This window comes from Parashewanella sp. 2304DJ23-3, assembly GCF_056591695.1.
Window position 1 is genome coordinate 57,672 of record NZ_JBWQOH010000001.1, and the last position, 461,373, is coordinate 519,044.

Here is a 461,373-nt window from a genome sequence, read left to right on the forward strand (position 1 = left end):
GGCATTTCATTCTGATGTTCAAAGCCATCTTCTAACCCCTGAAATGAGCACGTCATATAGAAAATCGGCTTACCATTTTGGATTGCTTTTACCCTGCGAGCACTAAAGCTACCACCATCTCGCATGTTTTCGACATCATAAATGATAGGAAGTTTCTGATCCCCAGCTCTTAAAAAATAACTATGAAAAGAATGAACTGTTCTCCCTTCGGGAACCGTCTGCTTGGCAGAATTCAACGCTTGTCCTAAAACTTGGCCACCAAATAAATGCCCAAAACCTAGATCCTGACTTTGTGCTCTAAAAAAACCTTCTTCCAGTTTTTCTAAAGATAAGATTGATAATAAATTTGTTAATGCTTTTGACATAAACCAATAAAGTTAAAGGTAAGTGCTAATATCTTGAACCAAATAACCATTAATCGCAATGATCATTAACGTTACAATCTTAAAGGGAAACAGTACAATAACGCACATTTTAAATTAACCAGTTGTTTCAATGAATCCTTGGATCATCGCCATTCGCCCTAAAACCCTTGCCGCTTCATTCAGTCCCGTTTTAGTTGGAAATGCTTTAGCTTTCCATTCAAGTGAATATAGCTGGCTCATCGCCATCAGTAGTTTGATTTGTGCACTTTGTTTACAAATTACAGTAAATTTTGCGAATGATTACTTCGACCATAAACATCAAATTGATACTAACGAACGTTTGGGTCCAATACGAGCATGCCAGTCAGGGCTTATCTCACCCACAAAAATGAAATTCGGCATTGTAGCCTCAATATCACTAGCAATTATTTCGGGCTTAATATTAGTCGCACATAGTGATATGTGGATTTTGATTTTAGGGCTAATATCGATAATTTGTGCGCTGCTCTACAGTGGAGGAAAATACCCTCTGGCTAACTTTGCTTTAGGGGAAGTAACTGTTTTCGTGTTTTTTGGGCCTATAGCTGTAGTGGGGAGTTACTATTTACACACTCAAGACACGTCATTGCAATCTTGGGTCATGGGGGTAATCTTTGGATTGTTAAATGCTGCCATTATGTTCACCAATAATACTCGAGATATTAAAACTGACATTAAAGCAGGAAAACATACTCTCGCCGTTAAACTGACCAAAGAAATGTGTTCTCCAATGTTCCGAGCAATGACACTTGGTGCTTTTGCATTACTCTTTTTTAGCTATTTCTTAGGGTTATGGGAAGGATTACCCGTTCTCTTTACAGGCATTTGGGTCTTTTATGCCCAAATCATCAGCAAGCGTTTCGAAAATGCATCTGGTAAAGAATTTAACAATATTCTAGAATCCACCAGCAAGCTCACTCTGCTTACAAGCTTATGTTTTAGTTTAAGTTATTTATATCAACATTTGAGCTAACTCTCTCGATTAAATTAGTTAAGCCTTCTTCAAATAAAATGCCTGCTCTAAAAGGAATAAAAATATGGATATTGAAATTAAACACGAGGAAGATGAAACTCTTTTTTCGAATCTTGTCGAAGGTGTACGCGCATACAACTTTCAAAAGCTCGGCACAGAGAAATCGAGTCCTCTTTCCGTCACCTTAAAGAATAACGAAGGCAAAATCGTTGCAGGAGTTTCAGGAAGAACGATTTATAAACAGTTTCTTGTTGAAGTACTTTGGGCTGATGAATCTCATCGTGGCAAAGGGTTTGGTCGTAAAGTAATGGAACAAGCAGAAGTTGAGGCAATAAAAAGAGGCTGCATTACAGCTCAGGTCGATACGTTATCAATTCAAGCACCTGCGTTTTACCAAAAGTTAGGTTTTGAAGTTATCGGTAAAGTCCCTGGTGTAACAGAAGATCATGACCGATATTTTCTAATGAAAACTTATGTCTAATAAACTCTTATAGTTAACAGAAGCTTCTTGATGAATATCAATAAGCTTCATTCTTTGTTTTATCCTCAAGTTTTGCTTCTTTAGCCTGTGCTATTTTTTTACTTAAGGAAAACTTACTTAAGATTGCTAGAATACTTACCAAGATATTTCTCGCCAAAGAAGGAGCAACCGGTTGTTCAAGAATTGTTCTTTTCGAGATATAAGGTTTAGCTCCAACCCCATTAAGACGATAAAAATTACTTAAGTGGCTACCAAACCACAATTTATACGCCAATCGCAGGTTTAAATACCACTTTATATGTGGCTGGCATCCTATACATTGAGCCAAAGAGCGCATAAATTGATGGTAATTAACTAACCCAGAGAGCCTTATATTCCTATAAAACAACCGCTCTTCATACTCTTTATCGAGTGATATTAATTTTCGTAGTTGCTTAACCTTTGGCAGTTCCAAGTTGCCAACTAATAATTGAGCTAAGTACCTAGCTTGCATCTCAGAACACGCTGGAACACCTCCTTGAGAAGGCCTTACCCACCCGATGAAGGCTAAAGAAGAGCCCACATCAGGGCAAATCATATGCTTATATAAATCTCTTACATTTTTCACATCTAATATTGAATTTAGAAAAGAGAAGTCTTCACTGTATCCAGTATTAAGCACAATAACATCTGCCTGAAAGTAATCACCATTTTCTAGGAGGATCCCCTCTTCATCCAATTGCTTAATAGGAGAAATAATATGCCTTAATTTCCCCTCTACAATGCTATCGATAAAATTATCATTTTTCGTCAAAAACCGATTAAACATTGAGGCGCAACTCAGTGTATATTGGTGAAGGTAACGTTCTTTCTCGGCAATATTCTTATTAAACCTCAAATTCCACATTGCTTTGAGCTTCATAAATAAACTTGAAAAATCTGCACCTAGTTGGTCGAAAGATTGTGAAGCATATGCATCATTTGTTTGTTGACGAATCCAACGTGGAATAACTGATGGAGTATCACGAGTAAGCAGCACTGTATCCTTAGCAAACTGAGAAATTTCATGAGCAATATCAACGCCTGACTCACCGCCACCAATACAGACTACTGAAGCACCTTTGTAATCTTCTGCGGTATTATATTCGCTGGTATGTATAATTTTACCTTTAAATTTGGCTTCATTTGGTAACTTAACTTTATTTGGAACCCTGTTGGTACCAGTGCATACCACCACATAGTCAAAAAAGCGTTCCAATATTCGCCCTTTTTCATCCTCGAACATAACCCTATAGCCCAACTCCAACTTATCAACACTGTTCACTGTGATACCAAATTGAATATGGTCATATAACGAAAACTCTCGTATATAGCTCTCTAAATATCTTTCGTATTCGTAAGATGTCCAATATCGCCGCCCCTCAGAGAGAGCAATAGGATGTGCAGAAAAAGCAATGAAGTAATTAGAAACCGTTAACATTAACGATTCGTAAGTGGTGCCCGAATCATTCCGTTTCGATAAGCCACCTCCGAAATAGTGACTTTTTTCAAAACAAGTCACATCAATGCCAACTTCTTTTAACTCTTTAATCGAACATAATCCGGAGAGACCAGCCCCAATAACACACGCCTTTTTCATTATGAAATCCTTCGAAAATACAACCTTGCGTAAAGAGAAGTATATGAAAGAATTTTCTGAGCTGCTTTTTACACCGTTAACAGTAATGAGGAAGATGTGGAGTTCAAGTCTTCAACAAACATTGAAGACTTGATTAATGGAAGGTAATTATAGCTTTATTTCGTTTCGAGTTGTTGAGCTCCACTCGGTGTGAAATCTATCACCTTTTTCGGCGTCAACTCGCTCGTAGGTGTGAGCCCCGAAGTAATCTCTTTGCGCTTGAAGCAAATTTGCCGGTAATGTTTCAGTGGTAAATGCGTCGAAATAATTTAATGCTGAGCTGATACAAGGAGTAGGAATCGCATTTAACACCGCAAAGCTCACTGTTTTACGCCATGAATGTTGAGCATTAGATAACTCATCTAAAAACGTTTTAGACAATAATAAATGCTCAATATCAGATTGTTTTTCAAACGTTTGAGTAATTTGCTGCAAGAAAGATGCACGAATAATACAGCCTGCACGCCAAATTTTAGCAATGTTAGCAAAATCAAGATGCCAGTTTTGCTCTTTCCCCATAGTAGCCATCAATTGAAAGCCTTGGGCGTAGCTACATACTTTTGCGCAATACAGTGCATTTTGAATGTCTGAGATGATTTGTAATTTTTCATTTTTAGACAATTCAGACTGTGCCACTCGATCTGTAGATCGGTTTAATCTAATTCGTATGCCTTTCTGGTTACTGATTGCACGAGCGAACACAGCTTCAGCGATCGTTGGGGCTGGTGCACCTATTTGCAAACTGCTTACTGCGGTCCATAACCCAGTGCCTTTCTGGCCTGCTTTATCTAAAATCATTTCAACTAATGGCTTTTCAGTCTTCAAGTCTGTTTGTTTTAGAATATCAGCAGTAATTTCCATCAAGTAACTGTTCAGTTTACCTTGATTCCATTCACTGAATATCTCACCAATTTCTGGTGCTGAGAAACCAACGCCAGTAGATAAGATATGGTAAGCCTCGCAAATCAGTTGCATGTCAGCATATTCAATACCGTTATGCACCATTTTGACATAATGGCCAGCACCAGCTTCACCAATATAAGCTGCACATGACTCACCTTCTTTTATGGTCTGGCCTGGTTGAACTCTTTCTATTGGTAAACCTGTCTTTGCATCAACTTTGGCCGCTATCGCCTGCCAAATCGGTGCGATGTGCTTCCACGCTTCTTCTGAGCCACTTGGCATTAAACATGGGCCAAATCGAGCTCCAATTTCACCACCTGAAACCGCAGAGCTGAAAAACATAAAGTTATCTTTATACTGTTTTTCCCTTTCTACAGTGTCAGTCCACAAGCTATTGCCAGTATCAACAACGATATCTGTAACTTCTAAACCCGCTTTAATTAATGCCTGACAAACCATTTCTACGGGTTTGCCAGCAGGAATTGAAAGCAACACTTTTCGTGGCAGCGTTAATGACTCAACTAAAGATTTAATATTCGAATAACCACTGACTCGGTTTGTTGATTCAATATTATATGCTTCTTCTTCTACCCGAGCTTGATTGATAAGTTGTTCTATTTTTTGTCCATCAAGATCAAAAGCAGCAACAGTAAAGCCATTATCTGCAATATTTAAGGCAAGATTTTTTCCCATAACACCAAGGCCAATAACCCCGATATCATGTTTAGGAGAGTGGTTGTTCATTCGTAGTGACCCGCATGAGCATTTAGAGCTCAAGATGTAATTTTTCAACAAAAAATCAACATTAATTTTATAATATTACAAAAATTAGTGCGATTAAAATCAAATTTGCCGGATTATACTCAGTAATACCCCTCATGACTATTGCATACGAATGGAAACAAATTTCATAATTGTAAATAAAGCTAACTATTTAAGACCTTGTTAAAAACTTTTTGTGATTCAAATAAGGGGTCAATGGATCACTTTCTAAAGGCCTTTTTTGGGGTAAAATGGATGCTTGAACCGGCCTGAGCCTTGACTCAAACTGCTCTGGATCAAAGCTATTTGGTTGTGAGCTCAGATCAACATCATGTTTTAACTTACTGGCTCGAACTCGGCTTCTATCTTTCGTAATATCAATGACTTTCCCATCAATTTCATCACCCTCTTCACCTTTGTCTTTTTGACGCTTTGCCAGAAACTCTTGATGCTTAAGCTTCTTTTCGGCGATCATTTTTAACCGCTTTTCTCTAAATTCTTTTGCTGCAATCCATTTATATTGATATGGTTTTGCCGCAGCTTTCTCAAAATCAAATGTGTCAACCCGCCCGCGATTTTCTATGAAATGAACCTCTCTATTGGGGTTATGCATTGCTGTGATTACGTCATACTTTTCATTTTCTGAATTTTTACAACCTAAAACGACTTGCAGACCCTTTTCGTATAGCGTGCAGCTTTTATCCTTAGTTTCCTCAAGTTCAGCAAAAGCAAGAGTTAACACTTTTTCGCCTTTAACGTAAGCATGAGGTAAATTATTTGTAAGCCCACCATCTGTAAATTTTAAAGTAGCCCCTGCAACCCCTCTGACTTTCTTAAACATTGAACTTGGAATTTCAACCGCAGGCATTACAAAATTAAAAGGGAATGTACAACTCGCTAAAATGGCTTGATAAATAGGAACGTCACCACTATTAGTTGCGGAAAATTCGATCTCATACTTTTCATTAGCGGTGCCGATAATGGTTAATTCCTTTAAACCTAATGCGTTTAAAGGGCAATGAACATCATCTTTACAGCGTTCAACTAGAATCCTCAGTTGTTTAAACGTTAAATGCTCAAGTTGATGCACATCGACATTATCGTCATAGCAATTAAAAATCTTTCCAGTTTCAGTATGATATAAAGGGCAGCCACTGTAGAATAATATTTCTTTGACGACTTTTATCTGCTCTGCTAACCCTATCGATACTAGTTCTCTCGCAAGACCTTCTATTGTTTCAGCTCTCAGTTTAATTTCTGAATGGACGGACCAATCTGTAAGCTGCTTAGCCGAAGCACCTGTAGCGACTGCCGCAGCAAACATAGAGCCGACGGATGAACCTGCGACAGCTTTAACGTCCTTAAGTTCTTGTTCACCAATCGCTTCTAAAGCTCCTATATAAAAAACGCCTTTTGCACCACCACCTGCGAAACAAATACCATCGAAAGATTCTATTCCATCCTTGTATTTTGTACTTGTAAGTTTGACATCATATTCTCTCAAAACGTTTTCGCTGTTAATATCATCTAAAAACGTAGCTTCATTCAAAAAGAAATTTTCATCACAAATATAGTATTGTCCAGATGTTACGACACTTTGAGTATGTATATCATCTGAAGTATTTAAGCCATTCAAGTATTCAATTGAAATAGCTGTACTCAGTTCGTCAAATTGCACTTTATACATTCTATTTTTAACTTGAACAAATTGGATAGCATCCCTTTTGATTTGTGCATACGAGTTTATTCTCACACTTTTTATGTCTTGATTTTTTTGAGGGGGTTCACTAACTAAGGAAGTCTCAGTAAGCGACATCAATTCATTATAATCAGCTGCAATTGAAGAATTAGTTATTGGATTGGCCATACCATTTAAAACCAAGAAAACACAGACTACATATTAACCACTTTTAACTAGAGCATTTAACACATTAACTGAATTTAATTTTATGTTTAATAAACGATAAGAGCATTTAATCATTTATAAACTCGAACTAATGATTTTGATTAATCAACTGATGTATCAATATAAGAACAAACTTTTAGAGCATAGCTATTACTGACAAGCGTAACTTTCGTTACTGTTGGGTATTCCCTGCACTATATTGTGATCACATACACGCTCAAATAGCACAAAATTCGATCCTAAAATATCAACAAAGATAGACAACCCCTAATACTCTAAAATCAAATTATCTCTATCAAATTGGCTTGATTTAGGTAACTCTCCTCTCACACCAGCTGATGCTGGTCTACGTTTTTTGCTAGTCGATTGTTCTCCTACACGTTTTAATGTTGCTCTACTTTCGTAGTATTTCTTACTTTTACTGTCTTCAATTTGTTTGACATGGTCAATTGTTAATCCATTCGGAGCAGTACTACTTTTCACCATTTGAGTTCCTGATAGTCTTGGATTGAGTAAAAGCCAATTGTCTTGATCTAGACTGTTACATGGAAAAGACGAAGAGGTCGATCCGTATAAAGATGTACTCTTGGATGATTTATTAACGTCATAAGATCCCGAAGTACTACTAACATATGAATCTTGCGACAAGGCGTCACTATCATTTTGGTAACTTAAATCTATAAATGCTTTACTGGCAGCCAACTCATCATCTATTATTTGCTCGGTACTCAAAGAGTCAAAAAAATCATCACCAAAATCAGCACTCAGTGTGTAACCGAAATCTTCATCTATGGCAGTATTTGATTGATAAGTTCCAAAATAAGTAAACTGCGGTGTTTGGTCTAACTCCGGCGGAAGTTTCACTGACGAGAATGGAACAAAACACTCGGTTGAAACCGTTAAATTAACTTCTGAGCTAGGTAAGTTATGTATCCTTTTTAAAATAACTTTTCGTCCGTTCTCAAATTCAGCGAACTGCTTCATTATATCTAATTCAATTAGAAAGAAGTCTTTTGTGGCTTTTTTAACATCAGTAGAACCGATTGAACTGTCAAGAAAGAACAATGATACAGAGGAGTCGTTACTAGCACCTTTAAGGTCGTACCTCTCATGTTCAAAAAGAGGCACACCAATGACGCCTTGAATTAGTCGTTCTGAAACAGTGAGATTGTTTCTTTTCATTCTCTGCTCTGCTGTATGAAATGCAACGACAAGCTTTTTTCTTCCACTGATATATAAATGAGGAGTATTATTTGTGCTCCCACCATCGCTGAGCGATATGTATTTCTTTGCAGCCTCTTTATCAGAAAAATTAGGATTACAGCTTTTGATTAAAGATGCAGGAACTTTTTTTGATCCGATTTTTATTGGGTAACCACAACTCGCTCTAACAGCATCGGCTAATGCCAAGTGAGGAGAGTTGCTAGCAGATAATTCAACTTCTTCTTTGGTCACATTATCGGTAGCAATAATGATTAGTTTTTTTAATTTTAATGCATGAATTGCTGGCAATACACTTTCAGATGATGACGAGCGTAGCAAATCAAGTTGCTTAAAGGTCAAACAATCAAGTGCATTCGGACAATCATGTTTTTTTATGTTTAGGCCTGAGGAATCGACAAGCGGCAATTCGTTTTGCTGAAGGAAGTCAAAAATATCAGCCTGGTGAGGCTTTAGTTTAAGTTTAATTGCATTGTGGGCATTCTTGTATATTGATGCTTCTGTAAAATGAGGTTCAGAATTCGCAACAAAATCTGATATTTCATCTGCATTTAAGCCGCAAGCAATAGGTAGTCCAGCTAACGCTCCAATAGAGCTACCTGAAACTTCCTTGATATCATTAACAAGACGCTGATTGCCTAATTGTTTAAAAACACCAGTATAGCCAAATCCTCTTGCTCCCCCTCCAGATAGACATAATGAATCATACCGGTCTTGCTCAGTAATTTCAGGTCGCAACCTAGCTTCTTGTTGACGGGCATAAATCTTTGTAACGTCTCGTGAATTGAAATACTTAAGCACATCATGTTTAGATTTTTCTTTAAGTAGACCAAGGTGAAAATGCAAACCTGAATCATGAATCCTTTGGGTGTTTGGTCGTGTTGAATTTATCCCGACAGCTCGACCTATATGATCAAAAGTAACGTAATAATCTTTATTGCCAAGTTTTATTTGACATGCTTCATCCCGAGTATAATTACACTCGCATGATTTAGGAACAAAAGAAGTACTACTGACTGAAGCAGGTATGCTCGCCATACATAAGCCATAATTAAGCCGTAATCTACTGTTAACATAAATATTATAAATCAGCTATTTAAATGAATTAACTTTAATTTACGTTGAAGTTATATAGGTCAAACCAACACAGCAAACTTTACCTTTACGTAAACTTCCTGTACCTTTCTACTAAATGATTTTTTGAAATGGCAGTTCGATGAGCGTAATCAGTAATTCTCCTAGTAGCTACTCAATCAGTGACTTATCAAAAGAGTTTGATATCACTACCAGAAGCATTCGCTTTTATGAAGACCAAGGCTTATTGAAGCCACAAAGAAGAGGTCAAACTCGAGTTTACAACTTAAAAGACAAAGTACGTCTAAAGTTAATCCTTAGAGGCAAGCGTTTAGGTTTTTCTTTGGCTGAGACTCGCAGATTATTTGAGATGTATGATGCTGATAAATCAAGTACCAGTCAACTGGATACCATGATTGAACTTATTGAGGAAAAGAAAGCTGCACTGCAGCAGCAAATGGACGACATTAAAGTTGTATTAATGGAACTCAATTCAGCTGAACAACAGTGCAGAGCATCATTGTCAAATTCAAAAAATAATAACATTTAAAAATTGAAACAAATCACAAAATTGAAATAACAGGACCCTACAAATGAGCGCATTATACTCAAGCCTAAATTTCGGACTTGGCGAAGACGTCGATATGCTGCGTGATGCAGTACAACAGTTTGCCACCAATGAAATTGCGCCTTTAGCAGAAAAAGTTGACCAAGAAAATGAATTTCCTAATGAGCTATGGCCTGTATTTGGCGATATGGGATTACTTGGTGTAACGGTAGATGAAGAACTTGGCGGTGCCAACATGGGCTACCTCGCTCACGTTGTTGCAATGGAAGAGATTTCACGTGCCTCTGCTTCTATTGGCTTGAGTTACGGCGCTCATTCAAACCTTTGTGTTAACCAAATAAACCGCAATGGTAATGCAGATCAAAAAGCGAAATATCTGCCAAAATTAATTTCAGGTGAACATATCGGTGCTTTGGCTATGAGTGAGCCTAATGCAGGTTCTGATGTGGTTTCAATGAAGCTTAATGCTCGCAAGGATGGTAATAAGTACATTCTGAACGGTAATAAGATGTGGATCACTAACGGTCCTGATGCTGATACGTTTGTTATCTATGCAAAAACAGATATCGAAAAAGGTCCACACGGCATCACTGCGTTCATTGTTGAAAAGACCTTCAAAGGTTTTTCAACAGCGCAAAAACTCGACAAGCTCGGTATGCGTGGTTCGAACACCTGTGAGCTCGTTTTCGAAGACTGTGAAGTACCAGAAGAAAACATTCTGGGTAAGTTAAATGAAGGCGTAAAAGTCTTAATGAGTGGTCTAGACTACGAGCGAGTCGTACTCGCTGGCGGTCCATTAGGTATTATGCAAGCGTGTATGGACATTGTTGTCCCTTATGTTCATGACCGAGTGCAATTTGGTAAATCCATAGGTGAATTCCAATTGATTCAAGGCAAGCTGGCTGACATGTATACCCAAATGAATGCAGCTCGCTCATACGTTTATGCCGTTGCAAAATCTTGTGACCGTGGTGAAACCACACGTAAAGATGCTGCTGGTGCAATTCTTTACAGTGCTGAACTGGCAACGAAAATGGCATTAGATGCAATTCAGCTATTAGGTGGTAACGGCTACATCAACGAGTACGCAACAGGTCGTCTACTTCGTGATGCGAAACTCTACGAAATCGGCGCTGGCACTTCAGAAATTCGCCGTATGCTCATTGGTCGTGAGCTATTTAACGAAACGAAATAATCTCACCTTTATATCAGGAGCTCATCAGCTCCTGATTCTGTTTTGAAGGATTAAGCCAGTGACACACATTAATAGTCGTATCAATACTCGTACCGAAGAGTTTAAAAAGAAACACAATGATATGGCGGACTTGGTTGCTGATCTGCAACAAGAGCTCGCTAAAATTCAACAAGGCGGTGGCGAAGTCGCCATGCAACGTCATCTTTCCCGTGGCAAACTTGCTCCCCGTGAACGCATCGAGAAGCTGATTGATCCAGGCTCTCCATTTATCGAGCTTTCACAGTTTGCCGCTTATGACGTTTACGATGCCAACATTCCTGCTGCTGGTATTATTACGGGCATCGGTCGAGTGAGCGGTGTTGAATGTATGATCATCGCCAACGATGCAACAGTAAAAGGTGGCACTTATTATCCACTTACGGTGAAAAAACACATTCGAGCTCAAGAAATTGCTGAACGTTGTCACCTTCCATGCATCTCTTTAGTTGATTCAGGTGGCGCATTCTTACCACTGCAAGACGAAGTATTTCCAGATCGTGATCATTTTGGTCGCATCTTTTACAACCAAGCAAAAATGTCAGCAAAAGGCATCCCACAAATTGCTGTGGTCATGGGCTTATGTACTGCCGGCGGTGCTTATGTACCAGCCATGGCAGATGAGTCAATCATCGTTAAAGAGCAAGGCACCATTTTCTTGGCTGGCCCACCGTTAGTTAAAGCCGCTACGGGTGAAGAAGTTACTGCAGAAGAACTCGGTGGTGCCGAGGTTCACACTAAGATCTCTGGTGTAGCAGATCACATGGCACAAAATGATGAACATGCGCTTGAGTTAGCTCGAAAGTCAGTATCTCGCTTAAACCATAAAAAAGAAATAGAAAGCACGCTTGCTGATGTTAAGCCGCCTAAATATAGCATTGAAGAGTTGTACGGCATTGTCGGTACTGATCTTAAAAAACCATTCGATGTAAAGGAAGTGATCGCTCGTATTGTAGATGACTCTGACTTTGATGAATTCAAAGCAAACTACGGCCCTACTCTCGTTTGTGGCTTTGCCCGAATTCACGGTTATCCTGTCGGTATCATCGCCAACAACGGCATTCTATTCTCAGAATCTGCGCAAAAAGGCGCTCACTTTATTGAAATTTGCTGCCAACGTAAAATCCCACTCTTGTTCTTACAAAATATTACCGGCTTTATGGTGGGTAAAAAGTACGAACACGAAGGCATTGCTAAGCATGGCGCTAAAATGGTCACCGCTGTTTCTTGTGCCACTGTGCCTAAATTTACCGTATTAATTGGCGGCAGTTACGGCGCAGGTAACTACGGCATGTGTGGCCGAGCATTCGACCCAACTATGATGTGGATGTGGCCAAACGCTCGAATCTCGGTAATGGGTGGTGAACAAGCCGCAGGTGTATTAGCCACCGTGAAAAAAGACGGTATGGCTCGCAAAGGCCAAACGTGGACAGAGCAAGAAGAGGCCGATTTTAAAGCGCCAATCGTCGAACAATACGACAAAGCAGGTCACCCTTATCATGCCAGCGCTCGACTATGGGATGACGGCATTATCGACCCTGCACAAACTCGTGATGTGGTTGGTCTTGCACTTTCATCCGCTTTCAACGCACCAATAGAAGATACCAAGTTTGGTGTGTTCCGCATGTAAGGGAGTGTTGAGATGACAAACGTTTATTCTGAAAAAAACTTCCAGCACATTCAATGTGAATTGGAACATGGTGTTGGCAAACTGATTTTAGATCGAGCTGAAAAGCACAACGCCTTTGATGAAGTCATGATTGCTGAACTGATTTCAGCACTCGACTTATTTGCTCAAAATAAAAACTGCCAAGTACTGCTACTAAAAGCAAATGGCAAAAACTTCAGCGCCGGTGCCGACTTAAATTGGATGCGTAAGCAAGCTAAGATGGACTTTGAGCAAAACCTCACTGACGCCAATGAGCTTGCCCGTTTAATGCATGATTTAGATAAGTTCCCTAAACCAACGTTGGTTCAAGTGAATGGCGCTGCCTTTGGTGGCGCTTTAGGTTTGATTTGCTGTTGCGATATCGCCATTGCTAACACGCGTGCCAGCTTTTGTTTGAGCGAAGTTAAGTTAGGTTTAATTCCAGCGGTTATTAGTCCTTATGTTGTTCGTGCTATGGGTAACCGAGCATCACGCCGCTACATGCTAACGGCTGAACGCTTTACTGCTGAAACCGCACAACAGCTACAAGTTATTCATGAAATTGATGATGATTTAGATGCTGCTTCGCAACCTTTGATTGATGCTTTGCTTGCCAACAGTCCTCAGGGAATGGATTGGTGTAAAAAGCTGATTTCACATCTTGAAAGTGGTGAAATCAATTCTGATACCCTAGCGCATACCAGCGACTTGATTTCACGCATTCGTGTATCCGAAGAAGGCCAAGAAGGTCTAAATGCCTTTTTTGAAAAACGTAAGCCAAATTGGGCACAAGAAAACACCACTGAGCTAGGAGCGAAATAATAATGTTCAATAAGCTATTAATTGCAAACCGTGGTGAAATCGCTTGCCGAATTATTGCCACAGCAAAAAAAATGGGCGTAAAAACAGTTGCGGTATATTCAGATGCGGATGCTAACGCCCGCCATGTTGCCGCAGCAGATGAAGCTTTTTATTTAGGCGGCAGTGCCCCTGCTGAATCGTATTTACGTGGTGACGCTATTATTAACGTTGCTAAGCGCAGCGGTGCTCAAGCGATTCATCCGGGTTATGGTTTCTTATCTGAAAATGCAGACTTTGCGCGTAAGTGCGAGCAAGCAGGTATTGAATTCGTAGGCCCGAGCTCTGATGCGATTGATTCAATGGGCAGTAAAAGTGCTGCAAAAGTGATCATGACCGCTGCAAAAGTGCCATTAGTTCCGGGTTATCATGGCGACGACCAGTCTAATGACGTACTGCTAACAGAAGCACACAAAGTCGGTTACCCGCAACTGATTAAAGCGGCTTACGGCGGTGGTGGTAAAGGCATGCGCATCGTTGAAAGCCAAGACGAGCTTCAAGGTGCCATTGATTCTGCACGCCGTGAAGCGGCATCGTCGTTCGGTAATGATAAGTTATTGATGGAGCGTTACCTACGCCAACCTCGCCATGTTGAAGTGCAAGTGTTTGCGGATAAACATGGAAACTGTGTTTATCTCTCTGATCGTGATTGTTCAGTGCAGCGTCGTCATCAAAAAGTGGTTGAAGAAGCACCTGCACCGGGCTTGTCTGACGACCTCAGAAAGCAAATGGGTGAAGCGGCAGTTGCGGCTGCAAAAGCCATTGATTATGTTGGTGCAGGTACGGTTGAATTTCTGCTCGACACCGATAAAAGCTTTTACTTCATGGAGATGAATACACGTCTTCAAGTTGAACATCCAGTGACTGAACTTGTTACCGGCCAAGACTTGGTTGAATGGCAATTGAAAGTGGCTGAAGGTCAAACTCTGCCATTACAACAAGATGAAATTCGCATTCAAGGTCATTCATTTGAAGTTCGAGTTTACGCTGAAGACCCACAAAACGAGTTCTTACCTGCCAGCGGTAAATTAGATTACTTACGTGAGCCAGCTGAAAATCATTTTGTGCGTATCGATTCAGGTATTCGTGAAGCTGACGTCATTTCGAACTTCTACGACCCAATGATTTCTAAGTTAATTGTATGGGATGAAGATAGAGACTTAGCATTACAACGCATGGTCAATGCCTTAGACGATTACAAAATTGCTGGCCTTAAACATAACATTGCGTTCCTACGTTCCATTATTTTGCACCCAGCTTTTGCTGGCGAGAATTTCAGTACAGATTTCATTGAGCGATACGGAGATGAACTGTTAGCCGTTGCAGCAACAGAAAACCATAAAACTCTGGCAATTGCTGGCTTATATCAAGTGCTTTATCGTCAACAACTTGCTAATGCTGCATTAGCCACTCAAAACGATAGTGTGTCACCTTGGAATACCCTAGCAGGCTTTAGAATCAATCAAACCAACCAGCACCAAGTTCGTTTGCTTGATGATGAGCAGCAACTGGTTGAGCTCAATATCAGCGAAACAGCTACTGGCTTTGATGTGAAGTTTGATGATGAGCAAATTCATGTTTCAGGCGAGCTTCAGGGCGACATTCTCAAAGTGCAACTTGGGGATCACCAATTCAACTTACAAGTTGCTCAAGCTGAAGATAACTTCACCCTCTTCTTAAATACACAGCAATTCCACTTTAAAGCGGTTCAGGCGCAAGAGCTTGAACAAGAAGATTCTGGAACGGATCAGCTCAAGGCACCGATGAACGGCACGATTGTGACTCACCTTGTCGAAGTGGGCAGCGAAGTTGAAGCAGGACAAGGCTTATTGGTCATGGAAGCTATGAAGATGGAATACACCATTGAAGCACCATTTTCTGGAACTGTATCTGAATTTTTCTTCCACCCAGGCGATTTGGTTAGCGATGGTTCATTGCTGTTAGATATGAAAGAGGCTGAATAATATGCCAGTAAGCATTTTTGAGGTTGGTGCACGTGACGGCTTGCAAAATGAAGCCGCCGTTAGTACTCAAGATAAAGTAACATTGATTAACGGTCTTGCTGATGCAGGTATAAGACGTATCGAAGCGGCTAGCTTTGTGTCCCCTAAATGGGTGCCACAAATGGCCGATTCCGCTACGGTAATGGATCAAATTGCCCGTAAACCAGACGTGCAATACAGTGCATTAACGCCAAACTTAAAAGGTCTTGAAGCAGCGCTTGCTGCGGATGCCGATGAAGTTGCCATTTTTGGGTCAGCATCAGAAGCGTTTAGCCAGAAAAACATTAATTGTTCAATCGAAGAGTCCATTGCTCGCTTTAAACCTGTCATGGAATTAGCCAAAGAACACAACTTACCCGTTCGCGGTTATGTTTCTTGTGTACTTGGCTGCCCTTACGAAGGCGAGATTGCTGTATCAGAAGTCGTTCGAGTTACTGAATTACTGCACAACATGGGCTGCTATGAAGTGTCGTTAGGTGACACTATCGGCGTAGGCACACCTAAAAAAGCAAAAGCGATGCTTGAAGCGGTTGCGCAAAGTGTGCCCGTTGAAAAGCTTGCTCTGCACTTCCATGACACTTACGGTCAAGCACTTGCTAACATTCAAGCGTGTTTAGAAACTGGAATTAACACCTTTGATTCATCCGTAGCAGGCCTAGGTGGTTGCCCTTATGCTAAAGGCGCCTCAGGTAATTTAGCTACCGAAGACTTAATTTACATGCTTCATGGTATTGGCTTACATACGGACATTGATTTAGAGCAACTGGCTCATGTTGGGCAAAAGATTTGTAAAGCTTTAGGACGAACAAACGGTTCAAAAGTCGCTAAAGCATTGCTGGGATAACCTCCCCCTATATAAGTAGCTGACAATGAGTTTCTTCAGAAATTTGGTGTTCAGATATAATGCAGGACAAGGCGCAACAGAGGACGCATAGCCGTAGCTATGTAACCAGAGTTGCAACGCCGTAATGCGCTGAAGCTGAGCATCAAAAAATGTTAGAAAACTTATAGTCAGCTACTTACAAATTAAAGAATAAAAGGAAAACCCTATGGCAGGACTTAACAAAGTAGTCAGCAGCTACGAAGAAGCGCTAGATGGTCTGAAAAGTGACATGACGATTATGGTCGGTGGTTTTGGTTTGTGCGGCATTCCTGAAGGTTTAATCGCTCAAATGACCAAAATGGACATCAATGGTTTAACGGCAATTTCGAATAACGCAGGCGTTGATGATTTTGGCTTAGGTCTTTTACTTCAAAAACGTCAGATCTCCACCATGATGGCCTCATACGTAGGTGAAAATGCCACATTTGAAAAACAAATGTTATCTGGCGAACTTAACGTAATTCTAACGCCTCAAGGTACTTTGGCTGAGAAAATCCGTGCTGGCGGCGCTGGTATTCCGGCTTTCTTTACAGCAACAGGTTACGGAACACCTATCGCCGAAGGTAAAGAAACTCGTGAAATTGATGGGCGTCATTACGTACTAGAACCTTCGCTAACCTCTGATTTTGCATTAGTTCGTGCTTGGAAGGCTGACACTATGGGTAACCTCGTATTCCGTAAAACGGCAGCTAACTTCAACCCGATGATGGCAACTGCAGGTAAAATTACCGTTGTTGAAGCTGAGCACATTGTAGAGCCAGGTGAACTGGATCCTGATCATATCCACACTCCTGGAATTTACGTTAACCGTGTTATCCAAGGCACGTTCGAAAAACGTATTGAGCAACGTACCGTCAAAGCATCAGAGCAAGCATAAGGAGGCAACACCATGGCATTATCAAGAGAACAAATGGCACAACGTGTTGCTAAAGAACTTAAAGACGGATATTACGTAAATCTAGGCATAGGCATTCCAACCCTCGTTGCGAACTATGTGCCTGATGGCATGCAGTTGATGCTGCAATCTGAGAACGGTTTGTTAGGTATGGGCGAGTTTCCAACCGAAGAATCAATCGATGCGGATCTTATCAACGCAGGTAAGCAAACCGTTACGGCTGTAAAAGGTGCTTCGTTTTTCTCATCAGCTGAGAGCTTCGCTATGATCCGTGGCGGTCATGTTGACCTAACGGTATTAGGTGCATTTGAAGTTGATGTAAATGGTTCAATTGCGTCTTGGATGATCCCAGGAAAGCTCATTAAAGGTATGGGTGGCGCAATGGATTTAGTTGCAGGTGCTGACAACATCATCGTAATGATGACCCATGCCGATAAGCGTGGTAACTCTAAACTATTACCTTTATGTGAGTTGCCTTTAACAGGCTATGGTTGCATCAAACGTGTTATTACAGACTTAGCTTTACTCGAAATAAAAGACGGTGCATTCCACTTAATTGAGCGTGCTCCAGGTGTTTCGGTTGAAGAAATTCAATCAAAGACTGCGGGTAAGTTAGTGGTTGATGGTGATATACCAGAGATGGTGATTTAATTCACCGTCATGCCCGAATGTTGTTATCGGGCATCCAGTGACTTTTCTATTTGAATTTCTTCGAAGTTTATTAAAGTCGTGGAGTTGCACTCCACACCGCCAAAAGGGGAAACCTCCAGCTGTTTCCCCTTTTAAATCCCCTGAGCCGCCCCAACGAAGCTGAACGTTTCAGATATTATTGAATAAATGACTAACAGCTTCGACGGGAATTGTTATAGTCTGCAAGCAAATTTGGAATAGCTTTTAGATTAATTACCACACAAAATTGGTTACTATATTTATTGTATCCTGCACACCATTGAGCCATAAGTACTGAGTTCTAGATAGTAAAAGTGCCAAACTTTATTACTCACAAAAAAACAATATTAAAAATATTCACACCTCAAAATTTAATCGTTTAATTTTTAACAGTTTTCCTGTTATGTTATTTGAACATTCAACATGGAGAGTGTGATGAAAAGGATATTATTAATCTGTTTGCTCGCCTTACAAGCTTTCATTGTTAATGCGGCTGACTTAGTGATTGCAAAAGAAGTGAAACTAGACTCCAAAGTCCTCAATCAAAACCGACAATTATATGTAAGCCTTCCCGATAGCTACGAAACTAGCAACCAAGAGTATCCTGTGATTTATTTACTCCATGGACAATGGGATATGCTTCCAACTCTGGCCACTATTGATTTAATCTCTAATCAATTACCAGAATTTATCGTTATTGGAGTTCAGAGCCGAGGGAAAGAGTTAAAGCCTATTGATGGTAAAACATCTCCTTTTGAAAAGTATCTTACTGAAGAAGTTGTACCTTTTGTAAATTCAAAATATCGATCTGCTCCTTTTAGTATTTTATCTGGTCACTCAAATTCTGGGCGCTTTGTTTTAGATTACTGGCTTAAGAATAAAAATGTATTTTCTCAATACTACTCCTTTAGTGCTTCACTAGATGATGACTATATTGCAAAGAAAGTAGAACAACTTAAAAATTCAGAACTCCAAAAATTAGCTCCTGTTGTTATAACAATCGCAGACGAAGGTGAGCATATGCAAACTCCTTTCGATGAAATAAAAAAACGACTTGAGTATTTACCAAGATTATCAATAGGCATAAAAAAGTTTCCTGAAGAATCGCACCAATCAACTAAGCACCCTTCACTAAAATTTGCTCTAGATACAACATTCAAAAGTTGGGAGCCTAGTTATGAAACTAAAATAAGTGGTGTAGAAACGTTAAAGAAACATTATAAAAAGCTATCCTCACGTTTTGGATTTACTGTTACTCCACCAGAGAATCTAATTCCCAGAATCATTGCCTATCATGCAATGTCTGATGATACAAATTCATCAGATAAAGTGCGAGAACATATACAATATGCTATGGAGCTTCCCAATGAGGATATATCCGATTTAATTGAAATCGCAGATTACTTTAACAACAATGAAAACCAAACAGCAGGGAAAATTATTTTAGATGAAATTTGCAAGATAGACGGGAACCTTAAACTCTGTCAGCCTAAAAAGCAGATAAAATAACTATGAAACACATTGGCTCCTGCCACAGCGACGCTATCAAATTCTAAATTGAAAGCCCTGATGAAGCTGAGTTAGAAGACTACAACTTTTTATTTCCAGCCTTTTTAATAAGAGAGGAGGTTGCATTTTACCCTCCCCTTAAGCAAATTCGAACTGCTTAAGGAAGCTGAGTAAAGTCAAATAGTGAAATTCGATGACCAAGATTGGGAAAAGTATGCTCATACCTTGGCGCATAAGCTCTCTTTAGCCACAAAACTATAATGAAGATAGAAAATTATCTAAGTTAATGCTTCTAATAATCTCCAAATTAGTCTGACTAGTTCTTTCCACTTCAGACATAAAGCTTTTAAATTCACTTTTGGCTAGATCTTTAGCAAAACCTTTACAATTTGCTCTACAATGTTTAAAAGTAAATTGAGTCATAAGCTGATGACGGTATTTTTGTAAGTCTTGTTTTTCATCTACTACATCATCTTCTGTCAACTTGTGTATTCTACTTATAACTTCTAAATGTTTTTCTACAGTCTTCAAGTCGTCATCTTTATTCACAAAATAACACCTTTTTTTTAGGCCACTTCCTACATCGTATTTATGATTTGAAATAGAAAGTTTAACTTCTTTTCCATCCCCTTTCATAGCCTTAATTTCAGCTTGAAGGTGTGTCCATTGAGTTAAATAACAATCCTTGTGGTGGCTGCTAGTCAAAGTCATTTGTTGCGACATAGTAAACCTCAAAGAAAAATATGAATGATTCAAACATCACTTCAATATTATTGTAAAAGAAGTTTGTTGAATTAATAAGTTAGACCTTTTTATATTATTAACCGCATAGCCTCCAGTTAAACTTTGTTAATGTTGTTCAATAATTTATTAAAAAAGGCGCTGAAATAGCGCCTTTCTGAAAGAAAAATTTAAGACTACTTCAAGGTATCCCACTTTTCCCATTTGGTTTTGTGCATCTTCATTGGCGGAGTTTTTGTATGGTGATGCTCACTATCTGAATGATTACACCAACCTTCACCGTGTACATGAACCATCTTTTTGTCCATCGAGACTTTGCGTTCACCGCCCCAATGAGAGCATGTTGCACAAACGTGCTTCATATCTGTTTCAATGCCCTCATGATGTTCACTATGAACAGGGCCTGCCATAGCTAAACTTGTAGTACTAGCAATTGCTCCAGTTGCGATGATGACACCACCTTTAAGCAAAAAATTCCGTCTATTATATTCTTGCATAAGTCACACTCCTTATGTCATTACACTCAAAAATTTAAACTATTAATGTCCATTAATGGATCTAATTGTGTCTGCAAACACATAATTAAGGTTAGAATATAATTGAAATTTTTGAACTATTTCCGTAACTTGGCCTTTATTAACTCTAATGAAAACACTTCATAATATGACTAAAACAATCGAGATAAGCTGTTTAATTTGCGCTTTAACTGTTTCCACTTTGACTCACGCTGAAAGCGACACTTGGAAAAAACTCAACACTTTCGCTGATGTAACTGACGTTCGTGGTGCAACTTCCGATGAAGAATTAAAAGCAATGAAATGGCTTAGCAACGAATATCAAACATTAGGCTATCAGGCTAAGACCCTACCTTTTCATTTTAAAGCCAAAGGTAATACTTACAAATCAAACAACTTAGAGGTCGTTATTAAAGGTCAGTCGCCAAAGACTATCATTGTCGGTGCTCATTATGATGGAGTAACAGGAACAGGATCTAAAGGTTTTATTGACAATGCTTCTGGTGCAATAGCTTTATTAGGCATCGCCGAACAACTTAAGTCTAAGTCTCTACCTTATACTGTTCGACTTGTACATTTTGGTGCAGAAGAAATTGGAATTTATGGTTCCGAAGCTTATGTTAATGATAAAAAGAACAATCTGAGTAAAGTTATCGGGATGATTAATCTCGACACCATTATTGGTGGCGATAAGTTATATATCCATAGTGCTCAAACTAAACCTTATTCGTGTAAAAATATAAATAACCCAAATTATGGCTCAAACTCTCAGTTGAGAGACAAACTTATTTATCTTTCAAATAAGTTAAATCTAAAAAATGGCTATCTCATTCACCCTCGAAATGAAACATTTAAAGCTGGAGAAACAGGAAGTTGGTCCGATCATTATCCATTCTCTTGCAAAGGTATTCCTGTGGCATATATAGAATCAACCAACTTTTCTATCAATGGTAAAGACGGTTACGATGGATACTCTCAGACTACTGACCAGCAATTCTGGGATTGTTTTGATGAAAAGAAAATGACGGCATGTAATCGCAAAACTGAATCTAAATGGGGAAATATCTGGCATACGAAGTTTGATAGTGCCTCTTTTTTACTCCCTGAAAAATCAACACAGTTAAAGTTACAACTGAATAATGCCGTAACTTTAATTGTTCAATATCTAAAATCAAATTAATCATTTGGGTGTTTTTTAACACCCTTATTCCATTTTGCGCAGCCATCAGTTGAACAAGTTAGGCCTACATTATTTTTTATTACTCCTTCATAAACTTTGGCTGAGGTCTTCTTTATTGTAATTAAAATTTCTGAAGACTTTGTCGCATAATTTGTATCATAAGCCATTGTGATATTCTTATCGCCAAAATCAATATCTCCTTCATTCATATCAGGGTTAAATTTAGAATCTAAGATTTGGAAATGAAGTACAGTATTTGATGTATTTTGGAATGGAAAACACGTTTTCATATCCAGTCCACCTTGACGCGTATATTGGCAAAAAGTTACTCCATTCCACATTGCCTTTGATACACCATCAAAGTTATTTACTTGATAAAAACTTTTAGAAAGATTCGCTTGAGCAAAAGAATTACTACACAACATAAATGCTAGCAACATTGCTCCACTGATACTTATTGATAAACGCTTCATTTTGAAGTTACCCCGGATAATTCATACACATCAAAAACTAGCATTTAGCATAAGGAATAACATGAAGCGATAAGTAAGATTTAATGAAATCTAGTTAACAAACTAACCCTTGATTAAATCTGGAAATGGCTGATTTTCTGATACGTGATAGAAGTGAGTTTTGCCTGATTTGTTTTTCATCATGTCATCAACAAGTAAGCAGCTTTTATCAAAAGAGTATCTATCTAAAAAATCAGATTTTCGCAGACCATCTCTAGCTTTGCTTGTTACGTTAAAATAATCTTTACTCTCCAAAGTAACATTATACCTCGAGAAGGCAGCTTCTATTTTTCTAAACGAGTATTCTGAATTGGTCAAAACTTTAATTCTATGTCCTCTTTTTTGAAATTCTGATATTTGTTTCATTGCAATGGAATTGAAATAAGTTCCTCCATGAAGCGAATCTAGGTCATCAAAATTAGCACTTTGATTTTTAGAAAAAATAGTGTCATCTAAATCTAAAATTAATGTTAAAGGAGGGTTTTCAGGAGTAACATCATTATTTGCACGATCTATCCATTCAGATATTGTTTCTGGCTCATTCCTTTTATAATCTATTGAGGTATCTACAACACAAGTAGTATGTAGGTTTTGTTGCCATGCCGGGTGATTAATATGCTCAACTATCCTAGCCGCTCTTTCTCTTTCAGTATCTCCTTTCCAAAAACGTTTATGGGATTTCACTATTTGGGCTTTTGTCGCTTCTTTTAATTGTTCAGTAGCAAATGAAACCTCGAAATCATAGACTTTCCCACTCCGTTTATGCAGTCGATAAACAGCTATCTTTTGTTTTGGATTAGAAGAGATTATCTCTAAACCAGAAAATTCTCTTCTATTTAATGCTTGAGCAGGAAACACGAATTATCTAATACTTAAACCAATCATTAGATTAAGTATTACATATTCCTAGAAAAATAAGTCATTGATAAAGTATGATTAATTTTAGCTTTAATATAATAAGGCACCATTGAAAGATGCCTAAAAACTACAGATTTTTAAGAGTTTAATCGACCATATAGTATGTCTTTTAACTCTGAACGCTTATGTTTGAGTTCATTAAAGTACTCGTCTGCAACAGGCACTTTGTCTAACTCTAGTTCTCTAATTTCAATATCGAGCTTATGGTAATCATCTGCCATTTTTTTAAAGTCATTATCATTTTTTGTGAGCGAAATGATTTTATCTTTATGCTCAGAAAAATCGTGGAGTAATGAGTGATCTTCTCCTAACATTGACTTACCTCTCTAATTCATCAATTGACGACGGACCATTACTCACAATAGTTCGTCATTTGTTTGGGCAAAACTTATCCAATATTTGCCGTTTTAATCACAAATCAGAAAGAGCAATTATTCATAAACTATGACTTGAAAATATATTGCCTAAAAAACATCCCATGTGGGCTCAATGAGAATGGTAAAGCCATCAACAGACCCCATATAACGATCAAAGTTAGCCTTTTGTTTTAACAGCGGAAACTCATTGTTGAGATAGCGACGGTGAGCCAGCTCTGATTCCCAATATGTAGTCACCAAAAACTGAGTTGCCACTTTACTAGATTGCCAAACATATCCGCCCAACATACCTGAAACAGAAGACATTCCAGGATTCCAAATATCTTGTTGGACTTCTAAAAATACACCTATTTTGTCTTCTAAAACATGGCAGTCAGCCACCCTAATGAGTTTCGCATGGTTTTGCGACGAATTGAGGTATGAAGGAATATCCATTACATGTTCTAAATAATTAACCGATATCGAAGAGTAACAGTTAGCTTGCTGAGCTTTATCCGCAATGGGATCGTGAAGTGTCTTCATAAAACTTTCTATTGAAGCTTTGTCTTTCCATAGCGCAAAAATCACCGCAGTTTCATTAACCCAACCGCCTGATTGCTTAAAAAACCCTTCAGCTTGCTTTGTTTGTTGCCAGTATTGTTGTCCTTCTGAAAATCGATTTTTATGCTGTAGTGGTACTTTACACTTTATCAATTTAGCTAACATCACTGTCCTTATGAAATTATGTGTAGCTGGTAATTTGAAGCTTTTTGCCATCAAATTGATCGTAAATAGTTTGGTGTGCATTCTTTGAAAAAGTATCTAAACGCTTGTCATAATCTTGTATCCAACTAATCAGCATATCTAAGTTAGCATCTTGAGCTTTTTTGCTTTCGTATTTATGCGGTTCCCATGGGCGGTTACGTGCATTTTCGATACACTCTTTTATCGGTAAATTAAGGTAAATGACTTCCGTCGCATGATCAGTAGCAAGTTCAATTAAATCAGAGTAGCAACCTTCTATGACCCAATATTCGTTAGCTTTTATGAAAGCACTTATTTCTGTCTGGGATTCGTTGATAGGTTTCCTGATTGGAGGCATTTCATGTTGCCAAGCTATCGTATCTAGATCTAAGTGTGCAAGTTGCTCTTCAACGACTAGCTTCTTTGCAAGTGTTGATTTACCTGAACTAGAATTCCCAAAAATCAGAGTTCTTTTCATACCTAACCTCCTGAGGAAATAAACATACTGAGCTTAATGACCATCGCCCACAAAAATAAACTAAAAACAAAATACACAATAAAGCGATGTACCACTTTGCTATAGGTACATTGGATTAAGCTGTGTAAAACCTGAGTACAACAAAAGCCCAAGAAAATAATAACAACGTATTATCGACAATATCTAAAAGATTCTGTCACAAATAGAAATTTTGTCGATCTAATTTAAAAGGACATCTCCCTTCAGACGCAACCTATTTCCTGAACGTAATATTCATTTTGACCACTCAACGTTGAATCACTGGGATATCAAATAGATTGTTTAATATTCTCAATCTTTCTTTTTTAGATATCTATTTAATTAATAACTGATTTTATTATTATCAATTTCAATAATAAAACATGTTTATTTATACTAAGCAAATTAGGTTAAAAGCAAGGTTCAATATTCGCTATAAAGTTGATTGCAGTTATTACCCTAGCTCAAAAAGGGAATTTGGAAGAGCAACTCTATGGGTATGAAGATTGTTATTGAATTCATTATTTTTTTGTAAAATACATTAGCAATGCGCTCTAAAGCTTTTTGTAAATTGAGGAGAATAAAATGTCTAAACTAGTATCTACCCCACCCCCTCCGTACTACACTGTTATCTTTACTTCTACCAGAACAGATGGAGATAATGGCTATGATGAAACGAGTAAACGTATGGTTGAATTAGCAAAGCAGCAACCTGGATTTTTAGGTATGGAGGCTGTTCGAGAAGATATTGGGATCACAGTTTCTTATTGGTCTGACCTAGAAGATATTAAAAACTGGAAAGCAAATGCTGAACATGTTGAAGTTCAAAAAAATGGCCGTAAGCTATGGTATGGAAATTATAAAGTTCGTATTGCAAAAGTAGAGCGTGAATACGGGAATTAATTGGAATAATTACTCACCAGCAGTGTCTGATTCTATTAATAAATTTCGGGAAATTTTGTTTTAACTTTCAAGAGATTACAGTATCTAAGCTACAGGCATGACGAAAGGATGACCTAAAGGAATGAATTAAGTTTCCGGGATCATTGGTTCAGCAGCAAGCTAGATTATAAAGTTTAGTTAATTAGAAAGTAGGTAAATTATGATTGCAGTAGTTTTTGAAGTTCATTTGGCTGAAGGGAAAACTCCTGAGTATTTAGAAATAGCAAATGGCCTAATGCCGTCACTAATAAAGATTGAAGGTTTCATTTCAATTGAGCGCTTTCAGAGTTTCACAAACGATAATAAAGTTCTTTCTTTGTCTTTTTGGCAAGATGAGAATGCTATTCAAAAATGGCGTACACTAGAGTCACATCGATTTGCACAATCTAAAGGTCGTGGTGGAGTATTCGAGGACTATAGATTAAGAGTTGCTGGAGTTATCAGAGATTATGGCATGAATAACCGTACTGAAGCGCCTACTGATAGTAAAGAATTACACGGCTAACATTCATTTTATACAGTACTATGCAACTCTAGAGTAAGTAGAACTATAGCTAAATTGAACTAATGCTCTCAGTAAATACTGAAAATAAATCAAAAATACTCATAGGTGCATCATGAAAGATGCACCGCTATTATGCTACTTAATACTTGCCTGACTTCCATCAATGCATCATCAGTTGAAGATTCGAGTCTCCACCCAACTTCCACAGAGTAACGTGGCATAGAAATCGGACACAATGAGATTCCTAATTTTTTATTCCTTACTAGTGTAGCGGCAGCAAAATCTGGAATTGTTGCAATCATATCAGAGCCTTCAAGTAGAAATGATAAGGCCGAAAAATGTGATGTCGATGCCTTTAACTTCCTTTTTAACCCAAGCTCTCTGAGACCATCATCGACCGCCCCTGAAATACCAGAGTAAGAAACTAATATATGCTCCAACGAAATAAACTCTCCAAGAGTTAATGATGTATTCTTGGAGCATACATTTTTATCAAAAACGCACTTATATCCCGCACTTCCAACTGAATAGCTGTTCAATCGAGAGTCTTTTATTCCGCCACCACTAATACTTACATCAATTTTTCTACTTAATAACGCTTCTTCCACGAGAGCACTATTTGTTTGCCGAAATATTACTGTAAAGTTAGGTGCTATATCATTTATTCCATCTATAATTTTTTTGCCAAAAGTTAGTTCGAAATCATCTGATAAACCGATAGTTATATTTCTTTCTATAGATAAATAATCTACTTCTTCGCTTGGAGAAAGTGTTGCCTTAATTTGATTGATGGCTTCTTCAATTGCAGGCTTCATTTGCAAGGCTTTTGTAGTTGGAACAATACCAACTTGAGCACGAGTAAATAAAGGGTCTTGATATAATGTTCTTAATCGTCCCAATGAGGCACTAACAGCCGACTGGCTCAAATGGAGCCTATTCGCTGCTCTTGTAACATTAAGCTCTTCACTTAGAACCAAAAAAACTTTCAGTAAATTTAGATCTGCTTTCGAGATATCCACAATATTAATAACTGATTCAATAATTATCAATTTCAATAATATCTTAACTTTCTTTATATTGAAACAAAATGAATCAACACAAGTTAATTTTTTAAGTGAAAGTTATGAATATATCTCCTAAAACAGTTGCAATTATGGGTCTTTGGTCGTTGGCGTTGATCTGGGGAAGCAACTTCCTATTCATGAAGATGGCTGTTGAGCATATTAGTCCTACGCAGGTAGTATTAATACGAGTTGCCTTTGGCTTTATCCCTGTCTTTGCTTATGCTTTATTCAAAAAGGAGGTTAAATTTACACATATTAAACACCTACATCATTTTGTCGTAATGTCATTGTTTGCTACAGTTCTTAATCTTTACGGATTTGTTAAAGGCACAGAGCTTCTTCAATCAGGTATCGCTGGCGTAATGAGTGGGGCAGCACCGATATTTGCTTATATAGTCGCTGTACTTTTCTTACCGCATGAAACATTTTCAATCAAAAAAGTGTTGGGAATTGCTGTTGGATTCTTTGGTGTTACTTTAATTGCCGATCCATTTTCAAATGAACTTACGTCATTTGCATTTGAAGGTGTTCTTTTTATGGTAATGGCGTCTGTCTGTTTAGGTGCTTCATTTGTTTACTCAAATCGTTTTATATCTCCCTTAAGACTTTCTGCTTCTGCCCTGACTACTTATCAACTGGGTATCGCTCTTATAATCTTGCTAGGAATAACAGACTTTGAAGGCTTGAGTAATATCAAGAAAAACACACTAGTATTTTCATCTGTAACATTTGGTCTAGGTTTTTTAGGAACAGGAATAGCTTGTATCATTTACTATTTTATTATCGACCAATTAGGTGCTGTTAAAGCCTCTTCAGTAAGTTACATTACACCTGTAGTAGCGCTATTGATAGGTTCATTTATTGCTATGGAACCTATCGGTATGAAGGATTATTTTGCCGCTTCATTGATAGTGTTAGGTGTTTTTCTTTTAAATAGCCGAATGAAAAATAAAGCGACCAAAGTGGAAGAGATGACATCAACTTAAAAAACTGATTTAGCTAGCCTAATATGTATCCATAGTTATATTTAGGGGGAGAATACAAAACTAATTTCATTACTGACTGTATTGTACTCAAAGCTGCCTTTTGGGTATTGATGTTGACTGAGTAAATGAAATGGTACGTCCCCCCCAGAGCTGAAAAAACATAAGCCTCCAAAGTTTTTTTAGAAGCCTTTGCTGAGGGTATCACCGTGCACACGAACTTGCACACGTGTACACAAACGGGTAACTTAAGGCTTCATATAAACCAGTGTAACTGTTTATAAAACTGTAGAAAATTGGTCGGTATGAGAGGATTCGAACCTCCGACCCCTGACACCCCATGACAGTGCGCTACCGGACTGCGCTACATACCGAAAATAAGATTCAATCACTTCCAATAAAGAGGAGAACTTGAACTGGATCACAGCTAACTCTAACAACTGAATTTTATTTCATCAAGTCGTTTAAATTAACAGCTTAAAGTGGCGTTCAAAAAACAAGCAAACAAACTGCGAACAAAACAATATTTAAATTACAATTTATGCTTCATATTTAACCATTTTGTCATCTTAAATTAATTTTAGAGTAATCATTCTGATCTAAAGTTTTCAAACTTCACTTTCAATCAAAATTAATCAAACTTTAAAGACCATATTTGTAAACATAAAAGTAACTAATTTGAATTTTTAGTCACTTTTTTAGCTTATTTTTGTGTGATGAAGTTCACATACACCTACTTTAATTTACTTGATAATCGCTGCAGTTATTACATATAACGAATAATAATTTATAGGGGCTATAATGATTTTTGGTAACAAGTCACAATTAAAAACTAAAACTGCAATTGCATTAGCAGTGGCTGCATCACTTGGTTTAACAGCATGTAACAGTGATGATAATGACAAGAAAGATCACAAGGACCAGATCAAGCTACGTGTGATGGAAACATCCGATCTTCACACCAACATAATGGATTATAACTACTACAAAGATGCTGAAGATCAGACTATTGGCCTTGCTCGTGTTGCGAGTATCGTTAAAAGTGCCCGTGCTGAAGCGAAAAACTCTGTTCTCGTAGATAATGGTGATTTACTTCAAGGCAGTCCAATGGGCGACTACATGGCTGATGAGTTCAAAAAGAACAACAACGCGCTCACTGATACTCACCCAGCATATAAAGCGATGAACCTACTCGATTATGACGTAGGTAACATTGGTAACCACGAGTTTAACTTTGGTCTAGAATTTTTGGATCAATCTATCGCTGGCGCAAATTTCCCTTACATTAACTCGAATGTTATTTGCGATACGAACTGTGGCAACGATGAATTAGACAAATACGATAACCGTTTTACGCCATACATTATTAAAGAAAAAGTGGTTGTAGATACCGACGGTGACGAGCATAAAATCAAAGTTGGTTACATCGGCTTTGTTCCACCTCAAATTATGCTTTGGGATGCAAAAAATCTTGCTGGTCGTGTTGAAGCTAACAGCATTATTGAGTCAGCAAAAATTTATGTTCCACAAATGAAAGCTGAAGGTGCAGATATTATCGTTGCAATTCCTCACTCAGGTATTGGTAACCCTGATGACAAAAATCCTGATATGGAAAATGCTGTATACAAACTGACTCAAGTTGACGGAATCGATGCGGTAATGTTCGGTCACAGTCACCAAGTATTTCCAAGTGACACATATTCAGACTTAGAAAATGCGGACATTGAAAAAGGCACAATTAACGGTACCGCATCAGTAATGCCTGGTCGTTGGGGTGATAATTTAGGCATTATCGACTTAGTGATTGAGAAAGATGGTGAGTTTTGGAAGGTTGTAGACTCTCAGAGCAGTACACGTGCTATTTTCGATGCAAATGAAAAGTCGCCTCTTGTTGAAGCCGACAAAGACATCCATGATGCTGTTGAGTTAGAGCACAAAGGTACTCGTGCATATGTTAATGCTCCAATAGGTAAGGCTTCTGCAAATATGTATAGTTTCTTATCTATGGCTCAAGATGATCCAACGGTTCAAATCGTTGCTGACGCTCAAATGTGGTATGCACAAGATAAGCTTCCTGAAGACTTACAACAGTTACCAATTTTATCAGCTGCAGCACCATTCAAAGCTGGCGGCCGTTATTCTGACAGTGATTCAGATCAATATGTACAAGTTGATAAAGGCGACTTAGCGATTAAAGATGCCGCTGACTTATATTTATACCCAAATACAATGGTAGCTCTGAAAATTACTGGTGCAGAACTGAAAGAATGGTTGGAATGTAGTGTAAACCAATTCAATCAAATTGATCCTGCAAAATCAGAAATGCAGCAACTGATCAATCGTGATGGTCACCCTACTTATAACTTTGATAGCATCGACGGTGTAACTTATAAAGTTGATGTGACTAAGCCAAGTAATTATGACCGTGATTGTGTTGTTCAAGATGTTGCTGGCGGTAGTCAGAGAATCATCGATCTTGAATACAAAGATCTACCAGTAGCAGCTGACCAAGAGTTTGTTGTTATTACCAATAACTATCGCGGTTTTGGAGGTAAATTTGCAGGTACAGGTGCAGACCATATCGTGCACGACTTTGCCGTTGAAAATCGTCAAGTTTTAACGGATTACATTAAAGAAAAATCTGAGTTTGATCCTAAGACCGGTGAGTCAGCGAAAGAAATTAATACTGAAGCAAACTACAACTGGAACTTCAAAAATATCGAGTCTACTGTAGAGCTAAACATTACTTTTGAAACTCAAGATAGCGAAAAGGCAAATAACTTTATTGAAGCCAATAAACAACGTGCGATGAAAAAACTTGAAGTTGAAGGCGGTGTACCAGGCTTTGCTATCTACAGCATAGATATGACTCAAGAGTTAGAAGATTAATAACCTATAATAAAAGTGTACCCTGCCAAGCCCTCTTTATTGAGGGCTTTTTCATTTGTTACAAATTTTTTACTTAGCAAGGCTATGCGAAATCCCATGGTTATTTTTATTCATGGCCTTTTGAAGCGACTCTGCTTCTCTAGCCAGAGTTTGCATGCTATTCAAAATACTGAGTAATTCTTTTTTAGATATATGCACTGGCGAATTAGCATCTGTACTCGATGATAATGCTGATGTATTTGTATTTTGTACATCATCAAAATCACCAATCTCAGTTCCATTTGAGCCTGCTGTAATGATTTTAGATTGCTTGCCAACGAGTGCATCTAGCTCATTTAAAAAATTACCTTTGTCTTTTTTATGATGACCCCCAGTTTTGTCATCATGATCTTTTCCCATACTCTTTAAGGTTTGAGCGGTTGCTAAACTCAGCATCGCCATGATTGTCATATCAATATGAGAACCACCACTATTTTTATTTGCAAGGTTAGGGTCATTCAAATATATTGAGCTTGATGCAGCATTATTACCCGATGTTGGAGTGACTGGCATGATTAAATCCTCCTATAAGATTTTCTTCTATTTAAAGATACTTAATCAGTGAGTTTTTTTCTTTCAGTTCTATATAACTTATTCCCGCAACTGGTCTAACCACTAAAAAGCCCGCTATATCAGCGGGCTTAGTTTCATGTGTATTGAAAGATACTACTTATTGATTTCTCAACGCTTCAATACGCTTCTCAAGCGGTGGATGACTCATAAAAAACTCAGCGGCTGAGCGCTTACCGTTAATACCAAGTGCTGACATTTGTGCTGGCATTGCAGTACTTTCAGGCCCTTGACGTAAACGCTCTAATGCTGCGATCATTTTGTTTGCACCAACCAGTTTGGCTGCACCGGCATCCGCACGATATTCTCGAATACGTGAAAAGTAATGAACAATAGTCGAAGCTAAAATACCAAGAATCATATCCAGAACAAATACGACAGCCATGTAGGCAAACATGCCCATACCTTCGCCTTCTTCATCATTGCTTGATACAAAAGTATCAATTGCTCTTGCAATCGCACGTGCCGCAAAGATAACAAAGGTATTCACTACACCTTGAATAAGCGTTAATGTGACCATATCACCGTTAGCAACATGACTCACCTCATGGGCTAAAACCGCTTCAATTTCATCACGACTCATGCCATGCAAAAGACCTGTGCTCACCGCAACAAGTGAATTATTCTTACTCGGCCCAGTTGCAAACGCATTTAATTCAGGTGAATGATAAACAGCAACTTCTGGCATTTTAATACCAGCTTGTTCTGCCTGACGAGCAACCGTCTCAACTAACCATTTCTCATCACTATCTCTCGGATTGGTAATAACTTCACAACCCATTGTTTTCTTAGCCATCCATTTTGAAATTTTTAAGCTCACAAATGAGCCACCAAATCCAATCAAGGCCGCAAACACTAACAAACCGCTCATCGTCGATGGGTTAACACCTAAAATCGACATAATTAACGATGCAACTAACAATACAGCTATATTGGTTGCTATTAACAAAAACACACGCTTCATCGGGTACTCCTAAAGCAAAACCGTGTCAAATTCACATATCTAATAAGACATAATATGTCTGTTTTTTGAGATTTCAAGGGTAAACCAGTAAATACCTTACTAATGGTTCAAATAACCACCAGTCACCGTAACAAAATTGAGATATGACGCTATTCCGTTTTCAACAAGCTTTGATACACTGGATTCAGTTAAAAATATTGGAAAATCAAATGTCAATCAATGCGCTACTTCTTAGCAGCTCGCGTGAAGGTTCAACACCATACCTTAGCCACGCATTGCCGCTCATTAAACCATTTACTGAGACCGCAAAAAAATGGGTCTTCATTCCTTTTGCCGGTGTCAGTTTTAGTTACGACAAATATCTTGAAATTGTTGCTGCTGCTCTCTCAGAGCTGAATATTGAGATCACCAGTATTCATCAACACAAAGACCCTAAAAAAGCGTTACTTGAAGCAGAAGGCGTAATGGTTGGGGGCGGTAATACTTTCCACTTATTGCATGAACTGTACAAACACGACTTGGTATCTCTTTTAAAAGAGCGAGTTAGTGAGGGGATGTATTACATAGGCTGGAGTGCGGGTTCAAATATCACAGGTAAGAGTATACGAACTACCAATGATATGCCTATTATTGAGCCTGCTTCATTCACTGCATTAGGCATCGTTCCATTCCAGCTTAATCCTCACTATACAAATTACCAAGCACCTGGACACAACGGAGAAACGAGAGCTCAACGACTGCTTGAATTTACCAAAGTTGATCCATCAACACCTGTCGTTGGCATTCAAGAAGGTTCAGCTCTTTTACGTAATGGCGATAAACTCTCTCTTGTTGGTGATAAAGAAGCTTATTTGTTTAGCGGTACTCAGCAAGAAATCGCTATCCCTGTGGATAGCGACTTGTCACATATGTTGTAATTGCAGACAAAACAGAGCTTCAAATCCTCGATAAAAATTGAAGCTCCACTCTGACTATCAACTACCTCCGACCATGTAAGCCGAATCCAAATCCTGCGGAATGATGACCACTAATGTAACCACCGCTGTGGTGATGGTGAATTCTATATTGTGCGTTTTGCCATGCCGCTTGGCCCAATTGATAGTTAACAAACTCACTGCGAGTAACTCTGGGATAGCCACATGCTTGGTTTTGTGTCCTGAAAAATGTTTGTGCAAAGCCTTCTTGCCCAGAAGAACTGCTACTTCTTGAGGAGCTTGAAGAATTGCTAGAGCGAGTAGAACTCGTGTAACTCGTTGTTGAAGAGGCCTTGCTAGACACCTGACTCTTACGTTGCTGCTGTGGCTGTGGCTGTGGCTGTTGCTTTGGCTGTTGCTTTGGCTGTGGCTTTAGTTGTACTCGCTCTTTTTCTTTAGTCACAACAAACTTTGGGTACGCATTTTCAAGCGCAGAAATCATGGCTGTTCTATTCAATTTCTTTGCGCTTTCATAAGCATTCAACTTATCTTTTTTACTCTGTTTAGAAAAATCAAAGCCTTTCTCCTGAATAATCCAGTTAAAACATTTCATCGAATCAGCTTCAATCGCTAAATGAAGTAAGGTGTCACCACTCTCATCAAGTTCATTAATGCCAATACCAGCTGCAATTAGATATTGCAGTAATTGAATGTTATCTGACTTGATAGCTGTTACAGCTAACTGCTTAAACGCTCCTCTCGCAACATATGAGCTCAACTGACGGGCTGGTAAAAATTTAGACAAATCAGTTAAAACAGTTTCACTTATTGCCATAGTCAGCTCAAAAGAAATGCTTTCCTCATAAAGACGTTTTACCCATTTCACTATCTGCTGTTCATTCCTAATCATGGGCCTCATAAATAAAACCTCTGCGGCATTATGAGTTTTATCAAGAGCTAATAGCACTGCCTGATTATCATTTTTAAAACATGGTAGACGATTTGTAATTTCCATCCACGCTCGATTTAAACACAGAAACATTTTTTTTACTTCCGCATCTGGCATGCGACTTAACTCTTTGGAGAATCGCTGAATTAAAGTCAAAATATCCTCATCCGACGAGCACTTCGAGCTCTCAAAGCATAGGTAATTTAAAAGTATGCTCTTTCCTGTTGTTGATTTAAATGTTTCAGAAAGAGGCTTTTGTAAAACGCTTATCGCTAAATCTAGCGGCAACGGTTTACTATTGTAGAATTCTTTTAATTTTTCGAGGTACAAAGCGTTATATTCAGTAAGATGCTTTTCATCTCCTAGTGTCAAAATTGAACTTGAACCGACAGCTCTTAGCTCTTTCTCTGATTGAATTTCCCGTAAAGCATTTTTAAATGATGATAGTGCAGCCTCCTCTATTAACACCTTAAAACTTTGTTTAGCCCATGAAAAACTCAAACTGGAAGGAGTTAATCCAGAGTGATAAGCAAATGGTTGCTTCTTTAATAGTGCAACCATATGTTTTTGTAATAGCTCTCTGCGAGCCCTCGATAACTGATTTCCTTCTCGAGTCGGCCATAAAATAGAAAGGTTTGCATCTGCTAATTGTTTAATATTTTCAAGTTCAATAAGCTTATTAAATGTAACTTCTTCCTGAATGGCTCGATGAAACTCTGCTATTGAAGCATCACTAAGCTTCCTGCCATAAAATAAATCTCCTGATGTATTCACTTCAGATCTTGATAAAAGAAATTGGTAATGATTTTTTAACTTATCTTCGAGTTGCCATTTAACTACTTCAGGTAATTGTTGCATTTCTATCAAAAAACATTCTAAAAATGTATTGAAATCATCTAATCCTTTAATCGCTTCAATAAATTGCGTTCCTATCAAAGCCTTTTGTGTTGCATTTAAACAATGAAAGTCAACATGAAGAACCTCAGATAACCTAGGAAGCCTCTCACTTCCTTCGGCTTCTCTAACGAAAAAACGAACGTCATGAGCAACCATTAAGTTAGAATTACTTCTATAATCGCTTGTTCTTAATCGACTTTGAGGATCATTAAACATCAAGACGCTTTTGTTGCCGTTAGCCCATTGTCCATTATGGGGGGCACTATCATCAGGAAGATAATCATCTTCAGGAAAGATAAGAGTTAACAGGTCGACTCTTATGCTATTTAGTAAATCTATAGTATTGTAACTTTTGTACTCATCGAGCTTTTGAAGCTTTTTTGATAAAGCCGAAATATCAATATCAATATCACTTTCAGTTTGCCCTGCCAACATAGAAGTTAGAACCGACAACTGATTTGCAGGTGAACAAAGCACCTTTACAACGTCCCTAAATTTTCCCAATTCACCTTGTAGGAAATTAGTTCTTTTCTGAAAAAACGATGAGCGTTGCTGAGGATTCGAAAACTCAAAACCTATTTCTTTTGCAACCATTTTTTTTAACTCACAACGCTGCGCCTCATTTAACACTGACACACCTTGTTGCTCCCTATGCGTATCTAGAAACCTCAAACTTTCATCAAGCAGTTTATTAAGAAGTTTTTGATGTAATTCAGAAGCTTCTAGCTTATCCATTTGCAACAATAAAATTACCGGGGAGCAAGAGTCATTTCTCAACGATTGATTTTTAAATTCAAGTAACAATTGCTGCAATGCCAAAGACTTGGTAGCAGTCTGAATTGACGGATCATCGAGTAATTTAAAGATCAAAGTGAGATCATTTACTAAAGTAGCAGTTTCTTCATTTTTAGCCCTTTCATGGTAAAGGTATTGAAAATAAGAAATCACTTCTTGGAACTGATTAAGCAGCAAAGGGGATATTTCCGCTGCCTCTAATAAGTTATAGGTTTTTGATACTAACTCTTCCGCTGAATCAGATATCACGAAACCTAACTCTTCTGCTGGAGAAGCATCAACTAGAAACCAGTCACAAGCCTCACTATCTTTAGGTGTATGAGTTATTTCTGCCGTCATAATAATTACCTCAACTCAAATAAATCCTTAATTAATGATTTATATGCTTATCCGTTATATAGAGTCAGTTTATTATATTTTTTAAGACGATATAGGGAAGTTAAAGTAAGGAAGCTAACTTAACCCTTTGTTATGAAGTGAAAATTTAGGATTAACAGATATAGATAGGAGAGTTTTATTAAGAAAAGTAAACCTTACATTTTGTTACACTTAACCGTTAATGATAAATACTCAATATAAACATACAGTTAATCTATATCAATTTAGCTTATTTAGTACTTAATCCATTAAAAAGCTTATATCTAGATATTGGCTCGCAACAATGGAGTTTGCATTTTTCAAATGAGGAACAAAGCCTAATAATGGAGATTTTATTATATTTTTCAAACTATTAAGATTCTCTGTTTGCACAGCCATGTCTTCATCGACACCTTTAGCTACCCAACTAGCAATTGTTAAGCCATCATTAATAATTGCTTCTTGTGTGAGCATCGCATGGTTTAAACAACCTAAGTTCATCCCTACAACCAAAATTACAGGCCATTCAAGTTCAGCGGTAACATCTGACAGAAAATCTCTGTCATTCAAAGGTAAACGTCAACCACCAGCACCTTCAACCAAAGTAAAATCGGCATGTTCAAGCGTATTTTGGTTTATATACTGTTTTACGACTTCATTAGACAGCTCAAAACCAATCTGTTTTGCTGCAATATGCGGTGCAATGGCTGATTCAAAACTGACTGGGTTGACCACTGAGTATGGCAAAGTTTCGGTTGAATTAACCTTTAAAGAAAACGCATCACTGTTTCGTAAGCCCTGCTCAGTTCTCTCACAGCCAGAGGCAATTGGTTTAAAACCTACAACTGTTTTACTCTGACCAGTTGTTGAATAATATTCAGAAACGAGAGCTCAAAGGTTATTGGAGTTTACAAAGGTCAATCCTCGTACTCCAGTAGTTGGAGTTCAAGAAGGTTCAGCTCTTTTACGTAATGGCGATAAACTCTCTTTTGTTGGTGATAAAGAAGCTTATTTGTTTAGCGGTACTCAGCAAGAAATCGCTATCCCTGTGGATAGCGACTTGTCACATACGTTGTAACTGACTGTAAACTCTATTCAGCTTTAGACTATTTAGATCGATTAGAATTAAAGCTGAATTTAATTTCACCAACCACCAAAACCACCACCTCCGAAGCCACCTCCTCCAAAGCCTCCACCGTGATGACCAAAACCACCAGTGAAACCACCACCGTGGTGGTGATGACCATGATATGTTGGAGTTAAAGCAGCTTGAGTGAGAAGAAGGTTAACCGCTCCATTATCGGTAAATCTAGGCACCCCTGGAAAATGACCGAAATCACTTCCTCCGCTGCAACCACTGTATGAAGAATTTGAGGCCGAGGAGTAATAAACAGGTCTTGGTTTAAATCTTGGATAAACTTTTTCTAACTCAGATACCATCTCACTGCGGTCTAAATTTTTAGCAAGTTGATAGACATTTTTTGTACCTCTCAAATGCGTTTTCGAATAATTAAACTCTTTAGTTTCAATTATGAATTTAAAAATATCAGTATGATTCTGCTCTATCGCATGATGAAGAAGCGTGTAACCTTTAATATCAGCATCATTTATGTTTGCACCTTCTTTTAGCAAGTATTTGAGAATATCAAGTTGATTAGTCTTTGCCGCTTCCATCGCTAACGCTTTAATCTTGTCTTTCCTCACAAAATTAGCTAACGTCTTTTCAGGTAACCATGTAGAGAGCTCTTCTATCGCCTGCAAAGACGGATTATGGTGAATGAAGCTCTTTACCTCCCTTGCTTGGAAGACTTTAATCAATTCGATCCATTGTAAATCAGATACAACTAAAGGCTCTAATAACAATAGCTCTGTAACTGATTCTGTTTGCTTAAGCTTATTAGCAAATTTATCTTCTTCAATGGTAATTTTAGACTCAACTCTGACTCTTTCAGCCCATGACTCTCTAAATGACTGAACTAAATTAAGCGAGCCAGTATCTCCCAGTTGTGCAAGCTCATGAGTAAAGCTTTGAATGAACTCAAACAGTTTCTCCTGAGTATCAAGCTTTGGAAGTGTTCCACACATACATGCGATGAATGCAATCTTCAATGTCTCTTCTTTAAACTTCGTACTAAGTGGTTGTTGATATATCTTCACCAAGTGATTAACAGGTATTCCACTTGGCTTATAAAACTCTGAAAGCCGTTTGACATAGACACTGTAGAAATTATCTAAATGCTGCTTATCACCATGATTCATGATCGAAGTATCTATAACGGACAACAACGCTTCTTCTGTATCGAGTTGCTCTATATGTTTTTTAAATGCGTTTTTACTTGCTAACTCATACAATTCTTTGAATTGTTGCCCATGCCACTGCACTTGAAAGTGTTTTTCGTATATCGGCTGATAAGCGCAAGGGTTAGACCCGATAACGTCTTCTAAACGTTGTTGAAACTGTTGCTTTCTCTTAACTGAAAGGTTTGTATCACCAGCAACTGGCCACAACATGGATATATCTGAATCTTTTAGATCAGCTAAGGTCTCAAATGTCATTAATTCCCTATATTGAAACTCCATTTTTATCCCTAAGGCGAAATCCTCAAAAGCTACTTCGGTAATTTTATTCTCAGGAAAAATTTTCAAATCAGGTATAGCTTTGATTAATAACAACTGTTCTATTCTAGCTTGTATGCTTTTTTGTAACTGCCAAACAACACATTTAGGAAACTGAGATTCATTGGATAAATATCTTTCATTAAAGTTAATACAACTTTCTAAATCTGACACTTGTTCTATAAATTGCAATCCTAATAGTAATTTTTTATCTACCGGCAAGCTCTTGATACAAACATTATTCAATTGATTAAGGTTTGGAGAGTAACTGCTACCCTGACTATCTGTAACTTGCAGTCTTAAACCGTGCTTCGACATCAGTTTTAATTCGCCTTCAATTCGCTCCGCTCTTTTTACTCTGTGGTCTTTAAATGAAAGAAAAACTTGATATCCGTGAGCTTTTGCTTGTGGCTCTGTCTGTTCATCTTCAGCTACAGAATTTAAAGGAAGGAAATGATCAATCAAAGCTGATCTATATGAATCTTTTAACTTCCCACTTTTCAACTCACCTTCACCAGCTATGAGCTTTAGTGGAACAGAGCATTCAAGGAATGTTGTACAATCTAAGTCTATTGGTTCATGCAATGCTTTTCCTTCTAATTGGCCAGCTAAGTAACCTATTTGATTCGCCGCACCACAAATGACGCTTACACACTCAACAAATCTGTCTTTTTCTCCTGCGAGAAATACTGGGCTTCTGCTGAGCATACTAGGACGAAACTGGATTTGTTTTAGATCAAAGCCAAGCTCTTGCGCAACCAGTTTTTTCAAGACATAACAGTGGTATTCAGTTAAAGGTGCTGAACGATTTTGATGTCTTGTCGCTTTAATGAATCCTATAGATTCATCCAACAATTGATTAAGTAGCTTTTGATGAAGCTCTTGATGACCAGACTCTGCCATTTTAAGAGCAAAAATTGCTGACAAACATGTGCTACGATCGAGTACCCTATGCTGTAAATTAAGAGAGATTTGCCTGATCGCTAAAAGTTTTGCTTCATTTGGAATGGATTCCTCATTAAATAACGCAATAAAGCATTCTAACTCGGCTCGAATTGTTTCTTCACTATGAGTATCAATATCAAAACTCACTCTGAGCTCATCAAGGTGTTCGAATAATAGTTCTACCCCTTGAATATCTGACTTTTTTGCCCCAATCTGTTTTAAGGTTGTATATGTTGCTGCTTTTAAATCTGAACTAGAATCAGTGTTCTCTGGTTGTTGAGAAAAATCGTCAAGCTTTAACCAATGTTCATTCAACGAATTATTCACTAGCTGAATTTTACCTGTGCTCATAACTTAATACCTCATTTCAAATTGCAGTTGAAATTGATGTTCGTTTAGCTCAGTTTTGAAAATTCAGTTCATTATATTTTTATTGATACTTTTGTGAAGTTAACGAGGTGAGTCAGGTGTATCTATTTGTTCTACATATAAAATAAATGATTAACAAATGTTATCGAGAGAGTTTTATTAAGAAAAGTACATCTTACATTCTGTTACAGTTAACTATTAAAGGTAAATACTCAACATAAACATAGGGTTAATTAATATCAGTTTAGCTTATTTAGTACTTAATCCATTAAAAAGCTTATATCTAGATATTGGCTAGCAAGATTAGAAGTTGCATTTTTCAAATGAGGAACAAAGCCTAAAAATGGCGATTTCATCATTATTTTCAGACTGTTAAGATTATCTTCTTGAACTGCCATGTCTTCATCAACGCCATTAGCGACCCAGCCCGCAATTGTTAAGCCATCATTAATAATTGCTTCTTGTGTGAGCACGGCATGGTTTAAACAACCTAACTTCATCCCTACTACCAAAATTACTGGCCATTCGAGCTCAGCGATAACATCTGACAGGAAGTCACTATCATTCAAGGGTAAACGCCAACCACCAGCACCTTCAACCAAAGTAAAATCAGCATATTCAAGCGTATTTTGGTTTATATATTGTTTTACGACTTCATTCGACAGCTCAAAACCAATGTGTTTTGCAGCAATATGGGGGGCAATGGCAGGTTCAAAACTGATTGGATTGACTACTGAATATGGCAAAGTTTTGGTTGAGTTAGCCATCAAAGACAGCGCATCATTGTTTCGCAAGCCCTGCTCAGTTCTTTCACATCCAGAGGCTACCGGCTTAAAACCTGCAACAGTTTTACTCTGACCAGTTGCTGAGTAGTATTCAGCAACTGCTGCCAATATGGCTGAGCTGACAAACGTTTTACCACTATCTGTATCCGTGCCTGTTACAAAGTAATGCGCAGATTGAGACGATTCTATACGAGACACAGTTACCCCAGCTTTTTTACTTTAATTTGAACGATATTATAAGTGAGAGGTAAACCTCTATCAGTTCTCAAAGCTTCAGCTTGTTCAACGAGATTCAACCAATGCGTTTTACCTTTAAGAGATTGACTAGGGTTGTCCCCAATCACAGTTTTAATGGCTGAAGCACCAACACCTTTGATTGAATACAGCAACGACTTTAAGTCATCAAAATAAATGATCTCACGACGAACTTGGCATTCAAGTTCGCTCCAGCGCTTGGTTTCAAATGCGTTCTGAAACTCACTAACTGTATTAAATTGATTAGTACTCAGACCAAGTTTAGATAATTCAGGCAAACTATTGGCGGCCACCAATGATATAGCTACTTCACCTTTAGGTTTAAGAATCCGATGGAGCTCGGCAGTCACGGCAGAAAAGTCATCACACCATTGCAACGCTAAATTTGAAATCACAGAATCAATGCTTTCGTCTTGTAAAGGTAATTTAGCAGCGTCACCATTTATCGCTTTATAGTCAGGAAAGTTTGACCGTAACTCTTCAAGCATACCCAGTGCGATATCCACACACACAACATTTTTTGCAGAAGTGTTGTAATGAGTACCCGGGCCAGCGCCAAGATCCAGTACTTGACCAAACAGCTCAATGGATTGTTTAAGCTTATTAGAGCATCTATCCTGCAGTTCGCTGTATTTTCGGTAATGTTTTGATGCTTTAGAGAAGGTATCACCAACTAAATGCGTATCTCGATTGAAAACCTTAATTTGTTGTAGAGATTTTTCAGCCAGCATGATGACCTCCAAATCCACCTAATCCCAATTTTTTTAAAGAAGTAGTAAGAGCTTTAACACAAGACTCTATTTGCAGCTGACTATGGGCAGCTGTAATCGTAACTCTCAATCTATCCGTTCCTTTTGGTACAGTAGGTGTCCTAATTGCACCGCACCAAACACCATGAGATTTCAGCTCAGTGGCAACTTGAAGAGTAGACTTAGGATCACCAATCACAACACCTTGAATGGGTGTTTCTGAATCCATTAACTGAATACCTCTACTTTTCGCCATTTCTCTGAACTGTTTGATATTAGTTTGTAATTTATTATTGAGCTGTACATCTGCATGAATTGTTTCTACAGAAGCTAGAGCAATAGCCGCATTGAGTGGCGATAGCCCTGTCGAGTAAATATAATCCCTTGAATGATTGACTAAGTAATCAATGAGTACCTGAGACCCCATAACTGCTGCGCCTTGGCACCCCAGAGCTTTACCAAAGGTCACAACCTGCACATCTGCTATTGTTGAGGTTACTGCACAATCTCGATTGAGCACACCAAAACCATGAGCATCATCAACCACCAAAGCGACGTCATACTTCTTACACAGTTCAGAGAGTTCATTAAGCGGCGCTTTATCTCCGTCCATACTAAAAACAGATTCTGTGATCAGTGCAGTTACTTCAGAAGTACTTAGCCACTTTTCTGCCTGAACGATGTCGTTGTGAGCAAATCGTTTAAAGCTGACACCAGAGTGACGTAACCCGTCAATGATTGAAGCATGAACGAGTTTATCTGCAATAACATAATCACTCTTATCCAGAAGTCCTGTCATCAAGCCATGGTTTGCACTAAAGCCAGAGCTAAATAAAATAGCGGCCTCATGCCCTGTTACCTGACAAAGCTTTTGTTCAAGCTCTTTATGAATGCGTTGATAACCAGTTACAATTGGGGACGCACCACTTCCAACAGCAAGCATATGTGAAGCAGAATCCAATGCTTCTGCTTCATTATATTGAGACGCTAATCCAAGATAATCATTACTACTGAAATTGATGTATTGCTTGTTATCAACAGTAATAGTGCCATCAGCGCTTTGCTGGTTATACTCAACAACGTTGCGCTGTCTGAGCAAAGATTGCTCAGCTAAAGATGCAAGCTTTCTTTCAATTTTGTTGCGCAACAATTGAGGCATAAATTACAACGCACTCGCATCATAAAATTGTGAAGTTGCCTTGCTATGTTGAGCTGCTGCTCTATCAATTACCTGTGTTTCTTCTTCTAATTTTGCCGCAGCACCTTGTTCAGGCTTTAACCCTAAACGTCTGAACAACGTCATATCGTCATTTTCTTCTGGGTTTGGCGTCGTCAATAACTTACAACCATAGAAAATTGAATTTGCACCAGCAAAGAAACACATCGCTTGTAATTCGTCGGTCATATTTTCACGACCTGCAGACAAACGCACACGAGATTGCGGCATAATGATACGAGCGACAGCAATAGTCCTCACAAACTCAAGCGGATCTAAATCATCGATTTTCTCAAACGGCGTGCCAGCAACTTTAACCAACATGTTAATTGGCACTGATTCTGGGTGCTTTTCAAGGTTAGCCAGCTGTTGTAATAACCCCGCTCTATCTTTCGCTTTCTCACCCATACCTACGATACCACCGGAACAAACTTTCATTCCTGCTTCACGGACATGGCTTAGAGTATCAATACGATTTTGGTAAGTACGAGTAGTAATCACATCGCCATAATATTCTGGCGAAGTATCAAGGTTATGGTTGTAATAATCTAAACCTGCATCAGCAAGCTCACTGGCTTGATCTGGTGACAACATTCCGAGAGTCATACATGTTTCCATGCCCATATCTTTAACTTCTCTAACCATTTCAGTCAGGTAAGGCATGTCACGCTCTTTAGGGTTACGCCAAGCAGCCCCCATGCAAAAACGTGTGGCACCTGCAGCTTTTGCGCTTTTAGCTTCTGTTAACACCGTTTCCATTGCCAACAAGCGCTCTTTTTCAAGGCCGGTATCATAACGGGCACTTTGCGGGCAATATTTACAATCTTCTGGGCATGCGCCTGTTTTGATCGATAACAAGCGACTAATCTGAATTTCGTTTGGATCAAAATGTTCTCTATGGATGGCATGAGCTCTAAAAAGCAAGTCATTCATAGGAAGCTCGAATAACGCCTCAATTTCAGACTTTTTCCAGTCGTTACGGCATTGGAGCTGCGACATAATTTATCCCTTTAATTTCAATAAAACTTTGGCTAGGATAGCCACACAAAGAGCGCTGTCAACGCCAACCAGTCTATTAGTTTTACAGGTGATTAAAATATGAGCAAAGGTAAAGCATTGCTAGAAGATAATTTAGATTATGCGTTCGATCAACAACACATCTGGCACCCTTACACTTCGATGAAACACCCTTTTCCTATGTTGGGAATCGAGTCTGCCGATGGGTGTGAGCTCATCACTGCAGACGGAAAACGACTTGTAGACGGAACAAGCTCGTGGTGGTCATGCGTGCATGGTTATAATCACCCTGTTTTAATTTCTGCAATGGAAAACCAACTTCATAAGCTTCCTCATGTTATGTTCGGCGGTATTACTCATGACCCCGCTATTGAACTCGCCAAAAAGCTTGTAGAAATGACCTGCCCTGAACTGACAAAAGTCTTCTTCGCAGATTCAGGTTCTATTGCAGTTGAAGTCGCCATGAAAATGGCACTGCAATACTGGCAAGGTAAAAATAAACCAAATAAGCAAAAGATTGCCACGATTAAGCATGGCTACCATGGTGATACGTTTGCTGCCATGAGTGTGTGCGATCCAGACAATGGCATGCACACGATGTTTGGCGCATCTGTGGTTAAACAAGTTTTTGCACCTTCGCCGACTTCTGCATTTGATGCTTCAAATGTTGAGTCAGATTTAGCAAACCTAAGAGCGACTTTTGAAACACATCATCATCAACTTGCTGCTTTTATCATTGAGCCGATTATGCAAGGCGCAGGTGGCATGTACTTTTATAGTCCTGAGTACTTAAAAGGCGTTCGCATATTGTGCGATGAATTCAATATCCTGCTAATTCTTGATGAAATTGCGACAGGCTTTGGCCGTTTAGGAAAGTTGTTTGCATACGAATTTGCTAATATAGCACCAGACTTAATATGCGTAGGTAAAGCGTTAACAGGTGGATACATTAGCCTAGCCGCCACAATGTGCAGTGATGATGTCGCACAAGGTGTTTCAGAGTCACCCGCAGGTGTATTCATGCACGGCCCGACCTTTATGGGTAATCCTCTGGCTTGTGCCGCAGCAAATGCGAGCTTAGAGCTCATTGAAAGAAATGATTGGCAGCAACAAATCCCTGCCATTGAAGCACAGATGCAGCAAGAACTTAAAGGAATTGAAAAACTAGATGTTGTGAAGGATGTTAGAGTACTTGGCGCAGTAGCGGTTATCGAAATAGACCATTCATTGAATGCTGCTCAGTTACAGCCTCTTTTCACTGAGCAAGGTGTGTGGATTAGGGTGTTTGGTAGTGTGATTTATATTATGCCGCCATATACCATTTCATCACAGCAGCTTACTAAGCTTACTACTGCGATGAAATCTGTGGCTGAATTTTTAAATCATTCAGAAAATAAAACCGAATCTACTTTTTTAAGCCACGGTTAAGCGAACTCTTCTTGCTCACTCAGAATCTGTTCAACTAATTTAGGGACAGATTCTGTTGCACAACCTTCATATTGCTTATCAAAAGCCCCCGAATAGCATGGCTTAAGATTTACATCGATTGTTTTTGCACCAAATGCTTTAGCTAGTCGAACAAAGCCAGCTGCGGGGTAGACAGTTCCAGATGTACCAATAGCAATAAATACATCACACTCTGTCAAAGCTCGTTCAATGTGCCCCATTCCGAGTGGCATTTCGCCAAACCACACAATATGCGGCCTTAAACGATTTGCCGGAGTACAGCAACGACATTTATTTTCTGTTGAAAAATCGCCATGCATATAAAAACTTTGTTGCGTGACAGGACAGCGTGCTTTTCTCAATTCACCGTGCATATGAAGCACTTGTTTATGCCCAGCACGCTCATGGAGATCATCCACATTTTGAGTAATGAGAAATAAACGCCCTTCATGCTGTTGCTCTAACTGGGCAATAGCAAAATGTGCGGCATTAGGTTCTGTATTTGAATAATCAAGTTGAACCCGCCTTTCATTATAAAAAGCTTCAACTAACTCGGGGTTTCGTTCATAAGCTTCTGGTGTTGCAACCTCTTCTACAGCATGTTGCTCCCATAAGCCTTCTTGCGAGCGGAATGTCTTTAAGCCTGATGCAGCAGATATACCGGCACCAGTGAGTACTACGATATTGGCATTGCGGTAATTTTTCATGGCGTTCCTTCTTATCACCATACAACTTTGGTGAAATGTGTTGTTATCCTTAACGCTGAATTGCTATAACTTTTACATACTACCATGTTGTTAATATGACAAAAAACCTTATATAAAGTATGTTTAATCCGTTGAATTAGTAGTCAAATTATCAGCTTCGTATAAAAAAACAACTGTTTTTACTTAACAAAGTTACTTTAAAGGTTTATGTTTTAATATTCTGTCTTTATAATAATTTTTTACCATGGATGAACCGTAAGGTTCTGCAATCAAGAGATTAGCGATGACAGATGGAAATCAAGCACTAAAAAAAGCCGGCTTAAAAGTCACTCTACCACGAGTCAAAATCCTAGAGTTGATGCAAGAACCTGAATGCCAACACATCAGTGCAGAAGACTTATACAAACGTTTATTAGAAATTGGCGAAGAAATCGGTTTAGCAACTGTTTATCGTGTATTAAACCAATTCGATGATGCAGGTATTGTTACAAGACATCATTTTGAAAGTGGTAAAGCGGTTTTTGAACTTTCGACTCAACATCATCACGATCACTTAGTATGCCTAAGCTGTGGTAAAGTTATCGAGTTCACTGATGACGTTATTGAAAAGCGTCAAATCGAAATTGCAGAAAAGCACAATATCAAACTGACCAACCACAGTTTATATCTTTATGGTCACAGCACTGGTGAAGAGTGTAATCACGGTGACTAACTTATTCTTGTAATAAAAAAGCCAGTATTAACTGGCTTTTTTATTTGTCGTTTTAATAGTCCGATGATATACGCTTACCGAGTGTCCCATAAACATCGTTTTCTCTCTTAGTGTTAAACCAGACTTTTTTGCCACACTTTCAGACCCCACATTCCCCTCTAGGATCAGCGCAATCACTTCTTCAATGCCATACTTGGGTAATAATGGCAAAATGGCATTGGCAGCTTCACTTGCGATTCCTTTTCCCCAATATTCAGGAAAATAGCGATAACCAATTTCAATTTCATTGAGTTCTTCAATAAATTTAGGTCCACAGAAACCTATGACTTTCTCATCTTGTTTGTGATAAACCGCCCAACGCCCAAATCCGTACTTTGCATAGTTTGCAAGCACCACGTTATTGAAAAGCTCTTCTGCTTGTTGTCGAGATTGAAACGGTTCAGTAGGTATGTAAGTTAAGATCTGAGCATCTCGATTCATTTCAAATAGCGCATCAATATCATTCTCATTAAACTCTCGAATAATAAGTCTTTCTGTCTCAATGATCATTATATTCCCTTCCATAGGGGGTATAAACTTAAACCCTAGTAGATTATGCCTTTGTTTTTAAATCAAAATAACACGAACAACCAAAAAGAGTAACTGAAAGCAGATAATATTGTAGAAATCACAACGGCATTGGCTGTTTTTGTTTCTTGAGCATCAAGTTCTTTTGCTACAAAAAACGCATTAACGCCTACTGGCGCTGCCGCAAGCAATACAACCACTTGTAATGCCACATTAGCTAACTCAAATACATACCTTCCAAGTGTGTAAACCATTGCGGGTAAAATAATGACTTTAATAACAGATAAAATGGATGCTTCTCTCAAACTCCCTTTCAACTGCAAATGAAATAAGTTCGCCCCAAGAACAAAAATGGCCCCAGCAATTGCTGGCTCTGAAAGTAGCTTTACGCTCACCATCAAAATATTAGGAACGGGTATATGCAAGAGGTTCACAATGAGCCCAATGCTTAGGCTAGAAATAACAGGGTTAATCAAAACTGTCTTAACAGTCTTCTTGATGGCTTTAATGTCTCCTGCTAACAAGTACGTCAGCGTGAACAACATAACGCTGTGGAACGTGATGATAATAAAAACTAAATCAACACTCGATTTTCCAACTGCGTAGATAACTATCGGAAGCCCAATGAGAATCGTGTTTGAGTAGGTGGCAGTCAACGCCATGACTGAAGCTTGTTTAAGGCTCTGTTGTTTACATCTATACGCAAAGACAACGGCTACAAAGAGAAGTAATGCCGAAATATAAAAGCTTTGCATCACCGAAAGTGATTGCATCAGATCAAGCTTAGCTGTTGCCATTCCACTGAAAAGCAAGCAAGGGATACATAGATAAAAAATAAACTTTGAAATCGCAGCAATCTGCTCTTTAGAGAAAAAAGCTTTTCTTGACGAATAGTATCCAACAAACAACACCAGCAAAATAGGTGTAAGGACATTAAAAATAATCATGAATTCCAGCTATGTATAAACATACATCAGTTAAACAAAAAAGGCAGACTACAAAGCCTGCCCTTCATGAAGCTAAGCCTACTTAAAATGGCTTGTTCTTTTCAGCTAAGCGATTAAATACTGCATTCACTGACATAGAAACACCTTTAGCCAGTTTGTCAGACAGTTTTTTCTTTGTTTGATACTGAACTTTATACACAGCACCTTTTTGAGCAAGCTTCATTAATAAGTCATCACTGGTACCAATTACATCAACTAAGCCTAAATCTATAGCCTGTTGCCCATACCAGTGCTCCCCCGTAGCCACTTTATCAAGCTCTAGCTGTGGTCGGTACTTACTTACGAAGTCTTTGAACAACACGTGAGTTTCTTCAAGCTCTTCTTGGAACTTTTGACGACCTTCATCCGTGTTTTCACCAAATACCGTTAATGTGCGTTTAAAGTCACCAGCTGTATGTTGTTCATAGTCAATGTCATGCTTCTTAAGTAGGCGACTAAAATTAGGCAGCTGAGCCACAACGCCAATTGAGCCAATGATCGAAAATGGTGCGGCATGAATTTCATCCGCCACACATGCCATCATATAACCGCCACTTGCCGCCACTTTATCAACACATACTGTAAGCTTAATTCCAGCTTGACGAATACGGTCAAGCTGACTTGAAGCCAAGCCATAACCATGCACCATTCCACCGCCACTCTCAACGGTAACAACTACCTCATCAATTTTATCTGCAATAGCAAGGATAGCGGTTACTTCTTCTCTTAAAGAGCTCACTTCATGGGCATCAATACTACCCTTAAAATGAATAACAAAAGTCTTAGATTCTGGCTTATCTTCCGCTTTTTCTTTTGCTTTCTTTTCTGCTTTTAACGACTTCTCGTAAGCTTTATATTCTTTTTTGCTTAAGAATTCATGTTTTAAGTGATGAACAAGCTCTTTAAACTCTTCAGATAAATTAGTTATCTTGAGTTCACCTCTTTCAGGCTTATGCTTTGCTGTCGATGCAACAACAATAATAATGGCAATTAAAGCCACAACCAATGTCACGGCTTTTGCGAAAAATAAACCATATTCAAATAAAAATTCCAAAAGAGCTCCGTAAATTATTTCAGTTAATTAATTAAAACGACAAAGAAGGGTAATTTTGAAGAGGAAATGCTGAAAAGGCAATACAAAGAAAAAATGGCGTAAATACGCCATTTTTATCTTTAAGCTTTAAATTGCTTATTCAGTTGGGCAAGTTCGAATTAAACCATCTTTTGCTGTTTCAATTTCAGGTTGACCTTTACCCGCTGACGAGGCAAAAACAGAAGCCATTGCTTGCATATCTTCTGTTACAAACAGTGCAGTTTGCTGATCTAAACCTTCTGCAGGAGACGGATTGATGAATGATGAATGTTGCCCTTGCAAGAATCTTACTGCACCAGAGCCTTGCACTGGAGCGCCAGGAACAGGAGCTGCACATGGAATTCCTAATGCATCAATCATAGGTTCTGTGCCTGCAATAGGGTACCCTTGAAGTGGTAACACTTCTCCTCCTCCAATCGGCAATCCATTAAATCGATTAGGTAAAGTTTGATCAGATGGATTTGAGCCACCTTGGTCTATATTTCCTACGATTTCAACTAAATGAACTGGAACATGCTTACTCGTATCTTCAGAAGCATTTAGACCTTTGATAATACGTGCAAAATTAACAGGATCAATCGCATCAATTGCTGTTTGAACTGCAAACCCAAACGGAGGAATAAACTGTTGGTAAACTTGTTTAACAACTTGAGCGTATCCTTGAGGGTTCTCTTTTGGATCTATTCCTTGCGCCTTAGCTGCATCAGTAGCTTGCTTTTGGAAACTTGGATCATTATTTATCGCTGCAAATAATTTTGGACCAAAGCTCGCTGAACCAGCGAATGCTCCTGCAAGACCACCAGCAGGAGACATCAGAGATACCCCTTTAATTTGGTATGGATTAGGCGATACTGGTTGCCCTTCAGCATCAACAAAGCCACTGTTTGCTGCAGCTGTAAAGCTAGTAGAGATCATTGCTCCTAAACTCAAACCCGCCGCTGTAATTTGATCTGTGTTAAACACACCATTTTTTAGTAAACCATTTCGAGCTTTGGCAGACCATTCAGAGTTTGTAGTAATCAAGTTTTTAGAAATTTCAGGAATTAACAATCTTAAGGCTAATTGATCCATAGTTGCCTGGCTAAAATTTGAACGAATTGCTAATGGACTTGGAATTCTAACAAAGTTCAGAACAGTACCATTTACAAAATCATCAGGGTTTAACCCTAAGCCTCTGAGTGACTCATCTTTTTCGGTAGCTGAAACATCATAAGGTCCAGAATTAGCAATTCTAAAAGAACGCTCTCCGTGCAATGGCATATCAATTGAAATTGTTGCGACCGGAGTTTTATCTTGTACTTTTAAACCGATTCCCTTAAGTAATGGTTGCAATTCTGTTGGGAAATTAGCAGCAAAAATACCAGCATAACTTAAGTTTGTTTGTCTGACCGTACCAATACCATGCATACCTATTGATACTTGAAAACCAGTATCAGGTATAGGAGTATCAGGTATTTCCGGTACTAAAAGGTTAGGTGCAATTGGATTATTTGTCTCTTTTGGTATTGTAATTTGAACGTCTACAGTTTCATAAACTGGGACCGTTTTACCCTCTGCATTAACCTGAGTTTGTATTGCAGGTAATGGGTTATAACGAGTCAACAATCTATAAGGATCTACAGGCTGGGTATGGTCATCATCAAAAAAGAATCGCTTACCAATGAGTAAATTCGGGTTTTTAATTGCGTCTGCGGCCGTTGAACTATCCCCGTCTGCCTTTTGAGCATTATATTGCTTAGCAAACTTTTCTTGAGAAAGTACCTTTGCTGGTGCTTTGGCATTTAATGCATTAAGAACAGCAAGAGGGCTATCTCCAGCGGCTTTCCAGCTACCATCTATATCAAATGTTTTACCATCTGCCTTCAAACACTTCATTGAAGAACATGTGCTATAGATTGGTAATCTTATTTTAGCGTGATACAACAGGGCATCACTTAGTATTTCTTTTGTGATATTCTTGATCGGGTCATCAGAATCTGGCCCAAGGTTTATGACATCTGCAGCACTTTTATGTGAACCATCTTCATTTAGTACTGGCTCAACAAATTTAGGTGAACCTTCAGTGTTTAATTGCACTAATTGAGGGGCATATAGTCCAAAATCAGCGGCAACTCTCTGACCACTCGAAAATCCTTGCTTATAATCAGCAGCCATTTTTGCCTTTGCTAAATCCATCACATTAGAGATTGACTGCGTGGTAAACATGCTCGAATAAATGACCGTTTGAGGGTCTACACCATTGTTACCAAGGCTTTCGTCATAACTATGAACAGCCGCTTGCAAAGCTTGTTGATCAGGTGAAGGTAAACTTGCATCTGATTTTAGGACGTTAAATGTTGCTGAACCGGCAATTGGTCTGTCATAAGTATCTAATACTTTATTGGTGACAGCGTATAAATAAGACTGATTCTGCTTAAGAGGCTTTAAAGGAACAATAACAATCTGATTACCAACGACTTGCGTAGTAAAATCTACCCCATATTTTAGTTCTTGTTCTACTCGGCAAACTAACAGTGAGTCATTTGGGTTTGCAGTCGCACAGTTTTTGTCAAAGGCGAGTGGACCTCGCTTCTGAACCGCAAATAACCTTACCGTTCCATCTTGAGTGACAGATTGAGGCATAATACCTAAATCTGTTACGGGGTTCTGCTGACTATCATACTTAGGAAAGTTAACAGGGATCGTAATCGACTCTGTTGTTGACCAACCATCAAGCGCACCAATAGAAAAATTAGGATTCGTTATGTTTTCCGGAGTTTTATCAGGAATACTTAAACTACCATCTTGTGTGCCGCTAAATAAGATATCACTTGGTAATGGAATTGCCGTGTCTGTCGCACTTGGATCAGGCTGAAATGCTAAATGTGCTTGTGGGACTGTTGGCACTGCATCGTCTTTATGATCATTTGAACTTTTACCGCCGCAAGCGGTCAGACCTAATGTCGAGGCAATTACCACGCTCAATAAGAGTCTTTTCATCTTTTTTCCTCAAATCTTGTTGGAACGATTTTGTTTTCCCCAAAAACAAGTCACAATACGTAAATATTGTGACTGAATAGAACATTTAAATGTCCTTTTATGGTTCACAACTTAACCTATAAATGTGATCTAAGCCATAAATTTGTGATTCATAATTAATCTAGGTTAGTCAATTATTAAGTCAACCGTTTAAAACGCTCGCATCCGTTTTGCTAAAGCGTACAATAGACGGGCATTTATAAAATTTGGAGGTAAAAGCTCATGTTAGAGTTTAAAGCGGAAAAAAATTGCTTAGCAGGCAAAACGATTCTAGTTACTGGAGCAGGAGCAGGTATCGGTAAAATCGCCGCTTTAAAATACGCAGAGTATGGAGCTACGGTAATTTTACTTGGTAAAACAGTAAAAAAGCTTGAAGCAACTTATGATGCTATCGAACAAGCGGGTTACCCAAAACCAGCCATCATCCCTCTGGATATGAAGGGTGCGACAGAACAAAACTATAAAGATATGGCTGAAACTATCGAACAGCAATTTGGTCAGCTTGATGGTTTACTCCATAACGCCAGTGTCCTTGGTGTGCTTGGTCCTTTCGAACACATTGATATCGATTCTTTACAAGATATCATGAAGGTGAATGTCACCTCACAGGTTATGATGACCAAAGCATTATTACCTGTTATTCGTAAAGCTAAATCAGCGTCGATTGCGTTTACGTCAAGTGGTGTAGGTCGTACCGGAAGAGCTTATTGGGGCCCTTATGCGATATCTAAATTCGCAACTGAAGGTATGATGGAAGTACTGGCTGACGAATGCGATGGTACTCAAGTTAGAGTTAATTCAATTAACCCTGGTGCTACTCGTACAGAAATGCGTGCTAAGGCATACCCTGGTGAAGATCCATTAACGTTAAAAACACCTGAAGATTTAATGCCGACTTATCTTTATGTAATGGCTGATGTTTCAGTTAACGTAAATGGTCAAAAATTAAACGCGCAATAAGCCGTTACAGAAAAAATAAAAGGAGCAATTAAGCTCCTTTTATTGATAATAATTAATCTTAAGTTAATGTAAAATTAATCTCTCTTGCGAGTATTCTTAGATTTTGATTTAGAAACAACTTTATTTTTTCTAACTGCTCTTCTAATTTTTGCACTCTTCACTTTATTACGTGATTGACTGTGCTTATCAGTACCTAAGAAAGTACGATTCTCAAGCTCTAAGTCTGCAAGTTGACGTAAATAATTGACCTGCTCTAATGGCAATTCAACCCAACCGCCTCTTGGCAGTGTTTTAGGTAATTCAACCATACCGTAACGAACACGAATAAGACGGCTGACTTGAACCTCTTGAGACTCCCATAATCGTCTGACTTCACGGTTACGGCCTTCTTTAAGCGTTACATGCCACCAAGTATTAATGCCTTCGCCACCTGCTGCTTTAATTTTGTCAAAATTAGCAAGGCCATCTTCCAGCATTACACCTGTACGAAGCTTTTGAATATTACCGTCTGTAACTTCACCAAAAGTTCTAACAGCGTATTCACGCTCAACCTCGTTTGATGGATGCATCAATCGGTTCGCTAGATCGCCGTCTGAAGTAAACAACAATAAACCAGAGGTATTGATATCTAAGCGCCCTACTGCGACCCAACGTCCGTCACGAACTTTTGGTAAACGGTCAAATACCGTTGGGCGTCCTTCAGGATCTTTGCGGCTACAAATTTCACCTTCAGGTTTGTGATAAGCCAACACACGACAAACAACGTCTTCTGCTGACTTTAACGAGACGATGCGACCATCAAGACGAACTTGAGCTTGAGCCTCAACTCGATCACCGATGGTTGCGATTTCTCCGTCTATACTAACTCGACCTGCAGCAATCCATGCCTCCATCTCACGACGGGAGCCATGACCTGCACGGGCCAAGACTTTCTGCAATTTTTCACTCATTAGTAGACTCTTTTATAGTTTCTAGCGTTGTCTGTGTATTACCAAACAAGGCCTGTAATGCTTCAGGATCAGATAGTGGAGGTAACTCTGTCAAACTATTGAGTCCGAAATAACTTAAAAACGCCTTTGTTGTCACATAAAGCGCAGGTCTTCCAGGAACTTCTTTATGACCGATAACTTTAATCCAGTCTCTATCTGTAAGTGTTTTTATAATGTGACTACTCACAGCCACACCTCTAACTAACTCGATATCCCCTCGAGTCACAGGTTGCTGATAAGCAATAACCGATAATGTTTCAAGCGTTGCTCGAGAATATTTCGGTGCCTTTTCTTGCCATAGAGTCTGCAATAAAGGACTTAAAAATTCAGCGGTCTGAAACCGATAACCACCTGCGACGTTCACCAATTGAATACCACGGTCTTGATAGTCAGCTTCCAGTTCTTCAATGGCTTTCTTTAACGCCTGTCGTGATACATCATAATCTGCCAGAACAGATTCTTTCAATTGTGATATGGATTGAGGTTTACCTGCAATAAATAAGCTTGCTTCGATAAGTTGTTTCAATTGCAGAGCATTTATTTTCATCAAATAGCCTTAACTCAATTAGCTTTAACGTAAATGATCGAAAGTGGCTCCGCTTGCACTAATTCAACAAGCATTTCTTTCACTAGCTCCATTAGAGCAAGAAAACTCACAACAACACCCGCCTTTCCTTCTTCAACAGCAAATAACTCCTGAAAAGGGGTGTAAGAATCTGCATTTAATTTTTCTAAAATTTGCACCATGCGTTCTCGTGTTGATAGCACCTCTTTTTGAACATGATGATGTTCATAGGCTTCAACACGTTGTAAAACAGCTGTAAACGCTTGGGCTAGTTCAGCCAGTGAAACATCAGGTGGCACAATTTCAGTTTGAGCCTCTCCTGCTATAGTCACTTGTCCAACATGGAAATCACGCTCTAAACGAGGTAAATTATCAATGTCAGCAGAAGCATCTTTAATCGTTTCATACGCCTTTAATTGACGAATCAACAATGCCCTTGGATCTTCTTCGCTATCACCTTCCAATTCAGGTTTAGGGAGCAACAGCCGAGATTTGATTTCGGCCAACGTTGCCGCCATCACCAAATAATCAGCTGCAAGCTCTATTCGAGCATCTGTCAGCATTTCAATATATTCTAGATATTGAGAGGTTATTTGATGAATAGATAGATCCACAACATCTAATTTCTGTTTGCGGATCAAATATAAAAGAAGATCGAGAGGTCCTTCAAATGCTTCGAGAAATACTTCTAATGCTTCTGGCGGAATGTATAAATCCGCAGGAATATCACTGTAAGCCTGACCCCGAACAACTGCTAGCGGTAAACTTTGCTGAGCAACTTGCATTCGAGCCCTTCTCCTCTTAGAAATTCCAGTCGACAATTATAAACAAGTTCATTACTCAAAGATAGACGTATCACCAGCACCTTCACGGAGTACATCAAAGCTACCTTCAGACATATCAACCACTGTGGTCGGATTCTCACCCAAATAACCACCATGAATGATCAAGTCAACTTGATGCTCTAATAAATCACGAACCTCTTCTGGATCTGATTCTGCGTATTCAGCATTAGGCATCACCAAACTAGTCGACATTAATGGTGCTTCCAGCTCTTCCAACAACGCCAAAGCAATGATGTTTTGAGGCACACGAATACCGATGGTCTTCTTTTTACTCGATTGCAATCTCTTCGGTACTTCTTTCGTCGCTTTAAAAATAAAAGTATAAGGCCCAGGAGTACAGGACTTGAGCAGGCGGTAAGCTTGGTTATCAACTCGAGCGTAAGTCGCTAACTCTGATAAATCACGACACATCAATGAAAAATGATGATCGTGTTCAATTCTTCGAATCCGAGTAATTTGAGTCATGGCATTCTTATCGCCAATCAAACAACCCAGCGCATAACCAGAATCAGTGGGGTAGACGATAACGCCCCCCTGCTTCAAGATGTTGACCGCTTGGCTAATTAGTCTCGCCTGAGGATTTTCCTCGTGAACATAAAAAAACTGGCTCATTGTAGGGGTTCTGCCTTAATTTCTTTTTTCCAATTCTGTGATTCCCAAATCCAGTTGACACCTTTAGGTCTAAATAAATTCTTACCTAATTCGAGCCAGCCGCCGGGAAAATGAAAGTCGCTTCCCAATGAAGCGTAGAGCTCATTTTGATGACTTAAAGCAATCAAGTTACTGCGATCATTAATGGATTGTTGCCCCAGCACGACTTCTATAGCGTCACCATTGGCTTCTTTAAACTCTCGAACCAACTTTTTCAACCACTTGGCTGAAAACTTATAACCGCTCGGATGCGCTAATACAGCTTGGCCACCAGCTTGATGGATAATAGCAACAGCTTCTGGAATACTTTTCCAATTATTCGGTACATAGCCCGTTTTGCCGCGGGTCATGTATTTCTTGAAAACACTATTTCTACACTTAGCATAGTCATTTTTGACTAACCAGCTCGCATAATGACCTCGGCTCAGAGCGGCGCCATTAGCAAAAGACTTAGCACCTTCATAAGCCCCTACTACACCTGCTTTTTCGAGCCTTCGTCCGATTTCTGCAGCGCGTTCTTCACGAAGTACTCTTTGTGTCTTTAGATACTCGTCAAGTTGTTGGTTTTCAATATCCACATTTAACCCAACAACGTGGATGTCGTGACTTTCCCATCGGCAAGAGATTTCCACACCATTAATCAGAGTTAAAGGTGTGTCTTTTTTATTATTGTATTCATGAGCCTCAAACAAGCCCTGAACAGTATCGTGATCCGTGATCGCCAACACATCAACCTTTCTGGTTAATGCTCTATCAATAATTTCAGAAGGGGTAAGTTGTCCATCCGAAGCAGTTGTATGGCAATGGAGATCGATTAAAATGGATTCTTCATTCATGTCAGTATTGTAACTGAATTAAAGTTAAAAAGGGCAACTTGAATGGAGTGAATAAAAAATGTGTTAGAAGATGAATACAATTGATTAATTATCATTAAAAATCCTTTAACCCTTAATCAATGAACTCTCATAACTTTCAGTGCTAACCTCATTATCAATTATCAAACAGACTTTCAAAGTCGGTAGCTGGAAAATAGCAATGGCAGAACAAGTTAGTGGAGGTATACACAAGGCTTCAAATATAGGATTCGGTCCCTGTACCACTGAAGAGATAACCAAAGAAGCAGAGCAGCAAGTTAACTTCGCCAGTCAAAAACTATACGATGTTAAGAGCTCCCCTGAAACCGATAATGAATTACGTCAAAGCATAGGTACTTTGATGAATTGCATTAAGGAAGAACATGCGCCCATTAAGCCAGAAAATTGCCTGAACTTTACATTTAGCCAGTTAGTAAAAATGATTCATGATGTTTTTTAACTTAAGTTATCAACCATCGCTTGACATTACTCTTAAACTCATGTCTCCTATAGGCACTATTTATTCGAGTATAAATTACAGAAAAATGACATCACGCAGCACATTCCAAAACATCAACTGGTGGTGGCACTTCCCTCTTTCGCGGGTGGTGTGAAGCTGTGTACTCAAAATAATTGAGACAGATTCAACAAAAAAGCCCGCATCATGCGGGCTTTTTTGTTGCCTGAAAGAAATTCATTAGTTAGCAAGTCTATTTGATATCAAAATCAAAAGGCGTAGGAAGAAAGGTAATGGGACAAATATCAGCAGTATCAACTTCGAAAACGAGTATTCGTTATTTCGATGATCCGCTCAGTCTTTATCGAAAGCTAACTCAAAACAGCCAACATACTATGCTGCTTGAGTCTGCCGAGGTTGAAAGTAAAGATCATTTACAGAGCATTTTAATCACCCACAGTGCATTACAAATTCAATGTGCAGGTAACCAACTTACTTTCACAGCCCTGACAAACAATGGTAAGGCATTGTTTAATACCATCGAGCTGTATTTTATCAACGAGCAAATTGATACCAGTGAAAACACATTAACAGTAACTCTTTCAAAGCCTTCAGAACTTCTTGATGAAGATGAAAAGCTCATGACGACTTCAACACTGGATGGATTAAGAGCTCTTGTGTCGACCTTAAAAGATACTGAAAACAATCAACCGATCTTCTTAGGAGGTGTTATGGCTTTCGACTTAATCGAAACCGTAGAGCCATTACCAGAAGTGAAAGAAGGTAAAAATGATTGCCCAGACTACTTATTCTATGTTGCCGAAACCTTAATCAATATCGACCATACCTTAAACAAAGCAACACTCACATCATATCAATTTGATTCAGAGACTGAGACACAATCCCTCCTAGCTAAACAATCGATTGATATTATTGAATTAGCAGAACTCACAGAATTTAAAAAGCAACCTTCAAATCCGGTAGATGCTGAAGTATCGGTTAATATTTCTGATGAGGATTACAAAGCAAAAGTTGTGGAGCTTAAAGAGCACATTATCGCTGGCGATATCTTTCAAGTCGTTCCATCTCGCTGTTTCAGTTTACCTTGCCCAAACACGATTGGCGCTTACCGTAAACTAAAAGAAACCAACCCTAGCCCTTACATGTTTTACTTCAATGGCCCTGACTTCACTTTATTCGGTGCTTCGCCAGAAAGTGCATTGAAGTATGATGCAACAACTAATCAAGTTGAAATTTACCCAATTGCAGGTACTCGTAAACGTGGCAAAAAAGCCAATGGTGAAATTGACCAAGACTTAGATGGTCGTATTGAGCTTGAACTGCGTCTAGATGAAAAAGAGCTTTCAGAGCATTTAATGCTCGTCGACTTAGCCCGTAACGATGTTGCACGCATCAGCCAAAGTGGTACTCGCAAAGTGGCTGAATTATTAAAAGTGGATCGTTATTCTCATGTGATGCACCTTGTCAGTCGAGTAACTGGCCAATTACGTGAACCACTCGATGCACTTCACGCTTATCAAGCATGTATGAATATGGGCACTTTAACAGGTGCTCCTAAAGTTCGCGCAGCTCAGTTACTGCGTGAAGCAGAAGGTGAACGCAGAGGCAGCTACGGTGGTGCCGTTGGTTACATTAACTCACATGGTGATATGGATACTTGTATTGTGATTCGCTCTGCTTACGTAAAAAATGGGATTGCTCACATTCAAGCTGGCGCCGGTGTGGTATTTGATTCTGACCCACAAGCTGAAGCAGATGAAACTCGCCAAAAATCTCAAGCCGTTATTTCTGCAATCAAACTAGGAGGCGGACAATGAAACTGTACTTTTTAGATAACTTCGACTCCTTTACTTATAACTTAGTCGACCAATTTCGCAGCTTAGGTTTTGAAGTAGTCATTTACCGCAACAATATTAATGCAACGTTTTTAGCTGACAAACTGTTGTCTGAAAAGAATGCAGCTTTAGTGTTATCCCCTGGTCCTGGTGCACCACATCAAGCAGGTTGCATGATGGAGTTAATTTCATTGGTCGCTGGCCAAGTACCTATTTTGGGAATTTGCTTGGGCCATCAAGCTTTGGTTGAGCATTACGGTGGTACGGTTGATCGTGCCCCCACTGTTGTACATGGTAAAGCGAGCCCTATTACACATACAAAGCATCATATTTTTGGGCAACTACCTTCACCTTTGCCTGTTGGTCGTTATCACAGTTTAGTCGCAACCGAAGTACCAGAAGAGCTAGAAGTTGTAGCATTTACTGACTCACTGCCAATGGCCGTTGTTCATAAAACGCATAAGTCAGTGGGCTTTCAATTTCATCCAGAATCCATATTGACCACGCTCGGTAGTGAACTGTTGATCGAATCGATTCATTATCTAACGGATAACTCTGACCTTGAGGTTCAAAATAATGCCTGAGCAATTACAACAACTCTTTGAAAAAATCTATCAAGGCATTTCACTGACCAGAGACGAGATGAGCCAAATTTTTTCAGCCATCATTTCTGGTCAAATTGAAGATGTTTCTCTCGCAGGAATGCTGACCGCACTTAAAGTCAAAGGCGAAACGGTAGCTGAAATCTGTGGTGCAGCCGATGCATCCCTAGCAGTCGCTAAACCATTTCCATATCGAAGTACTGATTTTGGTAACAGTGGCATTGTTGATTTAGTTGGTACTGGCGGTGACGGCTTCAACACTATCAATATTTCAACCACTTCTACGTTTGTTGCCGCTGCAGCGGGCTGTAAAGTTGCCAAACATGGTAGCCGCAGCGTATCGAGTAAATCAGGAGCATCTGATCTGTTATCTCACTTGGGCGTAGACTTAACCATGGCACCAGCCTTAGCCAGTCAAAGTCTTGCGGAGAATGGTATCTGCTTCTTATTCGCTCCGCACTACCATGGTGGTTTTAAACATGCAGTGCCAGTAAGGCAAGCACTGAAAACTCGCACTATTTTTAATATTTTAGGGCCACTAGTTAACCCTGCGAGACCATCGTTTATGTTACTCGGTGTCTATTCATCAGAATTAGTACAACCCATTGCATCTGTTTTGAAAGAAATGGGGGTTAAGCGCGCTCTTGTTGTACATGGCAGTGGTATGGATGAAATTGCGGTGCATGGTGACACTCAAATCACAGAGCTGAAAGAAGGTGAACTCCGTCACTATAGTATGTCCCCTGCTGACTTAGGGATCAGCATGCATTCCGCAGATGATTTAGTGGGTGGAAGCCCAGCCGACAATGCTGAAGCGACCCGCAACATTTTGTCAGGGCAAGGTAAACCCGCTCATATCGATGCTGTTGCTGTTAATGCTGGCGCTGCCATTTACTTAAGCGGTTTAGCTGATTCACTAAAAGCTGCGACTTCGGTAGCAAAAGACATTATTAACTCAGGTAAAGGATTAGATAAATTGAAACAACTTGCAGCAATTGGAGAGGTGAAGTAAATGCAAGATATCTTAAAGCGCATTGTTGCAACCAAAGACGAACATATTACTCAGTTAAAAGAGCGTTTTCCAGAAGCTAGCTTAACCCCTAGAGTTTCGACAAGAAGTCTGTATCAAACACTTAAACAGCCTAATGCGAGTTTTATTCTTGAATGTAAAAAAGCCAGTCCATCAAAAGGCTTGATCCGTGAAGACTTTGATTTAGGTGCCATCACCAGTGTTTATAGAAAATACGCTTCTGCCGTGTCAGTATTAACTGATGAACAATTCTTTCAAGGCAGCTTTGAATACCTCGCTCGTGTAAGAAGCTTGGTCGATCAACCCGTTTTATGTAAAGACTTCTTTGTTGACGAATACCAAATAAAATTAGCAGCACACCAAGGTGCCGATGCAATATTATTAATGCTGTCTGTGCTTACTGACTCAGAATACCAAACGCTTGCTGAAAAGGCGGCGGAATATCAATTGGATATTCTGACAGAAGTTTCGAACGAAGAAGAACTCGACAGAGCCATTAAACTCAATGCGCAAATCATCGGCATTAACAACCGTAACTTACGGGATTTGACCACTGATTTAGCAACCTCTGAAAAATTAGCGCCTCGTATCCCAAGAGATCGAGTCGTCATCAGCGAGTCTGGTATCTACACCAATCAGCAGGTAAAACGCTTAGCCCCAATCGTTAATGGCTTCTTAGTGGGCAGTTCATTAATGGCAGAAGCAGACATCGACCTAGCCTGTCGTACCTTGATTTTTGGTAATACCAAAGTGTGTGGTATCACTCGCATTGAAGACAGCTCAGCGGTTGCTAACGCTGGTGCTAGCTATGCAGGCTTGATCTTCGCACCTAAATCACCAAGGTGCATTGGCGCTCAGCAAGCAAAAAGTATTACCGAACATCACAAGCAATCTCATTTAGGCTTACGTTTTGTGGGTGTGTTTGTCGATCAAAGTATCGAACAGGTTTCAACCTTCGCAAAAGAGCTTGGTTTGTTTGCCGTTCAGCTACACGGTAGCGAAACTGAAGAATATATTGAACAACTAAAGCAAGCGCTAAAAAGTCTAGGCTCAGACGCCTTAGTTTGGAAAGCTATAGCCGTAAATAATGACAATAGTGAAATTGCAGAAATGCCATCAAATGCTGACCAAGTATTATTTGATTCAAAATCTGGTGCAAACTTTGGTGGCACAGGCGAAAGCTTCGATTGGCAACGCCAACTGGACAATAGAGAAGCATCATGGCTTGCAGGCGGCTTATCACCAGAAAATGCAGAACAAGCGATGAAACAGAATTTTTACGGATTGGATTTTAACTCCGGCATAGAGATCAGCCCAGGTGTCAAAGACAAAATCAAAATCCAACAAGTATTTAAAGCATTAAGAAATTACTAAGGCAATACCATGTCACAGTTTAAATTAGATCCTTACTTCGGTGAATTTGGTGGTGCGTTTGTACCACAAACACTGATGCCTGCTTTGCAGCAATTAGAACAAGCTTTTATTGATGCTCAAAATGATCCTGAATTTCAGAAAGAGTTTATCGACCTGTTGCAAAACTATGCTGGTCGTCCAACAGCACTGACACTCACGAAGAACTTCAGCCCAAATCTTTTGGTAAAAATTTATCTAAAGCGTGAAGACTTATTACATGGCGGCGCCCATAAAACTAACCAAGTGTTAGGGCAAGCATTGCTTGCTAAACGTATGGGTAAAAATGAGATCATTGCTGAAACTGGTGCGGGGCAACATGGTGTTGCGACAGCACTTGCCTGCGCTTTGCTCGGCATGAAGTGTCGAGTTTACATGGGTGCGAAAGACGTAGAGCGCCAATCACCCAATGTATTTAGAATGAAACTCATGGGCGCTGAAGTCATCCCTGTCACCTCTGGCGCTGCAACCTTAAAAGATGCTTGTAATGAAGCTATGCGCGACTTTACCGGCAACTACGATACAGCGCACTACTTGTTAGGTACAGCTGCTGGTCCGCATCCATACCCAACGGTTGTGCGTGAATTCCAAAAAATGATTGGTGAAGAAACTAAACAACAATTAAAAGCACGTGAAGGCCGCTTACCTGACGCAGTTATTGCCTGTATTGGCGGCGGTTCAAATGCGATTGGTATGTTTACCGACTTTATTGATGAAACCGACGTCCAATTAGTTGGTGTCGAGCCAGCAGGTAAAGGTATCGACACACATCAACATGGTGCGCCATTAACTGAAGGTAAAACAGGTATTTTCTTCGGTATGAAGTCACCATTAATGCAAGACAGCCACGGCCAAATAGAAGAATCTTACTCTATTTCAGCGGGCCTAGACTTCCCGTCTGTTGGCCCTCAACATGCGCACTTGCATACTTCTGGCCGCGGTACATATGTATCCATTACCGATGATGAAGCGTTAGAAGCATTCCAGATGCTGGCCCGCAGCGAAGGTATTATTCCAGCATTAGAATCCTCTCATGCCCTAGCCTACGCCTATAAAATGGCAAAAGAAGCGACAGAAGAAAAAATTCTGGTTGTGAACCTTTCAGGTCGTGGCGATAAAGATATTTTCTCAGTTTCTGAGATGTTAAATGGTGAGGCAAAATAAATGACGATTTCGACACGATACCACAACGCTTTCACTCGATTATCAGAGAAAAATCAAGCCGCTTTCGTCCCGTTTGTTACTGTGGGCGACCCTGATATTGTGCAATCAAAGGCGATAATTAACACCTTAATTGAGAGTGGCGCTGATGCATTAGAGTTAGGATTTCCATTTTCTGACCCACTTGCTGACGGCCCAGTTATTCAAGGGGCTAACATTCGTGCTTTGCACTCAGGTGTTACGCCTGATGCTTGTTTTCAGTTGATTTCTGAAATCAGAACTGAACACCCTACGATGCCTATCGGGCTGTTGCTTTACGCTAACTTGGTCTACGCCAATGGCATTGATGCTTTTTATCAAAAAGCCAAGAGTGCGGGAGTTGACTCGGTACTCATCGCCGATGTACCAATTGAAGAATCAGCGCCTTTTAGATCCAGTGCCAAGCAACATGGTATTGCCCCTATTTTTATTGCTCCACCTAATGGAGATGAAAACACGCTCGCCAAAGTGAGTGAGTATGGCGAGGGTTATACTTATTTGTTATCTCGTGCAGGAGTAACAGGCGCTGATAATAAAGCAGGAACACCGCTTGATCATATTCTTACCTCTTTAAAAGAGCATAATGCGCCCCCAGCTGTGTTAGGGTTTGGTATTTCTCAACCTGAGCAAGTTCGTACCGCTGTTGCTTCTGGAGTTGCAGGTGTGATTTCGGGTTCTGCTACGGTTAAGTTGATTGAGAAAAATCTTGGTGATAATGAGGCGATGTTGAAGGACTTAGCTGAGTTTGTATCCCAGATGAAAGCAGCAACACAAAAGTGATTTTGTTGAGTCATCAGGTTTTGTGCTTGATGACTTTTAATAATCTAAAGTTAGAACTCTGAATAAATAATTATAACTAATCGTTAAAATTTTCATTAAGCCTGAAATATCAGACAACAGCTTTCTTTTGCTTTAAATACTCAGATAAACTGAATGACACGACCTCTAAGAATACCATTGCTAACCAGTACATTGCCGCTGAATTAATAAACGAAAATAATTCATCAGAGTCTACAATTTTACTGCTTTCAATATTCTTAGCCCCACCATTCAGGTTATGAAAGAACCTGTTTCGGATACTAATAATAAAACTGCCCATTTCACAGAATTTTATAGATAATTTTCCAGGTTCATCCGTATCTTCATGAACAGCTTCATTTGGTGTTACCCTTTTTATCTCTTTAAACATTTGCTTATTTACATCATTTTCTGATGCATTAAATTTAATATCTACAGAAGTATCCGAGATACTATCCCCCTTGTAGAGCATATCAATAAAAGTTTTAAAAAACCCCAGCTCTTTCTTTTCGCTGTCTCCTATCATTAACTCTTTGAGCTTATTAAAAGAGCGCTGAAAATCTTGAGTTTTAGAAGTATAAATCAATGGGAATGCATAAGAGATTTTTTCTAACATTCTGTAAATGTAAATAAAAGCTGATGTATGAGATTTCCTATTCGTGTGTAAAATGAATTGAGAAATTTCAGAGAGTATCACTGAATAAAAGTTCCTATTTACATATTTAGTTTTATCGATGAAAGAAGCTAAATCATCAGCTTTTACGTCTTCTAATATGTACTGAGGAAATTGGGTTTTCCAGTTGCTAAAGGGCAAAAGATTACTTGAGAAATAATTGACTCTGCTTTTTATTTTTTTATTCGAATAATTATGTGTTAACTCTATATTCCCAGATAATAATCTTATTATGAGCAAAATTTCAGGATCTTTATCATCTAATATTTTCAATTTTCCTGGTAATTGCTTCAAAATATGTGCGGGCAAATTTTCTTTATAGTTAAATGCTTTATACATCGACATTAAGAAGTCAACTCCATAAAGTGTTCAACTAACTCCATTTCATCAAACTCAGAATGCTCCGCATAGTTTTCAATAAAGTTTTTTGAGAGTTCCCGTCTATATTTCCCTAGGTTTACTTTTGATTGGTTAATTGCCTTGAAGGCAGACTCAAACAAACTAACTGATTCAGAAAATTTCTGCGGAGATGTATCAACAATCTTACCGTATGAGTTTTTCAGCCCTACAGAAAATCCAATCAAGTTGTTTCCAACTTTTAACCACTTCTTTACAGAATCATCATCTGAGAGCTTCTCAATTTGCTTAATAACTTGCTTAAAATCTATATCTTCATCTGTGGGCTGCTTATCCATAATTCGTCCAACAATGATCTGATCCATTTTTTCGCCGATAATCTTATTGTTGTCATTATTTACGCTTCCTGTTAGGAAAGCTAAATACGCTTTTGATAAATCACCTAAATCAAATGAGCCTTTAACAATGGCTTCCCCTCGTTCTTTCTCTGTTTGAACGTCTATATTAATATCATTAAAATCAAATAGTTCCTGAGTCAAGATTTCAATTTGGTGCCTCGGTGTCATAGGTTTTTGACCATTATTCAAGGTTATCATTCGATATAACAATTTGTCTTCACTAGGCGATATAATAACGTTCAAATATAAAGACTGAGAATCATCAAACCTCTCATCATCTTTAGCACGATTTAGGGTACTCAAACGCTGGATACCATCTAGAACATAACCTGAATCAATATTGTCTTTGATATATTCAGCAATATCTTCTTCGTTATTTTTATCGAAATTTGGCTCTACAAATGCAATGGTCAAAGGTGGCATGAGACATTTATCAAGGATATCTCTTTCTAAACGAGCATAAAACTTTTTATCCTGAGTTTTTCGTTGAGCTGAAAAACGGTCTATTAATGGGTAAAGACTATCGATTGCATATCTATATGTTGTCTTTCCTGTTGCAACTATGCTATCGATTACGCCATCTTTAGTTTTATCAAAAATAATCACACTCATAACTTGCCTTTAAAATCTCAGAACAGATGAGTTAATAATACTTGATTAATCAGAGATATGGTATCTCACTAATGCATAGAACCGCTTTTGTTAGTAATGCTGCAGTAGAATTTTTCATACAGCACAAATTGAGTTGAACACCACATAAAGTCGTGGGCTTTCCGCCCACACCGGAGCAAAAAGGGATTCTCCAGCAAATCCCTTCTTGCATCATCCCATGCCGCCTCAACGAAGCTGAGCGTTTCAGATATTGTTGAATAAATGCCTAACAGCTCTGATGGTACATCCTGTACCCCAGAGCTTGGCTCGACCTCCATGTCTCGCCCACGTCATTTCACATTCAACAATATCTTCAGCACCTTCGACGGGTATTGTCAGCCTTTAAGCGACCTTGGAGTAAATTAAAGCTTAGGTCTTTTGCAATTTGTATATCTTCGAAAACCTTGCGGGCTACGATGGTTCCCCATGGCAAAGTTGTTATTCATCGTTGATGAAAAATAGCGTAAGCGCAGCATGGACGCTGCGCTAGATTCTGGGGTGCATGGATGCACCATCAGAAGCGTTAGATATTTTTTATCATAAGAGGAATAACGTTTAGCTTTGCGGGGCGGCATGGGGAGATGGAAGAGGGGAGTTTGCTGGAGAACTCCCCTCTTCCTCGGGTGTGGGCGGAAAGCCCACGACTTTAAAACTTCAAAGAAGTTTAAGTTTTCTCCTAAAGAATGAATGAAATTCAGCAAGAAACCTAAAACTGACCAGACAACGTCAAAGTATACCTAGGCTTCCGATGTACCTTCCTCTGCTCATATCTCAAAAAATCAGACTCAGTAAACAACCCTTCATAGCGTTGTCTAAACTCCTTATATTTGCGCTTAAAGATAAATTGAGTATGAAATCTGAGTTTGAAATTTTTATTTATCTGATAATCAACAAAGCCTGAGCCATATAGGTCATTTTCAGATCGTCTCAAATAATCAAACCTTGAGAAACGCCTCGGAGTACGCTTATTTAAACTAAAATTGAGCGAGGTATTCGGTAAAATCTCATTCTGATTAATGGTGACATCCCAACTGCTTGAACTTTGCCAAAGCATTGAAGTATTTTCACCTGTAAATGGATCAACAATTTCACTGTCTCTTAAAGTCCAATTGGCGCTGATCAGCGTATTTTCAAAACCAAACTCTTTCAGTTCTGAGTAAGCATCAAACATCACACCGTATTCTTTTGCCTTATCGACATTGCCCTCACCAGCTCTTAAAACCAGCGGGATTTCAGTAATTAAGTCAGAAATATCGTAGTAATATGGCGTGGTTTTCAAACTTGCGGTTTTATCCGCCCATTGAACTTCATAACTTACTGAAAACTCATCTTGAACTTGCGGTTTAAGATTCGGATTGGTTTCCTCTAGACGAACTTCATCACGGTTAAACTCTGGAACAAAGTCATTGAGAGCAAGCTGGCTTACAGTTCGCTCATAGTTAAACCGTAACTGCTGTGAATCAGTTAAATCGTACTGTAGGTTTAACCTAGGTTTCCAATAATCAAAGGTACGGGATGAGCTATCTTTAATTTGACTTGTACCATCATCAATTAATGTGAAATCTGTATTTACGTCCATGGTTGAACGCTCATACACTAATGATGCTTGTAGGTTTAAATCACTTGCCAATGCATAGTTGTGATGCGAGAAAACTTCGTAGCGAGTTTCTTTAATATCGTTAAGTTCTGTAGAGTGATACGCCCCACCCTCGCTAATAAATTGTAAGTTCTCATCACGAGTATTAATGGCAATTTCAGCACCTGTATCTATCGAATACTTAGGCGTGAGTTGATAATCCCAATTTCCTCGAAGCACGTTCTCGGTACCAATGTAGCGCCTCGGTAGTCGGTAATCTAAAATTTCCTCTTCGACTTCTAAGCCTGACACTCGCCATAATTGGTCATTAGCATCTTCCCTATTGCTAATAAAAAGCAGCTTTAACTGGCTTTGCTCTGATAACTCATGGGTGATATCACCGCCTAACTCCCATTGGTAAAGCCCCCAATCGATAACTACCTTATTGATTCCAAAGTCATCAACAAGCCAATCCTGATGCTCTGTAACATAGTCGGCATTAACAGAAATACGCTCATAAATGCCGTTCAGGTTTAGTGCTGTTTTATCGGAAAATGGATACTCAAATTTGCCGGTAAATTGATTCTCTTCATAACGGTTATCACGTACACGTAAAAAGTTGTCAGTAATGTCACCTTGAGGTGAGATATAGGCTTCTTCAATGGTTAGTTTGGTTAAATAGATATTATTATTAAATCCAACTCGGTATTTGGCTTTACCAATACCTGAGCTAAACAAAATTGAGCCTTGCGGTTTGATGGAAGTGTCAGTTGTTTTTACCGCACCGACAGACCATAACAAAGAGGCTTCAACTTCGTCTTTAAGCACTACATTAATCACTAAGCCATTACTTTGAATATCTAACCCAGCCGTTGAGCCTCTAATCAACTCAATATAATCAACATCAGTAGCTTGAATATTATCAAGCTCTTCACGGGTACCATTTTCTTTACCTGCAACCCGTTGGCCGTTAATTAAAATTTGATCGCCACCCGAGCCAAAACCTCTATTGTTGGAGTTACGGTTTAAAGCAAGTACTAAGCTCTTTGCACCTGGGATATTGTCTAAAACGTCATAAAGTGTTTGTGGCTCAAACGCCATAAAGTAAATGCTGTCGAAGCGCTCAACATTATCAGCAATTTGATCAACCGCTAACGCTGCGCTGTGTGCTGATAGCAGTGAGCTGGTAACAATCACCCCTGCTACAAAGCGAGATAACAATGTCTTTTTCAAATTGAAACGCTGAGTCGAACTTTCATAACCATTTTTCATTATTAAATCCCTGAAATGAAATCTGGAGTTATGTTATTGGGAGTGATTCGCAGTAAGTAGACACAGAAAGTAAAAATACCTCATTACAATTTTTACAAAAGTTTGCAATTCACTGATCAACTTGCTTGATATACTCACGCAATAAAAAGATAAGAAGAATCAATGGATATGAGCATAAAACCGCAATTGCTTATCGTTGAAGATGAGCCAACCATTCTACGTGGACTTACCGATCTATTTGTATTTCACGGCTATAACGTCAGTAGTGAAACTGACGGTAAAAAGGGACTTGAGCAAGCATTAACAGGCAATTTTCACTGCATTATTTTAGACGTTATGCTGCCCTCGATGAACGGCTTTGATATCTGCAATGCCATTCGTCAACAGTCGGCAACTCAAGCTGTTATCATGCTCACTGCTAAAAATGCTGAAGAAGATATCATTAACGGCTTAAGCTTGGGTGCAGATGATTATTTAGCAAAACCTTTTTCAACATCAGAATTAGTGCTAAGAGTCGGCGCATTGCTTCGTCGAACCGGTTTTTCGAGTACTGACAGCACCATCACCATTAACGACAAAGTAAATGTTTGCCTAAAAAAGTTGACCGGCATTTCTTACCAAAAAGAGATCCGTTACACTCGCCGTGAAGCCACCATTTTGAGCTTTCTTCACCAGCAGCAAAAGTCCGTCTCACGTGAAGAACTGTTAAGAGAAGTTTGGGGCTATAAATCAACAGACTGCCTAGACACTCGCACCGTTGATATTCATATCGCCAAGATACGTAAGAAAATCGAACTCGACCCGAAAATGCCTGAACTGCTCGTCACCTTAAGGGGTGAAGGCTATCAATTACTCTGTAGTTAATTGGGGGCGAGCTCTATCATGAAGACATTTTTTTCCGATAAATCACTGCTCAGTTATTCAGAAAGACTTAAACGTCTACGCTGGTTTACTGCGATGTTCTTTGCATTGTTGCTGACCTCCATCTTATTTTCGTTTTATGTCGTTCTCAATAAAATCAAGCAAGAGCAACTGCACGAGTATCAGCAACAAGTCGATGATGTTACCGCACATTTAAATAAGAGAAGTTTTAAACGAATTGCACTTACAAATATGATCCCCCCTGCTGAATTTGAATACTTTCAGCATTTATATAACCCTGCAACAGAGCAATTAACCAAAGCGGTTTCACCACTGGCAAATAGAAAAAAGTACAAACACTTTGAAGGCTTGATTGGTTATTTTCAAATTGATAGGAATGGGATATTTAACAGCCCTGCTTGGCCATATATTATTGATAGCGAACGAGATAAAAAAGCACTAACCAGACTGAAAACATCAAACCATGAAGCTAGAACGCTCACGATTAAGCTTAGACAGATTGCTTACCAATCAAATAAGCTAAAACAGCTCGTCGGTATCAATGGCTTTAAAGAAAGAACGAAATTTGAGGTGATTTCTGATTTACCCGAATACCTAATCTTTTATCGAGTCGTTGAAATCAATAATGACGAAAAACTTCAGGGTTATATTGTCGAACGCAGTGGTTACATTAACGATGTTTTTTTGCCGACATTAGGCAATTTACAACTTAAACGCTCTATTGGGTTGACAGTATCAGCAACCAAACATGAAATTCAAGATAAGCTATATACCTATCATCGGAACCATCTAAGACAAACTCAAATTGAACAACCTGAAAGTTTGGTAGAACTTTCAGAGTCAAGCATAGGCGAACACTGGCTCAGCTGGCCTTTAAAAGGCTATAAAGTAAGTTACTCGACTTATCCGTTAGCATTACCGAGTGATGCCATCTTCAGTATCATAGCCATGATTGCTTTGGTGATCATTGCCGCATTGAGTTGTTTTGGTTTTTATCGCATCGGCTTAAAGCAGTTAATTCTCGCAGAGCAAAGGTTGAACTTTGTGTCGTCCGTCAGTCATGAACTGAAAACGCCGTTAACCTCGATTCGGATGTACTCTGAGATGCTCAAAACTGGACAAGTTTTATCACAAGCGCATCGAAAAGATTACTACGACTTTATTTACAGTGAGAGTGAACGATTAAGTCGCTTAATCGACAATATTTTACAGCTGTCCAAGTTTAATCAACCACACCATAATGTATCTCCAGAATTCACTAAACTTAGCGTGCTGATTGATATCATTCAGTCGAAGGTGTCCTCGTTAGTAGTGAAGAACGACTTTAAACTCAACATTTTGTCGGCGTTCGACGAGCATGAAAATGTATTTTTACTCGCTGATATTGACGCATTTTCTCAAGTTGTCATTAACATCACTGATAACTCAATCAAATTCTATGACACGCAAAAGATAACTGATCCGAGTCGAAAAACGTTGGACTTTATCTTCAAACCTGCCGAGAAACTAAACGGATTGGTTCAATTGCAAATCAGAGATTACGGTCTTGGTATTACGCCAGAGCAGGAAGAGAAGATATTTGATTTATTCTATCGTGGTGGCAGTGAATTAACTCGCACCACACAAGGTACAGGCATTGGGCTGGCACTGGTTAAAGAACTTGTAGAAGCTCAACAAGGCACGATTGATGTGCAGCGTACGTCACCAGGATTAGCGATGAATATATGGTTTAAAAGTAAGAAGTAGAATGGTTCTGCAAACACTCACTGAGATAGGTCAGTAAAATAGGAAAGGAATTTAGCATTTAGCGACTTTTAAAAAGGCGCTAAATGCTAACAAGCAAATTACTGCTCGCCGCTTGCGGCTTGAGTATCTTGCGTATCGTAAATCAGGATTGGTGCTGACTCACCCTTAACCACTGACTCGTCAACAACCACTTTGCTAATGTCTTCTGTCGAAGGAACGTCATACATGGTATCAAGTAGAATACTTTCAACAATTGAACGTAGACCACGTGCACCCGTTTTACGGTTCATCGCTTTTTGAGCAATGGCTTTTAATGCATCTTCACGGAATTCAAGTTCAACTTCTTCCATGTCGAATAACGCAGCATATTGCTTAGTGATCGCATTCTTTGGCTCTGAAAGAATTTGCACAAGTGCATCTTCATCAAGTTCAGTAAGGGTTGCTACCACTGGCAGACGACCGATAAATTCAGGGATAAGACCAAATTTAACGAGATCTTCTGGCTCAACGTGTTGGAAAGTCTCAGAAACTGATTTCTTATCTTTCTCACTGGTCACTGTTGCACCGAAACCGATACCAGTACCCGTGTCGATACGTTGATCAATCACTTTTTCAAGACCCGCAAACGCACCACCACAGATGAACAAGATCTTAGACGTGTCTACTTGCAAGAACTCTTGCTGTGGATGCTTACGACCACCCTGTGGTGGAACCGCTGCCACAGTACCTTCAATCAGCTTAAGAAGTGCCTGCTGAACACCTTCACCCGATACATCACGAGTGATTGATGGGTTATCTGCTTTACGACTGATCTTGTCGATTTCATCAATGTAGACAATACCACGTTGTGCTTTCTCAACGTCGTAATCACACTTCTGAAGCAGCTTTTGAATGATGTTTTCAACGTCTTCACCAACATAGCCGGCTTCGGTTAATGTCGTTGCGTCAGCCATAGTGAATGGCACATTCAATGAGCGAGCTAGTGTTTCTGCAAGTAACGTTTTACCGCTACCAGTAGGACCAATCAACAGGATGTTACTTTTACCAAGTTCAACATCATCTTGTGGGTTTGCATTTTTAAGACGTTTGTAATGGTTATATACCGCAACCGCTAAAACCTTTTTGGCTTTATCTTGGCCGATAACATAATCATCTAAATGTTGTCTTAGTTCGTGAGGAGTAGGTAACTTATCCGTGTCCTGTTTTGGTGAGATCTCCTTGATCTCTTCACGAATAATGTCGTTACAAAGCTCTACACACTCATCACAAACGTATACAGATGGGCCAGCAATTAGCTTGCGAACTTCGTGTTGGCTTTTGCCACAAAAAGAACAATAAAGCAGCTTGCCGTTATCGCCGTCACTTTTCTTGTCGCCCATTATTTTACCTCTTTATGCCGTAATCAAACGGCATATCAAATTCAGATCATATAAATAAATCATAACGTAGAATACGTTAAAAATCAGCTACGATGTGTCAATACAGAGTCAATAATACCGTAGTCTAATGCTTGATCAGCACTCATAAAATTGTCACGATCTGTATCTTTTTCAATAACTTCTAGCGGTTGACCTGTATGGTCTGCCAAAACTTTATTTAATTTTTCTTTAATGCCTAAGATCTCTTGTGCATGGATTGCAATGTCCGATGCTTGACCTTGGAAGCCACCCAAAGGTTGATGAATCATCACACGAGAGCTTGGTAAGCAATGTCTTTTCCCTTTTTCACCAGCTGCAAGTAAGAATGCTCCCATGCTTGCTGCTTGTCCCATACATACAGTGCTCACGTTTGGCTTGATGAACTTCATCGTATCATAAATAGCCATACCCGCAGTTACTGAACCACCAGGAGAGTTAATGTATAGGTGAATATCTTTGTCTGGGCTTTCTGACTCTAAGAATAAAAGTTGAGCCACGATTAAGTTAGCCATGTGTTCTTCTACTTGACCAACTAAGAAAATCACACGTTCTTTCAACAAGCGCGAGTAAATATCGTAAGAACGCTCACCTTTAGCAGTTTGCTCAACTACCATTGGGACGAGAGAATTTAAAACAGACTCTGGTGCTTTGTGCATTATTAGTTCCTTTATCCTAGAAAAACAATTGATGACATGGTTAATTTGTATTTATCTATCAAAGATAAACACTTGTTATGTCTTGAGTCCAACAGTTTATTTTAGGTTTATAAAAAATGGCTCGTACGAGGAGCCTCATACGAGCCATTATAAATGACTGTCAGCTAATCAAGTCAAGTCTAGCTCATAAATCTTAAGCTTGACCTGTAGCTTGGTTCATGAACTCTTCGAACTGAACTTCTTTGTCAGATACTTTAGCTGCTTTTAGAACTTCTTCTACAGCTTGCTCTTCAAGAGCAACGTTACGCATGTTCTGCATCATTTCGTTGTTCTTGTTGTAATATTCAACAACTTCACTTGGATCTTCATAAGCAGAAGCCATTGATTCGATTAGTGCTTTAACACGATCTTCGTCAGCTTTTAGCTCGTTTGTTTTGATCACTTCACCAAGCAGTAAACCGATTTTCACACGACGCTCAGCTTGTTCAGTGAATAACTCAGCTGGTAGCTCAGGCATGTTAGCCGCTTGTTGACCACCGAAGCGTTGTAGTGCTTGTTGACGAACTACATTTACTTCGCTGTCTACTAGTGCTTTTGGAAGATCAATTTCGTGAGCGTCTACTAAACCGTTAATTACTTGCTCTTTCACGTTAGCTTTAAGCGCTTGCTCAAGTTCACGAGTCATGTTCTTGCGAATTTCAACTTTAAGTGCATCAATGCCACCTTCAGCAACACCGAATAGACCAGCAAACTCTTCGTTAACTTCTGGTAAATCTGCACCTTGAACTTCAGTCAAAGTGATTGCGAACTTAGCCGCTTTACCTTTTAAGTCTTCAGCGTGGTAGTCTTCAGGGAAAGTAACTTCGATATCGAACTCTTCACCTGCTTTCTTGCCTAGGATACCGTCTTCAAAGCCAGGGATCATACGACCGCTACCTAGTTGAAGTTCGAAATCATCAGCTTTACCGCCTTCAAACTCTTCACCGTCAACAGTACCAACAAAGTTCATTTTAACTTTGTCGCTGTCTTCTGAAGCACGTTCTACTGCTGCGTATGTAGCGTGTTGCTTACGTAGAGTTTCAATCATGTTGTCAACGTCAGCATCTGTTACTTCAGCTACTGGCTTTTCAACTTTGATTGCGTCCAAATCTTTCAATTCAACTTCTGGGTATACTTCAAAAGTCGCTGTAAATTCAAAGTTTTCACCTTCAGTAGAACCTGGAGTGAAAGTTGGAGCACCAGCTGGGTTAATTTTTTCAGCAATGATTGCTTCAACAAAGTTACGTTGCATGAACTCGCCAGTGATTTCTTGACGAATTGCTGCACCATAGCGCTTTTCGATAACGCTTACAGGAACTTTGCCTGGACGGAAACCAGCGATTTTTGCACGCTTAGCTTCGTTACGTAGTGCGTTTTTGATCAGCTTGTCTAGATCACCAGCAGGCACAGAGATTGTAACTTTACGCTCTAGGCCTTGAGTTGTTTCAACAGAAACTTGCATTATTTTACCTCAAATTTATCTAACGTCCTTTTTTCATAGCCGACGTTATCAGCTACGTTAAGAATTCGTTTTGTTGTGTTTATTTACCCATACTCTACTAAGAAAGAACTGCTTCGAGCACGTTAATAAACATCATGTTATTAATAATAAGACGCAGCATTATAGCCATGCTTGACAACAGAGTCGAGAGGGAATTATAGGTGCAATAAGACAATATTAAGTTAATTGTTAAAATTAGGAATTCAGGCACAAAAAAAGCGACGTAAAGTCGCTTTTTTTGTACTCGATAAAGAGTGGGGTGACTGATGGGGCTCGAACCCACGACAACCGGAATCACAATCCGGGGCTCTACCAACTGAGCTACAATCACCACATTATTTGGTACGCCCGGCAAGATTCGAACCTTTACATTAGGTAAAATCCGAAATCTCTACTGAGTGAGTTAAACTATTTCTATGTATTCGTTTGACCCGCTGCGATGTGGGCACAATTTAATGTTTCTTTACTTCTTGTGCAAGCTTTTTTTACGATGCGCCATCCGTGCGTCGATTTTTCCCTCAATTTGTACTAATTTCAATCTAACTTTTTTCATTTCATTCATATGCTATGCAAACAAACTCTTTTTATTCCTACTTTTGCCGTTTTCTCATTAACTTTAATATATTGAGTACCGTTTTATTCATGATGACCTTGTTTTCGCTGTGTTACCACTTATTATATGACATGAGTCTTCATAAAATTTAAGTCTGAAAGATCAACACGCTCTAGCTCCCTAACAACCTGTTTCTAACTACTTGATTACAAGCACCACCAAATATTGTGCAATGTAGGAAAGTCATAATTACTAAGAAAAACTAAGTTCTAAACACTACCTTAACACTCATCAAATAATTGCTTATAGTGCCTACAGCAACACCGAAAACGAAAGCTAGATTGGTTTCAGCGTATTGAGCAAGAAAGAAAAACACTGAAAGATTAATAGCACCACCGAAGTGTGCACTAACAAAGTGTTGAGCAAATTGTTTTAGTTTCTTGGTGCCGGTTGCAGAAAATGTAAAATAACGATTGCCAACCCAAGTGGCTGCAGTAGCCACCCAAAATGCTAACACTCGATTCAGTAATATATCTTCATGCATAAAATTTAATAGCAAAAATGTGACCATATCGACAATAAAGCCAACGCCACCAACAATGGCAAATTTTGAAAGTTGATACATAGGAATACCTATATTGTGAAGGGATACTTACCAAGCAAACGAGGTGAGATAGGGCCTTTTAAAACGCAGTAATATTTGAAAACGGCTAATAAATGTAACAAAACAGTCATAATTAAAACCCACATTAATTTTTCATACATATTGCTAGCTCTACTAGGCAGGCAGTAATTGTGACTTATTTTCCAGTTTTATCTATGTTAGGTACTAGCAGCTTTATATCCACAGTTGTCATTTTTGAAACAGATTTTAGCCAACCTTGCATCACCCATCATAGTATTCCCAAAATGGCAAACCCAACAATTAAAATTCCTAGCGAATTATGCCGGTAATAAAGGCCATAAACTTTAATTTCGTCCATATACCAACCCATACCAAGCAGCCCCTGCATTCCAAGGACAGTTAACCAGTGTAAAAGGTTGTTTTATTTAAAATTTTTATTTTTACTCATGCTCACTCAGGTCTGCTAACTCTACTAACAATCAATTTTAGATGATCAGTACCATACAAAAAATGATGTCCACAAAATGTCTACGTTAAAAGGACATTTCCTAGACAAGCTATATGGATAATCGAGAGTCAACCATAAGTAAGTAGTTAGAGCACATTATGAGTAATACTATGACCCCTAGAAATAAAGCAGCATGTAGCATTACGCTCAGCATTGTGGTTCCTGTTTATAACGAAGCTGAAATGCTCAAAATATTTCACCATGAGCTTTCAAGAGTTCTTATAGAATTACATAGTGAAACGATTGAAGTAATTTATGTTAATGATGGAAGTAAAGATCAAAGCTGGAACATTCTGCAAACCCTTCCTAATTATTTTGGTTCACTTCGAAATATCAATTTAAGCCGAAACTTCGGTAAAGAAGCTGCAGTGACCGCTGGGCTTGATGCAGCATTAGGTCAAGCTGTTATTATTCTTGATGCTGATTTGCAAGACCCTCCACAGCTGATCCCTTCAATGCTTGAAGCTTGGCGCTCTGGCTATCACGTAGTCAATATGCAACGAACCAAGCGTGAGGGAGAATCTTGGTTTAAAAAGACTTGCGCTCATGCCTACTACCGACTGCTAGAAGCACTTTCTGACGTTAAAATTGAAAAAAATGTCGGTGATTTCAGATTATTAAGCCGAGAAGTGATTGACTCTATCAAGCAGCTCTCCGAAAAAAACCGCTACATGAAGGGGTTGATGGCATGGCCAGGATTTAAACAAATCAATTTACCTTTTGAACGCCCAGGGCGTGTTGCTGGTGAAACTAAATGGTCCTTTCTACAACTCGTTAGGCTTGGGTTATCAGGCATTAGCGCATTCAGTGTTAAGCCTCTAAAGCTGGCAAGCTGGGCCGGTGCTTTAATGTCCTCTGCAGCCTTTATTTACGGGATTTGGATCTTTTTTAAGACAATATTTTTTGGTGAGCCAGTCGCAGGATTTCCGAGTATGATCTTAATCCAGGTGCTCCTTGGTGGGGTGCAGTTAATGGCTATTGGCGTGCTCGGTGAGTATGTAGGCCGAATTTATACTGAAGCCAAAAATCGCCCAATTTATCTCATTATGGAGCAAACAGAACAGCATGTTTCATCTTTTTTAAATAAAGTTGCTTAAGGTTACAGAATGAATCGCTTTATTCATTTATCAAAAAGTCTATCTCCGACTCAGTTAGCTCTAGTTATCATCTTTACTTTGATTGTATTGAGGTTTACTTCTTTAGGCTTATATCCCTTTTTCGATACCACAGAAGCGCGATATGGAGAAATCAGCCGTATCATGTTTGAAACCCAAGACTGGGTTACGCCTTACTTTATCTATGATGTTCCGTTTTGGGGTAAGCCGCCGTTCCTTTTTTGGATCACTTCACTCAGTTTTTCATTATTTGGGGTAAGCGAGTTTGCTGGTCGATTACCCCACTTAATATGTGGCACTCTAACCTTATTCACTGTTTATAAATTCACCTGCAAAATAGCATCTAAAAAAACAGCCGTTTTCGCTGTATTGGTTTTGACATCCAGCATGGGCTTTATTATATCTGCAGGTGCAATAATGACTGATACAGCACTATTAATGTCCATCACCTTATCCATGCTCAGCTACTGGTTTATATATACTCAAGATAACCAAAAATTATTTAATGCCGTTTTCTTTGCTTCTCTTGGACTAGGTATGCTTATTAAAGGGCCTATTGCAGTAGTTCTTGTTAGTGCGTCATTATTTATTTGGAGCATTTGGCAACGAAATTTTATCAAAGCAATCACATCATTAAATTGGAAGTCAGGACTTGTTATCTTTCTTGGCGTTACTTTGCCTTGGTATATCTGGGCAGAATTAAGAACACCGGGGTTTCTTGAATACTTTATTGTGGGAGAACACTTTAAAAGGTTTCTAGTCTCAGGCTGGGAAGGCGATCTTTACGGGACAGCACATAAAGAAGCTCGTGGTACGATTTGGTGGTTTTGGCTTATGTCCGCATTTCCATGGTCACTAGTATTAGTTTTTAGCGCTTTGAAAAAAGTGCCAACTCTTTTCAAAACGACTCAAAACTCAAGCAAAAGTGAATTGAAAAGCTATTTGCTTATATGGATGATCACACCAATGCTTTTTTTCACATTGGCAGGCAACATCCTACCCGCTTATGTTCTGCCCGGATTCAGTGCTATGGCTGTTCTTGTTGCACTAACAATTAAGCACTCAGTGAGGTTTAATTGGTTGGCTTCAGTCACTTTTATTTTACTGTGCATCGCAATAACATTACTTAGCCTACATAAAGTTAGTAAAAACTCAGAATATTATTTATTACAACCTGTTCAAGCTAAATTAAAATCGACAAAGGTTTTATATTGGAAATCTCTCCCCTTTTCTGGGCGCTTCTACACTCGAGGCAAAGCCAAGTTGATTCAAGATACCAATCAATTAACTAATGAAATTAATTCGAATCGAGAAACATTTTTTGTCATCAAATCGAAAGAACATACTGAATTGAAGCAGTTAATAGCTAACCACTGCCAATTAGTTTCGACAACTAAAAAGAGGCAGCTTTATCAATGCTCACCTGTAAAGATAGCTAAATCAAACCTATCCAACGCAATGAAATTAAAACATAATGCTTCCGATAGCGAAGTTTAAGTTTCTAAAGTAAAAACTTAGAGCTGAGTCAAAAAAAAATATTAATAGAGAGTTACAGTAAGATAAATAGATTATTGGGAAGCACAATGAAGTTATTACTAATTGAAGACTCTTTAGAGATTGCAAGTGTGATTTTTAGCTATTTTGAAAGCCCTGAGAATGAATTAGATCATGCATCTAATGGGCTTCATGGAATTGAGCTAGCTCAACAAGATGTTTTCGACTGCATTATTTTAGATGTCATGCTTCCTGGAGTAGACGGAGTAAACGTGTGCAAGCAGTTACGCTCATTAGGCCTTAATACTCCAATAATTATGCTAACAGCACGAGACACACTATCAGATGAATTAAAAGGGCTCAAATCAGGTGCCGATGATTACGTAGTAAAACCTTTTGACTTAGAACTTCTCGAAGCAAGAATTGAAGCACAAATAAGGCGTACTAATGGGCAAGGGTTCAATTCAACATTAAGGTGTGGAGACTTGAACATTGACTTAAACACCCATAGAGTCAAGCTGAAAGGAACGACAATTAAAGTGCCACCTATTAGCTTTACTATTTTAAAAGTTCTGGCTGAGCAGTCACCAAATATTGTGAGCCGTCAAGCCTTAGAACAAGTGATTTGGAAAGATAAGTCCCCTGAACAAGATGTATTAAGAAAGCACATTTACCAGCTGCGAAATATTATCGATAAACCATATGCAACAGAACGGCTTGTCACAGTTCCTAAATGTGGCTACAAACTAATGAGTTAATATGAAACTAGAGCAATCTATCGGAGCAAAACTTAAAAGACTGTATATTTGTATTATTTTATTCTTAACTTTTGTGTACACGTTCCTGTGCTTTCATATTTTTCACTTTGCAGGCGACTCGAGTAATTTCGACCGTTTAAAATTATCAGCACCCTATTACCTTAAAAACTACTCTATTGGTGATTCAGGTATACGGGAAGTTACACCTTTCACTCTAATATATTCAAATTACAATGTACTCCCCAAGTATATTAAAGAAAAAATAAAACCCAACTGGATAGGCTACAAGGTAATCTTTGAAGATAATAAATCCAAAGGCAAAACTGGCATTTTCGCAAGTCAGATTGACGGTAAAGGCATAATGTATGTTGCTGAAAAAACGGTTAAGAGTGAAGAACACCGAACTCTAGAACTCACTTTTATTGGGTTAACTTGTGGTATAGGTGTTTTCACTCTAATTTTAGTGAGTTTGATTAGTGCCCGAAAAGCAAAAAAAATTATTCAACCTTTTAAAGAGATCAGCAAGCAACTCAGCCTTAATGAAAAGTCAGAAGATTTTTCAGAAATAACAATCAACGGTCACATCTACTACGAATCAGAGCTAATATTAGCAAGCATCAACCAATACCGTAATAAAATTGAAAATCTTTTAAAGCGAGAACAAAATTTTTCTCGATATGTCAGCCATGAACTCAGAACCCCTATGACCGTCATCAAAGGTGCTTTAAGTGTATTGAGAAAATATGAAAAGTCTAATTTCCCTAAGTCACCAAAAGAATTACACCATAAAATTAATAGCGCTGTGATGGATATGGAAAGTCTTACTCAAACGTTCTTGACTCTCTCAAGAAATGAGGTGCGAAGTTCTAAATTGCTTATTGATGCCATCTATCTGCAAAAAGTACTGTTGCCTTGTGATAGTTTGGCACAAAAAAATAATGTTTCGTTGAATATTCAGCAGTTAGAGACTGTAGAGTTAGTTAGCGAGCCAATTCTTGTATCCGCATTACTGCAAAACTTAATGAACAATGCGATAAATTGTTCGATCAACGGCAATGTTCACTTACTCATTTCTAAACATCGAATTGATGTAATTGACGATGGAGTAGGGCTTAATGATACCCCACGAGGCTACGAAGGTTTTGGTATAGGTTTACAAATAGTAAAAGATATATGTGCTCGATACGACTGGGAATTTCAATTAAAAAATAATATCGATAATGGCTGCACGGCATCAGTGCTATTCCCTCTTCATCGCACTTAGAGTGCAACAAGATAATGTCGTACATGGTTTTGTTAGATTTTTTACAAAAACTTATGAACCCAGAGGAGTCAAGCCAAGGAAAATCAATATAATTCAACACTTTACAAGAAAAGAGCAATCTCGTAATAATATGATTAAATTAATTTAAAATAGGAACTATTAAAATGAAAAAATATATTTTTTTATGCTTATTCTTTTTTGTCGGAGCAGTGAGTTGCGCATATGCCTCAAATTATCCAGAAAGCTCAAAAGATGTTAAGGATTGGCGAAAAAGTGGAACTCCAGAAGAACAATTACAAGCATTGGTAAAAGTCACTCCCGGAACACATCATTGGATGCCTGAAATTGCCTACCGCTATCAAAGCCTATATTGGGCTGTAAACCAGAAAAAGTGGGACTTTGCCTATTACCAAGCAAGATCTATGGAAAAAATGATTAAACGTGTTGCAAATGCAAGAGCTAAACGCGCAGCTTCAGCAAAGATGTTTCAACAAAATGTGTTTAAAAATCTGTACACGTCTCTTCGCAATAAAGATAAAAAATCCTTTGACTCAGCTTTTAGTAAAACTGGAACTGAATGTATGGCTTGCCATGCAAGAGAAGGCTTTCCATTTATTACAGTACCTGCTATTCCACCAAAGCCTAACAGTATAGTTCTAGGCTACCCAGAATAAATGTCGAAAGAGCTGATAAACCTATAGCTAATGGAAACTGAATCAAGGAAGATATTCGTTGACAAGCGGCATTGTAAAAACAACACAGATGATAAACATCCTAAGTGAATAATGAACTTTTGATGACGGTAGGTTGAAACAACCGTTTAGGCAGCTTGTTTAATCATTTTTATAAGATAAATAGGAGCATTTATGTCTAAGGTTTTCAAGAAACATAAATTTACTCGTCGAGATTTTTTGCAGTCAAGCCTAGCCTTATCTGGTGGTGCATTATCATTAGGGATGCATCGTTACGCAATCGCTGAACCAAAACCACTAGAAGTCCCTAGCTGGTCCAAACAAATGGATTTTGGAGCCATTTCTAATCTTTATGGAATGCCATCTAAATTTGAAAGTTCTGTAAAAAAGCTGGGGAAATCGCCTGCCAAAGAAACAGCTGCATTCAATTATTCATCAAGAACCCCCTTAGCTGCATTAAGGGGGAGTATTACTCCAAATGGGCTTTTTTACGAGAGACACCACGGAGGGATCCCGCAAATAAATCCAATTCAACATAAGTTAGTAATTCATGGGCTAGTAAAACGTAATCTAATAATAGATATGGAACATTTGAAGCGATATCCATCGGTGAGTCGTTATTATTTTATAGAGTGTTCAGGAAATAGTTCAGTAAAAGATCGTAGTAATCAGCAAGGAAATGTACAGAGCATACATGGATTGCTCAGCTGCGCTCAATGGACAGGAGTTCCCCTAAAGCTTTTGCTAAAAGAAGCAGGAATAAACCTCGATAAAGCCAAATATATTATTGCTGAAAGTGCAGATGCGACAAGTACGGCTCGCAGTATACCAATTGAACGAGCTTTAGATGACGTACTTGTTGTGTACGGACAAAATGGAGAGGCTTTAAGAGTTGAACAAGGCTACCCGATAAGACTATTAGTACCTGGTTGTGAGGGTAGTGTGAATATAAAATGGTTGAGGCGGATAGAAGTGAGCGACATGCCATTGTATTCACGAAATGAAACAGCATCTTATACTGATTTGCTGGCTAATGGTAAGGCAATGATATTTACTTTAGCTATGGAAGCTAAATCCATAATCACATCTCCATCAGGTGGGCAAACTTTACCAGAAAAAGGCTTTTACGAAATCCGTGGCTTTGCTTGGTCAGGGAGGGGAAAAATATCTGCTGTAGATGTCTCTGTAGATGGAGGAGTGAATTGGCATAAAGCAGAGCTTGACGGTTTAACGAGCTCAAAATGCATGACTGAGTTTCGTTTTCCGTGGAATTGGCAAGGCCAGTCAGCACAGCTTTTAAGCAGAGCTGTCGATGAAACAGGATATGTTCAGCCATACTCTCAGCAGCTCTTTCAAGCTAGAGGTCATCAATTCTATTTCCATAATAATGCTATTCAAGCATGGGAAGTTCAACCTAATGGGCAGGTGAATAATGCAGAAATTTAATTTCATGTTGATACTAATCCTATTTGCATCAACTGCAAACGCAAATGAACAGAAGTTCAATTTAGCTGAAGCTGTTAATTCATCAACCATTAATGCTTGGAATATCAATGTAAAACCAAATGGTGAAGGAGTTCCTACAGGACAGGGAACATATCAACAAGGGCAAAAATTATATCAGCAACAGTGTGCTGTTTGTCATGGAAAGGGAGGACTGGGTGGTGTTCCTGTTGTTCACGGATTTGAAACTAAATACCTACCTAAATTAGTTACACCGCCAGGTAGCGTATTAGTCAACGGGAAAGGAGTTGGCTCATTCTGGCCTTATGCTACAACGTTATTTGATTATATTCGAAGAGCTATGCCCTATTATACGCCAAAGAGCCTGACACCAAATCAAGTCTATTCTCTTGTTGCTTATTTACTTACAGAAAATAAAGTTATAAGCAAAAGCACTGTGGTAAACCAAAACAATTTAACATCAATTAAAATGCCAAATAGAAATGGGTTCATCCGAGATCAGCGTCCTGATACTAACAATGTGCGCTGTATGTCTGATTGCAAAGTTCCGTAAGAGTACTTCGCTACATATGAGACAAACTCTGAATCTTCAGCAGAATAGATGTTTAGATAATACTTTTAGGGTGTAATGCTCTTTAAAAAGATCTAATACCGATTACAGTAATTTTTGCGCATACAAGCTCCCGAAGGGCAAGGCTACAGGCTTCCATTACTGTGTTACAAGTTTTTGAATTATCCCGATAGTACTGCAAACTTGCGCCTTGTACTGAAAATCTTTAGCTCTTGCTGAGTGGGAAGTTAATTACTGTAATTGGTATTATACAAAGACAAGCTGAGAATAATGAAAACGCTCAGCATCAGTCATTCTGGGTAAAACAATTTAGACGCTTACTCTATCAAACTTTATATTCTAAAAAAGAAGTTCAATCTTTCTTAATGAATGGTTTCAACAAAGTTGGCATCCAGTGATTTCTATGGGGTTCATGAGTGCAAAGCCAAATATACTTCTTGCACTCATGAGGGCAGCCATGAGTTTGAACTATGCTCATCCAAGTGTGATCAACTAAATATTCAGGAATATAAGCTAGCCACATTCCTGTTTTGATTGCAGACTCTAAGACTTGAAAGCTATCAACTCTTGCACCAATTTTTCTTTGAAAGTTGCCATCATTCCAACCATCTTTACTCAGTTGATTTTCCATGTCCCCATAGCTCATTTTGCTCGGCACCACAAAAGCATATTTTAACACTTCTTCAATAGGTATTGATGCTAAATTCATTTGAACTAAAGGGTGCTGTTTTGCTGCAACGATAACGCTTCTAACTTGTTTCAATTCGGTAAATTTTATATTTGCCACTGATGGTTCAGATGTTAAAGTACTAACAATTGCAATATCTACTTGCCCTTTTAAAAGCCTGTCTAAATTTTCATTTTGAAAAGTTTCAATTGTAAATTCAGAGAATGAAATTTTTAATGGTTTAACTAAAGACTCTAGGTGCTTCGACAAGAGCAGCTCAGCACCACTGATCCTAATGTGAAGGTTTTGCGGTTTACCTAGTTCAAATTCAATTCCATTATGTAAGGAAAGTAATTGATTACCTTTCATTAGTAATAGCCCACCAGCATGAGTTAACCCCCAGTAGTTAGATTGTCGACAAAATAACTCACATTGGTAGTACTCTTCAATTCTACGAATTGCTTTTGATAAAGTACTTGGCTGAACATTTAGGACTTTAGCTGCATTTCTAATCCCTCTTCGATTTGCAACTTCAACAAAAAATCTAAGGTCTTGTATTCTCATAGTGAGTTTTCTAAGTAAATTTATAGCTTCAAATTCTAATAGAGTCACCAAGTGTTTTCAATTAGGAAACACCTGGTGAAAAAATGTTGCTTAACATTACCTAAATCTCTCAATACTATTAGTTACTAACATAATTTCATGAGCGAACTCTGTGCAAAATATTCGATTTACTCCTCTTTATATTACACCAAGTCTCACCTTAAAGAATCGAGTAGTGGTGCCACCTATGGCATCGCAGACGGCTGATTCTTCAGGTATGGCCACGCAAAAGACTATTGATCATTACCGTTCGCTTGCTCGATCTGGTGCTGGGTTGGTTATGGTTGAATACAGCCATGTATCATTAACAGGACGGAGTGAGCCAAATCAGCTGGGCGCTCATGATGATTATTGCTTAGGTGGTCTTTCCCTAATAGCAAACGTACTTCATCAAGAAGGCGTTATTGCCGGATTACAGCTCACGCACTGTGGTGGAAAAGGAAGTTTTGCTATTTGTAAAGATATGATGGGACCTTCAGGTATTACGGTTCCAGCTTATGACCGGGAGTTAGAGCAACCACGAGCTATGACCATCGAAGATATCAGGCAGTGGAAAACCGATTTTGTTGCCGCAGCAATAAGAGCCGAAAAAGCTGGCTTTGATCTGGTGGAGATACACTGTGCACACGGCTACGGTATTAACCAATGGCTATCGCCAATAACAAATGCTAGACAAGATGAGTACGGCGGAACACTAAGAAACCGATGTAGACTCTTACTTGAAATTATTAAAGAGATAAAAATTCAAGCCCCTAAGATTGGTATTATGACTCGAATCCCTGGTCAAGATCTTTACCCAGAAGGTTTGACGCAAGACGATATGAAAATTGTTTCAAACTGGCTAGTTGAATCAGGTGTTTGTATTATTGACGTTTCTTCAGGTATAGGTGGCTGGAATCGACCTAGAAATCGTTTTGGTGAGGGTTATCTGGTTGAAGAATCAGAACAACTGTGTGGGATAGTAAATGTACCTGTAATTGGTGTTGGAGGAATAAAGACTGCTGGTTATATGGAACATGCGTTATCAACAAATAAATTAGACTTAATCGCAGTTGGTCGAGAAATTTTAGCCTCACCAGAAAAATTCAAGTTGAATAACATGCAATAGCTAGGCTATTTAGCAATGAGAAAGACATAACATTGCCATAATTTCTGGCACTACAATTTCAATGTCATATATTGACTATTTGGGTCAATAACAAAAAGCAGATCAGTCAGGGACAAATATATCATTTAAGTTTCTCTGGCTGGTTGGAGCAATCACCTAACTCCACTGAATCACCACAACTTTCACACGTTAATGGATTTTGACCTACCACTTCTCTACAAAAACACAGAACTTTACTCTATTGACATTGGTCATCGTGCAGTCGACTAGATCACCTGTTAGTTTAGCAACTACCTTATAATATATTTAAAGCTAATAATGGCTTGTAATACTATATTACTAAATCAATATAAAATGGCGCACTCTACTGGAGTTAAAATAAATTTAGGCAAGGAAAATTGATGGAATTCGCAGTATAAATATCTTTTAAACCAACCTGTCGGATTTGCCTGCTTCACTGGAAAAACGCAAAAAAACCACCTATTGAGGTGGTTTTTTTATTTGGTACGCCCGGCAGGATTCGAACCTGCGACCATCCGCTTAGAAGGCGGATGCTCTATCCAACTGAGCTACGGGCGCTTAATCCTGTCAGGAATAGCTTATGCTATTGTAGTCATTCACTCAAATATTTAACAGCAAATAACAAAAATGTGGTCGGTGATAGAGGATTCGAACCTCTGACCCTCTGCTCCCAAAGCAGATGCGCTACCGGGCTGCGCTAATCACCGTTATTCTTTTTCTCAGCAATGTCAGTACTGCCTTGAGAACGGAGCGAATATTATAGTCTCCTATTTCAGCCGTCAACGATTTTTTTAGAAATAAAGTTCAGATGATGAATTAACAGTCTAATTCACCTGAATAGCTACTCATTATGCGGATTATCCATGACAGTTTTCACTATCACTGGTAAAATGAGTCTGATTTTTCAGCAAATATCCTTGAACCAAATAAATCAGCTAAATGTGAACCGTTATTGTAGCTCGCCTATCATTTATTATTATGTAGTTTGGTGCATGACGTTATTCATTTGATATCGTACCCAGCAATTTATTTAGGTTAAAAAGGCTTTTCTTTTGAGAATTAAGCCACAAAAATAAAATAACTAACTAGGAATTTACTGTTAAACCACCAAAATCACACTACCTTATAGCGCCGTATATAAAGGAAACCCTACATCCATGACTGCCCAGATAATAGATGGCAAAGCGATCGCACAATCTATTCGCAAGCAATTGAAGCAAAGAGTGAGCGAGAGATTGGCTGAAGGCAAACGTGCACCAGGCCTTGCAGTAATCCTAGTTGGGAACGATCCAGCCTCCGAAGTTTATGTTGGTAGCAAACGTCGAGCTTGTGAAGAAGTTGGCTTTGTTTCAAATTCATTTGACTTACCCATCACTACGACCGAATTAGAATTATTCCGTTTGATCGATCAATGCAATGATGATCCAACCATCGACGGAATTTTAGTTCAGTTACCTCTACCTGAACATATCAATGAAGAGAAAGTCATTGAACGTATTCGTCCAGATAAAGACGTTGATGGCTTTCACCCTTATAACGTAGGTCGTTTAGCACAGCGTATTCCTTTATTGCGTTCTTGCACGCCTAAAGGGATTATGACCTTAATTGAATCAACCGGTGTGGATACCTACGGCTTAGATGCAACTATTGTGGGTGCATCTAATATTGTTGGTCGCCCAATGACTTTAGAATTGTTGTTAGCGGGGAGTACGCCAACAACCTGCCATCGCTTCACTAAGAACCTTGAGCAAAAAGTGCGACAAGCTGACTTATTAGTTGTTGCAGTGGGTAAGCCTAATTTCATCCCTGGTGAATGGATTAAAGAAGGTGCCATCGTGATTGATGTGGGCATTAACAGACTTGAAAGCGGTCAGCTAGTCGGTGACGTTGAATACGATGAAGCAGCCAAAAATGCGAGCTGGATTAGCCCTGTACCTGGTGGTGTTGGCCCGATGACCATCGTCAGTTTGCTAGAAAATACTCTGTTTGCTGCTGAAGAGTATCACGATTAATTTTTAATTTTAGCCATGCCCGAATACCGGAGTCGGGCATTATAAAGTTTGCCACCATTCTATATTGATGTTCCTGTAACAGCTTAAAAATTCCATTTTTGATATTAAGCCGATATCAAAATCTAAAAAAGTGCATCTGTGGTCTCTTATAAGTTCGATAAAATTGTTCATTTCGCTCGGCTTGTTGTTTTAAAAAATTCTTATGAGCTTTTTTAAAATCCGCCCTTATATGCCTTATATGCCTAACCTTTAATTCTTTTTTAATTTCGGCCATTGAATTGATTAGATTGTGACCCAAAAGTAGATACTCATTATCATCCAACGCCTCAGATTTCGAGCCAAGACCTTCTGCATATTTATTAAGTTTATCTTCAATTGAACCTAAAAATAAGAAATGTTGAACACGGTCTGCATTAAATTTATCAGCTACTTCATGATGCGCATCAATATTGTCATCGATAAACACAACATTTTGTCCGTCCAACCTGTTGGCAGCCATATATTTTTTAATTTTCTCTCCTTTATTAAGTTCCTTAGTAAGCCCCGTATTAGAATCTACTTCAGGCTCAAAAAGTTCGTCAAAATGGAAATCTATTTTTGCAAATTCCAGTTTCTTTGCTATCCCCGCACCATGAGAAACAATAATAAAATGAGCTTCAGGGAACTTTTCTTTTAAACGCTTTAACTTTTCATTAACTTCAGCTTCAACGGCCTTAGTATCCTCAAGGGGAGCAAACATACCGCCCTCTTTATATACCAAAGTTTCATCAATATCGAAAACAAACAAAGGCGGCTCTTGTTGTGGGGGGATACTATCTACCATATCAGCGATTGATGTTACAGCTTTCATTTTGAAAGGTTGGTGACCAGGCTTTTGATAATGAATAGTCGGTGTGGCTGTTACTTGAGTACTACTGACTTGACAGTTCACCGTTATATCTTGATGTTGAGGATCAATATGAAGGGTATTAGCTTTCTTGTTACCGTACTCAGTATTTATCCTTGCTTGCCCAATACCCGCACTTCTTTCATCACTTCCTTTTGCCCATTGTTCTTTAGGGATAGACCTAGTTGATAAGGTCATTTTCGTAGGTGATTCTCTGTCAGTTTGCACACTACTCGATTCATCCACATGGAATATGTTATCGAGTTCAATTCTATACTTTGATTTAAATAAAAAGTCAGGAGCTAAACGTTTAATCATACTGACTTCGCGTATTTCAAAACTTTCTCTTTTATCAGGCAAGTTTACTTTTCTTACTTCAAACTGTCGCTTGTAGGTCCCTTCTCCTTTAGAACCATTAAATTTAAACTCTACTTTTTGCCATTTATCAGATTCAGGAATATCACGTTTAAACTTTTGCTGATCATCCCAGCATGCTTTGTTATTCTTAGCATCCCAATTAACATCGTACGATGTTAATTTTGCACTAGTAGTAAGAGAATCTGGAGTTGTCATAACAAGAAAATAAGTGTGTTTCTTTTAATTTATTATATAGGCCCATGCATTAACTAAGACGAAGTCTTATAATGAATTCAGCTTCATATTAGCTAGCTAAACCGTCCCTTAATTATGCTTTGACTCTTCTATCTTTAAAACGAAAAATCAAGGTGCCTGTGCTCGACAAGTAAACCCTGAACTTTCATAAGCGTTAGCTCACTATTATTAAGAATATCGCCCCTCACCTAGAAATGAAAAGAAAACGTCACATTTTAAGTAGTGGTATGCTTTAGATGAATTATAAGGAACAAACTGTCAGAACTTAAAAAAACTTGGCTTAATTAAAAACAGTTTCTAGACTTGGGGTCTGTATGTCCATCTTGATAAGTTATCTCTGCCTCTCCCGCTATACAAATGTCATATTCAGTCCCTCCACTTCTATTACTGCCCACAATAGAAACAAAGATATGCACACTATTAAGCTTCATAGTTTCTCTGTTTTTCATCCCGTACCTAAAATGATCATCATTATCGACACTTCCAAAGTCCCAATCGTGTACTGTTTTTTCAAATCCCTTTGGAACTCCAATTAAAACATGCTGACTAGACGTACCCTTCCTATAGGAATATGAAGTGCTCTCTCCAGGTTTTAAATGATATCTTGCATTACAGACAAAGATTTGGTCCGAATCATTTCCATCACAACCTCTTGCAGTGAACAACACCCCAATATCGGTTGGACTATTACTTTTATCAGTATTGTTGATGACTGTAGAAGTATTGGCAGTTTCGCTAAGAGAGTAATTAGATAGTTGCTCTGTAGTTAAATCGTTATATGTAGTTTCATGAGCAAAAGCACCAGAAAAAACGAATGCACTAAGTAGAAAAAACAAATTTGCTTTCATTTTCATCAGCCACATAACTAACTTATTTAGGTAAACACTAACAGGTTAAAGCTCTATTTAAGAATTAAAGTTAATTCATTAATGTTTGATCGTTTTATGAAAGGCTATTTAAATTGTTTTTTATCACTTTAGTCAAATTCTGAAGAAATTTCTCTGCGGCCTTTTATAACTTTTATAATATTCTTCATCGGCTTTGGAGAGTCTTTTCAAAAATTTATTATGAGCTCTTTTAAAGTCCGCCCTTCTACTCCTTATCTCTATTTCTCTTGCTTCTTTTAAGTCTTTTTGAATTTTTCTCATTGCATCGTGAAGGTTATGACAAAACAATAGATGTTCATCATCATCAAATAAGGTGTCCTGTGTGCAACGCCTACACCTCATTGCGACTCTGGTTTTATCTTTTGCTCCGCCTAAAAATAAAAAGTGCTGAACATCGTCTTCGCCCAGTTCACCGGCCACCTCTTGATGAACTCCAATGCCATCGTCAATAAATACGACTTTATTGCCCTGTAATTTATTCTTTATCAAATATTCTTTGATAGTTTTTCCTTTATTCAGAGGCATTAAATAATCAGGGTCTTGAGGATCAGGCTCTGGTTCGAAAACTGCAGTAAATGGAGTAGTAATTTTTGCTAGTTCCAGTTTATCTTTTATCCCTGGTGCATGAGAAACAATAATCATATGGGCATTAGGGAATTTACTTTTTAGTTGCTCTAATTGGCAATTGATATCAACTTCTATTGGTTGAGTTGCTTTAACGCCATCTCTTTTAGCGCTTGTTTTATGCACTAATGTTTGATCAATGTCGAATACAAACACTGGCGGTGGTTGCTGTGGAGGGACTGTATCTATCACATCAGCGATCGATAGTACCGCCTGCATTTTTAAAGGGACACGATTAGAGTATTTTAGTTCAAGAGGAACCTGTGTAGTTATTTTAGTTCTGCTCACTTGGCAATTAGCTGTTAATTCCTGATAGCTTGGATCAATTCCGAGTACGTGAAGCTTGTTGGTGTTATCTAATCTTTTCTGACCAATTCCAGCATAGTCACTTCCTCCTTTTGTCCATTGCTCTCTGGGGATAGACCGAGTTGAAGAGGTTGTTATTGTTGGAAATTCGGTGCCAGCTTGCACACTTTTATAGTTGTCTACATCAAATATGCTATCAAGTTCAATTCTGTATTTTGATTTAAATAAGAAATCCGGAGTCAAACGTTTAATTAAGCTTGCTTCACGGATCCGAAAACTTTCTCTGCCATCATCCAACTTGACTTTTTTTACTTCAAATTTTCGCTTATAAGGCTCCCCCCCCTTAAAAGCTGAAAAGCTAAACTCTACTTTTTGCCATTTCTCATATTCAGAAATATCACTTTTAAGCTTTTGCTGGTTTTCCCAATAAGCTTTGTCTTTCCCAAGGTCCCACTCAACATCGTACGTTGTCGATGCCGTTTTTGGAAGAGGAACTCCTGTATCTGGCATAAGGGTTGATCGGTGAATTAGCCTCGATTGATTATATACCTACATGCATTACCTAATACAATGGCAGGTAATTAATTCTATTTCATATTTCGGAATAAAAATTACTAATTGCCGAGCTAAAAGTTAATATTTAGAGGAAGTAACAGCAAATTCAATTAAGGTAAAATCACGAGCCTTTAACAGATACAAAAGCGCTGGGTTCACAACATTGCTTTTACCCAGCACAAATACAATCAGTTAATAAAACGATTTTTGCTCTTCAGCCATTTTCAGTAATAAATTACAAGGTGCAAAACGTTCACCAAACTGTGATTGATAGCCTTTCAGCATATCAACTAAGTTTGCCACACCAAGTTGATCCATATATCTGAACGGACCACCTAAGAATGGAGGGAATCCAATACCGAAAATAGCACCAATATCTCCATCTCTTGGTGAAGCAATAATGCCCTCTTCCAAACATCTTGCAGCTTCGTTTAGCATTTGCACCACACAACGCTCAGCTACCATTTTAGGATCTTTATTTGCTGTTGGGTTTAAGTTGAATAGCTTATAAACTGATTCATCAACTTGTTTTTTACCTTTCTTTGCGGCTTTGCCGTAGAGGTAAAAACCTTTCTCACTTTTACGACCTTTACGACCATCATTGAGCAGTTTATCGAACGCTTTTGGCGCTTCGAACCGTTCACCTAATTCCTTTTCAAGGATCGGTGAGATCTTAGCTCCAACATCAATGCCCACTTCATCTAATAGCGTCATTGGCCCAACTGGGAAACCAAATTTAACTAACGACTTATCAAGGTGTTCAATGCGTTGACCTTCTAGTAATACACTTGCTGCCTCGTTCATATAAAGCGCAAGTATACGATTTACATAAAAACCAGCACCATCTTGAACCACAATCGGCGTTTTTCCTTGTTTTCGAGCAAAGGCTACTGTGGTATCAATGGTTTGTTGAGAAGTTTTCTTATGAGCAATCACTTCCACTAACGGCATTTTTTCAACAGGAGAGAAATAATGCAGGCCGATAACATTTTCTGGTCTTTCTGCTGCTTCAGCGATTTGACCAATAGGTAATGAAGACGTATTAGAAGCAAAAATCGTATCTACGCTGCATTCACGCTCAATATCTTTCACCATTTGGTGTTTAAGGTTTAAATCTTCAAAAACGGCTTCAACAACAATATCGGCATCTTTAACGCCTTTATATTCTGTGGTCGTTGTCATCAATGCCATCGTTGCATCACGCTCAGACGACTTCATATGACGGCGTTTAACTTTCTTATCCAGTAACTTGTATGCGTATGAAAGTGCGTTACTTAGCCCGTTTTCATTAATGTCTTTTACTCGAGCCGGTATACCAGCTTTGGTAGTAGTGACCGAGGCAATACCACCGCCCATTAAACCGCCACCAAGCACAACCGCCTTGTTCACTTTCTTAGCATCGGCTTCGCCTGCTTCTTTTTTCATTTCAGTGGTTGCGAAGAAAATACTACGAAGTGCAGCCGACTCTTTGGTCATCACTAAATCGGCAAAATGACGTGCTTCAATGTCTAAACCCGCAACCATGCCTTTTGACATACCCACTTTGACGCAGTCAATGATCTTAGGCGGTGCAGGGTAATTCCCTTGTGTCTTTTTATTTACCTGTTTAGCCGCTTGATCAAACATGATATTTCGGCCAAAACTGTTTGATTCAAGTATTTTATTGACGAGTGGCGTTTTGTGTTTTATAGGCTTTTTCTTACCGCCTTTTGCTAGTTCAATAGCTGCATCCAACAGAATTGAGCTAGGAACTACATCGTGAACTAGACCATTTTTTAAGGCTTGTTTAGGACGAAGTTGTTTACCTGTCAACATCATATCTAATGCAGTTGCGATGCCGACTAATCTTGGTAAACGTTGAGTGCCCCCACCACCTGGAAGCAATCCCAACATCACTTCAGGTAACCCAAGCATGGTTTTAGGGCTGTCACTACAAATACGCATATGACACGCCATAGCTAGCTCAAGACCACCACCTAAACAGTTACCATGAATCGCAGCAACAACAGGAAAAGGTAAACCTTCGAGTTCAGCAAAAACCTCATGCCCTTGCTTTGACAACGTTCTTGCGTCTTCTGCCGTTGCACATGCATCAAGCATCTTGATATCTGCGCCAGCAATAAATGAATTTTTTTTACCAGAGATGACAACCATACCTTTGATATTACGGTCGGTTTTAATCTCCTTGAGTAAATCGGTAATTTCTTCAGCAAATTTAGCTTGAAGTGTGTTCACTGATTCGCCAGGCACATCCATAGTCAATACAGCAATGCCGTCATCTCTTCGAGAAAGGTTAAATGTTTTTTCCATCAGTTATCACTCCACTTCTACTATCATAGCTGCACCTAGACCACCAGCCGCACACGCTGTAGCCAGCCCTGTACCACCGCCACGGCGTTGTAACTCACGACAAACCTGTGTTATCAAACGAGTACCGGTTGCTGCAAATGGGTGACCGTAGGCAATTGAACCACCTAACACGTTAAATTTAGCCATATCGATGTCGCCAATGGCACGTGACCAACCCAAATTATCCTCAGCGAATTTTTTGGATGCGAACATTTTCATATTCGCTAGTGTTTGAGCGGCAAAAGCTTCGTGCATTTCAATTAAATCTAAATCTTCCAACTGCATCCCTGCACGCTCCAGTGCTCTAGGTGTTGCATATGAAGGCCCCATCAGCATGTCTTCCCATACATCAATGGCACTGAAAGCATAACTCTTAATATAACCAATTGGCTGATAACCCAAGGCTTTCGCTTTACCTTCACTCATCAAGATAACTGCAGATGCACCATCCGTAAGTGGCGTACTGTTAGCTGCAGTCACCGTACCGTGCTTTCTATCAAAAGCAGGACGTAACTTTGCATAGCTATCTAAGTTAGAATTAGTACGAACGTTATTATCTCGTTCGAAAAATGATTTATATGGAGGAACGTGAGTGCTCATCACTTCATCATTCAGTACACCGGAATCCCACGTTTTAGTGGCTAGAGTATGTGAGCGATGCGCCAGTGCATCTTGGTCTGCACGGCTAATATTGTGGGTCTTTGCCATTTGCTCAGCCGTTTGGCCCATGCTTAACCCTGTAGAGTATTCAGCAACTGCAGGGGGAACCGGCATCAAATCTTTTAGTCCCAGCTTCTTGATGATATTCCAACGTTGACCAAGTGTTTTAGCTTTAGTCAAATCAACAAGGCCGCGAGCTAGCCGTTTTGAAACTTGAATCGGTACGACGGATGATGAATCAGCACCACCAGCGATACCCACATCAATATTCCCCGTCATAATTGATTCAGCCACGTTGACTGTTGACTGAAAACTGGTAGCACATGCACGAGTTACACTGTAAGCATCAGTACCAATATCCATACCTGTGCCCAAAACAATTTCACGAGCAATATTCGGCGCAGCTGGCATTTGTACAACTTGCCCATAAACAAGTTGCTCAATGATTTTAGGATCAAGCTCATTGCGAGCAATCATCTCATTGACGACCATTTTACCTAAATCTACTGCTGGTACTCCGTGTAATGCGGTTGCTTGCTTCGCAAATGGAGTTCGAAGACCAGCAACAATAGCGATACGTTCGCCTTTGCTATTAGTGAGCTGTTGCTTACTACCCATGTATTACCCCTGTTCCATTAGTTGCTGATTAAGCATAGTAAATATATATGAGTTCTTACCTGTTGCTTTGTTTTTGACGTCGCTTAAACAGGTCTGACCATAAAATCTGTGATCTGATTCTAACTATTTAAAATCAAGTTTCAAACACTTGTTTATATTTTTAAGACTAAAAATGAACTTTTATTTGCTTCTTGCTATCTATTAGCTATAAATGGTAAAAAATAGCAATACTTTCTGATTACTAGCCAAATACTAATAGATTACGAGTTACCTCATGCCCTTAAATCGTTTTCAAACTCTGAGAAAATACTTAAATTTAGTGATTCTCGGCCAACCTGTTTTGACCGAAAATTTATTAACTGCACTTGTCGCTGACGGCCATTTACTCGTAGAGGGCCCGCCAGGACTTGCAAAAACTCGTGCAGTCAAAGCGTTATGTGATGGTATTGAAGGTGATTTCCATCGTATTCAATTTACCCCTGACTTGCTGCCTGCAGACTTAACAGGTACTGATATTTATCGTGCACAAACGGGTGAATTTGAATTTGAAGCTGGTCCTATTTTCCATAACCTGATCTTAGCGGATGAAATTAACCGTGCGCCTGCAAAAGTGCAATCAGCACTATTGGAAGCCATGGCTGAAGGCCAAGTTACCGTAGGAAAGACCAGTTACAAGCTGCCTAAGTTGTTTTTGGTCATGGCCACTCAAAACCCGTTAGAAAACGAAGGCACTTACCCGCTGCCTGAAGCACAGTTGGACCGCTTCTTGATGCATTTGAATTTGGATTATCCATCTGCGGCTACTGAAGTTGAAATCTTACGTCAGTCCCGCAAAGAAGCTCAGACTAATAAACATCTTAAAATGGAGCCTATTAGCCAAGAAGATGTTTTCGCAGCACGAAATTCTGCCCTACAAATCCATCTAGCCGAAACGCTTGAAAAGTACATTGTTGATATTGTGATGGCGACTCGTCAGCCACAAAAGTACAGCGATAAGCTAGCAAGTTGGCTTGAATATGGCGTAAGTCCCCGCGCATCCATCTCACTTGAGCGCTGTGCTCGTGCTAGAGCTTGGCTACAAGAGCGTGATTTTGTCTCTCCTGAAGATATTCAAGCTGTTGCACCAAACGTTTTACGTCATCGTTTATTGTTAAGCTATCAAGCGCAAGCTGAAGGCGTAAATGCCGATGATGTGATCAATGAGATTCTTAGCCTAGTAGCGGTACCTTAATGGCAATTGAGTTAGATTTACCGCTGTTTGCCAATGGCGTTCAGTTATCCGAAAAAGAACTGTTAGCGTGTCAAAACCTTGCCAAAGCATTACCGCAAAGACATACAAAGGCGAAAGCCGCTTTAGCTGGCCACCGAAGTAGTGCCATTAAAGGCCGTGGGATGGAATTTGCTGAAGTACGTCATTACCAGCAAGGTGATGATGTTCGCACCATTGATTGGCGAGTAACAGCCAGAACAGGCAAAGCGCACACAAAACTCTTTGTTGAAGAACGTGAGCGCCCTATTCTGCTGTTTATCGATCTCAGCCACAGTTTGTATTTTGGCTCTCAACTGATGTTGCAGTCAGTTCAAGCAGCGCACATTGCGGCAACTTTAGGTTGGAACGCCATTAATCATGGCGATCGTTTAGGTGGCATTATTGCTTCAGAAAACGAGCACCTTGAATTAAAACCAAGAAGTCGCCGTCTAGGCATTTTACAATTGGTTTCGTCTTTGACTAAGCTCCATCAGCAGCAGCTTAACCATATTGGTGATGAAGATTATCAGCAAGATCATTTAGTCAGCGCTTGCCAACGTTTAAAACGTCTCGCAAAGCCAGGTTCGCTCATTTGGATTATCACCGACGGACAAAACTTTACACCTGAATGTGTCGCACCACTGAATGAGTTAAAACGTCATTGCGATATCAATGCATTCTTAGTTACCGACCCATTGAGAACCGGTGAGTTACCGTTGCCAAGCCAGTTTTCTTTGCCAGTTCGTCAAGGAAAGCACAAAACCATATTGACTCAGGGCAGCTATAAAATCTGGTTAGCAAACGAAAAACAAAAGCAAAACGAATTTATTAATACAATGAAACAACTCAAGGTATTTCCAAGAGTGATTAACTCGGGTAAAAAGCTGAGTGAGCAGTTGGAGTTATTACGTATATGAATGCGACAAATCCAGCTCTTGCTCAATTAAAGGATATTCAAACTCCAGATGCTATTGGTGTATGGCCTTTGGCTATTGGTTATTGGGTTGCGTTAGTTATCGTAATGTTAGCCATTGTCGGACTGATTTATTTTTATAAGAAAAACAAGCAACAATCATTAGTAAAAAAGGCAGCTGTCTCTGAGCTCAATCAAATAGAACTCCAAAATACCCAAGAGTTTGCAGTGCAAGTCAATGCCATTCTAAAACGCGCCGCATTGAGCTACTTAAAAAGAGAGCAAGTCGCAGCAGTTGATGGTGAGAATTGGTACCAGTTTCTAGATGCATCATTAGCTGAGAATAAACGAGGCCAGTTCAAAGCCTTGCTCAATCAAAGATACAGTAAACAAGGTTTATCTGATGAGCAAAAGCAACAGCTCAAGACACTGGCCATTTTATGGATTGAAAAATCATTACCTCTGAAAGCCGAATCAAAAAGTGTCTTATTGCTGAGTAAAGAATCATTAACTCAGGGGGCCAAATGTTAACACTTGCATGGCCTTGGCTATTAATTCTATTACCATTACCTTTGCTTTTTCAAAAACAACATAAGCAAGAAGTTGCAGGTCACCTAAAACTTCCAACCACCAGCACTACACAACTTGTTGGAACCATCCATACCAAGTTCTCTAAACGTTGGTATTGGCTAATGTGGGTGTTTCTGGTGCTTGCTATTGCACGCCCACAATGGCTCGGCGAGCCAATAGAACTCCCTAGCAAAGGACGTGACTTAATGGTTGCGGTGGATTTATCTGGCAGTATGCAGATAGAAGATATGGTGTTAAATAATCAGACCGTTGACCGGTTTACCATGATTCAAAAGGTTGTTAGTGACTTCATTGATCGCCGAAAAGGTGACCGAATTGGTTTGATATTGTTTGCCGATCACGCCTATCTACAAGCACCACTTACCCTTGACCGACGCTCTGTAGCCCAGTTCTTAAAAGAAGCTGAGATTGGTTTAGTCGGAAAACAAACTGCAATTGGTGAAGCGATAGGTTTAGCTGTGAAACGCTTTGATAAAGTAAAACAAAGCAACCGAGTTTTAGTGCTTTTGACAGATGGTTCAAATAACGCTGGTGTCATTGAACCGATTGCAGCGGCTAAAATCGCCGCAGAAAGAGGCATTACCATTTACACCATCGGAGTTGGCGCCGATGTCATGGAGCAACGCACTTTCTTTGGGCGTCAACGAGTTAACCCGTCAATGGATCTTGATGAAAATACCTTAGAGCAAATTGCAAAGATGACTCACGGAAAATACTTCCGAGCGAAAGACGGTCAGCAGTTAGAAAATATATATAAAGATATCGACAAGCTTGAACCTGTTGCTCGCGATCAGCAAACCTATCGCCCACGTAGCGAGCTTTTCTATTGGCCTTTAGGGTTTATGCTATTAATCAATATTCTATTAAGCCTTGCCAAACTTCCCTTTGTTAACGAACAGCTTAATCGTTTTAAATCCAGTGGAGGTCAACTGTGAGCCTTCACTTTATTAGACCCGAATGGCTTTGGACATTATTACCATTGGCAGGGTTACTTATTGCGCTCTACAAAACTCAAGGGGCCAGCACTGCTTGGTCAAAATATATCGCCCCTCACCTCGCCCATTTGTTAGTAGATTCTGGTGAAAAAGAATCAAATAATTCGATACTGTATATCGCCATTATTTGGTTCCTGTCTGTGATTGCACTTTCAGGGCCTGCAGTAACAAAGCAAAATCTACCCGTTTTTGCGAGCACGCAAGGTCGAGTCATTGTTATGGATATGTCTTTGTCGATGTACGCCACTGACCTCATTCCTAATCGTTTATCTCAAGCCAGATACAAGGCAACCGATTTGATTAAGTCTTTGAAAGAAGGCGAAACAGGGCTCATTGCTTATGCCGGTGATGCATTTACTATTAGCCCACTCACTCGTGATAAAGCGACTTTACTCAATTTATTACCAAACTTATCACCGAATATTATGCCTGTCGCAGGCTCAAATATTGTTGCCGCCCTCACCAAAGCCAAAGAGTTACTTGCGCAGGGTGGTCATATTAAGGGCGACATCATCTTATTTGCCGACGGTATAAAAGCCAGTCAACTTTCTGATGCAAAGGATGTGCTTTCAGGCACCGATTATCGCTTAGCAATTATGACCTTCGGAACCGCTCAAGGTGCCGCAGTTCGTTTACCTAACGGCGATTTATTGCGTGATAACGCTGATCAAGTCGTTGTTGCAAAAACGGACTTTCATGTACTGTCAGAACTCGCTTCGGGTTTTCATGGCATCGTTACTCGTAACCAAGCCGATGACTCTGACACTCAAGACATTGAGAATTGGTTATCTACTGATAATTCAGCAAAGTTAACTGACTTACAAGGTGAGGCTTGGCAAGATCTCGGCCCTTATGTTGCACTATTGATTTTACCGTTATTACTTCTCAGTTTTAGAAAACAATTCAGTGTGGCGTTACTTCTCGTGGGTCTAGGTTTATCTCAACCTAACACAGCCTACGCCATGGACTGGGATTCATTATGGAAAACTCAAAACCAGCAAGCGCAAGAGGCATACGATAATAAAGATTATCAGCAAGCCGCAAAACAGTTTGACAACCCTCAATGGAAAGCCAGTGCAGCTTATAAAACGGGTAACTATCAAGATGCCTTAAAAGGGTTTGAGCAAGATAAATCAGCCAAAGGTTTATACAACCAAGGTAATAGCTTGATGCAGATGAATAACTTTTCTGAAGCGGAGAAACGTTACCAACAAGCGTTAGAAAAAGATCCTAACTTTGCTAAAGCAAAACAAAATTTAGATCTCGCCAAAAAACTGCAAAAACAACAGCAGCAGCAGCAGAATCAATCAAGCTCTGATCAAAACAATAAGGATCAGAACAAGAACGACCAAAATAAAAACGATCAGAATCAACAAGATAAAAATAAGAACCAGCAAGGAAGCGATAATAAGGATCAAAAAGATCAGGAGCGACAAAACAAGCAAAATCAGCAAAATCCAGATCAACAGAAAAATAACCAAAAACAGGATCAGCAAAAATCTGGCTCACAAGATAAGCAGCAGAATCAAAAATCTGATGAACAACAGAATGAGCAACAAAAGAAACTACAAGATAAAGCTGAACAAGAACGACAGCAGGAAGCTGAAGCCCAAAAACAGAAGCAACAACAGCAAGAACAGCAAAAAGGTGAAACACCAATAGAGAAAGTAGATCCAAATAAACTGAAGGATTTGCCACCTGAAATGCAGCGTCAGCTCAAAGCTATCCCTGATGATCCGCAATTGCTCTTGCGTAACAAAATGCAACTTGAATATCAAAAGCGTCGCCAACAAGGCCGATTACCAAAGGAAAGCGAACAGTGGTAAAACGACTCATACTCCTAACGATTAGCCTCTTCGGCTTTATTCATTCAGCCGTTGCACTGACAACAATTGAAGCCTCTGTTGACCGCAACCCTGTGGTTCAAGGGGAATATTTTGTGCTGACGGTGACAGGTGATGATGATTTAGCGGGTAACGCCATCGATACCTCGATTTTAGATAAAGACTTTGTTATTGGTCGAACGAGCGTTAATCGCAGTACTCAAATTATCAACTTCGATACACAGAAAAAAACCAGTTGGCAAATTTTACTGGCAGCCAAGAATAAAGGTATTGCCACTATTCCAGCTTTTAGTATCAATGGTGTGAAATCCAATCCAATTGCGTTGCAAGTGGTCAAGGATAGTAACGCACAGCAAAAATCGAAAGACGTCTTTATTAAGACCACATTAAAGCATAATGAAGCGTATGTTGGGCAACTTCTCACTTATAACGTAAAGCTTTACTTAGCAGTAGATTTACAACGTGGTGTCCTTAACGCACCTGATGTGGCAAATGCTCAAGTGAAGCAAATTGGTGATGATAAAGATAAAACCGAAATCGTTAACGGACGCCGCTTTAGGGTCATCGAGCGTACTTATGGTGTCATTGCAGATAAACAAGGAACTGTCGATATCGGTGAAGTGAGTTTTGAAGGTGATGTGTTAAGCAATGCTCGCCAAGGGCTAGGTATGTTTTCGTTTAATGAAAGCCGCCCTGTTCGCGTAACATCCCCCTCTCAAAAAATCACAATTTTACCTAAGCCTAAAAGCTATCACGGTAATTGGCTCGTTTCAGATTTAGTCGTACTAAAAGAAAACTGGTCTAAGCACGATAAAGATTATGAACTGGGCGCACCGATAACTCGAACCATAACACTTTATGCTTCAAATACCGATGAAACCAGCCTTCCTGAAATAGAGTCTGTATTACCAAGTAATATGAAAAGCTACCCAGAAAAGCCAAAGCGTAAAATTTATTCACGTAACGGTAATATTGTAGGTGAGCTTGTACAAACAGAAGCTATAGTTCCTACTAAAGCTGGAACCTTTACTTTTCCAGAAGTTAAAATTCCATGGTGGAATCCAATCCGCAAAAAACAGGAATACGCCACGCTTCCAGCTAAAACTATACTCGTAAAAGGACATGCACCGGCTGCAAATGTAAACCCTATTATCACGCCTTCTCAGTCGCAATCATCAACTGAGTATTCAGCAGGTTATTGGCCATGGTTAACCGCCTTATTCGCTCTCCTCTGGTTAGCTTCAAGCTTTATGTGGTTAAGAAAACCAAAAGAGTTGCAAAAAGCTGGCAATGACGTATCTGATATTGGCTTAAACCCAGCTCTAAGCCTAAAAGAGACTGAAAAAGAGATTAGAAATAATTTCGAGAAAAATCACTATGGAAAAGTATTAAGTCTACTGCAAAAATATTATGTGGTTAAACTAGGTCGCCCCGTCAACCTTTATCAGTTGACTCAATTATCACCTGAGTTGTCCGACCTGATCAGTAAACTTCAGGCTACACAATACGGTAAAAACAACGTGCAAATAGATATCTCACTGTTAAATCAAGCACTAAAGATTCACGTTAATTTGAAAGAAAATGCAAAAAAAGACGGTTTTGTTGATTTAAATCCATAAATTTAACAAACATTAAAAATTTTAGGCTTGGATATAGTTCAAACTAGCATTAAGCTACAGAGCTGACTTTGTCGCTTTACATTAATTTACAGTTACAAAGTTATCCAAGTGAACATTACTCTTTTCTTATACTTGGGGTCAGAGAAAAGAGTAAAAATTCTAATAAATTAAAAAAGATAATAAAATGTTTGATAGTTTGCGAAAGAAAAAGTCGGATGATGCGGTCTCTTTAGACATGATAAGCAAACAACGACGTTACGAAAGCCTTGTGCGGGCACTGAATACTGACATATACCGATATGCATATTGGTTAACCGGTAACAAGCACATAGCTGAAGATATAACACAAGAGACCTTTCTACGTGCTTGGAAAGCTTTAGACTCTTTAAAAGACGATAAAGCAGCAAAAGCATGGTTGATTACTATCTTGCGTCGGGAAAATGCCAGACGTTTCGAACGAAAGCAGTTCGACTATTCTGATATTGAACAGGATCACTTGGAAGATGTGTTTTCTGGAAGTAATGAGGACCATGCGGAACAATATTTACTCAGAAAACAAATTGGGAATTTGGAAGTGGAATATCGTGAGCCATTATTACTGCAAGTTGTTGGCGGTTTTAGTGGTGAAGAAATTGCCGAAATATTAGATTTGAACCGCAATACTGTTATGACCCGACTATTTAGAGCCCGTAATCAGCTGAAAGATGCATTAGAGAAACCTGAAGTTCGAGGGCGAGCCAATGGATGATTTAGAATTCCGACGTAAGGTGTTTTCAGACCCCAATAGTCAGGAGCCTGACTTTTTGCAAGCACTTAATGATGATGCAGGGCGAAGAGACACATACAATAGCGTTAAAGCATTAGATGATAGAATTAGTGATGCGTTAAACGTTGATACACCTGATGGTATGGCTGAGCGTTTAATCCTCAGGCAGCAGCTTAAACAGCATCACATTCATAAGCGTAAAACAGGTTTTACGCTTGCGATGGCCGCATCAGTAGCCTTTGTGGCAGGCATTGCATTTACTCTATTAAGAAATGCGCCTGTTGATTTGACAGAACATGCTATCGCTCATGTTTACCATGAAGATGTAGCAATGTCAGCTGACCACGATATTGGTTTTAACGACCTAAATAAACAGTTGGTCTCATTGGTAAGTATGAAAGGCGCCCACTTTACTCAACAACCTGGTGAAGTGCACTACTCGTCTTATTGCGATTTCCAAGGTGTTAAAAGCCTACATATGGTAATGCAAGGCAAAGATAGCAAAGTGACTGTCTTTATCGTACCTGAAGAAAAGCGCATGCAGTTTGAAAAGTCATTTTCAGACAAGAAATATCAAGGCATGACCTTCAAAAAAGACGGAGCTTACATGGTACTCGTTGGCGAAGATAAAGCTGATTTAAACTATGTAAAGAGAGAGCTGGAAGGTACATTTATTTAATCGAGATGTATTTCGCATAAAAACGGCTGCAATTGTGAATTGCGGCTGTTTTTTTATGTACGTAATTTGTAGAATACTCAGGTAGCCATTTTTTCATTTTTTATATGACAGATTTTAGTATTTTCAACAAAGCCACCAGCCAGTCTTTTAAGCATCAAAAGGGCTTCATCAAAAGAGTTCTGAATGGTAAAAACTCGAATTGCCCTGAATGTGGTAAAGATTTAGAGCTTATTTTACCGACAAAAAAAGAGGCCGTGAAGAATCCAGGGATTTATTGCAAGAAAGGTTGTACTGATATTGAGTTGGATATGGATGCCGTTCAGCTTTAGGTGAGTTTAGTCAACTCACGCTTCTACATTTAAAACCTCTTGCTCGTCATACCTGCGCAGGCAGGTATCCAGTGACTTTTTGATGCGAAGCATCACTTGTTTAAGAGGTAAAACTTCTGCGAAGTTTATAAAGTCGTGGAGTTGCACTCCACACCGCCTCAAGGAGAGTTCACCAGCAAACTCTCCTTAAGAATCCTCTATGCCGCCCCAACGAAGCTTAGCGTTTCAGATATTATTGAATAAATGACTAACAGCTCTGATGGTACATCCTGTACCCCAGAGCTTGGCTCGACGTCCTTGTCTCGCCCACGTCATTTTATATTCAATAATATCTTCAACAGCTTCGACGGGAATTGTTGTAGCCTATAAGGGTATTTGATGAATTTAAATAGTAAACAATACTTTTAACTCAAATATTATCGCCATTCCTGCGAAGACAAGCAGCTAAGTAACGACTCTTCTGTATATCGATAATCCAGCCCCTTTGTGATACGTAACATCACATTTGCAAAACAGAATGACACTCAAATACCATCTTGCACTACAGCTTGAAAAATGAGAGTTTGAAATACTAAATTAATAACAATTAAGAGTAACCATTAAATGAGCAGTCCTATTGGAGGTTTTTATTTATCAGCATTAAATCGAAGGCAAAAAGAAAAATTTAATCTTTCTCAAAATATTCACGTTAATCTTCAAATACACTTTAAGTTCAACGATAGAGAACCTATATTTTGCTCTCATAATACAATCATTGGTGAAATTTTAGAGTTTGAATGCAATAACAATGCAGTACAGATCGAGACAAAACTTTTAAAGTCAGGCTTACTCAATGCTGTATTAGTAATCAACGACAATGAATTAAAGTTAAAACAAGAATTCAATTTGCTCCCTAATGAAGCAGTATCTTCAACTATTGCAGAGAATAGTCAATTAAAGATCAGTATCCTTGCTTCCCAGGATACTGAAAGCAAAAATAGTAAATAAGAGACTTCAATAGTTAATAGGCGCTCTCATTAATATGAACATTATTGATCTAACACTTCTTTTTTTAGTCATCATCGCCGTGTTATCCATTGTTTGGAGTACGCTGAAAACGGGAATTTCTCCGATGATGAGCTCAGGCAAGGCGTGTGAGGCTATGGTTGGCGAAATAGAGTTCGATAAAGAAGGAGCTGTGATTGATTTGGGTTCTGGTTGGGGTACGCTTGTGATACCGCTTGCCAAAAAGTATCCCAATAAGCAGGTTGTAGGTTACGAACTATCTTGGCTGCCGTGGTTGGTTTCAGTCATTTTGAAATACAGTTTACGGTTAGACAACCTCACTATTCATCGTAAAAACTTTATTAATGCGGAACTCAATACCGCTTCTAATCTTGTGTGTTACCTTTTCCCCGGTGCAATGATAGCCCTTCAAGAAAAGTTGGAAAAAGAGGTTTTTAATGAAGTGACGATTGTGAGTAACACCTTCGCCCTACCCTCATATAAACCAACAAAAATCACTAAATTGAATGATTTTTATCGTTCACCGATTTATGTATACCACTGGCCACAGAAGTGATTTTCACTTCTACTTCGTTGTCACCACTTCGTAATTTTCTCTTTTATAAGCAAATACTAAGGGATAAATACTTGGTAAATAAATTTCAAATGCTCCAGCAAGTTGATTATCCCCTTTGAAGCTGTGGAAAATAGGATTGAATGCAAAATGGCGTAAGCCCGACATGGACGTCGGGCTAGGTTCAGTGGTACATGGATGTACCATCTGAGCCGTTAGGCATTTATTCTATTCTATTTGGAACGTTCAGCTTCGTTGGGGCGGCACAGGGGATTCAAAAGGGGAAACTGCTGGAGGTTTCCTCTTTTGGCGGTGTGGAGTGCAACTCCACGATTTTATAAACTTCAAAGAAGTTTTACTCTGACTATACAATGGTGCTTTGCATCAAAGAGTCATTTGAATACCGACATACAAAACTGTCGTTGCTATGTTTCCAGCCTTCGTAGGATAAGACGGTAATTAAGACTTTTTAACGTACTGAGTTAGGATCACAATTCGAGTACCATTAACTCTGCCCTCAATGTGTTCAGGGTTATTGGTTAAAGAGATATTCCGTACTGCGGTACCGCGTTTTGCAACAAAGCTGGTTCCTTTTACATTTAAGTCTTTAATAACAACAACACTATCACCAGCAGACAAAACAGCACCATTGCTATCAACATGTTTAATCATGTCTTCTTCTGAAGGCTCTTGGTCTACCCAAGCTTGTAGCTCTTCATCAAGGTATAACATATCTTTTAAATCTTGCGCCCATGTCTCAGCATTTAGTCGATTAAGCATTCTCGCAGCCAACACTTGAACCGCAGGCTCTGTGCTCCACATGCTGTCGTTCAGACAACGCAGATGGTTAACATCAAAATCTTCTGATTTATTCACTTGTTCAGTACAGGTTGAACATAAAGCGACTTCGTTAGCAGCTTGGCCATCTGAGTATGGAAGAGTAAAAGCTTCTAGCGATGTTTCAGCAGAACATAATTCGCATTTGCCAGCACTGCGGCTTTGTAGATTAGCTGGTAGAGACATAATAAAACCAAGAATAAAAAAATTTGCCGAATGTTAACATTCTTATTTGGGGTTTAATACTCAGTAAGTCGCATTTTCTGATTGTGCCAATACTTGGGATATGGGTAACTATACTAATTGCTTTTGCGGGTTCTCTAAATTAAGCAAATGCTGTTTCATTTCCAAGCCATAAGCATAACCCGTTAACTTGCCGCTTTTTCCAATGATGCGATGACACGGAATGATAATCGCAATGTGGTTTGCACCATTTGCGGCACCCACGGCTCTAACCGCTTTAGGTCGTCCAATAGAGTGAGCGATATCACTGTAGCTTAAAGTCTCACCATGTTGAGTTTCCATGAGCGCATCCCATACTTGATGCTGAAACTGAGTCCCTTTTGGAGCAAGTGGCACACTGAAGTCAGAGCGCTTTTTAGCAAAGTATTCTTCAAGCTGTTGCTTTACTTGTAGCAGTACATTCTCTGCTTTCAACTTTTCAGAAGATTGAACAACGGCAAGCTCACTGATTCTGGCCCTTTCACACGTTAAATGAGTTAGACCATGCTCACTCGCTGCGAGGAATAAAGTCCCCACAGGAGAAGACAGCTCCATTCCTGCACATGGCGATGAATATAGGTTAACCAAAGTATTTGTTGTCATTTTATCTATGCCTATTCTATAAGTGCCAAAGTTGAAAAGTTAAATAACTACACCAAGGCTGTGCGTCTTTTTTCATTTTATCAAAGAAATCATCAAAGCTTTGTTCAGTAGCACTTTGTTCATGCAATGCTTTCAGTTTATTTTTGACGACTAAGTCTGTTGCTAAAAAAATATTCGGATTACCTAAACCCCGCATTTTTGCATAATCTACAGTCCAAGGGCCGATCCCTTTTAATGATAAGCAGTCATCAAGGTTCACTCGTTTGTTATTCGTAAAATATTCGGCCACGTTTCTGATGGCTTGCTTTCTTGCTCCTGGCATTTTTAAAATTTCGATGCTTGCTTCTTGGAGAGATTGAGGCTTTGGAAAAAAGCGTAAATCGACTCCGTTCATACACTCTCGTTCACCGTATTCATGAACAAGCTTACTGAGTAATTTTACCGCTTGAGTAATGGAAACTTGTTGACCTAAAATTGCTCGATTTATAGCTTCAAAATCACTTCCTGTTCCAGACACTCGCAGACCTGATTTTAGTTCCATCTCTTCAGGAATTGCATTCTGTAGTACATTTTCTATTTGCTCGATATTGGCATCGAGATCCAATATCCGTCTCACTAATGAATTGAGCTGATACAGGTTCTTAATCTGTGAGCCTTCCGAAAAATAAAAGCTGACTTTAAAGCCATTTTTTTCTGGCATATGTTGAGCCGAGAAGTAACCTCTACTGTCTTCGAAGCAAAATGTTTTATTGTAAATAGCATCATCATTAAACCACTCCATTCCTTCAACAGCTCGAGTTTGAAGAAAACCCCTCATTTTGTCCCAGTTATAAGGCGGCCGATAATTTAAAAATAGTGTTAAGCCATTTACTGTAGATGCTGTTTTATTTTTGGTTCGAGTTTGCGTGGGTGTTAACCCTAACTGGGTTTGAAAATGATGATTAAAGCTACGAACACTTTCAAAACCAGCATTGAGTGCGACATGTATAATATCAAGATTAGTTTCATGCAGTAGTTTTTTGGCAAACAATAATTTTTTATAAATAATGTATTGTTTTGGTGACGTACCTAAATACTTATTGAAGAGCTGTCTTAAATATCGAGCGGTTATACCAAGACGTTCTGAAAGCGCTTCCAAATCAATGGAGTCACCAGAAGTAAACGCTTCTTCAATTAATGTAATTGCTCGATTCAATGTAGTTTGCGTGCCTAACCAAGCAGGTGATTGCGGCGCACTATCTGGTCGGCACCTCAAGCACGGCCTTAATCCTGCATTTGCAGCAGCAATGGCAGTCTCAAAATATTCTACATTTTTCTCGTGCGCTGGCGGCGCTGGGCAAATAGAACGGCAGTAAATCCCTGTAGACTTCACGCCTGTGAAGAATAACCCATCAAAGCGTGGATCACGCGCTAGTCTTGCTCGTAAATATATTTCGTCCTGTTTTGATTGAATATGATCGAATTCCATTACATTACTCTAAAAACCTTTTATGCAATGTAACGGAATCAAAAATAAAGCACTAGCAAAAAGCGGAACTGAATCTTAATTTAATAAACCTGCTTCCAGTCTTTTTTCATATCAACAATCGTCCAATGATGAGTCTTGCCATAATCGAGGGCTTTGTCTAACTTTCCTACCTTCCCTTTTCTATCGTATGCCCATTCCCTTTTTGCATCTGTGTGATGAATTAGACCGCTTAAATGTAAGCCTTTCCCTTCTTCAGTCCATTTAAGCATGCTCATATCGTCATCAGAGTTACCAAATGCAATGATTGGTCGAACTCCTATAATTGAATCGATACTTAAAACTTTATTGTCTTGGATGTTGTAGAGCATTGAGTCATTTTTATATGCAATAACAAGCTTTCCATTTTCTTGCATTAAATGTTTACCAAACTGAGTACCAATAATATGTGTGGGGCTAATACCAAGAAATTTTTGAGATATTGGCCTAACAAAATCTGTATCTGTTCCGGTAACGATATAAACCTTAAAATCATGTTGCTTGAGATATTGAAGAAGCTGCTTCATAGGCTTATATGCTGACGCTTCAAATAGTCGACGTGACTGTGGGTTTTTACCTTTTGAAAACCAATTTAAAACATCCTTCTCGTACTCTTCTGTCGTTAAACCGTTATGTACTGCAAACATCAGCTCTTTAGACTGACTAAGAATATAGTCGCGAGCTTTTTCAGGTGCTGCAGCTGAAATTCCACTCGTTAGCAGAGCACCTTTTTTCCATTTTGAAGATAAAGCAGTTGAAGAATTAATTTCTGATAGCGCAAAGTATAATTTAGAATAAATAGGTTGTTCTGGCATTAACGTACCATCTAAATCAAAAACAGCGATTCGCCTTTCCTTACTGATATAAAATTTTGATGTAGGATCTGTAACCTTTTCGACCAGAGAAGTGATCGAAGATCTTGCATATCCCGTATTCCAAAATGATAGCTTATTGCCCTCTGAGGCTATTGACGATGAACTTAAAAAACAAGCTCCCACTATAGAAATCAGCAATGTTTTAGCGATGAAGTTTTTCATCTATGTGTCTCAGTGAATGGATGCAGCAAGAGTTTATAAAACCTAACCTTAACTGCTCTTTAACGAACGATATATTTAAAAATTCATTTGTTCGAATTAACAGTATTTTTATTCATGAATACTCGGTATGCTGAACTTAGTTATAAATTATAAGATTTTGTTTGCACTATGTTTAAGCTGTTCGAATCGTGGGTTAAGCCACTTTCAAATAATGAAGCATCTCGCCCTCCTAATGGTCTCTATGCTTTCTGTCGTCACTACACTAAAGGTTATGAGCTTCCTTTAGTTTTCATGTCAATCTTAACTGCAAGTGTTGCCATTCTCGAAGTTTCACTCTTTGGCTTTATGGGGCAACTCGTCGACTGGTTGGTCGAAAAAAATCCCGAAACGCTGTTTGAGGAAGAAGGCAGCAAATTGTTGTTGATGGCGGTACTGACCGTAGTCGTTATTCCTGTTTTATCTCTACTGCACGGTTTAGTGGTGTATCAAGGATTAATGGGCAACCACCCAATGTCTGTCCGTTGGTTAGCTCACCGCTATCTTCTCAAACAAAGCGTCTCATTTTATCAAGATGATTTTGCTGGACGCGTGGCAACGAAAGTCATGCAAACATCTTTAGCGGTTCGAGAAACCGTTGGTAAGTTATTAGATGTTTTAATGTATATCGTGGTCTATTTTACTGCGATGTTAGTGATGATAGCTTCTGCAGACTGGCGATTATTGATCCCTATGCTCGTTTGGTTAGTTTGTTATATTGCAATCCAACTTCATTTCGTCCCTAAGCTTAAACGTGTATCGACTGATCAAGCAAATGCTCGTTCAACGATGACAGGCCGCATCGTTGATAGTTACACTAATATCGCAACCGTGAAACTGTTTGCTCATACCGACAATGAAGCTGAATATGCAAAATTCAGCATGTCTGAATTCCTTAAAACCGTTTACAAACAAATGCGGTTGGTCACATGTATCAATGTTAGCGTTCAGACCATCAACTACCTTTTGGCTTTTTTCATTGCTGCTATTTCTATTTGGTTATGGGCTGACTCAGCAATCTCTGTTGGAGCAATCGCCATTGCAGTGAGTTTAGCCCTTAGATTAAACGGCATGTCACAATGGATTATGTGGGAAGTGAGCTCTTTATTTGAAAACATAGGTACTGTTACTGACGGCATGAACACATTAACAAAACCTATTGATATTGAAGATGCACCAAACGCAAGCAATCTGAACGTGACTAATGGCCATATTCAATTTCAGAATGTTCACTTTCAATATAAAGAAAATAAGTCAGTTATCGATAACCTGAATTTAGACATCAAGCCGGGTGAAAAAATTGGCTTAGTTGGTCGCTCTGGCGCCGGGAAGTCCACACTTGTAAACTTATTGATGCGCTTTCATGAGATTAAAGACGGCAGTATTTGTATTGATGGACAAGCGATAAATACCGTTACGCAGGATTCTTTGCGAGCTCAAATTGGCATGGTCACTCAAGATACATCACTGCTTCACAGGAGTATTCGCGAGAATATTTTATATGGCAAACCCAATGCGACTGATGAAGAACTTCAAGCGGCTATCACTCAAGCCCACGTTAAAGACTTTTTAGATAACTTATCAGATCCCGACGGAAATATCGGATTGGATGCACAAGTAGGCGAACGTGGCGTTAAACTTTCAGGCGGTCAACGACAACGTATTGCTATTGCTCGAGTACTATTAAAAAATGCGCCAATCCTTTTACTTGATGAAGCAACATCAGCGTTAGATTCTGAAGTTGAATCCGCTATCCAAGATAACCTATATCAATTAATGGAAGGCAAGACAGTAATAGCCATCGCCCACCGCCTTTCAACGATTGCAGCGATGGACAAGCTGATTGTGATCGATGAAGGCAAGGTAGTTGAACAAGGGAGCCATAATGAGCTTATCCAGCTTGGCGGTATTTATGCTCAACTATGGGAACATCAGACTGGTGGGTTCCTAGGCATCGAGTAACCACTTACTGAGCAAACCTCTTATGTGCTAAATCTGAGTTTGGCATATAAGAGGCTCCTTTTCCTTCAACGGCTGTTGATGCATAAGCATTGGCATACTTGATTGCAGTTTCGAATTTACCATGTTCACAAAAGTAAGCAGCAAAAGCACCGTTAAACGCATCCCCAGCACCACTGGTGTCGATAACATTTGCTGTAAATGACTCAATAAAACCTGAATTTCCATGATTGAAATAATAAACACCTTGCGCACCCAAGGTAATAATAATCATGCTAATGCCATATTTTGTATTAATCACTTTAGCGGCAGCTTCGGCTGTCTCTCTGTCCGTCACTTTTACTCCTGTTAACTCGGTTGCCTCCGTTTCATTAGGAGTGAGAATATCGACATCCTTCAAATAAGGCTCGATTTCAGGTTCATAAGGAGCTGGGTTAAGTAAAATTTGAACCTTATTCTGTTTCGCAATTTCTATGCTCGCAGCAATAGCTTCAATATTGTTCTCTAACTGAATAGCGAGAAGATTTGAATGTTGAATATCTGACTTTCTTTGGAGAACTTCATCTTGGGTGATGTCTTTATTTGCACCAGAAATAATGACGATTAAATTTTGGCTATCTGACTCTCTGATAAAGATTTGTGCAATCGCAGTACTTTCGTCAGAAATTAAGATTTGCGTCTCAATCGATTCTCTTTGCGCTAAATAAGTACGAATTTGTTCACCAAACGGATCTTTACCTATTTTGCAGAGCATCATTGTTTCTACATTATTTTGTGAGCATGCATAAGCCTGATTAGCCCCTTTCCCACCACAAGCAAACACACTGTCCGTAGTTGAGATAGTCTGCCCTGATTGAGGGAAATTCTTCAAGTAAGATAAAATATCGAGATTAACTGAAGCAAGAAAAAACACTTTAGACATATATTACCCCGACTAAAAAGGCCATTGTCGTTTAAGGTATCTGTACCTTAACTAAACAATGGCCCACTAAGCATTCGTGCTAACAAAAATTATTATGCTTCTTCTGAAGCCTTCATTTTTTCAAGCTTAGCTTTAACCACACTTTTCAATCGAGTTAAGCCCCACCTTTCCCCTTCTGCAATAGCAGCGTCAATATCTCCACCGTTGGTACTAAAGTCATGCAACGCAACGAGAGCACCTACACGGTTAGCACTTGAACAATGAACAAAAACAGGTTCATTACCAATTTGTTTTAGTACCTTTGCAAGCTTAGTCGCATTCATTGTATTAATCGCTTTGATGCCACCAGCCGGAATAGAGTAATACTTCATTCCTAATTGTTTAACTAACTTAGCTTCATCGAATGTTTGTTCTTTTAGTGTTCTTAAACTTACAATGTTCTTAATACCAATACGCTTTAACCAATCGAGTTGCTCTTCAGTGGGTTGTCCACCCGAAAACTGATGTGAGTTAATCACCTTAAGATTTTTGACGCCTAATTGCTGAACCTTATCCGCTTCTATTCCTGTAGACGCACATGCTGAAACGACTGTCATTAACACGAAAGTGAGCATTAATTTGATTTTGTTTTTCATAACCTTTCCCTGTAGTGGCTTACCATCATTAATGATAGATAGAAATAAGTGATTACGAAACATAAAACCGTAATATTGTTATGCTAGGTCAAAAGAAATATCTACTTCAAAACCGAAAAACATTAAGCTTTAAATTTATTCCAAAAAAGTATTTACGTCTTAAGCTAAAAATTGGTATTTGTGGTATACGACTCATAGCAATAAGACGATTGTGGTTTTTATGGCTGTAGACACCCAAAGACCTGGTTTAATTCTTAAAGGTTATCAAGTAACAGATCAAATTTCAGACCGGCCTGATGTTAAGAAAGTTGCAACAACTCAGTTATTAAAAATAACTGCAAGTAATTGTTATCAAAAAGAATGGGTAGCTGTTCCTGTAGATTTATACACTCAAGATTCTGGTTCACCAAAGCTATACAAATCAAACTTCAACCTCTGGCTACAAGCTGAGCCTATTGATAAGCCCTACTTTAAAAGCTATCAACAAGCGACAAATCAAATTCCATTATCAGGGATAAAGGTTGGTAACGGTACTTTTAATTGGCGGTATCAAGATACAACTAGAGCAATAGGTAATTTTTTAAGCGATACAATCATTAATCATATCGATGAACATTTATCCGTATATGCAATACCAGAAGAAGAGTGGGGAAGCGAAGTATGCGATACTTTTCCTGAGGATGTTGGAATAATTGGGATTAATGGGGAATGGTCAACCCCTATAACTGCACAAAGAAGTCCAGACGGGACATATAAAATAACCTTTACATGTGAAAAGGCTGGCATACAAGAGTTAAAGTTTTCAGATAGCAAATTCGAAGCTGCAAATAATTTCGGGCTGAACGGTGATAGAGCTTTTGGAGCTTTAAAAGATGGAATTCCACTTGATGAAACAATTGCAATGGATAGTGGTACCAATACACATAACATGAGTTTTATAGCTGAAGAAGGGGCAACTTATACAGCTACAATCAGAAGCTTTAACTCTAAGGTTACAATCCAGATAACTAAAGCAGAGAGTTAATTACACCATTTGTTAAGAGTGAAAGCTAAGTGCTTTCACTCTTATTGATTTAAATACCTTTTACCTCACCACTCACTTTGGCTAACACTGGCTTAGCTTTACCGTGCCCTTTAGAGGTTACATTCCCCTTTACATTGGTTAGTTTCACTTTTCCCGATTTACTTGCAAAGGTGACATTACCGTCAATATCTTCAAGCTCTATATTCCCAGATGTATCTTTAATTTTTACGTTACCATCAATTTTGCGCAACGAAATATTGCCAGATTTATCAACTAAACGAACCGATCCATCGTGATTTATCACATCCAGATTTCCAGAACGGTCATTCAAAGCAATAGCGCCCTTTCTATTAGAAATTAAAATATTGCCACTTCCGTCATTGAGTTTTAATTTACCAATACCGCCAGAAATTTTTATATTGCCTGAGCCATCATTTAAAATCGTTTTTCCTTTTACGTTTGCTATTTCTAGATCACCTGAACCATCGAGTACTTTTAGCCCTTTTTGAAGCCCAGATATTTTGATGTCGCCCGAAGTATCACGAAGATCAAGGTATAGATTTTTTGGCATATTTATGACTAAATCAATAGAACCACGATGACGTTTTGATGGAACACCTTTTTTATAACCTGCTTTCAACGTAATCTTCTTCGAAGTTTCTTTTACATAAAACTGCATATCTTCAGCAAAGTGTGCTTTTGCATCTGACATATCACCAGGCACATTAATTCTTGCAGAAACGGTTATTTTTGAAGACGAAACTGGATTGACAATTAAGTTACCCGCACCTGCAAAAACAAGGAGTTTGGTTGCGTCTTCGACCTTTACCTCTTTTGTACCTTTCCATGTAGCAGCTTGAGAGTTATAGCTAATTGCACTTAGCATAATTAAAGCCAAAGCATAATGAAGACATTTCATCATTTAAGTCCATTTATAAATTAGAGTAGATGCCCTAAGTTAGCCAATTTTTGAGCTGATCACAATTTATAGAACGCATGAAGATTAATTTTTTTAATAAATACCTTAAACTTTGTAAAAAAACGTTCGTACTAGAAACCAATTAGTAAACATCAAGAATCGAAAAACATCATACATTTCGTCATTTAAACGATCTTTTAAATAAGGTTTCGTTTACATAAAAGCGCTTATTTTCTTAGCTTATTAACAATGAAAACTGAAAAGAAACCTAAAGCGTAAATAACAAGTGAAATTCCTTATTTTTACGGTTAAATGTCACCACCGATTGCCCACTCTTTGCACTATTGCACCTAATTAAACCATATGGTTATATCCCCGCCTTGTGAACCGGCTCTTAAATATATCAAGAGTTAGATGTAGAGCACGAAATCAATTTTACAAAGACATTCTGAGTTCGGCTTAGAGTCCAAGCCCTCAACTGTTTAAGTCTTTTCGCTCGCTCATGCGTTCACACCATAAAATTATCATAAGCGTTTGGGAGAAAAACAATGCAAGCTAATTCTCTATTAGCAAAAGCTATTCGTGTTGCATTAATTTCCAGTGCAGGATTGGCAACCATCGCCGTAGGAGTTGCTCAAGCAGCAGGCGAAAATGGAGATAGTAGTGTAGAACGAATTCAAGTGACTGGCTCAAGAATCAAAAGAACAGATCTAGAAGGTGCAAACCCTGTTACCGTGTTAGATGCTTCCGATTTATCGAATCAAGGTTTTACTAATGTTCAAGACGCACTGGAAAATTTAAGCGCAACAACTGGTGCTGTTACCACACAGTCAGTGCATGGTTTTACTCCTGCTGCTACGGCAATCAGTCTCAGAGGAGCTGGTGCAAGCCGAACACTGACCTTAATCAATGGTAAGCGGTTAAATCAGTACCCAAGAGCACTAGGCGGTACTGATAACTTTGTCGACACATCGAGTATTCCATTGGATGCAGTCCAAAGAATTGAAGTACTTCAATCCGGAGCATCTGCTGTATATGGTGCTGACGCCGTGGGTGGCGTGGTAAATATTATTCTAAAACGAGATTTCGATGGTTTTGCAGCAAAATACCGCCGTACAGATACGACTGAAGGCGGTGGTGGAAGTGATAAAGTATCCATTTCCATGGGTAGTAGCTCTGACAGAGGTAATGTCTCCAACTTTACTGAGTTCAGCTCGAACGAACAGCTAAAAGCCAGTGAGCGCGCAAACTTCGGAATTAATACTGACAAAGTTCCATACAGTCCATTTTCCAGATACAGCTCTTACGGAGCTAGAATTGCAGGCGGACCTGCCGACTCAAATGTAAAAACCCTAACACCAGAAGAATGCCAATCATTAGGGTTATTCTATGATGTGGCCAATAGTCGCTGTGGATATGACCGCTCAATGCAACGTGACTTAGCACCTGAAACCACTAAATTTAATAACACAACCATATTTAATTATGAGTTGATGGATGATTTAACCATGGTCGGCCGAATCGACTTCGGCAAGACACAGTCCACCACTCGAATCGAGCCAAGCTCAACGGATGATGTTGATGTAACTGTAAATGGCAGTGGGTTAGACGTATCACAGGCTCGAAGTGGCCTAGATGACTCTGCTGCAAATCGATTTACTAAACATTATGACAACAAAGGCACCGCATTAAATGGTGATTTTGCGAATGCAGCAGATGGTGATTATTACTATATCCGCCGTCTCAATGACCTTGGGCAGCGAAGAGGTGAAACTAACGGCGAAAACTATTACGGTTCACTTGGTCTAGAAGGCGGATTGGGTGACAGTTATAGCTGGGATATGTCAGGTAACTATGGCAAATCCTATGTTGATGTTTATAACCACGGCTACACAACCTATCAGAAGATGTTTGATTATGTTACATCTGGTAAGAACGGCCGTTCTCTACTCAGTGATATTCCTGCTAATGATTTATCAACTCTAAGCTACTCTCCTTATTCTCGTGCATCTTCGTCGTTGCTTAACTTCCAAGCCAACATCACTGGCCCAGCATTTGAACTCTTTAACGACAATGAGGCTGACTTTGCTTTAGGTGCCGAATGGTCTAAACAAGATTACACAGCAAATTCAGATTCTGAATCCATGTTGGGTAATGTTGTCGGTACTGGTGGCTCATCGGGTCAAGGAGAGCGCCGTTTCTGGGCAACCTATGGTGAATTAAAAGTTCCGGTAATGGATGAGCTAACATTCGATCTTGCAGCGCGTTATGACAGATACAGTGATTTTGGTGGTAATGTAACGCCATCCATCGCAGTTGAGTACCGCCCTACAGATGAATGGCTACTACGTGGCTCATGGAACCGTGTATTTAGGGCGCCAGATATGCAACGCGTCTACGGGGACCCAACCCAAGGCTTTAGCACAGTGGTTGACTTTAAAGCCTGCCAAGATATGGGAGGAGTACCAAATCAACCAAATAACGATCCAAGAGTTAATGAAGTCTGTAATGAACTCCACATCAATAGCACCACTGGTGCCAACCCAGATTTAAAACCAGAAAAAGGTTATACAGCCAATCTAGGTGCCGTTTATGGTGGCGATCAACTCAGTGCTTCTCTGGATTTATGGCAATGGAAACTTGATGACATGGTCAATCAAGTCAGTGCTTCACGTCAAGCCAGGGAGTACGCACTTTATGACTCAACCATTACCCGAGATAATGACGGAGTCATTACTCACGTCCAATCAACTGCACTTAACTTATCTTTCCAAGAAGTCAGAGGCATAGACGGTGAACTGGGTTATGATTTCGATCTCAACGAGCTTGGTGAATTAAAACTCATAGGGCGTAGTACTTACTTGTTGAAATCTGAAAGTCAGCTCGATTCAGCGTCACCTGTGGATGATGACATTGATGACGGCGGTTTGCCAAAGCTCAAAGGAAATATTGTTGCAACATGGAATTATGCAGATTTCACCACGGCATTAAGCGGGTTCTATACGGGTCGTCATCACGGCGTGAACTATAAGTCTTTTAAAGATTCCGCAGAAGAAAATAATGAAGCATTTAAAGAAAGTGATTATGAAGTCGGCTCTTACTTTAGATGGAACTTAACTGGTACCTACCATATGAGTGATGACATTGACTTCCAAACAGGTCTACTCAATATGTTTAATAGAGGGCCAAACTTTGATCCAACTGATTCGTCTTGGCCACATTATGAACGTTCGTTGTTCAACGCTGTTGGTCGACAGTGGTTCATAGAAGCAAGTATGAAGATGTAATCCACCTTTATTGAGTAATAAAGCCGCTTTGCGGCTTTATTACTTTTCATTCTACGGTCTTATCTTTTCCCAATGCTTATAGCCTTTCATGTACTGAATGTATGACAAAACATCATCAATTTCTTTTTCAGTTACCGTTCCAAAGTTTGTCATTCTACTTCTTGCTCTGAATGATGATGGATCTTTTATCCACGCTTTTAGAAAAGTCATACTTCGATATTCAGTAATATTTTTTGGAATGTTCAATTCTGGCCCTATAGTGCCACCAACTAAATTAATCGAATGGCAAGCCATACATCGCGTTTTAAACACGTTGAACCCACGCTCTATCTGAGCAGTGACATTATGTTTCGGTTTTATATCAAAATACGGATCATGTTTCGTATTCGATGTAATTTTTGTTATCGCAAATGGCCACGGAAATGCTTTGTATGAGTCCGGCTGCTGCCACATCAAATAAAAGGGGGCTGGATCAGTAATTTCTTTACCCTCAGCCACAAGACTAAACACCTCACCATTTTTTGTATTCAATTCTTCAAATGCGAGCCATGGCTCAGGAAATCGTTTAAGAATTTTTTTAGACATCACAGCTTCATAACCGTCCCTAGCAATAAATGAAATTTGACTGGAGGAGTAAATATCTATTTTTTCTAATTTCGCGACTTCTGCGAATTTAAATGCTCGATAAGTGACGGTTTTTTTATAGACAGGGTTAAATAGTGTCACTTCATAAGCAGGAACATGTTTTTGTATATCTTTAAGCTTCAATGTCGATGACTTGCCATTAATTTCAAAAGTTAATGGGGCGTTTTCATCTAACTTAGCTTGAGCACTTGATATGTGAACAAGTAACAAAAAACTTAAACTCACCAGTTTGAAACAGTTCATTCTATTACCTACATCTGTTCAGTCGAAAACATAAGTATAGTTTCAATTTTTACACTCACCTTTTGTTACCTAGATCTCAATTTTTTCTCACGAATTCTTTAAGCTGTGACTTCTTTAACGATGATTTAGAACTGCTTGTGATAATATTACCAACAGGTAAATTGGTCTTACCAATTTTAATTTTAGCTGTACGACAGATACCAAACGCTACTTACATCAAGGTTATCTAGATAAGTACATTATCGTTCTAAGGATGAGTAGAATCACAAGTTCTTCTCGGAGTAACAAATGACTGAAAAAACTGCTAACCATAATACGGAAGAAGCAAGTTATCAGGAGCTTCACCGCCCTGCTTCAGAATTCGAAACCAGAAATGATTATCTGGAGCACGAATTAAAAATCATGAAACCACGTCGTTGGGGGTTGAACCTTCCTGGTCGTGATTTTCGTTTTGAATGGGAAGATCTTGTCCCTGCTATTGCGGGTACCATTGGTATCACTGTAATGTACTCAGCCGTTATGGCGGCTTGGGCTTCGGGCTTAACCGAAAAATGGCCTAACGTTAATTTAGGTGCAGATTTCGCCATCCAAGTTATGCGCGTTGAAATGCTTATCCCTGCATTACTTTTCTGCGTTGTCAGTTCTGGTTTTATCAATCCAAGAGCCAATCTTGGGGGTAATCATGGGCCAATGATCCCACTCATTGGTACCATCGCCCTTGCTGGAGCACATCCATTAGCATTAGCAATCTTAATTGGCGTCTTTGGGTTAATTCTCAGTTGGCTAAAGGGTGGCTCTCGGCTTGTTAATTTAACCAGCAGTGGTGTCGCAGGCGGTTTACTGGTTTACCTTGGGTTCATGGGTGCTAAGAGCCAAATCACCTCTTTATTTGATTGGTCAGCTGGCTTACAAGTAAAGCATGCTTTGGATTACTCACTTTCTTATGTAGCGTTCGTAATTCTGTTGGTTAATGTGGTGATTTACGCCTTTTTAGCTAAAGTAGAAAAACGCTGGCTTGCGATTCCTCTTTGTAGCATTACTGCTATTATTCTAGCTTTCGCTCTAGGTGCCGGTCTTGATTTAGAATTTGTTACCGCTCCAGGTCTACCAAACCTGAATCCTGTTTACTGGTGGGGTTCAACTGAAACGGGTTGGCAACTGGGTTTACCTAACTTGTCTCACTTCATCGCCTCATTACCTTTTGCCATTCTAGCGGTTGCGATGTGGTCACCAGACTTCTTAGGACACCGTATTTTCCAAGAGCTGAACTATCCAAAAGGTGCAGATAAAGTACTGATGGACGTTGATGACACAATGACTACGTGCTCTTTACGTCAAATCGTTGGTACTGCGGTTGGTGGTGGTAACATCACTTCATCTTGGGGTACTTATATGATCCCAGCCGCTATTGCTAAACGCCCGATTCCAGCAGGTGCTATTTTACTCGGTTTAATGTGTATTGTGGTTGCCATTTCAGGTTACCCAATGGATGTGGCAGTATGGCGTCCAGTAATGTCGATCGCTCTATTAGTGGGTGTATTTTTACCTCTTCTAGAAGCAGGTCTACAAATGGTTAAAGACAGTGTCAGCAGTCAAGCAGCCGGCATTTGTATCTTTGCCGCTTTTGTTTCTAACCCTGTGTTAGCGTGGGCACTGACTATGTTCCTCGACAACAACGGTCTAATTGGTGACAAAGAAAGACCAAAAAATCTATCTTTCGTTGATAGAATCGTCATTCCTGGCCTAGCATTCGTTATCTGTTTAGCGGCCATGCTTGCGGTAGGCATGATTAAAGGTATTCCAGCGATCATCTAATCGAACAATTTAACATCACAGATATGATTGATAATGGGAGAAAATATAGGTTTTTCTCCCATTTTTTATGTTTTGGCTTTAATTTTTGTTAACAGTTTACAGCATTCAGTTATAATTGGTGCGACCAAGGGGTGTTTGAGATTTTCTCAAACTGAGATTACACCCTTAGAACCTGATCCGGCTTATACCGGCGTAGGAATGGAAAAATACTTATCTCAACAGCCACCCTGTTGAGTTGTTTTATGTATTAATTTATTACTGATCGCACTCAGCCGGATCTCAAATTGTTAATTTTGAGGTCCCATGTTTTCCAAAAAATCGTTAAGCCACAAGCTTACCCACAAATTGTCACCTGTTGCACTTTCTATTGCTATTGCTTTTACTGGGCAAGCTGTTGCGCAAGATAATGATACTGATATTGAAGTCATTAAAGTAACTGCGGATTTCCGTAATCAAGAGCTACTCACATTACCCGCAAGTGCCACCATCATCGATGCAAAACAAATTGAAGATGAAGGTAACCAGCATTTTGAAGATGTCTTGAATTCAATTGCTAACTTTAACTGGTCAGGTGGTAGTTCTCGCCCACGTTATTTCCAAATTCGTGGTGTTGGCGAACAAGAAGATTATCAAGGTGCGCCGAATTCTTCTGTTGGCTATGTGATTGATGATATCGATCTTTCCGGTCTTGGTATGGTTTCTAGCATGTATGATCTACAGCAAGTAGAAGTACTTCGTGGGCCTCAAGGTACTCGTTACGGCGCCAATGCGCTTGCAGGCTTAATTTACTTAAAGAGTAACGATCCTGAAGCAGAAACTGAACACGGTGCTGAAGTGTCATTTGGTGACGATAATTTACGTACTTTCAGTGGTTATAGCACAGGTGCTATCAATAAGTCTGAGACGCTACTTTATCGTGCAACGATTCAACAGCACGACCAAGATGGCTTCCGTGATAATACTTACCTTGGACGCAGTGATACCAATAAGCGTGATGAGTTTACAGGCCGTATTAAGCTCCGTTGGTTAGCGACAGATGATTTAACCGCAGACTTAACAGTATTGCACGCAGATTTTGACAACGGTTATGATGCGTGGACATTAGACAATAACGGGTTTAAAACAAACACTGACCAACCGGGTACTGATAACCAAAAGACCACAGGTTCAAGTTTAAAACTTAATTACACTGGGTTTAACTCGTTTAATCTAACCTCAATTACGTCTTACGCAACGACTGATCATCAACATGCTTATGATGGTGACTGGGCGAACCCTGATTACTGGGCAAGTCGCAACTGCGGAAGCGCAGAAGCACCTGAAGCTTGTGAATACGATTATCTTTGGGATAAAAAAGGCGACCGTCGTACGATCTCTCAAGAATTCCGTTTCAGTTCAAATGAAAACGGGCGCATCTTCGCTGATTCTACTGATTGGCTTGTGGGTGTTTATACGATGAAATTGAAAGAAGACAACGATCTTTATTCAGAATATAACACATGGCCTGATGAGGTGATGCAATCTAAATATAACGCAACCAATTACGCCATATTTGCACAGTTAGACTCTAATTTAGGTCATGGGTACAACCTTTCAACAGGTCTTAGATTTGAGCGCCGTAATAGCGAATATTCAGATACCAATGGCGACACATTTAAGCCATCTGAAAGCATGTGGGGCGGTCATGTTGCGTTAAGTAAAAAGCTATCGAACCAACACAGTACTTACGTACGTGTAGCTCGTGGCTATAAAGCTGGCGGCTTTAATATGAGCTTACCGGCTGAACTTGCAGACAAAAAAGAGTTCGATACTGAAATCCTTTATAACTATGAAGTAGGCTTGAAGTCGTTCTGGTTAGATAACGACTTATCGACCAATTTGTCGGTGTTCTACATGGACCGTCAAGATCAGCAAGTTTCAGCGTCTCAACAAGATCCTGAAAAGCCACAGCGTTTCATTCTATTTACTGAAAACGCAGGCAGCTCTAACAATTATGGTGCAGAGCTAGACGCTAAATGGCAGGCAACAGATAACTTAGAGTTTTATGCAAGCATTGGCTATTTAGAAGCAACTTATGGTGATTATATTTATAAAGATAAATACGGCTCGCCTGTCGATCTTTCTGGCCGAGAATTAGCACACTCGCCAAAATTCACTAATAGCCTTGGTGCAACATATCGTGCTGATAATGGTACCTTTGTAAACTTACATACCAGTGGTAAGAGCAAGTTCTTCTACTCAGATAGCAATGATTCACAATCAAAAGGTTACCAAATTTTAAATGCTCGTGTTGGTTATGAAGCCGATGATTGGGGCGTTTATCTTTGGGGACGTAACTTATTTGATAAGAAATACGGCGTTCGTGGTTTCTACTTCGGTAATGAGCCAGACCTAGGCTGGGCTGACAAGCAATATATCCGCTATGGTGATCCACGCTCTGTAGGTGTAACCGCAAACATTAAATTCTAATTTGAAATGAGATCCATATACCGCATTAGTCAAAACTGATGCGGTATCATCTCTTTATGCCATCTTTGAGATCTAATAAATGAAACTTACCGCTGAAATCAGCATGTACCCGTTTAAAGAAAACTACATTGAGCCCATCCATTGGTTTATTCATCAACTCGATAATTACCCACACATCAAACGTGTAACCAACGCCATGGCAACACAAGTACAAGGTGATTATCAAGACGTTATGTCAATGCTTGCCACTGAAATGCAAGCTGCACACGAGAAATACGGTAAAGCCGTATTCGTCTGCAAATTTATTGGTAGCGACTTAGATTTGAGTCATAGCGAATAACCTCTTTAGAGATAAATTATGGAACTATTGCAAACAATGTTTGGAGAAATGCAAGCGATGACCCTTTGGGAGTCCCTTGCAGTGATTCTCGGTCTCGCTTATTTACTGCTAGCAATGAAAGAGAACGTTTGGTGCTGGCCAGCGGCATTCATCAGCTCTGGAATTTTCATGGTGATTTTCTGGAATGTGAAGTTATATATGGAAGCTGTCTTATACCTCTATTATGTCGCTATGGCGGTTTATGGCTATTGGATGTGGACTCGAGGAGGAAAACAACATCATGGTGTGAATATTACATCGTGGTCTTTAAAAACTCACGTGAGCATCACTGTTGTTACTGGAGTTATCGCCCTTATCGTTGGCTATATGATGGCAAATAACACCGATGCCTCCTTCCCCTATCTGGATGCTGCAACAACGTGTTTTGCGATAATGACCACTTATCTCGTTGCTAAAAAAGTATTAGAAAATTGGCTATATTGGATTGTCATTAACTCTGTTTCCATCTATTTATACCTCAATAAAGAACTGATGCTTACATCAGCTTTATTTGTAGTCTATGTCGTACTCGCCTTTGCTGGGTATATTCAATGGAAAAAGAATAAAGCGCAACAAGCAACAACCTAATATTCTAGTTTCAAGTGATGGCAAAACGTCATAAGTTTTGTCATCATTGCTTTTTTTAACTCTTATCAGTGATGAATTTATGACACGCTCAACACACCCATGGCCAATTGAGTTAATCAATTTTATTACTGAGTGTGAACAAGCAAAAAAACTCGATTTAAACGTACAGAACCTACAACTTGGACTTATCGCTGACGGATTAAGTAATAAAAATTATTTATTAAAAAGCCATGATTGTTCATACGTAATTCGAGAGAACTCGCTTCAATCTAATGCCATGTGTGATAGAGAAAACGAAGTGCTTTGCTGGCAAGCCGCTGCAGCACATAAATTGGCGCCAGATCTTATTTGGGTAAACGCTGATAAAAGCTACTACTTGAGTGAATATATTCCTCAACCTGCCAATAAAGTCATTAAAGCAAGCAGCATTTTTAGTTTATTAAATCTCTTACACACATTACCCAAGCCTGATCGTGAGATTACTAGCCAGCGCCAATGGCAAATTTATCAACATCAACTGAATCAACTGGTTTGTGATATCGAACAGCACTCCCAAATAAAGTCAGTTTATGAAACCGAATTTAAACTATGGATGCAATTCGTACAGTTCTTATTTACCAAACAAAAGAGCTTTCGAACATGGACTGACGATGTTATTGCTTCTACGAAAGAGCTCCAATTCAGTCATAGAGATTTGAATCAAGATAACTTGCTGACTAAAGGCGAGAAACTACTTTGTATCGATTTTGAGTACGCTTGTGCAGCAGAACCTGTCTATGACATTACTTCAGTAATTGAATCCAATCACTTCTCCGCATGCGATCAGCAATGGCTATTGAATCAATATTTTGCAAACAATAAGAAAGCTCACCCCGACTCAATGAAAGTGTTTCCCTCTATGCAAAAAATCTATTGGGGATTTTTTTATTATTGGGCCGCAATAATGGCAGGAGAAACTTTGAAACAGTTACTTGAAAAGAGCTGCTCAGATAAACTTGATGATTTTAACCGTTTCCTTAATTATCAACATCAATATGAAAGTAAAATTTAGCGCTATTGGGAAGGTCTCTTGGCTCTTTGAGTCTTCCGCTGAGAAGACTTGTTACTTATTTTAGTCTCTTGAGTAACTTCCTTAGAGTTGATTTTTTTTAAGTCATTCATTACCTCTATTCTTGGTATTTTTGTTTTTCCGATCTGACACTTTGCTGATTTCAAATCAACACCTGGAGCCCAACGTTTTCGGTCTTTTCTGTCTACTGGATAAATGCCTCTTCTTTCAGAATCAAACCACGTTTCATCAGTTTGAGTAGCAGCTGTTGGTTGAGGAAAATCTGAGGGGTGAGGGAAATCTGAAGGGTGAGTTTGTTGACTCTCATGTTTAGCTTGAGTTTTAACGCTTTGCTCTGGATAGGTACTCAATCTTTTTTCTAATTCGCTAATTTTGAACTTTAACGCTTTCAAATAAGAATATAATCCTTCTGGTGTTCTATCAATTTCATTTTCTTCAAACACGGAATATAAATACGTTAAGTCTTGAGTAGTTGAACAAAATTTTTGCATCAACTCTAATGTTAAATACTTATATTTTTGCTTAAAAGCCGCCAGTGTTTCTATGGTCTCAGACTGCTCCTTTACTTTTTCACTCATCTCTTTAATCTTATACTTGAAGCTATTAGTTCTTAACAATAGAGTTTCACCAGCGTTATCTAAAGTTATTTTTAATTCTTTCAACCTCTTCTCAATCTCAATCTTGAAGGCAGCAAGCTCAGACTTAACATGAGTCAATTCAGTTAACGTATCATTTTTAGCGTCAACCTCCGCTTTTAAGGTCTCTTGAGTTCGAGCCAAGGCTTCACTTTGTACTTGTAGCTCTTTTCTTGTTTGAGATAAGTGTTGCTCCGAGTTTTGTAATTGAACTCTAAGACCGTCACAAACCGACTTATTTTTCTTACAAGCTCTGGCAAAATCTACATTATGTTTCTGAAGCTTACGCCCATACTCCGCACTTATGGCTTGCTCATAACTTAAACGTTCGTTATCAGTTTGAAGTGCAAAATTTCTATCGTTGAGGTCCTTGATCAGTTGGGTTTGTAATGCAATTGTCGATAAAAGGGAGCTTTGAGTATCTAGGGTTGAAGGCTCTGTTGAACCTTCTGTAGCATTCTCAATCCAGTGTTTTGATAATGCACCAAATAAATCTTTTGCCATGGACTCCTGTATCCCAGGCGTAACAGGAACACACACGTACATTTGTCCTTGGCTAGTATTGAACGTTTTTAAATTAGGCTGCAACCTTTGAGGAAATGGTTCTTGGTAACTCGTGGACGGTTCTCCCTGAACACACGCCCCTGACTGATTTACTTCTGACAAATTAAAACCTTAGCTTTTCACTCTGATATTCAGGACAAAAAATATCACTGATGCAATAAAAAGACAGTTGCATACCCAATGTAACAATTTATTCAGTTCTGACCTAGTTAATTATGATTCACAAACGGATACTCATTCAATTTGAAGCTAGCACTTCAATCGTCCAGTAATTCATAACCATTTTTTGACCCACATCAAACAACGGCACAATAGTCGTTTTTCTAAGAAGAAAATACTTGAGTGATTTACTCAAGCTTTATATTCTGCGTCTCAAGAATTAATGGCAGCTGCCCTTGCCTTCCTTGCAAAATAAAAGTGAGAAGTAACACTATGACAATTGAACAAAAAGAAACAAACACTGAAGAACTAGCAAAAGAATCGGAAGCACAGACAACTGAGCAGGTAGAAGCTCAAGAAGAGAAAAAAGAGTCGCCAAGCTTCTGTTGCGGTTCTTGCTCATAAGTTTTCGATATACAAAGCGTTAAAAGCCGCCTGAGTTAGCGGCTTTTTTAGACAAAAGCTGTTTAGATTAAGCTCCCTAAACATGACTCTAAAATTAGAATTCATAACTCTTACTACAATTCAATTTTGTCCTTTAATTTGTAAGCCAATGCCTCAAGTTCTAACTTCATCATAAAGACGAATCCTTAATCTCTGATTAAGTTAATGGCAGGTAATTACACCGTTCTTTAGACAGGGCCCAAAGCTGGTCAAAATTCATGTTCTTGCCATGTAAAAAGAATGTCTATACTTACTCTATCAATTCCAATATGAAGTGAATGAGCTTGTGATAAATATCAAAGATAAGCTGTTTCCCAAGAGTTATTTATATTTAATTGTTATCTTTACTCTCGCAAATCTTTCATTTCTTCCAGATGTTAAAGCATATATTAAGCAGCATGATCACAGCGCATTTATGTTTAAATTTGACAATGAACTATTGAGCTTATTTGGTTTTGATTTTTTTACAAACAGCTTGTTATCTATTCACATTTTAACTGCTGTAGTACTAATTTTTTTAATGTCCGTACAAATTTCGATTGCACATTTTAGCTCCCCGAGTCAAAAGATGAGGAAAATACATAAAATAGTGGGTTGGTTAAGTGTGATTTCACTGCCGATATTTTATGTCATTTCTATTATGTCGACATTATTCATCATAAAAACACCATTTAATAAATTTCTATTTTTACTTGTTGGAACTGTTGTACTTTATACATTCATCAGAAGCGTAATTTGTGCCACGAAACATCAATATAAAAGACATGTAGACTTTATATTTGTTGCGCACATTTCCTTATGTGCTGCTGGGTTATATCGATTAGTTTTATTTTGGGTGGCAAAACTAGGGCACGACGTGATGTTCATGAAAGGCATCGAGCCTTTTGATGGAGCCTTAATTGTCACTTATGCAATCGTCATCTCTGCATTACTGTTTGCGTTTTACCAACAAAAATCATTAAAAAGTAACATGAGTTCTTTGACATTAATTATTGGTGGATTATTTGTGGCATTAACAGTGTTACCTTGGGAATTCTGGGGCCATCCAAGCTAAAGTTTAAGTAAAGCCCTGTTAAAGACGAACCTAAGCTTCGCACAACATTACCTTTAACGATGTAAGTACAACATCAAATCATCCAAAACGTCGTACAAATTTTGCCAAAATTAAATCACCCCCTTGTCGAATTCCTGATAGAGTATTTACACAAAAATAACAATTAAGGATAAACATGAACCTCAAAGCAATGGAGAATTATCGGGCTAAATACCGTTCTGAAGTAGGCAAGTTTTATAATGGCTGGGTTCATATGCTATCTGTCGTTATCATTGGTATCGCTTCTATCAGCTACTTCATTTCTCAAATTAATGAACCTAGCTTTATCGAATGGCTAACACTTCCAATAACTATTCTATGTGTTAATTTCGCAGAATACGCTGCACATCGCTGGCTTGGGCATATCCGCACAAAAATTGGTGGTCTATTTTATTCTCGCCATACTGGCGATCATCACAGTTTCTTTGTAGAAAATCATATGCCTTACCAGTCTGTGAGAGACTGGCGTGTCGTGCTTTTCCCTACTTATTTGATATTTGCCTTTTTAATCGGCTTGATATTGCCTATAGGTGCCGCTCTTTATTTTGTTTTTTCATCAAATGTAGCTTTTCTAATGGCTACTGGAGGTATTTTCGGTTATTTATTTTATGAGGTAATGCATTTTAGTTATCACTTACCCAATGGAAGTTTTGTTGAAAAGGTGCCTGTTTGGCGAGAGCTAAGACAACTGCATAATCTGCATCACCGCCGCAGTATCATGGCAAAAGAAAACTTTAATATCACACTACCAATTTTTGATTTTCTGCTAAAAACACTTTATTGGGAGAAGATTAAGCCTCACAAGTAGCCGCAACAAAATAGAAATACATTCATTTGTGTATCGCCCATTACAAATAGCTAAGTTACGTTATAAATGGCTTAGCTTTAACTTTTCTGAACAAAGTTCAATTAACGAATTCAATTTAAGATCAGCTCGTTATACTGCGTAACATTACGATTTAAAAAAAGTACGGAGTTGTTATGCTTGATGATGCTTTAAGTAATCACACAGGTAAGCTTATCCTTAGGCTTGTCTTATCCATTCTTATCATTTTCCATGGTGTGGCTAAAGTCATGCACTCTGGTTCAATGGGATTTATATCTTCAACGCTCACCCAACATGGGCTACCTACCTTTGTAGCTTACGGCGTCTATATTGGTGAGATCGTTGCACCATTAATGATTTTCATTGGCTTTAGAACACGAATAGCAGCGGCCATTGTGGTTGTTAATATGTTCTTTGTACTCGGCCTTGTACATATGAGCCAGCTCTTTTCAGTAGGTGATAGCGGTGGCTACGCCCTAGAGCTCCAATTCTTCTATTTGTTTACAGCGCTGTCTGTTGTCTTTTTGGGCAGCGGTAAGTATGCCTACCAGCCAGACTAACGGCCATATACCCCTGGTCTAAGTAAAGCCATGTAACGCTCTGGATAGTCGATTTGTTTAAAACCAAATTGACTATAGAGTTGATGCGCATCCTGAGTCACTAACATGATTCTTCTCAATCCCTGCAATTCAGGGTGCGATTGAATACAGGTCATCAACCACTTACTTAACCCCTTCCCTCGATGCGTTGGCAAAATGAAGACATCAGCAAGATAAGCAAACGTCGCCTTATCAGTGACTAACCGAGCAAAACCAACTTGAATGCCAGCCTCGAAGACACCAAAACACAATGAATTTTGAATTGATTTTTCTACGGTGCTTTTTGGAATATTTTGACTCCAATAAGCGTCAGTTGATAGGAATTGGTGGATGATACTGATGTCCATCTCTTCGATATTTGTGGTGATCTTAAAATCACCTTCAGTCCATTGCATTTATTACCCTTAACGCTCCATTAAATACGCATCGTCGCCATAGCTAGAATCTAAACACTTTTCACTTAAAGTAAAACCTTGCTTTAACCAAAATGCCTTTGAAGATTGAACTGACACAAGCATCATTTTACTTGACTGATGGGCTGTCGCAACTCGCATAAATTGCTTGAGCATTTGTGTCGCAATGCCTTTGCCTGGCACTGCAACAGCTAAGTCATGCAAGAAAATATAGTCACCAACACTGTTGTCCGGTAATAATTGATTTAGTCTGGGAGGTGTAAGTTGATTCCAACGGTGTCCTAAAAGGTAGGCTTCGATATCACCTTGCTCATTTTCGAAAACAAAACAGCAGTCAGGAGACTGCTGCCACTTACTTTGCAATACGAGCAAAGACTCAAGCAATGGATCTCCATAAACTTGGGCTTGTATGCTTACGATACTTGGCCAATCGGAGTCAGTAATCTGTCGGACGCTCATTTATCCCACATAAACTCTCTAAAGTGAGTACGACAAACAGATTCGTAACTTTCGTTACCGCCAATGGCAACTTGCTCGCCTTCTTTCATTACTTTACCGTCACCGTCGAGGCGAACAACCATATTGGCTTTACGACCACAGTGGCAAATGGTTTTTAATTCTACTAACTTGTCAGCCCACGCTAATAAGTAGTTACTGCCAAGGAACAATTCTCCTTGGAAATCAGTACGCAAACCATAGCATAAAACAGGAATATTCATGTTATCAACGACGTGAGTGAGCTGCTTCACTTGCACTTTTGATAAGAACTGACTTTCATCAACCAACACACAATGAATATCTTGAGACTCCATCGCATCAACAACAAGATTCACTAAATTCGTTTCTGAAGAAAAAATGCTAGCTTCTGTTTCTAAGCCAATACGAGAAGCAACTTTTCCGACACCATAGCGGTTGTCAATGGCAGCAGTAAGTACTAACGTGTTCATCCCTCTTTCACGGTAGTTATATGATGACTGAAGCAATGAAGTAGATTTGCCTGCGTTCATTGCAGAGTAATAGAAATACAGCTGAGCCACGGTTCGATTCCCTTTGTTTTTATAGTTGAGCAATGATATCAACAAAGTGAATGTTAATACCATTGCCAAAATAGAAAAGACTATCTAAGTAACCGACCATAAGCCTTCTAACATTTTGATTTTCATCTTTAGCGCATTACTGCGTTGCTACTTTAGTTACATAGCTATTGCTATGCGCCCTTCGTTGCGCCTTGTACTACACTAAATCTGAATACCAAAATTCTGAAGAAACTTATCATCAGCTACTTCGTTTTTTGAATTTTAAGATAGATAAAGACAACAACAAATAACGCTGTGCATGTTAAGAACCCAGATAATACCGATTGAGTAAAACCAAGCACTAAATAACCACAAAGACTGATAAATGCGACAATTAATGCATAGGGTAATTGAGTGACGACATGATCGATATGATGGCAGCTGGCACCTGTTGAGGACAAAATGGTTGTATCAGAAATAGGTGAGCAATGATCACCGAACACCGCACCCGCAAGTACAGCGGAAAGCATAGGTAACATCATCGTTGAATTACTGCCCATTGCCATATCCGCAGCAATTGGCAACATAATCCCAAATGTACCCCAACTGGTTCCAGTTGAAAAAGCGGTGATACCGGCCAATGCAAACATCACAGCAGGAAGCAGCTCAACAGGTATTGACCCCATAGCAATATGAGCCAAGTATTTACCCGTTTCTAATTGACCAATCACCTCTGCAATGGTCCATGCGAAAAGTAAAATGTATATAGCAGGCAACATGGATTTAGCACCGTGGGTCAGTGCATTTGATATCTCAGAAAATGACAGCTTTTGCTTTAAAGCCAAGCCAAAAGTTGTTATCAAACCTAATAATGCACCAAGCACCAACGATAGGCTTACATCCGTCTTTTCAAAGGCTTTAATCACACTAAACTCAATAGATTCTTTTTCAAGTGTTTGAGCACCCGTAAAAATCATAAAGAACAGTGTCGCTGCTACTAAGGTAATAATCGGCAAAAATAAACCTGATACAGAGCCATCATTAGCTTCGGGCAAGTCAGCAAGGCTTCCAGGAGGTTGCCCTTTTTTCTCGTCGAACAGTTCACCCTTTTGTGCGTTGCGCTCATGTTTACGCATCGGACCAATATCAAAAGTAAAAATCGCAACACTCAACAATAGTAATAGCGAGAAAATGGCATAGAAATTCATAGGGATCATTTCAACAAATGTCCCTAGATAACTCGAATTTGTCATGCCATGAGTTGCTAAAATACTGCCAATTAAAGCAATAATATATGCACCCCAACTTGATACTGGCGAGATGACGCAAATTGGTGCCGCAGTAGAATCAAGCAAATAGGCCAGTTTAGCTCGTGAAACGTGATACCTGTCCGTTAATGGTCGTGCGACAGAACCAACGACTAATGAGTTGAAATAATCATCGATGAAAATGATGACACCTAAAGCCATGGTGAGTAGCTTGGCGTGGCGTTTACTTTTGATTCTGGTTCTCGCCCATTGAGCAAAAGCTTTAGCACTTCCACTGACCGTAATTATTGCGGTAATAGAACCCAGTAATATTAAAAATATTAATATATATAAGTTCCAAGTATTGATGGCACCATCAACCCAGAACAATTCAGAGACAGCATTCACTAAATAAGAGGCGGTATTTATAAACTCAAATTTTGTGAGCAATAAACTACCGATAACAATGCCAGCGCCGAGCGATATAAGTACTCGCCTTGTAATAATCGCTAATACGATAGCCAAAAATGGCGGTATTACCGAAAACGCCGAATCAGAATAAGAAAATACATTCATAATGTATGAGGTTGCATAAAAAGTTAGCCGAACATTCAAACACAAAAGGCTCTAAGTTTACTATCCTAGAGCCTTTTAGCGTGATTAAGATCACTGATTTATATGCAATGTAATTTGATAGTTAATTAACTTAACTTTTCTGTCAACTCAGGTAGAGCCTTAAATAAATCAGCTTCTAGACCATAATCAGCGACTTGGAAAATCGGCGCTTCAGGATCTTTGTTAATAGCTACAATGACTTTAGAGTCTTTCATACCCGCTAAATGTTGTATCGCACCAGAGATACCAACAGCAATGTATAAGTCAGGTGCAACAATTTTACCTGTTTGACCCACTTGCATATCGTTCGGAACAAAACCTGCATCCACTGCGGCACGCGATGCACCAACAGCGGCGCCTAATTTGTCAGCTAATTGCTCTAGAATCGCAAAGTTCTCACCACTGCCCATGCCTCGTCCACCAGAAATGATGACACCGGCACTGCCAAGTTCAGGGCGCTCAGACTTAGTCAGTTCTTGAGATACAAATTCAGTCGTTGCGGTTTCAGAATTTGAAAGCGTAACAATTTCTGCATTACCTTCGTTACCTGCAGCTTCAAAAGCACTGACGCGAACAGTCATTACTTTTTTCGCATCATGACTTTGTACGGTTGCCATTGCATTACCTGCGTACACGGGACGTACAAATGTATCGGCTGAAACCACTTCAATGACTTCAGAAATTTGCGCAACGTCTAACAACGCAGCAACACGAGGAAGTACGTCTTTACCTGTTGTAGACGCAGGGGCCAAAATGTAGTCGTAGTCTGAAGCAACATCTAAAAGCACTTTCGATACATTTTGTGCAAGCTGTGCTGAATACTCTGTCGAATCGACAACAAGAACCTTACTGACACCTGTTAATGCTTTTGCTGAATCTGCTACAGCACCACACTCGTGACCAACCACTATTACTGTGATATCTCCACCAATCGCTTGTGCTGCTGAAACCGTCTTAGCCGTATCAAGCTTTAGGTTGGCATTATCGTGTTCTGCTAATACTAAAATTGCCATTTAGATCACCTTCGCTTCGTTTTGTAGTTTTTCGACTAATTCATCAACAGATGAAACCATAATACCCGCTTCACGTGCGGCTGGAGGCGTCACTTTCAATACAGTTTGATGCTCTTTTAGCTCGATGCCCAAATCATCAATAGACATCACCTCTAGTGGCTTACGCTTAGCTTTCATAATATCAGGCAATTTAGCGTAGCGAGGTTCATTCAAACGTAAATCTGTAGTGATCACAGCAGGAAGCGGCATCGCTAATGTTTGAAGACCACCATCAACTTCACGAGTTACCACGGCTTTACCGTTTTCGATTTTTACTTCAGAGGCAAACGTTGCTTGTGGCATATCCGTTAATGCTGCGAACATTTGACCCGTTTGATTGTTATCACCATCAATCGATTGCTTACCAAACAGCACGATATCTGCATTTTCTTGAGCTTGTATTGATTTTAAAATTTTCGCCAATGAAAGTGGTACTAACTCTTTATCAGTATCAACTTGAATACCTCGGTCTGCACCCAGTGCCATTGCAGTTCTCATTTGCTCTTGAACCACTTTAGGGCCAATGCTTACAACAACAACCTCAGAAACAACGCCAGCTTCTTTCAATCGGACAGCTTCTTCAACTGCAATTTCACAAAACGGGTTGATTGCCATTTTCAGGTTTGCTGTATCCACTTTCGTGTTATCAGCATTTACCCTGACCTTTACATTGGCATCGACGACGCGCTTCACTGGTACCAATACTTTCATAGGGCTTCCTTTATTAAAGCTTAAGGGTATTTTGAGAGTGACTCTTGACTATCAACACACCAAAATACAATTAGTCATAGTGTTATTGCGCATCACTTTATAACTTGTTGACGTTTACGTCAACTAACACCCAATGAATACTCAGATCATCTGACCTGCTAAAAGGAAAGGCACCTCCGAAGTCGAAAATTGAGAATTTATCTGCTTTGTTAAGGATTGCGATTTGTGCATCAATAAGTCGAGGTAATTGATTGAAGGTAATCATTTACCAATTAATTAAGAAAAGTAAATTTAAGTAAGGTTAGTTGATACTTATAAATATTGATTTAATTATTTATTTCACATTTTTTAAGTTTTAAATACTTTTTTACTATTTAAAATTATCAATAATTCTGAAACTATTTTTATCAATTAAATAAGCACATTAGTATTTGCTAAAATATAAATTACAACATATTATATATTTTGATAAATTTATAACCTTAGTTTTCAACTTAAATTAAATATAAAAGCGGAACTGACAATATGAGCGACTTTTTAGAAATTTTAACCCATGGACGCCGTTTTAAAGCTGCCGTAAAAGATTTATCTATTGAAGAGCTTGAAGATTTAGCAACTAAACTAGATAAAATTATTGTAGAGCGTAAAGAGCTCGCTGAATTAGAATCAAAAGCAAACGCAGAGCGTGATGCAAAAATTGAAGCTATTCGTAAGCAAATGGAAGAAATCGGCCTTTCAGTTGACGATTTAGGTGATGTAAAGTCAGCGCCTAAAAAACGTGCTCCCCGTCCACCTAAATACGAAATCACTGTTGATGGTGAGACTATTCGTTGGACAGGTCAAGGTCGCATGCCAACCGTATTTAAAAGTGAAGTTGATAGCGGTAAATCTTTAGATGACTTTTTAATACAAGAATAATTTCACTCTTCCTTAAAAAAGGCCCAATATTATTGGGCCTTTTTTAATGTCTGACTCAAAAGTAACCTTTGATCAAAAATGGTTACAAAAAAACCTTCTATTAACACTTAGCTATCTAGTATGCTAGGTCTTCCCCTAATCAACTCTCACACGGAACAATGATAAATAAAAGCAAAGTGATTACCACAATTGCAGGCGCTACGCTCGTTTCAGCCAATTTTGCCTATGCCAGTGTGCCAATTGTAAAACCCAATAATAAACTCACCGCCTATACCCATGCCACTATTTATGTTGCTCCGAACAAGCAGTTAAAAAATGCAACATTATTAGTTGAAAACAACCGTGTAAAAGCCGTTATAAAGAATAATGACGTACCCACTGACGCTTTTACCGTTGATCTTACTGGCTATACTATTTATCCAGGGTTTATCGATCCGATTTCAGAATACTCAATTAACTATAAATACCCAGAAAATAAAGATAAGAAGCCAATTTACGACATTAAACGAATTGGTGGTAATGCTGAAAACTCAGCCATTCATTCAGAAATGGAATGGTACTCAGTTGTTGAGCCTGAAACTAAAAAAGCAAAAGCTTGGATTAAAAATGGCTTTACTAGTGTTCAGTCTGCAAAACTGGACGGTATAATTCAGGGCCGAGGCGTTTCAGTTTCATTATCTAATAATATTGCTAATGAAATTATTTATAACGCTCGAACCAATCAATTTATGTCATTTAATAAAGGCAGTTCTAAACAAGATTACCCAGCATCATTAATGGGTTCGATTGCTTTATTAAGACAAACGCTTTCGGATGCGAATTGGTACAACGCTAATTATTCAAAATCTGGAACAGTAAGTTCACCAAATAATATTGAATTCAATGCTGCATTAGAAAAGTTAAATAACCTTGATAAGCAAAAAATTATATTCGAGACAAAGAACTTAAACAGTCAATTACGTGCTGCTAGATTACTTTCAGAATTTGAATTATCGCCAATACAAGTTGCAACAGGTAAAGAATATAGCCGAATTGATGAAGTAAAAGCATTAAACTATTCATTAGTTCTTCCTTTGAACTTTCCTAAAGCACCAAGTGTTACTGATGCAGACGCCGCTACAGAAGTGAGCCTCGCAGATTTAAGGCATTGGGAACGCGCACCATCAAATCCTGCTGCCCTTGAAAAATCGGACGTTCAGTTTGCTTTCACTATGAAAGGGATTCAAAACAAAGACTTTTGGCCACAGCTGAAGAAAGCGATTAATGCAGGATTATCGAAAGAAGCCGCTCTTGCCGCATTAACGACTAATGCCGCAGAAATCGCTCAAATTGATGACATTGCGGGTCAACTTAAACCTGGGTATATGGCCGACTTTGTCATTACCAAAGGTGATATTTTTGAAGATGGCAAAATTTACAGTGTATTTACTCAAGGCCAAGAGCATAAGTTTGCTGATCGTAACAAAGGTCAAGTTGTTGGTGAGTATCAACTACAAATCAATCAACTCGATTTTAGCCTTGAAGTTGAACAAGCAAAAAAATTACAGGCCGACCTTACTATTGGTGAAAAACAAGTTCCATTGAAAAATGTAAAGTTCAAAGGTGGTCGACTTACTTTCACTGCAGACTTAAAAGACGCAGGTTATACAGGCACTAACCGCTTTGTGCTTTGGCTCGATGATAATGAACTGAGCGGTCGTATGGAAACAGCCGCTGGTGAAGTCGTTAACGTAGCAGCAGCTCGAACTGGTGATGCGACTGAACCAAAAGCAAAAGATAATAAAGTAACAAAAGCCGCTGAATACATCAGTAATCTGACTCATCCAAATGTAGGATATGGTTTGTCTGCATTACCTAAATCAGAAAACCTACATATTAAAAACGCAACGGTTTGGACTTCTGAAAAAGATGGTGTTCTTAAAAATACTGACATCATCATTGCAGACGGTAAGATTGATGAGATTGGCCAATCGCTCTCCACACCTCGTGGTTATAAAGTCATTGATGGTACAGATAAGCACGTAACAGCCGGTATTATTGATGAACATTCACACATTGCTATCAATGGTGGCGTAAACGAAGGCACATATTCTGTTACTTCCGAAGTTCGTATCGGTGATGTGGTCAACCCTGATGATGTTTCTATTTACCGTGCACTTGCAGGCGGTGTTACCAGTGCCCAGCTACTACATGGCAGTGCAAACCCAATTGGCGGTCAAGCCCAATACATCAAGATGAAATGGGGTGAAACGGCTGAGAACCTGAAATTTGATAAAGCGCAAGCCAGTATTAAATTCGCTCTAGGTGAAAACGTTAAACAAACTCACTGGGGGGACAAATATAGTCGTCGTTTCCCTAAAAGCCGTATGGGTGTTGATACGCTATTCAGACAAACCTTCGATGCAGCACAAGAGTATCAAGCTGAAAAAGCACAATATGATGACTTACGTCGCAGCTCGAAGCGCAAAGTCGTTGCCCCAAGAATTGATTACCGTTTAGAAGCAGTTTCAGAGATTTTAAATGACAAGCGTGATATCCATATTCACTCTTATATTGGCTCTGAAATCTTAATGTTCTTAGAAGTTGCTAAGGCTTACGACTTTAAAGTTAAAACCTTTACTCATGTACTTGAAGGCTACAAAGTTGCTGAGGAACTCGCCGAGCACGGCGCTGGAGCTTCAACGTTCTCAGATTGGTGGGCTTATAAATTTGAAGTTTATGATGCCATTCCACAAAACACCTGCTTAATGAACAATAAAGATGTAGTGACTTCAATCAATTCTGATGATTATTCAATGCAACGTCGCTTAAACCAAGAGGCAGCTAAATCAATCCTTTATTGTGATATGAGTGAAGCTGATGCTTGGAAGATGGTAACCATCAATCCAGCAATACAGTTAGGTGTTGAAAAGTACGTTGGTTCAATCAAAGAAGGCAAAATGGCTGACATCGTTTTATGGAGCGACAAACCATTGTCTGTCTATGCAAAAGCTGAAAAAGTTTGGGTTGAAGGCGCACGTTACTTCGATAAAGAGCAAGATTTAAAAGCTCAAAAACAAGTTGCGGCAGAAAGACAAGCCTTGATGCAAAAGGTTCTAAACAGTGGTCAAAAAGCGAAGCAAGGTGTTCCGTTTATTCCGAAGAAAGAACCTGAATGGCATTGTGAAACCGTTTACCACGCTTGGGGTGAACACAGCCAGCATAGCCATTAAGGAGGCAATACAATGAAAAATACAATTAAATTTACTGCTGCTATTGCCCTACTTTCTGGTTTAAACATCAGCAGCACAATGGCGAATGATATCGTTCCAGCAAAACCTGAAACACAAGCAATGGTATTTACCAATGCCACGATTCATACCGCTAAAGATGGCGTTATTAATAATGGTCAGCTGCGTGTTGATAATGGAAAAATTATTAACGTTGCTGAACAAGTCGATACTACCAATGCTAAGGTAATAGATCTTGCGGGTAAGCATATTTACCCGGGGTTGATCGCACTCGATACGAGCCTTGGTTTAGTTGAGATATCACTTGTGCGTGAAACTGTCGACAAGTTTGAAATCGGAGATGTAAACCCGCAGCTTAATCCAAAAACGGCTTATAATGCTGACTCAGAAATTATCCCAACGGTTCGTTATAACGGTATCACCTACGCTCAAGTCGTGCCGTCAGGTACGGGGATTGCGGGTCAATCTATCGTTGTAAATATGGATGCTTGGAATGTGAATGACGCAATTGTTAAGTCTGATCATCAAATGCATTTGTACTGGCCTTCAATCAGATGGCGTTCTTCTAATCCAAAAACCTTGAAGAAGCAGCAAGAGCAAGTACAAAAACGCACTAAAAAAGTGTGGCAAGCCTTTGAAGATGGTTACCGTTTTTACTTAGCAAGCAAAGCAGGTAAAAAACCTCAAGGCGACCAAAAGCTAGCTTCAATGTTACCGCTTTATAAAGGTGAAGGTCAGCTTTTTGTGCACGCTCAGAAGCAAGAGCAAATTGAGCAAGCTATTGCCCTCGCCCGTAAATACAATTTCGAACTTGTTATTGTTGGTGGTTATGACGCATGGCGTGTAGCTCCAAGCTTAAATGAAATAAAAGCTAAGGTTATCTACAACCACACGCTTGGTTTGCCTTTACGTCGTGATGAACCTGTTGAACAAGCTTACAAAGTACCGGCATTACTAAAACAAGCAGGTGTACCATTTGCACTAGGCTTCTCAGCAGATTGGGATGCAAGAAACCTGTCTTTCGCAGCAGGGCAAGCTGTAGCTTATGGTTTAACTAAAGAAGAGGCACTTAAAGCCATTACTTCAGACGCAGCGAAAATATTAAAACTCGATAATATTGGCGCAATCGCAAAGGGTTACCAAGCAAGCTTCTTGATTTCAAGCGGTGATATTCTTGACCCAGCGACGGCAAAAATTGAATCACTTTATATTGATGGTCGAAAAGTCGACTTAAATAACCGACATAACCAGCTTTATCAGAAATATTTAAAGCGTTAGAATCATAAGGGCTGGAATTCCAGCCCTTTTTTATGGGAATAAAATAATGAAAAACGCACTTTTGATCTTCGCTGGAATATTACTTTCTGGTTGCTCTGGCTCTTATTCGTTTCACAGCAATTTAGACAAAGACAATTTTAAAGAATATTTCAAAGCGGGTGATGTAAAGGTTTTCCACACAAATTCTTTGCCAACTAAAGCTTACAAATCTTTAGGGTTAGTCACAGGTGAAGCTTGCCAATTATCGAGTAGCGACAAAATTGCAACCGAGTCAGATGCTCGCACCGCGACAAGAAAAAAAGCCGCAGACTTAGGTGCTAATGGTGTAATAATTCGAAGCTGTGCATCCCTTAATGAATCCAATGCGTGTTTATCTCATGTGCTTTGTAGTGGCCAGGCTATTAAATTAGATGAATAGTTTTACCCAGCAAATAGAAGCCGTTGGTTTTTGTCGCACGCCATTTAAACAAAAATTCGGTATACCAAGACAGCCTGGTTTAGTTGAAGCTAAAGGTTTCATTGAACTTAGCGGTCAATATAACCACTCAGATTTTATTGAGGGAATCGAGCAATACTCTCACCTTTGGTTACTGTTCAGTTTTCATGAAAATTTAACTCAAGGGTTTAAAGCAAAAGTTCGCCCGCCTCGCCTTGGCGGCAACGAAAAAATGGGCGTCTTCGCGACACGCTCTACGTTCCGCCCTAATGGAATCGGTCAATCAGTAGTTAAACTGGAAAGAGTCGTTAAAGAAAACAATCAAGTTAAACTTGAGATCTCTGGAATGGACTTGCTTGATGGCACGCCTGTTTTGGATATTAAACCCTACATCCCCTATTCTGACTCCATAGAAGAAGCTAACGGCGGAATTGCTCAGGAAGAACCAAAGTTAAAGATTGTTGAATTCACCAATAAAGCCGAAGTACAATTACAAGCCTTTGACGATCATACAAAGCTCAAAACCCTCATTCAACAAGTGCTTGCGCAAGATCCTCGCCCTGCCTACAAACAAACTAAACACGACGATAAACTGTACTTTATTAGCCTTTACGATTTGAATATTCAATGGCATGTTCAACAAAATACGATTGTTGTATCTCAAATAGAACCAATAAATTAAGCCGAAATGAGCAATATCGATTACCAAACTCAACATAAAAAACGTCTGTCTTACATGCCATGGCTGTACTTCAAGTTAAAAGACAAACAAAAAAAATGGGCCTTACCTTGGCAGCAACAAATTCAGCAAGAGCTTTCTATGCTAGAGACTGTAACCATAGGTCAAAACTGTTTTATCGCTCCTGAGGCTAACCTATTTGCAGAGCCAAATCGCAATATCATTATCGGTGATCACTGCATGATTGCCGCTGACAGCTTTATTCACGGTCCAATTAAGATAGGCAATGAAGTTGCTATCAATCATGGCTGCTCAATTGATGGAGGTAAAATTGGGATTGAAATTGGCGACCGAACTCGTATCGCCAATAACGTAACCATTTATGCTTTCAATCACGGAATGGCACCAGACGCTCCTATCTATCAGCAAGCCGTAACGTCAAGCGGTGTCAAAATTGGTATCGATGTGTGGATAGGTGCTCAAGCGGGTATTGTCGACGGTGTAACCATAGGCAATCAAGCCGTCATTGGCATGGGCTCTATTGTCACCAAAGACGTTCCTGATTTTGCCATAGTTGCAGGAAATCCTGCTCGTGTAATCGGAGAGAGAAGAGATAAAGCAACTATTTCTTGAATAAGCAGTTGTTCAGCATTAACAAAATTGTGCAGCTGAGCTAGAATACTTGCCATTCAAATTTTTATCTGGACTAGGGTCATGCGAGTTAGCAAATACCTGCTATCAACACAAAAAGAAACCCCTGCAAATGCAGAAGTAATCAGCCACCAGCTTATGTTACGTGCTGGTCTTATCCGTGCCAACGCCTCAGGCTTGTACAGCTGGTTACCGACAGGCTTAAAAGTATTGCGAAAAGTTGAAGCCATCGTTCGTGACGAGATGGAAAAAGCTGGTGCATGCGAAATTTTAATGCCGATGGTGCAACCGGGTGATTTGTGGCAAGAAAGTGGCCGCTGGGAAGAATATGGCCCTGAATTACTACGTATTACTGACCGTCATAACCGTGACTTCGTGTTAGGTCCTACTCACGAAGAAATCATCACGGATATCATCCGTAAAGAAGTCAGCTCTTATAAGCAACTTCCTTTAAGTATTTATCAAATTCAAACTAAGTTCCGTGACGAAGTTCGTCCACGATTTGGTGTGATGCGTGCACGTGAATTCTTGATGAAAGACGCTTACTCTTTCCATTTAGATCAAGAGACAATGGATAGTACTTATCACACAATGCACTCAGCATATGGCAATATTCTGTCTCGTATTGGTTTGGAGTTCCGTCCGGTTCTGGCTGACTCAGGCTCTATCGGTGGCAATATGTCACACGAATTCCATGTTTTAGCACAAAGCGGTGAAGATTTGATCGCTTACTCTTCAACAGGTGAGTATGCTGCAAACATTGAGCGTGCCGAAGCACTTAAGCCAACAGAAGCACGCGCAGCAGCAACTCAAGAAATGAGCTTAATTGACACGCCTAATGCAAAAACCATTGCTGAGCTCGTTGAGCAGTTTGATTTAGACATCACTAAAACGGTTAAAACGCTTATTGTTAAAGGGGCGACAGAAGAGGCACCATTAGTAGCGTTAATCGTTCGTGGTGATCATGAGCTGAACGAGATCAAAGCTGATAAAATTGATGCTGTCGCGTCGCCATTAACTTTTGCCTCTGACGAAGAAATTCGTGCCGCTATTGGCGCAGGTCCTGGTTCATTAGGTCCAGTCAAACTCGACATGCCAATTGTTGTTGACCACAGTGTTGCTGTAATGAGTGATTTCGCTGCTGGTGCAAACGTTGATGACAAACATTATTTTGGCATCAACTGGGAGCGTGACCTACCAGAAGCTCAAGCTGCAGATATCCGTAATGTAGTTGAAGGTGAAGCCACACCTGACGGCGGCACTTACGCCTTTGCTCGTGGTATCGAAGTGGGTCATATTTTCCAATTGGGTACTAAGTATTCTGAAGCGATGAACGCTACCGTTTTGAATGAACAAGGTAAAGCTCAAGTATTACTCATGGGTTGTTATGGTGTTGGTGTAAGTCGTATTGTGGCTTCAGCTATTGAGCAAAACCACGATGACCGTGGCATCATCTGGCCGGATGCAATTGCTCCTTTCAAACTTGGCATCCTGCCAATGAACATGCATAAATCTCCACGAGTTAAAGAACTTGCAGAGAAACTGTATCAAGATTGCCAAGAACTTGGTTTAGAAGTGATGTTCGATGACCGTAAAGAGCGCCCAGGCGTTATGTTTGCGGATATGGAGCTCGTTGGTGTGCCTCACACTATCGTTATTGGTGATCGTAACATCGATAACGGCGTACTTGAGTACAAGAATCGTAAGACTGGTGAGAAACAAGATATCCCGATGGATGGGTTGTTAGACTTTATTAAGTCTTTGTAATTCTTATTACTCAACTGTATTACTGAGCGGATTAATCAGAAATGGTTAACTCGCTTAGTTTTTAATCTCGACCATCACACTAAGTAGTAAAAGTTAAACCATAGTAGAAGCCGCGTTCCTTTCAATCCCACACATGGCAAGTACTCACACTTTATAAACTATCTTTAACCTCGAATGAATAACAAGGCTGCTAAAATAATTTCAAAGCCCACTACCGTCGTGAAGAATAGTATGTCACTAGCAGTATCAGGTCGTCTCTATTGGAACCCCGATACCCGTAAGGTATTTATTCTCGATGAAATGGCAGTTAAATCAGTATTACCAGATCTTGAGGTGGGGCAGACAAAAGAGGTAAAACTCGAGTTTTATAATTATAAAAGTAAACGTTCTGAAGTCAGAACTTATCGTGTAACTCGCAAAGATGCCGAAACGTTTGACTTTAATCGAGTAGGAGGAGTTCGAAGTTTTCTCAACGTGCTAAATATCTTCAAGATCCGAAGCACTCAATCAAAAGCAATTGGTAAGTTTTTTAATGAAGATACAACCGTTGCGGAAAGACTCCCTGGCTTCGTAAATAAAAACCAAACTTGCTTTATGAACGCAGCATTAAAGCAAATCATAATAGACAACCCGCAAAAGATAACAGATCAAGTAATTGAATATACCAAAAACAAGCCTAAAGCCCACAAAAATCTCGCCATTGCTTTTGCTCGATTATCTGATGCATGCCATGCTTTCAAGCATGGACAATTAACTAAAAAAGATGTCGATCGTCTTTTTGATACATTTTATAAAGAGCTTAAAGCCTTTGCTAAACAAGACCCTAATTCTGCGAGTGACAAGAACGATCAGGATTTTATTAAATGTATGAAGAGAATGTTTATTACACAAGCAAATCGACAACATGACCCAAACGAGTTCGGGCAGCTTATTTACCACATAACGGGCTTACGTGATAAGGATAATGAACTCCGTATGTGCCGAAGAATGGTACGTCAATCAAACCCAAACGAAATTGATTACAAAACAGACAACAATCCGCCTACTTACTATCCAATAGAACTGAAAGGTGAAGGCACTTTAGTAGATAAATTTTCTCATGAGTCTAGTGATACCTATAACAGAACAGATCCAGCCTGGGGAGACACAAGTAGATTTAGTCGTATTGGCTGTAATAATCCAGCTGCACTCACTACAATCAGGCTACAAGCAACAGTGACCGGCATGGATGATTATGGAGAGGCTGTTAAACGCACTTCAGAAGCAAGAGCACTCATTCCAGAACAAGATGTGTTCGAACTTGACCTGTTCAATAATACAACTAAAGAAGTTGCAAAATGCAAATTCAAAATTAAAGCTTTGGTAGTACATTCAGGCAGTGGTTCCAAAAGTGGACACTATTATACTCTGGAAAGAGGGGTGAACGACTCTTGGATTAAACATAATGATAATCAAGTTACGCATCTTAAAACAGGGTTACAAGATCATTTTAGTCGAAACAAAACAGCCGTTCCTCATTTAATTACCTTAGAGCGGGTGTGAAATTAAATTTCTGTTTTCTGAGCTCGAGAATTACTTATTTTTAGCTACTCCCTGTTGGCCGTCGACAACTTAAATATTTTTAGCTACATTTTGTAATGACCATAAATTGCACAAGGAATAGAGGTAGTGAGCGATAAAACCGCATTGGTGTTAGGTGGAGGTGGTGCTAGAGCGGCCTATCAAGTTGGCGTGTTTAAAGCGATTGTTCAAAACTATCCACGAAATCATAATATTCCATTTGAAATTCTTTCCGGTTCATCAGCTGGTGCTATCAATGCCACATCACTTGCCACTCACGCTTCATGCTTTCATCTTGCGGTGAAAAAACTGGAGTATGTATGGGGTCACTTCACTACCGATAAAATTTACAAAAGCTCTATGACAGGAGTGACAGGTCACCTTATTAAAATGGCATTAAAAGGGCTTCAAGCAAACAGTTATAATCCGGGCCCAGGGAGTTTATTCAATAATGACCCGTTAAGAGACTTACTCAACAATGTGATGGATTTTAAGCGTATCGATAGAAATATTGACCTAGGAGCGCTTACCGCTTTAGCCATTGATGTGTCATGCTACAACGATTCTAAATCGATCACGTTTTTTCAAGCAAAACCCGAAATTGAAAACTGGAGCCGTGCTCGCAGAAAAGGAATTCGAGGGCATTTGTATACCCACCACTTACTCGCAAGTTCAGCCATCCCCTTAGCCTTTCCAACCGTGCGATTAAGAAGAAAATATTATGGCGATGGCTCTGTTCATCAACTATCACCACTGTCTAGTCCAATTCACTTAGGGGCTAACAAGCTATTAGTGATTAACTTAGACAGCCATCACAAGCATAAAGATAAACGATTAAAACATCACCCCACTACGGCGGCGATTGCTGGTCACCTCCTAGACACGATATTCTCAGATACACTTAATAGCGATTTAGAGCGCTTAAAGAGAATTAACAACACCATTAACTTGATTCCTGAATCCCAAAGAACCGAATACCCGCTTAGAAATATTGACACTTTAGTTCTAAAGCCGAGCGAAGACTTGGGTGAAATTGCCGCTCAATATTACTCTCATATGCCTTTCGCTGTTCGTATGTTACTGAGAGGGTTTGGTGTCAATCAGTATTCGGAGTCTAGCGTGATTTCATACTTACTCTTTGAAAAAGCTTATACCAAAGCACTTATGAACTTAGGTTACAAAGATACCCTACCTAAGCTCGATGAAATTTATCGATTTCTTGGTAAAAGTGAATAAATTTAAACCAACTAAACACTGACTCATTAAAGTTTCTATCTTTTGGCACGCTACCTGCAAATTGTTAACTAATAGTTATATTTTTGACCGGAGAAAAAGATGGACTTTGGTTTAGCTAGAGATTATCAAACAGAAAGCATTAACTTCAGCTCAAGTGCGGCGATTGCAAGCAGTGAAGTTAAGCCAGATATTATTGCTGTTTTACAGTCTTTACATGCGAGCCTTGACCCACGAACAGTATTTGCCTGTTACGGCAAGTTACTCGGTGATATTTTGCCGGTTATAGGTGTGCAACTTAAGCTGCCTCGCCATCATCTTATATGGGGTGTCGGCCAAGGATACGGTTCTAAACAGCATATTCAGATTGGCTTACAGTCGACAGAGATTCATTATCGATTCAGTGATAAGCTGACGTCGAGTCAAGCTGCACTACTACAAAAAATTGAAGAGCTGCTGGTTCAGCCGCTGGATAATGCGATTCGATATTCTGATATGTCGAAACAAGCCATGTTTGACTCTCTGACTAACCTTGGGAATCGTCGTTATTTTCAACAAATGTTGGAGGCAAATATTGCCAGAGTTAAACGTGGTTCAGATCGATTAAGCCTGATCGTATTAGATTTAGATAACTTTAAGCAGCTTAATGATAAATTTGGTCACCAGTTGGGCGACACAATTTTGACAGAGTTCGGGCAATTACTCCGTAATTCTATCAGAAATTCTGATCAAGCATTTCGAGTTGGTGGTGATGAATTTACGATTCTAGTGCACGGTGATGAAGGCTCAGCAAAAACTCTTTGCCAACGAATTATTTTGCAGTTGCCTCATAACCCATTGCTTTCTCAATTCAATGTAATGACGAGTATCGGAATTGCTGAATTCACAGAAGACTTAAATGCTAAGAGTATCTATGAACTTGCTGACAAAGCTATGTATAGTGCGAAAGCTCAAGGCGAAAGTTGTTTTAAAGTAGCGTAACGTTCAGAGATTGCTCTGCAGTCGAAATTGCGCTCTTTTCAATCCATAGTTCAACTACAGCAACTAACTGCTCGTTATAATAAATGAGTGGAACTCGATGTCTTTCCCAAGTCGGAACCTCAAGTTCTTGCCACAATTTTTTTAATTGCCTAGGTTTATGACGAAAATCTGGATGGCATAGCGTACTTCCTGCTGCGCCAAACCGAATCGTCACCACTTCACCTTCTTTAGGTAAACGCAACCCTCTTTCGGTATTACTATCAATATTCAATGAGAGTATTCTTCCATCATTAAGCTCAATTTTTTTTTCAGTATTAAAAAACTCAATTTGAACGTTTTGCAGCGGCATTACATTTTTATACTTCTCTGCAAAAACTCGATTTTTAAAGCGTCTTATCAATAAATTAGAAAAGTGTAATTCAACCTTAGCATCGGGCTTTGCCAGCGTAAGTTGCTCGATAGTTTGATCAAGCTGAACTAAAGAAGGTGGTACCAGCTGATTAAGTTCTATGAACCCTCTTAGGATCTGTCTTTGCCAAGGAAATGATAATGTATTGAAACTTTCTAAATTCAATACATATTCAGCATAAGGAGAAGATGAAATATGTTGCCGCAACTTTTCTTGCGTCACCTCATCAAGCAACAGTTCTTGCTGTTGGCTCAACAGTGCACTTCGGCTAGCGGTTTCTGCAATAGCAGGCCAACGGTCTTTTAACTGAGGAATGATAACTTGTCGCAAAAAGTTACGATCAAACTGAGTATCTTGATTACTTTCATCTTCAATGTGGATTAATTGATGTTGCCGAGCAAACTGAATCACTTCATCTTTTGAGTAACCAAGTAAGGGTCTTATTTGCCAACAGTTACCATTGAAAGACTGAGCTTGAGTCATTCCACCGATCCCTTTTGGCCCTTGCCCGCGCTTCAACGCTAATAATAGAGTTTCTAGTTGATCGTCTTGATGATGTGCAGTGAGTAACACATCACCGCTCGCGCTCATCTCTTCGATAAACGCTTGATAACGAACCTTTCGAGCTTCAGCTTCAAGACTTAAACGAGCACCTTGTTTAACTTCAACGTGCTTAGCAATAAACGGTAATTGATATTTTTTAGCTTGTTGCTGGCAGTGATACTGCCACTTATCCGCATTGGCGCTCAAACCATGATGAACATAAACCAACTTCACCTGTACCGTTGGCTTATGTTTCACATACTCACTCAAAACAAAAGCTAAAACTTCAGAGTCGACACCACCACTGTATCCTAAAACTAACTCCCTCGAGTCAAGATTAGGCAAGCCATCAAGTAATCCATCAAGATCCTCAATCAGCTGTGATAACTCCATTAAAACATAATCCTTACTTTGTCTGGGCCAATCATAGTTTGCAGCGAAAGCATTAAGTCATCGCTTGGGTTAACTCGCCATTGCTCACCTAGCTCCAATTGGCCTTTTGCACCGGCTTGCTTGTAATTAACCACAACGGGCACTTTACCTTCTGCCGTCCATTCTGAGAGTGTGTTTTGGAAAGACTCTAATAATTTAGGCGTAGCTTGAGTATTATCTAAATCAACTTCAACGTATTTTGCGAAGTGGCTTCGAGCTTCACTGATATCAATCACATTTCTGGCTGTCATTCTATTACCGCCAGAAAAGTCATCGACACTCACCTCACCTTCGCAAATGAGAATACGATCTTTTTCGATAAGGTGATTAAACTTCTCAAACGCTTCAGTGAAAAACATAATCTCTAAACGACCACTTTTATCGTCAAGCGTCACTAAACCCATTTTTGAACCGCGCTTAGTTATCATCACACGACTTGCGATAACCAACCCTGCAACCTTGGTTGTTTTACCTCTTCCGGTAGGGTGAGCGTCTTTCAAGCGACCATTAGTGTACTGCTTTAACTCTTTTAAATATTGGTTGATAGGATGACCAGTAAGGTATAAACCCAAGGTATCACGCTCACCTTCAAGCCAAATTTTTTCAGGGAATGGCGTACACTCTACAAACTGCTGTTTTACATCATCAGGTTTAGTATTGAGCAACCCAAACATATCGTGTTGCCCTGTAGCTTCAGCTTTCGCATGCTGATCTGCCGCCTTTATTGCTTCCGATAACGTTTCCATCATCGATGCACGATGAGGGCCTAACTTATCAAGAGCACCTGCAAAAATGAGTTTTTCAATCACTCGACGATTCAGCTTTTTAAGATCCACTCGAGCACAAAAGTCGAATAAATCTTTGAATGCCCCGCCTTGTTCTCGCGCATTGATAATCGACTCAACAGGCCCTTCACCTACGCCTTTAATTGCACCGATGCCATAAACGATATTAGACTCTTCATCTACGGTAAATTGATATAGACCTTTATTCACGTCAGGCGGTAATAGCGGCAACCCCATGCGTTCACATTCATCAACGAGGGTAACAATTTTATCTGTGTTATCCATATCCGCCGACATTACGGCTGCCATAAATTCAGATGGATAGTGCGTTTTCAGCCACAACGTTTGATATGAAACGAGCGCATATGCCGCTGAGTGAGATTTGTTAAAACCATAACCTGCAAATTTTTCTACCAAGTCAAAAATTTTCATGGACAACTCACCGTCCACGCCATTTTTGATTGCACCCTCTTCAAAAATGCTTCGTTGCTTCGCCATTTCTTCTGGCTTTTTCTTACCCATAGCACGACGTAACATGTCGGCGCCGCCAAGAGTATATCCCGCAAGTACCTGTGCAATCTGCATTACCTGCTCTTGATACAAAATAATACCGTAAGTCGGTTCAAGTAAGGTTTTTAATGATTCGTGCTGCCATTGCTGATCTGGGTATGAGACTTCTTCACGACCATGTTTACGTTCAATGAAGTTATCAACCATACCTGATTGCAACGGGCCCGGACGGAACAGCGCAACCAATGCGATCATATCTTCAAAACAATCTGGCTGCAGGCGCTTAATCAGATCTTTCATACCACGGGATTCTAACTGGAACACCGCTGTCGTTTCATAACGTTGCAGTAATGCGAATGACTTAGGATCATCTAGCGGAATCGACTCAATATGAATATCAGGTAAGCCCTTCTTCTTCTGAGTCGCATTTACCATCTGTAATGCCCAGTCGATAATGGTTAATGTTCGAAGTCCTAGGAAATCGAACTTGACCAGCCCGGCTGTTTCAACATCGTTCTTATCAAACTGAGTGACGGGATTGTTACCTTCCGAGTCACAATAAAGAGGTGCAAAATCGGTGATTTTGGTAGGCGCAATTACCACCCCACCAGCATGTTTACCCGCATTACGTGTCACACCTTCAAGAATACGACACATATCGATAAGGTCGCGAACTTCTTCGTCGGCATCATACGCTTCAGGCAAGCTTGGCTCTGCTTCAAACGCTTTCGCCAAGGTCATTCCGGGTTCGGCTGGTACCATCTTAGAAATTCTGTCTACAAAGCCATAAGGATGACCAAGCACACGCCCTACATCACGAATTACCGCTTTTGCTGCCATGGTACCGAATGTGATAATTTGCGATACCGCATCACGACCATAGAGCTCAGCAACGTGATCAATTACTTCATCACGTCTGTCCATACAGAAATCGACATCGAAGTCGGGCATGGATACACGTTCTGGGTTTAAGAATCGTTCGAACAGTAAATCGAATTCAAGTGGATCAAGATCGGTGATTTTTAATGCGTAAGCCACCAATGAACCGGCACCAGAACCACGACCGGGACCAACAGGAATGGCATTATCTTTACCCCATTGGATAAATTCCATCACAATAAGGAAGTAACCGGGGAATCCCATTTGGTTGATAACATTGAGCTCAATATCCAAACGTTCATCGTATTCTTTACGTTTTTCGGCTCTTTCAGCCTCGTCCGGGAATAAAAACTCTAAACGCTCTTGCAACCCTTTTTCTGAGACATCAACCAGAAAGTCTTCAATTGACATGTCACCAGTTGGATAATCTGGTAAAAAATATTCACCGAGTCGAACTGTAACATTGCATCGCTTCGCAATTTCAACCGAATTCTGAAGTGCTTCAGGAATGTCAGCAAACAGCTCGCACATTTCTTCTTCTGTGCGTAAATATTGTTGTTCGCTGTAATTCTTTGGCCTGCGGGGATCGCCAAGAGTAAAACCATCATGAATGGCGACTCGAATTTCATGCGCATCGAAGTCTTCAGGCTTAAGGAATACCACTTGGTTTGTGGCAACAACAGGCAAATCGACTTGTGTTGATAGCTCAACAGCGGCATGAAGGTATCGTTCTTCATCCGCACGTCCTGTTCTTAACAGTTCTAAAAAATATCTATCAGAAAAATGCTGCTTATAAAAATCTACTAATGCATTCGCCTCTACAAAGTTACCTTTAAGCAAAGCTCGACCAATATCACCATCTTTGCCACCTGAGAGTAAAATAATACCTTTGTTAAATTCTACTAACCACTCCTGATCAATGACCGTTTTGCCTTGAAACTCACCTCGTAAATAGGCATGACTGATCAACTGAGTAAGATTCTGATAACCATCGTTATCTGAAGCAATCACTGTTAATGCGCATAATTCATCAACATCAGGCACCTTCATCCAAAAATCAGCACCAATGATCGGTTTAACACCAGCACCATGGCACCCACCATAATATTTCACTAAACCACATAAATTATTTTGATCAGTGAGCGCAACTGCAGCCATACCTAGCTCATTGACTCTCGCAAGAATTGGCTTAACTTTCGCTAAACCATCTGACATGGAATAGTCACTGTGGACACGTAAATGAACAAAACGGGGATCGGACATAAATGTTGTTGTGATTATCAGGTTAGTAACTAGAAAGTCTAGTATATTCTTGCCAGAATCAAATGTCACAACCCCATTCAGTCAATTACAAAATAAATTACAAGTTAACACCACGTTAAACATTTTTTTGAAACGTCGAAATACCTAATTTTAGTTATATATTTAAAAGAACATATTTGAGTTTAAGGTAAGGTAATGGCTTCGGTTTACTTAAGCGCTATCTATCCATCGTCCTATACAGTACCGCCAGCTGACTTACTCTCACAACTTTCAACAGTTGCTAATTCAATTCACCTATCTACTGATTTAGAGAGAGCGTTTACAGAGGAGCGGTTTGTAAATCTATCCAGTCACGCAGAAGGCATTGACGAGCTAAAATCTGAACTTTTAAATTTAGATTTACAGGATATTGAAACCTGTTTTCGAGCTATTTCACAGCAGGATTATAACAACCAAGTGTTTAAACAACCGGATGCGGGGTCAATTTTAATTTATTTATACATAATAGGAGAAATAGATAAAAATCAATATCTAAATTTCTCATACCTTGCTAATTTTTTCGAACAGTTTAGTGATGGTATCTCATCAGATTCGGAGGTTTTCAAGTGTGACTGCGTCGAAGTTGTTGATTTAAATGCGCCACAGAACCAAGAACTGAAAGAGCAGCTATTCAAACTAGAAGATACCAAAGGGATTATGTGCCGTTCAGACGGCTTAAAATACAGACGGTTTATGAAGAAATATCCATCAACACCATGCTTTTTTATGACTGCGAAACTGACCTCAGAGCAAGCAGAAGAAATAAAGAAAGCAAGAGAAAATGAATTCAAAAGTCTGCCTATGAATAGCCCATATTATGCATTGTGGAACTTTTCTCGTATAGTCCCTGTTCCAGTCGAGCATTCCAAAGAAACAAGAACTGTCTTTTTCCCAACGATTGAGTCACAAATTGACTTGATGAATTTCGATGGTGAAGCGACAAAAATGGAGCCATTCTTAGGTTCAACCACTGCTGATGATTTGGTTGAATATCGTGAAGATGGAACTCATCCAATCGCTATTTTTCATCGGGCGATAAAAAATAACTTTCAACACCCTCATGGTTACTTCACATCGAAACTTTTTTCAGGAGTACATGATTGTGGTCATTGCGTTGTACTCTCAAAAATTCCTTCAGAGTACAAAACGTTACTGTTAGATATTGATTCATCTTTCATGGATATAAAAAAACAATTGGTTTCACCTAAAAGAACGAATCAAATTCTAGAAAAAGTTGCAATAAAGCTTAAACACCTTCATGTGCTCACAAACAGAAAGGTTTACGAAAAATCTGAACTTACGGAACCTAATATCGCAAAGCTTCAAGAAGCAATAAATACTTATGAGCAAGCAAAACGGCCTTTACTCGATCAAGATATTGTAAAAGATAGAGACCAATGCTGGGATGAAGTCATTGCAGACATTATATCTAAAGAGATGTTTAACCGAGATAAACAGTATTTAACGCCTTTTATGCTTACGTACGCCTTGTTTTACACGGCAGAAAAACACCCTGAAAACTTTCAACTTATAAAGACACTTCTACAAAAAGTATCACTTAATCCAGAACTAAAAAAACAAGATTACTTAAACACTAAAGCCTTTATCAGGTTATTGGATAACTGGAGTCACTTGACGTAATACCTACGAATGTTTTCCTAAATATTCTCTCACTGGTTTAAAGCTCTTTCTATGTTCAGGCAACACGCCATATTCTTGAAGTGCAGCCATATGAACCTTTGTTGGATATCCCTTATGCCTTGCAAATCCATATTGTGGATGCTTGGCATCAAGATCTATCATTTCTTTATCTCGAACGACTTTCGCAACAATTGAGGCCGCACTTATCGAGTCAATTAACCCGTCACCTTTTACAATAGCATGGGCAGGCATTGCAAATTCTGGCGTGCGATTACCATCAATAAGCACTGACTCAGGTTGGATATTTAAACCTGCTACAGCTCGTTGCATTGCAGTCATTGTCGCTTGTAAGATATTCAACTCATCAATTTCTGCTGGAGAACAACGACCAACACTTACCGATAATGCTTTTTCTAAAATCTGCTCATATAACGCATCACGTTTTTTTTCTGATAATTTTTTAGAGTCATTCAGTCCAGTAATTGGATTTGCTGGATCAAGTATTACAGCCGCAGTAACCACATCTCCAATCAACGGCCCACGGCCAACTTCATCTACACCAGCGTGTAAGCTTTGAGTTAGCTCAGCAATCAGATCTTCAGTAATATTTTTAAATACAGCCATGTTTATTTCTCAATTAGTGCTGTTATAGCATCAGCGGCACGCTCACTGGCATTACATGCCAATGATTGATGAATATCGATAAATGTTTGTTTCAAAGGCTCAAAATCACCATCAAGTTGTTTAGATACCGATTCTACGATTTTATCTACCGTACAGTCAGCCTGAATCAATTCATCAATCACTTTTTTATCTGACAGCAAGTTAGGCAGAGAATAGTGGTCAATTTGCATCATACGTTTAGCAATCTGATAAGTGATAGGGCTGACTCGATAAGCGACTACCATAGGACGCTTCACTAACGCAGCTTCAAGGGTCGCTGTACCAGAAGCTAATAAAATGCAATCTGCGGCGGCCATAACCTCTCTTGAATGGCCTAGTACAATATGTATTTCTAAATCAGGCGCATGTTGTTTAAGCGCTTCAACGAGTTGATGTTCACGTTTTTCATTAACAACAGGCGAAATGAACTTTAAATCCGGATATTTCTTTTTGAGCTCTACGGCTGATTTTACAAACGGCTCAGCAAGTTGTTTTAATTCACCACCACGAGAGCCCGGCAAGATTGCAAGATACTCAGCACTAGGGTCTAAATTAAGAGCTCTTCTAGCTTCAAGCTTATCGCTTTCAAGTGGAATATCATCGGCTAATGTATGACCTACAAAAGTACAGGGTACATCATGTTTATCATAAAATGCTTTTTCAAACGGTAGTAGTGATAACACCATATCCGTTGCTGCTGCGATTTTAAAAATCCGCTTTGGCCGCCATGCCCACACTGAAGGGCTGACATAGTGCACAGTCTTGATGCCTTTTTGTTTCAGGCGATGTTCTAAACCAATATTAAAGTCAGGTGCATCAATACCAATAAAACAATCGGGTTGAATAGCTGTGATTTTTTCAATCAAGGTCTTACGTACTTTAAGTAATCGTGGCAAACGTGAAAGCACTTCAACAATGCCCATCACTGCCAATTCCTCCATTGAAAATAAAGACTCAAAACCAAGTGCTTCCATCCTTGGGCCACCAATCCCCACAAACCGTGCATTTGGGTATCGTTGTTTTAAGGACTTGACTAATCCAGCTCCGAGAATATCTCCTGATATTTCTCCAACAACAATGGCAAAAGTGGGCGTGCTATTTTGAATCATATTTCCATTCTTTTATAAAAGAGGTTTAAACAAAAAAGGCCTCACACTGAGGCCTCTAAGATTATGCAATATCTTAACGTATGATGCCACGACCTGAGTGAGTGATAAAGTCTACCATTTTACTCACTTCTGGGAATGCCTTAACTTCCTCTTTCAAGGATTCAACAGCTTCATCTACGGTAAGGTTATTACGATAAAAAGCTTTGTATGCTCTCATCACAGCCTGCTGAGCCTCTTTAGAAAAGCCTCTTCGTTTTAACCCTTCACGGTTTAAACCACGTGGTATAGCAGGTTGTCCAGCTGCCATGACATATGGAGGAACATCTTGAAGAATAAGAGAAGCCCCTGCAGTGAATGCATGATCACCAATACGCACAAACTGATGCACACCTGTCATCCCGCCCAAAATCACCCAATCACCTACGTGAACATGACCAGCAATAGAAGCATTGTTTGCCAAAATTACGTTATTGCCAACAACACAATCGTGAGCAATATGAACGTAATTCATAAACAAGTTATTCGAACCAATGCGCGTTTCGCTGTTGTCTTGAATTGTGCCACGATGAATTGTCACATTTTCACGTACGATATTGTTATCACCCATGATCAGCTTAGTTGGCTCACCTGCATATTTTTTATCCTGACATTCTTCGCCTACTGAAGAAAACTGGAAAAAACGGTTACCTTTACCGATTATCGATGGACCTTTGATAACAACATGCGAACTTAACCAACAGTCGTCGCCTAGTTCAACACCTTCACCAACATAACTCCACGGGCCGATGGTTACGTTTTTACCAATTTTGGCATTAGGGTGAACAAACGCTAATTTATCTATCACAATTAAATCTCTCTGCGAGCACACATAATTTCAGCTGAACAAGCCAGCTCGCCGTCCACAATGGCTTCTCCTTGGAAAACGCCAATTCCACGACGCTCTTTGAGTAACTTCACTTTGAAATGAATTTGATCACCTGGTTCTACTACACGCTTAAACCGAACTTTATCAATACCTGCGAAGTAGAAAAGAACATTCGCTGCAGGCGGCTCTTCACTCATCGTTTTAAATGCCAATAAGCCTGATGCTTGCGCCATGGCTTCTAAAAGAAGTACACCAGGCATCACAGGCTTAACCGGGAAGTGGCCTTGGAAAAATGGTTCATTAATACTTACATTTTTAATGGCGTGTAAATCACCTGTAGCTGTATCGTATCCAACAACACGATCAACTAATAAAAATGGATATCTATGTGGAAGAAATTTTAAAATTTCGTGGATATCCATTGTATTCATTTCATTTGACACGAATACATTCCTTCAATTGAAAATTAATCTTGAGATTCTACCGTTTTTTCCAGTGTTTTAACACGTTGGAATAACTCATCGAGTTGTCTAAAGCGAACGGTATTTCTTCGCCAAAGTTTATTTGGCATTGCAATTGTTGCTGACGACAGCACTTCTGCTTTCTTGATATCGTGAGTGACATTGGTTGCTCCCGATATATGAGTACCGTCAGCCACCGATAAATGACCTGCAATAGCACTATTGCCGCCTATGATGCAGTACTTTCCGATTGTACAGCTACCTGCAAATGTTGAATTACCCGCTACCGCAGAATTGGCTCCGATAACAACATTATGTGCAACTTGAACTTGGTTATCTATAATCACACCGTCTTCAATAACAGTATCTTCTAGTGCACCACGATCAATCGTAGTACCTGCGCCAATTTCAACACAGTCACCAATTTGTACGCCACCAGTCTGAGGAATTTTAACCCAATTACCGGCTTCATTCGCATAACCAAACCCATCACTGCCGATAACAGCACCTGAGTGAATAATACAGTCAGTACCGATTTGTACACGGTGGTAAACAGTTACATTTGCCCAAAGGCGTGTATTAGAACCAACAATAGACTCTTGACCAATAACGCTGCCGGCACCTACTTGAACGTTATCGCCAAGAATAACATCCTGACCAATAACCGCATTAGCACCCACGGCTACATTTTCACCTAGCTTGGCGGATGAATCTATTTGAGCGCTAGGATGAATACCATCAGCGGTTTTTGGTGTGGTATCAAGCAATTGAGCAACACGAGCAAATGCGACATAAGGGTCTTTAACTAAAACGGCATTTCCTTCGAATTCATCAGCAAACTTATCAGAGAGTAATACTGCCGTTGCTTGAGTTTTCTCAAGTTGGCTACGATATTTGCTATTGGACAAAAAAGATAACTGGCCTGCTTTGGCCGATTCTAATGTGGCTACGCTATAGATCAGCGCATCACCGTTACCTTTGACTTCACCATTTAAACGGTTAGCCAATTCATTGAGAGCTATGGATTGCATGTAACTTCCGATTATCCTAAAAAAAACAGCCTGACACTATTGTATCAGAACTGTTTCTTAAGTATGAGAGGCTGTTGTAGCTTCAAGTAATAATTCAGAGATTACTTACTTTTGCTTAACGCTTCAATCACCTTGCTACTGATATCAGATGTAGGTTTGACGTAAACGACTGCGTTACGAGGAAGAACAAGGTCAAACTGTTCTTTTTTAGCAAGTGCGTTAATCGCATTTTGAACTTTAACAAGAAGTTTATTTTGCTCTTCTGAACTGCGTTTACGGAAATCTTCTTGAAGTGCTTTACCTTTTAATTGAAGGTCGGCACGGATAGATTCCATTTGACGCTGAGTCTCAGTTTTTTGATCAGCACTCATAATGGCTGCGTCACGTTGACTTTTTTCTAATAGTTTACGTAACTCATCTTGCTTTTTCTTCAAAGCGGCTTCGCGATCAGAAAACTCAGACTTCAAAGTTTTTGCAACTGCTTCACGCTGAGGTAATTGCTCAAATACCGCTGCCATATCCACAACTGCAATTTTCTCTGCTTGAGCCATTAGTGGAGCGCTTATTAACGCCAGCGTCATTAAAGCCTTAGTTACCGTCTTTTTCAAAATCTACTCCTTGTTTACTTTAAATCTTAAAATTTATCGATTGCCGAGTATATACTTAAATTTCGGCAATATGCATTAACTTTTTAAAACAGCCATTTAATACCTAAATGAAATGGCTGATAAATCTTTTAGAACGTCTTGCCAATATTAAACGAGAATACTTCAGTATCATCATCCGAGTACTCTTGAATCGGTCGAGCTAAACTGAAAATCATTGGTCCCATTGGTGATAACCATTGAACACTCAGTCCATACGATGCTCTATAACGACTAGGGTCACTATAGTCAGCAATTTTAGCAAATTCAGATGCTGGTAAATTACGATAAGAATCATAATCAAACTCAGTATCCCATACGCTACCTGCATCAACAAACACTGATGAACGTACCGAATTAGAATAAGCTTCGTCTAAGAATGGAATTGGGAAAATCACTTCCATACTGGCCGTAGCAATGGCGTTACCACCAATCGTTCTGCCACTTGTCACTTGAATTTGGGTTGGATCCGTTGGGATACCACAACCACTTCCAGACGGATCTGGGCAAGGTTCTGTTCCTCTCAACAAGAAAAATGATCTTGGTCCTACCGTATTTGATTTAAACCCTCGTAGCGTAGTACTTCCACCCGAATAGTAGTTTTCCCAGAATGGTAAAATGTTGTCGTTACCATCTGTTTTACCATAACCATTACCATAGCCTGCTCGAGCACGAGCTAAAAATACAAACTTATGATCACGAGTTAACGGGAGGTAGAAATTGGTATCAAAATCTAACTTAAAGTACTGAATATCTGAGCCTGGTGTTGTTACCTTAGCACTTAATCGTTGCGAAGAACCATTGGTTGGGAATGTTCCACGGTTTAAGCTACTACGATACCAGCCCAGCGTTAAATCGAAATTATTAAAGCTTAATTGATCACTATCGCCAAGGCCGTAAATATTCTTAAATCGATTGGTCTGCTCTGTTGGACTTAGACTCGACAGAGTATTATGTCTAAAGCCAATACCACCATTAATTCGATTGTACTCATTAATAGGGAAACCAGAAGTTAATGCCACACCATAAGCTTGGTTTTTGTAAGCTTCTAGGTTTGCTTGTCCATAATCGAACTGATTCCAGAAGATACTACCACCAAGACTAACACCATCTTTGGTCCAATAAGGGTTAGTATACGAAATGCTTGCATTTTTACTGTACTTATTGGTATTAAGGTTAATACCGGCTTGATTACCCGTACCTAAAAAGTTACTTTGCTGAACACCAAATTGTAAGCTAACACCAGTACCTGAACCATAACCTACACCAGCGTTAAATGAACCAGAAGGTTGTTCTTTTACCTTAAAATCAACATCAACTAGGTCATCCGTACCAGGTACTTTAATGGTTTCAGTATCAACCGTTTCGAAATAACCTAAACGGTTTAAATTTTCTTTTGATTGTTCAACAAGCTGCGAGTTTAACCATGCACCTTCATACTGCCTTAAAGAACGACGCATAACTTCGTCTTTAGTGATGGTGTTACCCGCAAAGTTAATGTTTCGAACATAAACACGTTTACCTGGGTTAACGTTGATGTTCAATGTAACTTCATGTGTCTTGTCATCAATTTCTGGGTAGGTCTTCACTTCTGGGTAAGCATAACCAAAACGGCCTAAATATTTGCTATACAAACCTTCTGTAAAGGTTACTTCACCAGCGTTATAAGTATCACCTTCTTTAATAGGATTTAATGCTTCAAGAAGTTTTTCTCGTCCCATTAAGTCACCAGTAATGTTTACTTTTTTAACTTTGTAAGGTTTACCTTCATCGATATTAATCGTGATATATAAGCCTTTACGATCTGGTGTCATTGCAACCTGAGTCGACGTTTCTTTAAAGCGAATATACCCTTGGTTTTGGTAATGTGCTTTAATTTTTTCTAAATCGGCCTGAAGCTTTTGTTTTTGATATCGACGCTCACCAAATAAATCCCACCAAGCGACGTAATCTTTCAGCTCCAGCATACTGATCAGTTCTTCATCAGAAAAGACAGTATTACCCACAATGTTAATCTGACGAATATCAGCTGCTAAGCCTTCTTTAAACTTCAAACGAAGTTCAACACGATTTCGAGGTAAATTTACAATTTCAGCAGTTACCTTGGCACCGTACTTACCAACACCATAATAAAAATCTTGAAGGCCTTTCTCGATGCCTGTGAGCATCGTTCTGTCGAGAGACTCTCCGACTTTCACACCTGAACCATCAAGGCTTTCTTGGAGCTGTTCATCTTTAATGTCCTTGTTTCCATCAAACGTAATTTCGCTGATGGTCGGACGCTCTTTCACTTTTACAATTAGTATGCCTTTATCATGACTAACTTGAATATCTTCATAGTTATTCGAAGCATAAAGTGCTCTGATAGCCTGTTGGAGTTTTAATTCATCAACTTGATCACCAACCTTAACTGGTAGATTAAGTAAGGCGGCACCTAAAGCTACCCGTTGTAGGCCTTGAACCTGAATATCGGTAACATTAAATGGTTCAAAAGTAGCGGCCAAAGCTGTGCCGGAATATGAAGCTCCGACTAATAACATAGAGGCAAAAAGTTTATTTAATCTCATAGAGCACTTCTTGTTTTAATTTCCTTTCAATCCCAAAATCGCAGTTGGATGTTATTCAATGAATAACACAACCCATGTCTACCACTTCAAAGCTGTCAGCATTTCATCCAACTAGCGCTTTTAAGGTATTTACAGTCGAGAAAAATCATTAAAGAGTGCAACACTCATTAACATCAGCAATAACGCTGCCCCGATCCTGAATCCAATATCCTGCACCTTTTCTGGTACAGGTTTTCCCGTAATAACTTCAACAAAGTAAAATAATAAATGCCCGCCATCTAAAATAGGTACTGGCATTAAATTGATGATTCCTAAACTCACACTGATAAGTGCTAGAAACCCTAAAAATCTTACAAACCCGTAATCTGCACTTCGTCCTGCACCTTGTGCAATTGAAATTGGACCACTTAAACTCTTAACTGATACATCACCAGTGAACAGCTTTGCCATGGTTTTTAAACTGACAGCAGTTAACTCCCAAGTTCTATCCAAAGCATTGTTAAGCGAGCCTACTATGCCATATTCCATCTGAATTCGCATACTTTCAGGCCACTTAGGTTGTTTGGGTGCAATACCAACCAAACCTATCTGTTTCCCTTCAGCATTAGTCACTGCTTTCGGTATTACATTTAGCGTTATGCGCTGCCCAGCTCTCTCAACCACAAACTTCAAATTTTTCTCTGGTGATGATTGAATCAACTTAACGAACTCAACCCACCCTTCATATGGATGACCATCGATAGAAATAATCTTGTCATTTGCCATGACACCAGCCAACTGCGCAGAGCTGCCTTCACTCACTTGAGCTACGATAGGTTCAACCTTAGGTCGATAGATATTTAATCCTAAAGCAGTTATCGGAGACTCTTTATCAGGATCAAACTTCCAATTTCGAGTATCTAAGCGATAGACTATACCTTGACTCTGAGAAAACTCATCATCAGCTGAAAGATCTACATCCTGCGATAAAGGCGCAACTTTTATCGTCAGTTCTTTAGCACCAATTTCCCCCACTAGAGCGAGATTAGCTTCTTCCCAATCTCTCACGGTTTTACCATCGATAGATAAAATCTGAGTAGGTTCATTCACGATAATCTTTGACGCAGGAGAATCTGATTTAGTTCCATCGATTACAGGTTTTAAGGACGGAACGCCAACAAAATACATAATAAAAAGAACGAGAATCGCAAATAAGAAGTTAGCAATAGGTCCAGCAGCGACCACAGCAATACGTTGCCAAACAGATTTTCGATTGAAGGCTTGATCGAGTAAATGTTCTGGGACTTCCTCTACCCGCTCGTCAAGCATCTTGACGTAGCCGCCTAGCGGTATCATGGCAATCACATATTCAGTGCCGTCTTTAGCAGTGCGCTTCCAGATTGCTCTACCAAAGCCTACTGAAAAGCGCTCAACTTTCACGCCACATTTTCTAGCAACCCAAAAATGTCCGTACTCATGAGCAGTAACTAAAATACCCAGAGCGACAATAAATGCGCCTAAATTCCACAAAAATTCCATCATTCAGGTAATTCTCAACGTCCTTTCAAAAGCTTATTAATTTCAGCTTGCGCCATAGTTCGTGCTTCACGATCTAATTCGATTATGTCGCTGATGGTATCAAGTTGAGACTTAACTACACCTGACATACATGCTTGATTTACTTTAGCTATATCAGTAAATGCTATCTTATTTTTTAGAAATGCTGCAACCGCTATTTCATTTGCAGCATTTAACACTGTTGTTGCTTCTTGTCCTTGCTCACACGCTTCAATAGCCAACTTAAGACAAGGAAAACGTTCGTAATCTGGTTCACAAAAGCTTAATTGTCCGACTTTGAAAAAGTCTAAAGGTTCCACACCAGATGAAATTCTTTTCGGATAGGACAAACAATGAGCAATTGGTGTGCGCATATCAGGGTTTCCCATCTGCGCTACAACCGAACCATCTCGATACTGCACCATTGAATGAATCACACTTTGCGGATGAATGACGACTTGAAGTTGCTCAGGTCCAGTATTGAATAGCCACTTAGCTTCAATATACTCTAAGCCTTTATTCATCATGGTTGCAGAATCAACAGAAATCTTTTGTCCCATAGACCAGTTAGGGTGTTTACACGCTTGCTCTGGGGTAATATCACTGAAAGTTGAAATTTCTCGGGTTAAAAATGGCCCGCCAGAGCCCGTAAGTAAGACATGAGAAATACCATGAAAGGCTAAATCACAGTGCCCAAGCTCAGACTGGACTTGCTCAGGAAGACATTGAAAAATCGCATTATGTTCACTGTCTACGGGTAAAATAACACTACCAGATGTTCTTGCAGCTTCCATAAATAAACGTCCAGACATCACCAGACTTTCTTTATTTGCCAACAGTATTTTTTTTCCAGCTTTTACTGCTTCATAAGTTGGAATGAGTCCAGCGGCACCAACGATTGCCGCCATTACCGTATCAATATTGTCAGATGTAACATGGGCAGTCAGGTTCTCTATCCCTGTTGTGACTTGAATATCACTTGAGTCTCTCAAACGAGTTTGAAGCTGCAGTGCAGCTTCAGCACACACCATATGAGCAACTTTAGGTTCATGCTCCAAACACAATTCAAGCATCTTTTCGACGTTGGTATTAGCAACAAGTGTATGCGCTTTGAACTTATCTGAATTACGGCTAATTACATCAAGTGTATTTGTACCAATGGAGCCCGTGGCACCAAGAACAACAAGGTTTTCCATAAGACTACATCCAGAATGAAATATAAATCAGAGTAAAGATTGGGAAAGCAGCAGTAAGACTATCAACTCTATCTAAGATACCACCATGGCCAGGCAAGATATTGCCTGAATCTTTAATTTCAGCAATTCTTTTAAACATACTCTCAGACAAGTCGCCCAATGCTGAAGCGAGTGCTACGACAAGCGTGACGCCAACCACCAAACCAAGTTCTTGTTGTGGTGAAATGTACATCACAATACCAACCACAATCATGGTAGTAATTAATCCACCAAGCAGTCCCTCAATCGTTTTACCAGGGCTGACGCTAGGCATTAATTTACGCTTACCTAGCGACTTACCAGCAAAGTAAGCACCGCTATCAGCCGCCCAAACCACCAGCATGACAAGTAAGACTAATACGGCACCTAGATGCGGTGCATTGAACGTTGATAATGCCTTTAATGACACAATTGCGGTATAAAACGGCAGTAATGTTAGTTGGCCAATGATTGATTTAGAGAAAGAGTTGTTTACAATCGCCTTGCTCTTAGGAAAGCCGACTACAAGCACTAAAGAAACTAACCACCACAAACAACCTGCTGCTGTAACTACCCAGTATAGTGGATGGATTTGTCCGCCATACCAAATTTGATCAGCGGGTACTAAAATATTAAGTACAACTAAAACCAGAGTGAAGCTAAATGTGAAGCTGTACTGAGTGATTTTACAGTCTTTGGCGATTATCCTGCCCCACTCACTTGCCGCAATAGCAAAAACAGCAACTAATGCCCAAGCAAAAGCATTAGCTGTTGAATAAAATAAACCTGCCAGTACCAGTGGGATTAGACACAAGGCGGTAATAATACGTTGTTTTAACAAAAAGAAATTCCTCTAAAATCAAGACGGTTGTCGTAAGTCGTCAATTTGCTTACCCGTCAGTCCAAAGCGACGCTGTCTTGAACCAAAAGTCAGTAATGCTTGATGAAAAGCTGATTCGTTAAAATCAGGCCAAAGCGTTTCTGTAAATATAAACTCAGCGTAAGCGGCCTGCCATAGCACAAAGTTGCTGATGCGGTAATCACCACCGGTTCTAATCATCAAATCGACTTCAGGCTGATCGGCCATGCACAGCATTTTAGAGATGTTTTCTTCGTTATAGTCTTCTGCTGACATTTCTCCAGCATTCACCTTCTCAGATAACTTCTGCGCTGCTTGCATAATATCCCAACGACCACCGTAATTAGCAGCCACGTTAAGAACAAGATCTTTATTATCTTTGGTTTTTTCTTGTGCTTTTTGGATTTGAGCTTGTAATCGATTTGAAAAACGCGACGTATCACCAATAATGTTCAAGCGCACGCCATTTTTATGGAGCAGTTTTATTTCCCGTTGCAACACAGTAAAAAACAACTCCATTAACAAACCAACTTCTTTTTCTGGACGACGCCAATTCTCACTGGAAAATGCGAATAAAGTAAGTGATTTAATGCCTAATTCTCTGGCTGTACTTACCGTTCTACGAACCGCTTTTACGCCAGCTTTGTGCCCCATTACCCGAGGCTGGCCTTTGGCCTCAGCCCAGCGCCCGTTACCGTCCATAATAATGGCAACATGTTGTGGTACTGACTGCTTTAATAAATCAGAAATCTGCTGTGGTAATGTCTCTGTCTCCAGGTCAAGCTCCTGCTCCATTGCAGTTTCCGACTCAAATTCCATTGTGGATGACATCAATTACACCCCTAAATAAAAACAAACGCCGTGTAGTATAACCCTACACGGCGTCTTAACTCTAGCGATATCTGGAAGTGCTTAGACTTCCATCAATTCTGCTTCTTTAGCAGCTAAAATTTCATCAATTTTCTTGATGTTAGCATCAGTAATCTTCTGAATGTCTGCTTCACCTGTACGCACATCATCTTCTGTGCAGCCTTTCTCTTTTTCAAGTGCTTTGAACTCAGAGTTAGCGTCACGACGAACGTTACGAACAGCAATACGACCGTTTTCAGCTTCAGCACGCACAACTTTAACTAAGTCTTTACGACGCTCTTCTGTTAAAGGAGGTAATGGAATACGAATCGTTGCGCCAGCAGACATTGGGTTCAAGCCTAAGTCAGAAGACATGATCGCTTTTTCTACCGCTTGAGTCATGCTGCGGTCGAAAATCGTAACAGCAAGCGTACGAGAATCTTCAATCGAAACGTTACCTACTTGATTAAGTGGTGTCATCGTTCCGTAGTAAGAAACTTGGATTGTATCTAATAGACTTGGGTGAGCACGACCAGTACGAACCTTAGCCATTTGACTTTGAGTAGACTCAACGCATTTTCCCATGCGCTCTTCAGCGCCACTTTTAATTTCTTCAATCACAATTAATATCCTTAAGTCTGAAAGAGTAGTTGGTGGCGTTCTTAAACGCAGAAAAAATCTTTGGTAGCAAGGCTTAAATAACAATTAGTAGTTATTCTACTGATTGCTATTTGTAACGCAGCTAACGATGATTTTAGCCAGTTTATGAGCGTCAAGTATTTCACTTAAAATACTATTAATTTACTACTTTTTCTTCGATGTAATTAAGCAGGTGGAAAAGTTACGTCCAACTGCTTTTTTAGGTTTTTATTTCAACAACAATGCTATTTTTTAAAGTAAATTACTTTTCAGCGCTGTTACGGATCAATGTACCTTCTTCTTCGCCCATAATAACACGACGAAGCGCACCGGGTTTATTCATATTAAATACTAAAATTGGTAAGTCATGGTCACGCGCAAGAGTGAATGCTGCTAAGTCCATCACTTTTAATTCTTCATCTAACACTTTGTCGTAATTCAGTTCATCATATTTAACTGCATCAGGATCTTTCATCGGATCAGCAGAATATACGCCATCAACTTTCGTACCTTTAAGTACAACTTCGGCTTCGATTTCAATACCGCGAAGGCAGGCTGCTGAATCGGTCGTAAAGAATGGGTTGCCAGTACCCGCCGAGAAAATAACAACGCGCCCTGACTTTAATAAACTGATTGCCTCAGCCCAATTATAGTCATCACAAACACCTTTTAACGGAATTGCTGACATTAAGCGAGCATTGACATAAGCACGGTGCAATGCATCACGCATTGCTAAGCCATTCATAACAGTTGCAAGCATACCCATATGATCGCCAACTACGCGGTTCATACCTGCATTAGCTAAACCTTCACCACGGAATATGTTACCACCACCGATAACCACACCAACTTGTAACCCTAACTCAACTAATTCCTTAATTTCTTGGGCCATTCTGTCGAGAACTTTTGGATCGATACCAAAGCCCTCATCGCCCACTAAGGCTTCACCACTTAACTTTAACAAAATACGTCGAAATGCAGGTTTTGGATTGGTGCTCATAATTATTATCCTGTTGTGTCTACCTTAAGATTTGACATCTCGATTTAGTCAAGATTATCAAATGTTAAAATAGAATAAAGCTATTTTCTCTTTTTGGGGAAAACACACAATAAGACCGCAGCAATGCCGCGGTCTTAAAATCACCTAATCAGTACGATTAAGCGTTTTTAGAAGCTTCGATTTGAGCCGCTACTTCTGCAGCGAAATCTTCTTCTTTCTTCTCGATACCTTCACCTACTTCTAAGCGAACGAATCCAGAAACTGAAGCGCCTTTTTCTTTTAGGAAATCGCCAACAGTCTTCTTAGGTTCCATGATGAAAGCTTGACCAGTAAGAGAGATCTCACCAGTGAACTTCTTCATACGACCAACAACCATTTTTTCTGCGATTTCAGCAGGCTTGCCTTCGTTCATTGCGATTTCAACTTGTAGATTCTTTTCTTTCTCTACAACATCAGCAGGAACGTCGCTAGGGTTAACGAACTCAGGCTTAGAAGCTGCAACGTGCATTGCAACATGCTTAAGAGTTTCTTCTTCAGCATCACCAACTACAACAACACCGATGCGCTCACCATGACGGTAAGAAGCAAACTTAGCACCTTCAATGAACTCAACACGGCGAATGTTCATGTTTTCACCGATTTTTGCTACTAGAGCAACACGAGTTTCTTCGAATTTAGCTTTAAGTGCTTCAATGTCTAGCTTTTCAGCTAGAGCAGCGTCAGCTACTTCGTTAGCAAAAGCAAGGAAGCTTCCGTCTTTAGCAACGAAGTCAGTTTGGCAGTTAACTTCAACTAATGCAGCTACACCTTCACCTTGTTTGATGATGATAGTACCTTCAGCAGCGATGTTACCCGCTTTCTTAGCAGCTTTAGCAGCACCAGACTTACGCATGTTCTCGATCGCTAAATCGATATCACCGTTAGTTTCAGTTAGTGCTTTTTTACAATCCATCATGCCAGCGCCGGTACGGTCGCGCAATTCTTTAACTAGGGCAGCAGTAATTGCCATTGTTAAATCCTCTATAGAAAATTCGTCTGATATGAAACAGGGGCTGAAGCAGCCCCTGTGAAATCTACTTTAAGCAGTAGATTACTTAGGGAATATGAAATCCCTATTAAACAGCTTCTACGAAACCGTCTTGCTCAGCTTGCTCAGCTAGGTCTTGACCTTTACCTGATTTAGCAGCAGTTGATACCGCAGCAGTATAAAGGCGGATAGCACGCATTGCATCGTCGTTACCAGGAATAACGTAGTTAACGCCATCTGGAGCAGAGTTAGTATCAACAACAGCAACAACAGGGATACCTAAGTTGTTAGCTTCTTTGATAGCGATGTGTTCGTGATCAGCACCGATTACGAAAAGAACGTCAGGAAGACCACCCATGTTCTTAATACCGCCTAGAGATTTTTCTAACTTCTCTAGCTCACGAGTACGCATTAGCGCTTCTTTCTTAGTTAACTTGTCGAAAGTACCGTCAACTGACTGAGTTTCTAGTTCTTTAAGACGTTTAATTGACTGACGAACAGTTTTCCAGTTCGTTAGCATTCCGCCTAACCAGCGGTGATCAACGTAGAATTGGTCACATGCAATCGCAGCTTCTTTGATAGCTTCGCTTGCAGCACGCTTAGTACCAACAAAAAGTACTTTACCTTTTTTAGAAGCAATGTTGCTGATGAAAGCAAGAGCTTCGTTAAACATTGGCACAGTATGCTCAAGGTTGATGATATGTACACCGTTGCGTGGGCCAAAGATGAATGGCTTCATTTTTGGGTTCCAGTAACGTGTTTGGTGGCCGAAGTGAACACCAGCCTTTAGCATGTCGCGCATTGAAACTTGTTTCATTGTATTACCTTAATTTAAGAGGGGTTAGACCTCCACGTATCCCATTACTTCGACCAAATACCCAACATATTGATATTCAGCACCCCGAAAAATGTGACGATACGTGTGTGATTTCGTATTTATTTACCTGTACTCAACGAAAGTGCATTGTTTCAGCGAGAACGCAGAGTTCTTTAGGCAAGACGCTTGAGTGCATAAATAGTAAATCTATTTTAAACTCAAGCAACGAAGCATAAAGGGCTCTGCGACTCGCACTTCGTGTGCTTGTAAGCATCGATACTTCTTTGTTGTAAATGTTTAAATTAGTACACTAGTTCTTCACACTTACGCCTCGAATTATCTATGCTTACAAGACACTGAAATATTGCATCTTCGTTGAGCACAGGTACGATTGCCATGTATAATGACAGTCATCCTTCATCCTAATCTGAATATCAAAATTCATTTTAGGTAAAACATAACGGCGCGCTTTATACCATATTTGCCCTATTCAGTGCAAATTTTCGTGCCAAATTTAATTCTGAAAAAGTTGAGATTTACTGCATGAGCATCGTCATTAAGACAGCAGAAGAAATTGTAAAAATGCGTGCCGCTGGCAAACTGGCTGCACAAGTACTAGAAATGATTGAGCCACACGTTAAAGCCGGTGTGACTACTAATGAATTAAATGATATTTGCGCTAAGTATACTGAAGAGCAAAATGCCATTTCTGCTCCACTTGATTATCACGGATTTCCTAAATCGATCTGTACTTCAGTAAATCATGTAATTTGCCACGGAATTCCGAATGACACACCACTAAAAGATGGTGATATTGTTAACTTAGATATCACAGTTATTCTAGATGGTTATCATGGTGACACTTCTAAAATGTTCTTTGTAGGTGATGTTTCCCCAAAAAATAAACGCCTATGCCGTATTACTCAAGAAAGCTTATACCTAGCCATAAAAAAAGTGCGTCCAGGCATGAAGTTGGGTGAAATTGGTACAACTATCGAGAAATTCATTAAAGCAAGTAAATCCGGATTAGAAAAGTATTCTATTGTTCAAGACTACTGTGGTCACGGTATTGGTAGCGTATTCCATGAAGCACCACAAGTCGTTCATTATAAAAACAATGATAAAACAGTACTTCGTCCTGGCATGTGCTTTACTATTGAACCAATGATTAATGCAGGTCGTAATTCAACGGTTTTAGATCCAGAAGATAAATGGACTGTACGTACAGCTGATGGTAAAAACTCTGCACAGTATGAACATACACTGCTTGTGACGGAAAAAGGTGTAGAAATTCTAACGTTACGTGAAGAAGAAACCTTCCCACGAATTATTAACCATAAATAATTCAAAACAAAAATAAGAATTGGAATAATGAATACCGCACTGGAAGTGAAAGCAGCATTAGTAACACAAAATGAACACTTACTTGATAGGTTTAAGCGAAAGCATAATATTGTTGAGTTAGTAAAACAACGCTGTGCTGCAGTTGACACCATGCTCGAGAGTGCATGGAAACAGTGCGGCCTTTGTCAAGATTCAATAGCTTTAGTCGCTGTTGGAGGTTTTGGCCGCGGAATACTCCACCCCTACTCTGATGTTGACTTACTTTTTTTAGTTGAAGCAGAGCCTAATGAAGAAACAAGAGAAAAGCTAAGTCAATTTATCGCTTACCTTTGGGATGTCGGTTTAGAGATTGGTCATTCAGTGCGAACCATCTCGGAAAGTATTGAGTTGGGCAAAAACGACATCACCATTGCCACTGCGCAACTTGAATCCAGAATCATTATTGGCAGTAACGAATTATATACCTCACTAAAATCAAGACTTCGGCAGGACAGTTTCTGGCCTTCAAATGACTTTTTCCTTGCAAAAAAAGCCGAACAAAAAGAAAGACATGAAAAATCGAGCGCTTTTGATTTAGAGCCTAACCTAAAGAGTTGCCCAGGCGGTTTGAGAGACATTCAAACCATTACTTGGGTAGCCATTCGACACTTCAAAGCTTCTCATATGGAAGAGTTGGTCAATCACGGATTCCTTTTGCAAGAAGAACTTGATGAATTGATTGAATGCCGGAATTTTCTCTGGGATTTACGCTTCGCATTACACATCATATCTGGTCGAGATGAAAACCGTTTACTGTTCGATTTGCAAAGAGAAGTTGCCTCTTTGATGGGATATGAAGATGCGACTCAGTTGGCGGTCGAACAAATGATGCGTCAATACTATCAAACTGTCCGTAGAGTTATGGAACTCAACCAAATGCTGTTGCAGCTCTTTTACCGTGCAACGTTAGGACGTAATAAATCCCTTGAAATTCGCCCAATAAACGAAAACTACCAGCGTAGAGGGAAATTCATTGAATCTATTGGAGAGACAGACTTTTCCAAACCTGAGCAAATACTGGAATTATTTTTAACAACTCTTCGCTATCCAAGTATAAAAGGGATCTATTCTCTTACTCTCCGTAAATTGCGCACGGCCAGACGTAAATTAAAAGAGCCAATGATGCATAACCCTGAGTGCAGAAGGTTATTTTTAGAAATCTTAAAACATCCAAGAGGCATTAGTGCACTCTCGCTCATGCATAAGCACAAAATTCTGACCTACTACTTACCTGCTTGGCGTAACATCGAAGGGCAAATGCAATTTGATTTATTTCATGCTTATACTGTTGACGAGCACACTCACAGATTACTTGTACGAATTGATAGATTCTTCCAAGCCGAATATAAAGACAATTATCCCCTCGCATCAATAGTAGCAAGGCAGTTGCCTAAAAGGGGCTTATTGGTGCTTGCTGCCATCTTTCATGATATCGCTAAAGGTCGCGGCGGTGATCACAGCGAACTCGGTGCTGTAGATGCCGTCGAATTCTGTAAGCTTCATAACCTAAACAATCATGACGGCCGGCTGGTAGCTTGGTTGGTTCAAAACCATTTGATAATGTCTATGGTCGCTCAGCGGCGAGATATCTCTGACCCAGAGGTAGTTGCCGAGTTTGCGGATACAGTGAGAGACAGCGATAGGTTAAACTATTTATACTGCCTCACGGTTTCGGATATTGCTGCGACAAACGAAGGCCTTTGGAACAGTTGGAAAGACTCTCTGCTCAAAGATCTCTACTTCTCAACACAACGAACGCTCGCTCGTGGGAAGGAGAAACCCATTGATATACGTGCTCGTGTGAGAGAGCATCAAGCTAAGGCGAAAAAAGAGCTGATTAAAGTTGGTTTTGTTGCAAATGAAATCGACAAGCTCTGGCAGAACTTCAATGCAGATTACTTTTTAAGACATGATCCAAGTCAAGTCATCTGGCACACTGGCGCAATCATCAAACATAACTCTGATGAACCTTTAGTTTTACTGTCGAAGCAAATGAGCCGTGGTGGAACAGAGGTTTTCGTTTACTGCAAAAACCGCCCTCGTTTATTTGCAAACATCATGGCAGTCATGGATAACAAAAATGTTGACGTCAATGATGCGAACATTATGACGTCAAAAAATGATTTTGCCCTCGATACCTTCATTATTTTAGAGCAGAACGGAAAAACATTGACGAGTACTTCTCGAATTCAGTCACTACAAAAAGCCATCGTAAAATCATTAACTACAGAAAGTAAAAAACTGCCAAAGTTTAAAAAGATATCTCGAAAAATGAGACCATTTAAAGTAAAAACAAAAGTCACGTTTTTACCAAGTAATCGAAATGGAACAACGATGCTAGAACTCATTACATTGGATAGCCCTGGATTACTTGCAAAAGTGGGCGACATATTTTATCAATGTGGTGCAACATTAGTCGGGGCAAAAATTTCAACGATTGGTGAAAGAGCTGAAGATTTTTTCCGCTTAAAAACTAACAGTGGTCAATCACTGAACCAAGAACAAAAGACAGCATTGAAGAGTGCGTTAATAGAAAAATTAAATTCAAAATAAAACTTTAGGAGTACTAAATGGAGGCGCTACGCCAACGAATCGAAGCAGCATTTGACGCTCGAGACACAATATCACCAGCGAGTGTTGAACCACAAACTAAAGCCGACGTTGAGCAAGCTATTGCGATGCTTGATAGCGGTGAAGCAAGAGTGGCTGAAAAAATTGACGGCGAATGGGTCGTTAATCAGTGGTTGAAAAAAGCTGTACTTTTATCTTTCCGCATTTTCGAAAATAAGGTTATTGAAGGTGCTGAAAACAAGTACTTCGATAAAGTACCTTTAAAATTTGCTGATTACGATCAAGCACGTTTTGAGGCAGAAGGAATGCGTGTTGTGCCTTCGGCTACGGTTCGCAAAGGTTCATTTATTGCCCGTAACACAGTATTAATGCCATCTTATGTAAACCTTGGTGCTTACGTTGACGAAGGCACCATGGTAGATACTTGGGCTACTGTTGGTTCATGTGCTCAAATTGGTAAAAACGTACACTTATCTGGCGGTGTTGGGATTGGTGGTGTTTTAGAGCCTCTACAAGCTGGCCCAACAATTATCGAAGATAACTGCTTCATTGGCGCACGTTCAGAAGTCGTTGAAGGCGTTATCGTTGAAGAAGGCTCAGTGATTTCTATGGGCGTTTACATAGGTCAAAGCACACGCATTTATGATCGTGAAACAGGTGAAGTCTACTATGGTCGTGTACCTGCAGGCTCTGTTGTGGTTTCAGGAACCTTGCCTTCAAAATGTGGTCAATACAATCTTTATGCTGCGATCATCGTGAAAAAAGTGGATGCGAAAACTCGATCTAAAGTCGGTGTTAACGAACTACTGCGTTTAGCTGAATAGTTATTTCATCATATTTCCGAGTCAAATAAATAGAGTGGCCGAACAATTGGTCACTCTAACTTCTATTTTCAATCAGTTAATCCAAGTCAATAAATTAAGTTAAAAAGTGAACAACTGTCACTTTACTGCACTCTTAAAAGAAGTACATTTTCCTCTCAATTACGAGGACGCATAAATGAGACACTTTTTAATTGATACTGATACAGCCTCTGATGACGCTGTAGCATTACTGATGGCTTTAAGAGAACCATCGATTAAAGTTGAAGCTATTACTGTTGTCGCAGGCAATTGTCCGCTTCAAACTGCTGTTCGCAATGCCTTAATCTCTGTTGAAAAAGCAAGTACTTATTATCCGCCTGTTTATATTGGTGCTTCAAAACCATTAATCAGAGAGCTACATTCATGTGAGAATGTGCACGGTGAAGATGGAATGGGAGACATCAACCTCCCCGACCCGACACTTAAAGCTGAAGACGATCATGCTGTAGATAAAATCATCGAGTATGCAAATAAGTTTAAAGGCGAATTAGAAGTCATCACGATTGGTCCGCTCACTAATCTAGCAATCGCATTAGCTCGCGAGCCTCGTCTTAACCAATGGATTAAGCATCTCTTTATTATGGGAAGCGAAGGCTTAGGCCCAGGAAATATTACCCCCGCTGCCGAATTTAACTTTTGGGTCGACGCCGAAGCTGCACACTTAGTCGTAAAATCTGAGATACCAAAAACCATTATCGGCTGGGATGTATGTATGGATGAAGCTTTTCTATCCCCTACCGATATTCAAAAACTTGAAGCCAGCAGCAAACTTGGTAAGTTCGCCGTTCAATGTAATAAGACAGTAATCGAATTCACTAAAACGCTAGGAAAAGAAGGCATTAGCTTTCCTGATCCAACAGCAGTTGCAGCCGCTATTTATCCAGAGATGATTGTAAAGAAGCAAGATTACTATGGTGTCGTTGATTATAAGAGTGAACTTGGGTATGGACAGTTTATTATTGACATCTTCAATACAACCACAAATCAAACAAACCATACTTTAGTCACGAAAATTAATGATGAAATGTTTAAAAATAAGCTAATTGATTTACTTTCTGATCAGTAATTGTTTGTAAGCGGTTTCCCAAAAAAGCCGAATAAAACAAAAAAACAGCACGGCTGATTACTAAAAATACAATAATCGCTGTGCTTCACAACACTATTCGTTATAATTCCACACAATCTGGCAGTTAGTGCCGTAAGACAGTTTGGATTTTTAATGACCATTAAGACTGACGAATTACGTACCTCGTTACTTTGTAAAGTTATTTCACCTGCACAATTAGCTTCTGAGTATCCACTCACAGATCATGCAGCCGATTACTTAGTTCAGCAAAGACGTGAAGTCGAAGCCATTATTGAAGGCAAAGATCAAAGATTACTTGTGATCATTGGCCCATGTTCAATTCATGATACAGAAGCTGCGTTGGACTATGCAAAACGCTTAGCAAAACTTCACCATGAGTTAAAAGATGATTTGTGTCTCGTTATGCGAGTTTATTTTGAAAAACCGCGTACCATTGTAGGCTGGAAAGGTTTGATTTCCGATCCAGATCTTGACGGAAGCTTTAGTCCTAATAAAGGATTAAGAAAAGCTCGCCACTTACTGCAGCAAATTACTGAGCTAAAACTTCCTATCGCCACAGAATTTCTTGATATGGTAAACGGACAATATATTGCTGATCTCATTACTTGGGGAGCGATTGGCGCAAGAACAACTGAAAGCCAAATTCACCGTGAAATGGCTTCAGCGCTTTCATGCCCTGTTGGTTTCAAGAACGGCACGAATGGCAGCATTCAAATCGCAGTAGATGCAGTTAGAGCCGCTAAAGAGCCACACATCTTCTACTCTCCAGATAAAGAGGGTGCTATGTCGGTTTTCCGTACTGCAGGTAACCCTTACGGTCACATTATTTTGCGTGGTGGCACTCAGCCTAACTATTCAGCTGAAGACATCGAACAAGCAAGAAGCCAACTAGAATCTGTTGGGTTATTTGAGCGAATGGTGATTGATTTTAGTCATGGTAATAGCCAGAAAAAACATAAAAATCAATTATCAGTAGCTGACGATGTCATGCAGCAAATGCGAAATGGTAGCACTGCCATTGCTGGTATTATGGCTGAAAGCTTTATTGAAGAAGGTAACCAAAAAGTAATTGAAGGAGAATCTTTGGCTTATGGCAAAAGCATTACCGATGCTTGCCTTCACTGGGACGATTCAGAAAAACTGATTCGCAGCCTTGCTAAAGCCAGTAAAGATAGAATTAACCAATTAAAGTAATTATACTAATCGGTATTTAAGAGCGCTAACCAGCGCTCTTTTCATGTAAAAAGAATAAGAAAAATGAAAAAACACCTTTTATTTTGGATGCTCACTTGTTTGTCATCACTTTCTCAAGCGCAGGATATTTCGATCAAGTCGACTCTAGAATCTTGGAAATATGAAAAACTTGAGTTACCTCTAAACTTTGCACCGAGTATTACTTATCAAGGGTTTGAGGAGCTCAAATTCGCACCGGGCATGTTCAAGCCTACTTCCACTGATTATTTTAGTTATATCTTTTTATTCAAGCTTGATAATAAATCACTGCTCAGTAAGAGCGAACTAAAAGCATTATTAGAGGCTTATTACAAAGGTCTTTTTTCAACAACTTCGGCAAATAAAAAAACAACCGCAACCCAGTCTGATATTAGAATATTGCAAATTCAGGGATACAAGACCAATTATCATGCAACACTCAATTTTCATGACTGCTTTAATCGTTGCCAACAACTTTCAATCATTATCGAATTAGAACAGAAATTGCTAGATGGAAATTTACATCTGATGGCATCGGCAAGTGCTCAGCCCCAATCCAGCGAAGTTTGGGACATAATGAGGCGCACTTGGTATGAAATGAAATAAGGCAACTTAGTGAGTTATGGGTTTGGCAGTGCGTTGTTTACAGCCTTCAAGATAACCATCTTTCAACGTTGAAACAGGCTTAAAACCAAGTGTTTCAGCTTTCTTTAAGTCTTCTGAATTAATAGTATGAACATTAATAGATAGCGTTGGCCCGCCGCATACGGCAATTGTCATCATTCCTTGTATCTTACCGCAACTAGAATCATAAACTCGAACTCCGTCATCTTTAAGTTTCTGAGCTGTTTGCTCTTTAGTCATCCCTCCTCCAAAACACTGTTTTGCTCCGTCATTAATAAAAACTTTAGCCTTAGCGGGCTCTACGGCATTTGTACATGCGGTTAAAAAGACCATTGATGACAAACCTATCCACAATAGAAGCTTCTTATTCATAGCGTTACCTTCGATTTTTCATTTTTAAAACTGTCATACCAACATTTGAGATTCATGTACCCAATAAGTTCAAGCACCCCAAATAAAGAATAAGGAGCTAAAAAGCACCATCTAAACAAAATTATTTCTTTTATATTGCAATAACACAAATATTTTCACCAAAAACAAACAATGTAAAGATATCATAAACAAGTAGTTTTGTGACATTGATCACACTTATGTGTTTGTTGATGTAATTTTTTTGTAGATCATATACAGAATCCAAATTTTAGAATGGTATACAATTTAACCACTACGAGTAATATTTCATTTAATCCCCATAAAAAGTCAAAGTTAATTAATAGATTTTCAATTTTACTGCATACAAATATACAACAATTACACTTTTTAAGTTAAGTGTATGTTAATTGACCAAGCACTATAAAAGCAGAGATTATCAATCAACCTTTGATTCAGCTTTCGTTCAGAATGCATATTTATCAAAGCCGATTGACATAAAAACTATAAATATCTAGGGATTTGTATATGAAACAATATTCAGTTTTATCTCGAGCAATTCAAATTTCGCTTTTTGCTTCAATCAGTCACTCTGCCATTGCAGCAGGCGAGGTTGCAACAGGGAATAAACAAGCTTCAAATGTTGAACGTATCCAAGTTACAGGCTCACGCATTCAACGACAAGACATGGAAACTGCATCACCAGTAACTGTGATTGACTCTCAAACTATTCGAACAGAGGGTTACACATCTGTCGATGAGATTTTACAATCACAACCATCTATGGCAGGTGCAGCACTTGGTGCAACCTCAAATAACGGTTCAGGTGGCTCTGCACAAGTAGACTTAAGAGGTATGGGAGCCAACAGAACCCTAGTTCTATTAAATGGACGTAGAATGGTCAGTTCAGGTACCGGAGCAGACAGCGCCGTTGACTTGAACACAATCCCAGTAGCCATGATTCAGCGTGTAGAGATCTTAAAAGATGGTGCATCTGCCGTTTACGGTTCTGATGCGATTGCGGGTGTAGTTAACATCATTACTCGTAAAGATTTTGAAGGATTACAAGTCGATGTAAACGGCAGTATCAGTTCTGAGAGTGACGCTGAAAATTTTGAATTAAGCGGTTTATATGGCTTCAGTACAGATACAGGTAATTATACTTTCGGATTATCTTACACCGATAGAAAAGGTGCAATGCAAGGCGACCGCAATTGGGTACCCGCTGGCTCAAGTTCTTTTGTCCCTGAAGGTTCTTTGGGCGGAAAAGTCAAAGACAAAGATGGAAATTGGGTAGCTCGTACTGAAGGCTATGACTACACACAGGATAGCTGGCTACAAACTCCAAGTAAAAAATACAGTTTATTTGCCAACATGGTTAATGAACTGGATAACGAAATTACACTCACAGGTGATCTTCTTTATACTCGACGTGAATCAGAACAAATGATGGCACCACAACCTGCATCAGTAATGCTGGATGTTTGTGGTGAAGAAGACGTAGATCCTGCTAAATGTATTACCCTTGATCAAAAGATGATCGATGGTGGAATCGAACCGGATAATGGTCAAATTGAATATCGTCAGCGTATGACAAATGCTGGTAACCGTATTTCTCAGCAAGAAACTGATACTGTTCGTGCCTCTCTTGGTTTAGCAGGTCTCATCGATGTTCATACAGGTATTACTTGGGATCTGTCGTACACATACGGCCGTAATGATGCAACCAGCAAAGTGTATAACTCAATCAATGCTGTAAACATGGAAAGCTCCATCTATGGAAACCAACAAGATTGGTTCTATGGTGATAACTCAGCTCATATCAATGACGTTAGCTATACACAAATTGCAGACGGTGGTAATGACCAACACTTAGTTTCTGCGGTTATTAGTGGTGAAGCTTTCGACCTTGATGCAGGCGCAGTTGGTTATGCTATTGGTGCGGAGTATCGCCGTGATAGCGGCTTTTTCACTCCAGACGAAGTAGTACAGCGTGGCGAAGGGACATCTGCACAACAGGATCCAACTAAAGGCAGCTACGATGTCATTTCGGTCTATCAAGAGCTTAGCATTCCATTCAGCGAAAAACTGACGGGTGAATTTGCTCTCCGTTTTGATGACTATTCTACATTCGGTAATGCAAGTACTTGGAAAATGGGACTTACCTACGCCGCAACGGACGAGTTAATGTTAAGAACCGTTGCAGCAACTGGTTTTAGAGCACCAAACGTCAGTGAATTGTTTGGCGGAAACGTAGGTTCGTTTGACTATTTAGACGATCCTTGGGGTAACGAAGAAGATCCACAAATCTTAGTTAACTACACTTCTGATGAAAATCTGACAGCTGAAGAGTCAACTTCATACACTGCAGGTTTTGTTTATTCACCAGAAGCTATCGAAGGCTTATCGCTAACATTAGATTGGTGGAAGTTTAATATCGACAATGCAATTGCTCGTATGGATGTGCAGGTCGGACTCAACCAGTGCTTCGCCGGTGATGTTGCTGCGTGTGAAACATTTAATATCACTCCAGATGGTAATTTAGATAACCTAACTAGTCCTTTAACAAACGTTGGATATCAAGACACCAGCGGTATTGATATGAATATTCAATATCAATTTGAAGCATTAGGATTAGACTGGAGAATTAACAACGATACGACTCATTTAATTAAGTTTGAGCAAGACGATGTTGATTACACTGGTACAATTAGCGGTAACTACGGTGGTTACGCAGAGTACAAAAATAATTTTAATATCGTTGCTAAAGCTGAAAATTGGAGTGTTTCATATTCAAATCGCTACTTAGGTGAAATGACAAACTTACTTAACGATGAAAAAGCAGAATCTGTGCTTTATCACAACGTTGCAGCCACATACTTCATCTCAGATGCATTTAAAGCCACACTTGGTATTAAAAACCTAACGGATGAAACACCAGTCAGTGTTTATCAAGGCAATGACGCTGGTACCGTTCCAGAAGTTTATGACACCATTGGACGTCAATTCTACATGGGTGTGACTTACAAAATGTAACCTCGCTCAATGCTGTTTCTAAGCCCGCTTTTATCGCGGGCTTTTTTGTGCGTTCCCTTGATTAACAAAGTTTAATTAATCTAGAAATGGTATGTGATGCTATAAAGTAGTTTTACTCATTTATCAAAAGCATTATGGCAATTAAAACAGTAGCTCAGTTGCAACAATTAATTCAGAAAGGCGAGGTTACATTCACTCAACAACAGTCAAAAACAAATGATTACTCAATGGAAATTAAAATTAAAGGGAATACTAAAAGATTCAACGTATCTGCTGATTCCCACTTAAAAGCCACATCCATTAAAAGGCATAGTGATAATACAAGCTTCAAGAAGTCGATGAGCGATACGTTTGCCCGTTCAACTTTACATGCATTAAGAGAGTATTTCACTACTCATTCCATCCCTCAAGAGCACATTGTCCGAGCCGATGCATCGACAGATGATCTCACAAGAGACCCATATGTAACCAACCTAATGGGTATGTCACAAAAAAGATGGGCTTGTAGTAACGCAAGCACGGTAGACTTTAATATTGAAGACCCTAAGGAGTTGATCCTGACAGCCCAAGCAATTAAAAGTAAAGATGCAGCAAAAGAGTTAGAGAAACATCAGTTAGATAAGGCCCAACATCAACTAGCAAACCTTGAGAAAGTATTAGAAAACGCAGAGATTTAAATCGCAAATTATTTTTGGTGGGTCGTGAAGGATTCGAACCTTCGACCAATTGGTTAAAAGCCAACTGCTCTACCGACTGAGCTAACGACCCATTAGGAGTTATTTTACTTCTCATGTAACTATTAGAAAGCTTAAAGAAGTGGTGGGTCGTGAAGGATTCGAACCTTCGACCAATTGGTTAAAAGCCAACTGCTCTACCGACTGAGCTAACGACCCATCATTATGTTTTACTTCGTCTGATGCAGAAGAAGTGGTGGGTCGTGAAGGATTCGAACCTTCGACCAATTGGTTAAAAGCCAACTGCTCTACCGACTGAGCTAACGACCCATCTTTAGTTTTAATTCCTGAATGGCTCAAGAAATGGAACCTCGTAAAGGATTCTAACCGTCTATCAATTGGTTAAAAGCCAACTGCCTTAGCTTTGTAAAAAAGCGACTGAGCTAACGACCCATCTTTTAGTTTTAATTCCTGAATGGCTCAAGAAATGGTGGGTCGTGAAGGATTCGAACCTTCGACCAATTGGTTAAAAGCCAACTGCTCTACCGACTGAGCTAACGACCCATCTTTTAGTTTTAATTCCTGAATGGTTCAAGAAGTGGTGGGTCGTGAAGGATTCGAACCTTCGACCAATTGGTTAAAAGCCAACTGCTCTACCGACTGAGCTAACGACCCATCTTTTAGTTTTAATTCCTGAATGGTTCAAGAAATGGTGGGTCGTGAAGGATTCGAACCTTCGACCAATTGGTTAAAAGCCAACTGCTCTACCGACTGAGCTAACGACCCACTTTTTATCTCAACTCGGCCATGCCGTGCTGAGGGCGCCTATAATACCGTTTTCCATTTCTCATGCAAGTGCAATAATCGGTTTTTTTTTTGTTTGGCCGAAAAACAGCCTAAGCCTGCATTTTTTCTAATCTTGAAGAGCAAAAAAGCGCTTCAAGATCACAATTTATTTAAGAGAGGCTAAGCTTTTTTTAGCTAGGATGGCATCTGAGCTTTTTGGATACTCATTTAATACACGGCGATAATATCGTGCTGCGAGTGCTTTATCATTTTGCTGTTCAGCAATTTTGCCAAGTTTCATCATACTGTTAGGACTCTTGCTAGAATCTGAATGCTTGTTAATTACAGTTTGAAACGCTGACTTAGCTTCTTTGAGTTGTCCTTTATTGAACAACAACTGCCCCAACCAATAATTCGCATTAGCGGCATAAGATGAATCTGGGTAGGTTTTTATGAACTCTTGAAATGCAGGGATAGCTTCATCATACTTTCTTGACTTCAAAACCAAATTAACCGCTCTTTGGTAGCTATCTGTCTCAGATAAAGTAGTGGATGTAGCAACATCATTTGTATTCGTTATGGTTTCTGCCGAAGTTGAAACCGTTGAAGTAGCAGGTTGAGCCTGTAACTTCGAAAGTTCATCATAAAGCTGACGTTGACGTTGTAGCATTTGCTCAATTTGATAAGCCTGCTGCTCATTCAAACCTCGTAAATCTTGTACTTCACGTTGCAACTGCTCCAAGCGTTGCTGTGTTTCTAAAGATCCTTGTTGGCGAGCTTTTACAATTCGTTCTAAACGAGCAAGGCGATCATTACTTGATCCACCAGCAATATCCTCAACAGGCGAAGGCGCAGCATGTGCTGCGCCTACGCTTAGGAAAATTGCCGTAAGTAATACGGCTTTTTTCATTATGTCACTCCTGACTTACTTTAATCAGTTTTGATTAAGTGTATTAGTAAACTAAAACTGCACGACGGTTTTTAGAGAATGCAGCTTCAGTGTGTGAATCATCAAGCGGTTTTTCTTCACCATAGCTCACAACACTCATTTGGCTTAGCTGAACACCCATACCTTGTAGGTACTTCATTACAGACTTAGCACGACGCTCACCCAGTGCGATGTTGTACTCTGGAGTACCACGCTCATCAGTGTGTCCTTCAATAAGCACTTTTACGTTTGGGTGCTCAAGAAGATAGTTACCATGAGCTTGTAAAATATCAGCATAACGACCTTGGATTTCGCTACGGTCGAACTTAAAGAAAATTATATTTTCTTGACGAAGCTCAGCTTCTTGCTTTGCTTGTCTTTCTTCTGGAGTCAGAATCGCATTTGCACTGCCGGTTTCAACACCGTTACCGCTTATTTCAGTGCCGTTAGTACCATTTGTACCAGCTCCATGAGCTGACTCTGAGTCAGAAGTCGAGCTACATGCACTGATCGCTAAAACTGGTAGTGCTACTAACATAGCTTTTAACGTCTTATTCAGATCCATCATCTGTTCCTTTTAAATTAATATTGTAAAAATGGTGACCAGGCTGGAGATTTTACTTCACCCTGACCGACTGGCAATCTTGCTTTAAAGCGACCATCCATAGACACGGCTGCGAGAACCTGCTTTCCTTGGAATACTGTACCATATATTACCATAGTGCCGTTAGGCGCAATACTCGGTGACTCATCCAAATGAGTTTTGGTCAAAACCTGTATAAATCGGGTTTTCAAATCCATTCTAGCGATATGAAACTTGCCGTTAGTGCGGTTTACAAACACCATACTTTGACCGTCTGGTGTAACTTCACCACCAAGATTCCATTCACCCTCAAAAGTAAGACGACTTATTTTGCCTGATACTAAATTCACTTTGTAAAGCTGTGGTCTACCTCCCCTTTCAGAGGTAAATACTAACGATTTACCATCAGGGTACCAAGATGCTTCAGTATCAATGGCATAATGATTCGTAATTCTACGTAAACGCTTGGTTGCAATATCTAAAATATAAATATCCGGCTGTCCGTCTTTTGAAAGCGTCACAGCGAGTTTTTTGCCGTCTGGCGAGAAACTCGGTGCTCCATTGATACCCTTGAAACTACTTACAACTTGGCGCTGCTGAGTAAAAATATCTTGGATAACAATTTCAGCTTTACGGTTTTCAAACGAAACATAAGCTAATTTACGGCCATCTGGTGACCACGTTGGAGACATTAATGGCTCCTTAGAACGTAGTAACATGGTTTCATTATAACCATCATAATCAGCAATCATGAGCTGATATGGTGATGGCTGGCTTCTATCGACAACAACATAAGCAATTCGAGTTAAGAATGCACCGCGGATACCCGTGAGTTTCTCATAAACTCTGTTACTGATCATATGAGCATATGAACGAAACTGTTTTTCAGAGATCAGCACTTCGCTACTATCAAGTATTAAATCTTGTGGATTCAATAGTTTTTTATCTTGTGGTAGCTGCGACTTGATCAAATCAATCAACTGAAAGTTAACTTGATACTGATCATTACCATACGGTTTAATATGACCGACTAAAAGTGCTTCTGCTTCCACATTCGCCCACTGACTGCTGCGAAAATCGGCAATACTGCTAATGTTCGCTTGTGGTAATGATAAGCTATTAAGAGGACTAAAGGTGCCACTACGTGTTAAATCAGATTTAACTACGTCCGCTAACTGTTGCGGCGCTTGACCGGGTCCATCCCAAACAAATGGCATAACAGCAATGGGTCTTGCTGCATCAACACCATCGGTAATAACAATATCTAATGCAGCTTTTGCTGGAGCTGTAATAACAACAGCAAATAAAAATAGCCACTTCCCAAGTGTTTTCATATCGATCCTCAATTGAAATCTCGTAATTTCAAAAATATAACTAATTTATTTCAGGTGAAACTTTTAAATTTATATCTTTCATCTCGTTATAAACATTCGCATCTGGCGAAACCGGTAATCGACCCGCTTTCGAAATAGCTGCTTTTGCAGCCCTACAAACAATGGTATCTCCACCAAGAACATTTGCAGAAATGACAAAACCGTCTTGAGCTAAGCGAATGTTTACACGGCAACTTTTACCTTGCATCGATTGATCGATCACAAGATTACGCTGAATTGTTTGTGAAATAAGCGCCTTGTACTTTTCAACTTCACTTAATACTTGTCGGCTTCTCGTTTTATTAAGCGACGCTTGTTCTTGCGCTAATGCATCTGCAAGCTCTTTTTCTTGCTGGGCTTTACGTGCGGCATCTTCTTTTCGTTTGCGCTCAGCAGCTTCTTTACGTTTACGTTCATCTGCCGCTTTTTTTGCTGCTGCTTCTTCGCGTTTGCGTTTATCTGCAGCTGCTTTGGCTGCTTTCTCTGCAACACGACGCTCTTGCTCTTTTTGCTTGCGCTGTTTTTCAGCTTGAGCCGCTTTTTGCTTCTCTTGCTGCTGCTTTAACTTAGCCGCTTTAGCTGCAGCCGCCGCTTTATCTGCCTCATTTTGTTTCTGCTTGCGCTGTTGTTCAAGCTTTTTAATTTTATTCTGCTCTTGTTCACGTGCTTTTCTTGCTTCATCAAGCTTTCGCTTAACTTCAGCTTGGCGATCACGTTCTTTCTGTGCAGCGTCAGCTTTTTGTTTGCGAATCTTAGCAACTTGTTCCTCAACGTCTTGTTGACTCACTACAACAGCTTTTATTGCAGGAGCAGAAGCAGCTTGTGGAAGTGCTTTCGGCTTCTCGTCAAAGTTCACACTTACAGCTAATGCGGCAATAACACCGACATGAACGACTAAAGAGACAATTAAAGGGACTGAAAATGAAGACTTTTCTGCCATCTATTTCTCCTCCGGAGAATCAGTCATAAGTCCTACAGATGGCACACCTGCACCTTGTAATGTTGTCATCAATTGAATAACACGATCGTAAGGAATATTTTTATCAGCTTTCACAACCACTGGTCTTTCTGGTTCAATTTGTATAAGTGCAGCAACTGAAATAGCAATACTTTCTAATGTTTTCGGAGCACTTGCAGCTCCGTCACCATCACTTAAAAAATAATCACCTTGTGCATCAATAGAGGCAACAATCGGCGGCTTACTGTCAGCTGGCAACACTTCTGCCTTAGCTGAAGGTAAATCCACTTTTACACCTTGACTCACAATTGGCGCAGTAACCATGAAAATAATCAACAGTACCAACATTACATCAATGTACGGCACCACATTGATTTCAGCGACCGGCCGACGGCGCTTACGTTGATATACCTGCATTAAGCCTGCTCCTTCTTGCTATAGGCTTGACGATGAAGAATGCTTGAAAACTCTTCCATAAAGTTTACATATGACATTTCCAACTTTTCAACATGAGTCGTAAAACGGTTATAAGCAATAACGGCAGGAATCGCTGCAAATAAGCCCATTGCTGTTGCAATCAAAGCTTCAGCAATACCAGGAGCTACCATAGCCAATGTTGCGTTTTCGACTGCACCTAGCGCAATAAAGGAATTCATGATCCCCCAAACTGTCCCAAAAAGACCAATGTAAGGGCTGGTTGAACCAATGGTTGCTAATAGCGGTAAATGAGTTTCGAGCTGGTCAATTTCACGAGACAGTGAAACGCGCATGGCTCTGCCGGTGCCATCCATTACCGCTTCAGGCATATTGCCACTGATCTTCATTAAACGTGAATATTCTTTAAAACCAGTAACAAATAAATTCCCCATACCTTTGTTATCATCACCTCTCGCAGAAAGCTCTTTAAAGAGATTATTTAGATCAACTCCAGACCAAAATCGATCTTCAAATTGTCTAGAATGTTTTTTAGCTGAAGTTAATAATCTTCGACGTTGAATAATGACAGCCCAAGACATTACTGATAAAGCTAAAAGGGTAAGCATTACCAACTTTACAAGTAAACTCGCTTGTAAAAACAAGCCTAAAAAAGAAATATCAGCGTGCACTCATTAACTCCTGAACGATATTTTGTGGGATTGCTTTTGGGCGCATTTTCGATAATGCGATACAAGCAACAACTACAGAAGCTTCACAGTAACATTTTCCGCTGTCATCAACTAAAGACTGTTGGAATATCACTGAAGCTTTTTTCATTTCTGTAATCTTAGACACCACAATTAGATTTTGTTCAAACTTTGCTGCAACTTTAAAATCAATATCACAACGTTTAACAACAAATGCGATGTCTTGCTTGAGCAACTCACTCTGACTTATACCAAAACTTTTAAACCATTCTGTTCGTGCGCGTTCAAAAAAGTTTAAATAATTCGAATGATATACAACACCACCTGCATCAGTGTCTTCGTAATAAACGGAAATAGGCCAAGAAAACATAAAACCCAATAAAGAATCTTAAAAAATAAAACGTTAACTATACCTATTGCAGTGCACTTTGTGAATTGATTCTGCTGAGATTAATGGTGCATTTTGAAGAGTTAGTTCCTTCTGGACTGATAATGCTTATTTTTGCTTCTTATTTTTATTTGAATGTTATTTTTTTGCATGTAAATTAGCGCTCTATTCAAAATACAAAACTCACCACCTACAACACAAATTAAATTAATAACAACCAGAAGTGATTAATTATGCAGTTAACAATAAAAGCCTTTATTATCAATGGTTGAAGGCGAACACTAAAATTAAACACAACGCTTATGGATTAGTTTTTCTAATCTACATGTATAATTTTTCTCGCTTGTTGAATAGCCAAATCAGCAATAAAATGCACTCGTTTTCAGGAAGGACTCGCTGAATAAGCAAGTTATGAAGACAAGAACATTTGTCAGGTGTGCCAAGCACGGCTGATTTCCCTGGTTCTTTTATACTGACTTCCCTACCTTCAATTTGTTGATTGTATTGTGCATTACTTTGCCCGCTTACTTTAAGCGGGCTTTTTTTTGTCTATATGATTAATAATCATTAATTAACGTCTATTGAATTGATTAAGTTATCATTTTTCCTAATATGAAATTGATTCGGTTTACTAATGGCTTCAGCAGACATCAGCGTAACTCAATCTAATGATGATGCTTGGTTAATGTGTACAGATAAATATGGGGGATGTGAAGAATATTCTCTGACTAACATTGACTCAGAATTACTTATCCTAAAAACCACATTGGAATCACATTTTAGTACTTATCAACCTCAACACTTAAACTTGGCTGATAAGCTTTATTTACACATACATAATTTATCAACTGTTTCTGCTCAGTATCGTGAATTAAAGATTCAGTTAGATCTTTTAAATTCACTACTTTCTTCGACAGAAGTTGAAGAACAAAAAAAAATAGAAGTTCTCACTGAGTTATCTAAGCTATTGGAAAGGAAAGAACCCACTGTCGAACTGCAAAGACTTGTCGTTATCTTAAACTTTAATAGAGTTAAACTTAGTGAGCACCTAGAGCTTGCAGAAGCACAACTCCTCAAAGAAGCCAAAACAACTTTTAGAAAGAAATTTACCGATGATATCTCAGATGATCAATTGGATAAAATAGCATTGTATTTTGGCTACCCAATATCTTCAGAGAAGGTTTTAATTGATGACTTGGGAATAACACCTACAGAACGATTTGGCGAAATACTTTCGGATGTTATGTCCCCTGGTTCTTTATTTTTGTTTGCTTCAATGAATTTGAGTAAATCCATTTCGGATGAAAATTTAGATGAGAACATAAAAAAAATAGAACTGCTTAGATTATCTGAGTCAACGAACCACGAAGACTGTCTAACAATTCTACCTATTAACCGTGGTGATTTCGTCCCAAACGAGACGCTAATAAAACCACGAAACATAGCAAAACTTTTATTCCCTTTACTCATCAATCGAGCTTGTCCGCTATTAAAACCGGATGATGAAAATTGTGTTCAATTCCAACAAGAAAAAGTTGGAGTTCTTTGTCTCTCAAACACTGTTTTCTTAGAAGGATATTTGCAGCAAGCAGAGCCTTGTAAACACTTAACGGTTGATGCTTTAAAAAAGCCCTCATTACAAAATGCGAGTAACAAACATCAGCTCTTATTTCATAGGCACTTGCTTCTTCAGGTACATGATTCGACCTCTCTCTCTGAATACCTAAGAGAGTTGAATGATGCCACAGAGCTTCCTGAAACTGTCGTGCAGGAAATAAAATCTATGCTGTTTCATCATTTTAAAGAGAGAAAAAAGAGTACATACGTTAAAGGGTTTCCACCAGAGATAGATTTTGATTTTTTAGAGCTTGCGCAGATCATTGAATCAGAAAACTTTATAGTAAAGTTAAAAGCAATTGAAAATGAAAAAAATGAGTCTCAAAATAAGTTTCATAGACTTGTAAGGCTATTACAAGGTATAGGACACGATTCATTTTCAAATACAGAATTGCAAAGTACGTTATTCACTGCAATTAAAGATTTTTTAGATATTCAACATGTTAGTTCACAAGATATTCAAAAGATTGCTGAACAGTTACCTATACAATCTCAAATTCTCTGTACACATATACAAGAACTTTGTTTCAATCACTTATGCAAAGAGATTGAGGGCTTCGAGAATGTTGAGAGCGAAATTTCCTCGTTGGTATCTATTCCTAATTTTTGTATTCAAGACACAGAAAAATATAAGACTATTTGCGAGAAACACCAAGCAAGGTTTAAAGGCATAATAAACCAAAAAGATAATCAAGAACTAAAACAAATAATCGAACTTCTGGAAACTAAAGATTTAATCACTTCAACATTAGGAAAAAACTTAAACTTTATCTCGGATATTCATAAGCAGTTCTGTCAAAACTTGGAGAGTGCTCAAACACTTGATGAGTTACAAGCTCAAATGGAAATGATTACACCTAAGTTATCATACTTTGATGAGCCACTGTCGAAACTCATCAAAGATAGCTTCATCAATCGTTTATTAAAATTCAACAGCTCTGAACTATTAAATCTAAACGTTGAATTACTCAGAGCTAATGCAAGTGAGCCTGATTTAAAAACAGTGTGGAATATAGCTATTCAGGATGATAACCCTGCTCTAATCTCATTACTCCATGACAATGGCCTAGATAAAAAGCTAGATGATACTCTCTATCTTGAAAGCATTGACGACGCCATCAAAGGCAATAAATTTAAATGTTATAAAATACTCGTCAATCTTGCAAAAGATAAAATAGAGCAAAGCAATTCAGCACTCTCTGGACTGATTCATCAAGCTATTAAACACAAGACAACTGAGTATTTAGAACCATTAAGGTTTTTCAAAAACTTTAAAGAAAGTTGTCGAGAAAAAGTGAATGGTAGCACTGCCTTTTTAAGAACAATCACTGACAGCAGCGAAGAGCAAGCTGAATGGTTTTTAAAACACTGCCCAACAGTCATTGAAGACAAAGATGACTCTTATCAAACTGCATTTCATCTTGCATGTAACTGCGAAGAAACAGAAATTTTAAAAAGATTAATTCCTCTGGATACAGAAGATGAACTTATCAACCATTTTGATAGTAATGGCCTGTCGCCTTTGCTCATGGTTTGTAAAACAGGAAAAGGAACGTTTGTATCCGAGCTACTTAATTGTTCACACTTAGATCTAAGTGCTTGCGAGGCACAAACAGGTAGGAGTGGCTTGCATTTAGCAGTCGCTGAAGGAAAAGAAAGTGTTATCCGAATACTTCTAGACAAATCAAAAGACCTTCTCCATTCAGAAGATAATAATAATGAAACCCCCATTGGGTTAGCACTAACACTCGGTCAATTTCAAATGATAGATCTATGTCTAGCAAGTTGTTCTGATTTTGATTTTTCGTTGCCAGTTAGCAAAGATAAGCCCCTTATGGCTGCAATATGTAGCTCACCAACTGCATACCAAGGTGAGTACTTAACTAAAGCCTTGGAACATACAGATTTAGATAAACGTTATGGTGAGCAACACCTGAGCATTTTTCATTTAGCAGCTGCATCAGGCTTTTATTTTAAAGAGCTTTGCAAAGATGCGAGCGTTGAACAAATTTCTGCCAGAGATAATAATGGCATTATCCCAATGCATATCGCTGCAACTAACGGCAATGTGGAAGTTTTTGATGCCTTAGCCAAAAAGAGAGCTAACATTCAAGCGCTATCATCTAATCCTAATGGTAAAAACTCACTTCATTTCGCTGTTGCTTCAGGGCAAATTAAGTTCGCTGAAGCAGCTTTTCAAAGAGGAGTAATGCATTCAACTACTGCGCAAGATTTAAAAGGACTTCTCTGTACTGCAGTCGAAAACAACCGAGGCGAAATGGTTAAGTTTTTATTGGAAAGGTGTCAATATAAAAAACAATTTTCAGCTCTTCTTCAAGATAAAAGTATTAACCTTGTAATGCTAGCTTCTGAACATGACTCAGAACGAGTGATTAAACAGCTACCGCAATCTTATATTAAAGAATGCTTCAATCGTTCATCGAAATTTAATCCATTCATGATGGCTGCTAAACTTAATCATTCAAAAACCGTTGAAGCAATAATCACTAATTGCCCAGAAGAGTTAACTCACAGAACTGAGGAGGGTTTAACTGCTGCGCATGTTGCGGTCGAAAATAACTCTATTGAAGCGCTTAAAGTAATGAGAATACACACAAGCTTGTTTACTGAAGCCATTAATGCACCTTCCTCTACTTACTTTAGTTATACACCATTAATGTTTGCCGCAAGCTTAGACAAAAAAGATGTTTGTATGCTATTAGTGAACTTTAACGGCGCATTACAAATCAATGATAAAGGATTCAATTCTGCTCATATAGCAACAATACATAATTCACTGCATGCCATTCAGGCGTTTGATAAATCTATGCTTGATTCAGCAATAACAAACGACTCAGGGTGGGCAGGATATACATGTCTGCATATAGCGGCATTTAATGACTCTGAAGATATGGTTAGGCAATTGATTGCATTATCTGTAGCACAGGACGTTGGACCATATAACCATGGTGATTTAGCCTATGTACCATTAGCAATTTGTGCAATAAACGGCTCATATAAGGCTGGGCTAGAACTATTGCAGCACACTAAATGCTTAAGTGTTTTATTCAGCAAAGCTGATAAAATAAGTGATGAATTATCGACTCTAAAACGTGGCAATTTCACAAACAAAAAAGAAGTCGAGAAGCATGCATTTAACACATTGAAAACAAGAGTTTATAACTTAGACTATAATCTTTTTCGCTATGCGATATGGAAAAAGTTTCCAAACTTTAACCCTTAGTCTTCAAATTTAAATAAAATTTGATCATTAACGATAAAACTAACCGTTTTTATTTATTTGAATAATTACACGACGGTTTTTGGCCCTAGAGGCTAGCGTATCGTTGGCAGCAATATGCCTTTCTTCACCATGACCTTTTGTTACGATTCTATTTTGTTGAATACCGCTTTCCATTAAATACTTTTTGATCAAATCTGCACGTCGTGTAGAAACTCGTTTATTGGCGCTTCGACCACCATAACTGTCGGTATAAGCATCCACTAAAACCAGCTCAACTTCAGGTTCATAGGATAAATATTCTTGAATGCGATCCATTTGTTGTTTTGAAAATCGAGTTAACTCAGTACTGTTTGATTTAAAATTCAATACTGTAAAAGCAATATCATTGAATGAATAAGGCAATAAGTTTGATAAACAACGCTGAAATTGACTGTATTTATGATGAAAATTCGCTGCAGAGAGCCCTACTGCCACTCGTTCAAATTTATTATACCAATCAGAATAATAGAAAGTCGGCTGCATCCCTTTAGACAACTCATTAAGCATGGTCCAAGCTTCAGCTTTTGGTACCTCACCATTAAAATATCTTTGGTAAGTTATTTCAGTGAGTTTTTTATCTGGAATACCAGGGCGCCAAATAGGAGCGCGACTGACCAATTCAGCCTTGGTGACCTTTTCTGGTTTACGCCACATTTCTAGCATAAAGTCTAAATTCAACTTTTTACTGGCTTGGCTAGAAAAAACTGCATTGCCATACATAGGAATATTATGCTCTAAACGGCAAGAAACTGGATTATTTTGCGTGATCCGCCATTGAGAATTATCAAGAGATGCGACGAAATGACGAAGCTCTGCACTCACCGTAAGCGGAGCACAGCATAAAGCAGTCAATAATATTCGTCGCAGCATAATATTTCTCTTTTTTTGATATTACTTTTGTTATCGACCAGTTTTTTCGAAGCTTTAGTACATAAAACAATCAAACACACATGACACATAAGCAGCAATAACAGATAATATGTTGCAATAATGATTTATAAAACATCGGCAGATAATGAGCGATATAGCAGAACATAACCTATTAAAAAATCGATTCCGTGGCTACTTTCCTGTGGTTATTGATGTAGAGACTGCGGGATTCAATAAAGAAACAGATGCGCTTCTAGAAATTGCCGTAACGTTATTAAAAATGGATGAGCAAGGCGAACTGATTCTCGATAGAACCTTGCATTATCACCTAGAACCTTTTGAAGGTTCGAATCTAGAACCTGAAGCATTGGCTTTTAACGGTATCGACCCGACAAATCCGCTTCGTGGCGCAGTTGATGAAAAAACGGCATTCAAAGAGATAGTCAAAGAGGTTAAAAAAGCTCAAAAGGCTTCAGACTGTCATCGAAGTATCATTGTTGCGCACAATGCAGCATTTGATCATGGATTTGTAACTAAAGCCTTAGAAAGAAATAGCATTAAGCGGACACCGTTTCACCCGTTTGCTACTTTTGATACTGCAGCACTATCTGGGCTCGCTTTAGGTCACACCGTTTTAGCGAAAGCTTGTCAGTTTGCAGGTATTCCTTTCGATAATAAAGAGGCACATTCAGCACTTTATGATACAGAAAGAACCGCTGAGCTTTTTTGCCACATCGTCAACAAGTGGAAAAACTTAGGTGGTTGGCCGCTATTAGCGAATGAAACTTCTGAAGATTAAAAGCAGTACTTAAGTTTCTGGCATTAAAAAGCCACCTAACAGGTGGCTTTTCTGTACTAAAGAACCGTTAAGGCATCATAGAAGGCTGATCAGCACCTTCTTTTTCAATCTCAACTGGCATCATATGCTCGCGATTAATTCCTAAACGAATCGCTAAGTAACTTGCCACGTAGATTGATGAATAAGTACCTACGATAATACCCATTAGCAATGCTGTCGCAAAACCATGGATCATTTCGCCGCCCTTCAAGAACAAAGCGATTACGGTAATTAACGTCGTTAATGTAGTAATTACAGTACGGCTCATTGTTTGAGTAATGGAAGTATTCACAACGTCTTCAGAAGAGCCTTTTCGCATCTTCAAGAAGTTTTCACGAATACGGTCATAAACAACAATGGTATCGTTAAGTGAGTAACCTACAACCGTCAATAAACCTGCAAGTACAGTCAAATCAAATTCAAGCTGTAATACGGAGAACACACCTAAAGTTACAATAACGTCGTGTCCAAGAGCCGCAACAGAACCAGCAGCTAAACGCCACTCGAAACGGAACGATACGTAAATAAGGATACAAATCAGTGCGATAAGAACCGCAAGACCACCTTGTTCAGCAAGCTCTTTACCAACTTGCGGGCCTACGAATTCGACACGTTTTTGAATCACGCCTTCATCAAGTACTTTTGCCACTTTCATTACTTCAGCAACTTGCACGTCGCTTTTAACGCCTTCCTTAACTTGAAGACGTATAAGCACATCGCGAGTAGAGCCAAAGTTTTGAATAACAGCACCTTGAGTACTTTCATGATCAAGGTTTGCACGAAGTTTTGTTAAGTCAACCGCATGGTCAAACTCAAGCTCAACAACCGTACCGCCAGTAAAATCCAAACCCCAGTTAATGCCTTTAGTTGCAAGCGACACAAACGAAGCTGCAATTAACACCATCGACAAAATACTGATTGGAACAGCGTGACGTAAGAAATTGACCGTGCCTTTAAAATTTAAAATTTGAAACATAATCAATCTCTCCCTAGATGCTCAACGTCTTCTGACGCTTACCGCCCCAGATAGCATTTACAACTGAACGAGTACCAACAATTGCTGTGAACATAGAGGTTGCAATACCAATCATTAAGGTAACCGCAAAGCCTTTAACCGCACCAGTACCAATAGCGAATAGGATTAGTGCTGTTAGGAACGTCGTGATGTTCGCATCTGCGATGGTTGAGAACGCATTACCGTAACCTTCACTGATCGCTTGTTGCACGCTTCGTCCAGCACGTAGCTCTTCACGAATACGCTCGTAAATCAGCACGTTACCATCTACTGCCATACCAATGGTTAATACCATACCCGCAATACCTGGAAGCGTTAATACAGCGCCTAACATAGACATTACACCAACTACCATCACTAGGTTTAGTCCTAGCGCTAGGTTGGCAATAAAACCAAATGCACGGTAGTAAATCAGCATAAAGAGTAAAACAATCGCTGTACCCCAAAGCATTGCTTGAAGGCCGTTATCAATGTTTTCTTGACCAAGGCTTGGGCCAATTGTTCTTTCTTCAACGATGGTAACTGGTGCAATCAGAGCACCTGCACGTAACAACAGAGCTAAGTCTTGTGCTTCTTCCAGTCCAAGACCATTGATCACGAACTTACGACCTAATGGTTCATTAATCGTTGCAACAGAAATAACTTCTTCAATCTTTTTCAGCTTCACCGTACCATCAGGATTACGCTTGCCACTGTCTTTGTACTCGATGAATAACGTTGCCATCGGCTTATTAACGTTTTTACGAGTCACTTGAGAGAAGATGGTTCCACCTTTCGCATCAAGACCAATACTCACCTGAGGGCGGCTGTATTCGTCAAAGCTTGGTTGTGCATCAGTAATGTGATTACCTGTGAGCATCACTTTCTTTTTAAGCACAACAGGTTGACCCGTACGACGCTTATAAAGAACGCTTCCTGCAGGTACTCGGCCAGCTACAGCAGCGTTTACATCGGCTTTTTCGTCAACCATTCGGAATTCAATCGATGCCGTCGCACCCAGAATTTCTTTGGCACGAGCGGTGTCCTGAACACCTGGTAATTCAACAATAATACGATTGGTACCTTGTCGTTGAACAAGAGGTTCTGTCACCCCTAATTCATTAACACGGTTACGAATCGTCGTCATGTTTTGTGAAATCGCATCTTCACGAACTTGACGTAAAAAGTTTTCACTCATTACAGCCAATAACATGGGTTGAGTATCAGTAGATACATCAGTGAATACCATGTCATTGTTGGTACGCTTTAAGAAGAACTCTGCTTTAGACAGCATATCAGCATCGCGGAATTTAATTTCAACACCACGAGGCTTAAGACGAACGCCTGAATAACGAATTTTTTCTTGACGAAGTTGAGTTCGGAATTCAGCAACTTGAGACTGTTCCATTTTACGAATGGCTTCTTTCATATCCACTTCCATTAAGAAGTGAACGCCACCACGTAAATCAAGACCAAGCTTCATTGGGCTGCCACCCATTGACTCAAGCCACTCAGGTGTTGCCGGTGCAAGGTTTAATGCAACTGTATACTTGTCACTTAAATTATCAGTGATAAGTTCTTTTGCTTTTAATTGATCATCTGCATGCGCAACACGAACCAACAATTGACCATTAGCCAGCTCTGAGCGTTTAACCTCAATGCCATTTTTTTGTAGGAGCTCGTTAACGTTTGCAAGAGTGGTACCCGTAACTTTAGCGCCACGAGTTGCCACAACCTGTACTGCAGGGTCTTCCCCGTAAAGGTTTGGCATAGCGTAGAACAAACCAATGGCGGCAAATAACACCACCATTATGTTTTTCCACATTGGATATTTATTTAACACGCATTAGCCCTCTTGGCTTACAGCGACTGAATAGAGCCTTTAGGCAATACCGCTGCAATATAGTCCTTCTTAATAGTGATTTGAGTCGTATCGTTTAAATCTAACAATACATAATCACTGTCATCGCTGATTTTAGCGATCTTGCCAAGAATACCGCCGTTAGTAAGTACTTCATCACCTTTAGAAATCGAGCTCATTAGGTTTTTGTGTTCTTTAACACGCTTAGACTGTGGACGGAAGATCATGAAATAGAAGATCAAACCAAACATCACTAGCATGAATACCAGTTCCATCGTTCCGCCTGATTGTGGTGCTGCGCCAGCAGCTGCGTGTGCATTTGAAATAAACATAAGTCTCTCTTTTCGTTTTCTTTATTAAAATTTTATTTTGCTTTAAATGTCACTCCAGCACATGCTGGAGTCGAGTCGCTTTAAAAAATAAAGTTACTGGATACCAACCTAAATTGGTACGACAAACTCAGCGTTAATCTTTCAGCTCTGGTACTTCCGGAACTTCCCGACCTTGGCTGGTGTAAAACTCGTGAACGAAGTCATCTAATGTACCTGCGTCGATAGCATCACGCAAACCTTCCATCAACATTTGATAGTATCTTAGGTTGTGAATGGTGTTTAATCGCGCACCTAGGATTTCGCCACACTTGTCTAAGTGATATAGATATGCGCGTGTGTAATTTTTACAAGTGTAACAATCACATTTTTTATCCAAAGGTGAGGTATCAGTTTTGTGTTTTGCGTTCCGGATCTTAATTACGCCTTCACTTGTGAACAAGTGACCATTTCGCGCATTTCGAGTTGGCATCACGCAGTCAAACATATCCACACCACGACGAACACCTTCAACTAAATCTTCTGGTTTACCGACTCCCATTAAATAACGAGGTTTTTCTTCTGGGATTTTTGGGCAAACGTGTTCAAGAATACGGTGCATATCAGGCTTTGGCTCACCAACCGCAAGGCCACCTATCGCATAACCATCAAAACCGATGTTTACCAGACCTTCTAAACTTTCATCACGCAAGTCTTCATAAACACTACCTTGAATGATACCAAACAAGTTATTTGGGTTTTCTTGACGATCAAACTCATCACGTGAGCGCTGCGCCCAACGCAAAGACATTTGCATTGACTTACGCGCTTCATCATGGGTTGCCGGATATGGTGTACACTCGTCGAAAATCATCACTACATCACTACCCAGTGAATATTGGATTTGCATCGACTTTTCAGCATCCATAAAGATCTTGCTGCCATCAATTGGCGAGCGAAAATGAACACCTTCTTCAGTAATTTTACGGATATCACCTAAACTGAATACTTGGAAACCGCCCGAGTCCGTCAAGATAGGACGTTGCCAGTTCATAAAGTCATGCAAGTCACCATGACTGCGCATGATTTCTTCACCAGGACGAAGCCACAAATGGAAAGTATTACCCAACAGGATATCAGCACCAGTCTCACGTACTTCTTCCGGCGTCATACCTTTAACCGTACCGTACGTACCTACAGGCATAAATGCTGGCGTTTCAACCGTACCACGTTCAAAGACTAAACGACCGCGACGAGCACGGCCTTCAGTTTTATCTAACTCGAATTTCATTTTCATATTTACTACAACCTTAAGCCAGAGAAACAGTCTGACGTTTTATGTTTGGCTTTGCGCCATTAAACAATTATGGCCGCTCACGGCAGCCACAAATCTAATTCTTTATGCTGTTTTACGAGTGATAAACATTGCGTCACCGTAACTGAAGAAACGATACTTTTCTTCAATTGCGTGCTGATAGGCATTCATCACATTTTGTTGATCAGCAAAAGCACTTATCAGCATAATCAATGTTGATTCAGGTAAATGGAAATTAGTTACCATGGCATCAACAACGTTAAATTCATAACCTGGATAAATGAAAATATCGGTATCAGCACTAAAGGCCGCTATTTTACCATGATTTGCTTTCGCTGCACTCTCTAGTGAACGAACTGAGGTCGTGCCCACAGCAATGACTCGTTTACCAGCTTTTTTAGTCGCTATTATTTGATCTACTACGTCTTGAGGCACATTCGCCCACTCAGAATGCATGACATGATCATCGACATCTTCAACACGAACAGGTTGAAACGTACCTGCGCCTACGTGCAACGTTACAAAAGCGATGTTTACACCTTTATCTTTTAATTTTTGTAATGTGTCATCATCAAAATGCAACCCTGCTGTTGGTGCTGCTACAGCGCCAGGAGTCTCGTTGTATACCGTTTGATAGCGCTCTTTATCTGAATCTTCATCTGGACGATCGATATATGGAGGCAGTGGCATATGCCCAACCTCTTCTAAAACTTCCAAAATAGTTTTATCACTTAGAAGTTCAAGTTCAAACAACGCATCATGACGAGCCAGCATTTTCATATGATGATCATTATCTAAATTAATGATGGCATCTACTTTCGGAGATTTAGAGCTGCGAACATGAGCGAGTATTCGCTTATCATCTAGCATGCGCTCCACAAGGATCTCTAATTTACCACCTGTAGATTTTTGTCCGAACAAACGTGCAGGAATGACCCGAGTATTGTTGAATACCATCAAGTCACCAGACTCAATAGAATCAATAAGATCAGTAAAATGCTTGTCGGCAACACAACCCGAATTACCATCAAGGGTAAGTAGACGTGACGCTGTACGCTTTTCTGTAGGATAACGAGCTATTAGCTCATCAGGGAGATCGAATGAAAAATCGGAAACTCGCATTTAACTGCCTCTAAAACTATAAACCTAATGAAACGGCGGCTAGTCTAGGGGCAGAAAGCTTTAAGATCAAGAATCAGGTATTTCTTTCTCTTGTTTTTCAGAGCCTTTTTTATCAACATTAAACGCTGAGTAATCGAAAGGTGTGCATTGAATTTCTTGAAATGGGATATCGACATACATTTTTACGTGTCGACTTTTTTCTTCTTTTTTACCAAAAAACTTTTTAAAAAAACTTTTCATCGTCCTTGAGCCTTTATAAATATTATTAGTAGAAACTTGCTTAATTTGTTAATGCGACACTAATTAGCGGTAACTTTAGTTAATTTAGTTAAAGTTTAGTGACTTAATAACAAGGTAAAAAGTAAGGAAATGATACATTATGGTTACAATTTGATTCAACTAAATTTAACAAATAAAAAACATACAAAAATATGTAATTCATTATAAAATCACATTACGAACACTTTAAACTGCAAGATAAACGTTAACTGGCATTAAAATCCATCTAAAGCAACTTTAACAGACCAATAAACCACTTATAACTTTTGGGAATCTTTTAGAATAAATTAAAAATCTACTTCTGTGATTACTTCTCGTTTAGTATTCTTTATATCTTCATTTTTAATGGGAATGACTGTTGAAGAGCATTACAAACTGGTTTTTTAAAATTTCTTGGAAAAAAACAATTCGAGATTTTACCATATTCATCATTCTTCTCACTGCTGCTAGTTTATTCATACAAAGAAACATGGTCTCTGGGCAAGCTCCGCTGATCAATGCCATTTCAACTACTGGAAAAAGTATCTCGCTAAAAAGCCCGTTAGCTAAACCAACTCTTGTCTATTTTTGGGGAACATGGTGTGGTTATTGTCGTTTCACATCACCAATGGTAGAGAACATTTCTCAAGATTATCCTGTAATTTCTATTGCGGTGAGTTCGGGGAATGATGATGAAATTAACGAGTACCTTGAAGCACATGATCTAACCTTTGATGCTTTAAATGATGGCAATGGATATTACTCTCATAAATGGGGTGTTTCTGGAGTACCCAGTATTTTTATCGTTGACACTGAAGGTAAGATAGCTTCGACTACTCAGGGGCCTACAACAAGCTGGGGGTTAAGATTAAGGTTATGGTTAGCAAGTTACTGAGTTAACAATTAAACTTGACTCAACCCTAACGTACACTCCTTCGTCTCCTCTCCATCAACATTCGCTTAACGATAAGGGTTTTCAACGCACTATGATTATTTCTATCACGATAAAATGAATCAAACCCATACTTATTAAATGAATTACCTGCTTTTACCCAGCGCCTGAAATGGCTCATATAACAATCACGAATAATATTATATGTATGCAAATTCACATTTAAATGGGCGACACTGCTTGCTACATCTTCTAAATTAATTGGTTCATCATCAATAAAGTGTATTTCATCAAATTGTAAATTTTTAGATTCGATAAGGGATATCAGTCTCTTACCTTTATTTAGCTCTTTTTTTGAGTCACTAGTAGAATGAGCCTCATTAATGATTAAATTGTAATCTTTGGCGTCGACACCTATTGCTTTAAGTTTCTCATAGGTACAACGCCCATTTGTAAGTAAAATAATATTAGCATCATATTTTCTTTGTTTTAAACTTTCTAATAGGCTTAAAAATTTTCCTCGCTCAAGTTCTCTTACTTTGTGTGGGTCAGTTTGCCAGCCCTTTTCATGAGTGTACTCATTTTGAAGCGAAAGTAATGTTTCATCAACATCAAAAACCAGCAACGGTCTTTTTTTGTCCATGTCGATATTGTTATAAACAGTATCAATTGATAACACGTTTTCATGATGTGTGCGTAAGTTAGGTTTTGTTTTGACTTCGTTTTCAGTAGTAATAAGCGTTACCACTGAAAATTTATTTAACTTTGCTTGAAACTGCTGAGGAATTTCTGAACCAAACCCTAACCATTCTCCAACTCTGCGCCACCAGACAGCATGGTGAACGCTAAGACTATTTCCAACTCTCGTTACTCGATAAGTACGAAGTTGAGGATAAGCAGATTGAGAAGAAAAATTAACCAAACAGGATTGCTGCTCTTGGATAAGAGTATAGTTTGATATCTGCTTATATTCTTCATCATCAACTCCTGATAACCGCCCTGAGTCATACTTTCCCTGAATTTGAAATGCAGACATAAGATGAATACACTTAGCTAGCAACGCTTTTTATCATAAACTAAGTCTCCACAATTATCCGGTTAATTCTGATTAACTTTAAAGGTCAACTTCAAGCTGGGGATTTAGAATTAGATTATAGTTAGCTGCATTTAATTAAAGAGGTAACTCAATCCTAATTTGCGCACCTTGTTCAAGATTTGCAATGGATACTTCTCCATTATGCTTGGTCACTATTTCTTTGCATAAAAATAAGCCAAGCCCTTCACCATGGGTTTTGGTAGTGTATAAAGGTGCAAAAATATTATTCAAATTTTTGAAGCCCTGACCATTATCAGAAACTAAAACTACTTGCATACCTGCCTTATGAAAATTAGAGACTTCTATTTCAATCGCTGATGCTTCTCTGGCATTTTTCATCAAATTGATCAGCAGTTGCTCGAATAATATTGGGTCGGCAACTAAAGTCCGCTCACCTTGAAACTTAAACTCTAATTTTTGATCATTTGCGACTTTAGATATTAATTGCATTAACTCAAATCGCTCACTTTTGGCCTCAGGAAGGTTATTAGAATGTCTAAACCCACTTACAAAAGTTAGCAATGATTCACTTCGGTCTTTAATTCGCTCTAGTGCCTTTCGTGTCGTGTCCTCTGGTAGTTTTGGTAAATCTAGCAGTGTATCAGCTAGTGAGGCCATTGGTGTCAGTGAGTTATTCAGTTCATGTGAAAGCACTCTGATTAATTGCTGCTGCACTTGAAAACGGTTTTGTTGAAGCTCATCAGCAATAGAATGGGCCATAACAATCTTATTCGTTTCAAACTTAAACATTTTCAGCTGCCAGTTTTTATCAAATGATGCATGGCCTATTCTATTGGACTCTGCCTTAAAGCCTAACTCATCAAATGCCATACCGTAGATAAGAGGTAAGTTAACCTTTTGATAGAAAGCCTGATTAAAGAAAATAAGCTGATTACGTTCATCTAAAATCACAATCGGCATCGGCCAACTTGTAAAAATACTCTCTAACACTGTCGAGATGCGTTGATAACTTTCTTGAGAATTTGTTCCAATTAAATTAGCCACATTTTTAAAGGGTGAGTCATCACTATCGAATACCAAACTAATATTACTTGAACCTTGGTTTCGCATATGTAAATAAGCTTCAAGTTGCTCAAAGTTGGCCTTATATGCTCCCAAAGCGTTCATTGACAAATACAACAACACATATCCAAATACTAATGACACAGAAGCTGTGATTAGCCAGTCTTCAGAAATCAGAAATAGATTCGACGTAATCAATCCGAGTATCAATATATTCAAGGCTAGAACCAAAGCTGTTTTTCGAGTGAAATAACTCAGCCGAAGTCTATTCATATTCTTCTGCCAGTTGGTATTTTTCTAAACGTCGATAAAGCGCATTTCTTGATATTCCTAACTTTTTAGCAGCAACCGCAACTTGCCCTTCAGCTTTATCCATTACATCAACAATTCTCTGCATTTCTAACTCAGCCAGACTCAGCTCAGGAATTGATTCACTAGCTGCTGGTTTCTTTTTGGTTGAAGCTAATTGAATATGCTCTGCTAATACTTGATTACCACCACAAAACAACATGGCTCTCTCCATAACATGATTTAATTCACGCACATTTCCTTGCCAACTATGATTGAGCAGTTTTTGCTGCGCAGGCTCTGAAAGTTCTGGAATAAGTTTTTGGTATTTTGTTGCTAACTGATCTAAAGCAGCTTTCGCCAAAGGAATAATATCTGCTTTGCGATTTCTTAAAGCTGGTATTTCAACCGTAAAGGTATTGAGTCGATATAATAAATCCTGTCTAAAACGTGAGTTTTCAACGGCATCATCTAAATCAGCATTGGTTGCAGCAATAATTCTTACATCAGCTTTAAGTGTTTCATCTGCGCCCAATGTGGTATAGCAGCCGTTTTCGAGCACTTGTAATAATTTTGGTTGTAAATGAAATGGCAATGTACCAATTTCATCTAAAAACAATGTACCCTTTTCCGCTCGTTGGAATGCACCTTTTCTATCGTTTTTGGCGTCAGTAAATGCGCCTTTCTTGTGGCCAAATAACTCGCTTTCAAATAAGGTTTCAGGTATAGCCGCCATGTTTAACGATTCAAATGATTCAGTTTTTCTCTGACTCAATTGATGAATATGTTCTGCCAGCAGTGACTTACCAGTTCCGTTTTCACCAGTGATCAAAATATTGGCATCCGTAGCTGCCAGCTGCTGAATAAATGACTCGATGCGCTTCATTGCATCTGACTCTGCAACCCAAAGCACTTTATTTAGCGGCTTAAGTTTGACAACTCCTAATTGTTGTTTGATTTTATTGAGTAACGATATTTTGTCCCACGGTTTTTCAATAAAATCGACCGCCCCAGTTTGTAATCCTTCAACCACTAAATCGACGCAAGCCCACGCTGTCATCAACATCACTTTAATGTTTTGCGGCACTAATGTTTTTAGTAAGGACAAACCTTCACGCCCTGAAGTAGTGTCTTGAGTGAAATTAAGATCGAGTAAAATTAAATCTGGAGTAAGTTCTTTTAACAAAAGCTTACAAGTTACTGGTGAATCAGCTTCATAAACTTCATAACCTTGATGACTCAGTAAAAGAGTGAGTGCAAAACGCACATCTTGGTCGTCATCGACAATTAGAATTGTTTTTATCGTCATTGTTTTAACTTTTTTGCTGGCAGCAAACTACAGCCACCAGCTCCTTGTAAATTTACTTTTTATTATTTTGGTCGAAATCAAAGCTCTCTGAGTGCCTGCATTGGCTCAGCGTTAATCACTCGCCAAACAACATAAGCAATAGAAGTTAACACAATCGCAACTAATAAGCTTGAGAAGAATAACAACGCATCCCATGAAAATCCTGGTAATACAGTAACTTGCTGCTGAACACCCCAATAAACCAATGCTGACACCACTAGTGCTAGCACAAGCGTAATAGAAATGAGTCCACCAAACTGTTTAAGGGTATTGTTAAGCAAGCGTCCTCTCGAAGCACCTATCGCCATTCTAATGGCTAATTCAAAGCGTTTGACTTCAGCAAAACTAAACGCAATACCAGAGCTACCAAATGCGGCAAGCGCAAGCGTCAGTATCGATAATCCAATAATAAAATAATACTGCAAACGAACATCCAAGGTGGCTTCATAGTATTTCTGCTGAACATTAAACGACTTCACAGCTTCAATATCGTTGTGACCATCTTTGATAATTTTCTCAATTGCGACAGTATCGAATTTTTCAACTTCAGGTAAACGTAGAACAAAACTGATGCTTGTTGGATCAATTTGGTTTACCGAATAAACAACACCAAACTCCCCTTTAGGATCATCGACAGAATAGAGGTTTGGAATAACGCCAACCACAATATTGCTGTTCACTCTTTTACCAATAGCATCTGCCAGCGGTTTATCTTTCACTAGCAAGCGTGCTGCTTTTTCACTGATCACTGCGCTATTGGCTTGAGTTCGATACTCTTCCTCTGTAACCGTTCTACCAGCTAAAAGCGGTATCTTATATTCATCCAAATAGGTATGAGAAAAACTGACTTTTTTAAATGAATGACTCTGATTGTTCTTCTGATCCATAGAAATAACGTATGAATAACCCTGAAAAGTATGAGGTGTAGTATTGGTATCCAATACCTCTATATTTGGGAATTGAGTTCGAATTTGGGCTGATATCTCTCGCCAAATTTGTCGATTATGGGCAACATGGTTTTTAGATACTTCATGAATGTTGTCCTCTGGTAAAGTACGACTATCTTCAAAAAAATTTGCTTTAACGATATGGGTGTTACCGGCATTAAATCCAAGATCTTTATATAAATCTTGATAGGCCGTCTTTGCCAACATAGCCGTTGCTGTAAGCATTACAGCAGCAAAGGCTAATTGCAGTATAAAACTCCATTGGCTTAATTTAGTTAGCTTACCTGCCATTACGCCTTTACTGCCAGCCCTTAGCTGATCGTAAAAATTATTTGAATTTAGTCTGCTAACTGAAAAAGAAGAAAAAACAATATTAATCAATAACACAGCAACAATAGCAATCGCTGTGGTTTGCCAATCAATATGAATCAACTGCAACATTTCAATATTGCTGCCTGCGATATCTGGCAATAAACGAATAATCCAAGCGGCACAAATTAATCCAATCATCCCTGAAAATGAAAACAAAGGTAAATTTTCAAAAAAAGCCATAGCAATTAGTTTCAGCTTATTACTACCTAAGCTGATTTGAATTGCTAATTCTGTGGTCCGTTGTTGGTAATGACTGATAAAGAGGCTCAGTAAATTCAGGCTTGCCATAACCAGCAGAATAATCATAGTAGCCAGTAAAAATAACAACATATTTTTTTGTTCAAGTAATAAAGTATCACGATACTTTTCTATTCCTTGTAACCGCTTCATACTCTTAAGCATCTCGGGAGGCATTGGATTCTCACCTTGATTTCTGTTCTCTAAATAGTCCTCCCAAAACTCAGTCATATCTTTATCCGTAAAAGGCTTTTCACCTTCGACAAATAAAGGTACTGCATCATGCAAAAAATTATTAACTTCTACTTCATTTTTGTAATCGGATAAATGGAAAAACTGCCAAACTTGCTGTTGATGATTTTCATACTTTCTGAAACTAGAAAAGTTATCGATTACACCTTTAATTTGAAATGAATCTTTATCGCTTCCAAGCTGTATAGTTTCATTGATAACACTTTGGCGACCATTAAAAGCAGATTGCCATAAGCGTTTCGATATCCAAATACTTTGAAATGAATTTTCTTTAGTTGGCGTTTCCCCCAATAATAGTTGCCCACCTACATCCGACAAAAAATTATCCGTTGCCTCAATTTTTGTAATCGGAAAACGAGTATCGAACACACTAACTGTTGATTCATGAGGCGTAAAAGAGGCGAACTTTCCGTACCCTTGAAATTTATCTTGCATATTCGCCAAAGCAATATCACTCAAGAAATTCAGTGAAAAACCTGCATTAGCTTCTAATAAAAAATCAAGCTTATAAGTATTCTTTTCATTATGAAGATCTGGCAACGGTTTAAAAATCAAATTAGAACTCATTGCTACTACAGTTAGTACGGCTGCAAGCGTTAAACTCAAGGTTAATAAAACAGGTAGCGTTAATCTAGGCATCGAAAAAAGTCGCATTACACCATGACGCAACGCACGTAGATAAAAACTCATGCTACCGCCTCCTGATGCTCAACGATGACTTCACCATCAAATAACTTGATTTGACGACTCGCCATGCAACTATATCTTTCATCATGAGTCACCATCACAATCGTCACGCCTTGTTTGTTGAGCTTAATTAGCTCTTGCATCACCAAGTCACCATTGCGGCTATCTAGGTTTCCGGTAGGTTCATCCACCAGCAAAATTTTAGGGTTACCCACCAAAGCACGAGCAATTGCCACACGCTGTTGTTGACCACCAGAAAGTTGATTAGGTTTATGATGGATATGACTTTGCATATCCACAATGGCTAAAGTATCTTCAACTGCTTGTTTTATACTTCTTACCTTTTCGTTTCTATGCTCCAACGGCAAAGCAACATTTTCAAAAACTGTTAGATGATCGATTAAGTTAAATGACTGGAATACATAACCAATATATTGATTACGAATTTTAGAGCGTTGATCGACGCTTAAGCTTTCAACATTGATATCTGTGAGTTGATAAGTACCAGAAGTTGGTGCGTCTAATAACCCCAGTAAGCTCAGCAATGTTGACTTACCACAACCTGATGGCCCTGAAATCGAAACAAACTCGCCTTCATTAATTTCAATGTTGATGTCTTTTAGCGCATGAGTCTGAATTTGACCTTTTAGAAAAAGCTTATTGATGTCCTTTAAGGTAACTATTGTTGTCATTGTATTTCCTTATTTTTCTATGTTGATTTTATTAAATTCTTGCCATTGAGATAAGTCGTTAAGTGATATTTTGTCGCCTTTTTTTACGCCCGACTTAAGTATCACCACGCCTTGTGATAATTCACCAAATTGCAGCGACTGTTTTTTTAGGAAATTGATATCTGAAAAGTTTTGGATAAAAAAATCTTGAGTAGTAAGTGGAACCAGCCCTGGCTTTTGATTTACATAAAGGGAATTTTTTACCTGCTCAACAAACACATAAGCGTTAACTGGTTGCGACGGTCTTGTTCCGTTAAAAGTATCCTGATTCAAACTGACTTCGGCTTTGATAAAACCATTTTCAATCACTGAACTGAGTTGTGAGATCTCGCCTAAGAGTTTCTGACCTTTATGGTGCACTTCTACCAATGCGCCATATTGGATTTTATTTGACAGGCGCTGTGGAATTTTCAAATCGACAATAAGCTCGTCTTTAGAGCCAACTTTAGCAATCGATGCACCTTTTGTAAGTCTTTGCCCAAGCTCAACATTAAGTTGTTGAAGCGTGCCGCCGATGCCAGCCTTTATCGTCAAACCATCAATTTTGCTTTTAACTAATTCAACTTTTTGCTGCTGAAGCTCCACTTGAGATAGCTTTTGCGCTAACTCTTTTTGGTGCATTTGTTTTTGCTTTTCAAAACGAAACTGGTTGAACTCTAGCTGCTTAATAAGCTGCTGATGCTTGAGTTTTGCTTTTTCAAATTCAATTTTGGCAACAATGCCATGCTTTGCTAATTCTTGATTGGCATTGAGCTCGAGTTCAGCAGTTTTAATTTGATTATCGATATCTGCTAATTGTGACTGAGTACTGAGCTGCTCACTTTGCTTTTGAAGTGTCATAGTTTGATATTCAGATTTAAGTTGTAATAAATGGTTATTTTCATCTGCAAGATTCTGCTCTAAATCTGGGTTAGATAACGTTGCTATTACAGAATCTACATTCACATCTGACCCAGCACGCAAAATAATTTCAGTAACCACACCTTCACTTGGCGCATTAATCAGCCTTTCATATTTAGAGCTGAATTCACCAAAAACAGGTGCCATAACATCAATATCACCATGTTGCACCTCAACCAGCTTTAATTCATTTGCATCAATGGATGGTGTTGGCTGGTATGCAATACCCAAAATCGACAATGCGATTATTGCCGTTAACGAAACAGTTAATGCCAACCTTTTTGTTTTTTTCCTTTTTTTATGGTTTTCAATTTCTATTTTCATTTTTCACCCCTAAAAGATTTAAAGAGGTAATAGAAAAAGCATGCCAAAAGTAAAAAGCCCATGAAATGGCTAGTTATAAGCGCTTTCACTTACTCGATTCATAAAATATGTTCGCTTTTGAATCCTTCCTGTTCGCTTTTAAATTTAATCTTCGAAGGTTTGATGAATAAATCTTTTATATCTATATATTTAAGGCTGAAGTTATAAGTTCTTTTTTACTCAAATCAAGGAGTAAATATGATGAGTGTTTTAAGAAAAAAGTCATCCCTGAAGAACCGGTTAACCAAGCCCCTACTGTAACGGTCAAAAATGCAACTGCAAATGAAAATACTGAAGTAATATTAACGGCTTCAGCCACTGACTCTGACGGAGAAATCTGGTCTTATCACTGCCGCCAGTTAACCGGAGATACCGTTACACTTTCCGACACTCATGAACCAAACCTCACTTTCACGACTCCAGAAGATGATGATGAGTTCGCGAACCGTTCTAGAGCGTCCTATTGTAATTCCTGCTGAATTGATTAGTGTAGGATCACAGGAATAACCTCAATCTTGTGTTTATTACGTTTAAATAAAGGAGAGCTTCGGCTTTCTTTTACTTTACTTTACTATTGAAAGCACGATTACAGCTATTCCTTATGCGCTCAACTGTCGTTTTCAGCGTTCCAAACAAACATAAATTAAGTTAAAATCCCCTGCCCGATTTTCTAGGATTAATAATGCAGGTTTTCACTTATACACCGCCTTCAGTCCCCTGGTTAGATCTTCGCTATATTGATGAAGATATTATTATTATCAATAAACCACCGAGATTACTCTCCAACCCCGGTATGGCTGTTCACACTTTTGATAGTGCGATTACTCGTCTGCAAAAACTCTATCCTGAAACGATTTTGGTACATCGCTTAGATTGTGATACGTCTGGTATCATGGTGTTTGCCCGTACTAAGCAAGCTGAATCTAACTTGAAAACCCAATTTCAAAATAAAGAAACTCAAAAAGAATATATTGCAGAAATTGAGGGGAAATTAACTAAAAAAACAGGGACGATTGATCTAAGCCTAGGTAAAGATGAGAAAAGAGTTCCACTTCAAAAACCGAGAAAAGATGGACGTAAGGCTGTTACTCATTATCAAATTATTGAAGAAAGAGCCGATAACTCGTTAATCAAGCTGACTCCTGAAACAGGACGTACTCATCAGCTAAGAGTACATATGTTGGCTTTGGGTCACCCTATTTTAGGTGATGACTTTTATGCATCTGAAAAGATTATCAAAATGAGAAGACGTTTAAGCCTGCATGCTCATAAGTTGACATTTTCACACCCAACATCCAAAGAAGAAATGACGTTTATCAGTCCGCATCCTTTTTAGGACTTCCACAATTGCATTAACGTTTATTTGTAATCATATACAAGCTAAAAAATACAGACATACTTTTTAGCTTGTATTAAGTGAGCGTATTACATCATCCAAGCTCTAAAACTTCTTCCTTTGATTTTGCCGTTCGTCAATTTATTCACCGCTTTTTTAGCAATTTTGGCATTTACCGCAACATATGCACGAATGTCAGTAATATGAATTTTACCGATTTGATCACCCGTAATCTCTTTACCATTCGTAAGTGCGCCAAGAATGTCACCAGGTCTCAGCTTTTGTTTTTTACCACCATCAATCTGTATGGTTTTCATATCAGGTACTGAAGGCAAATCATGGATTATCGCTTCAGAAGGTAACGGTTCACTGCTAATTCGCTTGCCTAATGACTCACCAATGAGCTCAGTAATGTAGCCTTCTTCAGTATAAAAAGTGTAAGCATAGCCTTTACTGCCTGCACGACCGGTTCGTCCTACTCTATGAGTATGAACTTCAAAGTCAAAAGCTAAATGATAGTTAAATACGGCATCAAGATTATCAATATCTAAACCACGAGCGGCTACATCAGTGGCTACCAGAACATTCAAACTCTTGTTGGCAAATTGCAGTAATACTCGATCTCTGTCTCGCTGCTCCAAATCTCCATGCAAAGCTTTTGCACTAAAACCAAAGTCAGCTAGCTCATCAGCAACTTGTTGTGTTTCACGTTTAGTATTACAAAATACTACTGCACTTTGAGGACGGTTTTGTAGCAATAATAAACGTAACGCCTTCATGCGCTCTTCGTTATTTTTTAAGCAATAGAAGTGCTGTTCAATTGACGAATTATCGTGTTTTTCTTTAACCGTGATGTGCTTTGGAGCATACATAATGCTCTCAGTCATCGCTTTTATTTGCTTAGGGAAAGTTGCACTGAATAATAGGGTTTGACGTTGATGTGGTGTCTCACCCAAAATTTGATCTAATGCATCTTGGAAGCCCATTTCTAACATGCGATCGGCTTCATCTAATACGAGTAAATTAACGTTACTTAAATCTAAGCGCCCACGACTCAGGTGATCTGTTATTCGTCCTGGAGTGCCGACAATAATATGAGCGCCATGTTCTAATGAGCCAATTTGTGGCCCCATTGGAACACCACCACAAAGTGTAAGCACTTTAATGTTATGAATTCCACGCGCTAACGTTCGAATTTCTTTAGCAACTTGATCGGCAAGTTCTCTGGTTGGGCAAAGTACAAGAGATTGAATTCTGAACCGTTTTACATCTAACTTATTAAGCAGCCCTAATCCAAATGCTGCTGTTTTTCCAGAGCCTGTTTTTGCTTGACCAATGACATCCTCTCCTTTCAAGATTAAAGGTAGACTTTGCTCTTGAATTGGCGTCATCTTTTCATACCCCATTGTCTCAAGGTTTGAAGTTAGCTCACTTTTTAACGGCAGTGACGAAAATGCCGATGATGGTTTGGATTGGCTCAAAATAAAATCTCTATAAGGAAGGAAGACTACTCAGTGCGGCAGTTTAACAGAAAAAGTGGTTTTTATCGCTTATAACCCAACCAACTATCAAATAAACAAACTAAACTTGAAACTAATCTATTGAGGCGCAATCTCATTATTATATTCACTAAAAGAGATTCCTAATGATCGACTTATATTCTGCGGCTACACCAAATGGCTACAAAGTTTCAATTGCACTTGAGGAAATGGGCATCGATTACAAGCTCCATGAACTTCATCTTTCTACTAATGAGCAAAAAAAACCTGAATTTTTAGCTGTGAACCCAAATGGCCGTATTCCAGCGATCATCGACAGAGGTAATGATGACTTTAACGTGTTTGAATCAGGCGCAATTTTAGTCTACCTAGCCGAGAAAACAGGTAAGTTTCTACCAAAAGATGAAAAAGCTCGCTCACGAGTTATGCAGTGGTTAATGTTCCAAATGGGCGGCGTTGGCCCAATGATGGGGCAAGCCAATGTGTTCAATCGCTACTTTCCAGAAAAGATCCCTGCTGCTATCGAACGTTATCAAAAAGAAGGCCGTCGCCTTTTTGAAGTCATGAATACTCAACTTGAACAAACAGATTACCTTGCTGGAGATGAATACACTATCGCCGATATGGCAACTTGGCCATGGGTAAGAATCTATGACTGGAGCGGTGTTGATATTGAAGGCCTAACCCATCTACAACGTTGGCTAGAAAAAATCGCAAAAAGACCCGCTGTTCAAAAAGGAATAATGATGCCAGAACCTTCTACTTTATCAGATGAAGAAAAAATTAAGCGCATCCAGCAAATGGTTACTAAATAAATCAGACCGTAATTATTTAGCACATACCTAATTAATGTATGTGCTAAAATCCCTGCCTTTACGATTAGATACACTATCTTGGTGGCGGTATGACCCATTCAAATTCAGAACTTATTGCTTCAACTCCAGCTCAAAAGCGGGCGTTGAGTTACGCAAATACTATCTTAAATTTATTTTCTGAGGTGATGGCGACCCAAAAACCCGCCGATAGAGTTTTGGCCAACTATTTTCGTGAACATAAAAAGCATGGCTCTAAAGATCGCCGCATTATCCGTGAAACTCTATTTGGGCTTTTCCGTTGGTGGGGCTGGTTGAAACAAAACCTTTCAAGTTCTCATAATCTGGTTACCGTCGATACTGAAACCATAAAATTATTATTGGCTACGGCACTTTTAGAAAACCATTCATGGGAACCTATAGTTCAAGCTTGGGCTGAGTTGAGTAAAACAGACGCAGATGTACTCGCTAAAGTACAAGCTCAAGATGATAAGTTAGATAAAATTGCAAGCTTGTACTCACAACATCAATTTGAGCTTACGCAACTGTTACCTGAGTCGTTTTGGTCACACATCCAGCTAAATGAAGAGCAGCAGAATAAGCTTCCCACCAGCATGCTATCTCGCCCTCCTATATGGGCACGTACTCAATTTGAAGAAACGGAAACGGTTATTAGTTCATTAGAATCGGATGATATCAACATTTCGCGTAGCGAGTTTTTCAGCGACGCTTTAAATCTTGGTTCCAAAAGCATTAACTTGCCTCAAGTAAAAGCTTACCAACATGGTAAACTTGAAATTCAGGATCTTGCTTCTCAAGTGATTGGTAATATCTGTTCTCCAAAATCGAATGAGCAATGGTGGGATGCCTGTGCTGGTGCTGGCGGTAAAAGCTTGCAATTAGCATCATTGATGAACTATGACGCAGCATCAAAAGCGACAGGGAAAATTATCTCTTCCGATATTCGTATTTCGGCGTTAGAAGAATTATCAAAAAGAGCTAAACGTGCGAATACCAAGCTGATAAAAACTCAGTATTGGAAAGGTGAAACGTTACCTGTAAAAGAAAATTTTTTTGATGGTGTACTGGTTGATGCACCGTGTACCTGTACAGGAACATGGCGCCGTAATCCAGACATGCGCTGGACAGATACGTTAGATAATGTGGCAGCAACCGCAAGCCTACAATTGGACATTCTGACTCGAAGCGCCCAAGCAGTTAAGTCAGGTGGAACATTAATTTACGCCACTTGCTCACTGTTGGATAAAGAAAACCAACACGTTGTTGATGCCTTTCTTGCGGACAACTCTGAATTTGAATTGATTAAGCTTACTCATCCTTTCACTGGAGAAGCAAAGTCGTATTTAACCATTTGGCCTTATGAAGCAAATAGCGACGGAATGTTTGTCGCAAAAATGGTCAAAAAATAAAGTGCCTGTCACCTCGATGATAAAGGTAATCCTTTATCATCGCTTTTGATGCTTTCCGATGATTCTATCAAAATACCAATTAAGCACAGGATAGATAAAACTGTGCAGCTTCCCTAACAAATACATTTCTTTACCAGGATAAATTGAAAACTTCTTTTTATTGATCCCGTTTAAAATAGATTGAGCAACAAACTCTGGAGAGTAAAGTGAACCACTTCCGGTGATCTCACAAGTTTCGGGTGGTTTAGTTAGCATTTCCTGCTCTAACATTGGAGTGTCTGTATCTGGCGGGAAAGCAATGCTCAAGTTTATCCCCATACTTTTTAGTTCTGAACGCATTGATTCAGCCAGCCCTTGTAACGCAAACTTACTTGGGCTGTATGAAGTATACCCATGAATCCCAACGAGCCCTGCACCAGACGAAATCATGACAATATGACCTGAACGCTCTTTTTTCATATAAGGTAAAATGGCCTGTATTGGATATAAACTGCCAAAATAATTGATATCCATCGACTTCTTATGCGTGGTCGTATCCGTATTTTCAAAGTAACCGGGCTCTGCAAGACCAGCAGATAAAATTAACACCTTTTTTAACTCTGAGCTGTCAGCCGCTTGCTTAATTGCATGATTAATTTGTATCTCATCTGCAACGTCTGCGGAATAAAAATCAAGCTGTTCGCTATCTGAAAGTACCGAGGAAAACTCAGACATAACCTGATTCAACTTAGTTTCACATCGAGCAATAAGAGTGACCTTATGCCCTTGCCCTAAAAATAATTTTGCAACAGCCTTACCTATACCACTTGAACCACCAGTAATAATCGCATGTATTGTCATAAATATTATTCAATTCCCAATTCGTTCTTTCTAAAACAAATTGGCAAGCTCCTTTTGCTAAAAATTTTTATTTGTATCCGTCATGGATAATCATCTTTAATTTACTGACTTTTGTTTTTAGGTTCAATCAACAACAAAAGGTGATGACCACCTAATTTTTTGAGTAAAAACTCAACCCAATATACAACTGTAATTAATACTCGATATACTGAAAACAATTTATTAAGGATGAGCATAACTTATGTCTTCAGTATACGAATTTACAGCTAAATCTATTACGGGCGATGACGTTGCCCTAAGTAAATATCAAGAGCATGTATTATTAATTGTAAATACTGCGAGTAAATGCGGATTTACGCCACAATACAAAGGCCTTGAATCACTGTATCAATCATTAAAAGATTCTGGGTTTAGTGTTTTAGGCTTTCCGTGTAATCAGTTTGCGAGCCAAGAGTCCGGTTCGGAGAGTGAAATCTCACAGTTCTGTGAATTAAACTTCGGCGTTACCTTCCCGCTTTTTGCGAAAGTAGATGTTAATGGTGATAACGCTCACCCTCTATATAACTACCTTAAATCATCTGCAAAAGGGCTACTGGGCTCAGAATCTGTTAAATGGAATTTCACTAAGTTCCTAGTAAATAAACAAGGCCAAGTGATCAAACGCTATTCGCCAACAACCAAGCCAGAAGACATTAAATCGGATATTGAAAAGTTATTGGCTGAGTAAATTCGAATTATAATTGTCCATGAGAGATTCGAATGATAGATTGTATACAATTTATCAAATAAACCTCATGGACGATAAAATGAATAACAAAATCCCCTTTCTATTACTTTCTCTAATTTCTAGTTCAGCCATTGCGTATCAACCTTCAATTTCTTCAGTGTTAAAGCAAGAACATAAATGTAGTCCAACGATTCAAATTCGTTCTGAAAAGTTGTCTCAAACTCAAATAACACAGGCTTGTGCACTACTGTCAAAACAAGAAGCTAAGTTTCACGAGCTATTTGGTACGGTTTCTTCTCCGGTTAAAGATGATAACAATGCCAGTATGCGAGCGAATATTTATGCTGATCGAGACTCGTATGTAAAACACGTAACTGACCATTTTGATGTGCCTAGTGACAATGGCGGCATGTATTTAGAGGGTTATCCAAATAAAAAAGGCAATCAAGCAGAATTCGTCGCCTATGAGAAAGATGGTCAGATTTGGAATTTAGCTCATGAATACATCCATTACTTGGATGGTCGTTTTAATCTTCATGGTGATTTTTGTTCTTGGCCACACGACTCTCATGGCGCACCTGAGTATTGCCCAAAGCCAGCGCCTCAAAAACCACACTTAGTTTGGTGGGCCGAAGGTTTAGCTGAATACATTAGTAAAGGTGACAACAACCCTAAAGCTTTTGAAACAGCAAAGTCGGGAGAGTACAAACTGAGTGACTTATTCAGTACCAGTTATGAGAATGATGGTGGAAGCGCTCGAATTTACCGTTGGGGATATCTTGCAACACGATTTATGTTAGAAAATCATCGCGCTCAAGTTGATGCAATGCTTAAGTTCACAAGAAAAGGAGAATACGATAAGTATCAAAAACTTGTAACCCTATGGGGAACAAGATATGACGCAGAGTTTTCGACTTGGATAAAAAAAATTGAAAAAAAGTAAACTTTTTTTATTTTTTATTGAACTATCTTAAAACTCCAGAGTCTGACTTTATGAACAGATTATTTTAACTTAGTTAAAGGCATTGTTTGTTCATCATCATTCTCCCTTTATTGATATTGTTGTATCATAAAAATTCCAAATTGGAAGTGAGCGATCTAAAGACTAGGTCGCTTTTTTTTGTCTTTTTTTCAGCGTTTCACTATTTGAGAGTCAAACTCACAATTACAAATATCTTTCATAACTTTTAGCTATACCATCTGTTCATTTTTTATGTAATCAATTTTAGTCTTTGTAGGTCTTTTAAGATGAACAGATTAATTAAGCATTGTTTGTTCATCATCTCCCTATGTTATTTTCCGAATTGGAATTATAAGGCTTATCGATTGATAAGCCTTTTTTTTCTTTTTAAACTTTTTATGAACAATTTTTTAGACTAATTGATATTTCAAACTTTACTAGTTAGCTTCGACTTCCATGCTAGATATATTGCCGCATAAATACTGGAGTTTACTATGGCAGAAGCATCCCCCTCTCTCAGCAATATCGACAGTACAACCAACTATGCTTCTCAGCATACTGTTTTTCTTGATTTATCAGGAGTAACCGACAAAAAATCTGCTGTTACCGAATGCTTTAAGCAACAATTACGTCAATTAACAGCTCTTGGTGTACAGGAACCTGAGAAATTAATTGACGACATAATGAATGCCGCACACTACCAAGATTGCAAGCCTTCTCTCCAAATATTTAACGAACATGCATTAGCTAGCCAATTTCCCACAATTGAAGAAAGAAGTAGCTATTCTGATAGTGGAGAACAGGTTTTGTTTTGTCGATTCAATGGTAACGATACAGTGGAGTTGAAACGGTTCCCTCTCAAGCAATTTCGAACATTTAAGCTAATTAATCCTGAAACCGGTACCGTCCCTATTAATTATGATGTATTGGACACCTCTAATGGCAAAGAAAACCATACAGATTCTCTATCTTGCTGCTCAAATTTGCATGAAGTCAGTTTCTTCACAAACACAGAAAAAAGCTCAAACAAATTGGTACCTCTTTTTGTATTGAAAAGCATAGAGTCTGCGCAAGAAGACTTTGATGATGTATTTTCGCCATCAGCAGCAGAGAATTCTAGGGTCAGTAGCCAACCTCGAGCATCAAGAGATACACAATCCAGCTATAGTGACCAAGAACAAAGGCTAGAAACTATTAGGCAGGATACACCAGAAGTTGAAAGGGTAAGGGAGTGGTTAAAAGGTTCTTTTGAAGCTTATAAAAACCCAAAAATTCAACCTTCTCAGGCTCACCTTAATGGAGAGAGTAATTCAGGCGATGAAGCAATTTTAGACAAGCATGAACTAAAAGCGATTCCCAGTGAAAAGGAATACGCAAAACAGCATCCTGAGTACTTCGTTGTTTTAAGAACTAAAAGTAGTCCTAATGAAAGCTCAAGTCCTTCAGCTAGGTTTTCCGAATCCGACAAAACGCTTAATGAGGCATTTGAAAAGTTATTTATTGATTTCTAGAACGAGAAGAAATACCCCAACGATAGGTAGGCATTTTTTAGATTAATCCATCAGTTCAAGCTGTTAGTTATCAATAAATTAGAGCGAGTTCATTTATCAACATTTAAAACCATCATTATTTCACATAGATGATTAGGTTTACTCACTCATGCCTTGAAAACGTAAACGCTCGAACAGCGCTAAATTCAATCCTCAAAGGCCAACCTGTCCTAAGGCTTCTTACGCATCAACAAGTAGTAAAACACTGGAGTAAGTACTAATCCAAAGAGCGTAACACCCAGCATGCCAGAAAATACCGCGACCCCCATTTCTCTCCGCATTTCTGAGCCAGCTCCGACGGAAAACACTAGAGGTAAAACACCCATAATAAATGCGAATGAAGTCATTAAAATTGGGCGCAAACGTAACTTACATGCCGTAATTACAGCTTCTTTAATTTCTTTGCCTTCGGCTTGTAATTCTTTGGAAAACTCAACAATTAATATGGCGTTCTTCGTTGCTAAAGCCACCAGCACAATTAAGCCTATCTGGGTAAAGATATTATTATTCCCCCCATAAATCCAAACGCCAGTTAACGCCGATAGCATTGTCATAGGGATGATAAGAATAATCGCTAGTGGTGATTTTAAACTCTCGTATTGCGCTGCAAGAACCATAAACACTAAACAAATAACGAGTAAGAAAATTAATCCACCTGTATTACCTGCTAAAATCTGCTGATAAGTAATGTCAGTCCATTCATAATTCATTCCATCAGGCAGAGCTTCTGTTAAAACTTCCTCAATAGCAGATCTTGCCTGATCACTACTATATCCCGCTGCTGCGACTCCGTTGATGTCAGCTGAAATGAAGCTGTTGTAGTGCATCACCCTATCAGGATCAACCGTATGCTTTACTTCAATGATGGTTCCCAATGGAATCATCTCACCCTTATTATTACTGACTTTAATTTGAGTAATATCTTCGGGCATATCACGGAATGATTGCTCTGCTTGAATGTTCACCTGATAAGTCCGCCCGAACAAATTGAAGTCATTCACATAAGTCTTTCCCAAATAAGATTGCAACGCTATAAAGACATCTTGTATCGACACACCAATTTGCATGGCTTTGGTTCTGTCTACTGCCACTTCAATTTGAGGCACATTCACATGATAGCTGGTAAAGACTTTAGCCAACTCAGGGTGAGACTTAGATTTTTCAATGACTTCTTCAGTCACCTTAAATAAGGTGTCAAACCCATAATGAGTTCGATCTTCGATTTGCAATTTAAAACCACCAATAGTTCCTAAACCACGAACAGGTGCAGGGTTAAATACGGCAATTTTAGCTTCTTGAATGGGTTGAAATTCACCATTAAGCGACTTAGCAATGGCATTCGCAGATAACTCAGGGCTTGTTCGGTTCTCAAACTTATCCAACGTAACAAACACAATACCTTGATTGGTACTATTCGTGAAACCGTTAATACTCAAGCCCGCCATTGAAAAGACATCCGTCACCCCTTGATGCTTTAAAGCAATCGCTGTCATTTTATCGGTTACTGCCTGAGTTCTGTCTAGCGAAGCTGCATCGGGTAATTGGGCGTAAGAGATCAAATATTGTTTATCTTGCGGAGGTACGTAAGCCGTTGGCGTATTCTTGAATTGATATCCCGTTAGACTTAACAGACCTAAATAAACGAAAACAATGACGCCGCTGATTCTAACTAAACGTGCCACTAATGCACCGTAACTCTCCGAAAGCCAATGAAAGAATTGATTAAACGGTCTAAATAACCAACCAAATAGCCAATCGATTGACTTTGATAACCTATCTTTAGGTGCGTCGTGTGGTTTAAGTAACAGCGCAGATAATGCTGGGCTGAGCGTTAAAGAATTTATGGCGGAGATAATCGTAGATATGGTCAATGTTAACGCAAATTGAATATAAAACTCGCCAGTTAACCCTGTCATAAAGGCTGTAGGAACAAATACTGCTATTAATACCATTGTGGTCGCAATAATCGGACTCGTTACCTCCTCCATGGCCCTTTTAGTTGCATCGAGTGGTTTAAGGCCGTTTGCAATGTTTCGTTCAACATTTTCCACAACAACAATGGCGTCATCAACAACAATGCCTATCGCCAACACAAGCCCGAAAAGGGAAAGCGCATTGAGCGAGAATCCCATTAGGTGCATAAAACTAAAAGTACCAATAAGTGACACAGGTACTGCTAATAGCGGGATTATAGATGCTCGCCAAGTTTGTAAAAACAATACCACAACCAATATGACTAGAAACACCGCATCAATTAACGTTTCAATCACAGAGCTAATCGACTCTCGAACGAATACGGTTGGGTCAAAAACTAATGCGTATTCCAACCCGGCCGGAAAGTGCTTTTCGAGCTCTTTCATTTTAGCTCGCACATCATCGGATATTTGTATCGCATTAGCACCATTAGCCTGATAGATAGGTACTGCTACTGCCGGAGAGTTATTGAGCTTTGAATTTAATACATAGCTTTCGGAACCCAACTCAACTCTGGCTACGTCTTTTAATCTCACTACCTGATCGTTTTCACCCACTTTAATAATAATATTCTTGAACTCTTCTACATCAGACAAACGCCCTTTTACATTTATCAACAATTCGAAGTTAGCACCCACCATCGGCTCAGTACCTAAACTTCCTGCTGCCACTTGCTGATTTTGCTGTTTAATTGCTTTGACAATATCAATGGGAGAAAGCCCTACCGATGAAACTTTATAAGGGTCTAACCACACTCTTAAGCTGTACTCACCAAAGCCAAATTGGCGCGTTGCACCAACCCCTTTAATCCGTTGCAATTCGTCTTTTACATACAAATTAGCGTAATTGGATAAATACAACAGATCATGATTTTCATCTGTCGAATACAAATGAACTAACATGGTAAGAATCGGTGATGTTTTTTCGGTCACAACGCCTAAACGCTGAACAATAACAGGCAATCTTGGCTTTGCACGTTCAACTCTATTCTGAACTTGCGCTTGTGCAACATCTATGTCCGTGCCAATGGCAAACGTCACGGTTAACTTCATCAATCCATCAGCCGTGGCCTGAGATGACATGTACAACATGTTATCAACACCGTTTATCTCAAGCTCAATGGGAGAAGCTACAGTTTCAGCAATGAGTTTAGGGGTTGCCCCTGGATACTTAGCTTGAACAATGACGGTCGGTGGTGCTACATCGGGATATTCAGTGGTAGGCAGTTGACCAACGGAAATAGCACCACAAATAATGAATAACAGAGACAGCATGACCGCTGTGATCGGCCTTTCGATAAAATACTTTGAAATCATGAGTGCGCTTCCTTGCCACTATGTTATTGGAAATACATTTTCTGCTCTTCTCTCAACTCATCCAAATTTTCTTTAGAGGTCATATCTACATGTATGGGATTAATTTTTCTTCCCGCTTTAGCCCTGTGCATGCCATTAATGACGATGCGATCGGTTGGCTTCAACCCCGTTTTAATCACTCTTAAACCACTCATTGATTTTCCGAGTGTTACAGGTTGGTATTTCAATTGGTTATTTTCGTCCACCAAGAGAACATAACGATTTTGCAAATCAGTTTTGACTGCAGTTTCATCGATTAGAATACGTTTTTGTGGTGCACTGCCTGCTATTCTCAGAGTCGCAAACGCACCAGGAATAATGCGTTGATGATGGTTATTAAAATGTGCTCGTAACCGGATAGTACCTGTACTTGAATTGACTCTATTATCAATAAAATCAATTTTGCCTTTATGCTTAAAATCATTTGCATTCACTAGGCTCATAGAAACAAAACTGTCTAACTTACCTGGCGCTGATTGCTGCATACTTTTAAGTAAGTCTAAATATTTAAGATAGGTCTTTTCATCAACATCAAAATACACATGCATGTAGTCATCAGAGACAATAGAAGTGAGAGGTGAAACCCCCTTTTCTAGATAATTACCTTCTGTGATCTGTGCAAATGACACTCGGCCATCGATAGGTGCAATCACTTTAGTGAATTCAAGATCCAGAACGGAATGAGCGAGTTGTGCCTTAATAGAATTAACATCAGCCTTAGCTTTCTGTTTTGAAGCATATTGGCTTTCGAGTGTTTGCTTTGACACAGCCCTTTGCTTATAAAGTTCTTCAACACGTTTGTATTCAGACTCCGCTAACATCGAGTTTGCTTTTGCTCGGTCAAGATCACTTTCTAATCGCTTTACATCGGTTTGAAACGTTCTTGGGTCAACTTGGAACAGTACATCGCCTTTTTTTACTCGGGCTCCCTCATCAAACATCACTTTATCGAGATAGCCTGAAACACGAGGGATAACCGTAACTCGATCTGGAGACTTAACTCTGCCTGTATACTCATCCCAACTCACAATAGTCTCATGCAGCACTGGAGCTACATTGACTTCAACTAGTTTTGCAGTTTTATCACTCTTTGAATCGTCTTTGTTGCAAGCTGTGGTCGGAATTAGTAAGAAAAGAATAAGAAAAACATGGTTGAATGATTTACTGAAATAGCTCATGTTCAAGTCCCTATGAACCTTTAGAAATAAATTAACTATTTCAGTGTAGCAACAGTTTGAACTATGTACCTGTGATGAAATTTAAAAGGTTTATTTACATGGACTCGAACCACATTGAAATTCAGAAATATACACAAAGTAGACTTTAAAGAAGGTTGTTAACCCGCATCATTAAAATTAATCGCTAATACGAGCTTATCTTTTGTAGCGAAAGAAACACCTACCCGGTAACCATTAACACGCTGTTTTAAGAACGATTGCCAATAAAACTCTTTATATTCATTCTCAGCAGTCACTTCTATAGGTTCACTCATATCATCAAAAGTAAAAGAAAACGAATCTAGCCTTGTAGCGAGTCCTTTACCTGTCGCCTTAATGTAAGATTCTTTTAATGCCCATAAATCAAAAAAACGCTTGCGCTGCTTACTTTCAGGCAAAGCCAATAAACTTGAAACTTCAATCTCTGAGAAATAACGATTTAAAATTGCATGTATATCTGTATTTTTCCTTTCTCTTTCAATATCCACACCAAACAAAATTTCAGAATAAGGAAGTTTTGAATGAAAGATACCAATCAATAAGTAATCACCACTGTGACTGATATTGAATTGAATCCCGGTAGCATCAAATTGAGACTGAATTAAGCGAGGCTTTCCGTGTTTTCCAACTTCAAACTGCCATTGGTTAGATTGAATAGCCTCAAGTTCATTATCATCACAATAACGAGACAAGGTTTCACGGAGTGTTGTTCGAACAAACAAAGCCTGATTCTGCATTCGCTCAGACTTGTATTGCTGAACTCTTTGCCGCTCTGATTCTGACAATAATTTAAGTGCAGCCTCTTTATCATCAATCAACTGAATTTCATAAAGATAAGTCATAACTTCAATTAGTGGTTGTTGTAATGAATGCAAAGAAAAAGCCAAGTTAATCCGTAAAATCGCATTATAACCTTATGCTGAAATGTTTTGTAAAATCTATTTTGTCCCACCTGATTGTAACCAGAGTGAGACTGAGGTAATCTTGCTGCTCATTTTGCAAAATTAAACGAATAAACTGGCAATGGATGCCAATAAAACATTATGACAACACGTCAAAGACATGGGAATGCGACTACCACACCTGAGATGCGACGCTTTATTCAAACGTCGGATATGAGCGTGGCTGAACTTTCTAAAATCTTGAACATTAGCCCTGCTACGGTTCGTAAGTGGCGAAATCGTAAAGATATTGCCGATGGTGATCACACTCCTAGACACTTAAATACGACACTCACGCCGACGGAAGAATATGTGGTTGTAGGGCTTCGCTCTCAACTTGAGCTTTCGTTAGATAAACTCTTAAAAGTAACCCAAGAGTTCATCAACCCAAATGTATCCCGCTCTGGTCTTGCTCGTTGTTTAAAGCGGTATGGAGTGTCTAAACTTGATGATGAGACACCAACTAAAGTCCCAGGTGATTATTTTAATCAACTACCCGTTGTACAAGGCTCTGAGGTCAGTGCGTATGCATTAAATACTGAAACCTTAGCTAAAGCTCTTGAATTACCTAAAGACGACCCAGACTCTGTCGTACAAGTCGTTTCACTGGCCATTCCTGATGAAATCCCGCAAGAAAAACCCAGTTCAGTCTTTATTGGTATCGACCCAAATTCTGACTGGGTCTACGTAGATATTTATCAAGACAATGATACTCAAGCGGCCAATCGTTATATCGGTTATGTGTTGCAGCAAGGGCCATTTCATCTACGTCGTTTATTAGTGCGAAATTATCACACATTTTTAGCTCGTTTCCCGGGAGTGCAAACCAATGTAACTCCCAACTCAACAGCAACTAAAAACGAGCCACAAGCGAAAACGCAACAGTTAAAACAACCAAAAAATCTGAGCGTTCGCCAAACCAAGCTTTTCTCCGGAGAATCTGTATGAGTCAACAAGATAAGCGCCTAAATAAGCGCTTAAAAGATACCCCTATTGCGATTGTCGGCATGGCGAGCATCTTCGCTAATTCCAGATACTTAAATGACTTTTGGGATTTGATCAGCGATGAAATCAATGCCATTACCGACATACCGGAAAGCCATTGGCGAGCAGACGATTATTACGACAGCAATAAATCAACACCTGATAAAGTGTACTGTAAACGCGGAGGTTTTCTACCTGATGTAGACTTTAACCCAATGGAGTTTGGTTTACCGCCGAACATTCTAGAGCTGACGGATACTTCGCAGTTATTGTCTTTAGTGGTAGCGAAAGAAGTACTTGCTGATGCAAATCTATCAGATGAATACGATCGTGACCGCATCGGTATAACCTTAGGCATTGGTGGTGGGCAGCAGCTCAGCCAAGGCATGAATGCGCGCCTGCAGTATCCAGTCCTGCGTCAGGTATTTAAAAATAGCGGCATCAGCGATGAAGATTCAGAGATGCTGATCCAAAAGGTACAAGATCAATACGTGCCTTGGGAAGAAAACTCATTTCCAGGTTCTCTAGGAAATGTCACCGCAGGTCGTGTGGCTAATCGCTTTAACTTAGGCGGAATGAACTGTGTAGTAGATGCTGCTTGTGCAGGTTCATTGGCCGCAATTCGTATGGCATTAACTGAGCTGACAGAACATCGCTCAGACATGATGATCACAGGTGGTGTCGATACCGACAATTCACCATATATGTATATGAGTTTCTCCAAAACGCCTGCATTTACAGACAAAGATAACATTACCCCATTCGATGAGTCATCGAGCGGTATGATGATTGGCGAAGGCATTGGCATGATAGCCATTAAGCGTTTAGAAGATGCTGAGCGTGATGGTGATAAAATCTATGCTGTTATCAAAGGTATCGGTGCTTCATCTGACGGTAAGTTCAAAAGCATTTATGCGCCACGTCCTGAAGGACAAGCAAAAGCGTTATATCGGGCTTATGATGATGCAGGCTTTGCGCCAGATTCTGTCGGCCTTATTGAAGCTCACGGAACCGGTACTGCCGCTGGAGATGTGGCTGAATTTAATGGTCTTAACTCCGTATTCAGTGAAAACAACAACCAAAAACAACATATCGCCCTAGGTTCAATAAAATCACAAATCGGTCATACCAAAGCAACGGCAGGAACTGCTGGTCTAATCAAAGCTGCGTTGTCATTGCACCATAAGGTATTACCGCCAACCATTAATGTTAATAATCCAAATCCAAAACTTGGTGTTGAAAACTCGCCTTTTTACATCAACAGTGAAACTCGTCCTTGGATAGCCAAAGCAGACGATACACCTCGTCGTGCTGGCATCAGTTCCTTCGGTTTTGGTGGTACTAACTTCCATGTAGTTTTGGAAGAGTACAGCCAAGAACACGCAAAAAGCGCTTATCGTCAACGCAATGTGGCTACCAGCTTATTGATTGATGCTCCGACAAAATCGGAATTAGTCTCTCAACTTGAGCAGATTAAGCAAACGGGTATCAACCTTAACGCCCTTGCGAAGTCCTTTCCTCATCGAAAGATTGATGATAATCATCATCGAATAGGTTTTGTAGTTTCATCAGTTACTGAACTAGAAAAAGAGCTCGCAAATGCGATGACTCGACTCGTCAGTGATGAATTTGAATGGTTATTACCGTCGGGAACCAGCTATCAAGCGCAAGCAACACAAGGTAAAGTTGCTGCATTATTTGCAGGCCAAGGCTCACAATATGTGAACATGGGTCGTGAGCTTGGATGTAACTTTCCTGAGCTACGCCAACAAGTCGCTTTGAGTGATAAAGTTTTTGCTGAAAATGATCAACCAATTTTATCCAGCAAGCTATTCCCAATTCCAGCGTTTAACGAACAAACAAAAAAAGCCCAACAAGCGGAGTTAACGAACACTGCATTTGCACAAAGTGCGATTGGAGCATTATCCGTTACTCAGTTTGATTTACTGACTAAAGCTGGATTTAAAGCTGAATTATTCGGCGGGCACAGTTTTGGTGAGCTATCAGCTCTATACGCTTCGGGCGTTATCAATAGGCAAGATTATACCACGCTCGCTTTTGCACGTGGGCAAGCAATGGCAACAACGACAGATGGTGTTGATACAGGAAGTATGGCTGCCGTCATTCTCCCTACTGAAGCTGACGCACTCGAAAAACTGCACCGTGTTATTAAGCAGTTTAAAGACGTCAAAGTCGCCAATGATAACTCTGATACGCAGCAAGTAATTGCAGGAGGCTCTCAGGCCCTAGCTCAATGTAGTGAGATCATCAAAAAAGAGCTTGGCTTTAAAGTCGTAACCCTGCCGGTTTCTGGCGCATTCCACACATCGTTGGTTGGACATGCACAGCAACCATTTGCTGATGCAATTAACGGCGTCGAATTTAACTCTCCATTAGGTACTGTTTTTAGTAACGCTACCGCAAAAGCTTACTCTAATGACTGCAAGCAAATTCAAAAGCAGTTTACAGAGCACATGCTCCAGTCGGTACATTTCCGACAACAAATACGTGAAATGTACGCCGCTGGTGCACGTATTTTTGTTGAATTTGGTCCTAAAAATATTTTACAAAAACTGGTCACAGCGAACCTTGCAGAACATAGTGCAGACATCAAGGTCATTAGCTTAAACCCAAATGCCAAAGGCGACAGTGACACGCAATATCGTCAAGCGGCAATGCAACTGGCTGTTGCAGGAATTGAACTAAGCAATATCGACCCATATCAAGCTGAAATTTCACACCCTGAAATCGCAGTAGGAATGTCCTTTAAGCTTAACGGCAATAACTATATCAGCCCTGCGACTCAGCAAAAAATGCAAGCTTCTCTAAAAAATGGTGAAGTCAGTGCCAAAATTGAATACGTCGACCGTGAAGTAGAAAAAGTCGTCGAAAAAGTCGTTTATAAAACAAATGAAAAAACGGTGGAATCACCAATGACGTCAAATAAGACACATCAAATTGAACAAACAACACCTCAAACAAGTAGCCAAACTGTTGCTTCAGGGGATACATTAGGCGCTTTCTTTAGCGCTCAAGATCAAGTGGCACAGCTGCATCAACAGTTCTTATCAATTCCTAAGCAGTATGGCGATACTTTTAGCGAGTTAATGGCTGAGCAAGCAAAAATGGCCAGTCAAGGATTGGCTATTCCTGAAGCGTTGACACGTTCAATGGAGATGTTCCACCAGCACCAAAGCCAAACACTGCAAAGCCACGAACAATTTATGCAGTTGCAAGCTGAACAAAATCAAGCAGCCCTTTCTTTGCTCAATGGCGTTGCACCGCAAACTCAGCGTGTCACAGTGAATGTCGCTAAACCTTCGGCTCAAGCGAGTACGCCGGTACATTCGCCTCAACCACAAATCGCACCTACAAAACCTGTCGTAGCTGCGCCTGTAATAAAAGCTCAGCCACAACCAGTTATTGAAACGCTTAAAGTTGAATCGGTAGCTTCAGAATCAAGCTTGAATGCAGATCAAGTCCAACAAACCATGCTTGATGTGGTAGCTGATAAAACTGGCTACCCGACTGAAATGCTCGATTTGACGATGGATATGGAAGCCGACTTAGGTATCGATTCCATCAAACGTGTTGAAATCTTAGGGACCGTTCAAGATCAATTACCAGAACTACCTGAATTAAGTGCTGAAGATTTAGCGGAATGCCGAACCCTAGGTGAGATAGTCAGCTACATGAATAGCCAGTTAGAAAGTTCATCGACCGTGAGCGCTAATAGTGTAGAAACAACAGCAACAGTATCCAGCAGCGTTACTCGCATTCAAGTTCAGCAAACAATGCTTGATGTGGTGGCTGATAAGACAGGCTATCCAACCGAGATGCTCGACTTAGCAATGGATATGGAAGCTGATCTTGGTATCGACTCCATTAAACGTGTTGAAATCTTAGGTACGGTTCAAGATCAATTACCTGAGCTACCAGAACTGAGTGCTGAAGATTTAGCTGAATGTCGCACCTTAGGTGAAATTGTCGCTTACATGAATAGTCAGTTAGACCATTCATCAACAGCCGTACCTGAAACTGAACCAGTTACTGCTTCAACAAATAATCTAACGAGCAACCAAGTACAGCAAACCATGCTTGATGTTGTAGCCGATAAAACGGGCTACCCAGCAGAAATGCTTGACCTTGTAATGGATATGGAAGCCGACTTAGGCATCGATTCTATTAAGCGAGTGGAGATTTTAGGTACGGTTCAAGATCAATTACCTGAATTGCCAGAGTTGAGCGCAGAAGATTTAGCCGAGTGTCGAACACTTGGTGAAATTGTCACATACATGAATAGCCAGCTTGGTGAGCCATCTCCTGTTGAGCCAAAAGTTGAAGCGACGATTGCATCAACCATTAACCTGACAAGTGGCCAAGTTCAACAAACCATGCTTGATGTCGTTGCCGACAAGACAGGCTACCCAGCTGAAATGCTCGACCTTGCAATGGATATGGAAGCCGACTTAGGCATCGATTCTATCAAGCGAGTTGAGATTTTGGGTACAGTGCAAGATCAATTACCTGAACTCCCAGAACTGAATGCTGAAGACTTAGCAGAATGCAGGACACTCGGTGAAATCGTGGCCTACATGAATAGCCAATTGGATTCGTCGTCACTGAGCCCGACTCAAGTTATCGTTGAGCCTGCTGCCAATGCTGAGTTAGTGATAACTGACGTCGAACTTCCACCACACAGTGAGGTAGCATTAAAAAAGCTGCCAGCGGCGATTAATGCTGAGTTAAACTTTCAAAAAGACAGTGTCGTTATCATCAATGATGATGGCCAGAATGCAGGGTTACTTGCAGAAAAGTTAACAGCTAAAGGTTTAATCGTCGCCGTTGTTCATGCACCCGTTAATATGCTTGAACAACAATCTCCTGTAAACAGTGATATTACTCAAATCACTCTTGAAAATATTTCAGACAAAAGCATTGAAGGTGCGTTAACACAAATTCAATCGCTAGGAAACGTTACAGGTTTTATTCACCTACAACCTAAAGATTTGAGCTCACAAGCAATCACTGTTGAATTATCTGAATCAGCAATGACTCATGTTGAAAGTGCATTTTTATGGGCAAAACACTTACAGCCTGTTTTAGTATCTAACTCAGCAGCTCGTTTTATCACGGCCAGTCGCATTGATGGTGGTTTTGGTTATCTCAATGCTGAATTAACAGCACAATCTGAACTTAACCAAGCAGCGCTGTCAGGTTTAACTAAAACCTTAAGCCACGAGTGGCAAAAAGTCAGTTGTAAGGCGCTTGATATTGAGCCTGAGTTAGAATCCAACTTATTTGCTGATGCCATTATCGCTGAGTTTTTAACTCAAAATGATGTGGTCGAAATTGGGATAGCCAAAGAACAGCGATTCACACTGATTGCCACTGAAACCGCTGAACAACAATCTATAGCAGCGGAAATTTCCGCTACCGATAAAATATTGGTCACGGGTGGTGCTAAAGGTGTCACCTTAAAGTGTGCGTTGGCACTTGCAGCAAAGAGCAAAGCGCATTTCATTCTGGCTGGTCGAAGCGGTTATCTTGAAAACAACCAACTCCCAGATTGGGCAAAAGGCAAAGTTGAATCTGAATTGAAAGCAGCTGCGATAGCGGAGCTACAAACTCAGAATAAAAAGCCAACACCAAAATTGGTCAATGAGTTGATTAAGCCTGTAAACAGCAGTTTAGAAATTGCCAATGCATTGCAACAATTCGAACAAGTTGGTGCCAGTGCTGAGTACATTTCTTTAGATGTGACTCGTGTTGAGCACGTGCAAACCACCTTGTCTACATTGAGTGCTATCACCCCTATTACCGGATTAATTCATGGTGCAGGCGTGTTGGCCGATAAGCACATTCAAGATAAAACTCTTGATGAATTGTCTCGTGTTTATGGCACAAAAGTATCGGGCTTGAAACACGTTTTATCTGCACTGCAACTTGATTCACTTAAGCTTGTTGCTCTGTTCTCATCAGCTGCTGGTTTTTACGGTAACGAAGGACAAAGCGACTATGCGATGAGTAATGAGATTTTAAATAAAGCAGCATTACAGCTCTCACAAAAGTTACCTAAAACTAAAGTCATCAGTTTTGACTGGGGACCTTGGGACGGTGGCATGGTCAATGACGCACTGAAAAAAATGTTCATTGACCGTGGTGTTTATGTCATTCCGTTAGACGCAGGTGCGGCACTATTTGCTGAAAAAATACTGAGTGAATCTGCAAGCCAATTGTTAATTGGTTCAGATATGCAAGGCAACTCATCAGCTGACACAGGCACCGAAGTAAAAAAGCTTAATGCGGGTTTAACACAATCTGACTTAGCGTTAGATCCGCAGCAACTTGGTTTAATCGAACACCATAAAATCAACGGAAACCCAGTGTTACCGACAGTGTGTGCCCTACAATGGCTACAACTGCAGGCTGAGTCTCAAACCAATCAGTCGCTAAAAATATTGGACTATCAATTGCTCAAAGGCGTAGTTTTCGACTCTCAATCTGTGAGGTTAATGAGTTTGAAGCTAGAACAACAAGACCAAGCGTATTTAGCGACCATTTGGTGTGATAACAAACCTCAATACAAGGCTCGTTTAATCAGCGTCACAGCAAGTGAAACTTTAAGTTTATTAAATAACGCTATTGCAGAGCATAAGGTGTCTGGCATTGAACTGTATCAAAATGGCAGTTTATTCCATGGCCCAAAACTACAAACCATCAGACAGGTGACGCATTTTGATGATTCAGGATTAATCGCCGATATTCAATTACCCCAATTGTCTTTAATTGATTGGGGGGAATTTCCTGCGAGCAATAAACACAATGCAGTTGCTTCAGACACTTTATTACAAGCTATGCTGGTGTGGGCAAAATTACAGCATAATCAAGCCAGCTTGCCTGTCAGCATTGGTGAGTTTGTTTCTGTTTCAGCGTTGAAAAACGATGAAGTTGGCAGATTGATTTTGAATATTGTTCAAAACAGTAAAACAGGCATTATTGCTGATGTGGCGTTATATCATCAAAACGGTGATTTGAGCTGTTACATGAAGCAAACCAAAGTCAGCCTTAGCCCAACACTGGTTTTTGAACCTTTTGTTGATATTGAGACTAGCGGAGCTGTTAGCTAGTGTTGAAGCCAATGCACCTCGTTGAGAATCAACGCTTAAGAATTGCGGTCATTTCTGTTGATGGTAATGACCGTAATCGGCTTGATCAAGTTGAATCAAAACTTCAATGCCAAACTTTTCTGAACGCCAATGATATAAGCATCGACGACTTGTTTAAGCAAGTTATTGAAGCACTAGCATCATCCGCAGTAAAAGTTCAGTATGACCAACAACATTTGTATTTTATTGATGATATTGCTTGTGCAAAATTAAAACTGCACCCACATGCTTATTTGTGTGGGTTTGCTACAACCCCGTCGAAGGTTGAAGCTCAAACAAAAGCTCTACTGCAATCCAAACGTAACCCAGAGCACCTAGTAAAATTCGAATCCAATGAAACTCTTTCAGGATTCATTAATGCCATTAACGCATTAGCCTCACGAACTCTCACAACAAAATCAGGCAAAAACAACTATTGGTTTATGCCGCAACATCAGCCAAGAGTATTGCAACTCGACTTTGAAACATCAGGTCGATATTCATCTCTGGTTCTAGTGCAAGGGACTGAGTGCGAAAAAGCAAAGCCGTTACTTAATTCAGAGCAACTGTTTTTTGTTCTTTGCGGAAACTCAATTGATGACGTTGTTGCTGAGGCAAAGCTGCGCCATGTAGAAATAGCCTCATACCAAGAGAAAAATGACAACGTCACTTTAAATGCTCGCAACCTCGGCCAATACAACCCAAACGCTAAACTTGCACTTGTTCTTCAAGCTAAAAACCTACCGCAGTTGCTTCAAGAGCTTCAGCTCTTTCTCACTGCTGCACTAAAGAATCAAAATCACGAGAATTGGCGCTGGCAAACCCCTAACGGCAGTTGCTTTTTTGTGGGTAAGCATGCTGAAAACTCAGGGCTGACTTTTGTTTACCCTGGAGTAGGCACTACCTACCCAAATATGCTTTCTGAGTTACATGAGTACTTTCCTGCGCTCTATCAAGCGTTAGATAAACAACTTGATTTAGCTGCCATGTTACAGGCTGAAAGCTACTACTCTGATGATGTTTTACAACCAACATTGAGCCAACAAGCTATCAGTGGTGTCGGTGCCAGCTACTTATTCACTCGGCTGCTTATTAATGAATTTAAAGTAAACCCGGATTTTGCACTTGGCTATTCCATGGGGGAGTCTGCCATGTGGGCCAGTTTAAATATTTGGAAGCAGCCTGAAACATTAATTGAGAAAACCGCCAACAGTGACATTTTCAATCAGCAAATTTCTGGTAAGCTCAAAGCAGTCAGAGATGAGTGGCAACTCAAGGCCGATGAGCACATTAACTGGAACAGTTTTGTCGTTCGAGCACCCGTTGCTGAAATTGAAACATTGATTCATGGTTATCCAAAAGCTTACCTTGTGATCTCTCAGGGTGAAACCAGTGTGATAGCGGGTGATGAATATCAATGCAAAGCCTTGCTAAAACAACTTGGTAAACGTGGTCTTGCCAGCAATATGGTAACAGCGATGCACACACCCGCATCGAAAAGAGTGAAACCACAACTTACTGAGTTTTATGCGCTGCCATTAATCGCAACTGCAAGCAAAACACAATTCATAAGTGCATCATCAAATAAAGCCATTAACGCCGAAGATAGTCATGAGATCGCAAAATCCATTGCTACAACCTTTACAGAACCGCTAGATTTTTCACGAGTCATTGATTCTGCGAAACAGCACGGTAGTAACATATTTATAGAGGTTGGCGCTGACCGTCAAACCGCCAGTATCATCGAAAAAATCACTAAAAACGATACTGAAACACACTGTCTTGCCATAAACAGTAAAGGTCAGCCTACCATCACCAGTTTATTAAAATGCATTGCACAGTTGATAAGCCTACGAGTACCGATATCAATTGCTCTGCTCATGCATTGTAAAGAAAAAGAAGGAAACGCTTCAGTCCATGAATAAAATTGCCATTGTCGGACTTGCCGCACGTTACCCTCACGCAAAAGATGCCAATCAGTTTTGGCAAAATCTGCTGAATAAAGCCGATGCGCGCAGTCACTTAACGGCTGAAAAACTTGCCGCAGAACCTACTGATTATTCAGGGAAGCAAGGTGATTCAGATCGTTTTTATTGCGATCAGGGCGGCTACATATCTAATTTCAGTTTCGATGCCTCAGGCTATCAACTGCCAGCAGATGAATTGAATGCCCTTGATGACAGTTTTTTATGGGCACTGGATTGCAGTAAGAAAGCCTTACTGGATGCCAACATCAATTTAGCGGATGAAAGCTTGTCTCGTTGCGGTATCGTGATGGGCAGTTTATCTTTCCCAACCACTAAATCCAACGAAACCTTCTTACCGATTTATCACAAGGCGGTTGAAAAAGGGCTACAACAAAAATTTGAACAAACCAATTTCAAGCTAACTGACTTTCAAGGGCAGCAAACCGTATTTGCCCGAAGTTCAAATCCTAAGAGTCACTTATCCGTATCTCACAATACTTCGCATGTTATTCATCAAGCACTTGGGCTTGGTGGCAGTCAACTCAGTTTAGATGCGGCATGTGCTAGTTCAGTCTACGCTGTAAAGTTGGCTTGCGATTATCTCAATACTGGCAAAGCGGATTTAATGCTAGCCGGTGCGGTATCTGGTGCAGACCCTTTCTTTATCAATATGGGATTTTCGATTTTTCACGCTTACCCAGAAAATGGGCAATCTGCGCCTTTTGATGCAAACAGCCAAGGGTTATTTGCTGGTGAAGGTGCTGGCGTTATAGCCTTAAAACGCCTGAGCGATGCAGAGCGTGATGGTGACAAAATTTATGCCGTGATCAGCGGTATTGGATTATCGAACGATGGCAAAGGGCAATTTGTATTAAGTCCGAACTCTAAAGGTCAGATACAAGCATTTGAACGTGCTTATGAATCAGCGCAAACACCAGCCAAAGATATCGAAGTAATTGAGTGCCATGCAACGGGAACGCCATTGGGTGACAAAGTCGAACTTACTTCAATGGAACAGTTCTTCGCAGACAAACTGGAAGGTGAACAAGCACCACTCATAGGCTCAGCTAAATCCAATTTGGGTCACCTACTCACCGCAGCGGGTATGCCAGGGATCATGAAAATGATCTTTGCTATGGAAACCCAAACACTACCGGCCAGTATTAACCTCAGCGAAGCTATTCACTCGCCTAACCAGCTGTTCGGTCAAAGCAATATACCGACTGAAACGACAGCTTGGCCGGTAAAAGTAAATAATGACCGACGACATGCAGGTGTTTCTGTATTTGGTTTTGGTGGCTGTAATGCTCATATGCTGCTAGAAACTCATGTCTCTGGCGAACAAAACAATAGTCCACTATCTGTAGCACACAATGCGTTTTCAATTACCGGCATTGGTGCTCATTTTGGGCAGTTTAGCAGTGTAAATCGAATTCATCAGGCCATCAAAAATCAACAGTCGGCTTTCATGGAAGTGCCCCCACTTCGTTGGAAAGGCCTACAACACCATACCGAATTATTGAATGATTTCGGCTTAATGCAAGTCCCTCTAGGTGGCTACATCGACAATTTCGATTTTGACTTTTTACGCTACAAAGTCCCTCCAAATGAAGACGACCGACTGATTGCACAGCAATTGCTTTTGATAAAAGTCGCAGATGAAGCCATTCGTGATGCCAAACTTCAAACAGGCAGTAAAGTGGCTGTGTTAGTCGCTATGGAAACTGAAGCAGAATTGCATCAATTCCGTGGTCGAGTTAATTTACATACTCAACTTGCGGTTAGCTTAACTGAACATGGCATTTCACTGTCAGACGATGAATACCAACAACTTGAAGCATTATCGATGGATAGTGTGTTAGATGCTGCCAAGTTGAATCAATATACCAGTTTCATCGGCAATATTATGGCCAGCAGGATCTCATCGTTATGGGACTTCAACGGGCCTGCCTTTACGATTTCAGCGGCTGAACACTCAGTAGCCCGCTGCTTAGATGTGGCAGAAAACATGATGAGCCAAGAAAGCTACGATGCCATTGTGATTGCATCCGTAGATTTAACAGGTAGTGCAGAGCAAGTCATTGTTAATAACCAGCGCCATGGCGTAAATATCGTTCCAAATGCTGACTTAAATAAATGGAATATTGGTGAAGCGGCGGGTGCGATAGTTCTGCAAACAACAGATATCCAGTCAAGCAGCTATGGAAATGTGTCGAGTTTAAGCTTTACTCCTCAGCACGACTATTTTGATGAAACAGCTGAATCCATCATCGAACATAATAACGCCATTGAGTACGGAATGGGCATCGACCAACAACATCATTCTGCTCAGCAGTTATTCGGTCATACGTTTGCCGCATCAGGCATGACATCATTGCTCAATAGCTTGTTGGATTTACCACAACAAACGCAAAATTCCATTCGAGTACGCACTGAGGCTGAAAAGCAATATTCAGAATTTTCAGTAACTCAAAACGCTCAGCAACAAGACCAATTATTATCTCGTTTGTCACAAGATCTTACTTGGAGTGACCAAAAACACTTGATCAAAACTGTCAGTTTAGGTGGCAGAGATATTATCAAACATATTGTGGAAACCGAACTTACTGACATGGAACAACTCACATCAAAAATGAAGTCCATTACAGCACCAAAACGAACAAAAGGTAAGCCAGAGTTCAGCCCTACAGCTACAGATTCTGACCTAATAGCACTGATGCAAAATCAAGCCCAAGCTCGTAATACTCATTGCACATTCTTGAAAATCAGAGCGCAAGGGTTAAAAATCGCTGATGCTTTGATGAAGCAGCAAGCTGGTTTATCTGAATATAATAAATACGACACAAAAGTTAGCGCACCTAGTTACGTCAATGAAAACAAAAGCTTAGGTACGCTCAAAGCAACAGAAAGCAGTAACCATCCACACACACTCGCTAATATTCCAGACTACACACCACCCGTTCCGGAACAAAAGCCATGTATCTGGAATTACCATGATTTAGTCGAATATGCAGAAGGCGATATCGCTAAGGTATTTGGCGATGAATATGAAATTATCGACACTTACTCTCGCCGTGTACGTCTACCAACGTCTGATTACTTATTGGTTTCTCGTGTGACCAAGCTCGACGCCAAAGTTAACGAGTTTCAACCCTGTAAAATGACCACAGAGTACGACATCCCTGTCGATGCACCATACTTGGTTAATGGTCAGATCCCTTGGGCTGTTGCAGTTGAATCCGGTCAATGCGATTTAATGTTGATCAGTTATTTGGGTATTGATTTTGAAAACCGAGGTGAGCGAGTCTACCGTCTATTAGATTGTACTCTCACCTTTCTTGGTGACTTGCCACGTGGCGGTGATACCTTACGCTATGATATTTCTATCAACCATTTTGCTCGTAATGGCGACACTTTGCTGTTCTTTTTCAGCTATGAGTGTTTTGTTGGCGACAAAATGATTTTGAAAATGGATGGTGGTTGCGCTGGCTTCTTTACGAACCAAGAACTGGCTGACGGCAAAGGCGTAATACGCACTGAAGATGAAATCAAAACTCGTCATCTGGCGTTAAATAATTCAAATAAACCCAAATTTGAACCGCTACTACATTGCCCGCAGACGCAGTTTAATTATCAGCAGATTCAACACTTACTTCATGGCGATATTGGCACTTGTTTTGGAGGGGATCACCGTCATCACCAGAGCATTCATGGTGAACAAACTGCGTTAAGTTTTGCTTCACAGAAATTTTTGATGATCGAGCAAATTAATCAGCTTGAAATACATGGTGGTGCATGGGGATTGGGTTTTGTCGAAGGCGAGAAACAATTAGCACCCGACCACTGGTATTTCCCATGCCACTTCAAAGACGACCAAGTAATGGCTGGATCATTAATGGCTGAAGGCTGTGGCCAGTTGTTGCAATTCTTTATGCTCCACTTGGGCATGCACACTCAAAGTAAACAGGGTCGCTTTCAGCCATTAAAAGATGCTTCACAAAAAGTACGCTGTCGTGGTCAGGTTTTACCACAACACGGCACCTTAACTTATCGAATGGAAGTCACTGAAATTGGACTGCTGCCTCAGCCATATGCCAAAGCTAATATCGATATCTTGCTTGATGGAAAAGTGGTCGTTGATTTCCAAAATCTAGGTGTAATGATCAAAGAAGAGCCGAACTGTACCCGATATAGCAATTCGTCAGCACTGCAATCACCTGACTTTGGTAAAACACCAAATGCACCATTAATGGCTCAAATTGCCGATACGCTAGCGCCAACCAATAAAGGCGTAGTGCCAATTAAACATATTGAAGCCCCAATGTGTCCCGACTACCCAAATAGAACACCAGACACGTTACCGTTCACGCCATATCATATGTTTGAATTTGCTACAGGTAACATTGAAAAATGTTTCGGTAGCGATTTCGATATTTATCGGAATCTAATTCCGCCACGCACACCTTGCGGTGATCTGCAGCTAACTACTCGTGTAATTGACATCAAGGGCAAGCGTGGAGATCTGAAAAATCCAGCATCTTGTATTGCCGAATATGAAGTTCCTGCCGATGCGTGGTATTTCACTAAAAATACCCATGAATCTGTCATGCCTTACTCTATTTTGATGGAGATTGCGCTGCAGCCAAACGGTTTTATTTCTGCATGGATGGGCACAACCTTAAAGTTTCCAAATGACGAGCTGTTCTTCCGTAATCTTGACGGCTCAGGGACTTTACTTCGTGAGGTTGATTTACGAGGTAAAACCATTACCAATGATTCAAAATTGTTATCAACGGTAATTTCAGGTAGTAATATTATCCAAAGTTTTACCTTCGAGCTAAGCACAGATGGCACCCCTTTCTTTAAAGGCAGCGCAGTATTTGGATACTTTAAAGAGCAAGCGTTAATACACCAACTCGGTTTAGATAATGGCAAAACTCAACAAGCATGGCATGTTGAAAATAGCACTCCAGCTGACCATGTCATTAACCTATTAGATATTACAGGCCGTAGTTTCAACGCACCACAGAAGCAACCACATTACCGACTTGCTGGTAAGCAGCTTAACTTTATCGACAAAGTAGAAATTGTTGAGAATGGCGGTAAAGCTAATAAAGGCTATTTGTATGCGGAGCGCACGGTTGATGCAAGCGATTGGTTCTTCCAATTCCACTTCCATCAAGATCCAGTAATGCCAGGTTCCCTCGGTGTGGAAGCCATCATTGAGTTAATGCAAACCTACGCCATTGAAATGAATTTAGGCAAAGACTTTATCAACCCAAAATTCGGGCAAATTTTGTCTGAAGTAAAATGGAAATATCGCGGCCAGATCACCCCGCACAATAAACAAATGTCACTCGATGTACACATTACGGACATCAAGCATCAAGCTGATAAACTTATCATTGTTGGTGATGCTAATTTAAGTAAAGACGGCTTACGCATTTATGAAGTCACTGACATCGCCATTTGTATTGAAGAGACTGAGAAATAAAGGAATAAAAATGACACTACAACTCGATAATAATAACAAACTCAGTCCTTGGCCTTGGCAAATTGATGAGTCTGAACTGCAATTTGATAAACCTGAGATTGCTAAAGCTTTGAAGGATTTGAACCAACCGTGTTATTTAGTTAATCACAGTGAAAAAGGTTTGGGCGTTTCTCATCAAGCCAACATTGTAATCCCGTCATACCAAGTACTCGATAATCAATATCCTGTCAGTGCCTTTGCACCAGCATTAGGTACTGAAAGCCTAGGTGACAGTAACTTTCGCCGAGTACACGGAGTTAAATACGCCTATTATGCCGGAGCAATGGCAAATGGTATTGCTTCAGAAGAATTGGTGATTGCGTTAGGGCAAGCAGGTATCTTATGTTCATTTGGCGCAGCAGGGTTAATCCCAAGCCGTGTCGAGTCAGCCATTAAACGCATTCAGCAAGCATTACCCAATGGCCCTTATGCGTTTAACTTAATCCATAGTCCAAGTGAACCAGCACTTGAGTGGGGCAGCGTAGAGCTTTATGTTAAACATCAAGTTCGCACTGTTGAAGCTTCTGCGTTTTTAAAGCTTACTCCACAAATTGTGTATTACCGAGCCGCAGGCTTAAGCCGTGATGCACAAGGCAATATTCACATCGCTAATAAAGTCATTGCCAAAGTCAGTCGCACTGAAGTCGCAAGCAAATTCATGGCGCCTGCGCCTGAAAAGATGCTGCAAAAGTTGGTCGATGAAGGCCGTATTACCCCAGAGCAAATGCAAATGGCATTAGAAGTACCAATGGCTGACGATATCACTGCTGAAGCAGATTCTGGTGGTCATACCGATAATCGCCCGTTAGTGACTCTGCTTCCAACATTGCTTGCTTTAAAAGACGAAATGCAAGCACAGTACAACTACCCTACTCCACTTCGTGTTGGTGCAGGTGGTGGTATCGGTACACCTGATGCTGCACTAGCAGCTTTTAATATGGGTGCGGCGTTCATTGTGACGGGTTCTATCAATCAAGCTTGTGTTGAAGCGGGTGCTAGTGAACACACACGTAAACTCCTGTCCACTACTCAAATGGCTGACGTAGCGATGGCACCTGCAGCAGACATGTTCGAAATGGGCGTAAAACTGCAAGTGGTTAAGCGTGGCACGTTATTCCCCATGCGTGCCAATAAGCTTTATGAAATTTACACACGTTATGATTCAATCGAAACTATTCCAGCTGATGAAAAGCAAAAACTTGAACAACAAGTATTCCGTTCATCATTGGAAGATATTTGGAAAGGCACCGTTGACCATTTTAATGAGCGTGACCCAAAACAGATCGAACGAGCACAAGATAACCCAAAACGTAAAATGGCGCTGATTTTCCGCTGGTATTTGGGGCTTTCCAGCCGCTGGTCAAATATCGGCGAAGCCGGTCGTGAAATGGATTATCAAATTTGGGCAGGTCCTGCATTAGGCGCATTTAACGCTTGGGCAAAAGGCTCATACTTGGATGATTATCAAAAGCGTGAAGCAGCAGATTTAACCCGACATATTATGGTAGGCGCCGCCTATCAATCAAGGATTAACTTATTGCAATCACAAGGGGCAATCATTCCTGTTGAGCTACAGAGATGGAAGCCTGCGTTTTGATTAATACATTACGTAAAAGGTTCATTTGAAAAAATAACTTAATTCAATCTACAGCACAGTAAAAACGAGAGGTGTTTTAAACGATTATCAGTGCTGTAGGTTGAAATTTACATATCCACTTTTCAACACCGCTCTGTTCTCCTTATTAAGGATAATGTCCACGACAATCAAAAAACCATGATTTGTATGTGATTTATTAGTTGAAAACAAAAAAGACTAATTAAGTTTCATTAAACCTTAATTATTCATTATTGAAGTGCGAAGCTGAAATGTGAAGAATGGTACTTAGGTCAAACTATGTTTAGAGCAGCACAATGGCTAGTTTATTTAAATATCAACCAATCAAGCCTCACGACTTCGACTTTACTGATGTCATGGCTAAGGACTTAGAAAAGAACAACATCGTCCATGTATTTTATATCGATAAAAATAATGACGTACAATGTTTTACTGTCAGTAAGTTACAAAATAAGCTCCACTGGGTAAAAATGAAAGGTTTTTGGGGAGTGAATAAAGCTTCTGATGCTGAACAAGAAGAGTATAAAGAGACGATGCAGTCTATGAACCTCAGCTTATATCAGCAATCCGATCGAAATGCACTTCCTATGGAGTTTGTAGTCGCATCATTTTTAAGTGATAAAAAGCTCATGTTCGAAGCAATGAAGAAAATCTCACCTCAACGCGCTGAAAAAATTGCGAAAGCTATGGCAAAAGAAACCCCGGAAGAAATAGCAGCAACTAAAACTGCAACAGTTACGTCATTTGATATGGAAACAGGCGCAGGTGCGATTGAAACACAAGAGTTTAGGCCATTAGAGATGGAAACGAACATAGATTCGATCGAAACACAAGAAACAGTGACTACCACTTTCCCCCTAAGCTTAAAAGACTGGGTAGGCCTATCAGAAGTAAGTATAGAAAACATGATGGCAATGCTAAATGCTCTGCCAGATACAGAAAGACAAAATCTCCTTAAAGAACTTTTTACAGTATTAGTAAAAAGCCCTCATATTAACAGCGACAAGTTCACTACTTTCCTCACCTTAATAATAGATAATGAGCTATGGGAAGAGATCTTTAACAAAGAAGACTTTAATGCAAGCATTCAAATTGCTTGTAAAAAGAATCAAGCGAATGTGCTAGCCATTTTAAATAATGCACCGTTACGAGGTAAAAAAGAAGAGTTTCTACACATTATCAAGTCTCTTCTGACTAATTTAAAAAGTAATAGCGGTTCTCGTTTCATCCGCAATGCAGTCAATGTCAGGCCTTTAGTCACTTCTTTAAAGCCTGCTTTGCAAGCTTTCATTAAAGAAGACAAAGAATTCTCAACATTTATGTATAAATTACTCAAAACCAATAATGCTGTTGGCAAAGAACTAGCATTTTGTCTCTATGAATGTCATTTATTCACACCAGTAGCAGAAATGGTAAGTATGATGTTAAAAGACAGCCCCCCGGAAATGGCATTTGGAAGCTTTTCAGTATTAATACAAAGAGTTAAAAAAGAACGCTGGAGTGAATTTGCCACAGCATGTCGACTCGATAGTGCAATCGCTCAGCTTTCAAATAAAAACATTGAATATTGGTTTAGTGTTCTGGAGCGATGTGATGAAAATTTACGAATGAATGTTATTTGCCCTTTCATCAGCAAACTGGTGTTTTCAGAAATAACTGATGAATATCAGCTAGAGTTTTTAAATCAAATGTCCGCAGCAGAATACCTGAAGCTTAGTGAAGCACCGGAGTATTTGGATATGATTAAAGATGCTCGAGATGAGCACTCTGAAGTGGCAGAGCTTATAGAAAGTAAAGTAATAGAAGCTAAACAGGCTTTGAAAAGCAAGTCATAGTTAATTTAACTTTAATACTGTACTTAAAGATTACTAATAAAAGAGTCTATGCTTCGACGCACTAGAACCTAGCGCACCGAAGTAATAGAAAATACAAAACCAATTAAGATAAAAAAATATAATTAAAAGCTCGATCAAAGAACTTCAAAACTCGCACTGTAAAGTTCACGATTGTCTTCATCAAACATCAACGTAACATTGTAAAGTTGCGTTTCATACTCAACTTGGTTATCCATTTCTATGGCTGTTTCATCGAATAAATGCTTAAGTTCATCATAAGCTTTTAATGCTCCAACTTCCCCGAAGCTCCATGTTGGCTTATATCTCGTAGAAATAGCCTCCTCTGGAAGCGCATTATCTAAAAAAGTGATTTTAGCTAAATTGCCATGTTTAAATGACAATAATATGTGTTGATCAAATAAATAAGCTACTGATTGATCATCTGTGTACGCTTTGGCAATAGGTTCACTCATTACCTTCAATACATTTGGTACTGAATGCGTATTGTTCTTTACTAAAGTATTAACTTTTTGAAGACCTGAACCGACTATCAAATTTGAAATAGTAAAATCGTGATGCCCATTCGATAAGCTAATGGCATCCAAAGATTTCGATTTTTTATCCTCATGAAAATTAGTAGATTCAAAAAACTCAGCGATTAATTTATTCTCTGATTGGCTGAACTCGAATGTATCATTTATTCGCTTAGCAGACTTTAGGTGCATTTTAAAATCTTGATACTCACCTTTATAAGGGATAATGCTATTTACTTTCCACTGCTTATCATCAAAAAAAGGTAAGAACTCTAATTGGTTCAATAGTTCATATGATAGCTCAGATGTTTTTGTACTGAATCGAACAAGTTTATTATCAAAAAAGTAAAACCAATGTGCTCTTCCATAACCTAATATACTGTAATTTTTATTCTTAAATTGTATAGAAGGTTGACCCAACTTACTGATAATTTTTTCAATTGAGTCATGCAACTTAACGCCATATACCCCTTCAGCAATAGAAACGCTGTCACTCTCTATTTTGGGGCGTGTTTGCTGATCCTGATCCAATGTAAATTTATATGAAAAAAACTGCTTGCTTGGATTAGATAAAGCCACAATGTGCCTATTTCCATTACTGGCGATAGGAGTTGGCTTATTTTTAAAACCGAGTGATAAATCACAGTCTTTATAAAGCAAAGCCTTGTAGCTTAATTTGAGGCTCGACACATATTTTGTAGCACCCAATCCATTAACAGGAACAGAACTCAATAAACTCTTTTTATGAGTCAATACAATTGCATTACTTCCAAAATTTACAGCTCTAGTTTTTATCTTTTCTATGAGTTCTAGCTGCAACTTACTGGCAATTTCACGATTTTCATCTTTATTTTCTGCCGCTTTTACAGATTTCTTTTCTGTTATAGTCTTTGCCTTTTCATCAGAACATTGCGGGTAATTGTCCAGAATAATAGGAGAAACAGATGCATCAACTTTAAAAGAAACACACACTAATACAATTAAAAAAGTTAAGCGCATTTTTATATCCTTATAATTTTGCCTGAAACTCGATAATCAAACTTTAATACATAACTGTCGATTAAGGCAACCAATAAGTCATTGAAAAACAATAAATATAAAATAGGAGATGAGGATATAGGGATGAATAAAGAATATGCGTACACATAAAAAATGCCAGTCATTCAACTTGACTGGCATTTTGTAACTCAATAGCTCTGAACGTTATGTAACTCAGTTTTATAGAGTGATGTTATTGATTCTAGCTTTTTCTTTGATATAAGGAATCAAAGATTTAGCATGCTTACCAACTTGTTTATCACCAGTGGCCAACTTAGCATTGTTATAAGCACGTTTATATTGCTTTAACCCTAAGTAAGCATTAGCAAGTTCAAAATGAGCTTTGCCTTTTGCTTTTAAACCTGACTTAAGCGCAGTATTAAATGCTTTGATTGCATCGGAATAACGCTGAACAATAGTCAATAATTGGCCTTGTTTCATATAAAGACTTGCGTCTTTAGTGATATCAGCAGCCTGACCGAAATACTTAGCAGCAGTTCTGAAGTCTTTTGCACCTTGATAAAAGCCTGCTAACATTTTTAGGTTAGCTTCACTCTTATCAATCACACCAGATTTCATATGCTTCTCATAAAGCTTAGCCGCATGATACGGGGCTTCTTGAGACATCAACTGTGCCAATTTTGTAATGTCAGATTTCGCTTCAATAAAACCAGCTTTATAAGCTAAATCATAAGTTTGAAGTGATTTTTTATAGTTTTCAGTTGCCAGATAAAACTGTGCTAATTGCTTCCAAAACGCTGGATCACTTGGAAATAACTGAACCGCTGTTTCAAGAACTTTAACTGCGTTTTTCAACTGTTTTTTGTTGTAATACGCATTAACTTTGATGTTATAAAAGTTCTTATTCGGCTTTTCAGAAACTTTAATTCCTTTATCCGCTGTTTTAATTGCATTATCCCAATCTTTGATTTGAGAGTATGAAGCAGCTAACAAACGATAGATATCTGCGTCATCTTTACAACTAAAAGCTAACCACTTATTAAAGTATTCAATGCCAAGCTTATACTTTTCAGTTTGTACAGCAATGATACCAACAAGCTTTAATGTATCTGCATGCTCTGTACCACCTAAAACATTCAAATCAGCGGCTTGTTTCAATTGCACAAATGCTTTATCAAGCTGGTTTTTCTCAGCGTAGAAGTTACCTAGCATCCGAGAAACAGAAGCTTTATCGAAGTTCTTTTTAGCATTAGCTTCTAAAAGAATGGCTAAAGCCTCATCGATATTGCCTTCAGTGTAAGCTTTGTAAGAACGTTGAATTTTCTTACCTACACTTTGACCAACAGCTTGGTTTTTACGCTTTTCGATTGGACATTTCTCAGCAGCAACAGATGTTGTTGCCACTGTCATTGCACCAAAAGAAAGCATAACAGCAGCTGCAAATTTATTTAATTTTGCCATTTCTGTTATTTTCCTTGGTTCAATGTAAAGTCTAAACGAATCTTCAAACCTTCACGCTTTTTAGGCTTACCATCAACAATTTGTGGCTTGTACTTCCACTTTTTCAATGTTCGACGAGCTGATTTGTTAAAGATACGCTTTGGCTTAGCTTCAATAACTTTAACATCCTCAACACCACCTGCTGTATTGATAGAGAAACTTAAAATTACATAACCTTCTTTACCGTCACGTGCCGCTTGAGGTGGGTATTCCAATGCTGTACGAACAATCGGAGTTACATCACCGTCACGCGTCATCATATTACCAAGCTTGAAACCACCACGTGATGCACTTGTATTCACACCATTAGGGTTGAAGTTCAAGCTTGTGTCAATGTTTGACGACGTATCTGGTGGCGGAAGCTCAGGCTTAGGTGGTTGCTCAGGCGGAGTAGGTGGCTTAGGTTTAACCCTTTGCTTCTCCTGTACCGATGCGTCCTGACGCTCCATGCTGATCTGAATCTGTGGAGATTCCGTTTTCTCAGCGTGGCGGCCTGCGCCGACACCAACTAAGAATGCCATGAAGACAAACAGGGCAAAGGTAACAGCACCACCAATTATGACTGATACTATTCCTCTGAACATATATTAATCCTTCCCTGCTGATACGAACACTTTGTCAACACCTGCTTTCTTAACACTGTCAAGAATCTTAACAACAATGCCATGTTCTGCGGCTTTATCAGCCTCAATCATAACAGCTGCATCAGGTGTTTCTGCCAACATACGTTCAACGTTTGCTGTTACACGTTCGATATCTACGTTACGGTTTTCCATTTTAACCACACCTGTCTTACTTACACCAATGAAGATGTTAGAAGAAGGTTGGCTTGGAGCTGTACTCGCTTCAGGTTTTTCATAATCAAGACCAGAAGGCTTGATAAATGATGTTGTCACGATGAAGAAAATCAGCATGATGAATACGATGTCGAGCATCGGAGTCATATCAATTTGCGCTTCATCTTCAACGCTTGAATGCTTTTTACGTGCCATATTCAATCTCTCTCTAATGGTGTGGCAAGCTATCTTTTAGCTTCTCAATGCTGATTTTCATTTTTGCGTCTAAACGAGTGCTAAAGAACACGCCCGATAACGCTGCAACCATTCCTGCCATAGTTGGCATGGTTGCCATTGAAATACCAGCTGCCATCATACGAGCGTTACCCGTACCATGCACTGCCATCACATCGAATACTGTAATCATCCCAGTTACTGTACCCAGTAGACCAATCATTGGACATACTGCTACCAGTGTTTTGATGATAAGCATTCCCGCATGTAGCTCTTGTTTGGCTTGGGATACCCAAGCTTCACGAATGCGATGTGCGTACCAAGAGGTTGAATCCTCTCTTTCTTCCCAAGCTTTGATCACTGCTTTATGTTTCGCTGGTGATATCCAATTTAGATACCAGTAGCGTTCAAGCATTAACACCCACATTAGAAATAGTACGCCCGCAACCAACCAAAGGACATCGCCTCCGGCGGCCATGAAGCCCCTGACGGAATCCCAGACGTCCATCAGGAATAGCATCATTAGTCTGCCCTCTTCTCAGCGTGTGCAGCAATAATACCTGCACTTTGCTCTTCAAGAACTTGTACCACTGATTTACTCTTAGCAGTAACAATAGCGTGTAGTAACATTAGTGGTAATGCTGCAATCAAACCTTGAACTGTAGTAATCAATGCCATTGAAATACCACCAGCCATCAGTTTTGGATCGCCAGTACCGAATAATTGAATGCTTTGGAAGGTTGCAATCATACCCGTTACTGTACCAAGTAGACCCATCATAGGTGCAATAGCTGCAAATACTTTGATGATTGAAATACCACTTTCTAGGCTCGGCGTTTCTTTTAGGATTGCTTCGTCAAGTTTAAGCTCAAGCGTTTCAACATCAGCATTCTTGTTGTCATGGTAAGCCTTAAGTACGCGACCTAATGGGTTGTTACCAGGATTTTCAAGGTTTTTACGCTGTGCCTTAACTTTAGCGCCAGTGCTATACAGTGTTACCAACTTATAAAGTGCAATTAAAGCACCAACAGCAAGAAGGATAATAATGATATAACCAATTGGGCCACCCGCTTCGATACGGTCTTCAATTGATGCTTTCTGAGTGAAAACATTCAAAAGTGTGCCACGAGCTGGGTCAACAAATAATTTTGCAAAACCAGTAGTAGTGCCTAAGAAGTTTTTAACACTTGACTCTTGCTCACCACCTGGTTGTTGACCTAGTTGCTGAATCAAACCTAACGTGTCGTTATAAACAACATATTGATTATCAGCTAATAAGTTAAATGGACCAACACGTGTTACTTTAGTGTTTTTAACGTTACCATCGATGCTGGTTACGTCGGCATTAAAGCTAACAATTTTACCTTGTTGAACCATTTCGAAAAGCTGCGCTTCCCAAAACTTTTCTAACTCGTTGATTTTTGGTAGCTGCTTACGCGCACCTAATTCGGCGATAAACTTTTCGCGGCCAGGATACTGAGCAGTAATGTTTGAAGAACCAAGTTTGCCAGCGAAATCGCCTGCTTCACCTTTAACAACACCAAACATCTCACCCAAGTCACCTTGAGCTGAAATTAAGTCAGCTTCTAGCTGTGCAGTTTTACGTTCGTTATCTAAGAAACGTTGGTTTAAGTCTTTACCGCGTTGTTTTTCATTAGCTAATGCACGTTTTTCACGTTTTACTAATGAGGCTTTGTCTGAGCGCTCTGCTCTAAATTCAGCTTCACGCTTTTTATTTACTTTGCCTTTTGCAGCACGGTCAGTTTGAACTTGCTTAAGCAGTTGATCAACTGAAGTTGGTGCATCCGCAGCAATTGCCATGCCTGCTGATAGCGAAAAGGTAGCTGCTAATAGTGCAGATGTAATTAACTTTTTCATTATTGAGCAGCCTCCGCAGCAGGGATTGGTAGAGCAAACATATCAGGTGCAGCTTGGCCACGTGCCTGACGGATGGCTTTTGTTACTTGACGGATATAACCATCATCTAACGCATCCCACGTCTTAGTTTCTTTGTTATAACGCCATGCTTGCTTTTGATCTAAGCTTTCAGCTACTAGAGCGATACGACCGAACTGAAGCATATCAACTAATACTTCTTTTCCATCTAGGTTTAGTTTAGCTTCATAGGCATTAGTACTTACACCGTATTCACGCTCGATGCTGTACGCATCAAGAATAAGACGGAATTTTTCAGCCAGAGTAACTTCAGCTGAATTAAGGAGGTTTTTAAGATTTTTAACACGATCTGTACGTACTTTCATGTTAAATGGAAGGTCAAGCTTGATAAAGTTATCTAGAGAATCAACCATTCTAAACATTAATGGCACAACACCTTGACGTAGTGTATCAACACCATCGATGTCAGCTTGAATGCTGCGCATTGTTGCTTCTTGGTCTGCAACTAATTTTGCTACGTAGTCATTGTATGCTTTCAATGACTCACGCTCACCTGCAACTTGGTCATACTCAATTAGCATGTCCTGTGCTTGGTCAAAATATTTATTTACTTTTGCTTGTGAAGCTTTTGCTTCAGTAAAGATTTTTCCGTCTGCTTTTTGAGCGTCAGAAAGAGGATCAGCGGCTACTAGGTTGCTGCTTGCTAGTGCAAACAAACCAACCATAGCAGTAGCGATTTTCGTTCTATTGCTTACCTTGGACATAGTTCCCAACCAATTTGAAGTGAATTAAAAAGTGTTAACTTACTGTCAATGAAGCATTACTTCAACTAGAAGCAACCTCCAATCACGTAAGTACATCTTTCTTTTGTGATTGTTTTTATTTTCCCTTTTCTATGCGTTCTTTGGCATAGACCCGAGGGCATGATTCCACAAAACATTGACCAGTGTCAATAACTCTGTGTCACTAATCTAAAGTGGAATGACAAGTTGTTTATATTTATAACCAACAAAAAAGCCACTGCAATTATACAGTGGCTTTTTACCGGGTAATTAACTGGTTATTAGTAGTTAATTGTAACACCCATGTATACGTAACGGCCTAATGCATCAACGTGACCAGGGAACGTGTTACCGTTACCTTCACCTGACGGTGCGTTACCGATAACTTGTGGTTCTTTATCCAGTACGTTGTTCACACCAAAGTAAAGGTTAGTAGACTCAGTTGCCTGCCAGTTACCAGATAAATCTAGGTAGCTAGTTGCACCGAATTCATCACCTTCAGAGCCATCTGAAGTTAACTCATCAGTTGCACTGTTGTATCTCCAGCGTGCTGTCAGGTCCATATCAAACTCAGTTGACCAAACTGCAGAGAATACGCTACGGAATTCTGGAGAAGGAGCACCACAAGTACTGCGGTTCCACTTACCTTCACATTCAATAACGTCAGCACCAGTGTATGGCTCATATTCGTAGCTTGTTAAGTATGTACCGATTAAGTTGAAGCGAACATCACCAGCGCCAGTTTCAAGCTTATAGTTAGCATCGAAATCAATACCACTTGTCGAGAAGCTACCAGTGTTAATTAATGTTGAAACAACTCGGCCAGAACTATCATTTGAACCAACCCATAAATCACCTGTACCGTCACGACGTTGAACAAAGCCACAAAGTGAATCATCGCCTTTTGCACAACGTTCTACGATGTCAGCAGCACCAATAGAACCAATCGCATCTTCGATATCGATGTCATAGTAATCAAGTGCAACAGAGAAACCGTCAAGGAATGTAGGAGTAAATACAATACCAGCAGAAACAGTTGTTGAAGTTTCAGGCTCTAGCTCTGGGTTACCACCACCGAACTGGTTATATTGACCCGCTGGGCTTGATGCAATGCTACCGTATTGTGCAGCAGTAACACCTGTGCGTTGACACTCAGCTAGAGTGAAAGCAGGGCTATCACCAGCACATGGGTCATTTGACCAGTTAAATAGCGATAGGCTTTGTGAGCCAAACAGTTCACCAATGTTTGGTGCACGTACAGCTTGTTGCAAGCTAGAACGAACACGAACGTCATCGTTGATCTTCCAGTTTAGGCCAAGCTTGTAAGTATCAGTTTGGTTACCTGTCGAGTAATCAGAATAACGATATGCACCCTCAAACTTAAGTTCTTCAGCAAATGCTTTCTCTTCAAGTAGTGGTAATTCGAATTCTACGAATACGTCAACAACGTTGTACTTACCACTTAGCGCAGTTGTTGCACCGCCTTGACCAGCACCATCACCTGATGTGAAGCCTTGATCTGGTTCAAAGTTCATTGATTCTTGACGGTATTCAATACCACCAGCGAATAGCATACCAGTTGTTGTACCTGGGATCATAAAGCCAGCATCAGTCAAGTCACCTTGTACAAGAGCACTTAACTGTGAAGACTCAGTGTCACCACGTGCGTATAAAGGCTTAACTAAGTAATCAAGCGCTTCTTGAGTTACACCGTCTGTTTCAAAAAGATTCCAAGGTACACAATTTGGATCTGTACCGTCTAGTGCCGATTTACAAACCGCTTCACCAGAATCAGGATCAGTAACAACATTTAATGAACGGGCAATATGTGCATTAGAAAGTTCATTACGATAAGTTTGAATGTATGCTGTTGTACCGAAGTTTGCGAATACATCATAAGACCAGTTATCGTTGATTTCGCCTTTCACACCGAATACACCGCGGTATTGAGTGTGACGTAAATCATCTTGACGTGGGCCACCTTCAACATTACGACGACCGATGAATACAGCCACATCATCTTCACGAGTTTTACCGTTCTTTGTACATAACGCATCAAACTGCTGATCAGATAACAATGGGTTATTACAATTTAGAGAACTTGTAGAGAAAAAGTTACCAGATGGTGCAATCTGAGCAACTGTACGATCATCCATGAACATTAATTCAGTGTAAATAGTAGCATGATCGTTTAGCTCATAATGACCAGTTACACCAAAGTTCTTTCTTTCATCTGGGCGTTGGAAGTAGTTCAGTGGGCCATAGTTATAAAGCAGGCCATCACGGTCGACAAACTCATTGCCTTGAACCGTGTAGTCAAAACCGCCAGCGAAGTCAGTAAAACGACCTGTTGGAATAGTACTTGAACCACCACATACGAAACCGTCTGTTTCATTACCGAATAATGCGCAATTTGAATAGTCACGATTATCTTGGGTGATTGCTTTAATATTACGGTATGTTGCGTATGCCGTTACGTTACCTTTGCCATCTGCAAAGTTTCCACCTAATAGGAATGAAAAATCAGACGTTTGGCCATCAACTTCTCGTCCATCTGATACATCGAAGCCACGGTCTTTAACGATACCTTGTAGCTTTTTATTATCATTACTATGTTGAGCGAACGCATATTGATAATCGAATTGGAAGCCTTCGAAATCTTTCTTAAGAATGAAGTTAACAACACCGCCAATTGCATCAGCACCGTATGATGCAGAAGAACCACCAGTTAATACTTCAACACGCTCAATCATATTAACTGGAATTGCGTTCAAATCAGCAACTGATGAACCGCCTACAGAACCAGCTGGAACACGACGACCGTTAATTAAAACGAGAGTACGTGCAGAACCTACGCCACGTAAGTTAACTGTTGCTGTACCACTTGAACCGTTAGATACGGTTGAGTTTTGTGCAGCAAACACTTGTGGTAAATCGTTTAAGAAATCTTCTACACGCGTAACACCAGTAGATTGAATTTCTTCAGCTGAAACTGAAAGAATAGGGCTGGTTGTTACGTTATTAATTCTTTGAAGACGAGAACCGGTTACTTCGATTTTTTCGATTTCATCATTATTTTCTTCTGCAGCAAATACAGGCGTCGATAATGCAGCTGTTGCAGCACCACCGATTAATGCGAAGCGTACAGACTTGGCAAGAAAATTATTGTTAAGCATTGTCTATCTCCCTGGACATTTTATGTCTTTTTATAATCAATCTAAATGTAAAAATTTAGAAAGCTACTCCAACATAAAACACATTTTTGACATATGTTTTCATTGAATGACGCAATAAAATCACATTTGAAACATTTATTCAACATTACTTAACAATTTATTTAATTATTACACTGAACAGTGTTTTTTATGCACTTTTAGATATGGTTAATACTAAATTGGAATATTAGGTAGGAAAGAAAATAATTTGCATTACGGCACAACTTAGTTATGCCGTATGCTGTTAATTTAAAAGATATATTTGAATCCTGCTGCAACACCATCATCATCATAAACAGACATAGCTTGTTCATGCTTGCCTTTGAAGTCACTTAAGTCAGTTCGGTTCTCAACATAAATCAACAATTGTTGATCATATTGATATTGTAAACTTGTGATAACATTTTTACGTTCAAAATTATCACCGTGGTAAGCGCGTTGATATTCTTGCCCAGCGTTATAGTCGTCATATTGAACATAGACTCTGAAATTGTTATCAAAAAGATATGATAATGAAGATTCTAACCCTTTAGTTTCCGGTAACAGTCTGCCAATGTTATCGACATCGTGATTGTGGCCAATACTATAGTTGGCTGCAGCAAAGAATCCCGGTTTAAGCCAATTACCAAACACTACACCTCCACCATAGATATCATCAACTTTATTTATTGATGCGCCATTTTTATTCGTTAGGTCAAACTCTCCACGGTTATACCCTGCTGTTATGGTAAATAAAGGGTTAAACTTGTACCGTAAACCGACACCATAAGTATTCCCATATTCAACAGAATATTTTTCTACTGGTGAATTCATATTATGTGAGAATGGAAATGGATTTAAGTCAGCCATTGAAAACTTGTCGTTCATAACTTGCATTTGTAATGCAACACTCAGGCCGCCAAACTGATTGCGATATTGAATCGCTTGTTCAGCTCTTCCAACTCCATTAACGTTACCATCACTTAAGTAAGTATTTGAACCTGCGGCGTTACCGTCCCATACGGCCCCGTTGTCAGTATCTTGTACGACATCAAACCAGGCTCCATATAATTTACCGAATGCTAAACTGCCGTACTTGGGGCTCTTGAATCCGACATAGCTTTCTCTGTTATAGAAAAAGTCACTGTTCTGTTTTTCTACTAAGCTATCGTTATTGAATGCAATTTGGTTATCACCAACAATATTGACTCCCCACTCAAACGTACCAAATATAGTTAAATCGTCTTTTAATTTGTGTGTTGCATCAAGATGCACTCTTGAGCCAGCACTGACTAGATGGGTTTCATTATTAGTATTGACAACAGCAACGCCAAAAATGCCCTTGCCATCAATTGTATTATTCTTGTCTTTTAAGAGGGATACCGCGGATGCAGAAATTGGATGTAAAATGGCCATAACGGCTGTCGCGATTATTGCGGCTTGCTTCATTCTTCTCACCTTATTTGATTCGTTATATTTCTCCTTTTTGTTTTAAAGTACTTCCAGCCAACTATTAATTAACCTAAATCAGTAGGTTAGTACAAGCTAAAATGAATTAAAGATAGTTAATGCTTTAAAACATTGACAATTGTCCAGTCGACGCCGAATTGAGATTTTCACCCGTTATATCAAACAATGATTCAGCAATCGGAATAATTTGTTTTTCTATATAATAGTCGTAGTCAATTTCAGCATTTCGATACGAAATGGACTGCGGCCCCTGTAGAGTGTTCACGTATTTTATGGTCGCACCACGCTTTAAGAATTTAGTATCAGAAGTATGTTTATACAATTGATTAGCGACTCTGACATGTGGTGAGGATTTAGCCGTATATTCTTCAACATTCCGACTTAACTTTCTCTTAAACACGAGTTCATTATCTAATTTCCCAGATTTAAGCATTTCGATTTGTTGGCTCAAATACCGCCCTAACTTTTGACCTAGAAATAGGCGTTGATAAAGCTCAAACTGAATACGTTTTGCGAGTTTACTCCAATCATTTCTAACGTTTTCCATTCCCTTAAATACAATTTCTATTTCTTCTTTTGTTTTCTTTGTGCCGACGTACCGTTTTTTACTTCCGAGTTCAGAGCCTCTCAATGTTGGCATATGGAACTGATCAAAATGAGTTTCAAATTCAAGCTCTAAATAACTCTCTAGGTCATATTTTTCTAATAGCTTATTTTTCCATTTTTTATTAATTAGCTCAGCAAGCTCTCCCCCCAATACATCTGGATTTTCATGATCACCAGCCCAGACAAATGTAGAATCCGTATCACCATAAATCACTGTATGACCTAACTCTTCAATCCAATGCTTTGTCTGCTTCATCAACTCGTGACCACGCATAGTGATAGAGCTTGCGAGCTTTGCATCATGGAACACACAGCTTGGTGTACCTAACACGCCATACATCGAATTCATTATAATTTTGATGGCATGTGATAAAGGCGCATTTTTTTCTTGTTTTGCAATTTCACGTTGTTCTGATAGATTTGCAATTAACTGCGGCAATATTGGGCTCTTCCTACTGAATTTTGCCCCTAAAAATCCAGCAACCGAATTGTCTGCCTCCTTTAACCCTTCAACTAACCCCTTTGGATCAATTAAAAAAGTTCGGATAATATTGGGGTACAAACTTTTGAAATCGAGCACCAATACGTTGTTATACAAACCAGGAATCGAATCCATTACGTAGCCGCCGGGTGACTCTAAGCCATCGCTAACCGCTGATTGAGGTGCGACATAACCAGCTTTATGTAATTTTGGAAAATATAAGTTGTTAAACGCCGCAACCGAAGCTGCTGTCCTACCTAACTCTAAACCCGTCAATTGGCTTCGTGCGATAGCAAAGTTCCATAAATCAGTTTTTTCAAAAATGTCCCAAACGAGCCTACAATCCGTTAGGTTATAATGAGCTAAAGATAATTTGTCATGTTCAAACATATCTGCAATTTTGGTCCCTCGTCCTTTAACATCATCGATAGCCTTACCTTCATGCAGTAATTCTCTTGAGACGTTTTCTAATGAGAAACTTTCGAATTTATAAAAAGCGGCTTTTAACCAATCAATACCATCCAATACAACTCGCCCCGGCAATGACAATGTTTCAGGTCTATATTTACCCTCAACTTTCCAGCTCAACTTAGAAGACGCTCTACCGATGGTTAAAGGTAAGCTATGAACCAGTGCTCGTTTGTAAAGTAATGCTAAATCAAATGTGATCACAGCCCAACCGATAACAATGTCAGGATCATAGTCTTGAAACCAAGCAATCAGTTTTACTATGAGCTCTCGTTCATCGAGAGCCCATTCAACGTATTCAGGTGACTTGACTTGCTCTTCACCTACCATAATGACTTTTTGATAGCCTTCGGCGTACAAGCCCACAGAATAAAGCTCACTCTGTGGACTGCACTCGAAGTCTAACGAGATGCTTTTAAGTGGATAATTTTTAGAGGCTTGGATTGGGCGCACTCTTTGTGCCCGAAATTGCTTAATATCAGTACTTGATGAGTGAATATAACTGCCTAAAAACTCAGCATCGAAGGCAATTTCACGTTCACATAAATAACGATGTTCAGGCTTGATGCCAGTCTCATATAACGGAATATTTAGCCTATCGGCGATGTCTTTAACTTTGACTTGTTCCTGTCGGCTTTCTGTATAAATAGCGGTAACTTCATCGCCATTAAAATCTTTCAATGGAAGCGACTTAGATACATAACGACTTCCAATGTCCGGATTGAATAACTTAGAAAAGTCATTTGTCTTGCAGAAACATACCCAGTTAGCATCATCAACTCGAACTAAAACAGGTCCTGAAGACGTAGCAACAAAGTATTCAATAAAATGCTGCCCACGAAGCTTATTAATTCTACGTGTTAATACTTGCCCTGAAACTGTCGTTAATGATGAAGACATTTAACCCTCTTTAAATACATGCAATACAACCAGTTAGATAATTAACTCAATTCTGGGGTGATAAACCTTACTTAATGAAATGCCATGCCACATTAACTTGAATAAATGAACTTAACCTCTATTCCACTGAATTCGCTTTATTCCCTAACTAAAAGCTCTAAACATTCAATTATCTATAATTAATTGTCATTCCATGCAGCTATATAAAACTGTTATTATATACAGCACACTTATAAGGAAGCTACAAACATAATCATGCTCGCAGATAAGGTCAAAACACAAATACGCACTATCTATAAAGGTATTGCAGCTGCACTACCCAATTTTGTCTCTCGCAGGGAGCAGAATTATATGGTGGCAGAGATCTCGAAAACACTCGCGGGCGAATATGATAAGGATCGTCGAATTATTGTGGTCGAAGCTGGAACAGGCATTGGTAAATCATTATCTTATTTGCTCGGCACGATCCCACTGGCTTTAGCACAAAAGAAAAAAGTGTGTATTGCTACGGCAACGGTGGCGCTTCAGGAGCAACTACTCCATAAAGATTTACCTTTCTTTTTGGCACAATCTGAGCTCAACTTTAAATTTGGTTTGGTGAAAGGCCGTCAACGCTACGTTTGTTTATCTAAGTTAGAAATGCTGATTGGCGAAGATAATGGTACTCAAATGGCCATGTGGCAAACAAAGCCTGATCAACACCAAATTGAAATTTTGCAAAAACTGCTGCGTGATTATCATGAAGGCAAATGGAATGGTGAAATAGATACATTAACTGTCGATTTACCTGATCATATGTGGCAGCAGATTTCATCTGACAAACACAGCTGCCATCGCACCATAGCCGCTCATAGACTATGTCCGTTCCACAGTGCCAGAGAAGAAGTCGACTCTTGGGATGTTCTCATCGTCAACCATAGCCTTCTATTTGCTGACCTAGAACTGGGCGGTGGCGTGATCCTGCCGGATCCTGAAGATGTATTCTATGTTATCGATGAGGCACATCACTTACCCAATGTAGCGAGAGATTTTTCCAGTGCACAATCTACTATCCGTGGTACAGCTGATTGGTTAGAGAAGTTTAATAAAACAGTGGCCAAACTGCAGAGCCAAATTAGCAGTGATCAGGTCATCTCACCGTCTCAGAATTTACAAGATCATATTGCAGATATGGTCAAAGTGCTCAACCAAGTGGGTCATTTTTGTGATGCGCAACTTAAGTTTTTCAATAATCCCGAGTCTCGCTGGCGCTTTGAGCATGGGCAAATACCAGAAACACTTAAAATTCCTGCTGAAAATTTAGCAACAGAGTCAAATCAAGCTCTAAAACAATTTAATAAAATTCAGTCTATTTTAAGTGAGTCGATTAAAGACGGGGAAATTCCTAAGCACCTGGCAGAACAACTCCTCACTGAAGCTGGTTTTATGTTGCAACGCCTTGAGTCGGTTGCCAAGCTTTGGAAAGCCATAGCTAAAGAGGACAGTCCGAAGGGGGCTCCCTCTGCTCGTTGGGCTGAATTAATTTCTGGAAAAAAATCAGATTACTTGTTCCAAGCCTCGCCTATCGAAGTTGGCTTTATGCTAGAAACAATGCTTTGGAAAAAAGCCGCAGGTGTCGTTTTATGTAGTGCAACATTACGCGCTTTAAATAAATTTGAACATTTTTGTCATCAGGTCGGTCTATCACTTAACGATGGCAGTCGTTACCTAGCATTACAATCACCATTTGATTATGAAAACAATGCCACATTGTTTTTACCTCAAATGCGTACTGAACCTACTGCGGACGACTACACAGAGGAATTAGCAGAGCAAATTCTTAAATTAATAGAAGGTGAAATGGCGACACTGGTTCTATTTGCCTCTTATTGGCAAATGGACAAGGTTATCGAACTAATCGAAGGTAAATTAAAAATACCTTTGCTGGTTCAAGGCACAAAACCAAGACAAGAACTGCTCAAACAGCACTACCAACTCTGCGATGATAACCTACCAAGTATCATTTTTGGAACCGGCAGTTTCTCAGAAGGTTTAGATTTACCTGGTGACTATTTAACGAATCTTATCGTCACAAAACTGCCTTTTGCGGTCCCTACTTCACCAGTTGAACAGGCACATGCCGAATACATTAAATTGAAAGGGGGCAATCCTTTTATACAGTTAACTGTTCCGGATGCATCACGCAAATTAATTCAGAGTTGCGGGCGCCTTCTCAGAAAAGAACAAGATTATGGCAGAGTGACCATTTTAGATAGAAGATTAATCACTAAAAGGTATGGAAAATCGCTTTTGGATGCCTTACCTCCATTTCGTAGAGTAGTAGAGTAATTTATTTATGATGTTAGAAGTCGGACATTGGTTTATGCTTGCGCTGGTTGGGATCAGTGCAGGCTTCATTGACGCCGTAGTTGGCGGAGGTGGGCTATTGTCTATTCCAGCATTGCTTTCTTTAGGGCTTCCACCTCACTTAACCTTGGGTACCAATAAAGTTGCGGCTTGCTTCAGCTCATTTACTTCATCATTGACCTATTTCAAACAAGAGTTGTTTAGCCCAAAACTATGGTACCACACCGCAATTGCAAGCTTTGTAGGTGGGGTGTTAGGTAGTGCATTGGTTCTAGCCATTGATAATGAATGGCTGATAAAAATTCTTCCCATCATCATTATTGCTGTTGCTGTTTATTCACTTATCAATCCTAATGCGATAGGTTCCCAAAATTCCAAAATGATTAAAAAAAGCCCAAGCAAGCTACATCAATGGCTAATGGGTCTTGCTTTAGGGGGCTATGACGGTTTTGCTGGTCCTGGCGCCGGAGCATTTTGGACAATATCAACGTCTAAATTTTATGGGCTTCCACTTCTTAATAGCTGCGGTTTAGCAAGGTCCATGACTCTAGTCAGCAACTTAACAGCTTTAATGGTCTTCATTGCTTTAGATGAGGTGAACTATCTCGTCGGTATTGTTCTTGGTTTATTTATGATGACTGGCTCATTCGTCGGTGCAAGAGTGGCGATTCGTTTCGGCTCTCCATTTATTAAACCTATTTTTATTACTGTGGTATTGTTTATGTCTCTGCATTTAGCATGGAGCGCTTGGCTATAATGAGTATCAATCAACAGCAGTTGATCATAAAACTTCGTGAACAGCTAGGTAGACTTGAGCAAGAGGTACTGAAACACGACAGCAACCTTGCACAAAACGAACAAAAGCTGTTGCAAAATAATGGTCGCTTCAACTCTGGTCTATTCCATCAAAATGGAGGTAAGCTTATTGCTTGTGTTCATCAGATAAAACACAGCATCAATATGCTCGATAAACGCTTACAAGCGGGTATAAATAAAGACGCAATTGAAACAAGTTGCCTTCATATTCAAGACCAATTTTCTGCCGTTAAACGAGCTCTCAACACTACAGCTATTGATTTAAAATCAGAAAGGCATAAACGCTCTACTGCCCGAAGCAGTTACTTGAAACGACAGCAAAAAAAGCATAATGACTCGGGTTTTGAGTGGATAGCCAGTAATGTAATGCAGAACAGTCACCAGCTTTATGCTGAGCTGAATAAACATTTGAACTGGGCAAGTAGAATTGAAGAAAAAATCCAAGAATCTAATCAGAAATTGGATTACTGCTCTGCTCGAGATAAACTCAAATTACAACATGAAATTCTTGATATGCACAAAAGATTGGGTAAGTGCAGACAAGCTATCTCTTATATAGAAGATAGAATACAATTATTTGAGCGACCAAATTACAAAAAAGACTTTTAATGAGAATAAGTATGAAAAAATGGATTTCGATTTCATCACTACTGTTACTTTCATTTGCAACCCATGCATTTGCCAGCCAGTTATCTATTCCAAGTGAATTTGAATTTTTGGCTGTCGATGGTAACCCAATAAATTCTTCATTACTCAATCGTAAATCTTCAATAAAGCTTGCTGAAGGTGAGCATAAAGTTGCGATGCGCTTTAATGATCTCTATGAAGATGACATCACTGGGAGTCATGGATATATTAAATCCCATCCTTTTATCGTTTCGATTTTTGTGGATGGATTAAACCAATATCAACTAGCTGGTCTTGGCCCTCAATTCAATAATGATCCAGATAAATACGCCAAAAACCCAAAAATTACGATTCGCAGAGTCGATAATGGCAAAGTGGTTTATTCAGTTAAAAACACCCAATTTAATGAAGGCTCTCTATTAGGTGAAATGTTAGGTGGCGAAGCCCGCAAAGACGTTAAAGCCTATGCAGTACAGCAAACAACAGTTCATAAAGTTCAAGCCTCTACACAAGCTCTTACCCATGAGATTACTGAATCAACAACCGCTGTAAAAGCGAGTGCAACAGTGGATAATGAAGCAATGCTGAAATATTGGTGGAACAAGGCCGACGCCAAATCAAGACAAAACTTTTTAATCTGGCTTCAAACACAAAATAATAAATGATCCCATATGTCTATCACGCAAGTTATTCTGAGCTTGCGTTACCTCCTACTCACCGCTTTCCAACAACCAAGTATCAGGACATTTATGAATACCTGCTGGAAAGCAAATTCGCCCAACCTGAACAGTTTCATTTTCCAGAACCCATTAGTCCTGAAGAGTTATTTGCCATTCATGACCCAATTTACGTAGATCAACTTATCAATGGTAAGCTCGATGCTAAAGTCATGCGACGGATTGGCTTTCCATGGTCGAAAGGATTAATCAGACGAACACTTCACTCTATTGCTGGAACTCGACTAACCGCATCACTTGCTCTTGAACACAGCTGCGCATTACATTTAAGTGGCGGTTATCACCACTCTCATTACGACTTCGGCAGCGGGTTTTGTTTATTCAACGATTTAATCTTTGCTGCTACTGAGATGCAGAAAACCAATGGCTTGGAGACCGTTCTCATTTTTGACTGCGATGTCCATCAAGGTGATGGCACTGCATCACTGGGGCAAAATCATGATGGTATTATTACCTGTTCTTTGCATTGTGGTAAGAACTTCCCTGCTCGAAAAATGGATTCTGATTACGATATTGAACTTGAAAAAGAGACGCCTAACCTCCCCTATTTAGAAACAGTTTCTCAAACTTTTGAGTATCTAATTCGACTTCATCAACCAGACCTCGTTATTTACGATGCGGGTGTTGATGTCCATAAAGATGACGATCTTGGATATTTAAATATCTGTGACGATGGCATCTATAAACGAGATACAAATGTTTTTTCAATTGCAAAAGAACATGAAACCCCAATAGCTGCAGTAATTGGTGGTGGCTACAGTAGAAATCGACCTGAGTTAGTAAATCGACATTATCAATTATTTAAGGCTGCTAACCACGTTTTTGGCCAGTAAGTGAATGATCTTAGCCCGACTGTAATCATCTGTTACTTTTTCGACATTGATTCTCCAAATAGACAAATGTTAACTTTTAGTTAACAGAAATGGAGATGACAATGATTAAAAAAATTCTAAAAGGCACTGGTATTGCCGTTGCTGTAACTATTGCACTTGGAGGCAGTTTTGCCGCTCATGAATGGTATGCGGACAAACCGTTCATGATGCGCTCTCTGCTCGACAGAGAAATGATGAAAATTGCTTTTGATAGCCCAGAAACACTGACTTCTTTGGGCTTTCTAGAGTCAATTGGCATTACAAGTCATAACGCTGAACTTGATGACGACAGACCTCAACAGCTAGAGAAAATGTTTGTAACTGCCAATCGAATTCAAACATTGCTCAACAATTATGATAATAACGACCTCAATGAATCAGATAAGTTAAGTAAAGAGATCTCACTTTACCTTTTAAATTTTTTAAACTCTTCCTACGAATATCGTCATCATAATTACCCAGTAAACCAACTTTTCGGTCTACAAAATGGTTTCCCAAGCTTCATGCAAGCTCAGCATCAAGTAAACAGCATTGAAGATGCAGAAAACTATATATCTCGTCTTAATAAGCTACCTGTTAAGTTTTCTCAAAATATAGAAGGACTAAAGATCCGAGAAGACAAAGGCATTTTACCTCCAAAATTCGTTGTTGAGCGTGTTTTAGAAGAAATGCGAAACTTTGTAGAAAAGCCTATCAAAGAAAACATTCTTTATTCCTCTTTAGAAAACAAATTAGAAAAGATCAGTGACATCGAAAGCCAAGAAAAACAAAGGGTGTTAGAACAAACTCATCAGGCTATCAAACAGAGCATTCATCCAGCTTACAATCAACTAATCACCTACTTTGAACAGCTTGAGCCTAAAACAGGCAACGATCATGGCTTTTGGAACCTGCCGAACGGTGATAAAGCCTATAAAAAAGCACTGCAGTTTTTCACAACAACAGATTATTCCGCTGAACATATTCATCGTTTAGGCTTAACTGAGGTAGATCGCATTCAAGGTGAGATTCTTACCGAGTTAACAAAGCTCAATATCAATGCTGATAACTTCACCCAAGCAATTGAAGTTTTGGCCGACAATGAAAAGTATTATTACCCTGATACTGATGAAGGCCGTCAACAAATCCTCGCAGACTATCAAACGATTCTAGACGAAATTAATGCAGACCTTGATGATGCATTCAACATTCGCCCGAAAGCCGGAATGGAAGTAGTTCGTATTCCTGAATTTAAAGAGAAAACGTCTCCCGGCGCGTATTATCAAGGGCCATCACTCGATGGCACCCGACCTGGACGTTTTTTTGCCAACCTTTACGACATCAAAGCTACACCAACTTACAGTATGAGAACACTGGCTTATCATGAAGGTGTACCTGGTCACCACTTCCAAATTGCAATAGCTCAAGAACTCGAAGGACTGCCGTTCATTAGAAAAATGGGGGGCTTCACAGCTTACAGCGAAGGCTGGGCACTGTATGCTGAGCAATTAGCATGGGAGTTAGGGTTTCAGAAAAAACCAGAGGATAACATTGGCCGTTTACAAGCTGAGCTTTTTAGAGCTGTGCGCTTAGTTGTAGATACCGGTATTCACCATAAACGCTGGACCCGTGAACAGGCTATTGGATACATGAAAGCCAATACTGGTATGACGCAAAGTGATGTTGTTTCTGAAATTGAACGCTACATTGTAATGCCCGGTCAAGCGACTTCATACAAAATTGGCATGATGAAAATCCTTGAATTACGCGAAAAGGCTAAGTCTCAGTTAGGCGATAAATTCAATCTTGCCGAATTTCATGATGTTGTTTTGAAGAACGGTCCTGTTCCGCTGTCTATTCTCGAAAGACTTGTTGATGGTTGGATTAAAGATAAAAATGTAGGACAAAGTATCTAACTATTGAATGGCTCTTACCTTATTATTGGTTAAGAGCCACTTAACTTGCAGTGGGTAATCGCAGTTATTTAATGAATCAATATTTTGACTAACGACATTAAATCGACAGAAATATCACTAAAACCTCAGATTTACAGTACATACATCTAAATAAACAACATTTGTTATAATTAATTACCTTTTGTTATATAAATTTAACATAAAATCACATCCTTATGTTTTACATAGAATAATTTTAGCCCTCTCTATGATTGCATTAAATATACAATCAAGAAGAATTCAATAGAATCATTTAATCATTGCTTCTTAAACCCAGTAAAAGCCTATGTTTTGTCATCATTTTTTTCATTTTATTCTTTTGTTCTTATGATGATTTAACAGCTTCTAATTAAGAAAACTCTAATTTTACATTTTGTTTACATTTTAGGTTTATCATTCTATTTTTTTAATCCAGCAGCAAAATCAATTAACAAAAATTCTAATTATAAGCTGCTAAATAACCACAGAAGTGAGAAAGCAAAACGCTTCAGTACAGGTTGAGAATTCCAAATAATAGGGAAATCACGCATGAAAAATAAAACGAGGCAAAATGTTGCATTGGGGTTATCAGCTATAGCGATGGCAGTCGCTACAGTTGCAAATGCAAACTCTGTAAATCCATTAAATAACGGTTTCAGCCAAGAATCACCGTTACCTAAGCGATACATCATTAAATTTCGCAATGCGGAGTCGGCTTCTTTTTTAGCCAGTGATTCAATCGCAACAAGTTCGGTTTCGGCTTCCCCAAGATCATTTGAGCGCTCGAATCATATGAAAGCAATGAGCAGTGTTCAGGCTCGCCAAATGAAGCAAATTGGGCGTTCTAGAAGTTATACCGCAGAGTTAAACGACTCTGCGTTACTCAAATTAAGAAGCCGAGTCGACGTAGAATTTGTTGAAGAAGACAGCCCACGTAGGCTGCTTTCAGAAACTACGCCATGGGGTCAAACTTATGTTGGTGCGACGTCATTAGACGATTCTCAAGCTGGTAATCGTACTGTTTGTATCATCGACTCTGGTTATGATATTGACCATAACGATTTAAGCGGAAATCAAGTAACTGGTACCAATAACTCTGGTACTGGCAATTGGTATGATCCAGGTTCAAATAATGCCCACGGGACACACGTAGCAGGTACCATTGCAGCCATTAACAACAGTGAAGGTGTTGTTGGTGTAATGCCAAACCAAAATGCCAATGTTCACGTGATCAAAGTATTTAATTCTAGTGGTTGGGGTTATTCATCTGACTTGGTCAGCGCCATTGACCGCTGTGTTGATGCAGGTGCCAACGTCGTTAATATGAGCTTGGGTGGAGCAGGCTCAAATACCACAGAGCGCAATGCACTACAGGCTCATGCAAACAACGGTGTGTTATTAATTGCCGCTGCTGGTAACGACGGAAATAGCGATCATAGTTACCCAGCATCTTACGATGCTGTAATGTCGGTAGGCGCTGTAGACAGTAATAAACAGCATGCTGAATTCTCTCAATTTACTAATCAAGTTGAAATCTCAGGTCCAGGTGAAGCCATTCTATCGACAGTTTCTGTTGGTGAAGGTCGTTTGGCTGACATTACAATCAGTGGGCAATCGTATTTCGATGACGGCATTGTTCCTCATTTACGCCTCGTACCTCAAGGAACAAGTTTTGGTCCTAGCCCAATTAACGGCAGCTTCTCTGGTGAACTCTCAGAATGTTCGGTATCCGGTTCAAACTACAGCTGTGGCAACATGTTCAATAAAGTCTGTCTTGTAGAACGTATTGGCAATCAAGGCGGTGGCTCTTTTCCAGATTATGATGCTGTAGAAGCCTGTGAGAACGCTGGTGCAAGAGCAACTATCGTATACAGTAATACTGCTCGCCCAGGACTACAAAACCCATTTGATGTCGACAGAGATACGGCGCAACAACATATTTCTGTGTCAGTCGATCGTGCAACAGGTCTAGCATTACGCAACCAACTTGGGCAAACAGCAACCGTAAATGTGACTGCTGGCGAAGATTACGAATACTACAATGGTACTTCGATGGCCACGCCACATGTTGCTGGTGTCGCTACACTCGTTTGGAGTTATCACCCTCAGTGTACTGGCGCTCAAGTTCGTGCTGCACTTAATGCAACAGCAGAGGATATTGATGTGGCGGGTCGTGATAATCGCACAGGTTTCGGTTTAGTCGACGCTGTTGCTGCTAAAGAATACCTTGATGCATCCTGTAATGGCCCAACTGATCCAGGTACAGGTGGCTCTGAACTTGAGAATGGTGTGGCTAAAATGAATCTTGAGGCAAGTACAGGTGATGAACTTCACTACACACTTGAAGTACCAGCAGGCGCAACTGACCTTGGCATTGTTATGAGCGGTGGTAATGGTGATGCGGATTTATATGTGAAATATGGCTCTGCACCGACGACAAATGACTATGATTGCCGTCCTTGGAAGAATGGTAATAATGAAAGCTGCCCTGTGAGCGATTCAGATGTGCAATCTGGCACTTACTATGTGATGGTTCGAGCTTATTCAACATTCAGTGGTGTGAAGTTACAAGCTGATTTCACTGAAGGGTCGACAACCCCTCCAGGTGGCGCAGCATCTTATACCAACAACGGAAACTACAGTATTCCAGACAATAATGCTGCTGGTGTATCTAGCCCTATCAACGTAACACGTACTGGCGATTCAGGCTCAGTGACTGTAGCGGTAGATATTAGTCATACGTACATTGGTGATTTAGAAGTTCGTCTAGTTAGTCCAACAGGAGCTTTCGCCGTTCTTCATGCTAACGATGGTGGTGGTTCGAACGATATCGCTCAAACGTATACTGCTGACTTTTCAGGTGTTGAATCATCCGGTACTTGGACTTTGAAAGCCGTAGATAATGCACGTCGTGATGTCGGTACAATCAATAGCTGGACACTGAGCTTCCAGTAAAGAATATCCTTATTTTATGAAGCATTGTCGTAAGGTAAGGTTGTAAGAAGCAATGTTTACTCTCCCAACTTGAAGTTGAAGGGGCTATCATGTAATTAGGTAGCCCTTTTTTTCGTCCTTGATTTATGAAACATGTACTTTGTTTTTTACTGATATTGACTTCATTTTCCGCTTTAGCAAATGACGTTGAAAGCCTGATTGCACAAAGACTTAATCTTTGTGTTGATGTTGCTCACTATAAAATTCTACACCATCTGCCAATCACAAACGTAAAACAGGAACAAAAGGTGCTTTCTGCAGCGCAACAAAAAGCGGAGGAATATCATTTAGATTCAAAGTCTGTTTTAGCTTTCACTCAGCAATTAATACTGAGCTGTAAACAGGTTCAAAAACAAGAAATGAGTAAGAATAAAAACCCACAAACATTTATGTCATTAAATCAGTTAAGACAAGAGCTGAACTCAATCACTCAGCAGGTATTTATCGACCTTTCAAACAATCAAAATCAATATAAAAAGGGTTGGCCGCTACACATTAAGAACCAATTGAGTGCGCTTGGTATTACCCAAGTTCAATTAGATATGCTCCTCTCCTCACTTAATTCATTAAGAGAAAAATAAAGCATAAACCACCATAACAACCATAGTGACAGCAAAGATTATACGAGTTACTCGCAACTTTTTGGGTTCACTCAAAAACGGCCTCAACACACCACCAGCAATTAACCACACCAATCCTGCCGTCGTGGCAACGAGCAAGCACCCTAAAGCCGTCATTAAATAGCTCATGGTTGCGGTTTTATAAGGTAATAAAAATTGAGCAAAGACAGCCAAGAACGATGCATAAATTTTGGGATTAAGTAAGTTAAGAATAAAGCCTTCTTTAAAAACAGGAACGTCAACATCATTATCATTGGATAAAGCAGGGGCAGACGCCATTTTATAGGCGACATACAGAATATAGAGCGCTCCGATACTCTCACAAATCAATTTGGCATATGGATAATGTTCGAACAATGCCGCTAAGCCAACAGCAGTAAGGGTTATGGCTATAGTCAGACCACTCAGGATGCCAAGTAAAAAAGGAATGCCTTTTTTAACACCAGCAGTTGCCCCCACGGCCGCAAGAGCCAAGCATGCAGGGCCAGGGGAACCTAATAACATGAATGCTGTGAAAACCAGTGAAAACCAAGCTTCAAGCATTAAGCTCCTCCACAAGAACAATAAATCAAACTTTTGAAATGTTGCTTAGAGGCCGTATATGGTCTCTAGTCAGATAATAACCATAAAATAGGTGATAATGTATCTAAATAAGCAACGCCGCACTCAATAATATTCTACCTCTGTTGTTTAATCCGTTAAGAAAAGAATAAAGCGTAAATCACCATTACGACCATGATTACAGCAAAAGCTATCCGTGTGGCTCTCAACTTTTTAGGATCGCTTAAAAACGGTCTTAATATTCCACCAGCCATCAACCATAATGAATCAACGAATGCTGCAACGAGAAAGCACCCTATCGCCGTCATCAAGTAACTTGTGATGTCACTCGAATAAGGTAATAAGAATTGTGCAAAAACCGCTAAAAATGCCGCATACGCTTTAGGGTTTAATAAATTTAGAATAAAGCCATCTTTGAAATCTGGTACTTCGATATCGCTAGCGCTTGGTAAAGCAGGAGCAGATGCAATTTTATAGGCCACAAACAAAATATATATCGCACCTAAAACCTCACATATCAACTTAGCATATGGGTAATGGTCGAATAACGTTGCTAGACCAACTGCGGCAAACGTAATAGCAACAACTAAGCCACTCAAAATCCCCATTAAAAAGGGAATACCTTTCTTGACTCCTGCAGTTGCACCAACGGCGGCCAATGCTAAAGGTGCAGGTCCCGGAGAACCCAATAACAATAAAGAAGTTACAACCAGTGAAACCCATGCTTCGAGCATTATGCTCCTCCTGCTAAATCAATAAACGAGCCCGTTACGAATGATGCTTCGTCAGATAATAACCAAGCGATCGCTTGCGCAACTTCCTCTGGTTTACCGCTTCGACCTAGTGGGAGTGTTTTACCTATGCGAATAGCTCTTTCCGACTCACCTCCATCGGCATGAATATCTGTTTCAATTAATCCTGGTCGAACACAATTTACTCGAATATTCTGCGGCGCTAACTCTAAAGACAACCCTTTCGTTAATGAATCAACCGCTCCTTTAGATGCCGCATAATCAATATATTCATTGGGTGCTCCAAGTCGTGATGCAGCAGAACCCACATTTACGATAGCACTACCATTTGTCATTGTTGCCAATGCCGCTTTGCAGCATAAGAAGTAACTGGTGACATTGTTTGAAAGAATATGATTGATACGTTGTTCAGTTAATTCAACGAGTTTGGATTGTTGTTGAAGGATACCAACGTTATTCACCAAATGAGTAACGGTTCCTAATTCGGTATTTGTGAAATCAAAAAGCTTTTTAACTTCGACTTCTTTTGAAACATCAGCTTGAAAAGATTTGGCAAAACCACCCTGATGAGAAATGGAATTAACTATGTGTTCAGCCAACTTACGGTTGTTTTTATAATTAATGCAAACTTTATAGCCTTTTTTTGCAAGTAATATTGCCGTTGCGGCACCTATTCCTCTGCTTGCTCCTGTAACCACGACAACTTTATCCATATATCTCCTTGTTGAATTGTGGGGGTGCGAATTATAACACGAACCTTAATGTTACTTTTTGTCAAAGCGATTTAAAACTCACCGACTCTCTTCGACCTTTGTCTAATTTTCAAACTCAAAGGTTTCACTACACTGAATCGACGATGGATGAAAGTTAAAGTGGGTGTGAATATGAGTTACCAAGAAGAATACCTTCAATCAATAGAGAATTCTGAAGCGTTTTGGCATCAAAAAGCGGGATTGATTGACTGGTATAAATCACCTGTTCAACCTTTATCTCAAGATGCTGAGGGATTTCATCGGTGGTACGCCGACGGTGAACTTAACACCTCTTATTTAGCACTTGATTACCATGTTTTACAAGGTCGTGGCGATCAAGATGCCATTATTTACGATTCCCCAGTAACCAATACCATCAAAAGAATTACCTATTCAGAACTCACCGAGCAAGTTGCTCGCTTTGCTGGTGCACTGCAAAATCTGGGCGTCGAAAAAGGTGATCGTATCGTCATTTATATGCCCATGGTACCAGAAGCGGCAGTTGCTATGTTGGCCTGTGCTCGTCTCGGCGCCATACATTCAGTGGTATTTGGTGGTTTCGCTCCCCACGAGTTAGCCGTTAGAATTGAAGACGCTACGCCTAAAGTCATTGTTTCAGCCTCTTGTGGTATCGAAGTAGATAAGGTTTTACCGTATAAGCCATTATTGGATGATGCTATCGAACAATCAGAGCACAAACCGTCTCATTGTGTCATTCTTCAACGTCCAGAGATTAATGCCAAGCTAATTAAAGGGCGTGATTTAGATTGGGCAGAACTGACCTTAAAAGCATCACCAGCCGCGCCTGTTGCCTTAAAAGGTACTGATCCGCTTTATATTCTTTATACTTCAGGTACAACAGGGAAACCGAAAGGCGTCGTACGTGATAATGGTGGCCATGCCGTTGCATTACGCTACTCAATGGAAACCGTTTATGGCGTTGGACCCGGTGATGTGTATTGGGCAGCCTCTGATGTTGGTTGGGTAGTCGGCCACTCATACATAGTTTATGCACCACTTTTAACCGGCTGCACGACGATTATTTATGAAGGCAAGCCTGTCAAAACACCTGATGCAGGGGCATTTTGGCGAGTGTGTGCTGAACATAACGTAAAGACAATGTTCACCGCTCCCACGGCATTTCGTGCTGTTCGCAAAGAAGATCCTGAAGCTGAGTTCTTAAAAAAATATGATCTCAGTAAGTTAGAACGTCTATATCTCGCTGGAGAACGTTTAGATCCACCAACTTACCACTGGTTACAAGAAAAAACGGGTTTACCACTCGTTGATCATTGGTGGCAAACTGAGACTGGCTGGCCTATTGCTGCTAACCCTGTTGGACTCGAAATGATGGAAACAAAACCCGGTTCAGCAACGATGCCGGTACCAGGTTTTAACATTGATATTTTGGATGAATCTGGTGAAAAACTTACGACTAACGAACAAGGTTTTGTCGCCATTCAATTGCCGTTACCACCAGGTTGCTTACCGACCATTTGGGGAGACTCTAAACGCTTTCGTCGTTCATATTTGGAACAGTTCCCTGGTTACTATGTTTCCGGTGATGGTGGTTACATCGATGATGACGGCTACTTATTCATTATGGGTAGAACCGATGATGTAATAAATGTCGCTGGCCATCGGCTTTCAACCGGAGAGATGGAAGAAATCGTTGCTTCACATTATGCCGTTGCTGAATGTGCTGTGATTGGTGTGCAAGATCAACTTAAAGGTCAATTGCCACTTGGCCTTGTCGTATTAAAAAATGGTGTCGAACTTGAACATCAAACGATTCAAAAAGAATTAGTGCAATTAGTTCGAGAGCAAATAGGTGCAATTGCTTGCTTTAGAGCAGCTCTGATTGTCGAAAGGCTCCCAAAAACACGTTCAGGTAAGATTTTACGCAAAGTGTTGAGGCAAATGGCAGATGGGCAAGAATATGTCATTCCTTCAACAATTGACGACCCAGCGATACTTGACGAGATTAAACAACAGCTACGATCCTTATAAATAGATCACCAAGTAGTCTAAATTCACTTTTTGAAATATTTGTTACAAAGTTTTGTGGATTTGGCTAGCTCTGCCCCCTCGATTCGTGGTAAAAAAATAGATTACTTATTTTAACCCTCAAGCCAGTAGCTGCCTTGAGGGTTTTCTACATCAGCTATTCATACTTAGTGAATGGCAAAAACAACAACAGAATGGGAGAACCCAAATGAAAGGTTCGAGAATCAAGCCCTTAGTTAGCGCTATCACTTTAGCGTTAGCCTTAACAGCTTGCGGTAGCGAAGAAACAGAAGATAAAGCAACACAAGGTGCAGCCAAACCTGCTAACGCTGTAGAGCAAGTTGCAGGCAAGCAGGCTGACAACCCATTCTTCAAACCATACGACACTTTCTTTGGTATGCCTGACTTTGCCAAAATCAAAGAAGAGCATTACTTACCTGCGTTCAAAGAAGGCATTAAACAGCAACGTGCTGAAATTGATGCTATTGCCAATAGCACTGATGAGCCTACATTTGCAAATACCATCGAAGCAATGGAGTTTTCAGGTGACTTAGTTTCTAAAGTTGCGAGTGTTTTTTATAACTTAACTGGCGCAGATACTACTGACAAACTTCAAGAGCTTAGCAAAGAAGTTTCGCCAATGCTTTCATCACTAAACGATGATATCTACTTAAACGATAAGCTGTTTCAGCGTGTTAAATCAGTTTACGAGCGCAGAAATGCACTTAATCTAAATACAGCACAAACTCGCCTTTTAGAGAACAGCTATAAATCGTTCACTCGTGGTGGTGCAAACCTAAACGAAGCTGATAAAGAAAAGCTGCGTGACTTAAATGCTCAAATTGGCAAGCTAAATCTTAAGTTTGGTGACAACCTACTTGCTGAAACAAATGCATTTGAAATGGTTATCGATAACAAGGAAGACCTTGCAGGTTTACCTGACGATGTAATCGCAAGTGCGGCTAACATGGCGACCAAACGCGGACATGAAGGCAAGTGGGTGTTCACTACTTCACGCCCATCTATCACGCCGTTTTTAACTTATGCTGATAACCGTGAATTACGTGAAAAGATTTACAAAGGTTATATTGAGCGTGGTAACAACGACAATGCTAATGACAACAAAGAAACATTAGCTAAAATTGCAGCGTTACGTGCAGAGCGAGCTCAATTAATGGGTTATAAAACTCATGCTGATTTCGTATTAGAAGAGCGTACAGCTAAAACTGCAGACAATGTTTATAAACTGCTAAACCGTATCTGGCCTGCTGCCTTAGCACAAGCGAAAGCTGAAGCTGCTGACATTCAAAAAATGATTGATGCAGACGGCGGCAAATTCAAAGTTGCAGCTTGGGACTGGTGGTATTACTCAGACAAAATCCGTGTTGCTAAGTACAGCTTTAACGAGCAGCAAACTCGTCCATATTTTTCATTAGAAAATACACTTAAGGGCGTGTTCTATACAGCTAACCGCCTATATGGCATCACAGTTAAAGAGCGTACTGACTTACCTAAATACAACGAAGAAGTTCGTACTTGGGAAGTTTACGACAAAAACAATGAGCTGATGGCTGTGTTCATGGGTGACTACTTCATTCGTGATAGCAAGCGTGGTGGCGCATGGATGAATTCATACCGTCAACAATACAACATGAACGGTGTTGATTCTAAACCCATCATTGTTAACGTATTGAACTACCCTCGCCCAGCTGAAGGTGAGCCAGCATTATTAACTTTTGACGAAGCGAGCACATTATTCCATGAGTTTGGTCATGCGCTGCACGGTATGCTTTCAAAAGTTAACTACCGCTCACAAGCGGGTACTTCTGTACCACGTGACTATGTTGAGTTCCCGTCTCAAGTAATGGAAAACTGGATGACTCAACCTGAAGTATTAGCTCAGTTTGCTAAGCACTACAAAACAGGTGAAGTTATTCCACAAGAGCTTGTGAACAAAATCCAAGCTGCAAGCAAATTCAACCAAGGTTTCGCAACCGTTGAGTACATGGCTGCAACGCTACTTGATTTAGATTGGCACACACTGACTGATACTAAGCCTCAAGATGCTGCTGCATTTGAAGCTGCGTCAGTTAAGAAAATGGGCTTAATTGGTGAGATTGCACCACGCTATCGCAGCACGTACTTCTCGCACATTTTTGCCGGTGGTTACAGTGCTGGTTACTACAGCTACATTTGGTCTGATATCTTAGGTGCTGATGCGTTCGAAGCATTTAAAGAAAACGGTATCTTTGATAAAGCCACAGCAGAAGCCTTTATGGGTACTGTACTTTCGCAAGGTGGCAGTGAAGATCCGATGAAGCTATACAAAGAATTCCGTGGTAAAGAAGCGGGTATTGAGCCTCTTCTTCGTAGCCGTGGCCTGTTAGCTCAGTAATTAAACTCGTTTGATGATGAGCTCTTTTATTTGAGGTGATTACGACTAATCAATCGAACCCAATAAACAAGGCTCAATCTTTATGAGTTTTATGAATCCGATACCAGACTCTCTGATATCGGATTTTTTTATGTGCCAATGATCATTTTACCATCGAGCAAAGTAGTTTCGAGATACTTTGAAAGTAATACGACAAGGCATCAGTTCTGTTGACGACGATGTGATGTACTGTTTTCATTGAAAAAGACGTATGCCTATAACAAAAAATGCCAGTCAAAATTAATGACTGGCATTTTCAATTGGAATCTCTAATGATGAGAAATCAATATTTATAGCTTGATACCAAGCTTTTTAAGATCTTTCATTGCGACTTTACTTGGAAGTGCAACATAACCATCTTTCTCAACAACTTTTTGGCCTTGTTTAGACAAAATGTAACGTAAAAATTCACGCTGCATTGGGTCTAATGCCTTATTTGGGTGCTTGTTTACATAAACGTATAAGTAACGTGAAAGTGGGTAAGTACCGTTTGCCGCATTTTCAGCTGTTGCTTCGATGTACTTCTTACCTTTCTTAGATAAGGCTACTGCTTTTACACCTGCCGTTTTATAACCAATGCCTGAGTAACCAATCGCATTTAAGGACTGTGATGCAGACTGTACTACCGAAGCAGAACCTGGTTGCTCGTTAACATTCGCTTTGAAATCACCTTTACAAAGTGCTTTCTTTTTGAAGTAGCCATAAGTACCAGAAACTGAGTTGCGGCCGTATAACTGAATGTCTTTTTGAGCCCAGTTGCCTTTTAAACCAACATCGCCCCAACGCTTAACGTCTTTACCACCACACTTGTGAGTAGAAGAGAAGATGCCATCGATTTGTTGAATGCTTAATCCCTTTACAGGGTTATCCTTGTGTACAAAAACAGCCAGAGCATCAATTGCAACACGAACAGCTGTTGGCTTATAACCATAGTGCTTTTCAAATGATTCAACTTCATTAGGCTTCATTTTACGGCTCATTGGACCAAACTGAGACGTACCTTCAGTTAGTGCTGGAGGTGCAGTTGAAGAACCTGCTGCTTGAATTTGAATGTTTACGTTTGGATAAAGTTGTTGAAACTCTTCAGCCCATAGCGTCATCATGTTCGCTAAAGTATCAGAACCAACAGAAGATAGATTACCAGAAACACCACTGCTCTTTTCGTAAGTCGGCAATTTAGGGTCGATTGCTGCTGTAGAAGCTACAGAGAATAGCCCAGCTGCAGTTAAAGTCATAGCGCCGACAAGCCTTGTCAGTTTCATTTTATGCTCCAAAGTTATGTAGAGTTATTTTCAAAACAACATCAGTATCAATTGCAACGATGACAATTCTATTTCCATTAAGTTACATTTAAATGACAATTTGACAGTTTTACTACACATTTATGTCAGTCATTCTCTCGTTTTATCCCTTTTAAAAACAAAAAAGCCCTGAATGAAATCAGAGCCTTATAAGATGTGTTGATTTTATCATTCAATCAAATGAGTGGGAATGACAAAGCTAAATGTGCTCCCTTTGCCTAATTCACTTTCTACAGAAAGCTCACTATGATGATGGCTCAGAGCATGCTTGACGATAGACAGTCCGAGCCCAGTCCCTCCACTCTTTCTTGAACGAGCATCATCCACCCGATAAAAACGTTCAGTCAAACGAGCGATATGCTGAGGAGCAATACCATATCCAGTATCTTGCACGCTAAACTCTGCACCTGTTGAAACAAGTCGCCATGCAACGGTGATTGTGCCACCTTCATCAGTATATCGTATTGCGTTAGAAACAAGGTTACTACAGGCACTTCTGAGTTGAAGCTCATCGCCGTGAGGGTTAATAGCGTCATCACAGTCAAACTTCAAAATATAATTGCCTTGAGCAAGTGCCTCTGCTTCTTCTTTTAGCGTTTTCATTAACTTAGACATCGAAATAGTATGCTTAAGGTCAATATCCACAGCATCTTCAATACGCGACAGAACTAACAATTGCTCCACCATAGACTTCATCCGCTTTGATTGCTGCTGCATCAAACTGAGGGCATGATGATTCATATCCCCTTCTGGAATGGTGTCTTGCATCATCTCTAGATAGCCTTGCAAAACAGTCAGTGGCGTTTTTAATTCATGAGATACATTCGCAACAAACTCTCTTCTCATGCCTTCCAATTGTCGGATTCTTGAAATATCACGGGCTATTAACATTAGCTGCCGATCTCCGTACCCCATTAATCTAATCTCAAGTAAATGAGAATCTGAAGCAGGGGAAGGTAGTTCAAGTGGCTCATCAAACTTTGCTTTTCTTAAGTAAGACGAAAAATCTGGATGCCTGATTAAGTTATTAATTCGTTGTCCGTTATCTTGAGGCCAAACTAAACCCAAGCTTAGTTGTGCAAGTTTATTGCACCAAACGATATTTAATTCAGAGTCGAGTACGACTGCAGCATCAGGTAAAGCTTCAGCGCCCTGTCGAAATCGAGCTAAGAGGGAAGCTAGTTGTCCGACTCTTCGACGGTTCTTTCCCTGAAGACGGTAGATACCATTGAAAATGCCCTCCCACGTTCCACTACCTTGAGGTGGCGTAAGCCTTCTATCCAGCCATAACCAATAATTTAAACGAGATAGTTGGCGATAATTCCAAAAAAGTAAGATTAAGCTACCGATAAGTAGAGATAAAGTGATGTGATCAATCAGGACGCCGACTAACAGAAATACCAAAAAAAATACCACTAAACGGGTAACTAATCGATATCCTGAATAAGATTCGTACATATAAAGTTCTCGAAATGTTTCAAGAAAAGTTAAAGACTATTCAGCCATGTTAAATTGAATAATCTTTAATGAAAATACATTTTTTAATTGTTTTTACAAACGTGCCGAAAAGCGATATCCAGCACCACGGACGGTTTGAATTAAGCGATCATGTCCAGAAGGTTCAACCGCCTTTCTCAAACGTCGAATGTGCACATCAACCGTTCGATCTTCTACATACACATTTGTGCCCCAAACGTTATCTAAGAGCTGCTCTCTACTATAAACACGCTCAGGGTGAGTCATAAAGAAGTGTAGTAATCTAAACTCTGTCGGCCCCATATCCAGAACTTGCTCACCAACACTGACTCTGTGGCTAATTGGGTCTAACATTAAGCCTTGCACATCAATCGACTCTTCTAAACGTGTAGGTGCCGTTCGTCTTAACACTGCTTTTATACGTGCAACCAGCTCTTTAGGAGAGAAAGGCTTTGTGATGTAATCGTCAGCACCGACTTCAAGTCCTTTAACTTTGTCTTCCTCTTCACCACGAGCTGTTAGCATAATGATTGGTGTTTGACGGGTAAATTCATCTTGCTTCAAATGCTTGGCAAATTGAATCCCACTTCCTCCTGGAAACATCCAATCTAACAATACTAGATCTGGGTAGGGTTCTTGAATTGATGATACCGCTGAATCATAATCTTCAGCTGCTATTGTGGTGAAGCCGTGTTGCTCAAGAACAAAGGTTAACATTTCCCTGATTGCGAGCTCATCTTCGACGATCAAAATCCTTGCTGTCATTTCTCGTTCTCTATCATTGAGTTGATTTGGTTATATCTTATTAAAAGAAACAAATATGACACTATTATTAAAAAGCTTACTGATTTGTTTCATTTTTATTCAATTTTTATGAAACACAGTTTTTTCAGCGTTAACTTAAAGCAAAAAACAATGGCTAGATACAAAAAGAGGCCTTTCGGCCTCTATTCTATGTTCGGTTAGAACTTATGTTCAATACCAACACCATAGTAATTGTTATCTACACTTTCACCTTCATATTGACGAGTGGTATAAAATGCAAACACTTTAGTCGGCTTAGCTAGCTTATAATCTGCACCAACAGACCATGAATCACCTTTGTCTTCCATATCTTGACGTTGTAATTTCAAGGTTGTCTTATCAATAGTGTATGCAGCACTTAGAACATAACCGTTTGTGCTTTCACTTCCTACCTTGATAGACTCTTGCTGCTGGAACATACCACCAAGCTTTAACGCACCGATTTTACCTTGAACCGTAGCACGAAGAACATCATAACCAGCAACGTCTGAGTCATATGCTACAGATGCAAACACTTTTGATTTCTTTAGTTTCGAATCACCGTACATTGCAGTAACGCCGAAACCGTCGCCTTCATACATGTAAGTTGTGTCGTCTTTTACATAAGTAGCTTTTTGCTTACTGTCACCTTCGGCTACATAAGTCGCACCAAATTTAAAGCCAGAAAAGCTAGGCGTATAATAAGTCACAGTTTGAGCTAAACGGTTATCACCTTTGAACAGCTTTTTAATATCGCCATCTAAGTCGTTAAATAAATCTATTTTACCTTGTGATTTCTTAGTTACCGTATCGTTACGGCCAACCATAACTGTACCAAAACCGCCTCTTAAACCTATAAATTGATTACGAGCTTCAAAATTATCTTTGTCATCAGAACTCACGTCCACTTCATATTCAATTGTATAGAAAGCTTCAAGGTCATTACCTAAATCATAAGAGCCTTTGACACCTAGACGTGAAGCATTACTTTGAATTTTAGTTTCGTCTGCTGAAGAGGTATCAATCTTTTGAGCGGTAACATTCAATTTACCGTATACACTAACTACGTCATCAGCAAACGCTGATGCAGAAAATAGGGATACTACTGCTGAAGCCAAAAGGGTTTTGTTTAGCGCCTTCATTTTTATTTCCTTGTGATGACGATTTCATCTGATTACATCGTTTAGATGCGGCAATTTTGCAATGTTTATGTTTCAGTTTTATTGCAAAGTAGAAATATTATATTCTTATTAGTGAAACAAAACATTCATTGAAGATACATTTAATTGTTAAAAAACATGTATTGAGTAAATCAAAATTAAATTATCCTAAAGGTCGCTTATTTGAGGTAGAATTCATTTTTTATAAGTTAGAGTCTGAATTTCTATGTGGTTTAAAAACCTAACAATTTATCGCTTCAACAAGCCTTTTTCTGTTGATACAGAACAACTTGAGTCTTCTCTCGAAGCTTTCACATTTAGTCCATGTTCAAGCCAGGACATCAGTAAGGTTGGTTTCTCAAATGCACTTGGAAAATTAGGGCAAACACTTGTTCATTCTGCGAACGGTAACCACTTAATTTCGATCACAAAAGAAGAAAAGCTTCTGCCTGCACAGGTTATTAAAGAAGCTTTAGAAGATAAAGTTGCCCAGCTAGAAGATCAAGAAAACCGCAAAATCACCAAAAAAGAAAAAGACTCGATGAAAGATGAGATCATCATGACGCTATTACCGCGTGCATTTTCTCGTCGCAGTCAAGTTCGAGCATTAATTTTGTCTCAACAAAACCTCGTTCTAGTGGATTCCTCAAGTGCAACTAAAGCTGAAGAGTTATTAGCATTACTCAGAAAAGCCTTGGGAAGCTTACCTGTCGTTCCTTTAAGCTTCACTCAACCTATTGAAAATACGTTAACGAACTGGTTAACCGAAAGCTCAGTACCTGCCGCATTTGAAGCACAAGATGAAGCAGAGCTTAAATCCGCTTCTGATGAGGGCGGAATTGTACGCTTCAAACAACAAGAGTTATTTGAAGAAGAAGTCCTTGCACACTTAGAAACAGGAAAGCAAGTTCATAAATTAGCGTTACATTTCGGAAATTCGATTTCATTCGTTTTACAATCTGATGCAAGCATGAAACGCTTAAAGTTCTCAGAAGAGTTTAGAGCGAATAATGACGATATCGGCAATGAAGATCCGCTCGCTAAAATGGATGCTGATTTTGCTTTGATGTGTGGTGAGTTATCGGCTTTGTTAGATTCATCAATTCAAGCACTAGGCGGTATAGAGGAAAGCTAATATCTTAAAGCTTACTCTTTCTCTATTTGGGCCAAAAACATTCAGTTTCTGGTCCAAAACTCTGTTCCAAAGTCGATCGGACTTTCATGCTCCTAATAGATGACTATATTTTATGTGTGCTTTTCATTAAATTCTGATTTATATTTCAATTAATCGTTAAAAATATACAAAGTAAGTATAGGGCAGGAGCTTTATTTAAATGAGGTCCTTTTTTACACTAAAAACTAAATACATTGTCCTCACTTTACTGTGTTGTATCTCTTATTATGTTTTCACTGTGACACTCCCACTTGGCATTATGCAAGATATGCTGACGGACATCGTTTTGGTAATGCTTCTTTATTGCTTACTCAGAATCTTTTTAAGAATGCCAATCAGAGTGCTCGCTTTAATTGCACTTGGTTTATCACTTTCTATTGAGTTAGCCCAATTTTTACAATATTTAAGTCTCATTGAAATTCAAGAGTCACCATTAGCTTGGGCGATTACCACAAATCATTACCAACCGGTGGAACTGCTTGCCTATCTATTTGGTTACCTTCTCATCATTTTCACCGCCTATATCGAAGCCCAATATAAACTCTGGAAAAAATACAGATCAAACTTAGATAGCTGAAATTAAAACTCAGTTTTCATTAGCTAGGAAGATTTTTAATTTTTTTTGCCCCAATGTCTCGTGGTATCATAACGTGATAAATATCACAAAATTACTCTTTACCTTACAATTTCATAAAGTCTAAAGGAGGCTCAATGCAAGCCCTCGTTGCTGTCGTTATGGGGTCAAAAAGTGACTGGCCCACTATGCAAGCTGCCACTGAGATCATGGACAAACTTCAAGTTCCTTATCATGTTGAAGTCGTATCTGCTCACCGCACTCCCGAAAAACTCATGAGTTTTGCTGAAACTGCTGCTAATAAAGGTTTTCAAGTGATCATTGGTGGTGCGGGTGGTGCTGCGCATTTGCCAGGAATGATCGCATCTAAAACTCGCTTACCTGTTTTAGGTGTTCCAGTGCAGAGTAAGGCGCTCTCGGGCATGGATAGTTTGTTATCGATTGTTCAAATGCCTAAAGGTGTTGCTGTAGGTACTTTAGCAATAGGCACTGCTGGTGCATTCAATGCGGGTCTATTGGCTTGCCAAATGTTAGCCAACAATGACGCAGAACTTGCTGCTCGAATTGAGTTATTCCGTAAAGAGCAAACAGAGTCTATTCTTGAAAATCCAGATCCAAGGGTATAACGATGACCTATAAACAACCTAAGCTTTGGGTTCTAGGGAATGGACAACTTGGAGCCATGATGTCCCATGCAGCTCAACCTCTTGCAATTGAAGTTGAAACTGTTGATATTGTGAATCCTGATGACAGAGTTTTGCCAATTGAGCCAAACGACATTATCACAGCTGAACGCGAGCAATGGCCTGAATCAGAATTAAGTCTTCAACTCAGTGAGCATAAAAACTTTATTAATGGCAGTGTCTTTTCAATTCTCGCTGACAGATATACTCAAAAAAGTTTACTCGACAAGCTCTCTGTACCAACATCACCTTGGTTTTTAGTTGATGATGAACTTACTGAAGCGAAGCTTCATAATAATTTGGGTGAACGAGTGCTTCTTAAACGCCGAACAGGTGGTTATGACGGTCGTGGTCAGCATTGGTTAAAGCAGCAAGAAAACACTACCATTCCTGCGGATTGGCGTAATGAAGCCATCGCTGAGAAAGGAATTAATTTCGATGAAGAAATCTCTTTAGTTGGTACACGTAAAAAAGATGGTACTTGCATTTTTTACCCACTAACATTAAACCTCCATCAAAACGGTATTCTTATTGTTTCCATAGCCAATTTAGACCGTCTATCTCACCTTCAAGCACAAGCCGAAAAAATGCTTTCTAGCATTATGAATGAGCTAGACTACGTTGGTGTTATGGCAATGGAATGCTTCAGAGTAGGTGACGATCTTCTTGTTAATGAGCTAGCCCCTAGAGTGCATAACTCTGGTCACTGGACTCAAGCAGGATGTCACATCAGCCAGTTTGAATTACACGTTCGTACTTTGTATGACCTACCAATCCCAAGTTTAAACAGTGCATTCCCAAGTGCGATGGTAAATTTGATCGGTACTGAATACGACAGTAACTGGTTAACATTACCCAACTCTGAACTGTACTGGTATAACAAAAGTGTGCGCCCGGGCCGCAAGTTAGGTCACTTAAATCTTTCAACCTCAAATCATGAAGTGTTAAAAGCAGACATTCAAAACTTGATGGGTTGGCTACCTGAGCACTACGCAGAACCATTAAACTGGTTAAAAGAAGAGTTAAAGATATAGCATAAAGTTTCAGATAACTTAGACAATAAAGCACTTACATTTTTTGTGGGTGCTTTATATTTCATCTTCATCATTCAATAACCTAAGTCAAAATATCCCTATAGCACTTTCATGTTAAGCAGAGTAAAATATCGCTGTGCACTGATTTCTTAATAATTTATTTCATTTATTTGGTTGAATATAGAAGTCTTAAGCTAGCAGTTATTGAATTTAAATGGATGTTTTGAGTTGAAACAAAAAGATAACCTAAAAAGTAACCGAATTGATCGTTTAGAAATTCGGTATCATCTAATATTACTTTTACTACCGATTTTATTGATCACGGTCAGCTTTTATTTTCTTGCTCCCTTAGGTGAACACAACGTCATTGCAATTAGCTTAACCTGCTTAATCTACACGATAGGATACAGCCTAACTTATTATCTGCATCAAGGACGCCTCAACAGACTATGGCTTCACCTTGAGCATGTCATCAATATTAATGAAACTACGTACGAATTAGTCAGCTTATCCAATCAATATAAAAACCAACATGCGTTTTTAGATGCTTTACTCAAAAAAGCAGTAACCAGTATTAACGGTGCAGAGATGGGCAGCATCATTTTATACGATCCAGATACTCAAAAAATGCGTTATGAAGCTTCGCTGGGAATGAATAACAGCTTGTTAAAAAAGGTCAGCTTTGAGCTTAAAGACTCTTTTCAGTTTCGCCTCACAAATGGCAAATGCGACCGAGTTGTAGTAATCAACGATATGGGGCTCACAAATGCGAATAGCGGGCTAAATAAAGAAGACCAACAAACTCTTCTTTCAGCTTCTTCTGCCCCTATTCATTCAACGCTTTCTACACCGATTCATATCGATGGCCAACTCTATGCCATGCTTAACTTAGACAGCAGCAGAATCAATGCTTTTAATGACTTTGACAGTAACCTTGTTGCTATTTTGACTCAAGAAGCTTGCAATGCCATTAGCCTGTTTCAGAAGAGTTTAGAGATCTATAAATTAGCCAATTTTGACCAGCAAACCATGTTGAGTAATCGACAACATTTTGATCAGCTTCTCAAACATTGGCGGTTCAAGCCGCATTTACCGTCATTTATCATTGTTATGGATATGGATAACCTTAAAAACATTAATGATAGCTTAGGACACCAAGCTGGTGACACAGCGATTTTAGCACTTGCAAACGCGTTAAAAGAAAAGTGGCAGAATGAAAGTTTAATTGGCCGCTTTGGTGGGGATGAGTTTGTGGTAGTAACCTATGGACCGCTTACTAAAATTAAGTTCGAATTAGAGCAGCTTCAAAAAGATTTGATTCAAGGCGTTGGGGTTCAATTCAGTTATGGCATCGCAGCATTTAAACAAGATTGGCAAAGCGCATTTAAAGATGCTGACTCGGAGATGTATTTGCAGAAACGTGCTAAAAAGAATTCGTTAAAACACGAAATGTATGATCAAGGTATCTATAGCTAAAGAATAAAGGCAGTTAAGTCGGTAGTTACATATCAAGCCCGAAAACTAATGCAACTGTTTCATAGGCTTAAACAAGTTTTAACTTTAGTTTGTTAGCTTTATATGCTACTTCTAGATTAACCCCGTCCTCAGCCAAGATAACGTGACGGTAAGAATTACATTTTCCATGATGCCTATAAGTATGTAAAAAACGGGTTAAACGTTTTTAATATATCGTAATCAAAGCGTTGTTGAACGAACAATTCTAAACAAGAGTGGGCTAAATTCATTCAGATGGTGTGCCTAACATCTGATTATGGCTTACTTTAAAGATACATTTAGAAGTTGGGCTGCAGCTAATAACTGTTCGTTTCTTTGCAACCCAGGTATCTGATTAAGCTTTGGCAGAAGCCATGCCCACGTAAATTGATCACTACTTATGTCAGCATATTTGCTAATGTTGTCTATAAAGTTTTTAAATATATTTAACATCATTGCTTTTTCATCACCAGAGTTTTCATTCGCATAACGTTGAATGATACCTGGGCTCAAACCAAGTTCGGCTCCTATCTCTCGATAATGAGGAGCAAGAACATCAAGAAGCCTTATTCTGTTTTCACCGTCTTTTAATAGATATAATTTCGCTATTTTGACTTCTAAGCTAGGCTTAAGTAAGCACTCTGGTGCTCCTTTCTCTTTCGATGCTTGGAGTTCTCTGTTTTCAATATTCCCCATTCCTTTGGCTTTCATTACTTGATAAAACGATGGATATTCTTTAATTTTAGGTACCTCATTTAAGATACTAAACAGCTCTTCCCAATTTAAAGGGTAATTTTTCAAACAATCAGAAATTAATTGAACGACTCTATCTTCAGCATTAGGCATTGATAGCATTGATTGAATTTTGCTATCAGGGATACCAAACAGAAAGGCTAAATCCATAAAGTGCGGAGCCATCATTTGGCTAAGCCTATATTTTTCTCCTTCAAATTCAATGCAATATAAGTCGTGTTCTGTAACTTTTTGCTTATAAAGAGGGAGAGCATCTTTAGGAGGCTGCGTTTCAAGCTTATCTGCACTTGTAACAGTAAAAGAAGGTGCCGGTCCCCTAGGAGTTGCATGGGGAAATTCATTGACCTCCTTTAGCTTCATAACTCCCGTGCTACCGGGAGCTTTGGGTGAAACAGTATAACTTTTATTAGAGCGCTGCTCATCACTCTTACTTACTTCATCGCGATACGACGCCGGCACATAGACTTGTCGCGATAATTGACTTTTCAAAGCTTCTGATAAGTGACCTCCAATATGTAAGTATTTAGCTAAAGTGCCTTTTAAGCCACTTCTTGTAACCGTGCAATCTGAATCTGAAAAATCTACTGTATACGTCTTACTTTTATTGACACCTCCCTTAACTGTGTATAGCTGAAGAGTTAAACTACTTCCTTTCTTACAATTACCATCAAGCTGATTAAGCTGTTCACGATTTAATGGCGTGAACGATCTATCATTTTTGTCCCATTTAACCTCACCAATATTAATAGCCATATCAATTCAATTATTCTGCTTCATTAATAATGAGTATATATTGATTCAACAGTCACTTTTTTACATTTCTATAAAATGTAAGTTAAATTAAATTTATGGAAATACTTGGAATATTTGGTTTAACGATATCGAACTATTACCTTTTTTAACGCTGCCAGAGGCTTATAAACCATAATTTCAAGTTATCTGAAGTCCTTTTGGCTGAATATGTTTGCCATTCTCCTTATGAAAACTTCCGTTTCTATACTCTCGAATTCACACTGAATGCTTTTAAGTAATGAAAAATATATCACGACAAATCAATAGAAAAACTCATTCCCCGTGATATGCCCAATGGGTGGCGACTCTATGAATATTGTTAGATACACAATCGAAATTCTGTTGTGATGGTAAACCTTTTAGGCGGTATTTCCTTGATCAAATAAAAAAAGCTACATATTGTAGCCTTTTTTATATTTTATCTATCCAAAGAATAATCGCCATAACCAAGAGCGATCGAGATCTTTCTGACAAGTCTTATATTGTTTTGCATAACGATAAGAACGACTGCCCACTTTCTTAGCCACTTTCACCAGCCACTTCTTTTTCTTATAACTACCCCGGCGATAACCGCCCCACCCTTCATGGTAATTGAGGTATTGCAAACGAGCATTCCATTTAGATACACCATTAATTTTATGAGTCTTGGTAATGAACCACCCCATAAAGTCCATTGCATCATCAAAATTACTACGGCTAGACCAACTGTTACCGGTTTCTTTTACATAGTCATCCCATGTCATGGTCTTTGCTTGAGCATAACCATAGGCTGAGCTCTTACGGCCAATTGGTATAAAACCCAAAAAGTAGTCCATTGGTGGTGCAGCATCATGTCGGAAAGAGCTTTCTTGATACATCATTGCAATAGGAACGTGTATTGGAACTCCCCACTTATCTCTTGCATCCTTTGCAGCCTCATACCAGTGGCGATGCTCCTTAAAAATTGAGCAAATATTATCTGGGTTTTTAGGCGGAGGTGTCGCACAACCAGTAAGGGCTGCACAGAACACTAAACACAACAAACCTCTTATCGACATAAATAATCCTAGTTTTTTACGGGATCTAATAAGCAAGTAAATGACTCTTTTTTCCACACATCTGGTTTCCAAAAACCGGAGCTTTTAGCTGGCATGGTCAACTCAGGATTAAACAACGCCGCCAAATGATAACGTTTATTTTCATCCATATTTATGGTTAACGTCTTTGTTCCTCGAAACTTTAATGGAACAACTAAAGAGGGTGCGCTAACTAACTCAGCAATGGTAATGCTATGTCGCCCCACAGAAAGCTTATAGAAAGCTTGAGCTAAAACCGGCTTGCCATCTATATGAGTGATCATGGCTGGATATAAATTTTTTGATTCTGGTGGGATGAGATAACTGGCCACCGATGAGCAAGACTGCTCAAGTTGAGTACTTGAACAGCCAGTTAAGATAATCAATGTAAGTACAACAAATAGTTGCTTTATCTTCATCCTAAATAACTAAAATAGTCCTTTAAAAACTCATCAAAATCTTGATTGCCTCTAAACTCAATTTCACCCTGAGCTTTAAGAGATGACTCAGTTTCTAGCTCATAAGCCGCTTTTACATCATCAGATAACTCATAACTAGAAAAATATTCATTGTACTCTTTAGCTAATGCGAATGCCCATTTACTCTGATCGGCATTATCATCCACAAAGTGGTTAAGAATTTGCCCTGATAAAGTTTTGCCCGGTTTAATTGTCGCCTCACGCCAAAGATCTAATGAGCGCTTATATTCCTTAGAGTCAGAACCATCTAATATATCGGCGATTGTTTCAAACTCTTCAAGCATTTCTAGAAGCCAAGCTTCAAGAGTAATCTCTTTCCCATTTCGCTTTAAAACTAAGTCTGGCTTTCTGCCCGAAATAATCACTGAATTCAAGTTTTCTTCCAGTTCGGCATCACCATCTTCTGAAAGCAAATCTGACGGACTGAGCAAACAATGAAGCAAAAACAAATCAAGAAAGCGAACTTGGTCTTCCGTAATACCAACGGCAGAAAACGGGTTAATATCTAACGCTCTGACTTCAATGTATTCTACGCCACCACGCGCTAATGCCTCTGAAGGCTTTTCATCAAGCAGTGACACTCGTTTTGCTCGTATAGGAGAGTAGAATTCATTTTCAATCTGCAGCACACGATCATTAAGTTGTCTATAATCTTCGCCAACCTTGACACCAATATCAGCAAAATTGGCTGATGGCATTCTAATCGCTTTTTTCATGCCCTCAAGATATTCGTTTAATGAGTTATAGCTAATACCTAACGAGCTTTGCTCTTTATTGGTATAGCCTAAGTCACTCATTCTCAATGAAGTGGCGTGAGGTAAGTAAAGGGTTCCTTTACCTGTTTTTTTGAAGGGATACTTATTTTCATTACCTGAGAGAAATGAGCCACACAGAGCTGGTGATGCTCCAAATAAGTAAGGTAAAACCCACATAATCCGTCGATAGTTCCGGATTAATCCAAAATAAGACTCTGATATAAAGTCTTTAAGCGAAGATGTTTTGTCACTCTGCTCATACAATCTTTGCCATAACTTGTCGCTTACCGAAAAGTTAAAATGCAAGCCTGAAATGATCTGCATTTGAGCGCCATAACGATGAGTCAAACCTGTGCGATACAGTTTCTTCAACTTGCCTATATTCGAAGTACCATAATCCGCTACGGGAATATTATTAATATCATCGACAAAACAAGGCATACTCACCGGCCATAGATATTGACCGTTAATATTTTGAACGGTATAAGCATGAGTCTTATTAAGCTCATCAAAGAGTTCTGGGATGCTCTCAAAAACAGGAGTGATGAATTCAAGTAAAGATTCACTATAATCTGTAGTAATTCGGCTGTGTGTTAATGCCGAACCTAAGGCTTTAGGATGTGGATCTTTAGCTAGATGGCCATTGCTGTCAATTCTTAATGCTTCACGCTCAATACCACGCTTCATGCCTTTTAAGGCTTCACGTCCTTGTTCGTTTGCAAGACTAGCAACTAACTGACTAAATGTCTTCAATATGGACTTCTCTAATTGTTCAAGATGCTTATTAAGACGAGAGATTATACTGTTAGTCTCAATCTATGCATCAATAAATTGAAAATAATTTAATTTAACACCTCTTTAGCGAAATGTAGCTAAAGTGCGCACTTTTAAATTGTAAGTTTTTAATTAGAGTCCAAGATAATATCAGCTCTTTTAGATCAAATCCGTTGGCTCAATAGGTTATTTATTTGGTTTTTCCGTTATTTCAGTCCCAGCGACCCATAGTGTTAATAAACGATAAAATGGCTGCTCATTATAACTGTCTAGTCCTATGATAGTGTCTTCACTAGACAACTGTTCATTATATGTATCAAATATTCGGTCCCAAAAACTGAACATCGTACCAAAATTGGTATCCGTATATGGCAGTTTATGATGATGATGAATTCTATGTAAATGTGGCGTGACGAAAACATATCCGATCATCTTACTTATTCTATTATTCAGTTGAATATTAGAGTGCTGAAAAATGAGCACTCCAGATTCTAATGCTAGATATGCCAGCATAATCTGAGGAGGTATTGATAATTGGTAACTGATATAAATCCTCACAACAAGTGAAAACGTATTTTCCAAAAAATGAAACCTAAACGCACTACTCACATCTAAGAATTTATCGATATGATGAACTCGATGAAAACTCCAGAACAATTTCACTTTGTGCATTAAGATATGCGACGCATACGAAGCAAAATCAAGTACAAAAATGGCAATGATGGCATGAAGTACTCCGAAGCTGCTTTCTTTACTTCCAAACATACTAGTGGCATAAAAAAGTACACCAATTTTAATAGCAGGAAGCAGGATAATATTCACGATTTGCAAACAAGCATGTTTAGAAATCCTTTTAAACCTTGCATAAAATGAGATGAGTGACAGAGGATGTGTTTTGGCCGGTTTTATATGTTCAAAAATCACAAAAACCACTGCAGCAGAATATGTAAATATTGCGAGTGAACTTGTAGTTTGATGAACAATAAGGTTTCTAAGAAAGACAAACATAAATAGTAAGCAAAGACTGAGGGCTGAGATAAACAAGAATAAGTAAATATTTACGATAACTTAAGTTTTGTAGCTATTATTCGAACTTTTGAAAGTCTAGGTTAAGAAATTAGCTTTCTCTTCATAAGAAAAAGCACCGCATTAAGGATGCAGTGCTTTAAACAAACTTAAGCCAATATATTACAAAGACATAATTGGATACCCTAATTTCTTGAGCTTAGATTCGATTTTTTCTTTATCACCTACGACTAAAATGATCATATCATCGATATTGAGTAATTTACTGGCAAGCTTGTTCAAGTCATCCTTAGAAATAGATTCAATAATTTGAGCTTGCTTTTCAGTGAAATCATCAGCCAATTTATAACGCTGTATCGTTCTCATGAACCCCGCTTTTTGATAAGGCGTTTCATAATCTAATGCTTGTCCCTGAGTAATAGACTTGCGCATAAAGTCGAGCTCTGCATCTGTCATTCCTGACTTTTGATATTTGACTATCTCTTTTAAAAACTCTTGAACTGACTCAGCCGTCACATCAGTTCGAACACTCGCTGATGCAGTAAAGCTTCCTGCTTCAATACCGCCAGAAAATCCACTTCTGGCGCCATAGGTATAACCTTTATCTTCACGGAGATTGAGATTTATACGACTATTAAATGCACCACCCAGAGGATAATTCATTAAAGACGCTTTAAAGTAATCGCCAGTAGCATCATACTTTAGAGCTCGGTCAGATATCATTACAACAGATTGGGCCGCTTTAGGCTTGTCGATAAGATAAATGGTGCCGCCTTTTAATTTTGGTGGCGCAGGCAATTTAGGGTAACTCGTAGCCTTCCCTTTCCAATGAGATAACCCATCAAGATGCTCCACTAACGATTGATGCTTCAAATTACTCACCGCAATAATTTGAGCATTCGCTGCGGTATAGAACGTTTTGTAGTATTTTTTTACATCGGCTAACGTCAATTTAGAAACGCTCTCAATCGAACCACCTGAACTCACGCCCAACGGGGAGTTTTTCCCATAAAGCAACTTACTTAAATTAACACTCGCAAGATAAGTTGGAACGGTTTGCTGATGTTTAAGACCTTGAATCATCTGCTGCTTAATACGTTGGAAGTCTTCATTTTTAAAGCCTGGCTTAAACAGTTTTTCATCTAAAAGAGTGAGTGTCTTATCTAAATTCTCAGTCAAACTGGTCACTTGAATAACACTTTGATAGCCAGAGCTATCAAACTGAATACTTGAACCAAGTAAATCAAGTTTCTGTGCCAATTCTTCATTTGAATGAAGTTGAGTTGACTCATTCATCATTGCTGCGGTTATCTCTGCTAACCCAGACTGAGCAACTGGCTCAACGCGGTGACCACCATTAAGATAAACAACAAGCTCTACTGTTGGAGTTTCATCCGTCACGGTCGACATAACATCAATACCATTAGCTAACTTTCCACGCCAAATATTAGGTACTTTTATAATGGGTGCAGGGCCAGATGGCGGTATAACACTTCGATCAAAATTAGACGTTAACTTTTTATCTTTAAAATGAACCGGTTTTATTTTCGGTAATTTTGGCAACACAGGTTTGAAGTTATCGGCGTGAGCAATTAGGTTTTCTTTACCTTCAGGTACAACGCTCATTACTACCATTGGCTTATTTTTGATGTACTGGTTAAATACACGCATCACATCGGCTTTAGTCACACTAGAATAGCGTTTGAGATCCGCTTCGGTTTGATCTGGCTCACCAGTAAATGTTTCGTTATAGGCCAGTGTAGAAACTTTGCCTGAGACACTTTGTAATCCAAAAATTGTATCAGCTTTAATTTCAGCTTTTACTTTTTCAAGATCCTCGTCAGTAACACCTCGTTTTTCAAACTCAGCAATTGATTGATTCACAATTTTATCAATATTGCTAAGATCACCATTGTCTTTACTTGGATTAGCCACCGCAATTATGCTCATCTGACAAGCGAGCTCAGAACATGGGTGGCTCGCAGAAGCTTGAACGGCAACGCCATTCTTAACCAAGTTTTGATAGAGAATGGAAGTTTTACCACCACCGAGAATATTTGCCAATAAATCCAGAGGTGCTTCATCTTGGTGACGAGCATAAACAGTTGGGAAGCCGATACGTAACAATGGTAAGTGGACTCTATCTTGCATTGATAGATAATGAGTTTTATCTAAGGTAACTTTAGTTTTGGGTAATGGCTTAACCTCTGGGCCTCTAGGAATACCGCCAAAATACTTATCTACCCATGCTAATGCTTGCTTTTCATTGAAGTCACCACCTATGGTTAGCGTCGCATTGTTTGGCCCATACCAACGAGCAAAGAAAGCTTTCACATCGTCAACATTGGCTCTATTAAGATCTGCTGGCCAACCGATTACAGGCCAAGAATAAGGGTGCCCTACAGGGTACATTGCTTGATTAAAGCGTTCGCTCATTCGACCGTAAGGACGATTATCTATCCGCTGTGCACGTTCGTTTTTCACAGTTTCACGTTGCACTTCAAATTTTTTCTCAGTCAATGCTGGTAATAAAAAGCCCATTCTGTCGGACTCAAGCCACAACATTTTTTCTAACTGATTATTCGGCACTGTTTCGTAATAATTAGTACGGTCACTATTCGTAGTACCATTTAAAGTACCACCTGCTTCTGTCACAATTTTAAAGTGCTGCTCATCTGCTACGTGCTGCGAACCTTGAAACATCATGTGTTCAAATAGATGAGCAAAACCACTTTTTCCTATTTTCTCTCTATCAGAGCCGACATGATAAGTAACATCAACATGCACGAGTGGATCTGAATCGTCTTGATGTAAAATAACGGTCAAGCCATTATCAAGCCGATACTTCTTGAAAGGAATCCCTATCTTTCCAGGCTGAACCGCTTCACTTTCAACGAGTGTGACTCCGTCAGGTAATTTTTTTTGTTTTGGGGCATGACTGCATGAAGACAAAACAGCAGCTGATACGATTAAAAACATCCATTTTTTCACGATAGCTTCCTTAATTGTTCAAAAAAGATGCTCTATCATAACCAAGACAATGCAACTAATGCCACTAAAACGTACCTCAAGGTTTTACCTATGAAAATCAAAATAGTAGAAGGCAGCAACTTACATTTAGCTAAACCTGCAAAAACACACAAAAAATCACCAACAATCGGCGCCCACGACAATAACAGAGACCAATATCCGTATTTATTGAATAGCTTCAATGCCTTTTTATACCCTTTGCTTTTACTTTCTTCTGGATTGGCGACTTTCCTTCCCACAAAACCTAACCAATAGCTGGTCAATGCTCCGAGAGTATTTCCCAGACTTGCCACAATAACTAACCCCACTACTTCACTTGGATTTTGCTTTAACAAACCAGCAAGCAGTAGCTCAGAACCACCTGGTAATAGAGTTGCGGCGAGAAATGAAGAAGTGAACATGATCCAAAGCATAAAGAAAAGCCATCATAAGAACTGTACGAAATTAAACCAACAAAACTTATTACGATAAGTTATAAAAAAATGCCATTAAGGAATATGGCTTCAAGCGTATAAAATTGAGAAAAATCTTTTATTTGTTGGTTGTTTAAATATAAGGTAGTAACAAACCTAACTTGCACGATACAAAAAACTTACTGGAAAGTACATGATTCAATCTGCATTAAAGCGAATTCCATTTTGGCAAAAAGTTCTCGTCGGCTTTTTCTTAGGAAGTATTATAGGTGTCATCTTTGGCGAGCAAGCCACAGCATTAAAGCCACTAGGTGATTTGTTCATTTCGGCAATTAAGATGCTCGTTGCACCCTTAGTATTTTGTGCAATCGTCACCAGTATTACCTCATACGAGTCACATGGTAATTTAAAGCGTCTAGCTCTTAAAACACTTGGCATGTTCATGTTTACCGGTACAGTTGCTTCATTATTGGGTCTCGCAATTGGCTCTCTGATAGACATGGGTGGCACAATGCAGCTTGCAACAAGTGCAGTACGTGAACGTAATATCCCTGGTTTCTCTCAAGTTTTACTTGATATGATCCCGACTAATCCTTTTGAATCTTTAGCAGAAGGAAAAGTACTACAAATTATCGTATTTGCTGCTCTTGTTGGTATTGCGATAAATCAAATTGGTGAAAAAGCTCAACCACTGAAAAAGGTCATCGACTCTGGAGCAGAGGTCATGTTCACTCTTACCAGTATGGTGCTAAAGCTAACACCAATCGGAGTATTCGGTTTAATGGCTTGGGTTGTTGGTAAGTACGGTTTATCAACAATGCTGCCGCTAGGTAAGTTCATTCTAGCGATTTATCTTGCTGCACTGATTCACATCATTTTCGTTTACGGCGGTCTAATTACTTTTGTTGCTAAGTTGAATCCAATTCAGTTTTTCCGTAAAGCTTTACCTGCTCAATTAGTTGCATTTACTACTGCTTCAAGTTTTGGCACTTTACCTGCAAGTACAAAAAGTGTTGAATCAATGGGGGTAACTAAAGGGTATCGTTCATTCGTTTTACCACTAGGCGCCACCATGAATATGGATGGTTGTGGTGGTATTTATCCAGCAATTGCTTCTATTTTCATTGCGCAAATCTATGGGATTGATTTATCAACACAAGATTACATTATGATTGCAATTACGGCGACCGTCGCTTCGATTGGTACCGCTGGTGTCCCTGGCAGTGCAATGGTTATGTTAACCGTTACTTTAGGCGTTATTGGCTTACCACTAGAAGGTATTGCATTTATTGCTGCTATTGATCGTGTAATTGATATGATCAGAACTGCTACCAATGTGACAGGCGATATGATGACAGCTGTCGTTGTCGGCCAATCAGAGGGTGAACTTGATAAAGAACAATTTTATTCAAACAAACCAATAATTGAGTCACCTTCAGCTAATGATGAACAAGCGAAAAACTGCGCTTAACTCATAAGCAATGCCTATTTAACAAAAAGCTAACTACGACAGATAGTTAGCTTTTTTCATTCAGCATTAACAATGTGTATAACCAAGCTAAAAACTCCACACTTTCTCCTTTAATATTAACACCTTACTTCATTAACAAAGTTTAAGGTGATTCAATAATCATCAACACCTATAATTAGGTTACTAAATACTCTCATGCCTCAAAGATATAGCCACGAGTAAAACAAGAGATTTTGTGCATGAATTGATTTTGACAGAGGTAGGTTATGGAAGGTGGAATAGGTGCAACAGCTCCCCAGCAGCATTACAGCGTAGAAGATCGGATAGTATACAACCAGAATAATCATACAGCTCGTAGAGAGCTCGTCTTGGTCGTACAACAATTTAGTTCTGAAGAAATAGATGAGATGGCAAATCGTGTTGGGAATCCATCCGTATATGCTATAAATATTAGGCCTATGCTTCAGCTTCTGAACTCTTCAAATGCTGTAAATAGCAGTAATAGAGGTCAAATTAGTGACGCCGTTTCTGAGATGGCTCGGGCACCAAATCAAGATTCTGGTACAGTTGGTTTTGCAGTTTCAATGAGAAACACATTATCAAGACTGAATCGAGCTCTACAAATTAATCATTCAAATAGCGGCCCTCGATTTGAAATAATTAGAGGTGATCGTGATAGCAGTGGTCGACAAGCGCATCACGCTGCATTTGTAAGCCCAAGCAACGGTGACAGTAAAAAAAGTGCAGCTGCTTTCAGTACAATGAACTTAACTGACGATGAAGCCAATGATGTTCATAGTGCTCACATGAAGCACGTTCAAGAACAACAGCAGGCGCACCCAGGTATGACTATTTTAGAAACTGATACCTTAGCTGTTGATGTTGAGTTTGTTGAAGGCGGTGCTCCAAGTGATTTACTTGAAAAGAGTCTTGTACAGAGTGAATCTGTCTCTGAGGTAATAAAAAAAGACGAAAAGAAAAGAGCCGAAGCAGAGAAAACACAAGTTGAACTAAAAGAAGATAAAACAAAAGTAGATAAAAGGCATGAAGCTGAGCTAAAACGTGAATTACAGAAATCTCAAAAAGAAGTTACTGAAACTCATGAAATGGTTAACAAAATGGAAATTCAGAAACTATACCTAGAACAACAACTTGAAGCTATCAAAGGAAATAATCAAGCAGCTGGAGCAGCGTAAAAAGTTAACAACTAAACTAAAGGTCTTGATTATTCAGGGCCTTTTTTTTAATTAATATAGATTTGAGTAAATTTTATAGAGATTCAAGGAAATGGCGGAGAAGGAGGGATTCGAACCCTCGATGGGAGTTAAAGCCCATACTCCCTTAGCAGGGGAGCGCCTTCGGCCACTCGGCCACCTCTCCGTTATTTTGGTACGCGTGAGAGGATTCGAACCTCTGACCGCCTGGTTCGTAGCCAGGTACTCTATCCAGCTGAGCTACACGCGCATCTAAAACATATAGGCTGTAAATAATGGTACGCGTGAGAGGATTCGAACCTCTGACCGCCTGGTTCGTAGCCAGGTACTCTATCCAGCTGAGCTACACGCGCATTATTATTTACAAAAGCAGACTTATCTTCCTGATATAAGATGATGTGGTACGCGTGAGAGGATTCGAACCTCTGACCGCCTGGTTCGTAGCCAGGTACTCTATCCAGCTGAGCTACACGCGCATCGACAACAAGTTCCTATATAAAGCAGAAGAATGGTACGCGTGAGAGGATTCGAACCTCTGACCGCCTGGTTCGTAGCCAGGTACTCTATCCAGCTGAGCTACACGCGCATCTTCAATCTACTTAACAAGAATGGCGGAGAAGGAGGGATTCGAACCCTCGATGGGAGTTAAAGCCCATACTCCCTTAGCAGGGGAGCGCCTTCGGCCACTCGGCCACCTCTCCGTTGTCTTGTTGGCGCACATATTACTGTTTGAAGAAAATAAGTCAAACCCTTTTTCATGATAAAAACACGAGTGAACTGTTTTTAATCGAATTGCACACCAAACAAGCTTAACTCAGCGCTTTTTAGACGTTTAAGTAGTTTTAAAACTACAAAACATCTAAAAACTGCGACATCTAAAATAGAAAAAGCCAGTTAAATAACTGGCTTTTTCTTTGGCTAACCAATTCTAATGAGAATTAGAAATTGCCGTCTTCGGAAGAATTCTCTTTCTCAGACTGAATGCGTTGATAAATTTCTTCACGATGAACAGATACTTCTTTTGGTGCATTAACACCGATACGTACCTGATTACCTTTTACACCTAAAACTGTAACAGTGACATCATCACCAATCATCAGTGTTTCACCAACACGACGAGTCAAAATCAGCATTCGATCGCTCCTTTAGTTTCCATTTCAGCGTACTTCCGACAACTTCCGATTTCCGCTTATTATAAGGTTAGCTTAGTACAAATTAATAGTATTCAACACCCATAAAGCTGTTGAATCGTTTTTATCGAATCCGGACATACATAGTCATGCACGAGCGGTCTGATACAACATTTCATCATCAATGATAATTGATAACTTATTTCTAAAGCTGCGGTTAACTTAACATGAATTTTTTAGATTCTAAAGGTATCCAATACCTTAACTCTAATTCCAGCAACTTTCTGTTCAGGTTTACAACTATTAACACGTATTGACGTTTAAAAGTTAAAGCCTGAACGTCAGAAGTATAGCATAGGCTATACGTTAACTATTAATTTTGTCTATTTAAACTAACAAGTCTTCACTCTTGCCAAAAAGCAGTATTAATGTACTTTTAAGCAAGAGAAATCCATAACATTCAAACAATAGACCGACAGAATAATCGATATCTTACAAATTCTGTCGAAACACTATTTAAATTAAGCTAAACGTTCCTCTAACCAAGGTAACACTTGCTCTAGTGCTTTATCTAAATTCTCAGGTTGACTACCACCAGCTTGAGCCATATCAGGGCGACCACCGCCTTTACCGCCAACGTGTCCGGCTACCATTCCTACTAGTTCACCCGCTTTAACTTTTGAGGTTAAATCTTTAGTCACACCAGCAATAAGGTTAACCTTAGCGTCACCCGCAATACCTAAAACAAGAATACCAGATCCTATCTTCTGCTTTAGTTCATCTTGGAAGCCTCTCAGAGACTTAGCATCAACACCTTCTAACTTCTTAATCAGTATCTTTACGCCATTCACTTCTACAGCCTCACCAATCAAATCTGCACTTGCTGCAGAGGCTAGCTTACTCTTAAGTTGGGATACTTCTTTTTCGAGCTGTTTAGCTTTATCAAGCTGAGCCTGGAGTTTTACTACCAAAGAATTTGGTTCAGCCTTTAAGAGTGATGCCGCATGGGAAAGTTCACTCTGTTGTCCATTTATCAGTTCAATTGCCGCTGAGCCAGTAACCGCTTCAATACGGCGTACTCCGGCAGCAATACCTGATTCTTGAGTTACCTTAAATAATCCAATATCACCTGTACGACCAACGTGAGTACCACCACATAATTCAATAGAAAAATCGCCCATAGTGACAACACGAACTTCTGAATCGTATTTTTCACCAAATAAGGCCATTGCTCCTTTCTCTTTTGCTGAATCAATATCCATTACTTCAGCTTTAAGTTCATGGTTACGTCGAACTTGTTGATTAACTAGGTTTTCAACTTCAACGAGTTCTTCATGTTTAACGGCTTCAAAGTGAGAAAAGTCGAATCGTAAACGATCAGGTTCAACTAAAGAGCCTTTCTGCGTCACATGAGCACCTAATACTTGGCGCAAGGCAGCATGTAATAAATGAGTCACACTGTGATTAAGTTGAGTTCTATGACGACGCTTCTTATCTACTTGCGCGTCAATGTCAGCACCTAAATTCAATGAACCAGAAATCACCTTACCAATATGACCAAAGGCAGAGCCATACTTTTGAGTATCCGTTACTTCAAATTCAAAACTTTCGCCTACCAGCTTACCTGCATCACCAACCTGACCACCTGATTCGGCATAGAAAGGTGTATTCTCTAATACGACAATCCCTTGCTCACCTGTAGATAACGTCGAAACGTCTTCACCCTCTTTGATCAATTTAACAAGTTTACTGTTGTCTTGCAGTTGTACATAGCCAGTAAACTCAGTTTCATTTTCGATTGAGATGCTTTTAGAGTAATCGGCAGAGAATTGACCTGCAGCTTGTGCACGCGCTTTTTGTTTCGCCATTTCCGCTTTAAAGCCAACTTCGTCCACTTCAATTTCACGCTCACGACAAACATCAGCGGTTAAATCAACAGGGAAACCATAAGTGTCATAAAGCTTAAACAGTGTTTCGCCATCTAATACTTTGCCTTCAAGCTCTTCTAATGCGACGTCAAGAATAGATAAACCACGCTCTAAAGTACGAGCAAACTGCTCTTCTTCCGCTTGCAAAGCTTTCTCTACAATTGGTTGTACTTCTTTTAGTCCATTTGCAGCATCGCCCATAACGCTGATTAGCGTTGGTACAAGTTTATAGAAGAAAGTGTCTGTGGCACCTAGCTTATTACCATGACGTACGGCACGACGAATAATACGACGTAATACATAACCACGGCCTTCATTAGAAGGCATAACACCATCTGCAATTAGGAAGGCACAAGAACGAATATGGTCGGCAATTACTCGCAAAGATTTCTGTTCTAAATCTGTTGTACCGGTTAAACCTGCAGATGCTGCGATTAATTTTTGGAAAATATCGATATCGTAGTTTGAGTGGCCACCTTGTAGAATTGCAGCGATACGTTCAATTCCCATGCCAGTATCGACTGAAGGCTTTGGTAATGGTTCCATAGTACCGTCAGCTTGACGGTTATACTGCATAAAGACTAAGTTCCATATCTCGATAAATCGGTCACCGTCTTCTTCAGGAGTACCTGGGCGTCCTCCCCAAATGTGATCGCCATGATCATAGAAAATTTCAGTACATGGTCCACAAGGTCCAGTGTCACCCATCTGCCAGAAGTTATCAGAAGCGAATTGTGCACCTTTATTATCACCAATTCGGATAATATTCGCTTCAGGCACACCAATTTGATCACGCCAAATATTAAACGCTTCATCATCCGTTTCATAAACGGTTACGCATAGTTTTTCTTTTGGAAGCTTTAGCTCTTCAGTCAAGAACGTCCAAGCAAAACGTATCGCATCTTCTTTGAAATAATCACCAAAACTAAAGTTACCCAACATCTCAAAAAATGTGTGATGTCTTGCAGTGTAACCCACGTTATCTAAATCATTATGTTTACCACCTGCACGAACACATCGCTGAGAAGTCGTTGCTCGAGTATATGAACGTTTTTCTTGACCTAAAAATAGATCCTTAAACTGGTTCATTCCCGCATTAGTAAAAAGTAGAGTTGGATCGTTATGCGGAACAAGAGAACTGCTATCAACTATTTGATGACCATTTCGGCCAAAATACTCTAAAAACGCTGTTCTAAGCGCTGCGGTGGTTTGATACATGAATACATCCTGATATTGGAATTCGTTAAAACACAAGAATCGAAGCGAGTAAGGGCTTCAATTACTTAAAACACACAAATGGAGTGATTATATACTGTGTAAATTTTAAAATATATGTGCTTAATGAGGGTTATCGATTCAGAACTGATTTAAATCCTTCTAAAATGCAGTTTTACTTTTAGCAGCTAAACTATATGTATCAACTCATATAGAGAGGATGCTTATGAGCGGTATAAAAGCAGAGCAAACATCACTAACGAAACAGATATGGGATGCTCAAGGAAAGGTTGATGGTGAATATCTTACTGATGATCACGGAAATGAGATTTCAATTACAACTGATAGTGAATATGGAAGTATCGATGTAAAATATAATGCAACACTAAAAGATGCAAGAGCTGCTGGAGCTGTTGCAAAGGCTGTAGCTACTTTTTTCTCTTTATTTGATTTCACTTCTAGTTGGTCCCCAAAAATCTTGAAGTGGAGCTTAGCTTCAAAAACTAAAACCATGCTAAAAAACATGGGAGTTTCCGTTTCAAGTTCTGGTTCACAAGGCGGCCAAAACTCAATCCAAAAGTTTTTTCATCAAGATTCCCCTAAAGCTACACAAGCCAAGAGTAAAATCGAAAAATTAGCAAATATTCCTAAGGCATCTTTAAAGGATGCAATGTTTGAAGAAAAAACATGCCCAATCACTGATGAGACACTGACATCTGAAAATGCAGTGTTACTTCGACTAAATAAAAAACAAATACTTTTAAGTAGAAATGCTATTTCTAAAGTACTTGCAGAAGGTAGATATGAAAACGAACACCATGATTTAAACATTACTCGTGAAGATATTCTAAGAGGAGAGTTAGAACAAGTAACTCATGAAAACTTAAAGTTCAGGGATAATTCTTTGCTTTCTTGGGCCAACGAAACTTCATTTACGAAGTGGGTTGAAGAATCGGACTTCTATAAAGTTAATGATGAAAAGTCTTCATTTGAGTTTGAGCAAAGAACTAAGAACTAAGAACTAAGAACTAAATAAATATTTAGTCATTTGCAATTACCATTTCTTTTATAAAAAAATGTATCGACTTTTTGACGTTAATTAAAAGTCATAGATATAGCATTACATACTATTAATACTCTACAGTGCACTTTATTTAATTCTGCATACGCAAGATTCTAACTCCGTAGTCCTAAAAGCTAAGGAAAGTCAATGAAATGGAACGTACAAAAAAGTTAGTGATCAAGGTATTGATTTCGTTGGTAGAAGATGCCCTATCACTGACGTTTCATTGCATAAGAGTAATATTGTTTTACTTAAACATGACAAACGTCAAATTATATTAAATAGAGCTGGTATTTGAGAGTGCTACTCAATGACAATCATGAGAACTACGCCACACGGAAAGCTATATCAAATTTTTGATGGAAGTTTTAGCCAGATTACCCTTCATGACTGTATATTTGATGGTGATAAAGGACTTGTTAGTCACGTTTATCCAACGTCGATTGATATTCCTGAATTAAGCTCTTTGCCTAAAGACGCTATGGTATTAAGCTATATGATTCATAGAAATGTAAATTGGAGTAAAGGAACGTAAGGATACTCAAGCAACACATTAACATTTAGATTAATAACTCTATTTCTGTCGAGTTTGATTTCAATACTTTTCAATGACTTGTGCGGTACCATCAGCAAGTAATTCTAAATGACTCATTTTTGATATTAAAAAAAATTCATAAAAGTAGATATCACGCTTCTTACCCGCAATACTCTAACTTTTAATCATATCGCATACTCAATAATTAAAACGCTAACACCGACTTTGTCAGGAGAGCAGCATTAATGACAGCACCTACTCAGATTCAACAAACACAACAAACAGGCATAGATCATAATGCTGAGAGTGATACAGCAAACCAAACGGCACAGACCGTGTCAACAAGCCGGCGATATGGCAATGGCTATAAACTATTTAATGCTCCCATCGAGCAAGTGCACAAATCAGCAAGTTCTTTCGCTCAATTTTTCAGAAGTGTACCTTATTTACTTAAGCCAAGTAGCTTCGATGCAGAGTTGTATAAGAATGCCTTTACTCTTAAAGCGATCTCAGACTCTGAAATTGATGCCCCAAAAAAAGAAAACATTTTGATTCGAACTGCAGAAGAAAAAATTGAGAAATTACATTCGACTAGAACAAGTACAATACCTGAGGATGATTTATCAGGAGTAATGTGCCCGATAACACGAATCAAACTAACTCAAAAAGAAGCTGTAGTAGTCAAGTTAACAGAGAAGCCGAACGCTGGTCATCAGCTCCTTGTAAGTAGAGAAGGCTTAACAAGGCTTCTTTACAAACCTTTCGTAGCCGATCCAGTATTACCTAACTGTTTTTTTACGAGTCCAGGAATACTAACAAGAACTGAACTTATAAATGCTGATTTTTTTCCTGCAGAAGAGAAACACTTTTCGGCAGCGAGAAAGTTCAAATGTGAAAATGAGTCGGCAATATGTTCATCTGAGGTGTTTGAGCTTAAAACTGATGATCATACACTCAGACTCGAAAGTTCAAAAAAAAATAAAAATGACCGAAGGAATAGACGAAAAGCACAACCGAAACATAATCCTGAAATTGTGCATTTTAACGCCTCAACATCACAATCTCATCAAGCTCTACCTATACCAACACCTGTACATATACCAGCATCAAGAACAATACCAGCAGCAGGGACGGCACCAAGACCTGCAACTCCGCCAAAACATGTACCTAAACTAGAAGCAGATTTGACTGAGGCAGCTCAAACTTGGGACTTTGATGAATTGTCACAAAACACTTCATTATTGAGCGAAATGCTTCTTAAGGTTAAAGAAGCTTCACCGGATTACTTGAAAATAAAATCCCACTCTCACATTACACAACGATGTCCAATTAATAATACAGTCTTAACTGCCAAAAATGCAGTTATGCTACATCATTTTGGCCAACGACTTTTAATTAGCAGGAAAGGTTTATTAGATGCACATCACCACTTATCCATTGGGTCTAAGCCTAGTAAAAAGTATCCATTTACCAAAGAACAGCTAAAAAGGTGTAAAATAAAGCCCGTGGTTAATTATCCGACAACTGAAACAATGAAAGCAGATATCAGAGGTTTCGTTATGGTTGAATTACCTCCAGTGGATGCTCATATATCCGATGCTGTTAAAGCATAATTCGCTTGTTCATAATCAAACCCTTGCCCCATTAAAAAGCGGATTCGTTTTGCTTTTTCTTTATAATCAGAAATTGGTTTGTTTTTGTATTTTTTTTCGGCCTTCTCTTTAGCTAATTCAAACCAATCACAGTCAGACCCATTTAAAGTTTCAGCAACGGTTTCAGAACTGACCCCTTTTAACATCATTGCTTGTTTGATACGGATAGGTCCATGACCTTTATAGATATGAGAACGAAGTAGCATTTGTGCAAAACGCTTATCATTGATATATCCATTTTCCTCAAAGGCGTCGAGTACAGATTCGATTTCTTCAGCTGTGAATTCTTTAGCTTCAAGTTTTTGTTTTATCTGATGCCTAGAATAATCACGGCCAGCTAATAAGCTGACCGCAATTTGTCTAGCACTTGGTGTGCTTTTCATGATTTAACTCTTGATGAGTAGCTTTGATAAGCTTGTCTTAGAAAACTTCACCCGTTTCTAAATCAACATTTTCTTCGCCTGTCGCAGAATCTGACTTGCTAGGTTTACTTAATAAAGCAGCACGAAGTTGTTGTTCAATCTCTTGAGAAACTGCTGGGTTCTCGACCAAGAATTTACCTGCATTAGCACGGCCTTGACCAATTTTGTCGCCTTTATAGCTGTACCATGCACCGGCTTTCTCAACAAGCTTATGTTGTACACCTAAGTCGACGAGTTCACCTGTACTGTTAATGCCTTTGCCATACAAGATTTGGAATTCAGCTTGCTTGAAAGGTGCTGCAATTTTATTTTTTACGACTTTAACGCGAGTTTCGTTACCGACTACTTGGTCGCCTTCTTTAATTGCACCTGTACGACGAATATCAAGACGAACAGAAGCGTAAAACTTAAGTGCGTTACCACCTGTTGTCGTTTCTGGGTTACCGAACATTACACCAATCTTCATACGGATTTGGTTAATGAAAATTAGAAGTGTATTTGACTGCTTTAGGTTACCCGCAAGCTTACGCATTGCTTGGCTCATCATACGTGCAGCAAGACCCATGTGAGAGTCACCGATTTCACCTTCAATTTCAGCTTTTGGTGTTAGCGCAGCTACTGAGTCAACAATGATGACATCAACAGCACCTGAACGAGTTAATGCATCACAAATTTCAAGCGCTTGCTCACCTGTGTCAGGTTGAGAACACAGTAGGTTATCGATATCCACACCTAGATTCTGTGCATAGCCAGGGTCAAGAGCGTGCTCTGCATCGATAAATGCACAGGTTTTACCTTGTTTTTGTGCTGCTGCGATAACTTCTAATGTTAGGGTTGTTTTACCTGACGATTCTGGACCATAAATGAAAGCAAAACTTAGTATTTAACACTCTAATGGTTCACACCGTTGTTATTTATTCTAGTTCAAAAAAAAGAAGAAAATGAATATTTATTGAATAATTCTTTTTGAATTAATAGAGAAAAGTTGAGATTTCTATCTGCGGCCGCCGAAATTTGAAGAAGTTAAAACTTAAGCTCAAACGTTAATTCCGAGCTTAAGTCACATCATGTTTGAAGTTGGGATTTGATTAAAAAACTAGAGTCTGATTCTGTTAAATTCGACTCCATTTAGGGTGGTGAGAAATACTTCTTTAAGTTTTCCTACAACGTCTGAACCTTCACAATGGGACATTTCAAAGATATAGTTAATATCTATATGTATTTCTGCAGCGTCTGGATAAAATCCAAAGGTGTTAAGAAAATCAAATCTATTTATATCAAATATGAATTTACCTGCTTGATCCTTTTTAATAAAAGATTCTGGGGATTCATGCCAATTTTTAGTATGTAGGTTTACACCAAATAAATCCTCACTCGCCAAGTAATGCTTTCCCTTGCGAATGTGATAAGACTCCCCATGTACATATGACCCATTATCACCATCATAAATTACATACACTCCATCAGGAACAAGACCAGAATTTCCATAATAGGTCATTTGAGCCTTTTTTAAACGCCTTGTGTTTACAGCTTTATTATAACCATAAGTCCCTTTAAACTCAGGTTTAATAAGACCTGCTGGCACAGCTGGCCCTTGATGATAATTCGTTGGGTTATACAAAACATATCTAGGAATCGCTGATTTCATTTCAAGCTTTTTGGGAATGTCTCTAAATGTTCTTCCACCACTCCAAAAATCTACAAGTCCATCATTGTCTCGATCTCTATTAAATGAAGCAGAATTGTATATAACAAACTCTTTCCCTAAAACTTCTTGCTTGGCTGTTTCAATTTCTTCAAGCCAGTCATCCCATGCCTGTTGCTTTTCCTGCTTTCTTACATTTGGTGGTTTTGTTGGATCATTCCCTACATAACGTGTAGCTACCTCAAAATTAAACGGATTTTTGCATAAGCCTACTTTTGCAAGGCTAATATCACCTAAGCTGGGCGCTTTAACTGATTGACCAGAGCTACTAGTAGCAGTGCCCGCACAACCGAGGAGTAAAGTTGAAGCAAATACTAAAGTACATATTTTAACTGCTTGAATAATCTTCATAAAAGCTCACTATTTTTTAGCTAGGAACCTAAGTTAGAGATTTAACAAATACAGCATTGTTAACATTTAAATTACATTGAATATATTTTATAAATGGATTGCAACCCCACTTTAGTACTACGAAACTACATCCAAGAAATTCAAAATCTATTGACAATGAAATACGATTCTTGTTTATTTTACATTCACATTACGAAATAGTTAGGCCAAGTATGAAAAGGATTTCTTCTTTGTTGGCAATGAGTTGTTTGCCATTTATTACTCATGCAACATCTATTACTCATGCAACATCTATTACTGAAAGTGGTGACTTGAACAAGGTTCATTACTATCAAGAATTAACAAAAAAAGTTGCTTTAGATAAACAAAAGCAGTTCGAAGCTGTTCTTAATCAAGTTTCAGATCCCAAATTACAAGCTATTCTGATACAGCATTCTTCGTTTTCAGCCGTTCCTGATAATGGGGATGAAAATAATCCTCATATTGATTGTGAGCAATTTGGTAATGGCATATTCGCATCTCAAGTACTTGGTGACTTAGATATGTCATGTCAAGATTATGATATTGATTTGTCTCATAAGCAGATTGATTTCATGTTTCTTTATCACCCAAAATGGTTTGCAGAACAAGAATCAGCAGGTCAAGCTTATAAGTACGCTGTTAAACAAGTTAACTTGGCGAATGAAGCTTTATCTATGATTGACGGCGTTCAAATAAAGCTTGTTGCGTTTGAACAGCCGACATTTGAAGGCTACAGAGACTTTCAGATTTTGCGAGTAGGTCAAGATATCTTTGATGACTTTTACAAAGGAACTGATGCAGAATTACCTAATTCGGTTGATTTTGATTCTATTAACGGCCCTACTTACCATGAATTTGATACAAATGGCGATGTTGTAAAAACCCATAGAGGTCTTGATCATCTGATTCAAACAGGACAATGGCATACCAGCTTTTATTTAACAGGTCTTGTTGAGTTTGAAGATCTTCCGCATGATTCTCAATTGTTTGTAAAGTATGGAGTCGATTTGTATAGCTGGGGTCGATTACGTGAACCGCAATACAATGACGGTACTGATAACGAATTGTGTGGCTTTAATGGTGGAAATCATATTTCATTATTACTTGAAGAAGAAAATTTATCTAAATCTTATTGCACTAAAACCCTTGGGCACGAAGCGGGTCATGCACTTTTAGCGGGGCATAATCAGGGGAACCATGGAAACCACGCTTGGGCTCGTGCTCGCGCAGTTCCATGTGATAATGCTAATACACTCATGCACTATAAAATAGGCAATGAGACTGTAAATAATTTCTCTTCACCTAACCTATCAGTTAATGGTCAGGTTTGTGGTAACGAAACTAATGGCAATAATGCTAAGCAAGTAGAATTATCAGCACCGTTCGTTGCTAACACTCGCCCTGCAATGTCTACATATGGTGATGTATGGTTTGAGTCAGAGGATATTGAGGTAGCTGAAAATACTGAAACTGTTAACCTAGTTGTTAAACGTAATGGCGATTTATCTAAAGAAACTGCTGTTAAAGTATTTATTGATAACGGATTCACCCTACTCTCTTCAGATTTTATTCATGTTGAGTTTGAAGCTGGTGAAAGCTCTAAGACCGTTTCTTTGAACATCATTAATAATGACAGTACTAGTGAGAACCCTCAGTTGACTGCTAAGTTAGTTTTACCGTTACAGCTTGAGCTCACTAATGATAAAAATTCTATTAGCATACAGATAAAAAATGATGACTCTCTTCCACCAGTTCAACCTCCTGTTGAACAGCCTGAGCCTAAAAAGGATTCTGGTGGTGGTGCGATTTTCTGGTTGCCTTTGCTTGGACTAATCCTTGGTTACAGAAGGTTTTCACATAAAATTAGTTAACATTGATTAGTAAAAATCAGATACACAGTAAAACAGAATGAAACTTGTTGTTTTACTGTGTTACCTAAATTACTCAAATCGTCTATAACCCAAGATCTAATATCTCTTTTCTAAATCTACCAAAAATATCCAGCATTCTTTCGTAGTTCGTACTCAGCTCATTACGAATGGGTAATTTATGTTCACAGCTTGAGTTGTTAACCGTTGGCTCTGGTTGTTCACTAGAAAGAACTTCTTTCACCTCAAAATTACTAAGCTCTATTACATTTTCATTGCTTGAGTGCTCTATTAGATCGGCAGACTCAGCGAGTGACTCTTGTGAGTCAATTTCAAGCGTTTTATTCATCTTGCCAAAATTGACCACATCTGCCTTTTCCGGCACATCATCGGCAATTCTATATGCATATTCGAGCAACTTAGGTTCTGCTGGCATAAATAAGAATGCTTGCTGATTGGAATGCTTTGTCATGCGTAAATTTCTGCCATTAATTTGCCTGAAATACATTTCCGTTTTAATTCGGGTTAAATGGCAAATAACCTGAAGCCTCGGTATGTTAGTACCTTCACTAATCATCCCTATTGAGATTACCCATTTCGAGTTAGAGTTTCGGTATTTGTGTATAAGTTGTGTGGGATCATCTTCTTGATAGGTAATAATAGAAACATCTTCGCCCAAATGTTCATTCATCAATGCTGCAATTTGCAAAACATGATCCACTGAAGACGCAACAACTAACCCGCCTGCCTCCTGATTGGACTCACGTAACCTTTCTAACGTTTCATTGGCTTGAGTGAGAATGTGCAACAGTAATACTTCATTTTGAATCACTAGTTGATAAGGAAAGCTGGAGTGAGATAGAAGATCTGTAAAACTAGCGTATGATTTCCTCTCATCCTTCTCTGTAATGGAGATATTATCATTATCTATAGCAATAATCTGCGGTAGGCGGCATACACCATCGTTTATAGCATCAGACAAACCATAGATATAATTACACTCAATTTTATTGGTGTAATTACAATATGTTGATAAAACAATTGGAGCTGTATCGGATCGCCACGGTGTACCTGTTAATGCTAACGAAAAGCTGGCTTTACCTTGAATATTCAAGATAATGTGTTCGCCCCAACTATTTGCGTTTTCTAAGTTAGAACCTGCACAGTGATGTATCTCATCGAAAATAACAAATACTTTATGCTGCAGAAATAACGACCAAAATCCTTCGTCCAAATATTGCATACTCTGATATGTTAACGAGCAACCTTTAGCACCCATTCGTCCATCAAATCGTTCTCCGAATACTTCTTGTAATGTCTGAGTAAAGTCACTGCAAACAACAGAAGATGGTGAAAAACAAATGATAAGATCGATTAACTCCTTTTCAAGCATTTCCTTACCAAGCATTGAAGCCATATAAGTTTTTCCAGCTCCCGGTGTAGCTAAAACAAGGTAATGCTTTTCACCACTAGAATACTTACATAAAGCATCTTCAATACACTCTTGTTGCCATTGCCTTAGCTTCATAAAAGTTACCTGTACTTCTTAATGACAGTTTCAATTGCTTTAATTGAGCCTAATACTTTACTCGTTTGCTCTCTGGCTTGGTTGTAGCTATTTTGGATACTTCCTCGTAATTCAGGGAAGTCATTACAGATTCTCTGATATTCCTCAGCTTCTCCCATCAGGATAAGAAGTTCTTCTTTTCGGGAATTAAGATCTTTTTCTAATTGCGAAGATGAGGGGGGAGTTCTAACAACCACTGGAGTTTTTGGTACTTCATCTCTTGAGTTGCTCTCTTCAGCTTTGCGTAATTCTTCGGGATTGAACAACTCCGTTTTGCTATATGAAATTATCTGCCGACCTTTGGAAACTGATTTTGTTAGCCAACCCTTTTTGACTAAACGTTCTAGGGTCGCATAAACCAGTCTTCTCACTTCATCAGGTTTAAGCGTCTTATCGTTACTAAGAGAAATAAATGCAGTTCTTATCTCTACCACGGTGAAGTAATTACAATTTGGTGCAGTTATGATCTGAGCAATAAGACGATGCAATCTCATACCAAGTTATTCCAAAAGCAGCACAATATAAAATGTGACATAAAATACAGGTGTATTATATGTCAGTGATATTTAAAAAAGCAATGTGGGATAATTTCTTGATTGGTATAAAGGGATTTCTGATGAGCGACCCAATTCAAGAATTTTCAACGAAGCTCCGTGCATTAAGAAAAGAAAAAAATATTACTCAAGAAAAACTATCGGAACTTTGCAATTTAGACAGGGCTTATATCTCTCGTATTGATCAGGGGAAAATTAATATAACTCTTGAAACTTTAGTTAAACTCGCAACTGCCCTTCAGTGTCAACCATCAGAGCTAGTACCAAGTATCGATTTCGAAAATAAAAAACAATAAACCTTTATTGCCTTTCAGATTATCAAAACACACCCGAACGAACTCTTAGAAATAAAATCAGCAGGGATTATGACTTAACTCAATTGACTGCTGATTTGACGTTACGTCAATTTCGTAACCATCGATGATTCACAATATTTGAATTTAGCAGTTTGTCGTAACGACATATAAACGATATCAGAAAGTTCAGATTGATTGTAAATGCGACTCAAATGTAACAGTTATTGGTACCGTAGAATTTATTATGAGCAACGCTCATTTTCATAAAAATAGAAACTGCTGCTCAAAAATCCATATCCAAAAAAATTAAATAACATACCCAAGAATATCTTACCACATTGTTTTTTATGTACATTTTTATTATAAAAATGGATATGGTTTTTTATTTTCATTAGCTTACAGTTTAAATATCAAATCAAAATGAAATAAGGATATTCAAATGGTATTTACACAACACGCCCAACAGCGGATTGAAAATCGCAGTATTAGTCCACTGATCCTTGACTTAATTATTGAGTTTGGAACTAGCGAGTTTCATCAAGGTAATGAGGTTCTTTATATTGGAAAAAAAGAACTGAAAAGACTTAGAAAGTATTTAGGTTCTGGTTCTAAAGAAATAGAAAAAGCTGTCAGAAAGGTCTATTTAGTTGTTGAGGGAAACTTAGTCATCACCGCTGCACGCAAATCATGCCATCACAAACGTAGTCGCCATTAAACGGATTTATATATGACTGTACAAAACACAGAAATACAGAAAGAGCACCACCTCGATTTAAAGAAAATTGTGGAAAAATCTGAAAGAAGAGCATCTGCTGCCCAAGCGGTAGCACTCAAGACATTAAAGACATGCAGAAAACGAATTAAATTTGCAGATAGACTTATAATTGCTGGAAATCTGGATTTTATTCTTAATCGTTACAAAATAAACCCTAATAAATTGAAAATTGATCCAGAGATTTGGAACTCTAAAGAGGCATTCCGTCGTGACGTCTTCAGAATGAGATTACCAAAGGGAGAGGAAAAAAAAAGGTTAATTTCCACACTTGAAAAGTATCGTAGAATAGTAATGATGATTGCGGCTTCTAATTCCTGTCCAATCTCTGAGGCATACTTAGCACATCTACTTTTAAGGGGCTCATCTTTACATCAATGCCTAAAAACAGAATCTAGTGAGTTACGCTTGATGATGTTGCTGGAAAATATGATTCAGGATCTAAATCAGAAGTTTAATTTACTCGAAAAATATAAGTTATTAGCCAAAGCCAAATCCAATTACTATGCCTTAAATCATAAACTTCTAATTGAACATAATGATACTTTTACCAATTTAGAACCTAATGACTCTATATTGGATAAACAAACTCATGAACATTACCTATCTCGCAATACATGTCTTCACAATATAGACATTGATGATCATTGCTTCTTTATGGATATCGAAGATTTTTGGGATTTTCATATTCGATACTTTCCAAAATGGTTTGTAGGCGTTGACGACTGGCGAGAGTTAACTAAAGCAGAGTGTGTTATACAAACTGAGCCTGACTACATTCATACCCTGAACTTGACTGGATCAATAGATCCAATAAATGAACATTGTTATTACATTATTGTTTACCCAAATCGTGCTTTAACAGAGCTAATGCCTGTTTTGGTGCATTTTAGCGAAGAAGGCACGACAACGGTTCAATTAAATGAAGTATTGCTCGCTGAATTATCGAAGAAAGGAAACCGTATATTTAAACCTGTTGCTGATGGCGACACATCTGTTTCAAGGTGCATTATAGACAGATTAAAAGATGATATTGGAGGGAAAATTGAAATTGAGTGGCAAAACTCTAGTGAAAGCTTGACTTCTCATCCTTACATTATTGAATACAACAAACGTAATGATTTAATGAGATATTTTTAATCATTAATTTATAAACACCATAGAAGGAACTATTGTGAAAAAATTTTGGCAACTGCGAATGGAAAACACTCCAAATAAACTTAATGAAAATAAACTTCATCTTCCAAACAAACTGTACAACTCTATAGCGAGAGGACATGGTATTGTTTTGGCCACTTGGAACGAGTCACAACTCCTTGGTCAAACTCATACTTTTTGTATAGTTAAACAGAAAGTCAGTAATAATATTATAGAAGTTGAGTGGCGTCCGTTTTCTATTGCTCTTCGCCCTTCACCGTCTGGTGTTACTCACTGGCGTAATAAAGAACACTTTAAATTTGCTGATTCTGTCATTGAACGCTACGGGCTGGCTGACTTATTTGCTGAGTGTTTTTCAGATTTGGGGCAACAGAGTTTCAATAGAGTAGTGGGTTCATCATATACACCAAGATCTTCACCTAGTTCTACTAAGCAATATATTGAAACCAAAGGTTTTGTATACCTGATTCAATCGCCATATGGGTATAAAATTGGAAAAACGGTAAATATGAAAAATAGATATCAATTATTTTCAGTGAAGTTGCCATTCAAAATTAAGTTAATCCATTATGCTGAATTCGATAATTACAGTAAAGCCGAAGCCGATTTACATAAAAAGTTTGCTGACAAAAGGCTCGAAGGTGAATGGTTTGATCTGAATGAGTCTGACATTAATTATTTAAAAAGGATGGGAAAAAGTATGCCTTTGATTAAATAACTTGTACTAGCTCAGATGACGTGCGAAACGTCATCAACTATTCAAGCTGTTGAAATAAAACTACATTTCTATCTCATCATCTGAGACGTTGATAGCGTTTAATTGTACTAGTTCAGTAACCATGTAAAAACTTCGTAACGAAAACAAACTGTGCCCTATTTTTTCCCATACAAAACTCAAAATATATAACTAAAAACCATGTTCTCTATTTGATTTTTTATATATCTAGAACCTTTTTAACCACTTCAATAGAAAGTGAATTAATGATTTGTAGCATTCTATGGCAACTTGAGCACACAAGAGCTAACTATGAAATTTTTGTTTATAGGCTTTCTGTTAAAATTGAAAGAGGTATATTATGACACCCCTTCATTCTCCAATGGCCAAAACAATGGCAACCAATTGATAAATTTACATATTCACCTAGATTGCCCTATCAATAATTATTGCTTTCCAACCCCACGTAGAGCGCTTTTTATTATAATTAAGAACTGCTTTACCAGTTATTACATCTCCATCTTTTACATTAAAATCATTAATATAACTACGGTCTATAAAAATATCTGAATCGGTAAAGCCAAGCCCGTTAGATACACGAACTTCTTCATTGAAAGATTTAAGAATTTTTTGACTAGGTTCGATATCAGTAATTTCACTAAATACAGAATGATATTTTATGCCTCCTTTTGACTTATGCTTCGATAGCTTCACTAAAATAGGCTCACCCAAAGCAAACTTTTTAGGAAGCTTCGAAAAAGGAATTACTGTATCAACACCTCGTTCAACAATGACATGAACTAGTTTTTTGTCGACATTAACGTGATCAACAATACCAACTGATGAGTTAAAAATATCCCACTTCTCGCCTTCCCTTTCGGCAAATTGATACACAACAAAGCGATTATTTGAAGAGTTAAAATCCCCTTTGAGTTCAATAGCGTCACCTTCCTCTAATTGAGAAAAATTAAACTGACTTTCTGGTAATGAAACCTCTTCTGGGAACTGATTTAAACCATCACTTAAAAATACCTTTCTCCTTTTCTTATTTTGGTTATCTTGTAAAGAAAACGATTTACCAAGATTAGCCTTAATCCAAGGTAAATTCTGAAAGAGCACCTCTTCAGCCAAACTCCCGTATTCTTGATAAATTTCTTTATTGTTTTTGCTAGTTACAGTTTCCTGAAACCAAGGTAGATTTTCAAATTCAGACACGGCTTTAGGTATTGTCCACCCTTCTTGATTTCGAGCTTTGATTACCTGTAAAACCTCAGATTTAGCGGCACTGAAATTACCTTTAACTACAAACAAATTTGCCAACTTCAACCTCAAGTTGGCAATAAAGCTTTCTTTTGGATTAGATAACAAAGCGCGGCAATAACAATTTAAGGCTTTATCACTATTGATATTTACTTGAATATCGCCCAACAACTCCCACGCCCAATAGTCTGTCACTTTTTGTTTTGCTACTTTTATAGCTAGGTCGAAAGCATTTTGATAATCACTAAGAACATTTAACGCTCTGGCCTTATTAAGTTCTAACCATATTTTTTCCTCTGCAGAGGCTAATACTTTATCCACCAATGGGAGTAATTGTTTCAAAAGAACTACATCATTTTGCTCAACTGCTTGTTTGGTTCCATGTTGTGCAATTTTTGCAGCTAGACTTGGATAAGAAATTCCTGTTGTACTATCAATATAAGGTTCATAGTCTTCTACTCGCAGGTTTTCAATACCCCATAACTTAATAAAGCCGGCAAGATTAAAGCCATTTTCATTAATAAGTTTATCTGCAATCCCTAGTATTAGTGAGTGTAATAGAGAGGGTTTTTCACATTGTAGCTTTAGGTAATCGTTTAATAATTTTTTAACAGCAAAAACGTTTACTTTTTCATTGTTAAACTGCAGCTTAGCCAGTCTGTATAGCTCCCATCCAATACTTGTTCTAATATTCTGATCTTGAGGCTGAGTATTTAAAGCTTTGCTGTATATATTTATAGCAACTTGATGTCGCCCTTCTTTACTCGCTTGCTTTGCTTTTTGCAGCTCTTGGTTTACTGGGTTAGCAAGCCTATTTACATAAGCTTTATGCTCATTAATGATGTTGTCATTAGGATCGAACACAATTGAATTCAATTGCTCAAGATACAAGTTTACTGCTTCAGAATTGTTAGTAGATGCTTCCCTTTTTATTATATCAATCAAGCACCAGCCTAACGCTTTCTTGTTCCATTCATCGTCAGGTTCTTTTTGTATTAACTTAATAGCGCTCTGATAAGCTTCATCAAGCTGTCCAGATTTACGCTGCGAGAATACATCTTTACTGGTTAACCCTACGTTCACATGACGCTGTATTGCCATAATTAACTTAGACTCCCTTCAATTAGACCCTCAACAAAAACTAATAATTGGTCTGAATTTGAGAGGTTATTTAAGCCCATAAATCGAGTAAACTGACTTTTTCCGTTATAGAAAATATCAATAACAGCAGTTTCATCATTTCTTTGAAAATAATACCTTTGTGTGAAATCTCTAGATATTAGCTCTGGAATTGAGATGTTATGAGCTAAGCAGATGGTGGTTAATAACTCATGAAACTCCCTTAAAAATTCTTTTGAAAATTCAATTTTAGTGGTTATTGAAGAATCATAAGAAGTAATAAGTTTACCTTTCAAATGACTTAATTTTTGAGTTAATAAACTATCTAGCGAGCTTTGTCGGTTAAATGTTAACGCTGTGATTTTCTGCTTACTGTTATATGTAAATCGAACCGTTCCAAATTCGTCATTCGATTGGAATAAATATACTTCTTGGTATTGATTATGGGTTATTTCTTTTACCTCAATCCCAGAACCTTCTAACGATTGTTTTACTTCAAAAAATAACCTTTCTAAAAATATATTCCCTTGAGGTAGCACAATAGGAGACTGAGTTGATTCCAATATTTTATCTGTTTGGAGTTCACAAGGTGTCACTTGAGTTGGCTCTGAAATCTGTTTATCAAAAGTTTCTTGCACTGATAAACTAGAGGGCATACCAGCTCTCTTTAATCCTGAACCCAACTTAATTTTAGGAGGTTCTAATACATATAATTGTTCAGATGTTCTTGTTATTGCAGTATATAACCAACGGAAATATTCATTACTGAGTGTTTTTAAATGAGAGCTACATTTCAGAAATACATTTTGCCATTCACTACCTTGAGCTTTGTGACAGGTAATCGCATAACCAAACTTTAATTTAAACGCATTAAAATAAGGATCAGCAAGCAAGGCCATTCTAAATTCATTACGTCTATCTTTTGTGAGCAGATTGGAGTGTCTATTCCTGAAATCTACATATAATGCTTTATGCTCGTCAGAGCTTAAGCTAGGTTCGTCACTGTAAAGTAAACTCTCAACAATTTTACAAATGAAAAAACTAGCATCTCCGTTTTCATCTCTAAACCCTAATTCAACATCTCTGAACTGTAAGTCTACCTGAATAGTTTCAGTAGTATTATCTTCACACTTCTTCCGTAACACGACTGTTCTAATTTCAGGTTGAGATAAAATACGCCTAATCATCCCAAACTCACCATTTGTTATGACTTTTTCATTTACATAATGATTAGCAACAGAAATAACTTTATCACCTTCAGCAACTTGCTGCTGAGAAGGAAAAAAATGTTCCCTAATAACTCTGTTGTACTGACTCACTTGAGCATTTGACGAAGCAATTACAATAGAGTTTTTAGTATTAGAAATTTTATGATTACAGACATTTAAAAATTGATTAAGAAACGTATCAGCTGATAGCTCATGAATATCTTCAGAGCCCAATTGAAAATCAAGCTTGTTAAAAGTTTTTGCCTGCATAGCTCCTCTGAGTATTTGAGCATTATTTAATACTCCAGTGTCAGACTTTTGTCTAACTACTTCTGTTAACTCATACTCCACTGAGGGTAACTGATACTTTTCTTGTAAATATTCCCGACTCAACGCTGGTGAATAACTCATACCAACTGGCGGTAACTGTGCATTATCGCCAATAAATATTACTTTCTTAGAATGTTCATTATGATCTAAATTAATGTAAGTTAATAAGTCTCTAAGGAGGAAACCTGACCCAAAACGAAAGAATTCGGAATCAGAGTAGTTATCTGAAACCATTGAAGACTCATCAATAATATAAACTGTTTCAGAGGTATGTTGATTAACTTTGATCTCGGCAAAAAATCTAAATGTTTCTGACCCTTCTACACCTTCTAATTTGTACTCTTTTACATTTTCATAGTTATAAATAACTCTGTGAATTGTTGACGCTGATTGTCCAGTTTTATCACTGATAACTTTTGCAGCTTTCCCCGTAGGGGCCATTAAGACAAACTGTCGCCCGATTGCACTTAAATATTGAGTCAACCCTTGAGTAATGAAAGTTTTACCTGTGCCTGCATATCCTTTTAATAAAAAAATAGTTTCATCACTATCATTCAAAAATTTATCAATACTTTGAACGAGATCGCTTTGTCCTTGAGTTAGAGAGCAGTGATTAAAACTATCAAAGATATTGATATTTTTTCTTGTTATGTCCATTTGAAGGTCAAAACTAGCGGCAGCTTCTGAACTAGCAATTTTGAATTCTTCAGTTAAATAAAGATTATTGGAAGCAACAATTGAGTTTTGTACTTCTTCTAATTTTGCTCTTAATTCTACTAATTCAGACTCAGCTGCAAGAAGAGCATTTGAGCTGCCCTCAACTTGATTTAAGAGCTCTTCATTCTTAATCAAAAGTTCCTTTTGTGCATTAACAGGTGGTGAAGGTTCAATATAATCAGGTAAAGATATCTGAGTTTGATTAATCGCCTGAATAAACCACTTCCCTACGAGAAAAGCTTCTTTTGTTAACCAAAGTGCCTGCTGAACAGACTGTTCCGAGCTGTTATGAGCAGCTTTATTCCCATGCATTCTCAAAGCATGGAGCTTTGCTACGATTGCCGATTCTACAACGTCTTTAAATAAAGGATGATTCAGTCTCTGAAATAAATCAGCTTTTGAGTCTATCTCTATTGAGAGTTTTGAATATATATGACCAACTAGTAACTCAGTAAAACATCTCAATTTAACTAAAGCCGCTTGCGGATCACTGTGAACATAGTTTTCAGCAGCTTCTCCCAATACAGCCAACGTTTCATATTCTTGATGTAAGAACTCGAAGTTAGATCCTGACATTCCTTTTCCCATAACCGAACGCATTATTATCACACTATTATATTGCTCAGAATCTTAGATAAAGTGATAGCGTCTATGATTCTGGATAATACTCTTTTACAAAATTCAAAAAGCAGGCATTACCTGCTTTTCAATAAGTCAAACGCTAATCGTTTTAAGCTCGCAGCTAATAACGGGTTTGATAGGTATTGCATCATCATTTCTTGGTGAGCTTCGTCACTGTCCATTACGGCGTTATCAAAGGCTTCTGGGAAATCGCCTAACAGCGCTTGTTCAGCGGTGTTGTTTTGAACCTGCTTCATCACTGAGTCATTCTCAGCGACTTTGCTAGTTGTGGTATGCAAGAAGTTAATCATATCGCCATCAGTGAGGTTGTCGGTAATAAACATATCGTTTAACCGAGCCACAATCTGCGACATAAACTCTTCTTTCTTGTCCTTAGGCTTAGCCGTACCAATATCATCAGACGGCTCTAACTTGCTGTCTTCGTCGTCCTGTTGCAGCTTGATGTGCTGCTCACGGATTTTAGACAAACGATAATGGCTCATTACCACGTTATCGAGGTCGATATCATCTTCCTCAATCACTCTCTCTCTTAACAGTGGGCGCAGGTAACGGGCGTAAAGGCTGAGTTTTTCTAGCTCTTTATCGTCGTAATCCACAATCTGCGACATAAACTCATAAAAGCGTGCAAAGCTGCCTAAATCCTTTTTGAAGATTTCTAGGCGGTCTTTTTCTTTTTTACACTCTTTAAAACTGTTCTCAGCGTTGGCAATCAATACCGCATCATTGGTTTTCTTGGTACGCTCAAACATCTCTTTTGCTTGAATGTACGCATCTACTGCCGAGCTGTAGCGTTTCTGCCAGCGTTCTACCGCAGGCTTAACGATGTTACTTACCGCCGCATTGCTCTTGCTCTGCCCAAGGAAGGCTTCGCAAAATCGTTCTACTTCGCTCCAAGTGAAAATACCGCTGGCACGTAACTTTTCAAACAAATCGAATACTTTATCTGGATCAGAAACATCCGTCAGTTCAGCGGTTTGATAATAAGGTTGAAAGGCATTTAGGATCTCATCAGGCTCGTTATAAAAATCCAACACGAAGGTACCGCATTCCGCTTTACCCGGATAAGTTCGGTTTAAACGAGAAAGCGTTTGCACACATTCAACACCACCTAGTGGCTTATCCACGTACATAGCGCATAGCTTGGGTTGGTCGAATCCGGTTTGGAACTTATTGGCAACCAACATGATTTGGTAATCATCAGTATCAAAGGCTTTGCGCATATCCCGACCTTTTAGGCCAGGGTTCATACCCTTTTCGGTAAATTTCTGATCTAGCAGCGCTAGACTGTCTGGGTCGTTTTCATTAAATTCAACCTCGCCAGAAAACGCTACCATCACTGCAATTTTGCTTTTACCTTTTGATGAGTGTTCAGCCAAATATTTATCAAACGCCAACTTATAACGTACCGCCTCTTTACGAGAGCTTGTCACCACCATGGCTTTAGCTTGTCCATCAAGCAGGTGCATGATGTGAGTGGTAAAATGCTCTACAATCACTTTCACTTTTTGTGAAATATTGTGGTCATGCAAACGCACCCATTGGCCTAACTTAACTTTAGCTTTTTTGCTGTCGACTTCTTTGTCATCTGCATTGATTTTTTGCGCAAGACGATACGCCACTTGATAGTTGGTGTAGTTCTTCAATACATCCAGAATAAAACCTTCTTCAATCGCCTGACGCATGGTGTAAACATGAAAGGCTTCTGGTTTATTGGTTTTCGACGAAGGCTCAGCAGGATTAGGTAAACGACCAAATAGCTCTAATGTCTTAGGTTTTGGGGTAGCAGTAAATGCGTAGTAATTGAGGTTACTGCTGCCACTTCTTGCGGCTATCGTGGCATCTAAAACATCTTCTGAAGATAGCGGTTGGTCGTCATCTCCCTCTTTACCTTCAACCATCAGCACTTCTTTAAGCTGACGTGCAGTAGAGCCTGTTTGTGACGAATGGGCTTCATCGGCAATCACCGCATAACGGCGCTCTTTTAAACTTGCACTGTTTTCAATGGCGGCTAATACATGAGGGAAGGTTTGAATGGTAACAATAATAATCGGCTGTGCGTCTTCCAAAGCTTTTGCCAGCTTTTCTGACTTAGAACCTTCACCTTCTTTGCGATTGATTTTACCTACCACACCATCTGCGTGTTCAAACTGATAAATGGTATCTTGTAATTGGTCGTCGAGTACGGTTCTGTCGGTGACTACAATCACTGAATGAAACTGCTTGTTTCCGTCTTCATCATGCAGAGTCGATAACTGATGTGCTGTCCAAGCAATCGAATTCGACTTACCAGAACCCGCACTGTGCTGAACCAAATACTTATTGCCAGTACCTTCAGTACGAGCAGCACTAAGCAGTTTATTCACCACATCCCATTGATGATAACGAGGGAAGATCAACACTTCTTTTTTGTATTTTCGACCGTCAGGGTGTTCTTTCTCTTCAATCTGCAAATGCACAAAGCGGGCGATAATATTCAGCAGATTATCTGGCAGTAACACCTCATTCCAAAGGTACTGCGTAGCATATTGGTTTTCATCTTCGGGTACATCGTTGCCAGCGCCACCATCTTTAGTGCCTTTGTTGAATGGCAAGAAGAAGGTATCGCTACCCGCCAATTTGGTTGCCATATACACTTCATACTGACTGACGGCAAAATGCACCAAAGCGCCACGTTTAAAGGTGAGCAGTGGCTCTGGCTTTTTGGTTTCAGGGTCTTTGGGTAAACGAGTGGTTTTATACTGGCGAATCGCACGGTCTACCGACTGTTTAAATTCTGATTTCAGCTCCAACGTTGCCACTGGCAAACCATTTACAAACAGCACTAAATCAATGCGCCATGCCTTCGCTTTTTTACCTGTTTCTTCTAAATTTTCTGCCGTTGCATGAGGTGAGTAAACCAGCTCAGGCACTACACGACAACGGTTTTCTTTATAACATGCTAAGGTCGCAGGGTTAAGATCATGCTCAGGCATGAACTGGCATAAAGAGAAACGAGCATTGCGGATCTTTAAACCATGACGCAACACACCCAAAGTACCAAAGCTACGCATCTCCTTTTCAATGGCGTTTTCATCAGCTTTTTTAAGCTGTGCCACCAAGTGCGAGATAAAATGTTGCTCACTATCAATCGGGAACTGCTTACAGAACTTTGCCCACTCTTTTGGTTGGGTTTGCTGCACAAAATCTAAAACATCTTGGGTATAAAGCGCACTTTTCCTGTCGTATTGGTCGCCACGTCCAAGCAACCAGCCATTAGCTTGAAGCTGAGCGATGATTTCATTTTGAAAATTTACTTCCGCTGTTTTATCGGTATTGTTTAAAGCGGCATCCTTGCTCATAGCGCAGTCTCTTGTTGTTTTTGTTGTTTGTCTTGTGTAGCAGGCGGTTGCCAATCACGGACGTCGATTTTTCCTGTTACAGCGGCAGAGATTAGGGCGGTGCGGCGTTCTTGAAGCAATTTAACCTGCTCTCGGCCTTCTTCCAGTAACTCGCCATAATGGGTTTCTATTTTTTGAAGCTCACTCAAAATATTTTTTAATTCATCTTTTGGTGGCAATGGAAAGTAGACGGCCTCGATCCCCTCACTGGATATATTGGGTTGGTTTGTGATTGTCATATTATTCACAAATTGAGCCAAAAATGGCGAGGACTGAGTTGTTTGGAGTAGGAAGTCCGTCAGCGGTTCATCTTCAATACACAGAAAACCTACCCTCTGGTTTATCAAAGGTTTTGAGTTGTTCTTTATTTTGGCAACTTTAATACCACCAGAAATTACAGGTCTCGTCATTGCAAAAACAAGTGAACCTTTTGGGGCTATATATTCTGAGTGAATTTCTGAAAATGATTCAGGCAGATACGATGAATCAGCCCACTCAAACTCAAAATGGCCAACATTTGCAATTTTAATTACAGGGTAACCATTATCTGTAAAATGGCCACTCTTAAATGCATAGCCACCTAGAACTCGACCAAAGTGTTTGATGCGCTTTACTTTCCAATGCTTTGGCACTTTTCCAAGCCATTCGACACCTGAATCTTTCATTGGCGCATCAGGAGTTAACCCTTTGGTGACGGCATGACTGATCACCGCCTGTCGTTTTTCCTGCAATAGCTGGATCAGGGATTGCTGTTCTTCGATCAGGGTGTCGATTTTGGCGGTTTCGTAATCGAGGAAGTTCTGAATCTGCTCACGCTCATTCCATTCTGGAGGCACTGCAAAAGAATAATTACCTAGATGTTCTTGAGTCATGCTCGGCAAAGCAGTACTCGTAGAATAACGGCTGAATTGAATGGTCAGAGCAAGGTAATGCAAATACTTCGCAGGCACATCTTTGTTGATTTCTGTGTAGTACATTGTATCTACAGTCCAGAACGGCACATTGATAAAAAGCGGTTTATCAATGGTTCCTTTCCGGCCAAGCAAAACCGACTCTTTATCGTGCAGAAACTTAGTTGCGTAGGTGAATTGTCCTCCTGAACCCAGCACTGGATATCCTTCACTGGTTTCTATCGTTTTGTAATCTTGCCCGTTTTTTATCTGAGCCATGTGCTTTAAACGGGTAACTTCCCAGTGTTGAGGCACTTCTCCCAACCACTCAACTCCAGAATCTTTATATTCTGGATAAGTCGCATACTTGCTCATAACAAACCTCCTGATGTGGATTTTTTGCCAAGAGCAAGGCGTGCCTGCGCACAGCGAAGGAGCATAGATTGACTATGTGACTGAGTGAGCACAGCCACAACGCCGCTATTAGTGAAAAAGACCATCAGGAGTGCACCTCCGCCAATAGCTTCATAACCCGCTTGCTCACCGCATCCAAATCCGCATCAATATCTTCTAAATCACGAGGCGGCTGATATACATAGAAATGGCGGTTAAATGGGATTTCATAACCGACAATACCAATCTCCTTATCGGATTCGTCACGCTTGTCGGCATTTATCCACGCGTCAGGTACATGTGGCGCCACCTCACGATTAAAGTAAGTTTCAATTAGCTCAGTTGTGGTAACGCTTGGGTTCAGCGGAATATTTTCATTATCTCGCAAGTCGCCATCTTGCTGGAACTCCACCACTTTGCCTTGGTATTCAAATTTGCCGTAAAGTGGGTCGGCTGAATCTTTAAGTACCTTTTTCACTACTGACTCAGCGTCAGGATTTTTAAAGGTTACTGCGTCTAAGAATTGTTTTCTTTCTTTGGCGTCTAGCTTGATATCTAACTTTTTAAGTGCGGCTTTAAGCTCAATATCAAAGGCATTGAAGTCATTGCTTTGTTTGGCTCGTCCACCCAGTGAGGTTGCAAACTCATCTTGTAGCTGCTGTGCTTTGTTCATTAACCCCTGTTGGAACAGCCAAAGTTTATCGCTCAGCACTTCTTTGATTTGTTTTTCTTTTAGCTCTTTGAAGTCTTTTTTGATTTTCTCTCGAATAGCATCTTCGTTATCAGCCAACTCTATATGGCAATCTTTTTCAAGAGCAATCCCAAACTCACTGTGAATCCAGCGCATCACGTTATTAAAAGGCTTTGGCGCAAAGCGTAAACCTGCCACCGCTTCATCGGTAATTTGAGCAGATAGGCGCAGTGGACGTTCAACGGTGATACGACGATAGCCAAACTCATGAGTTTCGAAGATTTTGCTAGCGAAGGTTTTTGGTGTTTCTTGTTTCGGACTTGTGCCCTTTGTTTCAGAAGAACGTCTACCACGGTTACTTTTTTGCTCTAGCGCTTTATCAAGCACCTGCTGCTCAACAGCTTCAAAGCCACCGTAGCAACGGGTGATGGTTTTAATGTCTGCATTGCTCATGATGTTGCGCTTAGAGCCTAATGACTTGCGCATTTTGCCGTATAAGTCTACTCCGTTAATGAGTTGCACTTTGCCTTTGCGTTCGGTAGATTTTTTATTACTCAGCACCCACACATAGGTCGCAATACCTGTGTTGTAAAACATATCTGTTGGCAAGGCGACAATGGCTTCGAGCAAGTCAGACTCAAGGATATAACGGCGGATTTCACTTTCGCCACTGCCTGCACTGCCAGTAAACAGCGGCGAACCATTAAGGATAATCCCGATGCGACTTGGGTTGTTGTTCTCAGGCGTGCTCTTGTCAAAAGAAGAATCTCTGAACTTACTGATAAGATGCATCAGGAACAATAACGAGCCGTCAGAAACTCTTGGCAACCCTGCGCCAAAGCGACCATCAAAGCCTTTAAGGGTATGTTCGTCTTTAATGTCACCTTCAATCTTTTTCCAATCGACACCAAAGGGAGGATTAGAGAGCATATAATCAAACTGATTGTTGGCGAGATGATCGTTAGACAAGGTGTTACCCAGTTTAATACGGCTAACATCTTGACCTTTAATCAGCATATCGGCTTTACAGATGGCGTAGGATTCAGGGTTTAACTCCTGACCAAAGGCACGCATTACTGCATCTTTATTGTATTCGTACACATACTCCATACCTGACGATAAGAAGCCACCTGTACCCGCTGTCGGGTCGTAAATGGTGCGGATCACGCCTTCTTTGGTTAGGGCCTCATCGTCTTCGGTAAATACCAGTGAGGTGGTTAGCTCAACAATATCGCGAGGGGTAAAGTGTTCACCAGCGGTTTCATTTGAGGATTCCGCAAAACGGCGGATCAATTCTTCAAACACTAAACCCATTTCATGGTTGGATATCGCTTTTGGGCTTAGGTCGATGTTTTTGAACTTCTGCACCACTTTGTAAAGCAGGTTGGCTTCATTAAGTGAGCCAACAAATTCATCAAACTTAAAGTGTTCAAAAATCTCACGAGCATCTTTTGAAAACGAAAGCACATAGTTTTCAAGGTTATCTTTAATATCCTTTTGCCCTAATTTGGATAAATCCATTGGCGAGGTATTGAAGAATGATAACTTTGAAGCCCTGAGCAGCAGCTTTTCCATGCCATCTTCTGGCAGGTTCATCGCCTTAACTTTGTCGTGTTGAGCAACAACATCGTCTTTAGTAGTCTTTAAAACGCATTCTAAGCGTCGTAGAAGCGTAAACGGAAGAATAATGCGCCCATATTGAGACTGTTTGAAATCGCCTCTGAGAAGGTCTGCTACAGACCAAATGAAAGCGGCTAGATTGTTATGGGAAGAAGACATTTAATGAAAATCGCTATTGCTCGGAAAAAATAATTACCGAGTATACGCACATTTTATTTGTTGTCGTGAGAAGTTTGGTTTTGTTTGGTCAGAGTTTGAGCAGTGTCAATTTGTGATAACTGATTGTTAATATAGAGATAAGAAACGCAACCAACAAGGTTAAGAATTCCGTTCGTTTAGGGCAGAGACTTCTGGCTTGATAGAGTTTTCCGAGTGCTCCCAAAGCAAAGATCCGGTTAATTTTCGGTGCCTGCATTGCTCAGAATTAAATCGGTGACTTTTAGAGTGTTTTTTATACTAGTTAAAGTTAACTTTGAAATACCCTTCACTGAAAATACACTTCGTAAGCACAATGAACCCTAACATTTGAAAAAAACTGATATGAGGAAGGCTGAACACGCTCGGAACGATCCAGTTCCATAAAAAGTATGCAGGAATTGAAGCAATAAGAAGATTTAAAATCGTGACTGGAATTAAAAGGAATATAGCTTGAGTAAAATTCATAATATTCATCTTTTGCCAAACGCTTCAAATAAATCTATTCAAATTTCAACTAAAAATCAAACATAAAATAGTTAAATACCCTTAACTTTCAAATATATAAACGATATATTTGCGATAAATAATATCATAACTCTATTTGATTTCTTTAGTTATTACCGCTCAATTCTTCCATTGAATTAACGGGTTACTACTCCAATGAGATCATGTTATGGGAAAGATCAAAATAAAACTGTAGTGTCGTATCAAACGAATTGTGGCCAGCAAAGTTTTTTAATTTGTTTTGCATAAAATTGTAATCCATTTCTTTTGCGCGTCCCAAACGCTTGCCTCTTTCCTTTTCAACCTTAAGTAATAGAGCGCCAAACAAGGTAATGGCATATCTTCTTAATGCATGAGGAGTGCATTTGAGCCTTTTTTCGGTCTTTATTTTTTTAGAACCAGTAATATCTTCGGTTAAATCAAAAGTTACAATTTTTGAAATAGAGGTTTTTGACATCCTTGCTGACCGCCCTTTGCGTTTATTTACTGCTAATACAAACACTTCCCCAGTATCAATACACTTACCTGCATCAAGAAGGAGTTGCCGCTCAAACTCTATGTATTCTAAGGTTCGTTGAATGAGATCTGGACTGACATCAATAGTCCTGCTTTTACTATTCTTTACACCGTCCTTTATATTGGTATGTACCATATGTTTAACAGGGTTAGACTGATAAGGTACATCTAAAAAGTCTGCTCTAAGACTTGCGGCACCATCTGACTTAGCTTGTGCATTTATCCACGCTTCTTCAATCGACTCACAGCGTAACATTTTTATTTCATTTAAGCGCAAACCTGCTTTTGACATCCACTCAAAAATAAGACCATCTCTAGTTCGATAACATAAATCAGCGTCTTCAATGTCTTTTGGTGCACTCTGAGTTGCACGAATTATTACTAAATCATAAAGATCAGTGATTTCCTTTGTTGAAGGGACATAGCGTGAAATATAATTAAAATTATACCGTTGCTTATAATGATGCTTATAAGCATGAATTGAGTTTAGAACTGGCTTAAAAACTTTTATTTGATGAACAGGAATATTTTTCTCTGTATCAGCCCAACCACAAAGATATTTTACATCTGTTTTTTCATTATCTTGTAGCCACCAATAGAAAGCCACGATAGCACTTAAATTTTGGTTGGCTGATTGTGGACTAATTTTATCTTTTCCTTGTTGGAGATATTGCAGGTATTGACGCAAATCATCGGATGTAACGGAATTAACCTTCTTCTCGAAAGCATCATTACAGCTGGATTTAGTTAAAGCTGAAACCCTAATTAAGTAATTGAAAAATTTGACTAGATACAGCCGGTGATTGTTACATGTACTATTTGAGTCTGTTATTGATTTTTCTAAAATATAGTCAGTTGCATTCCAATATACATGCCCATTTGGGAATAGTACGATATGTTCTTTTGTGACACTTGGCGAAGAATATCTCGGACAATTAGCTTGCGAAGAAAACATCACTTTGTTGAACCCGAAATGTAAGAAACATTTTCTGAACTAAAACTTTTCAGTTTCTGGTTTTCTTTTTGTAGCTTTGAAACCGTTTCATTTAAATCAATGATTACTGCATTTTTCCGACTAAGCTCTTCTCTAGCCTTAATATAATCTTTTCTAAGTTCAATTAAGTCTGCCGCTAATGATGTGTTGATTAGCTCCAAATCAGGCTTAGGAACTCGTGACGTTTTGGACTTTTCCCCTTTATTTCTTGTTCGTTCAACTGCGATTTTAACTAGCTCTAGTAATTCCGAGATTTCAGCAGAAAACTCTTTGTAAATTCGAGAAGATTTACTGAAAGCTTCAATATCCTTTTCTTCACAAGACCATTTGCAAAACCAGTTACTACTAATTCTGACTTTTGTTTTCTTCAGCTCTAAACTGAAAGCAACTAATTCATTACTGTCTTTAATGAGACTTCTCAATATATCGATTTTCGTCTGAATTTTTTTTCGACTGACTGAAATTTTTGCTTTGTTCGCAGCTTCAGTTTTAGGCATGATGAGTATCCTCCTCGCCTGCACTTATGGCTGATTTGAATATTATTGAGTCTTCGGGTTCGAACAGACACTGATTATCTAAATTTTTATAGTTCCAATTTTCTAGAGATAACAAGTTAGGACAGCCTCTGCATTGCTCAGAATTCGCCGTTAAAGTATGAGGTCTTTCATCATTTTTGATGCACTGAGATTTACTTTGTCTGGCTTTTGTATTCCCAACACATAAGCCGCTTTCAACCATTTCAAATACAATTCCATTTTCTTTGACATACTTTTCATATCGCTTTCTTACATCGAAGTCAGTTACAGATTTTATTCCACTCAAGCAATGATTAAACTGCTCCCCGATCTCAGAATTCGCTTTAAAATCTCCGCTCTGCCTATAGTTTTCGGGTAGTAACTCAAATAATGCTCTTTGCATAATTAAATCTGTAGAGTTATTTTCAGATTTTGAATTTAGATATTCAAAGGTCATGGCAATATCAGTATGACGTAGATGATACTTTAGCGTATCTATACTTCCACCAAAATGATTAACAAAGGCACATGCAAAAAATCGACGAAATTGATGCTCACTGAACTGCCATTGAAACTCGTCTTTGATACCAATGAATTCAAAATATGACGCTTTATGAGTTTTAAATAGGTATTTAGAAACATCGTCGCTTACCATGCTTTTGTATTGCCAAAGGTTATCATTACCTGATACTTCTCTTGCTGGACGACTAATTTCTTCGAGTAATTCAATACAAATTTTTATTAAGTTTGTTGCAGGAAATTTGTCATTAACTCGATATGTTTTAGCAACGTACATTTGTATCCAATGACCGGACTGAGTTGTACTGACACATCCTGCTTTTAAGGACATTATTTCCGAACTTCTGCGTCCAGTGAAAAAACAAAGTACTAACTCAATTGCGACCATCATGTAATGATATAAAAAAGTTGTTAGTCCATAATTTTGATTTTGAGATATATAGGGGTCTTTGTGTTTTTTAACCCAAACACTGATAGTTCCCTTTGTTGTATTATATTGTTCGGCTAGCCTAGGCATTGATTCCCCACCAGAATATCGCTTATAGATCTCAGCCCATTTTTCCATTTCTTTCTTACTCGATCTCTTAATATGACTTTTATTAAAATTTGTAATTTTTATTGGTGGGAAACAATTTTTATAACCAGCTATGTTGATAGGGTGTTTACGGAAGTACTCTTTAGCAACCTCTGATGGCTCATGATTAGGCTTTCTTAACTTAAAATCATTGAACCTTCTTAGTGCTTTATCTCGATGAGCAATTAATTTTTGTCCATAATAAATGATGTATTGAATTGATGTTTCAATTGTTTTAAGCATTACAAAGAAAGGAACATCTTTAGTTTTTCCCGAAGGGTTTCCTGATTTCTTAATTTTTATTATTTCACTCTTCGATATAAATTTGATGCCTGATGGCATCATCGGTACAAGAATTGGAAGTCTCCTTGCTATTCTTAATGTCCTGTTTAATGCCGATATTTGTTTGTCTATTGAACCGTAATTATTTTTGTCATAGATAGACTTATTAGTTCCGGAATTTTTTTGTACGGTTCGATTTGCACTCGCTAAATAATGATTTTTTAAGTTGTCTGTTATATCTGCGAGCTCTTTGAAGGCAGCCCAGCTTTTTAATGGAATTCCTAGATCAAACAACATCCTTTCGAGATTAAACACATTAAAAGTCCTCCCCTCAGGGGCTTCTCTGATATATTTATAAGATGAAAAGTCACCTCCGATTAACTCTGAAAATCTATGAAAACGTTCTTGATACTTCAAATTGTACGCAGCGGTATTTGAGAGGCTATTGGCAAACTCTCTGACCATTTCATTTGTTGCATTTTTTGGGTTTCTAATTCCATATTTAACACGTAGGAAACGAATGAAATACAAAATTTTATCTAAGTATCTTTGTATAGATTCATGACTAGATAGAGGCTTCCTTGTTGCCCCTGAATCTACGATTGATAACAACAATAGCCACTTAACGGTGTTAAGTAATTCAGGCTCATCGGTGAGAAGTATTTGTTTATCAATGACACTATTAAAACCTATCGTTACTTGGCTATTTTCAAATTTAACAATCCATGTATTTGAACGGAATGGAGTTAGCAATTTGTCGCACAAAGGAGCATCTAGATCACTAAGATCAATTTGTGATTCAAGCTTCTTGAGTAAAATATTTGAACTATTCATAAGCCAAATACCTTTAGATATGGGTTTTTATTTTTTCTCTTCTCAAAAAGCGCTACAGCTGATAAATATTCATTTCTAGCTTTTATATTTTGCGAATACTCATTCAGAGCATAACTGCAATAAGCTCCCCATAATTTCCACTTTTCTTCTATTTCACGCATTTCAAGAGCAACTTTTAATGCTTCGTTTAATAGCAAGGTATTTAAGATACTGTTGGGGGTTGCAAGTAAAACCTTAACCCTATTCGTACATGTAGGGCACAAATCTACTCTTGTGCATACGACTCCTTTTTCTACATGAGGACTATTTTGAGGTTCTCGACAAATTATGCCACCAAACTGATTTTCTAAGATTTTTTTAGCTTTTACTTGGCTAAGCATGTAATCATTTTTGTCAATACCAACATATTCAACAAACTCATCAATATTCTGAGTCACTAAAGCTTCCATAACATCCATAAATTCACGGATTTCTTGTTCGGACTGTATAAATAGCATTTCATGCTTTAGATATGCCGTGGTTGATGAAAACTTTGTATGTCTCGCCTGCTTCATCACTTTAAAAGGATCTCTAGTAAGTAAAGCTGTAAGCTGCATCTGACTTTGACGAATCAATTTAGGAGGAATAGATACAACTCCATTGGTAAGGTCTTTGGTTATTTTTCTGAAGAGGCAAGTTGAATAACGACCAGATAAAGGGGTTGGATAGAAACCTTCACCTGCACAATTATTTTTATGAAAATTAAGAAATAGTTTATTTTTATATTTTTTTAATGTTATTTCACGATAATTTTTTGTAGCCAAAATTAAATAATCAATTACTTTAGGTACAGAAAGTTTTAAACGTTCCCCAGCGTTAAAGCTTAATACATCAATTCTATTTTCATTTGGATCTTTGCTGAGTTTGAGAACTTTCCTTTGACTCATATCAGCACGATTTTTGATATCTTGTAAATGATATGTTCCATTATGTTCAAGTAAACAATCTGGTTCCAAATAGCGAATGCTAGTTTCATTATTACAAGTATCTATATATAAAATACATTGTGCTAGTATTTGTGCTTCTGAATAGAGGTTAAAGCTATTATTGATGTCTTTATGTAGAGAAATTTCAAGCTCTCTGCAAATTGAACTTAAGTAGAAGTATAATTCACTATCATAATAATTGCGTTTAGGTACACGGTCTCCCTTTACATCACGTGGGGCAATACCATTATGGTAATGAAATATATAAGCTGATAATCCAGCTTCTCCGTAGGAAACAATAGTTCTCTTAACTTTTTTTATCTCACTTTGTACACCTTTGACCTTTTTATTAGATAACAACTTCCTCCTCTTTTTAATTAAACGATTAATATGCCTAGCTTTTTTTATATTTTGTTTTTTATTAGCAGAACGAACAGAAAGCAATAATTTTGCAAAAATAGGTCGTAATCGCTTTTCCGCATTAACCCTAATCAGTTTTAAATTATCATTTAAGAAAGAACATGCCTCCCTAATAAGATCATCTCTACTTGATATTTTTACTCCCGAGTATTGAATTACATTCGATAAAATTGATCTAATTTGAATGCTATTGTCGTCTACTCCTATTTTATTAATTACATCTTCGACTTGCTCTTGAATATTTTGGTGATACTTGCGATTAACTGTGAGCATTGATGCTGCAGATTTTTTAGGAAGTTTAACTCCCCTGATTCTTAAATCATGTGGCCATAAACCATTACAAGCAGAAAATCGGAGAAAACTTGATAAAATTGCGATAAAATTATTAGTATGAGTGTTTTTTCTATATGTAGAAATAAGGAAGTATCTATAGTCTTCTATCACAACAACCCAGTCATGATACTCGATATTTTGATGACCAATTGAATCTAGCTTTTTTAATATTTTAATTGAAGAATCACTATTACCAGATGCTAAATATTTTAAGAATGTAAAAATCCTAAAATAAATATCAGTACTACCAGTGATTTCTGTATTGTAATGTTCTGAAGTAAACCCTTTGAAAGAAGAGTCAACATCCTTTAGAAATGGGAGTCCTAGTGATTTTAATTCTTGGCGAGTACTAAATTGATTTTTTGTTTTAGCAAGATTGCGAGTCATTTCTAATCTCCAAAAAGAAACTAATCTTGTTCATATAAACAAGATTTTTCTTCTCTTTTCTATGTAGGAGTTAGAATCGAGATATCAATTAACGTATAAAATCCTCGCAGGTTTTTAAATATAACTTAATTTTCAATCAATGCATAATTCGCTTGCTCATAATCAAACCCTTGCCCAATTAAAAAGCGGGTTCGCTTTGCTTTTTCTTTATAATCAGCAATAGGTTTATTGGCGTACTTTTTCTCGGCTTTTTCCTTAGCCAATTCAAACCAGTCACATTCAGAATCATTGATTACTTTTGACACTAGCTCTGGATTCAAACCTTTTAACTTCATGGCTTGATTAATACGAATTGGGCCATGACCTTTATAGATGTGTGAACGAAGGAGAGATTGTGCAAATCGTTTATCATCGATATAACCGCTTTGCTCACAAGCGTCGAGTACGGTTTCGATTTCTTCTGCTGAAAACTCTTTTGCTTCAAGTTTTTGTTTTATCTGATGCCTAGAATAATCACGGCCAGCTAATAAGCTGACCGCAACTTGTCTAGCACTTGGTGTGCTTTTCATGATTTAACTCTTTATGAGTAGCTTTGATAAGCTTGCCTTAGAAAACTTCACCAGTTTCTAAATCAACATTCTCTTCACCAGCGTCAGAATCAGCAGCACTAGGCTTGCTCAATAACGCCGCACGAAGTTGTTGATCAATTTCTTGTGCGATAGCAGGGTTCTCAACAAGGAACTTACCAGCATTTGCACGGCCTTGACCAATTTTGTCGCCTTTATAGCTGTACCATGCACCGGCTTTCTCAACAAGCTTATGTTGTACACCTAAGTCGACGAGCTCACCTGTACTGTTAATGCCTTTGCCATACAAAATTTGAAATTCAGCTTGCTTGAAAGGTGCTGCAATTTTATTTTTTACGACTTTAACGCGAGTTTCGTTACCGACTACTTGGTCGCCTTCTTTAATTGCACCTGTACGGCGAATATCAAGACGAACAGAAGCGTAGAATTTAAGTGCATTACCACCAGTGGTTGTCTCTGGGTTACCGAACATTACACCAATCTTCATACGGATTTGGTTAATGAAAATAAGAAGTGTATTTGACTGCTTTAGGTTACCCGCAAGCTTACGCATTGCTTGGCTCATCATACGTGCCGCTAAGCCCATGTGTGAATCACCGATTTCACCTTCAATTTCAGCCTTTGGAGTCAATGCTGCAACCGAGTCAACAATGATTACATCTACTGCACCTGAGCGAGTTAACGCATCACAGATTTCAAGTGCTTGCTCACCGGTATCAGGTTGTGAACAAAGTAGATTATCAATATCTACACCTAAGTTTTTAGCATAAATAGGGTCTAGTGCATGCTCAGCATCAATGAAGGCACAGGTTTTACCTTGCTTTTGTGCGGCTGCGATCACTTCAAGGGTAAGAGTTGTTTTTCCTGAAGACTCAGGTCCGTAAATCTCCACTATACGGCCCAAAGGCAAGCCCCCTGCCCCTAACGCAACATCCAAAGATAAAGAGCCAGTAGAGATCGTTTCAACATCCATCGAACGGTTTTCACCAAGCTTCATGATGGAGCCTTTACCAAACTGCTTTTCAATCTGACCTAAGACTGCACCAAGTGCTTTTTGCTTGTTATCATCAGTATTAGCCACGTTATAATCCTTAACATTCAAATCAAAATAACGAATATTTATTCATCAATGATGATTTATAAATATTTTCAATTCTTTTTTAATATTTTGAAGAACCGATATGAACCAGTTCATTCCGTAAAATCTTTTTCAACTGTATATTAAACCTGAGAGTACATCAAAATGGACCGTATCCAGTTTTGCTTTAGTAAATCTCAACAATACGACCCATTGGAAGACCACCAGCACCAAGAGCAACATCCAACGACAATGAACCAGTAGAAATGGTTTCAACATCCATCGAGCGATCTTCACCCAACTTCATGATTGAGCCTTTACCAAATTGTTTTTCAATTTGGCCCAATACTGCGTTTAGTGCCTTTTCTTTGTTAGCATCAGTCGCCATTGTTATTCCCTCTCATTAATACACTTTCATAAACACGAAAGTTTATACAGTTCTATACAGTAGTTGATGGTTAGTATACTGTACAATCATACAGTATCAAGAGTTAAAGCAAAAAATTTTTAGATTCTGTTCTGAAGCTCGAAATAATTACTGATAAGATACGCTTCAATATTGAATATGCAAAAACGGATTAAGTAAGCCAGATGAAAGCTGAGTTAGCCAATTTAGACAGTCACACACCAATGATGCGCCAGTATTTAACCATGAAAGCGCAACATCCTGATATGTTGTTATTTTATCGAATGGGTGACTTTTATGAATTGTTCTACGATGATGCAAAAAAAGCCTCAGAGCTACTTGGCATTTCACTCACAGCTCGTGGTAAAAGCGGAGGCAACCCGATCCCAATGGCGGGAATTCCATATCATTCAGTTGAAGGTTATTTAGCAAAATTAGTACAACTCGGCCAATCTGCTGCCATTTGTGAACAAGTTGGCGATCCTGCCACTTCAAAAGGGCCTGTTGAGCGGAAGGTTGTACGTCTTATCACGCCAGGAACTCTAACCGATGAAGCCTTACTACAAGAAAATCAAGATAACCTTTTAGCCGCAGTATACAGCTTCAAAGGTCGTTTTGGTTACGCCACTTTAGACTTAGCCTCAGGTCGATTTGTTGTCAGCGAACTCGAAAATCAAGAGGTGTTAGAAGCTGAATTGCAACGCACTAAACCTGCAGAACTACTGTATAGCGAAGATTTTAGTGAGATGACCTTAATTGGTTCACAAAACGGTATTCGCCGTCGTCCTGAGTGGGAGTTTGATTATGACACGGGCTTGAAAATGTTGCTGGATCAATTTGGTACTCGTGATTTGGTTGGCTTTGGAGTAGGCGACGCAAGACTGTCAATTCAAGCTGCTGGATGTTTAATGCAGTACGTCAAAGATACGCAAAAATCTGCCCTGCCTCATATCAATGCCATTACTCGCTTTAATCAAACTGAGAGTATCATCTTAGATGCAGCGACTCGTCGTAACTTGGAATTGACTCAAAATCTATCTGGCGGTTTTGAAAATACGTTATCGTCAGTTTTAGACAGTACTGCAACGCCCATGGGCAGCCGTATGCTGAAACGTTGGATCCACCAGCCGCTAACTGATCACAATCACATTCGCTCTCGACAATCTGCTGTGACCGAAATGATTGACTGTAATTTATATGATGAATTACATGAACAATTAAAAATACTCGGTGACATTGAGCGAATCATGGCCCGTCTTGCACTGCGCACCGCTCGTCCACGAGACTTTGCTCGCATGCGACAAGCATTAGAAACGTTACCGACGATTCAGCATTTACTTGAGGATGCTGAGTCTTCACACATCAACAATTTAAAGCAATATTTAGGTGAGTTCCCACAAGAAACTCACCTATTACAACAAGCAATTGTTGATAACCCACCAATGTTAATTCGTGATGGTGGTGTCATTCGTGAAGGTTATAATTCTGAGTTGGATGAATGGCGAGCACTCAGTGAAGGTGCAACCAGCTATTTAGAGCAGCTAGAATTAAGGGAAAAAGAAAGCACTGGAATTGCGACTTTAAAGGTCGGATACAATCGAGTTCATGGTTATTACATTGAAGTAAGTAAGGGGCAATCTGATAACGTTCCTTTAAGTTATCAACGCCGCCAAACTCTCAAAAACACTGAACGTTATATCACTCCTGAGCTTAAAGAATACGAAGAAAAAGTATTATCGAGCCAAGGGAAAGCACTCGCACTCGAAAAACAACTTTGGGAGCAGTTATTTGATTTGATTCTGCCAAAGCTGCATGAGCTTCAGCAGTTTGCTAAAGCTGCCGCTGAATTAGACGTATTAAGCTGTTTTGCTGAGCGAGCAGAAATGCTCAATTACAACTGCCCAGAACTCGTTAATGAAACCGGTATTCGCATAGATGCTGGTCGTCACCCCGTTGTTGAGCAAGTGAGTGAAACACCGTTTATCGCCAACCCTGTCAACTTGAATAATCAGCGTAAGATGTTGATCGTGACTGGACCAAACATGGGGGGTAAATCGACTTACATGCGTCAAACTGCGCTTATTACGTTAATAGCACATATTGGCTGCTTTGTTCCTGCTGAGCAAGCTGAAATCGGCCCTATCGATCGTATATTTACTCGTATCGGAGCCTCAGACGACCTTGCCTCTGGTCGTTCAACCTTTATGGTCGAAATGACTGAAACTGCGAATATTCTTCATAACGCCACAGCTAATAGTTTAGTGCTGATGGATGAAATTGGACGAGGCACTTCAACTTATGATGGATTGTCACTCGCTTGGTCGGCCGCTGAGTATTTAGCACAGAAGCTCCATGCTATGACGTTATTTGCGACCCATTATTTTGAGTTAACTCAGTTACCGGACACGATGAAAAATGTCGTTAACGTTCATCTTGATGCCGTAGAACATGACGATACCATCGCCTTTATGCACGCAGTACAAGAAGGTGCCGCAAGTAAAAGTTATGGTCTGCAAGTTGCGGCATTAGCAGGTGTCCCTAATGTGGTCATAAAAACAGCTAAGCAAAAATTACATAAATTAGAAAGTCGTGATCACGAAATCGGAAAGCCGCAGCAACATGACTTAAGTTTAAGCTTTAGCGAACCAAATTTGTCGCCTGAGCTTGAAGAAGTGCAATCGATGCTGGATAGGATATCACCTGATGATTTAACGCCAAAACAGGCACTTGAGTTAGTTTACAGCTTAAAAAAGACACTGTTCTCAAATTAGAAGAAAATGTTCCTACAGAAAAACACTTTCTCATAAAAAAATGATAGAGGAAAGTAAGCTTTTGCTTTACCGTAACTTCTAATAATCAGATTAAACGGTTTTAGAAGGCTAAGATGCAGATAAAAAAAGCAAAAGTATTGTTACTTTCCTCAGCCATTGCAACGACATTTCTTATCGGTTGCGGCCCACAACAAGAACAGACAAAGCCAGTAGAGACTGTTCGTCCAGTTGAAGCGTACCAAGTAAAACCAGCCTCAGCGTTAACCACTTGGAAATTTCCAGCTATTGTAGCAGCTTATAAATCTACAGACTTAGCTTTTAATTCTGGCGGTAAACTAATTACGTTTGATATCACGCAAGGGCAGCAAGTAACCAAAGGTCAGCTACTCGCTGCTATCGATCCTCGTGATTATAAGCTCAAACTCGAATCAGCCAAAGCAAATTACACCCAAGCTTTAAATGCTTATAAACGCGGTAAACAGTTAATTCAAAACTCAACAATATCTAAAAACGATTTTGAACAACTGGAATCTCAATATAAAGTCTCTAAATCTCAATACGAGTCTGCAGAAAAGTCGTTAAAAGACACAGAAATATATGCTCCTTATGATGGTGCGATATCTAGTACTAGTATTCAAAACCACGATACAGTTGCGGGTGGCCAATCAATCATTTCTTTGATTGATTCAAGCAAATACAGCGCAAAATTTGATATTTCAGCCGACCGACTTAACTATTTAAAAAAGCGTGAGCCTAAAGGAGCGCATGTTGTTTTCAATACTTTGAGCAATGAAAAGATAGCCGCTGATTTTAAAGAAATTTCGTTATTACCAAGCAGTAACCAATCTTATGAGGTCACATTGTCTTTTATACCTCCTAAAGACATCGCCGTACTTCCTGGGATGAGTATTCAAGTACAAATTGAAAACGACTCATCTTCAAATGCAAAAGCCATGTTTGTACCGACTAAAGCTGTAATCAGTAACGGAAAAGAGACATATGTTTGGAAAATCGATTCACAAACTATGACTGCCAATAAACAAGACATTATTGTCAGTAACAGTATTGGTGAATTTGTTACTGTAGCGTCAGGGTTGAAAGCTGGTGATCGAATCATCACTGCGGGTGCTCCATATGTAGTGGAAGGTATGAAGGTTTCAATCTGGCAACAAGGTAAGTGATATGAATATTGCAGAGTTTTCAATTCGCAATAAAGTCATTTGTGCCATTGCGATAATCGTCACCCTTCTTTCAGGCTGGAATGCGTTTCAAAATATGGTTCGACTCGAAGATCCTGAATTCACCATTCGTCAGGCTCAAGTCATAACTTACTACCCTGGTGCGACACCAGAACAAGTTGCAGAGGAAGTAACAGATCCATTAGAAACCGCCATTCAACAACTAGCAGAAGTTAAAGAGATCACCTCTGTTTCCAGTAATGGTAAATCTGAGATCAGTGTAGAAATTAAATATGACGCATCAAAGACGAAAAACCAGCTACAAACCGTGTGGACTAAACTAAGAAATAAGGTTAGCGATGCGAAACGGTCACTGCCGCCAGGAGCAAGTGACTCCATTGTTGCTGATGACTATGGCGACTTGTTTGGCATGTATTATTTCGTGACTGGCGAAGACTATAGCATTGCTCAACTTCGTACTTACGCTAAGACCTTCAGAGATCAATTGCTTCAAGTGCCCGGTGTCGCTAGGGTTCAACTTGCTGGTGAGTCAAGTCCTGCTATTTATGTCGCATTTTCTCGTGAGAAAATGCAAGCATTAGGTGTATCTGTCAGTCAAATTTATCAAAGTTTACAACAACGCAATATCGTAGTAGACGCCGGAAATACTCAGGTCGGTGACTTAAGAATGTCAATTACACCATCTGGTGGCATTGACTCTGTTAAAGACTTGAATAACACCTTAATCAGTACTTCTGACAAAGGAAACCTAATTCACTTAAGTGATATTGCCACGGTTACTCGAGGTGAAAAGCAGCCCGACACGACGATAATGGCTTTTGATGGAAAACGCGCCATTGCTGTTGGTATTTCAGCAGGAAGCGGTGAAAATGTCGTAAAACTGGGGAAACGTGTTGAAGCGAAAATCGCTGAATCAGTGAATATCAGACCGCTTGGAATGGAAATAAACCAGTTCTATCAACAAGGGCAAGAAGTCGAAGCTTCCATTAACAACTTTGTTGAGAATGTTATTGCAGCACTAGCTATTGTCGTAGTCACTTTGCTTATTTTTATGGGGATGCGCCCTGCCATTGTGATCGGCGCTATTTTATTATTGACCATTGCGGCCACACTTTCTGTAATGAATATATCAGGGATTCCGATGCATAGGATCTCATTAGGCGCCCTGATTATTGCGCTGGGTATGATGGTCGATAACGCCATTGTTGTTGCTGAAGGTATGCTGATAGGCATAAATAAAGGTGAAAACAAACTGACGGTGGCTAAACGCATAGTTAAACAAACCATATGGCCATTATTGGGCGGTACACTCGTGGGTTGTGTTGCCTTTGCGCCAATTGGTTTTGCACCGGGCAGCACAGCTGAATTCACAGGAAGTCTGTTCTGGGTAATTCTGATTGCATTGATGTTCAGCTGGGTATTTGCAATAACTCTCACTCCACTGTTTTGTCATGATTTATTCAAGCGCCCTAAAAATGCATCCAATACAGAATCTGAAAGTTCTTTGAGTACGAAATACAAGGCTTTTGTTCGAAATGCCATCCACCATCGATGGAAAGTACTCACGTTAACCATCACTTTATTCGTCGCCTCTGTTTATGGTTTTAATTTTGTAAAAAGTGGCTTCTTCCCTGCTTCTACCACACCACAAATCGTGGTTGATTTCTGGATGCCTGAAGGTACAGACATCAAGACAACTCAGAACAGAATGAAGAAATTAGAAAGTTATTTGCAAAAGCTTAACCATGTAAAAGACGTGGAGACATCAGTCGGTGCCGGCGGTTTGAGATACTTATTGGTTTATTCACCTCAATCGTCTAATAGTTCGTATGGCCAAGCTTTAATTATCGTTGACGATTACAACAATATTGATTCAATGCTCAGCAAAATTCAAAAACACATTGATGATGAGTTTCCTGCAGCACAATCCAAAGTTTGGCGATTCCAACTTGGTCCAGGTGGTGGTTCGAAAATTCAAGTTGAATTCTCAGGCCCTAATCCGTCTGTGTTAAGAGACTTAGCTGAACAAGCTAAAACAATCATGCACAAAGATGGTGGTGCGATCTCGATTAAAGATAACTGGCGCCAACAAGTTGCTGCAATCGAACCTATTTTCAATGAGGCTAAAGCAAGACAAGCTGGTGTAACTCGACAAGATATTGCTCAAGCGCTAAAACAAACCTATACCGGCAGAGACATTGGCGTATATCGCGATGGGAATACGCTTGTTCCAATCATTGCTATTGCTCCTCATGACGAACAAGTCGATCTCGCTGATATTGGTCAAGTGCAAGTATTGAGTAGCAGCGGTGCAGTCGTCAGTCTTGATTCTGTGGTGAGCGGATTTAAAACCGTTTGGCGTGATAACTTAATGCGACGTGAAAAACGTAGTTGGATGATTAAAGCTGAGGCCGACCCACTCCCTGATGAGCTTGCATCTGTTCTCCGTAATCGCCTTGTGCCTGAAATGGACAAAATCCAACTCCCTACCGGTTATAAAGTGGAGTGGGGTGGTGAATACAAAGACTCGAAAGATTCACAAGATGATCTAGCCAGTACGCTACCACTTGGCCTTGGCACAATGGTCATAATTGTATTCTTGCTGTTTGGTACAGTAAAACAACCCGTATTAATTTGGTGTGTCGTTCCTCTTGCATTAATCGGTGTTGTTGTTGGTTTACTATCGACAGGTATACCGATGGAGTTCATGGGAATTTTAGGTTTGCTGTCTTTATCGGGGCTATTGATCAAAAATGCCATCGTCTTGGTGGATCAAATTGATTTAGAAATTAAAGAAGGAAAACCAAGGCTTGATGCAATTGTTGATGCCGCTACTAGTCGTGTTCGACCTGTAACAATGGGGGCGTTAACGACCGTGCTAGGTATTATCCCATTATTCTTTGATGCCTTCTTCAAATCGATGTCAGTGGTTCTGGGTTTTGGTTTGACCTTTGCAACACTATTAACTCTGATTATCGTACCTGTGCTTTATAGTATCTTCTTTAGTGTTCGTAATGATGAATCGACGGTATAGTTAATTTTATCATCATTAAAAAAGGGCTGCATTGGCAGCCCTTTTTCAAATCATTAGAACTATACTCCCTCAAAGTATCTCTGGAATTCAAACGTCGTGATCTCTTTATCAATCCACGCTTGAAATGCTTTGAGTTCGTGTTCTCTGCTTAACCAATATTGTTCTGCCAATTCGTTACCCAGCGTCTGTTTAATAAAATCGCTTTCTTTAAACAGCTCTATCGATTCTTTCAATGTTCGAGGTAATTTTTCTAAGCCTTCCACATCATCAGAGTTGCCATCAACCATTGCAGGTAAACTATAGTTATTGTCTAAACCATCCAGCCCTGCTGAAACCATTAATGTGAGTGTGAGGTAAGGGTTAGTATCTGCGCCTGGGCAGCGATGCTCAAATCTTAAATTATTTGCATTAGGGCTATGAGCTACTCGAATAGCTACAACTCTGTTTTCGTTACCCCAACATATTTCTTCGGGGCACCCCGTTGCTTTTGTTAAACGCCTATATGAATTTATTGTCGGTCTAAACACGAGATGAGATTCCTTCAATCGGTGTAATAGCCCTGAAAGAAAATGTTTCCCTTTCAAACTCAATAATTCTTTACTGTGCTTAAAAAGATTATTTCCATTGCTGTCGTAAAGGCTCATATGAATATGTGCACCATTTGCAGCATCTTGCCCTATCGGCTGATACCGAGCCATAAAAGTCGCAATTAAGCCTTTTTCTCTGCACAAAAGTTTCAGATGATGACGAAATAAAATGGCATTATCTGCCGCTTTTAGAGGGGTTTCAGGCTCAAGTGCAATTTCATACATACCTTTACCTGATTCAGTCTCCATAGAAGCGAGATTAATGCCTAATGCCTTTAATCGCTTCTGTAACTCAGTCATTAATTCTAGATAAGCAGGTTCACGACTGAGTGAACTGTACATGACGCCATGACCAAAGGGCTGTAATTCACCGTATTTACCCTCTTCAATTAATTCTCTATCGTAATGAAAAATACCAAATTCAAATTCAAATCCGACCTTCAACGTTAACTTTCTCGTTTTTAATTCTTGTTCAAGCCGCTCTAATGGTTCTCGGATATCTAAACAATATCTGTCTCCTTCTCTGTGGTACGTATTTAGAATAACTTCAGCGGATTCCTCAACCCAGGGAATTGAGCGTAAAGTGGATTTGTCAGGGTATCCAAAAATATTTCCAAAACCAGTATGGAACCAAATAGTTGGGGATTCGTAAACAGTATCCCCAATAGGATAACCATCAGAATGTGATAGAGCGTATATTGAAGAATTAATCGTCATACCTGACTTTATACAACTTAGAGGGACAATTTTAGTTCGCAGTAGACCATTTAAATCTGGAACATGAACATGAACATTATGTATCCCTTCCAGTTCAAGATCTTTTATTACTTTAGACAGTGCTGAATTTTTAGACTTTTTAACCTTCTCAAAGTGAGACATCTAAACCTCTTTAACGAAATCTGTTAAAAAACGCTATTAACATGCATAAAGGATAGTAGAACATGCAGACTTGAGCGTTTTAATCTCAACGGTCTGCAAGTTTTGAGAAAGTTTTTTTGAATTAATGCTTTTAAAATTACAGCAACTGAAAACACATGTGGCAAATTTTAAATAAAATGCCCAAAAAATTTAACAATTGAGGACATTTAATATCAATTTAGTAATTTTTTTTCATTTTTTATTGGCATCTCTATCAAAATCCAGTCTAATATCTGCCTAGGGTCACAAAACTCTTTTTTAGGGTGTATTAAATGACAAACACATTAGAAGCATTAAAAAAATTAACAACCGTGGTTGCAGATACGGGTGATATCGAAGCGATCAAACGCTACCACCCTCAAGACGCTACAACAAATCCATCTCTTATATTAAAAGCATCAGAAATCCCTCAATACTCAGATTTAATTGACGATGCAATCAGCTGGGCTAAAGAACAAAGCGATAATTTAGAACAACAAATCGAAGATGCTGCAGACAAACTCGCAGTGAACATCGGTGTTGAAATTCTAAAATATGTTCCAGGCCGTATGTCGACAGAAGTGGATGCTCGATTATCTTTTGATAAACAAGCTTCTATCGAAAAAGCTCATAAGCTCATTAAGCTTTATAAAGAAGCAGGCATTGATAAATCTCGTATTTTGATCAAACTGGCCTCGACTTGGGAAGGTATTAGTGCAGCAAAACAATTAGAGCAAGAAGGCATTAATTGCAACCTGACGCTTTTATTTAGCTTTGCTCAAGCAAGAGCGTGTGCTGAGGCAAATGTGTTCCTTATATCACCATTTGTGGGCCGCATTCTTGATTGGTACAAGAAAAATCATCAAAAAGAATATTCTGCTAGCGAAGATCCTGGCGTTGTCTCAGTTTCTGAAATATACCAGTATTATAAAGAGCACGGCTATAACACTGTAGTTATGGGTGCGAGCTTTAGAAACACTGGCGAAATTTTAGAATTAGCTGGTTGTGATCGCCTAACCATTGGTCCTTCATTGTTAGAAGAGTTAGCAAATTCAACACAAGACGTTGAACAAAAGCTAACGGCTGTTGAAGCTACAAAAACAGTTGAAAGTCACATGACTGAGGCTGAATTTCGCTGGCAGTTTAATCAAGACGCTATGGCCGTAGATAAACTCGCTGAGGGTATTCGTAACTTCGCCATTGACCAAGACAAACTTGAAGTGATGCTTAAAACACGTTTAAGCTAAATTTGAGACAAAAGGAAGCCAGATCAAAGGTTTCCTTTTTCATTAGTGACATTCTCATCATTTAAAGTACCATAACAATCTTTTTGGTTTCCAAACTCTTTAGGGACGTTTTCATGTCTTTTCTTACTTCAACGGCAAGCTGGCAAGCCTTAAAACAGCACAAAGACACTCTCCCACATATGCGTCAACTCTTTACAGAAGATGCAGAACGATTTGAAAAAATGTCGCTTAAAAAATGTGACCTTTTATTGGATTACTCAAAAAATAGGCTCGATGATAAAGCTTTATCGTTACTTTTTAAGCTTGCAGAAGAAACTCAACTCAGTAATAAAATTACAGCGATGTTTTCTGGTGCTGCCATCAATACTACAGAAAATAGAGCTGTGTTACATACAGCACTAAGAGCAAAAGCCGACAAAGAAGTATGGGTAGATGACATTAATGTAATGCCTGAAATTCAGCAAACTCTGACAAAAATGGAGGAATTTGTTGAAACAGTTCATACAGGGGAATGGAAAGGTTATACCGGCAAATCAATCACCGATATTGTAAGTATTGGGATTGGTGGTTCGTTCTTAGGGCCTAAAATTGTATCTCAAGCACTAAGACCCTATTGGAATAACAAAGTGAATGGTCACTTTGTCGCAAATGTTGATGGCACATCAATTGTTGAGAAGCTAAAGGTTTGTGACCCAGAAACAACCTTATTCGTTATGTCCTCTAAGTCATTCAGCACTCAAGAAACATTAACGAATACCTTAACCGCTAAAGATTGGTTATTAAATGCTGGTGCAACTCAACAAGATGTCGCTAAGCACTTCGTCGCTATCACATCGAATGTAGCAAAAGCGACTGAGTTTGGTATTGCTGAAAACAACATTTTCCCAATGTGGGACTGGGTTGGTGGCCGCTACTCTCTTTGGTCAGCTATTGGTTTACCGATCGCATTATTAACTGGTTTTGCAGCATTTAAAGAGTTACTCGCTGGTGCTGCTGAAATGGACGACCATTTCGCAACCGCTCCACTTGAGCAAAACATGCCTGCCATTATGGGGTTGCTCTCTCTTTGGTACAGCAACTTTTATCAAGCTCAAACTCAAGTCATATTATCTTATGACCATTACCTTAGAGGTATTCCAGCTTATATTCAGCAATTGGATATGGAAAGCAACGGGAAATCCGTTGACCTTGCCGGAAATCAACTGGACTACACAACAGGGCCTGTAATTTGGGGCGGCGAAGGAACTAATGGTCAACATGCTTATCATCAGTTGATCCATCAAGGGACAGCGTTGATTCCAGCAGATTTCATCATGCCTCTGAAAAGCCACAATCCAATTGGTGTTCACCATCAACAGCTTGCTTCAAACTGCTTTGGCCAAACACAAGCTTTGATGCAAGGCAGAACTTATGAAGAAGCGCTTGCTGAATTGGATGGTAAAGACTTATCCGATGCACAAAAAGATATTATTGCTAAACACAAAGTGATGCCCGGTAACCGCCCAAGTAATACCATATTAATGGATAAGTTAACCCCTAAAACGCTAGGGTCTCTTATCGCACTCTATGAACACAGAACATTTGTTCAAGGTGCAGTATGGGACATTAACTCATTTGATCAATGGGGCGTAGAATTAGGAAAAGCATTGGGTGTTGATGTACTGGAACGTTTAGAGAGTGAAAATAAGTGTACTGAACTTGACGCTTCAAGCAATGCACTCATTAACCTCTTCAAATCAGGTGAAATTTAATCATCCCCCTTAATGAGTGGAGCTTTGAATAGCTTCACTCCTATATTCTTATTTAACTCTCTACGAACACTACTCCTCATATACGTTCTAATAAACAAACAATAAATCACTTCATTTTAAATTCGACACTCCATTTTATTTTTCGACTTAATTCAAGAGAAACGCTCGAAAAATAGGTATAAAACCAGATAAAAGTATTAATTATTCAGTTTGATTTAAAATAAATTTGCTTTTAAAAGTTAACATTAATGAAACAAAGTTGTTGCATTCTGTTTCGCAATCGTGATATTTAATGATTGTTCGCTAAAACAACAGGAGGTTGCCATGGAACAGCTGGATTATGCGAGTGTATTGAACAACGTAGTTGAGAAACCTACACGAACAAGAAGTTCATCCAAAAAACGTAAGTGGCGCGAAATCGAAACGTTAAAAGACAAACATAGGTTACTGAAAGAACTAAAAGATATAGATGATAGTTTCCATTTAGACTTTAACGACGTCCTGTCATAGTCATTTAAAGAGCGCTACTTGCGCTCTTTTTTATTTCCAATTCAATTTACATCACCTATCATATGCCTTCACGTAAAATGGAGTAAATAATGAAAATTACCAAGCACTCAGCGGTAAGCATCCACTATCGTTTAACTGACGCTCATGGTGAGTTAATTGAAGATTCTTTCTCTGCTGAGCCAATGCAATACTTACATGGCACTCAGAACATGATCCCTGGTTTAGAGGCTGAGTTAGAAAATAAATCGGTAGGCGATAAGCTCGATGTTGTTGTTAAAGCAAAAGATGGCTACGGTGAACATAACGACGCATTGACTCAAGAAGTACCTATAAGTGCATTTGGTGATGTTGAAGATATTGTGCCAGGCATGCGTTTCATTGCTGAAACTGATAATGGTGAAATGCCAGTCCGTATTACTGAAGTCAATGAAGACTCAGTAATTGTTGATGGTAACCATCCTCTTGCAGGTCAAGATCTGAGCTTCCATGTTGAGGTCATTGATGTTCGTGAAGGTACCAATGAAGAGGTTTCACACGGACATATTCATGCTGACGGTGCTTCTTGCTCCCACTAAGCTACTTCAAACACAGTGTTGCCAGCATAAGTTATTTACTGATGCTGACAACATTTTGCTTTATTATTAAAGCCATTTCAGTACAATCCAAAATCTAGGGACGTACTTTGGATATAATTATGATTAAAAAAACTCTACTAATCAGCACACTAAGCGTAGCTATCTCAGCGCCCGTCATTGCAGACAGTTTCAGAAAAACTGATGATGCTATTGACTATCGTAAATCTGCATTCAGTTTAATTGCTCACAACTTCGGTAATATGTCTGCCATGCTGAAAGGTAAGAAAGAGATGAATGCTGAAGAATTTGAACAGCGCGCAGCAAATATCGCCGCATTATCGCATTTGCCGCTAGAAGGCTTTATTGCAGGTTCTTATTCGGGTGACACTGAGGCATTAGCTAAAATTGAGCAAAACAAATCCGATTTTGCTGATAAAATGGAAGCATTAAAAGTAGCTTCTGCTAAATTAGCTATGATTGCTAAGTCTGGTGATAAAAAAGCAATTAAGACGGCTTTTGGCCAAACAGCAAAAACATGCAAAAGCTGCCATAAAGCTTATAAGAAAGACTAAAGCGTATAGTTTCGCTCCTGTCGCCAGGAGCGAATACTCAAACTGAACACATTACCTACATTGATACCCAAATAGGCCACACAAAATAATATCCTGCTATAGTCAATACTACACACCATAATACTAAGCTTATAATGGCTGACTGGAACTTTAGGGGTTTCTCATCTCCAACATTGACTTCTTTTTTTCCTGTGAACATCGCAGGAATAAGTTTATCTCCTTTGATTGTATGAATAATCACAGCCGTAACATGGAAAAATGCAAGTCCTAAAACTAGATAAAATAAGTTCCTATGTATCCAAGTGAAAATTTGCCCGACTTCGTTACTCACACTGGCATATAAAGGACCTTCGGTGAAAACATCGTCTGTAGCAAATAGGCCAGAGACAAACTGTGCACTCACTAGCAACAGTAAAACTAGTACCATATATCCACCCAGTGGATTATGCCCAATATGGGGTTTTAACGGTTTTTGATTTTTTTGTTCCCGAGCGTATTTTAATACTTGCATCGGTGTTTTTATAAAATTAGAAAGTCGAGCGGATTCACTGCCTAAAAACCCCCAAATCCATCTAAATAATATTATTGCCCCTAATGTGTATGCGCATATCTGATGCCACTCCATCTCCCCCTCTTCTGCTGTCCACCATAGTGCAGCCAGCAAAACGATCATGCTCCAATGGAAAAAACGAGTGGAAGCATCCCAAACTTTAACTTTTACTTTGCTCTCGGACATACAAATCTACAGCTAATACTTTTAAATAGAAAAATACCACAAAGAAGAGAAGTACAAAATAAAGATAGGAAGCGAACAATAACTTTATGAGATTTTTGGCTAAACTTGAAGAAAACCTAAGCAAAATTTATATGCAAATCCAATCAAATATGCGTTGTTTTTATAACAAAGGCAAGGGAATTTGAGCAGTTATCACAAAATTTTGATCCAGTCGATGAATTACTCAACAAGTGATTATAAGCCAAGTAAAAGTGTGATACAGATCACATTTTATTTGTATTAGCTTAAGTAATCTGAACCCACGAAAAAAATAAAAAAAGGTTCGACGTATGATAAAAATCACTAGCAAACACCTTGAAGTTACTCCAAGCATTAAAGAAAAAGTTGAAGCTAAATTTGAAAAGCTAGCTCGACATGATGTGCAATTGATTAACCCACACGTCATTATTACACAAGAAAAACAAATCTTTAAAATTGAAGCCTCTGTGGGCATTCCTAATGGAGAACTGTTTGCTCATGCTAAAAGTGAAAACTTATATGCTGCAATTAAAGCGATGGGACAGAAACTTGAAAAGCAATTAAATCGAACCCAAGACAAACCAACAGCACAACGTAACCAAAAACTTGAACATGTTGAAGAAGTAGACTCTGCTGATTATGAGGAGGAGTTTGACGAAGAATATGCAGCGTAAGCAGCATCGGGCACACATAGTGGCAGTTTCTTTTAGTTAGCTGAAAAAAATCACTAACAACTGTAAAATTAGTAACAATGAAAACTGCCGCTAATCAATATAGGAGATTTAATATCAAATTATTTAAATAAGCTGAACGACCGACTTAGTTGAGAAGTTGTTATCTCAAACCGGTTTTAGTAAACCAAATCTTCTGGTCGTTCGGCTATTACTTATCTTTGGCCTGCATTATTTTTGTTATTAATTCAGCTTTTTTACGATTCCTCAACCGTGCAAGTAAAGCACTAGCATCAGGTTTTATTTCTCCTATCATAGTCATCATATTTTGAATAGATTCTAATTTTGTTTTATCACTATCCATAACCATCAAGACTTCTTCTAAACATATGCCTTCTTCAATCATTGCTAAAATAAATGACTGTGTATCTTCCTCAGAGAATCCTTCGATCAGTATATCCGTAAACTCTTTCTTACCAATTACTTTTGAGAAAATCTCGGCAGTTTGAGCTACTCCATAAACAATTGATTTAAGCTTTTTCTCTTCCGGCACATGCCGCCAGACCGTTAGGAAACTATCATCATCAAAAGTAGCACAAGATTGTAATAACAAACTAACTTCATCTTCAGAGAGTGTTGCAATAAGCTGAGCAATAATAGTTTGATCTTTAACATTAAATACAGAAGCTTTCGCATCCGCAGGTGTCTGTATGAATAAATTTATTAGGGTTTCTGAAGAAACACTATCAATCATAGGAAAACTCGAAATTCTTCCGTATTTAACTGAAATAATAAGCCATGCAATATCTGGGTTTTCTCTAAAAATGTCTAATTCTTCTTCGGGTTCAAGCTTCTCAACTGCACCAATCAAATCAAAATACTGTGCAATTCCCACTTTCGAATCAGGATCTAATAGTTTAATTTTATTAGCCATTGCAACCACTCGAGGTTTGTACATTTTGCTTTGAGAGGCAGACATAAATTTTCTTGGAACTTTATGTGTCCCATTTTCTCCACGTTCCATCATTTTTAAGGAAAGCCCTCTAGCTCTGCTTTCATTCATTTGATTCAACACTTGCCGAGCAACACTATTTGGAACATGCATCAAAAGTTCTACAGCAACCTCTTCATCAGCTGACTTCATATTATTCAAAAATCGCTCAAAGTCCTCTTTTGAGTCTTCAGGTACCTCTTTAAATTTCTGAACATTAATAGCTCCTTCCTTTAGAGTTAACCCTATAATGCTGGCTGCAATAGACGTTCGTCGGCTAGGCTGAGCGATGCTGAGCCTAGCGGTATGTCTATTGTTTGCTGAATCGAGTTCTTGTCCTATCTCAATAAGTGTCTGCTTCCCTATGACTAAAAGCTCCGTACCTTCAATCAAATCCTTTGCTTGCTCAGAGTGAAGGAGCTCTAGCTGTATACTCTTAGGCAATGCAAAGAAGCTTTTATAGCGATTTTTAAGAGCTAATGCTATTAAGTGTTTCCCGATGATTTGTGTGCTTTCACTACTCACTCTTTCAGACTTTTGTTCAATACTTTCACACAGCAAGTTTAAAGGCTTACATTCTTTACCACTTGGTAGTTCTGCAACAATAGCTAATAGGCTCTCTTTTAAAATAAGGTCTGAATTTAAAACTCGCCTTAAGCCATCACCTTCGAGATGTGAAATAAGTCTAGCTACTGTTTTAAGGCTTTCTCCAACTATAAATTCAGCAAGCTTAGCACTGACAGTATCGCCTGTTTCTTTATCACTGCAGGCGTCCATTAATAAAGGACCAACTTTCGCACAAATGTACTCATCTTCAAATAAATCCATTAGATTATTTTCGAAAACTTTCATAACATCATACTGAACAACTTTACCTAACGCTGTGGCTTGAATGCCTGTTGGAAGTTCTTTACTTACGATAGCCAAAGCGCTCTCAATAATCCTATCTTTCTCACTAGGACTAGCTTCTGCTACTGAGGCTTCATGAGGGCTTAGATCTGTTCTTGGCCTCTCTTGCAAAAATAGATTTAAGACTTTTATAGCTATTTCATGTTCAAGTACTTCTATACTCTCAACTAAATTTTCAGCATTAACCAACAATTGCGTCAATCCCTCAACAGCTTGCTCTGGTGCTATTTCTATTATTTTTGCAGCTAGTTTTCCAGATACCGTGAAGCCAGAACCTCTGCTCAATTCATGACTAATAAGCCATTCAATAAGTTTAAAATCGTCTGTTAATAGCTGTATTTGAGGAAGACTATTTAATAATTCATGGCGACAAGAAACTGAATAAAGTTCTGAATACATTTTTTGTTTTTCGCTTTCGGATAGAGAAGAACAAAGAAGTAACTTTAAAGCCTGCACAGCTTCAGATGAATAGTAGTTAGACATTGCTAGCTTTACTATTTTTTCTTGTAGAGGAAGCTCTAATGAAGCAATAAATTCAGGTGAAACAGCTTTTTTGCACGTAGCCAGTAAATCTAAGAGCATTTCAGGGTATCTATTATCAAAAGATTCAAAGAACTCTTTTTTCTGTGAAATATTTTCTCCTGACATCACATGCTCAAATAATGATGTAGAAATAGTGCTGGGATTGAACCGACAAGTGATTTCAGCTTGCGTTGAAGCATCAAGTGTTTTGCAAGCTTCGATTATTTCTTTATCTGTAAAGTCACAATCACCACATATTCTTTTTAGCCTGATCACTCGGTCACGTATTGATGAGCTCTCTGGTTGAGTGAGCAATGCCAATACAAAGTTGGGTTTTAAAGGTACTCTCATTTCACTAAATAATGGTTTCAGCTGTTCATCATCCAAATACGCAATCCAACCAATATAATCACGATTTTGAGTAATTACTGAGGATATAGCCGTCTGCATTTCCAAAGGTTTGGCTTCATGATATTTACGAACGTCACAAAAATACTTATAGCCTCTTTCAGCGAGAAAAAGTGATAAAAACCTAAGCGAGTCCTTCATATCTGTAAAACTTGAATACACACCTTTTGCCTCTCTGTCAGTCATAGACTGTGTTATTTGATGTCTGAGGCTTAAAGGTAAAAGAGTTAATATCGATATTGCTTCGTCAATATCATTCTTTATCCACACTGTCAGTTTTTTAGTGAACTCAAGTTTAGTTGCCGAATGTAATAACATTAGATTAAAAAATGCATTCAATTCATGAGGTTCTTTTTTCAATTCTTTTAATAAAACAGCCATATTGCACTCTTTAGACTCTAAATTAAAAGCGCTCAAAAGCAGTTGATTGAAATTATCAGGGTCGCCAATGTAAGCATTAACAATCACTTTTTGAATATTTATTAAGCTGAATTTTAGAAGAATTCCAGTTCTAGTCTCTTGACCCGTTAAGGCATACAGATAAACCGCTTGCTGCAAATTTAATTTACTTACTATTTTATCCCTTACTTGAGGGCAAATAGCCACGCCAAAATCAGTAGCTCTGGCACTCAGCTTTTCTGGTTCTAGCAGGCGCCCTATATCTGTATTGGTTAACTCTGGAACAACTTTCGCTAAAACTTCTTCTAAAGGAGAAGGAGACGTAAGTTTATTTAAATACTCAATTTTAGATTCTGTTTCTAACGCTTGGAAATACTCTAAGGCGTCATCTGCAGATAATGCAGTAATAGTTGATTTAATATAATCGTCTATTTTTTGAATAAATTGAATTGTGTTAACATCAGTATATTCTTTAGGTGAGTAAAACATAACGGCGTCAGGGGTCTTGTTCCACTCTGTGAGAGTATTTCGAAGCTCAGCTAAAACTCTAGGTGGTAATTTTTTTAAAAAAACATCCATCTCTGTTGTATTTATAGAAAGAATTACACTTATAACTTCTTCTGGAGTAGCTACATCCAAAGCTGAAGCGATATGCTCAAAATGCTTATTAGCCTCTACATAGCTAAACCGTGGAATAAAAATCCAGCTTTCACCTTCGGCATTTGCAGTATCTCTTTCTGAAATCTCTGGCTTTTTAACGATAAACAATTCAGTGCTCGAGTCTTTAGTACCTCTAATAATTGTCATTAATTGTTGCGGTGTCGCCATTCTATGAACTTCAGCAGCTCTATCTTCACTCATGCATTGAAAATTGAGATCAGTTTTAATTGAGAATTGAGGTAACGCTATGATTTCAAATAAAATATCAACAGGTAAATTCTGGAATAGATCATTCTTTTTATCAACTGATTGATTAACTAACTCTGTTAGCGCTTTATCAAATTTATCCAATACACCTTTTTGATACGCTTCATTACAAAAAGCCCTAAGCTTTTGTTGAGATAGCTTCGATAAAACTTTAACTTGTTTATCTTGAGCAGCATCTTCAAGTGTTTTAACTGTTACTTCTGGGGATGTAGATTCTTGCCAAAGGATTTCCATTAGAACTTGCTGGGATGTGATATGTTTTTTTCCAGAAAATTGGATATCTACATTTTGATCTTTATGGAAGATTACTAAACGTTTCGAAGCATCTAAGCAAGCTTGATAGTTTTTTACACGCCAACTTGCCTTCGCTTCAAAGGTAATTCTATCATCGGTTTTTTCCGAATGTTTTAATCCCGAAAAATCAACACCTAATCTTCTTAATGTATGAGAAACGTTACTAACTTCTGCCATCAAATACCACTTCTAAAAATTGCTACCTAAAGTATAAGTGATAGCCAAAGAGGTATTGAAAAAACCGGGCTATTATTAACCCGAATTAATCTGAAAGAAATATTTATAGTTGGAGAATGGCTTTAAAAGAATACTATACAAACTCTTCTATCAGCATTTCAAATCAGCCGCTGACTGCAACATCACACGACTCTCTTGTTGGAATTGATCCGCAAAATCACCTAACCATTTGGACACCTGAGTGAAGTTATCAACAAATACTTCTCTATCCATACCTTTAAGCATCTCAACACACTCAAAGTAGTTATCAGCGTATTGCTCGACTCTGTTCACATTTTGTTTTTGAGCAAAAATGATGTCTGCATAAAGTTCAGCATTTTGCGCAAATAAGCGTCCTACCATTGCGAGTTCGAGTCGATAAATTGGAGAGCTAAATTTTAATAATTGTTCAACATCAACACCCGATTTAAACAAGTTCAACCCGTATGCAAAGGTAGAAAAATGCCTTAGAGCCTGAACAACTTGCATGGCTTCATCATGCTCATCAGCATTAGCCTCAACAAGATGTGCGCCCCAAATTTTGATTTGTTCGAGTAACCATTGGTATTTTTCAGATTCGCGGCCATGACAAATCACCATAACCTGCTTAGCAAAACTGGTTACATCAGGGCCAAACATAGGGTGCAAGCCAATAACAGGACCTGAATGAGCATCAAGCATTGCATTAAGAGGCTCAGACTTAACAGAGGTTAAATCCGCCAGAATACAATCTTCAGGCAAGTTAGCTAATTTTTGTTTTATCACTTCACAGGTTTTTGAGATTGGTACAGAAACAATCACTAACCCTGCACCATCAAATAAAATATCTGATAGATGCCAGTCGTCTTTATCAAGTACATGCACTTGATAACCTGACAGTGACAGCATTTGCTTAAATAAATCACCAAGACTGCCTTTACCACCAACAATCACCACATGACCAAGCTCGGGGTTAACTTGCTTAAAACCCACATTTTTTTCATTTTGGTAAGATTCACGCATCAATCGACGTAACACGTCTTCTATTAACTGCGGAGAAACACCAAGACTTTCAGCTTCATCTCGACGCTTAGACAACATCGATGCTTCACGCTTTGGCGCATAAATAGGTAAACCTGCACTGTGTTTTACTTCGCCAACTTTGGCGACCAAATCAAGCCGCTGCTTCAGCAAGTGGAGTAATTGCTGATCGACCTTATCGATATCATTGCGTAATTGTTCAAGTGCATCAGTGGTTTTTTCTGACATTAAATCTGTCACCTATCAAGAAAGAGAATTGGAGTACTGAAATGTAGCAATAGGTAAGTCTGTTTTACAAGTGAATAAAGTAGCAAAAACAAAAAACCGCCCTAAAAGGCGGTTTTTCGTGCGAACACTGCGTCTAAATCTATTTTCTAAGTAGTAATTACTTAGCAAGCTTCTCACGGATACGTGCAGATTTACCTGAACGTTCACGTAGATAGTAAAGCTTAGCGCGACGAACGCGACCACGACGCTTAACTTCAATCTTAGCTACTGCTGGGCTGTGCGTTTGGAATGCACGCTCAACGCCTTCACCATTAGAGATTTTACGTACTGTGAATGCTGAATGCAGGCCACGGTTACGTTTAGCGATAACTACACCTTCGAAAGCCTGAAGACGTTCTTTGTTACCTTCTTTTACACGTACAGAAACAACTACAGTATCACCTGCGCCGAACTCTGGTACGTCAGTTTTTAATTGCTCATCATTGAGCATTTTAATGATGTTGTTCATTTATTACTCCGTTCTAGAATTAACTGAACCATATTACATTAAGTAATAGCTACTCTTTTTCTGTCTCGGCTAAAGCCTCGGCCAGTAGTGACATTTGTTGATCAGTCAGAGCTAGATTTTCAAATAATTCTGGCCGTCTCTGCAATGTTCGTATCAAACTTTGCTGATGACGCCAGCGTTTTATGTTTTTGTGGTTGCCACTGAGCAGCACCTTTGGCACGTTAAGACCATCCAAGGATTCTGGTCGCGTATAGTGTGGACAATCTAGCAAGCCATCCGAAAATGAGTCTTGCTCTGCCGAAGCTTGTTTACCTAGTACACCAGGCACTAGCCTCGAAACAGAATCAACAAGAGTCATCGCAGGTAATTCACCGCCCGAAAGCACGTAATCACCAATTGACCACTCTTCATCCACTTCAGTCTGAATGATGCGCTCATCGATACCTTCATAACGACCACACACCAAAATCAACTTCTGGTTTTCTGATAACTCTTTAACGCCTTGCTGAGTCAGCTTTCGACCTTGAGGAGACAAGTAAACCACTTTTGCACCATCACCTGCTGCTTTTTTAGCAGCATGGATTGCATCTCTTAACGGCTGCACCATCATTAACATTCCTGGGCCACCGCCAAATGGGCGATCATCCACAGTTTTATGCTTATCATGGGTGAAATCTCTAGGATTCCACGTGTGCAACTCTAGTAAGCCGTTTTTGACGGCTCGACCCGTAACACCAAAGTCTGTAACTGCTCGAAACATCTCTGGAAAAAGTGTAACTATTCCTAGCCACATTCTAAAAGTCCGGATCCCATTCCACTAAAATCTTTTTCTCCGCAACATTCACATCAATAATGAATTGTTCCGGGACAAAAGGAATCAAACGTTCCTTTTTGCCAAATGCATCTTTGATATTGGCTTTAACTTGAAGTACATCGTTTGAACCAGTCTCTAACAACTGTTCAACTTGTCCCATGTTATAGCCTTTTGTATTGGTAACTTCACAACCTATTAGATCTTTCCAATAGAACTCACCTTCCGGCAATTGCTGCATATTCTCAGGTAACACGCCAATTTCACAGTGTGTGAGTAATTGAGCTTGCTCCCTAGATTCAACGCCTTCAAGTTCAGCAATAACAACTTTACCTTGCTGGCGCCAATTAACTACCTTTACTTCTCGCCATTGGCCGTTTTCTTTTAACAACCACGGTGAGTAATCAAAAATACCTTTAACAGAGTCGGTATAAGCCGTGATTTTTATCCAACCTTTGACACCATGACTGGCACCGATTTTGCCGAGAATTAACGGCTGCTGGTTGTCGTTCATCAATTTATACCTTACTGCTATTAAGCCGCTTTACGAGCGTCTTTAACTAGCTTCGCTACGCGATCTGAAACTTGAGCACCAGTACCAACCCAGTGATCAACACGGTCTAGATCAACACGTAAAGTTTCTTCTTGACCTTTAGCTAAAGGGTTGAAGAAACCTAGACGTTCGATGAAACGACCATCACGAGCGTTACGGCTATCAGTAACAACGATATTGTAGAAAGGACGCTTTTTTGCGCCGCCACGAGCTAAACGAATGGTAACCATGCGTTTTAATTCCTCTAATGCTTTGCCTTTATAGTAGGCAAAAAATAAAACTGGAACCCTGTGTTCGCATAGAGTTCCAGAAAGAAAGCCGCAAAATTTTACCTGAGTTACTAATAATTGCAACCAAATTGGCTATTTTTTGCGGAGTTTATTCAGTTCATAACAAAAGCATTAACGCCCTGGCATCTTCATACCTGGTGGCAGCATCCCCTGCATGCCTCGCATCATCTTAGTCATACCACCTTTCGATGACATTTTTTTCATCATCTTTTGCATTTGTGTAAATTGCTTCAATAGGCGGTTAACGTCTTGGATTTGAGTACCAGAACCTGCAGCAATACGGCGCTTACGAGAGCCTTTAATAAGATCAGGACGTGCACGCTCTTTTTTCGTCATCGAGTTAATAATGGCTTCCATTTGATTGGTCATTTTGCCATCTTGAACTTGAGCTAATGCTTCTGGCGGTAACTGCCCCACTCCCGGTAGTTTTTCAAGCATGTTCATCATGCCGCCCATATTTTTCATTTGCGACAACTGCTCACGAAAGTCTTCTAAATCAAAACCACCACCAGTTTTTAACTTCTTAGCCATCTTCATGGCTTTGTCTTTGTCTACACCACGTTCAACTTCTTCAATGAGTGACAGTACGTCACCCATACCAAGAATGCGGGAAGCAACACGATCTGGGTGAAATGGCTCTAAGGCATCGGTTTTTTCACCAACACCTAAGAATTTAATCGGTTTGCCAGTGATATGACGGATCGATAATGCAGCACCACCACGAGCATCACCATCAACTTTAGTAAGAATTATACCGGTCAGAGGTAATGCTTCATTAAAGGCTTTAGCTGTATTTGCAGCATCCTGACCTGTCATTGCATCGACGGTAAATAAAGTCTCAACAGGAGTGATTGATGCATGAAGTTCTTTAATTTCATCCATCATTGCATCATCAACGTGCAAACGACCTGCCGTATCAACAATAACAACATCAATGAATTTTAATTTTGCATGGGCAATAGCAGCATTAGCAATATCAACAGGCTTTTGGCTGACATCCGATGGGAAGAACTCAACTTCTACTTCACCAGCTAACGTTTCAAGCTGTTTGATCGCAGCAGGACGATAGACATCAGCACTTACTACAAGAACAGATTTCTTGTTCCTCTCACGTAGCAGCTTAGAAAGCTTAGCGACACTGGTGGTTTTACCTGCACCTTGTAAACCTGCCATCATGATAACAGCTGGCGGCTGTGCGGATAAGTCGAGTGTCTCGTTGGATTCGCCCATGGCTTTTTCAAGCTCTGTCTGAACGATTTTTACAAAAACTTGCCCTGGTGTAAGGCTCTTAGAGACTTCTTGACCAACTGCTCGTTCTTTTACGTTTTTAACGAACTCGCGTACTACAGCTAAAGCTACATCAGCCTCTAATAAGGCCATCCGTACTTCACGCAATGTCTCTTTAATATTGTCTTCAGTTAGGCGACCGCGGCCACTGATATTTTTTAAGGTACGCGACAGTCTGTCACTAAGATTCTCAAACATATCCTGAGCTTTACCCTATCCATTCATAAAATTGAGTGTATTATACCTAAATTATTAACTTGAACAGCATTTAGGTGAAATTAAACTCGCGCTTATTCAAAAAAACAGTTAAATTTTACGATATTAATTTAACTAGGAACTCTCTTTGGATAGTTCCTTGCGACTAGGGTTTCCCGATTACACAATAAATGTTGATAAATCGAGAGTTCTCCTAAAGGAATAGATTTTGTCTTCAATGGTTATATTTTCTGCGTCTGCAATGTTTTTTTATTGCTGTGCATTAATCCTTGTTATCAGTCGTTTATTTCATATACAAGGACCAAACCGCAAAGCCGTTGTTATTATGGCCGCTATTGCCGTGGCATTACACGCAGCAGCACTTTCGCAGGCGATTTTTACACCAGATGGTCAAAACTTTAGTCTGACCAATGTTATCTCAACCGTTAACTGGATTATTGCGCTTACATTCACCATTGTATTAATGCGAATGAAGGTCATTGTTGTTGTACCCGTTATCTATGCTTGCTCAGTTTTGTCCGTCGCACTTTTGTGGTTAGTCCCACCAAAGTACATTTATCATTTTGAGCTTTACCCAGAAGTTTTAGGGCACGTCATACTCTCATTAATGGCTTATAGTACATTAATGATTGCAGCATTATATGCAATACAACTTGCTATAATACAACACAAACTAAAGAGTAAACAGCTGATATTAAGCCCAGCAATCCCTCCTCTAATGACCGTTGAAAAGCAGCTTTATCACCTTGTTGTCATCGGCGTGATTTTACTCAGCTTATCCCTTGCTACTGGATTTATCTTCTTAGATGATATGTTTGCAGAAGGTAAAGGTCATAAAGCAGTGTTGTCGATCATTGCTTGGTTTGTGTACATTGTAATGCTATGGCAACAATACTGGGTTGGTTGTAAAGTTCGTACTGCTGTTATCTATACATTAAGTGGTGCGACCTTATTATCTTTAGGATACTTCGGCGCAAGAATTGTCAAAGAGCTGATACTTACGTAAACTGTAGAATTTGGAGTGTGGTAAATAGATTGCACTCCACTTGCTAACCATTTGGATTTTGGCTAGCAATAGTACGTTAAACAACTCAAACGGAGCCCTTTTTTGGACGCTATCTCAACCGGAACCCTTCTGGTTATCCTCGTTATTCTAATCTTATGCTCAGCCTACTTCTCTGGCTCAGAAACTGCCTTAATGACCTTGAACCGTTATCGCTTAAGACACTTAGCAGATAGTGGGAACAAAGGTGCGAAAAAAGCAGCTAAGCTACTTGAAAAGCCAGATAAGTTAATTGGCTTAATCTTAATCGGCAATAACTTTGTTAATATCCTAGCTCCTGTACTTGCTGCTGAAATCGGACGGCGAATGTCTGGCGACCTAGGTGTAGCTATTGCTACGGGTATTCTCACTATTGTCATTTTGATTTTTGCCGAAGTTACCCCAAAAACCATGGCAGCATTGAACCCTGAAAAAGTCGCGTTTCCATCAAGTTACTTTTTAACATTGCTTGCCGTTGTGATGCGCCCTTTTGTTTGGGGATTGAACCTGATCACAACATTATTCCTTCGTTTAATGGGTGCTGACAAAGAGACATCTGCAAATGCATTGAGTAAAGAGGAGCTTCGCACAGTAGTAAATGAAGCAGGAGCACTGATTCCACAGCGTCACCAAGATATGCTGTTATCAATCTTGGATTTAGAAAAGATTGCTGTTGAAGATGTAATGGTACCTCGTTCAGAAATTTACGCCATTAATGTTAACGATGACTTCAAAATCATCAATAAGCAGGTCACGCAAAGCCCGCATACACGCGTATTAGTTTATCGCGATAACATTGATGATGCAGTTGGTTTTATCCACTTGAGAGATGCGTTACGTCTGCAGTCGAAAGAACAGTTCAGTAAATCTTCTTTATTACGTGCTGTGAAAGAGCTATATTTTGTTCCTGAAGGCACTTCACTCAATGTTCAACTTACAAACTTCCAACGTAATAAAGAACGTGTGGGTATCGTAGTAGACGAGTATGGGGACATACAAGGTCTTGTTACTGTTGATGATATTCTTGAAGAGATTGTTGGAGACTTCACCACCACAATGCTACCGGCACCAAGTGAAGAGATTTTTTCCCAACAAGATGGTAGTTATTTAATTGATGCTGGTATTAATATCCGTGAGCTTAATAAAGAAATGGATTGGGATTTACCGATTGACGGCCCAAAAACATTGAACGGTTTAATATTAGAGTATTTAGAAGATATTCCAACTCAATACACAAGCTTACGTTTGGCTGGATATCCAGTTGAAGTCGTCGATGTAGCTGATAATATGATTAAAACTGTGAGAGTCATGCCTCAGTTTTATGAAAGGCCAAATTAAATTTTTATATCAGAATATAAAGGAAGCTCAAGTGCTTCCTTTATATTCAATCTTTATCAGTAACTTCATTGATAAGAGATTTGATTTCAGCCCTAAAATCTATACCAAGTTTAGGGTCATTGAGCGCATATTCTACGAACGCTTTAGCATAGCCAAGTTTATCCCCACAATCATGTGACTTTCCTGACATATGAAATGCTTCAACGGTTTCTTGTTCAACAAGCATATCGATAGCATCAGTAAGCTGAATTTCATCTCCTGCACCTATCGGTGTTTTAGCAAGAAACGGCCAAATCTTTTCTGAAAGTACGTAACGCCCAACAACTGCTAGATTAGATGGTGTTTTTTCTAAAGTAGGTTTTTCTACCATTTTTTGAATTTTTACCGACTCTCCAGATCCAAATTTATGACCTCCACAGTCAGCAATACCATACTTGCTCACTTCGCTCATCGGTACAGGAGAAACCATAATTTGACTGGCTTGTGTTTCTTCAAATCGCACCTTCATCGCCGCTAAATTTTCTTTTGATTGATCAGCTGAAAACTCATCTAAAATAACATCAGGTAGAAGAACCATGAATGGATTATCCCCAATACAAGGTTTTGCGCATAAAACTGCGTGACCGAGCCCTTTAGCTTCACCTTGCCTAACATGCATGATAGTCACATCTTTTGGGCAAATAGACTGTACTTCATCAAGCAGCTGCCTTTTAACCCGCTTTTCGAGCTTTGATTCCAGTTCATATTGTTTGTCAAAATGGTTCTCGATGGCATTTTTACTTGCGTGTGTCACCAAAACAATCTGCTTAATTCCCGCTGACACACACTCCTTAACAATATACTGAATAAGGGGTTTGTCGACTAACGGTAGCATCTCTTTAGGTATTGCTTTCGTTGCTGGCAACATTCTCGTACCTAACCCTGCAACTGGAATGACAGCTTTCATGTATTTATTTCTCTGATATGTTTTAGTTTTGATAATTTATTTCTTCACTCGTTCAATATTAGTGAAGAAATAAATGCAAAAGCCGTAGGAAGTAGATAGCGTTAAGCCTAGCACTAATTTATTACAGGTTCGTATACTAAAAAAGTGCTAAGCAAAACTCAAAAGATGATTGGCTCTATTTAACTTGCTCTTCACGTAAGAAAACAGGAGCATCAACGGTTGATTCTGCAGAACTGTAATAATACCCTGCGACATCAAAAGCCTCTAACTGCTCACGTGAATCGATATTGTTTTGTATAATAAAACGAGCCATCATTCCACGAGCTTTCTTTGCGTAAAAGCTTATAACTTTATACTGGCCAGCTTTACAATCCTTAAACACAGGAGTAATCAGCTGCCCTTTAAGATCTTTCTTCTTAATCGCTTTAAAGTATTCATTAGAAGCTAAGTTAACCACTAACGAATCATCATCTAACTCACTATTAAGTTTGTCTGTAATGGTATTGCCCCAAAAATGGTATAAATTTTTACCTCTGCTATTTTCAAGCGAAGTTCCCATCTCTAATCGATACGGCATCATTAAATCTAATGGTTTTAGTAAACCATATAAACCAGAAAGAATTCTTAGCTTCTCTTGTGCGCTTTTAATGTCTTTTTCAGATAGTGTTTCAGAATCTAACCCTGTATACACATCTCCTTTAAAAGCGAACAACGCTTGCTTAGCATTATCAAGGGTGAAGTCTGGTTGCCATTCAGTAAATCGAGCAACGTTTAGCCCCGCTATTTTGTCACTCACTTTCATTAGCCTTGCGATGTCAACAGCCGTTAAATTACGACAAACCTTCATGATCTCTTCGCTGTGCTCAAGTAATTCTGGCAACGTAAATACAGAAGAGGGAGCAGGGTTTTCAAAGTCCAAGGTTTTAGCTGGAGAAACAAGTATGCGCATTCTTTTTCCTTATTTGTTATCACGCCCCTATATTAATAGGGGCAAAATAATAGGTTAATCTTTTTTATCCCAAATGCTGTCTTTTAATTGATTTGAAATTTCAGGAAACTTGTTGATATCAAACTCAGGTTCATCACCATTTGCAACTTGTTGCCTATAGTCTCGTACTACTTTTACTGCAACCCCTGATAACAACATCAGAGCAACAATGTTCACTGTCGCCATTAGTCCCATCGAGACATCGGCAAGATTCCATACTAAATCAATTTTAGCTATTGCACCAAACATGACCATGCCTAGCACACCAACTCGTAAAAGATTAATGAGTAACTTACCCTTTTTAGCAAGGAAGATGATATTTGTTTCAGCATATGAATAATTAGCAATAATTGAGGTAAAACAAAACAGCAAAATTGCGAAGGAGAAAAATATCCCGCCCCAATCACCAATTTCATTTTTCAAAGCATGTACAGTGATAGCGATGCCATCGTGGGTACCGCCTGTATCGCCTGCTATCATTATCAAAGCTGCTGTCGCAGTACAAATTACGATCGTATCAATGAAAACACCCACCATTTGCACGTAACCCTGAGAGGCCGGATGATTTGGGTTAGGTGTTGCACTGGCTGCAATATTAGCAGCGCTACCCATACCAGCTTCATTCGAGAATAAGCCTCGTGCAATACCTGATTGCATTGCCTGAGATACAGCATAAGCAACACCGCCTGCAGCAACTTCTTGAAGGCCAAACGCACTTTTAATCACCAACATCAAAATACCTGGTAATTCAGAAATGTTCATTATCACAATAACGAGTGCTACAAGAATGTATGCTAATGCCATGAAAGGCACTAAAAGCTCTGAAACATGTGCAACTTTTTTTAGCCCGCCAATGATTACAAATGCCGTAGCTATAACAATGCCATATCCTATCCAGCTTGCATCTACATCATATAAGCTTGTAATTGCACTGGTAATGGTATTGGCCTGCACTGCACTGAAAATAAAACCAAATGAGATGATCAAGAGAATTGAAAATAGTGATCCCATCCAACGTTGACCTAACCCTTTCTCCATATAGTAAGCTGGGCCACCACGATAAATGCCTTCGGGATCTTTTACTTTATATACTTGAGCTAACGTCGCTTCAGTCATCGCCGTAGCCATACCTAATACAGCAATTAGCCACATCCAAAAAACAGCACCTGGTCCACCAGCGCTTATAGCGACTGCGACTCCGGCCATATTACCAGCACCAACACGTGCAGCCATTGAAGTACAAAATACTTGGAAGGAAGATAGACCATCACCCGTTTTCTCACGACTGATCATCATAAGTTTTATTGAGTGCTTAAAACCAGTGACTTGGATAAATGCCAATCGAACTGTTAGAAAGATACCAGCACCTACTAAGCCATAGACAAGGATTTTCCCCCAAAGCAATGCATTCAGAAAGTTAATGATTGTTTCTAGCATATATTTTACTCGCTTTTTATTTATTTTGACTAGACAAGTTCTTATTGCGGCGCTTGTACGAAAAATTCAAAAATGATCGAGAAGCAAAAACACTGCACCTAGCCATTTTAATAAATCTAACAGCCAGATCATAACACCTAAATAGTGATTTCAATGAATAAGCTCAGGTAATTGATTATTAAGAATCAATCCTGATTTGTTTAACGAACAGTATGCCAAAACCAAGCCGTGATCAAGATCACACTTGTCATTTTATAGTCGAAAGATACCTCGAAAGTAACAAAAGGATACGTTATTGTCAGATGCCATTACACGGATTTGTTCACTCCTTTTGACAGATTTCTGTCAAATAGCCAAAAGTTGGATGTAGCACACATTTTTGTAAGTTAATTACAACTATAGTATCACCAGGTAATCATTCTATTAATTCCGTTTGCTCCAGTGAGGCTAACATGACCCAAGCAACTGAAATTACCGCTCTTAAAAAATTAGTAAGAGCAACCAACTTCCTTGCAACATCTCAAATTTATTTAAAAAAGAACGTGTTGCACAAAAGAGCTTTACAGCACGATGATATTAAACCACGACTTTTAGGTCACTGGGGTACTTGCCCAGGCATTAACTTTGTATATGCGCACGTCAACCGTCTGATCACAAAAAATAATCGTGAATTCATCTACTTAGTAGGCCCAGGCCACGGTTTCCCAGCTGTTCAAGCAAACTTATTTGTAGAAGGATCTCTTAGCCATTTCTATCCAGAAGTCATTCCTTACAATGAAGATGGTTTAATCGATATCTGTAATAAATTTTCAGCAGCATACGGTTACCCTTCTCACGCAAATCCTGAAGCTCCAGGTCAAATCCTAGAAGGTGGTGAGCTAGGTTATTCACTATCTGTAGGTTTCGGTGCAATTTTAGATAATCCTGACCTAATTGCTACTGTTTTAGTTGGTGATGGTGAAGCTGAAACGGGTCCATTAGCAGCATCTTGGTATGCAAACCGTTTAGTTAACCCAGCTACAGATGGTGCAGTTCTTCCAATCGTTCACATTAACGGTTACAAGATTTCAGGCCCTACTCGTATGGGTCGTATGAGCCATGAGGAATTAGAACTTGAATTCCGTGGTTTAGGCTATCACCCGATCATTGTTGATGATCAAGAAGAAGGTGATGTGTATGTAACTATGGCGGAAGCTATGGATAAATCATACGAAATCATCAATGATATCCAGAAACGTGCTCGTGCAGGTGAAGATATCGAAAAACCACGCTGGCCTGTAATCTTAATGCGTACAGCAAAAGGCTGGACTGGTGTTGCTGAAGATAACGGTAACAAGCTAGAAGGTAACTGCGAATCTCACCAAGTTATCGTTAATAAGTGTGCGACTAATAAAGAACATTTAGAAGCTTTAGATGGTTGGTTAGCAAGCTACAAATTTAACGAGCTATATACCATCGAAAACGACCAAATCGTATTCGACAAAGATATTCAAACACTTCTTCCTCCAAAAGAATTGTGCTGTGGCCGTCAACATCTAAGTTATGGTGGTGAAGTTGTTCGTGCACTGAATAACCCAGACCTAAACAAGCTAGCTTACGGTGCTGAAGTTCCTCGTGGTCAACGTGGCCTTTCGATGAACAAGATGGGGGAATGGATGCGTGAAGCATTCAAACTGAACCGTGATCAACGTAACCTACGTATCTTCAGCCCTGATGAAACATACTCAAATCAGCTTCAAGCTGTTTTTGAAGAAACAGATCGTGCATGGCAGTGGCCAATCGAAGAGTGGGACAATGACATGGCTCGCGAAGGCCGTGTACTTGAGCTACTTTCAGAAAACTTATTATTTGGTATGTTGCACGGTTATACGGTAACTGGTCGTCATGGCATGTTCCCAACATATGAGGCATTCTCACAAGTTATTTCATCAATGGCTGACCAGTACTGTAAGTACGTGTACGCTAGCCAAGGTGTACATTTCCGCAAGCCTCTACCAGCTTGTAACGTTGTATTGTCTTCATTACTAGAGCGTCAAGATCACAACGGTTACTCACATCAAAACCCTTCTTTCTTAGGTGCGATGCTTGAAAAACACCCTAAGATCATTTCTGCATATTTACCAGCTGATGCTAACAGTACACTGGTATATACAGAAAAGGCTTATGCGGGTCGCGATAAACTGAACATCATCGCCGCTGGTAAAAAAGAACTTCCTCAATGGTTGAACCTTGAAGAAGCTCGTAAACAAGCTAAAGATGGCGTTATGGTTTGGGATTTTGCATCAGATGAAAATCCAGATGTAGTTCTTGCTGCTTGTGGTGATTACGTAACTCAAGAAGCAATGGCTTCTCTTGTACTTATTCGTGAATTGCTGCCTAAAGTACGCATCCGCTTCGTTAGTGTTACAGAGCTAACAAGCTCTGGCTTAGGTAGCCTTGAATTCCAAGCTAAACCTTGGAAAATGGACGACGTATTCACAGAAGATAAGGGCGTTGTATTCAACTACCACGGTTATCCAAACACAATTAAGAAACTTGTGTTTGATTATAAAGGTAGCAAACGTTTCCGTATCAAAGGTTATGAAGAAGAAGGTTCTACTACAACTCCATTTGATATGGGCGTACGTAATGGTACTTCTCGTTACCACTTAGTAATTGATATGGCTTACAAGCTATTCCAACAAGGTGTAATTGACGAAACTCAGCACGTTGCAATCACTACTGATATGCTTCAGAGACTTGTTGACCATCGTAACTACATCAAAGCGAACGGCGTTGACCCTGAAAGCATCGAAAACTGGGTTTGGACTCGTTAATATCTAATTCGCTTAGATGTTAAAATCAAAAAGCCTTTGCAAATGCAAAGGCTTTTTTGTATTGAGAACTTAACTAAGGACAATTAATGCTGTTGTTGCTGAAATAAAGCTTCTACTGAGAGCCCTTGAGCACTTAATAAGTCTCTTAATCGCTTTAGTGCTTCAACTTGGATTTGTCTCACCCGCTCACGTGTGAGTCCAATCTCTGCACCAACATCTTCTAATGTTGATGGTTCATAACCGAGTAAACCAAATCTTCGAGCAAGCACTTCACGTTGCTTACTATTAAGCTCATTTAACCACTTTACGACTGAGTTTGAGATATCTTTGGTTTGAACTTTATGATCCGGCCCTACCATCTCTTCAGCAGGAAGAACGTCAAGCAAAGCTTTATCATTTTCCCCACCGATTGGTGTATCAACAGAAGTAATACGCTCATTAAGCTTAAGTAACTTACTCACGTCTTGACTCGGAACATTCAATTCTTCAGCGATTTCTTCTGCTGTAGGTTCATGATCAAGCTTATGTGCTAACTCTCTTGCTGTTCTCAGGTAAACGTTAAGCTCTTTAACAACATGGATAGGGAGTCGAATAGTGCGGGTTTGATTCATGATGGCTCGTTCAATTGTTTGACGAATCCACCATGTCGCATAAGTAGAAAATCGGAAACCTCTTTCAGGGTCGAATTTTTCAACGGCTCTGATTAGACCTAAATTTCCTTCTTCGATAAGATCTAAGAGTGCTAAGCCACGATTGTTGTAACGTCGAGCGATCTTAACAACAAGTCGCAAGTTACTCTCAATCATTCTATTACGAGATTTTTCACACCCAAGTAGTGCTTTGCGTGAAAAATAAACCTCTTCTTCAGCGGAAAGTAACGGTGAAAAGCCAATTTCACCTAAATAGAGCTGAGTTGCATCCAGATTTCGGGGTGCATCATCTTGAGAAGCTTCTTCAACTTCCTTGGCGGTTTGTTCAGTTTTAGCCTGAGCCATCACTGCCGTATCATCAAATTCTTCTACAACTGCTGTGTTATTTTTACTTCCCATAATTGGATCCCCCCAAGTGGAAACTCTAATCGCTTACTCGATGCTCTCCTCCTGCGCCAAATTGGCTCCTAGGTAAACTACCTAGGTAAATATCTAAGTGGGTCTACTGACTTTCCATGGTAACGAATCTCAAAGTGAAGCATTACCTTGTTAGCATCAGAACTACCCATAGTTGCAACTTTTTGTCCTGCTCGAACTTGTTGCTGTTCTTTTACTATAATTTTATTGGCGTGAGCATATGCACTAAGGTAGTCATCACTGTGTTTAATGATGACTAAATTGCCGTATCCTCTAAGTGCATTACCGGCATAAACGACTTTCCCAGAAGCGGCCGCTTTAATCGCATCTCCGCGACGGCCAGAAAATTTAATCCCTTTATTTCCCTGGGTTTTATTTGAAAACTTGCTGATGATTTTGCCTTTTGAAGGCCACACCCATCGAGCAACTTTATTGTGGGAAATTTTACTACTTGCAGCTTTATCTTTGTTGTTTTTTTGTTGTGATACTGTTACAGAATATGCAGACTGTTTCTTTTTATCAAGTATTTTTTTTGAACTATTTTTAGCCACTTGATTATTCTTATCGGTCTTACGCGTTTTTGCTTTAGCATTTTTAGCAACTTGAGTACTTTTTTTGTTCGTCGCTTTTGTTTTTTTTACTGCTCTAGGTTTAATTCTTAACCATTGGCCAGCGTATATGGTATAAGGTTTCTTCAATCGATTAAGCTGAGCTAACTTCTTAAAATCCTTACCTGCACCCCATGCTATAGAATAAAGCGTTTCTCCTTTTTTCACTTTATAAATAGAGGTTTTGATTGATCCTTTTTTATGCTTTGGATTATAAGGTTTTATCGATTCAACAGGAGCAGCTTGATGAGATGAAAAGCTACACGCTTGAATCAATAAAACGATAAGAAACACAAAAATACAACGAAAGTACATTAATACCATACCTCGTATTTCCAGTGTCTCTCACCCATAATTCATCCCTAATATTTTCTATGTGTACATGCAAATTGTTACAAAATAACGAATGCTGCTAAATCACTACTCTAAATCACCATCAATCAGTGGTACGAACTTCACTGGTTCAATTATTTCAGAACTGATTTGATCACCTCTGCGGGTAATTCTCATTAATTGTTGTATGTCCTCTCCGACCGGAATGATCATCTGCCCACCGTCAGCAAGTTGATGAACAAGTCTTTCAGGCACGAGTCTGGCAGCAGCTGTTACGATAATAGCGTCAAATGGGCCACGATTACTCCACCCTTTCCAACCATCCCCGTACTTGAATGAGATGTTGTGTAAGTCTAGCCACTTCAGTTTTTGTCTGGCTTGTACCTGTAAACCCTTTATACGCTCTACAGTGCAAACTTGATCAACTAATTGTGCAAGAATAGCCGTTTGATAGCCTGATCCTGTGCCAATTTCTAACACATTCACAGGCGAATTAGTGAGTACCAACTCAGTCATTTTCGCTACGATATAGGGTTGTGAAAGCGTTTGGCCACTGCCTATTGGCAATGCGGTATTTTCGAACGCTTTATGCGCTAATGCCATATCAATGAAGTGTTGGCGAGGTGTTTTAGAAACGACATCCAATACTTTATTATTATTTATTCCAAGTTCTGCCAGCTTCCTTGCTAAGTTAGCTGCTGCAGTTATTACTGCTTGACTCATATACTCTCGATCCAGTTTTCTAAGTCTTTCATTTGCCTATAAGCGGTTAAATCTACGGTAAGTGGCGTAATCGACACAAACCCGTTGGCTACTGCATGGAAATCAGTACCGTCTCCAGCATCTTGAGTTTTACCAACTGGACCCAGCCAAAAAATCTCTTTTCCTGCTGGATCTTGAGTTCTAACCATTCCTTCTGCTTTATGCCTTGCACCGCAGCGAGTAACCTTTACACCTTTTATTTGCTCGAGTGGTAAATCAGGTACATTTACATTAAGAATTTGATCATTTGCAACTGGATTAGCGAGTAAACTTTTTACAAGCTTCACTGCCCAAGTTGCCGCTGACTGATAATGTTTAAGTTCTTTACCCACCAGTGAAATAGCAATAGCTGGAAGCCCAAGAAAGCGCCCTTCCATTGCTGCTGCCACTGTCCCTGAATAAAGCACGTCGTCACCCATGTTAGCACCTGCATTAATACCAGAAACCACAATAGCTGGCTCATGTTCGCATAATTCTCGAATTGCAATATGCACACAATCCGTAGGTGTACCATTAACGGATATATAACCATTATCTAACTTATTAATTCGTAACGGGTTAGTCAAGGTTAATGAGTTACTGGCACCAGAACAATTCCTATCAGGGCCAACGGTTTTCACTTCAGCTAGTTCAGTCAATGCCTTAGTTAAGACATCAATACCTTCAGCGGTTACACCGTCATCATTACTCACCAAAATATGGTTCATTGTACTGCCTTTTGCTTTTCTTCAAATGCTGCTTGTGCTTGACGCTGTCGAACATCAGTAACATTGATAATTTCACGCAGTACTGAAGTTGCAAAGCTTCCAGAAGGCAATGCAAATTCTAATACTAATGTCTCGCCATCAAATTCGTATTGTAAGTTTTCAGGCTTCAATAAAAGTGGGCGGCGCTCCTGCTCCAAACCAGCTTTTTCTAGACCTTCTTTATCGGCAGCAAAATCATTTAGTGCAGCATTTTCTAATTCAGCTGCGGCTCCCAAGGCTGGTAACCGCCCTCTCCCCCATAAAGGTGCAGAAAGTTGAATATCATTTTCAACCAAACGCTGTGTTAATGTGTCATCCCACTTTTCTTCTGCAAAGAAACTGCGGCTTCCGGTTAATTGAACACAATCGCCTTCTAGAGAATCAGTACCATGTACCTGAAGTCGCTTACTGACAACCTGATTAAACAAATTGGAACGTACTGCAGATAAGTAAATACTGCGTTTGTTACGATCTTTAATTTTTTTCCCAGAAAACATTTGTCTCGCCATTTCGATATTTTTACCGTTATGACCAAAACGTTGTTCGCCAAAATAATTCGGCACACCTGTTTGCTTTATTTTGTCTACTCGAGATTGTACATCTTTAATATCAGTTACATTTCTAATGGTAAGCTTAAAACGGTTTCCAGATAGAGCACCTGTGCGTAACTTCTTATTGTGCCTATGAGCCTCAAGTACTGTAACCCCTTCAAGGCCAAGCTTTTTCCAATCTGGCGTTTCTTTTCCTGGAATTCGAATACCAAACCATTGTTCAGTAATAGCATGACGATCTTTTTGTCCTGCGGAAGTCACATCTCGTGGATGAACGCCTGCGAATTTAGCTAGCTTTTCAGCAACAAAGTTAGTGTTTAAACCTTCTTTACGAATATGAACAAAGTGATGTTCACCTTCGCCTGTTGGCTGAATTGGAAGAATTTCTTTGACAATAAAATCAGAGTTATGAGTACGTAAATCACCTTCTGCAGAAGGTTTTTCATAAAGGTAGAATAAATCTTTCGTCATTTTAAAGAGCCTGCATTAATACGACTGCTTCAACGGCAATCCCTTCTTTACGTCCTGTAAATCCAAGTTTTTCTGTAGTTGTCGCTTTTACGTTTATAGAGTCAATATCTGAATCTAAATCTTGTGCTAAAACTTCACGAATAGCTTCAATGTGTGGTGACATTTTAGGTGCTTGAGCAATCACAGTGACATCAAGGTTTCCAAGTTTAAAGCCTTTTTCTAATGCAAGTTTATAGCAATGCTTGAGTAATTCTCGGCTGTCAGCACCAGAAAATTCAGGATCTGTATCAGGAAAATGCTTGCCGATATCACCTAAGGCCATTGCACCTAAAATGGCATCAGAAATCGCATGTAGAACAACATCACCATCAGAGTGAGCAATCAGTCCAACATCATAAGGAACCAGCACACCACCTAACATTAATGGCTTATCACCACCAAATTTATGTACATCAAAGCCGTGACCAATTCTTATTGTCATTCTACGTTTCTCTCATGTTGTTCGATATAAAGACGTGCCAACTGAAGATCTTCTGCATGTGTTACTTTAATATTATCTGGTCTTCCTGCAATCAATCCAGGACATTCTCCAGCCCATTCCATCGCTGAAGCTTCATCCGTAATGGTTGCACTGGCCAGTAACGCATTTTTAAGGTTATTCATTAAAGCACTAATAGGGAACATTTGCGGCGTCATCGCATGCCATAATTGTTCACGGCAAACAGTTTCAGATATTTGATAATTGTCACCCGCACGCTTCATGGTATCCCTCACAGGCATGGCCAGTATTGAGCCTTGTGGAAACTGTTGTCTTGAGTCAAGCATCAAGTCAATATCAACATGAGTAATACAGGGACGCGCTGCATCATGAACTAATACCCAAGCGTCATTGTACCCTTCACTTTGAGCGTGCTCTAAAGCTGCTAGTACAGTATCCGCTCTTTCAGCCCCACCGAAAGTTCGAATCAATTTTGGGTGTTCGGCCTCTTTTAAATCGGCAAAGTACTCATCTTCTTTACTGATTGCGACGATCACCTTATCAATTTTGGGATGATTTAAAAAAGCGCTCAGAGTGTGACTTAATATCGGCTTGTTATTAATGGATAGATATTGCTTAGGAATATTGACGCCCATACGTTTCCCTACACCAGCGGCGGGAATTATGGCGATAATCTTTTGTACTTGGCTCATATTACTCATTCTGAGTCGATGAAATGATGTTTTTTCTTACCAGAGACCACTCGATAAAAAGTTTCGCCTTCTTTAACCAATCCAAGTTCGTTTCTTGCCCGTTCTTCAATGGCTTCAGTACCATCTTTAAGATCGGCAATCTCCTCTTTTAAGACTTGATTTCTGGCTTTTAATTTATCATTGCTCTGGTTCTGGACTTCGATTTGTTTTTGTAAGCTAAAATACTCCCGCAAGCTATTCTCACCCTGCCATAGGCGATATTGCAACATCGCTAATAAAACAAATAAACTTGCGTATAAAAATCTCATAGAATTTAAAATATAATCAGAATATTTAGCTTTGAAAACAAAACTATACCCAAAAATTTAGGCTACCTAAATAGGCAGCCCAAGGTATGGTAATTATGAGTGAGTTAAATCAACGAAGCAAGCCATCAACAGTAATAGTTAGGTAATTTATTCAGCCACCATGAACAATAGACAGCGCCATCCTTTGGACATGTGCAGGCAATTGATCTAATTGTTGCCATTTGCTGGCGTCATACTTGGTTAAATGAATGTCATTTTGAATACCAGAGTAGGCATAATCATATAAACCACTAGAATTTTTTTTCTGCTCCGCTACCACCTTAGCTAAGACTTGATGATAAATATCGTCATAAAGATCACGATAATCATAAAGTGCTTGAACAGATGTATTAGCGGTATGACCATCAATGGCATATTTAATTTTCCATGTTGAAATGCGATCTAATGCTTCTTTTACGCCAACACCATTCAATGAAGGTAAGTACTTTTTATTTGTGATTTTATAGCTTTGATATAAGTCAGCTGTATAAACAACTTGATCATTTGGGACGTAAATCGCCGATGCTGCATCGCCATCACTTGCTCCAAGCTCTATGACATCAACACTAACATTACCTAAATTAATAACATGCTTACCATGATATGACACATCAAATTTACTTGGGGCAATATGTAGAGGATCAAATCTCAACACGTTATTAGCGGCACTTTCAATGTAGGTTTTGGCGCCTGGAAATTCTCGAGTCCCACCAATATGATCAAAGTGAGCTTGAGATAATACAATTGCCGTCACCGATTTATCCGTCACTTTCTTCAATGCTTGCTTTAGCGCTTTGGCTCTTGTTGGATTAGCTGGATCAGTAATTAAAACTCCGTTTTCACCAATCACAACTAAGCTCGCATAATATCCTTGATTGAACAAATACGAATGACCATTCAGCTTTTTAAGTGGTGTATTTGTTGCAGCAAAACATAAAGTTGGAATCAAAAAAGGGAGAGATAAAGCAAATATTTTTTTCATACAAACCTCTTAACTAATTGCAAAATTAACTTGCAAACCGAATCCATGTACCTTTGAATTAAGGCTTTGAAGATTCAAACGTCTAGGTTATGAAAGTAGGGTATTTCTACTGAATAGAGAATGAACGTGAACCTAAAGCGAGTGCTCTAGGTTCACATATTTAGAAATTAACGCTTAGCGTTGATTTCTGCTAAGCCACGATATGCAGCTTTTTCACCTAATTGCTCTTCAATACGTAACAATTGGTTGTACTTAGCAACACGGTCTGAACGACATAGAGAACCTGTCTTGATTTGGCCAGCCGCAGTACCAACTGCTAAATCAGCAATTGTAGCATCTTCAGTTTCACCAGAGCGGTGAGAAATCACAGCTGTATAACCAGCTTCTTTAGCCATACGGATTGCAGCTAAAGTTTCAGTTAGAGAGCCAATTTGGTTGAACTTAATTAGGATAGAGTTACCAATCTTATTCTCGATACCACGAGCTAAGATCTTAGTGTTTGTTACGAATAAATCGTCACCCACTAATTGAACTTTGTCGCCCATGATTTCAGTTTGGTATGCCCAACCATCCCAATCTGACTCATCAAGACCATCTTCGATAGAAACAATTGGGTATTCATCAGCAAGTGACTTAAGGAAGTCAGAGAAACCGTTTGAATCGAATACTTTTCCTTCACCAGATAGGTCATACTTACCATCTTTGTAGAACTCAGATGCAGCACAATCTAATGCTAAAGTCACATCTGTACCTAGCTCATATCCAGCAGCAGCAACAGCTTCTTTAATTACAGCTAGTGCGTCAGCGTTTGAAGCTAGGTTAGGAGCGAAACCGCCTTCGTCACCCACTGCAGTATTAAGACCTTTGCCTTTTAGTACTTTCTTAAGTGCGTGGAAGATTTCAGCACCCATGCGTAGTGCTTCACGGAAGCTCTTAGCGCCAACTGGTTGAACCATGAATTCTTGGATATCAACGTTGTTATCAGCGTGCTCGCCACCGTTAATGATGTTCATCATTGGAACAGGCATAGAGTACTGACCTGGAGTACCGTTTAATTCAGCAATATGAGCGTATAAAGGAATACCTTTGAATGCTGCTGCTGCTTTAGCATTTGCAAGAGATACCGCTAGGATTGCGTTAGCACCTAACTTATCTTTGTTCTCTGTGCCATCTAGGTCTAGCATGACTTGGTCAACGTCAGATTGAGCCGTTGATTCTTTACCAACTAGCGCTTCAGCAATTAAACCATTTACGTTTTCAACCGCTTTTAATACACCTTTACCTAAGTAACGAGCCTTGTCACCATCACGTAATTCTAGTGCTTCACGGCTACCTGTTGATGCACCAGATGGCGCAGCCGCCATACCAATGAATCCACCTTCTAAGTGAACTTCAGCTTCAACAGTTGGGTTACCACGTGAGTCCATGATCTCACGACCAATTACTTTGATAATCTTAGCCATTTTAATCCTCGATTTTTGACTTAAATTTGAAATTCTTAAATTCATTAAAAATGAAAAGTTCATTCTTGTAACAGCTACGACAAAAAAACTGCTATAAGAATCGACCTTTTCAAGGAAATAAGCCGGAGAAATAAGCTCCGGCTTCATAATTCAATTTTTTAAAGGTTATTGTTTCTTTTGAAACTCAGCTGATGCAGCAATAAAACCTTCAAATAATGGATGTCCATCTCTTGGGGTAGAAGTAAACTCTGGGTGGAATTGACCAGCAACAAACCATGGGTGCTCTGGTAACTCAATCATTTCTACTAACTTCTTATCAGAAGAAAGACCACTAAATGCTAAACCTGCTTTTTCTAACTGTTCAACAAAATTGTTATTTACTTCAAAGCGATGGCGATGACGTTCCACGCACGTTTCTGAACCATAAGCTTGTGCCGCTTTCGAACCTTTCTTTAGATGACAAAGCTGTGCACCTAAACGCATTGTGCCGCCCAAATCAGATGCTTCATCACGTTGCTCGATCTTACCTTCTTTACCAATCCATTCCGTGATCAAGCCCACAACTGGGAAAGGTGACTCCTTGTTAAACTCGGTTGAGTGCGCATCTTTCATACCGGCAACGTTACGAGCGAATTCAATTAGTGCGACTTGCATACCTAAACAGATACCAAAATATGGGACATTATTTTCACGCGCATATTTTGCAGCAAGAATTTTGCCTTCAACACCACGTTCACCGAATCCACCAGGAATGAGGATGCCATCTAAGCCTTCAAGCACTTCATCGCCTTTGGCTTCAACAGTTTGTGAATCAACATACTTGATCGTTACCGATACACGGTTTTTCAAACCTGCATGTTTGAGTGCTTCGTTAACCGATTTGTATGCATCTGGTAGTTCAATATATTTACCCACCATGCCAATCACAACTTCTTCTGTCGGGTTAGCTTCTTGGTAAATTACGTTTTCCCACTCAGAAAGATCGGCTTCTTTACACGTTAAACCAAAACGAGAAGTCACAAGTTCGTCTAAACCTTGAGACTTAAGTAATGCTGGGATTTTGTAAATGCTGTCTACGTCTTTTAATGAAATTACTGCACGTTCTTCAACATTACAGAATAGTGAGATTTTCGCTTTTTCATTGCTCGGGATAGCACGATCACCACGACAAACCAGTACGTCTGGGGCGATACCGATTGAACGCAGCTCTTTAACCGAGTGTTGAGTAGGCTTCGTTTTTACTTCGCCTGCTGCACCTAAGAAAGGAACTAATGTTAAGTGCATGAATAAGGTGCGAGCACGACCTAATTCAACACCCAATTGACGAATTGACTCTAAGAAAGGAAGTGATTCTATATCACCTACCGTACCGCCAATCTCAACGATAGCCACGTCATGACCTTCACCACCAGCAAGCACTTTGTCTTTGATTGCATTCGTAATGTGAGGGATAACCTGAATGGTTGCACCAAGGTAATCACCACGACGTTCTTTACGAAGTACCTCTTCATAAATACGGCCGGTAGTGAAGTTGTTTAGACGATTCATCTTGGTGCGAATAAAACGCTCATAGTGACCAAGGTCTAAATCCGTTTCCGCCCCATCCTCAGTAACGAATACTTCACCATGCTGTGTTGGGCTCATGGTACCTGGATCAACATTAATATATGGATCCAATTTCATTATAGTGACGTTAAGCCCTCTGGCTTCTAGAATCGCTGCTAATGATGCTGCTGCAATGCCTTTACCTAGTGATGAAACCACACCACCAGTTACGAAGATATACCTTGTAGTCATGCTGAACCTGAGAAAATGAAATTGAAAATAAGGTGCTTAGATCAATCCGATTCACATATTATTGAGTGTGAAAAAATGGAAGATTTGTGAAGCACTAGGACGGGGAAGTAGTTTACCAAAACCACTCCTCCTTAACAATTATGTTTTGGATTATTTTTCAGAATTTTTCACTGTATTCCAATACGAATCCAGCTGCTCAATATTGAGATCGGACATCACTTTGTTATCTTGCTCGACGGCAACTTCAACTTGACGAAAGCGAGTTTCAAACTTGTGGTTAGCTTGTCTAACGGCTTCCTCTGGTTCAACGTCAAGGTGACGAGCAAGGTTGACTACTGAAAAAAATAAGTCGCCTAATTCATCTTTCAACCTTTCTTTATCGACTAAAGGTTGTTCGACTTCTTCCATTACTTCTTGAAGCTCCTCGGTGACTTTTGCCGATACATCATTGATGTTATCCCAGTCAAAGCCTATCGAAGCCGCTCGTTTTTGAATCTTATGTGCTCTCGATAATGCAGGCAATGCGATTGGAATATCGTCAAGCACTGAGTCTTGTGATTTCTGCTTCCTTTCCGCCGACTTTAATCTTTCCCAATTGGCTTGCTCTGAGCCTTGTAACTTTGCATCTTCAAATACATGTGGGTGACGTCGAATCAACTTGTCAAGAATGCACTGCACCACATCATCAAACTCAAACCGCCCTTCTTCTTTGGCAATTTGGCAATAAAACACAACTTGAAACAGTAAATCACCCAGCTCATCGGGTAACTCATCCCAAGATTCACGCTCTATGGTGTCTGCTACTTCATAAGCTTCTTCAAGAGTAAAAGGCACAATAGAAGCATAAGTCTGTTTGATGTCCCAAGGGCAACCCGATTCAGGGTTACGTAGTTGAGACATCACATTTAAAAGCTGTTCAATTTTTTTTGCCATTAAAAACGCTTCGCCTCAAATACACCTTCAATTTGTTGAAGCTTTGCAATTAACTTACTCAAGGTATCTACGTTATACAGCTCAAGATGCACCTCGACTGTTGCAGTTTGTTTCTTCATATCTGAAGCCGAACTCATATTCAGCACGTTTGCTTTTTCTGATGCTAAAACCGTAGTGACATCACGCAGCAAGCCTGTTCTGTCACTGGCTATCACACGCATTTTAACTTTAAAGCCACCTGAATAGTTCTCTCCCCAAACTACATCAACTACACGCTCAGGGTTTTGACGTATCAGCTCTTTCAATTGGTCACATTCATCACGATGAACTGAAATACCTCGGCCTTTAGTAATAAAGCCAACGATTTCATCGCCTGCCACTGGCTGACAGCAACGCCCGAGGTGGGTCATAAGGTTACCCACACCATTAACCTCAATTTGGCCTTTACTCTGACCTGAGCTGCGCGCTTGCCCTTTCTTCAGCAAGTCTTCAACGGCAGCAGAAGCATCGTGTTTGTCTTTGTTTACTTGTCGACTTTGTACGTGGTTAACGACTTGATTTAAGCGAACGTCTCCACCGCCGATACCAGCCAATAAATCTTCGAGGCTAAGCATGTTAAAACGCTCTACTGCACTTTCAGCATCTTTGACCGTTAAACCCAAACGAGAAAGCTCTGCTTCAAGCATTTCTTTACCAGCAATAGCATTTTTATCTTTATCTTGTTGCTTAAACCAATGTTGAATTTTAGAGCGAGAACGAGAAGAACGGATATATCCTAGGCTTGGATTTAGCCAATCACGTTTTGGACTTGGATGTTTGGTGGTAATGATTTCAACTCGCTCACCCGTCTGAACTTGATAAGTAAATGGCACAATACGACCATCAACTTTAGCGCCGATACAACGATGACCCACTTGAGAGTGAACATAATAAGCAAAATCAAGTACCGTACAGCCTGCTGGCAAATCGACAACTTCTCCTTTAGGTGTAAATACATAGACACGATCTTCAAAGACTTGGCTTCGAACTTCATCAACTAAACTGCCACTTTCAGAAACATCTTCTTGCCACTGAAGAATTTTACGCAACCAGTTAATTTTTTCTTCATAGCCACTTTGTTTACCCGAACTGCTGCCTTCTTTGTATTTCCAGTGCGCTGCAACACCTAGCTCAGCATCTTCATGCATCGCTTCTGTACGAATTTGGATTTCAACTGTCTTACCTTCAGGGCCTACAACAATTGTATGTATTGATTGATAACCATTTGGTTTTGGATTGGCTACGTAGTCATCAAACTCTTTTGGTATATGATGAAAAAGTGTATGCACTACACCTAATGCGCTGTAGCAATCTTGCAAACGATCCGTAACGATACGAACGGCTCGTACATCAAATAACTCATCAAACTTTAAATCTTTACCCTGCATCTTTTTCCAGATGCTATAGATATGCTTAGGGCGACCATACACTTTTGCTCGGATATCTTCTTTATCTAATTCCGCTTGTAAATTCGAAACGAAAGACTCGATAAAAGATTCACGATCAAGACGCTTGCCATCTAATTTTTTGGCAATTTCAATGTAAGTTTGAGGGTGAAGATATCGAAAAGACATATCTTCAAGTTCCCACTTAAGCTGACCAATACCCAAACGGTTCGCTAGAGGTGCATAGATATCAGTAATTTCTCTAGCAAGCAGAACTCTCGTTTCTTCATCGTCATTTTTCACTTTACGAAGTAAACAAACACGCTCGGCTAACTTAATCACAACGGCGCGTACATCCTCAACCATTGCCAATAACATCTTGCGGATCTTATCAATCTGGGATTCTGAAGCCTTATTATTTGGAGAAGTCTTTAAGGCACTAATTGCACTCATCGTGCCAGCGCTATGAACTAGAGTTGCGAGGTCCTTACCAAACAAATCTAATATTTTTTCTTGGTCAAGCTTGTCCTCTTGTAATAAAACATAAAGAACTGCCGCTTGAAGTGTCTCAAGATCCATATGCAAAGGTGCTAAAATCTCTACCATTTCTCTGGCATAGGTAAAGGTTTCACCTTCAAGTAAAGTACTGCCGTCTTTTTGAGCTTCGGTTAAGGATTCGAGAAAAGTCAGCAGCAATTTGGCATCATCATCAGAGTGAAGATAACGACCAATCCAATCTTTAAGATTAAAATTCTGATTTTCTAAATGCGTTTCTCGAACCGTTACCATTTATAACTTCCTTTTGGTATTAACCACAAAACTCTTAGAATTAAGACTCTCTTGTAAATAGCGCCATAGCTTCAATATGATGAGTCTGAGGAAACATATCAATCATAGACAATTTCTGCAATTCATATCCGCCATCAATCAATAACTTTGAGTCTCTTGATAAACTTGAGGGATCACAAGACACATAAACGATACGCTCAGGGTTCATCTTTTTCACTTTTTGCAGGGCTTCATAAGCTCCTGCTCGTGCAGGATCTAACAGCAATTTATCCACTTTGCCATACCAAACTTTTTCAGTGATGTCTGATGTTAAGTCACACTCATAAAACGCTGCATTTTCAATATGATTTGATAGCGCATTTTGCTTTGCTTGCTCTACAGCCGCTTCAACGCCTTCAATACCCACAACATTTCTACACAGCTTAGCTAACGGCAGACTAAAGTTCCCCATACCACAGAACAAATCTAATACTCTGTCACTGCTATTCGGCTCAAGCCAGTCAATGGCTTGTGCTACCATCTTTTGATTGATGTCACCATTCACCTGCACAAAGTTACCTGAATTAAACGCTAATACGGTTTCATTCACTTTATAGATAGGTTGCTTTTCATCACCAGAAAGTTGTTCTATCTCGTTATCATGTTGTAGTTGCAAAATAACGTTATGGCTAACGGCAAAGTTTTGAAGCAGGTTCTTATCTGATTCCCCAATTGCTTTAGGAGTACGTATTACAACGAAAGTTGCATTCTCTCCGGCAATTAATTCAACATGTCCAATCGTTCTCACACTTTTCAGTTGATTCAGTACAAACGATATAGGCTCAATTAATACCGACAACGTCGGCGCAATCACCATGCAAGTTTTAATTGGTTCGATTTTATGGCTCGCAAGCTGACGAAAACCAACAATTAATTGTTTTACGTTTGTATCAAAGTAGGTAGCAAGTTTTGCTCGACGTCGATAATGTCTATCTTCTCCTTCGATGATAGATACTGCTTTAGGCTCAACGTTCGTCAATTTACTGAAAACTTGCTTGAGTGATTCAACCTTATGCTTTCTTTGGTTTGCGATTCGCAAGTGCTGTAGATCACAACCACCACATTGACTAAAGTGTGGACATTCAGGCTCGACACGTTCATCACTCGCTTGAATTACTTTAAGTAACTTACCTTTTGCGTATTTTTTCTTTTGATCTACAAGTTGTAATTCAACCTTTTCAGATGGTAATGCCCCCGGAACAAACACTACTTTACCCTGATGATGCGCAACCCCAGCACCTAAATGATCAAGCTGACGGATCTCCATCGTCATTTTTGGTGATGTTTTCTTTGAATTTCGGGGTTTATTTTTAAAAAACTGCGCCATATTTGCCTCAAAATGGATAAAGTATTAGCATCTGATGTTCATCAGAACTTCTCAGAGCTAGATTGCGGAAAACGGGAAGCTAAAACAACAATAATAAAGAGTATTCTTTGCAAGATTTTAATAACGGATTTCAAACTTCAAAAACTAAAATTGATTCCGACGCTTCAAAAAGTAATTTGCGTGTATGGGTGTTACTTTTAGCTCTCATCCCCACTTTGGTGATGGGTATTGTACTCGCCACGATCTTCACCGTAAACAAAACATACGATGAAGATTCACAGGTGAAAGACAGAATCAAACGAATTACAGATCCTGTTGCGCTATCACTGGCAATATCCATCAGTAACAATCAACGTGATGAAGCGAAGCGACTATTAACCAACTTGCAGTTAAATGAACGTGGCTTTGTTCGCTCGATCTCTGTTTTTGATGACCAAAACCAACTCTTCGTCACCTCCCACTTTCAAGGTGAAGTTGATGGGATGCGTTATGAAAACTCGTTAATTACTCTGACAAAACAAGAATTACAATACGTAGGAAATGACATTCTTGCTAGAGCTCCCATTTTTAAATTATCTGATGACGAACGCTCAAAGTTGGATCAACCGCACTCAAAATTCAAGCCGGGACCTATGCTTGGCTATATTTCTATTATTTTCGATAATGAAAAAGCCACTGAAGGGCACCATACCTCAATCATTCTTGCATTTATTGTGGTGCTTTGTGGCGTTCAAATAAACTTACTCTTTACTATTCGTTTAGTTCGTTATTTCACTGGGCCAATATCAGAAATAACCAGTTTAATCACTCATGTTCGCTATGGCACAAATGTCTCGCTGATTGATAAGTCTTATATTTCTGAACTAGACACAATGAAAGAAGGTATCAACTACCTCGCTCATTCCGTGCAGCATTACCGAACAGAAACCGATGAGAGTGTTCAACAAGCCACAGGTGATTTATTGAGAACTCTTGAGCAAATTGAGATTCAAAATGTTGAATTAGACATGGCTAAGAAGCGAGCTCAGGAAGCCAGTAGAACAAAATCTGAATTTTTAGCCAATATGTCTCATGAGTTGAGAACGCCACTCAACGGTGTCATAGGCTTCTCTAAGCAACTCGCTAAGACGCCGCTTCATTCTAGCCAATTAGAGTACATTCAAACCATTGAGAGAAGTGCAAACAACCTGCTCAGTATCATTAATGACATTCTCGATTTTTCGAAGCTTGAAGCAGGAAAGATGGTCATCGAAAACATCCCGTTTGGATTGAGGGATTGCCTGGATGAAACTCTTGCGATTATATCTACATCAGCTCATGAAAAAGGCTTAGAAATTGTTGTGGACGTTGAAGCAGATGTTCCGGATAACGTGAATGGCGACTCCATGCATCTTAATCAAATCATTACGAATTTAGTCGGTAATGCGATTAAGTTTACTGATGCAGGAAGCGTTAGCGTTAAAGTTTCTCTAGAGTCCAGCCATCTAAATAAAGTTATTTTGCGTTTTGAAGTTGAAGATACTGGTATTGGAATTAGAGAAGATCATCAAAAGAATCTGTTCCAAGCTTTCACCCAAGCCGAGTCATCCATTTCAAGAAGGTTTGGTGGTACAGGGTTAGGGTTAATCATCACTCAACGTTTAGTGAGCTCATTAAATGGGGAGATTTCATTCTCCTCCAAAGAAGGTTTTGGTTCAAAGTTTTGGTTTACGATGCCGCTTGAACTCTGTCAATTTAAGCTTGGTGATTCAATACCGATTAAATCATTAAGTAACAAATCAATACTCATTTATGAGCCGCGTACTCTATCATCGAATATGCTCGCAAAGAAAATGCGCTTGTGGAACATTCACTATCGTATGGCGACATCTATCGATGATTTAAAAGCTAAGCTCGCTTCTTCATTAAGTTTTGACTATCTCATTTTAAGTTGTAATGGTTTATGCCATGAAAAAGAAGTGTCTGCCATTCTCGACATTGCTCAGCCTAAAGTAGGTCGCATATTTTTGTTGCATGATTGCCACCAAAATGAGCAGGACATCGAAAAGCTAAGAGGCTCTGTCGATGGCATCATTTCAACACCATTTACTGATTTAGCCCTAGCTAGGCAGCTTCTCTATTCACAAAATACTGAACAGCCAGCCGAGCCAGTCGATATAAAACAGCCTATCGTTAATGATAGAAAGAGCCTGACAGTTTTAGCCGTTGATGATAACCCAGCCAACTTAATGTTGATTAAAACCCTGCTTGAGGAACTGGTCACTAACGTGGTTACCGCTGCCAGTGGTGCTGATGCAGTAAAAATATCTCAAAGCCAACGCTTTGACTTAATCCTAATGGATATTCAAATGCCTGATATTGACGGTATTGCAGCTACTCAATTGATTAGAGAGAAGTCGGTCAATCGCAACACACCTGTGATTGCTGTTACCGCACACGCCATTGACGAAGAGAAGCAAAAAATTCTCAGCAGTGGTATTGAGGGCCATTTACCAAAACCTATCGATGACAAGGCACTCAGTAATGTGATTGATAAATGGGTTGTTCGCCCTAAGTTTACCCACTTTGATGTCCATACGTTAAATTGGGAATTATGCTTAACTCAAGCAAGCCAAAAACAAGAGTTGGCAATTGAAATGCTAAAAATGTTGCTCGACACAATGCCTGAAACAACTCAACTTATTGATGAAGCATTAGAGTCTAGAAACAATGAAGCTATGCTTGCCATTATTCATAAGCTGCACGGTGCTTGCTGCTACTGCGGAGTACCAACTACTCAGAAGCTTTGTCAGCAAATTGAGTCTGCTTTGAAGCAAGGACATACAGCAGAAATGCTAGAACCTGAAATTCTTGAGTTACTTGACGAGTTAACTAAGGTAGAATCTGCAATTAAACAAGTGATTTCGCAGCTGTCGTCGGAAATTAGTTAATGACTAAAAAAACAGGCTTTTTTAAGCGCCTTAAAGCGCTTAGTCTTCCTCAAAAACAACTCTTTGCCATCGCTCTTTGTCAAAGAATGTATCCAAATTATCAGCTTTTTTCTGAAGTCTGCGAATTTGGTAACCCACAAGTTTTAGATACTGCTTTAAACCTTTTATGGCAAAAGCAATATGACAACAAACTTAAACTGAATATCGATATTTACTTAGAGCGTTTAGACGAAGTTGCGCCTGAACCTGTAGATTTTGATTCTTACGGTGTTTTCCCTGCTTTAGATGCGGTTTCTGCATTAATTGCTCTGTTAAGTGCAATACAAAGTAAAGTAGAAGACGATATCACCAACATCAGTAAACTTTCCTCTAGCACAGTGGCTAATTACATCGAAGCTACTTGCGAACAAGAGTTAAGTGAAGCTGCACTGGATGATTATGTTTTTGAACATCCAGCTATGAATGAAGAGCGCGAGCTGCAATCAATGCTGTTAGATGTCATTGAAGAAAACAAGATATCACCAGCATTTGTAAAAGAGCTGCGTAAAGAAATTGTCGATAGTGGCATTTCAAATATTGGTATTAGCGTAAGCTAACAACCAAGCAAAACATATAAAGCCAGCTTTAAGCTGGCTTTTTTGTCTCTGTCTTTTATCGAATTTTTGATGAAACCTATTTACTGTATAAAAAATCAGTATATACTGTTTATCAATACAGTAGTTTTGATAATGACTGATCAATTACTTTTCACAACACATTGAATAGTAATGGATGCTAACAGGGACAACATTATGCTTTGCCAACTGAGTATCAACAATTTCGCTATCGTTCGTTTTTTAGAACTCGACTTCAGTAAAGGAATGACGAGTATCACTGGAGAAACTGGCGCAGGCAAATCTATCGCTATTGACGCACTAGGACTGTGCCTTGGAAATCGTGCAGATACACATGCTGTGCGTCCAGGTGCCAATAAAACAGAAATATCAGCGACATTTAATATTGATAAACTTCCTTTGGCAAAACGCTGGCTCGAAGATCAGGATCTTCATTGTGATGAAGAATGTATTTTAAGAAGAACCATTACTTCTGAAGGCCGCTCTCGCGCATACATCAATAGCAACCCTGTCCCACTATCACAACTCAAGTCACTTGGTCAGTTACTTATTGCCGTTCATGGTCAGCACGCTCACCATGCGATGCTAAAAAATGAACACCAATTAGATCTCCTTGATAGCTACGCTAACCATCAAGGTTTACTCAGTGATGTCGAGAAACAATATAAAAATGTTAAACGTATTGAATCTGAATTAAAACAGCTATTTGCCTCCCAAGAGGAACGTAAAGCTCGCCAGCAATTATTAGAATACCAAGTACAAGAATTTGATGAGTTTGATTTGAAGAAAACCGAATTTGAACACATTGAACAAGAACATAAAAAACTTGCCAACAGTACAGATCTAATCAGTCATTGCCAGCAGAGCTTAAACTTACTCTGCGACTCTGATGAAAATATTGAGTCAATGCTCAATCAAGCAAGTTCGCTCGCTGCTGATCTTGAATCATTTGATCCAGATCTTAAGACTGTCGGAGAAATGCTGAATAATGCGCTGATTCAAATTCAAGAAAGTAGCGGTGAAATTCAACATTATTTAAGCAACTTAGAACAAGATCCAGAGCATTTTGAGTACATTGAACAAAGACTATCAAAAACAATGCAACTTGCTCGAAAGCACATTGTTGCGCCAAACGAACTCTACTCTCATCATCAATCGATTAAACATGAACTTGAGCAAATCTCTTTAGATGAAGGAAAGCTTGATGATATGCATCTCACTCTTGATTCTGCTAAAGACAAGTATCAGCGAGCTGCAAAAAGGCTTAGTCAAAGCCGAAAGCGATATGCTAAAGAGCTAGATAAACTGGTTACTCAATCCATACACCAACTTAATATGCCTAAAGGAAAGTTTGAGATTGAAGTGAGCCATAATGAACACAACATTTCAAACATTGGTGGAGACAGTATTGAGTTTTTAGTGACGACTAACCCTGGCCAACCTTTGCAGCCCATTTCTAAGGTTGCTTCTGGCGGAGAACTCTCAAGAATAGGGTTGGGAATTCAGGTCATCACCGCTCAGAAAGTGTCTACACCTACGCTAATATTTGACGAAGTAGATGTTGGTATTTCTGGCCCAACGGCAGCAGTAGTTGGCAGAATGCTACGAAGTTTAGGCGAATCGACTCAAGTATTTTGTGTTACTCACTTGCCACAAGTTGCAGGTAATGGCCACCAGCATATGTTCGTTAATAAAAAGTCAGCTAAAGGACAAACCGAAACCTCTATGACCCCATTAAATAAAGAACAGAGAATTGAAGAGCTAGCTCGACTATTGGCAGGAGATACTATCACACAAAGCTCATTGGCTAATGCGCAGGAACTTCTAATTCACTAATGAAAAAGGCTTGCCTATGGCAAGCCTTTATTTGCTTTTAAGCAATATACTTTAAAACTTATACGATGCGTTCACATACCAATAACGACCTTGGCCACTGTGAACATTTGTTGAGAATCCCATAAACTCGTTATAAATAAATGGTGGTTCTTCATCAAATAAATTCGTTGCACCTAGCGTTAATACCGTATTCTCTACGCCATAATAACTCACTCTTGCATCTACAGTTATCATCGAATCTACATCTTTCAATACTGTACCGTCTTTTTGAATTCGCACAGACTCATCTTGCTTAAATTCACCAATGTAATTCAATGATAAGTTAGAAACAAAATTATCGGTCTTCCAGTCTGCTCCAGCTCTCCAGCGGAATTCAGGCTGCTCAAAATCACCTTCAACAGTATCTATTCGATAACCACCATTGCCATCATTACGCTTGTCTTCATATGATAAGATGTAATTAAGTGCATAAGAAAAGTTAAAGTCGCCAGCACCAGTTTCTAGTTTGTAATTTACATCAAGATCGATACCTGAAGTATCAAGGTTACCAATATTTTGGAAAGTATCAAAAATGCGAACTACTTCACCCGGGTCTCCTGCTACACCAGTAGGAATACGCTCAACCACTGAAGGATCTGTTCCAAAGTTACTCAGTACAAATTGAGTATCAGAATCGATGATATTTTCAATTTTGTAATTGTAATAATCTACAGAGAAGTCTAAATCCTCAGTAATATTATAAATTACACCTAAGTTATAACTTTTGGATTCTTCAGGTTGTAGATCTGGGTTACCTTCAAACTCCGCAGTGAACTCAAAAGGTTCACATCCAAGCCCGACTAGAGCACAACGCGCTTTATCCACCAAAGTTGGGGATTCATCCGTCTTTCCTAAACCAAGCTGATGTAATGATGGGGCTCTGAATGCTGTACCGTATGAGCCACGGAAGGAAAGATCTTCCATCGGATTCCATAAGAAACTGACTTTAGGATCCGTTGTATTACCGAAGTCACTGTAACGTTCGTGTCTCAATGCAAACTGAAGTTCAAAGGTATCATGTAACGGTATGGCCAATTCAGCGTATATGGCTTTATTGTCTCGACTACCATTCGCTTGCGTTGCCTCTGTACCAAATACTTCTCCACGTAAGTACTGATCATCTGGATTATCAGAAATCGACTCTTTACGATATTCAGCACCGAAAGCTAACAAAACATCGCCAGCATCCATTTCCATTATAGGACCTGAAATCGTTGCATCTATCGATCTCATCGTAGATTTACCAATGCGGGTTGTCGTGGTTTCGATATAATCTAAAGCTTCTTGAGAGTTGGAAGAAGGCTCAAATGGATCATAAGTTCCATTATCGATTGCTTCTTGTAATCGGCGTTTATTCGGGAAACCATCAATACCACGTTCTACTGATTTTGATTTAATGTAGTTGTACGCAACTTCCCAACTCCATTCTTCTGCAATTTCACCTTCAAGACCTAAAATAACACGGTAATAATCACTATCGACGTCTTTAGCACGGTTACCTATATCCACCATTCTTCGTCTCATTGTGAGATCTTGACCATGAAACTCGTGATCAGCTTGATTGGCAAAAGGATGATTAGGGTTATCACCAGCCATGAATAATTCATTGAAACTTGGGCTACCAGCACCACGAACTAAACTGCGACCATTTTGCCCATTAAGCTCAGCGAAGCCACGCATCGTATCAGTAATGTCATATTGACCCATGTAATTAAAGCTAAAACGTTCAGCTTCAGGGATCATAGTCATAACTGGAGCATAATCATATCGGCATAAATCACCAACAATCTGATCAGCAGGACAAACATCATTACCAAAGGTATCCGCCATACGGTTGGTAGGATTACTCTTTAGTGCAATCGTTCCCGGATAACCAGATGAGCTTCTAAAATCTGTAGCGTGAGGATCACCAGTTCGAGCTTTTTGGTTCGCTGTTGCAGCAAAGCTTCTGTCACCATAGAGCACTTCTTCACGCTTGAAATAATCTAAGATAAATGTGTGATTACTTTTTTCAGCTTGGTTACCCCAAACAATACTCAGGTTTTGTTCTTCACCACCACCGCTGGTTGTATCGCCATAACGCGCACTAATTTCAGCACCATCTAAATCATTACGTAAAACAATATTGATCACGCCGGCAATTGCATCAGAACCGTAAACCGCACTCGCACCATCTTTCAATATATCAATACGTTTGACGGCTGCAATTGGGATATTGTTGATGTCGACGAAGGCGGTATCAATTCCTTTCGCAAAAGGGCTCACAGAAACACGACGACCGTTAACCAAAATTAAGGTTGAATCGGCACCCAACCCACGCAGTGAAACGCTCGAACCACCGTTTGCAGTATCGTCACTTGAGTTTGCTTGAGTAGAAAAGGTTCCAGCACCAGCTATAGGTAGTTTAGAAAGTGCTCCTATCAGGTCAGTTGCACCAGTATCTTGTAAATCTTCGACGGATAAACTCGTGATCGGATTAGGACCTTCCATGTCGGTGCGCTTGATGTGCGATCCTGTCACCTCTATACGCTCAACTTCTTCTTTATTGTCATCAGCCGCACTTGCGTAAGATGAAACTGCGGTTGCAGTAATGGCAGCAAAAAGCACATTCAACTTAAATGTTTTCATGTTGTTCCCTCAAATTGGTTTACTAGGAGTACTCCTCTGACCTCCTGTCCTTTAATCTAGGAAAAACATGAATAACATAATTGATACATTTTAGAAACATATAATTATTTCAAAATGCTACAAAATATTAGATGAATATTTCGATATTGATATTGTTTTCAATTTAAAACCATTGCCTACAGAACAACATAAAGTGCTTCAACGCCTAACTATCTAACCATTATGCAAAATCATCAATACTAATGCACTCGTCATTATCGTCTACAACCAAACTTGAATTAGATAAGTAAACCGCACCTTTTTATTTAAATTTTTGCAACCGTTTCATTTGTAACTATGACTTAAAATTCTCTTGGCACGACATTATCAATCGAAAAAACCGATTCAATTTAAAAGAAAATTTTTGTGATTTGATTTGTATTTTCAACTTAAACTATCGTTGTGATCTATTTCATTTTCTTTCAGAAACCTCCACTCACCAGGCTTAAGCTCATCGGGTAATTTGATATCTCCAATTGAAATACGGTGAAGAGCTTCCACAGGGTTTCGATAGCGACCAAACATTCTCTTTATTTGGTGGTATTTACCTTCACTCAACGTCACTAGCGTCTCAAACTCGGATAGAATTTCTAACTTAGCAGGTTTAGTAGTAATGTTTTCATATTCAAAATGAAAGCCTTGGTTAAAGCCAGAAATATAATCCTCACTCACAGGGTGTCTTAACTTCACGTAATATTTTTTTGTTACTTTTGAATCTGGTGACATTAATTGGGACGACCACTTACTGTCGTTGGTGAGAAGCAACAAACCGGATGAGTTTAAGTCTAATCGACCAGCAATATGAAGTTGGGCTTTTTCTGGGTGCACGATTAAATCTAACACGGTCTTATGAAGATCATCTTTTGTTGCACTTACAACTCCAACCGGTTTATTCATTAAGATGTAAATGGGCTGATGTTCCTGTAGAAGCTGATGGTCTAACTGAATCTTATCAAACTCAGTGATTTGCATATCTAGTGCGTCAGCCACTACATCATTAACTTTAATTCTTTTTTCAAGTAGATAAATTCGTACCTGTTTTTTTGAAATTTGTAATGCACTACAAAGAAAGCGGTCTAAACGACCTCTTTTATTTTTCATCATTTTTATTTTGTCACCTCAAAATCAATACTAAAAGCAAAAAAATTACGTCTTAAAATAGTAAATTATACTTTTTGTTTAAAAGTTCAGATTAGCATGGCGTTAAACAAAATTAACAACCATAGCCAATGATTTATCTTTATGTTTATGATCATGCTTGAAATCAAACATTTTCAGCCTTAATACGCATAATATGGCAGCTCTTATAGTCACACCTAATAAGGTATTCAATCAAGCATGGGGATTATCTTGTGATAACATTCAAGACTCTACAACTGGAGGGTTTGAGGTCTCCTTTAATAATCATGAATGGCATATAAAACCTACTTCGGAACGACATTTGAATACATCGGGAGTATTAGCTTTTTTTAAGTCATTCATATGCATCGTCATGAATCCAATCAAAACGTATCAAATTAAAAGTGCGCTACAACGATCAAATATCACAAATTGGCTATCTCATGTCACAAGAAAAGATATTTCGGAACCTTTCTTCTTTACACAATCACAATGCCAAAGACACATAATGCAGAGAGCATTTGAATGCACAAATTCTGATAACAGAGTATTCAAGAAACTCTCTCCTTCAGAGCGTAATAAGCTCTATTCATTTTGTTGCCCAATAATGAAAAAACCAATAACGCCCTATAATGGAGTTGCTGTGAATATCAGAAATACAGAGCGTTACAGAAATGAATTCAAACACGATGGCTTTTGGATCGTCATGTCGGTTGAAGGTCTTTCAAGGTTTATTCTTAATGGAAGAGCTAAGTACTCCAACGCTTTAGAACTAAACCCTGATGGTTTACGGAAGGAAGATATTAGAAATTTAAGGGAAATACCTGTCGCTCAACTTCAGCACATTAGATTATAAAAGAACTGATTGAATTGAGATGATTGAGTATTTGATATTTGATATTTGAAGCTCAACTCAAACATCTAATTATCTGCCGATTCTTTACCTTCCACTTCTCCAAGGATCAACCCTGCAAAAAGTATCAATATAGAGCTGTTCAACTTTATCTCTGGCCCAAGGGGTTTTTCGTAGAAATTTAAGTGATGACTTAACGGAAGGCTCACTCTTAAAGCAATTGATATTGATTCTATCTGCAAGGCCATTCCAGCCAAACTCTTGCTGAAGTTCTTCCAATATAGCGTCTAGCCTTTTTCCATGTAAGGGGTTGTTCTGTTGTGAATTCATATATTTTTGATAACAAACTATGTAAAAGAAATATAAATATTTATTACACTTCCATTATTAAAACTCAACAAGGTAAAATAATCATTAAATTAAAACTCATATTACCTGTCTAGGAATCGTAATAAATGTTTGAAATTGGTAGCCACTTTCGAAGTATAGAAACAAATAACTTGGAAGAGCTTTCTCATTTTCAGCCGAATAAAAACCGCCATTATACCCAACTCAAAACAGGTAACCTCAACGTTCGATACAACGAGGTAAACCTTGGCTCAGTACAAATTATGCGGGAAGCGCTAACTACTGGCGGCATGATACAAGCTACACCGAACTCTCAGTACATCCCATTTGCCTTCCCTTTAATGCATTCAAGTAACTTCCGCTTTTGTGGCCAAGAGAGACGTAACCACACTTTCTGTAAAGCAAGTGGAGGCAGCTGGGAAATGGTTTACGATGACAATTTAGATTATATCGCAGCCGTATTTCTGAAGAAATATTTATCTTCCAAATACCAACAAATATTTAACCGAGAGCTTCCTGATACATTATTACAAAGTAGTATTATTGAGGTTTCACAAAAAAAAGCGCTCTACTTTTCAAATCAGTTAAATAAAATCATGAGTTTATCTCGCAATATCAATCTTAATGGTTTAGCTAAAACAGCGGCTTTATTAAGTTCTGAAACCTTACAAGTAACACTCGATACGCTTATCGACCCAATCGGTGCGACGTCATTGGAAACATCACAATCTAAAAGGCAGGTTGGCGTTTATAAAGTTATTGATTATTTGCATTACAATGCGCATTTACTTCCTGATATTGCAACCTTGTGCAACGTTGCAGGTGTGAGTGAAAGAAGCTTGCAGTACGGTTTTTTGGAGCAATTTGGAGTTACTCCAATCAAGTATTTAAGATTAATTAGGTTAAATGGAGCAAGGAAACAGTTACAGAACTCCGAAAAAAGACGCTTTAAAGTTATGGATATCGCCTTAAATTGGGGGTTTATCGAACTTGGAAGATTCTCAAAAGAATACAAAGCTCTATTTCAAGAATCCCCTTCTAAAACACTCAGGTTATAATTTCAGATTGATAGAATTAAGCAACTTCATTATTTGATTCAATGAATAATGAATCTAGAGAAGCAAGTGCCTCGTTACTATACAGCTTTCGCTTAGCTTGCTCGTAGATATTTTTGGCTTGGGCTTTACTTTGCTGCTTTAGCAATACCGCTTGGCTTATCACATTTGCCTCAAAAATATACCCACTCAAAAAATCGGTTTGAAATACCACAGCAAGCACTTTACGGTCATAAATCAGAGATTGCTTCTCTAAACTCATTACCACTCTTTCTGGAAATCCCCAATGGTGAGCAATTTGATGAGTCAGCTTTTTTGAATATTGATTTAACACCTTTTTAAAATGACTTGAACCTGGTTGGTACTCTGGTGGTACAACAGAGAAGGCATCAAGTAAAAGCTGATAAATGACAATATTACCAAGATTTTGCATCAACCCGAGCAAATACGCTTCAGCACAAAATTCTTTATGGCCAGATTGCTCCAACAAGTTTTTTGCGATTTTTCCTGTATTGACACTGTGCTGCCAAAGCTTGACGCCATAAAATTGAAAATAGAGGTTTTTTTGCGGAATGAGCTGTTTAATAAATCCGTTTATAACCGCCTCATTGAGCCCATTAGCTCCTAGAACTAAAAACGCTTTCTTCAAGCTAATGATTGGAATATCACTTTTTTTATAGGCACTTGAGTTGGCTAGTTGAATCACTTTAGCAGCGATGACCGGTTCTTCATTCAACAACTTAACAATACTGAGAGCATCAAAATCGTCATTTTTTAGCTGTCTAGAAATTTCATTTAGCGATCTGGGTAAAACAGGAAGATCATTCAACAATTCTGATGGTGATTTTAGTAAGCCTGAAATTTGATTTGCGATAAAAGCGGCTAGTTGATCACTTCGATCAATACCACGCTCTTTACCAAATAAATAATGATGAAATTGTTCTTGGAGATCGCATTGAACAATGCGTTCTTTTTCATCAGTCAGGCTCTGTGCGGGCTTGTTAAAGCTCTCTTGAAACTCGATGGTTTTTAAAGAGTGATAGGTATCTTCAAAGTATCGCCACTCTTTATCTGCATCTTGCTTTTGTTTAAAGAAGAACTTTTTTACTAACTGTTTAAACATAAAAATGTTGAAATTAACTGTTAACTCTATGCTTAAATTTTACTTTTTATGAATAACAAAAAGTATGCATAATCCGCAAATATTCGAGTTTACAGGCAGTAAAAAATGCTCACCTACTTAGGTGATTAAAACTGCTCCTAATGATATTAGCTTTATATTCTATTGTTTCAGTTTCAAGTAAAAGGCACCTTAATCAAATTAAACAAACTCCTTTGAGAAAACGATTCAGTTGAACCGCTTTCTCATCATTTCAACTCAACACCATCCTAAAGCACGCTCCATTTTCAGAGTTCACATAACTCAAGTCGCCACCGTGTTGAATCATTATATGCCGCGATAAACTTAACCCTATGCCAGAGCCTTGTGGCTTAGTAGTAAAGAAGGGGACAAAAATCATCTCAAGAACATGCTCTGCTATACCTATGCCATTATCAGAGATGTCCAAGCTCACTTGAGCATCATCATTTTGCTGTAAGCTGATTGTAATTTTCTTTTCTGCTTCATCACTCACTGCTTCTGTGGCGTTTTTTAATAGATTAATCAAAACTTGCTCCAACTGCCCTGCATCAGCCATTAATGAATAATCACTAACCAAATTAGTATCAATATCAATGCCATACTCTCGCCACTGTGCTTCAAACAGCTTTATCGTCCGGCCGACTAACTCTTTTAGAGAAATGATTTTCAAACTTGGTGCGGGTAATTGACTCATAGAGCGAAAACGACCGATAAATTCATCTAAATGAGCCGTCCGCTTTGCAATAGTGTCTAACGCCAAATGTAAATCTTGCTTATCTTCTTCATCGTCAAAACTAAGCTGCTCTGGTATCAATGTCATTGCAGTTTGAGAGAGTGACGTAAGAGGTGTGATTGAGTTAGCAATTTCGTGAGTTAACACTTTTGTGAGTTTTTTGTAGGCTTGTTGCTCTTTGGCTTGTAAGGCTAAATGGATAGATTGAATGCTAACCAGTTTTAATGCTTCTCCATCAATGCTGACACAAGTGATCTGCACAGAAAGTCTGTCTTGATGTACCCCTTTTTGCCAGTTTAGCGATAACCGATGGCTTCGTTGTGTTCTTTGTATGCATTCCCCTAGTTGCCCCATACGACTTACGTTTTCAGGTAACAAACCTAATAAACGTTCACTGGCTGGGTTTTTGTGAGTTAATTGGCCTTTACCATCAACCACCAAAATGGCGATATCTAAATGAGTTAACAAAGTTTGTAAATAATGAGCTTGTGACTGTGCCTTTGCTTCACTACTTTTGAGTTGCTCATTCACTTGGTCGAACTTCACTCTAAGCGGATGATGTTTTGCTAATCCCAAACTAGTATCACCATTAGCTAAGGCACTCAGCATTTGCGTGACTTGCTTTTGCTGTTGGTTAAATTGCGCCACCAGCAAGTAAACTAACAGTAAATTGGATAGCCCTAAAATGGTGACTAACGCAGTCATCCCTTGCTGATGCCAAGTGTGTGCGGTCAACAGCAACACAACACATAAACAAACAACATTCAGTGCGAGTTTGACGCTACCACGGCTTAATTGGGTATGAGTGACTACATTAAAGTTCATGTTTTTCTAACCTACGATAAAGTGCACCACGAGTTAAACCCAATGCTTTTGCCGCTTTGCTGACATTCCCTTGAAAGTGTTCTAATGCCGCTGCAACTGTTTGCTTCTCAACGTCTTGCAAATTAAATGTTGTGAGCTGTTGATTATTATCAGAAACAATATCCACTGCTGGTGTTGTAACAATCGTTGAAATATCTAACTTACTGCCTTCACTTAAAATAACCGCTCGTTCAATAGAGTGTGCTAATTCACGAACATTCCCTGGCCATGAATATTGGCATAACCGTTTTAAGTCACTTGGCGTAATACTTAAATTTCGTTGATATTTAGTGCCAAAATACGTCAGGTAATGATCGACCAATAACGGAATATCTTGCTCACGCTCTCTGAGTGGCGGCAAATGAATTTCAATGGTATTAATCCGATACAAAAAGTCTTGGCGGAACTCACCACTGTCAATGGCTTGAAGTAAATCATGGTTAGTCGCACAAATTAAGCGAGTATCAAAATCGATGGTTTTATTACTGCCTATTGGCGTCACTTGGCGGTTTTGGAGTACAGCTAATAGCTTTGCCTGTTGCGATAAAGGTAAATTACCAATTTCATCAAGGAAAATACTGCCTTTATGAGCCAGTTCAAAACGCCCTACTCGGTCTTGTTTGGCATCCGTGAAAGCGCCCTTTTTATGGCCGAAAAGTTCACTTTCAAACAGAGTGTCTGATACTGATCCCATATCCACACTAATAAAAGTTTTATCTACTCTCTGACTGGCTTGATGTACCGCCCGAGCTGCAAGCTCTTTACCTGTTCCGCTTTCACCTAATATTAAAATATTGGCATCGGTTTTTGCGGCCTTTTCGATGGTGCTAAACACTTGTTGCATGGCAGGGCTTTCGCCAAGAAAAACCGAGTTAGATTGAGTGAGTACCGAGCTGAGCTCTTTATTTTTACGACTTAAACTATCCCGTTCACTCTTTGTTTCCGCATGAGTAAAAGCGGCCGCTACAACTGCCAGTAACGCCTCGTTTTGCCACGGCTTGGCAATAAAATCAGCCGCTCCGGCTTTGATGGCTTGGACAGCTAGATTCATATCGGCATAAGCCGTCATCATAATCACGGTAGTGCTTGGTTTCAGCGTTAAGATTTGCTTTAACCAATGAAACCCCTCTTTGCCACTGATAGCATCTTGAGTGAAGTTCATATCGAGCAGCACCACATCGATATCAAACTGGTTTAAGTAATGGCTGATTTGTTGTGGGTCAGTTGTAGTTTTAACTTGTTGGTAATGCTTTTTTAGCAGCAAACGTGAAGCCGTTAAAATATCGGCATTATCATCGACGATGAGAATACTTCCCTGATGTTTCATTATTCTTGTTGTATCAGTGTTAAATAATTGCAATCAATGTACGGATATTTACCTTTCATCACAAGCAAATTGTCCATTTATGGACAATTTATTGTTTCAAAACTGGACACTCTTTTATTTCATTAACAACCACAAAACCATTAACCAGCTGATTTATATTGCATTAATATTTTGGCACACCTTTTGAAATGTCTACTTCAACATTTTACTAAATGATTTCATAAGAGGCTGTGCAATATGGATAAGCAAGTAGCACCATCAAAATCAAAACAATGGAAAAAATGGTTGTTAAGCGCTTCTATCCCTACGCTTTTAGTTGGGAGTTATTTCTATTGGCAAGGACATCAAGAACAAGGCCGAATCCAAAAAGTTAATGCTTCTAGCTTGACCATTTCTACCGTGACTAAGGGTGAGTTTTCAGACAGCTTGCGCTTACGTGGCAATATTCACCCTAAAACAACGTTATTTTTAGACACGGTTGCAGGCGGTCGAGTTGAAGAAAGATTGGTAGAACAAGGTGAGTACGTAGAAAAAGGCCAGCCACTAGTTAAGCTTACCAACACGGCTTTACAGCTGGATGTAATGGGGCGTGAAGCTCAAGTTACTGAACAGCTCAACTTCTTACGTAACACCCAAATGACGATGGAAACCAATCGTTTGAATTTAAAGCGTGACTTGTTAGAAGTTGAATTACAACTGGCGCACCTAAACCGCAAAATCACCCAATCAAAACCTTTGGTTAAACAAGGTGTATTAGCTCGTGAGCACCTGATGAATCTAGAGCAAGATTTACAATATTTTCAGCAGCGCAAGGCCCTAACTGAGCAACGCCAACAGCAGGAAGAGCAGATCAGACAACTTCAAGTTACCCAACTAGAAGACAGCGCTGAAATGTTGCAATCCAATCTAAAGTTCGCCCGCAACAATTTAGATAACTTACTGGTTAAGTCGCCAATCAGCGGCTACTTAAGTGAGTTCAATGTAGAGCTTGGCGAATCCAAATCTGCAGGTAGCCGTTTAGGTCGTATCGATATTCCTGGTGAATACAAATTGATGGTCAATATTGACGAATACTACTTAAGCCAAATCAAAACAGGAATGCCAGCAAAAGTACAAATTGCGGGTAAGCCTTATCAAGTTGCAGTAACCAAGGTTGATAGCCGTGTAAAGCAGTCACAATTCACGATTGAATTAGATTTACCAAAAAAAATTGCTGGCGTAAAACGCGGCCAAAGTTTAGATGTCGATTTAATGTTTGAGGCCAACAGCCGCCAAGCTATCTTACTCGACCGTGGCGGATTCAACAGTTCAACCGGTGGGCATTGGGTATTCGTTGTTGATACTAATGGCGACACTGCATCACGTAGACAAATTAAGCTCGGACGTAAAAACCAAAACCATTATCAAGTTATCAGTGGACTCAATCCAAACGAGAGGGTCATAACGTCAGGCTATGACGCCTTTGAGAAAGCCGACACATTACAAATACAACTTTAAAACAATTTCGCAGATTTTAATTCGAAGAATAATTCAGAATTTAGGGACAAAAGCCATGATTAAACTACAACATTTATCTCGTATCTTTCGCACCGAAGACGTTGAAACTACTGCGCTGAATGATATTTCACTCAGTATCAGCCAAGGCGAATTTCTGGCTATTATGGGGCCTTCTGGCTGCGGTAAATCTACACTACTTTCAATTCTAGGTATGCTGGATTCACCATCTACAGGGCAATTTTATTTCGATGGCACAGAGCTTAGCCAATATAGTGAAAAACAATTATCTAACGTTCGTAAATCTAGCATAGGTTTTGTTTTCCAGAGCTTTAACCTCATCGATGACCTTACTGTTCGTGAAAATGTCGAGTTGCCTTTGCAGTATCAAGGCATGGGCAAGTCTGAGCGTAACCAACGTGTCGATGAGATGTTAAAACGCGTCAGCATTGATCATCGTGCAGATCATTTACCTCAACAACTTTCTGGTGGTCAGCAACAAAGAGTTGCTGTAGCCAGAGCATTAGTTATTAATCCGAAGCTTATTTTAGCCGACGAACCAACGGGTAACTTAGATTCTAAAAACGGTGAAGATGTGATGGCGATGCTGCAAGAGCTGAATCAAGCAGGCACGACTATTGTGATGGTAACTCACTCAGAAAAAGATGCGAAATACGCCAGCCGAGTAGTTCGTTTATTTGATGGTCAAATCATGCTTGATAACGCCAGCGAAACTCAACGTGAGGTGCAATATGCTTAATAATTACATTGTTGCCGCCTTGCGAGCATTTCGTCGTCAAAAGCAACATGTTTTACTGAACTTATTTGGTTTATCCGTTGGTTTAGCAGCTGCTATTTTGGTCGCACTTTATGTTAATGTTGAGCGCTCGTACGATAAGTTTCAGCCGCAGCATCAAAGCACTTATCGCTTAGCTCAGCACTTTATCCCAATGAGCTTAACGGTTCCTGCAAGTAGTCCAGTATTGAAAAAACACATCACTAAAATTGATGGTATTGAAGATATCTTCACCTTAGGGGTATTCAATAGTTTTGTTGATGATCAAGTTTCTGTTAACGATGAATATGTTTTGCTTGATGACTTATATTCAGCTTCACCGAACATTCAAGACTTTTTCAATATACAGGTGCTTGATGGTGATCTAAATAAAGCTCTGACGCTGCCCGACAGACTTGCATTAACGGAAAGTGAAGCTCTTCGTTTATTTGGCCGAACGGATGTTGTTGGCGAAACCTTATTAAGAAAAGAAGGGCATTGGACCGTTGATGCTGTACTGGCTGACTTACCTGAAAACACACATCTCTACTTTAAGTCATTATCGTCAATGAACCCGTCGTTATATGACAAAATGCACCTAAGAGATAATGCCGCATTTAATTACTTACGCATCAGCAACCCAAGTCAGGTTGAATCGATTGCAGCTCAACTCACAAAGTTATTAAATGACACCGTTTATGATGGTAATAATGTTGTAGAAACCAGCTTTCAACCCTTAGCGGATATTCATTTAACGTCACAGTCGCGTTTTGAACTTAAAGATAATGGTTCGAAAACCACAGTGCTTATCTGTATTGGTTTAAGCGTGCTATTGATTGTGATTGTAAGCGTTAACTTCATTAACATGAGTATCGCTCAGTCGAGCCAGCGTGCTAAAGAAGTAGGCGTTCGTAAAGCACTAGGTGCATCTAAAGCTCAACTGATTACTCAGTTTTTAACAGAGTCAGTTTTACTAACCGTAATTGCAGCAATCATTGCCTGTGCCATCGTAGAACTGAGCTTACCTTGGTTCAACACACTTATCGGCGGCAACTTGGTATTGAACTATGCTACAAGCTTTAGTTTATTTATTGTTGTTATCACGCTAACAGTTGGTGTTGTTGCAGGCTTATATCCAGCATTATTTATCTCATCATTCAGTGCTAAACGCGTATTAAGTGGTGACCTACAGCGTGGTAAAACAGCCATTTGGGTGAGAAAGTCTTTATTGGTATTGCAATCAGCATTATCCATTGCGCTAATTATTGGTTCCGTCACCTTATATCAGCAACTCCAGCTTCTGAACAGCCTACCTGTTGGCTATGCTAAGCAGCATAAACTGTTAGTTTCAGGCTTAGGAAATAAAGACTTATTTAACCAACATAATTCTGCGTTACTGAGCGAAATTAAACGACTTCCCGGCGTAAACTCGGTATCGGCTATCGATAATGATTTAACCAACGTTATCGGTAGTTCGATCCAGTTTTTTTGGCAAGGTTCTGAGCAAGGACAAGTCATCCCATTTGTGGGGGCTGGATATGACATTGCTAAAGTTCAAGGCTTTAATTTAATTGCTGGTAGAGACTTCTCTGAAGAGTTTGCTTCTGACTGGTACTCAAAGCAAGAAGATGGCACAAATAAAGCGTCAATTTTAATTACCCGTAACCTAGCCAAACAAGCTGGATACCAAAACCCTGAAGATGCCTTAAATCAAGTTTGGCGTTTTAATGGCACAGACCAAGGCGTGATTGTAGGCGTAATTGAAGATATTGTTGTCGGCTCAGTAAAAGATACAGTAAATCCAACAGTCATTGTATGCGGTCTATCGTTCCAAAATGTTGCTCGCTTAGTGATTGATTTCGAACCTTTAGAATTGGCAAATATTAAAGCGAGCGTAAAACAGCTGCTACAACAAAAACTCAACATTGCGGCTTCTGATATGGAAGTGCTGTCACACAACTATGAGCAGGTATATCAAACTGAGCGTCAAATCACTGAGGTTGTTATGATCTTCTCTGGCCTCGCCATAATTCTAACGTGTGTTGGTATTCTTGGCTTGGCTTCATTCAGTGCTTTAAGACGTAGCAAAGAAGTCGCTATTCGTAAAGTATTGGGGGATACCGTATTTGGTTTAGTCAACTTACTAGCAAAAGAGTTTATGCTGCTGGTATTAATCAGTGCTGTAATCGCCTTCCCTGCAACCTACATACTCGTTGATGACTGGTTGAGTAACTTTAACGAGCGAGTGACTCAATCTGTACTTGCTTATCTTGCAGCGGTTACATTAGTCACTGGCATTACTTGGTTAACAGTAGCCAGTATCGCTTACAAAGTGGCGAGCGCTAGGCCATCATTGAAACTTCGTTATGAATAATTAATACTTTGTCCCGTCTTGAAATATTCCAAAAACCCAAGACGGGACACTCATCAATTGAAGGTAAAAAGTTAACCTAAACCTTCAGTTGCAGATTTCATTTGAATAAGTTCAATTTTATATCCGTCAGGGTCTTCAACAAAGGCAATTTCTGTATTTCCGCCCAATACAGGGCCAGGTTGGCGAGTAATTTTTCCACCAGCGGCTTCAATGATTTTGCATTGATGGTATATATCAGCAAAGCCAATAGCCAAGTGACCGTAACCAGTACCCATGTCGTAGCTCTGCGTATCCCAATTATGGGTCAATTCTACAACCGCTTGGCCAGTTGATTCATCCGCATAGCCAACAAATGCCAAAGTGTATCGATACTCTTGGTTTTCTGACTTTCTGAGTAACTTCATTCCTAGCATTTTGGTATAAAATTCGATACTTCTATCAAGATTACCTACACGAACCATAGTGTGTAATAGCTGTGACATGATTTACGTTCCTACTTTTTGATTTGAATATTTAGGAACTGTCCCATAATAGCTTCCCCGTTTTGCTGTCGTTTATTTTTGAGCTTATGCAAGGAGGAGAAAGTGCGGTGTAGTTATTAACGACATACACAACTGTCGTTACTACGTTTCTAAATGAGCTTTCGACAACGCAGTAGAAGCCAAAAATAAACACAGCCCAAAGGGTTACGCTTAAAATTGCCACTCTCAGCGTTACTCATCATTCATTTATAGCAACTAAACTTCACTCTTCGTGCCTTGATATTGGCAATTTTAAGCTGTAACAAATCGGGAAGTTATTTCGGGACAGTTCCTTGTTATTGATAATTCGATTTTTTTGAAAGCCCACCAATTCCAGCATTAAACGCATTGGTTGGGTCTAGTGTTTTATAATGTTCAGCCAACGGTTGCTCAGCTTGATAATGGTGTCCAACATTATGCTCTGCTGGATATTTTGCACCTCTCAGCTGGCAATAAGCCAAAATTTCCAGCTTCAAAGAAGCTATGTTTTCACCTTTTTTAACCAGATAGTCTTGATGTAAAACATGGCAAAGAAAGTGACCATAGTAATTTTTATAAACCAATTTCTGATCAATACCTTCTGGCAACACCTCAAACCAATCGAAACAATTTCTTGGTAGAGCAATATCCAGCGCTACGAGACCTTCTACTTCTTTTGCATGTACAGCTTCATACTGTATGGCAGCACTGGCACAAGCGTAACGTAACAACCCTGCATCAGCTGCCTGTTGAGATTCTAATTTAACGATATTGATTTTAGCGGAAGCCGAATAATCATTATTAACTTCATCGACAAAAGTTTCTAATTCTTCAATACCGTTCGATTGAGCATTAATGATTAAATGATGTTGATACTGTCTATTTAGGTCACGGAAAAATTTTGGCGTCTGACTGCCAAGAAGTCTAAAAAAATAGTGACAGAAACTGTCTATGATGCCGCTATTGTTAAAGCCCAGCTTATTCAGCCAACCATTTAACTTCTTTTTTATTTTAAAAAACGAAGGTAAGTAGCTACTGCCAAATTGCTTAATCATAAATACCGTATCTCGCCCATAAGCTTCAGCAAGATGAAATGCATCATGGTGAATATATTCGGCACTGATAGGTAAATGTTCCCCTTCCTGAAGAATTTTACGACGTAACGCCTGAAGCGAAACGGCTGAATTAGTACTGATAAAAAACGCTTGGCTACGTTCAGCTTGTTCAAAACTATCCAGTCGAACGGCAAAAACAGCTAACTTCCCAGCACAGCCGCTGGCTTTGTATAAACGGCGAGTATCGGCATTAAATCGAGCAGGATTAGTGCTTTGGATATCACGAACATACTGTTGATACTCATGGTCTGAGGCTTGTTTCTCAGTTTTAAGAATATCTTGTTCGCTAAATTCACCTTGTTGTAAGCGAGTTAGTATTTCCTCTGGCGTATCACCTAAGTCAATATCCAGTTCATTCCTTAAATGAAGTTTGCCAAACTCGTCGACTTCAGCATACAAGGATAGCTCTGTATAAGCAGGGCCTCGTTCAACCAAAGCGCCACCAGAATTATTACAAACACCACCTACAATCGAAGCGCCAATACAAGATGAGCCAATAACCGAATGTGGCTCTCTTTTTTTCAATTTTAACCGCTTCTCTAAATCAAAGAGTGTTGCACCTGAAAGTGCAACAATTTGCTTTTGAGACTCTAAAAAATGAATACCGTTTATGTGCAGTGTGTTAATAATAACCGTCGGTCTTTCAACGCCATCAGTCGGTGTTGAGCCACCAGTAAGCCCCGTATTAGCGGCTTGCATGATCACCATTGCACCGGCATTAATACAAGTCTCAAGCACCTGATATTGTTGCCACAATGTGATGGGTAATGCGACTGCAACCGCTGGACCAAAGCCTTCTCTAAAACCTTTACGATATGGCTCGGTATCACTATCACGGGTTAATAATTGCTTAGGTGCAAGAATTGCACCCAGCTGATTAACGAGGTTCTGAGTGTTCATATCATACTGCTTTAATGCTTATTTGAATTGATTGGTGTTTTTGAAGAGTAAAGTTGTTTCTCTAATGACAATATTTGCTCTACGTTTGATACTTCAGATAATGAACTGCTATCTCGAGTGATTTGATTATTCGCCATCATAGAAAGGTAGCGGGCACAACAAACCCTAAGAAACGAAGTAAAATTTCCTAAATCGTGCCCAGCATCAATAGACTCAAGATAAAGCTTACTGATCAATGACGTATCCGTCATGTTATCTCGTTCAGCAATTTCGTTTAACACTTGCCAAAAAAATTGTTCTAATCGTATTGATGTTACGACACCTTCAATGCGAAGAGATCTTGTTTTTGGTTGCCATAACGATGGTTCAGCATCAATGAATAGCTGGCACATAGCGTTCCTTTCTACGATGTTGAAATATGGAGTTAAAGCAATTTATTAAACTGCTTTAAAAACTCAACTTGAGCCGTCCAAGCTGGTCCTGTGACTAAATTGTCATCGGTAATTGCCGACTCTAATGGCAAATCTATATAGGTTGCTCCTGCCAACTCGACCTCTGGTTGACAAGCAGGGTATGCATTCACTTTTCGCCCTTCGAGCACTTTAGCTGCGGCTAATAACTGTGGCCCATGACATAATGCAGCTACAGGCTTATGAGTAACGAAAAAGTGTTGTACCATTTTTATTACATCAGCATTTAAGCGTAAATATTCAGGCGCACGCCCACCCGGAATATATAGTGCATCATATTCTTCAGGCTTAATATCGTTAAAAGTGGCGTTTAAAGTAAAGTTATGCCCAGTTTTTTCTAAATAGGTTTGGTGATTTTCAAAATCATGAATTGCAGTAGCTATTTGCTCACCAGCCTTCTTGTCTGGACAAACTGCATCTACCTCATGCCCCATTGCTTGTAGCGCTTGGAAAATAACCATATTTTCGTAATCTTCTACAAAATCACCAGTAATCATTAGAACTTTAGACATAACATTCTCAACCTTTCCTTATTGATAATTGTGAATTACATCACAATTTAAAAGGTTAAGGGTAGTAACTGAATACTACAGAAACTGTCTATAATTTTGGTGTGAACAAGGCACTTTTAAAATGATAATGAAAGTAAGCCTATTCCAAAGCCGATCAAATATATCGGTTCATTTACCAAGTAACGGCAAGGTAATTCGAGCGAAAGCCCCGTCCTCTCGTTCATTATTTTTTAATAATAAATCGCCACCATGACGGCTAATGATTTGTCGGCTTAATGCTAAACCAATACCACAGCCGTACTTTTTAGTGGTATAGAAAGGCACAAATAAATTATCTGGATTACTGACACCAACACCACAATCAATGACATCAATGACGATCTGAGTGTCATTTTGTTGCCAACATACACGAATATCTACACGCTCAAGGTCAAACATGGCTTCTTGGGCATTCTTGATTAGATTTACAAGCACTTGCTCAATTTGCGCTTTATCAGCATAAATTTGGGGATTAGATGTGGAAGTTTGAATGCTCGATTGAGTAAATAGAGGGACAATCGAATTGACTAAGTCGAGTAAATTAAACCGGCTCTTTTCTGGCGCTGGCAGTTTTGTGAGCCGTTGATAACCTTTTAGGAATTCATTCAATGATGTTGAACGCTCTTTGATGACGGCTAGTCCATCATTTAAACTCTTTCCAAACTGGGTAGGTAACTCTTGCTTAGATGATAGTCTCAACAAAGTGTCACTGATCGATGCAATGGGGGTAAGTGAGTTATTGATTTCATGGCTTAAAACACGTGATAACTTTTGCCAAGCCAGACGTTCTTCCTCTCTTAATAGGCTTTGAATATCTGAAATAAAAACTAGTTGATGTTTCTGTCCGTTTTCAAAATATTCATCAACATGCAAATACACCCTTTTGTTCTGTTTTTCTAACGTGAACTCTACCACTTTTCGATAGCAATCTTCTGGTAAATTATGCAAACCAATCGTTCTGATAGGCCACCCATCAATTTCACTAAATCGACACTCAAACAGTCGTTCAGAGGCAGGGTTCATTAAGCGAATATTTTTATGATGATCTATCGCAATAATAGCAACATCAATCTGATCGATAACCTTATCTAATAAAATTTGCTCTATGCGACCATCAACGTCAGTAGAAATCCAACGAATGTTTTTTGGTGCTAGTACACCTGTACCACGCACAGTTACGACGAAGTCGCCACGCTGCACTTTATCCGTGAGCACAGAATCTTGGCTAACAATAAGATCGGCATTATTTGTGTTTAGAAGGAAAAACAGACTGGCAACGATTCCAAAAGTCACTAAGGAGCTGATTAGTAACTTCTTGTTAATTTTCTTTTTTTTATTCCGAGTAATATCCATAGTCTCGATTCATATCTAATGATTATGAATGACTTAGTCAGCTTTCGTGCCAAAACCTTACTACATTGTTTTAATTGGTTTTTTAATTTTTTTATGAAGTGGGCTTGAAGTTTAATCCCAAAATCGGAACAGATTTACTCTCAACAGTGTCCCGAAATCGATACGGCCATCGATGGACTCGTAACTGCAGAAAGAATAACGAGTTATTGATCGGTTTTAAGTGACATTAAATAAGCCAAGAGCAGCCAACAAAAATAGTATTATGAACAAAGCTAAGAAGGCACATAAAAATGACTTTAGTTGGGACTGGTATTTAAATTTCCAAGCAAAAAATAAATGTAAGGGACCACCGAAAAAAGAAAACAATATGGCCATCAACGCCTGTAGTATCACTCCTCCGACTAATGGTTGATAAAAATAGTAGATAATTAGGGGGGGGTAAACCCATCAACAGCCATAAAGAGATAATTTTTAATACTGAAACTGGCTTCATACTTTTCCTCTCTTTACTCAATTATTCTCTGGTAAAACTTGTCTTATGAAACTCTTATTAGCCCATACATTAATAATCTCTGAACCTAGCATCAGCTTATGCTAAGCAGTCATTGGTTGCTCCTTAAAGCACGATTTATAGAGTATCAAACACACTTCTGGACATAAATGAGTTTGCCTATCACTACTACTTACTATTCAATTCTAGTTTGCTTCCATGTATTGAGTCAGAAGTATGCACCAGAAATCCGGAGCTTTGTTATTGCTCAGTCTTTTTTACTAGATTTTGCAACTGACAGATACATACCGACAATAATCATTACAAGACCAATGGCTTGATATAGAAATAATTTTGAGCCTGTATCGACACCATCAATCAAAATACTTGTGATCATTTGGCCGCTCAAAATGAGCAATACGGCTTTAACCGCACCAACTTTGTGAAATACAAAACTATTGATTGCGACATACAATGCACCGATAACTCCACCCAAATAAATTGAAAACTCAAAGTCAGAACTAAGCTCAGAAGGAAAATTGAAAAATAAGAAAACTAATAAAGACAAAAGAACAAAGCCGACAAAGTGATTTACTGTTGAAGCAACAAATGCGTTTTTCTTCATGCTTAGCATGCCGTTCAGTGTTCGAGCTAGGGCAATTAAAACACCATTCAGTAAACCCAAAAATATCATCGTCATAGCATCTCTCCTGAAGCTAAGATAATTAATAAACTGCCACCTGTGATCAACAGCAAACTGGCAATATCTTTAAGGCTAACTTTCTTCTTTACAAGTCCAAACCAGCCAAAAGAATCGCTGAGTAAGCTAAATAGAATTTGACCTATAATTGCTAGTGCTAGCGTTCCTGAAAGTCCTAAATAACTGTTTACTGTATAGCCAGCAAGCAAAACTGTAAAAGCGCCGGGTAATCCACCGAGGTAGGCTATCAGTGGAGCCTTACCGCCATTATTTGTTTCTTTTTTTGATGTTCGTTGACTTACAAACATTAACACTAAAGCTGTTAAGCCTCCGATGCCATGAGCAAACCATGAAGCCTCTATTGGAGAATAAGCCACTGCTAATTGGCTATTAAAGAAAATCATGAGGGCTAAAAGCCCGCCAGCCCCAAGAGTTAAAATTGAAAATCTTAACTGGTTATTTTTCATGTAAAATATACCGATACCTCTATATAGATGCCGTATTGTATATAGATTTATTGACGAATAAAGCTCAATTGTGGAAACTTATAGTTGAGAATAAGTTAATAATAAAATTTAATGAATAACCTTTCTGCGCTTCCTGTTTTCGTTACTGTAGTCAAACTTGGTTCATTTTCAAAAGCTGCCGCTGAGTTAAAAATAACAACTTCAGCTGTCAGCAAACGGATTAATCAACTTGAACAAGACTTAGATGTTAGGCTATTAAACCGAACAACTCGTAGCTTAACGTTGACTGAAATGGGTAATGTCTACTTCGAGTTTGCCAATAAAGCATTTGATCTGACTAGACAAGGTGCTGAGGCATTACAAAGCCTGAAACAAAAGCCAATGGGGAAGTTGAAGATTAATGCTCCAATGTCTTTTGGTCGTCTTCACCTTTCGAAAGTCATGCCGGAATTTTTACAATTGCATCCTGATGTAGAGGTTGAATTATCCTTAGATGACAGAATGATTGACTATGTAAATGAAGGGATTGATGTTGGGATCAGAATAGGTAATTTACCAGATAACTCATTAATAGCTCAGCGCCTCGCTCCATGTATAAGCACCTTATGCGCAACACCAGAATATTTAAAGAAGTTTGGCATACCGACAGAACCAGCAGATCTGGAAAGTCACAATTGCTTGTTTTATTCCTACTATCGTGCTGGTTTTGAATGGACATTTTTCAAAGATAATGAGGATTTTTCTGTAAAGCCAAGGGGAGGCTATCAAGTTAATAACAGCGAAGCGTTAAAAGAAGCTTTACTACAAGATGTAGGAATTGGAAATATGCCTATTTTCATCATCGAAAATGAATTAAAGAATGGCTCCATAGTACCTGTATTAGAGCAATATCTCTTGCCTAAACATGCGATAAATGTGGTTTACCCCAACCGTGAACATTTACCACCGAAAGTTATTGCGTTCGTCGAGTTTTTAAAATCAAAGTTTAAAACAGATACTCCGAATTGGTGTTAATTTTGTGTTCCAAATTCGGAATTGGGGCAGGAATGTGCCAGTCGATTATGCTGGCACAGGTTTGGACAAAACCTACTTACACCAGAGGCACACTTCAGATCATCAATAAGCCAGAAAAAACTGGCTCATTGATAAATTTAAAACAAATTATATAGACTTAACTATCTGCGAAATGTGCGTAATTGATTCTCTAGCTGACTGGCTTATAGAGGATAATTGAAAGAAACCATGTATGACGCCTAAATAGCGTCGACACTGTGCGGGGACTTTAGAGGCAAGTAACTTTTTATAAAAAAGTTCTCCTTCATCTAGCAGCGGATCAAACTCTGCGGTGATGATGTGTGTTTCTGGTAATCCCTTCAGATCTTTTCGAAGAAATGGACTAATTTCTGGGTGAGTATGCGATATTTTAGAGCCTTCTATATATGTATCAAACCCAGCAATCAATGCGTCACTAGTGATAATATAATCTTGGCCATTAACTTTATAGCTGGTACAAGATGCGGTTGCATCAAGCATTGGGTAAATTAAAATTTGTTTTTTTGGCAACCAATTACCCATATCCCTCAATCTAAAAGAGGTTATTAAAGCGAGTTGACCACCTGCACTATCACCTGCCAAAACGATTTTGTCATTTAACCCACCCCATAAATGACAGTTTTCATGAATATAGTTTGCTGCAACGAATGCATCATCATGAGCTGCGGGGTAACAATGTTCTGGAGCTAAACGATACTTAACAGCAACAACAATTGCATTAGCCTGAAAAGCGATCTCACGAAGCTGTTGTTCATGAGTTTCGAACGAACCACTTACAAAGCATCCTCCATGAAAATAGATTATTACAGGGAGGTTCTTTTCTTTAGAAGCTTTATAAATTCTTAAGCAAACGCCTTCTCCAACTACATCTTGTACTTCAGGTAAATCACGTTTCTTTCCAGCTAGTATAGAACTTGCAACATAACCTTGTCGTCTATCTACTAAACTGAGTTTCGCCATAGATGGACAACTAGCCTCTACGAACTCTGAAACTAATTTGTCTATTCCATGCTCAATAAAATACTCAGCCATAATTACTCCATTTTACTACTTAGCTTTTCGAAAAAAAGCATTTTACCTTAATGAAAAATATAAGGAATAAGAAGCTAGAAAAGTAACATTTCTGGCACGATATGGGGCAGAAATGTGCCAACCGTTCAAGCTAACAAAATTTTGGACAGGGCCTTGCTAGAACATTTCACGACATAGTTCTAATTTGGCATTAAAATGTCAAATTTAGCCTTATATTTAGATGACTTTTTGATTGGAACATTACAATGTGCATAGGCAGCACTTTACAATCGCTGTAACTCCACGCCCCTAGGCACTAAGATGTTAAATAGCCCTCTTGTTTTGATGAAGACTGTCGGTCAGCCATATTAACAATATTTTGAGTAATTATTTATGTGACACTTAGGCCATCACTTTTTTTGCAAATATTTTTATTCTACGTTGATAGTAATAAAGCTATAACATTAATTGATGGTATTTCAGAGTATTACCATCATTCCTCCAACAAAACGACGTAATAATAATTCTATTATTTTTCTATTTTTAGTGAATGCGTAGATTTTTTATAGGATTTCATTTTGCCTTTGCTTAATGCTGTTTTCATCGTTAACAAAGGAAGTAGAAAAATGAAATATAAAGCCAAATTATCCTTATTATTCATATTAACGGGCAGTTTTAATGCTTCTGCCGGTGTTCTCATCATTGAGCCAGAAATGGTCACAATTCCAGCTGGGAGCTTTATAATGGGAGGAGATAAGAAAAAACAACAGCCACGTCATCACGTTGATATTAGTACGTTCAAATTAGCAAAACATGAAGTGACAGTAAAAGAGTTTCGACAATTTGTATCTGCAACAAACCATAAAACCAGAAATGTATGCTGGGTTTGGCAAGGTGTACAACCAAACAATAGATGGGGTATTACTCGTACAGAAGGCAATTGGAAAGAATCGAAACATGCACCGTCAGATGATCACCCAGTAATGTGTGTCACATGGGAAGATGCCAAAGCCTATGCCAGTTGGTTAGGTAAAAAAACAGGAAAGCTCTATCGTCTACCTACAGAGTCTGAATGGGAGTATGCCGCTCGTGCGGGGTCTAATTCAAAGTACTTTTTTGGCGATAACCCGAAACAACTTTGTGAATATGCCAATGTATTTGATCGCCAGGGTGCAAAAGCATTTCTGCGGGATCATAAAATCGATACAAAGGCGATTGAATGTGATGACGGCAATGAGTACACCAGTGTTGTTGGTCAGTATAAGCCAAATGCATTCGGGCTGTATGACATGATTGGGAATGTTGGTGAGTTTGTACAAGATTGTGAGCACGATAATTATCAAAATGCACCAAATGATGGACGCGCTTGGGAATATGGCTGTAACTATGAACAACTGATGGTCATTCATCGAGGTGGATCGTACGGTTCAGGTGCAAAGAAATCGAACATCGCAACTCGCTCTCACGCCGGCCCAGATAACCCTAGCAGCTTAGGTGAAGGCTTTCGATTAGCTGAAACCATTATCTCAAAATAGCGTTTAAGATGCTTTGCAGCATTCACTTATAAAGTGAGTGCTGCTAACTTATCTTTATTGCTTGAACGCCAGTAAGGTGTGACGTTTTCTTTTAAATACTGCAAATAGTAATCGGGGTTTTCGGCTTTATCATAAAGAATTAACGCTGCATCTAAACTCAATTCTATCTCGCCTGAAAACTGAGCTTGTTCAAAGGTACGTTGAGCATGTTTGATTACCTGCTCATCTTGATGCTGGGATTGAGCGAGTAACGTTTTAAGAAACGAATTATGTACATTATCTGAAGTTAAAGTCTTGATCAGTGCTTCGGCTTCAATGTATCTTTTCTGTTGTAAATATCCTTCCAATAATATCTTACGACTTTCCTGTGCCACCCAAATATTCGGTGTAAGCGCCGTACGCATAAGAACTTGCTTTAGATGTGGTTCTTTATCCATCGCTGAGTTAGCAAAAATGGCATAGTGAAATGAAATAGTGGCTAAGTGATAGTCGGGTAACTGATAGGTCTTAATTTTACTCTGCGCTTGATGTAAGTATAAATATTTATCTTGTTGTTGCTTATGTTTATGAGCCATGATCGATAAATACGTCAATGCGTTAAGTTCACGTAGTACGTCTTTAGCTTCATAAGCTAAACGAGCAGATTCAAGCAAATTAGCCTTGATTGAAGCATAATCATTTTCTTGATGATCTAGCCACGATTGGGAAGTTAATGCATCTGATAACCGTCTAAAATCACCCGTAACTTCAAAATACTCAATCGATTTTTGTAACTTTTCTTCGCTGAGTTGATATAAGGACTTATTGGTTAAAATTGTACTTTGATATAATAATGCGTTACCTGCCTGTTGTAGGTTTCCTGACTCATTTGCTAGTGTTGATAGCTTTTCAGCAAGCGACATTGCCTTTTCGAAGTCCAAGGTTTTTATATAGGAATTAACCAGCTGGTTTAAGATGATCAAATCTTTTGGTGCCGATTGATGCGCAATCAAGAGTTTTGCTTGCTTAACTTCTGGTGCTAGAGGTGCCTTAAGTTGCTCGTATATTGCATTATGGCTTAAGTGCTGATTAAGCTGTTTAATCACATCTTGCTTCGAGGCTGCCATGATCTGCCCCTTCCATTGTGAAAACTCACTTTTAATGAAAAAGTCTAAGTAAACGTTATCTCGATGTGTTCTAAATTGCCCTGTTAGTAATAACGGGTATTGTTCCTTCAACACTGGGAACTTAACCTCTGATGTAACGATAAAATCAGCACGTTTTAAATCAGGTATTGGCATAAAAGATATGTTCGAAGTGTCTTCGAGCACAGTTGTTGTGTTGCTATCGAGTTCTGTGAAAGGAATATAAGCCAATGTGGTCTGCACAGAAGGGGCTTGCACTTCTGCATGATTAAACGATGAGTAAGTAATATAGAGCGCAGTGGAAATGATACAGGCGATCAGCAATAACGCATAACTGTATGGTCGGTTAGTGCGGATAAAGAGTAAGTTTTGATTATGAGTGGGTTTTACAGGTAATGCATTAGTGTGAGAGTCAGCATCTGGCTGCGGCTCACATACTACGGTCTCAAGTTGCCACTGATAGCCTCTTTTAGAGAATGTTTTAATACTTTCACTACCAAAAAGGCTTCTTAATTGGCTGATGTTTTGAAAAATAGCTTGTTCAGATACAATCTTATCCTGCCAAACATCAGCTAAAATGGCATCTTTACTTAAGACTTTGTTTGAGTTCTCAAGTAATAACTTTAAGACTCGAGCTTCATTATGCCTGAGAGATACCACATTATTTTTCTGTGTTAGTACTAGACCTTTGCTATCAAATTCGAACTCATTAAATTTATAACGCATTATTGTTATTGTATAAATCTTATTATTCTTTTGCTTATAGTAACTTAGTAATGAGCAGCAAGTAACGCAATAGTTGTCTTGAGACATAACTATTTTATAAATATATACCTCGTGAGCATTTAAATAAACACCTTGAATTCGGGCTTAAATAGCAATAAACAAAACGTATATTGCTATTATTTTTAAATTCAAATCAAGTACGGATACGCCAAATTTCTTCGAGATTAAATTGATTATTAACACTTGTGGTTTTGCCTTTGCTCACATTAACATTCCGACTTCCTGCTATTAACATGAATGTAATTGAGTGTAATGTTCAGAGAATAACGTCGTTCTTAATCGAATTTGAGCAAAGATCTTTAACAACCAATCAGAGCGATACTCTCATTACAAAAAATCATTACAGAACAATATTCTTAAAGCTGGTTACGAGCCAATCTAATTCAGTTGAATGTCGCTGATATAGAAACTCTAGGATCGCCTCTAATTTATTCATGGATTGACATTGTTTAAGAGTTTGGCCAGTAACACGCTGAAAACTTCTTTCAAGAGTTCGCTGTGATCAACATCCAATTTTTTCTGCGGAGCCGCAGTCTCTTATTAGATGTTTTAGTAATGATTTAAGAGCTATAAATATATCTTATAGGTACAGTGACAAAAAGCCCTGACTTTAAAGTCAAGGCTTTTTGATAGGTAGCTCCCCAAGATACCGCTGCCGGTGTAAGCCCTTGAACCGTAGGTTCAAGGCGGGTAAAGCCATACTTCCTAAGGCTTCTCGGTACAAGCCGAGCATGCTCAATGTCAGTAAAACCTTCACCCTAAGGTTGTAAGCATCGGCACAGGGACATTACTAGCTGGCTAATACCCCAGGGAGCGTAACGCTGTTGTGTTAATCACAGTTGCAATTAACTAAAATTCTTTAAATTAGGACTTTGCTTGCCCTACACTGCGCTCTACAAGCGCTTGTTCTAACGTTGATTGTAACAAAAGAATGCGTTCATCCATTTGTGACATATACGCCTTGTTTTTCTGTTGTTCAGTATAGAGCTCGTGACCAATATTTAATGCTGCCATTATCACAATTTCTTCGCGACTCAGGCTTGATGTTCGACCTTTTAGTTCAGCTAATTGTGTTTCAAGCTTATCAGCAATATCTCTTAATGCTGCTTCTTGGTCTGGCGGACAGGCTATTGAGTAGGTCCGCCCCAATAATGTGATATCAATGGCTTTGTTACTCATGTCTATCCAACATCCTTTATGTTGAGCTTAAGTCGGACTATATAAGTCCCGTATAAAAAGTGCAACAGACTCTTCAAAATATCTAACCCAATTTAATTTAGTTGCTGCTTCTTTAACTATGTTAGCTAATTTTTCATCGCTGTGCCTCAATTTGTAATCAGCTTGATTTGCACAAGTTTTCTCACAATGTGCTATCTGTTAGTATTAGCAGCAATATTTCTTTATGGAACAAATCTATGGTTACTCCACCGTCTTTACGGACTGACAAGCTCATAGCAGCATTAAAAGCCGCTGAAATTTCTTTGCATCCGTCTGAAGTTCATGGCGCTGTTGTTGGTTTAATTTGTGGAGGTTTAGGGGAAAAAGCTGATCTTTGGTTACCCGCCTTAACCGATATTATTAGTGAAGGACGAGCATTTCCTGAGTCTCTATTAGCTGTGGTGGCCGATCTTCATAAAGATGCGTATGACCGTTTGGCTGAGTTTGAATTTGGCTTTACGCTGTTGCTTCCTGAAGAAGAAGAATCACTCACCTCTCGTGTTGAAGCCTTATCTTTATGGGTTCAGAGCTTCTTGACGTCAATAGCTATCGCTCAACCTAAGATCAATAAAAGTTCTGAAGACGTAAAAGAAGTCGTTAAAGATCTTTCTGAAATTTCACAGATTGAGTTAGATATTTCTGAAGATGATGAGTCTGAAGATGCTTATATTGCGCTTGTCGATTACGTCCAAGATGCCGTAGCGATTTGCTTCGCTGAATTTATGCGTGATGGCCAAGAAGATGATAGTGAAGACAAGCCGGAAGTACTTCATTAATTTACATTTCTATTTATGTGATTGATTCAAATCATGTCATTATCTTGATGAATCAATCACACTACTTCGAAAAACTCGCTCGGAAGGTTCATGGTCGATAACACATCAACACACGGTTCAACCCATCAATTTGATGTCGTCATTGTCGGTGGGGCAATGGTTGGCTCAGTATTAGCGCTTGGTTTGGCACAAAAAACTAAAAAGCTAAATAAATCGCTTAACATTGCACTTGTTGAAGCCTATGAACCAACCGCTGAACACCCTGGTTTTGATGCCAGAGCCATTGCTTTGTCGCATGGCACAATTGAAGCATTCAAAAACCTCGATATTTGGGATGATATAAAACACCTTAGCACCGATATCTCTCGTATTCATATTTCTGATCGAGGCCACTTCGGGATGACTCAACTGGATGCAAAAGATTTTAATCTTGATGCGATGGGGGCAGTCGTAGAACTAAGCCCTGTGGGTTTTGAGTTGCACCAAAAATTGCAAAGCTCAGATGTCACCATGTTTTGCCCTGCAAAAGTGACCGACGTTACCACTGAAATTGATAATCAAACGTTAACGCTCGATAACGGCGAAAAGCTCAATGCAAAATTAGTCGTTGCAGCTGATGGTGCTCATTCAATCATCAGACAAAGCCTTAATTTAACTCAGGAGTTTGTTGACTTTGAACAAACCGCAATAATTGCCAATATTGAACTTGAACAGAAGCATCAACATAGGGCTTGGGAACGTTTCACTGATACCGGCCCATTAGCATTATTGCCCATGTCTGAGTTAAATGGATGCGATCGCTTATCCCTTGTTTGGGCATTAACGCCTGAGAAAGCTGAACAATATCTACAATTGTCTGATGATGCTTTTATTGAAAAGCTACAACAAGCATTTGGTTATCGAGCGGGCAAATTAATTGCTACAGGTAAGCGATTTAGTTACCCATTGATCATGACCTGCATGCCAAGACCGATTCATCATCGCACGATTTTTGTCGGTAATGCGGCCCAGACCTTACACCCAATTGCAGGGCAAGGTTTTAACTTAGGGCTCAGAGATATAATGACTGTAATTGATGTTATTGAAAATGGGCTCAAATCTGTACAGGATTTGGGATGCACACAAATTACGCATACTTACCTAAAGCAAAGACAAGAAGATAGAGATAACACCTTAAATAGAGTTGAGTTTTTGGTGAGAGGATTTTCTAATAATCACTGGCCTTTGGTTTGTGGTCGAAGTCTAGGATTACGCTTACTCTCGTATCTGCCTTTTCTTAAAGCGCCTGTTGGTAAAAAAGCCATGGGTTACACCACTCAATCTCATTTTTAGCGAATAGCTATCTAATACGTAACGGATTAACAATGTTTAATACTCAAAATTTCGAAGTAGCAATTATTGGTGGTGGCATGGTTGGGCTTGCAACGGCTATAGGTCTTGCACAAGAAGGCATTAAAACCGTTGTGATAGATGCAGGTGAAACTCAAGCTGTTACTGGCGAAACTCGATTACGCGTTAGCGCCATTAACAAAGCCAGCACGAATTTACTTAAAAATCTCGGTGCATGGGATTATGTTAATGAGTCCCGTGCTGGCCACTACGACACCATGCACGTATGGACCAAAGACGGTTTAGGTTCAATCGATTTTGATGCGAAAGATCAAAATGAGTCAATACTTGGCAATATTATTGAAAATGATAATATCAGTCATGCGCTTGCAATGCGTGCGGGTGAATTAGCCGAATTGACACATATTCAAAACCAAAGAGTTGGTAATATCGCATTTGGCGATAAAGAAACGTGGATATCGTTAAGTTCAGGTGAAAACTTAACGGCTTCAGTTGTTATAGCTGCAGACGGTGCAAATTCATGGGTGCGTGAACAATGCAAAATTCCACTGACTTTTTGGGATTACGATCATCATGCTATCGTAGCGAACATTCGTACCGAAGTGGCACACAACAATTGTGCAAGACAGGTTTTCCTAGCCGATGGTCCTTTAGCCTTTTTGCCACTCAATGAACCTGACTTGTGCTCAATCGTTTGGTCTGTTCCACCAGAAAAAGCAAAAGCATTACAAGCCATGGAAACTGAAGCCTTTAACAAAGCGCTCACTGCGGCATTTGATGGAAAATTAGGATTATGCAAGTTAGAAAGTGCAAACCCGGCATTCCCGTTAAGGATGCGTTATGCCCGACAGTTTGCGCAGCACCGACTCATTTTAGCTGGAGATGCGGCTCACACGATTCACCCTTTAGCAGGACAAGGTGTGAATTTAGGCTTTTTAGATGCAGCAAGCATCATTGAAACTCTGAGTGAGTTAAAACAGAATAATCAGGACTTAGGGGAATATCGAAATCTACGCGCCCTAGAACGTTGGCGCAAAGCCGAAGCGGCGGAAATGATTGCCTCTATGGAAGGTTTAAAGCGTTTATTTGCTGGTTCTAACCCTATTAAAAAAGCCTTGCGAGATTTAGGCTTAAATTTAGTTAATCAAATTGGACCAGTTAAAGATTTATTCGCTAAACATGCGTTGGGGCATAAATTAAAATTGCCTAAATTGTGTAAGTGACAATTATCTAAAACCTAATGATAAAGCCGTTCATTCCCTATAACGGCTTTTTTTATGCGTCATATTTTGCGTATTTCATATTATTAAATCTAATGCTTAACCATTCATTTTTAGAAAAACTTTTGTATACAATTTGTATCTTCGAGGTATAATTTTGCAACTTTTTCTCTTACTCATTTTAAAAAATAGAGTTAAGACCCCTACAAAAATAACCCCCAAAAGGGATAACAATGGCAAATAAAACAGTACTCTTTGATAAGCATCTTGAATCAAACGCTAAAATGGTTGATTTTTACGGCTGGGATATGCCGCTTAATTATGGTTCTCAGATTGAAGAACATCATGCTGTTAGACAAGATGCAGGTATGTTTGATGTTTCACATATGACTGTTGTAGACATCACGGGAACTGAAGCTAAATCATTCCTAAGAACCTTACTTGCCAACGATATTGCAAAATTGACTGTTACGGGTAAAGCACTTTACGGCGGCATGTTAAACCATGAAGCTGGCGTAATTGACGATTTAATCACTTATTACCTTACAGAAACTCATTACCGCCTTGTGGTTAACTCTGCTACCCGTGAAAAAGATTTAGCTTGGATTAACGAACAAGCAAAAGCTTTCAACGTTGAAATTACCGAGCAACCTGAACTTGCAATGATTGCAGTTCAAGGACCAAACGCAAAAGCAAAAACGGCAAACGTGTTAAATGATACACAAAATGCAGCTGTTGAAGGTATGAAGCCTTTCTTTGGCGTTCAAGCTGATTCATTATTCATTGCTACCACTGGTTACACTGGTGAGTCTGGCTATGAAATCACCGTACCTCAAGCTGAAGCTGAAGCTTTGTGGCAGGCGTTATTAGATGCAGGTGTTCGCCCTTGTGGTTTAGGTGCACGTGATACTCTTCGTTTGGAAGCTGGCATGAACCTATACGGTCAGGATATGGACGAAACGGTTAACCCAATTGCTGCAAATATGGGCTGGACTATTGCCTGGGAACCAGAAGATCGTAACTTCATTGGTCGTGAGGCACTCACTACCATTAGAGCAAATGGTACTGAAAAGATGGTTGGCCTAGTGATGGAGCAAAAAGGTGTACTTCGTCACGGCATGAATGTTTTCTTCACTGACAGCGAAGGTACAGAGCACCAAGGTATTATCACTAGTGGTACTTTTTCCCCTACATTAGGTTATAGCATCGCTATGGCTCGTGTACCAAAAGGCATTGCTGGAGTTGCGGAAGTTGAAATGCGTAAAAAGCGCGTTGAAGTAAAAGTTGTCAAGCCTTGTTTCGTTCGTAATGGCAAACAAGCATTTTAAAAGATTATAAATAAATATAACTAAGAATATTGTAGAATATGTGCGCCTCAATTTATCAACACAACCTGAGGCGTTACACTCAACAAGGAATCATAAAAAATGAGCACTTTACCTACTGAATTAAAATACGCAAAATCTCATGAATGGGCACGCAAAGAAGCGGATGGAAGCTACACTGTTGGTATTTCTGAGCATGCACAAGAGCTTTTAGGCGACATGGTGTTTGTTGAACTTCCTGAAGTTGGTGATGCGGTATCTCAAGGCGAAGATTGTGCAGTTGCTGAATCAGTAAAAGCAGCATCTGACATTTACGCTCCAATTTCTGGCGAAGTAATCGCAATCAATGAAGAGTTAGAAGACTCTCCTGAATTGGTAAACGAATCTGCATTTGGCGAAGGCTGGTTATTCCGCGTTAAGCCTTCTGACGAAGCTGAGTTAGCTAACTTACTTGATGCTGACGGTTATCAAGCTGTCATCGACGAAGAGTAAGAAAGAATTTCGTATACTCGTGATAGTCCAAAATGTAGTAATTCAGCGAGAATTAATCGCCATTTAGGCAAAGCGTTTTTACGTAGAAATAGTGGTTCTAATTTAAGGGAAAACAACGAAGAATAAATGGCGATTAAACTCGCACTTCGTGGGCTTCTCAGCTTTCATTCTTCTTTGTTGTGAAAGCTCGAATTAGCCCCACTAATCTTTTACTTTCACGCCTCAAATAATGAACGCTGAGGTAGCCCTGAAAACGACATTTTGGAATATCACGAGTATTAAGCCCATTTTTGGGGCTTTATTCGTAATAATTACCCTAATAAAAAATAGAGTTCTCCATGACCAAGCAAACTCTTACCCAACTTGAGCAACACGAGCTATTTTTAACTCGTCACATTGGGCCTGACGCACAACAGCAACAAGATATGTTGAACTATGTTGGCGCTGAATCGTTAGATGATTTAATGAATCAAATCGTCCCTGAGTCTATCCGTATTAACCGTGACCTTAATATCGGTCGTGCAAACGGAGAAGCTGAAGGTTTAGATTACATCCGCAATGTAGCGAACAAAAACCAAGTTTTTAAAAGCTATATCGGTATGGGCTACTACCCAACGATTGTACCTAATGTCGTTTTACGTAATGTATTAGAAAATCCAGGTTGGTATACGGCTTACACACCATACCAGCCAGAGATTGCTCAAGGCCGCCTTGAAGCGATTCTAAACTTCCAGCAAATATCAATGGACTTAACGGGTCTTGATCTGGCTTCTGCCTCACTGCTTGATGAAGCGACAGCAGCAGCTGAAGCAATGGCATTAGCTAAACGTGTTTCTAAAGCCAAAAAAGCGAACATCTTTTTCGTTGCTGACGATGTATTCCCACAAACATTAGACGTAGTAAAAACACGTGCTGAATGTTTCGGTTTTGACGTAATCGTTGGTCCAGCAGCCGATGCTGTGAACCATGAATTGTTTGGTGCACTATTCCAATACACCAACAAAGAAGGTCAGATCCACGACTACACTGAACTGTTTGCTGAACTGAAGCAGAAAAAAGCCGTTATCTCAGTTGCCGCTGACATCATGTCATTGGTACTGCTGAAGTCGCCTGGTTCTATGGGCGCTGACGTCGTATTTGGTAGTGCACAACGCTTTGGTGTACCAATGGGCTACGGCGGTCCTCACGCTGCGTTCTTTGTTACTCGTGATGCTTACAAACGTTCTATGCCTGGTCGTATCATTGGTGTATCACAAGATACTCGTGGTAACCGTGCATTGCGTATGGCAATGCAAACTCGTGAGCAACATATTCGCCGCGAAAAAGCGAACTCGAACATTTGTACTGCGCAAGTGTTACTAGCAAACATGGCTTCTTTCTATGCGGTGTTCCACGGCCCACAAGGCCTGAAAACCATTGCTAGCCGTATCAATCGTTTCACTGATATTTTGGCACTTGGCCTTTCTTCAAAAGGCTTAGCAGCTCAAAACAGTGCATGGTTTGACACACTAACCTTTGAAAGCAATGAGCTAGCTTCAATTAAAGAACGTGCTATTGCTGCTGAAATCAATCTACGTATTGATAGCGACTCTCGTTTTGGTGTGAGTTTAGATGAAACCACAACACGTGAAGATATTGCTCAGCTATTTGATGTAATTCTAGGCGAAGGTCATGGTCTTGATGTTGCAGTTTTAGACGAGCAAGTTATCAATGCTCATGAAGCTTCAATCCCAGAAAACTTACAGCGTGATGAAGCGATTTTAACGCACCCAACATTTAACCGTTACCAAAGTGAAACGGAAATGATGCGTTATATTAAGCGCCTTGAAAACAAAGATTTAGCATTGAACCACTCAATGATTTCGCTTGGTTCATGCACGATGAAGCTGAATGCGGTCGCAGAAATGCTACCAATAAGCTGGCCAGAGTTTGCTAATATGCATCCATTCTGCCCACTTGAACAAGCACAAGGTTATACGCAATTAATTGGTGAACTTTCTGACTGGTTGGTAGAAATCACAGGTTATGACGCAGTTTGTATGCAGCCAAACTCTGGTGCTCAAGGTGAATATGCTGGCTTGCTTGCGATTCAGAAATACCACGAATCTCGCGGTGAAGCGCATCGTAATGTGTGCTTGATCCCGCAGTCAGCTCACGGTACAAACCCAGCATCAGCTCAACTTGCTGGCATGAAAGTCGTAGTAACAGCATGTGACAGTGAAGGTAACATCGACCTTGATGATTTACGTGCAAAAGCTGAAGAAGTTGCAGAAAATCTTTCGTGCATCATGATCACTTACCCATCAACACATGGCGTATATGAAGAAACGGTTCGTGAAATTTGCGACATCATCCACCAGCATGGCGGTCAAGTTTATCTTGATGGTGCAAACATGAATGCACAAGTGGGTATTACTTCACCTGGCTTTATCGGTGCTGATGTATCTCACTTGAACTTGCATAAGACCTTTGCTATTCCACACGGCGGTGGTGGCCCAGGTATGGGACCAATCGGCATTAAATCTCACCTTGCTCCATTTGTTGCTGGTCATAAGCTAATAAAACCAGGTGCAGAGAGTGATAATAATGGTGCTGTTTCTGCTGCGCCATTCGGTAGTGCAGGCATTCTGCCGATTTCTTATATGTACATTCGACTATTGGGTAGCAAAGGCCTTAAAGCGTCTACGCAAACGGCTATTCTTAATGCGAACTATGTGACTAAGAAGCTTTCTGAGCATTATCCAGTGTTATTCACTGGTCGTAACGATCGTGTTGCTCATGAGTGCATTTTAGATTTACGTCCGCTGAAAGAAGCGTCAGGTGTAACTGAAATGGATATTGCTAAACGTCTTAATGACTATGGCTTCCACGCACCAACGATGAGTTTCCCTGTTGCTGGTACGCTGATGATCGAACCAACTGAATCTGAGTCTCAAGTTGAATTAGATCGTTTCATCGAAGCGATGATCAATATCCGTCAAGAAATTACTCAAGTTGAGGTAGGTGAATGGCCGGTTGATAACAACCCGCTAAGCAATGCCCCTCATACTTTGGCTGACATTATTGACCCAGAATTTGATTCACGCCCATATAATCGTGAGCTTGCGGCCTTCCCAACTTCTGCGGTTAAAGCGAATAAGTTCTGGCCTACAGTGAATCGAATTGATGACGTTTTTGGTGACAGAAACTTATTTTGTGCATGTGTGCCAATTGAAGATTACCAATAAGCAATCACTTAGCTATTGTTATTAAGTTTGTTGCAAAGGATTAAAGCGAACCAGTTTGGTTCGCTTTTTTATTTTGATACCACAGTAATTCTACGTCGATGTGATAATCATATAAAAGCAACCATAGCATTGAATGCAGTTTAATAGGTTAGTCGAAAGGAGTATTTTCCGCCCCCCTTCATTCTGACCTTCCCTATTTAGGATAGAAAATGAGAGTAAACAAGGCTCTTAATTTCATGACGCTTTCTTTCTTCTACTGCTCTTATTCAAACCAAGATTTTCTCTCAATTGCTTTGGTGTCACCGAAACATCAGTCATTTTTCGAAGCGCTGACTTTTCTACTAAAATTAAAGCCAGATTCCTTGCCTCATTCAGCGGTAAATTGTCTTGTTTAAGGGCTTCAGCTAAGAACTCAACGGTTTCGAGAACAGTCGGCAAAACTTTTCGCTTTTCTTCTCGCTTTCTTAACGAGAGCCAATGAATTCTCACACCTACTGCTTGCTCTAATAACAATAACCGCTCTTGGGACAGCGGATAATCAAGTTCCAGATTCAATTTATTAATGTCAGCTAACACTTTAATGGCAACAGAGATAGAGTGGTTTTTGATTGTCGCAACATTATAAGCAAAGGCGCCTTGCCTTCCGTTTCGAGCTATCTCGTCCCCTTCTCTAGGAATGCCGACTGCGAATAAGTCCTTAGTAATTTGGTTATCGTTATTAATGAACTCACCAAACTCTGACACTTCAATTCCACGATTTGTTTGCTTATGTGGGATTGCATACCCTTGGACATCAATGAGATTGCGCCAGAGAGGTTGCTCGATATGATGATAATTGATTTCACGATTTAAATTTGAAATTACAGCGCCAAAACAAACCGTCTGCTGTGTATTCAAGTTTTTATCTAGATAGGTAAGTTCAATACTAGCTTTACCTTTAGGCTTGGTAGTAAGGATTTCAGCTTCTATTAATTTAATATTGTGTTTTTCTAGTGGTTCTACAAAGTTAGTTGCCAGCGGCATTGCTGCAACTCTCATTGTTGCAATCACTGAATTATATTTATTCAATAAATACTCTGAGTCCTCTGCAGGTATTTTATTCACTAGCTCAGAAAAATAGGCTTCCCAAGCTTTGGTGATCCTCTCTGGAATAGTGCTTACGTGAATATTAGGCGCTTGTTTTCTTATTGTATTGTTTAAGTACTGCCACTCTTTAATGATGTCCTTAACGAGTCTCTCTCTTCCTCGATACGGCTCATCAATAAAGGGAGGCTTCCTGACGTCAATGACTTGATGGAGGTGATCTTCAGGATATTTAAGTGGCGTCAACCCTGTTCGAGAAAATAACGTGATCTTGCCTGTATGCCCCATGTCTTCTCGTAATGAAATTACCGAATCATACGCTGACAAGCTTGAGCCAATGATGGCTACCTCTGCATTTTGAGGTATTTGCTTAATCGCATTCAACCCTTCTGGCATGTACTGTCGACGAATAAATCTAGGGTGGTCTTCTATGTCTTTTGTAAAAGGAAAGTGTGACAACAAATTACCTGTGCCAACAATCGCCCGCTTTGCAAATACTTTATTTGGCGTATCTCCGTCAAGCTGGCTGGATTTTAACTCAACTTCAAATTGCTCTGCTTTTCTCTCGATCTTAGTCACTTCTGCACTGTACATCGAGACACTACAGCCACTTATCGATTCAGATAATGCGTGCTGGAAGCGATCTTTTATATAATCAGCATATATTCTTCTAGGTGCTGGACCACTCACATGAAAAATCATATTTTTCCATTTCTGTGGCCAATGACTTCTATCAGCTTCTTTATTCGCCCAAATAAGAAAGTCTTCAACATCTTCCCTAAAAATAGACATTCTTCCAGCTTGAATATTAAAGATGTGAGTCCAGCTGTTACCCTTAGCAGCATAGGCTAACCCACCGAACCTAAGTGATAAGTCTTTTTCTACGATAGCAATGGATAGAGGTTTGTTAGTGAATTGCAGTAATCGGATTGCCGTTGCCATTGAAGCGACACCTGCACCAACAAAAAGTACATCAAACTGTGGTATTGTCATCCTGACTTACACCCATAAATCCTTTTATGGGCTTAGTATAGCTAACTGATTGTTAAAAATAAAAATTCTATTCTAAAAACTGGCCAAGCAATTCATTTACGAACATTTGTCCTTTTGGCGTTAATGTCCAATGCTCTTGATCTTCAACCACCAGCGCTTTAGATATTCCTTTTTCCATTCCTTCAGTTAGGACGGTATGAGGCAACCCTGTCCGCTCTTCAAATTCAATTTTAGGAATCGGTGAGATCAATCTAAATCGATTCATTAAATATTCGACAGCAAGCTCATCGGGTTTAATTTCAGTGGTATCTGAAGTGAAATTTTCAGCCGCTAAATAACCTTTAGGGTGCTTAATTTTTATCGTGCGCAGTAATCGATTATCAGCAACCATGGTAATTTTTCCGTGAGCACCACAGCCAATACCTAAATAATCACCAAACTGCCAATAATTCAAATTATGTCGACATTGAAAACCCGGTTGTGCATAAGCTGAAATTTCATATTGCTCATAACCTAACTCGGCGAGTTTCTTCTGCCCTTGCTCGTATATTGTCCACAATGCTTCATCATTGGGTAGCTGTGGTGGCTTTGAGTGAAATAACGTGTTTTGCTCAATAGTAAGTTGGTACCAAGATAAATGTGGAGGACGTAGGCTTGCAGCTTTCTCGATATCAAACATCGCTTCATCAAAGCTTTGGTTTGGTAAACCATGCATCAAATCCAAATTGAAACTGTGATAACCCGCCTCACGAGCATTCCTAGCTGCAAATTCAGCTTCATCATCATTATGGATTCGACCAAGTAAGTTTAACTTTTGCTTTGAGAAGCTCTGAATGCCGATAGAAAGACGGTTAACCCCTGCTTGCTGATAAGCGTTAAAGCTATCATGCTCTAATGTGCCTGGGTTCGCCTCCATTGTGATTTCGATATCTGATTCAAACGGAATTAATGATTCAACACCATTCAGTAGTGACTTTATTGCCTCTGCAGAAAACAGCGACGGTGTGCCGCCACCAATGAATATACTGTAAAGCTTCCTGCCTTGAACGTACTCTAAATCTTGTTGTAAGTCTTTTAAGAGCGCTTCAACATAGTCTGATTCGGGTAAGGGGCCTTTTTGTCCATGGGAATTAAAATCACAATAGGGACACTTTTCAACACACCATGGAATGTGAATATATAAACTTAAAGGAGGTAGCTTTAGCATAAGTTACTTAATGATCCCTTGCTCTTTAAGTGAGCTGATAAGCTTCACTAGAGCTTTACCACGGTGGCTAACGGAATTTTTTTCATCAGCGGTCATTTCTGCTGCGGTAACACTCATCCCTTCAGGAATAAATAACGGATCGTATCCATGTCCGTACTCACCTTGCTTTTGAGCCGCAATTTCCCCTTCCCAAGAAGCTTGTGCAATTATAGGCGTCGGATCTTTAGCATGTCGCATGTAAACCAATACACACTGAAATCGAGCGGTTCTATTTGATGTGTTCGCAAGCGCTTCTAACAATTTTTTATTATTTGATTCAGCCGTTGCGCCTTCCCCAGAGTATCTTGCCGAATAAATACCAGGTTGACCATTAAGAAAGTCCACTTCGATACCTGAATCATCTGAAATAGTTGGGTGTCCAGTAACTTCAGCGGCATGTCTTGCTTTTATGATGGCGTTTTCAACAAATGTGGTTCCCGTCTCTGGCACATCTGGGACGTTGAATTCACTTTGAGGTAAAACTTCAATTCCGAACTCTGAAAACAGCTGACTAAACTCAGCCAGTTTGCCTTTGTTTCCACTTGCAAGCACAATTTTAGACATAGAAAACAACTCCCAATATTTAATGGCTGCAATCATACTGGTGCGAGTTTGAAAGTCAAAATGAAAAAGGCTCCAAACGGAGCCTTAAAAAGTACAGAAGAGATTTTATTCTACGTAAAACTTATGATTGAATTTCAGTTTGGTATTAAGCTCTTTTTTATACTTAATATTAATGTCGAAATTGAAAGTTTCATCTTCATTGTATGGAACTTGGGCAATGTAGTAGACCGCTTTGCCTTCTTTTACCTCTTTAAAGTCTAATGGTACATGTGAGTCCATTAAATTTTTGCGCATGCCAGTAATTTGAACTGGTACGCCAGGGCTTCCTTTTTGTTTGGTATCCAACACTGAAATATTAATGATACCTACGTTCTTGCTTCGAGTGATTCCATACGCTTGAGCTACTTTGGGAGTAATAAATGTACTGCCAAATGCAATGTAATGAATATCAAAGTTACCTACAGTGACCTTTTGCTCTGCATGAGCAATACCGGTAAGGCTAAACGCTAACACTAATAAAGCACAAAATTTTCTAAGCATTGTCATATACCTATGGTTTTAAGTCGTCAATTCAGTATATACCCAATTACTATAGTGGCAAAATGCCGATGAAACTGAGTTACTTGAAAGGTAAGCCATTCGCTTACCTTTCAATACAATGACTAGATGATTGCCCAGAAAGGAACGTATTGAGCAAGTAGAATATTCAAAAAATTCAATAATATGATCACTACCATCACTGATAAATCTAATCCTCCCATAGGCGGTAAGATTCTTCTGATTGGTGCGAGTAACGGTTCAGTTAATTGTCCAAGCATCATGACAAACGGGTTATAACCTTGGTTAAACCAGCTCAGAATTGCACGTAAAAGTAACATCCAAAACAACAACATCCCTGCGTGTTTTAAAACCATTATAAACGGAAGTACTGGAGACATTGGGTAAACAGTCAAACTAGAAAGCACTGTCATTTTAACCGCTGCAACAGCCAATGCCAAAACCAATGATGAAGTATCTAAACTTCCAATCGATGGTAACACCCTTCGTAAAGGCGCAACAATCGGATGAGTTACTTTAACCACAAACTGAGAAAAAGGGTTATAAAAATCTGCACGAGCCCATTGCAATAAAACTCGAAGAATCACAATTGTCAGATAAAGATTTAATACAACATTAAGTAAATAAATCAATGCTTCCATAATTTTGAATTGCCTTGTTTTAATCTTGGTAAATTATATAAAATAAATTCACTTTAATTATTTTATATAAAGAGTTAAAGCTGAGTTTAGAAAAGTTTTTCCATTTCCTCAGCTCTTTTCACGCAATTTTGCATGGCTGAGTCTACCAATTGTCTTAAACCACCTTCTTCAAAGGTTTTAATCGCTTGTGCTGTAGTACCACCTTTTGAAGTAACATTTTCTCTGAGTTGAGCTGCCGTTAAATCAGGGTTTTGCTTTACCATCTCTGCCGCGCCTAAAGCTGCCTGTTGTACCATTAACCTGGCTTTATCCGCTGGTACATTCATTTTCTCAGCAGCTTCAAGCATAGATTCGACAAACATAAAGAAATAAGCAGGAGAACTCCCAGCAAGTGCTATCACTTGGTTTAATTCTGCTTCTTTGTTTACCCAAACTACTTCACCACCGGTCTGCATAATCTGTTCGCATTCCAATTTTTCTAATTCTGAAATGCTTTCATCAGCAAAAATACCTGTTACACCTATACCAATTTGAGTCGGTGTATTCGGCATGGTTCTGACAAGTTTAACCGGTTGTTTGAAATAGTCTTTATATCGGTTCGCAGGAATACCCGCTGCAATCGTGATAATAAGCTTTTCTGATAAATCTAGGTGACTTAACTTGTTACAAACCGTTTCCATCATTTGAGGTTTTACTGATAACACAATAATGTTCGCTGAATCACAAGCCGCTTCATTATCGTGGGATACGTTAACCCCAAAATCAGCATGCATGGCATTGAGTTTCTCTACACTTGGATTTGTTGTTTCAATAAACTCGGTAGGATAACCACTTTTCACTAAGCCACTTACGATGCTTCTGGTCATATTACCAGAGCCAATAAAACAGATTTTGCTTTTTTTCATCTTCAACTCAATGGGTATTTATTCATTATTAATATTTGGTCGTTCTTAAGATTTACAAGGGCTAGCTTCTTGCGCCAAAAATAGCACTGCCAATACGAACCATGGTTGAGCCGTTTTCAATTGCTAACTCAAGATCTTGGCTCATACCAATCGACAACGTATCTACGCTGTTATAATGCTGCTGTAACGTTACAAACATTTGCTTTATATCGATATACTCTTGTTTCAGTTTCTCTTGGTTATCAGGCTGGCTTGGTATTGCCATTATTCCACGTAACGTCAAGTTGGGTAGCTGATCTATTTTTGATGCAAGCTCGTTGAGTTGCTCAACATTAACACCTGACTTTGAGTCTTCACCGCTGATATTAACTTGAATACAAACTTGAAGCGGATTTGCACCTTGTAATCTCTGTTCATTTAGACGTTTAGCAACTTTTATTCTATCTACGGTATGCATCCAATCAAAGTGCTCTGCCACATCTTTCGTTTTATTCGATTGCAGTGGCCCAATGTAATGCCATATTGCTTCAGGACAAGAAGCCTTCAACTCGTTGATTTTCATTACGCCTTCTTTAACGTAATTCTCACCAAACTCTCGTTGCCCTGCTTGATAAGCCGTTATAATATCAGTACAGGGTTTTGTTTTACTGACAGCCAAAAGCGTAATCGCTTGCGGATCTCGGCAAAATTTATTTGCTGCGGTTTTAATTTTCTGCTTTATCTCAGCGAGATTGTCAGTAACTGTTATCATGTGCGAATAATACTACGGAATATTTTAAACTATGGAAATTACAGAGCTTTTAGCCTTTAGCGTTAAGCATAAAGCATCAGATTTACACTTATCAGCTGGCGTATCGCCAATGATTCGTGTCGACGGTGAAGTTAGAAAAATTAACTTGCCTGCTCTCGAACACGCTGACGTACAACGTCTTGTCTACGACATTATGAATGATAAGCAGCGTAAAGACTATGAAGAACACCTTGAAATTGATTTTTCATTTGAAATTCCTAATTTAGCTCGTTTTCGTGTTAATGCATTTAACCAGCATCGCGGTGCAGGGGCGGTATTTCGTACTATTCCAAGTGAAATCCTAACTTTAGAGCAGTTAGGTGCTCCTGAAATCTTCAAAAAAATATCTAACTTCCCTCGTGGCCTAGTACTTGTAACGGGGCCTACAGGTTCAGGTAAAAGTACCACGCTAGCGGGAATGATTGATTACATTAATGAGAATAAAAAAGATCACATTCTCACCATTGAAGATCCTATTGAATTTGTCCATGACAACAAACAATGCTTGATTAACCAACGTGAAGTTCATCGTGATACCCACAGTTTCAGCGATGCATTACGTAGCGCTTTACGTGAAGATCCTGATGTCATTCTTGTGGGTGAGATGCGTGACCTTGAAACCATTCGCCTTGCAATGACCGCTGCAGAAACAGGCCATTTAGTTTTTGGTACTTTGCATACCACTTCTGCTGCAAAAACCGTTGACCGTGTGATTGACGTATTCCCAGCCTCAGAAAAAGATATGGTAAGAACCATGCTTTCAGAGTCACTACAGGCCGTTATTTCACAAACACTACTTAAGAAAGAAGGCGGAGGCCGTGTAGCTGCTCACGAAATTATGTTGGGCACGCCAGCAATTCGTAACCTGATTCGAGAGGCAAAGGTTGCTCAGATGTATTCGGCAATACAAACGGGGATGGCGCATGGGATGCAAACACTAGAACAAGCATTACAACAATTAGTAAACCGTGGTGTGATTAGCCATGAAACCGCCAAAGCCAAAAGCCCAAATCAACAAGCAAATACGTTCTAAGGATTGAATATGGATGTTCGACCATTTTTAAGAGTTATGGTGGAGCGTAAGGCTTCAGACTTGTTTATTACTGCTGGCTTTCCGCCAAGCGCTAAGATTGATGGCGAATTAAGACCATTAACAGAGACACCTTACGGCACTAAACAATCATTAGAGTTTGTAGAGTCTCTGATGACGGATGTTCAGAAGCAGGAATTTCACGAAACCAAAGAGTGCAATTTTGCATTTTCAGCTAAAGAAATGGGTAGATTTCGTGTAAGCGCATTCTGGCAACGAGAATCACCCGGTTGTGTTATGCGCCGTATCGAAACAGATATCCCTGATGCAGACACGCTTGGGTTACCGTCAATTTTAAAAGAGCTGGCTATGGCAAAGCGTGGCTTGTTCATTATGGTTGGGGGTACAGGTACGGGTAAATCGACTACCCTTGCGGCTCTGATTGGTCATCGAAATGGACATGCTCGTGGCCATATTCTCACGATTGAAGATCCCGTTGAATTTGTACATGAGCACAAAAAGAGTATCGTGACACAACGTGAAGTTGGTATCGATACAGATTCATTTGATGCCGCACTTAAAAGCTCCCTTCGACAGGCACCAGATGTCATTATGATCGGTGAAATTCGTTCACAAGAAACCATGGAGTTTGCCCTCGCTTTTGCTGAAACAGGCCATCTTTGTCTAGCGACATTGCATGCTAACAATGCAAACCAAGCACTTGACCGTATCATGCACCTAGTGCCAAAAGAAAAACATCAACAATTACTGTTTGATTTATCACTGAACCTTAAAGGAGTTGTGGCACAACAGTTAGTGCCAAGAGCTGACGGGATGGGACGTCGGGCAGCCATTGAAGTTTTGATTAATACGCCACGAGTATCCAGCATCATTGCAAAGAATGAATTGCACTTGCTTAAAGAAACCATGGCTAAGTCAACTGAGCAAGGCATGCAAACGTTTGATCAAGCTTTGTTTAAACTCTATCAAAGTGACGAAATCAGTTATGCCGACGCACTCCATCATGCTGACTCAGCCAATGATCTCAGACTTATGATAAAGCTGGATAGTTCGGATTCAAAAAACCAAAATGAAGGTTTTATGGATGGCGTTACACTAGACTTAGATTGACACGTAAAATTGCCTCAGAAAAACAGGGCAAGTGATTACAGAAAAGCTCTCGAACGATAAATATAGCTAAACTCATTGATCTCAACTCTAGTCCTTACCGTAGTATCTGCGGTAAGATCTGAGTGATAAAAAATAAAATCTGAATATTAAAGGTGTTGTGTGTCAAAGTTCGCAGGATTATCTAAAGACCAAGGTCATGCTAAAAGAGCCACAAAGGCGGTTTTGCTTATTAACTTAGGCACGCCAGATGCGCCAACAAAAAAAGACGTCAAACGTTATCTAGCTGAATTTTTAGCAGACCCTAGAGTTGTTGAAATACCTAAAATCGTTTGGAGTATTATTCTTCATGGCATTATTCTTCGAATTCGACCAGCTAAGTCAGCTGCGCTATACAAACAAATATGGACTGAAGCTGGTTCACCTTTGTTTGATATCACTCGAAGACAAGCTGAAGCACTCCAAAAAGAGTTAGATGGTCAAAACCTAAATATGCAAGTGCATTTTGCTATGCGCTATGGGAACCCATCTATTGCTAGCACGTTAAAAAAGATACATGACTCAGGCGTTGATGATATAACTGTTTTACCTTTGTATCCTCAGTATGCTGCACCAACAACGGCTTCTAGCTTTGATGCTATTGCAAAAGAGCTAATGACTTGGCGTTATTTACCTGCCTTAACGTTCATTAATACCTATCACGATCACCCTGATTACATCAAAGCCTTGGTACACTCGATTAATCAAGATTTTAAAAAAAATGGAAAGCCTAAGAAATTAGTATTGTCCTATCATGGAATGCCTGAGCGTAATTTAAAGTTAGGTGACCCATACTATTGCTTCTGTAAAAAAACAACTCGCTTAGTGGTTGAGTCATTAGGGCTCGAAGAGTCTGACTACATTACCACTTTTCAATCTCGTTTTGGTAAAGCGAAATGGCTAACGCCTTATACAGATGAGACTCTAGAACAACTCGCTAAAGACGGTGTTGATGACATAGCAATCATTTGCCCTGCATTCAGCGCAGATTGCCTAGAAACACTTGAAGAAATTAAGCAAGAAAACCGTGAAATATTTGAAGAAGCAGGTGGTAAACACTATCGATATATTGATGCTTTAAACGATGACCCACTTCATATCGAAATGATGGCAAACCTCGTAAAGCAGAAACGAAATAATTAATCTTTTAATATAGAAGTTTCAATCAATGGCTTAAGTTAAACGTTTCTCTATTATTAATATTCATTAACATTTTTTCACTATACACTCTGAATTGCAGGCGTAGCATAAATCCAATAACTTTCTATTAGGTTTATGTTATGTCCTCCTCCAGTATTCATATAAATGGTGAAAGCAGTCAGTCTCAGTATTTTGCAGTTCAAGCTGCCGAGCTTCAAGCATTACAAGAGCAAATTATTGCAGCGCAAACAGGTAATGTCGTATTTGCATACCAAGACCCGAGTATGAGCAGTCCTCAAAAGCATTACTTTGAGGTCGCTAATGCAAGAGATGAAGGGGTAGTAGACTTTTTCGGAAAAACCGGCCGAATAAGAAAAAGTGGGTTTTGGAGCCCTAGCTCAGATGATAATACTAAACACCTTACAACACTTTTAAAAACAAATAGAGAAGTCACAACAGACTTTTTTAAACCTCTAGAGTATTCACATGTGTATATGAGAGGGGAACAGTGGGGGGATTTTGAGTCAATCAAACCAAGCTTCCGTGCAGTCCAGAAGGAAAGCGGTGAATACATTGTGTCTGCATATCACCTAAACCCAGAAATTTCCGCTACTCGACTAGTTAAGTTTGGAACTCTAAACAGAGGTGAATTTGATCTAGGAACACATGATGAGGAGGTTGTATTAAATTTTGGTGAAGAGACACCACTAGTTGAAGATGGGAACAGCTTTAAATTTCAGGTTCCTAGACAAAATGCGCATGTTGATTTAATTCTACGTCAATATTACCCCAACCCACAATCGCAAAGGAAATATTTCAAGTTATTTGGATCAGACGTCGATAACTCAACTACAATGCCAATTACTGTTGAGGCCGTATACGATGATCCTGACAAATTAAGCTATCTTAGAACTGATTCTCGAAGTAACTCTCAACAATAAGCACTGCTGAGACAGAATCAATTTGATCTTTTGCGAGCTTTTTATACCCGCCAAGTTCGAAAAGCCTCGCTTTAGCATCTGTGGTCGTTAGTCGCTCGTCTTGCAACTCCACTTTAATGCCAAAACGACCATGTAATCGATTGGCAAATTTTTTGGCTCTTTGAGTTAATGGCTGCTCAGTTCCATCCATATTTAATGGGAGCCCTACAACAAATAAATCCGGTTGCCATCTTTTTATAATAGCTTCAATAACATCCCAATTTGGAATCCCGTCATTGGCTTTTACAGCAGTTTCGGGTGAAGCTTGATAAGTAATACTCTGCCCAACTGCAATACCAATGCTTTTTGTACCAAAATCAAAACCCAACACGGTTATAGACATTATTCAACCCATGAAAAAATACTGCAAAATTAGAGCAGTATTATATGTTGGTTTTATTGAGTAGGAAATAACTTGTTTAAGAATGCCCTACTTGAGAAGAAACTTGCCAGGATTCAAACCCAAGTGACGTTGTCGCCATTTGCCAACGCTTTTCTGGTTCGATATCAAACATAATTTCTGAGGTCGCTGGAATCGTAAGCCAAGAGTTACTCGAAATCTCCTCTTCAAGTTGATCTTTACTCCAACCAGCATAACCAAGGGCGACAATAAAATTATCTGGTCCCTTTTGTTTCCCCATTGCGCTTAACACATCACGAGAGGTCGTAATCATAAGGTCATCTGAGACTGATAAGCTGTTCGTCCAACCATTTTGATTGGAATGCAAAACAAAACCACGATCAGGGCTGACGGGGCCCCCTACAAGTACAGGAGAATCTTTAACTGCAGAATGAAGTAAAGTTTGTGCTGAAAGATCCATTTGTTCTAGTAGATCGCTCACCTCTATTCCAATAGGGCGATTGATGATAATCCCCATTGCACCTTTTTCATCATGCTCACAGATGAAAATGACACTTCTTTCAAAGAAAGTGCCGTCTAGCTCTGGCATTGCAACCAGAAAATAATTCTGCAAACTGTCCATAGGAACTCCGATTAATAACTGCTTAACCGCCTGCTAACTTAACGATGAAACCCTGCTTCTCTAGAAGCCCTTTTAATGTTTCACGGTTATCTGTTTGCATTTCGATATTAAAATCTTTAACAGTGCCACCGCATCCACACTGCTTCTTTAACTTTTGAGCGAGAGTCTTTAACTCTTTCTCTTCAAGGCCAAGTCCCTTAATTATAGACACACCTTTGCCTTTTCTGCCTTTGCTTTCTTTATGAATTCTGACAATACCGTCAGATGAAGGCGCAGAAGCTTTTACGGGTTCCGATTTTATTCGACCAGTATCAGTGCTATAAACTAAAGAAACATTGCTATCTGAATTCATTTTTAATCTGTTTTGGATTGTTATTTTGTTTTAGTCTAACAAAACCAATATTAATGGGAAAACCTATTACAAATTAAAATGAGTTTATTTTTGGTGATTTATTGAGCGATCATCGCAATCACTAACACTGCGGTTGTCAAAGCACACGGAAGAATGAATCGATGTAAACGCGGAACGGCAACAAAACTCGCTGTAACCATGAAAAAGATTGCAGTAAAACTCTTTATTGATGGCTGATTAATGGTAAAAACAGCACAAAGAATAATACCTGCTACTGAAAGTGTAACTAAGCTTTTAATTACTTTTGCATCTAGCTTTAAGAAAGGATGAATGCCTTTAATTACAGCACTGGGTTGCGGCATCCAAATTACCGCCATACTGCCTACCACGAGAGCAACTATTAACCAAAGCATGTTTTCAATCCACTAAACATCATTACTGATAATAATTATCATTAAGATTTGTGAGTTTGTCAAACTTTTAAGTAATTTTTTGCAAATCAATTTGTTCAATTGATCTCTGGGTTGTATCCTGAGTACAAATGGATGAATTAAGGAGTAACGTTATGAAAAAGCTATTGGTTATTGCTGCAGTAATGTTTTTAAATGCATGTAGCTCAACTAAAGGGAACTGGGATTACGATCCTCAAGTGAACTTTAATCAATACAAGACTTATGCGTGGGTACATAAAAAAGCAGGTGACGCTGGTTATCAACTTGATGGTTTAATGGAAAAAAGAATCCATAATGCAGTTGAAAACCAAATGATGACGAAAGGCATCAAAAAAGTTTCCAATACAGCTGCTGAATTACTAGTTAATTACATCACTAAAACAGATAAAAAAATTGATGTTGATACTTTCCATACCAATTATGGCTACTACCCAAATTCATACCCTAATTGGTGGTGGGGTGGCAGTACACAGACTCAAACTAGCGTTCGTGAGTATGAAGTAAGCACATTATTGGTTGATTTTGTTGACGCAAAAACCAAAAAACTGATTTGGAGAGGTGCAATAAAAGATACGGTAAAGAAAAATAAGACACCACAGCAAAAAACCGAGATCATCAACCAAAAGATCAGCAAATTATTGGCTAACTTCCCACCAAAACCAGAAGCAAGTAAATAATCCATTCTTATTTTGAAGCGGTCTAGGCCGCTTTTTATTTAACATGCCTTTTCATCTCTCTATCCCACAAATTGCATCTTCATTTCATAAGAGTATATTGAGCCAGTATATGGCTTCAACGTAATCCCTACTTCAAAAATTAAGTAATTAAAAAATTTAATGAGAAAACAAATGGCAGTTTTTAACACACGTTCACTATTATTACTGAGCTTATTTTTTTGTGGTGCAAGCACAGCGGCTTCTGGTCCAGAAAATCACCACCAAGTTAGCTTTGGCGCAAACAAAGTGAATCTATTAGGCACATACCCAGCTTTGAACCAGCCAGCTCCCCTATTTCGAGTTGTCGATGGTAAATTCAACCCGATAGATCTGTCTGACTTCAAAGGGCAAACCATTCTTATCAGCTCAGTACCAAGTTTAGATACAGGCATTTGTGCGATCCAGACCAAAAAATTTAATGACCAAGTTGCAAACTTCTCAGACAACGTCGTCATGTTATCCATCAGCACCGATTTACCGTTTGCTCAAAAACGCTTTTGTCAGCAACAAGACGTAGACAAAATAATGGTTCTATCTGATGCTGTTTGGCGTGACTTTGGAACAAAATATGGCTTACTAATGAAAGATAAAGGCCTATTAGCAAGAGCCATTTTAATCATTAATAAGCAAGGCGATCTTCAATATCGCCAACTTGTTACTGATACAGGTAAAGAGCCAGATTATAAAGCTGCATTAGCGGCATTAACTAAAATTAGCTCGGAAGACTTTTAATGCCTTCTGAAAAATACTGCCCAATCTGTAATAAAGAAAATCACTGTGCAGTCGCAAACAATTCAAACCCTTCTGAATGCTGGTGTATGAATGTCGAAGTACCAAGAGAAGAAATAAAAGCAAAGCTCGCAACAGTTAAGGACGTTCAACAATGTTTATGTCGTACTTGTTTAACGACCACTGAAGCTTCAAAAAATAAAAAGGAACTTTTTTATCATGCTTAAGAAATTACTCATCGGAATCGGCATCATTATCATCATTCCTTTATTCAGTGCTCTAATGCTGGACAACGAATATGACGTTGAGAAAAACATCATAATTGATCAGCCAGTTTCACACGTTTTTTCATACATAAAATTACTTAAAAACCAAGACAACTACAGCACTTGGGCAAAGTTAGATCCAAACACTCAACGCTCCTATAAAGGAACAGACGGTAAGGTTGGGTTTATCGCTAAATGGAATAGCCAAAATCCAGAAGTTGGCGTTGGTGAGCAAGAAATAATAGCCATTACCCCCAATAAAAGAATCGACTTGCAACTCAGATTTTTAAAGCCTTTTAAAGCTACTGAACCCGCTTATATGACTACACAAGCTGTGGGCAACAACCAAACAAAAGTTACTTGGGGCTTTAAAGGTCATCTTAACTATCCTATGAATTTGATGTTTTTAGCTATCGATTTTGAACAACAAATTGGTAATGAGTTACAGCAAGGACTGAATAATTTGAAAGTCATTTTAGAGAAAAGTGATAACCAAGCTAAATACATCGATTAACCCAAAAACCCTTTAAAAATTGCATGGCCCTCTATGGTCTTTGTTGGTTCACCATTTATTCGTGACAAGCAGACTTGACAATAAGTAACTAACACTCTACATTAATTCATGTAAAGTAGACTTAACTTAATGACAAGGAAGCTAGTTATGAAAAAAGTAATTAACGCCATCTTCTGTGCTGGTTTGCCAAAAAGAGACTTACAAAATGCTAATAGAGTAAATTTATGGGGGCTTATGTGGGCAATCACATTGTGTGCCACCATTTTTATGATTAAATATGAGTGGGTTAATCATCTTCCCTACGTAATCATCGCATTGGTCATTAATGCAGGAGCGGGTATTGCCATGGTTTTAGCTTATAAAAGAATGCTGGCACATTTAGATGAAATGGAAAGAAAGATTCAATTAGACGCCTTAGCTTTATCAGTTGGCATTACCATCATTTTGTATGCTGGCGGCTCTATATTAGAAGAAGCTGGAATCATATCGCACCTATCTCCGTCGACACTCATCGTATCCATCTCTCTGAGCTATGTAGTAGGGCTAATCACTGGGAGAGTTCGCTATTCATGAAAAACCGTTTAAAAGTATTAAGAGCCGAAAGGGACTGGACTCAAGCAGATTTAGCTCAGAAACTGGATGTATCTAGGCAGACAATTAATGCGATTGAGAAAGAAAAATACGATCCAAGCTTGCCACTTGCATTTAAAGTTTCACGATTATTCAAATTACCAATCGAAGATATCTTTCAAGATGAGGAATAGTAAAAAGGGCTATATCATTAGCCCTTCTTTCGATCAGTGCTTATTACTAACACCATTTCGCACCATGTCTTGCCCGGTCTGGAATACTTCTTCAGATACCCAGCGACCATAAAGTAATTGATGTTGTGATCCAAATACCGCAATAAAACGACGACCGTCAGCGTTATTGGTTGCCATGCCGACACCTTCAACGCCATTTAAACCCAACGCTCCAGTTTCAACCAGAAGAAGAAAGTTTTTTAAATCATCTAAGTTACTGATGACTTCATCACTAAAATTCATATTTATCGTTTGCGAAGAAATTTGAGCGTACTTTATCTCCCTATCAAAAAAAATAAAAGTAGTAACAGTCAATCTGTAACAATAAAAGGCACTTGTAACTTTTATGTTAATATCGTGCTGAAAAATAATACAAGGAACCGTTTTTATGAATTCTGGGAGTTTCCCTAAATCCTCTATTTTGGGTTTATTGATCGCCAATGGACTTGAAAGAATCGCTTATTATGCTTTTCGATCTATGTTTGTTTTATTTCTTGTTTATCAAGGTACAAATGGTGAGATTTGGGAGCAAGAAAAAACCTTCGCTTTATATGCTGAATTTACCATGTTCGTTTACATAGGTATTTTGCTCGGTGGATTGCTGGCGGATCTCATTACTGGTAGCTTTTATGCCACGCTGTTAGGCGGTGTTTTTACTGCTATCGGCTTTATATCCATTGGCTATGTTGATAGCGATATGATCCAAGGCATTTCCATTTTAATTGCTTTGGGCATTGGCTTAATGCGCCCAAATATACTTTCTTTAATTACGCTCCAATTACAGCAGTTTCCTAATAAGTTAAAGAGTATTTTCATTGCACAGTATCTTGTCATCAACCTTAGCGCCGCAATAGGCGCTATGTTAGCAGGCTTGTTAATTACCGATGATATATATTCTAATGGCTTTATTTTAGCGGCCTGTTGTTCAGCATTGTGTTGCTTGATCATGTTCTTACTTCGTAAAAAAATGACTGATGAAGCATTCACGGCTAATAGGAAGGCAGAATCTAGCAAACTGGGGATTTACAAAGGAGCTCTATTTACATTTGCCGTTGCTGCACTTTCCCTACTGTTTTGGAGCTTATGGGAGGCGGCTGATGTCATTATTTTTGAAAATAAAAATATAGATATAACGCTAAACGGTATTGTTAACTCATTAACAGTATTAGTTTCTTCAATAATATTTCTCACTGTTTTTTGGCGTTATAACGTAAAATCCATGATGATTTTGTCAATGGGTTTACTGATGTTTTCTCTCGGCTGGTTTTTGATTGATTACAGTATTTCCAATGATTGGCAAGTATCAAAGACCATCATTGTCATGATGGCGCTTCACTCCATTGCAGAAGTGATCTGCTCAGCTGTATTCTTGTCGCTAATCGCTACGAAATCGGACAAACGAATACTCAGTACAAGTTTTGCAGTTTTTCTCATTGCTTCGTACTTTTCAGGACTTTTTGCGAACTTGTTAGTTGATACTGAAGTGGAGTTAATTACGTTTGGAGTTGTAAGTGGTCTCGTGGTACTTGGTTTAATGGGTATCCCTAAATTTAAACGAAAATTCGCATAAAACTTTCAATGACAGTTGTTGATACTTTCCTCAACAACTGTCATTGAAATATACTTTTATTCAATCAAAACGGTGGCCGTGGCGTAATGCTTTTCGTCAGCAATCGTAATATGAGCAGAAGCCGCACCTAAACAATGCAGTCGTTCTAATGCTCCGTCAGTAAAACAAATAAGCGGAGCCCCGTTCTCATTGTTACTGATATGGATATGCTGAAAAGATACGCCTCGCCCTATTCCTGTACCTAACGCTTTGGCTGCTGCTTCTTTTGCTGCAAATCGTTTTGCAAGATAACGCTCTGGTTGAGAGTGATTTAAGTACACTTTCATTTCGTTTTCAGTCAGCACACGCTTGGCTAAACGATCGCCCACACGGGCAATATGCTTTTTGATGCGTTCAATTTCGACGATATCAGTACCTAAACCCTTAATCGCCATTACTCGCCTCTACGGCCTTCAATCATTAATTGCTTCATATCACGAACTGCAGTTTCTAAACCGTCAATCGCCGCTCTAGCAACAATCGCATGACCGATATTAAGCTCGTACAATTCAGGAATTGCAGCGATTGGTTTTACATTATGGTAATGCAAACCGTGACCAGCATTAACTACTAAGCCTTTCGAATGTGCATACTTTGCCATTTTAGCAATGCGCTCTAACTCAGCTTGTTGCTCAGCATCAGTTTCTGCATCAGCGTAACAACCAGTATGAATTTCAATATAGGGAGCACCAGAAGCAACTGCTGCATCAATTTGGGCTTTATCAGCATCAATAAACAGTGAAACTTTAATGCCCTTTTCTGCTAATTTTGCATTGGCTTGAGTGATTTTATCTAACTGCCCGGCCACATCTAAACCGCCCTCAGTAGTCAACTCTTCACGCTTTTCTGGCACTAAACACACATAAGTAGGTTTAACTTCACAAGCAATATCTAACATTTCTTCAGTGACTGCGATTTCTAGATTCATGCGTGTTTTTAGCGTCTTAGCTAATACATAAACATCACGGTCTATAATATGACGGCGATCCTCGCGCAAATGAATGGTAATACCTTCAGCACCAGCGTGCTCGGCAACAGCTGCAGCATGAACTGGATCAGGGTAGTTCGTTCCACGAGCCTGTCGTAATGTTGCAATATGATCGATGTTAACGCCCAATAAAATACCGCTCATAGGAACTCCTTGATTTATAGATATAGAATTTGCGCACATTGTATAGATTGCACAACCTGTTATCAATTTTGCTTTATTTTTTGATATTGAATGAAAAGCTGACGGCTCATCAATGGCTTATTGCCTAAAAATGGCGCAAGCAAGTTTCGCATTAATACTTTTAATTCGAGAAACTGCTCTTCTGTAATTTGGTTTTCACGCAACTGATTTAATGCGATACCGCTTATAACATTATTGGTTCTTGAACCAACAAAAATGAAGCCTTGTTCTGGAACATAGCGATATAAACCATCATCACAAATTTCTTCACCTTGGGCATCAAACAACAAACTTGGCATTGCGCCAAGCTGCAATAACAACTGATATTCAAACCATCTTAGCTGACTTTGTTTAAAACCCGCTGCGATATCAAGCAACACTCGGTTGTAGATGTGAAATAACTCTTCAGCTTGATGTTGATTTGATAACGTTCTTACGAGTAATTCATTGAGGTACATTGAGGCATAAAGCTGTTCCCCAACTATTGGTATCGCTGGGGAAGCGGCTTCAACTTGAATGAGATTTTTTAGGTCACTTTTGCCCGTAAAGTTAAATATCAACGGCTGAAAAGGTTGTAGAATAGATTTAAGCGAACGCTTACCTGATCCAACACGAGCGATTGCATCGACTCGACCAATACCATCCACGAGCAGATTAACTAATAAACTGGACTCTTTAAATGGTCGATGATGCAATATGTAGCCACGTTCCATAGGCTTGGTACTTTCCTGCTCATAGAGCCACTCCAACGACTGTTGGAGTGGAATTCATATTAGTCTTCACCGTATCCCAAGCTTCGTAGGGCTCGTTCATCATCAGCCCAACCCGATTTCACTTTCACCCATGTTTCTAGGAACACTTTATTATCAAATAAACGCTCCATATCTTGGCGGGCTTCAGTTGAAATGGTACGAATACGCTCACCGTTTTTACCAATAACCATGCGTTTTTGACCTTGGCGCTCGACTAAGATCAATGCATTAATATGGTAAACCCCATTTTCCATCAATTTAAATTGCTCGATTTCAACGGTAACATCGTAAGGTAATTCATCACCTAAAAAACGCATAAGTTTTTCACGCACGATTTCTGATGCCATAAAACGTTGGGAACGATCAGTCACATAATCTTCAGGAAAGAAATGCGGACTCTCAGGCAAAGATTCGCTAGCGAGTTCAATGATCCTCTCAACATTCGTTCCTTGCTTTGCTGAAATGGGTAGAATTTCATCAAAATCAGCTTTCTCAGCAATTTTTTCCAAATAAGGAAACAGCTCGCCTTTTTCTTTGATGTAATCAACTTTATTGATTGCCAATACTAACTTTGCATCATTGTGTTTTGCGTTTTGCTTCAGCTTTTTGAGGACCATGTCATCATCAGCAGTCCATTCCATGCCATCAACAACAAATACCACCATACAAACATCAGCTAAAGAGCTTGACGCTGCACGATTCATTAAACGGTTAATTGCGCGTTTTTCTTCAATATGGAGACCGGGTGTATCAACAAAAACGGTTTGCTTAGGTCCATCCGTGTGAATACCCATAATACGATGACGAGTCGTTTGTGGCTTACGTGAAGTAATACTCACTTTCTGACCTAAAATACGGTTTAGCAGAGTTGATTTACCCACATTTGGGCGACCAACAATTGCGACCATTCCACAATAGGTTGCATCATATTGCTGAGTTACTGGTGAAGTATTAGTAATACGGGAAAGTAACTCATCTAATGATGGTTCAACTTGATTGTTTTTAGGCTCATTTGAGTTTGAACTGCGACTCATTTCTTTAATAGCTCCAACATCTGAGCAGCGGCATTCTGCTCAGCTTTACGACGTGAACCACCCACGCCAACTTTAGATTCATGCACATTGTCGATGGTGCATTCAACGGTAAAGGTTTGATTATGTGCTTCGCCTTTGATATCTGTTACCTTGTATTCAGGTAATGGGCGCTTCAAACCTTGCAGATGCTCTTGGAGCAATGTTTTTGGATCTTTGTGACTGACGCCAGGCTGTATCTCTTTTAAACGCGATTCATACCACGCAAGTACCAATTCACGGCAAGTTTCGAGTTCAGAATCTAAATAAATGGCGCCAATAATTGCTTCTACTGCATCAGCAAGAATTGATTCACGACGGAAACCACCACTCTTAAGTTCACCTGGGCCGAGCTTTAAGTAATCTCCTAAAGAAAACTCTTGTGCTATCACGGCTAAAGTATCACCACGAACCAATGAAGCACGCATACGGCTTAAGTCACCCTCGGTTGACTTAGGAAATTGATGATACAAAGCATCTGAAATTACAATTGAAAGAATTGAATCCCCTAGGAATTCAAGTCTCTCGTTATGCTTGTGCGCTGCACTTCGGTGCGTCAACGCTTGAATCAATAAGTCTTGGTTTTTAAATTGATAACCGATAGTTCTCAATAAACGGTCTTTGTTATCCCAAGCTTTCATATTAGTGAATTCCGCCTACACGATTAAAGCGAACACCTGTTGGCACCCACTTAGGTAAAAAGTCGGCATCCGTGCGGTCAAATTCAAAGCTAATCCATATTGCAACGGCCTTCCCGACCAAATTAGCTTCAGGTACAAATCCCCAAAAACGGCCATCAAGACTGTTATCTCGATTATCGCCCATCATGAAATATTCGCCCTTAGGTACTTCGAACTCATATGGTTTTGTGCCACTTTGCTTATAGTAAGCACTTACTCGATCTAAAATTGCTGGGTTGATCAAAATATCATGATTTACATCACCCAGTTGTTCGTTGTAACGCAACATCGGGTAACCATTTTGTGAAAACTCACCTCGATTGATCTCTTTTCGGTGAATTAACTCTGGGCCAGGACATTCTTTCACGCCCTCTGCGCACGCTTTCTGAATATAAAGCTGCTTATCACGATAGATGATTTTATCACCCGGTAAACCAATTACACGTTTAATGTAATCAACCGTTGGGTCGATTGGATACTTGAATACAACAACATCGCCACGCTTAGGCTTTCCAGTCTCAACCAATTGTTTTCTCCATACAGGATCCTTTAATCCGTATGCATACTTTTCAACCAGAATAAAATCACCTACCAATAATGTTGGCATCATCGAGCCTGATGGAATTTGAAAAGGTTCGTAAATGAAAGAACGCAAAATTAATACAAATGCGATCACTGGAAAAATAGAATGCGCCGTTTCTACAATCGACGACTCTTGAAGAATCTTTTCTTTCGCTTCTTCAGTTAAACTCTTTGTCTTCTCTGCTTCTGCAAGCGCAGCTTTACGTTTTGGTGCAAACGCAAATGCATCAATAGCCCAGATAATGCCTGAAACCAAAGTGACAACAACTAAAATCAATGAAAAATATTGTGCCATCGTAATTTTTACTCCTGGCTTTTTGTTTCAATTCGTTAGTTTATGGATTACTAATAAAAGCAGTAGTTCCATAACGGTATGGGTTTAAGTGTAAATCAATGTTCAAGGAAACCAAAATCATACACTTAAGGTGCTTTTATTTTGAAACAAATACTTAAAATGCTGCTAAAGATAAAAAATAGTTGTTTCAAAAAAAACGCTAAAGCGCCGCTATTGCGACGCTTTGATTGCACTTAAAATGATTATGACTGATTAATCATTCAACTTAAGTACGGCTAAGAAAGCCTCCTGCGGAACTTCAACATTACCAACCTGTTTCATTCGCTTTTTACCTTCTTTCTGCTTTTGCAGCAGTTTCTTCTTACGTGATACGTCACCGCCATAACATTTTGCTGTTACGTCTTTACGCATTGCTTTCACGTTAGAACGAGCAATGATTTGGCTTCCCACTGCTGCTTGAATCGCAATATCGAACATTTGTCTTGGAATAAGCTCTTTCATCTTATCAACAAGAGCAATACCTTTATGACGAATCAACGAACGGTGAATAATCATTGCAAGCGCATCAACACGATCGCCATTAATTAGTACGTCTAAACGCACCATATCTGCTGGCTCAAAACGTACGAAGTTGTACTCAAGAGAGGCGTAACCACGGCTAGTTGACTTCAATCGGTCGAAGAAATCCATAACCACTTCAGCCATTGGGATATCGTATGTGATCGCAACTTGGTTACCATGGTAAACCATGTTTTTCTGTACGCCACGCTTTTCGATACAAAGCGTAATCACGTTACCTAAATAATCTTTTGGTACCAGAATATTGGCTTCAACAATAGGTTCACGAATTTCAGCTATGTTATTTACTGGTGGTAAGTCTGATGGATTATCGACATAAACCACTTCACCGTTATTTTGCTCAACTTCATATACTACGGTCGGCGCAGTGGTGATCAAATCAAGATTATATTCACGTTCTAAACGCTCTTGAATGATCTCCATGTGCAGAAGGCCCAAGTAACCAATACGGAAACCGAAACCTAATGCCGATGAATTTTCTGGTTCAAATACCAACGATGCATCATTCAAACTTAACTTGTTTAAGGCATCACGGAAGCTTTCAAATTCGTCAGTTGAAATTGGGAAAACACCCGCATATACCTGCGGAGTAACCTTCTTAAATCCTGGTAACGCTTCTTCTGCACCATTTTTAGCGTGTGTAAGCGTATCACCAACAGGCGCACCATGAATCTCTTTCAAACCAGCAATAACAAAACCAACTTCGCCTGTTTTTAGCTCTGGCTTGTCTGTTTGTTTAGGCGTAAAGATACCGACTCTATCAGCAGTATGAGTTTGTCCGGTAGACATAACTTTAAACTTATCACCTTTCTTTAGTACGCCGTTTTTAATACGAACTAAAGAGACAACGCCTAAATAGCTGTCGAACCAAGAATCAATAATAGACGCTTGAAGTGGCCCTTCAGGGTTACCTTCTGGTGGTGGAATGTCAGAGACAATTTTTTCTAAAACATCTTCAATACCAATACCTGTTTTAGCACTACAGCGAACAGCGTCCATTGCTTCAATACCAACAATGTCTTCAATCTCTTCAGCTACACGCTCAGGCTCAGCTTGTGGTAAGTCAATTTTGTTTAGAATAGGAACAACGTCTAATTCCATTTCCAATGCGGTATAACAGTTTGCAAGTGTTTGTGCTTCAACGCCCTGTCCGGCATCAACAACCAACAATGCTCCTTCACACGCAGCAAGAGAACGAGACACTTCATATGAAAAGTCTACGTGTCCTGGAGTATCAATAAAGTTCAGTTGGTAAGTTTCACCGTCATGCGCTTTATAGTTTAAGGTTACACTTTGAGCTTTAATGGTAATACCGCGTTCACGTTCGATATCCATTGTGTCAAGTACTTGAGCCGCCATTTCGCGGTCACTTAAACCATCACAATACTGAATAAGACGGTCTGATAATGTTGATTTCCCATGATCAATATGGGCAATAATCGAAAAGTTTCTAATGTGTTTCATTATGCTCTGTAACTAATGCTAATTACCCAAAGGGGCATTACACTCGGCAAGCTATTTTCATGTGTAAAACATGCGCAAATAAACTTGGCAAGCTTTGAGAAAACTAAAAGTGGTGAATTGTACCCGATTGCGAGACAGATACCAATCAGTTCAATTAATCTGATGGCCTAATCTAGATAAAATTACAGGTTGGGCGATAGATTCAATATTTTTGGCCTGAATACGCCCGAATATCCAAGCGAGAAATGCTCCCAGCCCTCCAAACAAAATCGTAGGAATATCTGCTGATTGGGTAAAGGGAACGACTATGCCTAACTTCTCAAATAGAAATGTTCCTAAAAAAGCACTTGCGAAAAAGCCAAATAATGGCAACAAGTAGACCAATGCCGCCGCTTTTAAAACAACCGATTCAGGCAAACCAATTTTTACCATCTCACCAATTTTGACGGGAACTTGAGTTTGAATAGCAAACGCTTGAGTTTTGGGGGAGAAGGCTTTTGCGACAGCAGCCGTGCCACAGTTTTCATCGTTATGGCAACTGTGACACGCACTCTTTAACTCGACTTCTACGGAAACCCAACCATCTTCTGAATCAGAGACCACTTTGGCCAGTTCTTCCATCATAAAGAAATACTCTATTCTGCGAGCGTTAGACTTTTAGCGATATTCGTAAGCGTTTCAGTAGGTACTTGTCCTATTACAACAACTTCCGCATCGCCGACTTTATCTGTTACTACAGACAAACCGTTACGAGCATTCAATGCTTCCGGTAACTCTGTATCTCCTGCTCTTGCTACATATACAGAAATATTAGCGATACCATCACTGATGCCAATATATTCAACAGGTTGTCGACTTCCATATAAACTATGATGATCTTGCACCAGCACCTTAAAGCCTTTTGGTAACCAATTGAACTTCCATTTGATCACACTTTTATGTGGTAACTGTTTCGCTGCACTAGGCCAATTACGTTCAGCCGCTTCTTGCAGTATTTCAGGCGTTTCATCCATAACACCCATTTCAATTACCATTAATTGCTCTAGCAAGTGTTTGTCTGGGCTGATGGTATCTAAACGAAGTGGTAAGTAATTCTCCATATCTAACCAGAGCTGATATCCATAACGGAAATCATCATTTGGTATAATTCGAACTAATTGGCCAGGTCGCCCTGCGATCCTGTTACGGCCGCCAAGCACGAATTGATAACTGTTAGAGAGTAAGTTAATGTCTTCAGCAAAAACTTGTGGCCACAAACCATCTATTCGCTGAGCTTTAACACTGTATGGAGGTTGCTCATTTTCAAGAAAAGTAACTTGTTCACCAACACGAATTGCTTTTTGTGGTGGTCCATTTAAGTACTCTAAGAAAGCCACTTCCTGTTTATTAACTACGCCATGTAAGTAAACCAAAGGACGAATATGATCGGACTGAACCTCGATCATAGATGCTTTGAATTGTGTTTGTTGAAGGGCTTGGCTCATTTTATCAAGCCAAGCCTTCGCAGAAAGTTCGTTTTGTGCAAATGCAGGGAATACTATAATAGATAGTATTAACAAAAGGGAACGCAAATGAACTCCTATTGCTCGTTCTGAGGTACAAGCTCGTTTGAGTCTTGTTCCTGTGCTCCAGTATTTAATCGTTGTTGCAACATATGGTCTTGAATATAAGCATTAATTCTACGACGTTGCTCGTTGATTTTATCGTTATATTCTTGTTGACTCAATGCTGATGATGCAGGTTCTGCCTGTAAACTTACTGGAGAAGCACTACCAACAAGTGGCATTGTGTTAACAACAGGCAATGGGTTGTTATCAATATCAGATTGATCTTGATAATTCTGTACCCCAATAACGGCAAAAACAGCAACTGATGCAGCAATAGCATATTGGCCGAATTGCTTCACAATGGGTACAGTTCTAGAAGCTAATGTTACTACGTTTCCAGACGTAACCACTTCTTCTTGTGTAGCCGTAGTTTTTATAACAGGCGCTACGATTTCTGGCTCATTTTCAAGCGCTGCAGCAATATTTGCTGATAAATCTAGTGGCATCGTCTCAGGCAGGTCATCACGCAATGCATCACCAATCATGTGATAGCGTTGCCACTGTTTTTGTGATTGCTCATCTGATACAAGCTTACTAATTGCTTGCTCATCAAGAGCACCATCTACAGCAGAGGATACCCATTCTTTCTCAAATTTATCCATTACACACCTGTTTATTACTCTTCCAATAGCGGTTGAAGCACTTTATCGATGGCTTCACGAGCTCTAAAGATTCTTGAACGTACCGTACCCACAGGGCACTCCATAATGTTCGCAATATCTTCATAACTCATACCTTCGAGTTCCCTCAATGTTAAGGCCATCCTTAACTCCTCGGGAAGTGTCTCCAACGTATCAAAAATCACTTTTTTCATTTCACTTGAAAGCAATAACCTTTCAGGTGAAGCAAATTCCTTAAGTGCGTCGCTGCCGTCATAATATTCGGCTTCTTCTGCATCTACATCATTCGCAGGCGCCTTTCGCCCCTGTGAGACTAAGTAATTTTTCGCAGTATTGACCGCAATTCGGTACAACCAAGTATAAAATGCACTTTCACCTCTAAAGTTAGGCAGTGCTCGATAAGCTTTAATAAAAGCTTCTTGAGCTACATCAGCTGCGTCAGCCTGGTTTCTCACAAAACGTGAAATAAGACTTAACACTTTACTCTGATATTTTTGCACTAACAGGTTATATGCTTGTTTATCACCCTGTTGCACTCGTTCAATTATTATTTGATCGTTATTCTGTCCACTCATCCGAGCCGACTACTCCTCAATCCTAGTTGCTGATTTCTCAGTCGCTCGAAATATCTCTTAACTGTTTAAATCTTTCCAGTTACATAGTAGACACACGCGATTTGAAAAAGTTCTTAGATTTATTAAAAAAATGCTACAGCATTAAAATCACTTTTGATTTACCATTATAGGTATTCTATAAAACAGCAATTTAGTCGATGACACAGTTAAATGAACACCAATCAGATGTATTGGTAATTGGTAGTGGTGCCGCCGGTCTGACTATAGCATTAAATCTCGCTAAGCAGTGTAAAGTAATTTTAGTCTCAAAATCAAAACTTTCAGAAGGTTCTACCTATTATGCTCAAGGTGGAATAGCTGCTGTTTTCGATGATAATGATACTGTTGAAGCCCATATAAGAGATACAAAAATCGCAGGTGGTGGCCTTTGTGAAGAACAAGGCGTTAGACACACCATCGAAAACAGTAAAGAAGCCATTTTATGGTTGATCGAAAATGGGGTTAGCTTTGATCGAGACTTAGATCGAGATGATGAAGGTACAGAATACCATTTGACTCGTGAAGGCGGTCATAGCCACCGTCGAATTCTTCATACTGCTGATGCTACAGGTAAAGAGATACAATTAACGCTTCAACAACAAGCACTCGCTCACCCCAACATAACCGTTTTAGAACGCTATAATGCGGTAGATTTAATCACTACACAAAAATTCGGTGAAGAACCGAACCGTGTTTTAGGAGCTTATGTTTGGAACCGTAATGTTGAACACGTAGAGACGATTAAAGCCAAGTCAGTAGTGCTTGCAACTGGTGGGTGTTCAAAAGTTTATCAATATACATCAAATCCAGATGTATCCAGTGGCGATGGTATTGCAATGGCATGGCGTGCTGGCTGTCGAGTCGCCAATATGGAGTTTAACCAATTCCATCCAACATGCTTATATCACCCTGATGCTAGAAACTTCTTGCTCACTGAAGCATTGCGCGGTGAAGGCGCCGTTTTGCGTCGTCCTGATGGCTCACGCTTTATGACTGACTTCGATGAGCGCGCAGAACTCGCACCGCGTGACATTGTTGCTCAAGCCATTGATTTTGAGATCAAGCGCTTGGGTGTTGATTGTATGTATCTCGATATTACACATAAACCTGCAGAGTTTGTGATCAAACATTTCCCGACGATCTATCATCGCTGTTTAGAGCTTGGTATTGATATCACTGAACAGCCAATACCAGTGGTGCCTGCTGCTCACTATACTTGTGGCGGTGTGATGATCAATCTGGATGGTAAAACAGATGTTGATGGTTTATATGCTGTCGGCGAGGTGTCTTATACTGGGCTACATGGTGCAAACCGCCTAGCAAGTAACTCTTTATTAGAGTGTATTGTTTATGCCCGTTCTGCTTCAGAACACATTATTGCCAATATTGAATCCATCTCACTCCCTGAAACATTACCTGCATGGGATGAAAGTCAGGTATCGAATTCTGACGAAGAAGTCGTCATTGCCCATAACTGGCATGAGTTAAGACTGTTTATGTGGGATTATGTGGGCATTGTTCGAACCAATAAACGTTTAGAACGCGCATTACGTCGCTGTCAAATGTTACAGCAAGAAATCCAAGAGTATTACAGTAACTTCAGAGTAAGTAATAATTTGCTTGAGTTACGTAACCTAGTTCAAGTAGCAGAATTGATCATTCGTAGTGCAATGGATAGAAAAGAAAGCCGAGGCTTACATTTCAACACAGATTATCCAACAAAAGAGGATAATCCAAAGCCAACTATTCTAACGCCTAATTCCTTCTAATATACAAAAGCAAGCGACTCAAATGACGATAGTTTGAGTCGCTAAGCATGTCTCTCCAAACAATGATAAGTTGTGATTTTTCTGTTTGGTCTTCAACCTCAGTACTTGGAAATACATAAAAAGCACACAATAAAGGTGAAACCCACAACACCTTACACTCAAACTCGTTTGGGTTATTAGTGAATTTAAATAAATTATGCGAATGAAGAGAAAAAGAGAGTTTATAAGACCTTAGGCGATAAATGACATAAGAAAAGTAACTGCAAACTGCGATAGCAATGACAACTTGAATTAGCCACAACCCAAGACCTTGTGGCCAAAAGTAAAGTGTAAATAAACAAAAAGCCGCCAAGATAAGCTTTGACAGCTTTTGTTGTAACGATGAAGTAAGGTAAAAACTATGGCTTTGGTCGACCACGAACTTTAATCACCATTTCAGCGAGCTCACTATCGGTGCAATCTTCATGCCCCATGAACCACGCAAACAATTCAGGATCTTCACACTCCAATAGTCGAATGAAAGTTGCCTTATCTTCTTTAGAAAGGTTTTCATAATGTTTTTCAACAAAAGGTTGAAAAATCACATCCAGCTCAAGCATCCCTCGGCGACAAGCCCAGCGTACACGGGCAATGTTCATTAATTCCAAAAGTATTCCTCAAAACCCATTTTTGCGTTAGTTTAGCAGTAATTACAGGGTAATCCTATTCCCTAACTGGAGATAAAGTTTATGAAAATGATAACTTTGTTTTTATCCGCATTTTTACTTTGCAGCTGTCAAAACATACCATCCGTTCACCTCGATGACTTTCACTTAATAAATAAAGTTAATGATGATAAAGTCTGTTTCTTATCCGCTATAGATGAATCTAATCAATACTTTAGTTGTACTATTTATAAAGTTGACCCAATAAATCACAACTTTCTAAAACTTGATATCAGTAATATTTACCCTGTTAATCCACAAGATAAGCCATTATTTTGCAAGTTTAAGAATTATCGACCACTCAGAGCTGAACCTATATTTGCTCAAAATTATAGTATTGATGAAATCGAAAATCATAGATTTACCATCAACTACAAACGCCCAATTCGAACTCCACAAATTTATATGAAATTTGAAGCAAGCGGATTTCATATTAAAAGCCATATAACAGTAAGTTGCAGAGTTAATGAAAATTAACCATACATTAACTGAAAATCGATCTAAGCTCATTATGTTTAAAGCTATTACTTCAGTAAACTAGATGAGGAACGAGTTATGAAAATACTCAAGCTACTCGCACTTACTACACTTTCTTTAGCATCAGCAACATGCTTAGCCGCCACTCCTTCAAATGAGAATAATGTCGACTCAGTTTTAGATGTCCACGACATATGCAAATTAGCTCATACTCCTGGTACATCAGGAGAATTCAGCTGCTCCGTATCCAATCACGATACAATTATAGGGAACACTACTGTTCACTTAAATTTTACAGCAATGCTTGTACCCAATGAATTTTCGGGAGTCCAATGCCATTTTCAAAACGCATTTGTGAAAGGGAACGAAAGCAATGGCTACATAATCTCTAAAGTGACTGATCATACTTTCACCATAAACAAAGTTGATGGAAAAATACAAGATCCTTCTAATACTGTCGACATTACAATTGATGAACATAAAGCCAATCAGAGGCATATAAATATTGACCATTGTAAGAGCTTGGTCAATTAAATATCTAATTCTTAAAGTCTAAATTTTCGTTAAAGCACTCCATGTTGCGGCTTTAACGAAAATAAACTTATAGAGTATCTGATTCTTCAGGAGAAAGCTGCTTCATTAGTCTTAAATAGTAGGTTCTAGACAAGCTCTGCAATTCACTCAATATCATTTCTCGGACACTTTCATCTTTATACCTCGCAATAGCACTTCCATACTCACCCTCTTTGCAATGCCCTAGTATCGCTTTTGAATAACTTTTACTGCACATTTCATTGTGAAAAGGTAACATATCATCTAATGATATTTCAGGCCGTGGACAACCTCGGTCAGGTAGCAATTTGAAAAGTAGATGACTACTACATTAGGCCTAACAGCACAGTTAAAGTGGATTTTTCAAAAATGGACACAACTACGCTTGGTTTCTCATATATCCAATGCCACTTTAAAGACGCCCACCCTAAGCCCGGTGAGAGTAATGGGTATCAAATATTACCTACCTCAAAACATTCTTTTCGCATCCAAAAGAAATCAGGAGAATCTCAAGCTGGACATCAAGTTAACGTCCAAATTTATGAAGGAAGCCATGTTACAAAAACTGTAAATATAGATAGCTGTACAGTTAATTAAAGGTGCTTTCTGAAAGCCAGTAAACAATTACTGGCTTCTTGATAATAGAATTGAATGATTTTTTCAAAATGCTTATTAAATTTTTTCGTTTGATTAAGACTTTTATACATGAACAAAGCTATCTTCAAACTTTTCTTGTCTTTTTGCTTCTTGTTCCATCATATCGAAAAATTTTGTTAATAAAGCTTGGATTCTATCCAGATCAAATTGTTTTTGAACCTCCCCATCAAACAACGCTTCAGTGAGTTCTGAGCTTTCTAATAGAGCTATGGCTCCTTTATCAAGTTCCTTAGCCTCAACTAATTCCATCACGTTAAATATTACTTCTACTTTTTGTACTTTAGGCAACTTTGCAAATATAGCTTTAAAACACGATTCGCCTGATTGCGGCAATTTATCGCCAAGGTCAAACTGCTCTGATAGCAATAATTTCTGAGGAAGCCATTTTATGAAATGTTTAACAATGCCTTTTCCTAAATTATTTTGTGAAAGGTGCTCAAGTATTTCTCCCAGTTCATCAGGCTTTAAAGTTAACAAATAATTTTCAGTTAAATTATCCATGAAAATTATTTTCCTCTCTCCAGTACAAGCTAATAATTCACTTTGACGGGGGTCTTCAGTCCAAATAGGATTAGAAAAAATTTCAGCCTTGGCTTTAGCTGATATATTTCCGAGAAGGCATTTTAAATTATTAGGTTGATTGAGACAGAATAGCTTCAATAGTAATATTTCATTATTATTTAATGCTTTATCTGTTAAATCTGTCATCAGATTGAATCCAGAATCTGTCCCTTGATAAAGGGAAGCAACTTGTTGAATTTGATCTAATGAAATACCTTGAAAAAGGCTGACTAACTGTTCTCGGGTTGCTTCCGGTTTTATAGCTGTCTCTAATTGCAACTTAAAGCCTTTTGGTAAACTTTTTTTATGTTCTATTTCTTGAGATGGTTCTTCCGTTGGCGCAGGGCTACTAATCGTGTCCAGTTCTTCACCTTGGATCATATTGAGAGCTAAACCACAAACCCTTCCAATCAATAAAGCCTTTTGCGGAGATCGAACATAGAGTTCTGCCACTTCATCTGGAGAGAAAGGGGATGGATTTAACACAAATGGAGTAGTAATATCTGACACTTCTGGAAATAAAATAACACTAGCTGCTAGCATCTTTGAATAGTCACAATCTCTACTACAGGCAAGTAATTTAAATATTTGTACTTTTGCGTTTTCACGAATTTTAGCTGGAACAAATGCTAATATACTTTCAATCTCTTCTGTTTTTACGTCTTTAAGTTTTATGTGATTAGTGAGTGATTCAATAACACTTTTTACATTAACATCATCTAATTCATTATTTTTAACATTAATTTGATTCTCGAGCACTCCTGAAAATATCAATTGCCTCGCAGTGATAGGGTATTTATTAAGTGCTTTAATCAATTGAGGCTTTTGCTCTTCACAAAGCTTTAGCTTGTTATTTACAACTAAAGATCGGTCAATGCGCTCACCACCTCTCAGTAAAGCCTCTGACTGTAACGAGTGTAAATATAGTTCCATTATGTCTTGATCAATATCTAAAGAAGACAAAGAAGACAAATAGTTCAATACTTTTTTAGGTTCTGAATACGATTTATCCCATAAAAAATCTAACAGTTTTCCTGCTCTGTAACTCCCTTTTACCCCCAATTGCCTTGCAATATCTTCTTTATTATCTGCTTCATCAAATCCTTCAAACATAATTTCAAACAAGTTAAATTGCCCATGATTGAAGTTTGAATCTTCTAATAAGTGAATCACTAAATCTGGCCTAGTTTTAGCTAATTCAACTAAGAACTCTCTATTTATGTTTCCTTCTAATTCAGGTTTCACCAACTTTGATGTTTTTGTTGTGTTTATCTCATCATACTCAAGTTGAGAATCATGCGTCTTTAGAAAGGAAACCACATTTAAAGCTGTTGATGCTGAGGACTGCTTTAATATTCCAATTAATTCATCCCTAGAGCTAACCGATGCTATAACTTCTTCAGCTTGAATGTATTTATCTGATAAAAGCTGAACTTTATAACTATTAGCTAATTGGGTATCTGACTTTTTTTGCTCAGTATTAATCCAAAATCCCCCGTCCATAAACCGCTCTACTTTTACTTGAATTTCTCCATTAACTTTCTTAGCTGAAAGTTGCCTTCCATCAGGGTGAGTAAATTTACTCACTTTATTATCTCTTAAATCAGCAAAATCAGTGTGTTTGAACTGATAGTTTTCACCAACCCCACATACGGCCATCTTCTTGCCCTACAAAAATACCTTTATAGGTCTAAGTCTAATTGACGGACATTTCCATACGATGGAGTAAAGGTTAAAATTTGTTATAAATACCGTCAGTTATAACAAATTTAATAGTGAGTTAATCTCGAGGTTATTTACTTTCTCCTTGAAACAAAAAAGCCAATATCTCAACTAAAGATACTGGCTCTTTGTTTAACAGAAACTATCTAAAATTTGCCTTCAAAGCTTAAACTAACTTGACGTTCTGTACCAAATTCAACAGACTGTTGAGTACGTGAACCTCCTGTTGTTCTGAATGCATAATAATCATTATCCAGTAGGTTTTTCGCAGTTAAGAATAAGCCAAAGTTATCCCAATTATAACCAACTCGAGTGTTAACGATTGTACGAGTGGCACTTCGTGTTGCTTGCTCAGGGTCATTTTGTGCAACAAGCTTATCTGCTGATGAATCTTGGTAATTGGCATTTACATTAAAAAATATGCCGTTATCTGCGGTATACGTCACACCTAAGTTTGCAGTCCATTCTGGAGCACGAGCAAATGAACCACCAGTGTATACATCTTCATCATCTACGAAATCAGTGAATTCACTTTTCGCTAAACCAAAACCGCCGTTAAGTTTAAAGTTTTCTGTAACGGTATAGAAAGATTCAACTTCAAAGCCTTTTACTTCAGCATTACCCGCATTCACAGTGTAATAATCAAAACGACCACCTGTGTCGCCTTCAACTGACACTTGCATATCCTTCCAATCTAAGAAAAACAAATTAGCGTTTACCACCAAATCATCATCTAGCCATGCTGAACGGAATGACAATTCAAAGTTATTAGTAAACTCTGGGTCATATTCAAAGATTTCAGTTGTTGCGATATTACGCCCTACACCACCACTGCGGTATCCACGTTGATAAGTGAAGTGAGTGCTCATTGAGTCATTAATGAAATAACTTACACCTAACTTTGGTAAAAGCTCAGTAAAGCTTTCTTCAACTTGATCTTCTTTTCCTGAAGCATCTTCAGCAAATTTTAAAATTTGTCCGTTCAACAAACCTAAAATTTGTGGCAAAGCCGGATGAACAGCAGCATAAGCAGGGTTTGTCGGATCCGGCAATTGTGCGCTATTCTCGATACTTGTAATTGTTTCGCTGTAACGAGACTGTTTCTCGTAGTCGTAACGCAAACCACCAAATACTTCGAAGCTATCATTCAATTTATAACTTAATTCAGTATATAAAGCCGCACTTGTAATCTCTTCACCAGAGTTGCCAAATGCTCTAACAGCTGCAGGGTCAAAGCCAGTTTGACTATAGACAGGCATTACAACTTGATTAGTAATAAATTCAGCTTCTGCTTGGGAAAAACCAAAACCAGCTTGTAATTGACCCACTAACAATTGAGGCACACCTAATTCGACTAAACTGATTTGTCTAGGACCATCAAATACATCTTTAACTTTAATATCAGAATAATAAGCACCAAATACGGCATTTAACTTATCACCTTCAAAAGTGAATCGAAGTTCCTGACTTTTCGTTTTGTCATTTCTATCATCAATGAGGGTTGATTGAGACTGCGCAGTTTGATCACCATCCCAACGATAACCGTAATCAGAGTTCAAGTAGGTAGAAACCGAATCAAATGACCATTCATCATTGATATCGTAAGCTACTGACAAAGTTAAAATGTCATTATCCGTGAATTGGTAAGTCTTATCATTAAATTCGTTAAAACGATTATCAGCTGTTGATCTTGGGTCAACAAAAGGAACCCCAATTTCGCTGTCATTATAGGTATAACTTAACGTTGCGCTTAAACCTTCAATTGCATTCGGCTCAAACAAAAATTTTAGACGATAAGTTTGGTTTTCGTTGTAATCAGAATAATCATTACGTGTGATGTTTTTATTTACACCGTCAAAGTTGTTATTTTCACC

376 protein-coding genes, 16 tRNA genes, 1 other RNA gene, 5 pseudogenes and 1 riboswitch (2 of these 399 running past the window's edge) are annotated in these 461,373 nt (G+C 39.2%); of the genes and pseudogenes, 165 read left to right on the forward strand and 233 right to left on the reverse strand.

The window, feature by feature from the left end:
* Positions 1 to 365: the 5' portion of an acyl-CoA thioesterase II gene (tesB, locus tag AC1EU2_RS00275; protein ID WP_480295995.1), read on the reverse strand. It extends 502 nt beyond the left edge of the window; only the first 365 of its 867 coding nucleotides appear in the window; it begins with the start codon at positions 363 to 365; its stop codon lies off the left edge, out of view.
* Between the two features lie 130 nt (positions 366 to 495).
* Here tesB and AC1EU2_RS00280 point away from each other — a divergent pair, with 130 nt between their 5' ends.
* Together AC1EU2_RS00280 and AC1EU2_RS00285 are read left to right on the forward strand one after the other, a co-directional pair.
* Entirely contained in the window at positions 496 to 1,377 is an 882-nt protein-coding gene (locus tag AC1EU2_RS00280) for a 1,4-dihydroxy-2-naphthoate polyprenyltransferase (protein WP_480295996.1), read from the forward strand.
* Between the two features lie 64 nt (positions 1,378 to 1,441).
* The gene (locus AC1EU2_RS00285) at positions 1,442 to 1,858 is read left to right on the forward strand and encodes a GNAT family N-acetyltransferase (RefSeq protein ID WP_480295997.1); all 417 of its coding nucleotides are present in this window, start codon (positions 1,442 to 1,444) and stop codon (positions 1,856 to 1,858) included.
* Between the two features lie 37 nt (positions 1,859 to 1,895).
* On the opposite strand, the gene AC1EU2_RS00290 is transcribed toward AC1EU2_RS00285, so the two are convergent.
* The 4 genes from AC1EU2_RS00290 to AC1EU2_RS00305 form a co-directional block, all read right to left on the reverse strand.
* On the reverse strand, positions 1,896 to 3,476 hold the full coding sequence (locus AC1EU2_RS00290) for a flavin-containing monooxygenase (protein ID WP_480295998.1): 1,581 nt from the start codon (positions 3,474 to 3,476) through the stop codon (positions 1,896 to 1,898).
* Positions 3,477 to 3,623: 147 nt separating this feature from the next.
* Positions 3,624 to 5,162 (reverse strand): NADP-dependent phosphogluconate dehydrogenase, encoded by a 1,539-nt coding sequence (gene gndA / locus AC1EU2_RS00295; RefSeq protein ID WP_480295999.1) that lies wholly within the window; start codon positions 5,160 to 5,162, stop codon positions 3,624 to 3,626.
* A gap of 190 nt (positions 5,163 to 5,352) precedes the next feature.
* Positions 5,353 to 7,047 carry a patatin-like phospholipase family protein gene (locus AC1EU2_RS00300; protein ID WP_480296000.1) on the reverse strand — a complete coding sequence of 565 codons (1,695 nt, stop codon included), beginning with the start codon at positions 7,045 to 7,047 and terminating at the stop codon, positions 5,353 to 5,355.
* A gap of 306 nt (positions 7,048 to 7,353) precedes the next feature.
* A complete protein-coding gene (locus AC1EU2_RS00305; protein ID WP_480296001.1) occupies positions 7,354 to 9,345 on the reverse strand; it encodes a patatin-like phospholipase family protein in 1,992 nt (663 codons plus the stop codon).
* Between the two features lie 178 nt (positions 9,346 to 9,523).
* On the opposite strand from AC1EU2_RS00305, the gene AC1EU2_RS00310 reads away from it, so the two are divergent.
* The 9 genes from AC1EU2_RS00310 to AC1EU2_RS00350 all read left to right on the forward strand — a co-directional run bounded on the left by AC1EU2_RS00310 (position 9,524) and on the right by AC1EU2_RS00350 (position 19,645).
* The gene (locus tag AC1EU2_RS00310; protein ID WP_480296002.1) at positions 9,524 to 9,931 is read left to right on the forward strand and encodes a MerR family transcriptional regulator; all 408 of its coding nucleotides are present in this window, start codon (positions 9,524 to 9,526) and stop codon (positions 9,929 to 9,931) included.
* A gap of 43 nt (positions 9,932 to 9,974) precedes the next feature.
* Complete coding sequence (locus AC1EU2_RS00315; protein WP_480296003.1) at positions 9,975 to 11,144, forward strand: isovaleryl-CoA dehydrogenase; 1,170 nt, start codon at positions 9,975 to 9,977, stop codon at positions 11,142 to 11,144.
* Between the two features lie 58 nt (positions 11,145 to 11,202).
* On the forward strand, positions 11,203 to 12,810 hold the full coding sequence (locus AC1EU2_RS00320) for a carboxyl transferase domain-containing protein (RefSeq protein WP_480296004.1): 1,608 nt from the start codon (positions 11,203 to 11,205) through the stop codon (positions 12,808 to 12,810).
* Between the two features lie 12 nt (positions 12,811 to 12,822).
* Positions 12,823 to 13,650 (forward strand): enoyl-CoA hydratase-related protein, encoded by an 828-nt coding sequence (locus AC1EU2_RS00325; RefSeq protein WP_480296005.1) that lies wholly within the window; start codon positions 12,823 to 12,825, stop codon positions 13,648 to 13,650.
* Positions 13,651 to 13,652: 2 nt separating this feature from the next.
* Positions 13,653 to 15,650: an acetyl/propionyl/methylcrotonyl-CoA carboxylase subunit alpha gene (locus AC1EU2_RS00330; protein WP_480296006.1), complete on the forward strand. Its 1,998-nt coding sequence runs from the start codon at positions 13,653 to 13,655 to the stop codon at positions 15,648 to 15,650.
* A gap of 1 nt (position 15,651) precedes the next feature.
* A complete protein-coding gene (locus tag AC1EU2_RS00335; RefSeq protein WP_480296007.1) occupies positions 15,652 to 16,533 on the forward strand; it encodes a hydroxymethylglutaryl-CoA lyase in 882 nt (293 codons plus the stop codon).
* Positions 16,534 to 16,738: 205 nt separating this feature from the next.
* Positions 16,739 to 17,449, forward strand: coding sequence for a CoA transferase subunit A (locus AC1EU2_RS00340; protein ID WP_480296008.1), 711 nt, complete (start codon positions 16,739 to 16,741; stop codon positions 17,447 to 17,449).
* 12 nt (positions 17,450 to 17,461) lie between these two features.
* Complete coding sequence (locus tag AC1EU2_RS00345) at positions 17,462 to 18,118, forward strand: CoA transferase subunit B (protein ID WP_480296009.1); 657 nt, start codon at positions 17,462 to 17,464, stop codon at positions 18,116 to 18,118.
* Between the two features lie 453 nt (positions 18,119 to 18,571).
* The gene (locus AC1EU2_RS00350) at positions 18,572 to 19,645 is read left to right on the forward strand and encodes an alpha/beta hydrolase (protein ID WP_480296010.1); all 1,074 of its coding nucleotides are present in this window, start codon (positions 18,572 to 18,574) and stop codon (positions 19,643 to 19,645) included.
* A 255-nt stretch (positions 19,646 to 19,900) separates the two neighbouring features.
* Here AC1EU2_RS00350 and AC1EU2_RS00355 read toward each other — a convergent pair whose 3' ends face one another.
* Entirely contained in the window at positions 19,901 to 20,368 is a 468-nt protein-coding gene (locus AC1EU2_RS00355; protein ID WP_480296011.1) for a hypothetical protein, read from the reverse strand.
* Between the two features lie 194 nt (positions 20,369 to 20,562).
* Complete coding sequence (locus tag AC1EU2_RS00360) at positions 20,563 to 20,883, reverse strand: hypothetical protein (protein ID WP_480296012.1); 321 nt, start codon at positions 20,881 to 20,883, stop codon at positions 20,563 to 20,565.
* A gap of 166 nt (positions 20,884 to 21,049) precedes the next feature.
* Here AC1EU2_RS00360 and AC1EU2_RS00365 point away from each other — a divergent pair, with 166 nt between their 5' ends.
* The gene (locus AC1EU2_RS00365; protein ID WP_480296013.1) at positions 21,050 to 22,081 is read left to right on the forward strand and encodes a M28 family metallopeptidase; all 1,032 of its coding nucleotides are present in this window, start codon (positions 21,050 to 21,052) and stop codon (positions 22,079 to 22,081) included.
* On the opposite strand, the gene AC1EU2_RS00370 is transcribed toward AC1EU2_RS00365, so the two are convergent.
* From AC1EU2_RS00370 to AC1EU2_RS00390, 5 genes are all read right to left on the reverse strand, one after another.
* Positions 22,078 to 22,554, reverse strand: coding sequence for a hypothetical protein (locus tag AC1EU2_RS00370; RefSeq protein WP_480296014.1), 477 nt, complete (start codon positions 22,552 to 22,554; stop codon positions 22,078 to 22,080). The two genes, AC1EU2_RS00365 and AC1EU2_RS00370, sit on opposite strands and share 4 nt — an antisense overlap.
* A 102-nt stretch (positions 22,555 to 22,656) precedes the next feature.
* On the reverse strand, positions 22,657 to 23,451 hold the full coding sequence (locus AC1EU2_RS00375) for a hypothetical protein (protein ID WP_480296015.1): 795 nt from the start codon (positions 23,449 to 23,451) through the stop codon (positions 22,657 to 22,659).
* Positions 23,452 to 23,588: 137 nt separating this feature from the next.
* The gene (locus AC1EU2_RS00380; protein WP_480296016.1) at positions 23,589 to 23,825 is read right to left on the reverse strand and encodes an HP1242/YdcH family protein; all 237 of its coding nucleotides are present in this window, start codon (positions 23,823 to 23,825) and stop codon (positions 23,589 to 23,591) included.
* Positions 23,826 to 23,975: 150 nt separating this feature from the next.
* A complete protein-coding gene (locus AC1EU2_RS00385; protein ID WP_480296017.1) occupies positions 23,976 to 24,593 on the reverse strand; it encodes a DUF4937 domain-containing protein in 618 nt (205 codons plus the stop codon).
* Between the two features lie 16 nt (positions 24,594 to 24,609).
* The gene (locus tag AC1EU2_RS00390) at positions 24,610 to 25,089 is read right to left on the reverse strand and encodes a P-loop NTPase family protein (RefSeq protein ID WP_480296018.1); all 480 of its coding nucleotides are present in this window, start codon (positions 25,087 to 25,089) and stop codon (positions 24,610 to 24,612) included.
* A gap of 603 nt (positions 25,090 to 25,692) precedes the next feature.
* Here AC1EU2_RS00390 and AC1EU2_RS00395 point away from each other — a divergent pair.
* Together AC1EU2_RS00395 and AC1EU2_RS00400 are read left to right on the forward strand one after the other, a co-directional pair.
* On the forward strand, positions 25,693 to 26,010 hold the full coding sequence (locus AC1EU2_RS00395; RefSeq protein ID WP_480296019.1) for an antibiotic biosynthesis monooxygenase family protein: 318 nt from the start codon (positions 25,693 to 25,695) through the stop codon (positions 26,008 to 26,010).
* 199 nt (positions 26,011 to 26,209) lie between these two features.
* Complete coding sequence (locus tag AC1EU2_RS00400) at positions 26,210 to 26,554, forward strand: antibiotic biosynthesis monooxygenase family protein (protein ID WP_480296020.1); 345 nt, start codon at positions 26,210 to 26,212, stop codon at positions 26,552 to 26,554.
* 110 nt (positions 26,555 to 26,664) lie between these two features.
* Here the strand turns inward: AC1EU2_RS00400 and AC1EU2_RS00405 are convergent, their stop codons facing one another.
* Positions 26,665 to 27,609 (reverse strand): LysR family transcriptional regulator, encoded by a 945-nt coding sequence (locus tag AC1EU2_RS00405; RefSeq protein ID WP_480296021.1) that lies wholly within the window; start codon positions 27,607 to 27,609, stop codon positions 26,665 to 26,667.
* Between the two features lie 68 nt (positions 27,610 to 27,677).
* Here AC1EU2_RS00405 and AC1EU2_RS00410 point away from each other — a divergent pair, with 68 nt between their 5' ends.
* The gene (locus AC1EU2_RS00410; protein WP_480296022.1) at positions 27,678 to 28,604 is read left to right on the forward strand and encodes a DMT family transporter; all 927 of its coding nucleotides are present in this window, start codon (positions 27,678 to 27,680) and stop codon (positions 28,602 to 28,604) included.
* Between the two features lie 294 nt (positions 28,605 to 28,898).
* Here the strand turns inward: AC1EU2_RS00410 and AC1EU2_RS00415 are convergent.
* Positions 28,899 to 28,975, reverse strand: a tRNA-Pro gene (locus AC1EU2_RS00415).
* A 427-nt stretch (positions 28,976 to 29,402) separates the two neighbouring features.
* Here AC1EU2_RS00415 and AC1EU2_RS00420 point away from each other — a divergent pair.
* Positions 29,403 to 31,490 (forward strand): bifunctional 2',3'-cyclic-nucleotide 2'-phosphodiesterase/3'-nucleotidase, encoded by a 2,088-nt coding sequence (locus AC1EU2_RS00420; protein WP_480296023.1) that lies wholly within the window; start codon positions 29,403 to 29,405, stop codon positions 31,488 to 31,490.
* A 69-nt stretch (positions 31,491 to 31,559) separates the two neighbouring features.
* Here the strand turns inward: AC1EU2_RS00420 and AC1EU2_RS00425 are convergent, their stop codons facing one another.
* Complete coding sequence (locus AC1EU2_RS00425; protein ID WP_480296024.1) at positions 31,560 to 32,042, reverse strand: hypothetical protein; 483 nt, start codon at positions 32,040 to 32,042, stop codon at positions 31,560 to 31,562.
* A 157-nt stretch (positions 32,043 to 32,199) separates the two neighbouring features.
* Complete coding sequence (gene htpX, locus AC1EU2_RS00430) at positions 32,200 to 33,063, reverse strand: protease HtpX (protein WP_480296025.1); 864 nt, start codon at positions 33,061 to 33,063, stop codon at positions 32,200 to 32,202.
* A gap of 209 nt (positions 33,064 to 33,272) precedes the next feature.
* Between htpX and pepE the strand changes: the two genes are divergently transcribed.
* Positions 33,273 to 33,980 (forward strand): dipeptidase PepE, encoded by a 708-nt coding sequence (pepE, locus tag AC1EU2_RS00435; protein ID WP_480296026.1) that lies wholly within the window; start codon positions 33,273 to 33,275, stop codon positions 33,978 to 33,980.
* 61 nt (positions 33,981 to 34,041) lie between these two features.
* On the opposite strand, the gene AC1EU2_RS00440 is transcribed toward pepE, so the two are convergent.
* Positions 34,042 to 36,957, reverse strand: a complete 2,916-nt coding sequence (locus AC1EU2_RS00440) for an ankyrin repeat domain-containing protein (RefSeq protein WP_480296027.1) — start codon at positions 36,955 to 36,957, stop codon at positions 34,042 to 34,044.
* Between the two features lie 279 nt (positions 36,958 to 37,236).
* Positions 37,237 to 37,803 (reverse strand): annotated as a pseudogene (bioD, locus tag AC1EU2_RS00445) (dethiobiotin synthase).
* 52 nt (positions 37,804 to 37,855) lie between these two features.
* Here bioD (AC1EU2_RS00445) and AC1EU2_RS00450 point away from each other — a divergent pair.
* Positions 37,856 to 38,053: pseudogene (locus AC1EU2_RS00450) on the forward strand (dipeptidase PepE); the annotation flags it as partial.
* A 65-nt stretch (positions 38,054 to 38,118) separates the two neighbouring features.
* Here the strand turns inward: AC1EU2_RS00450 and AC1EU2_RS00455 are convergent.
* The 5 genes from AC1EU2_RS00455 to bioB form a co-directional block, all read right to left on the reverse strand.
* Positions 38,119 to 40,887 carry an ankyrin repeat domain-containing protein gene (locus AC1EU2_RS00455; protein WP_480296028.1) on the reverse strand — a complete coding sequence of 923 codons (2,769 nt, stop codon included), beginning with the start codon at positions 40,885 to 40,887 and terminating at the stop codon, positions 38,119 to 38,121.
* A 278-nt stretch (positions 40,888 to 41,165) separates the two neighbouring features.
* Complete coding sequence (bioD, locus tag AC1EU2_RS00460; protein WP_480296029.1) at positions 41,166 to 41,888, reverse strand: dethiobiotin synthase; 723 nt, start codon at positions 41,886 to 41,888, stop codon at positions 41,166 to 41,168.
* Between the two features lie 2 nt (positions 41,889 to 41,890).
* Entirely contained in the window at positions 41,891 to 42,676 is a 786-nt protein-coding gene (locus tag AC1EU2_RS00465; RefSeq protein ID WP_480296030.1) for a methyltransferase domain-containing protein, read from the reverse strand.
* A complete protein-coding gene (locus AC1EU2_RS00470; protein ID WP_480296031.1) occupies positions 42,666 to 43,853 on the reverse strand; it encodes an aminotransferase class I/II-fold pyridoxal phosphate-dependent enzyme in 1,188 nt (395 codons plus the stop codon). Before AC1EU2_RS00470 ends, AC1EU2_RS00465 begins: the two co-directional genes overlap by 11 nt.
* 3 nt (positions 43,854 to 43,856) lie before the next feature.
* On the reverse strand, positions 43,857 to 44,909 hold the full coding sequence (bioB, locus tag AC1EU2_RS00475) for a biotin synthase BioB (RefSeq protein ID WP_480296032.1): 1,053 nt from the start codon (positions 44,907 to 44,909) through the stop codon (positions 43,857 to 43,859).
* 99 nt (positions 44,910 to 45,008) lie between these two features.
* Between bioB and bioA the strand changes: the two genes are divergently transcribed.
* Positions 45,009 to 46,355 (forward strand): adenosylmethionine--8-amino-7-oxononanoate transaminase, encoded by a 1,347-nt coding sequence (gene bioA / locus AC1EU2_RS00480; protein WP_480296033.1) that lies wholly within the window; start codon positions 45,009 to 45,011, stop codon positions 46,353 to 46,355.
* On the opposite strand, the gene cobB is transcribed toward bioA, so the two are convergent.
* Positions 46,352 to 47,101 (reverse strand): Sir2 family NAD+-dependent deacetylase, encoded by a 750-nt coding sequence (gene cobB / locus AC1EU2_RS00485; protein ID WP_480296034.1) that lies wholly within the window; start codon positions 47,099 to 47,101, stop codon positions 46,352 to 46,354. The two genes, bioA and cobB, sit on opposite strands and share 4 nt — an antisense overlap.
* 262 nt (positions 47,102 to 47,363) lie before the next feature.
* Here cobB and fur point away from each other — a divergent pair, with 262 nt between their 5' ends.
* Positions 47,364 to 47,792 (forward strand): ferric iron uptake transcriptional regulator, encoded by a 429-nt coding sequence (gene fur / locus AC1EU2_RS00490; RefSeq protein ID WP_129947027.1) that lies wholly within the window; start codon positions 47,364 to 47,366, stop codon positions 47,790 to 47,792.
* A 27-nt stretch (positions 47,793 to 47,819) separates the two neighbouring features.
* Here fur and AC1EU2_RS00495 read toward each other — a convergent pair whose 3' ends face one another.
* The 4 genes from AC1EU2_RS00495 to AC1EU2_RS00510 all read right to left on the reverse strand — a co-directional run bounded on the left by AC1EU2_RS00495 (position 47,820) and on the right by AC1EU2_RS00510 (position 53,417).
* The gene (locus tag AC1EU2_RS00495; RefSeq protein WP_480296035.1) at positions 47,820 to 48,341 is read right to left on the reverse strand and encodes a GNAT family N-acetyltransferase; all 522 of its coding nucleotides are present in this window, start codon (positions 48,339 to 48,341) and stop codon (positions 47,820 to 47,822) included.
* Positions 48,342 to 48,403: 62 nt separating this feature from the next.
* Positions 48,404 to 49,306 (reverse strand): AEC family transporter, encoded by a 903-nt coding sequence (locus AC1EU2_RS00500; protein ID WP_480296036.1) that lies wholly within the window; start codon positions 49,304 to 49,306, stop codon positions 48,404 to 48,406.
* An 82-nt stretch (positions 49,307 to 49,388) separates the two neighbouring features.
* Positions 49,389 to 50,399 carry a protease SohB gene (sohB, locus tag AC1EU2_RS00505; RefSeq protein WP_480296037.1) on the reverse strand — a complete coding sequence of 337 codons (1,011 nt, stop codon included), beginning with the start codon at positions 50,397 to 50,399 and terminating at the stop codon, positions 49,389 to 49,391.
* A 135-nt stretch (positions 50,400 to 50,534) separates the two neighbouring features.
* A complete protein-coding gene (locus tag AC1EU2_RS00510) occupies positions 50,535 to 53,417 on the reverse strand; it encodes a VolA/Pla-1 family phospholipase (protein ID WP_480296038.1) in 2,883 nt (960 codons plus the stop codon).
* Positions 53,418 to 53,678: 261 nt separating this feature from the next.
* On the opposite strand from AC1EU2_RS00510, the gene AC1EU2_RS00515 reads away from it, so the two are divergent.
* Positions 53,679 to 54,416, forward strand: coding sequence for a YciK family oxidoreductase (locus AC1EU2_RS00515; RefSeq protein ID WP_480296039.1), 738 nt, complete (start codon positions 53,679 to 53,681; stop codon positions 54,414 to 54,416).
* Between the two features lie 74 nt (positions 54,417 to 54,490).
* Here the strand turns inward: AC1EU2_RS00515 and rluB are convergent, their stop codons facing one another.
* Genes rluB through rnm form a run of 5 tightly spaced genes read right to left on the reverse strand, consistent with a single transcriptional unit; the run spans position 54,491 to position 58,302 of the window.
* Positions 54,491 to 55,366 carry a 23S rRNA pseudouridine(2605) synthase RluB gene (gene rluB / locus AC1EU2_RS00520; RefSeq protein ID WP_480296040.1) on the reverse strand — a complete coding sequence of 292 codons (876 nt, stop codon included), beginning with the start codon at positions 55,364 to 55,366 and terminating at the stop codon, positions 54,491 to 54,493.
* Complete coding sequence (gene scpB / locus AC1EU2_RS00525) at positions 55,359 to 55,952, reverse strand: SMC-Scp complex subunit ScpB (protein WP_480296041.1); 594 nt, start codon at positions 55,950 to 55,952, stop codon at positions 55,359 to 55,361. Before scpB ends, rluB begins: the two co-directional genes overlap by 8 nt.
* Before the next feature lie 14 nt (positions 55,953 to 55,966).
* A complete protein-coding gene (locus AC1EU2_RS00530) occupies positions 55,967 to 56,755 on the reverse strand; it encodes a segregation and condensation protein A (RefSeq protein WP_480296042.1) in 789 nt (262 codons plus the stop codon).
* Positions 56,756 to 56,806: 51 nt separating this feature from the next.
* Positions 56,807 to 57,427 (reverse strand): L-threonylcarbamoyladenylate synthase, encoded by a 621-nt coding sequence (locus AC1EU2_RS00535; protein WP_480296043.1) that lies wholly within the window; start codon positions 57,425 to 57,427, stop codon positions 56,807 to 56,809.
* Positions 57,424 to 58,302, reverse strand: a complete 879-nt coding sequence (gene rnm, locus AC1EU2_RS00540) for an RNase RNM (RefSeq protein ID WP_480296044.1) — start codon at positions 58,300 to 58,302, stop codon at positions 57,424 to 57,426. The genes AC1EU2_RS00535 and rnm overlap by 4 nt, the downstream gene beginning before the upstream one ends.
* A gap of 199 nt (positions 58,303 to 58,501) precedes the next feature.
* Between rnm and AC1EU2_RS00545 the strand changes: the two genes are divergently transcribed.
* The 7 genes from AC1EU2_RS00545 to trpA all read left to right on the forward strand — a co-directional run bounded on the left by AC1EU2_RS00545 (position 58,502) and on the right by trpA (position 65,655).
* Positions 58,502 to 58,780, forward strand: coding sequence for a hypothetical protein (locus AC1EU2_RS00545; protein ID WP_480296045.1), 279 nt, complete (start codon positions 58,502 to 58,504; stop codon positions 58,778 to 58,780).
* 290 nt (positions 58,781 to 59,070) lie between these two features.
* On the forward strand, positions 59,071 to 60,615 hold the full coding sequence (locus AC1EU2_RS00550) for an anthranilate synthase component 1 (RefSeq protein ID WP_480296046.1): 1,545 nt from the start codon (positions 59,071 to 59,073) through the stop codon (positions 60,613 to 60,615).
* Entirely contained in the window at positions 60,612 to 61,217 is a 606-nt protein-coding gene (locus tag AC1EU2_RS00555; RefSeq protein ID WP_480296047.1) for an aminodeoxychorismate/anthranilate synthase component II, read from the forward strand. The genes AC1EU2_RS00550 and AC1EU2_RS00555 overlap by 4 nt, the downstream gene beginning before the upstream one ends.
* Positions 61,207 to 62,247: an anthranilate phosphoribosyltransferase gene (trpD, locus tag AC1EU2_RS00560; protein ID WP_480297050.1), complete on the forward strand. Its 1,041-nt coding sequence runs from the start codon at positions 61,207 to 61,209 to the stop codon at positions 62,245 to 62,247. Before AC1EU2_RS00555 ends, trpD begins: the two co-directional genes overlap by 11 nt.
* On the forward strand, positions 62,248 to 63,639 hold the full coding sequence (trpCF, locus tag AC1EU2_RS00565) for a bifunctional indole-3-glycerol-phosphate synthase TrpC/phosphoribosylanthranilate isomerase TrpF (RefSeq protein WP_480296048.1): 1,392 nt from the start codon (positions 62,248 to 62,250) through the stop codon (positions 63,637 to 63,639).
* A 9-nt stretch (positions 63,640 to 63,648) separates the two neighbouring features.
* On the forward strand, positions 63,649 to 64,839 hold the full coding sequence (gene trpB, locus AC1EU2_RS00570; protein WP_480296049.1) for a tryptophan synthase subunit beta: 1,191 nt from the start codon (positions 63,649 to 63,651) through the stop codon (positions 64,837 to 64,839).
* Positions 64,840 to 65,655, forward strand: coding sequence for a tryptophan synthase subunit alpha (gene trpA / locus AC1EU2_RS00575; protein ID WP_480296050.1), 816 nt, complete (start codon positions 64,840 to 64,842; stop codon positions 65,653 to 65,655).
* 109 nt (positions 65,656 to 65,764) lie between these two features.
* Here the strand turns inward: trpA and AC1EU2_RS00580 are convergent, their stop codons facing one another.
* The 3 genes from AC1EU2_RS00580 to AC1EU2_RS00590 form a co-directional block, all read right to left on the reverse strand.
* The gene (locus AC1EU2_RS00580; protein WP_480296051.1) at positions 65,765 to 66,691 is read right to left on the reverse strand and encodes a hypothetical protein; all 927 of its coding nucleotides are present in this window, start codon (positions 66,689 to 66,691) and stop codon (positions 65,765 to 65,767) included.
* Positions 66,691 to 67,713 carry a hypothetical protein gene (locus AC1EU2_RS00585; RefSeq protein ID WP_480296052.1) on the reverse strand — a complete coding sequence of 341 codons (1,023 nt, stop codon included), beginning with the start codon at positions 67,711 to 67,713 and terminating at the stop codon, positions 66,691 to 66,693. The genes AC1EU2_RS00580 and AC1EU2_RS00585 overlap by 1 nt, the downstream gene beginning before the upstream one ends.
* A 745-nt stretch (positions 67,714 to 68,458) precedes the next feature.
* Complete coding sequence (locus AC1EU2_RS00590; RefSeq protein ID WP_480296053.1) at positions 68,459 to 70,600, reverse strand: TonB-dependent receptor; 2,142 nt, start codon at positions 70,598 to 70,600, stop codon at positions 68,459 to 68,461.
* Between the two features lie 162 nt (positions 70,601 to 70,762).
* On the opposite strand from AC1EU2_RS00590, the gene AC1EU2_RS00595 reads away from it, so the two are divergent.
* Both AC1EU2_RS00595 and AC1EU2_RS00600 read left to right on the forward strand, forming a co-directional pair.
* Positions 70,763 to 71,464 (forward strand): response regulator transcription factor, encoded by a 702-nt coding sequence (locus tag AC1EU2_RS00595; protein WP_480296054.1) that lies wholly within the window; start codon positions 70,763 to 70,765, stop codon positions 71,462 to 71,464.
* 18 nt (positions 71,465 to 71,482) lie between these two features.
* Entirely contained in the window at positions 71,483 to 73,228 is a 1,746-nt protein-coding gene (locus tag AC1EU2_RS00600) for a sensor histidine kinase (protein WP_480296055.1), read from the forward strand.
* 98 nt (positions 73,229 to 73,326) lie between these two features.
* On the opposite strand, the gene clpX is transcribed toward AC1EU2_RS00600, so the two are convergent.
* The 5 genes from clpX to AC1EU2_RS00625 form a co-directional block, all read right to left on the reverse strand.
* Positions 73,327 to 74,607: an ATP-dependent protease ATP-binding subunit ClpX gene (clpX, locus tag AC1EU2_RS00605; RefSeq protein ID WP_480296056.1), complete on the reverse strand. Its 1,281-nt coding sequence runs from the start codon at positions 74,605 to 74,607 to the stop codon at positions 73,327 to 73,329.
* Positions 74,608 to 74,690: 83 nt separating this feature from the next.
* On the reverse strand, positions 74,691 to 75,302 hold the full coding sequence (gene clpP, locus AC1EU2_RS00610; protein WP_480296057.1) for an ATP-dependent Clp endopeptidase proteolytic subunit ClpP: 612 nt from the start codon (positions 75,300 to 75,302) through the stop codon (positions 74,691 to 74,693).
* Between the two features lie 193 nt (positions 75,303 to 75,495).
* Positions 75,496 to 76,803, reverse strand: a complete 1,308-nt coding sequence (gene tig, locus AC1EU2_RS00615) for a trigger factor (protein WP_480296058.1) — start codon at positions 76,801 to 76,803, stop codon at positions 75,496 to 75,498.
* A gap of 294 nt (positions 76,804 to 77,097) precedes the next feature.
* Positions 77,098 to 77,173: transfer RNA gene (locus tag AC1EU2_RS00620), tRNA-His, on the reverse strand.
* Positions 77,174 to 77,657: 484 nt separating this feature from the next.
* On the reverse strand, positions 77,658 to 78,020 hold the full coding sequence (locus AC1EU2_RS00625) for a GtrA family protein (RefSeq protein WP_480296059.1): 363 nt from the start codon (positions 78,018 to 78,020) through the stop codon (positions 77,658 to 77,660).
* A gap of 606 nt (positions 78,021 to 78,626) precedes the next feature.
* On the opposite strand from AC1EU2_RS00625, the gene AC1EU2_RS00630 reads away from it, so the two are divergent.
* From AC1EU2_RS00630 to AC1EU2_RS00660, 7 genes are all read left to right on the forward strand, one after another.
* Positions 78,627 to 79,625, forward strand: a complete 999-nt coding sequence (locus AC1EU2_RS00630; RefSeq protein WP_480296060.1) for a glycosyltransferase family 2 protein — start codon at positions 78,627 to 78,629, stop codon at positions 79,623 to 79,625.
* 9 nt (positions 79,626 to 79,634) lie between these two features.
* Positions 79,635 to 81,140 carry an ArnT family glycosyltransferase gene (locus tag AC1EU2_RS00635; RefSeq protein WP_480296061.1) on the forward strand — a complete coding sequence of 502 codons (1,506 nt, stop codon included), beginning with the start codon at positions 79,635 to 79,637 and terminating at the stop codon, positions 81,138 to 81,140.
* Between the two features lie 86 nt (positions 81,141 to 81,226).
* Positions 81,227 to 81,895, forward strand: a complete 669-nt coding sequence (locus AC1EU2_RS00640) for a response regulator transcription factor (RefSeq protein ID WP_480296062.1) — start codon at positions 81,227 to 81,229, stop codon at positions 81,893 to 81,895.
* A gap of 1 nt (position 81,896) precedes the next feature.
* Positions 81,897 to 83,159, forward strand: coding sequence for a sensor histidine kinase (locus AC1EU2_RS00645; RefSeq protein WP_480296063.1), 1,263 nt, complete (start codon positions 81,897 to 81,899; stop codon positions 83,157 to 83,159).
* 164 nt (positions 83,160 to 83,323) lie between these two features.
* Positions 83,324 to 83,833 (forward strand): hypothetical protein, encoded by a 510-nt coding sequence (locus AC1EU2_RS00650; RefSeq protein ID WP_480296064.1) that lies wholly within the window; start codon positions 83,324 to 83,326, stop codon positions 83,831 to 83,833.
* A 192-nt stretch (positions 83,834 to 84,025) separates the two neighbouring features.
* On the forward strand, positions 84,026 to 85,297 hold the full coding sequence (gene soxC, locus AC1EU2_RS00655; protein ID WP_480296065.1) for a sulfite dehydrogenase: 1,272 nt from the start codon (positions 84,026 to 84,028) through the stop codon (positions 85,295 to 85,297).
* The gene (locus AC1EU2_RS00660; protein WP_480296066.1) at positions 85,284 to 85,868 is read left to right on the forward strand and encodes a c-type cytochrome; all 585 of its coding nucleotides are present in this window, start codon (positions 85,284 to 85,286) and stop codon (positions 85,866 to 85,868) included. Before soxC ends, AC1EU2_RS00660 begins: the two co-directional genes overlap by 14 nt.
* Before the next feature lie 370 nt (positions 85,869 to 86,238).
* On the opposite strand, the gene AC1EU2_RS00665 is transcribed toward AC1EU2_RS00660, so the two are convergent.
* Complete coding sequence (locus tag AC1EU2_RS00665) at positions 86,239 to 87,117, reverse strand: LysR family transcriptional regulator (RefSeq protein ID WP_480296067.1); 879 nt, start codon at positions 87,115 to 87,117, stop codon at positions 86,239 to 86,241.
* A gap of 151 nt (positions 87,118 to 87,268) precedes the next feature.
* Between AC1EU2_RS00665 and AC1EU2_RS00670 the strand changes: the two genes are divergently transcribed.
* Complete coding sequence (locus AC1EU2_RS00670; RefSeq protein ID WP_480296068.1) at positions 87,269 to 88,264, forward strand: NADH:flavin oxidoreductase; 996 nt, start codon at positions 87,269 to 87,271, stop codon at positions 88,262 to 88,264.
* Positions 88,265 to 88,766: 502 nt separating this feature from the next.
* Here AC1EU2_RS00670 and AC1EU2_RS00675 read toward each other — a convergent pair.
* Positions 88,767 to 88,843, reverse strand: a tRNA-Arg gene (locus AC1EU2_RS00675).
* Between the two features lie 72 nt (positions 88,844 to 88,915).
* Positions 88,916 to 88,992: transfer RNA gene (locus tag AC1EU2_RS00680), tRNA-Pro, on the reverse strand.
* A 450-nt stretch (positions 88,993 to 89,442) separates the two neighbouring features.
* Between AC1EU2_RS00680 and folD the strand changes: the two genes are divergently transcribed.
* Positions 89,443 to 90,297: a bifunctional methylenetetrahydrofolate dehydrogenase/methenyltetrahydrofolate cyclohydrolase FolD gene (gene folD / locus AC1EU2_RS00685; protein WP_480296069.1), complete on the forward strand. Its 855-nt coding sequence runs from the start codon at positions 89,443 to 89,445 to the stop codon at positions 90,295 to 90,297.
* Between the two features lie 115 nt (positions 90,298 to 90,412).
* On the opposite strand, the gene AC1EU2_RS00690 is transcribed toward folD, so the two are convergent.
* The 5 genes from AC1EU2_RS00690 to fadI form a co-directional block, all read right to left on the reverse strand.
* Entirely contained in the window at positions 90,413 to 91,756 is a 1,344-nt protein-coding gene (locus tag AC1EU2_RS00690) for an HAD family hydrolase (RefSeq protein WP_480296070.1), read from the reverse strand.
* Between the two features lie 323 nt (positions 91,757 to 92,079).
* The gene (locus tag AC1EU2_RS00695; RefSeq protein ID WP_480296071.1) at positions 92,080 to 92,649 is read right to left on the reverse strand and encodes a hypothetical protein; all 570 of its coding nucleotides are present in this window, start codon (positions 92,647 to 92,649) and stop codon (positions 92,080 to 92,082) included.
* Between the two features lie 126 nt (positions 92,650 to 92,775).
* Positions 92,776 to 94,122 carry a hypothetical protein gene (locus tag AC1EU2_RS00700; RefSeq protein WP_480296072.1) on the reverse strand — a complete coding sequence of 449 codons (1,347 nt, stop codon included), beginning with the start codon at positions 94,120 to 94,122 and terminating at the stop codon, positions 92,776 to 92,778.
* 237 nt (positions 94,123 to 94,359) lie between these two features.
* On the reverse strand, positions 94,360 to 96,477 hold the full coding sequence (gene fadJ / locus AC1EU2_RS00705) for a fatty acid oxidation complex subunit alpha FadJ (RefSeq protein WP_480296073.1): 2,118 nt from the start codon (positions 96,475 to 96,477) through the stop codon (positions 94,360 to 94,362).
* A 6-nt stretch (positions 96,478 to 96,483) separates the two neighbouring features.
* Positions 96,484 to 97,794, reverse strand: a complete 1,311-nt coding sequence (gene fadI / locus AC1EU2_RS00710; protein WP_480296074.1) for an acetyl-CoA C-acyltransferase FadI — start codon at positions 97,792 to 97,794, stop codon at positions 96,484 to 96,486.
* A 274-nt stretch (positions 97,795 to 98,068) separates the two neighbouring features.
* Here fadI and AC1EU2_RS00715 point away from each other — a divergent pair, with 274 nt between their 5' ends.
* The 11 genes from AC1EU2_RS00715 (at position 98,069) to AC1EU2_RS00765 (ending at position 108,340) form a co-directional block, all read left to right on the forward strand.
* On the forward strand, positions 98,069 to 99,025 hold the full coding sequence (locus AC1EU2_RS00715; RefSeq protein WP_480296075.1) for an AAA family ATPase: 957 nt from the start codon (positions 98,069 to 98,071) through the stop codon (positions 99,023 to 99,025).
* Entirely contained in the window at positions 99,025 to 99,960 is a 936-nt protein-coding gene (locus AC1EU2_RS00720) for a DUF58 domain-containing protein (RefSeq protein WP_480296076.1), read from the forward strand. Before AC1EU2_RS00715 ends, AC1EU2_RS00720 begins: the two co-directional genes overlap by 1 nt.
* Positions 99,957 to 100,487: a DUF4381 domain-containing protein gene (locus AC1EU2_RS00725; RefSeq protein ID WP_480296077.1), complete on the forward strand. Its 531-nt coding sequence runs from the start codon at positions 99,957 to 99,959 to the stop codon at positions 100,485 to 100,487. Before AC1EU2_RS00720 ends, AC1EU2_RS00725 begins: the two co-directional genes overlap by 4 nt.
* A complete protein-coding gene (locus AC1EU2_RS00730; RefSeq protein WP_480296078.1) occupies positions 100,481 to 101,482 on the forward strand; it encodes a vWA domain-containing protein in 1,002 nt (333 codons plus the stop codon). The genes AC1EU2_RS00725 and AC1EU2_RS00730 overlap by 7 nt, the downstream gene beginning before the upstream one ends.
* Positions 101,479 to 103,368: a VWA domain-containing protein gene (locus AC1EU2_RS00735; RefSeq protein ID WP_480296079.1), complete on the forward strand. Its 1,890-nt coding sequence runs from the start codon at positions 101,479 to 101,481 to the stop codon at positions 103,366 to 103,368. The genes AC1EU2_RS00730 and AC1EU2_RS00735 overlap by 4 nt, the downstream gene beginning before the upstream one ends.
* Positions 103,362 to 105,005: a BatD family protein gene (locus tag AC1EU2_RS00740; RefSeq protein WP_480296080.1), complete on the forward strand. Its 1,644-nt coding sequence runs from the start codon at positions 103,362 to 103,364 to the stop codon at positions 105,003 to 105,005. Before AC1EU2_RS00735 ends, AC1EU2_RS00740 begins: the two co-directional genes overlap by 7 nt.
* Positions 105,006 to 105,189: 184 nt before the next feature.
* Positions 105,190 to 105,753 carry a sigma-70 family RNA polymerase sigma factor gene (locus AC1EU2_RS00745; protein ID WP_480296081.1) on the forward strand — a complete coding sequence of 188 codons (564 nt, stop codon included), beginning with the start codon at positions 105,190 to 105,192 and terminating at the stop codon, positions 105,751 to 105,753.
* Entirely contained in the window at positions 105,746 to 106,450 is a 705-nt protein-coding gene (locus tag AC1EU2_RS00750; RefSeq protein ID WP_480296082.1) for a DUF3379 domain-containing protein, read from the forward strand. The genes AC1EU2_RS00745 and AC1EU2_RS00750 overlap by 8 nt, the downstream gene beginning before the upstream one ends.
* A gap of 104 nt (positions 106,451 to 106,554) precedes the next feature.
* Positions 106,555 to 106,779: a hypothetical protein gene (locus AC1EU2_RS00755; protein WP_480296083.1), complete on the forward strand. Its 225-nt coding sequence runs from the start codon at positions 106,555 to 106,557 to the stop codon at positions 106,777 to 106,779.
* Positions 106,780 to 107,382: 603 nt separating this feature from the next.
* Positions 107,383 to 107,766, forward strand: a complete 384-nt coding sequence (locus tag AC1EU2_RS00760; protein WP_480296084.1) for a hypothetical protein — start codon at positions 107,383 to 107,385, stop codon at positions 107,764 to 107,766.
* 34 nt (positions 107,767 to 107,800) lie between these two features.
* Positions 107,801 to 108,340, forward strand: coding sequence for a methyltransferase (locus AC1EU2_RS00765; protein ID WP_480296085.1), 540 nt, complete (start codon positions 107,801 to 107,803; stop codon positions 108,338 to 108,340).
* Positions 108,341 to 108,796: 456 nt separating this feature from the next.
* On the opposite strand, the gene AC1EU2_RS00770 is transcribed toward AC1EU2_RS00765, so the two are convergent.
* The 4 genes from AC1EU2_RS00770 to AC1EU2_RS00785 all read right to left on the reverse strand — a co-directional run bounded on the left by AC1EU2_RS00770 (position 108,797) and on the right by AC1EU2_RS00785 (position 112,540).
* Positions 108,797 to 109,360, reverse strand: coding sequence for a PhnA domain-containing protein (locus AC1EU2_RS00770; RefSeq protein ID WP_480296086.1), 564 nt, complete (start codon positions 109,358 to 109,360; stop codon positions 108,797 to 108,799).
* Between the two features lie 108 nt (positions 109,361 to 109,468).
* Positions 109,469 to 109,999, reverse strand: a complete 531-nt coding sequence (locus tag AC1EU2_RS00775; protein WP_480296087.1) for a methylated-DNA--[protein]-cysteine S-methyltransferase — start codon at positions 109,997 to 109,999, stop codon at positions 109,469 to 109,471.
* A gap of 16 nt (positions 110,000 to 110,015) precedes the next feature.
* Entirely contained in the window at positions 110,016 to 111,467 is a 1,452-nt protein-coding gene (locus tag AC1EU2_RS00780; RefSeq protein ID WP_480296088.1) for a DNA-3-methyladenine glycosylase 2 family protein, read from the reverse strand.
* A gap of 80 nt (positions 111,468 to 111,547) precedes the next feature.
* Entirely contained in the window at positions 111,548 to 112,540 is a 993-nt protein-coding gene (locus tag AC1EU2_RS00785) for an HAD family hydrolase (protein WP_480296089.1), read from the reverse strand.
* A 168-nt stretch (positions 112,541 to 112,708) separates the two neighbouring features.
* Between AC1EU2_RS00785 and AC1EU2_RS00790 the strand changes: the two genes are divergently transcribed.
* Positions 112,709 to 114,538: an ABC transporter ATP-binding protein gene (locus tag AC1EU2_RS00790; RefSeq protein ID WP_480296090.1), complete on the forward strand. Its 1,830-nt coding sequence runs from the start codon at positions 112,709 to 112,711 to the stop codon at positions 114,536 to 114,538.
* Positions 114,539 to 114,542: 4 nt separating this feature from the next.
* Here the strand turns inward: AC1EU2_RS00790 and AC1EU2_RS00795 are convergent, their stop codons facing one another.
* Both AC1EU2_RS00795 and AC1EU2_RS00800 read right to left on the reverse strand, forming a co-directional pair.
* Positions 114,543 to 115,457 carry a ribokinase gene (locus AC1EU2_RS00795; protein WP_480296091.1) on the reverse strand — a complete coding sequence of 305 codons (915 nt, stop codon included), beginning with the start codon at positions 115,455 to 115,457 and terminating at the stop codon, positions 114,543 to 114,545.
* Positions 115,458 to 115,549: 92 nt separating this feature from the next.
* Positions 115,550 to 116,092: a protein tyrosine phosphatase family protein gene (locus tag AC1EU2_RS00800; protein WP_480296092.1), complete on the reverse strand. Its 543-nt coding sequence runs from the start codon at positions 116,090 to 116,092 to the stop codon at positions 115,550 to 115,552.
* Between the two features lie 220 nt (positions 116,093 to 116,312).
* On the opposite strand from AC1EU2_RS00800, the gene AC1EU2_RS00805 reads away from it, so the two are divergent.
* Entirely contained in the window at positions 116,313 to 117,116 is an 804-nt protein-coding gene (locus AC1EU2_RS00805) for a hypothetical protein (RefSeq protein WP_480296093.1), read from the forward strand.
* Positions 117,117 to 117,165: 49 nt separating this feature from the next.
* Here the strand turns inward: AC1EU2_RS00805 and AC1EU2_RS00810 are convergent, their stop codons facing one another.
* Complete coding sequence (locus AC1EU2_RS00810; protein WP_480296094.1) at positions 117,166 to 118,002, reverse strand: DUF4097 family beta strand repeat-containing protein; 837 nt, start codon at positions 118,000 to 118,002, stop codon at positions 117,166 to 117,168.
* Between the two features lie 581 nt (positions 118,003 to 118,583).
* Here AC1EU2_RS00810 and AC1EU2_RS00815 point away from each other — a divergent pair.
* Positions 118,584 to 121,322 (forward strand): TonB-dependent receptor domain-containing protein, encoded by a 2,739-nt coding sequence (locus AC1EU2_RS00815; RefSeq protein ID WP_480296095.1) that lies wholly within the window; start codon positions 118,584 to 118,586, stop codon positions 121,320 to 121,322.
* Positions 121,323 to 121,373: 51 nt separating this feature from the next.
* On the opposite strand, the gene AC1EU2_RS00820 is transcribed toward AC1EU2_RS00815, so the two are convergent.
* Positions 121,374 to 122,210: a c-type cytochrome gene (locus AC1EU2_RS00820; protein WP_480296096.1), complete on the reverse strand. Its 837-nt coding sequence runs from the start codon at positions 122,208 to 122,210 to the stop codon at positions 121,374 to 121,376.
* A gap of 288 nt (positions 122,211 to 122,498) precedes the next feature.
* Here AC1EU2_RS00820 and AC1EU2_RS00825 point away from each other — a divergent pair, with 288 nt between their 5' ends.
* The 5 genes from AC1EU2_RS00825 to AC1EU2_RS00845 all read left to right on the forward strand — a co-directional run bounded on the left by AC1EU2_RS00825 (position 122,499) and on the right by AC1EU2_RS00845 (position 128,512).
* Positions 122,499 to 124,025, forward strand: a complete 1,527-nt coding sequence (locus AC1EU2_RS00825; protein ID WP_480296097.1) for a DUF3360 family protein — start codon at positions 122,499 to 122,501, stop codon at positions 124,023 to 124,025.
* Positions 124,026 to 124,142: 117 nt separating this feature from the next.
* Positions 124,143 to 124,241: riboswitch (TPP riboswitch) on the forward strand.
* An 87-nt stretch (positions 124,242 to 124,328) separates the two neighbouring features.
* A complete protein-coding gene (locus tag AC1EU2_RS00830; RefSeq protein ID WP_480296098.1) occupies positions 124,329 to 126,494 on the forward strand; it encodes a TonB-dependent receptor in 2,166 nt (721 codons plus the stop codon).
* A gap of 79 nt (positions 126,495 to 126,573) precedes the next feature.
* Positions 126,574 to 126,834 carry a YkoF family thiamine/hydroxymethylpyrimidine-binding protein gene (locus tag AC1EU2_RS00835; protein ID WP_480296099.1) on the forward strand — a complete coding sequence of 87 codons (261 nt, stop codon included), beginning with the start codon at positions 126,574 to 126,576 and terminating at the stop codon, positions 126,832 to 126,834.
* An 18-nt stretch (positions 126,835 to 126,852) separates the two neighbouring features.
* Positions 126,853 to 127,461, forward strand: coding sequence for a nicotinamide riboside transporter PnuC (gene pnuC, locus AC1EU2_RS00840; RefSeq protein ID WP_480296100.1), 609 nt, complete (start codon positions 126,853 to 126,855; stop codon positions 127,459 to 127,461).
* A 79-nt stretch (positions 127,462 to 127,540) separates the two neighbouring features.
* A complete protein-coding gene (locus AC1EU2_RS00845) occupies positions 127,541 to 128,512 on the forward strand; it encodes a phosphotransferase (RefSeq protein WP_480296101.1) in 972 nt (323 codons plus the stop codon).
* Between the two features lie 2 nt (positions 128,513 to 128,514).
* Here AC1EU2_RS00845 and AC1EU2_RS00850 read toward each other — a convergent pair whose 3' ends face one another.
* Positions 128,515 to 129,831: a hypothetical protein gene (locus AC1EU2_RS00850; RefSeq protein WP_480296102.1), complete on the reverse strand. Its 1,317-nt coding sequence runs from the start codon at positions 129,829 to 129,831 to the stop codon at positions 128,515 to 128,517.
* A gap of 330 nt (positions 129,832 to 130,161) precedes the next feature.
* On the opposite strand from AC1EU2_RS00850, the gene AC1EU2_RS00855 reads away from it, so the two are divergent.
* The 4 genes from AC1EU2_RS00855 to AC1EU2_RS00870 all read left to right on the forward strand — a co-directional run bounded on the left by AC1EU2_RS00855 (position 130,162) and on the right by AC1EU2_RS00870 (position 132,811).
* A complete protein-coding gene (locus tag AC1EU2_RS00855) occupies positions 130,162 to 130,293 on the forward strand; it encodes a hypothetical protein (protein ID WP_480296103.1) in 132 nt (43 codons plus the stop codon).
* A 607-nt stretch (positions 130,294 to 130,900) separates the two neighbouring features.
* Positions 130,901 to 131,386 (forward strand): hypothetical protein, encoded by a 486-nt coding sequence (locus AC1EU2_RS00860; RefSeq protein ID WP_480296104.1) that lies wholly within the window; start codon positions 130,901 to 130,903, stop codon positions 131,384 to 131,386.
* Positions 131,387 to 131,561: 175 nt separating this feature from the next.
* Positions 131,562 to 132,233 carry a sterol desaturase family protein gene (locus AC1EU2_RS00865; RefSeq protein ID WP_480296105.1) on the forward strand — a complete coding sequence of 224 codons (672 nt, stop codon included), beginning with the start codon at positions 131,562 to 131,564 and terminating at the stop codon, positions 132,231 to 132,233.
* Between the two features lie 173 nt (positions 132,234 to 132,406).
* A complete protein-coding gene (locus tag AC1EU2_RS00870; protein ID WP_480296106.1) occupies positions 132,407 to 132,811 on the forward strand; it encodes a DoxX family protein in 405 nt (134 codons plus the stop codon).
* Here AC1EU2_RS00870 and AC1EU2_RS00875 read toward each other — a convergent pair.
* The 6 genes from AC1EU2_RS00875 to AC1EU2_RS00900 all read right to left on the reverse strand — a co-directional run bounded on the left by AC1EU2_RS00875 (position 132,808) and on the right by AC1EU2_RS00900 (position 137,904).
* The gene (locus tag AC1EU2_RS00875) at positions 132,808 to 133,245 is read right to left on the reverse strand and encodes a GNAT family N-acetyltransferase (RefSeq protein WP_480296107.1); all 438 of its coding nucleotides are present in this window, start codon (positions 133,243 to 133,245) and stop codon (positions 132,808 to 132,810) included. The genes AC1EU2_RS00870 and AC1EU2_RS00875 overlap by 4 nt on opposite strands.
* Before the next feature lie 9 nt (positions 133,246 to 133,254).
* Positions 133,255 to 133,722 carry a GNAT family N-acetyltransferase gene (locus tag AC1EU2_RS00880; protein ID WP_480296108.1) on the reverse strand — a complete coding sequence of 156 codons (468 nt, stop codon included), beginning with the start codon at positions 133,720 to 133,722 and terminating at the stop codon, positions 133,255 to 133,257.
* Positions 133,719 to 134,300, reverse strand: a complete 582-nt coding sequence (locus tag AC1EU2_RS00885; protein WP_129947102.1) for a thymidine kinase — start codon at positions 134,298 to 134,300, stop codon at positions 133,719 to 133,721. The genes AC1EU2_RS00880 and AC1EU2_RS00885 overlap by 4 nt, the downstream gene beginning before the upstream one ends.
* 242 nt (positions 134,301 to 134,542) lie before the next feature.
* Entirely contained in the window at positions 134,543 to 136,102 is a 1,560-nt protein-coding gene (locus tag AC1EU2_RS00890) for a Na+/H+ antiporter NhaC family protein (RefSeq protein WP_480296109.1), read from the reverse strand.
* Positions 136,103 to 136,227: 125 nt separating this feature from the next.
* A complete protein-coding gene (locus AC1EU2_RS00895; protein WP_480296110.1) occupies positions 136,228 to 137,154 on the reverse strand; it encodes an electron transfer flavoprotein subunit alpha/FixB family protein in 927 nt (308 codons plus the stop codon).
* Complete coding sequence (locus AC1EU2_RS00900; RefSeq protein ID WP_480296111.1) at positions 137,155 to 137,904, reverse strand: electron transfer flavoprotein subunit beta/FixA family protein; 750 nt, start codon at positions 137,902 to 137,904, stop codon at positions 137,155 to 137,157.
* A 525-nt stretch (positions 137,905 to 138,429) separates the two neighbouring features.
* On the opposite strand from AC1EU2_RS00900, the gene AC1EU2_RS00905 reads away from it, so the two are divergent.
* The 10 genes from AC1EU2_RS00905 to dgcS all read left to right on the forward strand — a co-directional run bounded on the left by AC1EU2_RS00905 (position 138,430) and on the right by dgcS (position 150,637).
* A complete protein-coding gene (locus tag AC1EU2_RS00905; protein ID WP_204998946.1) occupies positions 138,430 to 138,822 on the forward strand; it encodes an H-NS histone family protein in 393 nt (130 codons plus the stop codon).
* 158 nt (positions 138,823 to 138,980) lie between these two features.
* Complete coding sequence (locus tag AC1EU2_RS00910) at positions 138,981 to 142,034, forward strand: amidohydrolase family protein (RefSeq protein WP_480296112.1); 3,054 nt, start codon at positions 138,981 to 138,983, stop codon at positions 142,032 to 142,034.
* A gap of 12 nt (positions 142,035 to 142,046) precedes the next feature.
* Positions 142,047 to 143,330, forward strand: coding sequence for an amidohydrolase family protein (locus tag AC1EU2_RS00915; protein WP_480296113.1), 1,284 nt, complete (start codon positions 142,047 to 142,049; stop codon positions 143,328 to 143,330).
* Positions 143,331 to 143,376: 46 nt separating this feature from the next.
* Positions 143,377 to 143,748, forward strand: coding sequence for an Rcs stress response system protein RcsF (gene rcsF, locus AC1EU2_RS00920; RefSeq protein ID WP_480296114.1), 372 nt, complete (start codon positions 143,377 to 143,379; stop codon positions 143,746 to 143,748).
* Positions 143,741 to 144,448 carry a tRNA (N6-threonylcarbamoyladenosine(37)-N6)-methyltransferase TrmO gene (gene tsaA / locus AC1EU2_RS00925; RefSeq protein ID WP_480296115.1) on the forward strand — a complete coding sequence of 236 codons (708 nt, stop codon included), beginning with the start codon at positions 143,741 to 143,743 and terminating at the stop codon, positions 144,446 to 144,448. Before rcsF ends, tsaA begins: the two co-directional genes overlap by 8 nt.
* 6 nt (positions 144,449 to 144,454) lie before the next feature.
* Positions 144,455 to 145,078 (forward strand): DapH/DapD/GlmU-related protein, encoded by a 624-nt coding sequence (locus AC1EU2_RS00930; RefSeq protein ID WP_480296116.1) that lies wholly within the window; start codon positions 144,455 to 144,457, stop codon positions 145,076 to 145,078.
* Between the two features lie 81 nt (positions 145,079 to 145,159).
* A complete protein-coding gene (locus AC1EU2_RS00935) occupies positions 145,160 to 146,863 on the forward strand; it encodes a proline--tRNA ligase (RefSeq protein ID WP_480296117.1) in 1,704 nt (567 codons plus the stop codon).
* Positions 146,864 to 147,094: 231 nt separating this feature from the next.
* Positions 147,095 to 148,405, forward strand: coding sequence for a hypothetical protein (locus AC1EU2_RS00940; RefSeq protein ID WP_480296118.1), 1,311 nt, complete (start codon positions 147,095 to 147,097; stop codon positions 148,403 to 148,405).
* Positions 148,406 to 148,531: 126 nt separating this feature from the next.
* Positions 148,532 to 149,659, forward strand: a complete 1,128-nt coding sequence (locus AC1EU2_RS00945) for a patatin-like phospholipase family protein (protein ID WP_480296119.1) — start codon at positions 148,532 to 148,534, stop codon at positions 149,657 to 149,659.
* Positions 149,660 to 149,758: 99 nt separating this feature from the next.
* Positions 149,759 to 150,637 carry a diguanylate cyclase DgcS gene (gene dgcS / locus AC1EU2_RS00950; RefSeq protein ID WP_480296120.1) on the forward strand — a complete coding sequence of 293 codons (879 nt, stop codon included), beginning with the start codon at positions 149,759 to 149,761 and terminating at the stop codon, positions 150,635 to 150,637.
* Here dgcS and tilS read toward each other — a convergent pair.
* Both tilS and dnaE read right to left on the reverse strand, forming a co-directional pair.
* Entirely contained in the window at positions 150,624 to 151,982 is a 1,359-nt protein-coding gene (gene tilS / locus AC1EU2_RS00955; protein ID WP_480296121.1) for a tRNA lysidine(34) synthetase TilS, read from the reverse strand. The two genes, dgcS and tilS, sit on opposite strands and share 14 nt — an antisense overlap.
* Positions 151,982 to 155,458: a DNA polymerase III subunit alpha gene (gene dnaE / locus AC1EU2_RS00960; protein ID WP_480296122.1), complete on the reverse strand. Its 3,477-nt coding sequence runs from the start codon at positions 155,456 to 155,458 to the stop codon at positions 151,982 to 151,984. The genes tilS and dnaE overlap by 1 nt, the downstream gene beginning before the upstream one ends.
* A gap of 195 nt (positions 155,459 to 155,653) precedes the next feature.
* Between dnaE and AC1EU2_RS00965 the strand changes: the two genes are divergently transcribed.
* Positions 155,654 to 157,138 carry a hypothetical protein gene (locus AC1EU2_RS00965; RefSeq protein WP_480296123.1) on the forward strand — a complete coding sequence of 495 codons (1,485 nt, stop codon included), beginning with the start codon at positions 155,654 to 155,656 and terminating at the stop codon, positions 157,136 to 157,138.
* A 3-nt stretch (positions 157,139 to 157,141) separates the two neighbouring features.
* Here AC1EU2_RS00965 and rnhB read toward each other — a convergent pair whose 3' ends face one another.
* The 15 genes from rnhB to rpsB all read right to left on the reverse strand — a co-directional run bounded on the left by rnhB (position 157,142) and on the right by rpsB (position 172,419).
* Positions 157,142 to 157,762 (reverse strand): ribonuclease HII, encoded by a 621-nt coding sequence (gene rnhB / locus AC1EU2_RS00970; protein ID WP_480296124.1) that lies wholly within the window; start codon positions 157,760 to 157,762, stop codon positions 157,142 to 157,144.
* Between the two features lie 2 nt (positions 157,763 to 157,764).
* Positions 157,765 to 158,910, reverse strand: a complete 1,146-nt coding sequence (lpxB, locus tag AC1EU2_RS00975; RefSeq protein ID WP_480296125.1) for a lipid-A-disaccharide synthase — start codon at positions 158,908 to 158,910, stop codon at positions 157,765 to 157,767.
* A gap of 73 nt (positions 158,911 to 158,983) precedes the next feature.
* A complete protein-coding gene (lpxA, locus tag AC1EU2_RS00980) occupies positions 158,984 to 159,754 on the reverse strand; it encodes an acyl-ACP--UDP-N-acetylglucosamine O-acyltransferase (RefSeq protein WP_129947121.1) in 771 nt (256 codons plus the stop codon).
* A 2-nt stretch (positions 159,755 to 159,756) separates the two neighbouring features.
* On the reverse strand, positions 159,757 to 160,218 hold the full coding sequence (fabZ, locus tag AC1EU2_RS00985; protein WP_480296126.1) for a 3-hydroxyacyl-ACP dehydratase FabZ: 462 nt from the start codon (positions 160,216 to 160,218) through the stop codon (positions 159,757 to 159,759).
* 23 nt (positions 160,219 to 160,241) lie between these two features.
* Positions 160,242 to 161,267, reverse strand: a complete 1,026-nt coding sequence (gene lpxD / locus AC1EU2_RS00990) for a UDP-3-O-(3-hydroxymyristoyl)glucosamine N-acyltransferase (protein ID WP_480296127.1) — start codon at positions 161,265 to 161,267, stop codon at positions 160,242 to 160,244.
* 101 nt (positions 161,268 to 161,368) lie between these two features.
* Positions 161,369 to 161,848 carry an OmpH/Skp family outer membrane protein gene (locus AC1EU2_RS00995; RefSeq protein WP_129947205.1) on the reverse strand — a complete coding sequence of 160 codons (480 nt, stop codon included), beginning with the start codon at positions 161,846 to 161,848 and terminating at the stop codon, positions 161,369 to 161,371.
* Between the two features lie 155 nt (positions 161,849 to 162,003).
* Positions 162,004 to 164,478, reverse strand: a complete 2,475-nt coding sequence (gene bamA, locus AC1EU2_RS01000; RefSeq protein WP_480296128.1) for an outer membrane protein assembly factor BamA — start codon at positions 164,476 to 164,478, stop codon at positions 162,004 to 162,006.
* A gap of 129 nt (positions 164,479 to 164,607) precedes the next feature.
* Positions 164,608 to 165,999, reverse strand: a complete 1,392-nt coding sequence (gene rseP / locus AC1EU2_RS01005; protein ID WP_480296129.1) for a sigma E protease regulator RseP — start codon at positions 165,997 to 165,999, stop codon at positions 164,608 to 164,610.
* An 11-nt stretch (positions 166,000 to 166,010) separates the two neighbouring features.
* Positions 166,011 to 167,210, reverse strand: coding sequence for a 1-deoxy-D-xylulose-5-phosphate reductoisomerase (gene ispC / locus AC1EU2_RS01010; protein WP_480296130.1), 1,200 nt, complete (start codon positions 167,208 to 167,210; stop codon positions 166,011 to 166,013).
* A gap of 4 nt (positions 167,211 to 167,214) precedes the next feature.
* Positions 167,215 to 168,069, reverse strand: a complete 855-nt coding sequence (locus AC1EU2_RS01015) for a phosphatidate cytidylyltransferase (RefSeq protein WP_480296131.1) — start codon at positions 168,067 to 168,069, stop codon at positions 167,215 to 167,217.
* Between the two features lie 18 nt (positions 168,070 to 168,087).
* Positions 168,088 to 168,918, reverse strand: coding sequence for an isoprenyl transferase (locus tag AC1EU2_RS01020; protein ID WP_480296132.1), 831 nt, complete (start codon positions 168,916 to 168,918; stop codon positions 168,088 to 168,090).
* Between the two features lie 81 nt (positions 168,919 to 168,999).
* Positions 169,000 to 169,557, reverse strand: a complete 558-nt coding sequence (frr, locus tag AC1EU2_RS01025) for a ribosome recycling factor (RefSeq protein ID WP_480296133.1) — start codon at positions 169,555 to 169,557, stop codon at positions 169,000 to 169,002.
* A gap of 280 nt (positions 169,558 to 169,837) precedes the next feature.
* Entirely contained in the window at positions 169,838 to 170,575 is a 738-nt protein-coding gene (gene pyrH, locus AC1EU2_RS01030; RefSeq protein WP_129947130.1) for a UMP kinase, read from the reverse strand.
* A 157-nt stretch (positions 170,576 to 170,732) separates the two neighbouring features.
* Positions 170,733 to 171,584 (reverse strand): translation elongation factor Ts, encoded by an 852-nt coding sequence (tsf, locus tag AC1EU2_RS01035; protein ID WP_480296134.1) that lies wholly within the window; start codon positions 171,582 to 171,584, stop codon positions 170,733 to 170,735.
* 106 nt (positions 171,585 to 171,690) lie between these two features.
* A complete protein-coding gene (gene rpsB / locus AC1EU2_RS01040) occupies positions 171,691 to 172,419 on the reverse strand; it encodes a 30S ribosomal protein S2 (RefSeq protein WP_129947132.1) in 729 nt (242 codons plus the stop codon).
* Between the two features lie 543 nt (positions 172,420 to 172,962).
* On the opposite strand from rpsB, the gene map reads away from it, so the two are divergent.
* From map to AC1EU2_RS01070, 6 genes are all read left to right on the forward strand, one after another.
* Positions 172,963 to 173,763, forward strand: coding sequence for a type I methionyl aminopeptidase (gene map, locus AC1EU2_RS01045; protein WP_480296135.1), 801 nt, complete (start codon positions 172,963 to 172,965; stop codon positions 173,761 to 173,763).
* A gap of 27 nt (positions 173,764 to 173,790) precedes the next feature.
* The gene (gene glnD / locus AC1EU2_RS01050; protein WP_480296136.1) at positions 173,791 to 176,355 is read left to right on the forward strand and encodes a bifunctional uridylyltransferase/uridylyl-removing protein GlnD; all 2,565 of its coding nucleotides are present in this window, start codon (positions 173,791 to 173,793) and stop codon (positions 176,353 to 176,355) included.
* Positions 176,356 to 176,372: 17 nt separating this feature from the next.
* Positions 176,373 to 177,197, forward strand: coding sequence for a 2,3,4,5-tetrahydropyridine-2,6-dicarboxylate N-succinyltransferase (gene dapD / locus AC1EU2_RS01055; RefSeq protein ID WP_480296137.1), 825 nt, complete (start codon positions 176,373 to 176,375; stop codon positions 177,195 to 177,197).
* A gap of 175 nt (positions 177,198 to 177,372) precedes the next feature.
* On the forward strand, positions 177,373 to 178,302 hold the full coding sequence (locus tag AC1EU2_RS01060; RefSeq protein WP_480296138.1) for a nucleoside hydrolase: 930 nt from the start codon (positions 177,373 to 177,375) through the stop codon (positions 178,300 to 178,302).
* Positions 178,303 to 178,455: 153 nt separating this feature from the next.
* The gene (locus tag AC1EU2_RS01065) at positions 178,456 to 179,517 is read left to right on the forward strand and encodes a 3-deoxy-7-phosphoheptulonate synthase (RefSeq protein WP_480296139.1); all 1,062 of its coding nucleotides are present in this window, start codon (positions 178,456 to 178,458) and stop codon (positions 179,515 to 179,517) included.
* A gap of 63 nt (positions 179,518 to 179,580) precedes the next feature.
* A complete protein-coding gene (locus tag AC1EU2_RS01070; RefSeq protein WP_480296140.1) occupies positions 179,581 to 180,141 on the forward strand; it encodes a hypothetical protein in 561 nt (186 codons plus the stop codon).
* A 6-nt stretch (positions 180,142 to 180,147) separates the two neighbouring features.
* Here AC1EU2_RS01070 and AC1EU2_RS01075 read toward each other — a convergent pair whose 3' ends face one another.
* Complete coding sequence (locus AC1EU2_RS01075; RefSeq protein ID WP_480296141.1) at positions 180,148 to 180,531, reverse strand: hypothetical protein; 384 nt, start codon at positions 180,529 to 180,531, stop codon at positions 180,148 to 180,150.
* Positions 180,532 to 181,056: 525 nt separating this feature from the next.
* On the opposite strand from AC1EU2_RS01075, the gene AC1EU2_RS01080 reads away from it, so the two are divergent.
* Both AC1EU2_RS01080 and AC1EU2_RS01085 read left to right on the forward strand, forming a co-directional pair.
* Positions 181,057 to 183,564 carry a TonB-dependent receptor plug domain-containing protein gene (locus AC1EU2_RS01080; RefSeq protein WP_480296142.1) on the forward strand — a complete coding sequence of 836 codons (2,508 nt, stop codon included), beginning with the start codon at positions 181,057 to 181,059 and terminating at the stop codon, positions 183,562 to 183,564.
* Positions 183,565 to 183,698: 134 nt separating this feature from the next.
* Positions 183,699 to 184,241, forward strand: a complete 543-nt coding sequence (locus tag AC1EU2_RS01085; protein ID WP_480296143.1) for a hypothetical protein — start codon at positions 183,699 to 183,701, stop codon at positions 184,239 to 184,241.
* A 15-nt stretch (positions 184,242 to 184,256) separates the two neighbouring features.
* On the opposite strand, the gene AC1EU2_RS01090 is transcribed toward AC1EU2_RS01085, so the two are convergent.
* From AC1EU2_RS01090 to ybgC, 13 genes are all read right to left on the reverse strand, one after another.
* Positions 184,257 to 184,332 (reverse strand) — tRNA-Lys (locus AC1EU2_RS01090).
* Positions 184,333 to 184,381: 49 nt separating this feature from the next.
* A tRNA-Lys gene (locus AC1EU2_RS01095) sits at positions 184,382 to 184,457 on the reverse strand.
* Positions 184,458 to 184,492: 35 nt separating this feature from the next.
* Positions 184,493 to 184,568, reverse strand: a tRNA-Lys gene (locus AC1EU2_RS01100).
* Positions 184,569 to 184,726: 158 nt separating this feature from the next.
* A tRNA-Lys gene (locus AC1EU2_RS01105) sits at positions 184,727 to 184,802 on the reverse strand.
* A 35-nt stretch (positions 184,803 to 184,837) separates the two neighbouring features.
* A tRNA-Lys gene (locus tag AC1EU2_RS01110) sits at positions 184,838 to 184,913 on the reverse strand.
* Positions 184,914 to 184,948: 35 nt separating this feature from the next.
* Positions 184,949 to 185,024 (reverse strand) — tRNA-Lys (locus AC1EU2_RS01115).
* A 166-nt stretch (positions 185,025 to 185,190) separates the two neighbouring features.
* Complete coding sequence (gene ybgF, locus AC1EU2_RS01120) at positions 185,191 to 185,934, reverse strand: tol-pal system protein YbgF (RefSeq protein ID WP_480296144.1); 744 nt, start codon at positions 185,932 to 185,934, stop codon at positions 185,191 to 185,193.
* A 43-nt stretch (positions 185,935 to 185,977) separates the two neighbouring features.
* Positions 185,978 to 186,517, reverse strand: a complete 540-nt coding sequence (pal, locus tag AC1EU2_RS01125) for a peptidoglycan-associated lipoprotein Pal (RefSeq protein WP_480296145.1) — start codon at positions 186,515 to 186,517, stop codon at positions 185,978 to 185,980.
* Positions 186,518 to 186,534: 17 nt separating this feature from the next.
* Complete coding sequence (gene tolB / locus AC1EU2_RS01130; RefSeq protein ID WP_480296146.1) at positions 186,535 to 187,869, reverse strand: Tol-Pal system beta propeller repeat protein TolB; 1,335 nt, start codon at positions 187,867 to 187,869, stop codon at positions 186,535 to 186,537.
* Between the two features lie 40 nt (positions 187,870 to 187,909).
* Positions 187,910 to 188,848 carry a cell envelope integrity protein TolA gene (gene tolA / locus AC1EU2_RS01135; RefSeq protein WP_480296147.1) on the reverse strand — a complete coding sequence of 313 codons (939 nt, stop codon included), beginning with the start codon at positions 188,846 to 188,848 and terminating at the stop codon, positions 187,910 to 187,912.
* A complete protein-coding gene (gene tolR / locus AC1EU2_RS01140; RefSeq protein ID WP_129947147.1) occupies positions 188,849 to 189,283 on the reverse strand; it encodes a protein TolR in 435 nt (144 codons plus the stop codon).
* Positions 189,283 to 189,972 carry a protein TolQ gene (tolQ, locus tag AC1EU2_RS01145; RefSeq protein ID WP_480296148.1) on the reverse strand — a complete coding sequence of 230 codons (690 nt, stop codon included), beginning with the start codon at positions 189,970 to 189,972 and terminating at the stop codon, positions 189,283 to 189,285. Before tolQ ends, tolR begins: the two co-directional genes overlap by 1 nt.
* Positions 189,962 to 190,360 (reverse strand): tol-pal system-associated acyl-CoA thioesterase, encoded by a 399-nt coding sequence (gene ybgC, locus AC1EU2_RS01150; protein WP_480296149.1) that lies wholly within the window; start codon positions 190,358 to 190,360, stop codon positions 189,962 to 189,964. The genes tolQ and ybgC overlap by 11 nt, the downstream gene beginning before the upstream one ends.
* 652 nt (positions 190,361 to 191,012) lie before the next feature.
* Between ybgC and AC1EU2_RS01155 the strand changes: the two genes are divergently transcribed.
* The gene (locus AC1EU2_RS01155; RefSeq protein ID WP_480296150.1) at positions 191,013 to 195,239 is read left to right on the forward strand and encodes an ankyrin repeat domain-containing protein; all 4,227 of its coding nucleotides are present in this window, start codon (positions 191,013 to 191,015) and stop codon (positions 195,237 to 195,239) included.
* A 39-nt stretch (positions 195,240 to 195,278) separates the two neighbouring features.
* Here AC1EU2_RS01155 and AC1EU2_RS01160 read toward each other — a convergent pair whose 3' ends face one another.
* A complete protein-coding gene (locus AC1EU2_RS01160) occupies positions 195,279 to 196,148 on the reverse strand; it encodes a flagellar protein MotY (protein ID WP_480296151.1) in 870 nt (289 codons plus the stop codon).
* A gap of 145 nt (positions 196,149 to 196,293) precedes the next feature.
* Here AC1EU2_RS01160 and rnt point away from each other — a divergent pair, with 145 nt between their 5' ends.
* The gene (rnt, locus tag AC1EU2_RS01165) at positions 196,294 to 196,947 is read left to right on the forward strand and encodes a ribonuclease T (RefSeq protein ID WP_480296152.1); all 654 of its coding nucleotides are present in this window, start codon (positions 196,294 to 196,296) and stop codon (positions 196,945 to 196,947) included.
* Positions 196,948 to 197,014: 67 nt separating this feature from the next.
* Here the strand turns inward: rnt and secF are convergent, their stop codons facing one another.
* The 6 genes from secF to AC1EU2_RS01195 form a co-directional block, all read right to left on the reverse strand.
* Entirely contained in the window at positions 197,015 to 197,962 is a 948-nt protein-coding gene (secF, locus tag AC1EU2_RS01170) for a protein translocase subunit SecF (protein WP_480296153.1), read from the reverse strand.
* Positions 197,963 to 197,975: 13 nt separating this feature from the next.
* Positions 197,976 to 199,823: a protein translocase subunit SecD gene (secD, locus tag AC1EU2_RS01175; protein WP_480296154.1), complete on the reverse strand. Its 1,848-nt coding sequence runs from the start codon at positions 199,821 to 199,823 to the stop codon at positions 197,976 to 197,978.
* Between the two features lie 17 nt (positions 199,824 to 199,840).
* Positions 199,841 to 200,173 carry a preprotein translocase subunit YajC gene (yajC, locus tag AC1EU2_RS01180; RefSeq protein ID WP_480296155.1) on the reverse strand — a complete coding sequence of 111 codons (333 nt, stop codon included), beginning with the start codon at positions 200,171 to 200,173 and terminating at the stop codon, positions 199,841 to 199,843.
* Positions 200,174 to 200,306: 133 nt separating this feature from the next.
* Positions 200,307 to 201,440 carry a tRNA guanosine(34) transglycosylase Tgt gene (tgt, locus tag AC1EU2_RS01185; RefSeq protein WP_480297051.1) on the reverse strand — a complete coding sequence of 378 codons (1,134 nt, stop codon included), beginning with the start codon at positions 201,438 to 201,440 and terminating at the stop codon, positions 200,307 to 200,309.
* Positions 201,441 to 201,548: 108 nt separating this feature from the next.
* On the reverse strand, positions 201,549 to 202,586 hold the full coding sequence (queA, locus tag AC1EU2_RS01190; protein ID WP_480296156.1) for a tRNA preQ1(34) S-adenosylmethionine ribosyltransferase-isomerase QueA: 1,038 nt from the start codon (positions 202,584 to 202,586) through the stop codon (positions 201,549 to 201,551).
* 66 nt (positions 202,587 to 202,652) lie between these two features.
* Positions 202,653 to 202,826, reverse strand: a complete 174-nt coding sequence (locus tag AC1EU2_RS01195) for a hypothetical protein (RefSeq protein ID WP_480296157.1) — start codon at positions 202,824 to 202,826, stop codon at positions 202,653 to 202,655.
* A 397-nt stretch (positions 202,827 to 203,223) separates the two neighbouring features.
* On the opposite strand from AC1EU2_RS01195, the gene AC1EU2_RS01200 reads away from it, so the two are divergent.
* Entirely contained in the window at positions 203,224 to 203,739 is a 516-nt protein-coding gene (locus tag AC1EU2_RS01200; RefSeq protein ID WP_480296158.1) for a protein disulfide oxidoreductase, read from the forward strand.
* Positions 203,740 to 203,764: 25 nt separating this feature from the next.
* Here AC1EU2_RS01200 and AC1EU2_RS01205 read toward each other — a convergent pair whose 3' ends face one another.
* The 7 genes from AC1EU2_RS01205 to AC1EU2_RS01235 all read right to left on the reverse strand — a co-directional run bounded on the left by AC1EU2_RS01205 (position 203,765) and on the right by AC1EU2_RS01235 (position 212,299).
* Complete coding sequence (locus AC1EU2_RS01205; protein ID WP_480296159.1) at positions 203,765 to 204,772, reverse strand: HAD-IIIC family phosphatase; 1,008 nt, start codon at positions 204,770 to 204,772, stop codon at positions 203,765 to 203,767.
* Between the two features lie 135 nt (positions 204,773 to 204,907).
* Positions 204,908 to 206,128 (reverse strand): sensor histidine kinase, encoded by a 1,221-nt coding sequence (locus tag AC1EU2_RS01210; RefSeq protein ID WP_480296160.1) that lies wholly within the window; start codon positions 206,126 to 206,128, stop codon positions 204,908 to 204,910.
* Positions 206,121 to 207,452 carry a sigma-54-dependent transcriptional regulator gene (locus AC1EU2_RS01215; RefSeq protein ID WP_480296161.1) on the reverse strand — a complete coding sequence of 444 codons (1,332 nt, stop codon included), beginning with the start codon at positions 207,450 to 207,452 and terminating at the stop codon, positions 206,121 to 206,123. The genes AC1EU2_RS01210 and AC1EU2_RS01215 overlap by 8 nt, the downstream gene beginning before the upstream one ends.
* Before the next feature lie 77 nt (positions 207,453 to 207,529).
* Positions 207,530 to 209,989, reverse strand: coding sequence for an ABC transporter permease (locus tag AC1EU2_RS01220; protein ID WP_480296162.1), 2,460 nt, complete (start codon positions 209,987 to 209,989; stop codon positions 207,530 to 207,532).
* Entirely contained in the window at positions 209,986 to 210,678 is a 693-nt protein-coding gene (locus tag AC1EU2_RS01225; RefSeq protein ID WP_480296163.1) for an ABC transporter ATP-binding protein, read from the reverse strand. The genes AC1EU2_RS01220 and AC1EU2_RS01225 overlap by 4 nt, the downstream gene beginning before the upstream one ends.
* Before the next feature lie 9 nt (positions 210,679 to 210,687).
* The gene (locus tag AC1EU2_RS01230; protein WP_480296164.1) at positions 210,688 to 211,941 is read right to left on the reverse strand and encodes an HlyD family secretion protein; all 1,254 of its coding nucleotides are present in this window, start codon (positions 211,939 to 211,941) and stop codon (positions 210,688 to 210,690) included.
* Between the two features lie 181 nt (positions 211,942 to 212,122).
* The gene (locus AC1EU2_RS01235; RefSeq protein ID WP_480296165.1) at positions 212,123 to 212,299 is read right to left on the reverse strand and encodes a hypothetical protein; all 177 of its coding nucleotides are present in this window, start codon (positions 212,297 to 212,299) and stop codon (positions 212,123 to 212,125) included.
* Here AC1EU2_RS01235 and AC1EU2_RS01240 point away from each other — a divergent pair.
* Complete coding sequence (locus AC1EU2_RS01240) at positions 212,280 to 212,459, forward strand: hypothetical protein (RefSeq protein WP_480297052.1); 180 nt, start codon at positions 212,280 to 212,282, stop codon at positions 212,457 to 212,459. The genes AC1EU2_RS01235 and AC1EU2_RS01240 overlap by 20 nt on opposite strands.
* Before the next feature lie 203 nt (positions 212,460 to 212,662).
* The gene (locus AC1EU2_RS01245; protein ID WP_480296166.1) at positions 212,663 to 213,316 is read left to right on the forward strand and encodes an RluA family pseudouridine synthase; all 654 of its coding nucleotides are present in this window, start codon (positions 212,663 to 212,665) and stop codon (positions 213,314 to 213,316) included.
* Between the two features lie 89 nt (positions 213,317 to 213,405).
* On the opposite strand, the gene dbpA is transcribed toward AC1EU2_RS01245, so the two are convergent.
* Positions 213,406 to 214,797: an ATP-dependent RNA helicase DbpA gene (gene dbpA, locus AC1EU2_RS01250; RefSeq protein WP_480296167.1), complete on the reverse strand. Its 1,392-nt coding sequence runs from the start codon at positions 214,795 to 214,797 to the stop codon at positions 213,406 to 213,408.
* A gap of 164 nt (positions 214,798 to 214,961) precedes the next feature.
* On the opposite strand from dbpA, the gene AC1EU2_RS01255 reads away from it, so the two are divergent.
* Together AC1EU2_RS01255 and AC1EU2_RS01260 are read left to right on the forward strand one after the other, a co-directional pair.
* A complete protein-coding gene (locus AC1EU2_RS01255) occupies positions 214,962 to 215,630 on the forward strand; it encodes a glutathione S-transferase family protein (RefSeq protein ID WP_480296168.1) in 669 nt (222 codons plus the stop codon).
* A gap of 89 nt (positions 215,631 to 215,719) precedes the next feature.
* Positions 215,720 to 217,057, forward strand: coding sequence for an RsmB/NOP family class I SAM-dependent RNA methyltransferase (locus AC1EU2_RS01260; protein WP_480296169.1), 1,338 nt, complete (start codon positions 215,720 to 215,722; stop codon positions 217,055 to 217,057).
* Between the two features lie 36 nt (positions 217,058 to 217,093).
* Here the strand turns inward: AC1EU2_RS01260 and AC1EU2_RS01265 are convergent, their stop codons facing one another.
* The gene (locus tag AC1EU2_RS01265; protein ID WP_480296170.1) at positions 217,094 to 217,897 is read right to left on the reverse strand and encodes an SDR family oxidoreductase; all 804 of its coding nucleotides are present in this window, start codon (positions 217,895 to 217,897) and stop codon (positions 217,094 to 217,096) included.
* A gap of 241 nt (positions 217,898 to 218,138) precedes the next feature.
* On the opposite strand from AC1EU2_RS01265, the gene AC1EU2_RS01270 reads away from it, so the two are divergent.
* The 3 genes from AC1EU2_RS01270 (at position 218,139) to AC1EU2_RS01280 (ending at position 221,096) form a co-directional block, all read left to right on the forward strand.
* Positions 218,139 to 218,624: a glutathione peroxidase gene (locus tag AC1EU2_RS01270; RefSeq protein ID WP_480296171.1), complete on the forward strand. Its 486-nt coding sequence runs from the start codon at positions 218,139 to 218,141 to the stop codon at positions 218,622 to 218,624.
* A gap of 79 nt (positions 218,625 to 218,703) precedes the next feature.
* A complete protein-coding gene (locus AC1EU2_RS01275) occupies positions 218,704 to 219,567 on the forward strand; it encodes a collagenase (protein WP_480296172.1) in 864 nt (287 codons plus the stop codon).
* 512 nt (positions 219,568 to 220,079) lie between these two features.
* Complete coding sequence (locus AC1EU2_RS01280) at positions 220,080 to 221,096, forward strand: hypothetical protein (RefSeq protein ID WP_480296173.1); 1,017 nt, start codon at positions 220,080 to 220,082, stop codon at positions 221,094 to 221,096.
* A 209-nt stretch (positions 221,097 to 221,305) separates the two neighbouring features.
* On the opposite strand, the gene AC1EU2_RS01285 is transcribed toward AC1EU2_RS01280, so the two are convergent.
* The 3 genes from AC1EU2_RS01285 to AC1EU2_RS01295 form a co-directional block, all read right to left on the reverse strand.
* Positions 221,306 to 224,425 (reverse strand): efflux RND transporter permease subunit, encoded by a 3,120-nt coding sequence (locus tag AC1EU2_RS01285; RefSeq protein ID WP_480296174.1) that lies wholly within the window; start codon positions 224,423 to 224,425, stop codon positions 221,306 to 221,308.
* Between the two features lie 23 nt (positions 224,426 to 224,448).
* Entirely contained in the window at positions 224,449 to 225,642 is a 1,194-nt protein-coding gene (locus AC1EU2_RS01290; RefSeq protein WP_480296175.1) for an efflux RND transporter periplasmic adaptor subunit, read from the reverse strand.
* A gap of 158 nt (positions 225,643 to 225,800) precedes the next feature.
* Entirely contained in the window at positions 225,801 to 226,568 is a 768-nt protein-coding gene (locus tag AC1EU2_RS01295; protein WP_480296176.1) for a 4'-phosphopantetheinyl transferase family protein, read from the reverse strand.
* Positions 226,569 to 226,724: 156 nt separating this feature from the next.
* On the opposite strand from AC1EU2_RS01295, the gene AC1EU2_RS01300 reads away from it, so the two are divergent.
* The 6 genes from AC1EU2_RS01300 to AC1EU2_RS01325 all read left to right on the forward strand — a co-directional run bounded on the left by AC1EU2_RS01300 (position 226,725) and on the right by AC1EU2_RS01325 (position 245,704).
* Complete coding sequence (locus tag AC1EU2_RS01300; RefSeq protein WP_480296177.1) at positions 226,725 to 227,570, forward strand: transcriptional regulator; 846 nt, start codon at positions 226,725 to 226,727, stop codon at positions 227,568 to 227,570.
* Entirely contained in the window at positions 227,567 to 234,736 is a 7,170-nt protein-coding gene (locus tag AC1EU2_RS01305; RefSeq protein WP_480296178.1) for an SDR family NAD(P)-dependent oxidoreductase, read from the forward strand. Before AC1EU2_RS01300 ends, AC1EU2_RS01305 begins: the two co-directional genes overlap by 4 nt.
* Positions 234,736 to 236,679 carry a PfaB family protein gene (locus AC1EU2_RS01310; protein WP_480296179.1) on the forward strand — a complete coding sequence of 648 codons (1,944 nt, stop codon included), beginning with the start codon at positions 234,736 to 234,738 and terminating at the stop codon, positions 236,677 to 236,679. Before AC1EU2_RS01305 ends, AC1EU2_RS01310 begins: the two co-directional genes overlap by 1 nt.
* Positions 236,624 to 242,215: a hotdog fold thioesterase gene (locus AC1EU2_RS01315; RefSeq protein WP_480296180.1), complete on the forward strand. Its 5,592-nt coding sequence runs from the start codon at positions 236,624 to 236,626 to the stop codon at positions 242,213 to 242,215. Before AC1EU2_RS01310 ends, AC1EU2_RS01315 begins: the two co-directional genes overlap by 56 nt.
* A gap of 10 nt (positions 242,216 to 242,225) precedes the next feature.
* Positions 242,226 to 243,851, forward strand: coding sequence for a PfaD family polyunsaturated fatty acid/polyketide biosynthesis protein (locus AC1EU2_RS01320; protein ID WP_480296181.1), 1,626 nt, complete (start codon positions 242,226 to 242,228; stop codon positions 243,849 to 243,851).
* A 374-nt stretch (positions 243,852 to 244,225) separates the two neighbouring features.
* Positions 244,226 to 245,704, forward strand: a complete 1,479-nt coding sequence (locus tag AC1EU2_RS01325; RefSeq protein WP_480296182.1) for a hypothetical protein — start codon at positions 244,226 to 244,228, stop codon at positions 245,702 to 245,704.
* A 134-nt stretch (positions 245,705 to 245,838) separates the two neighbouring features.
* Here AC1EU2_RS01325 and AC1EU2_RS01330 read toward each other — a convergent pair whose 3' ends face one another.
* The 10 genes from AC1EU2_RS01330 to AC1EU2_RS01375 all read right to left on the reverse strand — a co-directional run bounded on the left by AC1EU2_RS01330 (position 245,839) and on the right by AC1EU2_RS01375 (position 259,543).
* On the reverse strand, positions 245,839 to 247,236 hold the full coding sequence (locus AC1EU2_RS01330) for a hypothetical protein (protein ID WP_480296183.1): 1,398 nt from the start codon (positions 247,234 to 247,236) through the stop codon (positions 245,839 to 245,841).
* Positions 247,237 to 247,455: 219 nt separating this feature from the next.
* Positions 247,456 to 248,697 (reverse strand): tetratricopeptide repeat protein, encoded by a 1,242-nt coding sequence (locus AC1EU2_RS01335; RefSeq protein ID WP_480296184.1) that lies wholly within the window; start codon positions 248,695 to 248,697, stop codon positions 247,456 to 247,458.
* A gap of 5 nt (positions 248,698 to 248,702) precedes the next feature.
* Positions 248,703 to 249,320 carry an energy transducer TonB gene (locus AC1EU2_RS01340; protein ID WP_480296185.1) on the reverse strand — a complete coding sequence of 206 codons (618 nt, stop codon included), beginning with the start codon at positions 249,318 to 249,320 and terminating at the stop codon, positions 248,703 to 248,705.
* 3 nt (positions 249,321 to 249,323) lie between these two features.
* Complete coding sequence (locus tag AC1EU2_RS01345; protein ID WP_129947177.1) at positions 249,324 to 249,728, reverse strand: ExbD/TolR family protein; 405 nt, start codon at positions 249,726 to 249,728, stop codon at positions 249,324 to 249,326.
* Between the two features lie 13 nt (positions 249,729 to 249,741).
* Entirely contained in the window at positions 249,742 to 250,269 is a 528-nt protein-coding gene (locus AC1EU2_RS01350; protein WP_480296186.1) for a MotA/TolQ/ExbB proton channel family protein, read from the reverse strand.
* The gene (locus AC1EU2_RS01355; RefSeq protein WP_480296188.1) at positions 250,269 to 251,624 is read right to left on the reverse strand and encodes a MotA/TolQ/ExbB proton channel family protein; all 1,356 of its coding nucleotides are present in this window, start codon (positions 251,622 to 251,624) and stop codon (positions 250,269 to 250,271) included. Before AC1EU2_RS01355 ends, AC1EU2_RS01350 begins: the two co-directional genes overlap by 1 nt.
* Positions 251,624 to 252,406: a DUF3450 domain-containing protein gene (locus AC1EU2_RS01360; protein ID WP_480296189.1), complete on the reverse strand. Its 783-nt coding sequence runs from the start codon at positions 252,404 to 252,406 to the stop codon at positions 251,624 to 251,626. Before AC1EU2_RS01360 ends, AC1EU2_RS01355 begins: the two co-directional genes overlap by 1 nt.
* 299 nt (positions 252,407 to 252,705) lie before the next feature.
* Positions 252,706 to 255,600: a TonB-dependent receptor plug domain-containing protein gene (locus AC1EU2_RS01365; RefSeq protein WP_480296190.1), complete on the reverse strand. Its 2,895-nt coding sequence runs from the start codon at positions 255,598 to 255,600 to the stop codon at positions 252,706 to 252,708.
* Between the two features lie 288 nt (positions 255,601 to 255,888).
* A complete protein-coding gene (locus tag AC1EU2_RS01370) occupies positions 255,889 to 257,067 on the reverse strand; it encodes a porin (protein ID WP_480296191.1) in 1,179 nt (392 codons plus the stop codon).
* A 124-nt stretch (positions 257,068 to 257,191) separates the two neighbouring features.
* Positions 257,192 to 259,543, reverse strand: a complete 2,352-nt coding sequence (locus tag AC1EU2_RS01375) for a DNA polymerase II (protein ID WP_480296192.1) — start codon at positions 259,541 to 259,543, stop codon at positions 257,192 to 257,194.
* A gap of 255 nt (positions 259,544 to 259,798) precedes the next feature.
* On the opposite strand from AC1EU2_RS01375, the gene dinG reads away from it, so the two are divergent.
* The 8 genes from dinG to AC1EU2_RS01415 all read left to right on the forward strand — a co-directional run bounded on the left by dinG (position 259,799) and on the right by AC1EU2_RS01415 (position 270,429).
* Positions 259,799 to 261,871, forward strand: a complete 2,073-nt coding sequence (gene dinG, locus AC1EU2_RS01380; protein ID WP_480296193.1) for an ATP-dependent DNA helicase DinG — start codon at positions 259,799 to 259,801, stop codon at positions 261,869 to 261,871.
* Positions 261,872 to 261,878: 7 nt separating this feature from the next.
* Complete coding sequence (locus AC1EU2_RS01385) at positions 261,879 to 262,646, forward strand: sulfite exporter TauE/SafE family protein (RefSeq protein ID WP_480296194.1); 768 nt, start codon at positions 261,879 to 261,881, stop codon at positions 262,644 to 262,646.
* A 5-nt stretch (positions 262,647 to 262,651) separates the two neighbouring features.
* A complete protein-coding gene (locus tag AC1EU2_RS01390; RefSeq protein WP_480297053.1) occupies positions 262,652 to 263,314 on the forward strand; it encodes a primosomal replication protein in 663 nt (220 codons plus the stop codon).
* An 11-nt stretch (positions 263,315 to 263,325) separates the two neighbouring features.
* Positions 263,326 to 263,997 carry a DUF2057 domain-containing protein gene (locus AC1EU2_RS01395; RefSeq protein ID WP_480296195.1) on the forward strand — a complete coding sequence of 224 codons (672 nt, stop codon included), beginning with the start codon at positions 263,326 to 263,328 and terminating at the stop codon, positions 263,995 to 263,997.
* Positions 263,994 to 264,902: a histone deacetylase family protein gene (locus AC1EU2_RS01400; RefSeq protein WP_480296196.1), complete on the forward strand. Its 909-nt coding sequence runs from the start codon at positions 263,994 to 263,996 to the stop codon at positions 264,900 to 264,902. The genes AC1EU2_RS01395 and AC1EU2_RS01400 overlap by 4 nt, the downstream gene beginning before the upstream one ends.
* A 101-nt stretch (positions 264,903 to 265,003) precedes the next feature.
* The gene (locus AC1EU2_RS01405; protein ID WP_480296197.1) at positions 265,004 to 266,836 is read left to right on the forward strand and encodes a DUF885 domain-containing protein; all 1,833 of its coding nucleotides are present in this window, start codon (positions 265,004 to 265,006) and stop codon (positions 266,834 to 266,836) included.
* A gap of 567 nt (positions 266,837 to 267,403) precedes the next feature.
* A complete protein-coding gene (locus AC1EU2_RS01410; protein WP_480296198.1) occupies positions 267,404 to 269,809 on the forward strand; it encodes a S8 family serine peptidase in 2,406 nt (801 codons plus the stop codon).
* Between the two features lie 125 nt (positions 269,810 to 269,934).
* Entirely contained in the window at positions 269,935 to 270,429 is a 495-nt protein-coding gene (locus tag AC1EU2_RS01415; RefSeq protein ID WP_480296200.1) for a chorismate mutase, read from the forward strand.
* On the opposite strand, the gene AC1EU2_RS01420 is transcribed toward AC1EU2_RS01415, so the two are convergent.
* From AC1EU2_RS01420 to AC1EU2_RS01430, 3 genes are all read right to left on the reverse strand, one after another.
* Complete coding sequence (locus AC1EU2_RS01420) at positions 270,415 to 271,011, reverse strand: LysE family translocator (protein WP_480296202.1); 597 nt, start codon at positions 271,009 to 271,011, stop codon at positions 270,415 to 270,417. The two genes, AC1EU2_RS01415 and AC1EU2_RS01420, sit on opposite strands and share 15 nt — an antisense overlap.
* A gap of 155 nt (positions 271,012 to 271,166) precedes the next feature.
* A complete protein-coding gene (locus AC1EU2_RS01425; protein WP_480296204.1) occupies positions 271,167 to 271,763 on the reverse strand; it encodes a LysE family translocator in 597 nt (198 codons plus the stop codon).
* Complete coding sequence (locus AC1EU2_RS01430) at positions 271,763 to 272,494, reverse strand: SDR family oxidoreductase (RefSeq protein ID WP_480296206.1); 732 nt, start codon at positions 272,492 to 272,494, stop codon at positions 271,763 to 271,765. The genes AC1EU2_RS01425 and AC1EU2_RS01430 overlap by 1 nt, the downstream gene beginning before the upstream one ends.
* A 171-nt stretch (positions 272,495 to 272,665) precedes the next feature.
* Between AC1EU2_RS01430 and AC1EU2_RS01435 the strand changes: the two genes are divergently transcribed.
* A complete protein-coding gene (locus AC1EU2_RS01435) occupies positions 272,666 to 274,543 on the forward strand; it encodes a propionyl-CoA synthetase (protein ID WP_480296207.1) in 1,878 nt (625 codons plus the stop codon).
* A gap of 205 nt (positions 274,544 to 274,748) precedes the next feature.
* The gene (locus tag AC1EU2_RS01440) at positions 274,749 to 276,935 is read left to right on the forward strand and encodes a M3 family metallopeptidase (RefSeq protein ID WP_480296208.1); all 2,187 of its coding nucleotides are present in this window, start codon (positions 274,749 to 274,751) and stop codon (positions 276,933 to 276,935) included.
* Between the two features lie 329 nt (positions 276,936 to 277,264).
* Here the strand turns inward: AC1EU2_RS01440 and AC1EU2_RS01445 are convergent, their stop codons facing one another.
* The 4 genes from AC1EU2_RS01445 to AC1EU2_RS01460 form a co-directional block, all read right to left on the reverse strand.
* Positions 277,265 to 278,236: a PstS family phosphate ABC transporter substrate-binding protein gene (locus tag AC1EU2_RS01445; RefSeq protein WP_480296209.1), complete on the reverse strand. Its 972-nt coding sequence runs from the start codon at positions 278,234 to 278,236 to the stop codon at positions 277,265 to 277,267.
* Positions 278,237 to 278,443: 207 nt separating this feature from the next.
* Positions 278,444 to 279,733 carry a phosphate regulon sensor histidine kinase PhoR gene (gene phoR, locus AC1EU2_RS01450; protein ID WP_480296210.1) on the reverse strand — a complete coding sequence of 430 codons (1,290 nt, stop codon included), beginning with the start codon at positions 279,731 to 279,733 and terminating at the stop codon, positions 278,444 to 278,446.
* A gap of 93 nt (positions 279,734 to 279,826) precedes the next feature.
* On the reverse strand, positions 279,827 to 280,516 hold the full coding sequence (gene phoB, locus AC1EU2_RS01455; RefSeq protein ID WP_480296211.1) for a phosphate regulon transcriptional regulator PhoB: 690 nt from the start codon (positions 280,514 to 280,516) through the stop codon (positions 279,827 to 279,829).
* A 197-nt stretch (positions 280,517 to 280,713) separates the two neighbouring features.
* A complete protein-coding gene (locus AC1EU2_RS01460; protein ID WP_480296213.1) occupies positions 280,714 to 281,676 on the reverse strand; it encodes a porin in 963 nt (320 codons plus the stop codon).
* Positions 281,677 to 281,920: 244 nt separating this feature from the next.
* Between AC1EU2_RS01460 and rdgC the strand changes: the two genes are divergently transcribed.
* The 5 genes from rdgC (at position 281,921) to AC1EU2_RS01485 (ending at position 286,635) form a co-directional block, all read left to right on the forward strand.
* The gene (rdgC, locus tag AC1EU2_RS01465; RefSeq protein ID WP_480296214.1) at positions 281,921 to 282,829 is read left to right on the forward strand and encodes a recombination-associated protein RdgC; all 909 of its coding nucleotides are present in this window, start codon (positions 281,921 to 281,923) and stop codon (positions 282,827 to 282,829) included.
* Between the two features lie 277 nt (positions 282,830 to 283,106).
* On the forward strand, positions 283,107 to 283,445 hold the full coding sequence (locus tag AC1EU2_RS01470; protein ID WP_480296216.1) for a DUF2809 domain-containing protein: 339 nt from the start codon (positions 283,107 to 283,109) through the stop codon (positions 283,443 to 283,445).
* Between the two features lie 134 nt (positions 283,446 to 283,579).
* On the forward strand, positions 283,580 to 284,068 hold the full coding sequence (gene purE, locus AC1EU2_RS01475) for a 5-(carboxyamino)imidazole ribonucleotide mutase (protein WP_480296218.1): 489 nt from the start codon (positions 283,580 to 283,582) through the stop codon (positions 284,066 to 284,068).
* Positions 284,065 to 285,159 carry a 5-(carboxyamino)imidazole ribonucleotide synthase gene (gene purK, locus AC1EU2_RS01480; RefSeq protein ID WP_480297055.1) on the forward strand — a complete coding sequence of 365 codons (1,095 nt, stop codon included), beginning with the start codon at positions 284,065 to 284,067 and terminating at the stop codon, positions 285,157 to 285,159. Before purE ends, purK begins: the two co-directional genes overlap by 4 nt.
* 228 nt (positions 285,160 to 285,387) lie before the next feature.
* On the forward strand, positions 285,388 to 286,635 hold the full coding sequence (locus tag AC1EU2_RS01485; RefSeq protein ID WP_480296219.1) for a sensor domain-containing diguanylate cyclase: 1,248 nt from the start codon (positions 285,388 to 285,390) through the stop codon (positions 286,633 to 286,635).
* 300 nt (positions 286,636 to 286,935) lie between these two features.
* Here the strand turns inward: AC1EU2_RS01485 and AC1EU2_RS01490 are convergent, their stop codons facing one another.
* From AC1EU2_RS01490 to AC1EU2_RS01520, 7 genes are all read right to left on the reverse strand, one after another.
* Positions 286,936 to 288,159 carry a hypothetical protein gene (locus tag AC1EU2_RS01490; RefSeq protein ID WP_480296220.1) on the reverse strand — a complete coding sequence of 408 codons (1,224 nt, stop codon included), beginning with the start codon at positions 288,157 to 288,159 and terminating at the stop codon, positions 286,936 to 286,938.
* Positions 288,160 to 288,620: 461 nt separating this feature from the next.
* Positions 288,621 to 289,235, reverse strand: coding sequence for a transglycosylase SLT domain-containing protein (locus AC1EU2_RS01495; RefSeq protein ID WP_480296222.1), 615 nt, complete (start codon positions 289,233 to 289,235; stop codon positions 288,621 to 288,623).
* Between the two features lie 8 nt (positions 289,236 to 289,243).
* A complete protein-coding gene (locus AC1EU2_RS01500; protein ID WP_480296223.1) occupies positions 289,244 to 289,672 on the reverse strand; it encodes a hypothetical protein in 429 nt (142 codons plus the stop codon).
* The gene (gene gshA / locus AC1EU2_RS01505) at positions 289,669 to 291,240 is read right to left on the reverse strand and encodes a glutamate--cysteine ligase (protein WP_480296224.1); all 1,572 of its coding nucleotides are present in this window, start codon (positions 291,238 to 291,240) and stop codon (positions 289,669 to 289,671) included. Before gshA ends, AC1EU2_RS01500 begins: the two co-directional genes overlap by 4 nt.
* A 207-nt stretch (positions 291,241 to 291,447) precedes the next feature.
* Entirely contained in the window at positions 291,448 to 292,026 is a 579-nt protein-coding gene (locus tag AC1EU2_RS01510; RefSeq protein WP_480296225.1) for a sterol desaturase family protein, read from the reverse strand.
* Between the two features lie 423 nt (positions 292,027 to 292,449).
* Positions 292,450 to 295,278, reverse strand: a complete 2,829-nt coding sequence (locus tag AC1EU2_RS01515) for a M16 family metallopeptidase (protein WP_480296226.1) — start codon at positions 295,276 to 295,278, stop codon at positions 292,450 to 292,452.
* A 35-nt stretch (positions 295,279 to 295,313) separates the two neighbouring features.
* Positions 295,314 to 295,730: a YqaA family protein gene (locus AC1EU2_RS01520; protein WP_480296227.1), complete on the reverse strand. Its 417-nt coding sequence runs from the start codon at positions 295,728 to 295,730 to the stop codon at positions 295,314 to 295,316.
* Positions 295,731 to 295,923: 193 nt separating this feature from the next.
* Between AC1EU2_RS01520 and AC1EU2_RS01525 the strand changes: the two genes are divergently transcribed.
* Together AC1EU2_RS01525 and AC1EU2_RS01530 are read left to right on the forward strand one after the other, a co-directional pair.
* Positions 295,924 to 297,201 carry a dicarboxylate/amino acid:cation symporter gene (locus AC1EU2_RS01525; RefSeq protein WP_480296229.1) on the forward strand — a complete coding sequence of 426 codons (1,278 nt, stop codon included), beginning with the start codon at positions 295,924 to 295,926 and terminating at the stop codon, positions 297,199 to 297,201.
* Between the two features lie 266 nt (positions 297,202 to 297,467).
* On the forward strand, positions 297,468 to 298,397 hold the full coding sequence (locus AC1EU2_RS01530; RefSeq protein ID WP_480296230.1) for a hypothetical protein: 930 nt from the start codon (positions 297,468 to 297,470) through the stop codon (positions 298,395 to 298,397).
* A 92-nt stretch (positions 298,398 to 298,489) separates the two neighbouring features.
* On the opposite strand, the gene AC1EU2_RS01535 is transcribed toward AC1EU2_RS01530, so the two are convergent.
* The 8 genes from AC1EU2_RS01535 to alaS form a co-directional block, all read right to left on the reverse strand.
* Positions 298,490 to 298,581, reverse strand: a tRNA-Ser gene (locus AC1EU2_RS01535).
* Between the two features lie 7 nt (positions 298,582 to 298,588).
* Positions 298,589 to 298,665 (reverse strand) — tRNA-Arg (locus tag AC1EU2_RS01540).
* 26 nt (positions 298,666 to 298,691) lie between these two features.
* Positions 298,692 to 298,768 (reverse strand) — tRNA-Arg (locus tag AC1EU2_RS01545).
* A 46-nt stretch (positions 298,769 to 298,814) separates the two neighbouring features.
* A tRNA-Arg gene (locus AC1EU2_RS01550) sits at positions 298,815 to 298,891 on the reverse strand.
* 33 nt (positions 298,892 to 298,924) lie between these two features.
* Positions 298,925 to 299,001: transfer RNA gene (locus AC1EU2_RS01555), tRNA-Arg, on the reverse strand.
* A gap of 23 nt (positions 299,002 to 299,024) precedes the next feature.
* Positions 299,025 to 299,116 (reverse strand) — tRNA-Ser (locus tag AC1EU2_RS01560).
* Between the two features lie 237 nt (positions 299,117 to 299,353).
* On the reverse strand, positions 299,354 to 299,548 hold the full coding sequence (gene csrA / locus AC1EU2_RS01565) for a carbon storage regulator CsrA (protein ID WP_129946446.1): 195 nt from the start codon (positions 299,546 to 299,548) through the stop codon (positions 299,354 to 299,356).
* A gap of 518 nt (positions 299,549 to 300,066) precedes the next feature.
* Positions 300,067 to 302,691, reverse strand: a complete 2,625-nt coding sequence (gene alaS, locus AC1EU2_RS01570) for an alanine--tRNA ligase (protein WP_480296231.1) — start codon at positions 302,689 to 302,691, stop codon at positions 300,067 to 300,069.
* A gap of 223 nt (positions 302,692 to 302,914) precedes the next feature.
* Here alaS and AC1EU2_RS01575 point away from each other — a divergent pair, with 223 nt between their 5' ends.
* The 3 genes from AC1EU2_RS01575 (at position 302,915) to AC1EU2_RS01585 (ending at position 305,899) form a co-directional block, all read left to right on the forward strand.
* Positions 302,915 to 303,706: a hypothetical protein gene (locus AC1EU2_RS01575; protein WP_480296233.1), complete on the forward strand. Its 792-nt coding sequence runs from the start codon at positions 302,915 to 302,917 to the stop codon at positions 303,704 to 303,706.
* A 355-nt stretch (positions 303,707 to 304,061) separates the two neighbouring features.
* Positions 304,062 to 304,286, forward strand: coding sequence for a hypothetical protein (locus AC1EU2_RS01580; protein ID WP_480296234.1), 225 nt, complete (start codon positions 304,062 to 304,064; stop codon positions 304,284 to 304,286).
* A 245-nt stretch (positions 304,287 to 304,531) separates the two neighbouring features.
* A complete protein-coding gene (locus AC1EU2_RS01585) occupies positions 304,532 to 305,899 on the forward strand; it encodes a hypothetical protein (RefSeq protein WP_480296235.1) in 1,368 nt (455 codons plus the stop codon).
* On the opposite strand, the gene AC1EU2_RS01590 is transcribed toward AC1EU2_RS01585, so the two are convergent.
* The 3 genes and pseudogenes from AC1EU2_RS01590 to AC1EU2_RS01600 form a co-directional block, all read right to left on the reverse strand.
* Positions 305,872 to 306,321, reverse strand: a complete 450-nt coding sequence (locus AC1EU2_RS01590; RefSeq protein ID WP_480296236.1) for a regulatory protein RecX — start codon at positions 306,319 to 306,321, stop codon at positions 305,872 to 305,874. The two genes, AC1EU2_RS01585 and AC1EU2_RS01590, sit on opposite strands and share 28 nt — an antisense overlap.
* A 37-nt stretch (positions 306,322 to 306,358) precedes the next feature.
* A pseudogene (recA, locus tag AC1EU2_RS01595) lies at positions 306,359 to 307,225 on the reverse strand (recombinase RecA); the annotation flags it as partial.
* Positions 307,226 to 307,456: 231 nt separating this feature from the next.
* A complete protein-coding gene (locus AC1EU2_RS01600; RefSeq protein ID WP_480296237.1) occupies positions 307,457 to 308,416 on the reverse strand; it encodes a hypothetical protein in 960 nt (319 codons plus the stop codon).
* Between the two features lie 212 nt (positions 308,417 to 308,628).
* Here AC1EU2_RS01600 and AC1EU2_RS01605 point away from each other — a divergent pair, with 212 nt between their 5' ends.
* Entirely contained in the window at positions 308,629 to 310,308 is a 1,680-nt protein-coding gene (locus tag AC1EU2_RS01605) for a hypothetical protein (RefSeq protein WP_480296239.1), read from the forward strand.
* An 82-nt stretch (positions 310,309 to 310,390) separates the two neighbouring features.
* Here AC1EU2_RS01605 and AC1EU2_RS01610 read toward each other — a convergent pair whose 3' ends face one another.
* Together AC1EU2_RS01610 and AC1EU2_RS01615 are read right to left on the reverse strand one after the other, a co-directional pair.
* Entirely contained in the window at positions 310,391 to 311,833 is a 1,443-nt protein-coding gene (locus tag AC1EU2_RS01610) for a DEAD/DEAH box helicase (protein ID WP_480296240.1), read from the reverse strand.
* 5 nt (positions 311,834 to 311,838) lie between these two features.
* Positions 311,839 to 312,366, reverse strand: coding sequence for a hypothetical protein (locus tag AC1EU2_RS01615; protein ID WP_480296241.1), 528 nt, complete (start codon positions 312,364 to 312,366; stop codon positions 311,839 to 311,841).
* Positions 312,367 to 312,425: 59 nt separating this feature from the next.
* Here AC1EU2_RS01615 and AC1EU2_RS01620 point away from each other — a divergent pair, with 59 nt between their 5' ends.
* The 4 genes from AC1EU2_RS01620 (at position 312,426) to AC1EU2_RS01635 (ending at position 315,370) form a co-directional block, all read left to right on the forward strand.
* A complete protein-coding gene (locus tag AC1EU2_RS01620; protein WP_480296242.1) occupies positions 312,426 to 312,722 on the forward strand; it encodes a helix-turn-helix domain-containing protein in 297 nt (98 codons plus the stop codon).
* 439 nt (positions 312,723 to 313,161) lie between these two features.
* Positions 313,162 to 313,437 (forward strand): hypothetical protein, encoded by a 276-nt coding sequence (locus tag AC1EU2_RS01625; protein ID WP_480296243.1) that lies wholly within the window; start codon positions 313,162 to 313,164, stop codon positions 313,435 to 313,437.
* 12 nt (positions 313,438 to 313,449) lie between these two features.
* A complete protein-coding gene (locus AC1EU2_RS01630; RefSeq protein ID WP_480296244.1) occupies positions 313,450 to 314,634 on the forward strand; it encodes a hypothetical protein in 1,185 nt (394 codons plus the stop codon).
* 34 nt (positions 314,635 to 314,668) lie between these two features.
* Positions 314,669 to 315,370 (forward strand): GIY-YIG nuclease family protein, encoded by a 702-nt coding sequence (locus AC1EU2_RS01635; RefSeq protein ID WP_480296245.1) that lies wholly within the window; start codon positions 314,669 to 314,671, stop codon positions 315,368 to 315,370.
* A gap of 423 nt (positions 315,371 to 315,793) precedes the next feature.
* Here AC1EU2_RS01635 and AC1EU2_RS01640 read toward each other — a convergent pair whose 3' ends face one another.
* The 12 genes and pseudogenes from AC1EU2_RS01640 to recA (AC1EU2_RS01695) all read right to left on the reverse strand — a co-directional run.
* Positions 315,794 to 317,728 carry a tetratricopeptide repeat protein gene (locus AC1EU2_RS01640; protein ID WP_480296246.1) on the reverse strand — a complete coding sequence of 645 codons (1,935 nt, stop codon included), beginning with the start codon at positions 317,726 to 317,728 and terminating at the stop codon, positions 315,794 to 315,796.
* A gap of 2 nt (positions 317,729 to 317,730) precedes the next feature.
* Positions 317,731 to 320,577 (reverse strand): ATP-dependent DNA helicase, encoded by a 2,847-nt coding sequence (locus AC1EU2_RS01645; protein ID WP_480296247.1) that lies wholly within the window; start codon positions 320,575 to 320,577, stop codon positions 317,731 to 317,733.
* A gap of 119 nt (positions 320,578 to 320,696) precedes the next feature.
* Positions 320,697 to 323,981, reverse strand: coding sequence for a type I restriction endonuclease subunit R (locus AC1EU2_RS01650; RefSeq protein WP_480296248.1), 3,285 nt, complete (start codon positions 323,979 to 323,981; stop codon positions 320,697 to 320,699).
* A complete protein-coding gene (locus tag AC1EU2_RS01655) occupies positions 323,978 to 325,285 on the reverse strand; it encodes a restriction endonuclease subunit S (RefSeq protein WP_480296249.1) in 1,308 nt (435 codons plus the stop codon). Before AC1EU2_RS01655 ends, AC1EU2_RS01650 begins: the two co-directional genes overlap by 4 nt.
* 124 nt (positions 325,286 to 325,409) lie before the next feature.
* On the reverse strand, positions 325,410 to 327,773 hold the full coding sequence (locus tag AC1EU2_RS01660; protein ID WP_480296250.1) for a type I restriction-modification system subunit M: 2,364 nt from the start codon (positions 327,771 to 327,773) through the stop codon (positions 325,410 to 325,412).
* A gap of 691 nt (positions 327,774 to 328,464) precedes the next feature.
* The gene (locus AC1EU2_RS01665; RefSeq protein ID WP_480296251.1) at positions 328,465 to 329,787 is read right to left on the reverse strand and encodes a phage integrase N-terminal SAM-like domain-containing protein; all 1,323 of its coding nucleotides are present in this window, start codon (positions 329,785 to 329,787) and stop codon (positions 328,465 to 328,467) included.
* The gene (locus AC1EU2_RS01670) at positions 329,787 to 330,323 is read right to left on the reverse strand and encodes a hypothetical protein (protein WP_480296252.1); all 537 of its coding nucleotides are present in this window, start codon (positions 330,321 to 330,323) and stop codon (positions 329,787 to 329,789) included. The genes AC1EU2_RS01665 and AC1EU2_RS01670 overlap by 1 nt, the downstream gene beginning before the upstream one ends.
* Complete coding sequence (locus AC1EU2_RS01675) at positions 330,316 to 332,550, reverse strand: tyrosine-type recombinase/integrase (RefSeq protein ID WP_480296254.1); 2,235 nt, start codon at positions 332,548 to 332,550, stop codon at positions 330,316 to 330,318. Before AC1EU2_RS01675 ends, AC1EU2_RS01670 begins: the two co-directional genes overlap by 8 nt.
* Entirely contained in the window at positions 332,547 to 334,655 is a 2,109-nt protein-coding gene (locus tag AC1EU2_RS01680) for a hypothetical protein (protein WP_480296256.1), read from the reverse strand. The genes AC1EU2_RS01675 and AC1EU2_RS01680 overlap by 4 nt, the downstream gene beginning before the upstream one ends.
* Before the next feature lie 125 nt (positions 334,656 to 334,780).
* Positions 334,781 to 335,224: a regulatory protein RecX gene (locus tag AC1EU2_RS01685; protein ID WP_480296258.1), complete on the reverse strand. Its 444-nt coding sequence runs from the start codon at positions 335,222 to 335,224 to the stop codon at positions 334,781 to 334,783.
* Positions 335,225 to 335,261: 37 nt separating this feature from the next.
* Entirely contained in the window at positions 335,262 to 336,323 is a 1,062-nt protein-coding gene (recA, locus tag AC1EU2_RS01690) for a recombinase RecA (protein WP_480296259.1), read from the reverse strand.
* Between the two features lie 187 nt (positions 336,324 to 336,510).
* Positions 336,511 to 336,708 (reverse strand): annotated as a pseudogene (gene recA, locus AC1EU2_RS01695) (recombinase RecA); the annotation flags it as partial.
* A gap of 203 nt (positions 336,709 to 336,911) precedes the next feature.
* Here recA (AC1EU2_RS01695) and mutS point away from each other — a divergent pair.
* The 3 genes from mutS to AC1EU2_RS01710 all read left to right on the forward strand — a co-directional run bounded on the left by mutS (position 336,912) and on the right by AC1EU2_RS01710 (position 343,730).
* Positions 336,912 to 339,497, forward strand: a complete 2,586-nt coding sequence (mutS, locus tag AC1EU2_RS01700) for a DNA mismatch repair protein MutS (RefSeq protein ID WP_480296261.1) — start codon at positions 336,912 to 336,914, stop codon at positions 339,495 to 339,497.
* 113 nt (positions 339,498 to 339,610) lie between these two features.
* Positions 339,611 to 340,678 (forward strand): efflux RND transporter periplasmic adaptor subunit, encoded by a 1,068-nt coding sequence (locus AC1EU2_RS01705; protein WP_480296262.1) that lies wholly within the window; start codon positions 339,611 to 339,613, stop codon positions 340,676 to 340,678.
* Between the two features lies 1 nt (position 340,679).
* A complete protein-coding gene (locus AC1EU2_RS01710) occupies positions 340,680 to 343,730 on the forward strand; it encodes an efflux RND transporter permease subunit (protein WP_480296263.1) in 3,051 nt (1,016 codons plus the stop codon).
* Positions 343,731 to 343,789: 59 nt separating this feature from the next.
* On the opposite strand, the gene AC1EU2_RS01715 is transcribed toward AC1EU2_RS01710, so the two are convergent.
* Complete coding sequence (locus AC1EU2_RS01715; RefSeq protein ID WP_480296265.1) at positions 343,790 to 345,196, reverse strand: glutamine synthetase family protein; 1,407 nt, start codon at positions 345,194 to 345,196, stop codon at positions 343,790 to 343,792.
* Positions 345,197 to 345,507: 311 nt separating this feature from the next.
* Between AC1EU2_RS01715 and tal the strand changes: the two genes are divergently transcribed.
* The 5 genes and pseudogenes from tal (at position 345,508) to AC1EU2_RS01740 (ending at position 349,869) form a co-directional block, all read left to right on the forward strand.
* The gene (tal, locus tag AC1EU2_RS01720) at positions 345,508 to 346,461 is read left to right on the forward strand and encodes a transaldolase (RefSeq protein WP_480296266.1); all 954 of its coding nucleotides are present in this window, start codon (positions 345,508 to 345,510) and stop codon (positions 346,459 to 346,461) included.
* Between the two features lie 113 nt (positions 346,462 to 346,574).
* Complete coding sequence (gene pgi / locus AC1EU2_RS01725) at positions 346,575 to 348,212, forward strand: glucose-6-phosphate isomerase (RefSeq protein ID WP_480296267.1); 1,638 nt, start codon at positions 346,575 to 346,577, stop codon at positions 348,210 to 348,212.
* A gap of 324 nt (positions 348,213 to 348,536) precedes the next feature.
* Positions 348,537 to 348,722: a DUF3545 family protein gene (locus AC1EU2_RS01730; protein ID WP_480296269.1), complete on the forward strand. Its 186-nt coding sequence runs from the start codon at positions 348,537 to 348,539 to the stop codon at positions 348,720 to 348,722.
* An 89-nt stretch (positions 348,723 to 348,811) separates the two neighbouring features.
* Positions 348,812 to 349,294 (forward strand): annotated as a pseudogene (locus AC1EU2_RS01735) (FKBP-type peptidyl-prolyl cis-trans isomerase); the annotation flags it as partial.
* Between the two features lie 125 nt (positions 349,295 to 349,419).
* Complete coding sequence (locus AC1EU2_RS01740; RefSeq protein ID WP_480297056.1) at positions 349,420 to 349,869, forward strand: c-type cytochrome; 450 nt, start codon at positions 349,420 to 349,422, stop codon at positions 349,867 to 349,869.
* A gap of 55 nt (positions 349,870 to 349,924) precedes the next feature.
* Here the strand turns inward: AC1EU2_RS01740 and AC1EU2_RS01745 are convergent, their stop codons facing one another.
* The gene (locus AC1EU2_RS01745) at positions 349,925 to 350,605 is read right to left on the reverse strand and encodes a cytochrome b/b6 domain-containing protein (protein ID WP_480296271.1); all 681 of its coding nucleotides are present in this window, start codon (positions 350,603 to 350,605) and stop codon (positions 349,925 to 349,927) included.
* Positions 350,606 to 350,934: 329 nt separating this feature from the next.
* Between AC1EU2_RS01745 and hpf the strand changes: the two genes are divergently transcribed.
* On the forward strand, positions 350,935 to 351,297 hold the full coding sequence (gene hpf / locus AC1EU2_RS01750; protein ID WP_480296272.1) for a ribosome hibernation-promoting factor, HPF/YfiA family: 363 nt from the start codon (positions 350,935 to 350,937) through the stop codon (positions 351,295 to 351,297).
* A gap of 208 nt (positions 351,298 to 351,505) precedes the next feature.
* Here hpf and AC1EU2_RS01755 read toward each other — a convergent pair whose 3' ends face one another.
* From AC1EU2_RS01755 to ffh, 7 genes are all read right to left on the reverse strand, one after another.
* Positions 351,506 to 355,921, reverse strand: a complete 4,416-nt coding sequence (locus AC1EU2_RS01755; protein ID WP_480296274.1) for a hypothetical protein — start codon at positions 355,919 to 355,921, stop codon at positions 351,506 to 351,508.
* Between the two features lie 150 nt (positions 355,922 to 356,071).
* Positions 356,072 to 357,208 (reverse strand): bifunctional chorismate mutase/prephenate dehydrogenase, encoded by a 1,137-nt coding sequence (gene tyrA / locus AC1EU2_RS01760; protein WP_480296276.1) that lies wholly within the window; start codon positions 357,206 to 357,208, stop codon positions 356,072 to 356,074.
* A gap of 157 nt (positions 357,209 to 357,365) precedes the next feature.
* Positions 357,366 to 357,716 (reverse strand): 50S ribosomal protein L19, encoded by a 351-nt coding sequence (rplS, locus tag AC1EU2_RS01765; RefSeq protein ID WP_480296278.1) that lies wholly within the window; start codon positions 357,714 to 357,716, stop codon positions 357,366 to 357,368.
* Positions 357,717 to 357,765: 49 nt separating this feature from the next.
* Positions 357,766 to 358,509, reverse strand: a complete 744-nt coding sequence (gene trmD, locus AC1EU2_RS01770; RefSeq protein ID WP_480296279.1) for a tRNA (guanosine(37)-N1)-methyltransferase TrmD — start codon at positions 358,507 to 358,509, stop codon at positions 357,766 to 357,768.
* 1 nt (position 358,510) lies between these two features.
* Positions 358,511 to 359,041: a ribosome maturation factor RimM gene (rimM, locus tag AC1EU2_RS01775; protein ID WP_480296281.1), complete on the reverse strand. Its 531-nt coding sequence runs from the start codon at positions 359,039 to 359,041 to the stop codon at positions 358,511 to 358,513.
* 20 nt (positions 359,042 to 359,061) lie between these two features.
* On the reverse strand, positions 359,062 to 359,310 hold the full coding sequence (gene rpsP / locus AC1EU2_RS01780; RefSeq protein ID WP_480296283.1) for a 30S ribosomal protein S16: 249 nt from the start codon (positions 359,308 to 359,310) through the stop codon (positions 359,062 to 359,064).
* A gap of 171 nt (positions 359,311 to 359,481) precedes the next feature.
* On the reverse strand, positions 359,482 to 360,855 hold the full coding sequence (gene ffh / locus AC1EU2_RS01785) for a signal recognition particle protein (protein ID WP_480296284.1): 1,374 nt from the start codon (positions 360,853 to 360,855) through the stop codon (positions 359,482 to 359,484).
* Positions 360,856 to 361,090: 235 nt separating this feature from the next.
* On the opposite strand from ffh, the gene AC1EU2_RS01790 reads away from it, so the two are divergent.
* Both AC1EU2_RS01790 and AC1EU2_RS01795 read left to right on the forward strand, forming a co-directional pair.
* Positions 361,091 to 361,879, forward strand: coding sequence for a cytochrome C assembly family protein (locus AC1EU2_RS01790; protein ID WP_480297057.1), 789 nt, complete (start codon positions 361,091 to 361,093; stop codon positions 361,877 to 361,879).
* A 102-nt stretch (positions 361,880 to 361,981) separates the two neighbouring features.
* Positions 361,982 to 363,253, forward strand: coding sequence for an HlyC/CorC family transporter (locus AC1EU2_RS01795; protein WP_480296286.1), 1,272 nt, complete (start codon positions 361,982 to 361,984; stop codon positions 363,251 to 363,253).
* Between the two features lie 46 nt (positions 363,254 to 363,299).
* Here the strand turns inward: AC1EU2_RS01795 and galU are convergent, their stop codons facing one another.
* The 3 genes from galU to AC1EU2_RS01810 form a co-directional block, all read right to left on the reverse strand.
* Positions 363,300 to 364,199 carry a UTP--glucose-1-phosphate uridylyltransferase GalU gene (gene galU, locus AC1EU2_RS01800; RefSeq protein ID WP_480296287.1) on the reverse strand — a complete coding sequence of 300 codons (900 nt, stop codon included), beginning with the start codon at positions 364,197 to 364,199 and terminating at the stop codon, positions 363,300 to 363,302.
* A 175-nt stretch (positions 364,200 to 364,374) separates the two neighbouring features.
* Entirely contained in the window at positions 364,375 to 365,148 is a 774-nt protein-coding gene (yaaA, locus tag AC1EU2_RS01805) for a peroxide stress protein YaaA (RefSeq protein WP_480296289.1), read from the reverse strand.
* A 54-nt stretch (positions 365,149 to 365,202) separates the two neighbouring features.
* Entirely contained in the window at positions 365,203 to 366,624 is a 1,422-nt protein-coding gene (locus AC1EU2_RS01810) for an alanine/glycine:cation symporter family protein (RefSeq protein ID WP_480296290.1), read from the reverse strand.
* 452 nt (positions 366,625 to 367,076) lie between these two features.
* Between AC1EU2_RS01810 and AC1EU2_RS01815 the strand changes: the two genes are divergently transcribed.
* Positions 367,077 to 369,440, forward strand: a complete 2,364-nt coding sequence (locus tag AC1EU2_RS01815; RefSeq protein WP_480296292.1) for a phosphoketolase family protein — start codon at positions 367,077 to 367,079, stop codon at positions 369,438 to 369,440.
* A gap of 83 nt (positions 369,441 to 369,523) precedes the next feature.
* Here AC1EU2_RS01815 and rpoS read toward each other — a convergent pair whose 3' ends face one another.
* The 14 genes from rpoS to rlmD form a co-directional block, all read right to left on the reverse strand.
* The gene (gene rpoS, locus AC1EU2_RS01820; RefSeq protein WP_480296293.1) at positions 369,524 to 370,489 is read right to left on the reverse strand and encodes an RNA polymerase sigma factor RpoS; all 966 of its coding nucleotides are present in this window, start codon (positions 370,487 to 370,489) and stop codon (positions 369,524 to 369,526) included.
* Between the two features lie 77 nt (positions 370,490 to 370,566).
* Positions 370,567 to 371,430, reverse strand: coding sequence for a peptidoglycan DD-metalloendopeptidase family protein (locus tag AC1EU2_RS01825; protein WP_480296295.1), 864 nt, complete (start codon positions 371,428 to 371,430; stop codon positions 370,567 to 370,569).
* A gap of 105 nt (positions 371,431 to 371,535) precedes the next feature.
* Complete coding sequence (locus tag AC1EU2_RS01830) at positions 371,536 to 372,171, reverse strand: protein-L-isoaspartate(D-aspartate) O-methyltransferase (RefSeq protein ID WP_480296297.1); 636 nt, start codon at positions 372,169 to 372,171, stop codon at positions 371,536 to 371,538.
* Entirely contained in the window at positions 372,168 to 372,917 is a 750-nt protein-coding gene (surE, locus tag AC1EU2_RS01835; RefSeq protein WP_480296299.1) for a 5'/3'-nucleotidase SurE, read from the reverse strand. Before surE ends, AC1EU2_RS01830 begins: the two co-directional genes overlap by 4 nt.
* A complete protein-coding gene (gene truD, locus AC1EU2_RS01840) occupies positions 372,914 to 373,978 on the reverse strand; it encodes a tRNA pseudouridine(13) synthase TruD (protein ID WP_480296300.1) in 1,065 nt (354 codons plus the stop codon). The genes surE and truD overlap by 4 nt, the downstream gene beginning before the upstream one ends.
* Position 373,979: 1 nt before the next feature.
* On the reverse strand, positions 373,980 to 374,459 hold the full coding sequence (ispF, locus tag AC1EU2_RS01845) for a 2-C-methyl-D-erythritol 2,4-cyclodiphosphate synthase (RefSeq protein WP_480296301.1): 480 nt from the start codon (positions 374,457 to 374,459) through the stop codon (positions 373,980 to 373,982).
* Positions 374,456 to 375,169: a 2-C-methyl-D-erythritol 4-phosphate cytidylyltransferase gene (gene ispD / locus AC1EU2_RS01850; protein WP_480296303.1), complete on the reverse strand. Its 714-nt coding sequence runs from the start codon at positions 375,167 to 375,169 to the stop codon at positions 374,456 to 374,458. The genes ispF and ispD overlap by 4 nt, the downstream gene beginning before the upstream one ends.
* 5 nt (positions 375,170 to 375,174) lie before the next feature.
* A complete protein-coding gene (gene ftsB, locus AC1EU2_RS01855; RefSeq protein ID WP_480296304.1) occupies positions 375,175 to 375,477 on the reverse strand; it encodes a cell division protein FtsB in 303 nt (100 codons plus the stop codon).
* 151 nt (positions 375,478 to 375,628) lie between these two features.
* A complete protein-coding gene (locus AC1EU2_RS01860; protein WP_480296306.1) occupies positions 375,629 to 376,498 on the reverse strand; it encodes an MBL fold metallo-hydrolase in 870 nt (289 codons plus the stop codon).
* A 167-nt stretch (positions 376,499 to 376,665) separates the two neighbouring features.
* A complete protein-coding gene (gene eno / locus AC1EU2_RS01865; RefSeq protein ID WP_480296308.1) occupies positions 376,666 to 377,961 on the reverse strand; it encodes a phosphopyruvate hydratase in 1,296 nt (431 codons plus the stop codon).
* Between the two features lie 165 nt (positions 377,962 to 378,126).
* Complete coding sequence (locus AC1EU2_RS01870; RefSeq protein ID WP_480296310.1) at positions 378,127 to 379,758, reverse strand: CTP synthase; 1,632 nt, start codon at positions 379,756 to 379,758, stop codon at positions 378,127 to 378,129.
* 150 nt (positions 379,759 to 379,908) lie between these two features.
* On the reverse strand, positions 379,909 to 380,691 hold the full coding sequence (gene mazG, locus AC1EU2_RS01875; protein ID WP_480296311.1) for a nucleoside triphosphate pyrophosphohydrolase: 783 nt from the start codon (positions 380,689 to 380,691) through the stop codon (positions 379,909 to 379,911).
* Positions 380,691 to 382,904, reverse strand: coding sequence for a GTP diphosphokinase (relA, locus tag AC1EU2_RS01880; protein WP_480296312.1), 2,214 nt, complete (start codon positions 382,902 to 382,904; stop codon positions 380,691 to 380,693). Before relA ends, mazG begins: the two co-directional genes overlap by 1 nt.
* Positions 382,905 to 382,944: 40 nt before the next feature.
* Positions 382,945 to 384,270 (reverse strand): 23S rRNA (uracil(1939)-C(5))-methyltransferase RlmD, encoded by a 1,326-nt coding sequence (gene rlmD / locus AC1EU2_RS01885; RefSeq protein WP_480296313.1) that lies wholly within the window; start codon positions 384,268 to 384,270, stop codon positions 382,945 to 382,947.
* 107 nt (positions 384,271 to 384,377) lie between these two features.
* On the opposite strand from rlmD, the gene barA reads away from it, so the two are divergent.
* From barA to recN, 3 genes are all read left to right on the forward strand, one after another.
* The gene (gene barA, locus AC1EU2_RS01890; protein WP_480296314.1) at positions 384,378 to 387,200 is read left to right on the forward strand and encodes a two-component sensor histidine kinase BarA; all 2,823 of its coding nucleotides are present in this window, start codon (positions 384,378 to 384,380) and stop codon (positions 387,198 to 387,200) included.
* The gene (locus AC1EU2_RS01895) at positions 387,200 to 387,796 is read left to right on the forward strand and encodes a YjaG family protein (protein WP_480296315.1); all 597 of its coding nucleotides are present in this window, start codon (positions 387,200 to 387,202) and stop codon (positions 387,794 to 387,796) included. The genes barA and AC1EU2_RS01895 overlap by 1 nt, the downstream gene beginning before the upstream one ends.
* A 195-nt stretch (positions 387,797 to 387,991) precedes the next feature.
* Positions 387,992 to 389,650 (forward strand): DNA repair protein RecN, encoded by a 1,659-nt coding sequence (recN, locus tag AC1EU2_RS01900; protein WP_480297058.1) that lies wholly within the window; start codon positions 387,992 to 387,994, stop codon positions 389,648 to 389,650.
* 51 nt (positions 389,651 to 389,701) lie between these two features.
* Here the strand turns inward: recN and AC1EU2_RS01905 are convergent, their stop codons facing one another.
* Together AC1EU2_RS01905 and AC1EU2_RS01910 are read right to left on the reverse strand one after the other, a co-directional pair.
* A complete protein-coding gene (locus AC1EU2_RS01905) occupies positions 389,702 to 392,317 on the reverse strand; it encodes a TonB-dependent receptor plug domain-containing protein (protein ID WP_480296316.1) in 2,616 nt (871 codons plus the stop codon).
* Between the two features lie 423 nt (positions 392,318 to 392,740).
* Positions 392,741 to 393,457 (reverse strand): pseudouridine synthase, encoded by a 717-nt coding sequence (locus AC1EU2_RS01910; protein WP_480297060.1) that lies wholly within the window; start codon positions 393,455 to 393,457, stop codon positions 392,741 to 392,743.
* A gap of 661 nt (positions 393,458 to 394,118) precedes the next feature.
* Here AC1EU2_RS01910 and AC1EU2_RS01915 point away from each other — a divergent pair.
* A complete protein-coding gene (locus tag AC1EU2_RS01915; protein WP_480296317.1) occupies positions 394,119 to 394,331 on the forward strand; it encodes a hypothetical protein in 213 nt (70 codons plus the stop codon).
* 84 nt (positions 394,332 to 394,415) lie between these two features.
* Here the strand turns inward: AC1EU2_RS01915 and AC1EU2_RS01920 are convergent, their stop codons facing one another.
* Positions 394,416 to 394,658: a VF530 family protein gene (locus tag AC1EU2_RS01920; RefSeq protein WP_480296318.1), complete on the reverse strand. Its 243-nt coding sequence runs from the start codon at positions 394,656 to 394,658 to the stop codon at positions 394,416 to 394,418.
* Positions 394,659 to 394,783: 125 nt separating this feature from the next.
* Here AC1EU2_RS01920 and AC1EU2_RS01925 point away from each other — a divergent pair, with 125 nt between their 5' ends.
* A complete protein-coding gene (locus tag AC1EU2_RS01925) occupies positions 394,784 to 395,734 on the forward strand; it encodes a helix-turn-helix domain-containing protein (protein WP_480296319.1) in 951 nt (316 codons plus the stop codon).
* Positions 395,735 to 395,750: 16 nt separating this feature from the next.
* On the opposite strand, the gene AC1EU2_RS01930 is transcribed toward AC1EU2_RS01925, so the two are convergent.
* From AC1EU2_RS01930 to AC1EU2_RS01940, 3 genes are all read right to left on the reverse strand, one after another.
* Positions 395,751 to 396,854, reverse strand: coding sequence for an HDOD domain-containing protein (locus AC1EU2_RS01930; protein ID WP_480296320.1), 1,104 nt, complete (start codon positions 396,852 to 396,854; stop codon positions 395,751 to 395,753).
* Positions 396,855 to 397,104: 250 nt separating this feature from the next.
* Positions 397,105 to 398,430, reverse strand: coding sequence for a sensor histidine kinase (locus AC1EU2_RS01935; RefSeq protein WP_480296321.1), 1,326 nt, complete (start codon positions 398,428 to 398,430; stop codon positions 397,105 to 397,107).
* Complete coding sequence (locus AC1EU2_RS01940) at positions 398,420 to 399,796, reverse strand: sigma-54-dependent transcriptional regulator (RefSeq protein ID WP_480296322.1); 1,377 nt, start codon at positions 399,794 to 399,796, stop codon at positions 398,420 to 398,422. Before AC1EU2_RS01940 ends, AC1EU2_RS01935 begins: the two co-directional genes overlap by 11 nt.
* 237 nt (positions 399,797 to 400,033) lie before the next feature.
* On the opposite strand from AC1EU2_RS01940, the gene AC1EU2_RS01945 reads away from it, so the two are divergent.
* From AC1EU2_RS01945 to AC1EU2_RS01955, 3 genes are read left to right on the forward strand one after another with little or no spacing between them, the layout of a single operon-like run.
* Positions 400,034 to 401,293, forward strand: coding sequence for an efflux RND transporter periplasmic adaptor subunit (locus AC1EU2_RS01945; RefSeq protein ID WP_480296323.1), 1,260 nt, complete (start codon positions 400,034 to 400,036; stop codon positions 401,291 to 401,293).
* A gap of 55 nt (positions 401,294 to 401,348) precedes the next feature.
* On the forward strand, positions 401,349 to 402,050 hold the full coding sequence (locus AC1EU2_RS01950) for an ABC transporter ATP-binding protein (protein ID WP_480296324.1): 702 nt from the start codon (positions 401,349 to 401,351) through the stop codon (positions 402,048 to 402,050).
* Positions 402,043 to 404,439 (forward strand): ABC transporter permease, encoded by a 2,397-nt coding sequence (locus AC1EU2_RS01955; RefSeq protein ID WP_480296325.1) that lies wholly within the window; start codon positions 402,043 to 402,045, stop codon positions 404,437 to 404,439. The genes AC1EU2_RS01950 and AC1EU2_RS01955 overlap by 8 nt, the downstream gene beginning before the upstream one ends.
* Before the next feature lie 71 nt (positions 404,440 to 404,510).
* Here AC1EU2_RS01955 and gloA read toward each other — a convergent pair whose 3' ends face one another.
* From gloA to AC1EU2_RS01990, 7 genes are all read right to left on the reverse strand, one after another.
* Positions 404,511 to 404,921 (reverse strand): lactoylglutathione lyase, encoded by a 411-nt coding sequence (gene gloA / locus AC1EU2_RS01960; protein WP_480296326.1) that lies wholly within the window; start codon positions 404,919 to 404,921, stop codon positions 404,511 to 404,513.
* 335 nt (positions 404,922 to 405,256) lie between these two features.
* Positions 405,257 to 406,954 (reverse strand): D-lactate dehydrogenase, encoded by a 1,698-nt coding sequence (gene dld / locus AC1EU2_RS01965; RefSeq protein WP_480296327.1) that lies wholly within the window; start codon positions 406,952 to 406,954, stop codon positions 405,257 to 405,259.
* 11 nt (positions 406,955 to 406,965) lie between these two features.
* Positions 406,966 to 407,346, reverse strand: coding sequence for a ribbon-helix-helix domain-containing protein (locus AC1EU2_RS01970; RefSeq protein WP_480296328.1), 381 nt, complete (start codon positions 407,344 to 407,346; stop codon positions 406,966 to 406,968).
* A 32-nt stretch (positions 407,347 to 407,378) separates the two neighbouring features.
* A complete protein-coding gene (locus AC1EU2_RS01975; protein ID WP_480296329.1) occupies positions 407,379 to 407,936 on the reverse strand; it encodes a DJ-1/PfpI family protein in 558 nt (185 codons plus the stop codon).
* Between the two features lie 168 nt (positions 407,937 to 408,104).
* Positions 408,105 to 409,268 carry a sensor histidine kinase gene (locus tag AC1EU2_RS01980; protein WP_480296330.1) on the reverse strand — a complete coding sequence of 388 codons (1,164 nt, stop codon included), beginning with the start codon at positions 409,266 to 409,268 and terminating at the stop codon, positions 408,105 to 408,107.
* Between the two features lie 818 nt (positions 409,269 to 410,086).
* Positions 410,087 to 410,518, reverse strand: a complete 432-nt coding sequence (locus AC1EU2_RS01985) for a DMT family transporter (protein ID WP_480296331.1) — start codon at positions 410,516 to 410,518, stop codon at positions 410,087 to 410,089.
* Positions 410,515 to 410,985 (reverse strand): DMT family transporter, encoded by a 471-nt coding sequence (locus AC1EU2_RS01990; RefSeq protein ID WP_480296332.1) that lies wholly within the window; start codon positions 410,983 to 410,985, stop codon positions 410,515 to 410,517. The genes AC1EU2_RS01985 and AC1EU2_RS01990 overlap by 4 nt, the downstream gene beginning before the upstream one ends.
* Before the next feature lie 111 nt (positions 410,986 to 411,096).
* On the opposite strand from AC1EU2_RS01990, the gene AC1EU2_RS01995 reads away from it, so the two are divergent.
* Positions 411,097 to 411,999, forward strand: a complete 903-nt coding sequence (locus AC1EU2_RS01995) for a LysR family transcriptional regulator (protein ID WP_480296333.1) — start codon at positions 411,097 to 411,099, stop codon at positions 411,997 to 411,999.
* A 147-nt stretch (positions 412,000 to 412,146) separates the two neighbouring features.
* Here AC1EU2_RS01995 and AC1EU2_RS02000 read toward each other — a convergent pair whose 3' ends face one another.
* Positions 412,147 to 413,070: an alpha/beta hydrolase gene (locus AC1EU2_RS02000; protein ID WP_480296334.1), complete on the reverse strand. Its 924-nt coding sequence runs from the start codon at positions 413,068 to 413,070 to the stop codon at positions 412,147 to 412,149.
* A 605-nt stretch (positions 413,071 to 413,675) separates the two neighbouring features.
* Between AC1EU2_RS02000 and AC1EU2_RS02005 the strand changes: the two genes are divergently transcribed.
* The gene (locus AC1EU2_RS02005; RefSeq protein ID WP_480296335.1) at positions 413,676 to 414,584 is read left to right on the forward strand and encodes a formylglycine-generating enzyme family protein; all 909 of its coding nucleotides are present in this window, start codon (positions 413,676 to 413,678) and stop codon (positions 414,582 to 414,584) included.
* 26 nt (positions 414,585 to 414,610) lie between these two features.
* Here the strand turns inward: AC1EU2_RS02005 and AC1EU2_RS02010 are convergent, their stop codons facing one another.
* The 3 genes from AC1EU2_RS02010 to zapA all read right to left on the reverse strand — a co-directional run bounded on the left by AC1EU2_RS02010 (position 414,611) and on the right by zapA (position 417,673).
* Positions 414,611 to 416,434, reverse strand: coding sequence for a winged helix-turn-helix domain-containing protein (locus AC1EU2_RS02010; RefSeq protein ID WP_480296336.1), 1,824 nt, complete (start codon positions 416,432 to 416,434; stop codon positions 414,611 to 414,613).
* 694 nt (positions 416,435 to 417,128) lie between these two features.
* Positions 417,129 to 417,310, reverse strand: a non-coding RNA gene (gene ssrS / locus AC1EU2_RS02015) — 6S RNA.
* Positions 417,311 to 417,358: 48 nt separating this feature from the next.
* The gene (gene zapA / locus AC1EU2_RS02020; RefSeq protein WP_129947238.1) at positions 417,359 to 417,673 is read right to left on the reverse strand and encodes a cell division protein ZapA; all 315 of its coding nucleotides are present in this window, start codon (positions 417,671 to 417,673) and stop codon (positions 417,359 to 417,361) included.
* A 236-nt stretch (positions 417,674 to 417,909) separates the two neighbouring features.
* On the opposite strand from zapA, the gene AC1EU2_RS02025 reads away from it, so the two are divergent.
* The 6 genes from AC1EU2_RS02025 to gcvP all read left to right on the forward strand — a co-directional run bounded on the left by AC1EU2_RS02025 (position 417,910) and on the right by gcvP (position 426,102).
* Complete coding sequence (locus tag AC1EU2_RS02025) at positions 417,910 to 418,488, forward strand: UPF0149 family protein (RefSeq protein ID WP_480296337.1); 579 nt, start codon at positions 417,910 to 417,912, stop codon at positions 418,486 to 418,488.
* A 90-nt stretch (positions 418,489 to 418,578) separates the two neighbouring features.
* A complete protein-coding gene (ubiH, locus tag AC1EU2_RS02030) occupies positions 418,579 to 419,820 on the forward strand; it encodes a 2-octaprenyl-6-methoxyphenyl hydroxylase (RefSeq protein ID WP_480296338.1) in 1,242 nt (413 codons plus the stop codon).
* Between the two features lie 32 nt (positions 419,821 to 419,852).
* The gene (locus AC1EU2_RS02035; protein ID WP_480296339.1) at positions 419,853 to 421,061 is read left to right on the forward strand and encodes an FAD-dependent oxidoreductase; all 1,209 of its coding nucleotides are present in this window, start codon (positions 419,853 to 419,855) and stop codon (positions 421,059 to 421,061) included.
* A 230-nt stretch (positions 421,062 to 421,291) separates the two neighbouring features.
* Complete coding sequence (gcvT, locus tag AC1EU2_RS02040; protein WP_480296340.1) at positions 421,292 to 422,386, forward strand: glycine cleavage system aminomethyltransferase GcvT; 1,095 nt, start codon at positions 421,292 to 421,294, stop codon at positions 422,384 to 422,386.
* Between the two features lie 99 nt (positions 422,387 to 422,485).
* Complete coding sequence (gcvH, locus tag AC1EU2_RS02045; RefSeq protein WP_480296341.1) at positions 422,486 to 422,875, forward strand: glycine cleavage system protein GcvH; 390 nt, start codon at positions 422,486 to 422,488, stop codon at positions 422,873 to 422,875.
* A gap of 338 nt (positions 422,876 to 423,213) precedes the next feature.
* Positions 423,214 to 426,102: an aminomethyl-transferring glycine dehydrogenase gene (gene gcvP / locus AC1EU2_RS02050; protein WP_480296342.1), complete on the forward strand. Its 2,889-nt coding sequence runs from the start codon at positions 423,214 to 423,216 to the stop codon at positions 426,100 to 426,102.
* Between the two features lie 234 nt (positions 426,103 to 426,336).
* On the opposite strand, the gene AC1EU2_RS02055 is transcribed toward gcvP, so the two are convergent.
* The 7 genes from AC1EU2_RS02055 to AC1EU2_RS02085 all read right to left on the reverse strand — a co-directional run bounded on the left by AC1EU2_RS02055 (position 426,337) and on the right by AC1EU2_RS02085 (position 432,843).
* Positions 426,337 to 428,178 carry an FAD/NAD(P)-binding protein gene (locus AC1EU2_RS02055; protein ID WP_480296343.1) on the reverse strand — a complete coding sequence of 614 codons (1,842 nt, stop codon included), beginning with the start codon at positions 428,176 to 428,178 and terminating at the stop codon, positions 426,337 to 426,339.
* Positions 428,179 to 428,245: 67 nt separating this feature from the next.
* Positions 428,246 to 429,385 carry a radical SAM family heme chaperone HemW gene (gene hemW, locus AC1EU2_RS02060; protein WP_480296344.1) on the reverse strand — a complete coding sequence of 380 codons (1,140 nt, stop codon included), beginning with the start codon at positions 429,383 to 429,385 and terminating at the stop codon, positions 428,246 to 428,248.
* Between the two features lie 3 nt (positions 429,386 to 429,388).
* Complete coding sequence (rdgB, locus tag AC1EU2_RS02065) at positions 429,389 to 429,988, reverse strand: RdgB/HAM1 family non-canonical purine NTP pyrophosphatase (protein ID WP_480296345.1); 600 nt, start codon at positions 429,986 to 429,988, stop codon at positions 429,389 to 429,391.
* A gap of 105 nt (positions 429,989 to 430,093) precedes the next feature.
* Entirely contained in the window at positions 430,094 to 430,528 is a 435-nt protein-coding gene (locus AC1EU2_RS02070) for a DUF4426 domain-containing protein (protein ID WP_480296346.1), read from the reverse strand.
* A gap of 122 nt (positions 430,529 to 430,650) precedes the next feature.
* A complete protein-coding gene (locus AC1EU2_RS02075) occupies positions 430,651 to 431,187 on the reverse strand; it encodes a YggT family protein (protein ID WP_480296347.1) in 537 nt (178 codons plus the stop codon).
* Between the two features lie 86 nt (positions 431,188 to 431,273).
* The gene (gene proC / locus AC1EU2_RS02080) at positions 431,274 to 432,092 is read right to left on the reverse strand and encodes a pyrroline-5-carboxylate reductase (protein WP_480296348.1); all 819 of its coding nucleotides are present in this window, start codon (positions 432,090 to 432,092) and stop codon (positions 431,274 to 431,276) included.
* A 61-nt stretch (positions 432,093 to 432,153) separates the two neighbouring features.
* Positions 432,154 to 432,843 (reverse strand): YggS family pyridoxal phosphate-dependent enzyme, encoded by a 690-nt coding sequence (locus tag AC1EU2_RS02085; RefSeq protein WP_480296349.1) that lies wholly within the window; start codon positions 432,841 to 432,843, stop codon positions 432,154 to 432,156.
* Positions 432,844 to 432,874: 31 nt separating this feature from the next.
* Between AC1EU2_RS02085 and AC1EU2_RS02090 the strand changes: the two genes are divergently transcribed.
* The 4 genes from AC1EU2_RS02090 to AC1EU2_RS02105 all read left to right on the forward strand — a co-directional run bounded on the left by AC1EU2_RS02090 (position 432,875) and on the right by AC1EU2_RS02105 (position 437,160).
* Positions 432,875 to 433,915: a type IV pilus twitching motility protein PilT gene (locus AC1EU2_RS02090; protein ID WP_204999316.1), complete on the forward strand. Its 1,041-nt coding sequence runs from the start codon at positions 432,875 to 432,877 to the stop codon at positions 433,913 to 433,915.
* 9 nt (positions 433,916 to 433,924) lie between these two features.
* Positions 433,925 to 435,043 carry a PilT/PilU family type 4a pilus ATPase gene (locus tag AC1EU2_RS02095; protein WP_480296350.1) on the forward strand — a complete coding sequence of 373 codons (1,119 nt, stop codon included), beginning with the start codon at positions 433,925 to 433,927 and terminating at the stop codon, positions 435,041 to 435,043.
* Positions 435,044 to 435,202: 159 nt separating this feature from the next.
* A complete protein-coding gene (hemH, locus tag AC1EU2_RS02100) occupies positions 435,203 to 436,222 on the forward strand; it encodes a ferrochelatase (RefSeq protein ID WP_480296351.1) in 1,020 nt (339 codons plus the stop codon).
* 137 nt (positions 436,223 to 436,359) lie between these two features.
* On the forward strand, positions 436,360 to 437,160 hold the full coding sequence (locus AC1EU2_RS02105) for a hypothetical protein (RefSeq protein ID WP_480296352.1): 801 nt from the start codon (positions 436,360 to 436,362) through the stop codon (positions 437,158 to 437,160).
* Here the strand turns inward: AC1EU2_RS02105 and ruvX are convergent.
* The 4 genes from ruvX to AC1EU2_RS02125 form a co-directional block, all read right to left on the reverse strand.
* Positions 437,126 to 437,545, reverse strand: coding sequence for a Holliday junction resolvase RuvX (gene ruvX, locus AC1EU2_RS02110; protein WP_480297061.1), 420 nt, complete (start codon positions 437,543 to 437,545; stop codon positions 437,126 to 437,128). The genes AC1EU2_RS02105 and ruvX overlap by 35 nt on opposite strands.
* Positions 437,546 to 437,618: 73 nt before the next feature.
* On the reverse strand, positions 437,619 to 438,182 hold the full coding sequence (locus tag AC1EU2_RS02115) for a YqgE/AlgH family protein (protein ID WP_129948111.1): 564 nt from the start codon (positions 438,180 to 438,182) through the stop codon (positions 437,619 to 437,621).
* 22 nt (positions 438,183 to 438,204) lie between these two features.
* On the reverse strand, positions 438,205 to 438,534 hold the full coding sequence (yciH, locus tag AC1EU2_RS02120) for a stress response translation initiation inhibitor YciH (RefSeq protein WP_480296353.1): 330 nt from the start codon (positions 438,532 to 438,534) through the stop codon (positions 438,205 to 438,207).
* 98 nt (positions 438,535 to 438,632) lie between these two features.
* Entirely contained in the window at positions 438,633 to 438,947 is a 315-nt protein-coding gene (locus tag AC1EU2_RS02125) for a hypothetical protein (RefSeq protein WP_480296354.1), read from the reverse strand.
* A gap of 152 nt (positions 438,948 to 439,099) precedes the next feature.
* Here AC1EU2_RS02125 and AC1EU2_RS02130 point away from each other — a divergent pair, with 152 nt between their 5' ends.
* The 6 genes from AC1EU2_RS02130 (at position 439,100) to AC1EU2_RS02155 (ending at position 441,975) form a co-directional block, all read left to right on the forward strand.
* Positions 439,100 to 439,663: a DUF4136 domain-containing protein gene (locus tag AC1EU2_RS02130; RefSeq protein WP_480296355.1), complete on the forward strand. Its 564-nt coding sequence runs from the start codon at positions 439,100 to 439,102 to the stop codon at positions 439,661 to 439,663.
* A gap of 171 nt (positions 439,664 to 439,834) precedes the next feature.
* Entirely contained in the window at positions 439,835 to 440,434 is a 600-nt protein-coding gene (gene tpx, locus AC1EU2_RS02135; RefSeq protein ID WP_480296356.1) for a thiol peroxidase, read from the forward strand.
* Positions 440,434 to 440,658, forward strand: coding sequence for a cysteine-rich CWC family protein (locus tag AC1EU2_RS02140; protein ID WP_480296357.1), 225 nt, complete (start codon positions 440,434 to 440,436; stop codon positions 440,656 to 440,658). Before tpx ends, AC1EU2_RS02140 begins: the two co-directional genes overlap by 1 nt.
* Complete coding sequence (locus AC1EU2_RS02145) at positions 440,651 to 441,211, forward strand: SRPBCC family protein (protein WP_480296358.1); 561 nt, start codon at positions 440,651 to 440,653, stop codon at positions 441,209 to 441,211. Before AC1EU2_RS02140 ends, AC1EU2_RS02145 begins: the two co-directional genes overlap by 8 nt.
* A gap of 147 nt (positions 441,212 to 441,358) precedes the next feature.
* Complete coding sequence (locus tag AC1EU2_RS02150; protein ID WP_480296359.1) at positions 441,359 to 441,784, forward strand: hypothetical protein; 426 nt, start codon at positions 441,359 to 441,361, stop codon at positions 441,782 to 441,784.
* The gene (locus AC1EU2_RS02155) at positions 441,781 to 441,975 is read left to right on the forward strand and encodes a helix-turn-helix transcriptional regulator (protein ID WP_480296360.1); all 195 of its coding nucleotides are present in this window, start codon (positions 441,781 to 441,783) and stop codon (positions 441,973 to 441,975) included. Before AC1EU2_RS02150 ends, AC1EU2_RS02155 begins: the two co-directional genes overlap by 4 nt.
* Before the next feature lie 33 nt (positions 441,976 to 442,008).
* Here AC1EU2_RS02155 and AC1EU2_RS02160 read toward each other — a convergent pair whose 3' ends face one another.
* A complete protein-coding gene (locus AC1EU2_RS02160) occupies positions 442,009 to 442,257 on the reverse strand; it encodes a hypothetical protein (RefSeq protein ID WP_480296361.1) in 249 nt (82 codons plus the stop codon).
* Positions 442,258 to 442,402: 145 nt separating this feature from the next.
* Between AC1EU2_RS02160 and AC1EU2_RS02165 the strand changes: the two genes are divergently transcribed.
* On the forward strand, positions 442,403 to 443,584 hold the full coding sequence (locus tag AC1EU2_RS02165) for an MFS transporter (RefSeq protein ID WP_480296362.1): 1,182 nt from the start codon (positions 442,403 to 442,405) through the stop codon (positions 443,582 to 443,584).
* Between the two features lie 56 nt (positions 443,585 to 443,640).
* Here AC1EU2_RS02165 and acpS read toward each other — a convergent pair whose 3' ends face one another.
* The 11 genes from acpS to rpoE form a co-directional block, all read right to left on the reverse strand.
* On the reverse strand, positions 443,641 to 444,018 hold the full coding sequence (gene acpS, locus AC1EU2_RS02170; RefSeq protein ID WP_480296363.1) for a holo-ACP synthase: 378 nt from the start codon (positions 444,016 to 444,018) through the stop codon (positions 443,641 to 443,643).
* Positions 444,018 to 444,755, reverse strand: a complete 738-nt coding sequence (pdxJ, locus tag AC1EU2_RS02175) for a pyridoxine 5'-phosphate synthase (RefSeq protein ID WP_480296364.1) — start codon at positions 444,753 to 444,755, stop codon at positions 444,018 to 444,020. The genes acpS and pdxJ overlap by 1 nt, the downstream gene beginning before the upstream one ends.
* 62 nt (positions 444,756 to 444,817) lie before the next feature.
* Positions 444,818 to 445,507 (reverse strand): DNA repair protein RecO, encoded by a 690-nt coding sequence (gene recO / locus AC1EU2_RS02180; protein ID WP_480296365.1) that lies wholly within the window; start codon positions 445,505 to 445,507, stop codon positions 444,818 to 444,820.
* Between the two features lie 59 nt (positions 445,508 to 445,566).
* On the reverse strand, positions 445,567 to 446,580 hold the full coding sequence (gene era / locus AC1EU2_RS02185; protein WP_129948097.1) for a GTPase Era: 1,014 nt from the start codon (positions 446,578 to 446,580) through the stop codon (positions 445,567 to 445,569).
* Positions 446,577 to 447,257 carry a ribonuclease III gene (gene rnc / locus AC1EU2_RS02190; protein ID WP_480296366.1) on the reverse strand — a complete coding sequence of 227 codons (681 nt, stop codon included), beginning with the start codon at positions 447,255 to 447,257 and terminating at the stop codon, positions 446,577 to 446,579. The genes era and rnc overlap by 4 nt, the downstream gene beginning before the upstream one ends.
* Before the next feature lies 1 nt (position 447,258).
* Complete coding sequence (gene lepB / locus AC1EU2_RS02195) at positions 447,259 to 448,173, reverse strand: signal peptidase I (RefSeq protein WP_480296367.1); 915 nt, start codon at positions 448,171 to 448,173, stop codon at positions 447,259 to 447,261.
* 252 nt (positions 448,174 to 448,425) lie between these two features.
* Positions 448,426 to 450,216 carry a translation elongation factor 4 gene (lepA, locus tag AC1EU2_RS02200; protein WP_480296368.1) on the reverse strand — a complete coding sequence of 597 codons (1,791 nt, stop codon included), beginning with the start codon at positions 450,214 to 450,216 and terminating at the stop codon, positions 448,426 to 448,428.
* Positions 450,217 to 450,366: 150 nt separating this feature from the next.
* Positions 450,367 to 450,840, reverse strand: coding sequence for a SoxR reducing system RseC family protein (locus tag AC1EU2_RS02205; RefSeq protein WP_480296369.1), 474 nt, complete (start codon positions 450,838 to 450,840; stop codon positions 450,367 to 450,369).
* Between the two features lie 11 nt (positions 450,841 to 450,851).
* A complete protein-coding gene (locus AC1EU2_RS02210; RefSeq protein WP_480296370.1) occupies positions 450,852 to 451,787 on the reverse strand; it encodes a MucB/RseB C-terminal domain-containing protein in 936 nt (311 codons plus the stop codon).
* 8 nt (positions 451,788 to 451,795) lie between these two features.
* Positions 451,796 to 452,425, reverse strand: coding sequence for a sigma-E factor negative regulatory protein (locus AC1EU2_RS02215; RefSeq protein WP_480296371.1), 630 nt, complete (start codon positions 452,423 to 452,425; stop codon positions 451,796 to 451,798).
* A 14-nt stretch (positions 452,426 to 452,439) separates the two neighbouring features.
* Positions 452,440 to 453,018 (reverse strand): RNA polymerase sigma factor RpoE, encoded by a 579-nt coding sequence (gene rpoE / locus AC1EU2_RS02220; protein ID WP_129948090.1) that lies wholly within the window; start codon positions 453,016 to 453,018, stop codon positions 452,440 to 452,442.
* Positions 453,019 to 453,215: 197 nt separating this feature from the next.
* On the opposite strand from rpoE, the gene nadB reads away from it, so the two are divergent.
* On the forward strand, positions 453,216 to 454,826 hold the full coding sequence (gene nadB / locus AC1EU2_RS02225) for an L-aspartate oxidase (protein ID WP_480296372.1): 1,611 nt from the start codon (positions 453,216 to 453,218) through the stop codon (positions 454,824 to 454,826).
* Here nadB and AC1EU2_RS02230 read toward each other — a convergent pair.
* Positions 454,813 to 455,244, reverse strand: a complete 432-nt coding sequence (locus AC1EU2_RS02230) for a protein YgfX (protein ID WP_480296373.1) — start codon at positions 455,242 to 455,244, stop codon at positions 454,813 to 454,815. The two genes, nadB and AC1EU2_RS02230, sit on opposite strands and share 14 nt — an antisense overlap.
* Complete coding sequence (locus AC1EU2_RS02235) at positions 455,225 to 455,473, reverse strand: FAD assembly factor SdhE (RefSeq protein ID WP_480296374.1); 249 nt, start codon at positions 455,471 to 455,473, stop codon at positions 455,225 to 455,227. Before AC1EU2_RS02235 ends, AC1EU2_RS02230 begins: the two co-directional genes overlap by 20 nt.
* Before the next feature lie 81 nt (positions 455,474 to 455,554).
* On the opposite strand from AC1EU2_RS02235, the gene AC1EU2_RS02240 reads away from it, so the two are divergent.
* From AC1EU2_RS02240 to AC1EU2_RS02250, 3 genes are all read left to right on the forward strand, one after another.
* Positions 455,555 to 456,007: a hypothetical protein gene (locus AC1EU2_RS02240; protein WP_480296375.1), complete on the forward strand. Its 453-nt coding sequence runs from the start codon at positions 455,555 to 455,557 to the stop codon at positions 456,005 to 456,007.
* A 78-nt stretch (positions 456,008 to 456,085) separates the two neighbouring features.
* The gene (locus tag AC1EU2_RS02245) at positions 456,086 to 456,541 is read left to right on the forward strand and encodes a hypothetical protein (RefSeq protein WP_480296376.1); all 456 of its coding nucleotides are present in this window, start codon (positions 456,086 to 456,088) and stop codon (positions 456,539 to 456,541) included.
* A gap of 387 nt (positions 456,542 to 456,928) precedes the next feature.
* Positions 456,929 to 457,156 carry a hypothetical protein gene (locus tag AC1EU2_RS02250; RefSeq protein WP_480296377.1) on the forward strand — a complete coding sequence of 76 codons (228 nt, stop codon included), beginning with the start codon at positions 456,929 to 456,931 and terminating at the stop codon, positions 457,154 to 457,156.
* A 102-nt stretch (positions 457,157 to 457,258) separates the two neighbouring features.
* Here AC1EU2_RS02250 and AC1EU2_RS02255 read toward each other — a convergent pair whose 3' ends face one another.
* Both AC1EU2_RS02255 and AC1EU2_RS02260 read right to left on the reverse strand, forming a co-directional pair.
* On the reverse strand, positions 457,259 to 459,436 hold the full coding sequence (locus AC1EU2_RS02255; RefSeq protein WP_480296378.1) for a hypothetical protein: 2,178 nt from the start codon (positions 459,434 to 459,436) through the stop codon (positions 457,259 to 457,261).
* Positions 459,437 to 459,645: 209 nt separating this feature from the next.
* On the reverse strand, positions 459,646 to 461,373 hold the 3' portion of the coding sequence (locus AC1EU2_RS02260; protein ID WP_480296379.1) for a TonB-dependent receptor. The gene runs 639 nt beyond the window's last position; only the last 1,728 of its 2,367 coding nucleotides appear in the window; its start codon lies off the right edge, out of view; it ends in the stop codon at positions 459,646 to 459,648.

Bases quoted from the DNA above. Each gene is read 5' to 3' on its own strand.
- tsf (WP_480296134.1), bottom strand. From the start codon at position 171,584: ATGGCAATTACTGCTGCCCTAGTTAAAGAATTGCGCGACCGTACCGGC.
- AC1EU2_RS00345 (WP_480296009.1), top strand. From the start codon at position 17,462: ATGGCATTATCAAGAGAACAAATGGCACAACGTGTTGCTAAAGAACTT.
- surE (WP_480296299.1), bottom strand. From the start codon at position 372,917: ATGAACCATATTTTGGTGAGTAATGATGACGGTGTAACCGCTGAAGGT.
- AC1EU2_RS00880 (WP_480296108.1), bottom strand. From the start codon at position 133,722: ATGAGCGTCCGACAGATTACTGACTCCGATTGGCCAAGTATCGTAAGC.
- AC1EU2_RS02055 (WP_480296343.1), bottom strand. From the start codon at position 428,178: ATGACAATACCACAGTTTGATGTACTTTTTGTTGGTGCAGGTGTCGCT.
- tpx (WP_480296356.1), top strand. From the start codon at position 439,835: ATGGCAGTTTTTAACACACGTTCACTATTATTACTGAGCTTATTTTTT.
- AC1EU2_RS01220 (WP_480296162.1), bottom strand. From the start codon at position 209,989: ATGAGTTTTTATCTACGTGCGTTGCGTCATGGTGTAATGCGACTTTTT.
- AC1EU2_RS00340 (WP_480296008.1), top strand. From the start codon at position 16,739: ATGGCAGGACTTAACAAAGTAGTCAGCAGCTACGAAGAAGCGCTAGAT.
- AC1EU2_RS00715 (WP_480296075.1), top strand. From the start codon at position 98,069: ATGCCCTTAAATCGTTTTCAAACTCTGAGAAAATACTTAAATTTAGTG.
- AC1EU2_RS01580 (WP_480296234.1), top strand. From the start codon at position 304,062: ATGACAATCATGAGAACTACGCCACACGGAAAGCTATATCAAATTTTT.
- AC1EU2_RS00785 (WP_480296089.1), bottom strand. From the start codon at position 112,540: ATGAAAAACTTCATCGCTAAAACATTGCTGATTTCTATAGTGGGAGCT.
- AC1EU2_RS01345 (WP_129947177.1), bottom strand. From the start codon at position 249,728: ATGGCACGTAAAAAGCATTCAAGCGTTGAAGATGAAGCGCAAATTGAT.
- AC1EU2_RS02165 (WP_480296362.1), top strand. From the start codon at position 442,403: ATGAATTCTGGGAGTTTCCCTAAATCCTCTATTTTGGGTTTATTGATC.
- AC1EU2_RS01425 (WP_480296204.1), bottom strand. From the start codon at position 271,763: ATGCTCGAAGCATGGGTTTCACTGGTTGTAACTTCTTTATTGTTATTG.
- AC1EU2_RS01275 (WP_480296172.1), top strand. From the start codon at position 218,704: ATGAATAACAAAATCCCCTTTCTATTACTTTCTCTAATTTCTAGTTCA.
- scpB (WP_480296041.1), bottom strand. From the start codon at position 55,952: ATGAAAATAAATGCTCTGCAATTGAAACAACTTATCGAAGCAAGCTTA.
- AC1EU2_RS01670 (WP_480296252.1), bottom strand. From the start codon at position 330,323: ATGCCTAAAACTGAAGCTGCGAACAAAGCAAAAATTTCAGTCAGTCGA.
- AC1EU2_RS00420 (WP_480296023.1), top strand. From the start codon at position 29,403: ATGATTTTTGGTAACAAGTCACAATTAAAAACTAAAACTGCAATTGCA.
- AC1EU2_RS00395 (WP_480296019.1), top strand. From the start codon at position 25,693: ATGTCTAAACTAGTATCTACCCCACCCCCTCCGTACTACACTGTTATC.
- AC1EU2_RS01710 (WP_480296263.1), top strand. From the start codon at position 340,680: ATGAATATTGCAGAGTTTTCAATTCGCAATAAAGTCATTTGTGCCATT.
- AC1EU2_RS01675 (WP_480296254.1), bottom strand. From the start codon at position 332,550: ATGAATAGTTCAAATATTTTACTCAAGAAGCTTGAATCACAAATTGAT.
- AC1EU2_RS00755 (WP_480296083.1), top strand. From the start codon at position 106,555: ATGACAGATTTTAGTATTTTCAACAAAGCCACCAGCCAGTCTTTTAAG.
- trmD (WP_480296279.1), bottom strand. From the start codon at position 358,509: ATGTGGCTAGGAATAGTTACACTTTTTCCAGAGATGTTTCGAGCAGTT.
- rdgC (WP_480296214.1), top strand. From the start codon at position 281,921: ATGTGGTTTAAAAACCTAACAATTTATCGCTTCAACAAGCCTTTTTCT.
- AC1EU2_RS01405 (WP_480296197.1), top strand. From the start codon at position 265,004: ATGATTAAAAAAATTCTAAAAGGCACTGGTATTGCCGTTGCTGTAACT.
- AC1EU2_RS00365 (WP_480296013.1), top strand. From the start codon at position 21,050: ATGACTAAAACAATCGAGATAAGCTGTTTAATTTGCGCTTTAACTGTT.
- pgi (WP_480296267.1), top strand. From the start codon at position 346,575: ATGTCTTTTCTTACTTCAACGGCAAGCTGGCAAGCCTTAAAACAGCAC.
- AC1EU2_RS02125 (WP_480296354.1), bottom strand. From the start codon at position 438,947: ATGCTTTGGTTAATAGTTGCTCTCGTGGTAGGCAGTATGGCGGTAATT.
- AC1EU2_RS00860 (WP_480296104.1), top strand. From the start codon at position 130,901: ATGAGGAAAATACATAAAATAGTGGGTTGGTTAAGTGTGATTTCACTG.
- lepB (WP_480296367.1), bottom strand. From the start codon at position 448,173: ATGGCACAATATTTTTCATTGATTTTAGTTGTTGTCACTTTGGTTTCA.
- fadJ (WP_480296073.1), bottom strand. From the start codon at position 96,477: ATGGAAAAAACATTTAACCTTTCTCGAAGAGATGACGGCATTGCTGTA.
- AC1EU2_RS00900 (WP_480296111.1), bottom strand. From the start codon at position 137,904: ATGAAAGTATTGGTACCAGTGAAGCGCGTCGTCGATGCCAATGTAAAG.
- galU (WP_480296287.1), bottom strand. From the start codon at position 364,199: ATGAAAGCTGTCATTCCAGTTGCAGGGTTAGGTACGAGAATGTTGCCA.
- purE (WP_480296218.1), top strand. From the start codon at position 283,580: ATGCAAGCCCTCGTTGCTGTCGTTATGGGGTCAAAAAGTGACTGGCCC.
- AC1EU2_RS01370 (WP_480296191.1), bottom strand. From the start codon at position 257,067: ATGAAGCAAGCCGCAATAATCGCGACAGCCGTTATGGCCATTTTACAT.
- secF (WP_480296153.1), bottom strand. From the start codon at position 197,962: ATGTTTCAAATTTTAAATTTTAAAGGCACGGTCAATTTCTTACGTCAC.
- recN (WP_480297058.1), top strand. From the start codon at position 387,992: ATGCTTTGCCAACTGAGTATCAACAATTTCGCTATCGTTCGTTTTTTA.
- AC1EU2_RS01075 (WP_480296141.1), bottom strand. From the start codon at position 180,531: ATGAATAAGAAGCTTCTATTGTGGATAGGTTTGTCATCAATGGTCTTT.
- soxC (WP_480296065.1), top strand. From the start codon at position 84,026: ATGTCTAAGGTTTTCAAGAAACATAAATTTACTCGTCGAGATTTTTTG.
- AC1EU2_RS01630 (WP_480296244.1), top strand. From the start codon at position 313,450: ATGACTGTACAAAACACAGAAATACAGAAAGAGCACCACCTCGATTTA.
- AC1EU2_RS00590 (WP_480296053.1), bottom strand. From the start codon at position 70,600: ATGAAAAATGGTTATGAAAGTTCGACTCAGCGTTTCAATTTGAAAAAG.
- AC1EU2_RS02095 (WP_480296350.1), top strand. From the start codon at position 433,925: ATGGATGTTCGACCATTTTTAAGAGTTATGGTGGAGCGTAAGGCTTCA.
- AC1EU2_RS01975 (WP_480296329.1), bottom strand. From the start codon at position 407,936: ATGTCTAAAGTTCTAATGATTACTGGTGATTTTGTAGAAGATTACGAA.
- AC1EU2_RS01350 (WP_480296186.1), bottom strand. From the start codon at position 250,269: ATGATGCTATTCCTGATGGACGTCTGGGATTCCGTCAGGGGCTTCATG.
- rlmD (WP_480296313.1), bottom strand. From the start codon at position 384,270: ATGGCGCAGTTTTTTAAAAATAAACCCCGAAATTCAAAGAAAACATCA.
- AC1EU2_RS00635 (WP_480296061.1), top strand. From the start codon at position 79,635: ATGAATCGCTTTATTCATTTATCAAAAAGTCTATCTCCGACTCAGTTA.
- AC1EU2_RS01490 (WP_480296220.1), bottom strand. From the start codon at position 288,159: ATGGCTATTAATATTGGTGAGGTTAAATGGGACAAAAATGATAGATCG.
- tsaA (WP_480296115.1), top strand. From the start codon at position 143,741: ATGAATAGTTTTACCCAGCAAATAGAAGCCGTTGGTTTTTGTCGCACG.
- AC1EU2_RS02245 (WP_480296376.1), top strand. From the start codon at position 456,086: ATGAAAATACTCAAGCTACTCGCACTTACTACACTTTCTTTAGCATCA.
- AC1EU2_RS00285 (WP_480295997.1), top strand. From the start codon at position 1,442: ATGGATATTGAAATTAAACACGAGGAAGATGAAACTCTTTTTTCGAAT.
- AC1EU2_RS01400 (WP_480296196.1), top strand. From the start codon at position 263,994: ATGATCCCATATGTCTATCACGCAAGTTATTCTGAGCTTGCGTTACCT.
- AC1EU2_RS01715 (WP_480296265.1), bottom strand. From the start codon at position 345,196: ATGTCTCACTTTGAGAAGGTTAAAAAGTCTAAAAATTCAGCACTGTCT.
- tilS (WP_480296121.1), bottom strand. From the start codon at position 151,982: ATGGAGTTATCACAGCTGATTGAGGATCTTGATGGATTACTTGATGGC.
- rnt (WP_480296152.1), top strand. From the start codon at position 196,294: ATGAGCGATATAGCAGAACATAACCTATTAAAAAATCGATTCCGTGGC.
- AC1EU2_RS00690 (WP_480296070.1), bottom strand. From the start codon at position 91,756: ATGACAACTCCAGATTCTCTTACTACTAGTGCAAAATTAACATCGTAC.
- AC1EU2_RS01340 (WP_480296185.1), bottom strand. From the start codon at position 249,320: ATGTTCAGAGGAATAGTATCAGTCATAATTGGTGGTGCTGTTACCTTT.
- AC1EU2_RS01385 (WP_480296194.1), top strand. From the start codon at position 261,879: ATGATGTTAGAAGTCGGACATTGGTTTATGCTTGCGCTGGTTGGGATC.
- AC1EU2_RS01335 (WP_480296184.1), bottom strand. From the start codon at position 248,697: ATGGCAAAATTAAATAAATTTGCAGCTGCTGTTATGCTTTCTTTTGGT.
- AC1EU2_RS01575 (WP_480296233.1), top strand. From the start codon at position 302,915: ATGAGCGGTATAAAAGCAGAGCAAACATCACTAACGAAACAGATATGG.
- AC1EU2_RS00625 (WP_480296059.1), bottom strand. From the start codon at position 78,020: ATGTATCAACTTTCAAAATTTGCCATTGTTGGTGGCGTTGGCTTTATT.
- AC1EU2_RS01415 (WP_480296200.1), top strand. From the start codon at position 269,935: ATGAAACATGTACTTTGTTTTTTACTGATATTGACTTCATTTTCCGCT.
- AC1EU2_RS00305 (WP_480296001.1), bottom strand. From the start codon at position 9,345: ATGGCGAGCATACCTGCTTCAGTCAGTAGTACTTCTTTTGTTCCTAAA.
- AC1EU2_RS01500 (WP_480296223.1), bottom strand. From the start codon at position 289,672: ATGAAGATAAAGCAACTATTTGTTGTACTTACATTGATTATCTTAACT.
- gcvP (WP_480296342.1), top strand. From the start codon at position 423,214: ATGACCAAGCAAACTCTTACCCAACTTGAGCAACACGAGCTATTTTTA.
- AC1EU2_RS00890 (WP_480296109.1), bottom strand. From the start codon at position 136,102: ATGAATGTATTTTCTTATTCTGATTCGGCGTTTTCGGTAATACCGCCA.
- tig (WP_480296058.1), bottom strand. From the start codon at position 76,803: ATGCAAGTTTCTGTTGAAACAACTCAAGGCCTAGAGCGTAAAGTTACA.
- gloA (WP_480296326.1), bottom strand. From the start codon at position 404,921: ATGTCACAGCTATTACACACTATGGTTCGTGTAGGTAATCTTGATAGA.
- hemW (WP_480296344.1), bottom strand. From the start codon at position 429,385: ATGCTAAAGCTACCTCCTTTAAGTTTATATATTCACATTCCATGGTGT.
- AC1EU2_RS00825 (WP_480296097.1), top strand. From the start codon at position 122,499: ATGACTGAAAAAACTGCTAACCATAATACGGAAGAAGCAAGTTATCAG.
- AC1EU2_RS00455 (WP_480296028.1), bottom strand. From the start codon at position 40,887: ATGAGCACAGGTAAAATTCAGCTAGTGAATAATTCGTTGAATGAACAT.
- AC1EU2_RS00700 (WP_480296072.1), bottom strand. From the start codon at position 94,122: ATGCCAGATACAGGAGTTCCTCTTCCAAAAACGGCATCGACAACGTAC.
- AC1EU2_RS01195 (WP_480296157.1), bottom strand. From the start codon at position 202,826: ATGAAAAGTTTTTTTAAAAAGTTTTTTGGTAAAAAAGAAGAAAAAAGT.
- AC1EU2_RS00855 (WP_480296103.1), top strand. From the start codon at position 130,162: ATGACAATTGAACAAAAAGAAACAAACACTGAAGAACTAGCAAAAGAA.
- AC1EU2_RS00935 (WP_480296117.1), top strand. From the start codon at position 145,160: ATGCGAGTTAGCAAATACCTGCTATCAACACAAAAAGAAACCCCTGCA.
- AC1EU2_RS02105 (WP_480296352.1), top strand. From the start codon at position 436,360: ATGTCCTCCTCCAGTATTCATATAAATGGTGAAAGCAGTCAGTCTCAG.
- AC1EU2_RS01080 (WP_480296142.1), top strand. From the start codon at position 181,057: ATGAAACAATATTCAGTTTTATCTCGAGCAATTCAAATTTCGCTTTTT.
- AC1EU2_RS01945 (WP_480296323.1), top strand. From the start codon at position 400,034: ATGGATAAGCAAGTAGCACCATCAAAATCAAAACAATGGAAAAAATGG.
- AC1EU2_RS02240 (WP_480296375.1), top strand. From the start codon at position 455,555: ATGAAAATGATAACTTTGTTTTTATCCGCATTTTTACTTTGCAGCTGT.
- queA (WP_480296156.1), bottom strand. From the start codon at position 202,586: ATGCGAGTTTCCGATTTTTCATTCGATCTCCCTGATGAGCTAATAGCT.
- AC1EU2_RS01410 (WP_480296198.1), top strand. From the start codon at position 267,404: ATGAAAAATAAAACGAGGCAAAATGTTGCATTGGGGTTATCAGCTATA.
- AC1EU2_RS00765 (WP_480296085.1), top strand. From the start codon at position 107,801: ATGAACATTATTGATCTAACACTTCTTTTTTTAGTCATCATCGCCGTG.
- AC1EU2_RS01205 (WP_480296159.1), bottom strand. From the start codon at position 204,772: ATGTCTGCATTTCAAATTCAGGGAAAGTATGACTCAGGGCGGTTATCA.
- AC1EU2_RS02085 (WP_480296349.1), bottom strand. From the start codon at position 432,843: ATGATAACAGTTACTGACAATCTCGCTGAGATAAAGCAGAAAATTAAA.
- AC1EU2_RS00280 (WP_480295996.1), top strand. From the start codon at position 496: ATGAATCCTTGGATCATCGCCATTCGCCCTAAAACCCTTGCCGCTTCA.
- AC1EU2_RS00665 (WP_480296067.1), bottom strand. From the start codon at position 87,117: ATGAGAATACAAGACCTTAGATTTTTTGTTGAAGTTGCAAATCGAAGA.
- AC1EU2_RS01590 (WP_480296236.1), bottom strand. From the start codon at position 306,321: ATGAAAAGCACACCAAGTGCTAGACAAATTGCGGTCAGCTTATTAGCT.
- AC1EU2_RS01625 (WP_480296243.1), top strand. From the start codon at position 313,162: ATGGTATTTACACAACACGCCCAACAGCGGATTGAAAATCGCAGTATT.
- lpxD (WP_480296127.1), bottom strand. From the start codon at position 161,267: ATGCAATCCATAGCTCTCAATGAATTGGCTAACCGTTTAAATGGTGAA.
- AC1EU2_RS00650 (WP_480296064.1), top strand. From the start codon at position 83,324: ATGAAAAAATATATTTTTTTATGCTTATTCTTTTTTGTCGGAGCAGTG.
- rpoE (WP_129948090.1), bottom strand. From the start codon at position 453,018: ATGAGTGGACAGAATAACGATCAAATAATAATTGAACGAGTGCAACAG.
- AC1EU2_RS00385 (WP_480296017.1), bottom strand. From the start codon at position 24,593: ATGTTAGCTAAATTGATAAAGTGTAAAGTACCACTACAGCATAAAAAT.
- hpf (WP_480296272.1), top strand. From the start codon at position 350,935: ATGATAAAAATCACTAGCAAACACCTTGAAGTTACTCCAAGCATTAAA.
- eno (WP_480296308.1), bottom strand. From the start codon at position 377,961: ATGGCTAAGATTATCAAAGTAATTGGTCGTGAGATCATGGACTCACGT.
- dgcS (WP_480296120.1), top strand. From the start codon at position 149,759: ATGGACTTTGGTTTAGCTAGAGATTATCAAACAGAAAGCATTAACTTC.
- era (WP_129948097.1), bottom strand. From the start codon at position 446,580: ATGAGTCGCAGTTCAAACTCAAATGAGCCTAAAAACAATCAAGTTGAA.
- mutS (WP_480296261.1), top strand. From the start codon at position 336,912: ATGAAAGCTGAGTTAGCCAATTTAGACAGTCACACACCAATGATGCGC.
- AC1EU2_RS00350 (WP_480296010.1), top strand. From the start codon at position 18,572: ATGAAAAGGATATTATTAATCTGTTTGCTCGCCTTACAAGCTTTCATT.
- AC1EU2_RS02160 (WP_480296361.1), bottom strand. From the start codon at position 442,257: ATGAATTTTAGTGATGAAGTCATCAGTAACTTAGATGATTTAAAAAAC.
- AC1EU2_RS00645 (WP_480296063.1), top strand. From the start codon at position 81,897: ATGAAACTAGAGCAATCTATCGGAGCAAAACTTAAAAGACTGTATATT.
- AC1EU2_RS00875 (WP_480296107.1), bottom strand. From the start codon at position 133,245: ATGCAATGGACTGAAGGTGATTTTAAGATCACCACAAATATCGAAGAG.
- AC1EU2_RS00730 (WP_480296078.1), top strand. From the start codon at position 100,481: ATGTTAACACTTGCATGGCCTTGGCTATTAATTCTATTACCATTACCT.
- AC1EU2_RS01600 (WP_480296237.1), bottom strand. From the start codon at position 308,416: ATGAAGATTATTCAAGCAGTTAAAATATGTACTTTAGTATTTGCTTCA.
- AC1EU2_RS00300 (WP_480296000.1), bottom strand. From the start codon at position 7,047: ATGGCCAATCCAATAACTAATTCTTCAATTGCAGCTGATTATAATGAA.
- AC1EU2_RS02090 (WP_204999316.1), top strand. From the start codon at position 432,875: ATGGAAATTACAGAGCTTTTAGCCTTTAGCGTTAAGCATAAAGCATCA.
- AC1EU2_RS00380 (WP_480296016.1), bottom strand. From the start codon at position 23,825: ATGTTAGGAGAAGATCACTCATTACTCCACGATTTTTCTGAGCATAAA.
- dinG (WP_480296193.1), top strand. From the start codon at position 259,799: ATGCTCGCAGATAAGGTCAAAACACAAATACGCACTATCTATAAAGGT.
- AC1EU2_RS00465 (WP_480296030.1), bottom strand. From the start codon at position 42,676: ATGCTGGCTGAAAAATCTCTACAACAAATTAAGGTTTTCAATCGAGAT.
- AC1EU2_RS00770 (WP_480296086.1), bottom strand. From the start codon at position 109,360: ATGTCTCTACCAGCTAATCTACAAAGCCGCAGTGCTGGCAAATGCGAA.
- AC1EU2_RS01320 (WP_480296181.1), top strand. From the start codon at position 242,226: ATGACACTACAACTCGATAATAATAACAAACTCAGTCCTTGGCCTTGG.
- AC1EU2_RS01525 (WP_480296229.1), top strand. From the start codon at position 295,924: ATGATTCAATCTGCATTAAAGCGAATTCCATTTTGGCAAAAAGTTCTC.
- dapD (WP_480296137.1), top strand. From the start codon at position 176,373: ATGGAGGCGCTACGCCAACGAATCGAAGCAGCATTTGACGCTCGAGAC.
- gcvH (WP_480296341.1), top strand. From the start codon at position 422,486: ATGAGCACTTTACCTACTGAATTAAAATACGCAAAATCTCATGAATGG.
- rnhB (WP_480296124.1), bottom strand. From the start codon at position 157,762: ATGGCTGTATTTAAAAATATTACTGAAGATCTGATTGCTGAGCTAACT.
- AC1EU2_RS00795 (WP_480296091.1), bottom strand. From the start codon at position 115,457: ATGTCTAAAGTGTTTTTTCTTGCTTCAGTTAATCTCGATATTTTATCT.
- AC1EU2_RS00585 (WP_480296052.1), bottom strand. From the start codon at position 67,713: ATGAGTGTGATTATTTTTGATAAAACTAAAGATGGCGTAATCGATAGC.
- AC1EU2_RS01645 (WP_480296247.1), bottom strand. From the start codon at position 320,577: ATGTCAGGATCTAACTTCGAGTTCTTACATCAAGAATATGAAACGTTG.
- AC1EU2_RS00790 (WP_480296090.1), top strand. From the start codon at position 112,709: ATGTTTAAGCTGTTCGAATCGTGGGTTAAGCCACTTTCAAATAATGAA.
- AC1EU2_RS00805 (WP_480296093.1), top strand. From the start codon at position 116,313: ATGGCTGTAGACACCCAAAGACCTGGTTTAATTCTTAAAGGTTATCAA.
- AC1EU2_RS01530 (WP_480296230.1), top strand. From the start codon at position 297,468: ATGGAAGGTGGAATAGGTGCAACAGCTCCCCAGCAGCATTACAGCGTA.
- AC1EU2_RS01825 (WP_480296295.1), bottom strand. From the start codon at position 371,430: ATGTACTTTCGTTGTATTTTTGTGTTTCTTATCGTTTTATTGATTCAA.
- AC1EU2_RS02005 (WP_480296335.1), top strand. From the start codon at position 413,676: ATGAAATATAAAGCCAAATTATCCTTATTATTCATATTAACGGGCAGT.
- AC1EU2_RS01705 (WP_480296262.1), top strand. From the start codon at position 339,611: ATGCAGATAAAAAAAGCAAAAGTATTGTTACTTTCCTCAGCCATTGCA.
- AC1EU2_RS02140 (WP_480296357.1), top strand. From the start codon at position 440,434: ATGCCTTCTGAAAAATACTGCCCAATCTGTAATAAAGAAAATCACTGT.
- yaaA (WP_480296289.1), bottom strand. From the start codon at position 365,148: ATGCGCATACTTGTTTCTCCAGCTAAAACCTTGGACTTTGAAAACCCT.
- AC1EU2_RS00325 (WP_480296005.1), top strand. From the start codon at position 12,823: ATGACAAACGTTTATTCTGAAAAAAACTTCCAGCACATTCAATGTGAA.
- AC1EU2_RS01440 (WP_480296208.1), top strand. From the start codon at position 274,749: ATGAAAGGTTCGAGAATCAAGCCCTTAGTTAGCGCTATCACTTTAGCG.
- AC1EU2_RS01990 (WP_480296332.1), bottom strand. From the start codon at position 410,985: ATGAAAAATAACCAGTTAAGATTTTCAATTTTAACTCTTGGGGCTGGC.
- AC1EU2_RS00800 (WP_480296092.1), bottom strand. From the start codon at position 116,092: ATGAAAAACAAAATCAAATTAATGCTCACTTTCGTGTTAATGACAGTC.
- AC1EU2_RS02250 (WP_480296377.1), top strand. From the start codon at position 456,929: ATGGACACAACTACGCTTGGTTTCTCATATATCCAATGCCACTTTAAA.
- trpB (WP_480296049.1), top strand. From the start codon at position 63,649: ATGTCACAGTTTAAATTAGATCCTTACTTCGGTGAATTTGGTGGTGCG.
- AC1EU2_RS00720 (WP_480296076.1), top strand. From the start codon at position 99,025: ATGGCAATTGAGTTAGATTTACCGCTGTTTGCCAATGGCGTTCAGTTA.
- AC1EU2_RS00425 (WP_480296024.1), bottom strand. From the start codon at position 32,042: ATGCCAGTCACTCCAACATCGGGTAATAATGCTGCATCAAGCTCAATA.
- tolB (WP_480296146.1), bottom strand. From the start codon at position 187,869: ATGAAAACACTTGGGAAGTGGCTATTTTTATTTGCTGTTGTTATTACA.
- AC1EU2_RS01495 (WP_480296222.1), bottom strand. From the start codon at position 289,235: ATGTCGATAAGAGGTTTGTTGTGTTTAGTGTTCTGTGCAGCCCTTACT.
- bioB (WP_480296032.1), bottom strand. From the start codon at position 44,909: ATGTCGCAGCTCCAATGCCGTAACGACTGGAAAAAGTCTGAAATTGAG.
- trpA (WP_480296050.1), top strand. From the start codon at position 64,840: ATGACGATTTCGACACGATACCACAACGCTTTCACTCGATTATCAGAG.
- mazG (WP_480296311.1), bottom strand. From the start codon at position 380,691: ATGGCAAAAAAAATTGAACAGCTTTTAAATGTGATGTCTCAACTACGT.
- AC1EU2_RS00750 (WP_480296082.1), top strand. From the start codon at position 105,746: ATGGATGATTTAGAATTCCGACGTAAGGTGTTTTCAGACCCCAATAGT.
- AC1EU2_RS02035 (WP_480296339.1), top strand. From the start codon at position 419,853: ATGTTTAATACTCAAAATTTCGAAGTAGCAATTATTGGTGGTGGCATG.
- AC1EU2_RS00965 (WP_480296123.1), top strand. From the start codon at position 155,654: ATGGCTTCGGTTTACTTAAGCGCTATCTATCCATCGTCCTATACAGTA.
- AC1EU2_RS01290 (WP_480296175.1), bottom strand. From the start codon at position 225,642: ATGAGCTATTTCAGTAAATCATTCAACCATGTTTTTCTTATTCTTTTC.
- AC1EU2_RS01755 (WP_480296274.1), bottom strand. From the start codon at position 355,921: ATGGCAGAAGTTAGTAACGTTTCTCATACATTAAGAAGATTAGGTGTT.
- phoB (WP_480296211.1), bottom strand. From the start codon at position 280,516: ATGACAGCAAGGATTTTGATCGTCGAAGATGAGCTCGCAATCAGGGAA.
- pyrH (WP_129947130.1), bottom strand. From the start codon at position 170,575: ATGAGCACCAATCCAAAACCTGCATTTCGACGTATTTTGTTAAAGTTA.
- AC1EU2_RS00630 (WP_480296060.1), top strand. From the start codon at position 78,627: ATGAGTAATACTATGACCCCTAGAAATAAAGCAGCATGTAGCATTACG.
- AC1EU2_RS01155 (WP_480296150.1), top strand. From the start codon at position 191,013: ATGGCTTCAGCAGACATCAGCGTAACTCAATCTAATGATGATGCTTGG.
- AC1EU2_RS00555 (WP_480296047.1), top strand. From the start codon at position 60,612: ATGAAACTGTACTTTTTAGATAACTTCGACTCCTTTACTTATAACTTA.
- proC (WP_480296348.1), bottom strand. From the start codon at position 432,092: ATGAAAAAAAGCAAAATCTGTTTTATTGGCTCTGGTAATATGACCAGA.
- AC1EU2_RS01615 (WP_480296241.1), bottom strand. From the start codon at position 312,366: ATGAGATTGCATCGTCTTATTGCTCAGATCATAACTGCACCAAATTGT.
- AC1EU2_RS00905 (WP_204998946.1), top strand. From the start codon at position 138,430: ATGAGCGACTTTTTAGAAATTTTAACCCATGGACGCCGTTTTAAAGCT.
- AC1EU2_RS00535 (WP_480296043.1), bottom strand. From the start codon at position 57,427: ATGAGCCAGTTTTTTTATGTTCACGAGGAAAATCCTCAGGCGAGACTA.
- AC1EU2_RS00600 (WP_480296055.1), top strand. From the start codon at position 71,483: ATGAAGACATTTTTTTCCGATAAATCACTGCTCAGTTATTCAGAAAGA.
- AC1EU2_RS00510 (WP_480296038.1), bottom strand. From the start codon at position 53,417: ATGAAAAGACTCTTATTGAGCGTGGTAATTGCCTCGACATTAGGTCTG.
- AC1EU2_RS00640 (WP_480296062.1), top strand. From the start codon at position 81,227: ATGAAGTTATTACTAATTGAAGACTCTTTAGAGATTGCAAGTGTGATT.
- AC1EU2_RS01940 (WP_480296322.1), bottom strand. From the start codon at position 399,796: ATGAAACATCAGGGAAGTATTCTCATCGTCGATGATAATGCCGATATT.
- AC1EU2_RS01330 (WP_480296183.1), bottom strand. From the start codon at position 247,236: ATGCGCTTAACTTTTTTAATTGTATTAGTGTGTGTTTCTTTTAAAGTT.
- bamA (WP_480296128.1), bottom strand. From the start codon at position 164,478: ATGAGATTAAATAAACTTTTTGCCTCTATGTTATTAGTCGGAGCTTCA.
- AC1EU2_RS02205 (WP_480296369.1), bottom strand. From the start codon at position 450,840: ATGATGGAAGAACTGGCCAAAGTGGTCTCTGATTCAGAAGATGGTTGG.
- AC1EU2_RS02130 (WP_480296355.1), top strand. From the start codon at position 439,100: ATGAAAAAGCTATTGGTTATTGCTGCAGTAATGTTTTTAAATGCATGT.
- AC1EU2_RS00335 (WP_480296007.1), top strand. From the start codon at position 15,652: ATGCCAGTAAGCATTTTTGAGGTTGGTGCACGTGACGGCTTGCAAAAT.
- rdgB (WP_480296345.1), bottom strand. From the start codon at position 429,988: ATGTCTAAAATTGTGCTTGCAAGTGGAAACAAAGGCAAACTGGCTGAG.
- AC1EU2_RS02000 (WP_480296334.1), bottom strand. From the start codon at position 413,070: ATGGCTGAGTATTTTATTGAGCATGGAATAGACAAATTAGTTTCAGAG.
- pdxJ (WP_480296364.1), bottom strand. From the start codon at position 444,755: ATGAGCGGTATTTTATTGGGCGTTAACATCGATCATATTGCAACATTA.
- ubiH (WP_480296338.1), top strand. From the start codon at position 418,579: ATGGTCGATAACACATCAACACACGGTTCAACCCATCAATTTGATGTC.
- AC1EU2_RS01585 (WP_480296235.1), top strand. From the start codon at position 304,532: ATGACAGCACCTACTCAGATTCAACAAACACAACAAACAGGCATAGAT.
- rseP (WP_480296129.1), bottom strand. From the start codon at position 165,999: ATGATGGAATTTTTGTGGAATTTAGGCGCATTTATTGTCGCTCTGGGT.
- rpsP (WP_480296283.1), bottom strand. From the start codon at position 359,310: ATGGTTACCATTCGTTTAGCTCGTGGCGGCGCAAAAAAGCGTCCTTTC.
- AC1EU2_RS00940 (WP_480296118.1), top strand. From the start codon at position 147,095: ATGTCACTAGCAGTATCAGGTCGTCTCTATTGGAACCCCGATACCCGT.
- ffh (WP_480296284.1), bottom strand. From the start codon at position 360,855: ATGTTTGAGAATCTTAGTGACAGACTGTCGCGTACCTTAAAAAATATC.
- AC1EU2_RS01905 (WP_480296316.1), bottom strand. From the start codon at position 392,317: ATGAAAACATTTAAGTTGAATGTGCTTTTTGCTGCCATTACTGCAACC.
- AC1EU2_RS00660 (WP_480296066.1), top strand. From the start codon at position 85,284: ATGCAGAAATTTAATTTCATGTTGATACTAATCCTATTTGCATCAACT.
- AC1EU2_RS00530 (WP_480296042.1), bottom strand. From the start codon at position 56,755: ATGCAAGTTGCTCAGCAAAGTTTACCGCTAGCAGTTGTTCGGGGTCAG.
- zapA (WP_129947238.1), bottom strand. From the start codon at position 417,673: ATGAGTAACAAAGCCATTGATATCACATTATTGGGGCGGACCTACTCA.
- AC1EU2_RS01665 (WP_480296251.1), bottom strand. From the start codon at position 329,787: ATGTTTTCTTCGCAAGCTAATTGTCCGAGATATTCTTCGCCAAGTGTC.
- pepE (WP_480296026.1), top strand. From the start codon at position 33,273: ATGTCAATCAATGCGCTACTTCTTAGCAGCTCGCGTGAAGGTTCAACA.
- AC1EU2_RS01935 (WP_480296321.1), bottom strand. From the start codon at position 398,430: ATGAACTTTAATGTAGTCACTCATACCCAATTAAGCCGTGGTAGCGTC.
- rplS (WP_480296278.1), bottom strand. From the start codon at position 357,716: ATGAACAACATCATTAAAATGCTCAATGATGAGCAATTAAAAACTGAC.
- AC1EU2_RS01265 (WP_480296170.1), bottom strand. From the start codon at position 217,897: ATGACAATACATGCGATTATTACTGGTGGTTCAAGTGGTATAGGTAAG.
- AC1EU2_RS02155 (WP_480296360.1), top strand. From the start codon at position 441,781: ATGAAAAACCGTTTAAAAGTATTAAGAGCCGAAAGGGACTGGACTCAA.
- tgt (WP_480297051.1), bottom strand. From the start codon at position 201,440: ATGAAATTCGAGTTAGATAAAACTGAAGGCCGTGCTCGTCGCGGTCGT.
- rcsF (WP_480296114.1), top strand. From the start codon at position 143,377: ATGAAAAACGCACTTTTGATCTTCGCTGGAATATTACTTTCTGGTTGC.
- AC1EU2_RS02215 (WP_480296371.1), bottom strand. From the start codon at position 452,425: ATGGATAAATTTGAGAAAGAATGGGTATCCTCTGCTGTAGATGGTGCT.
- rimM (WP_480296281.1), bottom strand. From the start codon at position 359,041: ATGAACGACAACCAGCAGCCGTTAATTCTCGGCAAAATCGGTGCCAGT.
- fur (WP_129947027.1), top strand. From the start codon at position 47,364: ATGACAGATGGAAATCAAGCACTAAAAAAAGCCGGCTTAAAAGTCACT.
- AC1EU2_RS00595 (WP_480296054.1), top strand. From the start codon at position 70,763: ATGGATATGAGCATAAAACCGCAATTGCTTATCGTTGAAGATGAGCCA.
- AC1EU2_RS00290 (WP_480295998.1), bottom strand. From the start codon at position 3,476: ATGAAAAAGGCGTGTGTTATTGGGGCTGGTCTCTCCGGATTATGTTCG.
- AC1EU2_RS00815 (WP_480296095.1), top strand. From the start codon at position 118,584: ATGCAAGCTAATTCTCTATTAGCAAAAGCTATTCGTGTTGCATTAATT.
- AC1EU2_RS01520 (WP_480296227.1), bottom strand. From the start codon at position 295,730: ATGCTTTGGATCATGTTCACTTCTTCATTTCTCGCCGCAACTCTATTA.
- AC1EU2_RS01790 (WP_480297057.1), top strand. From the start codon at position 361,091: ATGGTTATATTTTCTGCGTCTGCAATGTTTTTTTATTGCTGTGCATTA.
- clpX (WP_480296056.1), bottom strand. From the start codon at position 74,607: ATGGGCGACAAGAAAAGTGACGGCGATAACGGCAAGCTGCTTTATTGT.
- AC1EU2_RS01510 (WP_480296225.1), bottom strand. From the start codon at position 292,026: ATGTTTGGAAGTAAAGAAAGCAGCTTCGGAGTACTTCATGCCATCATT.
- htpX (WP_480296025.1), bottom strand. From the start codon at position 33,063: ATGAAGCGTGTGTTTTTGTTAATAGCAACCAATATAGCTGTATTGTTA.
- AC1EU2_RS01895 (WP_480296315.1), top strand. From the start codon at position 387,200: ATGACTAAAAAAACAGGCTTTTTTAAGCGCCTTAAAGCGCTTAGTCTT.
- AC1EU2_RS01065 (WP_480296139.1), top strand. From the start codon at position 178,456: ATGACCATTAAGACTGACGAATTACGTACCTCGTTACTTTGTAAAGTT.
- AC1EU2_RS01360 (WP_480296189.1), bottom strand. From the start codon at position 252,406: ATGTCCAAGGTAAGCAATAGAACGAAAATCGCTACTGCTATGGTTGGT.
- AC1EU2_RS00440 (WP_480296027.1), bottom strand. From the start codon at position 36,957: ATGACGGCAGAAATAACTCATACACCTAAAGATAGTGAGGCTTGTGAC.
- relA (WP_480296312.1), bottom strand. From the start codon at position 382,904: ATGGTAACGGTTCGAGAAACGCATTTAGAAAATCAGAATTTTAATCTT.
- AC1EU2_RS01225 (WP_480296163.1), bottom strand. From the start codon at position 210,678: ATGACAACAATAGTTACCTTAAAGGACATCAATAAGCTTTTTCTAAAA.
- AC1EU2_RS00330 (WP_480296006.1), top strand. From the start codon at position 13,653: ATGTTCAATAAGCTATTAATTGCAAACCGTGGTGAAATCGCTTGCCGA.
- AC1EU2_RS00500 (WP_480296036.1), bottom strand. From the start codon at position 49,306: ATGATTATTTTTAATGTCCTTACACCTATTTTGCTGGTGTTGTTTGTT.
- AC1EU2_RS00550 (WP_480296046.1), top strand. From the start codon at position 59,071: ATGGGACAAATATCAGCAGTATCAACTTCGAAAACGAGTATTCGTTAT.
- AC1EU2_RS00775 (WP_480296087.1), bottom strand. From the start codon at position 109,999: ATGACAACAAATACTTTGGTTAACCTATATTCATCGCCATGTGCAGGA.
- recO (WP_480296365.1), bottom strand. From the start codon at position 445,507: ATGGAACGTGGCTACATATTGCATCATCGACCATTTAAAGAGTCCAGT.
- AC1EU2_RS01060 (WP_480296138.1), top strand. From the start codon at position 177,373: ATGAGACACTTTTTAATTGATACTGATACAGCCTCTGATGACGCTGTA.
- rpoS (WP_480296293.1), bottom strand. From the start codon at position 370,489: ATGGGAAGTAAAAATAACACAGCAGTTGTAGAAGAATTTGATGATACG.
- alaS (WP_480296231.1), bottom strand. From the start codon at position 302,691: ATGTATCAAACCACCGCAGCGCTTAGAACAGCGTTTTTAGAGTATTTT.
- glnD (WP_480296136.1), top strand. From the start codon at position 173,791: ATGAATACCGCACTGGAAGTGAAAGCAGCATTAGTAACACAAAATGAA.
- fadI (WP_480296074.1), bottom strand. From the start codon at position 97,794: ATGGGTAGTAAGCAACAGCTCACTAATAGCAAAGGCGAACGTATCGCT.
- AC1EU2_RS00400 (WP_480296020.1), top strand. From the start codon at position 26,210: ATGATTGCAGTAGTTTTTGAAGTTCATTTGGCTGAAGGGAAAACTCCT.
- AC1EU2_RS00410 (WP_480296022.1), top strand. From the start codon at position 27,678: ATGAATATATCTCCTAAAACAGTTGCAATTATGGGTCTTTGGTCGTTG.
- AC1EU2_RS01085 (WP_480296143.1), top strand. From the start codon at position 183,699: ATGGCAATTAAAACAGTAGCTCAGTTGCAACAATTAATTCAGAAAGGC.
- AC1EU2_RS00845 (WP_480296101.1), top strand. From the start codon at position 127,541: ATGACACGCTCAACACACCCATGGCCAATTGAGTTAATCAATTTTATT.
- AC1EU2_RS00695 (WP_480296071.1), bottom strand. From the start codon at position 92,649: ATGAAAATGAAAGCAAATTTGTTTTTTCTACTTAGTGCATTCGTTTTT.
- AC1EU2_RS01925 (WP_480296319.1), top strand. From the start codon at position 394,784: ATGTTTGAAATTGGTAGCCACTTTCGAAGTATAGAAACAAATAACTTG.
- AC1EU2_RS01230 (WP_480296164.1), bottom strand. From the start codon at position 211,941: ATGAAAATAGAAATTGAAAACCATAAAAAAAGGAAAAAAACAAAAAGG.
- AC1EU2_RS01730 (WP_480296269.1), top strand. From the start codon at position 348,537: ATGGAACAGCTGGATTATGCGAGTGTATTGAACAACGTAGTTGAGAAA.
- AC1EU2_RS01815 (WP_480296292.1), top strand. From the start codon at position 367,077: ATGACCCAAGCAACTGAAATTACCGCTCTTAAAAAATTAGTAAGAGCA.
- AC1EU2_RS01985 (WP_480296331.1), bottom strand. From the start codon at position 410,518: ATGACGATGATATTTTTGGGTTTACTGAATGGTGTTTTAATTGCCCTA.
- ybgC (WP_480296149.1), bottom strand. From the start codon at position 190,360: ATGTTTTCTTGGCCTATTTCCGTTTATTACGAAGACACTGATGCAGGT.
- AC1EU2_RS01810 (WP_480296290.1), bottom strand. From the start codon at position 366,624: ATGCTAGAAACAATCATTAACTTTCTGAATGCATTGCTTTGGGGGAAA.
- AC1EU2_RS02150 (WP_480296359.1), top strand. From the start codon at position 441,359: ATGAAAAAAGTAATTAACGCCATCTTCTGTGCTGGTTTGCCAAAAAGA.
- AC1EU2_RS01970 (WP_480296328.1), bottom strand. From the start codon at position 407,346: ATGTGCCAGCTATTCATTGATGCTGAACCATCGTTATGGCAACCAAAA.
- csrA (WP_129946446.1), bottom strand. From the start codon at position 299,548: ATGCTGATTTTGACTCGTCGTGTTGGTGAAACACTGATGATTGGTGAT.
- AC1EU2_RS01610 (WP_480296240.1), bottom strand. From the start codon at position 311,833: ATGAAGCTAAGGCAATGGCAACAAGAGTGTATTGAAGATGCTTTATGT.
- rpsB (WP_129947132.1), bottom strand. From the start codon at position 172,419: ATGAAACAAGTTTCAATGCGCGACATGCTAAAGGCTGGTGTTCACTTC.
- AC1EU2_RS00495 (WP_480296035.1), bottom strand. From the start codon at position 48,341: ATGATCATTGAGACAGAAAGACTTATTATTCGAGAGTTTAATGAGAAT.
- cobB (WP_480296034.1), bottom strand. From the start codon at position 47,101: ATGGTGATAAGAAGGAACGCCATGAAAAATTACCGCAATGCCAATATC.
- lpxB (WP_480296125.1), bottom strand. From the start codon at position 158,910: ATGATTCAAAATAGCACGCCCACTTTTGCCATTGTTGTTGGAGAAATA.
- AC1EU2_RS01020 (WP_480296132.1), bottom strand. From the start codon at position 168,918: ATGTCATCCACAATGGAATTTGAGTCGGAAACTGCAATGGAGCAGGAG.
- tolA (WP_480296147.1), bottom strand. From the start codon at position 188,848: ATGGCAGAAAAGTCTTCATTTTCAGTCCCTTTAATTGTCTCTTTAGTC.
- AC1EU2_RS01070 (WP_480296140.1), top strand. From the start codon at position 179,581: ATGAAAAAACACCTTTTATTTTGGATGCTCACTTGTTTGTCATCACTT.
- AC1EU2_RS00865 (WP_480296105.1), top strand. From the start codon at position 131,562: ATGAACCTCAAAGCAATGGAGAATTATCGGGCTAAATACCGTTCTGAA.
- AC1EU2_RS01655 (WP_480296249.1), bottom strand. From the start codon at position 325,285: ATGAGCAAGTATGCGACTTATCCAGAATATAAAGATTCTGGAGTTGAG.
- clpP (WP_480296057.1), bottom strand. From the start codon at position 75,302: ATGCACAAAGCACCAGAGTCTGTTTTAAATTCTCTCGTCCCAATGGTA.
- dld (WP_480296327.1), bottom strand. From the start codon at position 406,954: ATGAACACTCAGAACCTCGTTAATCAGCTGGGTGCAATTCTTGCACCT.
- AC1EU2_RS01280 (WP_480296173.1), top strand. From the start codon at position 220,080: ATGGCAGAAGCATCCCCCTCTCTCAGCAATATCGACAGTACAACCAAC.
- rluB (WP_480296040.1), bottom strand. From the start codon at position 55,366: ATGAGTGAAAAATTGCAGAAAGTCTTGGCCCGTGCAGGTCATGGCTCC.
- rnc (WP_480296366.1), bottom strand. From the start codon at position 447,257: ATGAAAGCTTGGGATAACAAAGACCGTTTATTGAGAACTATCGGTTAT.
- AC1EU2_RS01745 (WP_480296271.1), bottom strand. From the start codon at position 350,605: ATGTCCGAGAGCAAAGTAAAAGTTAAAGTTTGGGATGCTTCCACTCGT.
- acpS (WP_480296363.1), bottom strand. From the start codon at position 444,018: ATGGCGATTAAGGGTTTAGGTACTGATATCGTCGAAATTGAACGCATC.
- AC1EU2_RS01435 (WP_480296207.1), top strand. From the start codon at position 272,666: ATGAGTTACCAAGAAGAATACCTTCAATCAATAGAGAATTCTGAAGCG.
- AC1EU2_RS00390 (WP_480296018.1), bottom strand. From the start codon at position 25,089: ATGAAAAGAACTCTGATTTTTGGGAATTCTAGTTCAGGTAAATCAACA.
- AC1EU2_RS00370 (WP_480296014.1), bottom strand. From the start codon at position 22,554: ATGAAGCGTTTATCAATAAGTATCAGTGGAGCAATGTTGCTAGCATTT.
- tolR (WP_129947147.1), bottom strand. From the start codon at position 189,283: ATGCAGGTATATCAACGTAAGCGCCGTCGGCCGGTCGCTGAAATCAAT.
- AC1EU2_RS01920 (WP_480296318.1), bottom strand. From the start codon at position 394,658: ATGAATTCACAACAGAACAACCCCTTACATGGAAAAAGGCTAGACGCT.
- AC1EU2_RS02145 (WP_480296358.1), top strand. From the start codon at position 440,651: ATGCTTAAGAAATTACTCATCGGAATCGGCATCATTATCATCATTCCT.
- AC1EU2_RS01285 (WP_480296174.1), bottom strand. From the start codon at position 224,425: ATGATTTCAAAGTATTTTATCGAAAGGCCGATCACAGCGGTCATGCTG.
- AC1EU2_RS01930 (WP_480296320.1), bottom strand. From the start codon at position 396,854: ATGTTTAAACAGTTAGTAAAAAAGTTCTTCTTTAAACAAAAGCAAGAT.
- AC1EU2_RS00725 (WP_480296077.1), top strand. From the start codon at position 99,957: ATGAATGCGACAAATCCAGCTCTTGCTCAATTAAAGGATATTCAAACT.
- bioA (WP_480296033.1), top strand. From the start codon at position 45,009: ATGAGCAAAGGTAAAGCATTGCTAGAAGATAATTTAGATTATGCGTTC.
- AC1EU2_RS01255 (WP_480296168.1), top strand. From the start codon at position 214,962: ATGATCGACTTATATTCTGCGGCTACACCAAATGGCTACAAAGTTTCA.
- AC1EU2_RS02255 (WP_480296378.1), bottom strand. From the start codon at position 459,436: ATGGCCGTATGTGGGGTTGGTGAAAACTATCAGTTCAAACACACTGAT.
- ftsB (WP_480296304.1), bottom strand. From the start codon at position 375,477: ATGAGATTTTTATACGCAAGTTTATTTGTTTTATTAGCGATGTTGCAA.
- AC1EU2_RS00545 (WP_480296045.1), top strand. From the start codon at position 58,502: ATGGCAGAACAAGTTAGTGGAGGTATACACAAGGCTTCAAATATAGGA.
- AC1EU2_RS01660 (WP_480296250.1), bottom strand. From the start codon at position 327,773: ATGTCTTCTTCCCATAACAATCTAGCCGCTTTCATTTGGTCTGTAGCA.
- AC1EU2_RS01680 (WP_480296256.1), bottom strand. From the start codon at position 334,655: ATGACTCGCAATCTTGCTAAAACAAAAAATCAATTTAGTACTCGCCAA.
- AC1EU2_RS00470 (WP_480296031.1), bottom strand. From the start codon at position 43,853: ATGCCTCAATTGTTGCGCAACAAAATTGAAAGAAAGCTTGCATCTTTA.
- AC1EU2_RS01830 (WP_480296297.1), bottom strand. From the start codon at position 372,171: ATGAGTCAAGCAGTAATAACTGCAGCAGCTAACTTAGCAAGGAAGCTG.
- AC1EU2_RS01445 (WP_480296209.1), bottom strand. From the start codon at position 278,236: ATGAAACTGACAAGGCTTGTCGGCGCTATGACTTTAACTGCAGCTGGG.
- trpCF (WP_480296048.1), top strand. From the start codon at position 62,248: ATGCAAGATATCTTAAAGCGCATTGTTGCAACCAAAGACGAACATATT.
- yciH (WP_480296353.1), bottom strand. From the start codon at position 438,534: ATGAATTCAGATAGCAATGTTTCTTTAGTTTATAGCACTGATACTGGT.
- phoR (WP_480296210.1), bottom strand. From the start codon at position 279,733: ATGTACGAATCTTATTCAGGATATCGATTAGTTACCCGTTTAGTGGTA.
- map (WP_480296135.1), top strand. From the start codon at position 172,963: ATGAGCATCGTCATTAAGACAGCAGAAGAAATTGTAAAAATGCGTGCC.
- AC1EU2_RS01210 (WP_480296160.1), bottom strand. From the start codon at position 206,128: ATGAATAGACTTCGGCTGAGTTATTTCACTCGAAAAACAGCTTTGGTT.
- lepA (WP_480296368.1), bottom strand. From the start codon at position 450,216: ATGAAACACATTAGAAACTTTTCGATTATTGCCCATATTGATCATGGG.
- AC1EU2_RS02010 (WP_480296336.1), bottom strand. From the start codon at position 416,434: ATGCGTTATAAATTTAATGAGTTCGAATTTGATAGCAAAGGTCTAGTA.
- dnaE (WP_480296122.1), bottom strand. From the start codon at position 155,458: ATGTCCGATCCCCGTTTTGTTCATTTACGTGTCCACAGTGACTATTCC.
- AC1EU2_RS00915 (WP_480296113.1), top strand. From the start codon at position 142,047: ATGAAAAATACAATTAAATTTACTGCTGCTATTGCCCTACTTTCTGGT.
- AC1EU2_RS01420 (WP_480296202.1), bottom strand. From the start codon at position 271,011: ATGCTTGAAGCTTGGTTTTCACTGGTTTTCACAGCATTCATGTTATTA.
- AC1EU2_RS00310 (WP_480296002.1), top strand. From the start codon at position 9,524: ATGAGCGTAATCAGTAATTCTCCTAGTAGCTACTCAATCAGTGACTTA.
- AC1EU2_RS00930 (WP_480296116.1), top strand. From the start codon at position 144,455: ATGAGCAATATCGATTACCAAACTCAACATAAAAAACGTCTGTCTTAC.
- pal (WP_480296145.1), bottom strand. From the start codon at position 186,517: ATGGATCTGAATAAGACGTTAAAAGCTATGTTAGTAGCACTACCAGTT.
- AC1EU2_RS00355 (WP_480296011.1), bottom strand. From the start codon at position 20,368: ATGTCGCAACAAATGACTTTGACTAGCAGCCACCACAAGGATTGTTAT.
- ispD (WP_480296303.1), bottom strand. From the start codon at position 375,169: ATGAGCCAAGTACAAAAGATTATCGCCATAATTCCCGCCGCTGGTGTA.
- AC1EU2_RS00995 (WP_129947205.1), bottom strand. From the start codon at position 161,848: ATGACGCTGGCGTTAATAAGCGCTCCACTAATGGCTCAAGCAGAGAAA.
- AC1EU2_RS00360 (WP_480296012.1), bottom strand. From the start codon at position 20,883: ATGCAAGAATATAATAGACGGAATTTTTTGCTTAAAGGTGGTGTCATC.
- AC1EU2_RS00315 (WP_480296003.1), top strand. From the start codon at position 9,975: ATGAGCGCATTATACTCAAGCCTAAATTTCGGACTTGGCGAAGACGTC.
- tal (WP_480296266.1), top strand. From the start codon at position 345,508: ATGACAAACACATTAGAAGCATTAAAAAAATTAACAACCGTGGTTGCA.
- AC1EU2_RS01910 (WP_480297060.1), bottom strand. From the start codon at position 393,457: ATGAAAAATAAAAGAGGTCGTTTAGACCGCTTTCTTTGTAGTGCATTA.
- yajC (WP_480296155.1), bottom strand. From the start codon at position 200,173: ATGTTTATTTCAAATGCACACGCAGCTGCTGGCGCAGCACCACAATCA.
- gndA (WP_480295999.1), bottom strand. From the start codon at position 5,162: ATGAACAACCACTCTCCTAAACATGATATCGGGGTTATTGGCCTTGGT.
- ispC (WP_480296130.1), bottom strand. From the start codon at position 167,210: ATGGAAAACCTTGTTGTTCTTGGTGCCACGGGCTCCATTGGTACAAAT.
- AC1EU2_RS00835 (WP_480296099.1), top strand. From the start codon at position 126,574: ATGAAACTTACCGCTGAAATCAGCATGTACCCGTTTAAAGAAAACTAC.
- AC1EU2_RS00810 (WP_480296094.1), bottom strand. From the start codon at position 118,002: ATGCTAAGTGCAATTAGCTATAACTCTCAAGCTGCTACATGGAAAGGT.
- AC1EU2_RS01650 (WP_480296248.1), bottom strand. From the start codon at position 323,981: ATGAGCAAGGATGCCGCTTTAAACAATACCGATAAAACAGCGGAAGTA.
- AC1EU2_RS01365 (WP_480296190.1), bottom strand. From the start codon at position 255,600: ATGCTTAACAATAATTTTCTTGCCAAGTCTGTACGCTTCGCATTAATC.
- AC1EU2_RS01270 (WP_480296171.1), top strand. From the start codon at position 218,139: ATGTCTTCAGTATACGAATTTACAGCTAAATCTATTACGGGCGATGAC.
- truD (WP_480296300.1), bottom strand. From the start codon at position 373,978: ATGACGAAAGATTTATTCTACCTTTATGAAAAACCTTCTGCAGAAGGT.
- AC1EU2_RS01620 (WP_480296242.1), top strand. From the start codon at position 312,426: ATGTCAGTGATATTTAAAAAAGCAATGTGGGATAATTTCTTGATTGGT.
- gcvT (WP_480296340.1), top strand. From the start codon at position 421,292: ATGGCAAATAAAACAGTACTCTTTGATAAGCATCTTGAATCAAACGCT.
- AC1EU2_RS01950 (WP_480296324.1), top strand. From the start codon at position 401,349: ATGATTAAACTACAACATTTATCTCGTATCTTTCGCACCGAAGACGTT.
- AC1EU2_RS00895 (WP_480296110.1), bottom strand. From the start codon at position 137,154: ATGGCAATTTTAGTATTAGCAGAACACGATAATGCCAACCTAAAGCTT.
- AC1EU2_RS01300 (WP_480296177.1), top strand. From the start codon at position 226,725: ATGACAACACGTCAAAGACATGGGAATGCGACTACCACACCTGAGATG.
- AC1EU2_RS01160 (WP_480296151.1), bottom strand. From the start codon at position 196,148: ATGCTGCGACGAATATTATTGACTGCTTTATGCTGTGCTCCGCTTACG.
- AC1EU2_RS01395 (WP_480296195.1), top strand. From the start codon at position 263,326: ATGAAAAAATGGATTTCGATTTCATCACTACTGTTACTTTCATTTGCA.
- AC1EU2_RS01355 (WP_480296188.1), bottom strand. From the start codon at position 251,624: ATGAAAAAGTTAATTACATCTGCACTATTAGCAGCTACCTTTTCGCTA.
- AC1EU2_RS01260 (WP_480296169.1), top strand. From the start codon at position 215,720: ATGACCCATTCAAATTCAGAACTTATTGCTTCAACTCCAGCTCAAAAG.
- AC1EU2_RS00820 (WP_480296096.1), bottom strand. From the start codon at position 122,210: ATGAACTGTTTCAAACTGGTGAGTTTAAGTTTTTTGTTACTTGTTCAC.
- AC1EU2_RS01245 (WP_480296166.1), top strand. From the start codon at position 212,663: ATGCAGGTTTTCACTTATACACCGCCTTCAGTCCCCTGGTTAGATCTT.
- AC1EU2_RS00830 (WP_480296098.1), top strand. From the start codon at position 124,329: ATGTTTTCCAAAAAATCGTTAAGCCACAAGCTTACCCACAAATTGTCA.
- AC1EU2_RS01640 (WP_480296246.1), bottom strand. From the start codon at position 317,728: ATGGCAATACAGCGTCATGTGAACGTAGGGTTAACCAGTAAAGATGTA.
- AC1EU2_RS01860 (WP_480296306.1), bottom strand. From the start codon at position 376,498: ATGAAAAAAATATTTGCTTTATCTCTCCCTTTTTTGATTCCAACTTTA.
- AC1EU2_RS02115 (WP_129948111.1), bottom strand. From the start codon at position 438,182: ATGGACAGTTTGCAGAATTATTTTCTGGTTGCAATGCCAGAGCTAGAC.
- AC1EU2_RS01375 (WP_480296192.1), bottom strand. From the start codon at position 259,543: ATGTCTTCATCATTAACGACAGTTTCAGGGCAAGTATTAACACGTAGA.
- AC1EU2_RS01305 (WP_480296178.1), top strand. From the start codon at position 227,567: ATGAGTCAACAAGATAAGCGCCTAAATAAGCGCTTAAAAGATACCCCT.
- AC1EU2_RS00515 (WP_480296039.1), top strand. From the start codon at position 53,679: ATGTTAGAGTTTAAAGCGGAAAAAAATTGCTTAGCAGGCAAAACGATT.
- AC1EU2_RS01430 (WP_480296206.1), bottom strand. From the start codon at position 272,494: ATGGATAAAGTTGTCGTGGTTACAGGAGCAAGCAGAGGAATAGGTGCC.
- folD (WP_480296069.1), top strand. From the start codon at position 89,443: ATGACTGCCCAGATAATAGATGGCAAAGCGATCGCACAATCTATTCGC.
- AC1EU2_RS01215 (WP_480296161.1), bottom strand. From the start codon at position 207,452: ATGACGATAAAAACAATTCTAATTGTCGATGACGACCAAGATGTGCGT.
- AC1EU2_RS00910 (WP_480296112.1), top strand. From the start codon at position 138,981: ATGATAAATAAAAGCAAAGTGATTACCACAATTGCAGGCGCTACGCTC.
- AC1EU2_RS01325 (WP_480296182.1), top strand. From the start codon at position 244,226: ATGGCTAAGGACTTAGAAAAGAACAACATCGTCCATGTATTTTATATC.
- ybgF (WP_480296144.1), bottom strand. From the start codon at position 185,934: ATGAAAAAAGCCGTATTACTTACGGCAATTTTCCTAAGCGTAGGCGCA.
- AC1EU2_RS01685 (WP_480296258.1), bottom strand. From the start codon at position 335,224: ATGAAAAGCACACCAAGTGCTAGACAAGTTGCGGTCAGCTTATTAGCT.
- AC1EU2_RS01605 (WP_480296239.1), top strand. From the start codon at position 308,629: ATGAAAAGGATTTCTTCTTTGTTGGCAATGAGTTGTTTGCCATTTATT.
- AC1EU2_RS00760 (WP_480296084.1), top strand. From the start codon at position 107,383: ATGAGCAGTCCTATTGGAGGTTTTTATTTATCAGCATTAAATCGAAGG.
- AC1EU2_RS00745 (WP_480296081.1), top strand. From the start codon at position 105,190: ATGTTTGATAGTTTGCGAAAGAAAAAGTCGGATGATGCGGTCTCTTTA.
- pnuC (WP_480296100.1), top strand. From the start codon at position 126,853: ATGGAACTATTGCAAACAATGTTTGGAGAAATGCAAGCGATGACCCTT.
- ispF (WP_480296301.1), bottom strand. From the start codon at position 374,459: ATGACAATAAGAATTGGTCACGGCTTTGATGTACATAAATTTGGTGGT.
- AC1EU2_RS02075 (WP_480296347.1), bottom strand. From the start codon at position 431,187: ATGGAAGCATTGATTTATTTACTTAATGTTGTATTAAATCTTTATCTG.
- nadB (WP_480296372.1), top strand. From the start codon at position 453,216: ATGACACAGTTAAATGAACACCAATCAGATGTATTGGTAATTGGTAGT.
- AC1EU2_RS02070 (WP_480296346.1), bottom strand. From the start codon at position 430,528: ATGCTTAGAAAATTTTGTGCTTTATTAGTGTTAGCGTTTAGCCTTACC.
- AC1EU2_RS01995 (WP_480296333.1), top strand. From the start codon at position 411,097: ATGAATAACCTTTCTGCGCTTCCTGTTTTCGTTACTGTAGTCAAACTT.
- AC1EU2_RS02025 (WP_480296337.1), top strand. From the start codon at position 417,910: ATGGTTACTCCACCGTCTTTACGGACTGACAAGCTCATAGCAGCATTA.
- AC1EU2_RS01460 (WP_480296213.1), bottom strand. From the start codon at position 281,676: ATGAAGGCGCTAAACAAAACCCTTTTGGCTTCAGCAGTAGTATCCCTA.
- tyrA (WP_480296276.1), bottom strand. From the start codon at position 357,208: ATGTCAGAAAAAACCACTGATGCACTTGAACAATTACGCAATGATATC.
- AC1EU2_RS00870 (WP_480296106.1), top strand. From the start codon at position 132,407: ATGCTTGATGATGCTTTAAGTAATCACACAGGTAAGCTTATCCTTAGG.
- AC1EU2_RS00780 (WP_480296088.1), bottom strand. From the start codon at position 111,467: ATGGAATTCGATCATATTCAATCAAAACAGGACGAAATATATTTACGA.
- AC1EU2_RS01870 (WP_480296310.1), bottom strand. From the start codon at position 379,758: ATGACTACAAGGTATATCTTCGTAACTGGTGGTGTGGTTTCATCACTA.
- AC1EU2_RS00580 (WP_480296051.1), bottom strand. From the start codon at position 66,691: ATGTCGATGTATAAAGCATTTAACTATAAAGAAAATTTGCCCGCACAT.
- AC1EU2_RS01955 (WP_480296325.1), top strand. From the start codon at position 402,043: ATGCTTAATAATTACATTGTTGCCGCCTTGCGAGCATTTCGTCGTCAA.
- rnm (WP_480296044.1), bottom strand. From the start codon at position 58,302: ATGAATGAAGAATCCATTTTAATCGATCTCCATTGCCATACAACTGCT.